General features: G+C 68.8%; 423 protein-coding genes, 7 tRNA genes, 3 rRNA genes, 1 other RNA gene and 145 pseudogenes (2 of these 579 cut by a window edge). 232 read left to right on the plus strand and 347 right to left on the minus strand.

Annotated features, from left to right (window positions below; all coding sequences use genetic code 11):
* The 3 genes in view from QQK48_RS01030 to QQK48_RS01040 are tightly spaced (at most 48 nt apart) and all read right to left on the minus strand, a layout consistent with a single transcriptional unit that may run on beyond the window.
* A protein-coding gene (locus QQK48_RS01030) for a protein kinase domain-containing protein (RefSeq protein ID WP_284327181.1) crosses the window boundary here: on the minus strand, positions 1–179 show its beginning. It extends 1051 nt beyond the left edge of the window; 179 of the gene's 1230 nt are visible here — the first part of the coding sequence; the start codon lies at positions 177–179; the stop codon falls past the left edge of the window.
* Between the two features lie 48 nt (positions 180–227).
* Positions 228–839: an MMPL family transporter gene (locus QQK48_RS01035; RefSeq protein ID WP_284327182.1), complete on the minus strand. Its 612-nt coding sequence runs from the start codon at positions 837–839 to the stop codon at positions 228–230.
* Complete coding sequence (locus tag QQK48_RS01040) at positions 754–2424, minus strand: MMPL family transporter (RefSeq protein ID WP_284327183.1); 1671 nt, start codon at positions 2422–2424, stop codon at positions 754–756. The genes QQK48_RS01035 and QQK48_RS01040 overlap by 86 nt, the downstream gene beginning before the upstream one ends.
* A gap of 111 nt (positions 2425–2535) precedes the next feature.
* Here QQK48_RS01040 and lipB point away from each other — a divergent pair.
* The 3 genes and pseudogenes from lipB to QQK48_RS01055 all read left to right on the plus strand — a co-directional run.
* Positions 2536–3167, plus strand: a pseudogene (gene lipB, locus QQK48_RS01045) (lipoyl(octanoyl) transferase LipB); the annotation flags it as partial.
* Positions 3168–3236: 69 nt separating this feature from the next.
* Positions 3237–4265, plus strand: a pseudogene (lipA, locus tag QQK48_RS01050) (lipoyl synthase).
* On the plus strand, positions 4235–5026 hold the full coding sequence (locus QQK48_RS01055) for a DUF4191 family protein (protein WP_284327184.1): 792 nt from the start codon (positions 4235–4237) through the stop codon (positions 5024–5026). Before lipA ends, QQK48_RS01055 begins: the two are co-directional and overlap by 31 nt.
* 65 nt (positions 5027–5091) lie before the next feature.
* Here QQK48_RS01055 and QQK48_RS01060 read toward each other — a convergent pair whose 3' ends face one another.
* Both QQK48_RS01060 and QQK48_RS01065 read right to left on the minus strand, forming a co-directional pair.
* Entirely contained in the window at positions 5092–5748 is a 657-nt protein-coding gene (locus QQK48_RS01060; RefSeq protein ID WP_284327185.1) for an HAD-IA family hydrolase, read from the minus strand.
* Positions 5745–6173 carry an RDD family protein gene (locus QQK48_RS01065; protein ID WP_284327186.1) on the minus strand — a complete coding sequence of 143 codons (429 nt, stop codon included), beginning with the start codon at positions 6171–6173 and terminating at the stop codon, positions 5745–5747. The genes QQK48_RS01060 and QQK48_RS01065 overlap by 4 nt, the downstream gene beginning before the upstream one ends.
* A 182-nt stretch (positions 6174–6355) precedes the next feature.
* On the opposite strand from QQK48_RS01065, the pseudogene glnA reads away from it, so the two are divergent.
* Positions 6356–7787, plus strand: a pseudogene (gene glnA, locus QQK48_RS01070) (type I glutamate--ammonia ligase).
* A 101-nt stretch (positions 7788–7888) separates the two neighbouring features.
* Positions 7889–9889, plus strand: a complete 2001-nt coding sequence (locus QQK48_RS01075) for a UvrD-helicase domain-containing protein (protein ID WP_284327187.1) — start codon at positions 7889–7891, stop codon at positions 9887–9889.
* A gap of 85 nt (positions 9890–9974) precedes the next feature.
* Here the strand turns inward: QQK48_RS01075 and QQK48_RS01080 are convergent, their stop codons facing one another.
* The 7 genes and pseudogenes from QQK48_RS01080 to QQK48_RS01105 all read right to left on the minus strand — a co-directional run bounded on the left by QQK48_RS01080 (position 9975) and on the right by QQK48_RS01105 (position 14116).
* The gene (locus QQK48_RS01080) at positions 9975–10295 is read right to left on the minus strand and encodes a hypothetical protein (protein WP_284327188.1); all 321 of its coding nucleotides are present in this window, start codon (positions 10293–10295) and stop codon (positions 9975–9977) included.
* A 73-nt stretch (positions 10296–10368) separates the two neighbouring features.
* Positions 10369–10599, minus strand: coding sequence for a hypothetical protein (locus QQK48_RS01085; protein WP_284327189.1), 231 nt, complete (start codon positions 10597–10599; stop codon positions 10369–10371).
* Between the two features lie 298 nt (positions 10600–10897).
* Positions 10898–11116: pseudogene (locus QQK48_RS20930) on the minus strand (helix-turn-helix domain-containing protein); the annotation flags it as partial.
* Positions 11041–11406 carry a DUF2249 domain-containing protein gene (locus QQK48_RS01090; RefSeq protein WP_284327191.1) on the minus strand — a complete coding sequence of 122 codons (366 nt, stop codon included), beginning with the start codon at positions 11404–11406 and terminating at the stop codon, positions 11041–11043. The pseudogene QQK48_RS20930 and the gene QQK48_RS01090, both read right to left, overlap by 76 nt.
* Positions 11403–11621 (minus strand): cupredoxin domain-containing protein, encoded by a 219-nt coding sequence (locus tag QQK48_RS01095; RefSeq protein WP_284327192.1) that lies wholly within the window; start codon positions 11619–11621, stop codon positions 11403–11405. The genes QQK48_RS01090 and QQK48_RS01095 overlap by 4 nt, the downstream gene beginning before the upstream one ends.
* Positions 11587–12111, minus strand: a complete 525-nt coding sequence (locus QQK48_RS01100; RefSeq protein ID WP_284327193.1) for a multicopper oxidase domain-containing protein — start codon at positions 12109–12111, stop codon at positions 11587–11589. Before QQK48_RS01100 ends, QQK48_RS01095 begins: the two co-directional genes overlap by 35 nt.
* The gene (locus QQK48_RS01105; RefSeq protein ID WP_284327194.1) at positions 12023–14116 is read right to left on the minus strand and encodes a cupredoxin domain-containing protein; all 2094 of its coding nucleotides are present in this window, start codon (positions 14114–14116) and stop codon (positions 12023–12025) included. The genes QQK48_RS01100 and QQK48_RS01105 overlap by 89 nt, the downstream gene beginning before the upstream one ends.
* Positions 14117–14368: 252 nt before the next feature.
* Here QQK48_RS01105 and QQK48_RS01110 point away from each other — a divergent pair.
* The 3 genes and pseudogenes from QQK48_RS01110 to QQK48_RS01120 all read left to right on the plus strand — a co-directional run bounded on the left by QQK48_RS01110 (position 14369) and on the right by QQK48_RS01120 (position 17914).
* A pseudogene (locus QQK48_RS01110) lies at positions 14369–15975 on the plus strand (glycoside hydrolase family 13 protein).
* 73 nt (positions 15976–16048) lie between these two features.
* Complete coding sequence (locus tag QQK48_RS01115; RefSeq protein ID WP_284327195.1) at positions 16049–17053, plus strand: LacI family DNA-binding transcriptional regulator; 1005 nt, start codon at positions 16049–16051, stop codon at positions 17051–17053.
* A 93-nt stretch (positions 17054–17146) separates the two neighbouring features.
* Complete coding sequence (locus tag QQK48_RS01120; protein WP_284327196.1) at positions 17147–17914, plus strand: PfkB family carbohydrate kinase; 768 nt, start codon at positions 17147–17149, stop codon at positions 17912–17914.
* A gap of 21 nt (positions 17915–17935) precedes the next feature.
* Here QQK48_RS01120 and QQK48_RS01125 read toward each other — a convergent pair whose 3' ends face one another.
* From QQK48_RS01125 to QQK48_RS01170, 10 genes and pseudogenes are all read right to left on the minus strand, one after another.
* Positions 17936–18841 carry a hypothetical protein gene (locus tag QQK48_RS01125; RefSeq protein ID WP_284327197.1) on the minus strand — a complete coding sequence of 302 codons (906 nt, stop codon included), beginning with the start codon at positions 18839–18841 and terminating at the stop codon, positions 17936–17938.
* 156 nt (positions 18842–18997) lie between these two features.
* A complete protein-coding gene (locus QQK48_RS01130) occupies positions 18998–19867 on the minus strand; it encodes a hypothetical protein (RefSeq protein ID WP_284327199.1) in 870 nt (289 codons plus the stop codon).
* Positions 19864–20214, minus strand: coding sequence for a hypothetical protein (locus tag QQK48_RS01135; RefSeq protein WP_284327200.1), 351 nt, complete (start codon positions 20212–20214; stop codon positions 19864–19866). Before QQK48_RS01135 ends, QQK48_RS01130 begins: the two co-directional genes overlap by 4 nt.
* Before the next feature lie 152 nt (positions 20215–20366).
* Positions 20367–20660, minus strand: a complete 294-nt coding sequence (locus QQK48_RS01140) for a hypothetical protein (protein WP_284329266.1) — start codon at positions 20658–20660, stop codon at positions 20367–20369.
* Positions 20638–21516 (minus strand): annotated as a pseudogene (locus QQK48_RS01145) (bifunctional [glutamine synthetase] adenylyltransferase/[glutamine synthetase]-adenylyl-L-tyrosine phosphorylase); the annotation flags it as partial. The gene QQK48_RS01140 and the pseudogene QQK48_RS01145, both read right to left, overlap by 23 nt.
* Positions 21398–21715, minus strand: a complete 318-nt coding sequence (locus QQK48_RS01150; protein ID WP_348523733.1) for a [protein-PII] uridylyltransferase family protein — start codon at positions 21713–21715, stop codon at positions 21398–21400. The pseudogene QQK48_RS01145 and the gene QQK48_RS01150, both read right to left, overlap by 119 nt.
* Before the next feature lie 6 nt (positions 21716–21721).
* Positions 21722–22366, minus strand: coding sequence for a hypothetical protein (locus tag QQK48_RS01155; protein ID WP_284327201.1), 645 nt, complete (start codon positions 22364–22366; stop codon positions 21722–21724).
* Positions 22350–22553 (minus strand): hypothetical protein, encoded by a 204-nt coding sequence (locus tag QQK48_RS01160; RefSeq protein WP_284327202.1) that lies wholly within the window; start codon positions 22551–22553, stop codon positions 22350–22352. Before QQK48_RS01160 ends, QQK48_RS01155 begins: the two co-directional genes overlap by 17 nt.
* 63 nt (positions 22554–22616) lie before the next feature.
* Positions 22617–22856 carry a hypothetical protein gene (locus tag QQK48_RS01165; RefSeq protein ID WP_284327203.1) on the minus strand — a complete coding sequence of 80 codons (240 nt, stop codon included), beginning with the start codon at positions 22854–22856 and terminating at the stop codon, positions 22617–22619.
* 6 nt (positions 22857–22862) lie between these two features.
* Positions 22863–24196: pseudogene (locus tag QQK48_RS01170) on the minus strand (glutamine synthetase family protein).
* A 74-nt stretch (positions 24197–24270) separates the two neighbouring features.
* Between QQK48_RS01170 and QQK48_RS01175 the strand changes: the two are divergent.
* The 6 genes and pseudogenes from QQK48_RS01175 to QQK48_RS01195 all read left to right on the plus strand — a co-directional run bounded on the left by QQK48_RS01175 (position 24271) and on the right by QQK48_RS01195 (position 27565).
* Entirely contained in the window at positions 24271–25140 is an 870-nt protein-coding gene (locus QQK48_RS01175; RefSeq protein WP_284327204.1) for a nitrilase-related carbon-nitrogen hydrolase, read from the plus strand.
* Positions 25141–25148: 8 nt separating this feature from the next.
* Positions 25149–25586: pseudogene (nadE, locus tag QQK48_RS01180) on the plus strand (NAD(+) synthase); the annotation flags it as partial.
* The gene (locus tag QQK48_RS01185; RefSeq protein ID WP_284329268.1) at positions 25531–25911 is read left to right on the plus strand and encodes a hypothetical protein; all 381 of its coding nucleotides are present in this window, start codon (positions 25531–25533) and stop codon (positions 25909–25911) included. The pseudogene nadE and the gene QQK48_RS01185, both read left to right, overlap by 56 nt.
* Before the next feature lie 224 nt (positions 25912–26135).
* Positions 26136–26336: pseudogene (locus QQK48_RS18630) on the plus strand (3-methyl-2-oxobutanoate hydroxymethyltransferase); the annotation flags it as partial.
* Positions 26337–26457: 121 nt separating this feature from the next.
* The gene (locus tag QQK48_RS18635; RefSeq protein ID WP_348523363.1) at positions 26458–26877 is read left to right on the plus strand and encodes a 3-methyl-2-oxobutanoate hydroxymethyltransferase; all 420 of its coding nucleotides are present in this window, start codon (positions 26458–26460) and stop codon (positions 26875–26877) included.
* Positions 26878–27013: 136 nt separating this feature from the next.
* Positions 27014–27565 (plus strand): hypothetical protein, encoded by a 552-nt coding sequence (locus QQK48_RS01195; protein ID WP_284327205.1) that lies wholly within the window; start codon positions 27014–27016, stop codon positions 27563–27565.
* Between the two features lie 3 nt (positions 27566–27568).
* Here QQK48_RS01195 and QQK48_RS01200 read toward each other — a convergent pair whose 3' ends face one another.
* From QQK48_RS01200 to QQK48_RS01215, 5 genes are read right to left on the minus strand one after another with little or no spacing between them, the layout of a single operon-like run.
* Positions 27569–27955: a hypothetical protein gene (locus QQK48_RS01200; RefSeq protein WP_284327206.1), complete on the minus strand. Its 387-nt coding sequence runs from the start codon at positions 27953–27955 to the stop codon at positions 27569–27571.
* Positions 27919–29196, minus strand: a complete 1278-nt coding sequence (locus QQK48_RS01205) for an MFS transporter (RefSeq protein ID WP_284327207.1) — start codon at positions 29194–29196, stop codon at positions 27919–27921. The genes QQK48_RS01200 and QQK48_RS01205 overlap by 37 nt, the downstream gene beginning before the upstream one ends.
* Before the next feature lie 13 nt (positions 29197–29209).
* A complete protein-coding gene (locus QQK48_RS18640) occupies positions 29210–29596 on the minus strand; it encodes a glutaminase (RefSeq protein ID WP_348523364.1) in 387 nt (128 codons plus the stop codon).
* Positions 29565–30227, minus strand: a complete 663-nt coding sequence (locus tag QQK48_RS18645; protein WP_348523365.1) for a glutaminase — start codon at positions 30225–30227, stop codon at positions 29565–29567. The genes QQK48_RS18640 and QQK48_RS18645 overlap by 32 nt, the downstream gene beginning before the upstream one ends.
* 51 nt (positions 30228–30278) lie before the next feature.
* Positions 30279–30467: a hypothetical protein gene (locus tag QQK48_RS01215; RefSeq protein ID WP_348523366.1), complete on the minus strand. Its 189-nt coding sequence runs from the start codon at positions 30465–30467 to the stop codon at positions 30279–30281.
* Between the two features lie 31 nt (positions 30468–30498).
* Between QQK48_RS01215 and map (QQK48_RS01220) the strand changes: the two are divergent.
* Positions 30499–31380, plus strand: a pseudogene (map, locus tag QQK48_RS01220) (type I methionyl aminopeptidase).
* Positions 31377–32138 (plus strand): polyphosphate--glucose phosphotransferase, encoded by a 762-nt coding sequence (gene ppgK / locus QQK48_RS01225; protein WP_348523367.1) that lies wholly within the window; start codon positions 31377–31379, stop codon positions 32136–32138. Before map (QQK48_RS01220) ends, ppgK begins: the two are co-directional and overlap by 4 nt.
* A gap of 470 nt (positions 32139–32608) precedes the next feature.
* On the opposite strand, the pseudogene QQK48_RS18650 reads toward ppgK, so the two are convergent.
* A pseudogene (locus QQK48_RS18650) lies at positions 32609–33682 on the minus strand (O-antigen ligase family protein); the annotation flags it as partial.
* A 10-nt stretch (positions 33683–33692) separates the two neighbouring features.
* On the opposite strand from QQK48_RS18650, the gene QQK48_RS01235 reads away from it, so the two are divergent.
* Positions 33693–33947 (plus strand): hypothetical protein, encoded by a 255-nt coding sequence (locus QQK48_RS01235; RefSeq protein WP_284327208.1) that lies wholly within the window; start codon positions 33693–33695, stop codon positions 33945–33947.
* A gap of 166 nt (positions 33948–34113) precedes the next feature.
* Here QQK48_RS01235 and QQK48_RS01240 read toward each other — a convergent pair whose 3' ends face one another.
* On the minus strand, positions 34114–35112 hold the full coding sequence (locus QQK48_RS01240; protein WP_284327209.1) for an ABC transporter permease: 999 nt from the start codon (positions 35110–35112) through the stop codon (positions 34114–34116).
* A 116-nt stretch (positions 35113–35228) separates the two neighbouring features.
* On the opposite strand from QQK48_RS01240, the gene QQK48_RS01245 reads away from it, so the two are divergent.
* Both QQK48_RS01245 and QQK48_RS01250 read left to right on the plus strand, forming a co-directional pair.
* The gene (locus QQK48_RS01245) at positions 35229–35816 is read left to right on the plus strand and encodes a TetR/AcrR family transcriptional regulator (RefSeq protein ID WP_284327210.1); all 588 of its coding nucleotides are present in this window, start codon (positions 35229–35231) and stop codon (positions 35814–35816) included.
* On the plus strand, positions 35813–36325 hold the full coding sequence (locus QQK48_RS01250) for a GNAT family N-acetyltransferase (protein ID WP_348523368.1): 513 nt from the start codon (positions 35813–35815) through the stop codon (positions 36323–36325). Before QQK48_RS01245 ends, QQK48_RS01250 begins: the two co-directional genes overlap by 4 nt.
* Positions 36326–36464: 139 nt before the next feature.
* Here the strand turns inward: QQK48_RS01250 and QQK48_RS01255 are convergent, their stop codons facing one another.
* Positions 36465–37346 carry an LCP family protein gene (locus QQK48_RS01255; RefSeq protein WP_284327211.1) on the minus strand — a complete coding sequence of 294 codons (882 nt, stop codon included), beginning with the start codon at positions 37344–37346 and terminating at the stop codon, positions 36465–36467.
* 760 nt (positions 37347–38106) lie between these two features.
* Between QQK48_RS01255 and QQK48_RS01260 the strand changes: the two genes are divergently transcribed.
* Positions 38107–38328 (plus strand): formate/nitrite transporter family protein, encoded by a 222-nt coding sequence (locus tag QQK48_RS01260; protein WP_284327212.1) that lies wholly within the window; start codon positions 38107–38109, stop codon positions 38326–38328.
* A 16-nt stretch (positions 38329–38344) separates the two neighbouring features.
* Positions 38345–38668, plus strand: coding sequence for a formate/nitrite transporter family protein (locus tag QQK48_RS01265; protein WP_284327214.1), 324 nt, complete (start codon positions 38345–38347; stop codon positions 38666–38668).
* Between the two features lie 22 nt (positions 38669–38690).
* On the opposite strand, the pseudogene QQK48_RS01270 reads toward QQK48_RS01265, so the two are convergent.
* The 8 genes and pseudogenes from QQK48_RS01270 to QQK48_RS01305 all read right to left on the minus strand — a co-directional run bounded on the left by QQK48_RS01270 (position 38691) and on the right by QQK48_RS01305 (position 44687).
* Positions 38691–39213, minus strand: a pseudogene (locus QQK48_RS01270) (acyl-CoA thioesterase).
* Positions 39214–39221: 8 nt separating this feature from the next.
* Positions 39222–39605, minus strand: a complete 384-nt coding sequence (locus tag QQK48_RS01275; protein ID WP_348523369.1) for a DUF2200 domain-containing protein — start codon at positions 39603–39605, stop codon at positions 39222–39224.
* A 165-nt stretch (positions 39606–39770) separates the two neighbouring features.
* Entirely contained in the window at positions 39771–40265 is a 495-nt protein-coding gene (locus tag QQK48_RS01280) for a S1C family serine protease (RefSeq protein ID WP_284327215.1), read from the minus strand.
* Complete coding sequence (locus tag QQK48_RS01285) at positions 40262–40903, minus strand: trypsin-like peptidase domain-containing protein (RefSeq protein WP_284327216.1); 642 nt, start codon at positions 40901–40903, stop codon at positions 40262–40264. The genes QQK48_RS01280 and QQK48_RS01285 overlap by 4 nt, the downstream gene beginning before the upstream one ends.
* The gene (locus tag QQK48_RS01290) at positions 40818–41201 is read right to left on the minus strand and encodes a hypothetical protein (RefSeq protein ID WP_284327217.1); all 384 of its coding nucleotides are present in this window, start codon (positions 41199–41201) and stop codon (positions 40818–40820) included. The genes QQK48_RS01285 and QQK48_RS01290 overlap by 86 nt, the downstream gene beginning before the upstream one ends.
* A 90-nt stretch (positions 41202–41291) precedes the next feature.
* A pseudogene (locus tag QQK48_RS01295) lies at positions 41292–43491 on the minus strand (DEAD/DEAH box helicase).
* Positions 43492–43561: 70 nt separating this feature from the next.
* Positions 43562–43936, minus strand: an RNA gene (gene rnpB / locus QQK48_RS01300) — RNase P RNA component class A.
* Positions 43937–44084: 148 nt separating this feature from the next.
* Positions 44085–44687, minus strand: a complete 603-nt coding sequence (locus QQK48_RS01305; RefSeq protein ID WP_284327218.1) for a PadR family transcriptional regulator — start codon at positions 44685–44687, stop codon at positions 44085–44087.
* A 49-nt stretch (positions 44688–44736) separates the two neighbouring features.
* Between QQK48_RS01305 and QQK48_RS01310 the strand changes: the two genes are divergently transcribed.
* Positions 44737–45648, plus strand: coding sequence for a YaaA family protein (locus tag QQK48_RS01310; RefSeq protein ID WP_284327219.1), 912 nt, complete (start codon positions 44737–44739; stop codon positions 45646–45648).
* A gap of 2 nt (positions 45649–45650) precedes the next feature.
* Here QQK48_RS01310 and QQK48_RS01315 read toward each other — a convergent pair whose 3' ends face one another.
* From QQK48_RS01315 to QQK48_RS01360, 11 genes and pseudogenes are all read right to left on the minus strand, one after another.
* A complete protein-coding gene (locus QQK48_RS01315; protein ID WP_284327220.1) occupies positions 45651–45983 on the minus strand; it encodes a hypothetical protein in 333 nt (110 codons plus the stop codon).
* A gap of 197 nt (positions 45984–46180) precedes the next feature.
* Positions 46181–46768 (minus strand): phenylacetate--CoA ligase family protein, encoded by a 588-nt coding sequence (locus QQK48_RS01320; protein WP_284327221.1) that lies wholly within the window; start codon positions 46766–46768, stop codon positions 46181–46183.
* A 19-nt stretch (positions 46769–46787) separates the two neighbouring features.
* Entirely contained in the window at positions 46788–47117 is a 330-nt protein-coding gene (locus tag QQK48_RS01325; protein WP_284327222.1) for a phenylacetate--CoA ligase family protein, read from the minus strand.
* Between the two features lie 138 nt (positions 47118–47255).
* Complete coding sequence (locus QQK48_RS01330; RefSeq protein ID WP_284327223.1) at positions 47256–47714, minus strand: nitroreductase family protein; 459 nt, start codon at positions 47712–47714, stop codon at positions 47256–47258.
* A complete protein-coding gene (locus QQK48_RS01335; RefSeq protein ID WP_284327224.1) occupies positions 47668–48276 on the minus strand; it encodes a hypothetical protein in 609 nt (202 codons plus the stop codon). Before QQK48_RS01335 ends, QQK48_RS01330 begins: the two co-directional genes overlap by 47 nt.
* A gap of 82 nt (positions 48277–48358) precedes the next feature.
* Positions 48359–49144 carry a histidine phosphatase family protein gene (locus QQK48_RS01340; RefSeq protein WP_284327225.1) on the minus strand — a complete coding sequence of 262 codons (786 nt, stop codon included), beginning with the start codon at positions 49142–49144 and terminating at the stop codon, positions 48359–48361.
* Position 49145: 1 nt separating this feature from the next.
* Positions 49146–49337, minus strand: coding sequence for a zinc ribbon domain-containing protein (locus QQK48_RS01345; RefSeq protein WP_284327226.1), 192 nt, complete (start codon positions 49335–49337; stop codon positions 49146–49148).
* A 21-nt stretch (positions 49338–49358) separates the two neighbouring features.
* A pseudogene (locus QQK48_RS20935) lies at positions 49359–49415 on the minus strand (hypothetical protein); the annotation flags it as partial.
* A gap of 74 nt (positions 49416–49489) precedes the next feature.
* Positions 49490–49711, minus strand: a pseudogene (locus tag QQK48_RS20940) (CT398-like coiled coil hairpin domain-containing protein); the annotation flags it as partial.
* A gap of 439 nt (positions 49712–50150) precedes the next feature.
* Positions 50151–50744, minus strand: a pseudogene (locus QQK48_RS20945) (Nif3-like dinuclear metal center hexameric protein); the annotation flags it as partial.
* A 56-nt stretch (positions 50745–50800) separates the two neighbouring features.
* On the minus strand, positions 50801–51526 hold the full coding sequence (locus QQK48_RS01360; RefSeq protein WP_284327228.1) for a potassium channel family protein: 726 nt from the start codon (positions 51524–51526) through the stop codon (positions 50801–50803).
* Between the two features lie 140 nt (positions 51527–51666).
* Here QQK48_RS01360 and QQK48_RS01365 point away from each other — a divergent pair, with 140 nt between their 5' ends.
* The 7 genes and pseudogenes from QQK48_RS01365 (at position 51667) to QQK48_RS01395 (ending at position 56386) form a co-directional block, all read left to right on the plus strand.
* Entirely contained in the window at positions 51667–52281 is a 615-nt protein-coding gene (locus QQK48_RS01365; protein WP_284327229.1) for a TetR/AcrR family transcriptional regulator, read from the plus strand.
* A complete protein-coding gene (locus QQK48_RS01370) occupies positions 52278–52751 on the plus strand; it encodes a hypothetical protein (protein WP_284327230.1) in 474 nt (157 codons plus the stop codon). Before QQK48_RS01365 ends, QQK48_RS01370 begins: the two co-directional genes overlap by 4 nt.
* Positions 52723–52947: a hypothetical protein gene (locus tag QQK48_RS01375; RefSeq protein WP_284327231.1), complete on the plus strand. Its 225-nt coding sequence runs from the start codon at positions 52723–52725 to the stop codon at positions 52945–52947. Before QQK48_RS01370 ends, QQK48_RS01375 begins: the two co-directional genes overlap by 29 nt.
* Positions 52944–55065: pseudogene (locus QQK48_RS01380) on the plus strand (YhgE/Pip family protein). The gene QQK48_RS01375 and the pseudogene QQK48_RS01380 overlap by 4 nt, the downstream one beginning before the upstream one ends.
* 98 nt (positions 55066–55163) lie before the next feature.
* Positions 55164–55508 (plus strand): hypothetical protein, encoded by a 345-nt coding sequence (locus tag QQK48_RS01385; RefSeq protein ID WP_284327232.1) that lies wholly within the window; start codon positions 55164–55166, stop codon positions 55506–55508.
* Positions 55505–55759, plus strand: a complete 255-nt coding sequence (locus QQK48_RS01390) for a hypothetical protein (RefSeq protein ID WP_284327233.1) — start codon at positions 55505–55507, stop codon at positions 55757–55759. Before QQK48_RS01385 ends, QQK48_RS01390 begins: the two co-directional genes overlap by 4 nt.
* A gap of 96 nt (positions 55760–55855) precedes the next feature.
* On the plus strand, positions 55856–56386 hold the full coding sequence (locus tag QQK48_RS01395; protein ID WP_284327234.1) for a GNAT family N-acetyltransferase: 531 nt from the start codon (positions 55856–55858) through the stop codon (positions 56384–56386).
* A 27-nt stretch (positions 56387–56413) separates the two neighbouring features.
* Here the strand turns inward: QQK48_RS01395 and QQK48_RS01400 are convergent.
* A tRNA-Val gene (locus QQK48_RS01400) sits at positions 56414–56490 on the minus strand.
* Between the two features lie 239 nt (positions 56491–56729).
* Here QQK48_RS01400 and QQK48_RS01405 point away from each other — a divergent pair.
* Positions 56730–57002, plus strand: coding sequence for a hypothetical protein (locus tag QQK48_RS01405; RefSeq protein WP_284327235.1), 273 nt, complete (start codon positions 56730–56732; stop codon positions 57000–57002).
* Between the two features lies 1 nt (position 57003).
* Here the strand turns inward: QQK48_RS01405 and QQK48_RS01410 are convergent, their stop codons facing one another.
* Both QQK48_RS01410 and QQK48_RS01415 read right to left on the minus strand, forming a co-directional pair.
* Complete coding sequence (locus QQK48_RS01410) at positions 57004–57465, minus strand: peroxiredoxin (RefSeq protein WP_284327236.1); 462 nt, start codon at positions 57463–57465, stop codon at positions 57004–57006.
* Positions 57462–57890 (minus strand): DUF3052 domain-containing protein, encoded by a 429-nt coding sequence (locus QQK48_RS01415; RefSeq protein ID WP_284327237.1) that lies wholly within the window; start codon positions 57888–57890, stop codon positions 57462–57464. The genes QQK48_RS01410 and QQK48_RS01415 overlap by 4 nt, the downstream gene beginning before the upstream one ends.
* 207 nt (positions 57891–58097) lie before the next feature.
* On the opposite strand from QQK48_RS01415, the pseudogene aceE reads away from it, so the two are divergent.
* A pseudogene (gene aceE / locus QQK48_RS01420) lies at positions 58098–60841 on the plus strand (pyruvate dehydrogenase (acetyl-transferring), homodimeric type).
* A gap of 146 nt (positions 60842–60987) precedes the next feature.
* Positions 60988–61911, plus strand: a complete 924-nt coding sequence (locus QQK48_RS01425; RefSeq protein ID WP_284327238.1) for a cation diffusion facilitator family transporter — start codon at positions 60988–60990, stop codon at positions 61909–61911.
* 46 nt (positions 61912–61957) lie between these two features.
* Here QQK48_RS01425 and QQK48_RS01430 read toward each other — a convergent pair whose 3' ends face one another.
* The gene (locus QQK48_RS01430) at positions 61958–62620 is read right to left on the minus strand and encodes a hypothetical protein (protein WP_284327239.1); all 663 of its coding nucleotides are present in this window, start codon (positions 62618–62620) and stop codon (positions 61958–61960) included.
* Positions 62539–63291 (minus strand): hypothetical protein, encoded by a 753-nt coding sequence (locus QQK48_RS01435; protein ID WP_284327240.1) that lies wholly within the window; start codon positions 63289–63291, stop codon positions 62539–62541. Before QQK48_RS01435 ends, QQK48_RS01430 begins: the two co-directional genes overlap by 82 nt.
* A 379-nt stretch (positions 63292–63670) precedes the next feature.
* Here QQK48_RS01435 and QQK48_RS01440 point away from each other — a divergent pair, with 379 nt between their 5' ends.
* The 5 genes and pseudogenes from QQK48_RS01440 (at position 63671) to fabF (ending at position 68175) form a co-directional block, all read left to right on the plus strand.
* Positions 63671–64582 carry a PucR family transcriptional regulator gene (locus QQK48_RS01440; protein ID WP_348523372.1) on the plus strand — a complete coding sequence of 304 codons (912 nt, stop codon included), beginning with the start codon at positions 63671–63673 and terminating at the stop codon, positions 64580–64582.
* 78 nt (positions 64583–64660) lie between these two features.
* Positions 64661–65574, plus strand: a pseudogene (locus tag QQK48_RS01445) (ACP S-malonyltransferase).
* Positions 65571–66569 carry a beta-ketoacyl-ACP synthase III gene (locus tag QQK48_RS01450; RefSeq protein WP_284327241.1) on the plus strand — a complete coding sequence of 333 codons (999 nt, stop codon included), beginning with the start codon at positions 65571–65573 and terminating at the stop codon, positions 66567–66569. Before QQK48_RS01445 ends, QQK48_RS01450 begins: the two are co-directional and overlap by 4 nt.
* 81 nt (positions 66570–66650) lie before the next feature.
* Complete coding sequence (locus tag QQK48_RS01455; RefSeq protein ID WP_084078068.1) at positions 66651–66896, plus strand: acyl carrier protein; 246 nt, start codon at positions 66651–66653, stop codon at positions 66894–66896.
* A 41-nt stretch (positions 66897–66937) separates the two neighbouring features.
* Positions 66938–68175, plus strand: a pseudogene (fabF, locus tag QQK48_RS01460) (beta-ketoacyl-ACP synthase II).
* On the opposite strand, the gene QQK48_RS01465 reads toward fabF, so the two are convergent.
* Both QQK48_RS01465 and QQK48_RS01470 read right to left on the minus strand, forming a co-directional pair.
* Positions 68117–68671, minus strand: coding sequence for a nuclear transport factor 2 family protein (locus QQK48_RS01465; protein ID WP_284327242.1), 555 nt, complete (start codon positions 68669–68671; stop codon positions 68117–68119). The pseudogene fabF and the gene QQK48_RS01465 sit on opposite strands and share 59 nt — an antisense overlap.
* A 31-nt stretch (positions 68672–68702) precedes the next feature.
* Positions 68703–69200: a DUF3145 domain-containing protein gene (locus QQK48_RS01470; protein ID WP_284327243.1), complete on the minus strand. Its 498-nt coding sequence runs from the start codon at positions 69198–69200 to the stop codon at positions 68703–68705.
* Positions 69201–69345: 145 nt separating this feature from the next.
* On the opposite strand from QQK48_RS01470, the gene QQK48_RS01475 reads away from it, so the two are divergent.
* Complete coding sequence (locus QQK48_RS01475; RefSeq protein ID WP_284327244.1) at positions 69346–69990, plus strand: NAD(P)H-hydrate epimerase; 645 nt, start codon at positions 69346–69348, stop codon at positions 69988–69990.
* Between the two features lie 43 nt (positions 69991–70033).
* Here the strand turns inward: QQK48_RS01475 and def are convergent.
* Positions 70034–70502, minus strand: a pseudogene (gene def / locus QQK48_RS01480) (peptide deformylase); the annotation flags it as partial.
* 89 nt (positions 70503–70591) lie between these two features.
* Between def and QQK48_RS01485 the strand changes: the two are divergent.
* Together QQK48_RS01485 and QQK48_RS01490 are read left to right on the plus strand one after the other, a co-directional pair.
* Positions 70592–71458, plus strand: a complete 867-nt coding sequence (locus QQK48_RS01485) for an NAD(P)H-hydrate dehydratase (RefSeq protein ID WP_284327245.1) — start codon at positions 70592–70594, stop codon at positions 71456–71458.
* A gap of 62 nt (positions 71459–71520) precedes the next feature.
* Complete coding sequence (locus tag QQK48_RS01490; protein ID WP_284327246.1) at positions 71521–71733, plus strand: CsbD family protein; 213 nt, start codon at positions 71521–71523, stop codon at positions 71731–71733.
* A gap of 59 nt (positions 71734–71792) precedes the next feature.
* On the opposite strand, the gene QQK48_RS01495 is transcribed toward QQK48_RS01490, so the two are convergent.
* The 4 genes from QQK48_RS01495 to QQK48_RS18665 form a co-directional block, all read right to left on the minus strand.
* Positions 71793–72242, minus strand: coding sequence for a hypothetical protein (locus QQK48_RS01495; RefSeq protein ID WP_284327247.1), 450 nt, complete (start codon positions 72240–72242; stop codon positions 71793–71795).
* Between the two features lie 7 nt (positions 72243–72249).
* Positions 72250–73503, minus strand: coding sequence for a TFIIB-type zinc ribbon-containing protein (locus QQK48_RS01500; RefSeq protein WP_284327248.1), 1254 nt, complete (start codon positions 73501–73503; stop codon positions 72250–72252).
* A 19-nt stretch (positions 73504–73522) separates the two neighbouring features.
* Positions 73523–73861 carry an SHOCT domain-containing protein gene (locus tag QQK48_RS18660; protein WP_348523373.1) on the minus strand — a complete coding sequence of 113 codons (339 nt, stop codon included), beginning with the start codon at positions 73859–73861 and terminating at the stop codon, positions 73523–73525.
* A 179-nt stretch (positions 73862–74040) separates the two neighbouring features.
* On the minus strand, positions 74041–74343 hold the full coding sequence (locus tag QQK48_RS18665; protein ID WP_348523374.1) for a hypothetical protein: 303 nt from the start codon (positions 74341–74343) through the stop codon (positions 74041–74043).
* Between the two features lie 47 nt (positions 74344–74390).
* On the opposite strand from QQK48_RS18665, the gene QQK48_RS18670 reads away from it, so the two are divergent.
* Complete coding sequence (locus QQK48_RS18670; RefSeq protein ID WP_348523375.1) at positions 74391–74600, plus strand: hypothetical protein; 210 nt, start codon at positions 74391–74393, stop codon at positions 74598–74600.
* Positions 74601–74813: 213 nt separating this feature from the next.
* On the opposite strand, the gene QQK48_RS01510 is transcribed toward QQK48_RS18670, so the two are convergent.
* On the minus strand, positions 74814–75500 hold the full coding sequence (locus QQK48_RS01510; protein WP_284327249.1) for a hypothetical protein: 687 nt from the start codon (positions 75498–75500) through the stop codon (positions 74814–74816).
* A gap of 96 nt (positions 75501–75596) precedes the next feature.
* On the opposite strand from QQK48_RS01510, the gene QQK48_RS01515 reads away from it, so the two are divergent.
* A complete protein-coding gene (locus QQK48_RS01515) occupies positions 75597–75806 on the plus strand; it encodes a hypothetical protein (RefSeq protein WP_284327250.1) in 210 nt (69 codons plus the stop codon).
* Here the strand turns inward: QQK48_RS01515 and QQK48_RS18675 are convergent.
* Together QQK48_RS18675 and QQK48_RS18680 are read right to left on the minus strand one after the other, a co-directional pair.
* Positions 75803–76117 carry an ATP-binding cassette domain-containing protein gene (locus tag QQK48_RS18675; RefSeq protein WP_348523815.1) on the minus strand — a complete coding sequence of 105 codons (315 nt, stop codon included), beginning with the start codon at positions 76115–76117 and terminating at the stop codon, positions 75803–75805. The genes QQK48_RS01515 and QQK48_RS18675 overlap by 4 nt on opposite strands.
* A 98-nt stretch (positions 76118–76215) precedes the next feature.
* Positions 76216–76614: pseudogene (locus QQK48_RS18680) on the minus strand (ATP-binding cassette domain-containing protein); the annotation flags it as partial.
* Positions 76615–76692: 78 nt separating this feature from the next.
* On the opposite strand from QQK48_RS18680, the gene QQK48_RS01525 reads away from it, so the two are divergent.
* A complete protein-coding gene (locus tag QQK48_RS01525; RefSeq protein ID WP_284327251.1) occupies positions 76693–77898 on the plus strand; it encodes a CynX/NimT family MFS transporter in 1206 nt (401 codons plus the stop codon).
* 34 nt (positions 77899–77932) lie between these two features.
* Here QQK48_RS01525 and glpK read toward each other — a convergent pair.
* The 3 genes and pseudogenes from glpK to QQK48_RS01540 all read right to left on the minus strand — a co-directional run bounded on the left by glpK (position 77933) and on the right by QQK48_RS01540 (position 82108).
* A pseudogene (glpK, locus tag QQK48_RS01530) lies at positions 77933–79449 on the minus strand (glycerol kinase GlpK).
* A 67-nt stretch (positions 79450–79516) separates the two neighbouring features.
* The gene (locus QQK48_RS01535; protein WP_284327252.1) at positions 79517–80200 is read right to left on the minus strand and encodes an MIP/aquaporin family protein; all 684 of its coding nucleotides are present in this window, start codon (positions 80198–80200) and stop codon (positions 79517–79519) included.
* Positions 80201–80350: 150 nt separating this feature from the next.
* Positions 80351–82108: pseudogene (locus QQK48_RS01540) on the minus strand (glycerol-3-phosphate dehydrogenase/oxidase).
* 359 nt (positions 82109–82467) lie between these two features.
* Here QQK48_RS01540 and QQK48_RS01545 point away from each other — a divergent pair.
* Together QQK48_RS01545 and QQK48_RS01550 are read left to right on the plus strand one after the other, a co-directional pair.
* Positions 82468–82587, plus strand: a pseudogene (locus QQK48_RS01545) (transcriptional regulator); the annotation flags it as partial.
* Positions 82588–82669: 82 nt separating this feature from the next.
* Complete coding sequence (locus tag QQK48_RS01550) at positions 82670–83233, plus strand: sugar-binding domain-containing protein (RefSeq protein ID WP_284327253.1); 564 nt, start codon at positions 82670–82672, stop codon at positions 83231–83233.
* A 91-nt stretch (positions 83234–83324) separates the two neighbouring features.
* On the opposite strand, the gene QQK48_RS01555 is transcribed toward QQK48_RS01550, so the two are convergent.
* From QQK48_RS01555 to QQK48_RS01570, 4 genes are all read right to left on the minus strand, one after another.
* Positions 83325–83579 (minus strand): hypothetical protein, encoded by a 255-nt coding sequence (locus QQK48_RS01555; protein WP_284329457.1) that lies wholly within the window; start codon positions 83577–83579, stop codon positions 83325–83327.
* Positions 83470–83751, minus strand: a complete 282-nt coding sequence (locus tag QQK48_RS01560; RefSeq protein WP_284329269.1) for a DinB/UmuC family translesion DNA polymerase — start codon at positions 83749–83751, stop codon at positions 83470–83472. Before QQK48_RS01560 ends, QQK48_RS01555 begins: the two co-directional genes overlap by 110 nt.
* 151 nt (positions 83752–83902) lie before the next feature.
* On the minus strand, positions 83903–84511 hold the full coding sequence (locus QQK48_RS01565; protein ID WP_284327254.1) for a Y-family DNA polymerase: 609 nt from the start codon (positions 84509–84511) through the stop codon (positions 83903–83905).
* Positions 84512–84694: 183 nt separating this feature from the next.
* A tRNA-Ile gene (locus QQK48_RS01570) sits at positions 84695–84769 on the minus strand.
* 118 nt (positions 84770–84887) lie between these two features.
* Between QQK48_RS01570 and QQK48_RS01575 the strand changes: the two genes are divergently transcribed.
* Positions 84888–84958 (plus strand) — tRNA-Asn (locus QQK48_RS01575).
* A 51-nt stretch (positions 84959–85009) separates the two neighbouring features.
* Here QQK48_RS01575 and QQK48_RS01580 read toward each other — a convergent pair.
* Together QQK48_RS01580 and dnaG are read right to left on the minus strand one after the other, a co-directional pair.
* Complete coding sequence (locus tag QQK48_RS01580) at positions 85010–85471, minus strand: VOC family protein (RefSeq protein WP_284327255.1); 462 nt, start codon at positions 85469–85471, stop codon at positions 85010–85012.
* Positions 85472–85480: 9 nt separating this feature from the next.
* Positions 85481–87438 (minus strand): annotated as a pseudogene (dnaG, locus tag QQK48_RS01595) (DNA primase).
* A 120-nt stretch (positions 87439–87558) separates the two neighbouring features.
* Here dnaG and QQK48_RS01600 point away from each other — a divergent pair.
* The 5 genes from QQK48_RS01600 to QQK48_RS01620 are packed head-to-tail and all read left to right on the plus strand — an operon-like array spanning position 87559 to position 89826.
* Positions 87559–87741, plus strand: a complete 183-nt coding sequence (locus tag QQK48_RS01600; protein ID WP_284327258.1) for a DUF6941 family protein — start codon at positions 87559–87561, stop codon at positions 87739–87741.
* On the plus strand, positions 87738–88007 hold the full coding sequence (locus QQK48_RS01605; protein WP_284327259.1) for a DUF6941 family protein: 270 nt from the start codon (positions 87738–87740) through the stop codon (positions 88005–88007). Before QQK48_RS01600 ends, QQK48_RS01605 begins: the two co-directional genes overlap by 4 nt.
* Positions 88008–88017: 10 nt before the next feature.
* Complete coding sequence (locus QQK48_RS01610; protein ID WP_284327260.1) at positions 88018–88434, plus strand: hypothetical protein; 417 nt, start codon at positions 88018–88020, stop codon at positions 88432–88434.
* 1 nt (position 88435) lies between these two features.
* Positions 88436–88846, plus strand: a complete 411-nt coding sequence (locus QQK48_RS01615) for a hypothetical protein (RefSeq protein ID WP_284327261.1) — start codon at positions 88436–88438, stop codon at positions 88844–88846.
* A complete protein-coding gene (locus tag QQK48_RS01620) occupies positions 88843–89826 on the plus strand; it encodes a DUF368 domain-containing protein (RefSeq protein ID WP_284327262.1) in 984 nt (327 codons plus the stop codon). The genes QQK48_RS01615 and QQK48_RS01620 overlap by 4 nt, the downstream gene beginning before the upstream one ends.
* A 76-nt stretch (positions 89827–89902) precedes the next feature.
* Here the strand turns inward: QQK48_RS01620 and QQK48_RS01625 are convergent.
* Positions 89903–91168, minus strand: a pseudogene (locus QQK48_RS01625) (deoxyguanosinetriphosphate triphosphohydrolase).
* A 250-nt stretch (positions 91169–91418) separates the two neighbouring features.
* Between QQK48_RS01625 and QQK48_RS01630 the strand changes: the two are divergent.
* From QQK48_RS01630 to QQK48_RS01640, 3 genes are all read left to right on the plus strand, one after another.
* Positions 91419–92024: a type IV toxin-antitoxin system AbiEi family antitoxin domain-containing protein gene (locus QQK48_RS01630; RefSeq protein WP_284327263.1), complete on the plus strand. Its 606-nt coding sequence runs from the start codon at positions 91419–91421 to the stop codon at positions 92022–92024.
* Positions 91972–92319 carry an endonuclease domain-containing protein gene (locus tag QQK48_RS01635; protein WP_284327264.1) on the plus strand — a complete coding sequence of 116 codons (348 nt, stop codon included), beginning with the start codon at positions 91972–91974 and terminating at the stop codon, positions 92317–92319. The genes QQK48_RS01630 and QQK48_RS01635 overlap by 53 nt, the downstream gene beginning before the upstream one ends.
* 71 nt (positions 92320–92390) lie before the next feature.
* A complete protein-coding gene (locus QQK48_RS01640) occupies positions 92391–92906 on the plus strand; it encodes a dihydrofolate reductase family protein (RefSeq protein WP_284327265.1) in 516 nt (171 codons plus the stop codon).
* A 282-nt stretch (positions 92907–93188) separates the two neighbouring features.
* Here QQK48_RS01640 and dusB read toward each other — a convergent pair.
* The 10 genes and pseudogenes from dusB to rpmB (QQK48_RS01690) form a co-directional block, all read right to left on the minus strand.
* A pseudogene (dusB, locus tag QQK48_RS01645) lies at positions 93189–94400 on the minus strand (tRNA dihydrouridine synthase DusB).
* The gene (locus QQK48_RS01650; RefSeq protein WP_284327266.1) at positions 94397–95443 is read right to left on the minus strand and encodes a YibE/F family protein; all 1047 of its coding nucleotides are present in this window, start codon (positions 95441–95443) and stop codon (positions 94397–94399) included. The pseudogene dusB and the gene QQK48_RS01650 overlap by 4 nt, the downstream one beginning before the upstream one ends.
* A gap of 212 nt (positions 95444–95655) precedes the next feature.
* Positions 95656–97043, minus strand: a pseudogene (locus tag QQK48_RS01655) (glycine--tRNA ligase).
* Positions 97044–97176: 133 nt separating this feature from the next.
* Entirely contained in the window at positions 97177–97476 is a 300-nt protein-coding gene (locus QQK48_RS01660) for an HU family DNA-binding protein (protein WP_284327267.1), read from the minus strand.
* A complete protein-coding gene (gene rpmF / locus QQK48_RS01665; protein ID WP_284327268.1) occupies positions 97473–97679 on the minus strand; it encodes a 50S ribosomal protein L32 in 207 nt (68 codons plus the stop codon). The genes QQK48_RS01660 and rpmF (QQK48_RS01665) overlap by 4 nt, the downstream gene beginning before the upstream one ends.
* 2 nt (positions 97680–97681) lie before the next feature.
* Positions 97682–97804: a 50S ribosomal protein L36 gene (rpmJ, locus tag QQK48_RS01670; protein WP_284327270.1), complete on the minus strand. Its 123-nt coding sequence runs from the start codon at positions 97802–97804 to the stop codon at positions 97682–97684.
* A complete protein-coding gene (locus tag QQK48_RS01675) occupies positions 97801–98052 on the minus strand; it encodes a type B 50S ribosomal protein L31 (RefSeq protein WP_284327271.1) in 252 nt (83 codons plus the stop codon). Before QQK48_RS01675 ends, rpmJ begins: the two co-directional genes overlap by 4 nt.
* A gap of 1 nt (position 98053) precedes the next feature.
* Positions 98054–98359, minus strand: coding sequence for a 30S ribosomal protein S14 (gene rpsN / locus QQK48_RS01680; protein WP_284329270.1), 306 nt, complete (start codon positions 98357–98359; stop codon positions 98054–98056).
* Positions 98359–98526, minus strand: a complete 168-nt coding sequence (gene rpmG / locus QQK48_RS01685) for a 50S ribosomal protein L33 (RefSeq protein ID WP_284329271.1) — start codon at positions 98524–98526, stop codon at positions 98359–98361. Before rpmG ends, rpsN begins: the two co-directional genes overlap by 1 nt.
* 10 nt (positions 98527–98536) lie before the next feature.
* Positions 98537–98764 (minus strand): annotated as a pseudogene (gene rpmB, locus QQK48_RS01690) (50S ribosomal protein L28); the annotation flags it as partial.
* Between the two features lie 323 nt (positions 98765–99087).
* Between rpmB (QQK48_RS01690) and QQK48_RS01695 the strand changes: the two are divergent.
* The 8 genes and pseudogenes from QQK48_RS01695 to QQK48_RS01725 all read left to right on the plus strand — a co-directional run bounded on the left by QQK48_RS01695 (position 99088) and on the right by QQK48_RS01725 (position 103527).
* Positions 99088–99456 carry a hypothetical protein gene (locus QQK48_RS01695; RefSeq protein WP_284327272.1) on the plus strand — a complete coding sequence of 123 codons (369 nt, stop codon included), beginning with the start codon at positions 99088–99090 and terminating at the stop codon, positions 99454–99456.
* Positions 99457–99550: 94 nt separating this feature from the next.
* On the plus strand, positions 99551–99895 hold the full coding sequence (locus QQK48_RS01700) for a GTP-binding protein (protein WP_284329272.1): 345 nt from the start codon (positions 99551–99553) through the stop codon (positions 99893–99895).
* A 64-nt stretch (positions 99896–99959) separates the two neighbouring features.
* Positions 99960–100913: a metal ABC transporter substrate-binding protein gene (locus QQK48_RS01705; RefSeq protein ID WP_284327273.1), complete on the plus strand. Its 954-nt coding sequence runs from the start codon at positions 99960–99962 to the stop codon at positions 100911–100913.
* Complete coding sequence (locus QQK48_RS01710) at positions 100900–101718, plus strand: metal ABC transporter ATP-binding protein (RefSeq protein WP_284327274.1); 819 nt, start codon at positions 100900–100902, stop codon at positions 101716–101718. Before QQK48_RS01705 ends, QQK48_RS01710 begins: the two co-directional genes overlap by 14 nt.
* Positions 101719–101752: 34 nt before the next feature.
* Positions 101753–102211, plus strand: a pseudogene (locus QQK48_RS18685) (metal ABC transporter permease); the annotation flags it as partial.
* A gap of 182 nt (positions 102212–102393) precedes the next feature.
* Positions 102394–102582, plus strand: a complete 189-nt coding sequence (locus tag QQK48_RS18690) for a hypothetical protein (RefSeq protein ID WP_348523376.1) — start codon at positions 102394–102396, stop codon at positions 102580–102582.
* A 28-nt stretch (positions 102583–102610) separates the two neighbouring features.
* On the plus strand, positions 102611–102997 hold the full coding sequence (locus QQK48_RS01720) for a Fur family transcriptional regulator (RefSeq protein WP_284327275.1): 387 nt from the start codon (positions 102611–102613) through the stop codon (positions 102995–102997).
* A gap of 8 nt (positions 102998–103005) precedes the next feature.
* Positions 103006–103527 carry a DedA family protein gene (locus QQK48_RS01725; protein ID WP_284327276.1) on the plus strand — a complete coding sequence of 174 codons (522 nt, stop codon included), beginning with the start codon at positions 103006–103008 and terminating at the stop codon, positions 103525–103527.
* On the opposite strand, the gene QQK48_RS01730 is transcribed toward QQK48_RS01725, so the two are convergent.
* The 22 genes and pseudogenes from QQK48_RS01730 to hrcA all read right to left on the minus strand — a co-directional run bounded on the left by QQK48_RS01730 (position 103481) and on the right by hrcA (position 120264).
* Entirely contained in the window at positions 103481–104239 is a 759-nt protein-coding gene (locus QQK48_RS01730) for an isoprenyl transferase (RefSeq protein ID WP_431308266.1), read from the minus strand. The genes QQK48_RS01725 and QQK48_RS01730 overlap by 47 nt on opposite strands.
* A 73-nt stretch (positions 104240–104312) precedes the next feature.
* A complete protein-coding gene (locus QQK48_RS01735; protein WP_284327277.1) occupies positions 104313–105170 on the minus strand; it encodes a MurR/RpiR family transcriptional regulator in 858 nt (285 codons plus the stop codon).
* On the minus strand, positions 105148–105390 hold the full coding sequence (locus QQK48_RS18695; RefSeq protein WP_348523377.1) for an ABC transporter permease family protein: 243 nt from the start codon (positions 105388–105390) through the stop codon (positions 105148–105150). Before QQK48_RS18695 ends, QQK48_RS01735 begins: the two co-directional genes overlap by 23 nt.
* The gene (locus tag QQK48_RS01740) at positions 105387–105992 is read right to left on the minus strand and encodes a PhnE/PtxC family ABC transporter permease (RefSeq protein ID WP_348523378.1); all 606 of its coding nucleotides are present in this window, start codon (positions 105990–105992) and stop codon (positions 105387–105389) included. The genes QQK48_RS18695 and QQK48_RS01740 overlap by 4 nt, the downstream gene beginning before the upstream one ends.
* Positions 105989–106816 carry a phosphonate ABC transporter, permease protein PhnE gene (gene phnE / locus QQK48_RS01745; protein WP_284327278.1) on the minus strand — a complete coding sequence of 276 codons (828 nt, stop codon included), beginning with the start codon at positions 106814–106816 and terminating at the stop codon, positions 105989–105991. Before phnE ends, QQK48_RS01740 begins: the two co-directional genes overlap by 4 nt.
* Positions 106813–107649: a phosphonate ABC transporter ATP-binding protein gene (phnC, locus tag QQK48_RS01750; protein WP_284327279.1), complete on the minus strand. Its 837-nt coding sequence runs from the start codon at positions 107647–107649 to the stop codon at positions 106813–106815. The genes phnE and phnC overlap by 4 nt, the downstream gene beginning before the upstream one ends.
* 4 nt (positions 107650–107653) lie before the next feature.
* Positions 107654–107875: a substrate-binding domain-containing protein gene (locus QQK48_RS01755; protein WP_284327280.1), complete on the minus strand. Its 222-nt coding sequence runs from the start codon at positions 107873–107875 to the stop codon at positions 107654–107656.
* A 110-nt stretch (positions 107876–107985) separates the two neighbouring features.
* Positions 107986–108642: a PhnD/SsuA/transferrin family substrate-binding protein gene (locus QQK48_RS01760; protein WP_284327281.1), complete on the minus strand. Its 657-nt coding sequence runs from the start codon at positions 108640–108642 to the stop codon at positions 107986–107988.
* A gap of 90 nt (positions 108643–108732) precedes the next feature.
* Positions 108733–109035, minus strand: a complete 303-nt coding sequence (locus QQK48_RS01765) for a hypothetical protein (protein WP_284327282.1) — start codon at positions 109033–109035, stop codon at positions 108733–108735.
* 548 nt (positions 109036–109583) lie between these two features.
* Positions 109584–110323: pseudogene (gene recO, locus QQK48_RS01770) on the minus strand (DNA repair protein RecO).
* Between the two features lie 24 nt (positions 110324–110347).
* The gene (locus tag QQK48_RS01775) at positions 110348–110770 is read right to left on the minus strand and encodes a GNAT family acetyltransferase (protein ID WP_284327283.1); all 423 of its coding nucleotides are present in this window, start codon (positions 110768–110770) and stop codon (positions 110348–110350) included.
* A 1-nt stretch (position 110771) separates the two neighbouring features.
* Positions 110772–111095, minus strand: a complete 324-nt coding sequence (locus QQK48_RS01780) for a hypothetical protein (protein WP_284327284.1) — start codon at positions 111093–111095, stop codon at positions 110772–110774.
* Between the two features lie 201 nt (positions 111096–111296).
* Positions 111297–113040, minus strand: a pseudogene (gene leuA, locus QQK48_RS01785) (2-isopropylmalate synthase).
* A gap of 276 nt (positions 113041–113316) precedes the next feature.
* Positions 113317–114235 (minus strand): annotated as a pseudogene (gene era, locus QQK48_RS01790) (GTPase Era).
* Positions 114222–114581, minus strand: coding sequence for a transporter associated domain-containing protein (locus QQK48_RS20950; RefSeq protein ID WP_431308387.1), 360 nt, complete (start codon positions 114579–114581; stop codon positions 114222–114224). Before QQK48_RS20950 ends, era begins: the two are co-directional and overlap by 14 nt.
* A pseudogene (locus QQK48_RS20955) lies at positions 114541–115089 on the minus strand (CBS domain-containing protein); the annotation flags it as partial. The gene QQK48_RS20950 and the pseudogene QQK48_RS20955, both read right to left, overlap by 41 nt.
* Before the next feature lie 363 nt (positions 115090–115452).
* Positions 115453–115941: an rRNA maturation RNase YbeY gene (gene ybeY, locus QQK48_RS01800; protein ID WP_284327286.1), complete on the minus strand. Its 489-nt coding sequence runs from the start codon at positions 115939–115941 to the stop codon at positions 115453–115455.
* Complete coding sequence (locus tag QQK48_RS01805) at positions 115938–116996, minus strand: PhoH family protein (RefSeq protein WP_431308267.1); 1059 nt, start codon at positions 116994–116996, stop codon at positions 115938–115940. The genes ybeY and QQK48_RS01805 overlap by 4 nt, the downstream gene beginning before the upstream one ends.
* Positions 116981–117322, minus strand: coding sequence for a histidine triad nucleotide-binding protein (locus tag QQK48_RS01810; RefSeq protein WP_284327287.1), 342 nt, complete (start codon positions 117320–117322; stop codon positions 116981–116983). Before QQK48_RS01810 ends, QQK48_RS01805 begins: the two co-directional genes overlap by 16 nt.
* A gap of 4 nt (positions 117323–117326) precedes the next feature.
* Positions 117327–118103 carry a 16S rRNA (uracil(1498)-N(3))-methyltransferase gene (locus QQK48_RS01815; protein ID WP_284327288.1) on the minus strand — a complete coding sequence of 259 codons (777 nt, stop codon included), beginning with the start codon at positions 118101–118103 and terminating at the stop codon, positions 117327–117329.
* Between the two features lie 5 nt (positions 118104–118108).
* Positions 118109–119251, minus strand: a pseudogene (dnaJ, locus tag QQK48_RS01820) (molecular chaperone DnaJ).
* Positions 119248–120264, minus strand: a complete 1017-nt coding sequence (hrcA, locus tag QQK48_RS01825; RefSeq protein ID WP_284327289.1) for a heat-inducible transcriptional repressor HrcA — start codon at positions 120262–120264, stop codon at positions 119248–119250. Before hrcA ends, dnaJ begins: the two are co-directional and overlap by 4 nt.
* Before the next feature lie 301 nt (positions 120265–120565).
* Here hrcA and QQK48_RS01830 point away from each other — a divergent pair, with 301 nt between their 5' ends.
* From QQK48_RS01830 to QQK48_RS01845, 5 genes and pseudogenes are all read left to right on the plus strand, one after another.
* Complete coding sequence (locus QQK48_RS01830; protein WP_284327290.1) at positions 120566–120715, plus strand: hypothetical protein; 150 nt, start codon at positions 120566–120568, stop codon at positions 120713–120715.
* Positions 120708–121106: a DUF4870 domain-containing protein gene (locus QQK48_RS01835; protein WP_284327291.1), complete on the plus strand. Its 399-nt coding sequence runs from the start codon at positions 120708–120710 to the stop codon at positions 121104–121106. Before QQK48_RS01830 ends, QQK48_RS01835 begins: the two co-directional genes overlap by 8 nt.
* A gap of 76 nt (positions 121107–121182) precedes the next feature.
* The gene (locus QQK48_RS01840) at positions 121183–121554 is read left to right on the plus strand and encodes a DUF4870 domain-containing protein (RefSeq protein ID WP_284327292.1); all 372 of its coding nucleotides are present in this window, start codon (positions 121183–121185) and stop codon (positions 121552–121554) included.
* A 279-nt stretch (positions 121555–121833) separates the two neighbouring features.
* Positions 121834–121884 (plus strand): annotated as a pseudogene (locus QQK48_RS20960) (hypothetical protein); the annotation flags it as partial.
* A gap of 67 nt (positions 121885–121951) precedes the next feature.
* Positions 121952–122170, plus strand: coding sequence for a magnetosome magnetite crystal formation protein family (locus tag QQK48_RS01845; RefSeq protein WP_284327293.1), 219 nt, complete (start codon positions 121952–121954; stop codon positions 122168–122170).
* Between the two features lie 127 nt (positions 122171–122297).
* Here the strand turns inward: QQK48_RS01845 and hemW are convergent.
* Positions 122298–123490: pseudogene (gene hemW / locus QQK48_RS01850) on the minus strand (radical SAM family heme chaperone HemW).
* A gap of 2 nt (positions 123491–123492) precedes the next feature.
* Positions 123493–125391 (minus strand): annotated as a pseudogene (gene lepA, locus QQK48_RS01855) (translation elongation factor 4).
* Between the two features lie 103 nt (positions 125392–125494).
* On the opposite strand from lepA, the pseudogene QQK48_RS20965 reads away from it, so the two are divergent.
* The 4 genes and pseudogenes from QQK48_RS20965 to rpsT form a co-directional block, all read left to right on the plus strand.
* Positions 125495–126334, plus strand: a pseudogene (locus QQK48_RS20965) (diguanylate cyclase domain-containing protein); the annotation flags it as partial.
* 124 nt (positions 126335–126458) lie between these two features.
* Positions 126459–127034 (plus strand): annotated as a pseudogene (locus QQK48_RS20970) (EAL domain-containing protein); the annotation flags it as partial.
* Between the two features lie 170 nt (positions 127035–127204).
* The gene (locus tag QQK48_RS01865) at positions 127205–127720 is read left to right on the plus strand and encodes a type II toxin-antitoxin system PemK/MazF family toxin (RefSeq protein WP_284327295.1); all 516 of its coding nucleotides are present in this window, start codon (positions 127205–127207) and stop codon (positions 127718–127720) included.
* 82 nt (positions 127721–127802) lie between these two features.
* A pseudogene (rpsT, locus tag QQK48_RS01870) lies at positions 127803–128065 on the plus strand (30S ribosomal protein S20).
* Positions 128066–128099: 34 nt separating this feature from the next.
* On the opposite strand, the gene QQK48_RS01875 reads toward rpsT, so the two are convergent.
* From QQK48_RS01875 to leuS, 7 genes and pseudogenes are all read right to left on the minus strand, one after another.
* Complete coding sequence (locus tag QQK48_RS01875; protein WP_284327296.1) at positions 128100–128408, minus strand: hypothetical protein; 309 nt, start codon at positions 128406–128408, stop codon at positions 128100–128102.
* Between the two features lie 198 nt (positions 128409–128606).
* The gene (locus QQK48_RS01880; RefSeq protein WP_284327297.1) at positions 128607–129911 is read right to left on the minus strand and encodes an MBL fold metallo-hydrolase; all 1305 of its coding nucleotides are present in this window, start codon (positions 129909–129911) and stop codon (positions 128607–128609) included.
* A gap of 174 nt (positions 129912–130085) precedes the next feature.
* A pseudogene (locus QQK48_RS20975) lies at positions 130086–130445 on the minus strand (ComEC/Rec2 family competence protein); the annotation flags it as partial.
* A 19-nt stretch (positions 130446–130464) separates the two neighbouring features.
* Positions 130465–130812 (minus strand): annotated as a pseudogene (locus QQK48_RS20980) (ComEC/Rec2 family competence protein); the annotation flags it as partial.
* Between the two features lie 650 nt (positions 130813–131462).
* Positions 131463–132215, minus strand: coding sequence for a ComEA family DNA-binding protein (locus tag QQK48_RS01890; RefSeq protein ID WP_284327299.1), 753 nt, complete (start codon positions 132213–132215; stop codon positions 131463–131465).
* Between the two features lie 79 nt (positions 132216–132294).
* Positions 132295–133145: pseudogene (locus QQK48_RS20985) on the minus strand (DegV family protein).
* A pseudogene (leuS, locus tag QQK48_RS01900) lies at positions 133142–135703 on the minus strand (leucine--tRNA ligase). The pseudogenes QQK48_RS20985 and leuS overlap by 4 nt, the downstream one beginning before the upstream one ends.
* Before the next feature lie 220 nt (positions 135704–135923).
* Between leuS and QQK48_RS01905 the strand changes: the two are divergent.
* From QQK48_RS01905 to QQK48_RS01920, 4 genes are all read left to right on the plus strand, one after another.
* Positions 135924–136916 (plus strand): S-layer homology domain-containing protein, encoded by a 993-nt coding sequence (locus QQK48_RS01905; protein WP_284327300.1) that lies wholly within the window; start codon positions 135924–135926, stop codon positions 136914–136916.
* An 82-nt stretch (positions 136917–136998) separates the two neighbouring features.
* Positions 136999–137427 (plus strand): M15 family metallopeptidase, encoded by a 429-nt coding sequence (locus tag QQK48_RS01910; protein ID WP_284327301.1) that lies wholly within the window; start codon positions 136999–137001, stop codon positions 137425–137427.
* Between the two features lie 103 nt (positions 137428–137530).
* The gene (locus QQK48_RS01915) at positions 137531–138976 is read left to right on the plus strand and encodes an SH3 domain-containing protein (protein WP_284327302.1); all 1446 of its coding nucleotides are present in this window, start codon (positions 137531–137533) and stop codon (positions 138974–138976) included.
* A 7-nt stretch (positions 138977–138983) separates the two neighbouring features.
* The gene (locus QQK48_RS01920; protein WP_284327303.1) at positions 138984–139211 is read left to right on the plus strand and encodes a M15 family metallopeptidase; all 228 of its coding nucleotides are present in this window, start codon (positions 138984–138986) and stop codon (positions 139209–139211) included.
* A 6-nt stretch (positions 139212–139217) separates the two neighbouring features.
* On the opposite strand, the gene QQK48_RS01925 is transcribed toward QQK48_RS01920, so the two are convergent.
* From QQK48_RS01925 to QQK48_RS01945, 5 genes and pseudogenes are all read right to left on the minus strand, one after another.
* On the minus strand, positions 139218–139628 hold the full coding sequence (locus QQK48_RS01925) for a transglutaminase-like domain-containing protein (protein ID WP_284327304.1): 411 nt from the start codon (positions 139626–139628) through the stop codon (positions 139218–139220).
* A 241-nt stretch (positions 139629–139869) separates the two neighbouring features.
* Positions 139870–140073: pseudogene (locus tag QQK48_RS01930) on the minus strand (transglutaminase N-terminal domain-containing protein); the annotation flags it as partial.
* Entirely contained in the window at positions 140052–140975 is a 924-nt protein-coding gene (locus tag QQK48_RS01935; protein WP_284327305.1) for an alpha-E domain-containing protein, read from the minus strand. The pseudogene QQK48_RS01930 and the gene QQK48_RS01935, both read right to left, overlap by 22 nt.
* Positions 140969–142501 (minus strand): annotated as a pseudogene (locus QQK48_RS01940) (circularly permuted type 2 ATP-grasp protein). Before QQK48_RS01940 ends, QQK48_RS01935 begins: the two are co-directional and overlap by 7 nt.
* A 180-nt stretch (positions 142502–142681) precedes the next feature.
* The gene (locus tag QQK48_RS01945; RefSeq protein WP_348523380.1) at positions 142682–143791 is read right to left on the minus strand and encodes an MFS transporter; all 1110 of its coding nucleotides are present in this window, start codon (positions 143789–143791) and stop codon (positions 142682–142684) included.
* Between the two features lie 475 nt (positions 143792–144266).
* Here QQK48_RS01945 and QQK48_RS01950 point away from each other — a divergent pair.
* The 10 genes and pseudogenes from QQK48_RS01950 to moaA all read left to right on the plus strand — a co-directional run bounded on the left by QQK48_RS01950 (position 144267) and on the right by moaA (position 153610).
* Positions 144267–147967, plus strand: a pseudogene (locus QQK48_RS01950) (nitrate reductase subunit alpha).
* Positions 147964–149607: pseudogene (narH, locus tag QQK48_RS01955) on the plus strand (nitrate reductase subunit beta). The pseudogenes QQK48_RS01950 and narH overlap by 4 nt, the downstream one beginning before the upstream one ends.
* 113 nt (positions 149608–149720) lie before the next feature.
* Positions 149721–149981 carry a nitrate reductase molybdenum cofactor assembly chaperone gene (locus QQK48_RS01960; protein WP_284327306.1) on the plus strand — a complete coding sequence of 87 codons (261 nt, stop codon included), beginning with the start codon at positions 149721–149723 and terminating at the stop codon, positions 149979–149981.
* Positions 149953–150231 carry a hypothetical protein gene (locus QQK48_RS01965; protein ID WP_284327307.1) on the plus strand — a complete coding sequence of 93 codons (279 nt, stop codon included), beginning with the start codon at positions 149953–149955 and terminating at the stop codon, positions 150229–150231. Before QQK48_RS01960 ends, QQK48_RS01965 begins: the two co-directional genes overlap by 29 nt.
* On the plus strand, positions 150228–150509 hold the full coding sequence (locus QQK48_RS18710) for a respiratory nitrate reductase subunit gamma (RefSeq protein ID WP_348523381.1): 282 nt from the start codon (positions 150228–150230) through the stop codon (positions 150507–150509). The genes QQK48_RS01965 and QQK48_RS18710 overlap by 4 nt, the downstream gene beginning before the upstream one ends.
* Positions 150433–150999: a respiratory nitrate reductase subunit gamma gene (narI, locus tag QQK48_RS01970; protein WP_348523382.1), complete on the plus strand. Its 567-nt coding sequence runs from the start codon at positions 150433–150435 to the stop codon at positions 150997–150999. Before QQK48_RS18710 ends, narI begins: the two co-directional genes overlap by 77 nt.
* Before the next feature lie 72 nt (positions 151000–151071).
* The gene (locus tag QQK48_RS01975) at positions 151072–151602 is read left to right on the plus strand and encodes a PH domain-containing protein (RefSeq protein WP_284327308.1); all 531 of its coding nucleotides are present in this window, start codon (positions 151072–151074) and stop codon (positions 151600–151602) included.
* 101 nt (positions 151603–151703) lie between these two features.
* Positions 151704–152201, plus strand: coding sequence for a MogA/MoaB family molybdenum cofactor biosynthesis protein (locus tag QQK48_RS01980; protein ID WP_284327309.1), 498 nt, complete (start codon positions 151704–151706; stop codon positions 152199–152201).
* On the plus strand, positions 152198–152611 hold the full coding sequence (locus tag QQK48_RS01985) for a molybdenum cofactor biosynthesis protein MoaE (protein ID WP_284327310.1): 414 nt from the start codon (positions 152198–152200) through the stop codon (positions 152609–152611). The genes QQK48_RS01980 and QQK48_RS01985 overlap by 4 nt, the downstream gene beginning before the upstream one ends.
* A pseudogene (moaA, locus tag QQK48_RS01990) lies at positions 152608–153610 on the plus strand (GTP 3',8-cyclase MoaA). Before QQK48_RS01985 ends, moaA begins: the two are co-directional and overlap by 4 nt.
* On the opposite strand, the gene QQK48_RS01995 reads toward moaA, so the two are convergent.
* Positions 153607–153999: a DUF488 domain-containing protein gene (locus tag QQK48_RS01995; protein ID WP_284327311.1), complete on the minus strand. Its 393-nt coding sequence runs from the start codon at positions 153997–153999 to the stop codon at positions 153607–153609. The pseudogene moaA and the gene QQK48_RS01995 overlap by 4 nt on opposite strands.
* A 150-nt stretch (positions 154000–154149) precedes the next feature.
* On the opposite strand from QQK48_RS01995, the gene QQK48_RS20995 reads away from it, so the two are divergent.
* From QQK48_RS20995 to QQK48_RS02020, 5 genes are all read left to right on the plus strand, one after another.
* The gene (locus QQK48_RS20995; protein WP_284327312.1) at positions 154150–154686 is read left to right on the plus strand and encodes a flavin reductase family protein; all 537 of its coding nucleotides are present in this window, start codon (positions 154150–154152) and stop codon (positions 154684–154686) included.
* A 64-nt stretch (positions 154687–154750) separates the two neighbouring features.
* Positions 154751–155155, plus strand: a complete 405-nt coding sequence (locus QQK48_RS02005) for a TOBE domain-containing protein (protein ID WP_284327313.1) — start codon at positions 154751–154753, stop codon at positions 155153–155155.
* Entirely contained in the window at positions 155152–155925 is a 774-nt protein-coding gene (gene modA / locus QQK48_RS02010) for a molybdate ABC transporter substrate-binding protein (protein ID WP_284327314.1), read from the plus strand. Before QQK48_RS02005 ends, modA begins: the two co-directional genes overlap by 4 nt.
* A complete protein-coding gene (locus tag QQK48_RS02015) occupies positions 155922–156779 on the plus strand; it encodes an ABC transporter permease (protein WP_284327315.1) in 858 nt (285 codons plus the stop codon). The genes modA and QQK48_RS02015 overlap by 4 nt, the downstream gene beginning before the upstream one ends.
* A 23-nt stretch (positions 156780–156802) precedes the next feature.
* Positions 156803–157735, plus strand: coding sequence for an ABC transporter ATP-binding protein (locus QQK48_RS02020; RefSeq protein ID WP_284327316.1), 933 nt, complete (start codon positions 156803–156805; stop codon positions 157733–157735).
* 8 nt (positions 157736–157743) lie between these two features.
* Here the strand turns inward: QQK48_RS02020 and QQK48_RS02025 are convergent, their stop codons facing one another.
* The 28 genes and pseudogenes from QQK48_RS02025 to QQK48_RS21000 all read right to left on the minus strand — a co-directional run.
* Positions 157744–157983 carry a MoaD/ThiS family protein gene (locus QQK48_RS02025; RefSeq protein WP_284327317.1) on the minus strand — a complete coding sequence of 80 codons (240 nt, stop codon included), beginning with the start codon at positions 157981–157983 and terminating at the stop codon, positions 157744–157746.
* Positions 157983–158249: a DUF6457 domain-containing protein gene (locus QQK48_RS02030; protein ID WP_284327318.1), complete on the minus strand. Its 267-nt coding sequence runs from the start codon at positions 158247–158249 to the stop codon at positions 157983–157985. The genes QQK48_RS02025 and QQK48_RS02030 overlap by 1 nt, the downstream gene beginning before the upstream one ends.
* 18 nt (positions 158250–158267) lie before the next feature.
* Entirely contained in the window at positions 158268–158828 is a 561-nt protein-coding gene (gene mobA / locus QQK48_RS02035; protein WP_284327319.1) for a molybdenum cofactor guanylyltransferase, read from the minus strand.
* A complete protein-coding gene (gene moaC / locus QQK48_RS02040) occupies positions 158825–159295 on the minus strand; it encodes a cyclic pyranopterin monophosphate synthase MoaC (RefSeq protein ID WP_284327320.1) in 471 nt (156 codons plus the stop codon). Before moaC ends, mobA begins: the two co-directional genes overlap by 4 nt.
* Positions 159292–159465 (minus strand): hypothetical protein, encoded by a 174-nt coding sequence (locus QQK48_RS02045; protein WP_284327321.1) that lies wholly within the window; start codon positions 159463–159465, stop codon positions 159292–159294. Before QQK48_RS02045 ends, moaC begins: the two co-directional genes overlap by 4 nt.
* Positions 159466–159634: 169 nt before the next feature.
* A pseudogene (locus tag QQK48_RS02050) lies at positions 159635–160558 on the minus strand (molybdopterin molybdotransferase MoeA); the annotation flags it as partial.
* Complete coding sequence (locus QQK48_RS02055) at positions 160503–161219, minus strand: HesA/MoeB/ThiF family protein (protein WP_284327322.1); 717 nt, start codon at positions 161217–161219, stop codon at positions 160503–160505. The gene QQK48_RS02055 and the pseudogene QQK48_RS02050, both read right to left, overlap by 56 nt.
* Positions 161203–161892, minus strand: coding sequence for a sirohydrochlorin chelatase (locus QQK48_RS02060; protein ID WP_284327323.1), 690 nt, complete (start codon positions 161890–161892; stop codon positions 161203–161205). Before QQK48_RS02060 ends, QQK48_RS02055 begins: the two co-directional genes overlap by 17 nt.
* Positions 161889–163001 (minus strand): uroporphyrinogen-III synthase, encoded by a 1113-nt coding sequence (locus QQK48_RS02065; protein WP_284327324.1) that lies wholly within the window; start codon positions 162999–163001, stop codon positions 161889–161891. The genes QQK48_RS02060 and QQK48_RS02065 overlap by 4 nt, the downstream gene beginning before the upstream one ends.
* A complete protein-coding gene (gene cobA, locus QQK48_RS18720) occupies positions 163002–163619 on the minus strand; it encodes a uroporphyrinogen-III C-methyltransferase (RefSeq protein ID WP_348523384.1) in 618 nt (205 codons plus the stop codon).
* Positions 163603–164232 carry a precorrin-2 dehydrogenase/sirohydrochlorin ferrochelatase family protein gene (locus QQK48_RS18725; RefSeq protein WP_348523385.1) on the minus strand — a complete coding sequence of 210 codons (630 nt, stop codon included), beginning with the start codon at positions 164230–164232 and terminating at the stop codon, positions 163603–163605. Before QQK48_RS18725 ends, cobA begins: the two co-directional genes overlap by 17 nt.
* Positions 164229–164609 carry a nitrite reductase small subunit NirD gene (gene nirD / locus QQK48_RS02075; protein WP_284327325.1) on the minus strand — a complete coding sequence of 127 codons (381 nt, stop codon included), beginning with the start codon at positions 164607–164609 and terminating at the stop codon, positions 164229–164231. Before nirD (QQK48_RS02075) ends, QQK48_RS18725 begins: the two co-directional genes overlap by 4 nt.
* Positions 164606–167181, minus strand: a pseudogene (gene nirB, locus QQK48_RS02080) (nitrite reductase large subunit NirB). Before nirB (QQK48_RS02080) ends, nirD (QQK48_RS02075) begins: the two are co-directional and overlap by 4 nt.
* A gap of 124 nt (positions 167182–167305) precedes the next feature.
* Complete coding sequence (nirD, locus tag QQK48_RS02085) at positions 167306–167701, minus strand: nitrite reductase small subunit NirD (protein ID WP_284327326.1); 396 nt, start codon at positions 167699–167701, stop codon at positions 167306–167308.
* A pseudogene (nirB, locus tag QQK48_RS02090) lies at positions 167698–170272 on the minus strand (nitrite reductase large subunit NirB). Before nirB (QQK48_RS02090) ends, nirD (QQK48_RS02085) begins: the two are co-directional and overlap by 4 nt.
* Positions 170273–170283: 11 nt before the next feature.
* Positions 170284–170802, minus strand: a complete 519-nt coding sequence (locus QQK48_RS18730; protein WP_348523734.1) for a (2Fe-2S)-binding protein — start codon at positions 170800–170802, stop codon at positions 170284–170286.
* 145 nt (positions 170803–170947) lie between these two features.
* Positions 170948–171046: pseudogene (locus tag QQK48_RS02100) on the minus strand (hypothetical protein); the annotation flags it as partial.
* Positions 171047–171174: 128 nt separating this feature from the next.
* Positions 171175–171753: pseudogene (locus QQK48_RS02105) on the minus strand (NAD(P)/FAD-dependent oxidoreductase); the annotation flags it as partial.
* Positions 171750–173842, minus strand: a pseudogene (locus QQK48_RS02110) (molybdopterin oxidoreductase family protein). The pseudogenes QQK48_RS02105 and QQK48_RS02110, both read right to left, overlap by 4 nt.
* An 86-nt stretch (positions 173843–173928) precedes the next feature.
* Entirely contained in the window at positions 173929–175431 is a 1503-nt protein-coding gene (locus QQK48_RS02115; RefSeq protein ID WP_284327327.1) for an MFS transporter, read from the minus strand.
* A gap of 182 nt (positions 175432–175613) precedes the next feature.
* Positions 175614–176928: pseudogene (hemL, locus tag QQK48_RS02120) on the minus strand (glutamate-1-semialdehyde 2,1-aminomutase).
* A pseudogene (gene hemB, locus QQK48_RS02125) lies at positions 176907–177888 on the minus strand (porphobilinogen synthase). The pseudogenes hemL and hemB overlap by 22 nt, the downstream one beginning before the upstream one ends.
* Positions 177885–178979 carry a uroporphyrinogen-III synthase gene (locus QQK48_RS02130; protein WP_284327328.1) on the minus strand — a complete coding sequence of 365 codons (1095 nt, stop codon included), beginning with the start codon at positions 178977–178979 and terminating at the stop codon, positions 177885–177887. The pseudogene hemB and the gene QQK48_RS02130 overlap by 4 nt, the downstream one beginning before the upstream one ends.
* Positions 178976–179897, minus strand: a pseudogene (gene hemC, locus QQK48_RS02135) (hydroxymethylbilane synthase). The gene QQK48_RS02130 and the pseudogene hemC overlap by 4 nt, the downstream one beginning before the upstream one ends.
* A gap of 13 nt (positions 179898–179910) precedes the next feature.
* Positions 179911–180486 (minus strand): MFS transporter, encoded by a 576-nt coding sequence (locus QQK48_RS02140; RefSeq protein WP_284329276.1) that lies wholly within the window; start codon positions 180484–180486, stop codon positions 179911–179913.
* A gap of 5 nt (positions 180487–180491) precedes the next feature.
* Positions 180492–181145, minus strand: a complete 654-nt coding sequence (locus QQK48_RS02145) for an MFS transporter (RefSeq protein ID WP_284327329.1) — start codon at positions 181143–181145, stop codon at positions 180492–180494.
* A complete protein-coding gene (locus QQK48_RS02150) occupies positions 181142–181387 on the minus strand; it encodes a hypothetical protein (protein WP_284327330.1) in 246 nt (81 codons plus the stop codon). Before QQK48_RS02150 ends, QQK48_RS02145 begins: the two co-directional genes overlap by 4 nt.
* Before the next feature lie 76 nt (positions 181388–181463).
* Positions 181464–181571: pseudogene (locus tag QQK48_RS21000) on the minus strand (hypothetical protein); the annotation flags it as partial.
* 313 nt (positions 181572–181884) lie between these two features.
* On the opposite strand from QQK48_RS21000, the gene QQK48_RS02160 reads away from it, so the two are divergent.
* The 3 genes from QQK48_RS02160 to QQK48_RS02170 are packed head-to-tail and all read left to right on the plus strand — an operon-like array spanning position 181885 to position 184975.
* Positions 181885–183297 (plus strand): glycosyltransferase family 4 protein, encoded by a 1413-nt coding sequence (locus QQK48_RS02160; RefSeq protein ID WP_284327332.1) that lies wholly within the window; start codon positions 181885–181887, stop codon positions 183295–183297.
* Positions 183267–184199 (plus strand): glycosyltransferase, encoded by a 933-nt coding sequence (locus QQK48_RS02165; RefSeq protein WP_348523386.1) that lies wholly within the window; start codon positions 183267–183269, stop codon positions 184197–184199. Before QQK48_RS02160 ends, QQK48_RS02165 begins: the two co-directional genes overlap by 31 nt.
* Complete coding sequence (locus tag QQK48_RS02170; protein WP_284327334.1) at positions 184196–184975, plus strand: SGNH/GDSL hydrolase family protein; 780 nt, start codon at positions 184196–184198, stop codon at positions 184973–184975. The genes QQK48_RS02165 and QQK48_RS02170 overlap by 4 nt, the downstream gene beginning before the upstream one ends.
* A gap of 35 nt (positions 184976–185010) precedes the next feature.
* Here QQK48_RS02170 and QQK48_RS02175 read toward each other — a convergent pair whose 3' ends face one another.
* Complete coding sequence (locus QQK48_RS02175; RefSeq protein WP_284327335.1) at positions 185011–185598, minus strand: hypothetical protein; 588 nt, start codon at positions 185596–185598, stop codon at positions 185011–185013.
* A 176-nt stretch (positions 185599–185774) separates the two neighbouring features.
* Positions 185775–186278 carry a TetR/AcrR family transcriptional regulator gene (locus tag QQK48_RS02180; RefSeq protein WP_284327336.1) on the minus strand — a complete coding sequence of 168 codons (504 nt, stop codon included), beginning with the start codon at positions 186276–186278 and terminating at the stop codon, positions 185775–185777.
* Between the two features lie 149 nt (positions 186279–186427).
* Between QQK48_RS02180 and QQK48_RS02185 the strand changes: the two are divergent.
* The 4 genes and pseudogenes from QQK48_RS02185 (at position 186428) to QQK48_RS18745 (ending at position 189953) form a co-directional block, all read left to right on the plus strand.
* A pseudogene (locus QQK48_RS02185) lies at positions 186428–188707 on the plus strand (glycoside hydrolase family 3 N-terminal domain-containing protein).
* 116 nt (positions 188708–188823) lie between these two features.
* Positions 188824–189027: pseudogene (locus tag QQK48_RS18735) on the plus strand (MFS transporter); the annotation flags it as partial.
* A gap of 142 nt (positions 189028–189169) precedes the next feature.
* Positions 189170–189676 (plus strand): annotated as a pseudogene (locus tag QQK48_RS18740) (MFS transporter); the annotation flags it as partial.
* 55 nt (positions 189677–189731) lie between these two features.
* Positions 189732–189953, plus strand: coding sequence for a hypothetical protein (locus tag QQK48_RS18745; RefSeq protein ID WP_348523387.1), 222 nt, complete (start codon positions 189732–189734; stop codon positions 189951–189953).
* A gap of 52 nt (positions 189954–190005) precedes the next feature.
* Here the strand turns inward: QQK48_RS18745 and QQK48_RS21005 are convergent, their stop codons facing one another.
* The 3 genes and pseudogenes from QQK48_RS21005 to QQK48_RS21015 form a co-directional block, all read right to left on the minus strand.
* Positions 190006–190554 (minus strand): STAS domain-containing protein, encoded by a 549-nt coding sequence (locus QQK48_RS21005; protein ID WP_431308389.1) that lies wholly within the window; start codon positions 190552–190554, stop codon positions 190006–190008.
* A pseudogene (locus QQK48_RS21010) lies at positions 190543–191635 on the minus strand (SulP family inorganic anion transporter); the annotation flags it as partial. The pseudogene QQK48_RS21010 and the gene QQK48_RS21005, both read right to left, overlap by 12 nt.
* Before the next feature lie 171 nt (positions 191636–191806).
* A pseudogene (locus tag QQK48_RS21015) lies at positions 191807–191962 on the minus strand (ArsR/SmtB family transcription factor); the annotation flags it as partial.
* Positions 191963–192143: 181 nt separating this feature from the next.
* Between QQK48_RS21015 and QQK48_RS02205 the strand changes: the two are divergent.
* The 7 genes and pseudogenes from QQK48_RS02205 (at position 192144) to QQK48_RS18755 (ending at position 196287) form a co-directional block, all read left to right on the plus strand.
* Positions 192144–193332 (plus strand): annotated as a pseudogene (locus tag QQK48_RS02205) (CE1758 family FMN-dependent luciferase-like monooxygenase).
* Positions 193333–193339: 7 nt separating this feature from the next.
* A complete protein-coding gene (locus QQK48_RS02210; RefSeq protein ID WP_284327337.1) occupies positions 193340–193810 on the plus strand; it encodes a MarR family winged helix-turn-helix transcriptional regulator in 471 nt (156 codons plus the stop codon).
* On the plus strand, positions 193807–194628 hold the full coding sequence (locus tag QQK48_RS02215; protein WP_284327338.1) for a CE1759 family FMN reductase: 822 nt from the start codon (positions 193807–193809) through the stop codon (positions 194626–194628). Before QQK48_RS02210 ends, QQK48_RS02215 begins: the two co-directional genes overlap by 4 nt.
* Complete coding sequence (locus QQK48_RS02220) at positions 194609–194905, plus strand: TFIIB-type zinc ribbon-containing protein (protein ID WP_284327339.1); 297 nt, start codon at positions 194609–194611, stop codon at positions 194903–194905. Before QQK48_RS02215 ends, QQK48_RS02220 begins: the two co-directional genes overlap by 20 nt.
* A gap of 103 nt (positions 194906–195008) precedes the next feature.
* Positions 195009–195314 carry a GNAT family N-acetyltransferase gene (locus tag QQK48_RS02225; RefSeq protein WP_284327340.1) on the plus strand — a complete coding sequence of 102 codons (306 nt, stop codon included), beginning with the start codon at positions 195009–195011 and terminating at the stop codon, positions 195312–195314.
* The gene (locus QQK48_RS18750; protein WP_348523389.1) at positions 195311–195646 is read left to right on the plus strand and encodes a pirin family protein; all 336 of its coding nucleotides are present in this window, start codon (positions 195311–195313) and stop codon (positions 195644–195646) included. The genes QQK48_RS02225 and QQK48_RS18750 overlap by 4 nt, the downstream gene beginning before the upstream one ends.
* A complete protein-coding gene (locus QQK48_RS18755; RefSeq protein WP_348523390.1) occupies positions 195643–196287 on the plus strand; it encodes a pirin family protein in 645 nt (214 codons plus the stop codon). Before QQK48_RS18750 ends, QQK48_RS18755 begins: the two co-directional genes overlap by 4 nt.
* Here QQK48_RS18755 and QQK48_RS02235 read toward each other — a convergent pair.
* From QQK48_RS02235 to QQK48_RS02270, 8 genes and pseudogenes are all read right to left on the minus strand, one after another.
* Positions 196247–196999, minus strand: coding sequence for an alpha/beta fold hydrolase (locus QQK48_RS02235; protein WP_431308268.1), 753 nt, complete (start codon positions 196997–196999; stop codon positions 196247–196249). The two genes, QQK48_RS18755 and QQK48_RS02235, sit on opposite strands and share 41 nt — an antisense overlap.
* A 98-nt stretch (positions 197000–197097) precedes the next feature.
* The gene (locus QQK48_RS02240; protein WP_284327342.1) at positions 197098–199014 is read right to left on the minus strand and encodes a family 43 glycosylhydrolase; all 1917 of its coding nucleotides are present in this window, start codon (positions 199012–199014) and stop codon (positions 197098–197100) included.
* Positions 199004–200356 (minus strand): Ig-like domain-containing protein, encoded by a 1353-nt coding sequence (locus QQK48_RS02245; RefSeq protein WP_284327343.1) that lies wholly within the window; start codon positions 200354–200356, stop codon positions 199004–199006. The genes QQK48_RS02240 and QQK48_RS02245 overlap by 11 nt, the downstream gene beginning before the upstream one ends.
* Positions 200357–200365: 9 nt before the next feature.
* On the minus strand, positions 200366–200998 hold the full coding sequence (locus QQK48_RS02250; protein WP_284327344.1) for an NADPH-dependent F420 reductase: 633 nt from the start codon (positions 200996–200998) through the stop codon (positions 200366–200368).
* Between the two features lie 19 nt (positions 200999–201017).
* Positions 201018–201275 (minus strand): ABC transporter permease, encoded by a 258-nt coding sequence (locus tag QQK48_RS02255; RefSeq protein WP_284327345.1) that lies wholly within the window; start codon positions 201273–201275, stop codon positions 201018–201020.
* Positions 201233–201718, minus strand: a complete 486-nt coding sequence (locus QQK48_RS02260; protein WP_284327346.1) for an ABC transporter permease — start codon at positions 201716–201718, stop codon at positions 201233–201235. Before QQK48_RS02260 ends, QQK48_RS02255 begins: the two co-directional genes overlap by 43 nt.
* Before the next feature lie 105 nt (positions 201719–201823).
* A complete protein-coding gene (locus QQK48_RS02265) occupies positions 201824–202408 on the minus strand; it encodes a DrrA family ABC transporter ATP-binding protein (RefSeq protein ID WP_284327347.1) in 585 nt (194 codons plus the stop codon).
* Positions 202409–202429: 21 nt separating this feature from the next.
* A pseudogene (locus tag QQK48_RS02270) lies at positions 202430–202937 on the minus strand (ATP-binding cassette domain-containing protein); the annotation flags it as partial.
* A gap of 282 nt (positions 202938–203219) precedes the next feature.
* Between QQK48_RS02270 and QQK48_RS02275 the strand changes: the two are divergent.
* The 3 genes and pseudogenes from QQK48_RS02275 (at position 203220) to QQK48_RS02285 (ending at position 206412) form a co-directional block, all read left to right on the plus strand.
* On the plus strand, positions 203220–203906 hold the full coding sequence (locus tag QQK48_RS02275) for a helix-turn-helix transcriptional regulator (RefSeq protein ID WP_284327348.1): 687 nt from the start codon (positions 203220–203222) through the stop codon (positions 203904–203906).
* 49 nt (positions 203907–203955) lie between these two features.
* Complete coding sequence (locus tag QQK48_RS02280) at positions 203956–204771, plus strand: HAD-IIB family hydrolase (protein ID WP_284327349.1); 816 nt, start codon at positions 203956–203958, stop codon at positions 204769–204771.
* A gap of 170 nt (positions 204772–204941) precedes the next feature.
* Positions 204942–206412: pseudogene (locus QQK48_RS02285) on the plus strand (MDR family MFS transporter).
* Positions 206413–206441: 29 nt separating this feature from the next.
* Here QQK48_RS02285 and QQK48_RS02290 read toward each other — a convergent pair.
* The 4 genes from QQK48_RS02290 to QQK48_RS02305 all read right to left on the minus strand — a co-directional run bounded on the left by QQK48_RS02290 (position 206442) and on the right by QQK48_RS02305 (position 207803).
* Entirely contained in the window at positions 206442–206933 is a 492-nt protein-coding gene (locus tag QQK48_RS02290) for an NUDIX hydrolase (RefSeq protein WP_284327351.1), read from the minus strand.
* Between the two features lie 114 nt (positions 206934–207047).
* Positions 207048–207176 (minus strand): hypothetical protein, encoded by a 129-nt coding sequence (locus QQK48_RS02295; RefSeq protein ID WP_284327352.1) that lies wholly within the window; start codon positions 207174–207176, stop codon positions 207048–207050.
* Between the two features lie 25 nt (positions 207177–207201).
* Positions 207202–207420 carry an SGNH/GDSL hydrolase family protein gene (locus tag QQK48_RS02300; protein WP_284327353.1) on the minus strand — a complete coding sequence of 73 codons (219 nt, stop codon included), beginning with the start codon at positions 207418–207420 and terminating at the stop codon, positions 207202–207204.
* A complete protein-coding gene (locus QQK48_RS02305; RefSeq protein ID WP_284329277.1) occupies positions 207417–207803 on the minus strand; it encodes an SGNH/GDSL hydrolase family protein in 387 nt (128 codons plus the stop codon). The genes QQK48_RS02300 and QQK48_RS02305 overlap by 4 nt, the downstream gene beginning before the upstream one ends.
* Before the next feature lie 105 nt (positions 207804–207908).
* Between QQK48_RS02305 and QQK48_RS02310 the strand changes: the two genes are divergently transcribed.
* From QQK48_RS02310 to QQK48_RS02330, 5 genes and pseudogenes are all read left to right on the plus strand, one after another.
* Positions 207909–209228 carry a PQQ-dependent sugar dehydrogenase family protein gene (locus QQK48_RS02310; protein ID WP_284327354.1) on the plus strand — a complete coding sequence of 440 codons (1320 nt, stop codon included), beginning with the start codon at positions 207909–207911 and terminating at the stop codon, positions 209226–209228.
* 80 nt (positions 209229–209308) lie between these two features.
* Positions 209309–209792: pseudogene (locus tag QQK48_RS02315) on the plus strand (glutathione peroxidase).
* Between the two features lie 109 nt (positions 209793–209901).
* A pseudogene (locus tag QQK48_RS02320) lies at positions 209902–210960 on the plus strand (LLM class flavin-dependent oxidoreductase).
* A 57-nt stretch (positions 210961–211017) separates the two neighbouring features.
* Positions 211018–211452, plus strand: coding sequence for an NADPH-dependent F420 reductase (locus QQK48_RS02325; protein ID WP_284329278.1), 435 nt, complete (start codon positions 211018–211020; stop codon positions 211450–211452).
* Positions 211449–211619, plus strand: a complete 171-nt coding sequence (locus tag QQK48_RS02330) for a hypothetical protein (RefSeq protein ID WP_284327355.1) — start codon at positions 211449–211451, stop codon at positions 211617–211619. Before QQK48_RS02325 ends, QQK48_RS02330 begins: the two co-directional genes overlap by 4 nt.
* A gap of 5 nt (positions 211620–211624) precedes the next feature.
* Here the strand turns inward: QQK48_RS02330 and QQK48_RS18760 are convergent, their stop codons facing one another.
* From QQK48_RS18760 to QQK48_RS02355, 6 genes and pseudogenes are all read right to left on the minus strand, one after another.
* Positions 211625–211861, minus strand: coding sequence for an MmyB family transcriptional regulator (locus QQK48_RS18760; protein ID WP_348523391.1), 237 nt, complete (start codon positions 211859–211861; stop codon positions 211625–211627).
* Positions 211797–212534: a helix-turn-helix transcriptional regulator gene (locus QQK48_RS02335; protein WP_348523392.1), complete on the minus strand. Its 738-nt coding sequence runs from the start codon at positions 212532–212534 to the stop codon at positions 211797–211799. Before QQK48_RS02335 ends, QQK48_RS18760 begins: the two co-directional genes overlap by 65 nt.
* Complete coding sequence (locus QQK48_RS02340; protein ID WP_284327356.1) at positions 212531–212962, minus strand: (R)-mandelonitrile lyase; 432 nt, start codon at positions 212960–212962, stop codon at positions 212531–212533. The genes QQK48_RS02335 and QQK48_RS02340 overlap by 4 nt, the downstream gene beginning before the upstream one ends.
* Positions 212963–212982: 20 nt before the next feature.
* Positions 212983–213969: pseudogene (locus QQK48_RS02345) on the minus strand (aldo/keto reductase).
* Positions 213970–214021: 52 nt separating this feature from the next.
* Entirely contained in the window at positions 214022–214783 is a 762-nt protein-coding gene (locus tag QQK48_RS02350) for an SDR family oxidoreductase (RefSeq protein ID WP_284327357.1), read from the minus strand.
* A gap of 76 nt (positions 214784–214859) precedes the next feature.
* Positions 214860–215917: pseudogene (locus tag QQK48_RS02355) on the minus strand (zinc-binding dehydrogenase).
* A gap of 132 nt (positions 215918–216049) precedes the next feature.
* Here QQK48_RS02355 and QQK48_RS02360 point away from each other — a divergent pair.
* The 7 genes and pseudogenes from QQK48_RS02360 to QQK48_RS02390 all read left to right on the plus strand — a co-directional run bounded on the left by QQK48_RS02360 (position 216050) and on the right by QQK48_RS02390 (position 220473).
* Positions 216050–216945 (plus strand): annotated as a pseudogene (locus QQK48_RS02360) (aldo/keto reductase).
* A gap of 166 nt (positions 216946–217111) precedes the next feature.
* Complete coding sequence (locus QQK48_RS02365; RefSeq protein ID WP_284327358.1) at positions 217112–217246, plus strand: hypothetical protein; 135 nt, start codon at positions 217112–217114, stop codon at positions 217244–217246.
* A gap of 61 nt (positions 217247–217307) precedes the next feature.
* Entirely contained in the window at positions 217308–217595 is a 288-nt protein-coding gene (locus tag QQK48_RS02370) for a hypothetical protein (RefSeq protein WP_284327359.1), read from the plus strand.
* Positions 217504–218424 (plus strand): annotated as a pseudogene (locus tag QQK48_RS02375) (family 43 glycosylhydrolase); the annotation flags it as partial. The gene QQK48_RS02370 and the pseudogene QQK48_RS02375, both read left to right, overlap by 92 nt.
* A 181-nt stretch (positions 218425–218605) precedes the next feature.
* A complete protein-coding gene (locus tag QQK48_RS02380; RefSeq protein WP_348523393.1) occupies positions 218606–219526 on the plus strand; it encodes a LamG-like jellyroll fold domain-containing protein in 921 nt (306 codons plus the stop codon).
* A 79-nt stretch (positions 219527–219605) separates the two neighbouring features.
* Positions 219606–220214 carry a hypothetical protein gene (locus QQK48_RS02385; RefSeq protein WP_284327361.1) on the plus strand — a complete coding sequence of 203 codons (609 nt, stop codon included), beginning with the start codon at positions 219606–219608 and terminating at the stop codon, positions 220212–220214.
* On the plus strand, positions 220204–220473 hold the full coding sequence (locus QQK48_RS02390) for a hypothetical protein (protein WP_284327362.1): 270 nt from the start codon (positions 220204–220206) through the stop codon (positions 220471–220473). The genes QQK48_RS02385 and QQK48_RS02390 overlap by 11 nt, the downstream gene beginning before the upstream one ends.
* A gap of 16 nt (positions 220474–220489) precedes the next feature.
* On the opposite strand, the gene QQK48_RS02395 is transcribed toward QQK48_RS02390, so the two are convergent.
* From QQK48_RS02395 to QQK48_RS21045, 17 genes and pseudogenes are all read right to left on the minus strand, one after another.
* Positions 220490–220702 carry a helix-hairpin-helix domain-containing protein gene (locus tag QQK48_RS02395; RefSeq protein ID WP_284327363.1) on the minus strand — a complete coding sequence of 71 codons (213 nt, stop codon included), beginning with the start codon at positions 220700–220702 and terminating at the stop codon, positions 220490–220492.
* Positions 220703–220782: 80 nt separating this feature from the next.
* Positions 220783–220857, minus strand: a tRNA-Ala gene (locus QQK48_RS02400).
* 94 nt (positions 220858–220951) lie between these two features.
* Positions 220952–221317: a histidine phosphatase family protein gene (locus QQK48_RS02405; RefSeq protein ID WP_431308390.1), complete on the minus strand. Its 366-nt coding sequence runs from the start codon at positions 221315–221317 to the stop codon at positions 220952–220954.
* Positions 221244–221558 (minus strand): annotated as a pseudogene (locus tag QQK48_RS21020) (histidine phosphatase family protein); the annotation flags it as partial. The gene QQK48_RS02405 and the pseudogene QQK48_RS21020, both read right to left, overlap by 74 nt.
* A gap of 1 nt (position 221559) precedes the next feature.
* Complete coding sequence (locus tag QQK48_RS02410; RefSeq protein ID WP_284327365.1) at positions 221560–222180, minus strand: histidine phosphatase family protein; 621 nt, start codon at positions 222178–222180, stop codon at positions 221560–221562.
* A gap of 11 nt (positions 222181–222191) precedes the next feature.
* Complete coding sequence (rsfS, locus tag QQK48_RS02415; protein WP_348523395.1) at positions 222192–222464, minus strand: ribosome silencing factor; 273 nt, start codon at positions 222462–222464, stop codon at positions 222192–222194.
* Between the two features lie 83 nt (positions 222465–222547).
* Complete coding sequence (locus QQK48_RS02420) at positions 222548–224158, minus strand: hypothetical protein (protein ID WP_284327366.1); 1611 nt, start codon at positions 224156–224158, stop codon at positions 222548–222550.
* A 44-nt stretch (positions 224159–224202) separates the two neighbouring features.
* Complete coding sequence (nadD, locus tag QQK48_RS02425; protein WP_348523396.1) at positions 224203–224967, minus strand: nicotinate-nucleotide adenylyltransferase; 765 nt, start codon at positions 224965–224967, stop codon at positions 224203–224205.
* 58 nt (positions 224968–225025) lie between these two features.
* On the minus strand, positions 225026–225847 hold the full coding sequence (locus tag QQK48_RS21025) for a glutamate-5-semialdehyde dehydrogenase (RefSeq protein WP_431308269.1): 822 nt from the start codon (positions 225845–225847) through the stop codon (positions 225026–225028).
* Between the two features lie 523 nt (positions 225848–226370).
* A complete protein-coding gene (gene proB / locus QQK48_RS02435; protein ID WP_284327367.1) occupies positions 226371–227486 on the minus strand; it encodes a glutamate 5-kinase in 1116 nt (371 codons plus the stop codon).
* A gap of 117 nt (positions 227487–227603) precedes the next feature.
* A pseudogene (obgE, locus tag QQK48_RS02440) lies at positions 227604–229130 on the minus strand (GTPase ObgE).
* Between the two features lie 141 nt (positions 229131–229271).
* A pseudogene (gene rpmA / locus QQK48_RS02445) lies at positions 229272–229527 on the minus strand (50S ribosomal protein L27).
* A 14-nt stretch (positions 229528–229541) separates the two neighbouring features.
* A pseudogene (rplU, locus tag QQK48_RS02450) lies at positions 229542–229851 on the minus strand (50S ribosomal protein L21).
* 135 nt (positions 229852–229986) lie between these two features.
* Positions 229987–230985 carry a ribonuclease E/G gene (locus tag QQK48_RS21030; protein ID WP_431308270.1) on the minus strand — a complete coding sequence of 333 codons (999 nt, stop codon included), beginning with the start codon at positions 230983–230985 and terminating at the stop codon, positions 229987–229989.
* A complete protein-coding gene (locus QQK48_RS21035) occupies positions 230954–231136 on the minus strand; it encodes a hypothetical protein (RefSeq protein ID WP_431308271.1) in 183 nt (60 codons plus the stop codon). Before QQK48_RS21035 ends, QQK48_RS21030 begins: the two co-directional genes overlap by 32 nt.
* A gap of 31 nt (positions 231137–231167) precedes the next feature.
* The gene (locus QQK48_RS21040; protein WP_431308272.1) at positions 231168–231599 is read right to left on the minus strand and encodes a hypothetical protein; all 432 of its coding nucleotides are present in this window, start codon (positions 231597–231599) and stop codon (positions 231168–231170) included.
* A 40-nt stretch (positions 231600–231639) separates the two neighbouring features.
* Positions 231640–232494: a hypothetical protein gene (locus tag QQK48_RS21045; protein WP_431308273.1), complete on the minus strand. Its 855-nt coding sequence runs from the start codon at positions 232492–232494 to the stop codon at positions 231640–231642.
* 636 nt (positions 232495–233130) lie between these two features.
* Here QQK48_RS21045 and QQK48_RS18765 point away from each other — a divergent pair.
* From QQK48_RS18765 to QQK48_RS02505, 11 genes and pseudogenes are all read left to right on the plus strand, one after another.
* Positions 233131–234420 (plus strand): cytochrome ubiquinol oxidase subunit I, encoded by a 1290-nt coding sequence (locus QQK48_RS18765; RefSeq protein WP_431308274.1) that lies wholly within the window; start codon positions 233131–233133, stop codon positions 234418–234420.
* Between the two features lie 24 nt (positions 234421–234444).
* Positions 234445–235459 (plus strand): annotated as a pseudogene (gene cydB / locus QQK48_RS02465) (cytochrome d ubiquinol oxidase subunit II).
* A gap of 61 nt (positions 235460–235520) precedes the next feature.
* Positions 235521–236012 (plus strand): hypothetical protein, encoded by a 492-nt coding sequence (locus tag QQK48_RS02470; RefSeq protein WP_284327368.1) that lies wholly within the window; start codon positions 235521–235523, stop codon positions 236010–236012.
* 5 nt (positions 236013–236017) lie between these two features.
* Positions 236018–236758, plus strand: a complete 741-nt coding sequence (locus tag QQK48_RS02475) for an ABC transporter transmembrane domain-containing protein (RefSeq protein ID WP_284327369.1) — start codon at positions 236018–236020, stop codon at positions 236756–236758.
* A 29-nt stretch (positions 236759–236787) separates the two neighbouring features.
* Positions 236788–237102: an ATP-binding cassette domain-containing protein gene (locus QQK48_RS02480; protein ID WP_284327370.1), complete on the plus strand. Its 315-nt coding sequence runs from the start codon at positions 236788–236790 to the stop codon at positions 237100–237102.
* Positions 237099–238118, plus strand: coding sequence for an ABC transporter transmembrane domain-containing protein (locus tag QQK48_RS02485; protein ID WP_284327371.1), 1020 nt, complete (start codon positions 237099–237101; stop codon positions 238116–238118). Before QQK48_RS02480 ends, QQK48_RS02485 begins: the two co-directional genes overlap by 4 nt.
* 58 nt (positions 238119–238176) lie before the next feature.
* The gene (locus tag QQK48_RS02490) at positions 238177–238764 is read left to right on the plus strand and encodes an ATP-binding cassette domain-containing protein (protein WP_284327372.1); all 588 of its coding nucleotides are present in this window, start codon (positions 238177–238179) and stop codon (positions 238762–238764) included.
* Positions 238757–238996, plus strand: a complete 240-nt coding sequence (locus QQK48_RS02495; RefSeq protein ID WP_284327373.1) for a hypothetical protein — start codon at positions 238757–238759, stop codon at positions 238994–238996. The genes QQK48_RS02490 and QQK48_RS02495 overlap by 8 nt, the downstream gene beginning before the upstream one ends.
* Positions 238997–239083: 87 nt before the next feature.
* A complete protein-coding gene (locus QQK48_RS21050) occupies positions 239084–239275 on the plus strand; it encodes a GAF domain-containing protein (protein ID WP_431308391.1) in 192 nt (63 codons plus the stop codon).
* A 147-nt stretch (positions 239276–239422) separates the two neighbouring features.
* A pseudogene (locus tag QQK48_RS21055) lies at positions 239423–239662 on the plus strand (hypothetical protein); the annotation flags it as partial.
* 172 nt (positions 239663–239834) lie between these two features.
* Positions 239835–240377 carry an ATP-binding protein gene (locus QQK48_RS02505; protein WP_284327375.1) on the plus strand — a complete coding sequence of 181 codons (543 nt, stop codon included), beginning with the start codon at positions 239835–239837 and terminating at the stop codon, positions 240375–240377.
* Between the two features lie 5 nt (positions 240378–240382).
* Here the strand turns inward: QQK48_RS02505 and QQK48_RS18775 are convergent, their stop codons facing one another.
* The 14 genes and pseudogenes from QQK48_RS18775 to QQK48_RS02565 all read right to left on the minus strand — a co-directional run bounded on the left by QQK48_RS18775 (position 240383) and on the right by QQK48_RS02565 (position 247291).
* Positions 240383–240664: a helix-turn-helix domain-containing protein gene (locus tag QQK48_RS18775; protein WP_348523397.1), complete on the minus strand. Its 282-nt coding sequence runs from the start codon at positions 240662–240664 to the stop codon at positions 240383–240385.
* Between the two features lie 67 nt (positions 240665–240731).
* Positions 240732–241001, minus strand: a complete 270-nt coding sequence (locus QQK48_RS18780) for a response regulator (protein WP_348523398.1) — start codon at positions 240999–241001, stop codon at positions 240732–240734.
* A gap of 34 nt (positions 241002–241035) precedes the next feature.
* Positions 241036–241263, minus strand: a complete 228-nt coding sequence (locus QQK48_RS18785; RefSeq protein ID WP_348523737.1) for a zinc finger domain-containing protein — start codon at positions 241261–241263, stop codon at positions 241036–241038.
* A 24-nt stretch (positions 241264–241287) separates the two neighbouring features.
* A pseudogene (locus QQK48_RS18790) lies at positions 241288–241758 on the minus strand (hypothetical protein); the annotation flags it as partial.
* A pseudogene (locus QQK48_RS18795) lies at positions 241646–241924 on the minus strand (DNA-formamidopyrimidine glycosylase family protein); the annotation flags it as partial. The pseudogenes QQK48_RS18790 and QQK48_RS18795, both read right to left, overlap by 113 nt.
* A gap of 65 nt (positions 241925–241989) precedes the next feature.
* Positions 241990–242709 (minus strand): ribonuclease III, encoded by a 720-nt coding sequence (rnc, locus tag QQK48_RS02520; protein ID WP_284327376.1) that lies wholly within the window; start codon positions 242707–242709, stop codon positions 241990–241992.
* 38 nt (positions 242710–242747) lie between these two features.
* Positions 242748–243338 (minus strand): 50S ribosomal protein L32, encoded by a 591-nt coding sequence (gene rpmF / locus QQK48_RS18800; protein ID WP_348523399.1) that lies wholly within the window; start codon positions 243336–243338, stop codon positions 242748–242750.
* A 282-nt stretch (positions 243339–243620) separates the two neighbouring features.
* The gene (gene coaD, locus QQK48_RS02535) at positions 243621–244100 is read right to left on the minus strand and encodes a pantetheine-phosphate adenylyltransferase (protein WP_284327377.1); all 480 of its coding nucleotides are present in this window, start codon (positions 244098–244100) and stop codon (positions 243621–243623) included.
* A gap of 9 nt (positions 244101–244109) precedes the next feature.
* Positions 244110–244580: an RsmD family RNA methyltransferase gene (locus tag QQK48_RS02540; protein ID WP_284327378.1), complete on the minus strand. Its 471-nt coding sequence runs from the start codon at positions 244578–244580 to the stop codon at positions 244110–244112.
* A 102-nt stretch (positions 244581–244682) separates the two neighbouring features.
* The gene (locus QQK48_RS02545) at positions 244683–245282 is read right to left on the minus strand and encodes a hypothetical protein (RefSeq protein ID WP_284327379.1); all 600 of its coding nucleotides are present in this window, start codon (positions 245280–245282) and stop codon (positions 244683–244685) included.
* On the minus strand, positions 245251–245559 hold the full coding sequence (locus QQK48_RS02550) for a hypothetical protein (protein ID WP_284327380.1): 309 nt from the start codon (positions 245557–245559) through the stop codon (positions 245251–245253). Before QQK48_RS02550 ends, QQK48_RS02545 begins: the two co-directional genes overlap by 32 nt.
* Positions 245556–246113 carry a hypothetical protein gene (locus QQK48_RS02555; RefSeq protein WP_284327381.1) on the minus strand — a complete coding sequence of 186 codons (558 nt, stop codon included), beginning with the start codon at positions 246111–246113 and terminating at the stop codon, positions 245556–245558. The genes QQK48_RS02550 and QQK48_RS02555 overlap by 4 nt, the downstream gene beginning before the upstream one ends.
* On the minus strand, positions 246110–246655 hold the full coding sequence (locus tag QQK48_RS02560) for a signal peptidase I (protein ID WP_284327382.1): 546 nt from the start codon (positions 246653–246655) through the stop codon (positions 246110–246112). Before QQK48_RS02560 ends, QQK48_RS02555 begins: the two co-directional genes overlap by 4 nt.
* A gap of 21 nt (positions 246656–246676) precedes the next feature.
* Positions 246677–247291, minus strand: coding sequence for a hypothetical protein (locus QQK48_RS02565; RefSeq protein WP_284327383.1), 615 nt, complete (start codon positions 247289–247291; stop codon positions 246677–246679).
* A gap of 148 nt (positions 247292–247439) precedes the next feature.
* Here QQK48_RS02565 and QQK48_RS02570 point away from each other — a divergent pair.
* Positions 247440–247943, plus strand: a pseudogene (locus tag QQK48_RS02570) (cellulose binding domain-containing protein); the annotation flags it as partial.
* A gap of 403 nt (positions 247944–248346) precedes the next feature.
* On the plus strand, positions 248347–249261 hold the full coding sequence (locus QQK48_RS02575) for a glycoside hydrolase family 5 protein (protein ID WP_284327384.1): 915 nt from the start codon (positions 248347–248349) through the stop codon (positions 249259–249261).
* A gap of 43 nt (positions 249262–249304) precedes the next feature.
* Here the strand turns inward: QQK48_RS02575 and QQK48_RS02580 are convergent.
* The 3 genes and pseudogenes from QQK48_RS02580 to QQK48_RS21060 form a co-directional block, all read right to left on the minus strand.
* Positions 249305–251561 (minus strand): annotated as a pseudogene (locus QQK48_RS02580) (ATP-dependent DNA helicase RecG).
* The gene (locus tag QQK48_RS02585; protein ID WP_284327385.1) at positions 251558–252463 is read right to left on the minus strand and encodes a DAK2 domain-containing protein; all 906 of its coding nucleotides are present in this window, start codon (positions 252461–252463) and stop codon (positions 251558–251560) included. Before QQK48_RS02585 ends, QQK48_RS02580 begins: the two are co-directional and overlap by 4 nt.
* A gap of 20 nt (positions 252464–252483) precedes the next feature.
* Positions 252484–253059: pseudogene (locus QQK48_RS21060) on the minus strand (DAK2 domain-containing protein); the annotation flags it as partial.
* Positions 253060–253258: 199 nt separating this feature from the next.
* Here QQK48_RS21060 and rpmB (QQK48_RS02590) point away from each other — a divergent pair.
* The gene (gene rpmB / locus QQK48_RS02590) at positions 253259–253450 is read left to right on the plus strand and encodes a 50S ribosomal protein L28 (protein WP_061962473.1); all 192 of its coding nucleotides are present in this window, start codon (positions 253259–253261) and stop codon (positions 253448–253450) included.
* A 73-nt stretch (positions 253451–253523) separates the two neighbouring features.
* On the opposite strand, the gene thiL is transcribed toward rpmB (QQK48_RS02590), so the two are convergent.
* On the minus strand, positions 253524–254459 hold the full coding sequence (gene thiL / locus QQK48_RS02595; RefSeq protein WP_284327386.1) for a thiamine-phosphate kinase: 936 nt from the start codon (positions 254457–254459) through the stop codon (positions 253524–253526).
* Between the two features lie 57 nt (positions 254460–254516).
* On the opposite strand from thiL, the gene QQK48_RS02600 reads away from it, so the two are divergent.
* Positions 254517–254984, plus strand: coding sequence for a DUF3515 family protein (locus tag QQK48_RS02600; RefSeq protein ID WP_284327387.1), 468 nt, complete (start codon positions 254517–254519; stop codon positions 254982–254984).
* A gap of 4 nt (positions 254985–254988) precedes the next feature.
* Here the strand turns inward: QQK48_RS02600 and QQK48_RS02605 are convergent.
* From QQK48_RS02605 to murA, 5 genes and pseudogenes are all read right to left on the minus strand, one after another.
* A pseudogene (locus QQK48_RS02605) lies at positions 254989–256078 on the minus strand (D-alanine--D-alanine ligase family protein).
* Complete coding sequence (locus QQK48_RS02610; protein WP_284327388.1) at positions 256078–257079, minus strand: NAD(P)H-dependent glycerol-3-phosphate dehydrogenase; 1002 nt, start codon at positions 257077–257079, stop codon at positions 256078–256080. The pseudogene QQK48_RS02605 and the gene QQK48_RS02610 overlap by 1 nt, the downstream one beginning before the upstream one ends.
* Entirely contained in the window at positions 257003–257392 is a 390-nt protein-coding gene (locus tag QQK48_RS02615; RefSeq protein ID WP_284327389.1) for a lysophospholipid acyltransferase family protein, read from the minus strand. Before QQK48_RS02615 ends, QQK48_RS02610 begins: the two co-directional genes overlap by 77 nt.
* Entirely contained in the window at positions 257275–257790 is a 516-nt protein-coding gene (locus tag QQK48_RS21065; protein WP_431308275.1) for a lysophospholipid acyltransferase family protein, read from the minus strand. The genes QQK48_RS02615 and QQK48_RS21065 overlap by 118 nt, the downstream gene beginning before the upstream one ends.
* Before the next feature lie 4 nt (positions 257791–257794).
* A pseudogene (murA, locus tag QQK48_RS02620) lies at positions 257795–259109 on the minus strand (UDP-N-acetylglucosamine 1-carboxyvinyltransferase).
* Between the two features lie 74 nt (positions 259110–259183).
* Between murA and QQK48_RS02625 the strand changes: the two are divergent.
* The gene (locus QQK48_RS02625; RefSeq protein WP_284327390.1) at positions 259184–260083 is read left to right on the plus strand and encodes a PfkB family carbohydrate kinase; all 900 of its coding nucleotides are present in this window, start codon (positions 259184–259186) and stop codon (positions 260081–260083) included.
* On the opposite strand, the gene QQK48_RS02630 is transcribed toward QQK48_RS02625, so the two are convergent.
* The 7 genes and pseudogenes from QQK48_RS02630 to leuC form a co-directional block, all read right to left on the minus strand.
* Complete coding sequence (locus QQK48_RS02630; protein ID WP_284327391.1) at positions 260077–260343, minus strand: nucleoside/nucleotide kinase family protein; 267 nt, start codon at positions 260341–260343, stop codon at positions 260077–260079. The genes QQK48_RS02625 and QQK48_RS02630 overlap by 7 nt on opposite strands.
* Positions 260333–260659 (minus strand): nucleoside/nucleotide kinase family protein, encoded by a 327-nt coding sequence (locus QQK48_RS02635; protein ID WP_284327392.1) that lies wholly within the window; start codon positions 260657–260659, stop codon positions 260333–260335. The genes QQK48_RS02630 and QQK48_RS02635 overlap by 11 nt, the downstream gene beginning before the upstream one ends.
* Positions 260656–261499, minus strand: a pseudogene (locus QQK48_RS02640) (CPBP family glutamic-type intramembrane protease). Before QQK48_RS02640 ends, QQK48_RS02635 begins: the two are co-directional and overlap by 4 nt.
* A 168-nt stretch (positions 261500–261667) precedes the next feature.
* Positions 261668–262270: an MATE family efflux transporter gene (locus tag QQK48_RS02645; protein ID WP_284327393.1), complete on the minus strand. Its 603-nt coding sequence runs from the start codon at positions 262268–262270 to the stop codon at positions 261668–261670.
* Complete coding sequence (locus tag QQK48_RS02650; protein ID WP_284327394.1) at positions 262237–262953, minus strand: MATE family efflux transporter; 717 nt, start codon at positions 262951–262953, stop codon at positions 262237–262239. Before QQK48_RS02650 ends, QQK48_RS02645 begins: the two co-directional genes overlap by 34 nt.
* An 83-nt stretch (positions 262954–263036) precedes the next feature.
* Positions 263037–263676 (minus strand): annotated as a pseudogene (gene leuD / locus QQK48_RS02655) (3-isopropylmalate dehydratase small subunit).
* A 12-nt stretch (positions 263677–263688) separates the two neighbouring features.
* Positions 263689–265124: pseudogene (gene leuC / locus QQK48_RS02660) on the minus strand (3-isopropylmalate dehydratase large subunit).
* A gap of 54 nt (positions 265125–265178) precedes the next feature.
* Between leuC and QQK48_RS02665 the strand changes: the two are divergent.
* From QQK48_RS02665 to QQK48_RS02700, 8 genes and pseudogenes are all read left to right on the plus strand, one after another.
* Positions 265179–265901, plus strand: a pseudogene (locus tag QQK48_RS02665) (IclR family transcriptional regulator).
* Positions 265902–265967: 66 nt separating this feature from the next.
* Positions 265968–266486, plus strand: coding sequence for a hypothetical protein (locus QQK48_RS02670; protein WP_284327395.1), 519 nt, complete (start codon positions 265968–265970; stop codon positions 266484–266486).
* Positions 266487–267611: 1125 nt separating this feature from the next.
* A pseudogene (locus tag QQK48_RS22440) lies at positions 267612–268403 on the plus strand (cellulase N-terminal Ig-like domain-containing protein); the annotation flags it as partial.
* The gene (locus QQK48_RS22445) at positions 268393–269550 is read left to right on the plus strand and encodes a glycoside hydrolase family 9 protein (RefSeq protein WP_284327396.1); all 1158 of its coding nucleotides are present in this window, start codon (positions 268393–268395) and stop codon (positions 269548–269550) included. The pseudogene QQK48_RS22440 and the gene QQK48_RS22445, both read left to right, overlap by 11 nt.
* Entirely contained in the window at positions 269444–269746 is a 303-nt protein-coding gene (locus QQK48_RS02685) for a cellulose binding domain-containing protein (protein WP_284327397.1), read from the plus strand. Before QQK48_RS22445 ends, QQK48_RS02685 begins: the two co-directional genes overlap by 107 nt.
* A gap of 35 nt (positions 269747–269781) precedes the next feature.
* A pseudogene (locus QQK48_RS02690) lies at positions 269782–270270 on the plus strand (hypothetical protein); the annotation flags it as partial.
* A complete protein-coding gene (locus QQK48_RS02695) occupies positions 270182–270829 on the plus strand; it encodes an amidohydrolase family protein (RefSeq protein WP_284327398.1) in 648 nt (215 codons plus the stop codon). The pseudogene QQK48_RS02690 and the gene QQK48_RS02695, both read left to right, overlap by 89 nt.
* Positions 270816–271304, plus strand: coding sequence for a thiol-disulfide oxidoreductase DCC family protein (locus QQK48_RS02700; RefSeq protein WP_284327399.1), 489 nt, complete (start codon positions 270816–270818; stop codon positions 271302–271304). Before QQK48_RS02695 ends, QQK48_RS02700 begins: the two co-directional genes overlap by 14 nt.
* Before the next feature lie 56 nt (positions 271305–271360).
* Here the strand turns inward: QQK48_RS02700 and QQK48_RS02705 are convergent.
* Positions 271361–271433 (minus strand) — tRNA-Glu (locus QQK48_RS02705).
* A 229-nt stretch (positions 271434–271662) separates the two neighbouring features.
* On the opposite strand from QQK48_RS02705, the pseudogene QQK48_RS21070 reads away from it, so the two are divergent.
* Positions 271663–273826 (plus strand): annotated as a pseudogene (locus QQK48_RS21070) (ATP-dependent Clp protease ATP-binding subunit).
* Between the two features lie 97 nt (positions 273827–273923).
* On the opposite strand, the gene QQK48_RS02715 reads toward QQK48_RS21070, so the two are convergent.
* Both QQK48_RS02715 and QQK48_RS18845 read right to left on the minus strand, forming a co-directional pair.
* A complete protein-coding gene (locus QQK48_RS02715) occupies positions 273924–274100 on the minus strand; it encodes a hypothetical protein (protein ID WP_284327400.1) in 177 nt (58 codons plus the stop codon).
* 158 nt (positions 274101–274258) lie between these two features.
* On the minus strand, positions 274259–274396 hold the full coding sequence (locus QQK48_RS18845; RefSeq protein ID WP_348523406.1) for a hypothetical protein: 138 nt from the start codon (positions 274394–274396) through the stop codon (positions 274259–274261).
* Positions 274397–274457: 61 nt separating this feature from the next.
* Here QQK48_RS18845 and QQK48_RS02720 point away from each other — a divergent pair, with 61 nt between their 5' ends.
* A complete protein-coding gene (locus QQK48_RS02720) occupies positions 274458–275036 on the plus strand; it encodes an SDR family oxidoreductase (protein ID WP_348523407.1) in 579 nt (192 codons plus the stop codon).
* Between the two features lie 267 nt (positions 275037–275303).
* On the opposite strand, the gene QQK48_RS02725 is transcribed toward QQK48_RS02720, so the two are convergent.
* The 9 genes and pseudogenes from QQK48_RS02725 to QQK48_RS18850 form a co-directional block, all read right to left on the minus strand.
* Positions 275304–275378, minus strand: a tRNA-Gln gene (locus QQK48_RS02725).
* A gap of 128 nt (positions 275379–275506) precedes the next feature.
* On the minus strand, positions 275507–276517 hold the full coding sequence (locus QQK48_RS02730) for a hypothetical protein (protein WP_284327401.1): 1011 nt from the start codon (positions 276515–276517) through the stop codon (positions 275507–275509).
* A 167-nt stretch (positions 276518–276684) separates the two neighbouring features.
* The gene (locus QQK48_RS02735) at positions 276685–277380 is read right to left on the minus strand and encodes an HAD family hydrolase (protein ID WP_284327402.1); all 696 of its coding nucleotides are present in this window, start codon (positions 277378–277380) and stop codon (positions 276685–276687) included.
* Positions 277377–277478 (minus strand): hypothetical protein, encoded by a 102-nt coding sequence (locus QQK48_RS21075; RefSeq protein WP_431308276.1) that lies wholly within the window; start codon positions 277476–277478, stop codon positions 277377–277379. Before QQK48_RS21075 ends, QQK48_RS02735 begins: the two co-directional genes overlap by 4 nt.
* Positions 277475–278482, minus strand: coding sequence for a glutamate--tRNA ligase (locus QQK48_RS02740; protein ID WP_431308392.1), 1008 nt, complete (start codon positions 278480–278482; stop codon positions 277475–277477). The genes QQK48_RS21075 and QQK48_RS02740 overlap by 4 nt, the downstream gene beginning before the upstream one ends.
* On the minus strand, positions 278404–278715 hold the full coding sequence (locus tag QQK48_RS21080) for a glutamate--tRNA ligase family protein (RefSeq protein ID WP_431308277.1): 312 nt from the start codon (positions 278713–278715) through the stop codon (positions 278404–278406). The genes QQK48_RS02740 and QQK48_RS21080 overlap by 79 nt, the downstream gene beginning before the upstream one ends.
* Positions 278716–278749: 34 nt before the next feature.
* A pseudogene (locus QQK48_RS21085) lies at positions 278750–278881 on the minus strand (glutamate--tRNA ligase family protein); the annotation flags it as partial.
* Positions 278882–278955: 74 nt separating this feature from the next.
* Positions 278956–279516 carry a fumarylacetoacetate hydrolase family protein gene (locus QQK48_RS02745; RefSeq protein ID WP_348523738.1) on the minus strand — a complete coding sequence of 187 codons (561 nt, stop codon included), beginning with the start codon at positions 279514–279516 and terminating at the stop codon, positions 278956–278958.
* On the minus strand, positions 279488–279667 hold the full coding sequence (locus QQK48_RS18850; RefSeq protein WP_348523816.1) for a hypothetical protein: 180 nt from the start codon (positions 279665–279667) through the stop codon (positions 279488–279490). Before QQK48_RS18850 ends, QQK48_RS02745 begins: the two co-directional genes overlap by 29 nt.
* Positions 279668–279744: 77 nt before the next feature.
* On the opposite strand from QQK48_RS18850, the gene QQK48_RS02750 reads away from it, so the two are divergent.
* Genes QQK48_RS02750 through QQK48_RS02760 form a run of 3 tightly spaced genes read left to right on the plus strand, consistent with a single transcriptional unit; the run spans position 279745 to position 281386 of the window.
* On the plus strand, positions 279745–280299 hold the full coding sequence (locus QQK48_RS02750; protein ID WP_284327403.1) for a ClbS/DfsB family four-helix bundle protein: 555 nt from the start codon (positions 279745–279747) through the stop codon (positions 280297–280299).
* Positions 280296–280913, plus strand: a complete 618-nt coding sequence (locus QQK48_RS02755) for a heparan-alpha-glucosaminide N-acetyltransferase domain-containing protein (protein WP_284327404.1) — start codon at positions 280296–280298, stop codon at positions 280911–280913. Before QQK48_RS02750 ends, QQK48_RS02755 begins: the two co-directional genes overlap by 4 nt.
* Positions 280868–281386 (plus strand): DUF418 domain-containing protein, encoded by a 519-nt coding sequence (locus QQK48_RS02760; protein ID WP_284327405.1) that lies wholly within the window; start codon positions 280868–280870, stop codon positions 281384–281386. Before QQK48_RS02755 ends, QQK48_RS02760 begins: the two co-directional genes overlap by 46 nt.
* Before the next feature lie 14 nt (positions 281387–281400).
* On the opposite strand, the gene QQK48_RS02765 is transcribed toward QQK48_RS02760, so the two are convergent.
* The 3 genes and pseudogenes from QQK48_RS02765 to QQK48_RS02775 form a co-directional block, all read right to left on the minus strand.
* The gene (locus QQK48_RS02765) at positions 281401–283086 is read right to left on the minus strand and encodes an Mbeg1-like protein (RefSeq protein WP_284327406.1); all 1686 of its coding nucleotides are present in this window, start codon (positions 283084–283086) and stop codon (positions 281401–281403) included.
* 11 nt (positions 283087–283097) lie between these two features.
* Positions 283098–283762, minus strand: a pseudogene (locus QQK48_RS02770) (response regulator).
* Positions 283755–284963, minus strand: coding sequence for a sensor histidine kinase (locus QQK48_RS02775; RefSeq protein WP_284327407.1), 1209 nt, complete (start codon positions 284961–284963; stop codon positions 283755–283757). Before QQK48_RS02775 ends, QQK48_RS02770 begins: the two are co-directional and overlap by 8 nt.
* Before the next feature lie 296 nt (positions 284964–285259).
* Here QQK48_RS02775 and QQK48_RS02780 point away from each other — a divergent pair, with 296 nt between their 5' ends.
* Positions 285260–287539: an MMPL family transporter gene (locus QQK48_RS02780; protein WP_284327408.1), complete on the plus strand. Its 2280-nt coding sequence runs from the start codon at positions 285260–285262 to the stop codon at positions 287537–287539.
* Between the two features lie 12 nt (positions 287540–287551).
* Here the strand turns inward: QQK48_RS02780 and QQK48_RS02785 are convergent.
* A pseudogene (locus QQK48_RS02785) lies at positions 287552–288249 on the minus strand (SDR family oxidoreductase); the annotation flags it as partial.
* 92 nt (positions 288250–288341) lie between these two features.
* A pseudogene (locus QQK48_RS02790) lies at positions 288342–289424 on the minus strand (alkene reductase).
* Positions 289425–289580: 156 nt separating this feature from the next.
* Here QQK48_RS02790 and QQK48_RS02795 point away from each other — a divergent pair.
* Positions 289581–290132: a TetR/AcrR family transcriptional regulator gene (locus QQK48_RS02795; RefSeq protein WP_284327409.1), complete on the plus strand. Its 552-nt coding sequence runs from the start codon at positions 289581–289583 to the stop codon at positions 290130–290132.
* A 115-nt stretch (positions 290133–290247) separates the two neighbouring features.
* Here the strand turns inward: QQK48_RS02795 and QQK48_RS18855 are convergent, their stop codons facing one another.
* Together QQK48_RS18855 and QQK48_RS18860 are read right to left on the minus strand one after the other, a co-directional pair.
* Positions 290248–290634, minus strand: a complete 387-nt coding sequence (locus QQK48_RS18855; RefSeq protein ID WP_348523408.1) for a zinc-binding dehydrogenase — start codon at positions 290632–290634, stop codon at positions 290248–290250.
* A 76-nt stretch (positions 290635–290710) separates the two neighbouring features.
* Positions 290711–291163 (minus strand): annotated as a pseudogene (locus tag QQK48_RS18860) (NADP-dependent oxidoreductase); the annotation flags it as partial.
* Here QQK48_RS18860 and QQK48_RS18865 point away from each other — a divergent pair.
* A complete protein-coding gene (locus QQK48_RS18865; protein WP_348523817.1) occupies positions 291068–291265 on the plus strand; it encodes a hypothetical protein in 198 nt (65 codons plus the stop codon). The pseudogene QQK48_RS18860 and the gene QQK48_RS18865 overlap by 96 nt on opposite strands.
* A 249-nt stretch (positions 291266–291514) precedes the next feature.
* Here the strand turns inward: QQK48_RS18865 and QQK48_RS02805 are convergent, their stop codons facing one another.
* Positions 291515–292072, minus strand: a complete 558-nt coding sequence (locus QQK48_RS02805) for a DUF1349 domain-containing protein (protein WP_284327410.1) — start codon at positions 292070–292072, stop codon at positions 291515–291517.
* A gap of 42 nt (positions 292073–292114) precedes the next feature.
* Between QQK48_RS02805 and QQK48_RS02810 the strand changes: the two are divergent.
* Positions 292115–292999 (plus strand): annotated as a pseudogene (locus QQK48_RS02810) (3-methyladenine DNA glycosylase).
* On the opposite strand, the gene QQK48_RS02815 reads toward QQK48_RS02810, so the two are convergent.
* Positions 292904–293560, minus strand: a complete 657-nt coding sequence (locus QQK48_RS02815; protein ID WP_284329283.1) for a TetR/AcrR family transcriptional regulator — start codon at positions 293558–293560, stop codon at positions 292904–292906. The pseudogene QQK48_RS02810 and the gene QQK48_RS02815 sit on opposite strands and share 96 nt — an antisense overlap.
* 98 nt (positions 293561–293658) lie before the next feature.
* Entirely contained in the window at positions 293659–293901 is a 243-nt protein-coding gene (locus QQK48_RS02820; RefSeq protein ID WP_284327411.1) for a hypothetical protein, read from the minus strand.
* Here QQK48_RS02820 and QQK48_RS02825 point away from each other — a divergent pair.
* Complete coding sequence (locus QQK48_RS02825; RefSeq protein ID WP_431308278.1) at positions 293885–295387, plus strand: MFS transporter; 1503 nt, start codon at positions 293885–293887, stop codon at positions 295385–295387. The two genes, QQK48_RS02820 and QQK48_RS02825, sit on opposite strands and share 17 nt — an antisense overlap.
* A 130-nt stretch (positions 295388–295517) precedes the next feature.
* Here the strand turns inward: QQK48_RS02825 and QQK48_RS02830 are convergent, their stop codons facing one another.
* The 9 genes and pseudogenes from QQK48_RS02830 to QQK48_RS21100 all read right to left on the minus strand — a co-directional run.
* Complete coding sequence (locus tag QQK48_RS02830) at positions 295518–296582, minus strand: aldehyde dehydrogenase family protein (protein ID WP_284327412.1); 1065 nt, start codon at positions 296580–296582, stop codon at positions 295518–295520.
* Between the two features lie 70 nt (positions 296583–296652).
* Positions 296653–296925 (minus strand): annotated as a pseudogene (locus tag QQK48_RS21090) (aldehyde dehydrogenase family protein); the annotation flags it as partial.
* Positions 296868–297293 (minus strand): CueP family metal-binding protein, encoded by a 426-nt coding sequence (locus QQK48_RS02835; protein WP_284327413.1) that lies wholly within the window; start codon positions 297291–297293, stop codon positions 296868–296870. The pseudogene QQK48_RS21090 and the gene QQK48_RS02835, both read right to left, overlap by 58 nt.
* Before the next feature lie 78 nt (positions 297294–297371).
* On the minus strand, positions 297372–297611 hold the full coding sequence (locus QQK48_RS02840) for a hypothetical protein (protein ID WP_284327414.1): 240 nt from the start codon (positions 297609–297611) through the stop codon (positions 297372–297374).
* A 52-nt stretch (positions 297612–297663) separates the two neighbouring features.
* Entirely contained in the window at positions 297664–298113 is a 450-nt protein-coding gene (locus QQK48_RS02845; RefSeq protein ID WP_284327415.1) for a hypothetical protein, read from the minus strand.
* 6 nt (positions 298114–298119) lie between these two features.
* Positions 298120–299058 carry an EamA family transporter gene (locus QQK48_RS02850; RefSeq protein WP_348523409.1) on the minus strand — a complete coding sequence of 313 codons (939 nt, stop codon included), beginning with the start codon at positions 299056–299058 and terminating at the stop codon, positions 298120–298122.
* Positions 299059–299094: 36 nt separating this feature from the next.
* Positions 299095–299736: an IMPACT family protein gene (locus tag QQK48_RS02855; RefSeq protein ID WP_284327416.1), complete on the minus strand. Its 642-nt coding sequence runs from the start codon at positions 299734–299736 to the stop codon at positions 299095–299097.
* Between the two features lie 9 nt (positions 299737–299745).
* Positions 299746–300009 carry an RNase H family protein gene (locus QQK48_RS21095; protein WP_431308393.1) on the minus strand — a complete coding sequence of 88 codons (264 nt, stop codon included), beginning with the start codon at positions 300007–300009 and terminating at the stop codon, positions 299746–299748.
* Positions 299940–300236, minus strand: a pseudogene (locus tag QQK48_RS21100) (RNase H family protein); the annotation flags it as partial. The gene QQK48_RS21095 and the pseudogene QQK48_RS21100, both read right to left, overlap by 70 nt.
* On the opposite strand from QQK48_RS21100, the pseudogene ybaK reads away from it, so the two are divergent.
* From ybaK to QQK48_RS18880, 7 genes and pseudogenes are all read left to right on the plus strand, one after another.
* Positions 300235–300730, plus strand: a pseudogene (gene ybaK, locus QQK48_RS02865) (Cys-tRNA(Pro) deacylase). The pseudogenes QQK48_RS21100 and ybaK sit on opposite strands and share 2 nt — an antisense overlap.
* A gap of 285 nt (positions 300731–301015) precedes the next feature.
* A complete protein-coding gene (locus QQK48_RS18870; protein ID WP_348523739.1) occupies positions 301016–301462 on the plus strand; it encodes a YggS family pyridoxal phosphate-dependent enzyme in 447 nt (148 codons plus the stop codon).
* A gap of 102 nt (positions 301463–301564) precedes the next feature.
* Complete coding sequence (locus QQK48_RS02875) at positions 301565–301756, plus strand: helix-turn-helix transcriptional regulator (RefSeq protein WP_284329286.1); 192 nt, start codon at positions 301565–301567, stop codon at positions 301754–301756.
* Positions 301746–302159, plus strand: a complete 414-nt coding sequence (locus QQK48_RS02880) for a hypothetical protein (RefSeq protein WP_284327417.1) — start codon at positions 301746–301748, stop codon at positions 302157–302159. Before QQK48_RS02875 ends, QQK48_RS02880 begins: the two co-directional genes overlap by 11 nt.
* Positions 302160–302219: 60 nt before the next feature.
* Positions 302220–304977 (plus strand): annotated as a pseudogene (locus QQK48_RS02885) (DEAD/DEAH box helicase).
* A 61-nt stretch (positions 304978–305038) separates the two neighbouring features.
* Positions 305039–305383: a VIT1/CCC1 transporter family protein gene (locus QQK48_RS18875; RefSeq protein WP_348523410.1), complete on the plus strand. Its 345-nt coding sequence runs from the start codon at positions 305039–305041 to the stop codon at positions 305381–305383.
* Positions 305380–305754, plus strand: coding sequence for a VIT1/CCC1 transporter family protein (locus QQK48_RS18880; RefSeq protein ID WP_348523411.1), 375 nt, complete (start codon positions 305380–305382; stop codon positions 305752–305754). Before QQK48_RS18875 ends, QQK48_RS18880 begins: the two co-directional genes overlap by 4 nt.
* Before the next feature lie 14 nt (positions 305755–305768).
* Here QQK48_RS18880 and lplAB read toward each other — a convergent pair whose 3' ends face one another.
* The 3 genes and pseudogenes from lplAB to QQK48_RS02905 all read right to left on the minus strand — a co-directional run bounded on the left by lplAB (position 305769) and on the right by QQK48_RS02905 (position 310053).
* A complete protein-coding gene (gene lplAB, locus QQK48_RS02895; RefSeq protein WP_284327418.1) occupies positions 305769–306818 on the minus strand; it encodes a lipoate-protein ligase LplAB in 1050 nt (349 codons plus the stop codon).
* A 42-nt stretch (positions 306819–306860) separates the two neighbouring features.
* A pseudogene (cimA, locus tag QQK48_RS02900) lies at positions 306861–308460 on the minus strand (citramalate synthase).
* A gap of 114 nt (positions 308461–308574) precedes the next feature.
* Positions 308575–310053: a DUF222 domain-containing protein gene (locus QQK48_RS02905; RefSeq protein ID WP_284327419.1), complete on the minus strand. Its 1479-nt coding sequence runs from the start codon at positions 310051–310053 to the stop codon at positions 308575–308577.
* 236 nt (positions 310054–310289) lie between these two features.
* Between QQK48_RS02905 and QQK48_RS18885 the strand changes: the two genes are divergently transcribed.
* The 8 genes and pseudogenes from QQK48_RS18885 (at position 310290) to QQK48_RS02940 (ending at position 314613) form a co-directional block, all read left to right on the plus strand.
* Positions 310290–310736 (plus strand): hypothetical protein, encoded by a 447-nt coding sequence (locus tag QQK48_RS18885; protein WP_348523412.1) that lies wholly within the window; start codon positions 310290–310292, stop codon positions 310734–310736.
* A complete protein-coding gene (locus tag QQK48_RS18890; protein ID WP_348523413.1) occupies positions 310733–311338 on the plus strand; it encodes a dioxygenase family protein in 606 nt (201 codons plus the stop codon). Before QQK48_RS18885 ends, QQK48_RS18890 begins: the two co-directional genes overlap by 4 nt.
* Positions 311339–311367: 29 nt before the next feature.
* Entirely contained in the window at positions 311368–311637 is a 270-nt protein-coding gene (gene tatA / locus QQK48_RS02915; protein ID WP_284327420.1) for a twin-arginine translocase TatA/TatE family subunit, read from the plus strand.
* A gap of 68 nt (positions 311638–311705) precedes the next feature.
* A pseudogene (locus tag QQK48_RS02920) lies at positions 311706–311990 on the plus strand (twin-arginine translocase subunit TatC); the annotation flags it as partial.
* A 127-nt stretch (positions 311991–312117) separates the two neighbouring features.
* Positions 312118–312408 carry a twin-arginine translocase subunit TatC gene (locus QQK48_RS02925; protein WP_348523740.1) on the plus strand — a complete coding sequence of 97 codons (291 nt, stop codon included), beginning with the start codon at positions 312118–312120 and terminating at the stop codon, positions 312406–312408.
* 47 nt (positions 312409–312455) lie between these two features.
* Positions 312456–312989, plus strand: coding sequence for a Sec-independent protein translocase subunit TatA/TatB (locus QQK48_RS02930; RefSeq protein WP_284329288.1), 534 nt, complete (start codon positions 312456–312458; stop codon positions 312987–312989).
* A 93-nt stretch (positions 312990–313082) separates the two neighbouring features.
* Positions 313083–313955: an RNA polymerase sigma factor gene (locus QQK48_RS02935; RefSeq protein ID WP_284327421.1), complete on the plus strand. Its 873-nt coding sequence runs from the start codon at positions 313083–313085 to the stop codon at positions 313953–313955.
* A 112-nt stretch (positions 313956–314067) separates the two neighbouring features.
* Positions 314068–314613 carry a hypothetical protein gene (locus QQK48_RS02940; protein ID WP_284327422.1) on the plus strand — a complete coding sequence of 182 codons (546 nt, stop codon included), beginning with the start codon at positions 314068–314070 and terminating at the stop codon, positions 314611–314613.
* 54 nt (positions 314614–314667) lie between these two features.
* Here the strand turns inward: QQK48_RS02940 and QQK48_RS21105 are convergent, their stop codons facing one another.
* Both QQK48_RS21105 and QQK48_RS02945 read right to left on the minus strand, forming a co-directional pair.
* Positions 314668–314781: a YgjP-like metallopeptidase domain-containing protein gene (locus QQK48_RS21105; RefSeq protein ID WP_431308279.1), complete on the minus strand. Its 114-nt coding sequence runs from the start codon at positions 314779–314781 to the stop codon at positions 314668–314670.
* A complete protein-coding gene (locus QQK48_RS02945; RefSeq protein ID WP_284327423.1) occupies positions 314778–315209 on the minus strand; it encodes a YgjP-like metallopeptidase domain-containing protein in 432 nt (143 codons plus the stop codon). The genes QQK48_RS21105 and QQK48_RS02945 overlap by 4 nt, the downstream gene beginning before the upstream one ends.
* A gap of 133 nt (positions 315210–315342) precedes the next feature.
* On the opposite strand from QQK48_RS02945, the gene QQK48_RS02950 reads away from it, so the two are divergent.
* Both QQK48_RS02950 and QQK48_RS21110 read left to right on the plus strand, forming a co-directional pair.
* The gene (locus tag QQK48_RS02950; RefSeq protein ID WP_284327424.1) at positions 315343–315903 is read left to right on the plus strand and encodes an RNA polymerase sigma factor; all 561 of its coding nucleotides are present in this window, start codon (positions 315343–315345) and stop codon (positions 315901–315903) included.
* Positions 315904–316179: 276 nt separating this feature from the next.
* A pseudogene (locus QQK48_RS21110) lies at positions 316180–316755 on the plus strand (endolytic transglycosylase MltG); the annotation flags it as partial.
* Positions 316756–316887: 132 nt separating this feature from the next.
* Here the strand turns inward: QQK48_RS21110 and QQK48_RS18895 are convergent.
* Both QQK48_RS18895 and QQK48_RS02960 read right to left on the minus strand, forming a co-directional pair.
* Positions 316888–317106, minus strand: coding sequence for a hypothetical protein (locus QQK48_RS18895; protein WP_348523414.1), 219 nt, complete (start codon positions 317104–317106; stop codon positions 316888–316890).
* A 16-nt stretch (positions 317107–317122) separates the two neighbouring features.
* Entirely contained in the window at positions 317123–317977 is an 855-nt protein-coding gene (locus QQK48_RS02960) for a branched-chain amino acid aminotransferase (protein ID WP_348523415.1), read from the minus strand.
* 138 nt (positions 317978–318115) lie between these two features.
* Here QQK48_RS02960 and QQK48_RS02965 point away from each other — a divergent pair, with 138 nt between their 5' ends.
* The gene (locus QQK48_RS02965) at positions 318116–318355 is read left to right on the plus strand and encodes a RidA family protein (protein WP_284327426.1); all 240 of its coding nucleotides are present in this window, start codon (positions 318116–318118) and stop codon (positions 318353–318355) included.
* Positions 318356–318495: 140 nt separating this feature from the next.
* Here the strand turns inward: QQK48_RS02965 and QQK48_RS02970 are convergent, their stop codons facing one another.
* Positions 318496–319218 (minus strand): MFS transporter, encoded by a 723-nt coding sequence (locus tag QQK48_RS02970; protein WP_431308280.1) that lies wholly within the window; start codon positions 319216–319218, stop codon positions 318496–318498.
* A complete protein-coding gene (locus QQK48_RS02975) occupies positions 319142–319717 on the minus strand; it encodes an MFS transporter (RefSeq protein ID WP_284327428.1) in 576 nt (191 codons plus the stop codon). Before QQK48_RS02975 ends, QQK48_RS02970 begins: the two co-directional genes overlap by 77 nt.
* A 111-nt stretch (positions 319718–319828) precedes the next feature.
* Between QQK48_RS02975 and QQK48_RS21115 the strand changes: the two are divergent.
* Both QQK48_RS21115 and QQK48_RS02985 read left to right on the plus strand, forming a co-directional pair.
* A pseudogene (locus QQK48_RS21115) lies at positions 319829–320414 on the plus strand (sugar O-acetyltransferase).
* Positions 320411–321001 carry a TetR/AcrR family transcriptional regulator gene (locus tag QQK48_RS02985; RefSeq protein WP_284327429.1) on the plus strand — a complete coding sequence of 197 codons (591 nt, stop codon included), beginning with the start codon at positions 320411–320413 and terminating at the stop codon, positions 320999–321001. Before QQK48_RS21115 ends, QQK48_RS02985 begins: the two are co-directional and overlap by 4 nt.
* Here the strand turns inward: QQK48_RS02985 and QQK48_RS02990 are convergent.
* The 5 genes and pseudogenes from QQK48_RS02990 to QQK48_RS18920 form a co-directional block, all read right to left on the minus strand.
* Positions 320998–321264 carry a hypothetical protein gene (locus tag QQK48_RS02990; protein ID WP_284327430.1) on the minus strand — a complete coding sequence of 89 codons (267 nt, stop codon included), beginning with the start codon at positions 321262–321264 and terminating at the stop codon, positions 320998–321000. The two genes, QQK48_RS02985 and QQK48_RS02990, sit on opposite strands and share 4 nt — an antisense overlap.
* 312 nt (positions 321265–321576) lie before the next feature.
* Positions 321577–322251: an ABC transporter permease gene (locus QQK48_RS02995; RefSeq protein ID WP_284327431.1), complete on the minus strand. Its 675-nt coding sequence runs from the start codon at positions 322249–322251 to the stop codon at positions 321577–321579.
* Positions 322252–322443: 192 nt separating this feature from the next.
* The gene (locus tag QQK48_RS18910) at positions 322444–322701 is read right to left on the minus strand and encodes a hypothetical protein (protein WP_348523418.1); all 258 of its coding nucleotides are present in this window, start codon (positions 322699–322701) and stop codon (positions 322444–322446) included.
* Complete coding sequence (locus QQK48_RS18915) at positions 322643–323098, minus strand: ATP-binding cassette domain-containing protein (protein ID WP_348523742.1); 456 nt, start codon at positions 323096–323098, stop codon at positions 322643–322645. The genes QQK48_RS18910 and QQK48_RS18915 overlap by 59 nt, the downstream gene beginning before the upstream one ends.
* A gap of 46 nt (positions 323099–323144) precedes the next feature.
* Positions 323145–323411 (minus strand): annotated as a pseudogene (locus tag QQK48_RS18920) (ATP-binding cassette domain-containing protein); the annotation flags it as partial.
* A gap of 102 nt (positions 323412–323513) precedes the next feature.
* Here QQK48_RS18920 and QQK48_RS03005 point away from each other — a divergent pair.
* Positions 323514–324152, plus strand: a complete 639-nt coding sequence (locus tag QQK48_RS03005; protein WP_284327432.1) for a TetR/AcrR family transcriptional regulator — start codon at positions 323514–323516, stop codon at positions 324150–324152.
* Between the two features lies 1 nt (position 324153).
* On the opposite strand, the pseudogene QQK48_RS03010 reads toward QQK48_RS03005, so the two are convergent.
* The 9 genes and pseudogenes from QQK48_RS03010 to QQK48_RS03050 form a co-directional block, all read right to left on the minus strand.
* Positions 324154–324853 (minus strand): annotated as a pseudogene (locus QQK48_RS03010) (response regulator transcription factor).
* Complete coding sequence (locus QQK48_RS03015) at positions 324850–325212, minus strand: sensor histidine kinase (RefSeq protein WP_284327433.1); 363 nt, start codon at positions 325210–325212, stop codon at positions 324850–324852. The pseudogene QQK48_RS03010 and the gene QQK48_RS03015 overlap by 4 nt, the downstream one beginning before the upstream one ends.
* Positions 325103–326824, minus strand: a complete 1722-nt coding sequence (locus QQK48_RS03020; protein ID WP_284329289.1) for a DUF4118 domain-containing protein — start codon at positions 326822–326824, stop codon at positions 325103–325105. The genes QQK48_RS03015 and QQK48_RS03020 overlap by 110 nt, the downstream gene beginning before the upstream one ends.
* Positions 326715–327290, minus strand: coding sequence for a histidine kinase (locus tag QQK48_RS03025; RefSeq protein WP_284327434.1), 576 nt, complete (start codon positions 327288–327290; stop codon positions 326715–326717). Before QQK48_RS03025 ends, QQK48_RS03020 begins: the two co-directional genes overlap by 110 nt.
* A 106-nt stretch (positions 327291–327396) precedes the next feature.
* On the minus strand, positions 327397–328044 hold the full coding sequence (gene kdpC, locus QQK48_RS03030) for a potassium-transporting ATPase subunit KdpC (RefSeq protein WP_284327435.1): 648 nt from the start codon (positions 328042–328044) through the stop codon (positions 327397–327399).
* 23 nt (positions 328045–328067) lie between these two features.
* Positions 328068–330211, minus strand: a pseudogene (kdpB, locus tag QQK48_RS03035) (potassium-transporting ATPase subunit KdpB).
* A pseudogene (kdpA, locus tag QQK48_RS03040) lies at positions 330208–331881 on the minus strand (potassium-transporting ATPase subunit KdpA). The pseudogenes kdpB and kdpA overlap by 4 nt, the downstream one beginning before the upstream one ends.
* A gap of 292 nt (positions 331882–332173) precedes the next feature.
* Positions 332174–332623 carry a hypothetical protein gene (locus QQK48_RS03045; protein WP_284327436.1) on the minus strand — a complete coding sequence of 150 codons (450 nt, stop codon included), beginning with the start codon at positions 332621–332623 and terminating at the stop codon, positions 332174–332176.
* A 112-nt stretch (positions 332624–332735) separates the two neighbouring features.
* Complete coding sequence (locus QQK48_RS03050; RefSeq protein WP_348523419.1) at positions 332736–333401, minus strand: NADPH-dependent F420 reductase; 666 nt, start codon at positions 333399–333401, stop codon at positions 332736–332738.
* Between the two features lie 398 nt (positions 333402–333799).
* Here QQK48_RS03050 and QQK48_RS03055 point away from each other — a divergent pair, with 398 nt between their 5' ends.
* Complete coding sequence (locus QQK48_RS03055; protein WP_284327438.1) at positions 333800–334375, plus strand: HNH endonuclease; 576 nt, start codon at positions 333800–333802, stop codon at positions 334373–334375.
* Positions 334376–334507: 132 nt separating this feature from the next.
* Complete coding sequence (locus QQK48_RS03060; RefSeq protein WP_284327439.1) at positions 334508–334984, plus strand: dihydrofolate reductase family protein; 477 nt, start codon at positions 334508–334510, stop codon at positions 334982–334984.
* Here QQK48_RS03060 and QQK48_RS03065 read toward each other — a convergent pair.
* The 5 genes and pseudogenes from QQK48_RS03065 to QQK48_RS03085 form a co-directional block, all read right to left on the minus strand.
* Positions 334981–335937 carry an alpha/beta fold hydrolase gene (locus tag QQK48_RS03065; RefSeq protein ID WP_284327440.1) on the minus strand — a complete coding sequence of 319 codons (957 nt, stop codon included), beginning with the start codon at positions 335935–335937 and terminating at the stop codon, positions 334981–334983. The genes QQK48_RS03060 and QQK48_RS03065 overlap by 4 nt on opposite strands.
* Before the next feature lie 9 nt (positions 335938–335946).
* Complete coding sequence (locus QQK48_RS03070) at positions 335947–336384, minus strand: YbhB/YbcL family Raf kinase inhibitor-like protein (RefSeq protein WP_348523743.1); 438 nt, start codon at positions 336382–336384, stop codon at positions 335947–335949.
* Between the two features lie 154 nt (positions 336385–336538).
* Positions 336539–337335: pseudogene (locus QQK48_RS03075) on the minus strand (amino acid ABC transporter ATP-binding protein).
* Positions 337316–337987: an amino acid ABC transporter permease gene (locus QQK48_RS03080; protein WP_284327441.1), complete on the minus strand. Its 672-nt coding sequence runs from the start codon at positions 337985–337987 to the stop codon at positions 337316–337318. Before QQK48_RS03080 ends, QQK48_RS03075 begins: the two are co-directional and overlap by 20 nt.
* Positions 337987–338825 (minus strand): annotated as a pseudogene (locus QQK48_RS03085) (amino acid ABC transporter substrate-binding protein). The gene QQK48_RS03080 and the pseudogene QQK48_RS03085 overlap by 1 nt, the downstream one beginning before the upstream one ends.
* 112 nt (positions 338826–338937) lie before the next feature.
* Here QQK48_RS03085 and QQK48_RS03090 point away from each other — a divergent pair.
* Positions 338938–339105 carry a hypothetical protein gene (locus QQK48_RS03090; protein ID WP_284327442.1) on the plus strand — a complete coding sequence of 56 codons (168 nt, stop codon included), beginning with the start codon at positions 338938–338940 and terminating at the stop codon, positions 339103–339105.
* 80 nt (positions 339106–339185) lie between these two features.
* Here QQK48_RS03090 and QQK48_RS03095 read toward each other — a convergent pair.
* The 8 genes and pseudogenes from QQK48_RS03095 to QQK48_RS03130 all read right to left on the minus strand — a co-directional run bounded on the left by QQK48_RS03095 (position 339186) and on the right by QQK48_RS03130 (position 345976).
* A pseudogene (locus QQK48_RS03095) lies at positions 339186–340004 on the minus strand (SDR family NAD(P)-dependent oxidoreductase).
* Positions 340001–341371, minus strand: coding sequence for an AMP-dependent synthetase/ligase (locus QQK48_RS03100; RefSeq protein ID WP_284327443.1), 1371 nt, complete (start codon positions 341369–341371; stop codon positions 340001–340003). The pseudogene QQK48_RS03095 and the gene QQK48_RS03100 overlap by 4 nt, the downstream one beginning before the upstream one ends.
* Complete coding sequence (locus QQK48_RS03105) at positions 341368–341826, minus strand: AMP-binding protein (RefSeq protein WP_284327444.1); 459 nt, start codon at positions 341824–341826, stop codon at positions 341368–341370. The genes QQK48_RS03100 and QQK48_RS03105 overlap by 4 nt, the downstream gene beginning before the upstream one ends.
* Before the next feature lie 133 nt (positions 341827–341959).
* On the minus strand, positions 341960–343009 hold the full coding sequence (locus tag QQK48_RS03110) for an SdrD B-like domain-containing protein (RefSeq protein ID WP_284327445.1): 1050 nt from the start codon (positions 343007–343009) through the stop codon (positions 341960–341962).
* Position 343010: 1 nt separating this feature from the next.
* A pseudogene (locus QQK48_RS21120) lies at positions 343011–343364 on the minus strand (prealbumin-like fold domain-containing protein); the annotation flags it as partial.
* 369 nt (positions 343365–343733) lie between these two features.
* Complete coding sequence (locus QQK48_RS03120) at positions 343734–344705, minus strand: hypothetical protein (protein WP_284327447.1); 972 nt, start codon at positions 344703–344705, stop codon at positions 343734–343736.
* Positions 344614–344946, minus strand: coding sequence for a hypothetical protein (locus QQK48_RS03125; protein ID WP_284327448.1), 333 nt, complete (start codon positions 344944–344946; stop codon positions 344614–344616). The genes QQK48_RS03120 and QQK48_RS03125 overlap by 92 nt, the downstream gene beginning before the upstream one ends.
* A gap of 22 nt (positions 344947–344968) precedes the next feature.
* Positions 344969–345976 carry a hypothetical protein gene (locus QQK48_RS03130; protein ID WP_284327449.1) on the minus strand — a complete coding sequence of 336 codons (1008 nt, stop codon included), beginning with the start codon at positions 345974–345976 and terminating at the stop codon, positions 344969–344971.
* 687 nt (positions 345977–346663) lie between these two features.
* On the opposite strand from QQK48_RS03130, the gene QQK48_RS03135 reads away from it, so the two are divergent.
* Positions 346664–346918, plus strand: coding sequence for a hypothetical protein (locus tag QQK48_RS03135; RefSeq protein WP_284327450.1), 255 nt, complete (start codon positions 346664–346666; stop codon positions 346916–346918).
* Positions 346915–347397 (plus strand): hypothetical protein, encoded by a 483-nt coding sequence (locus QQK48_RS03140; protein ID WP_284327451.1) that lies wholly within the window; start codon positions 346915–346917, stop codon positions 347395–347397. The genes QQK48_RS03135 and QQK48_RS03140 overlap by 4 nt, the downstream gene beginning before the upstream one ends.
* Before the next feature lie 601 nt (positions 347398–347998).
* On the opposite strand, the gene QQK48_RS03145 is transcribed toward QQK48_RS03140, so the two are convergent.
* The 9 genes and pseudogenes from QQK48_RS03145 to QQK48_RS03180 form a co-directional block, all read right to left on the minus strand.
* Positions 347999–348400 (minus strand): hypothetical protein, encoded by a 402-nt coding sequence (locus tag QQK48_RS03145; protein ID WP_284327452.1) that lies wholly within the window; start codon positions 348398–348400, stop codon positions 347999–348001.
* 398 nt (positions 348401–348798) lie between these two features.
* Positions 348799–349089 (minus strand): hypothetical protein, encoded by a 291-nt coding sequence (locus tag QQK48_RS03150; RefSeq protein WP_284327453.1) that lies wholly within the window; start codon positions 349087–349089, stop codon positions 348799–348801.
* Positions 349090–349111: 22 nt separating this feature from the next.
* Positions 349112–351151 carry a hypothetical protein gene (locus tag QQK48_RS03155; protein WP_284327454.1) on the minus strand — a complete coding sequence of 680 codons (2040 nt, stop codon included), beginning with the start codon at positions 351149–351151 and terminating at the stop codon, positions 349112–349114.
* Positions 351152–351466: 315 nt separating this feature from the next.
* On the minus strand, positions 351467–351865 hold the full coding sequence (locus QQK48_RS18925) for an aminotransferase class IV (RefSeq protein ID WP_348523744.1): 399 nt from the start codon (positions 351863–351865) through the stop codon (positions 351467–351469).
* Positions 351866–351899: 34 nt separating this feature from the next.
* Positions 351900–352574 (minus strand): annotated as a pseudogene (locus QQK48_RS18930) (branched-chain amino acid aminotransferase family protein); the annotation flags it as partial.
* Positions 352575–352732: 158 nt separating this feature from the next.
* A pseudogene (locus QQK48_RS03165) lies at positions 352733–353735 on the minus strand (3-isopropylmalate dehydrogenase).
* A gap of 39 nt (positions 353736–353774) precedes the next feature.
* Positions 353775–354808, minus strand: a pseudogene (gene ilvC / locus QQK48_RS03170) (ketol-acid reductoisomerase).
* Between the two features lie 7 nt (positions 354809–354815).
* Entirely contained in the window at positions 354816–355406 is a 591-nt protein-coding gene (gene ilvN / locus QQK48_RS03175; protein WP_431308281.1) for an acetolactate synthase small subunit, read from the minus strand.
* A gap of 2 nt (positions 355407–355408) precedes the next feature.
* Positions 355409–357160: pseudogene (locus tag QQK48_RS03180) on the minus strand (acetolactate synthase large subunit).
* A 434-nt stretch (positions 357161–357594) separates the two neighbouring features.
* Here QQK48_RS03180 and QQK48_RS03185 point away from each other — a divergent pair.
* Positions 357595–359283 carry a DUF5692 family protein gene (locus tag QQK48_RS03185; protein WP_284327455.1) on the plus strand — a complete coding sequence of 563 codons (1689 nt, stop codon included), beginning with the start codon at positions 357595–357597 and terminating at the stop codon, positions 359281–359283.
* Between the two features lie 498 nt (positions 359284–359781).
* Here the strand turns inward: QQK48_RS03185 and QQK48_RS21125 are convergent, their stop codons facing one another.
* Genes QQK48_RS21125 through QQK48_RS21135 form a run of 3 tightly spaced genes read right to left on the minus strand, consistent with a single transcriptional unit; the run spans position 359782 to position 361436 of the window.
* Complete coding sequence (locus QQK48_RS21125) at positions 359782–360396, minus strand: IlvD/Edd family dehydratase (protein ID WP_431308282.1); 615 nt, start codon at positions 360394–360396, stop codon at positions 359782–359784.
* Complete coding sequence (locus QQK48_RS21130; protein ID WP_431308283.1) at positions 360368–360973, minus strand: dihydroxy-acid dehydratase domain-containing protein; 606 nt, start codon at positions 360971–360973, stop codon at positions 360368–360370. The genes QQK48_RS21125 and QQK48_RS21130 overlap by 29 nt, the downstream gene beginning before the upstream one ends.
* Positions 360879–361436 (minus strand): dihydroxy-acid dehydratase domain-containing protein, encoded by a 558-nt coding sequence (locus QQK48_RS21135; RefSeq protein ID WP_431308284.1) that lies wholly within the window; start codon positions 361434–361436, stop codon positions 360879–360881. Before QQK48_RS21135 ends, QQK48_RS21130 begins: the two co-directional genes overlap by 95 nt.
* Positions 361437–361577: 141 nt before the next feature.
* On the opposite strand from QQK48_RS21135, the gene QQK48_RS03195 reads away from it, so the two are divergent.
* The 7 genes and pseudogenes from QQK48_RS03195 to QQK48_RS21145 all read left to right on the plus strand — a co-directional run bounded on the left by QQK48_RS03195 (position 361578) and on the right by QQK48_RS21145 (position 365921).
* The gene (locus QQK48_RS03195) at positions 361578–362360 is read left to right on the plus strand and encodes a MerR family transcriptional regulator (RefSeq protein WP_284327456.1); all 783 of its coding nucleotides are present in this window, start codon (positions 361578–361580) and stop codon (positions 362358–362360) included.
* An 84-nt stretch (positions 362361–362444) separates the two neighbouring features.
* Positions 362445–363062, plus strand: coding sequence for an NADPH-dependent FMN reductase (locus QQK48_RS03200; RefSeq protein WP_284327457.1), 618 nt, complete (start codon positions 362445–362447; stop codon positions 363060–363062).
* A 304-nt stretch (positions 363063–363366) separates the two neighbouring features.
* Entirely contained in the window at positions 363367–363927 is a 561-nt protein-coding gene (locus QQK48_RS03205; RefSeq protein ID WP_284327458.1) for an NADPH-dependent FMN reductase, read from the plus strand.
* Between the two features lie 435 nt (positions 363928–364362).
* On the plus strand, positions 364363–364638 hold the full coding sequence (locus tag QQK48_RS03210; protein WP_284329291.1) for a hypothetical protein: 276 nt from the start codon (positions 364363–364365) through the stop codon (positions 364636–364638).
* Positions 364639–364871: 233 nt separating this feature from the next.
* A pseudogene (locus QQK48_RS03215) lies at positions 364872–365189 on the plus strand (FAD-binding domain-containing protein); the annotation flags it as partial.
* A pseudogene (locus QQK48_RS21140) lies at positions 365092–365322 on the plus strand (hypothetical protein); the annotation flags it as partial. The pseudogenes QQK48_RS03215 and QQK48_RS21140, both read left to right, overlap by 98 nt.
* Entirely contained in the window at positions 365262–365921 is a 660-nt protein-coding gene (locus QQK48_RS21145; RefSeq protein WP_431308394.1) for a DUF1801 domain-containing protein, read from the plus strand. The pseudogene QQK48_RS21140 and the gene QQK48_RS21145, both read left to right, overlap by 61 nt.
* Here QQK48_RS21145 and QQK48_RS03225 read toward each other — a convergent pair.
* The 3 genes and pseudogenes from QQK48_RS03225 to QQK48_RS03235 form a co-directional block, all read right to left on the minus strand.
* Complete coding sequence (locus QQK48_RS03225; RefSeq protein ID WP_284327459.1) at positions 365905–366657, minus strand: NAD(P)-dependent oxidoreductase; 753 nt, start codon at positions 366655–366657, stop codon at positions 365905–365907. The genes QQK48_RS21145 and QQK48_RS03225 overlap by 17 nt on opposite strands.
* Positions 366654–366836, minus strand: a complete 183-nt coding sequence (locus QQK48_RS03230) for a hypothetical protein (protein WP_284327460.1) — start codon at positions 366834–366836, stop codon at positions 366654–366656. Before QQK48_RS03230 ends, QQK48_RS03225 begins: the two co-directional genes overlap by 4 nt.
* A gap of 30 nt (positions 366837–366866) precedes the next feature.
* A pseudogene (locus QQK48_RS03235) lies at positions 366867–367840 on the minus strand (LacI family DNA-binding transcriptional regulator).
* Between the two features lie 145 nt (positions 367841–367985).
* On the opposite strand from QQK48_RS03235, the gene QQK48_RS03240 reads away from it, so the two are divergent.
* The 10 genes and pseudogenes from QQK48_RS03240 to QQK48_RS03285 all read left to right on the plus strand — a co-directional run bounded on the left by QQK48_RS03240 (position 367986) and on the right by QQK48_RS03285 (position 376528).
* Positions 367986–368927, plus strand: coding sequence for an ABC transporter substrate-binding protein (locus QQK48_RS03240; RefSeq protein WP_284327461.1), 942 nt, complete (start codon positions 367986–367988; stop codon positions 368925–368927).
* Positions 368866–369561 carry a hypothetical protein gene (locus tag QQK48_RS03245; protein WP_284327462.1) on the plus strand — a complete coding sequence of 232 codons (696 nt, stop codon included), beginning with the start codon at positions 368866–368868 and terminating at the stop codon, positions 369559–369561. Before QQK48_RS03240 ends, QQK48_RS03245 begins: the two co-directional genes overlap by 62 nt.
* 17 nt (positions 369562–369578) lie before the next feature.
* Positions 369579–370322: a carbohydrate ABC transporter permease gene (locus QQK48_RS03250; RefSeq protein ID WP_284327463.1), complete on the plus strand. Its 744-nt coding sequence runs from the start codon at positions 369579–369581 to the stop codon at positions 370320–370322.
* Complete coding sequence (locus QQK48_RS03255) at positions 370294–370449, plus strand: hypothetical protein (RefSeq protein WP_284327464.1); 156 nt, start codon at positions 370294–370296, stop codon at positions 370447–370449. Before QQK48_RS03250 ends, QQK48_RS03255 begins: the two co-directional genes overlap by 29 nt.
* Entirely contained in the window at positions 370446–371357 is a 912-nt protein-coding gene (locus tag QQK48_RS21150) for a carbohydrate ABC transporter permease (protein ID WP_431308285.1), read from the plus strand. Before QQK48_RS03255 ends, QQK48_RS21150 begins: the two co-directional genes overlap by 4 nt.
* Positions 371354–373671: pseudogene (locus tag QQK48_RS03265) on the plus strand (beta-xylosidase/alpha-l-arabinosidase). The gene QQK48_RS21150 and the pseudogene QQK48_RS03265 overlap by 4 nt, the downstream one beginning before the upstream one ends.
* 85 nt (positions 373672–373756) lie before the next feature.
* Complete coding sequence (locus QQK48_RS03270; protein ID WP_284327465.1) at positions 373757–375154, plus strand: anaerobic C4-dicarboxylate transporter family protein; 1398 nt, start codon at positions 373757–373759, stop codon at positions 375152–375154.
* Between the two features lie 25 nt (positions 375155–375179).
* Positions 375180–375332 (plus strand): hypothetical protein, encoded by a 153-nt coding sequence (locus tag QQK48_RS03275; protein ID WP_284327466.1) that lies wholly within the window; start codon positions 375180–375182, stop codon positions 375330–375332.
* Between the two features lie 36 nt (positions 375333–375368).
* Positions 375369–376103, plus strand: a pseudogene (locus QQK48_RS03280) (M20/M25/M40 family metallo-hydrolase); the annotation flags it as partial.
* Complete coding sequence (locus QQK48_RS03285) at positions 376034–376528, plus strand: M20/M25/M40 family metallo-hydrolase (protein WP_284327467.1); 495 nt, start codon at positions 376034–376036, stop codon at positions 376526–376528. The pseudogene QQK48_RS03280 and the gene QQK48_RS03285, both read left to right, overlap by 70 nt.
* 129 nt (positions 376529–376657) lie before the next feature.
* On the opposite strand, the pseudogene gatB reads toward QQK48_RS03285, so the two are convergent.
* The 3 genes and pseudogenes from gatB to QQK48_RS03300 all read right to left on the minus strand — a co-directional run bounded on the left by gatB (position 376658) and on the right by QQK48_RS03300 (position 380469).
* A pseudogene (gatB, locus tag QQK48_RS03290) lies at positions 376658–379683 on the minus strand (Asp-tRNA(Asn)/Glu-tRNA(Gln) amidotransferase subunit GatB).
* On the minus strand, positions 379680–379979 hold the full coding sequence (gene gatC, locus QQK48_RS03295; RefSeq protein WP_284327468.1) for an Asp-tRNA(Asn)/Glu-tRNA(Gln) amidotransferase subunit GatC: 300 nt from the start codon (positions 379977–379979) through the stop codon (positions 379680–379682). Before gatC ends, gatB begins: the two are co-directional and overlap by 4 nt.
* 10 nt (positions 379980–379989) lie before the next feature.
* A complete protein-coding gene (locus QQK48_RS03300; protein ID WP_284327469.1) occupies positions 379990–380469 on the minus strand; it encodes a GNAT family N-acetyltransferase in 480 nt (159 codons plus the stop codon).
* 34 nt (positions 380470–380503) lie between these two features.
* Between QQK48_RS03300 and QQK48_RS03305 the strand changes: the two genes are divergently transcribed.
* Positions 380504–380680, plus strand: a complete 177-nt coding sequence (locus QQK48_RS03305; protein ID WP_284327470.1) for a hypothetical protein — start codon at positions 380504–380506, stop codon at positions 380678–380680.
* 24 nt (positions 380681–380704) lie between these two features.
* On the opposite strand, the gene rrf is transcribed toward QQK48_RS03305, so the two are convergent.
* The 4 genes and pseudogenes from rrf to ligA form a co-directional block, all read right to left on the minus strand.
* Positions 380705–380821: ribosomal RNA gene (gene rrf / locus QQK48_RS03310) — 5S ribosomal RNA — on the minus strand.
* A 79-nt stretch (positions 380822–380900) separates the two neighbouring features.
* A 23S ribosomal RNA gene (locus QQK48_RS03315) occupies positions 380901–384027 on the minus strand.
* A 370-nt stretch (positions 384028–384397) separates the two neighbouring features.
* Positions 384398–385926 (minus strand): 16S ribosomal RNA (locus QQK48_RS03320).
* The 16S, 23S and 5S rRNA genes sit together here, the layout of an rRNA operon.
* A 667-nt stretch (positions 385927–386593) precedes the next feature.
* A pseudogene (gene ligA, locus QQK48_RS03325) lies at positions 386594–388741 on the minus strand (NAD-dependent DNA ligase LigA).
* A 66-nt stretch (positions 388742–388807) separates the two neighbouring features.
* Here ligA and QQK48_RS03330 point away from each other — a divergent pair.
* From QQK48_RS03330 to QQK48_RS03335, 3 genes are read left to right on the plus strand one after another with little or no spacing between them, the layout of a single operon-like run.
* Positions 388808–389530 carry a hypothetical protein gene (locus QQK48_RS03330; RefSeq protein ID WP_284327471.1) on the plus strand — a complete coding sequence of 241 codons (723 nt, stop codon included), beginning with the start codon at positions 388808–388810 and terminating at the stop codon, positions 389528–389530.
* The gene (locus QQK48_RS21155; RefSeq protein WP_488798429.1) at positions 389490–389591 is read left to right on the plus strand and encodes a hypothetical protein; all 102 of its coding nucleotides are present in this window, start codon (positions 389490–389492) and stop codon (positions 389589–389591) included. The genes QQK48_RS03330 and QQK48_RS21155 overlap by 41 nt, the downstream gene beginning before the upstream one ends.
* Positions 389576–389701, plus strand: a complete 126-nt coding sequence (locus QQK48_RS03335; RefSeq protein WP_488798430.1) for a M15 family metallopeptidase — start codon at positions 389576–389578, stop codon at positions 389699–389701. The genes QQK48_RS21155 and QQK48_RS03335 overlap by 16 nt, the downstream gene beginning before the upstream one ends.
* 132 nt (positions 389702–389833) lie before the next feature.
* On the opposite strand, the gene QQK48_RS03340 is transcribed toward QQK48_RS03335, so the two are convergent.
* The 4 genes from QQK48_RS03340 to QQK48_RS03355 all read right to left on the minus strand — a co-directional run bounded on the left by QQK48_RS03340 (position 389834) and on the right by QQK48_RS03355 (position 393459).
* The gene (locus QQK48_RS03340) at positions 389834–390712 is read right to left on the minus strand and encodes an ABC transporter permease (protein WP_284327473.1); all 879 of its coding nucleotides are present in this window, start codon (positions 390710–390712) and stop codon (positions 389834–389836) included.
* Complete coding sequence (locus QQK48_RS03345) at positions 390709–391200, minus strand: ABC transporter permease (RefSeq protein WP_284327474.1); 492 nt, start codon at positions 391198–391200, stop codon at positions 390709–390711. The genes QQK48_RS03340 and QQK48_RS03345 overlap by 4 nt, the downstream gene beginning before the upstream one ends.
* Before the next feature lie 12 nt (positions 391201–391212).
* Entirely contained in the window at positions 391213–392325 is a 1113-nt protein-coding gene (locus tag QQK48_RS03350) for an ABC transporter ATP-binding protein (RefSeq protein WP_284327475.1), read from the minus strand.
* 75 nt (positions 392326–392400) lie between these two features.
* Positions 392401–393459 carry an ABC transporter substrate-binding protein gene (locus tag QQK48_RS03355; RefSeq protein ID WP_284327476.1) on the minus strand — a complete coding sequence of 353 codons (1059 nt, stop codon included), beginning with the start codon at positions 393457–393459 and terminating at the stop codon, positions 392401–392403.
* Between the two features lie 275 nt (positions 393460–393734).
* Here QQK48_RS03355 and QQK48_RS18935 point away from each other — a divergent pair, with 275 nt between their 5' ends.
* Genes QQK48_RS18935 through QQK48_RS18945 form a run of 3 tightly spaced genes read left to right on the plus strand, consistent with a single transcriptional unit; the run spans position 393735 to position 397366 of the window.
* The gene (locus tag QQK48_RS18935) at positions 393735–395879 is read left to right on the plus strand and encodes a 2Fe-2S iron-sulfur cluster-binding protein (RefSeq protein ID WP_348523420.1); all 2145 of its coding nucleotides are present in this window, start codon (positions 393735–393737) and stop codon (positions 395877–395879) included.
* The gene (locus QQK48_RS18940) at positions 395773–396393 is read left to right on the plus strand and encodes a molybdopterin cofactor-binding domain-containing protein (RefSeq protein ID WP_348523421.1); all 621 of its coding nucleotides are present in this window, start codon (positions 395773–395775) and stop codon (positions 396391–396393) included. Before QQK48_RS18935 ends, QQK48_RS18940 begins: the two co-directional genes overlap by 107 nt.
* Before the next feature lie 16 nt (positions 396394–396409).
* The gene (locus QQK48_RS18945; RefSeq protein WP_348523745.1) at positions 396410–397366 is read left to right on the plus strand and encodes a xanthine dehydrogenase family protein molybdopterin-binding subunit; all 957 of its coding nucleotides are present in this window, start codon (positions 396410–396412) and stop codon (positions 397364–397366) included.
* Here QQK48_RS18945 and QQK48_RS03370 read toward each other — a convergent pair.
* On the minus strand, positions 397326–398297 hold the full coding sequence (locus QQK48_RS03370) for an XdhC family protein (RefSeq protein ID WP_284327477.1): 972 nt from the start codon (positions 398295–398297) through the stop codon (positions 397326–397328). The genes QQK48_RS18945 and QQK48_RS03370 overlap by 41 nt on opposite strands.
* Positions 398298–398392: 95 nt before the next feature.
* Here QQK48_RS03370 and allB point away from each other — a divergent pair.
* The 4 genes and pseudogenes from allB to QQK48_RS03390 all read left to right on the plus strand — a co-directional run bounded on the left by allB (position 398393) and on the right by QQK48_RS03390 (position 401558).
* A pseudogene (gene allB, locus QQK48_RS03375) lies at positions 398393–399731 on the plus strand (allantoinase AllB).
* 59 nt (positions 399732–399790) lie between these two features.
* A complete protein-coding gene (gene pucL / locus QQK48_RS03380) occupies positions 399791–400699 on the plus strand; it encodes a factor-independent urate hydroxylase (RefSeq protein ID WP_284327478.1) in 909 nt (302 codons plus the stop codon).
* Positions 400700–400717: 18 nt separating this feature from the next.
* Entirely contained in the window at positions 400718–401218 is a 501-nt protein-coding gene (locus QQK48_RS03385; RefSeq protein WP_284327479.1) for a glycosyltransferase family 2 protein, read from the plus strand.
* Positions 401202–401558 carry a hypothetical protein gene (locus tag QQK48_RS03390; RefSeq protein WP_284327480.1) on the plus strand — a complete coding sequence of 119 codons (357 nt, stop codon included), beginning with the start codon at positions 401202–401204 and terminating at the stop codon, positions 401556–401558. Before QQK48_RS03385 ends, QQK48_RS03390 begins: the two co-directional genes overlap by 17 nt.
* Before the next feature lie 84 nt (positions 401559–401642).
* Here the strand turns inward: QQK48_RS03390 and nrdF are convergent.
* From nrdF to nrdI, 3 pseudogenes are all read right to left on the minus strand, one after another.
* Positions 401643–402618 (minus strand): annotated as a pseudogene (nrdF, locus tag QQK48_RS03395) (class 1b ribonucleoside-diphosphate reductase subunit beta).
* Positions 402619–402657: 39 nt separating this feature from the next.
* Positions 402658–404764: pseudogene (gene nrdE / locus QQK48_RS18950) on the minus strand (class 1b ribonucleoside-diphosphate reductase subunit alpha).
* Between the two features lie 99 nt (positions 404765–404863).
* Positions 404864–405436 (minus strand): annotated as a pseudogene (gene nrdI / locus QQK48_RS18955) (class Ib ribonucleoside-diphosphate reductase assembly flavoprotein NrdI); the annotation flags it as partial.
* Positions 405437–405990: 554 nt separating this feature from the next.
* On the opposite strand from nrdI, the pseudogene QQK48_RS03420 reads away from it, so the two are divergent.
* The 4 genes and pseudogenes from QQK48_RS03420 to pgi all read left to right on the plus strand — a co-directional run.
* Positions 405991–406380 (plus strand): annotated as a pseudogene (locus QQK48_RS03420) (guanine deaminase); the annotation flags it as partial.
* Between the two features lie 112 nt (positions 406381–406492).
* Positions 406493–407176, plus strand: coding sequence for an amidohydrolase family protein (locus tag QQK48_RS03425; RefSeq protein ID WP_284329294.1), 684 nt, complete (start codon positions 406493–406495; stop codon positions 407174–407176).
* 96 nt (positions 407177–407272) lie between these two features.
* The gene (locus QQK48_RS03430) at positions 407273–407551 is read left to right on the plus strand and encodes a hypothetical protein (RefSeq protein WP_284327483.1); all 279 of its coding nucleotides are present in this window, start codon (positions 407273–407275) and stop codon (positions 407549–407551) included.
* A gap of 78 nt (positions 407552–407629) precedes the next feature.
* Positions 407630–409316 (plus strand): annotated as a pseudogene (gene pgi, locus QQK48_RS03435) (glucose-6-phosphate isomerase).
* Between the two features lie 187 nt (positions 409317–409503).
* On the opposite strand, the gene QQK48_RS03440 reads toward pgi, so the two are convergent.
* The 3 genes and pseudogenes from QQK48_RS03440 to QQK48_RS03450 all read right to left on the minus strand — a co-directional run.
* A complete protein-coding gene (locus tag QQK48_RS03440) occupies positions 409504–410052 on the minus strand; it encodes an aldo/keto reductase (protein ID WP_284327484.1) in 549 nt (182 codons plus the stop codon).
* Between the two features lie 44 nt (positions 410053–410096).
* Positions 410097–410324 (minus strand): aldo/keto reductase, encoded by a 228-nt coding sequence (locus QQK48_RS03445; RefSeq protein ID WP_284327485.1) that lies wholly within the window; start codon positions 410322–410324, stop codon positions 410097–410099.
* Positions 410325–410487: 163 nt separating this feature from the next.
* A pseudogene (locus QQK48_RS03450) lies at positions 410488–411021 on the minus strand (TetR/AcrR family transcriptional regulator); the annotation flags it as partial.
* 63 nt (positions 411022–411084) lie between these two features.
* Between QQK48_RS03450 and QQK48_RS18960 the strand changes: the two are divergent.
* A complete protein-coding gene (locus tag QQK48_RS18960) occupies positions 411085–413574 on the plus strand; it encodes an ATP-binding cassette domain-containing protein (RefSeq protein ID WP_348523422.1) in 2490 nt (829 codons plus the stop codon).
* Positions 413575–413596: 22 nt separating this feature from the next.
* Here the strand turns inward: QQK48_RS18960 and uraH are convergent.
* The 3 genes and pseudogenes from uraH to QQK48_RS03470 form a co-directional block, all read right to left on the minus strand.
* Positions 413597–413923: pseudogene (uraH, locus tag QQK48_RS03460) on the minus strand (hydroxyisourate hydrolase); the annotation flags it as partial.
* Positions 413920–414246 (minus strand): 2-oxo-4-hydroxy-4-carboxy-5-ureidoimidazoline decarboxylase, encoded by a 327-nt coding sequence (locus tag QQK48_RS03465; protein ID WP_284327486.1) that lies wholly within the window; start codon positions 414244–414246, stop codon positions 413920–413922. The pseudogene uraH and the gene QQK48_RS03465, both read right to left, overlap by 4 nt.
* Before the next feature lie 7 nt (positions 414247–414253).
* Positions 414254–414388, minus strand: a complete 135-nt coding sequence (locus tag QQK48_RS03470; RefSeq protein ID WP_284327487.1) for a hypothetical protein — start codon at positions 414386–414388, stop codon at positions 414254–414256.
* Between the two features lie 23 nt (positions 414389–414411).
* Between QQK48_RS03470 and QQK48_RS03475 the strand changes: the two genes are divergently transcribed.
* From QQK48_RS03475 to QQK48_RS03485, 3 genes and pseudogenes are all read left to right on the plus strand, one after another.
* A complete protein-coding gene (locus tag QQK48_RS03475) occupies positions 414412–414972 on the plus strand; it encodes a nucleotidyltransferase family protein (RefSeq protein ID WP_284327488.1) in 561 nt (186 codons plus the stop codon).
* Positions 414973–415002: 30 nt separating this feature from the next.
* A pseudogene (locus QQK48_RS03480) lies at positions 415003–415435 on the plus strand (VOC family protein).
* 41 nt (positions 415436–415476) lie between these two features.
* Positions 415477–415662: a hypothetical protein gene (locus QQK48_RS03485; RefSeq protein ID WP_284327489.1), complete on the plus strand. Its 186-nt coding sequence runs from the start codon at positions 415477–415479 to the stop codon at positions 415660–415662.
* Positions 415663–415709: 47 nt separating this feature from the next.
* Here the strand turns inward: QQK48_RS03485 and QQK48_RS03490 are convergent, their stop codons facing one another.
* Both QQK48_RS03490 and QQK48_RS03495 read right to left on the minus strand, forming a co-directional pair.
* On the minus strand, positions 415710–416090 hold the full coding sequence (locus tag QQK48_RS03490) for an MmcQ/YjbR family DNA-binding protein (RefSeq protein ID WP_284327490.1): 381 nt from the start codon (positions 416088–416090) through the stop codon (positions 415710–415712).
* Positions 416087–416365 (minus strand): helix-turn-helix domain-containing protein, encoded by a 279-nt coding sequence (locus QQK48_RS03495; RefSeq protein ID WP_284327491.1) that lies wholly within the window; start codon positions 416363–416365, stop codon positions 416087–416089. The genes QQK48_RS03490 and QQK48_RS03495 overlap by 4 nt, the downstream gene beginning before the upstream one ends.
* A 68-nt stretch (positions 416366–416433) precedes the next feature.
* Here QQK48_RS03495 and map (QQK48_RS03500) point away from each other — a divergent pair, with 68 nt between their 5' ends.
* Positions 416434–417210 carry a type I methionyl aminopeptidase gene (gene map, locus QQK48_RS03500; protein WP_284327492.1) on the plus strand — a complete coding sequence of 259 codons (777 nt, stop codon included), beginning with the start codon at positions 416434–416436 and terminating at the stop codon, positions 417208–417210.
* Here map (QQK48_RS03500) and QQK48_RS03505 read toward each other — a convergent pair.
* From QQK48_RS03505 to QQK48_RS18970, 3 genes and pseudogenes are all read right to left on the minus strand, one after another.
* Positions 417112–418164 carry a diacylglycerol/lipid kinase family protein gene (locus QQK48_RS03505; RefSeq protein ID WP_348523423.1) on the minus strand — a complete coding sequence of 351 codons (1053 nt, stop codon included), beginning with the start codon at positions 418162–418164 and terminating at the stop codon, positions 417112–417114. The genes map (QQK48_RS03500) and QQK48_RS03505 overlap by 99 nt on opposite strands.
* Positions 418165–418236: 72 nt before the next feature.
* A complete protein-coding gene (locus tag QQK48_RS18965; protein WP_348523424.1) occupies positions 418237–418644 on the minus strand; it encodes a PhzF family phenazine biosynthesis protein in 408 nt (135 codons plus the stop codon).
* A 160-nt stretch (positions 418645–418804) separates the two neighbouring features.
* Positions 418805–419089, minus strand: a pseudogene (locus QQK48_RS18970) (PhzF family phenazine biosynthesis protein); the annotation flags it as partial.
* A gap of 112 nt (positions 419090–419201) precedes the next feature.
* Here QQK48_RS18970 and QQK48_RS03515 point away from each other — a divergent pair.
* Positions 419202–419537: a YnfA family protein gene (locus QQK48_RS03515; protein WP_284327493.1), complete on the plus strand. Its 336-nt coding sequence runs from the start codon at positions 419202–419204 to the stop codon at positions 419535–419537.
* Between the two features lie 67 nt (positions 419538–419604).
* On the opposite strand, the gene QQK48_RS03520 is transcribed toward QQK48_RS03515, so the two are convergent.
* The 4 genes and pseudogenes from QQK48_RS03520 to QQK48_RS03535 all read right to left on the minus strand — a co-directional run bounded on the left by QQK48_RS03520 (position 419605) and on the right by QQK48_RS03535 (position 422536).
* Positions 419605–419820 (minus strand): FKBP-type peptidyl-prolyl cis-trans isomerase, encoded by a 216-nt coding sequence (locus QQK48_RS03520; protein WP_284329458.1) that lies wholly within the window; start codon positions 419818–419820, stop codon positions 419605–419607.
* A pseudogene (locus tag QQK48_RS03525) lies at positions 419771–419917 on the minus strand (FKBP-type peptidyl-prolyl cis-trans isomerase); the annotation flags it as partial. The pseudogene QQK48_RS03525 and the gene QQK48_RS03520, both read right to left, overlap by 50 nt.
* A 116-nt stretch (positions 419918–420033) precedes the next feature.
* Positions 420034–421242 (minus strand): allantoate amidohydrolase, encoded by a 1209-nt coding sequence (locus QQK48_RS03530; protein WP_284327494.1) that lies wholly within the window; start codon positions 421240–421242, stop codon positions 420034–420036.
* Positions 421217–422536: a pyridoxal-phosphate-dependent aminotransferase family protein gene (locus QQK48_RS03535; RefSeq protein ID WP_284327495.1), complete on the minus strand. Its 1320-nt coding sequence runs from the start codon at positions 422534–422536 to the stop codon at positions 421217–421219. Before QQK48_RS03535 ends, QQK48_RS03530 begins: the two co-directional genes overlap by 26 nt.
* Positions 422537–422926: 390 nt before the next feature.
* Between QQK48_RS03535 and QQK48_RS03540 the strand changes: the two genes are divergently transcribed.
* From QQK48_RS03540 to QQK48_RS21160, 6 genes and pseudogenes are all read left to right on the plus strand, one after another.
* Positions 422927–423220, plus strand: coding sequence for a thiamine-binding protein (locus tag QQK48_RS03540; RefSeq protein WP_284327496.1), 294 nt, complete (start codon positions 422927–422929; stop codon positions 423218–423220).
* The gene (locus QQK48_RS03545) at positions 423217–423417 is read left to right on the plus strand and encodes a hypothetical protein (RefSeq protein ID WP_284327497.1); all 201 of its coding nucleotides are present in this window, start codon (positions 423217–423219) and stop codon (positions 423415–423417) included. The genes QQK48_RS03540 and QQK48_RS03545 overlap by 4 nt, the downstream gene beginning before the upstream one ends.
* A gap of 4 nt (positions 423418–423421) precedes the next feature.
* The gene (locus QQK48_RS03550) at positions 423422–424018 is read left to right on the plus strand and encodes an ABC transporter permease (protein ID WP_284327498.1); all 597 of its coding nucleotides are present in this window, start codon (positions 423422–423424) and stop codon (positions 424016–424018) included.
* Between the two features lie 13 nt (positions 424019–424031).
* On the plus strand, positions 424032–425855 hold the full coding sequence (locus QQK48_RS03555; protein ID WP_284327499.1) for an ABC transporter substrate-binding protein: 1824 nt from the start codon (positions 424032–424034) through the stop codon (positions 425853–425855).
* 43 nt (positions 425856–425898) lie between these two features.
* Positions 425899–426291 carry a VOC family protein gene (locus QQK48_RS03560; RefSeq protein WP_284327500.1) on the plus strand — a complete coding sequence of 131 codons (393 nt, stop codon included), beginning with the start codon at positions 425899–425901 and terminating at the stop codon, positions 426289–426291.
* 48 nt (positions 426292–426339) lie between these two features.
* Positions 426340–426777 (plus strand): annotated as a pseudogene (locus QQK48_RS21160) (pentapeptide repeat-containing protein); the annotation flags it as partial.
* Positions 426778–426911: 134 nt separating this feature from the next.
* Here the strand turns inward: QQK48_RS21160 and QQK48_RS03565 are convergent.
* Genes QQK48_RS03565 through QQK48_RS03585 form a run of 5 tightly spaced genes read right to left on the minus strand, consistent with a single transcriptional unit; the run spans position 426912 to position 430544 of the window.
* Positions 426912–427862 (minus strand): dihydrodipicolinate synthase family protein, encoded by a 951-nt coding sequence (locus tag QQK48_RS03565; RefSeq protein WP_284327501.1) that lies wholly within the window; start codon positions 427860–427862, stop codon positions 426912–426914.
* A gap of 16 nt (positions 427863–427878) precedes the next feature.
* On the minus strand, positions 427879–428961 hold the full coding sequence (locus QQK48_RS03570) for an amidase family protein (RefSeq protein WP_348523746.1): 1083 nt from the start codon (positions 428959–428961) through the stop codon (positions 427879–427881).
* A complete protein-coding gene (locus tag QQK48_RS03575) occupies positions 428885–429451 on the minus strand; it encodes an AtzH-like domain-containing protein (RefSeq protein ID WP_284327502.1) in 567 nt (188 codons plus the stop codon). The genes QQK48_RS03570 and QQK48_RS03575 overlap by 77 nt, the downstream gene beginning before the upstream one ends.
* Entirely contained in the window at positions 429448–429732 is a 285-nt protein-coding gene (locus QQK48_RS03580) for an acetamidase/formamidase family protein (protein ID WP_284327503.1), read from the minus strand. Before QQK48_RS03580 ends, QQK48_RS03575 begins: the two co-directional genes overlap by 4 nt.
* On the minus strand, positions 429729–430544 hold the full coding sequence (locus QQK48_RS03585; protein ID WP_284327504.1) for an acetamidase/formamidase family protein: 816 nt from the start codon (positions 430542–430544) through the stop codon (positions 429729–429731). Before QQK48_RS03585 ends, QQK48_RS03580 begins: the two co-directional genes overlap by 4 nt.
* A 107-nt stretch (positions 430545–430651) precedes the next feature.
* On the opposite strand from QQK48_RS03585, the gene QQK48_RS03590 reads away from it, so the two are divergent.
* Positions 430652–431338: a YoaK family protein gene (locus QQK48_RS03590; RefSeq protein ID WP_284327505.1), complete on the plus strand. Its 687-nt coding sequence runs from the start codon at positions 430652–430654 to the stop codon at positions 431336–431338.
* A gap of 113 nt (positions 431339–431451) precedes the next feature.
* Here QQK48_RS03590 and QQK48_RS03595 read toward each other — a convergent pair whose 3' ends face one another.
* Genes QQK48_RS03595 through QQK48_RS03605 form a run of 3 tightly spaced genes read right to left on the minus strand, consistent with a single transcriptional unit; the run spans position 431452 to position 434246 of the window.
* The gene (locus QQK48_RS03595; RefSeq protein WP_284327506.1) at positions 431452–432579 is read right to left on the minus strand and encodes an SDR family NAD(P)-dependent oxidoreductase; all 1128 of its coding nucleotides are present in this window, start codon (positions 432577–432579) and stop codon (positions 431452–431454) included.
* Positions 432580–432586: 7 nt separating this feature from the next.
* Complete coding sequence (locus QQK48_RS03600; RefSeq protein ID WP_284327507.1) at positions 432587–433996, minus strand: FAD-binding protein; 1410 nt, start codon at positions 433994–433996, stop codon at positions 432587–432589.
* Positions 433968–434246, minus strand: a complete 279-nt coding sequence (locus QQK48_RS03605; protein ID WP_284327508.1) for an FAD-dependent oxidoreductase — start codon at positions 434244–434246, stop codon at positions 433968–433970. The genes QQK48_RS03600 and QQK48_RS03605 overlap by 29 nt, the downstream gene beginning before the upstream one ends.
* A gap of 61 nt (positions 434247–434307) precedes the next feature.
* Between QQK48_RS03605 and QQK48_RS03610 the strand changes: the two are divergent.
* Together QQK48_RS03610 and QQK48_RS03615 are read left to right on the plus strand one after the other, a co-directional pair.
* Positions 434308–434493, plus strand: a pseudogene (locus tag QQK48_RS03610) (helix-turn-helix domain-containing protein); the annotation flags it as partial.
* 157 nt (positions 434494–434650) lie between these two features.
* Entirely contained in the window at positions 434651–434887 is a 237-nt protein-coding gene (locus QQK48_RS03615) for a hypothetical protein (protein WP_284327509.1), read from the plus strand.
* On the opposite strand, the gene QQK48_RS03620 is transcribed toward QQK48_RS03615, so the two are convergent.
* From QQK48_RS03620 to QQK48_RS03640, 6 genes and pseudogenes are all read right to left on the minus strand, one after another.
* Positions 434884–435810: a LacI family DNA-binding transcriptional regulator gene (locus QQK48_RS03620; RefSeq protein WP_348523425.1), complete on the minus strand. Its 927-nt coding sequence runs from the start codon at positions 435808–435810 to the stop codon at positions 434884–434886. The two genes, QQK48_RS03615 and QQK48_RS03620, sit on opposite strands and share 4 nt — an antisense overlap.
* Positions 435809–435889 (minus strand): annotated as a pseudogene (locus tag QQK48_RS18975) (LacI family DNA-binding transcriptional regulator); the annotation flags it as partial. The pseudogene QQK48_RS18975 and the gene QQK48_RS03620, both read right to left, overlap by 2 nt.
* Positions 435890–435987: 98 nt before the next feature.
* Positions 435988–436842: pseudogene (locus tag QQK48_RS03625) on the minus strand (carbohydrate ABC transporter permease).
* An 18-nt stretch (positions 436843–436860) separates the two neighbouring features.
* Positions 436861–437747, minus strand: a pseudogene (locus QQK48_RS03630) (carbohydrate ABC transporter permease); the annotation flags it as partial.
* Between the two features lie 151 nt (positions 437748–437898).
* Entirely contained in the window at positions 437899–438258 is a 360-nt protein-coding gene (locus QQK48_RS03635) for a type 2 periplasmic-binding domain-containing protein (protein ID WP_284327510.1), read from the minus strand.
* On the minus strand, positions 438195–438887 hold the full coding sequence (locus QQK48_RS03640; protein WP_284327511.1) for an extracellular solute-binding protein: 693 nt from the start codon (positions 438885–438887) through the stop codon (positions 438195–438197). The genes QQK48_RS03635 and QQK48_RS03640 overlap by 64 nt, the downstream gene beginning before the upstream one ends.
* 672 nt (positions 438888–439559) lie before the next feature.
* On the opposite strand from QQK48_RS03640, the gene QQK48_RS03645 reads away from it, so the two are divergent.
* Positions 439560–440486 (plus strand): NADP-dependent oxidoreductase, encoded by a 927-nt coding sequence (locus QQK48_RS03645; protein ID WP_284327512.1) that lies wholly within the window; start codon positions 439560–439562, stop codon positions 440484–440486.
* Between the two features lie 4 nt (positions 440487–440490).
* Here the strand turns inward: QQK48_RS03645 and QQK48_RS21165 are convergent, their stop codons facing one another.
* Positions 440491–441576, minus strand: coding sequence for an MnmA/TRMU family protein (locus tag QQK48_RS21165; RefSeq protein ID WP_431308286.1), 1086 nt, complete (start codon positions 441574–441576; stop codon positions 440491–440493).
* 85 nt (positions 441577–441661) lie between these two features.
* Between QQK48_RS21165 and QQK48_RS03665 the strand changes: the two genes are divergently transcribed.
* The 3 genes from QQK48_RS03665 to QQK48_RS03675 all read left to right on the plus strand — a co-directional run bounded on the left by QQK48_RS03665 (position 441662) and on the right by QQK48_RS03675 (position 443424).
* A tRNA-Leu gene (locus tag QQK48_RS03665) sits at positions 441662–441743 on the plus strand.
* Positions 441744–442084: 341 nt separating this feature from the next.
* Positions 442085–442303, plus strand: a complete 219-nt coding sequence (locus tag QQK48_RS03670) for a PadR family transcriptional regulator (RefSeq protein ID WP_284329297.1) — start codon at positions 442085–442087, stop codon at positions 442301–442303.
* Entirely contained in the window at positions 442300–443424 is a 1125-nt protein-coding gene (locus QQK48_RS03675; RefSeq protein WP_284327513.1) for a permease prefix domain 1-containing protein, read from the plus strand. Before QQK48_RS03670 ends, QQK48_RS03675 begins: the two co-directional genes overlap by 4 nt.
* Here the strand turns inward: QQK48_RS03675 and QQK48_RS03680 are convergent.
* Positions 443394–443818, minus strand: a pseudogene (locus QQK48_RS03680) (thioredoxin family protein). The gene QQK48_RS03675 and the pseudogene QQK48_RS03680 overlap by 31 nt on opposite strands.
* A gap of 187 nt (positions 443819–444005) precedes the next feature.
* On the opposite strand from QQK48_RS03680, the gene QQK48_RS03685 reads away from it, so the two are divergent.
* A protein-coding gene (locus QQK48_RS03685) for a DUF4916 domain-containing protein (protein WP_348523426.1) crosses the window boundary here: on the plus strand, positions 444006–444107 show its beginning. Its footprint extends 390 nt past the window's final position; only the first 102 of its 492 coding nucleotides appear in the window; it begins with the start codon at positions 444006–444008; its stop codon lies off the right edge, out of view.

A 444107-nucleotide genomic window follows, 5' to 3' on the forward strand; every position in this document is an offset into this window, starting at 1 on the left:
ACGGGGAGCATCGCGGACACCGTGTCTCCGTCTGTCAGGACGTCGACGGGCGCCAGGACGTCATCCCGCCCGAGCGCGCTCAGCCGTGCGGCCCGCTCGCGAACTCGCTGGGCGAGGCCAGCGCCCGTGCCGAGGGCACGCCTCAGCGTCGGTACTCGATGATCGACTGCCGTGGACATACGTCCAGCGTGCCGCGCCGCGCCTGCGTCGGGGCGCTATCCACAGGGTCAGTCTTTGATGCGCCCCTGCCACGGCCACCACGAGCGCCTGCCCACGTCCGCGACGAGGCCGGGGACCAGGAGCGAGCGGACCACGAAGGTGTCGATCAACACTCCCAGGCCCACAATGACCGCGATCTGCGCCAGGAAGATCAGCGGGATCACTCCGAGGGCGGCGAAGGTCGCCGCGAGCACGATGCCTGCCGAGGTGATGACGCCGCCGGTGACCGCGAGGGCACGCCTGATGCCTGCCCTGTTGCCGTGCTCCAGCGACTCCTCCCTAGCCCGAGACATGAGGAAGATCGAGTAGTCCACTCCCAGGGCTACGAGAAACACGAAGCCCAGCAGCGGCACCGACGGATCCGATCCAGGGAAGCCGAAGACGTGGTTGAACAGCAACGCCGAGAGCCCGATGGTGGCGCCATAGGACACGATGTTCGCCACCACGATCAGCGCCGGAGCCACGATGGCGCGCAGGAGGAGGACAAGGACCACAAAGATCACGCCGAGGATGGTGGGAAGGATCACGAGCGTGTCACGCTGGGTGGTGAGACGGGTGTCGAGCCTGCTCGGCGGCGGTGCCGCCCACGAGCGCCTCGTCGGTGAGCGGGTGCACCACATCGCGGACGTCTTGCACGATGTCCGCGGCCTCGTTAGAGCTCGACGACACCTGGGTGATGGCGACGACCTCGACGCGGCCATCGACCACAATCGGGTCTTCGGGTCCGGCGACGCCCGCGGGTGCTCCCTGGGCCACGGACTCGGTCAGCGGGTACGCGTCCTCAATACCGTCGACGCCCTTGACTGCCTCCACCGTGGCGTCAGCCTGGTCTTCGGGAACGATGATGCGGATGGGGGACGTGGCACCCGCGTCGAAGTGGTCCTCGAGGACGGCGGTACCCAACACGGAGTCTGTGTCGCGGGTGAACACCTCCTGCTCGCCCAGGCCCGAGGCCTTGAAGGTGGGGACGAACGCGGCCAACACCAGCAAGCCTCCGGCAGCCGCGAGCCAGGTGCGGCGCGGGTGCGCGTCGACTCCGCGCGCCACCCGTGCCCACAGCCCGGGTGCCTGCGAGGGATCGTTCGCAGCGGGATCGGCCGTCTGTTCGCTGTAGCGGGGCATGGCGGGCCAGAACACACCGCGCGCGTGCTTGCCGCCGATCAGCAGCAACGCAGGCAACAGCGTGAGCGCGGCGAGCAAGGCCGCAACGATGCCGAGCGCTCCCGCAGGACCGAGGGCCGCGTTGGACTTGAGGTCGCTCAGCAGCAGCACCATCAGACCGAGAATCACCGTGACGGCGGAGGCCGCGATGGGTTCGATCGAGCGCTTCCACGCGTGTGCCATCGCGGCGTACGGAGACGGGGTACGCAGGAGTTCTTCCCGGTAGCGGGCCACCAGGAGAAGGGCATAGTCCGTCGTGGCTCCCACCACGAGGATGAACATGATGCCTTGGGCCTGGCCGTTCAGGGTGATCACCTCTGCGTCGGCCAGCGCGTACACCGCCAGGATGGCTCCCGTGAGCGCCATCATCGCCGTCGCGAGCACCAGGAAGGGCAGCACGGGGCTGCGATAGACCACAAGCAGGATCACCAGGACCACGGCGAGTGCGACCACCAGCAGGATGCCGTCGATGCCGCCGAAGGCCTCGAGAAGGTCCGCAAGGATGCCCAGGCCGCCCGTCAGGTGGCCGCTGAGGTCCGTGTCCTGCTGGGACCACACGTCGCGGATCGTCTGGGCGACCACCTCGCCCATGGCGTCCTCGCCAAGGTTCTCCTCGGCGACAACGGCGTCGATGGAGAAGGCCACGAGCGCGGCCTCGCCGTCCTCACTCGGCACCACCTGGGGCGCCTGTGCGTCGGCCGGCGGCGACAGGACGTCGCCCACCGTGCGACCCTCGGGGTCGTCCGGCAGCGGCTCGGCGATGACCGCGTCGACGAAGGCCTGCACCGTCGCGAGGTCGTCATCGCCGGAGATGCCGTCGACCACGAAGATGCCGGGCAGGCTGGTGACGGGCGAAAACTCCTGGTGTGCGGCCGCGGCCTCCGTGGACTCTGCCGATGACGGAAGGAAGGCCGCCGCATCGTTCTCCTGGACGTCCGACAACTTGCCGAAGGTCTGGCCGCCCGCGCCGCCGATGGCGAGCCAGGCGACAACAATGACGAGAATGGCGAGGGGGCGCCACCAGGCGCGCGCGGACTGAGACATGTCCCTCTCAACGCCGCAAATGCCAGGCTATTCCCGCAGTTTTCACGGCCGATGCCGGGGCTCAGTGAGGAGTTCGCCGCCGGGCGCGGGGCGCGTTAGCCTGGGAGGCCTATGGAGATCCTCCCCCTCGGACTCGGTGAGCGTCTCGTCCCCTACGACGAGGCGTGGCAGCGCCAGCGCGCCCTGCATGCGGCACGCGCTGCGGACGAGCGGGGCGACACCGTCATCCTGGTCGAGCACGAGGACGTCTACACCGCGGGAAAGCGCACGGCATCGTGGGACCGCCCCACCGACGGCACCCCGGTGGTGGATGTGGACCGCGGCGGCAGGATCACCTGGCACGGCCCCGGCCAACTGGTGGGGTATCCGATTGTGCGGCTCGCGGAGCCCGTCGATGTGGTGCGCTACGTGCGCCAGGCGAGCAGGCCTTCATCGACCTGTGCGGTGCGTACGGCCTGGAGGCGATGCGCGTCGACGGCCGCTCGGGCGTGTGGCTGCCCGCCACAGCGGAGCGTCTCGAGCGCAAGATCTGCGCCATCGGCGTGCGCGTGGCCCGTGGCGTCACCATGCACGGCTTCGCCTTCAACTGCAATCCCAGCCTCGAACGCTTCGACCGCATCGTCCCCTGCGGCATCTCCGATGCCGATGTCACCTCGCTGTCGCGCGAGGTGGGCCGCGAGGTCACCGTCACCGAGGTGGTCCCCACGGCACGTGGATTCCTCGAGGACGCCCTGGCCCCCGTACGCTGGGAGGCTCAGGCACCTACCCCCGCCACGCACCCCGTCGTTCCCGACCCCCACAAGGAGCCTCGCGTGACCATCGCCCCCGAAGGCCGCCGGATGCTGCGCATCGAGGCCCGCAATGCCGAGACGCCCATCGAGCGCAAGCCCGAGTGGATCCGCACCAAGGCCACGATGGGCCCGGAGTACACGGAGCTCAAGACGCTCGTGAAGGGCGGCGGACTCCACACGGTGTGTGAGGAAGCGGGCTGCCCCAACATCTTCGAATGCTGGGAGGACCGCGAGGCAACCTTCCTCATTGGCGGCGCGCAGTGCACGCGCCGGTGCGACTTCTGCCAGATCGATACCGGCAAGCCCACCGCACTGGACCGCATGGAGCCGCTGAAGGTGGCAAAGTCCGTGCAGCAGATGGGCCTCAAGTACTCGACCGTGACCGGCGTGGCGCGCGACGACCTCGACGACGGCGGCGCGTGGCTGTACGCGGAGACCGTGCGCCAGATTCACGAGGCTCAACCCCGGCACGGGTGTCGAACTCCTGATCCCCGACTTCAACGCCGACCCCGATCAGGCTCGCCGAGGTCTTCTCCTCGCGGCCCGAGGTGCTGGCCCACAACGTCGAGACCGTGCCGCGCATCTTCAAGCGCATCCGCCCCGCCTTCCGCTACGAGCGGTCGCTCCAGGTGATCAGCATGGCCCAGGCCGATGGCTTCGTCACCAAGTCCAACCTCATCCTTGGCATGGGCGAGACGATGGACGAGGTGCTGCAGGCACTCCAGGACCTGCACGACGCAGGCACGGACCTCATCACCATCACGCAGTACCTGCGCCCGAGCCCGCGCCATCACCCCGTCGAGCGTTGGGTCAAGCCCGAGGAGTTCGTTGACCTCTCCGAGGCCGCGGAGGAGATCGGCTTCCTTGGCGTCATGTCGGGCCCCCTCGTGCGTTCGAGCCTATCGCGCCGGCCGGCTGTGGGGCCAGGCGATGACCTCGAAGGGTCGCGCCATTCCCGAGGCCTTGGCCCACCTGGGCGAGCCGATGGAGGCGCGTCAGGAGGCATCGGCGCTGTTGACGTGGGCGGCGCCGCAGCGTCCTTCCTGCTGACGGCGAACGTCGCTCCCGGCCACCCCCGGACGCGACTAGACTGTGCGGCATCATGGCGAAAGAACCCGAGAAGCGCCCGCGGTGGTACAAGGCTCGTCGCGCAGGCCTACAAGTCCACGGCACCCTACGACAAGTGGCTGCTGCCGCTCCTGATCCTGATCCCGCTGGTGATCATTGGCGCGGGTGTGGCGATCGGTCTGGCCTCGGGTTCCACGTGGATCCTGGTCTACGCGATCATCTTCGCCATCCTTGCCGCCGTTCTTGCGGGGATGTACACCCTCACCCGCCGTTTTGAGCGCAACGCATACATCCGGATGGAGGGCCAGCCCGGCGCCTCCATCTCGATCGCGCAGTCCATTCGCTCGGGCTGGCAGTTCAACGAGGAGCCCGTCTCGGTCGATCCTCGCGGCAAGGGCATCGTCTTTCAGGGCGTCGGCAAGGGCGGCATCGTGCTGATCGCCGAGGGCGGCAACGGCGCCCGCAAGCAGGTCGAGGCCACCACGCGTCGTCTCACCAGGCTGGTGCCGGGCGTCCCCGTCCACGCGATCTACGAGGGCACCGGCGAGGGCCAGGTTCCCCTCAAGAGCCTCGTGAAGGCCATCAAGGGCCACAAGAAGGCACTGACTAAGGCGCAGCGCTCGCAGGTTGCGGCCCGCCTGAACGCCATCGGCGGCGCCAAGCCTGCCGATGCCCAAGGGTGTCGACCCCATGCGCGCGCGCCCCGACCGCAAGGCCATGCGCGGTCGCTGATCTCTGTCTGACTCGAACGCCGCTCTCCCCTCGGGGAGGGCGGCGTTCGTCGTGGTGGAGCGCGGCGGCGGCTGGCTCAGGTCAGGGTCAGGACGATGCCGCTGTGGGCATCGACCGTGGCGCTGACGTGGGTGAGGTCCGGCACTCGGGGCAGCGTGTCGAGGGTGTCCGAGTGGCCCGCGCCGACGACCACGACGGCGCAGCCTGCGGCCAGGCCTGCCTTCGCTCCGGCGTCGGTGTCCTCAAACACCACACAGTCGGCGGGGTCGAGGCCCAGCGCGGCGGCGCCGGCACGGTAACCCTCGGGGTCAGGCTTGCCGTGCGTGACGTCATCGGCGCCGATGAGGACGTCCGGCACCTGGATGCCGACGGCGCCGATGCGGGCGCGAGCGGGCTCACGAATCGCCGACGTCACGACGGCCCAGCGCTCCGACGGCAGGGATGCCACGAGGGCACGTGCCCCCGCGATCTCCTTGACCGCGTCGAACAGGGAGCCTTCGAGGTGGTGGATCCTGTCGATCCAGTGCGCGATCTGCGCCTCGTCATCGAGGTACGTCGCGACCGTCGCACGGGACGGGCGGCCGTGTGCGTAGGCCCGCACCTCGGTGCTGTCGAGGCCGTGCGCGTCCGAAAACTCGTTCCAGATGACGTCCACGAGGGCGTTGGAGTCCACCAGGGTGCCGTCCATGTCGAACAGGACGCCTTTCACCTGGAGACGGGTTTCGGTGGTCACGCGCGGGCTCCCCTCACATCGACAATCCTGGTTCCCACGGCACGGTCGTGAAGTCCGCGGCCGTCCGGCCCCCAGACCACGGCGGGGATCACGAGCCCCAGCAGCACGGTGCGTCCGAGTCCCCTGAGCGGGCCCACGTACGGGGCGCCATCCTCACGCATGACGCGCAGTCCCGTGAGGCGGTGGCCGATGGTCGTGCCGAGCAGGGACACGAGCACCAGGTGCTGCGCGGCCCAGATCAGCAGGGTCGCCGTGGAGTCTCCCGCGAGGAACACGCGCTCAATGCCCGTCGATCCCGCGCGCGCGGGATCGACGAAGAACGCTGAGGAGATCAGGAGACACAGCACCCAATCAATCCCGATGCCGATCAGGCGGCGGCCGACAAGCGCGCCGGCGGGGGCATCCGTGGTGGGGGTGTCGCTCACCGTTCCATCGTAAAGGGCTGGGTATAGGGTCGGGAGCGACGTCGACGTCAGCGCACCTGCTGAGCGGCGCGCGCGGTGCGCCCAGGAAACGCGTTTGTAACATTCGGCGAACCTGGGTGAAATCGGCTGACCCTAGGCTGGCCTCGCCAGCGACAGGCACGACCCAACCAAGGAGCACACGGATGTTCAAGACTGCCGACGAGGCAATTGCTTTTGTGAAGGACGAGGCGGTCGAGTACATCGACATCCGCTTCTGTGACCTTCCCGGCGCGATGCAGCACGTCAACGTTCCCGCCTCACAGTTCGAGACCGTCCTGGAGGACGGCGCGGCATTCGACGGTTCGTCGATCCGCGGCTTCCAGGCCATCAACGAGTCCGACATGAAGGCTCATCGCCGACCTTCAGACCGCGTACCTCGACCCGTTCCGCAAGGCCAAGACGCTGGTCATCAACTTCTCCGTGGTGGACCCGTTCACCGACGAGCCCTACTCCCGTGACCCGCGCAACGTCGCGATGAAGGCGCAGGAGTACCTCAAGTCGACTGGCATCGGCGACACCGCGTTCTTCGCCCCCGAGGCCGAGTTCTTCATCTTCGACTCCGTGCGCTTCGACACGAACCAGCACGAGGGCTACTACCACATCGACTCCTCCGAGGGCTGGTGGAACACCGGCGTCGAGAAGGAGGCCGACGGCTCCCCGAACCTTGGCTACAAGACCCGCATCAAGGGTGGCTACTTCCCCGTCTCGCCCGGCGACCAGATGGCCGACCTGCGCGACGAGATGTGCACCGTCCTCGGCGAGGTGGGCCTTGACCTTGAGCGCGCGCACCACGAGGTGGGCACCGCCGGTCAGCAGGAAGTCAACTACCGCTTCAACACGCTGCTGCACGCCGCCGACGACCTGATGAAGTTCAAGTACGTCATCAAGAACGTCGCGTGGAAGAACGGCAAGACCGCGACCTTCATGCCGAAGCCCCTCTTCGGCGACAATGGCTCGGGCATGCACGTGCACCAGTCGGTGTGGAAGAACGGCGAGCCGCTGTTCTACGACGAGGCTGGCTACGGCGGCCTGTCGGACATCGCCCGCTGGTACATCGGCGGCATCCTGAAGCACGCTCCCTCGCTGCTGGCGTTCACCAACCCCACCGTGAACTCGTACCACCGCCTGGTGCCCGGCTACGAGGCTCCGGTCAACCTGGTGTACTCGGCCCGCAACCGTTCGGCCGCCGTGCGTATCCCCGTGACCGGCTCGAACCCCAAGGCCAAGCGCATCGAGTTCCGCGCCCCCGACTCGTCCGGTAACCCCTACCTCGCGTTCGCGGCGCTGCTGATGGCTGGCCTCGACGGCATCAAGAACAAGATCGAGCCGCCGGCCCCCATCGACAAGGACCTCTACGAGCCTGCCCCCGAGGAGCACGCCTCGATCCCCCAGGTCCCGGACTCGCTGTCCAAGGTTCTCGACGAACTCGAGAAGGACCACGGCTACCTCACCGAGGGTGGCGTCTTCACCGAGGACCTCATCGCCGAGTGGATCGACTACAAGCGCACCGCCGAGATTGACCCGCTGCGCTTCCGTCCGCACCCCCACGAGTTCGAGCTCTACTACGACTGCTAAGCAGTCTCGCTAGAGTCACCGAAGGCCCGTCGCCCCTCCCGGGGTGGCGGGCCTTCGTCGTGCCCGCAGCATCGGACCCGTGCCAAGGCGCCGCAGACGCCGTGGTCCACGCAACCATCCGGGTGCGGGAGGATGGTGCGGTGGGACGCGTGGTGAAGACCGGTTGGAGCGTCGAACAGCACCCCGAGGGCGTCACCGTCGCGTTCGACGGAAGGGCCCTTCACCTGGCTGGCGCCGACGCCTCCCGGCTGCGCACTTCGCGACGGTTCCTTCGTCGTTGCCTCATCGTCGACGGACCCATCCCCCTGCGCTTCATGGGCCTGCGCAGGGCCGATGCGCCGGTCATCCGCGCCGCGGTCGCCCTCAGCGTCGCGCGCGCCACCCTCGAAGGCCCCTTCGAGACCGCCGCCCGCGCGCGGGACGCCCTCGACCACCTGATCTCGACCAGAACGCGCGAGCAGCGCTGGATCGCGTACGACGACGTGGCCCAGTGCCTCACCGATGTCCCTGCCGACAGCACCGCACTACTGGCCGCCGTGGCCGAGCCCGACCGTGCCGCCGCCGTCGCAGCCCTCAGCGACGTGGAGCGTGACCTCGTCGCGTTCATCGACGCCGATCATCTGGCCCGCGTCGCCGAGGTCAATCGCGGCATTCTTCGCGAAGAGATGGCAGCCCGGGCATCACTACTGCGCACCATCGAGACCTCTCCCCTGTCCGCTGAGCAGTCCCGCGCGGTGCTGACGTACGACAGCCGCGTGCGCGTCATCGCCGCCGCGGGCTCCGGCAAGACGTCGGTGATGGTGGCGCGCGCCGCCTACGCCGTCGAGCGCGGCTTCGCCGAACCGTCACGCATCGTCATGCTGGCCTTCAACGCCGATGCCGCGGCGGAGCCGGGGACCGCACCACGGCCCGGTTCGCGGCGGCAGGCATTGACGCCACCGGCCTCAAGGCGAGCACCTTCCACGCCTTTGGCCTGGACATCCTTGAGAAGGCGTCCGGCTCACGGCCGCAGCTTGCCCCATGGGTGGCCAACGGCACCGAGCTCGGCCACGTCGAGGGCATCCTCGCCGATCTGGTCGCCTCCGGCGCGTTGTCGCCCGACGACCGGCTCGAGGCGGGCGACCAGGCTGGCGGCGCTCCTGCTGGACCTGATGGGGCACGTCAAGGCCGCAGGGCTGACGAAGGCCGAATTGCGCCGCACACTGTCGGGGCGGCGCGACGAGGAGGCGACCCGCGCACGCCGCGTCCTCGACCTGTACTGGCGAGTCCACGAGCGCTGGGACAGCGACCTCGCAGCGGCCGGCGCCGTCGACTATCCGGCGATGCTGAGCGACGCCGCGCGAGCGTTGGAGAAGAAGCCGCGCCTAGTCGACGCGGACCTCGTCCTCGTCGACGAGTTCCAGGACACGAGTCCCGCACGCGCCCGGCTCGTGCGGGCCCTCACACGGTCTGCCCACACGTCCTTGCTCGTCGTCGGGGACGACTGGCAGGCCATCAACCGCTTCGCTGGCGCAGACTTGAGTCTCCTCACGGAGTTTTCGGCGTGGAGCGGCCCCTCGCTCACGCGTCGGCTCGAGACGACCTACCGAACCACCCAGGTGATTGCCGACGTCGCCGGCCGCTTCATCGCCCGCAACACCTCGCAGATCACCAAGAACGTCAGGGCGGCCAGCGGGCCGGGCGGCGAACCCATACGCATCGTCAGGGTGTCGCGGCGATCTGATCTCGCCGGCGCGATTGCGACCCACGTGGATCGGCTGGCGGCCGCACACCCGGGCGCGACCATCGACGTGCTGGGCCGGTACCGTGCAGACGAGGAGTTCGTCTCTCCCGACAAGCACCCCGATGCGACCGTCACATTCAGGACCATTCACGGCGCGAAGGGGTTGGAGGCCGATCACGTCATCGTGCCAAGCGTCGTCACCGGACCGCGCGGATTTCCCTCGACGCGCTCCACCGACCCCGTCATCGAGCCTCGCGATGGCCGGACGGGACGAGGATGCTCACGCCGAGGAGCGTCGCCTGCTGTACGTGGCGCTCACGCGGGCACGGACGTCCGTCACCCTGTTCACGGTCGAGGGCTCACAGTCACCCTTCATTGACGAGGCTCCTCGAGGACCCCGACGTCACCGTGGAACACGTGAGCGTGCGGGACGCGACGGCCCCCGGCGCGTCCGCTACGACTGTCTAGGCTCCGACGCGGGTGATCGCCGTCGCCCAGGTCTCGGGGCCGGTGGCGATGTACTCGAACATGCAGCGCCCGTCGGCGTGCGTGTGAAGCGCATCCAGCAGTGCGTAGGGCTCCGAGGCCGTGAGGAGGACCATCGCGTCACCGGGAACCATGCGGGTCACCTCGGCGATGGCCAAGGTACGCGCCGCGGCGGCATCGTGTGCGGTGAGATCGAGATTCGCGAGGGGGCGCGAGCGCGCCATCGAGGCTCCACCTGGCATGTGGCCGAGCGCGATGAGGTCGATCTCGTCGATCACTCCGTGCCGTGCCTCACGCATCGTGCGCCTCCGCAAAGAAATGAAGACGGGTGGCGCTTGTGTGTCCCCGGTGCGCCACCCGTCTGCCTTAAGGCTAGGCGGCAGGTTCGCGGCGCTGTCGGGACGTACGTCCCGACTTTTGGGTAACGGTGACATCGGCCGATGCGGGAGTCGCCTCGGTGATCAGGCAACCGACACGGCCAGCGCCAGTGCGGACGTCGAGCCGGCTGCCCGCCACGCCTTCCAGCATGGCGACGTGGAGGCGGCAGTAGACCTCGGGCCGATGCACGGCCACGGATGCCAACGGGCAGGCGTCGAGCCGCACGGTGTCTCCGGTTCGCGTGCACCGTCCGCCCATGCGTTCGAGGCTCAACGCGCACTCTGGTCAAGGCGTCGTCTCCCGGCTCGGGCGCCGCCATCAACCGTGCCTCCGCCTGCGCAGTGTCGACCGCGACCGCGACCGCGTCCTCCTCGCGACGGCCAAAACCGTCGAGCGCGATGCGGGTCAGCGCCTGCGCGACCTTCTCGCGATACTCCGCCACGGTCGCGCGGGCGCTGTACTCCCAGCCGGGCCGGCCTCTGGAGCCGTCCCGTCGCGGGGAACGCACCGCTGCCCCGGCAGCGACGAGTCGATCCACGTGCTCGCGCACGGTGTTGGGGTGCAGGCGCAGGCGCTGAGCGAGTTCGTCGACGGTGAGGGGTCCATCGGCCCGGTCGAGTACCCCGCGTACCCTCCGCGCCGCGGCGGAGGGTTCCCGCGCGACCATCAGCAGCAGGTGTCGCGCGTCACCTGGACGCGCCACACCTCCGGCCCCTCGGCGAGCGCCTCGAAGGACACACATCCGGGAACCTCTGCGACGATCTGGTCAAGGAGCCGAGCGGGGTGGTGGGGTGCAGCGATCACGAGCGCCTCGCCGGGGACGAGGGCGGCCACGTGCTCGATGACGGTTGCGTGTCGCACCGCATGCGGAATAGTGGCGACGTCGAGGTCCGCGGACGCGCCAGCCGCCTCCTGCGCCTGGGGCGTCTCCTCGACCTCCTGGTTGGCGCCGCACCCGCAGCCGCCGCAGCCGCACTCGCCCTGCTTCTCGGCAGTCCCTGCCGCCGCGCTGACGTCGGTGATCTCGATCATGGTTGTTCTCCTGTCACTGCGGCGGAAACGGTGAAGAGGCCTGCGGCGCCGCGCTCCGCATCGACCATCACGTGCGAGACAAACGGATACGTCCCGGGCTCGGCGAACTCAAGCTCGACAAAGCCGCCCTGCCCAGGCTGAAGCGCGAGCGACTGTGCGCCGCCGGAGCCGTCGCCGCGGTCACCTCCCAGGAGGTACGCGCCTTCGGAGTACACCGTGTCGAACTGCGCGCCGACGACGTGGAACGAGCCTGGCCCGGCTGGGGCCCGCGTCGACCACCCAGACGCGTACGCGTTCGCCGACGTGCGCCTCGAGTGGGTGCTCCTTGTACTGCGTGGAATGCCCATTGAAGGTGACCAGATCGGGTTCCTCGTCGGCAATCTTCTGCGCGTCGGCGATACCGCCGTCTTCGCCGAGGTACTGCTCCGCCTGGACTAAGAGGTACTCCCGATCGACCTCGGCAAGGCCGGGCGGGTCGATCACCACCGCGCCATACATCCCGTTCGCGATGTGCAACGACATCGGCATGGTCGAGCAGTGATAGAGCCACGCGCCTGCGCTTTCAGCGGTGAACTCGTACACCAGCGATTCGCCGGGCTGGATGGTGCGCATCGCGTCATCGGGCGCGGTCCTGCCGGCATGGAAGTCGATCGAGTGACCCATGGTGCCGTTGTTGACCAGGGTCACCGTGAACGTGTCTCCCACGGTGCCTCGCAGGACGGGCCCGGGGACGCCGCCCCCAAAGGTCCACAGGCTCCTGCGTGTAGCCGGGCGCGACCTCGATGGTCTCGTCGGTCACGACGAGCGTCACCTCGTGGTGGCTGGTGCCGTCCTCGGGAGCGAGCGTGGCGTCCACGGCGTCGCCGCTCATCGGCGCGGAGAGGTCGATCGCGTCGGCCGGATTGCCCGTCGCATCGTCCACGCCGTGCGACATGCCGTCCATGCCAGCCATGTCGTCAGTGGCCGAGTCTCCGGCTGTCGCCTCAGCCGAGGCTTGGGGCAGGGCACCGGCGGCATCATCGACGTCGATCGTGAGAGTCATCCCCATCTGCCGATGGCCCGCAATCGAGCACCAGCCGTCGATGTCGCGCCCCACCACGCCCACGTCGATCGTCGCCTGCTCCCCCGGCGCGAGGCGTCCGGATGTCTGCCCTGAATCGAGCACGAGGTCATGTTCGACCTCCGGGTCGGTGTTGACCACCGTCAGCAGCACACGGTCGCCCGCCGAGACCTCAATGAGGTCGTCGCTGAAGCGCATGTCGGCCGCCTCGATGGTGACTTCCACGGTGGTGCCCGTCGCGGTCACGCCCGCGTCGGCGCCCATACCGAGGCCGACAGCCTGTGGGTCGGCGGCAACGGCCCCGGCCACCACAACCGCCACGACGCCGGCCGCAACGGCCCCTCCGAAGGGGTCAAAGGCGCGCGGGCGGACCGCGAGGTCGGCGGCACTCACGACTGTGGGCCCCTCGGGAACGTGCCTGCGCGCGGACCACGACACGCGGATCGCCCGAAGGACGCACCCCACGGTCCACAGGGCAACGGCGAGAGCGAGGACGCTTCCGACCACCCGCAGCAGACTTGCGTCGGCAAAGATCCACAGCGCCAGGCCGCCGTTGGCGAGGACGAGCCGGGCAGTGCCGTGACGCTCGGAGGCGTCGCGTGCGCTACGGACCGCGTGCGGGCCGCCGCCCATCACCATCGGCAGCAGGTGACTCAACGCCCCCAACAGCACCTGAGCCACGCCACCCGCCACCAGCGCAGGGACGAGACCGTCGAGTCCGTGCTGGGCGTCTTCCCACGTCGGACCGGTGACGAGTGCCCACGCCCAGCCGAGCACCGCACCGTCAAGCCAGAAAAGCCCTGCCGCGAGGATCAGCGCCGAGGGGTGCCCCGGCGCGCGCGTCCTCAGCACCATCACGACGGGCACGGTCGCCAGGATGACTCCGAGCGCTGCCGCGGCCGCGCCGGCGGCCGCCAGCGCGCGCAGATCTGTCAGCGCCCCCGTCCACGTGACCATGACCGACGCGGCAAGCACGGACAGGCCGGTCCTGCTCCAGCGCACCGCCCCCTGCGGGACGCGCACCGCGATCATCGTCGGCCACAGCGTGAGCAGCGTTGCAAGCACCGTGACCGTCACCCAGCCCACCACCATGGCCGAGACGTGCGCGACGTACAGACGCGCGGCGGTCTGCGCATCGGCCGCTCCATCGGCCAGCAGCGCGCCGGCGATGACGCCACAGGCCAGCAAGATCGCGGAGGCGACGTATGCCCAGGTGGTCCATCCCAGCATGTTGCCGAGTGCGCCGCGCGAGGCCAGGGCAATCGCCGCCGCATGCCACACCGCCACGGAGCCAACGATGCTCGCCCCCACCACGATGCACGGCGTCACGGACCCCACGACGCCCACCATGACGGTGATGGCACCCACCGTATGGGCGGCAAGGCGTACCGCTTGGGCGCGCTGCCCCCCAGGAAGCGGCCGTCGCCTCAGCGCCTCGGTGAAGTGTGCCGACCAGATCAGGATTGCCGTCGTGACGGCTCCGAGCATCAGCAGATGCACCATGAGCCACGGCGAGGCGCTCCATGCCCGATGCCCCACGGCCACCACCGCCGCGCCCACCAGCCACGCGGCGACGAGCACGTGAGCGCGCAAGTGCCAGCGGGCGCGCGCCGACAGCGGCGCCGCGGGTGCAGTTTCAGCCTTTGTCACGGCGACAACCGTAGAAAATCGCGGGAGCCCCGGCGTGGGCCCTTGGTCCCGGCCCGACCTTGGCCATGGGTGGCGCCGCGCCGCGCGTTTGCACGCAGGACCTGCAAGCGTTTACATTGGTGGGCAAGCCAGGGCCGAAACCCTGGCGTCAGAACCGCAACGCGCACCATGAACGCGTTGCCCGCACTCCCCTTTCCGAGAGGACCCCGATGAGCACCGCAGGCTCCCGCTGAGTGGTGGCGTACCGCCGTCATCTACCAGATCTACCCCCGCTCCTTCTCGGACGCTTCCGGCGACGGCATCGGCGACCTCCAGGGCATCACCGAGCGCCTGGACGACCTCGCCGCCCTTGGCGTCGACGCGATCTGGCTGTCGCCCTTCTACACGTCGCCCCAGAAGGACGCCGGCTACGACGTCGCTGACTTCACCGACGTGGACCCGCTGTTCGGTTCCCTCGCGGACTTTGACGCCATGGTTGAACGCGCCCACGCCCTGGGACTTAGGGTCATCGTGGACATCGTCCCCAACCACTCCTCCGACCAGCACGCGTGGTTCCAGGCCGCACTCGCCTCGCCTGAGGGCTCCGACGAGCGCGCCCGCTACGTGTTCCGCGACGGCCGCGGTGCGACGGGTGAGCCTGCCCCCCAACAACTGGGACTCGGTCTTCGGCGGCCCCGCCTGGACCCGCACCACGAACGCCGATGGCACCCCCGGCCAGTGGTTCCTTCACCTGTTCGACTCGACCCAGCCCGACTTCGACTGGTCCAACCCCGCCGTCCTCGACGAGTTCGACAGGGTTCTGCGCTTCTGGCTCGACCGTGGTGCCGATGGCTTCCGCGTGGACGTGGCTCACGGCCTCATCAAGGCCGACGGACTGCCCGACTTCTCGTATGCCGACGACGCTAACTCCATGGGTGGCGTGGAAGGCCCGCAGGCGCCCTACTGGGCCCAGGAAGGCGTGCACGATGTGTGGCGCCGCTGGCGCTCTGTCATCGACGAATACGACGGCGACCGCATCCTTGCCGCCGAGGCATGGGTCCTCCCCTTGTCGAAGATGGCCAAGTGGGTGCGCCCGGACGAAATGCACCAGGCCTTCAACTTCGCCTACCTCGAGACCGACTGGAAGGCAGATGACCTTCGCGCCGTGATCGACGAGTCGCTCGCCGAGTTCGGCAACGTCGGCGCTCCGTCGACCTGGGTGCTGTCCAACCACGATGTCGTCCGCCACGCGAGCCGCCTCGCGCTCGGCGCCGAGAACCCCCAGGGCCACGGCATCGGCCCCAAGTCGCTCGGGCTGCCCGACCCGGTGGTGGGCCTGCAGCGTGGTCGCGCCGCCTCGGCTCTGATGCTTGCGCTGCCTGGCTCCGCGTACGTCTACCAGGGCGAGGAGCCTCGGCCTTCCCGAAGCCATCGACATCCCCGACGAGGCCCGCCAGGACCCCACCTGGTTCCGCACCGAGGGCGAGCGCTACGGCCGCGACGGTTGCCGTGTGCCGCTGCCATGGAGTGCCGCCGAGCCCGCGTACGGCTTCAACTCGACGGGCGAGACCTGGCTTCCCCAGCCCGCCGAGTGGGCGTCCCTCGCACGTGACGCCCAGCGCGAGGACCCCACGTCGACGCTGAACCTCTACACCGAAGCCCTGCGCCTGCGCAGGGAGCTCGGACTCGCCGAGGGCGCTATCGAGTGGATCGCCGATGCCCCCGCAGGCGTCGTGGCCTTCCGCACCTCGGGGATCGAGGTCTGGTCTGCAGTCGAGCCCGGAGTTGAGGTGCCGCTGCCCGACGGCGAGGTGGTGCTGGCATCGGCCACGGTGACCGATACGATTCCTGCGGACACCACGGTCTGGCTGCGCCGCTGAGATAGGCGCGGGAGACCGAACGCGAGGAGACACACGATGGCGAAGATCCAAAAGGTCGCAGAGCCTCGCCGGTGTGTCCACTGCCACGGTCTCCCGCGCCCTCGCGGGCAAATCCTCCGTCTCGCCCGCGACCAAGGCGCGCGTCGAGGCCGCCGCGAAGCAACTCGGCTATGTCGTCTCGGCGGCCGCGTCTTCCCTCGCCTCGGGCCGAACCCGCAACGTGGGCGTCGTGATGCCCTACCTCGACAGTTGGTTCTTCATGGCGGTGCTCAAGGGCGCGCAGAGGACCCTCGCGGACGCGGGCTACGACGTCACGCTCTACCACCTCGCCCCCGCCGACGGCCTCGAGATTGACTCCGAAAGCGCCCAACGTCGATCGCGCTTGTTCGACGAGTTCCTGCGCCGCCAGCGGGTGGACGCGCTCATCGCCGTCAACCTCGAACTCGACGATCACGAGCGCACCGCGCTGGGAGATCTGTCACGCCCCGTGGTGGGCCTCGGCGGACCGCTGCCAGGACTGCACACCCTCAGCCTCGACGACACGGGCGTGGCACGGCTCGCGACCGATCATCTGCTGGCCCTCGGGCACCGGAGCATCGCCCACATCACGGGCGATCCCGACTTTGAGCGCGACTTCCAGATGCCCGCGACCCGCCGCGCCGGGTACGAGGCGTCGCTGGTGGAGGCGGGCATCGAACCCGACCCGCTCCTCGTTCGCCACGCAAACTTCACGATCGAGGGCGGCTACGACGCGACGCTGCGCCTTCTTGGGGACCCTCGTGTTCACCCCACCGCGATCTTCGCCGCCTCGGACGAGATGGCGATCGGCGCCCTCTTGGCCGCGCGCGACCTCGGACGGACGGTGCCGGGCGACCTGTCGATCGTCGGCATCGATGGCCACGACCTCGCGGACTTCTTTGGCCTGACCACCATCGACCAGTTCCCCGAGGTACAGGGCCAGCAGGTCGCCCAGATCGTCATCGATGAACTCACGGGCCAACTGCAGGACGCCGTCGACGAGGATCTGCCCTACGAGCTCGTGGTGCGGCGCTCCACGTCGCGCCTTCGCGAGGCGTAACCGTGTCCGCGGCGCCGCGCGTCGTCGTGTGCGGGCCGTCCGCATGGAACCACCTCATCGTTCTGGACGAGCCTGCCCGAGCCGCGCCCTCACATGCGCTTCGCGCGCAAGGCCTGGTGGACGGTCGGCGGCACCAGTGCAGGCAAGGCTCTCCACCTGCTGGACCGTGGTGCCGACGTCACCCTCGTCACTCCCATCGGTGCCGACGAGGCCGGCGAGAGACTCCTGGCCGCATTGCGCGCCACCGGCCTTGACGTGGTCGCGCTCCCGGCGGACGTCACCGAGTCCCACACCAACCTCATGACCGAGGCCGGGGAGCGGGTCTCGCTCTACACCGCCACGCCAAAGGCACCCTCTCACGCCGCCCTCGCCACCGCACAGGCGGCGTGCGAGGGAGCCGATGCCCTGGTCGTGGACCTCTCGGCCCTGGGGATCGCTGTGCTCCCCCGCGCGGTCGCCACCCGCGCGCCCCTATGGACGGATCTTCACGACTGGGACGGCGTCGCGGACTTCCACCGGCCGTTCGCTCGCGCAGCCTCCACAGTGCTGCTGAACGATGACGGTGCGGCCGACGGTCGGGCCGTCATGGAGTCCATCCTCGGCGAGCGGACGCGCCTCGCGATCCGCACCCTGGGTTCCGCGGGTGCAGAGGCGCTGGATTCCGACGGAGCAGTCACCACCGTGCCTGCCGTACCCTGCGACGTCGTCGACACCAATGGCGCTGGCGATGCGTTCGCGGCCGGAGCTCTCATGGCGCAGGCGAGCGGCGCGCCGATCGAGCGGATGCTGACCGCGGGTACCCAGCAGGCGGTGCGCGCGCTGTCGAGCAGGCATCTCAGCCCACTCCTCGACGGTCTTTGAGCCCGCCGCGCACCGGAGCGCCTAGGAGGGCTGCCGGTCCTCAGTCGGGGGAACGGAGGGAGGCTGCTCCCCCGGTGACGCCGCCGCCACGCCCGCGGAGGGCACCTGCGCCAACTCCGCCGTATCCATGACATCCCCCGAAGCGTCGCCGCTGGCGTCGGCATCGGCCGGATCCGTGCGCTCACCAAACCACGGCACGTACCGCAGCAGGAGCGCCCACACCGCCGCCAGGCCAAGCGCGATGAGGCCCAGCGTCAGGAGAATGTTGGTGACCGGAGCGAGCGCCGTGTCGCCGATCACGTCCTCGATCAAGGTGCCGAGTCCGCCTTCCCTGCCACCGGGCACGAACTGCGCGATGGTGCGCGGCCCCATCGTGCCCAGCACGAACGAAACGGCGATGCCGAACAGGCCGGCGGCAAGGAGCGCGCGCGGCAGGAACCGGCGCCAGCGTGGCGCGATGGCGATGCCTGCGGCGATGAAGACGATGCCGATCCATACGAACCACGTGGCGACCCACGTCAGTGCAGCGTATGCGCTGCGCACGTCCTCAAAAGTGTCCGCATCGACGATCTCGACGGAGTACTCGGGAAGCGTGACGTCGGGAATGAACGACCCGACCACCGGAATCCGGTCGATCGCGGCGTTCACGCGGTCACCGAGCGCGATATCGATCGCCAAGGGCCCCGGTTCACGGTCGGGGTCCGAAATCGCCGCCAACAAGCGATCCTGGGCCGCGTTGCCCGCGGTCTTGATGGTGGACTGGAACGCGTCGGACTGCAGCAATGCGACCACCGCATCGTGGATCTGCTCGTCCAGGAGCGTCACCGCGATGGAGCCCGCCGTGCTGTCGATCTGGTCGGCAAGCATCTCCTGGACCTTGTCCGCGACGATCTCGGCGGTCTGGGGCGACTCGAGGGTGGTCTTCACGAGCCTTCTCGGCGGCCGTGCCGTCCTCGATGCTGCGTACCGCGTGGAGCGACAGTGCCCACGTCACGATCAGCATCGAGCCGAGTAGCACCAGGAATGCCGATCCGATGATGCGCACGAACCTCACGCGAGTCCCCTTCCGTTGGTGGTCTCAGGCTAGCGGCGCGAGGCCGCTTTCCCCACGAGCGTGGCGACGACACCGCCCCCGAGTGCTACGGCTCCCACCACCACCGCATTGCGGGCGATACCTGGCGCGGCATCGTCAGTGAACGTCTGCGCCCACAGCGAGGAGGCCGTGCCATCGACGCCGCCGGGAAGGAAGGCAAGAATCGCGTCACGATCCACGAACGCCACGATGAGCCCGAAGGCCACGGCGATGGTGCCGATCGCGAACAGCGCTTTGGCCACAAACCATCGACGCCGATGCGAGACGAGGATGCCGAGCGCAAGGAGCGCGAGTCCGGCCCACAGCGCCCAGTCGGCCGCACGCTCCATCCACTCGTACGTGGTGCGCACGTTCTCGAAGGACTCGGCACTCAACGCCTCGACCTGCACGGGAGGCAGGGACAAAGACGGCGCCGCCGCCCCCACTCCTGGCAGGTCAGCAATGCGGGCGTTGACGATGCCCGACGCGTCGACGCTCAACGTCAGTGGAGCCGCCTCCCGCTCGGGATCCATCAGCGCCGCTGAGAAGTCCGTCTGGGCGGCATCCGCGGCATCGACGATGGCGTCCTCGAACGCGGGTGACCGCACCGCCGAGTCGACGGCTCCGCGCAGATCATCCTCGACACCGAGCGCCGCCACGTCGATGCCACGGGAGTCGAGGTTCGCCACCGCATCGTCCTGAACCTGGCGTGAGAGGGCGTCAACGGCGGCAGGCACGCTGAACGCGGTACGCGCGACTCCGGACAACGCGGTGCCGTCCTCCACGGCACGCACGGCCGCCGTCGAGACGCCCCACGCGACGATGAGGAGCGCGCCCGCCAGGATACACAGGGCCGAGATCAGGGTGCGCAGTGCCCTCACTGCTCGGGGTCCCAGCCGAAGAAGACGCGCTCAGTCACCGCTCTCGAGCGACGGGTCACGCGGCCGTACCGATCGGCCAGTTGAGCGCCGGACAGCCGCAGCGACAGGATCTCGCCTAGCACTCCGAGTTCCCTGGTATCACCGGGCAGAACGTCCTTGTCGCGGGTCTTTCCTCGCAGCGCAATCGCTCCTCGCAAGTCCGTCGCGAGCCGCCACGCCTCCGCGAGCACTGCCTCGTCGGCGGCGTCCAGCAGCCCCTGCGCGGTCGCGGCCTCAAGCCCCTCGAGGGTTCGCGTGGTGCGCAGTGCGGGATACGCGTGGCCGTGCTCCAACTGGAGGCGCTGCACGGACCATTCGACATCCGAAAGCCCCCAGGTCCGAGCCTGAGGTGCCTGCGCGGGTCAAGCCCTCGCGGCAGGCGCTCGGACTCCATCCGAGCCTTGAGAGTGCGCATCTGGCGTAGCGCGCCGGCGGGCGCTCTTGCGGGTACCGCACCGTGTCAATCATCGCGACAAAGTCCGCCGCGAGCCTGGTCGTCGCCCGCGCACGGTCGGGCACGCAGCAGCGCCTGCGCCTCCCACGGGTCCGACCAGCGGCCGTAATACTCGGCTGCGCTGGTGAGTGACCGTGCGAGCGGACCGTTGCGCCCCTCGGGACGTAGGTCCGCATCGATCTCCAGTCCGGGCTGGCTCGACACGGACTGCAGCAGCCTTCCGCACGCGCTGGGCCACCTTGACGGCGAGTTTCTGACCGTCCGGATGGTCCCCCGACCACACGAACTGCACGTCGGCATCGGAGGTGTAGCCCATCTCGGACCCGCCGTAGCGCCCCATGGCGACCACGAGGAACCGCACGGGAAGGGACTCGAGGCCGGCGTCGGACGCCACCTCGGCACTGGCGATCCGCACTGCCCCCTCGATGAGGACGTCGGCGCTGTCGGAGACTGATGCCGCGGCCTCGACCGGGGTGATGAGGCCAAGGACATCGGCCGATGCCACCCGCGCCAGTTCGCGTCGCCGCAGCCCTCGGAGTGCGGTGATGCACTGCTCGGCATCCGCGCTGCGTCGGAGGATCGCGTCGGCCTCGGCACGCAGTCGCTCTCGCGAACGCGGAGCGAGGTCGGCGTCGTTGTCGAGCCACGGAATCGACTCGGCGGACGCGAGCAGTGCGTCGGTGACGTAGGCCGACGTCGAGAGCAGCCTCGCGAGGCGCTGTGCCGCCGCTGAGGAGTCACGGAGGAGTTTGAGGTACCACTGCGCATCGGCAAGGTTCTCGGACGCTTCCGGAACGCGAGCAGGCCCGCGTCGGGCTCGGCGCCCTGGGCGAACCAGCCGATCATCGCAGGGAGCAGGCCCGCTGGATGGCGGCACGTCGGGAGACCCCTCCGTCAGCGCCGCGATGTGACGCTGCGCCGCCTGCGCGTCGTCGAAGCCGACGGCGGCCAGGCGCGCCCGCGCCGCAGCATCGTCGAGTCGTGCCTCGTCGGCGCTGAGGGACGCCACCATCGGCAGGATGGGCCGGTAGAACATCTCAAGATGCATCGCACGTACATCCCGGCGGATGTCGTGCCAGACCTCGTCCATGTACTCGAGAGTGGCAAAGCCCGAGGCGCGGGCCAGCGCACGCCTGCCCTCCTCGTCTTCGGGCATCAGGTGTGTGCGCTGGAGCACGCAACTGCAGGCGGTGCTCCCACACCCGCAGTTGGCGGTACGAGCGGTCCATCTTGGCCGCATCGGGGCGGCCCACATAGCCGCCGTCGCGCAGTGCCCTGAGCGCCGTCAGCGTGGTGCGCGACCGGAGCGAACTGTCGTGGCGGCCATGGACCAGTGCAGCAACTGGACGGTGAATTCGACGTCACGAAGGCCGCCCGCACCAGGCGATCTGCCGATCCGCCACCTCGGCGGGCACATGATCCTCGACCCGTCTGCGCATCGCCTGCGCGCCTTGGACGAAACCCTCTCGCTCCACGGCCATCCACACCATGGGCTGCATGGCCTCGACGTAGCGTTCGCCGATCTCCCTGTCGCCGGCGATGGGGCGCGCCTTCAGCAGCGCCTGAAACTCCCACGACTCGGCCCAGCGCTCGTAATATGCCTGGTGCGAGGCAAGATTACGCACCAGCGCGCCGTCCTTGCCCTCGGGCCGAAGGTTCGCGTCGACCTGCCACAGCGGCGGTTCGGCGCCCGGCCGGTCGCATGCACGAGCGGCCGCAGCGGCCAGCCTCGTCGCCGCCTTGATGGACTGCTCGTCGGTAGCGTCCCCCGCAGGCTCGGCCACGAAGATGACGTCCACGTCGGACACGTAGTTGAGTTCACGCCCGCCACACTTGCCCATGCCCATGATGGCGAGCCGCGTGTGGTGATGCGTGGGCAGGTCGGCGCGGGCGACGGCGAGTCCCGCCTCCAAGGCTGCGCCTGCGAGATCGGCGAGGGCGGCGCCCACCTCGGGGAAGATCGCCGGCGGCGTCGCGTGGAAGAGGTCCTCAGCGGCGACCCGCATCAGTTGACGGCGGTAGGCCACCCGGAGGGCGGCGACTCCCTCGTCGCCCGTGACGGTCGCGACGGGGACATCGGCGCCGGGGTCGGCCCCGACAGCCTTCGAGCAGCACCGCGCGGGCGTCCACCGCGGTGAACGACTGCCCCACGGGCCACGCGGCGAAGTCCGCGATGTACTGCGGGTGGGTCACCAAGAAGTCGCCGAGCGCGAGCGAACCCCAAGCACCACGCCGAGTCGGGCGCCTGCCTCGGAGTCACGAAGCGATACGAGGTCGTCGAGGTGGCCCGCGTCTCTCGCCGCCTCGGCGACCCTCAGGAGCCTGGAGCAGCCCGGCATCGGGGTCTGCAAGGTATGACAACGCGTGAGCGGGGTCATCAAGCGTGACGCCGGTGACCGCCTCGATCTGGCCGATGAGTTCGAGCGCGCGTGCGGTGTCCGCCACCCCCGCTCGACGTAGCAGCGCGGACGGGGATGCCTCTCGCGAACTCGCCACGGTGGCCTAGAGGACGGGCAGGTACTGCTCGAGCTCGTACGGCGTCACCTGCGCACGGTACGCCTCCCACTCCGCGCGCTTGTTGCGCAACACGAAGTCGAAGACACGCTCGCCGAGAGTCTCGGCGACAAGCTCCGAGCGCTCCATCGCCTGAATCGCGTCAGAGAGTGAGGCGGGCAGCGGCTCGTAGCCCATCGCCTTGCGCTCGGCGTCGCTCGGCTCCACACATCGTCCTCGGCGCCCTCGGGCAGTTCGAGGCCGTCCTCGATGCCCTTGAGGCCCGCAGCCAGGAGGACGGAGAACGCGAGGTACGGGTTCGCGGCGGAGTCCATCGCGCGGTACTCGACACGCGTCGACTGTCCCTTGCCCGGCTTGTGGACCGGGATGCGGACCAGCGCGGAACGGTTGTTGGAGCCCCAGCACACGTACGAGGGCGCCTCGGCGCCGCCCCACAGGCGCTTGTACGAGTTCACGTACTGGTTGGTGATCGCCGTGATCTCCGGGGCGTACTTGAGCAGACCCGCGATGAACTGGCGCGCCACCGGCGACAGGTTGTGGTCCGCTCCGGCCTCGTAGAACGCGTTGCGGTCGCCCTCGAACAGGCTCATGTGGGTGTGCATGCCCGATCCGGGCGCCTCGAACAGCGGCTTGGGCATGAAGGAGGCAAAGACGCCCTGCTCGAGCGCCACCTCCTTGACCACCGTGCGGAAGGTCATGATGTTGTCCGCCATGGACAGCGCGTCCGCGTAGCGCAGGTCGATCTCGTTCTGACCCGGTCCCGCCTCGTGGTGCGAGAACTCGACGGAGATGCCCATGGATTCGAGCATCGTGATGGCCTCACGACGGAAGTTGTGGGCGGTGCCGCGCGGGACGTTGTCGAAGTAGCCTGCGCGGTCCACGGGCTTCGGCATCTCGCCGGGCTCGGGCTTCTCGAGCAGGTAGAACTCGATCTCGGGGTGCGTGTAGAACGTGAACCCCTGGGCAGACGCCTTGTCGAGGGTGCGCTTGAGCACCTGACGCGGGTCGGACAGCGCGGGCTCGCCGTCGGGTGTCGCGATGTCGCAGAACATGCGGGCCGCGCCCTGGCGCGCGCCACGCCACGGCAGGATCTGGAACGTCGAGGGGTCGGGCAGGGCGAGCATGTCTGCCTCATAGACACGGGTCAGACCCTCGACGGCGGAGCCGTCAAAGCCGATGCCCTCGCTAAAGGCGTTCTCGAGCTCCGCGGGCGCGATCGCCACCGACTTGAGCACGCCCAGCACGTCGGTGAACCACAGTCGAATAAACCGGATGTCCCGCTCCTCGACGCTGCGGAGCACGTATTCCTGCTGCTTGTCCATGCGCCCATCCTGCCCTATCCGTGTGACAACCGCGTAACGCCTGGCGCCCGCGTGGCGACGGATAGGCTCATGGCATGTCGGAGCTTCGTGTCGCGCTTGCACAGGTCAACCCCTGCGTGGGCGATATTGCTGGTAACAGCACACTTGTCCGCTCACAATGCGCGGCCGCCGACGCCAAGGGCGCACGCCTCGTCCTGTTCCCAGAGATGGTGATGACGGGTTACCCCATCGAGGATCTCGCGCTGCGTGGGAGCTTTCAGCGCGCCGCGGCCGCCGCGGTGGACGCTCTCGCCGCTGGCCTCGCCGAGGACGGACTGGGACATCTCACCGTCATCGTCGGCACGCTCGGCGTGGCGGCATCGGGACGCCCGTTCAACCAGGCTGCCGTGCTCCGCGACGGTGAGGTCATCGCCCGCTACAACAAGCACCACCTGCCCAACTACGGCGTCTTCGACGAGCGCCGCATTTTCGCGGCGGGCGAGGACCCGTGCGTCATCGACGTGGACGGGCACCGCATCGGCCTCGCGATCTGTGAAGACATCTGGGTGGACGGCGGCACCGTGGCCCAGGTGGCCGATGCCAACGTCGACCTCCTCGCCGTCCTCAACGGCTCGCCGTTCGAGGAGGGCAAGGGCAGGGTTCGTACCGATCTCGCCAGGCGCCGCGCCGCCGAGGTGGGTGCGCCTGTCGCTTACGTCAACCTGTGGGGCGGACAGGACGATCTGGTCTTCGACGGCCACTCCTTCATCGTTGGTCCCGACGGGGCCTGGCTGGCCAACGCCGTGGGGTTTGAGGATGCGCTGCTGGTGTGGGACCTTCCTGCGGCCGATGCTCCCCCACCCCTGGCCCGGTGGTCGACTTCGCCTCCGATACCGAGCAGGTGTACTGGGCGTGCGTCACGGGTCTTCGGGATTACGTCGTCAAGAACGGGTTCCGGTCGGTGATCCTGGGCATGTCCGGCGGCATCGACTCGGCCCTGACCGCCGCGATTGCCGCGGACGCCATCGGCGGCAACAACGTGGTGGGCGTCTCGATGCCTTCCTCGTTCTCCTCGGACCACTCGAAGGATGACGCCGCCGATCTCGCCAAGCGACTCGGCGCCGACTACCGGGTCGAGCCCATCGCCGCTGTCGTCGACGCCTTTCAGTCACAATTGGCCCTCGAAGGCGTGGCCGACGAGAACCTGCAGGCGCGCGTCCGTGGCGTGATCCTGATGGGGATCTCGAACCGCGAGGGGCACCTTGTCATCGCGCCTGGCAACAAGTCGGAGGCGGCCACCGGCTACGCCACCATCTATGACGCCGGGTCCATCGGCGGCTTCGCCCCGCTCAAGGATGTCGACAAGACCCGTGTGTGGGACCTCGCGCGATGGCGCAACGCTTGGGCGGCAGAGCGCGGCGAGGTGGAGCCCATCCCCGTCAACTCCATCGAGAAGCCCCCGAGTGCGGAGCCTGCGCCCCGGCCAGGTGGACCAGGATTCCCTCCCGCCATACGACCTGCTCGACGAGGTCCTCGACGCCTACGTGGAGCACGCCGAGGGCCGCGAGGAGTTGCTGGCACGCGGCTACGACGAGGCTGTCGTCGACCGCGTCCTGCAGTTGGTGGACCGAGCCGAGTGGAAGCGCAGGCAGTACCCGCCGGGCCCCAAGGTGACCGCGCTGGCCTTCGGCCGTGACCGCCGCCTGCCCATCACCAGCCGGTGGCGTGAGGTCTAGCCGGCCCACGCATCGGCCGGCCGCTCTGTCGGTCCGCCCACGCGCCAATCCCGCGCCTCCCATCGAAGGACCAGGACCGTTGCACTCACCACCTGAGACTGCCGCGCCCTCGAGCCGCAAATGCGGACATTTGCGCACGGGTGGGGCGGCCTAGAGTGGTGGGTATGAAGAAGGTCAGGATCCACCACTTTGCCGAGATGAAGGCGCGCGGCGAGAAGATCACCATGCTCACCGCCTACGACTACCCGACCGCGCGTGCGTTCGACGCCGCGGGAGTCGACATGCTCCTGGTGGGCGACTCCATGGGCGACAACATGCTCGGCATGGACTCCACGGTCCCGCTCGAGCTCGACGAGATGATCCCGTTCGCTCGTGCCGTCGCCCGCGGCGCCGAGCGTGCGTTCGTGGTCGCCGACCTCCCCTTCGGCACCTACGAGGTCTCGGCGGAGCAGGCCGTCGCCTCCTCGATCCGCATGATGAAGGCTCTCGGGCGCGGAGGCCATCAAGTTCGAGGGTGGCCGCCGCGTGGCCGCCCAGGTCAAGGCCGTGACCGATGCGGGCATCCCCTTCTGCGGTCATCTCGGCTTCACTCCCCAGTCCGCCAACGCCCTCGGTGGCCACCGTGTCCAGGGCCGCGGCGACGGAGGCTACGACGCCCTGTTGGCCGATGCTGTGGCGCTGCAGGAGGCAGGCGCCTTCGCCGTGGTGCTTGAGATGGTGGTGGCCCCCGTGGCGGAGAAGATCAGCGCCGCGCTCGACATCCCGACCATCGGCATCGGTGCCGGTGCCCACACCGACGGCCAGGTGCTGGTGTGGCTCGACGCCATGGGCGTAGGCGACTGGCACCCGCGATTCTCGCGACAGTTTGCCGCCGTGGGACAGGCGATGACCGATGGTGCCGCGTCATACGTCGCCGCCGTCAAGGGTGGCGAGTTCCCCGCCGCCGAGCACTCTTTCGACGAGTAAGGACCGCATCTGATGCCTACTCTTGCCATCGTGGGCGCCGGCCCGGGCCTCGGAGCCGCCGTCGCCCGCCGCTTTGGACGCGAGGGCTTCTCCGTCGCCCTGATCGCACGCGACGAGGCGAAGGCTCGACGACCTCGTGGGGGAACTCGCGCGCGACGGCGTCACTGCCCGGCCCTATCTCGCCGATGTCCGCAACGGCCGCCAACTCGAAGGCGCCCTCGCGCAGGCCGCGACCGAGCCTCGGCCCCGTCGCCGCGCTGCAGTACAGCCCGCTACCGTCGCGGGACTACCTGAAGCCGGTACTCGACACAGACCCAGCGCTCGCGCTCGAGGCCTTGCGATTCTCCGCGCTGGGCCTCATGCACGCCGCCCGCGCGGTGCTGCCGGCCATGCGGGAGGCCCGCGACGGCTCGATCATCCTCATCAACGGCGGCACTTCGGTGAAGTCCCGCGCCGGGTTCGCCGGCACATCCATCGCATTTCCCGCGGAGACCGCGTACGGCGAGATGCTGCACGAGGCACTGAGCGAGGAAGGCATCCGGGTGCGTCAACTGGTCATCCCAGGCGCCATCCCCAGGCTCCGCTCGCGCGCGGACTCGACGACGTTGCCGATCGGATCTGGGCCCTGCACTCCGAGCCGGGACAGTTCCGGGACATGCTCATTCCCCTGGACGACGGGCGCGAATAGGCCTTACTCGCGCTCCGGCATGGGCGACGGGTCGGGAACCTCGTGAGGCCGGTACTGCGGGAGACGGGAGGCCGGGAACATGGCGAGAAGCGCCACGCCCGCGTAGATCAGGAGGCCACGACGCAGCGCCTCGAGCCGCGCTTGCTCGTTGACCTCGATCGCGGCCGCGACCGTCTCCTCGGGCAGCGAGGTGTCGTGCAGTGCGGAGGCGAGTTGGTCGTTCGACATGAAACTCGCGTCCGTCAGGTCGAGTTCCTGCACCACGTCGTCCGGCAGTTCCGGATGCTCCATGGCGGCGCGCCCAAGGCTGAGGACGAGGATCGCCACCAGGAGCGCCCCCGCCAGCGCTGTCCCTACCGCAGAGGCGAGGTTCTGAGTCGCACCGCGCACGGAGCCCACATCGCCAGCGAGGCTCCTTGGGTGAGGCGGTGACGAGCACGTTGAAGACGAGCGTCACGAGCGCACCTTGGCCTGCCCCAAACACGAACAGGCCCAGGATCGTCGGAAGCGTCTCCCAGTTGTTGGTCACCACGAACGCCAGCCAGGTCAGAGCCTGTGGCGCAGGCGGCGAAGGCGACGACGGCGATCCTGCGCGGGCTGTAGCGGCGGTAGAAGCGCACCACCACCATCGCGGCCACAAAGACGGTGAGGTTGAACGGCATCATGGCGAGCGCCGTGTCGAAGGGCGTGCGACCTTGCACGATCTGGATGTAGAGCGGCACCGTGAAGTTCAGCGCCGCCTCCAATGCCACCACCATGAACATGGCGTACACGGCGGCACGTTCGCGCGACGACCGCAGCACATCGAGATTGACCAGCGGCACCGCTCCCCTGCCCATGCGGCGCCTGGTCCACACGAAGAACGCCTGGCCAAGAACAATTCCCAGGACGACGAAGACCGGCGCAGGCGACACCCCGGCGACGGAGAACGGGGCGGACTCGGCCGCCACCAGCACACCCCACGAGTTCAGGTTGTTGAATCCGAGCGTCAGCAGGATCACGGCGGCGCCGATGAGCAGCGCGCCCACGCCGTCGATTTTGACCGAGGAGTCTCCCCGGTCGGCGCGCAGCCAGAAGCCAAAGATGAACACGGCGACGGCGAGCGCCAGGACGATGAGGAACACGGGACGCCATCCCACCGCGGTGCCCAGCGCGCCTCCGATGAAGAAGGCACTCACTCCCGACATCGCGCGGGCCGACCCGAGCGAGCCGATCGCCTGAGCCTGTTGCTCGCCGCGGTAGTTCTCGGCGATGAGTGCCACCAGCGCGGGAACGATCACGGCTGCCGAGGCGCCCGCGACCGCCTGGCCCGCGATGGCCCACCCCACCGTGCGCGCGAACACCATCATCAACGCGGAGCACGCGAACATCGCCACCACGACGCGGAACACCAGGAGCCATCCGACGCGTTGCCCCACCTTGGCACCCACCATGACGAGGCCCGCCACGGCGAGTCCGTACACCACGATGGTGCTGCTCGCGACGGTGGGCGCGACGTCGAACTCCTCGACGATCCCACCGAGCGAGACGGGGAGCGCGGCGACGTTGAACGACATCAACACCTGCGCGAGGAACAGCCCCACCATGGGCGTCCACGGCGACCGCTCGGCGACGTGGGAATGGGACTCCATGTTGACCGCCATGTCACACCCTCTCAGGAACGGACGAAGCGAAGACGTTGAGGCCGAGCGATCGGGACAGGTGGGCGATGGCACGTTCGCCGCGCACGCTGTTGCCCGCGGAGTCCAGCCGTGGCGAGAAGGTGCCGACGGCTCCCTTGCCAGGGGCCACCGCGACGATTCCCCCGGAGACCCCGGACTTCGCAGGCAGGCCGATCTCGAACAACCATTGCCCCGAACGCTCATACATGCCCGCCGACGCCATGATGGCCAGCACGTCCCGGCACACCTGAGCGGCGACCACCGCCTCACCGGTGACGGGGTTCACGCCGCCGTCCGCAAGGGTGGCCCCCATGACGGCGATGTCGTGAGCCGTGACGTCAAGGGCGCATTGGCGGGTATAGAGGTCCACGCTCTCCTCCGCGTCGCCCGTGAGGTGGCCATACGACTGGAGGAGCCTGCGCGAGCGCCTGGTTACGCGCGTTGGTGGCGCTCTCGGAAGCGAGCACCGCGTGGTCGAGGTCGAGGCGCCGCCCCGCGAAGGCTGACAGGCCGGACCGGATGTGCTCCCAGCGCTCGTCAACCGAACCACCCGCCACCATCGCCGTCGTGGCGATCGCGCCGGCATTCACCATGGGGTTCATGGGGTGGCCGCCGTTGAGTTCCAACGCCATGACGGAGTTGAACGGGAGTCCCGTGTTGTTGACCCCCACGGCGTCCCTTACCGCGTGGTGACCCCAGGCATCGGCCACCAGGGCGTACACGAACACCTTGGAGATCGACTGAATGGTGAAGGTGACCTCGGTGTCGCCTACCTCGTACCTTCGACCGGCGATGTCGACCACGCTGACGCCGAAGGGCCGGGGATCGGCGGTCGCCAACTCGGGAATGTACCCGGCTACGGCGCCGCCATCATGCTCCCGCGACGCGTCATACGCCGCGCGCACGGCCGCGGTGACGCGTTCGGGTGCGGGCAACGATCCGGTGCCCACCTCCTGGGCCACGGCGTCGACGCCCAGGGCGCTCAGGCCATCAAACCCCACCGACTCCATCCGACCCCCCTGCTACGTGGGATGCGCCGCCGTCAGCACCCATCAACACGCTAGCGCCAGCGGTCGTCCTGCGCATCCCAATCGTCGGTGCGCTTGGCCGCCTGCTCCAGCGCCTTCTCTGCCTCGGCTCTCGTCGGGTACGGACCCATGAGGTTCTCCCACGAGCCTGCGCTTGCCTTCTTCGACCTCGCGGGTCTTGGTGTTGAACCAGAACTCGGTCTCGCTTGTCATCTCCATCGCCTCCTTGAATAGACTGCCAGGCATGAGCCCCGTGCGCGAGAACATCAGCAAGGGCGTCGTATCGCCGTGGAGAGACGTACCCAAGGACATCGCCCGTCCCGAGTACGTGGGTCGCAAGAAGGCGGCACGCTGGAACGGTGGCGACGTGCACTCCCCCGAAACGATCGAGAAGATTCGTGTGTCAGCGCGCATCGCCGCCCAGGCCCTCGCCGAGGTGGGCAAGCACGTGGTCCCCGGCGTGACGACCGATGAACTGGACCGGATCGGACACGAGTTCGTCCTCGACCACGGCGCGTATCCGTCGACGCTTGGCTATCCGGGTTCCGCCGGGCGGCCCCCTTCCCCAAGGCGCTGTGCACGTCGGTCAACGAGGTCATCTGCCACGGCATCCCCGATTCCACGATGGTGCAGGAGGGCGACATCGTGAAGGTCGACATCACCGCGTATCTGAACGGCGTGCACGGGGACAATTGCGGATCATTCATCGCAGGCGAGGGCTCCGCGGAGGCGAAGCAGGCTCGTCGAGGTCACCCACGAGGCGATGATGCGCGGCATCAAGGCAGCCAGGGTGGGCCGCGAAGTCAACGTCATCGGCCGCGTGATCGAGAAGTACGCGACGCGCTTTGGCTACGAATCGGTGCGCAACTACACGGGCCACGGAGTGGGCCCCGCGTTCCACACCGGGCTCGTGATCCCCCACTACGACGCCGCGCCGTACCACGATGACGTGATCGAGCCCGGCATGGTTTTCACCGTGGAGCCGATGCTGTGCATGGGTTCCGAGGAGTCCGACGAGTGGGACGACGGCTGGACCGTCGCGACACTTGACGGATCCTGGGTGGCGCAGTTCGAACACACCATCGTCATCACCGAAGAGGGCCCGGAGGTTCTGACACTGCCATGAGCAAGCGCATCGCACTGGGAATCGACATCGGCGGCACCGGCATCAAGGCGGCCCCCGTCAACCTCAAGACCGGAGAGTTCACCGAGGAGCGCTACCGGATCCCCACCCCCGACCCCGCCACGCCCGAGGCGATCGCCAAGACGGTTGCCAAGTGCATCGCCAGGTTTGAACCCAGCCGCAAGACCGCGGTGGGGGTGTGCTTTCCCGGGGTGATCCAGAACGGCGTGGTGAAGACCGCGGCGAACGTGGACGAGTCGTGGATCGGTACCAATCTGCGCACCATCATCCGTGAGTACTCGGGCCACGACGTGTACGTGCTCAACGACGCCGACGCTGCTGGGTTCGGTGAGCACCACTTTGGCGCGGCCCACGGGCGCGATGGCTCGGTGCTGATGACGACGCTCGGCACCGGCATCGGCACCGCGCTGATCGTGAACGGCGAACTCGTCCCCAACCTCGAGATGGGCCACATCCTCATCGATGGCCAGGACGCCGAGCACATGGCGGCCGAGTCGGCCCGCGAGCGTCTTGGCCTCGACTGGGAGGGCTGGACTGCGAACCTCCAGAAGTACTACTCCGAGATGGAGCGGCTGCTATGGCCGGACCTCATCATCGTGGGCGGCGGGGTGTCGAAGTCCCACCACATGTTCCTGCCGCACCTCACGCTGCGTGCACCGATCGTGCCCGCGGAGCCTGCGCAACGGCGCAGGAATTGTGGGGGCGGCGGCGTTCGCGTACGAGCAGTTCCAGCGCGATGAAGCCAAGCGCAAGGCGGACAAGAAGGCCGCCGCGAAGGCCGAGAAGAAGCGCGACTCCTAGGCGGCGCTCCGGCGCCCTTTACGCGTCGAGCGAGTCGTCCAGGTCCGGACCGCGTGCGGCGCGGCGCCGACGACGGTGCCCGGGCATCGGCCGCACGGGCCCCACGGTACGCCGCGGGACGGGCTGCCCTGCCCCCGTCCGGACCAGGTGGGGCGCCCGTGGCGTGATGGCGACCATGCCGGGCACCATGCACGTGAGGGCGACAAGCATGTACCAGCCACCCTCGACGAGGAGGCGTGACTCCGACAGCGCCTGGGTGCCGAGGGCGCCGATGAGCAACACCCAGCCCACGGGAATCCAGGAGGCCTGGGAGTCGCCGCGCTGGACCACTCCCCAGGCGCGGAAGAACACGGACGCCACGAGGAATCCGAGCAGGATGAGGCCGACGACCCCGAGCCTGGAGCCAGGCGTCGAGGAAGGCGTTGTGCGCGTGCGTGGCACGATCGGTGGTCTCGTCCACCACCGTCGAGTATGGCTCGGCCCAGACCGGCCAATAGGCGACGAAGCCCCACCCCTCGACGCGCTCCTGGGCGATGTCGATGACGCGCTGCCAGATCTCGGTGCGGTTCGTCAGGTCCGAGTCGCGGTCCAGCATGGACAGCATGACGTCCTTGTAGCGGACGGCCAGCCATCCGGCCACGGCCGATGCCCCCAGCAGATAGGCGGAGACGGTCGCCCGGCCGTGATGATCCGCGGCGCGCACCACGAGCGCACAGCCGAACAGCACCGCCACGACGAGGCCCATCAAGGCGACCGTGGCGGACTGAGTGAGCAAGAGCACCGCGACCGACACGCCGAGCGTGATGAACGCATTGCGGCGGCTCACCCGGCGCTCGAGGTACAGGATGAACGCGAGAATCGCGGTGATGAGCGCCATCGCGGCGAACGGGTTGCGGTTGCCCACAAAGCCCTGGATCGGGCCGCCCTCCATCAGGTTGTTCTCGGACCACAGGAACGGCGACGTGTCCTGGTCGAGGCCCGCGAGCGAGTCGAGATCACCCACGAGCGGGTGCACCGAATGGTGCACGAATGCAGCCACGTAGAGTTCGAAACTCACGCCCAGCAGCAGCGACCACTGGAAGCCGCGGTAGAGCAATTCAAGGAACCGCGACGTGCCGAAGTGTTGCACCGTCACTATCGCGCAGTACGTCGTGGCGACGGTGACAATGGCGGCGAGCACCGTCACCGTGGGAGTGGCGGACCAGATGGCGCTCAGCGCCGTCAGCGCGACAAACCCAAAGACCACGATGGACAACTTCATGCGCGCTGCGGAAGGCCGGAACGCGATCACCACTGCCGTCACGGTGACGGCCGCCAGCACTCCGTACAGTGCCATACCCAGCAGATAGCGGAAACCCTGGCCGGACATCAAGAAAACGATGGACCACACCGCGACGGCGTCCCGTCCGCGCGCAGACGTCAGCCATCGCATGGCTGACTCGCGGGCGGTTCGGGTGCTCATGTCGCGTCCTCCTCTGGGCATGAAGCGAGGGATGGTGGTGGCGGCCGGCGAGGCGACATTGAACGCGCGATCGCCGGCGCGCGAAGAAGCGCACACCGACGAGACCTGTTCAGAGTGTACCGGGGGCCGTCTGATCCTGCACGAAGTGTCTGCTATTTCCGGCGTGCGGGACGCGATGACAACGAACGAACCCGCGCGAATGTGGCAATTCTCAAAGTTCGCCCTGAATCCACGGCGTGGCGTGACTTTTGCTCACATTTCGTGCCATGATGAATGCGATGCGTGAATGGCGCGCCGCTTCCCCCGATGCGAGCCTGCGCCTCGATGGCATCCGACCCCGGTGTCGCTAGCCCCCTTGCGACGCCGGGGTCGTCTCATGTCCGGACGCAAAAAGACAGCGGCCGCCCACCCTCCCGCGGCGGAGGGAACAGGCGGCCGCTTCACGCGGGCCGTTAAGCGACGCTGGCTCCCGTCGCATCGACCGTGGAGGCTGCGAGCCTCCTGGCACTGAGCCATGCGCTGAGCCACAGCAACACGACTCCGATCGCAAGCCACGAGCAGAGCACCATGAGCGGCTGGGCGATGGCGGCACCGTCAAAGAAGGCCACGTTGCGCAGGAGCGTGCCGGTCGCTCCCGGCGGCAGCAGCTGGCCGATGGTGCCCCAGGGCCGGGGAAGCAACTCCGGCGCGCTCGTCAGCCCGGACAGCGGATTGCCCAGGAGCACCACGAGCACAGCGCCGATCGCGATGCCTGGCTTACCCAGCAGGCTCTCGAGCCCGAGCACCGTCATGCCGGTGGCGACGATCCCGAGCGTCGCGGCCGCGGCGCTGGCCCAGAAGTTGCCCGTCAGCGTGCCGAAAGCGAACTCGAGAATGGCCGTCATCGCAAGACCCGCCACAACGCCGAAGGTTGCCATGGTGACGAGGCGCTGTCGCGTGCCACGGATCACGAGAGTGGTGGCGACGCCTGCCATGAACCCGCCGAGTGCGATGGGCAGCGCTCCCGCGGAGAGGCCGACGCCCTTGGGGTCATCCTCAGAGGTAGGCACGACGTCATTCACGGTCACCTCCACGCCCGCCTGAGCAGCAACAGCTTGCCCCATGGCGGTGAGGGCAGCCGCGACCGTGGGGGATGCCGCCGAGGCTACGTCGACGGTGAGGCCGTCGGACCCCGGGATCAGGGCACCGTAGACCTCACGATCCCGAATGGACTGTTCGGCTGCGGCAGCGTCCGTCACAGCCATGACGTCAAACGCGCCGCCTTGCGCAGCGTCGAGCGTGGACTCCAGCGCGCCGACCGTGGCCTCGTCGCCGACGATTGCCAGCGGGACGTCACGCGGCTCGGAGTTGATGGCCGGAAGGCCAAAGCACAGCAGCATGACGGAGAGCAGGAGCGACAGGCCGACGGCAAGCCCGCCGATGGTGCGCCCCGTGCTGGGGGTGGTGGACATGTTTCCTCCCAAGGAGTTTCGTAGATACGAAACGTATCGTATCTTATGAGTCCGACTAGAGTGGCGCGAGAGACTCAGGAGGACCACCGTGGACCAGGCACCGCAACGTCGGCGACGTGACGCCGAGCCTGCTGGAAGCGATCCGCGAGGCGGTGAGAGGAGAGATCGCCGACCTGGGCTTCGCGGGCCTCACCTTCGAAGGCGTCGCACGCAGGGCACACACCTCCAAGCCCGTGCTGTACCGCCGGTTCGCGACGCGGGCCGAGATGGCGATCGACGCCTTCATCCCGCACCGCTTCGCCACCCCTCCCGCCCCCGTGACAGGCCACCTCCACGATGATGTGGTCGCCCTACTCTCCGGCATGGCGGCTCGCGTCACCCGCGAGGATGTGACCACCATGCGCGGCATCATCGGCGAGGTCGATGAGTCCCTCATCGAACACGTCGGCGCCCTCACGTTCTCGCAACTGGACGACTGGCTTCACGCCGTGTTCGACGCCGCGCGCGCCCGTGGCGACCTGGGGCCGCAACCCGTGCCCGCATCGGCCACCCGCACCGTCGTGGCCGTCCTCAGGCATGGTGATCTTCAGCCGTGCTGCGGGCACCGAGCCGGACTTCGCACAGATCGCGCGCGAGGCACTCGTCCCCATGCTGCGCGCCGCGACGGCCTGAGTTCGCCGGCCGCGCCTACAGTGCGGCCATGACCTTCGCCGACTCCCCCGTCCTCGAGAACGCCCGCGTCCGCCTCGAGCCCCTCGGCCAGCACCACTGTGATGCCCTGGCCGAGGCGGTGGCCGTCGACGATCTCTGGCGCACCTGGGTGACCACCGTGCCGGCGCCTCACGACATGCAGGAGGAGATCGATCGCCGGCTCGCGCGTCAGGCAGCAGGCGAGATCGCAGCCTGGGCCATCGTGAACCCCGCGTCAGGCAGCGCGGTAGGCATGACCACGTACCTCAACCTCGACACCCCCAACCGACGGCTCGAAATCGGTTCCACCTGGTTGGGGCGCGACGCACAACGTACGGGCATCAATCCCGCCGCGAAGGCTCCTGCTCCTGGCCCGCGCCTTCGACGACCTCGGATGCTACGCCGTCGAGTTCCGTACGCACTGGCACAACCACCAGTCACGTGCCGCCATCGCGCGCCTGGGCGCCAAGCAAGACGGCGTGCTGCGCTCTCACGTGGTGTGGAAAGACGGGACACTCCGTGACACCGTCGTGTTCTCCATCATTGCGCCCGAGTGGCCAGCCGCCCGAGCCGCGCTGACAGCACGGCTCGACGCAAACGCGTAGGGCCGCGCCGCCGGCAGGGGGCCGCGCTACTCGACCCCGCCGACCTCCTCGCCCGGCTCAAAGTTGCCCTCCGCGATGTCCTCCCAGAACTGCGGAAGGCTCCTCCTCAGTCAGCAGCACCGTGGACCCGACGCCGTCGACGCTATAGCCGAGAGACGTGATGGGAGGCGTCCCGGTGACCGCCTCCCCACCAAGTCCGGCACGAAGATCGAGGGCAATGGACGCGAGGCCCGTGAAGCCCGTGTTCTCGTCGACACGGAAGGCGCCGAGGGTGGCCTCCGTGACCGGCAGGAGCCTGGTCGGGTTCAGCACCGTGGACGGGCTCAGGATCTCCTCGGCAACGGCCGCGACCACCTGACGTTGCCGCTCTGCGCGTCCAATGTCTCCGAGGGGATCGGAGTAGCGCATCCGCGAGAACGCCAGCGCGGTCTCGCCATCGGCCACGTGGCAGCCTGCCTCCCACTCGAGGTGGGACTTCTCATCCGAAACGTCTTCGTCGTAGCAAAGCTCGACGCCACCCACCGCGTCAACCATGTCTTCGACACCGGACAGGCCAATCTCCATGTAGTGGTCCATCGTGAGCCCGGTGAGTTCCTCGACCGTCTCCACGAGCAACTGAGGGCCGCCAAAGGCGAAGGCGGCATTGATCTTGTTCTTGTCGTGCCCGGGGATAGACACGTACGAGTCGCGCGGAATCGAGATCAGCGCGACGGGTCCGGACTCGGGCTTGTGCAGCACCATGATCGTGTCGGTACGGGCACCCTCGGTGCCATCATCGCCATCCCAACCCTCACGCGAGTCGGAGCCAACAATCAGCGTGGTCGTGCCCGGCGTGTTGTCTGCGCCAGAGAGCGCATCAACGTGGTTGATCTGGCCGTTGACCCACACCATGAACACGAGGAAGAGGGCGACCAGAATCGCGAGAATCACGAGGGCCACGGTGCAGCAGCGATGCTTGCGGCGTCTGCGAGGCGCGGGCGCCGCGCCACCATACTTCTCGCCGTAATCCGGGTCCTGCTGTGCGACGTAGTACCCCTGCGACGCCTGCCGTTGAGGCTGCGACGGACGCCCCTGCGACGACCGCGACTGCGGAGGGTAGGCGGGGGCTGCGACTGCACCGGCATCGCACGGGTGGGATCTACCACCGGTTCGTGCGAAGGACGAGCCGATGGCCTTGGCGCGGGCACGTGGGTGGAGACGCGCTTGGGGCGCGGCGGCACGGAGGGGGCATGGGCCGGTTGGCGCTGCGCGGAACCTCACGTTCCTGATCATCCGAAGTCACGCCCTGAGGGTAGCCCCGCATCGTCCTCAGACGCGGGAGGCGGCAAGCGCGGGCCGCGGCACGCCACGCCGAACACCCCGTGGGACGCCCGTCCCAGGCATGATGCGGCCGTTCTGACTAGCGTGGGACCCATGACCGACGAGGCACGGCTGTTCCCCGGCAAGCAATTCATCTCCACCGTGCTCGACGCACTGGACTCGAAGACCCGCATGACGGGTGGCCTCGCACGAGTGTTCATCATGCGGGCCGCGATGGCGGGCGCGATCATCGGCATCATGTACCTCACGGAGTTCGCGGTCTTCGCGGCCTTCGAAGAGTCGCATCTTCCCGGCGTGGGCCACCTGATGGGCGCACTATTCTTTGGCTTCGCGCTCGTCTTCATCTACTACAGCAAGTCCGAGGCTCCTCACCTCGAACATGATGATCGTGTCGATCGGCCGCTACCACCGCGCCATCAGCGCCGTGCGCGGCGCCCGGGTGCTCGTGCTGTGTTACCTCGGCAACTTCATCGGCGGGCTCGTCGTCGCGCTCATGGTGTGGGGCTCCACGCTCGCGTCCGGCGAATTGGGCGTACAGATGGCCGCGTCCGTCGACACCAAGGCTCGCGTACGTCTCCGATGGCTTCTCGGGAAGCCTTGACCTCTTCATCCGCGCCATGCTGTGCAACTTCATGATCAACCTCGGAATGCTGATGATCTACAACGGGATGATCAAGAACGAGCTCATGAAGGCGGTCGCCATGATCTCGACGGTGTTCGTGTTTGCCTTTGTGGGCTTCGAGCACTCGGTGGCCAACACCGTGCTGTTTACCATCCAGGCGTTCCAGGGCGGCCTCGAGTGGGGACTCGCGCTCGGCAACCTCGCCATCGTGCTCGCGGGCAACATGGTCGGCGGCGGCCTGTTGATTGGCTGGTACTACGCCTACGCCAACGACGACACCCGCCACCTGCGCAAGCGTTCCGCCAGCATCGGCGCCTGAAAGCCGCCCCGGCAGCGGCCGGTTACAGCGGCGTGACGGAGCCCTCGGCGTCGCTGTCGATGGTCGAGGTCCGGCCATGCGCCACGGGGCGACCCTCGTCATCGACGCTGACGAAGACCATCTTGTCGATGGTGAGGATCGGGCTGCGGGTGATCATGTTGCGCACCTCGGCGCGCATGGTCAACGACGTGCGGCCGAACGACAGCACGGAGATCCCCATCTCGATCATGTCGCCTTGCTTCGCGCTCGAGACGAAGTCGATCTCGGAGATGTACTTGGTGACAGCCTTGCGGTTGCCCAGCCTGAAGAATCGCGTGAATGGCCGCTTCCTCGTCGATCCACCTCAGCAGCGATCCGCCGAACAGCGCGCCGTGAGCGTTGAGGTCCTCGGGACGGACCCAGCGGCGCGAACGGAACAGGAGCCGTTCTTGCGCGGGACGGATAGAAACGGGCGAGGTCGGGTCGACCTGGGTGTGCACGAAAGCCTCCGGGTAAGGGCGTGAGCGAATGTTCAGCACCACGCTGGGCCGGGCATCTTCGACCATACTCCTGCTCACGAAGACCCATGACCAAGGTCCCGATGATGCCTGCTAAGCGCGCTTGATTTTCTCCATGGCCTTGCCGCGGGCGAGGCTCGTCCACGAGCCTTGTCGAGGTAGCGCGCTCGCTGAGTCAGTGGGTCCTCAATGTCCTCGACGCGGTATCCACAGATGACTCCCGTGATGAGCCCGGCGTTGGGGTTCAAGGTTGCGGCGTCGAAGAAGTCACGGAACGTGGACTGGTCACCGGCGAAGGCGTCGATGCGCTCCTTGGTGAACCCCGTCAGCCATGTGATGACCTCATCGAGTTCCTCCTGCGTGCGCCCCTTGCGCTCAACCTTGTGGATGTACAGGGGGTACACGGAGGAGAAGGTCAGATCACCGATGTTGCGTCCCATGACCCCAGGATAGGACGGCCGATGCGGGCGGCACCACGCAGCACGGCCGCCGCCCCTCGCGGGACGGCGGCCGCTCTGACTGCCAAGGTGGCCGTGTCTATGCGACGGGCCCCTCCGTGAGCGTGACCGTGGCCTGCTGCTCGGCGCCCGTGGAGTCGGTCCAGGTCAGCGTGATCTCGTCCCCTGGCTCGTGCTCGGAGACGGCCGCGGACAGGCTCGCTCGAGCCTGGTGACGGCGGTGCCGTCGACCGCGGTGATGATGTCTCCCGCTGCGAGGCCTGCCTCGGCGGCGGGCGTGTCCTCATAGACGCCCTGGACCGTGGCGCCAGACGTGGTCTGAGTCTGGGTTCCCCACTGCCCCTGGGTGCCTGCGGTGTCGCTCGCGATGGCGACGCCCAGCATCGCCGGGTAGCCGATGCTGACCGTTCCGGTCTCGTCGCCGTCCTGAATCTGCGCCGCGATCTCGAGCGCCTCGTCGATGGGCACGGCATACGCGATGGTGGTCGCGAGTCCGCTCGATGCGGCGGTCGTCATGCCCACGACTTCGCCCTCATCGTCGATGAGGGCGCCTCCGGAGTCGCCGCCCACCACATCGGCCGAAAACTCGATCATGCCGTCGAGAGTCTCGCCCTCCACGCCGTACTCGGAGGAGGTCGTCACAGACGAGTCCAGGCTCCGTGACAGCGCCGTCGGCCGCCATGAGCACGCCGCCGCCCTCCGCGTTGCCGACTGCAGTGACGGCGTCGCCGACCGCAACCTCGTCGTCGTCGATGGTCACGGTGGTCAATCCCGAGGCGCCTTCGAGCCTGGAGCAGCGCGACGTCCTCGGTGGAGTCGGTGCCGATCACGTTCGCGGTGTAGGTCTGACCCGTCGAGCCGATGGTGACGGTGATATCCGTCGCACCCTCGACCACATGGTTGTTGGTGAGGATCAGGCCGTCCTCGGTGAGCACCATGCCCGATCCCGCCGCCTCGGCACTCTGGTAGCCCAGGACCGTGTCGATGAGCACGATTCCCGTGGACTCCGCATCGCTCGCGGTGGTGGCTTCCTCCTGCGTCGTGGTCGACCCGAGGCCTCCGAGACCGGACAGGCCGTCCGAGGTGCCGCCCTCGGTCCCGTAGCCATCGACGCCACCCGAGTAGCCGTTGCCGCCGGGCGTCGTGTTGCCAGACCAAGTATCGCCCTGGTCGGGCGTCTGCTGCGTGCCGAGGTCACCCTGCTCCTGCAGCGACTCGTACAGGTCGCGGTAGAGCCTGCTCCCAATCAGTGGCGCCGTCCGTGGTTCCGGTGCCGCCATCGGTGGTGCCGTCCTCAACGTACGCCGAGGCCGCATCGGCCGTCGAGCCGCGCGGCGTGCTCACGATCAACCCCGTGGCGACGGCACCGACTGCGAGCGCGGAGACTGCCCCGAACGCGACGAGCCTGCGAGCGCGAGGGCTGCGGCGCTTGCGCGGCGGTACCTCGACCTCGGGCGCCACGGCGGCGCCTGCAGCCTGCGAGGTCGCACCGTATGGGGTAGGTGCGACGGGCGCGACCTCGGGTAGCGGATCGGGTGCCGCGAAGCCGTTGTCCTGCGGGGTGTGCTGCTCGGTCATGGTCTCCTCCTCCTATGGCGGGTTCCTACTGACGAGTCAACCGAACGGACCCTGGAGGAAACCGGGAGGAACCTGGGAGATTGCTGAGAGTCACACGAAGGGCGAAGGCGACCCCTGATCGAGCGTGGCATCGGCTTCTTCAAGCGCCGCGACCACGAGCGCGACGAGGGCGTCGAGCCGGACGTCGCTCACCCCATCGGCGTCGTCGACCGCCACACCATCGAGCGCCCTGGCCGCGAGGCCCGACTTGCTGTCGATGAGGGCGGCGATGGTCGAGTCGATGGTCTGTGCAGCGATGATGCGCCAGGCCGTGACGGGCTCCGACTGGCCGATGCGGTGGATGCGGTCGATGGCCTGCGTCTGCTCGGCATCGGTCCAGGACAGTTCGGCGAGCACCAGGTTGGAGGCCACCTGGAGGTTCACTCCCACACCGGCGGCGGACAGCGAACACACGATGATCGAGACGTCGGGGTCCTCGGTGAAGGCGCGAATGCTCTCCTCGCGGGAGCGCACCGTCTGGTCTCCTCGCAGGGAGACGGCCCGCAGCCCGCGGTCGGCGAAGATCTGCTCGGCCTCGTCCATGACGTCGATGTGCTTGGCGAAGAACACGACCTTGCCGACGTTTCGCGCCAACTGGGCCGCGTAGTCGGCGGCCAGTGCAGCCTTGGCCTGACCGATGCGCCTCACCATGGAGAACACGTTGTCTCCGGTCTTCTTCGAGGCGGAGTCCTTGAGGCTCGGCGGCGGCGATGCGCCGCACCAGGTCGAGGTCGATGCCGCCGCCCGCGTCCGTGGGACGCTGTGCCATGGCGTGGCGATACTGCTCGACCATGCGGGCCGACAGCGCGGCCTCGGATGCTCGGATGGAGCGACCAACGGCGCCCGAGAGTTCGACGGGAAGGTCCGCGATCCTGCGCGCGGGGATGTCGGCGGCCACCTCGGCCTTGCGCCTGCGGACGATGCCCTGCTCCACGACGGCGGTGCGGGCGGCGGAGTAGAAACCGCGGTCGGTGGGGATGAGGCGGGTCTCCTCGAGGGCGTCCATGAGGGTGCCGAGGGGCCGTTCATCATCGATCCACCCGAGGAACTGCCAGATGGCACGGAAGTCCTCGATGTCGTTGATGAGCGGAGTGCCGGTCAGCGCCATCATGAGCGGGCGCGGGGTCCTCTCACGAATGCGCTCCGCAAGCGCGAGCACGTGCTGCGAGCGTTGGGACGACTTGTTCTTGATGAGATGCGCCTCATCGACCACCATGCCGCGGAAGCCCATGCCACCGAACCAGCCCACGTGGCGATCGAGGATGGCGTAGTTCACGACCACCACGTCCGCGAAGGCATCGACGTCGTCGCCGTCTCCGTGCACCACGCTGACCCGGCGGTGCGGGGTCCACAGGCTCCACCTCCTTTGCCCAGTTCATCTTGACGACGTTGGGGGCGATGACGAGGAGGGGGTAGGCGTCCGCGGCCTGCGCGGCCAGCAGCGCCTGCGCGGTCTTGCCGAGCCCGGGCTCATCGGCCAACAGGAAGGTGCGGTGCCCGCGCTCCACGGAGGCAACCGCCTGCGCCTGGTGAGGCATGAGCGTGCGGCCCTGGAGGCCAGGAGCAGAGGTCATGGCGGCTGCGGCGTCTGGGAGCGTCATGCACGCCTGCGCGCCGGGGGCGTCGCGTTCGAAGGAGCGGAACAGCGGATCGAGCAATTCCCGCCTGGAGAGGCGGCCGGCGCGCACGGCCTTGTTCCGTACCGCGGAGAAGTCGGGAGCGAGGAAGGGATTGGCCATCTGATAGGAGACGGCGGACTGCGGAACGACGGCGTTCGCGTTTGCGGCCGCAGGCGTGGGCGCGGAGGGTGCGGGAGGCTCGGGTGAGTCGGCCACCTCCCGGCCGGCGGCCTTCAGGACCGTGTGCTTGTAGTCCAGCGCGGAGGCCGAGACGCGCGCGTCTTCGGCCAGGAGCGCCAGGAGCGACGTGTCGCGGGCGGCGGTCTTGGCAAGAACGGTGGCCAGGCCGTCGAGGCGCTTCAGTTCCTCGTCACGCTTCGCGGTCGTCAGCGACTCATCCGCCTTCACGCGGGCGCGTTCCTCGCGCACCAGGAGCGCCACCACTTGGAACTTGGTGCGTGCGGCGCCGCGCGCCGGGGGTTCTGAGCGGCGCGTTCCACCTCGCGGGCGATGCCCGCCATGAGCGGAATGAGTCCCTTGGGACCCGCCTGCGTGGTCCGACGCTGCCCCGAGCGCGCGCTCGAACGCGCGCGACCTCGGCCGGACCTCTGCTGCCCCGCTGCTGCCAACATTTCTCCTTATGCCATGTTGCCGTCGCTGCTGTCGCGACACCGCCTCACTCGCACCCCCACGGGGGTGGAGCGGATGAGTTGGCCGATACGCCGGGTTCTGTCGAGTACGCGCGTTGCCGCATTGCGCACCGGGCGACCATCCATCTAGGCCCTGGATTGCTCCAGGGCTCCAGCGACCTACCCGAGAGCATCGGGCGGGCAGCCCTCAAACGCTCTCTGTCTGGCCTTGCTCCGGGTGGGGTTTACCGTGCCGCTCCTGTCACCAGTCGCGCGGTGAGCTCTTACCTCACCCTTTCACCCTTACCTCCGGCGTGAACCGGTGGCGGTCTTCTCTCTGTGGCACTGTCCCGCGGGTCACCCCGGGTGGCCGTTAGCCATCACCCTGCCCTGCGGAGCCCGGACGTTCCTCGGGATCTTGCGATCACGCGGCCGCCTGGCCAACTCATCCGCACTGGAAGCGTACCGCGATGTGCCGCGGCGGACACGCCACCGACACGGCCGGGCGGCCGACGCCGCGGTTCGACTCTCGTCGATCCTTCGGGGACGACTCTCGTCGAGCCCGGCGCCGGCCGCCCGGCCGGGTACTGCTCGTGCTAGTCCTGGTCGGCGAGCAGCCGGTACAGGTCCTTGCGGGCCGCGGCGAGGACGGCGGCGACCTTTGCCACCTGCTCCTCATTGCCCGCGACCTGGCGGGTGACGTGCATCGCCGCATCGCGCAACTGCACCATCTCGTGGCGCACCTGGCCGATGCCCGCCCCGCCGTCGGGCTGCGCGAACAGCGCCTCGGGGGTCGGCACGTTCTCGGTGACCCAGGTGCGTCCCGCGTCCGTCAGCGATGCGACCTTCCGGCCTTCCAGAAGGTCGATCGTCACCAGGCCCTCGTCCTCCAGGGACTGGAGCGTGGGATAGATCGAGCCAGGGCTTGGCGCCCACGCTCCCCCGGTCCGCTCCTCGATGGCGCGGATCAGGTCGTACCCGTGGCGCTCCTGCTCTGCGAGGAGGACAAGGACGGCGGCGCGGATGTCGCCACGTGCGCGCCCCCGCCCGCCGGGGCCACCGCGTCCTCGACCGCGCGGGCCGCCGGGAAAGCCCCCGCGAAGGTCGCCGTCGGGGCCGCCGCCGCGGGGCCCGCCGTGCCTGCGGCGTACCTCGGCGCGAGGGTCGTGTCCGTCAAACATGAAGTCGTTGTCTCTCATCGATATCTCCTTCTCTCGTGATGTCGATACGTTGACGATATATCGCGATATGCACACCGTCAAGTGGGCTCGCGTCGTACGCACCACAATGTCGCGCCCGAGCCTCGCAGGTCCCCGCGTCACCCTGCGCGGACAGGGCCTGCCCGCGGCAGATTGTGGTGCGGACGTCCGTCGCGGACACCCGCGCCCGGCCCCTACGCTGGTCATCGTGCTGATCCTGCTGCCGCCCTCCGAAGGCAAGACGCCGCCCACCGCGGGCGCGCCGGTGGACCTGGCGGCACTCAGCCACCCTTCGCTCACCGGCGCACGCGAACGCGTCGGGACGGCCCTTGCCAAGGTCAGTGGGCAGCGCAACGCCTTCGACGTCCTCGACGTGGGCCCCAGCCTTCACGACGAGGTGGAACACAACCGCACCCTGTGGGCCAATCCCGCCGACGTCGCGGCCAGGGTCTACTCGGGTGTGCTGTACGACGCGGCAGGCGCCGCCGACTGGGACGGCGCGGCGCTCGCCCGCGCGGCCGAGCGCATCCGGATCGTCTCCGCGCTGTGGGGAGCCGTCTCCCCCGCCGACCGCATCCCCGCGTACCGCCTCTCGATGTCGACGAGCCTTGGCCGCATCGGCGCCCTGGCCTCCTTCTGGCGTCAGCACCTGGCCGCCGACCTGTCTCACCTCGCGGGCGACGGCATCATCGTGGACTGCCGTTCATCCTCCTATGTCGCCGCATGGCGCCCCACCGGCCACCCCTGTGTGGCGGTCCGGGTCGAGCGTGAACTGCACGGCAAGCGCTCCGTGGTGAGCCACATGGCCAAGCACACCCGCGGGCTCCTCGCCGGCGCCCTCGTGGACGCGGACACCGCGCCCGCGACGGCGAGTGACGTGGCCGATGTGGCACGCGCTCTCCCCGGCGTCATCGACCTGGTCAGCACCGACAAGGAACTGACCATCGTCCTGGCGGGATAACCTCAGCGCGTCACGTGGCGCGGCGCCAGGTGATCGATGCGCAGGTCGTAGCGGTCGATCTCGCCACGCTCGAGAACCCACACGTACTCGTTCTTGAGCCTGGCGCCATCGTCCGTGAACGGCCCCGACCGGTACGGATAGACGCCCACGGTGGGCAGGGTGCCCTCCGGCGAGGTGCGAATCGCGTTCGAGAAGTCCCCGTTCGCGGCGCGCAGCGCGGCGATCATCCCCGCGCCTACCTCGGCCTCGCTCGCAGCCAACGCGACCCAGGCATCGGCCCGCTCCACGCGCTGCAGCGCGACGTGCAGCCTGCCGGTCGCCGTTCGCGTCTTCATACGAGATCAGGCGATGGTTCTCGATCGCGTCCGCGAGCCCCGGCGCCTCGAACACGGCATCGCGTACCGAATCGGGCGCCACCACGGCACCGTTGAAGTCCACCGACATGTCCGAGCGGCCATACAGGAACAGCAGCGGCAGATCCGTGATTCTGACATCCCGCAGGCCGCCAAGCCCATGTTCCCTCAGCACCGGGTCAAGGTCCCGCACGCGCAACACGTGGCCGCGGTCGTGGATGTTGTAGCGAATGCGCGGGTTGATGTTGGTGCCGCGAGTGATCGTCACGAGGAGTTCGCCTGCGTCGTTCGTCTCCATCAGGTAGTCGAACGGATTGAACTGAAAGACCATGGGCAGGACGCCGTACTCGGACCGCCGGGTGAGCCTGTGCGGACAGTTCCGGCGAGGCTGCGATCGCCTGACGCAGGGCCACGGTGAAGTCGGTCTCGATGGCGATGTTGATCTCGAGGTCCGAGGCACCGTAGGAGCCGAAGGCCGCCGCCGCATGCTCACAGATGATGGCGCGCATGGACTCGGAGATGCCCTCGCCCCCAAACGCGGTCACGATGTCGTACTGCGACCAGTCCAGGCGGTCATCGTCGAACAGTGCCTTCAGGAATGGCGGGTACGCCGTGATGATGTAGGTGTAGTCGGGGCCGAACTCCCGCATCGTGTGAATGACCTTGTCACGGTCCGGTCCGATGGACTTGATCATGGTGATCTCGGTGAGCGATGACGACACGTTCATGCCGGTGGCCCACGCGCCCAACGAGAAACAGTTGAGCACAAAGGGCTGCTTCGAGAGTTCACGCGACGTGCGCCAGAACCCCGTCTGGAGAAGCCTGGCGGGTCGCGAGGCGTTCGTCCGGCCCGCGCACCCAACTGGTCGGAATGCCCGACGAACCCGACGACTCATCGACCACCACGCCGCGGCGCGGCATGCGGCCACCGAGGCTGCGCTCCGCCACGGTCCACGGACGAATGTAGGAGGCCTTGTCCATCTCCGGCACGGCGGCCAGCGCATCGGCGAGAGAACCCCGCGCGGCGATGTCCCGCCCGTGGCCGTGTTCCTCCAGGAAGGCTCCGTACGCGGGAACGTGGCGCGAGGCCTTGTGGAACGTGCGCCATGCGCGCACGCGCCCACCCAGCCAGCGGGCCGGTTCGATGCCGGGGCCAAGCAGGAGCCGATGGGTGTGGACCGACCGGGTGAGCCTGGCGGATCACCACATCCATCATCCACACGATGCCAAACAGCGGGTACTTGATGAGTTGCCTCATGCGAGCATCTCCTCCAGGGGTCGGCGGTGCGCGAGCGGAGGCTCCTTGGCATAGCCGAGCCTCACGAGCATCCAGGCCATGCGGCCGCCGGATTCGTCGGCGTCCACGAGGTCGACGAACCTTGCGTGCGAGCGTGGATTCGTGATGACCGTCCCGAACGGGTGCAGTGAGACGCCGCGTTCGGTGAGGTGGATCCACGCCTTCAAGAAGAGACGCCCCGCGGCGACGTAGTCGGCGGGCGTCGCGAACGGTCCCGACCACCATGCGACCTGCGTCACGCCCCGCATGGTGCGCAGGTAGACGGCACGGATAAGCGCCCCGATGACGGGCGCCTCCCACAGGCCCCTGTGCCCCATGGCGAAGCGCAGAATGCGTCCAGGGATGAGCATGGTGGCGGCGCTGAGCCCGTCACCTCGGTCCACCGCCTCGCGCTCGGAGAATCGCAGCCATTCCATGATCTCCGCGTGCACGGCATCGTGGCGAAGGTCGTCGAACAGGGTCTCCTGATTGACCCGGATGATGGACGCCACCTGGCCGGGGTCGGAGGTGGCGCCGAAGGTATGACCCGCGGCCGATGCCTCGGCCGCGACGGCGGCGAGATCCGCCTCGGGCACGGCACGGCCCTCGTAGGGCCTGCGGTTGGTGCGGCGCGCCAGGAAGGCCTCGTGGTGGCACAGGCTCGAGAGGGCCGGGCGTATGGGCGCTGAGGGTCACCGTCGCGATGCGGTGCAGACGGTCCTCGGCGTCGAAGTCCATCTCGGTGAGGTGAAGGTCGGTGGTCACCGCCCAGCCGTGGCCCGCGGCGACGGTCTGGAGGCCTTCAAGGAACACCCCCGCGCACACGTGGCCGAAGGGGATCCCGAAGTTCTCCGCTGGCAGGCCGCGGTCGAGGTCGTAGAACACCTCCGCGCTGCGTTCTCCTGTCACGCGCACGCGCACGGGCTGCGAGTTGTGCGGCGAGGGATAGAGCCTCGCCTCATCCAGCAGGGCACGCCATGGCCCGGGAAGTTCCCCCATGCCGCGAATGTAGCGGCTTGGCTGCGTGCGGCGGGGAGGCGCGGCCCGTCGGCTCCCCACGGGAACCGACGGGGCGCAGCGATCAGTGCGTGGGTACGCCGAAGGCGAGGAGGTGGCGCTCGGCGATCGAGCCGTCGTCGCGCACCCTCAGTTGCAGGAGGGTCAGCGAGGCGGGCTGGGGCCACATGCGGGACCAGCCGTCGACGGGCATGCCCAGCGAGACCGCGACCGCAGTCTTGATCGCCACGGCGTGCGAGGCAACGGCCCAGGCACGAGCCTCGTCCTTGCCATCGGCGCAGGCGGCCGCGTGCTGACGTGCGGCGTCGACGATGAAGCCGTCCATGCGAAGGCCCACGTCGTGGAGGGATTCGCCGCCGGGCGCACGGAAGTCGCCAAGCCCCCACTGGCGCATGTTCTCCGGCTCACGTGCCGTGATCTCGGCGCCCGTGAGCCCCTCCCACTCACCGAAGTGCACCTCGCGTACGCGGTCGTCTGTCTCGACGTGTGCGCCGACGCGCCTGCCGATCGCGCCGCCGGTCTCCTGGGTGCGGGTCATGGGCGAGGCGAACACGCGGCTGACGTGGGGCACGCGGTCCCAGTCCTTGCGGCCGATGCGGTAGACGGCATCGGCCGCCTTCGCGGCCTGGATACGGCCCGCGGCATTGAGCGATGGCCCCACGTTGCCGGAGCCGGACAGCGCGTGCGTGACGGTCATGTCCGTCACGCCGTGGCGCACCAGCACGAGCGTCAGGGGGCTGACGAAGCCCTCCTGGCCGAGGTCGTACAGCGAGGCACCGCGCGCGGGCTCCGGCGCGACATCCGAACCGGTCTCGTGGGCGTCAGCGGAGGATGCGGAGGGGGCGGTCATCTCAGGCGTCCGCCTTCCGCACCAGGATCCTTCCGCACTCCTCGCACCGCACCACCGCGTCGGGCGCGGCGCTCGCGATGGTGCGCAGGTCGGCCGGGTTGAGGGTCATATGGCAGCCCAGGCACTGCGAGCCGCGCAGCGCGGCCGCGCCCACACCCCCGTGCTGGTCGCGCAGCTTCTCGTACAGCGCCACCAGGGTGGCGTCGAGGCCCTCGGCCTTCAGGGCACGCTCGGCCTCGATGTCGCCGATTTCCGCGTCGATGTCACGCAGCCTGTTCGTCGCGCTCCGCGCTGAGCCTTGGTGATGTCGGCGGCGATCGCGTCGCGCTGGGTGCGCGCATCGGCGTGGAGTGCCTCGGCGGTCTCAAGGCGCTCCATGGCCTCGATTTCCACGTCCTCGAGCGCGCTCTGGCGCCGCGCCAGCACCTCGAGTTCGCTCTGGAGTGCCTGAAGGTCCTTCGCGGACCCCGTGCCCGACTCCAGGCGCGACCGATCGCGATCCGCGCGCTGGCGCACCGCCTGAACGTCGTCCTCGGCCTTGGTCACCTCGCGGCGCAGGTCGGACACCTCGGTGCCACGCGCGACGGCGTCCTCCTCGAGGTCGGCGGCGCGAGCGGACAGGCTCGGTGATCTGCTCGGTCACGGGGAGGGTGATGCGGCGGTGGCGGGCCTGCTGCAGGCGCAGGTCTGCATCCTGCACCTCGAGCAGTCGCAGGCTGGTCGGCGACGGGGGCGTGGGGCACGAAGGGTCTCCTTGTGGGATCAGTCGGTCGCGCGTGCCGGTGAGGCGTAGTGCGCGGTCCAGGGGTCGGTGTTGAGAGTAGACACGATGGTGTCGACGCCTGCGGCGTCCGCGACGTGTTCGGCGGCGGCGGTCAGCCACGCCCATTCGGACGCGAAGTGGGCGACGTCGACCAGGAACGGCCTGCCGGTACCGAGGTCCGCGAGCCTCGCGAGCGTCGGACGCCGGGTGGTGACGGAGGTCGGCGGTGACGTAGACGTCGGCGCCTGCCGCCGCTGCATCGGCCAGGAAGGCATCGCCGGAGCCGCCGCAGACGGCCACGGACGTGACGAGGGCGCCAAGGTCTCCCGCGACGCGCACACCGTGCGCGGTGGCCGGAAGCCTGTCGGCGACCCGGCGCGCGAACTCGTCGAGGGTGAGGGGTCCGTCCAGGACACCGATGCGCCCGGTGCCTTGAGTGCCATCCGTCGCGGAGGGCACCAGCGGCACGGTCGAGCCCACGCCGAGAGCGTCGGCGAGGGCTTCCGCGACTCCCCCGGACGCGTGGTCGGCGTTGGTGTGGGCGTTAAAGAGTCCGATGCCGTGCGCGATGAGTTGGTGAACCACCGCGCCCTTGGACGAGGTCACCGGGAGCAGGTGCGCGCCCCGCAACAGAAGCGGGTGATGGGTGACGATCAGGTCGGCGTCGACGTCGATGGCCTCCTGCACCACGGCAAGCGTGGGGTCGACCGCGAACAGGACACGCGAGACCGTGGCCGCCGGGTCGCCGACGGTCAGCCCGTTGACGTCCCATCCTTCGGCGAGAGCCGGCGGGAATCGGGTGTCGAGGAGTTCGCCGATGTCTGCGACCGTGGTCATGGTGACAACGCTACTGGCGTTCGGGGTCGGCGCGCTCCGCCGGGGGCACCGATGAGTCAGCGAGCCGCGTGATCTTCGCTTCGAGCTCGGCAATACGCTCCATGAGGCTCCTCGTGACGGGTCGCCTCGCGCGCCTCTTCCTCCTCGTCCTCGCCGCCAGAGGTGAGGGCCACGAACCACGCGGCTACGGAGGCGGTGACGACACCGATGAGTGCGATGCCGACCAGCATCATCATCACGGCGATGACACGCCCCTGCGCGGAGATCGGCGAGTAGTCGCCGTACCCCACGGTGGTCACCGTCACGAAGGCCCACCACAGGGCGTCACCAAAGGTGTTGATGGCGGAGTCCGCCACCTCGCGCTCCGCGGACAGGACCGCAACCGACCCGATCCACAAGAGCAACACGACCGACAGGATCACGGCCTGCATGGTCTTCATCCGCCCCCGGGTGGTCGCAAACGCCGTGGCCTGCGTGAAGGTGGTGAGCACCTTCAGCGGACGTGCCGCGGGCACGAGGACGGCGATGACGTCGAGGGGATGAGTCCACAGGAACCGCCAGGACCGCTTCGAAATCACGGTGCGGATGATGAGGTCCGTCAGGAAGATCGCCCAAATGACGCCCTGGACGGTCAGCATCGCGGCACGCACGCCGCCAGGAAGCGAGTGGGCAAAGATAATGCGCCCCGACCAGACCACGAGGAAGATCAGGGCCAGGGCCGCCATCGGGGCGTCGGTGCGCTTCGCGTAGGCGTCGTACTTCTCGCCCATCGGTTCGGCCATCGCGGCGGTCCCCTTCGATCCGTGGTCCAGGTGGTGATTGGCCACCATCGTACGCAGGGCCGATGCCACAGCGACCGTGTCGCATCTCCGGCACTATCCGAGAACTTGCACACACGCGTGCAAGTTCTTACCCTGGAGACATGACTCCCCGGTCCCCCCGCGCCGATTCGGCACGTAACCGCGAGGCGCTGCTCATTGCTGGCGCCGAGGCGCTCCGCCGCGACATCGATGCTCCCCTCGAGGACATCGCCGCGGCGGCAGGCCTGTCACGCCGGGCCGTCTACGGACACTTCCCCAGCCGTGAGGCGCTCGTGGACGCGGTGATCGCGCGCGGCGCCGAACGCATCGCGGCCGCCGTGGGTCCACTCAACGAGGAACCGCCACTTGAAGCTCTGGCACGGCTCGGAGCTCGGCTCTGGGACGCCGTCGTCGACGTCCACGCAGTCGCAAGGATGGCGCTCACCAGCGGCCGGACCTCGACCGTCGCCTACGCGATGAATCCGATCCGCCGCCGCCTTCGGGCGCTCCTGTCCCAGGCAGCCGAGGGCGGGCTCGTCCGCACCGACATTCCGGTCACCACGATCGCCGCCCTCGTGGAACGAGCCGCGATCGACGTTCTCGAGGTCGCCGACGCGTCCGAGCCTGGCTGCAGCAGGCGACTCGCCATGACCCATCCCCTGTGCGCCGCCGGTGTGGGAGCCGTCGAAGCCGCACGCATCGCCGATCTCGTAGACCAGACGGAGGCAGCAGCATGAGAGTCGAACTCGACCAGGCATCCAAGGGGCGCGGAGACGACGCCTTGCAGCCCGTGACCGTGACCTTCGAGTCCGGCGCAGTCACGTTGGTGCGCGCTGAGACGGAGCACCGGCCCACGGTGCTGGGCCTTCTCGCCTCGGGGCGCATGCACCCCGACACCGGCGTCATCCGCCTCGACGGCGCCGTCGACTACGCAGGCATGCGCGACCGCATTGCCCTGGTCGACGCCCCCACGGTGAGCGACCCTCCCGCTCACGTGTCGACGGTCGGCATCGTCGAGGAAGAGCCTGATGTTTGCTGGCCGCACGGCCACGGTGACCGCCGCGCGCCGCACGCTCGACGAGTGGGGCCTCGCACGCTGGACCCGCACCCCCATCGGAAACGTGGACCCCACGGACCGGATTCGCCTGCTCCTCACCCTTGCCGCGATGCGGCCCGGCGTGGAGGGCGTCGTCCTCGTCGCCCCTGACCGCCACGGCGGCGACCCTGCAGGCTGGTGGGAGCAGTGCCTGGTCCTTGCACGGCAAGGGATGGGCGTGTTGGTGGTCGCTGGCGACGCCGCCGCCGCGACGCTCGCGGGCACGAGCGTCGCTCAGATGCCGGACACCCTGACGGAGCGCCCCTTAGAAGACGCCGCACCGGACGACGAGGAGGACGCACGATGAAGCGCCTGATCGTTCGGGTCCCCGCCATGGTGTCCGCCGAGTTGCGACGGCTCACCTCGACACCGATGGCGATTCTCGCGCTCGTGGCGCTGATGACTGTTCCCGTGCTCTACGGCGGCATGTACCTGTGGGCCAACAAGGACCCGTATGCCGCGCTCGACCGCATTCCAGCGGCCATCGTGGTCGCGGACGAGGGCACCACCGTCGACGGCGAGCCGACCAACTACGCCGAGGACGTCGCCACACAAATGGTGGATGACGGCACGTTTGACTGGACCATTGTCGACACGGCGGAGGCGCAGTCGGGAGTCCAGGATGAGAACTACGACTTCGCCATCACGTTTCCTTCCGACTTCTCCGATGCGCTCGCGTCGAGTTCCACCGACGACCCTCACCAGGCTCGGGTGACGCTGACGACGAACGACGTCAACAGTTACCTGGCGTCGACGATCGGCGAGCAGGCCGCCGAGGCGATTCGCGTCTCCATCGTGGAGACCGTGAATAAAGAGGCCGCGTCGCGGTTCTTGCTCGGACTCGCGGACATTCGCGAAAGCCTGGTTGACGCGGCGGACGGCGCCCAGCAACTCACCGATGGCGCCGCCGATGCCCTGGCCGGGTCTGAGGACCTGGGCGATGGGCTCGCTCAACTCGTCGACGGTGCGGGTGACCTCACCGACGGCACGTCCCAGTTGGCTGAGGGAGCGGGCGACCTCGTGGACGGTACGAACACCTTGGCGTCGGGTGCCAGCGACCTCGCCGACGGCACCCAGCAGGTCGCGGACGGTGCCGATGACCTCGCAGACGGCCTCGACACGCTCAGCGACGGTGCCACCACTCTTGAGGATGGAGCCCAGAAGGTCGCGGACGGCAACGCTCTCTTGGCGCAGAAGGCCGACGAGGTGGGCGACGTGGCGCAGGACGCCGCGGACCAGTTGCCCGCCGTCCGCGCGCGCATCACATCAGACCTCGAAGACCTGGGCCTGACGGACACCGAGATCGCGGAAGTCCTGGCCACACTCGACCCCGTGGGCGATGCACTCGCTGACGCCAACACCGACCTTCAGGACCAGGTAGACAGCATCGACACGCTCGCCGCAGGCGCCGCCCAGGTCTCTGAGGGAGCATCGGACCTGGCCGATGGCGCGGCAAGCGCCGCATCCGGCGCCACCACGCTCGCGTCCGGCGCGACGAGTGCTGCCACCGGCGCATCGGACCTGGCCGATGGCGCCACCGAGGTTGCGACCGGCGCCGCCACGCTGGCGTCCGGCGCTGACGATCTCGACACCGGCGCCACCACCCTTGCCGACGGGCTCGGCACGGCGTCGGACGGTGCAGGCGACCTCACCGACGGCATCGGCCAACTCCGCGACGGGGCACAGGAACTGACCGACGGTCTTAACGACGGGGTGTCACAGATCCCCGTCGCCGACGAGGCGTTGCGTGACAAGCAAGCAGCGACCATCGCCGATCCGGTCGACCTCGACAACACGTCGATCGCCGATGCGGGGACCTACGGCGCGGGCCTCGCCCCGTTCTTCATGTCGCTGGCTGCGTGGATCGGCATCTATGCGCTGTTCCTCATCGTGAAGCCGGTCTCGAAGCGTGCCATCACGGCGATCCACTCCCCCGTCCGCGTCACCCTCGCCGGCTGGCTCACGCCGGGTGCGCTGGGCGCGGTGCAGATGGTGGGCCTGTTCGCGGTCGTCGCGTGGGCGCTGGGGTTCCAGTTCGACAACGCGCTGGGCGCGTACGCCATGCTGGCGCTCGCCTCGCTGACCTTCGCTGCGATCATCCTTGCGCTGAACGTGTGGCTCGGTTCCGTGGGCCAGTTCCTGGGACTCGTGCTGATGGTGGTGCAGGCTCGTCACCGCGGGCGGAACGTTCCCCTGGCAGACGCTTCCGGGGCCGCTTGCCAGCCTCCACCACGTCTTGCCGATGAGTTTCGCCGTCGACGGACTGCGCCAACTCATGTACGGCGGATCCTCCGCCGCCGCATGGGGCGACGCCGCCGCGCTTGGCGTGTGGATGCTGGGAGCCCTCGTGGTCGCGGCCGCCGGAGTGACGCGGATGACGCATCGGCGCACCCTGCGTGACCTGCAGCCCAGCCTGATCGGTTAGTTCTCGGCGGCCCGTGACCCAACGCTTCGTCTCCGGTCGGCGTTGAGAATGCGCAGGGCGGTTCCACCACGCTGACCATCTCTCGAGGGGTAGGGCGCATGACCAGGAGCACGAGGAAGCGTCGCGGCGTGATGCTGGCCGCGAGCGCCGCCATCATCATCGCCGCTGCCATGCCCGCGCTCACCGCGTCGCAGGCGACAGAATCAGCCGATAGCGTGCCCGACCTCGGGCAAGACACGCGCGGACGGGTGACGCTCCTGGAGCCCACGTTCTATCGCCTGGCTGAACTCCCCGGGTTTCAGGACGGCGGACTGCACGCGGAGGCTGACCGCATCGAGGTCTACTGGCACGGCCCCCTGGGAGACGAAGCCACCCGCCTCATCGGTGAGTCTGAAGGCTCGCGGCGTGCCCGTAGACGTCATTCGTGTGGACCGGTCCCTTGACGAGCCTCCGAGTGATTGCCGGCGCCCTCGGCCGGGCACTTGAGGCAGCCGGATTCACCATCAGCGGCTACACCATCGGAAACCCGTTCGATGAGATCCAGATCGCGTCAACGGAGCTCACTGACGACCGCGCCGCCAGGGCCGTCGCCTCAGAGATCGCGGCGGACGTCCTTCCCGCGGATATGACCGCCACCTTCGCGACGGAGATCGAGAAGATCGAGACGCTTGTGGGACAGGGCTCCGCATCGTAGGGGCCGCGTCCCCGCGGGCGCGGCGAGGCGCGTCTGAGCCGAAGTCAGGACTGAGGGCCGAGGTGAGTGCACCGTCGTCCCGCTACCGTCGCGATCGTGACCACCACGCCGCGCCTGACCCTGCGCCACTTCCACCCCGAAGACGCGGAGGCGATCTTCGCGTACCTCGCACATCCCGCGTCCGTGCGGTTCGAGCCCTACGGGATGCCCAGTCGAGCGGACTGCGATGCGATCGCGGCCGAGCGCGCCAATGACGATCGCTTCATCGCGATCTGCCGTGAGGATGGCGCGCTCGTCGGCAACGTCTACCTCGCGCCCGAGGGCCCTCCGGCGTGGGCCACGTGGCAGATCGGTTACGTTCTGGGCCCGGAGTACTGGGGACATGGCTACGCGAGCGAGGCAGTGCGCGAGGTACTGCGTGAGGCCTTCGAGTCGCTGCACGCACACCGGGTGATCGCGCGCTGCAACCCCGTCAACGTGCGCTCATGGCGCCTCCTGGAACGGGTAGGCATGCGCCGCGAGGCTCACATGCTCCAGGCCGCCTCGTTCGCCAGTCACCCCGACGGGACGCCGATCTGGCACGACTCGTACCACTACGCCATTCTCGACAGCGATCCACGGCCGTAGTGGCCTCGGCGCGGCCTGCCGACGTCATGGTGGGCCCTGCCGGACTCGAACCGACGACACCTGCGGTGTAAACGCAGTGCTCTAACCAACTGGCCTAAGGGCCCCAGGGCAACCATTGTGGCGCATCGGCCACGCCATCAATGCCGCACGCTCCCCTCCCCACCCGCGCCCCTCGCCGCAAATGGCCACATTTGCGGCACGAAGTCGCCTTGAGAGCCGCAAATCCGGCCATCTGCGATACGACGGAGGGGAGGGTGCCTACGGGGACTGAGTGCAGCCGACAGGCCGGACGCGTCGATGTCAGACCCTCCTGGCAGTCTCAGATCAGACGAAAGGAGTTGCCATGACCGCCACCCTGATCGAAGCCAGCACCGGCATCGCACCACGCTGGACCGACCCCGGCCAGCCATCGCGCCCGGTGGAAACCGAGCACGACATGACCGCCCTCGTCACCCGCGTCGCGATGCCGGGCACGTGGGCCACCGTGACCCGCCCAGGCGGCGCCTACGACGTCCGCCGGGTTCCCGGCGGCTGGGTCGTCGAGCGCGAGGGCGCCTGGAAGCGCTTCCGCTCGGCGGCCGATGCCGGACGGGCCCTGTGGGCGTGGAGCGTCTGAGTCAGACGAGCTCAGCGATGGCTTCGCGGTAGTCGTCGATAGAGCGTGCCTCACCCGTGGGGTTGATGACGCTCCAGCGGATGACGCCCTCACCATCGATCAGGAAGGTGCCTCGACCCGCGAGTCCCTTGTCCTCGCTGAACACACCGTAGGCACGAGCGGCCTCACCGTGCGGCCAGAAGTCGCTCAGAAGCGACTGGTCGAAGGCGTGTGCGTCGCCCCAGGCCTTCATCGTGTACAGCGAGTCACAGGAGACGATCGCGACGGCCACGTTCTTGTCCTCTGACAGCGCACCGGCATCGCGCAGATCGATCAACTCGTTGGTGCAGGTGTCCGAGAACGCGAACGGCACAAACACCACCAGCACCGGGCTTCCACGGAAATCCGCCAGCGTGACATGGCGGCCATGCTGATCGATGAGGCTGAATGCTGGCGCGGCCTCACCGACCGCGGGCGCCGTCACTTCTGCCAGCCCTTGTCCACCAGTCGAGTGCAGGACCAGCCGCCACCCACCACAAAGGTCGAGGTGCCGTGCAGGCCAGCGAGCGAGGACGCTTCCTGGACGTCTCCTGGCAGCACATGGCCTTTGGTGCCGGCCTTCGGCGTGAAGAGCCACACCTTGCCGCCGTCGTCCAGCAGGGACTGCACGTCCATGAGGAGATCAGCCAGGTCGTCGTCTCCGTCGCGGAACCACACGATCACACCGTCAGTGACGTCGCCGTAGTCCTCGTCGACGAGTTCCTCACCCGTGGCATCCGCGAGAGCAGAGCGCAGGGCCTCGTCCACGTCGTTGTCGTAGCCGAACTCCTGCAGGACCATTCCCTTGGTCAGGTCAAACCGGGCGGTGAGGCCTGCATCGGCCACGTCCGCACCTTCCTGTGTCGCCACAGCGGTGACTCTCCTCTCATCGACGAACACGCACGAGACCGTGCGCTGGGTCCACAGTAGAGCCCGCGTCGACGCGGTGGCAATGGCGCCGCACGGACGCGGTCCGGACCAGGGCCCGCGTGACAATAGACTCGAGACTCGACAGAATGAGTCGGATGAAGCGGTGAACACCGCTCCCCACCCTCCAACTGATAGGGCGCTGCACCCTTGCGCCTGAGAGGAAGTTCCCTGGTGGCTTCACACGGCGACGTAGACAAGGACCCGAGCGAGACCAACGAGTGGCTCGAGTCCCTCGACGGACTGATCGAGGAAGGGGGCGAGTCGCGCGCGGAGTATGTGCTGGAGCGCATGGTTGAGCACGCATCAACCAAGCAGCCTGTCCGTCCCCTTGAGTCTCAACACCCCGTACGTCAACACGATTCACGCTGACGACGAGCCGGAGTTCCCCGGCAACGAAGAGATCGAGCGCCGCTACCGCGGCTGGATCCGCTGGAACGCGGCCGTCATGGTGACGCGTGCGCAGGCCGCAGGCAAGGGCGTGGGCGGTCACATCTCGTCCTACGCCTCCGTGGCCACGCTGTACGAAGTGGGCCTGAACCACTTCTTCCGCGGCAAGGACCACCCGGGCGGTGGCGACCAGGTCTACTTCCAGGGCCACGCGGCCCCCGGCGTGTACGCGCGCGGCTACGTCGAGGGCCGGTTCTCCGAGAACGACCTCGACTCCTTCCGCCAGGAGAAGTCCGGCCCCGGCCGCGGCATGTCCTCCTACCCGCACCCCCGCCTCATGCCTGACGTGTGGGAGTTCCCCACCGTCTCGATGGGCCTTGGCCCCGCATCGGCCATCTACCAGGCATGGACCAACCGCTACATGCACCTGCGCGGCATCAAGGACACGTCGCAGCAGCACGTGTGGGCGTTCCTTGGTGACGGCGAGATGGACGAGCCGGAGAGCCGCGGCATGCTGCAGGCTCGCGGCGCACCAGAACCTCGACAACCTCACCTTCGTGGTGAACTGCAACCTGCAGCGCCTCGACGGCCCCGTGCGAGGCAACGGCAAGATCATCCAGGAGCCTCGAGGCCTTCTTCCGCGGCGCCGGCTGGAACGTCATCAAGGTCGTGTGGGGTCGCAACTGGGACCCGCTGCTCGCCCGCGACGAGGATGGCGCGCTCGTCAACCTCATGAACACCGTCCCGGACGGCGACTTCCAGACCTACCGTGCCGAGTCGGGTGCCTTCATCCGTGACCAGTTCTTCGGCGGCGACCCGCGCGCCAAGGAACTCGTCAAGGACATGACCGACGACGAAATCTGGGCGCTCAAGCGTGGCGGTCACGACTACCGCAAGGCTCTACGCCGCCTACGCCAAGGCCACCACCCAGGCCAACGGCAAGCCCACGGTCATCCTCGCGAAGACCATCAAGGGCTACGGACTCGGCTCCAACTTCGCCGCCCGTAACTCGACCCACCAGATGAAGAAGCCTGGCCGCCGCCGACCTCAAGGTCCTGCGCGACACCTTCGACATTCCGTTCACGGACGAGCAGGCTCGAGGCCGACCCGTACAACCCGCCGTACTTCCACCCCGGTTTCGAGGACCCGGCCGTGAAGTACATGCTGGAGCGCCGCCAGGCGCTGGGCGGCTTCGTGCCGGAGCGTCGCGACACCCGCAAGGACATCGCACTTCCCGGCGACAAGGCGTACGAACTGCTCGCCAAAGGCTCGGGCAAGCAGGAGGTCGCCACCACCATGGCGTTCGTCCGCCTGTTCAAGGACCTGGTGCGCGACAAGGAGTTCGGCCACCGTGTGGTGCCGATCATCCCCGACGAGGCTCGTACCTTTGGCCTGGACGCGATCTTCCCCTCGGCGAAGATCTTCAACACCAACGGTCAGAACTACCTGCCTGTGGACCGCGAGCCATGCTGAGCCTACAAGGAGTCCGAGGCCGGGCAGATCATGCACACCGGTATCAACGAGGCAGGTTCCGCCGCGGCGTTCCAGGCCGTCGGCACCGCCTACGCGACGCACGACGAGCCCCTGGTGCCGTTCTACATCTTCTACTCGATGTTCGGCTTCCAGCGCACCGGCGACCAGTTCTGGGCCGCCGGCGACCAGATGACGCGCGGCTTCATCATCGGCGCGACCGCAGGCCGCACCACCCTGACGGGTGAGGGCCTCCAGCACGCCGATGGCCACTCGCCGCTCATCGCGGGCACCAACACCTCGGTGGTGCAGTACGACCCCGCGTTCGGCTACGAGATCCGCCACATCGTGCGCGACGGACTCCAGCGCATGTACGGCAACGACGGTCGCGACCCGAACGTCATGTACTACCTCACGGTGTACAACGAGCCGATTCAGCAGCCCGCCGAGCCCGAGAACGTCGACGTCAACGGCATCCTCAAGGGCATCTACAAGTACGCCGACGCCCCGCAGGGCGACGGTCCCGAGGCGCAGATCCTCGCCTCCGGCGTGGCCGTGCCGTGGGCCCTGGAGGCTCAGGAGCTTCTGGCCCGCGACTACGGCGTGCGCGCCGCGGTGTGGTCCGTGACGTCGTGGAACGAGCTCCGCCGCGAGGCGCTCGAGTGCGAGGAGCGCGCGTTCCTGCACCCGAGCGAGGAGCCCCGCACGCCATTCCTGACGCAGCAGGCTCGCTGGTGCCGCCGGCCCGTTCGTCGCCACCAGCGACTACGACCACCTCGTCGCGGACCAGATCCGTGCGTGGGTGCCTGGTGACTACGCGACGCTCGGAGCGGACGGCTTCGGCTTCTCCGACACCCGCGCCGCCGCACGCCGGTACTTCAAGATCGACGGTCCGTCGACCGCCGTCAAGGTGCTGCAGCGCCTCGCGGCCGCCGGCCAGATCGACCGGCACCTGGTGCAGGACGCGATCAACCGGTACGAGCCTGCACGATGTCCGCAAGGGCACGTCCGGCAACGCCGGTGGCGACGCGTAAGTCAGCGCCGCACCGTTTCGAAGCCCGCTCTCGCCTCGGCGAGGGCGGGCTTCGTCGTTCCCGATGCTTGCGTCATCACCATTCCCGCATCCGCCCCCGTCCAGTAGTGTCGCGTCCGTTGTCGCTTCCCGCGAAAGGATCCAGTCATGTCCCACGACGGAGGAACCAAGGCAGTGGTGGCGGCGCTGACCGCCAACCTCGCCATCGGCGCAACCAAGTTCGGCGCCTGGGCACTGACGGGGGCATCGTCCATGCTCGCGGAGGCGATCCATTCGGTCGCGGACTCTGGCAACCAGGTGCTCCTGCTCGTCGGAGGCCGTGCCGCCAAGCGCGAGGCAAGCGAGGAACATCCGTTTGGCTACGCCCGCTACCGGTACTACTACGCGTTCCTGGTGGCGATCGTGCTGTTCACGGTCGGCGGCCTTTTCGCGCTGTACGAGGGCTGGCACAAGTGGCAGCACCCGGAACCCATCGAGTCATGGCACTGGGTACCCGTCGCGGTCCTGGTGGTCGCCATCGGCCTGGAGACCATGTCCTTCCGCACCGCCATCATCGAGTCCAACAAGGTGCGCGGCGGCGTGAAGTGGTCAACGTTTGTGCGACGTTCCCGGTCGCCCGAACTCCCCGTGATCTTGCTCGAGGATCTGGGAGCGCTCGTGGGCCTCGTGTGCGCACTGTTCGGCGTCTCCATGACACTGGTGACGCACGATGGCCGGTGGGACGCTGTGGGCTCGGCTGCCATCGGCCTCCTGCTCGTCATCATCGCGTTCGTACTCGGCAGCGAGACTCGCGCGATGCTCCTCGGCGAGGCTGCCGTCGAGGAGGACATCGCCAAGATTCGGTCGGCCATCGCCGAGGCGGGCTACCCCGACATCATTCACCTGCGCACCATGCACCTCGGCCCGGAGGACATCCTCGTGACCGCAAAGGTCGCTGCCGAGCCCTCCGAGATTCTCGCGGATCTGCGCCAACGCACCGATGACGCCGAGAACCGGATCAGAGCCGCAGTGCCCGCCGTGCGACTCATCTTCATCGAGCCCGACGTCCGGCGGGGATCGGACGCTCCCTGAGGGCTCCCCCGGCGGGCCGATGCCGGCTCGAGTGAGGCACGGACGGTCACCCCTCGCCGTCGACGCGACGGGTCTCGCGGGTGTCGTCGTCAGCGTCGGATTCGCCTTCTGGTTCGGCCTGCGTCTCAGCCGACGACTCCCCCGCGGGCGCGGGATGCGGCTGCTCATCGCGATCGATGAACACCGGCACCGTCTCCTGAGTTTCTGGCTCTTGAGTTGCTGACTCCTGGGTTTCCCCGTCTGGCTCCGGGCGCGCTGTCGCTGTAGCGTCCCCGCTCGCGGGCTCGGTCCCGGACCGCGAGGCCTCGCGCCTGCCGTCGGACGTCTCGCGCGGAGCGTCACGTGAGGTGTCGCGCTTGGTGTTGCGCGTCGCTCCCGAGCGGGAGGCGCGGGTTGCTTCACCCCGATCAGACCGTGCACTGCTCGACGCACCCTCACCGGACGCACCTCGGGCGTCCTGAGTGTCTCGGGCGCCGCCCGATGCCGCCTGGCGCCCGCGCTGGCCCGCGGGCTCTCCTGTGGATTGCTCCGGAACCGCCGCGATGGACCCCGAGGTGGCCTGCACGGTCGCGGTCCCGCCGGTGGTGGTCATGGTGTCGGTCGTGGGCCGCGCACGGCGTGCCTCTCTCACCGAGCGAGCCACCGACCAGGACACGACGCCGATGCCGATGACCACCACCCCCAGCAGCACCCACAAGAGAATCGGCAACAGTCCGCCGAAGGGGCCGGCATTGGCAACGCGCACGTACGCCACGGCGGAACAGGCTCCCGGTGTCTCCGTCGAGAGAGCCGGCGAAGTGATAGGTACCGGTCAGCGTGATGCCTGCGGACTCGCGGACCACGCTCTCGCGCGCCGCCACGGAGTCCTCGCCGCTGAGTTCCAGGATCCCGTCGTAGACATCCTGACCGTTCCACAGAGGGATCGCGAACCCGCCGATCATGAGGGCAACGCTGGGCGTCGCGTTCACGAGCCTCGGCGTCGGTGGACGCCGACCATGTCACGGTGTCGTCCTGTGTGACGTCAAAGGGGCGCAGCGCGGAGGTGTCGGCCGGGGCGACCGGTTCCGTCTCGAGCGAAGAGGTCGCCTGCGCGTGGCACCCCTCGGAGAGAGAACCCGTGCCCGTGTACTCGGGAATTCCGGTGAGCGCCACCCCCAACCCCACGGCCGCGATCACGACGACGGTGCCATACCGCGCGGGGGCGTGCCGCACGGCCAGTGTGGTGGCCGATGCCCCCAGCAGCATCGCGACGGCCAGCACACTGAACAGAGGCAGGCGATCGGGCGGCGTGACGCCCAGAATCCACAGCAACATCACCACGATGACACCGAGGAGCAGGCCTAGCAGAGCACCCACCAAGGGCTTGGGGCGAGGCGACATGAGGGCTCCTTCCGTCTGGGGCCACGCTAACGCCCCGCATCTGAGGGCGCCTGGCACGGACGGCGTCACGGCACCGGGCGGCGTTGTCGATGATCCACAAACGAGCCGTATGCTTTCGACATGACTCAGACACCGGCGCGCGCGGAGACGCTGCGCCGCCTCAGGGCCGCGACGGGTCGGCTCGCCACCGCGGCGCTGCGCCGGCTCGATGCCGACTACCCGTGGTTCCGTGCCCTTCCTGCAGAGGAACGGTCGTGGGTGGGCATCGTGGCGCAGGCCGGCATCTCGTCGTTCGTCGCGTGGTACGCCGACCCTCAGCACAGTCACCGCAGCGCAACCGAAGTGTTCGCCGCCGCGCCACCCGAGCCTGACCCGCTCCGTGTCGCTGCAGCACACCCTGTCCATCGTCCGCACGGTGGTCGAGGTGGTCGAGAGCCATTCCGACGAGTTCGCTTCTCCTGGCAACGAGGTCGAGGTGCGTCAGGCGATCTTGCTGTACTCGCGCGAGATCGCCTTCTCCGCGGCAGAGGTGTACGCGCGTGCCGCCGAGTCGCGTGGCGCCTGGGACGCAAGGCTCGAAGCCCTCGTGGTCGATGCCCTGGTCCGCGGCGAGGTCGACGACGATCTGCCGTCGCGTGCCGCGGCGCTCGGCTGGAACCCGGGGCCCACGCTGGTGATGGTGGGCACCACCGATGGCGCGCTCGGCGAGGTCCAATCAGCCGAACTACGACGCGCTTTGCGGCGCTCCGCCCCCGGCGCACTCGTGGGCATTCATGGTGAGGACCTCATCGTCATCGCTCGCTCGGACGAGGATCACGCGGACCTCACCCGCACGCTTCTCGGTTCCTTCGGCCCCGGTCCTGTCGTGCTCGGGCCGTCCGCCATCACGCTCGTTGAGGTGGCACGGGCCACTCGCGCCGCCGTCGCTGGCGTGGCCGCGGCGCCTGCATGGTCCCTCGCGCCGCGCCCGGTGGGGGCCGACGAGCTCCTGCCCGAGCGCGTCCTCGTGGGAGACGCCGCCGCTCGCGAACGCCTCATCGCGATCGCGTACGACCCCATCGCTCGTGCCGGCGGGTCGCTGCAGGAGACCGTGGCGACATACCTGGACTGCGGGCGTTCCCTCGAGGTGGCCGCGCGCACCATGTTCGTTCACGCCAACACGGTGCGCTATCGGCTGCGCAAGGTGGCCGAGATCACAGGCTGGGATGTGCTCGCCCACCGCGACGCCCACGTTCTCGAGACGGCCTTCAAGCTCGGCCGGCTGCGCGATACCCGACGCCCCACGTTGTAGGACACCTACAAAACTAGGCGCGGGAATCCGTGAGGCATTGGCGGCCTCGCCCGCCCGCGGTGGGCCATGCTTGGAAGCATGATTGCCGTCCTTTGCCCCGGACAGGGCGCCCAGACTCCCGGCATGCTCGCTCCCTGGCTTGAGCCGACGACGTTGCCTCGACCCTCGGCGCATTGTCGGAAGCCACCAACGTCGACCTCATCGCGCATGGCACCACATCGGACGCGGACACGATTCGCGACACCGCCGTGGCCCAGCCCCTCCTTGTCGCGACGGCCATCGCTACGGGCCGCGCTGTCCTGGGTGACACCACTCCCGGCCTCGTGGCCGGGCACTCGGTGGGCGAACTTGGAGCCGCGGCGCTCGCAGGTGTCATCTCCGATGCCGAGGCCATCCGCCTTGTCACGGTCCGCGGCGACGCGATGGCGGCCGCGGCGGCCGGAGCAGAACCCACGTCCATGGCAGCGGTCCTCGGCGGGGACGAGGCCGAAGTCCTCGCGCGGCTGGAGGCCCTGGGACTCACGCCCGCCAACATGAACGGCGGCGGGCAGATCGTCGCCGCCGGCGCGAAGGCGGCTATCGAGGCGCTCCTCGCCGATGCCCCCACCCGTGCGCGCGTCATCGAACTGCAGGTCGCGGGCGCCTTCCACACCTCGTACATGGCCCCCGCCGTAGCCGCGCTCGAGGCTGCGGCATCGGCCACCGTCACCCACGACCCGAGGACGGCCCTGCTGTCCAACGCCGATGGCGCCACAGTCACCACGGGAGCCGACGCCCTCGCACGGATCGTGCGCCAGGTGGCGAGCCCCGTCCGCTGGGACCTCTGCCAGGCCCGTATGCTCGAACTCGGCGTCACCGGCATCATCGAGGTGGCTCCCGGCGGAGTCCTGACCGGGCTCGCGAAGCGCTCCCTCAAGGGCATCCCCGCCGTCGCCCTCAAGTCCCCCGACGACCTCGATGCCGCCAAGGCTCTGCTGGAGGAGCACGCGTGACCACCCTGAACATCAAGCGCGGACCCGAGTTCTCGCGCATCCTCGGCCTGGGCGTCGCCCGCGGCGAGCACGCCGTCCCCAACGACGACCTCATCGAACCCATCAACTCGTCCGACGAGTGGATCCGCAAGATGACGGGCATCGCGACCCGCGTGCGCGCCGACAAGGACACCTCGGTGCTCGACCTGTCCGAGAACGCCGCTCGCGAGGCCATCGCGAACGCTGGCATCTCCGCGGACGAGATCGACACCGTCATCCTGTCGACCATCACCTACCCGCACATGACGCCAGGCGGCGCCCCGATCGTTGCCGACCGCCTCGGCATCACCGCGGCGGCCTACGACATCTCGGCCGCCTGCGCCGGCTACTGCTACGGCATCGCCCAGGCGGACGCCTTCGTGCGCGCCGGCACCGCCCGCAACGTCCTGGTGATCGGCGCCGAGAAGATGAGCGACTACGTCGACCCCACCGACCGCTCCATCTCCTACCTGCTTGGCGACGCCGCGGGCGCCGTCGTCATCGGCGCCTCGGACACCCCCGGCATCGGCCCCACCGTCTGGGGCTCGGACGGCTCTGGCTCTCGCCTGATCCGTCAGACCGCCTCCTGGCTTGAGGTGCGTGACAACCCCGAGACGCCGTTCCCCACCCTGTTCCAGGAGGGCCCGAGCGTCTTCAAGTGGGCATCCTTCAAGATGGCCCCGATCGCGCTCGAGGCCATCGAGGCCGCCGGTGTCACGCCTGCAGATATCAAGGCTTTCATCCCGCACCAGGCCAACGTCCGGATCATCGACCAGATGGTCAAGCAGATCGGGCTTCCCGACACGGTCGTAGTGGGTAAGGACATCGTCGATTCCGGCAACACGTCCGCCGCGTCCATCCCGCTGGCCACCGAGCGTCTCTACCGCGACGGCCAGGTGAAGCCGGGCGACCTCGCCCTGCAGATCGGGTTCGGCGCAGGCCTCGTGTACGCCGCGCAGGTGGTGGTCCTGCCGTAAGCAGGATCGCCGTCATAGAGTCACACACGTTCCATACGAACACGATGCTTCCGCATCACCCCAATAACAAGGAGACACAACATGGCTGACACCAACGAGATCCTCGCCGGCCTGGCCGAGATCGTCGCCGAGGAGACCGGCCTGGACGCCGCCGAGGTGACCGCCGAGAAGTCCTTCACCGACGACCTCGACATCGACTCGCTGTCGATGATGACCATCGTCACCCTCGCTGAGGAGAAGTTCGACGTGCGCATCCCCGACGAGGAGGTCAAGAACCTGACCACCGTCGGCGACGCCGTGAAGTTCATCGAGGGCGCGCAGAACTAAGCGTCCCCGTCCCCCTGATCGACCATCACTGGAGCCTGCACATGACTGAAGTCGTCGTCACCGGACTCGGGACGACCTCGCCGCTGGGCGGGGACGTCCCCACCACCTGGGAGGGCGCGCTCGCCGGACGTTCCGGCGTCTCGACCCTCGACAACGACTGGGCCGAGAAGTACGGCATGGCCGTGAACTTCGCGGGTCACTCGCCGTGCAGCCCAGTGAGGTCCTCTCGCGGCCCGAGACCAAGCGCATGGACCCGTCCGCCCAGATGGCGGTCGTGGCCACTCGCGAGGCGTGGGCCGATGCCGGATCGCCCGAGGTCGACCCCGAGCGCCTTGGCGCCGTGGTCTCCTCGGGCATCGGCGGGGTATGGACCCTGCTGAGCGCCTGGGACACGATGAAGGAGAAGGGCGCCTCGCGCGTCCTTCCCATGACCGTCCCGATGCTCATGCCCAACTCCCCCGCCGCGTACGTGTCGCTCGAGGCTCACCGCTCGTGCGGGCGCTCACGCCCCCGTGTCCGCCTGCGCGTCCGGCGCGGAGGCCATCGCGATGGGTTACGAGATGATCCAGCAGGGCCGTGCCGACGTGGTCGTCTGCGGCGGAACCGAGGCGGCGATTCACCCGCTGCCCATCTCGTCGTTCGCCGCGATGGCGGCGCTGTCGAAGCGCAATGACGACCCCCAGGGTGCCTCGCGTCCCTATGACACCGAGCGCGACGGCTTCGTGTTGGGTGAAGGTGCCGGCATCGTGGTGCTCGAGTCTGAGGAGCACGCCAAGGCGCGGGGCGCCAAGGTCTACGGCCGTCTCCTCGGCATCGGCCGCACCGCCGATGGCCACCACATCGCGGCGCCCGAGCCCGAGGGCCACGGCCAGACCCGGGCCATGCAGCAGGCGCTCGAGGTCGCGGGCCTGACCGTCGCCGACATCGCCCACGTCAACGCGCACGCCACGTCCACGCCGGTGGGCGACATGATCGAGGCTCGCGCCATTCGCGGCCTCCTCGGCTCTCATGCCGATCAGGTGCTGCTGAGCGCCACCAAGTCCATGACGGGCCACCTGCTCGGCGGCGCCGGAGCGCTCGAGTCCGTGTTCACCATCAAGGCGCTCCAGGATCGGGTCGCTCCCCCGACGATCAACGTGACGTCGCCCGACCCCGAGCCTCGAGGTCGACCTGGTGCGTGACACCCCGCGCGCGCTGCCCGAGGGCCAGGCTCGCCGCGATCAACAACTCGTTTGGATTCGGCGGCCACAACGTGGCCCTGGTGTTCGGCTCCGCCTAACACCGCTGTCCCCCACACTTTGAACCGAAACTGACCGCGACACGCCGGTCGTGAGCCCTCGCGGGGGCCCGCGGCCGGCGTGTCGGCGTCTACGCCGGTTCAAACGGTGGGAGGGCCGATGCCCGGGTCTCAGACCTCCGCGGGGGTCGCCTGGTGAAAGCGCAGGCTTCCAGCGGCCGTCGTTGGTCCACACGGACGTCCGATGCGCGGCGCCACGCGGGCTACGCACCGGGATAGACGTGTAGGCGACGAGAGCGACGTCCTCGCAGATAGCAACGGCGGAGAACCCCAGCAGTGGAAACTGAATGTCGATCTCGATGGGGCGCAGGTCCAGGGTGTCCTCGCGCGAGTAGGTGCGCCCCGACTGGCCCACCTCGTGGAAGTTCTCCGCGAGGATGGCCTCCATGTAGCGGCGGTCAAAGCGCGTCTCGGGACGCCACATCGCCTCTTCCATGGCCTGGAGCGTGAGTGCCTCGTCGTGGGCGAGCTCCATCATGCTGTCGTGCTTGGGGTCATGAAGCGCGAGATTACCCCACGCGGTGCAGCCAGCGCACGGGAGCACCCGCGCCTGCGTAGCGGAACGGCTCGAGCTCGTCGTCCCATGCCGCGCCGAGCGCAAGATCCATGGCGCGCTTGAAGTCTGCGACGGTTCCGCCGTTCTCGAGGGCGGCCCTGATGCGGTCCTCGGGCACCACCACGTTGCCGTGGACGTCGGTGACGGCGTGGAAGATCCCCAGCGACGGGGTGTGCGACCAGCGCGCGCCATCGGAGCCAAACGACGGGTCCTCGGTCACCTCGTAGCGGACGTGCTCCCAGCCGCGTAGCGCGGAAGCGAGGCGCGCACCCGTGCCGGGCTGACCCTGCCACGCCACTTCCGCGCGGAAGAGCACGGTCCCTGCGGGCTGGTCCGTCCATTCAAAGGAGGCGCGCGAACCCAGCACCGACTGCGCGGCCCACTCGATGTGAGGGCACATTGCGCGCGTAGCCGAATGCACGAAAAGTACACCGCGGGTGATGGCAGCCATGACCCTTCCTTCCTGTTGAGGTGCGTCTTCCCCTACGACCTCATCCGAAGGTGCGCCTGGCGTGAGCCCCGGTGTGACTCCATCCTGCCTGACGCGCGACCGAAACGCCAGCCTCGCCACGCGACGGTATGCGAACCTGGATGACATGCCAGTCCCCACCATGACCGTTCAACAGATCCGTGACGCCGAGGCCCTCGCCATGCAGGCCGTGCCGGAGGCGGAACTGATGGCCCGGGCGGCCGATGCCGTCGCAGCGGAGTGCGAGATGATCCTCGCGCAGGACCCTGGGCGCCTGCTCGGCGCACGCGTGGCCGTGCTCGTAGGCTCCGGTCACAACGGTGGGGACGCGCTCCTCGCGGCGGCTCGGCTGCGTCATCGGGGTGCCGACGTGACGGCACTGCTGGTCGCCGGAGGCGTGCATATGGCGAGCCTCAGCGAGGCCCGTGCGGCGGGCGTCGCCGTCGCCGATGCCGTGGCCGATCCGGGTGCCGCCACCGACGCGGTCGCTGCGGCGCACCTGGTAATCGATGGCATCGTGGGCATCGGCTCCGCTCCCGGGCTCCGGCCGCCCGCTGACGCCCTGGTCGCGGCGATCGACTCGGAAACCCCCGTAGTGTCCGTCGACATCCCGAGCGGGCTCGACGCCGACTCGGGCGCTGCGGACGCACTCCATGTACGAGCCACCGCCACCGTGACGTTCACGGCGCCCAAAGCTTGCCTGGCCGAAGAGCCCGCACGGGCATCGGCCGGCAGGGTGATTGTCGCCGACGTGGGTATCGTGCGCGCCTGAAGCGCGCGGCGACTACTTCGCTTCGAGCGACTCGCGCAGGCTCACGCATGGCGCGCTTGCGCACATCCTTGGCGAGCCGGTCGAGGTACAGGTGGCCGTCGAGGTGGTCGACCTCGTGGTTGATGAGGCGGGCCCAGATCTCCTCGCCCTCGATGACGACTTCCTTGCCGTCGAGGTCGGTACCGATCGCCTTGGTGTAGGCGGGCCGCTCGCACGGGTACCACAGGCCGGGAACCGAGAGGCAGCCCTCCTCGCCCAGGCTCCTGGAATTCGGTGGCCCGCTCCACGATGACGGGGTTCAGGATGTAGCCGATCTCGCCATCGATGTTCCACGAGAACGCGCGCAGCGACACGCCAATCTGGTTGGCTGCGAGACCCGCGCGTCCCTCGTAGTCGACCGTCTCGAGGAGATCCTCGACAAGAGTACGAACACGGTCGTCGATGTCAGTGATGGGGTCGCAGACCGTGCGCAGCACGGGATCGCCGGTCACTCGAATGTCACGCATGGCCATGGCAGGGATTCTCTCATGGCCGATGCGGGTGGCGGCATCGGCGGCGACGTCACCGACCACGCGCACCCCGGTGTGCCAGGCTGGTCGGCATGAGCGATGCGCGCAGGCGGGGCGCGGACCACGTCCGTGAGCGCTGGCCGGTACCTGGCCCTGGCGACGACAAGTACTCGCGCGGAGTGGTCGGCATCATCGCCGGCTCCGAGGCGTACCCCGGTGCCGCGGCCCTTGCGGTGTCCGGTGCGGCACGTGCCGGCGCAGGAATGGTGCGCTACGTGGGGCCCCTGCGCGCGCAGAATCTGGTGCTTCACCACCGACCGGAAACGGTGGTCCATGATCCCGGCGACGCGGCCGAGCGACTGCCTCGCGCTCAGGCGTGGGTGGTGGGGTCAGGCGTGGCCGACTACCCCGAGCAGGACGCGGCCATCGGAGCGGCGATGGCTTCCGGCGCTCCCCTGGTGGTCGATGCGGGGGCACTCGATGCCGTCGCTCGGGCGCGGGCGTCCGGTTCGCGCGAAGCCGCCGCCGACAGCGTGCTGCTCACACCGCACGCGGAGGAACTCGTCCGGACGCTCCGGGCGTTGCGCCACGACGTCACGCTCGCGGATGTGGTGGGCGACCGCGCAGGCCACGCGCGGCTGCTGGCGGAAACCGCGCGCGCCACTGTCCTGCTGAAGGGGTCGCGCACCGTGATCGCTTCTCCTGGCGGCACGGTCATCACGCTTCCTGAGGCGCCTGCGTGGCTGGCTACGGCCGGCTCCGGCGACGTGCTGGCTGGCATCACGGGTACCGCACTCGCGGCGGGCATGGTGGCGGCCGATGCAGGGGCCAGCGCGGCATGGCTCCACGCCAGGGCCGCACTGCTGGCAAGCGGTGGCGGCCCCATCGTGGCGCTTGACATCGCCCGGGCCCTTCCGGGCGCCATCGCTGCGGTCACGGTCGAGGCCACGGCGGAATAGCGGCAGGTGCGGTTCGCGTTGCCCTAGACGTCCGGAACACCGACGATCGAGGAGCCATCACCATGAGCAACACCGACCGACTCAGCAATGCCGCCGAGGACGCCAAGGGCAAGATCAAGGAGACCTTCGGCAAGGCGACGGACGATGAGCAACTGGAAGCCGAAGGCAAGACCGACCAGGCGAAGGCTGGCCTGAAGGACAAGGTCGAGGACGTCAAGGACAAGGTCGCCGAGAAGTACAACGACCTCACCGACCGTCACAAGGACGACGCTTAGGCCTTCTTCACACCTCAGTGACGCTGACGGCGGGCCCACATGGGCCCGCCGTCAGCATGTCAGGCGCCGTCCGCGCGGGGCGGGGCCGCCTGTGGTGGCCGCTCCGCCTCGCGGGGAGCCTGCGCGTCGCGCGCGGCCTGAGCATCGCGTGCCGGCTGAGCCTCGCGCGCGGCCTGCGCCTGCCGCTCCTCCTGCGCCACTCGTGGCGCCTGCGCTTCACGCACAGTCGCGTGATCAGCGCGCACGTGTGAATCGTCGTCGTTACGCCCGCCGATCTCGCTGGAGCGCTGACGGTTGTTCTTACGGTCGAACGTGTCCCACCGCTGAAGCGCGCTGCGGACCGCAGACGTGGTGTGCTCGTAGCGATACCGCTGGTCCTGATTGCGGTATCGCTTGTACAGCGCCCGGTAGGTGAACCAGCCGACGACGAACGGCACCGCGAAGAGGATCAGGCCAAAGATCGCGATGTCGCCGGAGTCCGATCCGGAGGCAAGAATCAACGTCTCCATGGCTCCGTCACGCCCCCGCCATCATCGCTGCGCCGAGCGGCCACGCGACCGCCGCCGTGAGCATCGTGACGAGCGCCGTGACGCCCCACAGCCGTGCCTTGTTGATAGGCACGGAGCCCATGACGTTGCCGTTGCGGCCATTGACGGCGATGTAGTGCACCATCACCTGTCCGTTGTCGCTGCGCTCGGCATACCTGTACAGCCACACAGGCAGGAACACCGTCGCCCACCGACTGCCGTGCACGTCCATATCCTCATGCGTCCACCGCACGCCGCGGTCGTAATGGATGAGATCGTTGCGAATGGACTCACGGGACATGGTGAGGAACTGGAGGTGTGCCTTGCGGGTGATGTCGTCGATGTTGAGGTCGCGCTTCTCCGCCGTGGAGTCACCCAGGTAGTTGCTGTCGAACGCGACCATGTTCTTCACGTCGTATGGCAGGAGCGAGTTGATGATGTTGTTGGTGTTGGCGCGGTTGTCGATGTTCGAGCGTGACGCCGATGACTCGATGATGAGGTCGTCGATGTGCAGGTCGAACTCGCGTGCCACGTCATAGACGTCTGCGTCGTAGTACGTCGTCGACGTCTTGCCGTGTTGCACGGTGTAGCGACGTGTCTGGATCTCGCCCTCGCCGCGGAAACGTGCCGTGACATTGCCGTCGACGGTCATGTACGGCAGGTACACGCCGAGCACGTTGTCGGGCTTGAACTCAGCACGGAACCGCTTCAGCGCAAAGAACTTCCGCTTCCCCGCGAACTGGCCGATGCGCGCGATGGCGTCGGCCTTCGAGATGCCAAACGGCAGGATGCCGTCGGGCACGGCACCGTTGGGGATCTTGTCGTTGATCGAGAGGATCGACCGGCACCAGTGGCACCGCGCCTCAAGGGAGCGCCCGGTGTCGACCACGACCTCGGAACCGCAGCCCTGACACTTCAGCGTGATGAGTGTTTCGGCGCTCGTGATGTCGGAGGCGCCGGACATGAAGGTACGGCCGACGAGATCGCCGATGCCGTCACCGAGCCCGTGCAGGTCCTCGAGGCGGCTTCCCACCCATTCGTAGCGGCAGAAACCACAGATGAGGCTCATGGTGTCGCCCTTGCGGGTCACCTCGGTCGAGCCGCACTTGGGGCAGTCGTCGTGGCCGTGGTCCTGTCCCGTGGTCGTGTCGATGACGGTGTCATCGGCCGATGCGGGGGCCGGGCTGGCGGGCGGGTCCTCGGGGGCGCGCGGCGGCGTCCCCGAGGAAGCGGGTTCGGTCATGGTGGCGTGCTCCGGCGCGCTAGAGGCCGAGCGCCTTGCGCTTCAACGCGTCGAAGTCCTCCTGGGTGATGAGTCCCTCGTCGAGCATGCCCTTGGCTTCCCGGATCTGGTCCGCCGCGGTGGGGGCCGCAGGTTCCGCGGGAGCCTGCGCGCCAACGCCCTGCTGCGGCACGGGAGGCTGACCACCCTGGTTCTGCATGAGCCCACCGAGTGCGCCGCCTGCGGCGTTCATGCCCATCCCCATGAAGGCGAGGCCGTCACCGCCGCCGGTCTCGCCCGCGGCCTGGATGCCTCGCGCAGCCGACTGACGCAGGAAGGAGTCGCCGCGGCCGCCTGCGAGGGCATCGGCCTTCTGCACGTCTTCCAGGAGCCTTCGCGGTAGGAGCGTCGTACTCGATGGCGAGCAAGGCGGCCGCGTGGATCGTGATGCCACGCTCCTCGGTCCACTTGTAGTTCTCCTCGACCACGCCGGCCAGGGACTTCGCGAAGCCCAGGGCGTCACCCTGAATCTTGGAGATGCGGTTGCCGCGCTCGCCGTCATTGGTGTAGCGCGAGAAGGCCGCCGCGAGCGAGCCGACAACCTCGTTGAAGAGCCTGCTCGGAGACCGGGTTATCCACCGCGGAGATGTCGAAGATGCCGGCGTTCTGCGTGATGTATGCCGCGGGCACGATCGACTTGGTGAAGAGGATGGGGTCCACCACCTTCAGCGTGTACGAGCCGCGCGTCACGGCGCCCGCCTGGGTACCCAGATAGTGGTCGTCCCAGTAGATGGGGCCCTGGGTACCGAAGCGGTTGTTCGGGATCTCCTTGAGGTTCACGTAGAACGCCAAGTGCTGCACGCCGGGCTGGCCGCCGTACTTGAAGCGCTCCCACGAGCCTGGTGAGGGTGGACGAGAAGATCCCGCCGCCGGTGAAGAACGACTTCGCCTGCTGGTCGGTGTCGGAGAAGATGTACCCGCCTGCCTCACCCACAAAGTTAGTGATGCGTCCGTCCTGGAACGTCATGAGCCCGAATCCCTCGGGCACCACGATCTTCGATCCGTTCGTGATGACGTTCTCGGAGCCGCGCACATTCGATCCGCGTCCGGCGTTCTGACCCTGCGGCACTGCCGGGAACATCACGGCCGTCTGCGGCACGTTGTCCGGCGGTGTGAGGAAGTCAATCCACTGGTCGGCAAGCGTTCCCCCGATTGCTCCGATCGCTGCCTGAATGAAACCCATGCGTACCCCTCCTCGCGTCGTGGAGCGCCAGGCTATCGCGGGGCGAGCGCGGGCGGTAGGGCCTAGCGACCCTGGCGCGTCGCGGGCGCTACGTCGTCACCACCGTGGGGCTGAGCCCGTAGCGGTCGAGGAGGTCGCGCATGAGCGGTGACGGTTCCCCCAGGACAGTCGCCTCGGTGGGCTCGAACCTCACCGCGTTCGGCGCAGGGATGACGCGGACGCGCCAGCCGGGAGCGTGGGCGGACACGGAGTCCACGTGCACCTCGGTGCGTGCCACTGCCCCCTGCGGCCAATACATGGTGATGCGGGTGACGCTGAGATGGCCGCCGCCGGCTTCCACCGACCAGGAGATCGCCTCCGCGGAGTGAGACGCGCCGGGAGGGATCTCGCCGTCCTCCGCGTAGAAGGTCTGCCAGTCCTCGTCGATGGCGACGTCCGCGGATCCGAGCTCGACGGCGAAGTCCGGCAACGCGCGCCTCAGCACCCGCTCCCAATCGAGGATGCCGATGCTCGCGGGAATCTGGCCGCGCACGTCGATACCCTCGTCGGCGGACGCCGCGAGCGCGAGCGCCCTGGCCCTGTCGAACCTCCGCGACAGCGCCCAGCCGCATGCGACGTGGCGCGCGCACAGCCAGGCGGCGTCTCCTAGTGGGTGGGCCGAGGCCGCCCCGGCCCGCGCCGCGTCAAGGTCCGCCTCGCGCGGCACAAAGTCGACCAGGGCCCCGTCGTCGTCGACCCGGGCCCCGCACACACCGCACCGTGGTGGCGTCCCCATGAGACCACGGTAGAACTCCCGCCTCCGTGACGCCTATCGCATCACCGAGACGCGGGATAGCCTGGCCCCGTGATGACGCGGGGGACGAAGCGACCGGTGCGGTGGGGATGGCTCGCCACGGCCCTGGGGTGTCTCGTGATCGGCTTCGTCACGTTCTCGAATGCCTCAACCGTGAGCCGCCCCGACGGGGTCGACGAATGCTGGCCCACGGCCCAGGACCACCTCGGCTCGGGCATCATCGCCGCCTCGACCATCGCCGCGGTCGCCTGGTGCGTGTGGCGTGCGTTGCGCCCGGAGAGCGACTAGGCGGAAACTCGGCCGCCCCTGCGGATGCGTGCCGACCATCGTCCGTCGCGGTGTTCGACCTCGATGGGGTACGCAAAGCAGGCGCTGACCTGGCCCGTCGTCAGGACCTCGTCGACGCCGCCGGCGGCCACCACCGCGCCGTCCCGCAACAGAAGCGCGTGGCTGGTGCTCGCCGGAAGTTCCTCGAGGTGGTGGGTGACGAGGACGCTCGCCAGGTCCGGGTGCGTCTCCGCCAACATGTCGAGCGTGTCCAGCAGTTGCTCGCGTGCCGCGACATCGAGCCCGGTCGTGGGCTCGTCGAGCAGCAGCAATTCGGGCTCCGCGATGAGCGCACGCGCAATGAGCGCCCTCCCCGCTCGCCTTGTGACAGCGTGGGCCAGCGCCCCTGGGCGTGGTCGGCCAGCCCCAGCAGCGCCACGAGGTCGCTCGCCAACGCGACCTGGGCCGCGGTGGGCGACCAGCGCATCGGCCGCTCGATGGTGCCCGTCAGCCCCGTGAGCACCACCTCGGTGACCGTGAGGGCGGAGGTGAGCCGGTGCCGGGGGTCCACGTGGCCGATACGCCGGCGTAGCGCCTGGAGCTCCACGCGCCCCAGGCGGCGTCCAAGGACGTCGACGGTCCCGCTGGTGGGGTGAGCCTCGGCGGCACAGAACGTCAGGATGGTCGACTTGCCGGCCCCATTGGGCCCCAACAGCGCCCAGTGCTCTCCGCTTCGCACCGTGAGGTCGATGCCGTGCAGGATCTCTGTGGTGCCGCGACGGTAGGTGACGTCCGCGAGCGCGAGCACGGTGCTGGTGGCTGGAGGCACGTCGGCCAACCTATCGCGCGGCGGTACGGTGAGGTGCGCGCCGCTGGCGCTTCACCTCCCCGGATGCAAGGACCCTTCATGCCCGATGCCCCCGCGCGCCGCACGTCCCGCGCGAGCCTGACCGTGGCATCCGTCATGACGGCGCTGGTCTTTCTGGTCGCGCTGAACCTGCGCCCGGCTCTCACGTCGGTGGGGCCATTGCTGCCGCAGATGGGCGCCGACCTTGGGCTCGCGGAAGGCACCCAAGGGCTCCTCACTGCGCTACCGCTCCTCGCGTTCGCGGTGGTCTCTCCCCTGGTGCATCTGCCCGCGCGCCGCTGGGGCATGGAGCCCACGGTCCTCGTGGCGCTCGCGGTGCTGGCCGGCGGCATCGCGATGCGGTCGTGGGTGGAGGGCGCGGGCCTGTGGGTCGGAACGGCCGTGATCGGCAGCGCCATCGCCGTCGGCAATGTGTTGGTGCCCGCCCTCGTGAAGCGTGACTACGCGGGTCACGTCTCGCGCGCCACCAGCGTCTACTCGGCGAGCATGACGGTCAGCGCCGCCCTCGCATCGGCCATCGCCGTGCCACTCGCGGGCGCCGATGGGTGGCGCGGCTCCCTGGCCTTCTGGGCCATTCCTGCCGTGCTCGTGGCACTCGTGTGGATCCCTCGCGTGCGCCACGCTCATCGGATGCCCGCACCCGAGGTGACCGCGGCCGAGCCGACACGGAGCGTCTGGCGCCAGCCCACGGCCTGGCTCATCACCGCGTACATGGGACTGCAGTCGACGACGTTCTACATCCTCGTCAGTTGGCTGCCGACCATCGACGCCTCCGAGGGAGTCAGCGCGTCCCAGGCAGGCGTGCATCTGTTCCTGTTCCAGGTGGCGGGCGTGGTGTCCGGGCTTGCCATTCCGCGGCTGATGCGCGCCGACACCCAGGTGCTCGCCGCCACGGTCGCGGGCGTGCCCACCATCGTCGGGGTGGCGGGACTCCTCGCGCTTCCCCACCTCAGCGGCCTCTGGGTGGTCTGCGCCGGCGCGGGCACGGGCGCTGCGCTGGTCATCGCGCTGTCGCTGTTCGGGCTGCGCGGAAGGACCGCGGGCGAGGCCGGGAGGCTGTCGGGCATGGCGCAGTCGGTCGGCTACCTGCTCGCCGCCGCCGGGCCCGTGACGGCCGGATGGCTGGCGCACGTCACCGGCGCATGGCATGCCTCGCTCGTGTTGGTGCTTGCCCTCGCGACGGCGCAGTTCACCATCGCGTTCTGGGTGGGGCGCGCAAGAACGGCCGATGCCGTGGCCGCGTGAGGCGACCACGGCATCGGCCGTAGGGGATGGCGTCTTAGTTGACGTCGTCGTCGACCCAGTCGAGGGTCTTGGTGACGGCCTTCTTCCAGTTGCGCATGAGGCGGGCGCGCTCGTCGGAGTCCATGGCCGGGGTCCAGCGCTTGTCCTCGGCCCAGTTCTCGATGACGTCCTGCTCTCCCGACCAGTACCCCACCGCGATGCCAGCGGCGTAGGCCGCGCCGAGCGCAGTGGTCTCGGCCACCTGGGGCCGCACCACGTCGACATCGAGCAGATCGGCCTGGAACTGCATGAGGACCTCGTTGGCCACCATGCCGCCGTCGACCTTGCTCGGCGAGGCTCGACACCCGAGTCCGCCTTCATGGCCTCAAGGACTTCGGCGGTCTGGAAGGCGGTGGACTCGAGGACGGCGCGCGCGATGTGCCCGGAGTTCACGTAGCGGGTGAGGCCCACCAGCGCGCCACGGGCGTCTGAACGCCAGTGCGGCGCGAAGAGTCCCGAGAACGCCGGCACGAAGTACGCGCCGCCGTTGTCCTCGACGGTGGCGGCGAGCCTTCTCGATCTCGGGAGCGTCCTTGATGAGTCCCAGGTTGTCGCGCAGCCACTGGACCAGAGATCCGGTGACGGCGATCGACCCCTCGAGGGCGTACACCGGGGCGGCGTCGCCGATCTTGTACGCCACTGTGGTCAGCAGTCCGTTCTTGGACGGGACCTTCTCGGTGCCGGTGTTCATGAGCATGAAGTTGCCGGTGCCGTAGGTGTTCTTGGCCATACCGACCTCGAAGCACGCCTGACCGAACGTCGCGGCCTGCTGATCGCCCAGGATGCCCGCGATCGGCACGCCGGGCAGCATGCCGCCGCGACGCCCCTCGCCGTACACCTCGGCCGACGAACGGATCTCGGGGAGCATCGACAGCGGGATGTTCATGTCCTTGGCAATGCGCTCGTCCCACTGCAGGGTGTCGAGGTCCATCAGCATGGTGCGCGAGGCGTTGGTGACGTCGGTCACGTGCGTGCCGCCGTCCTTGCCTCCGGTCATGTTCCACAGCACCCACGTGTCGATAGTGCCCATCAGCAGGTCGCCAGACTCGGCCTTCTCGCGAGCGCCTTCGACGTTATCCAGCACCCACATCACCTTGGGGCCTGCGAAGTACGTGGCGAGCGGCAGGCCCACGGTGTCCTTGTACTTGTCCATCCCGTCGTCGCCCGCGAGCCTTCTCGATGATCTTTTGGGTGCGGGTGTCCTGCCACACGATCGCGTTGTACACGGCCTTGCCCGTGGTCTTGTCCCACACGACGGCCGTCTCACGCTGGTTGGTGATGCCGACGGCCTTGATGTTCTCGTGAGTGAGGTCGGCCTTGGTCAGGGCCTGGCCCACGACCTCACGGACGTTGGTCCAGATCTCGTGCGGGTCGTGTTCCACCCAGCCGGCCTTGGGGAAGATCTGCTCGTGCTCCTTCTGGCCGGTGGAGACGATGGTGCCCTTGGCGTCGAAGACGATGGCGCGGGAGCCTGGTGGTGCCCTGGTCGATGGCGAGGACGTAGTCGTTCATGGTGGTGCCTTTCACTTCGTTGTGCGGGGACGGCAGCACTACTGCCTTGAGGATGTCAGATGCGGGTCTAGTAGACGGCCGCCGCGAGAAGGCCTGCGGCGACTCCACCCAGGATGGGACCGACGATCGGGACCCAGGCGTAGCCCCAGTCGGAGGTTCCCTTTCCCTTGATGGGAAGCAGCGCGTGCGCGATGCGGGGGCCCAGGTCACGGGCGGGGTTGATGGCGTAACCCGTGGGGCCACCGAGGCTCGCGCCGATACCGACCACGAGGAGTGCGACCGCGAGCGGACCCAAATCGACGGGCGAGTTACCGAAGGCGAGCACCACGAACACCAGCACGAAGGTGGCGACGACCTCGGTCAGCACGTTCCAGCCGTAGGAGCGGATCTCGGGACCGGTGGAGAAGACGGCGAGCTTCAGTCCGGCGTCCTCGGTCTCGTCGAAGTGCTTCTTGTAGACGAGGTAGACCAGCACGGCACCGATGAACGCGCCCACCATCTGCGCGGCGATGTAGGTGGCGAAGTTTCCGGCGTTCACGGCGATGCCGGGGGCGAATTCCTCGGCACCGGACGCCCAGATGCCGAACGTGACGGCGGGGTTCAGGTGAGCGCCCGTGGAGAAGGCGACGTAGACACCGGAGAAGACACCAAGGCCCCAACCGAAGTTGATCAACAGCCAGCCGCCGTTCAGACCCTTGGACTTCGCGAGCAGCACGTTGGCGACCACACCACCTCCGAGGAGGAGGAGCATCGCCGTTCCCAGGAGCCTCTGGGAGGAAAATGTCGGACACGGGCATTCCTTTCGTTCACGTCGTTGTGACGGCGGCGCCGGGGTAGCGCCAGGGAGCCCCCGGGGATGGGCGGCACGTGTGGGGGTGGAGGCTGAGCCTCCCGACGTCGTCTAGGGGACGGCCGACTCCTGCGGGTGCCCCAGGGGCACCATGGGTGCGATGTCGGTCGCGGCGGCGCGGGCGCCAATCGCTGCAGCATCGCTGTCCTCGAGCGAGGCCGCCGCATCGGCGTTGACGCGGTCTCGGTAGGAGGAAATCTCTGCGGTGACACGCTCGGCGTCCCACCCGTTGACGTCCGCGAGGATCGCGGCGATCTCGGGCGCTGCCGCGAGTCCGGCATCGGCCACCTCATAGACGAGGCGCGTGCGATGCATCATGACGTCCTCGAGGTGAAGCACCTGCTCATGCGTGGCGGCGAAGTGAATCTCCGCCCGCAGGTAGGCGGGGGCGTGCTCGAGGGGGCGTGCGAGGTCGGGCTGCGCATCGATCGCCTCGACGAGGTCGTAGATCCCCGCGCCGTAGCGGTGCAGGAGGTGCTCGACGAGCGGCTTGTCCCAGCCGTAGCGCTCGGCGAGGGAGCGCGCCTGGCGACGCACGGCCTTCAAGCCCTCAGCACCCCACAGCGGGATGCGGTCGGTGATGGAGGGAAGCGCCTTTGCACGAGGACCGATGGCGAAGTCCACGGCGTCCTTGGCCATGACTCGGTAGGTGGTGAGCCTTACCGCCGGCGATGACGGTCAGGCCCGGTGTGGGTGAGGCAACCGTGTGCTCGCGCGAGACCTTCGAGGAACTGGTGCCTTCCTTGGTTCCCGGCTGCAGGAGCGGCCTGAGCCCCGCGTAGGTGCCGATGATGTCCTCGCGGGTGAGTGGAGTGGCCAGCACCTCGTTGGCGTGGGCGAGGATGTACTCGATGTCGTCGCTGGTGGCGACCGGGTGGGTGGGGTCGAAGTCGTACGGCGTATCGGTGGTGCCGATGATCCAGTAGCGCGACCACGGGATCACGAACAGCACCGACTTCTCGGTCTGGAGGATGAGGCCCACATCGCCGCGGATCTTCTCGCGCGGGACCACCAAGTGCACGCCTTTGGAGGCAAGCACCTGCAGGCCACCGTCACCGTGTGCCAGCGCCTCGGTGTCCTCGGTCCACACGCCGGTGGCGTTGATGACGTGACGCGCACGAATGGTGTGACGCTCGCCCGACTCCAGGTCTTCCACGACGGCACCGTTGACGGCGCCGGACTCTCCATGGGTGAGCTCCACCACCTGGGTGCGGTTGGCTGCCAGCGCACCATACTGCGAGGCGGTGCGCACCAGCGTGAGGACAAGGCGGGCGTCGTCGACGGCCGCGTCCCAGTAGCGGATGGCTCCGATGGCAGCGTCATGGCGCAGGTCCGGGAACTTCTTGGCCATCCCCGAACGCGTGAGGTGGCGGTGGATCGGCATGGCGCGGCGGCGCCTCCCGTTGACCGACGCGAGGGTGTCGTAGAGGGCCACGCCCGCTCCCACGTAGGCGCGCTCCCAGACGCGGTTCTCGAGCGGGTAGAGGAACGAGACGGGCTTGACCAGGTGCGGGGCGAGGCTCGGTGACGAGGAGATCGCGTTCCGTCAGAGCCTCGTGCACCAGGCGGAAGTCCAGCATCTGGAGGTAGCGAAGCCCGCCGTGCACCAGGCTTCGACGACCGGGACGATGTTCCTGAGGCCCAGTCCTGGGCCTCAACGATGCCCGTGCGCAGGCCGCGCGTGACGGCGTCCAGCGCGACTCCGGCGCCGGTCACACCGCCGCCGATCACGAGGACGTCGAGCGGCTCGTCGCCGCTCATCGCGGCCAGGGCCGCAGTTCTGCTCTCCGGGGTGAGCATGCTTCTCATGGCGTCACTGCCTCCTTCTTTTGCACATCACATCGGACCCTGAACGGATGAGCAAGTAGCATGCACATATGTGCAACGAGGCGGTGCGGTGATGGGAAGTCGTGACGATTTGGGCTCCGCGGGAATGCGGACGCGAGAAGACCTGATGCGGGCCGTAGCGGCCATGTACTACCTGGAAGACCAGACCATGGAGGCGGTCGCGCGACGCCTGGGCCAGTCCCGGTCGTCCGTGTCTCGGCTTCTCAAAGCCGCGCGAGCGAGCGGCGTGGTGCGTATCGAGGTCAGAGACCTCGACACGGTTGACGTCCTCGCGCGCGAGGCTCGAGGACGCGCTGGGCGTCGCGGCCCAGGTGGTGCGCGTGCGCGAGCCCGTCACGGACGCGGAGCGCCTCGCGCAGGTGGCCCGGTACACGGCGTCGGTGCTCCCCGAGTGGTTCCACGACGGCATGACGATGGGCGTCGCATGGGGCACCACCATCGACGCGATCATCACGCACCTCGCCGAGCGCCCCCTCACCGGGGCCACAGTGGTCCAGGCTCAACGGTTCCGTCACGCCCACGATGGCGGGCGTCGCCGTCGGCGCCGAACAGATGGGGGCTATCGCCCAGGCGTTCAACGCAGAGATGGTCCCCTTCCCGGTGCCCGCCTTCTTCGACTTTCCGAGGACCCGGCAGATGATGTGGCAGGAGCGCTCGGTGCAGCAGGTGCTCTCCCGCCAGGGGGCCGCCGACCTCGCACTCTTCGGGGTCGGCGCCATCCACTCCCCCGTGCCGTCGCATGTGTATGCCTCGGGATACCTCGACGAACCCGACCGCCGGATGCTCGCCTCCCAGGACGTGGTCGGCGACGTGTGCACCGTCTTCTTGCGGGCCGATGGCTCGTGGCGGGACATCGCCATCAACACCAGAGCATCAGGCCCCACACCCCTGGAGCCGCAGCGCATTCCGCGCCGAGTGGCCGTGGTGGCGGCACCGGCGAAGGCCGTGGCGCTCCTCGCGGCGTTGCGCGCGGGCACCATCACCGAACTGGTGCTCGACTCCGGGACCGCGCGAGCGGTCCTCCACGAGGCACGACGCCGCGCCGGAGAGTCGGGCCGCCCCCACGGTGGCGCGACGCTGCGCTAGCACCGAGGCCCGTGGGCGACGCTGGCGCGCGGCGCTCGTGATCCACGTGTCGCAGCCACGGTGACTCTCGCCAGGCGGGTCCGACGCGTGCCTACTCGTGTTCTGGCAGCCGCGGCGCCGACACCCCAGCGTCGCGACCGATCAGCGCGGCCCGCGTGATCGCGCCGGAGCCGAACCGATCACGGACCGCGTCGAGCGCGGTGTCGATGCGCGCGCCGTCGTTGCCATCGGTCCCGTCAATCGGAAGCTCTAACTGAACCATGCCGGCGCTGGACAGTTGTGCGAGCGAGACTCCGATGAGGGTGACGCCGCGGTGAGCGATGTCGGGACCCGCGGCGGCGAGCAAGGCTCTGGGTCACGCCGAGCAACACGTCGGTGCGATCGGTAGGCGAGGTGAGGGTGCGCGATCGGGTCGCCTTCGTGAAGTCGCGATAGCGAAGCCTCAGCACCACCGTCGCACACGACGATCCGCGGTCACGCAGGCGCTTGGCGAGGCCATCGACAATCTGAGTGACCATCAGCCCGAGCTCGTCACCGGTGTACGACCGCTCGCCAAGTGCGCGCTGTGAGCCGATGGATCCGTGGCGTTTGGCCGTCTCGACGGGTCGCGGGTCACGGAGGCGGGCGAGCGCGTGCAGACGAGCACCGGACGCCTTGCCCAGCCAGCGCTCAGCGGTTGCCGCTTCGAGTTCGGCCACCGTGTAGACGCCGTGCTGTGCCGTTCTGTGCGCCCACACCCCAGAGCCGCTCGACGGGGAGTGGATGCAGGAACGCCTCCTCGCGATCGGGCTCCACCACGAGGAGTCCGTCGGGCTTGCTCACCGCGCTTGCAACCTTCGCGAGGAACTTGGTCCTCGCGACGCCCACCGAGATGGGGAGCCCCACTTCGGCACGGACCCGCTCCCGCAAGCGCACGGCGATCTCCTCCGGGGTCCCGGCGAGGCGGCGAAGCCCTCCCACCTCGAGGAATGCCTCGTCGATCGAAATGCCCTCCACGTACGGAGTGGTGACGTGGAAGATCGCGAACACGGCACGGCTCGCTGCCGAGTACGCCTCCATGCGAGGCGGGACCACGACGGCATCGGGACAGAGCGCCCGCGCCCGCTGGACTCCCGTCGCTGTGCGCACGCCCCGCGCCTTTGCTTCGTAACTCGCCGCGACCACGACGCCGCCGCCGACGATGACGGGGCGTCCGCGCAGTGCGGGATTGTCGCGCTGCTCGACCGAGGCGTAGAAAGCGTCGAGGTCGGCGTGAAGCACGGTCGCTTCGCCGCGCATCTCACACCTCCCGTCACCACGAACTCGTCCAGGAATTGTCCCACCGGCGTCTGACACGGCGGCGATCCTCGTGTGGCTCCATGCGAGCTTCAAGCGCCCAGCCGTGCTCGAGAAATCGCTGTACGGCGCACTGCGCACCAGACCGGCTGCCGGTCACCGGCGCAAGCGAGTGCACCCCAGGGGTGGGCCAGGCGGGGCTCGAACCCGCGACCGATGGATTATGAGTCCACTGCTCTGACCGGCTGAGCCTACTGGCCCGGGGTCGCCCACCACAGACCGGGAAGGACTTCCCGCAGGCGACCGCGGAACAGTCTAGTCAGCACCGCTCGGGTGTCATCGAACACCCCAAACATCCTGTAACATTGCTGACTGCTGATCCTCCATACCAATTGGCAGAGCAGCCGACTGTTAATCGGCAGGTTGTTGGTTCGAGTCCAACTGGAGGAGCTCACAGAGAGCCGGTCCCTCGGGGCCGGCTTTCGTGTTTTCCGGACCTGATCAGGGACGATGCGTGGCGGGAGTCAGGATTCCGGCAGGTCCGCGGGGATCTGGGTGCCGCTGGCCGACGTCACCCAGAACGGGTTCATCGCGAGTTCCCACACGTGACCGTCGGGGTCGGCCACATAGCCGCTGTAGCCGCCCCACTCGGCCGTCACGGGCCGCTTCAGGCTCGGTGGCACCTGCCGCGAGCGCGGCCTCGAACCTCTCGTCGACCTCCTCGATGGTCGCGTAGTTCTGCGCCAATGTGATGGCCCCGGTGCCCAGCGTGGCATCGGCCCTCCCCTGGTCCTCGGCGAGATCCACGAGGCCAAAGAGCGCCACCACCAGAGAGTCCATCTGATAGAACACGATCTCGTCCGCGCTCTGGCGAGGCGTCCACCCCCACGCCTCATAGAAGCCGCGCGAACGCGCGAGGTCGGAAACGCCAAGAGTCACCAGGGACACACGCTGAACTGTCATGGCGCCAGGCTAACCCCGGCCACCGACACCGGCAGGGCTCAGGTGCCGCGCAGGCTCTCGCCTGCGCGCCTCGAGACGGATCATCTCCGCGAACGCGGCCTGCGCCTCGTCAGTGCCGGCTCCCGCTCGTTGCATCTGGCCACGCAGCCCCGCGACCTGGCGGGTGAGGCTGAGGTCGAGCACACGGGCAAGCACCGTTCCCGCGTAGTGCCCCAGCGTCTCGGGCTTGTCATGCGGCAACGGCGACACCGCCAGGCTCGCTCACCGTCGCCGCCAGCGTCTCGCCCGCGGCCTCGGCAACCTCATTGGCCCAGTCGGTGCCCGCCGCCTGCGGGCCACCCACGGAGAGAATCGCCTCATAGATCGCCCTGTACTGCGGCACCGTGTACGCCTCGGGCAGCAGGCTCTCCCACCACGGCGGACGCGAGGCGGTCCTGCGTGATCTCCGAAGGTGCCTGCAGCAACGTTCCGAGCGACAGAGCCTCGGCCCTGACCACCGGGTCGCGGCGGTCGGGACGTGCGGGACCTGGGCCTGCATCGGCACCGTAGCCGCCGGGGCCGCCCCAGGCATCCGCCGCCTGTCCGCCACCACGGCCCTGGCCGCCCCCACGCGAGCCGCGCGAGGCGTCGGCGACCATGCGCCGGACCACCTCGACCTCCATGCCAAGCCAGCCCGCCAACAGCCGCGCGTACTCGGGCTGGATGGCCCGGTCACGGATGCCGGCCACCACAGGCGCCGCGGCCCTCAGCGCGGCGGCTCGCCCTCGGGAGTATCGAGATCGTGTTGCGACAGCGTGGTGCGGATCACGAACTCGAACAGCGGCTGCCGATGCTCCAGGAGCGCCTGCACCGCGGCGTCGCCGCCCGCCATACGCAGGTCACAGGGGTCCTTGCCGTCCGGGTCAACGGCCACGAACGTCTGCGCGAGAAACTGCTGGTCCAGGCCTGGAACGACTTGAGCGCGGCATTCTGGCCCGCCTCGTCACCGTCGAACGTGAAGATGACCTTCGCGCCGGTAGCCCCCACCTTCATGGTGGACGTCCCCATGTCTCCCATGAGGCGACGCACCACCTTGACGTGTTCCTCACCGAACGCGGTGCCACAGGTCGCGACCGCGTTCGTGATGCCCGCCAGGTGGCACGCCATCACGTCGGTGTAGCCCTCCACCACCACGGTGGTGCGTTCCGACCGGATCGCACCCTTCGCGAGGTCGATGCCGTAGAGGACCTGGTTCTTCTTATACAGGGGCGTCTCGGGCGTGTTGAGGTACTTGGGTCCCTGGTCGTCCTCGTGCAGGCGGCGCGCGCCAAAGCCGATGACCTCACCCGTGACGTCGCGGATGGGCCACATGAGGCGCCCGCGGAAACGGTCGTAGATGCCACGTTGCCCCTCGGACACCAGCCCCGAGGCGCGCAGGCTCGTCCTGCGTGAAGCCCTTGGAGCGCAGGTGATCGGTGAGGTGGTTCCAGCCCTGGGGCGAGTAGCCCACGCCGAAGTGCTCCGCGGCGCCACGGTCAAAGCCGCGCTCGCGCAGGAAGTCACGCCCGATGCGCGCATCGGGCCCCGCGAGCCTGTGCGGCGAAGTACTCCTGCGCGATGCGGTGCGCCTCCAACAGACGCTTGCGCTGACCCGCCGTGCCCTCACGCCGGGGTGCCCCTCCCGCCTCGTAGCGCAGCGTCACGCCAGCGCGCTCCGCGAGGTACTCGACGGCCTCACCGAACGGCAAGCCATCCATCCGCATCACGAACTCGATGACGTCGCCGCCCTCGCCGCAACCAAAGCAGTGCCAGCGGCCGGCACCCGGGCGCACATGGAACGACGGCGAGCGTTCATCGTGGAAGGGACACAGCCCCTTCACGGAACCCACGCCGGCCGGCTTCAGGGTCACGTGCTGGCCGATGATCTCCTCGATAGGGGCTCGCTCGCGCACCGCGGCGATGTCATCCCTGTTGATCGTGCCAGCCACACCGGAATGGTACTCGCGGCGTGACCCGCACCCCGGCATCGGCCGCGCTTCCGCCACGAGAGGAACCGTCTCCCCCGCCGGGTACGCTGGACCGCGTTCGCATCCACGAAAGGAAAACCAGTGAGAATCGATGCCTTCCTCGCCGATTCGGCCGAGGTCGTTCAGGGCAAGATCTACGCGCTCGGCGCGGGATGGAACACCATCTTCGTGCGGCAGTTCCCCGCCGCGCACCGTCGCCTCGCCGTCGCGGCCACCGTGCACGTCCCCTTCACCGCCACCAACGTTTCGCACCAGGCTCGGTGAGCCTGCTGACCGAGGACGGCAAGGAGTACCCCATCGGCGTGCGCGCCGACGCCGACGGCAAGCCCCAGCCCGTGCGCGGCATGGGTGGCGAGTTCACGCTCGGCCGTCCCGCGCACCTCGTTGACGGTGACGAGCAGGTTGCCTGCTTCGCGTTCACCATCGACGGCATTCGTTTCGTCCAGGCGGGCATGTTCGAGTGGGTCGTCTCGGTGGACGGCGAGGAGCTCTCGCGCCTGCCGATGCGCGTGCAGGCCGCCCAGGGCTGATTCGCGCTTCATGGGGTTGTACGAGGGGCTGATCTACCCCGCCTACCTGGTGGTGTGCGCACTGCTGGTGCTCGGCGGGATCGCCACGATGATTTGGGTACGCCTTCACGGCGCGCTGAAGTGGATCGTCACCGCGATGTGGATCGTGACGGCCCTGCAGGTGCTCACGGTGGCGGTCATCCTGATCGGCGGGCACTCCGCGCCGATCGTCCTGACGCTCGGGTACCTGCTCGCCTCCGTCATCTTGGTGCCGCTGCTCGGCATCGGCCGCCTCGGTGAGCCCGATGCCGCCGCCGCGGACCCCGACCCCAACCGACCCGTCCTGCAGCCCGACCAGATTGCCCGCGTTGACGGCGGAGCGGCCGTCATCATCGGCATCGCCGGAGCGGTCCTCGCCTGGCGCGTGATCATCCTGCTGGGAGGCTGAGATGAACCCCGTGGGACGCATTGTCCTCATCGCGGCGTACGCCGTCCTCGGCCTTGCCGCGGTGGGCCGCTCCTCGTACCAAATCTCCACCAAGTTCGCCGAGGCGCCCCTGCCCTACCTGATCTCGGGCGTCTCCGCGGTGCTCTACGTGGTGATCGCGGTGGCACTGTGGCGCGGCTGGCGGCGCGTGGCGCTGTGGGGGACGTCACTGGAACTCGCAGGCGTGCTGATCGTCGGCACCTTGGGATACATCGAGTCCGACTGGTGGGCCGACGAAACCGTGTGGACCGGCTTCGGTTCCGCGTACGGCTGGGTGCCGCTGCTGCTGCCGCTGGCGGCGCTGTGGGTGCTGCTGAGGGGGCGGCAGGCTCAGGTTCAGTCTGCCGATGCCGGGGAGACCTCCACCTCATGACCCGTGCCGCCGTGGCGCGCGACGCCCTGAACACCGCGCGTGGCGCCCTCATCGGCGCCGCGGAGTCGGTACCGGGTGTGTCCGGCGGCACCATCGCCCTCATGACGGGCGTGTACGAGACGCTGCTGACGTCCGCGGGGCACCTCATCACGGGAACACGCATCGCGGCCGCTGACGTGGTGCGCGGTCGTGGCGTGGCCCGCTCGCGAGGCGAGTACTCGCGGGTCGCCTGGCGGGTGATCGTGCCCATCGGCATCGGCATGGTGGTCGCACTGCTCGCGATGGCGTCCGTCATGGAGACGCTTGTCCACGACCATCCCGAGACCATGCGCGCACTGTTCTTTGGGCTCGTGCTCGCCTCCCTTGCCGTGCCCTTCCGCCTCGCGCACCACGCGCGGATGCCAGGAAGGCCCGAGGGGCGCTGGGGGGCGAAGGACTGGGGCTACGCCCTGCTGGGCACCATTGCGGCCGCTGTCATCGTGTCGCTGCCAGGCGGGAGCCTCGAGCCCTCGCCGTGGGTGCTGGTCCCCGCGGGAGCGATCGCCATCTCCGCGCTCGCGCTCCCGGGCCTGTCTGGCTCGTTCCTGCTGCTCACCATGGGCTTGTACGAACCCACGCTCGCCGCAGTGAACGACCGCGACCTCGGCTACCTGGTGTGGTTCGCACTTGGATGCGCCATCGGCCTCGTGTCCATCGTCAAGGTGCTCCAGTTCATGCTCGAACACCACCGCCGCAACACCCTGGTGGTGCTGACCGGCGTCATGGCCGGATCGCTCGTGGCGCTGTGGCCCTGGCAGGACGCGGACGGCCACAAGCTCGCACCCTCGGGCGATCTCCTCGCTCCCCTACTCGCGTTCGTCGCGGGCTTCGTGATCGTCGTAGTGCTGCTCGTCGTCGAGGAACGTCTCCTCACGCGCACCGGCCAGGCGCCTCGACCCGCTGACGGCACAGCCGACTCCCCCAACAGACGCGTCGACTGACGCCGAGCGCGCCTGATAGCCGAGGCTCACCTGACAGCCGGGCGAAGACCCGGCGCCGGCATCGGCCGCCCGAAAACTACGCCTGCACGCAATACTTGTGATGCCAGTTGTACGCCGACGTGTCGGTGAGCGACGCGACCTGGTCCACGGCGACCCGCAGGCGTGCGGCGTCGTCGGCCGCCTCCCGGTAGTCAGCCGCGAACTGCGGCTCGAGCGCCTCCGGCCCGCGGTCCGCCAGCGCGTTCACGAGGCTCCTTCAGCACCTTGCGCTGCTTCGCATAGGTGGGGCTCGTCTCACGAGGCGCCATGAGGAAGTGCACGGCGATGCCCTTGAGGATCAGGATCTCGTCGAGAGTGTCCTGCGGCACCACAATCGAGGCATGATGCCTGGTTAGAGGCTCATCGCCGTGCTCGGCCTGCGTCGCGGTGATGATCGCCTGGGCGAACCGGCCGATGATCTGGCTGGTCATATCTTTGAGCGCCGCGAGCGAGTGACGCGTGCCGTCGAACCGGTCCGACCACCACGGAAAGGCCTGCAGACGCTGCAGCGCGTCCCGCAGGGCGTCGTCGTCCCCGCCGCCGTACCACTCGCGGGTGTGGGCGATCACGTCAGTGACCTGGCCCGGGTCGCGCAACGTCGCCAGGCTGGACTGCGCGGTAGACGATCGAGTCCTCCACGTCGTGCACCGAGTACGAGATGTCGTCTGCGACGTCCATGACCTGCGCCTCGAACGACTGCTGAGTGCCGGGGGCGCCCTCGCGCAACCAGTCGAAGACCGGGATGTCGTCCTCGTAGACGCCGAACTTGCGCGTGGGGGTGCCGTCGGGACGCATGGGCGCCGCGGGCTCCCGCCACGGGTACTTCACCGCGGCATCGAGGCTCGCGCGCGTGAGGTTGAGGCCCGCGCTGCGGCCGGTCGCCGGGTCGAATGCCTTGGGCTCGAGACGCGTCAGCAGGCGCAGGGTCTGGGCGTTGCCCTCGAACCCGCCGATATCCCGCGCGACCTGATCGAGCGCGCGCTCACCGTTGTGGCCAAAGGGCGGGTGGCCGAGGTCATGCGCCAGGCACGCAGCGTCCACGATGTCCGGCGAGCAGCCGAGCGCCTTGCCCAGGCTCGCGCCCCACCTGCGCCACCTCGAGCGAGTGCGTGAGGCGCGTGCGTACGAAGTCACCGCTGCCGAGCCCGAGAACCTGCGTCTTGGCGCCGAGCCTGCGCAGCGCGCTCGAGTGGAGGATGCGCGCACGGTCCCGCTCGAAGGGGGTGCGCTGGGCGGCCTTGGCGGGCTCGGGGATCCACCGCTCAACATCGGCATCGGAGTACCCGGGCGAGATTGCGTTCACGCCCCCAACCTAGTCAAGCCCGCTCCGATGCCGTAACACGCCGCCCTCATCGACGCCGCAAATGGCCGCATTTGCGGCACGAAGGGCGTGTATGTGCCGCAAAGTTGGCCACTAGGGTGCCGACGCGGGCGATCCGCGCGTCGTCCCCATGCCACCGCGCGGAATCAGGCAATCCACGATCTCGGCGGGCTCCACAGGGCCGATGCCGCATGCACCTAGCGTGCGTGGCATGAGACAACGCAGGATGCGGGTGATCGAGAGGATCGTGCGCGATGTCGAGGCCTACGGCCGCCCGGTCCGACGTGCAGAGATCACCGCCATGTGCCACCCTCGCACCCTCGACCGAGCCGTGGCCCGGGGTTCCCTCACCCGCCTCGCGCCCGGCCTCTATGCCTCCACGTCCACGGCCCGCCTGCCCTCCATGCGCATCGCCGCTGCGGCGGCATGGATGCCTTCGCGTGCACACATCGCTGGAGGCGCCGCGCTCCATCTGTGGGGCATCGAGGGACACCTCGGCGAGACCGTGAGCATCGGCAGCGCGCCACCCGACAGCGGACCGGCCCCGCGTGGCATGCGCCTATGGAGATCGCGCGCGCTGGTGCGGACCGACATGGTCGGCGGCATTCGCACGGCGAGCGTCGCGGACGCCTTTATCCAGTGGTGGTGTCTGCGCGCGAGACCGCTGACCGAGGGCCCAGCGCTCGACATCTTGCGCGATGGCGGCGTGAACGCCCGCCACGCCCAGGCAGCGCTCGCGCGCCACCCGCGGGTCCCCTCGCGCGCGTTGCTGACCCGCCTTCTCCATGAGTTCGCAGACGGCGTCCATAGCGCCCTTGAGCCTTCGGGCGCGGCGTGACGTATTCGCTGGCAAGAGGTGGGAGCGCTGGGAACGCCAGGGCGCCGTGACCATAGGAACGCGAACCGTGCGTGTCGACATGCTGCACCGCAAGGCCCGCCTCGCAGTCGAGTTCGACGGAGCACGATTTCACGGCGATGACTCTCAGCGACGGCGAGATCTCGAACGTGACGCACTACTGGCGGGCGCTGGCTTCACCACGATGCGCTTTACCTGGGAGGACATTGCCCAACGCCCACAATGGTGCGTGACGCGCGTGCTCGAGGCTCTTCGGGCGCGAGGAGTCACCCCATAGATCCCACGCGATCCCACATTTGGCGGACAGCGCAGGCAGCGATGCGGCCCTGAGCGACGTACCGTAAAGCCATGTCCCGTGTGCTGGTCTACTGCGCCATGTCCCTCGACGGCTTCATCGCCGGGCCGGGCGACGACATCGCCTGGCTCGAAGCGCCGCGCCCATCGTGGGCTCCGATGGCGCAGTCGCCGTGGGCCGATGCACCCGGCGACGCCGTCGCTTACGAGGACTTCTTCTCCGGCATCGGCGCGATGCTCATGGGGCGACGGACGTTTGACGTGGTGCACGGCATGGGCGAGTGGTTCTACGGCGACACTCCGGTGCTGGTCGCGACCGGCCGCCCGCTGCCCACTGACCGTTCTGTGCCTGCGAGCGTGTCAACGGCATCGGCCCCCATCGCGAACTTGGTCGCTGAGGCTCAGGACGCCGCCGGCGACAAGGATGTCTACCTCGACGGCGGCTCGCTGATCCGCCAAGCCCTCGACGCGGACCTGATCGACGAGATGATCATCACGATCCACCCCACCGTTCTGGGCGCGGGCCACCCCTCTTCGCGGGCGCGGAACAGCGTCGCATGGTCACCGTGATGGACGTGAGGCGGTTCGGTGACGGCATGGTGCAGCCTGCGCCTCGCGCCCGCCAGACCTCCGCGCGATGACGCGCCGCTGCCTGCGGACGGCGGACCCGCGGGGGCCGATGCCTCGGGCGGCGCTACCTTCGGACACGCCTAGCGGCTCTCGCCATCGGCCCTCGATGGCCAGTTTTGCGGCGTGTCACTGCCCGTCGAGCCGCAAATGCGGCCATTTGCGCCACGAGGAGGAGGCGGCGGAGGCGGAGACAGCCCCGGGGCGTGCGCCTGGCTCGGGAGGCTAGCCTCCTGAGACGCTCAGGCTCCGCTTCGCGCAGACGCAGTTCGAGGTCGGAAGTGATGTCCTGGGTGTCGAGCCACCCCTCGGGGCACGACGGGCTCTTGGGAGTTCCCTGACGCCCGCGCGGCCCCTCGGCACCCTCACCGGGGTACGGCTGGTCGAGCGGCAGCGCATCGAGCAGCGCACGCAGGTCACCGAGTGTCTCCACGAGGCCGAGGTTCTTGCGCACCTCTCCCCCACCGGGTAACCCTTGAGATACCAGGCAACATGCTTGCGAATCTCGCGCATGGCCTTGAGCCATCGTCCCCGAAGAACGGAATCATCAGTTCGCCGTGGCGGTAGATCGTGTCAGCCACCACACGCAGGCCGGGCCGCACGCGATCCGCGCGTCCCTCGAATGCGGCCTGGAGGTCGGCGAAGAGCCAGGGGCGTCCCTGGCAGCCGCGACCCACGACGACGCCATCGACTCCGGTCTGCTCGACCATGCGCAGCGCGTCCTCGGCCGACCAGATGTCGCCGTTGCCGAGCACGGGCACGGTGGTCACGGCGTCCTTGAGGCGCGCGATCGCCTCCCAGTCGGCGTGGCCCGAGTAGTAGTCGGCAGCGGTGCGTCCGTGCAGCGCAACCGCCGCGGCCCCCTCCGCCTCGGCCATGCGACCGGCGTCGAGGTAGGTCAGGTGGTCGTCGTCGACTCCCTTGCGCATCTTCACGGTCACGGGCACGCCGAACGGCTCCGCCTCACGCACGGCGGCGCGCACGATGTCCCTGAACAGGTCCTTCTTCCACGGCAGCACCGCTCCGCCGCCCTTTTTGGTGACCTTGGGCACCGGGCAGCCGAAGTTCATGTCGATGTGATCGGCGCGGTCCTCAGTGACGAGCATCTTCACGGCGGCGCCGATTGTCGACGGGTCAACGCCGTAGAGCCTGCACCGACCGCGGGGTCTCGTCGGGATCGTGGTGGATGATGCGCATCGACTCCTTGGTGCGCTCCACGAGCGCCCGCGACGTGACCATCTCCGCGACGTAGATGCCGCCCCCGTGCTCGCGGCACAGCCGCCTGAACGCCGCATTGGTGATGCCCGCCATGGGCGCGAGCACCACGGGGGTCTCGACGGTGATAGGACCGATCTGCAGGGGCGGCAGCACGCGCTGCGCGGGCTCGCCGGAGCCTGAGGCGGAGGGCGTACGGACGGCCGATGCGGTGGTGGTCATTCCTCCATTGTCGCCGATGCGTCGGCATCGGCTGCGCGACCGTGGTCCTCGGAGTCCGGCTCGTCCCCGTGGGACTCTCCTTCGATCGCGCCGTCGTAGCCCACCACGAGCGCCGCGATGCCGGTGGTGAGCGGCACCGCGAGCACGAGGCCGATCGACGTGACGAGGGTGCGCACCACCTCCTCGGCTATCTCTGCGCTGGTCAGCGTGGTCGCGATCGAGTTGTCGTACAGGGTCACGAGCATCAGGGTCGGGAGCGCGGCACCGACGTAGGCAAACGCGATGGTGTAGACGGTGGAGGCGATGTGGTCGCGACCGATGCGCATGCCGCGCGAGAACAGCGACCAGCGAGAGATGTCGGGGCGGGCCGCGCGCAACTCCCACACAGCGGAGGATTGCGTCACGGTGACGTCGTTGAGCACGCCAAGGCCGGCGATGATGATGCCGCACAGCACGAGCCCCTGGAGGTCAACCGAACGTCCCGCGAGCTCCAGGTGCGTGCCCTCCTCGGACCAGATGCCCGTCAGCCGCGATGCTCCCACGGCCCACCACGCGAGCAGTGCGGTGATGAGGAGGCCCGCCAGGGTCCCCAGGTACGCAGTAGTGGTGCGGGCGTTCACGCCGTGCGCCAAGTACAGCAACGCAAAGAGCGCGCCCGAGCCGGTCACCAGCGCCACCACGAGGGGGCTTTGCCCGTCGAACAGCGCCGGCACCGTGAAGAACACCACGACGCCGAAGGCCCCGAGGAGGCCCAACAGCGCGCCGATGCCGCGCCAGCGGGCGATCGCGACCACCAGGACCACGTAGACGACGAGCAGGAGCAGCATGGGCGGCCCGCGCTCGAAATCGCCGAAGACGAGTTCGCCGGTTTCCAGCGACAGCGCGCGCACGCGGTCGCCCTCCTGGTACTCGAACGTCGAGTAACCCGCGTCCTCCAGGACGCGTTCCTCGCCGTCGAGGTCGACCGTCGCCTGCCCCGTCTCGGGGTCGACGGACTCGACGGTCACGGAGACCCACTCGGCGCCCTCGTAGGACGTGGGCACCGAGCGGAGGAAGTCCCAGGCTCGACGGCCAGACGGCGACAGCGCCCGCCACCGTGAGGAACACGATGGCGCCCACCAGCACGGTCAGAACCGTGGTGGTGCGCTCCGATGCCCGGGGAGCGCGCTCCAGGGAGCCGTCCGCCGCGAAGCCGTGCGAGTGTCCGGCACCCACGCTTACGAACCCAGCCCGAGCATCGGCCGCCCGTCAGCCCTTACGCGCCGATGAGGCGCGTCGCGAGGTACGCCTGAACCTGCGACAGGCCCACGCGCTCCTGCTGCATGCTGTCGCGGTCGCGGATGGTGACGGCCTGGTCGTCCTTGGTGTCGAAGTCGACGGTGATGCAGAACGGCGTGCCGATCTCGTCCTGACGGCGGTAGCGCTTGCCGATGGCCTGGGTGACGTCGAGGTCGACGTTCCACGCACCACGCAGTTCCTTCGCGAGAGCCTCGGCCGTGGGCGAGAGCTCCTCGGACTTGGACAGCGGCAGCACGGCAGCCTTGACGGGCGCGATGCGGGGGTCGAGGTGCAGCACGGTGCGCTTGTCGACGCCACCCTTGGTGTTGGGGGCCTCGTCCTCGTCGTAGGCCTCGACAAGGAACGCCATGAGCGAACGCGTCAGGCCCGCCGCGGGCTCGATCACGTACGGCGTGTAGCGCTCGTTGGTGGCGGGGTCCAAATACGACAGGTCCTTGCCGGAGTGCTCCGAGTGTGTCGAGAGGTCGAAGTCGGTGCGGTTGGCGATGCCCTCGAGCTCGCCCCACTCCGAGCCCGTGAAGCCAAACCGGTACTCGATGTCCGTGGTGCCCTTCGAGTAGTGCGAGAGCCTTCTCCTGCGGGTGAGCGTAGAGGCGCAGGTTGTCGGCGGCGATGCCGAGGTCCTTGTACCACTCGAGGCGAGTGTCGATCCAGTACTGGTGCCACTCGTCGTCGGTGCCGGGCTTGACGAAGAACTCCATCTCCATCTGCTCGAACTCACGGGTGCGGAAGATGAAGTTTCCTGGCGTGATCTCGTTGCGGAACGACTTGCCAATCTGGCCGATGCCGAAGGGCACCTTCATGCGCGACGTGCGCTGCACGTTGTCGTAGTTGACGAAGATGCCCTGAGCGGTCTCGGGGCGCAGGTAGTGCAGGCCCGACTCGTCCTGGTTGACGCCGAGGTAGGTCTTGAGGAGGCCGTTGAACATCTTGGGCTCGGTCCACTGGCCACGCGTGCCGCAGTGTCCGCAGGCGATCTCAGCGAGCCCGCCCTCGGGGGCGCGGCCCTTCTTCTCCTCGAACTCCTCGATGAGGTGGTCCTCACGGAAGCGCTTGTGGCAGGAGAGGCACTCGACCAGGGGGTCGACGAACGCCTTGAGGTGCCCGGAGGCCTCCCACACGGCCGGGGGCAGAATCACCGACGAGTCGAGTCCCACGATGTCGTCGCGGCTCGACACCATCGCCCGCCACCACTGGCGCTTGATGTTCTCCTTGAGGCTCCACACCGAGCGGCCCGTAGTCCCATGCGGACCGGGTACCTCCGTAGATCTCTCCGCAGGGGAAGACGAAGCCACGGCGCTTCGCGAGCGAGATCACGTTGTCGAGGCGGGACGGCTGTGCCACAGAGTGCTCCTTGGGTGGGATGGTGCGTCTTGACTGCCGTCAAGTCTATCGGCGGCCGATGCTGGCACCGGCCCATCCCGGGGGCACGGAGTGGCGCCGCGCTCTCGCGGCGCCACTCGGTGGGTCCGGTCCCTCAGGAATGGCGCGGCGAGTCGCCCTTAGCGGCCCTCTTGAGGCCCGCACCGGGGCTCAGACGGACGATGCGCCCTGCCGCGATCTCCATCGCCTCGCCGGTGCGCGGGTTGCGTCCGGTGCGCGCCGGCCGCTCGACGACCTCCAGACTCAACGTGCCGGTCAGCCGCACGGACTCTCCAACCCCAGCGGCCTCGACGAGGGCCGCCTCGACTCCCTTGAGGACGGCTTCTGCCGTGGCGGTGTCGACGCCTGCGTGTGCTGCGGCACGCTGGGCGATGTCGGTGCGCTGGAGGGTCATGAATGTCCTTTCATCGGGGCCGATGCCGGGGCAAGATCCGCGACATCGATGAGTCCGCGCCGGGCGGCACGGACAAGGGGGCGGGGCACGCGGTACTCGGTGCCGTTGATGGTCACGGGCACGAGGTCGACGGCGGTCGTCTTCCACTGGGCGCGTCGGGAACGCGTGCGCGAGCGGGACTTCTTTCGCTTGGGAACGGCCATCGTTATCCCTGGCGGCCCTTGAAGCGCGGGTTGCGCTTGTTGATCACGTAAGTCTTGCCACGTCGACGCACCACGATGGCGCCCTCCTTCTTGGCAAGCGAGCGAATGCTGGCTCTCACCTTCATGACTGTCCCTTTCCGTAGCGCCGGCGGAAGCGCTCCACGCGACCGGCGGTGTCCATGACCTTGGCTTGGCCCGTGTAGAACGGGTGGCTCGCGGCCGAGATCTCGACGTCAATAACGGGGTACTCGTTGCCGTCCTCCCACGTGATCGTCTGGGACGAGGTCGCGGTGGAGCGCGTGAGGAACGCGAAGTCGGCCGACTTGTCGCGGAACACGATGGGTTCGTAGCGGGGGTGGATGCCCTTCTTCATGTCACCAACTCGACTTCGTCACGCCGGGCAGTTCGCCGCGGTGCGCTGCCGCGCGAAACTGCACGCGGGACAGCCCGAACGTGCGCAGATTGCCGCGGGGGCGGCCATCGCTCGCACCTCGCTCCCTGAGGCGCGTGGGGCTCGCGTCGCGCGGAAGTGCGTGCAGGGCCTTCATCGCGGCGGCGCGTTCCTCGGGCCAGAGATGAGGATTGACTGACGTCTTCTTGAGTTCCCGCCTGCGTTCGGCGTAGCGTGCGACCACCTCCTCGCGCTGCCGGTTGCGGGCGATCTTGGACTTCTTGGCCATTAGCGGGTCTCCTTGAAATCGACATGGCGACGGATCGCCTTGTCGTACTTGCGGATCACGAGCCGGTCCGGCGTGTTCCGGCGGCTCTTGGTGGTCACGTAGCGCGTCCCTGTGCCTGCGGTCGACTCGAGCGTGATCTTGTCTCGGATGTCCTTGCCTTTGGCCATCAGATCCGCTCCCCTTCGCGATCAGCCGCGCGGCGACCGCGTCGATGCCGTCGCGGTCGATGACCTTGAGGCCCTTCGCGGAGACGTTAAGCATGATCCTGCGTCCCAGTGACGGCACCCAGAAGTGCTTGCGTTGGATGTTGACGTTCCACCTGCGGGAGGTGCGTCGATGAGAGTGGGAGATGGTGTTGCCGAAGCTCGGTGTGGCCCCGGTGACCTGGCATCGCTGTCGTGACATGCCGGCCAACTTAGTAATGAGAATCATTCTCGTCAAGTGCTACGGTGACGTCATGAACCCCTTCACGATCTCGACCCTGACGACGGTCGACCCCCTCATGCGCGCCGCTGCGGCGATGCACTTGACCCTCGACCGGCCCGACCTCGTGGTCGTCACGCACGACATCCTCGAGGGCGGAGTGCGACGCACCGTGGCGGACGTCACGGGCGTCATCGACCAGACGATCACGCCGTTGGAGCACGCCTGCATCTCGTGCGCCATCCGCGAGGACGTCCTACCCACCCTGGTGGGGCTACGCCGCCAAGGCTCGATGGCAGCACGCCGTGGTTGCCCTTCCCGTCACGGCAGAGCCGGCCCCACTCGTGCGCCTCCTCGACGGCGCGCTGCAATCCGACGGCCAACTCGCGGGCGCGGAATTCGGGACCGTGGCTGCCGTGGTGGACGCCGCCACCCTCCGCGAGGATGCGTTCAGCGACGACTGGCTCACGGATCGAGGCCTGGGACTGCGCGATGACGACGACCGCGTGATCGCGGAGGCGCTCGCTCCGATTCTCGCGGCTGCCGACGTGATCGTGTTGGCGGGCCAGACACCCGCCCCCGACGTCGCGTTCGCCGTCGCCGACCACCTTCGGGGCGACGGCAGCCACGTCGTCTCGGCGGAGCCTCGCCAACGTCACTCCCGCGCTCCTTGACCGGCCCAGGGGTCGCAGCAGGGACTGCCTCGAGCGCGCGGACCCGCTTCGCACGCCGCGACGCACGCCGCGAGACCGTGCGGGCGTCTGGAGCCTGCGCCTCGAAAGCGACCGCCCGTTCGACGCGAGCCGCCTGCGCGACAACCTGCACCGCATGGCCGACCACCCCATCCGAGTACGCGGACACTTTTGGGTCGCCTCCCGTCCACACGCGGCATGCGTGTGGGAAGAGGCTGGAGGCCAACTGAGCGTCGGAGAGGTGGGCACCTGGAGCGGAAGGCCACCGCGGACGTCGCTCATGGTGACGGGAGTGGGCAATGAGCGAGCGGCGATCGCCGACGCGTTCGCCGCGGCGTTGCACTCCCCCGCCGATCCCGTCGGCGATGACCGGCTCGATGACTGGTTCGGGGTCCAGACGGACGGCGACGAGGCCGTGTGAGGACTCGCCTTCCCCGCCACCCCCGCTTTTGACAATGATTATCACTGAGAATAGGCTTGCCTTCATGAAGTTCAGCACCCCTCTCATCGTCGGCGGCGCCGTCGGCACCCTCCTGCTCGCCGGTTGTTCCGCCGATCCCTCGACCGATGACGCCAGCGGCTCCTCCGACGCCGCGCTCACGGTCGGCACCTCGTTCTACCCTCTTCAGTTCGTGGCCGAGGCGATCGGTGGAGACGACGTTGAGGTCACCTCCCTCATCGCTGCGGGCGTCGAGCCGCACGATGCCGAGATGTCGCCCGCCACCGTGCGCTCCATGCAGAACATGGACACCGTCCTCTACCTGTCCGACTTCTCCGCGGCGGTGGACGACGCCATCGACACCACCGGCGTCCGCGCCCTCGACGCTCACCACATCATCGACGAGCACGGCGACGCTGAGGCCGAACACGAAGAAGAGACCCACGCGGACGACGAGTACGCGAGTGAGGACGAGCACGACCACGGCACCCTCGACCCCCATTTCTGGCTCGACCCGACCCTGCTCGCGGAGTACGCGGGCGACGTGGTGGGCGAGTTCTCGGAGCTCGATCCCGAGAACGCCGACGACTACGGCCGGCGCGCGGGCGAGCTCTTCGAGTCGCTCAGCGCCCTGGATGCCTCGTTCTCCGATGGGCTCGCCACCTGCGAGCGGCGTGACATCTTCGTGAGCCACGAGGCCTACGGCTACCTGGGCCTGCGGTACGACCTTGCGCAAGAAGGCATGTCGGGCCTCGACCCCGAGGCGGAGCCCTCCCCCGCCCGCATCCGTGAGATCCGCGACCTCATCGAGGGTTCCGGCGCGACCACCATCTACACCGAGTCCAAGGTGAGCGCCGCCGTAGCACAGTCGCTCGCCGACGACATCGGCATCACCACCGCAGTCCTCGATCCGCTCGAGACCATTGCCGACGGCGACGACTACATTTCGGTGATGACCCGCAACCTGGACGCTTTGAGGACCGGCCTTGACTGCAGGTGACCCCACCACCCTCCACCACGACGCCCCGCCCGTGCTCACCGCGCGCGGGGTGCGCGTGCGCCTGGGCGGCCACGAGATCCTCCACGGCGTCGACCTCGACGCCCATCCCGGCGAGGCCGTCGCCATCATGGGAGGCAACGGCTCGGGCAAGTCGACGCTGGTGCGTGCACTCGTGGGCGCCCTGCCCATGGCCGCGGGCGACGTCACCATCTTCGATGCGCCGCGCACTCGCGCGAGCGCCCGCCGCATCGGCTACGTGCCTCAGCGAGCCTCGGCGGGCGGCGGCGTCTCCGCCACCGCCCGTGAGGTCGTCACCGCTGGACTGCTGGGTGTGGGAAGCCTGCGGCCTCCGCGCGACGCGAAGGCCAGGGCGCTGGCGGCCCTCGACGACCTCGGCGTCGCCGATCTGGCCGACCGCGACGTCAGCCGACTCTCCGGCGGCCAGCAGCAGCGTGTGCTGATCGCACGTGCGCTCGTGCGCGACCCCGACCTCCTCATCCTCGACGAGCCGATGGCGGGCGTCGACGTCCCCAGCCAGGAGGCCCTCGCGGCAGCCCTCACGGCGCGCCGGGATGCGGGCAAGGCGATCATCCTGGTGCTGCACGAACTCGGTGCGCTTGCGCCACTCGTCCACCACGCCGTGGTGCTTGAGCAGGGCTGCGTCACCCACATCGGCGAACCCCTCGCGCCCTCGGCGTCCACGCCCTACCCGGCCACGACCATGACCACGCCCACCCCGATGTGCCCGAGCAGGCCGCGTCGACCTTCGCCTGGGAGGTTCGCCAGTGATCGACCTGATGACTGATCCGCTCGTGCAGCGCATGCTGCTCGTCGCCCTGATGGTTGGGGCCACCGCACCCATCGTGGGCACCTACCTCGTGCATCGCCGTATGTCGCTGCTGGGCGACGGCATCGGGCATGTGGCGCTCGCCGGCGTCGCCGCCGGATGGCTCGCAGGATCATGGGCTGACCTTGCCCAGGTGGACACCCTCGCCATTCCCGGCGCGATTCTCTTCGCCGTCGCCGGAGCCGTGGTCATCGAACGCATGCGCGCCCGTGGCGTCGCGGCGGCCGATGTCATCATGGCGATCATGTTCTACGGAGGCATCGCCTCGGGCGTGCTCCTGATCTCCGTCGCCGGCGGCTCCAACGCCAACCTCATGGGCTATCTGTTCGGGTCGATCTCGACCGCCAGTTGGGCCGACGTCTGGGTGACTGTGGGGCTGTCCGCACTCATCCTTGTCATCGGCCTCGGCCTGCGGTCCGCGCTCTTCGCCGTGACCCACGACCAGGAGTTCGCCTACTCCACAGGCCTTCCCGTTGCGGTGCTCAACATGCTCGTCGCGGTCCTCGCAGCCTATCACCGTGACCGCAGCGATGCGTGTGGTCGGTGTGCTGCTCGTGAGCGGCCTCATGATCCTGCCGGTGGCGATCGCCCAGGCTCATCACGCGGTCGTTCACGCGCACCATGGCGATCGCCATGGGCATCGGCGTCGCCCTGTGCCTCACCGGCGTGGGCATCACGTTGTTCTACAACCTCCAGCCCGGCGCACTCATCGTGGTACTCGGCGTCATCCTGTACGTCGTGGTCGCCTCAGGCTCCGGCATCGTCAAACGCCGCCGCCACCGCCGCGACCAGGCCCGACTCATGAAAGGAGCGCCCGCATGACACCGACGTCTGGCGCCTCAGCCCCCGCATGACCCGCCAACGCGCGGCCGTCCTTGACGCGTTGGCCGCCTCGGACGAGTTTCGCTCGGCGCAGTCGTGGCACGATGCGCTGCGGCACGACGGATCGACCGTGGGCCTTGCCACCGTGTATCGCTCGCTGCAGGCGCTTGCCGAGGCCGGCGAAGTTGACGCGGTCGTCACCGACACTGGCGAAACCCTCTACCGCCGCTGCGGTGCGGTCGACGAACACCACCACCACCTGCGGTGCCGTGTGTGCGGCGCGGCAGAGGACATCGAGGTGCCGCAGTTCGAGGAGTGGGCCGAGCGCGTGGCGACCGAGCACGGCTACGCGCGCATCGACCACACCGTCGAGATCACCGGGGTCTGCGCCGCCTGTACGGCGAAGGGCCACTAATGGCGGGAGTGCCCGGCTTCATCACCGACCTCGGCTGGTGGGCGCTGGTCCCGTTCCTGTTCTGCGTGGTGTTCCTGCGCACCCAGGCCACCTACTGGCTGGGCCGATGGGCACGCACGGGCGCCGCACGCCTCGCAAAAAGCCCTTCGGAGAAGTTCCTCGCCCGTGCGTCTCGCCGCCTCGATGGGCCGATGATGGCTCGCGGCGAGGCCATCCTTGACCGCTGGGGCTACGTTGCCATCCCGCTGTCGTTCCTCACGCTCGGCTTTCAGACCGTCATCAACGCGACCGCGGGGTACGTGAAGATGCGGTGGGGCCTGTACACGCTCGTCATGCTTCCCGGCTGCGCGCTGTGGACGGCGACCTACACGATCGTCGGCGCGTCAATCGTGCACCTGTGGCGCCGCAGCCCCGCCCTTGCCATCGGTTGCGTCCTCGCGGTGTTGCTGGTCGCGTGGGCCTCGACGCGGGTGGCGCGGATCGTCAGGCAGCGCCGAAGCGTCGATTCCGCCGCGCGTATTCCTCAATAGCCGCCCAGAGGTGCGTGCGGTCCACGTCGGGCCACAGCACATTCGAGAACACGTACTCGGCGTAGGCGGCCTGCCACGGTAGGAAGTTGCTGGAGCGCTGCTCGCCGCTGGAGCGCCAGAACAGGTCCACGTCGGGCATGTCGGGCTCGTCGAGGTGTGCCGCGAGCGTCGCCTCCGTGACCTTGTCGGGGTTCAGTTGACCGGCGGCCGCCTTGCGCGCGATCTCCCTGGCGGCATCGGCGATCTCCGCCCTGCCGCCGTAGTTGACGCACATGGTGAGCGTGAGGCCGGTGTTGTGCTGCGTGAGTTCTTCGGCCTTCTCGAGTTCCTTGATGACCGATGTCCACGCCTTGGGGCGACGCCCGGCCCAGCGCACCCGCACGCCCCACTCGTGCATCTCATCGCGCCGGCGGCGGATCACGTCACGGTTGAAGCCCATCAGGAAGCGCACCTCGTCGGGGCTGCGCTTCCAGTTCTCCGTGCTGAAGGCGTACGCGCTGAGGTGGCTCACGCCGATCTCGACGGCGCCAGCAACCACGTCAAGGAGCGAAGCCTCGCCGCGCTCGTGACCTGCCGTGCGCGGCAGACCCCTGTCCTTTGCCCAGCGACCGTTGCCGTCCATGACGACGGCAACGTGAGCAGGAACCGCCTCCGGCGGCAGGACTGGCGGCGTGGCACCGCCGGCGTGAGGAAAGGGGCGAGCGTAAGTCACGATGGCCAGCCTAGCCGCGGGTCACGCAGGCTCCCCGCCGCCGCGTCGCCTCGCGCAGGAGGCCGCGCTCCCGTCACTCCCCGAGCGAACGCGACAGGACCACGAGAGCGGCGGCACGGGCGTCCTGTGCGCGCGAGCCGCGCCGGGACGCCATCGCCTCCACCAGGGCCTCCACCACGAGCGTCAGCGCCGCCCGCGATGTCAGCAGGAGTTCATCCTGGAACGACTCACTCACCGGCGGCACCACGAGCGTGGTGGTGGCGCGTTCCACGAGTGCGGAGCGGGAGAAACTCGTGATCGCGAGCACGCGCGCACCCGCCTCGACGGCGGCGTCCACGACGTCGAGTGACGCACGGTTGGCCCCCGATCCCGAGACCGCGAGCAGCACGCTGTCGGGATCCATCTGCGCGGCAAGGATGCGCTGACCCAACGTGTCCGGCACATACTCCGTGGGACGCCCGATGCTCGACAGCCTCAGCGCAAGGTCGTACCCGAGCGGTGCGGACAGACCGTTGGCCGCCACCAGCACTCGCGGCGCCGTGTCGAGGGCGGCCAGGAACGGCTCGAGGTGCTCCTCCGTCATCGCGGCGGCAACATGCGGCAACGCGCGACCGAACCGCTCCATGGCGGCACGCACGATGCCCACCGCTCCCGCGGCATCGGCCACGGGGGCGTCTCGAATGCTCGCTCGCGCGCCATGGCCACCCTGAGCCTGCGGGTAGCCGTCGTACCCGAGCGTCTGCGCCGTGCGCACCACCGAGGCGCGCCCCACCCCCACCGACTCCGCCAGTTGCTGGGCGGTCATGTCGACGGCGGCACCGACATCGGCCGCGATGGCCTCTGCCACGCGCCGCTCGCTCGGCTGGAGCGATGGCGCTAGCGCGGCGATGCGTATCGTCGGAGGTGCGTCAGTGCTTCCGTTCCACGCCACGAACCTTGGCCCCTTCCATGATGCGCCTCCGGATCGCCCCGGAGATGGCGTCGATCAGCATCGTGACAACGATGACCACGATGATCAGCACGCCGACCGTATCCCACTCGCGGTGCTGGGTGTAGTCCGTGAGCATCGCGCCGATGCCACCGACGCCGATCAGGCCAAGGATGGCGGACGTGCGCACGTTGATTTCGAAGCGGTAGAGCGCGAGGCTCATGGCTCGGGTGCGGCGACGGGCCACAGGCCCCAGCGGATGACCTCGACGAGCGAGCCGCCCGAGGCTCGCACCGCCTCCGCGGTGCCCGCAGGTACCGCCTCGATAGTCTCGTACGTCCACTTCGCGTGCGTGCCGATGCCGCCGATGGCGAGGGCGAGGGCCCCCGTGAACGGCGTAAGGCCCGTGACGGTCAGGATCAGGATCGCGATGAGCACCTCGGGCATCGCACGGATCACGGCGAAGACCACGCGCAGCGGCAGCCTCACCCACGCGGGCCCCACACCCTGAGCCGCGGGGATGCCGAGCAGCGTCGACAGCAAGACTCCGAGGATCGCACCGATCCACGCCATGGAAACCGACCTCCAGGTCTGCAGCGCGGCCTCGCCGAGCATCGACCAATTGGGGTCGGAGAACATGAGCGAGCCGTAGTGCACCAGGTCCGCGGGAAGGCCCGCAACCTTGTCCCACTCGAGGTCGATGTCCCAGAACGCGAGCAGGATGATCGCCGTCGCGATCCAGCCCGCCGCGCGGATGGCCAGGCGTCGCGGCTTGGCGGGGATCGCCAGCGCTTGGGCCGATGCCGAGGTCACGGTGGCGGTCATCGCAGTCTCTTTCGCAGCAGGTTCGAGGCGATCTCGATCGCGATGACCACGACGAGGATCTCGAGCACGATCGTGCCCAGCGCGTCGTAACGGTAGAAGCCACGCATCTCGTCGATCAGGCGGCCGATTCCGCCCGCGCCCACCAGGCCGAGGATCGCGGAGATGCGCACGTTGAGTTCGAGGGAGTACAGCACCTGGGAGGCGATCGCCGGCCAGGACTGCGGCAGCGCGGTGACACGGTTGATCTGGGTCTGGTTGCCGCCCGCGGCGCGGCCGGCCTCCATGTAGGCGGCGTCTGCCGAGTCGATCGCCTCGCTCACCAGTTTGACGACGATGCCCACGTCAAACAGGATCAGCGTGATGATGCCGGGCAGCGTCCCCACCCCTACCATCGCGACCAGCACGGTGGCGTAGACGAGGTCCGGCACGGCACGCACCACGTTGAGAACAAACCGCACCGCGCGGCGGGTGACCCTGTTGGGATTCGTGGGCCGCGCAGCCCACAGCGACAGCGGCACCGCGAGGACCGCGGAGATGGCGGCTCCCACGAGCGCCATCTCGAGCGTCTCGAGCAACGGCTGCCAGGTGCGCGGCAGAATGGACCAGTCGGGGGTGAGCATCTGGCCGATGCGGTCGAGGCCGTTGGTCCAGTTCCTCGCGATGGCACCAAGGTCGATCTCGACGCCACCGATCGCCGGAATGGTGGTCGCGACCGTGACCGCGACGAGCGCCGCGCCGATCGCGACCGCCCTGGGCCACGTCCGTGGCCGCGGCGGAATGGCGAGGGCGGCGCCGGGCGCTACCGTCGCATCGGCCGCCGTCACTTTTCCCCCAGCCTGTCTCGCTGCTGGACGGGGCGGCCGTAGATCTGCTCGAAGTCCGCATCCGTCGCGGAGGCGGCGGGGCCGTCGTAAACCACCTCGCCGGCCCTGAGGCCGATCATCCGAGTCGTGTACTGACGCGCCAGATCCATGAGGTGCAGGTTGACCAGCACCGTGAGGCCGCGGTCGGCGTTGATGTCGGAAAGGTCCGCCATGACCGCATGCGCGGTGGGCGGGTCGAGGCTCGCGACGGGCTCGTCAGCCAGCATGACAGCGGGCTCCTGCGCGAGCGCACGCGCGATAGCGACACGCTGCTTCTGCCCGCCCGAGAGCGCACCTGCGCGTCCCCACACCTTCTCGAGCATGCCCACGGAGTCGAGGGCGCGCATCACGATGTCGCGGTCCTCGGCCGTGGCGATTCCCAGAAGGGTGCGCCACGTGGGGGTGTGCGAGAAACGCCCCACCATCGCGTTGCGATAGACGCTCGTGCGGTCGGCAAGGTTGAACGACTGGAAGATCATGCCGATGTCGCCGCGGGCACGGCGCAAGGCCGCGCCCCTGAGCGCCGTCATCGCGTGCGGGCCCACCGTGACGGAGCCCTGTGTGGGCTGCACCAGGCCGTTGATGGTACGGATCATCGTGGACTTGCCGGAACCCGACAATCCCACCACGGCGACCATCTCGCCTGCGCCGATGCTGAGCGAGACATCCTTGAGCGCCACCACACCGTTGGGATAGCGCACGGTGACGTTGTCGAGGGTGACGGGCCACGGCCCGGAGGCCGAGGACGCGTGGTCCCCGGCCTCCGGCCGCCGCGTGGCAGCGGTGTCGTTCATCGGCTCACTGTCCCGAGAAGCGTGCGTTGACCTCGCGGGCCAGGTCGATCGCGGCCGCGTCGGCGGGCACCCAGTCGGTCTGGTCGAAGATCTCCTGCAGGGTGTCAGGGTCCACGTCCGAGAAGCCATCCATGAGCGAGGTGATCTCGTCGCGCAGGTCCTGCGGCAGGTCGTCGGAGAGGACCACGCCACCGTTGGGGTACATCGCGGACAGGCCGAAGACCACAACCTTCTCGCCCAGGTCGGGGACCTCGGTGGCGTCGATCGAGCCTGCGCGCGTCCCAGTAAGCGAAGCCCACCTCGGCGTCGCCGTTGTAGACCGCCATCAGCAGGGTGTCATTGCCCGTCACAGGCACCTGCTGCAGGTCGTCGATGTTGACGCCGTTGTCCTCGAGGGCGAGGACGGGAAGGCTGGTAGCCGGCAGGCGACGTGGTGTTGCCGAACGCCACCGTAGTGCCCGGCTCGATCTTGGCAAGCGCGTCCATCGCGACGGGGCCCACTCCGGTGTTCTCCTCGCCGGACGCGGTGCCGTTGCAGTACAGGAACGTCTGGCCGGTGGCCGCGTACGTGGCCTCGACGGGCTCGTCCTCGCAGTACTTGTCCGGGTTGTTCGTGAAGGCCATCGCCGCGTACGAGGACGCGCCGAAGCGGACGTCCTGCAGCACGGCGTGTGCACCGTACATGTCCTCAGCGGCGGCGAGCGAGCCCGCGTCGGCGATCGCGATCTGCGCCTGGCCGGACCCGATGGCCTCGACGGCAGCCTGGTAATCCTGGGTCACGACGCCCTCGACGGTGATGCCGAGTTGCTCCGAGAGGTAGTCGGTGAGCGGTGCGACAGTGGTGACCAGGTCCGTGACGTTTTCGTTCGGGATCAGTGCGAGCGTGATCTCCTCGGGCCAGTCGGCCCCGGCGGCCGCGGCCTCGGAGCCTGGCCGGAGCGGTGGAAGCGTCGGTGGTGGCGTCCGAGTCGGAGTCGGCGCTACAGCCCGCAAGTGCGACGAGGGCCGTGACGGCGACACCGGCGGCGGTGAGCGTGGTGCGCATGGGGTGAGACCTTTCGTATGGGTTCGGGGGCCGGGCGGCTACCCGAGGCGGGCGGACCGTGCCGCCCACGACTGAATGGCCGGATACAACTCCGGCAGGTGCACGGCCGCCATGGTGACGTCGGCCGGAGGGTGAGCGGCGGCGGGGCCCACGAGCGCGGTGTCCGCTCCAAGAGCGGCGGCCGGCAGGAGATCGAACTCGTGGATATCGCCGATCGAGAGGACGGGGCCGCGGGTGAGCGCATCGGAGACCACGGCCTCGATCCCCCGTGGCTTGCCTGCGGACGTGACCACGTGCTCGAGGCGACCATCGACGCCGAGGCTCGACGAGCGCATCGGCAAGGCGGACGTCCGGCGCGTTCGTGACGAGGTAGCGATCCGCGTGCGGGGCGAGTGCGTCGAGGAAGGCGGAGATCCCTGACGGAGCATCGATGGGCGCGGCCTCGGTGGCCAGCAACTCGCGACTTGCCAGGTACGCCGCGTCCAGCATCTTGGGCGTGGCTCCACGGTTCGCTGCCGCCACGGCCACCGCGTGGTAGCCGTCGCGGAATGCGGACTCGCCCGCAGCGATCCTGGCAAGCGCGTCATCAGCGTCATCCACAATCCGACTGTCCCCAGCCTCGCGCGCCACACATGCGGCGTACGCCCGCACGGGGCCGTCGCCGAGGGCGAGAGTGCCGTCGAAGTCGAAGATGACGGTGGGACGCATGCGGCTCCTCGCGGGTGGTGACTCCACGTCCGATCTGGACGCGGCGTCCACGCTATCGCGCGAGTATGGACGGATGGGCCACGAACGGGTTACGAGTGTGTGAAATCTTCACTCCCCACGCCTCGCGCGTGCGCATGCCGTGCCGAGACGGCCTGACCGGGTGAGTGACGTACGCGCGGGCTCAGGCGCCGGAGCGGTCCACGTGGCTGAGCGACCGCACTTTGCGCTCGAGGTGGAACTGCGCGTACGCCGCAATGAGACCGGCCGCATCCTTGCGCGGCCGCTCAGCCGAGGCATCGGCCGCCTGCCAGTCCCCGCTGAGGAGCGCCTCCAGCAACGAGAACGTCTCGGGCGCGGGCGCGGCCGCGCCGGAGGGCCTACAGGCCTCGCACACCGCTCCGCCCCCGGCCACGGCGAAGGCCCGATGCGGCCCCGCACGGCCGCACGACGCACAATCGTCGAAGCTCGGCTCGTAGCCCGCGAGCGACAGCGAGCGCAAGAGGAACGAGTCGAGCACGAGGCCAGGATCATGCGCGCGCCTGCTCAGCGCTCCGAGCCCACCGTGGAGCAGGCGGTACTGGTCGTACGACGGCTCTTTCTCGTGGTCCACGAGCCTTGTCAGCCGTCTCCACCATCGCGGTCGCGGCGGTGTACAGCGCATAGTCCTCGGCGATGCGCCGCGCGTAGGGCTCCTTGGTTTCGACCTGACTCACGATGTCGAGGTTGCGACCCTCGTACAGCCTGCACGTCGACCAGCATGAACGGCTCCATGCGCGAACCGATGCGGCTCGTCGTGCGTCGCACACCCTTGGCCACGGCGCGCACCTTGCCGTACCGGCGCGTGAGCATCGTCACGATGCGGTCCGCCTCACCCAGTTTGTGGGTGCGAAGGATGATCGCGTCGTCTCGGTACAGGGGCACGCTCCATTGTCCCCCGTCGCGAGCCTAGGAGCCGATGACCCGCCCCAGATCGACGGTCTCGTCTCGCACGAACCCGCGCGCCTCGTACAGGTCGATGACCTCCGTGTTGCTGCTGCGGACCTGGAGATTGACCTTCACACACCCGAGCGTCTGAAGCTCGAGGATGGCACGGTCGATCAGGGCGGTGGCAAGGCCCTCGCGGCGCCGGTGCGGCGCGACCGCGAGGTGATAGAGCCAACCCCGGTACCCGTCGTAGCCGCCCAGCAGTGCGCCGACGATCTCGTCACCTTCGGCCGCCACCCAGAAAAGATCGGGGTCGCGGGCGAGTTTGCGCTCGATCACGGCGCGAGGCTCGTTGCGAGCAGGGTCATCGGGGAAACACGTCTCCCACAGGGCCACCACCGCATCGGTGTCTCGCGGGGCGAACCGTCTCACGCGGGCGGGCATGTCACTCCTCCGGGGTCTTCTCGGTCTGGACGACTACCTGCACGGGAGCGCCGGACACGGCCTCCGCGATCTCTTCCTCCGTGGGGGCATCGGGGAGCCCGGAGACGACCGACTCGGGGTCGGGAAGCGACACCACCACGCGATACATCACCTCGTCGTCGTACGCAGCGCGGCAGGCAAACGCCACGGTGTCGATGATCACGTCATCGACGCAAATGAACTCCGTGATCTCTTCCGCGTCGGTGGACGCGGTGATGATGCCGATGATCGCGTCGGCTTCCTGCACGAACGGCGTCTCGGGCGAGCCGGTCCAGCACTGGCGCACATAGGGCTCCTCGATCGGTTCGAGGTTCTGAGCCGAGAACTGGTCGCAGTCGACCTGCTCCAGTCCCTCCGCGGTGAGATCGGGGAGCCTGATCGGCGGCGCGCTCGGCCTGCGAGGCGCCCGAGCAGGCCGTGAGGCCGGCGGCCAGCACCAGTCCCATGGCCGATGCCGTGGCCACCCTGCCGAGCGCGCCGCCTGCCATCAACGGTCGGCCCGGTTCACGGCCGAAATGATCGCTTTGAGAGTGGCGGTCGTGATCGAGGGGTCGATGCCGACTCCCCAGTAGATCTCGTCGCCGATCTGGCACTCCACGTACGCGGCCGCCTGGGAGTCGCCGCCCGCCGTCATCGCGTGCTCGTGATAGTCAAGGACCTCGACCTTGACGCCGCGCGTCGCGATCGCCGCCACGAAGGCGGCCACCGGGCCGTTGCCCGAGGCCTCGATCGTGACAGGCAGACCGCCGTCAGTGATGTCCGCCGCGAGGGTGTCCTCGCCCGCATCGGTGCTCGTGGTCCGCGTGCCGCGCAGCGAGAAGCGTCCCCACTGGCCCTCGGTCGTGGGCGACGGCAGGTACTCGTCGCGGAACGTGGTCCAGATGTTCTCCGCCGTCTGTTCCTTGCCCGTGGCATCGGCCGCGACCTGAATCACGCGCGAGAACTCGATCTGGAGGCGGCGCGGCAGGTCGAGATTGCGCTCCGTCTTCAGCAGGTAGGCGACGCCGCCCTTGCCGGACTGGGCGTTGACGCGGATGACGGCCTCGTATGACCGGCCCACGTCGCGCGGGTCGATCGGCAGGTACGGCACGCCCCACTCGACGTGGTCGACCGTGGTGCCCGCGGCATCGGCCTTGCGGTCCATGGCGTCCAGGCCCTTCTTGATGGCGTCCTGGTGGGAGCCGGAGAAGGCGGTGTAGACCAGGTCGCCGCCCCACGGGTGGCGCGGGTGAACGTCGATCTGGTTGCAGTACTCGACGGTGCGGCGAATTTCGTCGATGTCTGAGAAGTCGATCTGCGGGTCGATGCCCTGGCTGAACAGGTTCATGCCGAGCGTCACCAGGTCCACGTTGCCGGTGCGCTCGCCGTTGCCGAACAGGCAGCCCTCGATGCGGTCGGCGCCGGCCATGTAGCCCAGGCTCGGCGGCGGCGACAGCGGTGCCGCGGTCGTTGTGCGGGTGCAGGCTCAGCACCACCGAGTCGCGGTAGTCCAGGTTCCGGTTCATCCACTCGATCGAGTCGGCGTACACGTTCGGGGTGGCCATCTCGACCGTCGCGGGCAGGTTGATGATGACCTTGCGCTCCGGCGTGGGCTTCCACACGTCCAGCACGGCGTTGCAGACCTTCACGGCGTACTCGAGCTCCGTGCCGGTGTACGACTCGGGGCTGTACTCGTAGAACACCTGGGTGTCGGGGATGGTCTCCTCGAACTTCTGGCAGAGCATGGCGCCGTGCGTGGCGATGTCCATGATCTCGTCCTCGTTGGCGCGGAAAACGACCTCTCGCTGCAGGACGGACGTCGAGTTGTACAGGTGCACGATCGCCTGCTTGGCGCCCTTCAGCGACTCGTAGGTGCGCTCGATGAGGTGCTCGCGGGCCTGGGTCAGGACCTGGATGGTGACGTCGTCAGGGATGCGACCTTCCTCGATGAGGGCGCGGACAAAGTCGAAGTCGATCTGGCTGGCCGAGGGGAAACCGACCTCGATTTCCTTGTAGCCCATGCGCACCAGGAGGTCGAACATGCGCATCTTGCGCTCGACGTTCATCGGCTCGATCAGGGCCTGGTTTCCGTCACGCAGGTCCACGGCGCACCAGCGCGGGGCCTCGGTGATCCGCTGCGCGGGCCACGTGCGATCCGGCAGATCGACCTGAATCTGCTCGTGGAAGGGACGGTACTTCTGGATGGGCATCGACGAGGCCGTCTGCGCTCCGCCGGTGTAGTGCTCGCTCATGCTGTGGTGATTCCTTCGTGTCTCGGGGGCTTTGCTCAGCCGGCGCACGAAACTCCGCGACGAGGATCCGGCCTGTTAGGCCTCGTCGCGGCAGCGAAGGAGCAGCGAGAGTGCACGCATACGTTCACCATAGCGGACGGCCGATGCGTCAGTCACCTCGCGCAGGCGGGTCGCTGCGGTGGGGGACGCTTCCGGTGACGCCACGCTGAGATGTGGCATCGGGTGGCACCACGAGCGCGAGATGCCACCCGATGCCACATCTCGTGGCGAGTGGTTCTAGAACCCCAGGCGGCCGAGCCTGCTTGGGGTCGCGCTGCCAGTCCTTCGCCACCTTCACGTGCAAGTCCAGATAGACCCGACGCCCCAGAAGACGCTCGATGCCTGCGCGAGCGGTCGCACCCACCTCCTTGAGGCGCGAGCCACCGCGGCCGATGATGATGCCCTTCTGCGATTCGCGTTCCACAAACAATTGCGCACGGATCTCGAGAACGTCGCGGTGCGCGTCCTCGCTGTCGGGCTCGACCATCTCCTCGATGACGACGGCGATGGAGTGCGGGAGGCTCGCACGCCCTCGAGCGCCGCCTCGCGGATGAGTTCCGCAATGCGTACGTCCTCGGGCTCGTCGGTCACCGCACCCTCGGGGTACAGCGCGGGTCCCTCGGGCAGGTGCCGCACGAGCACGTCCACCAGCGTGTCGACCTGAATGTCTTTCACCGACGAGACGGGCACGATGTCCGCCCAGTCCCCCAGCCTGCGACACGGCGAGCAGGTGCTCGGCGACGCGTTCACGCGACACGGCGTCGACCTTGGTGACGATGGCGACCACGGGGGCGCGCGCGTCTGACAGTTCGCGAGCGATCCACTTGTCGCCGGGGCCCACCTTCTCGTCGGCGGGCAGGCAGAAGCCGATCACGTCGACCTCGGCGAAGGTTTCGCGCACCAGGTCATTGAGGCGCTCACCCAGCAAGGTCCGGGGCCGATGCAGTCCAGGAGTGTCGACGACGACCAGTTGGGCGTCATCGCGGCTGAGCACGCCGCGGATGGCGCGACGCGTGGTCTGGGGGCGCGACGACATGATCGCCACCTTCTCCCCCACCAACGCGTTCATGAGGGTGGACTTGCCCACGTTGGGGCGCCCCACGAAGCATGCGAAGCCGCTGCGGTGCACGGTGTCGTCCTGGTTAGTCATCCTCATCCTCCTGCGGTGCGGCCTTCACGATGACGCCCGTGAGGCGTCGTCTGCGTCCCTCGACCGTGTCGGCCGTGAGCGTGACGCCGTGGATGGTGCCGGTGGCGCCCCTGATGGGCACCTTGCCGATGGCCTTGGCGAGTAGCCCCGCCGCGGTCTCCACGTCGTCGTCCTCGATCTCGATGTTGAACAGGCTCGCCCAACTCGTCGAGTGGGAAGCGTGCCGGGACACGGTACTCGCCTCCACCGAGATCCTGCGCATCGGGCGTGGAGCGGTCGTGCTCGTCGACCACCTCGCCCACGATCTCCTCGAGCGCGTCCTCGATGGTGACGAGGCCGGCGACGCCGCCATACTCGTCGACCACGATCGCCATGTGGAACACCTCCGACTGCATCCTGCGCAGCAGGTCGTCCACGGGCACGGATTCGGGCACAAACTCGGGCTCACGCATGAAGTCGTCGACGGGAACGTCCAGTTCGGTCGCATCGTCCCAGGTACGTGCCACCACGTCCTTGAGGTAGATCACGCCCACCGTGTCATCGACGCCGTCGTCGATGACCGGTACGCGGGAGAATCCCGAACGTAGAAAGAGCGCCATGGCCTTGCGCGCGGGGGTGCCTGCGGCGATGGTGATCATGTCGGTGCGGGGCACCATCACCTCGCGGGTGAGGGTGTCACCGAGCGACACCACCGAGCGCAGAAGTTCCGCGTCTTCCTCCTCGAGGGCGTCCTGCGCCTGCTCGACGAGGTCCTCCGGCTCCGCGAGCGGCGGCGCGCGCAGCGCGGGCACGAGCCGCCGGATCGGCGCCGTCAGCACCATGGAGAACCATGCGAGCGGCGCCAGGAGCCGCACCGTCATCAGCGGGTTCCCGCGAGCGATCTGGCGGGGGAAGGCGCGCACCACCACGAGCGACAACGCGGCGGCCACCACGGCCGCCGCCAGCGCCACGAGCAGCACGGGCCACGCGAGACCGTCGAGCGCATCGGCCACGACGAGCGTGACGCTGACGAGCCCCACCGCCTCCAACGTGGCGTACGCGACTGATGCATCGGCGTCGGTCTGGTCGCCTCGCGCCGCCAGCCTGGCCGATGCGGTGGGCCGCCCGTCGGGCCGCCTCACCTGGGCGAGTTCACGCTCCTGCGCGTGGGGCAGGCTGCTCGAAGGCCGCGACCACGGCGTGCAGCACCGCGGCGCCGATGAGGCTGAGGGCGCCGATCAGCGTCAGCGCCAGCAGGACGGAACCCGACACGGCCCTCCTAGGCGCGACCGGCGAGGAAGGTCAGCAGGAGCCTTGCGCTGCAGCGCGAACATCTCCTTCTCCTCCTCGGGCTCCACGTGGTCGTATCCCAGCAGGTGCAGGATGCCGTGGGTGGTGAGGAGAAGCATCTCCTCCTCCGCCGTGTGACCGGCGGTCTCGGCCTGACGCGCGGCCACCGTGGGGCACACGACGATGTCACCGAGCAGGCCCGCAGGGGTGGGCTCATCCGGCGTGCCGGGACGCAGTTCGTCCATGGGGAAGCCGAGCACGTCGGTGGGGCCAGGCTCGTCCATCCACTGGATGTGCAACTGCTCCATGGCCGGCTCGTCCACGAAGATGATCGACAATTCGGCACCATCGGCGACGTGCATCTCGCGCAGCACAAAGGTCGCGAGTTCGGAGAACTCGATCTCCTCGACGTCGATGTCGGTTTCGTTGTTGACGTCGATCATGAGCGCTCCTCCTTGAAGCGACGCTGCTGGCCGCCGCCGCGCGGACCGCGCGACTCGTCGGCCTTGGCGTAGGCGGTGATGATGTCCGAGACGAGGCGGTGACGCACCACGTCCTGAGCAGACAGTTCGCAAATCGCGATGTCGTCGATGCCGGTGAGAATCTCGCGTGACGTGCGCAGACCAGACTTGGTCCCGCCGGGCAGGTCCACCTGCGTCACGTCGCCCGTGACCACCATCGTGGAACCGAAGCCCAGGCGTGTGAGGAACATCTTCATCTGTTCCTGGGTGGTGTTCTGCGCCTCATCCAGGATGACGAAGGCGTCGTTCAGGGTGCGGCCGCGCATGTACGCCAGCGGCGCCACCTCGATGGTGCCGGCCTCCATGAGGCGCGGGATCGACTCGGGGTCCACCATGTCGTGAAGCGCGTCGTACAAGGGGCGCAGGTACGGGTCGATCTTCTCGTTGAGGCCTCCCGGAAGGAAGCCGAGTCGCTCGCCAGCCTCCACCGCGGGACGGGTCAACACGATGCGGTTGACCTTCTTGGCCTGGAGCGCGGCGACGGCCTGAGCCATCGCAAGGTACGTCTTGCCGGTGCCAGCGGGGCCGATGCCGAACGTGATCGTGTGGCTTTCGATCGCCTGCACGTACGCGGCTTGACCCTCCGTCTTGGGGCGAATGGTGCGCCCGCGAGTCGACAGGATCGAACGGCTCAGCACCGAGACGGGCCTGCCCGACTCCCCCGTCGCACCGGCGGCGGCCGCCGCAGCGACGCCACGCGCACCCGAGAGCATGCGCACGCTCTCGCGCGCGACCTGCGGCGTCAGGGGCACTCCCGCGGCCATGACCGAGCGCAGTTCCTGCACGGCTCCCGCGGCGGCGGCGACATCGCCTTCATCGCCGGAGAAGGTGATCTCGTTGCCCCGCACCAGAATCTGGACCGAGGGGAAGGCACGCTCGATGACCCTCATCACCTCGTCGTTGGAGCCCATGAGATCCGGCATCCGTGCGGCATCCTCGACGACCACGACCTGCTTCACGCTCACGCGGGCTCCCATCCCAACTCTCCGCCACCCAAGACATGGCCGTGCACATGGAACACCGTCTGCCCTGCGGCGGCGCCGGTGTTGAAGATCCAGCGGAACTCGCCGCCGCATTCGCGGTCGGCGATCTCCTGCGCTGCCGCGGCCATCTCAGCCAGCAGCGACGCGTCCGTGGCCGCAAGTTCCGCAACGTTCTCGACGTGCAGTCGCGGCACCACGAGCACATGGGTGGGCGCCTTGGGCGCGATGTCTCGGAAGGCCACGAGGTGGTCGTTCTCCAACACCTTCTCGGACGGGATCGCGCCCGAGGCGATGGCGCAGAACAGGCAGTCGTCACTCATATGGTTAGCGTAGGCCCCCGCGCAAGGCGGCATCGGCCCACGTGCCCCGGGTGGCCGCGAGCGCGGCGATGGCCGCTGGGCCCGCGCTCGACGCACGCAGCACGTGCTGCCCGAGGACCACGGATTCGGCGCCCGCATCGGTGAGAAGCGCCACCTCCTCGTCCCCGATCCCGCCCTCGGGCCCCACCACGATCCACACCGGCTGCGCGGGGTCGGCCCACGTCAGCGTCGTCAGCGGCGTCGCAGACTCCTCGTGAAGGATCAGGACCCGGACGCCCGATGCGGTGGCTGACGCCACCTGGACGGCGAGTTCCCGCGAGGTCACCACGGCGGCCACCGGTGCGAGGGTCGCACGCCGCGATTGCTTGGTGGCGGCCCACACGAGGTCGGCCCACTTCTGCCTGGCCTTCTCGGCCTTGGGCCCGCGCCACTGGACGATGGAGCGCTGCGCGGACCACGGGACGACGGCGGTCACGCCGAGTTCGACGGCGGCCTCGACCGCCTGCTCGTCCCTTCCGCCCTTGGCGAGGGCCTGCACGAGCGTCACCGGCGGGTCATCGTCCCGCGTCACCACGCTCACCGCCACGGTCATCGAGTCTGTCCCGGTGGCGACAATCTCTCCGCGCACGCGGCGCCCCTGACCGTCGACCACGTCGACGATCTCGCCGACGGCGCGTCGCTGCACCGTCACGGCGTGGCGTGCCTCCGCCCCGGTGACGGTCACGACGGACCCCACGGCAGCATCGGACGCCTGAGCGTCAACGAAGACCGGCGCGCTCACGCGACTCAGCGACCCTTGAACGCGTCCCGCAGGCGGTGGAACACTCCGCCACCCACCGGGGCAAGGTTCGCCTCAGGCATCTCTTCGCCGCGCAGGGTCGCCAACTGGCGCAGCAGTTCGGCCTGCTCGTCGGTCAGGTCCGTCGGCGTGTGCACGTCGAGATGGACGTGCAGATCGCCGCGTCCCGAACGCTGAAGCCTTGCCCACGCCGAGGCCCTTGAGCCTTCACGGTCGAGCCCGCGTGCGTCCCAGGACGCACCTCCACGGCCTGGTCACCATCGAAGGTGGCCACGGTCATGGTGGCACCAAGGGCGGCGGCCGTCATCGGCACCTCAAGCGTGCAGTGCAGGTCGTCGCCGCGGCGCTCGAACACGTCGTCGCGCTTCTCGCGGATCTCGACATACAGGTCGCCCTTGGGGCCGCCTGCCACACCGGCATCGCCGCGGCTCGCCAGACGGATCCGGGTACCAGTCTCGACGCCGGCGGGGATGTCGACCTTCACGGTGTGCCGCGAGTGCGTGCGGCCCTGGCCGGAGCAGTCGGGGCACGGGCTGGGGATCGTGGTGCCGTAGCCGCCGCACGCCGGGCACGGCGACGTGGTCATGACGTTGCCCAGCAGCGAGCGCGCCATGCGCTGAACCACACCCTGGCCGTTGCACTGCGCGCACTGCTGCGGCTGAGTGCCAGGCGCACAACACGAGCCCGCACAGGTGCCGCAGACATCGGCCAGGTCCACCTGAACCTCGCGCGAGACACCGAACACGGCCTCCTTCAGCGAGATGGTGGCCTGGACCAGGGTGTCACCGCCACGCTGCGTGCGAGACGCGGGCCCACGCTGCTGGCCGCCGAACGGGCTCGCACCGCCGCCTCCGAAGAACTGCTCGAAGATGTCTTCGAAGCCGAAGCCCTGGGGGCCGCCCTGCTGCCCGCCGCGGGCTCCGCGGGGGTCAACGCCACGGTCGTACTGCGCACGCTTGTCGGCATTGCCCAGCACCTCGTAGGCGGCAGCCACTTCCTTGAACTTCTCGGCACTGTCCGCCCCGGCCACGTCCGGGTGAAGCTCGCGGGCGAGCCTTGCGGTAGGCCTTCTTAATCTCCGCCTCGGTGGCGGTCCTGGCAACGCCCAGGGTGGCGTAGTAATCGTTCACTCGTTCTCCACGACTCTCGACAGGTAACGGGCGACGGCGCGCACGGCGGCCATCGTCCCTGGATAGTCCATTCGGGTGGGCCCGAGCGCTCCCAGCAACGACGCCGACTCTCCGGTGGGGCCATACCCCGCCGCAACGATCGACGTCCGCGCTAGCGCCTCGGTCCGGGTCTCTGCTCCAATGCGCACAGCAACGTCCTGACCTTGTCCGGTCATTTCGTGCAACAGTCGAAGCAGCACTACTTGTTCCTCGAGCGCCTCGAGAATCGGGCCAATCGCGTCCGATTCGAAGTCGGCACGCGCACGCGCCAGGTTCGACGTCCCCGCGAACACCACGCGCTTCACGGTGCCGCCCTTGGCGGCCGCCACCACGGCGTCCGCGACCGGCGCCGCCCACATGACCTGGCCGGGGCGCGTCACCCACCGCTCGAGCGCCTGGATGAGCGGTGCTGGCGTCAACCCGACCGCGGCCTCGTTGGCCTCACGCGCGACGCGCTCGAACTCCTCATCGCCCGGCTCAACACCGAGAGCCACCGTGGACTGCTCGACCCGGGCATCGGCCGATACCACCACCACGAGCGTGCGATCGGTGCCGATGCGCACCAACTCGACGCGCCGCACCGCGGATTCGCGCAGGCTGGGGTACTGCACCACGGCGACCTGGCGGGTGAGTTGGCTCAGCAGCCGCACTGAGCGTTCCACGACGTCATTGAGGTCCACCGCATCGGACAAGAAGGTGTGAATGGCGCGCTTGTGGGGATCCTGGAGCGCCGACGCGGCGAGATGGTCGACGAACGAGCGGTAGCCCGCGTCGGTCGGAATACGCCCCGCCGACGTGTGGGGCTGGGCGATCAGCCCTTCCTCTTCGAGGATCGCCATGTCGTTGCGAATCGTCGCCGAACTGACCCCCAGTCGGTGCGAATCTGCCAGGGCCTTCGAGCCCACGGGCTCCGACGTCGACACGTAGCCCTCGACGATCGCGTGCAGGACAGCGCGGCGACGGTCTTCGCTCATGCATGCCTCCCTCGATCATCTGGCACTCGTGGGTTCCGAGTGCTAATTCTAGCGCGGACGGCGCAGCGGTAGCGTGAGCGCAGGAGGTGGCCGATGTCGACGACAGTATCCGCGCGCGCGGGCGCAAATCAGGCGGCCGCAGCGCAGCTCTTCGTGTGGCTCGGGCCGCTCATCCCTGCCCTCCTGTGGGCGTCGCTGCGCCGCCGTGCACCATGGGCCGCGCAGCAGACCGCGAATGCCGTCAACGCCGGCATGCTCGTGTGGGTCGCGTTCGGCGCAGCCTACCGTCGTCAGTATTTTCGTGCCTCTGGTCGGCTTTGTCGGTACATTGGCACAGTTGGCGGTCGTGGTGGTCGCGATTGCGCTGGGTATCCAGGGGTTTTACGCGATTCGTCGCGGGCTGCCGGCGACCTATCCCTACGACATCAAGGTAGTGAGACAGCATGACTGACGACAGCACGATGCCTCCCCCGCCGCCGGGAAACCAGCCGCCGAGCGGACAGCCCGCGCCCGCGAACAGCAACCCCAACCTCATGCCCGCGCTCGCGCACCTCACGACGCCGCTCGGGTTCCTCCTGCCGCTGATCTTCTGGCTCGTGGGCAAAGACCAGTCCCCGTTTGCGGACTCTGAGGGCAAGAACGCGACGAACTTCGGCATCGTGGTGACGATCGGGTACGTCGTGTCCGCTGTGATTGGGCTGGTCCCGATCATCGGGCTCATCGCGATCCTGATCAACATCGCCATCTTCATCGGCGCGCTGATCTTCGCGATCCAGGCCTTCCAGGCCGCGCAGAAGGGCCAGCCGTACCGCTACCCCTTCAACCTGGAACTGGTGAAGTAACTCCAGGCACACCGCCTCGGCCCCGCATCGGCTTGGTTCGATGCGGGGCCGAGGCGCATCTGCCACCCTGGGGCCCATGACCGACATCAACCGCGCCCCGGACGCGCCCCAGCAGCCGACGCAGGGCAACCCCCACCTCCTGGCAGTGCTCGCACACGCCTTCGTCTTTACCGGATTCCTGCTGCCACTGATCTTCTGGCTCATCGGCAAGGACCAGTCGTCGTTCGCCGATGCCGAGGGCAAGAAGGCCCTGAACTTCGGCATCCTCGTCACCCTCGGCTACGTCGCGGCCAGCGTGGTGGGCGCTGTGCCATTCATCGGTTGGGTCAGCGGCCTCGTCTCCGCCGCAGTCTTCGTGATCGCCGTGATCTTCGGCGTGCAGGGTGCGGTCGCCGCGAATCGCGGAGCGGCGTACCGCTATCCGTTCACCATCGACCTCATCAAGTGACCCCGAGCCGTCCCTGACCCCCTACCCCGAGTGGGTCAGGGACGCAGATCGCTCCGAGGGCTGATGCCGAGAGGTCACACCTCCTGGCAGGCTTGACCCATGACCGACAGCACGCCTTCACCCGACGGCACCCCCGCCCCCGGCGGAACCGTGCCCCCGCCCCCGCCCCACCAGCCGCCCTACGGCGGCTATCAGCAGGCCCCAGGGGCGCAGTACCCGCCCCAGTACGGCCCGCCCGCACCCCAGCCGATGCTCGAGTCCGACGCCCGCATGTACTCGATGCTGATTCACCTCGTGGCCGGCGTCGCCGTGGTGATCTCTGCAGGGTTCCTCGGCTTTGTCGCACCACTCGTCATCTGGCTGATTTTCCGCCAGCGCAGCGCGCTCATCGACTTCCATGGCAAGCAGCAGGCTCAATCTGCAGATCACGGGCTTGATCGTGGCCGCGGGTGCGTTGGTGATCACCCTGATGACGTTCGGGTTCGGCGGCATCGTGGCACTGCCTGCCTGGATCGCGTACTGGGTCTACTCGATCGTGATCTCGTTCGTGGCGGCCGCGAAGGCCAACTCCGGCGAGTACTACCCGATCCGCTTCGCGATTCCGTTCATCAAGTAGCCCCCTCACCAGCGACTCCCAAGGTATGGAGCGACGCATGGGGCTCCTGTGACTCACGTCGCGCGACAACGAGTCACAGGAGTCGCACCCGTCACGAGTTACCTTGGGAGTCGTTCTTGGGTGAGGGCTACGTGAGTTGGCGGACCGCGGCGTCCGCAAGCAGACGCCCTCGCAGCGTCAGCAGCAGGCGGCCACCGATGGCCGCGCGGCCGTCGAGAATCCCGTCGGCCACCAGCGTCGCGATCGCAGCCGTGCGCGGCTCGGGAAGGTCGGCGATCGGCATGCCGTCCGCGAGCCTCACCCTCAGCATCACCGCCTCCAGGTCCAGGTCGGCCGCCGTCAGCGGTTCACGTTCGGCCGCGGGGTCCTCCCCCGCGGCAAGCCTCGCCGCGTAGGCACGCGGAAGCGACGTTCCACCACCGTTGCGCTCCGATGGCTTCGCCGTCGCGGCCGATGCGGGGGCCAAGGTACGAGTGCGCGCCCGGCCCGATGCCCCACCAGTCCTGGCTCGTCCAGTACGCCACGTTGTGGCGGCACCGCTGCTCGGCGCTTCGCGCCCAGTTGGAGACCTCGTACCACCCGTACCCGGCAGCGGCGAGGCGCGCATCGGCCGCCTCGTACATTTCCGCTTGAGTGTCGAGGTCCACAGGCTCGATCTCGCCGCTGCGGAGCCTGGCGTCCCATCCGCGTGCCTGGCTCAATGACGAGCGCATACGCGCTCACGTGGTCGGGTGCGAGGGCAATGGCGGCGTCGAGGCTCGCGTGCCAATCCTCGAGGGACTCACCTGGCGTGCCGTAGATCAGGTCGAGGCTGACCGCGAGGCCGGCTTCGCGTGCCCACCCCACGGCCCGTGCGACGTTCTCGGGTCGGTGAGTGCGTTCCAGGGTCGCCAGGACGTGCGGCACGGCGGACTGCATGCCGAACGACACCCGGGTGAATCCTGCCGCGGCCAACTGGCCCAGCGACTCTCGGGTGACGGAGTCGGGATTCGCCTCGGTCGTGACCTCCGCATCGGCCGCAAGCCCCCAGGTCGCGCGCACCCCGTCGAGCAGCGCCACGAGGGCCCGCGGGTCCAGCATCGTGGGCGTGCCTCCGCCGAGGAACACCGTGCGCACCGGGCGGGCATCCCCCGCCATCGCCTCGCCCGCCATCGCCATCTCGGCCAAGGCCGCGCCCACGTAGTCGTCGCGGGAGGCGAACTCGCCTTCGCCGGGCGCGTAGGTGTTGAAGTCGCAGTAGCCGCACCGCACCGCGCAGAACGGCACGTGAATATAGACCCCGAGGTCACGCCCCGGATCCGCGTGCGTGGGAAGCGGCACCGCTACTTCTTCTTGCCCTTGTCCGAGCCGTCGTCGGAGGTGCTGAGCGCCGCAATGAAGGCCTCGGGCGGCACCTCGACCGACCCAATGTTCTTCATGCGCTTCTTTCCGGCCTTTTGCTTCTCGAGCAGCCTTGCGCTTACGGGAGATGTCTCCTCCGTAGCACTTCGCGAGCACGTCCTTGCGGATGGCGCGGATGGTCTCGCGGGCGATGATGCGCGACCCGATGGCGGCCTGAATGGGCACCTCGAACTGCTGACGATCGATGAGGTCCTTCAGGCTTGGTGACCATCGACACGCCATAGGAGTACGCGGCGTCCTTGTGCACCACGGCCGAGAACGCGTCCACCGTTTCGCCCTGCAGCAGGATGTCGACCTTGACGAGGTCCGCGACCTGGTCGCCCGCGGGCTCGTAGTCGAGCGAGCCGTAGCCGCGCGTGCGGGACTTCAACTGGTCGAAGAAGTCGAAGACCACCTCCGCCAGGGGAAGCGTGTAGTGCATCTCGACGCGCGTCTCAGACAGGTAGTTCATGGTGCCCATGACGCCACGACGCTCCTGACACAGGCTCCATGACGGTGCCAATGAACTCGCTGGGGACCAGGATCGACGCCTTGACCACCGGCTCACGCACCTGCGAGATCTTGCCCGCGGGGAACTCCGAGGGGTTGGTGACCGTGTGGACCTTGCGGTCCTCCATCTCCACCTCGTAGACCACGTTCGGGGCGGTCGAGATGAGGTCGAGGCCAAACTCGCGCTCGAGGCGGTCGCGCACAATCTCCAGGTGCAACAGCCCCAGGTAGCCGCAGCGGAAACCGAAGCCCAGCGCCACCGAGGCTCTCGGGCTCGTACACCAACGCCGCGTCGTTCAGGCGGCTTGTCGAGGGCGTCACGGAGCACCGGGAAATCTGCGCCGTCGAGCGGGAACAGACCCGAGTAGACCATCGGCTGAGGATCGCGGTAACCGCCGAGCGACTGCTCGGCACGCCGCGCGGCGGTGGTGACCGTGTCACCCACCTTGGACAGTCGCACGTCCTTCACGCCGGTGATGAGGTATCCCACTTCGCCCACACCGAGGCCCTTGGAGGGCTTGGGCTCGGGGCTGATGACGCCGATCTCGAGCAGGTCATGGGTCGCGAGAGTCGACATCATGGCGATCTTCTCGCGGGGCTTCAGCGCGCCATCGACCACGCGGACGTAGGTCACCACGCCGCGGTAGGTGTCGTACACGGAGTCGAAGATCATGGCGCGAGTGGGCGCTGACGCGTCGCCCACGGGCGCGGGAATGTCGCGCACCACACGGTCGAGGAGCTCGGCGACGCCCGCACCGGTCTTGCCGGAGACACGCATCACGTCCTCGGGCTCGCACCCGATGAGCCTGCGCGAGCTCGGCGGCGTAGCGATCGGGATCAGCCGAGGGAAGATCGATCTTGTTGAGCACCGGGATGATGGTGAGGTCGTTCTCCATCGCGAGATACAGGTTCGCGAGAGTCTGAGCCTCGATGCCCTGGGCCGCATCCACCAGCAGGATCGCACCCTCGCACGCGGCAAGGGAGCGCGACACCTCATAGGTGAAGTCCACGTGACCCGGGGTGTCGATCATGTTGAGGGCGTGCGGCGTGCCCTCCACCTCCCACGGCATGCGCACGGCCTGCGACTTGATGGTGATGCCGCGCTCGCGCTCGATGTCCATGCGGTCCAGGTACTGAGCCTTCTGAAGCCGCGCCTCAAGAACCCCGGTGATCCCCAGCATGCGGTCGGCCAGGGTCGACTTGCCGTGATCGATGTGGGCAATGATGCAGAAGTTGCGGATCGGCTCGGGCGAGGTCGCGGCGGGCTCGATGCGGGTCGCAGATGACACGGTGAAGGCGTTCCTCGTCGACAGAAGGGCAGGACACGCCATTGTCCCATGAGTGACGTCAATCTCATGCGCCGGTCAGATATGCCGATACCTTTCGTGAAGGCGAGGAGATGGCCCTCGCCCTGATGCTGGGGAAAGGGGCGACGTGACCCACGACGCCGAGGCTTTTCGCCGTACCTTCCTCGACTCACCCGTCGGCATGGCGATCCTCGACGCGGACGGACGTCTCGATGCCGTCAACCCGTCGCTCGCCGCCCTGCTGGGCTCCACGGCCGAGGCCCTGCTGGGGCGCGCACTCGCCGACCTCACGCACCCCGACGACCGTCCACAGCATCGGCAGGTCGTGAGCCGTCTCGCCCACGGCACCCACGACCGCGTGCAACTACAGCAGCGCTGCGTCCACGCGACCGGTGATGTGCTGTGGACCCGCGCCACCCTGTCCCGCCTGCCGGGAAGCCCCTGGCGCGCGGTGGTCCATGTCGAAGACCTCACCGAGGTGCGCCGGGCGCACGCCCTGGTGGAGCACCACTCGTACTACGACCGTCTCACTGGTTTGGCGAACCGCACTCTCCTGCTGGAGAGGTTGCGTGTCTCGCTCGAGAAGGCAGCGACGTCCACCGCATGCCTGTTCGTGGACCTCGACCACTTCAAGGTCGTCAACGATTCACTCGGCCACGAGGCAGGCGATCGCCTCCTCACCGAGGTCGCGCGCAGGATTCAGGCGGCCGTCCGGCCCGGCGACACGGTCGCGCGGCTGGGAGGCGATGAGTTCGTGGTTGCCCTTGCCGACGTCTCCGAGGAAGGCGCCGCTGCGCTGCTGAGCCAACTCGTGGAGGCCGTGCGCCAGCCTGCGGTGGTCGCTGACCACGAGGTGGTCCCCACCGTCTCGGCTGGCCTCGCCTTTGGTCAGCCTGGCGTCACCGCGGAGACTCTGGTCCGCGACGCCGACATCGCGATGTCGCGGGCCAAGACGTCAGGTCGCGACCGCATCGCCGTCTTTTCCGCGGACCTTCGCGACGAGGCGATGGTGCGCCTGTCGATCGAGTCCGAGCCTGCGCGTGGCACTGCGCGAGGGCCACCTCGAGGTGCATTACCAGCCCGTGGTGGACATGGCCACGCGCCGGCCCATCGCGTACGAGGCACTGGTGCGCTGGCGCCACCCCGAGCGAGGCCTCCTGCTCCCCGCAGAGTTCATCGAGGTATGCGAAGAAGCCAACCTAGTGATCCCGCTGGGCGAGTTCGTCCTCCACGAGGCGTGCCGATTCATCGCCGCACGGCCAGGGTTCACCGGCAAGGTGCTCGTCAACGTGTCGACCCGGCAGATTGGCCCTGCGGACCTCTCCGGCGTCGTCACCCGCGCCATCGAGGCCCATGGCATCGACCCCGCTCGCCTCGCCCTGGAGATCACCGAGTCCGGCATGCTCGTCGCCACCCAGACGGCGGTGGCCGATCTGCGAGGGCTCACCGACATGGGGATCGCCCTGCTCTTGGACGACTTCGGGACGGGCTACAGCGCGTTGTCCAGCGTGCTGCGCTCCCCCGTGTCCGGCCTCAAGTTGGCGCGAGAGTTCACCCTGCGCCTGGGCGACAAGTCGACCGGCGACCGCATCTCCACCGCCGTCGCGAGCCTCGTCGACAGCCTGGAGATGGACGGGATCATCGAGGGCGTGGAGACGGAGGCGCAGTACCGGCAGGCGCTCGCCCACGGATGGCGGCTTGCTCAGGGCTACCTGTTCGGTCACCCGCAGCCCGAGCACCTGATCCCCGGCGCCCGCGGCGCCACCCCTGACGCGCGGCACACTCGCAGACTGGTCTACCGCTCCGCGCGACCTCTTCAGCCCCTACCCTTGGCGCCATGGAGGTCCTTCTTGCCGCTCTTGCGGTCATCGCTCTCGCCGTCATCGGGACCCGGCGCGGCAAGCGCTCGCGCACGCCGCGGCCACGCGCGGCGGCAGCGCGGCGGCCCTATCCAGGAGACTTCACCGGCACGCCGCGCCTGTCGTACTCGCCGTCTCTTGACGGCAACGCGGACCCCGGCGAGATCGTGTGGACATGGGTCCCGTTCGAGGAGGATTACTCGCGCGGCAAGGACCGTCCGGTCCTGCTCATCGGCCGCGACAGCCAGTGGCTGCTGGGGCTCATGCTCACTAGCAAAGACCACCCGCGCGATGCGGCGCAAGAGGCGCGGTACGGGCGCCGATGGATGGATATCGGCACCGGACCGTGGGACAGTCAGCGCCGCCCCAGCGAGGTGCGACTCGACCGAATCGTGCGTGTTGACCCCTCTGGGGTGCGGCGCGAGGGCGCTATCCTTGACAGGACTCGATTCGACTCCGTCATCCGTGAAGCGAAAAAGCGCCAAGGCTGGTAGGATTGTCGTTCGTGTGTGAGCGCGGCTCGCGCTCCAGCCCTCTAAGTTTTCATTCGTTTCACCATCATCGAGAAGGATCGCTGTGGCAAACATCAAGTCCAAGATCAAGCGCATCGGCACCAACGAGAAGGCCCGCCAGCGCAACGTCGCCGTCAAGTCCGAGCCTGAAGACCAACGTGCGTCGCGTCCGCGAGGCCATCGCCGCTGGCGACAAGGACAAGGCCGCTTCGGCCCTCCAGGTCGCGTCGGTCAAGCCTGGACAAGGCCGTCTCCAAGGGCGTCATCCACAAGAACCAGGCCGCGAACCGCAAGTCGGCGCTGGCCAAGCAGGTCGCCGCTCTCTAAGGCGTCTCCGCTTTCCGACGAGCCCCGTCGCACCTCACACGGTGCGGCGGGGCTTTTCGCATGCCCGATGGCGCGGTGCGCCACGCCTGTGACAGGCGCGCCGACGCTTCCCTACTAGCGCTGGGCGAGCCTGGGCGACCGTGCGGACGGCGCGCTCCAGTGCGAACTGCGGCGCACGGGACGCGCCCTTGATCTCCGCGTCGGCGGTGGCGACGGCCTCGATGGCCTGCGCCAGCGAGTCCGCGGTCCACCGCTGGAGCTCGCGGCGCGCGCGGTCCGCCTGCCACGGCGAGATCCCCAGGTCTCGCGTGGGGTCGAGCCTGCGTCCGCGGGCCGCCCCCACCTTGGCGAGGATGCGCAGGCCGCGAGCGCGGCGTTGAGCGGCACAGGGTCATTGCCGGTGGCGAGCGCGTGCCGCACCAGGGTCAGGGCCGTCGCCACGTCGCCCGCAATCGCGGCGTCGGCCACACTGAAAGCCGTCGCGTTGACCCGCGTGCCGTAGTACCGCGTCACGGCCTCCTGGCCGATGGTCCCGTCGACATCACTCATGAGCCTGCTGGCACGCGGCGGCCACCTCGGCGATATCGCTGCCGACGGCGTCGACGAGGCTCCTCACCACGGCCGCGGAGACCGGGCGCTTGCCCCGCTCGAACTCCCCGCGCGCGAAGTCGACGATCTCGGCATCCTTCTTCACCGCCGGACAGGTGTACTCGGGTGCCCCGCCCTTGCGCAGCGTGTCGAGCAGTTTCTTGCCCCGCACGCCCCCACCGTGGCGAATGATGACGACCACGGCAGGGTCGGGCTGCGCCACGTAGGCAAGCGCGTCCTGCAGGAAGTCATCATTCATCGCTTCCGCACCCTCGACGACCACGATGCCCGCATCGTCGAACAGGGACGGCGACGCGGCGGCGAGGAGGGCGCCACGCGAGTAGGCGCCCGCGTCAAGCCGTGTCACGGGCGCACCCTTCATCGTGGCAGTGATCCGCTCGATGGCGCGCTGACCCAGCAGCGACTCCGGCCCCGACACGAGCACCACCGGTGCGGGAGCGGCACGATGCCAGGTGGGCTCGGCGGAACGGGTGCGGGCTGCCATGGCACTAGGTTCCCACGTCCCGCCGACACGCCGCTGCGACGCCACTGCTCGGCACGGCCGTGACGACGATGTCGCCGCAGGTGGCGGTGACCGCGAGCGTCTCCACGCGCGGCTCGTACAGGCTCGAGCGCCGCGCGAGCCGGATGGCCATAGTCGTTGTCGATGCCCGCGCTGATGACGCCGACGGTGGCGGTGATGAGTCCAGCGAGCCTGCGCATCCTGGGCCGCGGATCCGTGGTGCGCGATCTTCACCACGTCGACCTCCTGCGGCGCGACACGCCGCGCGATCTCGCCCTGCGCCCCGGGTTCCAGGTCACCAAGCGCGAGCACCGAGACGCCGGTGGCCTCCAGCCGTGTGGCGATGGAAGCATCGTTGACGTTCGCCGCCGCCGCGTCCTCGTGGCGTGAGGAGAGCACGTCGACCGTGACGTCTCCCGCGACGATGCGCTCGCCCTCACCGGGCACCTCGACCGGCACCCCGCGCGCACGGAGCGCGGCGGCGGCCGATGCCTGCTCCCCCGGCGCCGCGACCCATGCCGCGCTGACCTGCACAGCGTCGGCGACGGCACCCGTGGCGGAGTCGTGATCGGCGTGGGGATGGCTGAGGACCAGGAGAGGCACCTGCGTCACTCCGTAGCGCGTCAGACACCCGGTGGCGGCATCGTCGTCGGGCCCCGTGTCGATGACCACGGCGGCCGATGCTCCCGCACGCACCAGCAGCATGTCGCCTTGCCCCACGTCACACGCGACCACGACCCAGTCCTCCAGGACGGCCACCGGCCGCAATCCCGACGCCACGGCCACAACGACGCAGATGATCGCCGCGAGCGCCCCCGCACGCCGCACAACACGCCGCTGCGGCACCGTCGCCACGATGGCGGCGAGCACGACGAGCGAAGCGGCCACCAGCCCCCACGGCGCAGCCGGCCACTGCGCTGTCGCCCCCGGCAACGCCGCCACCGCGCCCGCCACTCGGGCTATGGGCCACGCCGCGATGCCGCTGGCGCCCATCAACAGATCCCCCGCACCGGTCCACCACGGGCCGATCGCGGCAGCGAGGAGCCCGCACACCGTCACGGGCACCACGAAGGGCGTCACGATCAGGTTCGCCGCCACGGCGAACAGGCTGATGCCGGGCTGGAGGGTCAGCAGGAGGGGCGTCAGCGCCAGTTGGGCGGCCAGTGGCACCGAGACTGCCCGCGCCGCCCGCGGCGCCAACCACACTCCCAGGCGACGCGCCACCGGCGGCGCCCACACGACGATGCTCGCGACCGCGACCACCGACATCACGAAGCCCACCTGTACGGAGAGCCTCGGGCGCGACCAGCACCACTGCGAGCACCGCGGCCGAGAGCGCGGGGAGCCCGCGCGCACGCCGACCCAACGCCATCGCGCCTGCCACCACGAGCGCCATCACGACGGCACGTGCCACCGACGGCGCCTGCCCCACCAGTAGCGCGAATGACGTGGCCGCACCGGCCACTGCGACGGCCCTCGCCTGGCGAGGGACGCGCAGCCACGCGGTGGCCGCCGAAACGAGCAACGTCAGGACCGCGAAGTGGGCGCCCGACACCGCGGTCAGGTGGGCCAGACCCGAGACCCGCATGGCGTCGACCTGGTACGCCGGCATCCGCGACGTGTCTCCCGTCACCATGCCCTGCACCAGCCCCGCGGTCTCGACAGGAAGCGCCTGTGCCGCCTGCCCCACCCACCGGCGCGCGTCCGCCCACGGGCCCGTGCCCGGCGCGCGGTCGACGACCTCCGCATCCCAGGCGATCACGCCGCCGTCCTCGTCCCGGTCGACGTCGGCTCGAACCAGTATGGCGTCGTCGCGGGCCAGCGCGTCCGCGTCCACCACCACCGTCACCGTGCCCCCGGTCGAGACCCACGTCGCCGCCGCGTCGCCAACAGTGGTCCAGGCCGTCAACCGCACCTGAGCGAAGGCGAGTTCTGCACCGCGGATGACCGCCTGACGCGGCACGCCGTCGACCGTGCCCCTGAGCAGGACCTCGTGGGATTCCACCACGGCCTCGGGCACGGCACGCCTGGAGGCTTCCGCGTGGGTGACGGTCGTGATGCCCGCGGCGGAGGCGGCCACCAGGGCGAGCCCCAGGCTTGCGCCTGCTGCGCGCACGCCGGGCCAAGGCGCCGGGGCGCCGACCCGTGCCAAGAGCAACAGCCCTCCGCCTGCGATCCCGGCAGTGACGGCGACGGCGAAGCCCACCGGGAAGCCATGGAGGACCGCCGCCGCAGCCGCCCAGGCCCCCAACGCGGCCGGGACAAGGCGAGCGTCGTGGCGGGGCGTCACATCGTGGCGAGGCCGTCGAGGTTGGCCACCATCGCCTCACCCACGCCCGAGACGCGTTGGAGATCGTCGAGCGACGCGAAGGGCCCATGTGCCTCTCTGTCCGCGATGATGCGAGCCGCGAGGACCGGCCCGATGCCGGGCAGTTCCTCGAGGGCGGCGGCGTCAGCGGTGTTCAACGACACTGCCCCACCGCCCGTGGCCGGGGTAGCCCCGGCGTCTTCTTCCGGCACGGTGCCTTCGAGAGGCACGCTGATCTGCTCGCCGTCGACCGGCACCCGAGCGAGGTTGATCGCTCCAAGATCCGCGTCACCATTCGCGCCGCCCGCCGCTTCGATGGCGTCGGCGATTCTCTGTCCCGCCTCAAGTTCGACGAGGCCCGGGGCGGCTACGGCCCCGGCCACGTGAACGATGACGCCGCGTGGGTCCGCCGCCTCCGGCGTGGTCCCGGTCGACGGGGTGGGGGACGCTTCCGGTGACGCCGCCGCGCCCGGCACGGGTTCCAGACCGCCATCGCCGGAGGGTCTCCACAGGGCCCAGACCAGCAACGCCACGAGCGCGAGTGCCCCTGCCACGGTGAGCGCCACACGTGGGCTGATCTCCCAGCGCATGCCCTGCGCGTGGTCGTCGATCTCGCGCCCGTGCGCGGCCTCATAGGCCCGTCCCGCCGCGCTCGCGGCGCTCTCGCGCCACCGTGCCAGCGCGGCGGACTCGTCGGCTTCAGGCTCCCATGCGGCGACGCTAAGTGCCACCCGCAGCGCCGCTGTGCATGCCGTGACGCTCGGGGGACGACGGGCCCGCCCGCTCGTGCCTGGGGACGATGCCGCGAGGCTAGAGGATGCCCTCGGGCAGAGCCGCCGCGACCACCGCCAGCGCTCCCGGACCCGCGTGAACGGCCAGCACCGCTCCCACATCGGTGCGCACCACGGGCAGTCCCACGGGCAGCGCCTGGGCAGCCTCGTCTCCATAGGAGCCTTCGCCGAGCGTCAGGACCGCGCAGGCGGCGCCCGGCATCGCCTCGGCGGCCTCCCCCGCACGGCGAAGGACCGCCTCGCGGGCGCGCGCCGTCGACCGCACCTTGTCGACCACGGCCACCTCGCCCGCCACAATCTCCAACACCGGCCGCACCTGTAGCATCCTCCCCACCGCGGCCGCGGCCGACGACAGGCGCCCGCCGCGGCGCAGAAACTCCAACGTGTCGACCGTGAAGACGCAGGTCGCCGATGCCGCGACGGCGCGTGCCGCATCGGCCACGTCGTCGAGCGACGCTCCGCTGCGCGCGGCGTGTGCCGCGGCGAGCGCCGCAAACCCTGCGCCCATCGCGACCTGACCCGAGTCCACCACCTCGACGGGGATGCGCACCGCATCGGCCGCCTGGCGAGCCCCTGCACCGTGCCGGACAGACGTCCGGACAGCAGCACCGCCACGATCGCCGTCGCGCCCTGCGCCTCCAGCGCGCGGAACGTCGACTCGAAGGTCGCCACGGCAGGCTGCGACGTGGTGACGTCGCGGCCCGCGACCAGGGCGTCGAGCACGTCCGCCGTGGAGATCTCGACGCCCTCGGCCCGAGGATGTCCGTCGACCATCACCTGCAACGGCACCACGGTGATGCCCCAGCGCGCCACCAGGTCAGGTGGCAGGGTCGCCGACGAATCGGTGACCACAGCGATGGAAGACGTCATGCCCACACGCTAGCGACGAACCGAGGCGTGAGGGCTGCGTCCGTCACGCAGTGACGATGTTGACGAGCCTTGGGCGCCCGCACGATGACCGTACGGATGCCGGCGTCGCCGATCGCCCGTGCGACGCCCGGCTCGGCCAGCGCCAACTCCTTCAGCGCCTCGTCGGAGATGTCCGGAGCCACCTCGAGGCGACCGCGCACCTTGCCCTTGACCTGCACGATGCACGTCACGGTGTCTTCGACGAGCAGCGACTCGTCTACCTCGAGCCAACCCGCCGTGGCGACGTTCTCGTGGCCGAGGATGGACCACATGTCTTCCGCCACGTAGGGAGCGAACAGGCTCAGGAGCACAGCGACGGCCTCGGCGGCCTCGCGCACGGCAGGGTCGCCAGCGCCAGCACCCGAGTCGATCGCCTTGCGGGTGGCGTTGACGAGTTCCATGGTGCGCGCGACCACCACGTTGAAACGGAAGCCCTCGACCAACTGCGCGCAGTCGGCCATCGTGCGATGCGTGACGGCCCGCAGTGTGGCGTCGCCGGTGGAAGCGTCAACGCCGGGCTCGGAGGCGACGTCCCGCGCAAGGCGCCAGGCGCGTGCCAGGAACTTCGACGAGGCACCGGGCGACACGTCGGCCCAGTCGATGTCGTCCTCCGGCGGACCCGCGAACGCCATCGTGATGCGGACGGCGTCGACGCCGAACTCATCGAGCCTGCTCGCTCAGGCGGACGATGTTGCCGCGCGACTTCGACATCGCGGAGCCGTCCATCTGAACCATGCCCTGGTTGAGCAGCGCCGAGAAGGGCTCCTCGAAGTTCACCAGGCCCATGTCGAACAGCGCCTTGGTGAAGAAGCGCGAGTACAGCAGGTGCAGGATCGCGTGCGTCACGCCGCCCACGTACTGGTCGACGGGCGCCCACTTGGCCACATCGGCAGGGTCGAACGGGCCGTCGGTCTTCTGCGCGTTGACGTAGCGCAGGTAGTACCAGGACGAGTCGACGAACGTGTCCATGGTGTCGGTGTCACGCTTCGCGGGCCCACCGCAGGAGGGGCAGTCGGTGTTCACCCAGTCCGTGGCACCACCCAGGGGCGAGGTGCCCTTGGGCTTGAGGTCGAGGCCCTCGGCGGGCGGAAGCTCGATGGGCAGGCTGGTCGTCGGGCACCCGCACCTCGCCGCATGCGTCGCAGTGGACGATGGGGATGGGGGTGCCCCAGTAACGCTGGCGCGAGATCAGCCAGTCGCGCAGGCGATAGTTGGTGGAGGCGGCGCCCGTGCCTGCCTCGCCCAGTTCCGCAACGATGGCCTCGATGGCATCGGCCTTGGACTTGCCGTCCAGGCTGCCGGAGTTGATGAGCGTGCCGTCGCCTGCGGCCGCGACGCCCGTGACGGCGGGGTCCTCGACGGGCTCGCCGTCCTCACCACGCACGTCCAGCACCACGCGGACCGGCAGGTCCATGGCGCGGGCAAAGTCGAGGTCACGCTGGTCGTGCGCCGGGACGGCCATGATGGCGCCGTGGCCGTAGTCCGCCAGCACATAGTCCGATGCCCAGATCGGCAGGCGCTCGCCGTTGACGGGGTTGATGGCGTAACGGTGCAGGAACACGCCCGTCTTGGGACGCTCGGTCGAGAGGCGGTCGATCTCGCTGGCGGCCTTCACCTGCTCCACGTACGCCGAGAACTCTTCGGCAACGGCGGCATCGGCCCCCTGAACCAGGCTCTGCGGCGAGGTCCGAGTCGGCTGCCACGACCATGAAGGTCGCGCCGTGAAGCGTGTCGGGGCGAGTCGTGTAGATGTCGATGGGCTCATCGCGACCCTCGATGACGAACTTCACGTCGGCGCCGGTCGAGCGGCCAATCCAGTTGCGCTGCATCGCGATGACCTTCGACGGCCACGAGCCCTCGAGCCCGGCGAGGTCGTCGAGGAGACGGTCCGCGTAGTCCGTGATCTTGAAGTACCACTGGTTCAGCTTCTTCTTGGTGACCGGGGTGTCGCAGCGTTCGCACAGGCCGCCGACAACCTGCTCGTTCGCGAGCACCGTCTGGTCCTTGGGGCACCAGTTGACGTTGGAGTGCTTGCGGTACGCCAGGCCCTTCTCGTGCAGACGCGTGAAGAGCCACTGGTTCCAGCGGTAGTAGTCGGGGCGGTGGGTCGCGAGGACACGGTCCCAGTCAAAGGAGCACGCATAGCGCTCCATCGACGAGCGCTGCTGAGCGATGTTGTCCTCGGTCCACCCCCGCGGGTCGAGGCCACGGTTGATCGCGGCGTTCTCCGCGGGCAGGCCGAACGAGTCCCAGCCGATGGGGTGCATGACGTTGAAGCCGCGCTGCACCCAGTAGCGGGCGATGACGTCACCGAGCGCGTACGCCTCAGCGTGCCCCATGTGAAGGTCGCCCGAGGGGTAGGGGAACATGTCGAGCACGTACTTGGTGGGGCGCGCGTCGTCCGCGTTGCCTGAACGGAACGGCTGGCTCTCCCGCCACACGGGAAGCCAGCGGTCCTCGATGGCGTGGAAGTCGTAGCGGTCAGTCTCGACGCGGTCCTCGAAAGTCGGCTCAGTCACCCCAGCATTCTAGTCAGGGCACGATGCCCGTTCGGCCTGCGCGTCCCGGGGTGCGCGCCGCCCCTGCGGACCCCCTCGCCGGGACAGATCCACGATGCCGTGCGACTCTTGACGGGTGATGGCGGTCGCCGCCATCGAGCGGGCGGGACGGATGCCCGTCCGCGGGAGTGGGCGATGAAGCGTCGAAGCACGGTGCGCGCGGCCAGGGCAGGCTGCCCTCGTGGCCGCGGGCGCGATGGCGCTTGGATGCCTTGCGGCGGCACCGGCAGCCGCGAACGTCACCCCGGAGCCGGTCGTGACGCCCATCGTCGTGACGCCCACGGTGGAGACGCCGGCCGCAGAGCCCAGCGATGTAGCCACCACGTCGCCCCCGTCACCCCGACCCACGAGCCTCACCGAAGCCCACTGGCTCGACTCCGGCGCCCTCCCCCACGCCCACCGACACCGCACCCGATCCGCAGCCCTCCCCCAGCGCCACCGCCGAGCCCACCCCCGTGACGCCCTCCGTGACTGCCGAGCCGGCGCCTCCAGATCCGGCGCCCTCCATGCCGCAGTCCGAGGACCCCCTGCACAGGAGTCACCCGACGCGCCGCAACAGGGCACCGTGACGGGTTCCTGGTCCGCTCCGCCCGCAGCGCTCACCCCGCGGCTGACCTTCAGCGACGTGTCCTCGGTCAAGGGCTCCGCCGGGTACACGCCGTACGCCACCGCGATCGAGTGGCTTGCCGCGCAGGGCGCAACCTTCGGCTGGGGCCTCGCGGACCGCTCGGCGACGTTCGATGCGCACGAGCCAGCCACTCGCGCCGACCTCGCGGCATTCCTGTTCCGCGCCGCGGGCCCTCCCGTGCATGTGCCCCCCGAAGAGTCTCCCTACGAGGACGTCGCGCCCACGGACGACACCTACGCAGAGATCACGTGGCTGGCCGCACGCGGCGTCGTGCTTGCGGGCCCCGCCCAGGCATTCGACCCCGCGGCCGAGGCCTCGATCGCCGATGCCGCCGTGGCGATCCGTCGGCTCGCGGACGAGCCTCGCGTGATCCTCGTCCAGGGCCTCACCTTCACTCCGCAGAAGGAACCGACGGCGCTCCAGGACGCCCTGATCTGGCTCGACGACCGCCACCTCCTAGGCACCACCGCTCCATCCGCGCGGGAGGCGCGCGACACGGCCCTGAGCCGCGGCGAGGCTCGCCCAACTGCTGTACGAGGTACATGAGGCGGGAGTCGGACTCTCGACAACCCTTACCCTTGCCGAGCGGTGGGCCGAGCGCACCGACCTCGCGGGCACCCTCGAGGGGATGCGCAACGGCCTGTTGCCTGCGACGGCGCTCTGTCCCCTGCCGTGGGACGTGACCGAGGCCCTGGCGTGCCCAGCGGCCGCTGGCCTCGAGACCCTGAACGCAGCGTTCCGCGCGCAGTTCGGACAGGACATCCCCGTGGCCGATGCCTACCGTTCCCTCGCGGGCCAACGCGCGGCGCGAGCCGACCGCGGCTGGCTCGCCGCGCAGCCGGGCACCTCGATGCACGGGTGGGGTGCGGCTATCGACCTCTCTCCGTCACAGGCTCGATGGCGGCTTTGGGGGCGACGAGTACGCCTGGATCATCGCCCACGCACCGGCTCACGGCTGGGCGCTCCCCGCGTGGGCCGGGCCCCACGGCACCAAGCCGGAGCCATGGCACCTGGAGTATCAGGGGTAGGCTCGACGCTCGCCGATGATGTGGAGTGAGCCACACCGGGCTTCCCTTTGTCCGATGCGCCCGCATGATCCCCTGAGCGCCGCGGTAGACCACCGCACCGTGCCCCACCCCTGGCCGAGGAGGCCCGCCATCTTGACCCCTTCACGGCCACTCGCCCGCCACGCGCTGCGAGCCTCCGCGACCGCCGTGATCGTCGCCGCACTCGCCGTCACGACGTGGGGCGTGCCCGCATCGGCCAATGACGATCCTGCCGCCACGGCCCCTGCCGCGAGCGCGACCACCGCAGCCGCGAGCCCATCGGCCTCCCCTTCGCCCAGCGTGAGCCCCACCCCGAGCGCCACCCCTGAGCCGAGCGTCAGCGCATCCCCCACGCCTGAGCCGTCCGCCACCGCATCGGCCACGCCTGAGCCCACGCCGACCGCGCAGGAGACCACGGATCCGGAGGAGACTGACGGCAAGGACACGGAGAGTCAGGGCCCCGTCACCACGCCCGCTCAGCGCTCCCCGCTCGCGCGCGCGGCGACCGCGGACACGTCCGCCCTCGCCGCGACGGCAACGATCCACTTCACCGACGTGTCTTCGAGCAAGTCCTCGTCGGCCTACTCTCCGTTCGCCAAGGAAATCGCGTGGCTCGCCAGCACGGGAGTGACGCGCGGATGGACGCTCGCCAACGGCACCCGTGAGTACCGGCCGCTCGACACCGTGGCGCGCGACGCGATGGCGGCATTCCTGTACCGCTACGCAGGTCAGCCTGCCTACTCGGCCCCTTCACGCTCGCCGTTCCTCGACATCCGCACGTCGACGGCGTTCTACAAAGAGATCACCTGGACGTCCGCGTCCAAGGTCTCGACGGGCTGGCGCGTCAGCGGCGGCGCGCAGTACCGGCCGTCCGCGGACATCTCGCGTGAGGCGATGGCGGCCTTCCTCTATCGGTTCGCAGGGTCGCCCGCGGTCTCGGTGCCGTCGACGTCGCCGTTCAAAGACGTCAGCACGTCGTCGCCGTTCTACAAGGAGATCGTCTGGCTCGCGTCCACGGGAGCGACCACAGGCTGGCGAACCTCCTCCGGAGCCGAGTTCCGGCCGCGCGCGTCCATCACGCGTGACGCGATGGCGGCTTTCCTCTACCGCCTTGACCGCGCCGGCATCGGCTACGCAGGCTCCACCGCCGCCGCGACCACACTGCGACACACCACCATGTACGTGTACGGCGCAAGCCTGCTGAATGTCCGCTCCTCGCCCTCGACGTCGGGCAGCGTCATCGCCTCGGTGGTGAGGGATACCGCCCTGCGCACCACGGGCAAGGTTTCGGCCGATGGTTGGATCCAGGTCATCGTCAACGGCAAGCGTGGGTGGTCTCACGGCTACTACCTCACCGGCCGCAATGGCGCGGTGCTGACCAAGACCAAGGCGGAGAACTCCAACGGCAAGATTCCCCGGGGCAAGATGTGCACGCTCTCGTGGGACTCGAGCGAGATGTTGCTGTGCGCCGCGAAGGCGGACCTTGAGAAGGCTCAATGCGAAGTTCCGTGCGAAGTTCGGCACGAACATCCCGATCAACGACTCGTACCGCGACTATGACGCGCAGGTGCGCGCCCGCATCCTGTACGGAAACATGGCCGCGATCCCCGGCACCTCAAACCACGGGTGGGGTGCGGCGATCGACATCTCCGGGGCGCGGCTACCGGGCGGCTACTCAGGTGAGCAGTACCTGTGGCTGCGCGACCACCTCACCGCCTACAACTGGGTGCTTCCCACCTGGGCGCGGCCCGAGGGGTCCAAGCCCGAGGCCTGGCACTTCGAGTTCACCGGTTAGGCGGCCTCACGCGATCTGGGTGACCTTGACCGTCACGTCGAGGTTGTCGGTCGCGCCAGCGACCACGCCCGAGAGCGGCGGCACGTCGCGGTACTCGCGCGCCCGGCCCACGATCACGTGGTGGTCACCCACCTCGCGGTCGTTGGTGGGGTCAAAGCCCGTCCACTCCCCGGTCCACCACTCGACCCAGGCATGGCTCTCTCCCGCCACGGTCTCGCCGATCTCGGCGTCGCGCTTGGGGTGCAGGTAGCCGGAGACGTAGCGCGCGGGGATGCCTACGGAGCGCAGAGCACCGAGCGCCAGTTGCGCAAAGTCCTGGCACACGCCGGAACGCGCCTCCCAGGCCTCCGTCGCCGCCGTGTGAACGGTGGTGGCACCCGGCACGTACATCACCTCGGAGTGCAGATACTCGCACACCGCCCGCGCCGTCTCCTCCGGTCCAAGCCGACGGGACGCTTCGCGCGCGAACTGCGCGAGCCTGCTCGGGAGGCGCTGTGGTGGGTGAGTTCTCGAGATACTCGCACAGCAGGTCCTGGAAGCGCGGCCCCTGCAGCGCGTCCCATCCCGCGCGCTCCCCCGCGGAAGCCTGGTTCGTCACCTCCACCACGGAGCGCGCGTCGACCGTGAGGCTGCGGTGCGGCTGCAGCACCTCGAAGGTGGTGACGTCGCACTCCCAGTAGTCGCGATAGGAGGAGCGCCATGACACCGGCGAGATGTCCACGGACGAGTCGAGCACACGCTGTCGTGGAAGCCACGCAGGAGTGACCCGCGCCTCGTTGTAGGACGATCCCACATCGGCCGCGTAGCGGAAGTGGGTCCGGTGTTCGATGCGCAGCGTGGTCACAATGCCTCCTGGTTCCACACGACGGTCGCGTCGGGCAGGAAGTAGCGATCGCGGATGATGTCCGATGCCGTGGCACAGGCCTTCTGGACGGCCTGCATCTGAAACGCGAGGTCGTCAAGGATCTCCCTGACCGGCGAGTACTCGAGGTTGGTGCGGGCGCGGCCAAGGGCCAGTTGCGCACGCCCGGCGAGAGTGCGGGAACGCGCGGACCCCTCGATGTCCGCGAGGATCGACTCCGCCATGTCGAGGTTGTAGGCGATGGAACGCGGAAAGAGCCGGTCTACGAGCAGGAACTCCGCGGCGCGTTCCTCCGTGACCAGGGCGCGCACGGTCCGCAGGTATGCCTCGTGTGCGGAGCAGGTGCGCAGGAGCGTGGTCCAGTCGGGCCCCGTGGTGCCGTCAAGGGAACGCGTCATGAGCAGGCGGGCGATCATGTCTGCGCGCTCAAGCGAACGGCCGAGTTCGAGGAAGTGCCAGGCGTCGTCGCGGGACGTGGTGGCCGAGGCGAGCCCGCGCACCACCGCGGTGCGCTCGCGCACCCACACGAAGTACTCATGTGGACGCGCGGCTCGCGACCATCGTGAGAGTTCCATGCGGGTGGTGTTCAGCGACTCCCACACCTCTGTCGAGATCACCTCGCGAGCACGCCGGGCGTTCTCGCGTGCGGCCATCAGCGAGCCAGCGATCGAGGAGGTCCTGTCGCGGTCAAAGGCGAGACGTTGGAGGACATCGGACCGGGTCACGGGGCCGTCCGCCTCGGCGCTCATCACCGTCAGGATGGAGGCGTTGGCGCTGGGCTCATCGACCCAGGGGTCCTCGAGCAGGACGTTGAGGTGGACGTCGAGCAGGCGGGCGGTATTGTCCGCACGCTCCACGTAGCGGCCAATCCAGAACAGCGACTCGGCGATACGGCTCAGCATTCCGAGCCTCCTTCCGCCTGCTGCTGTTGTTGTTGCTGCTGTTGGCCCGCGACCGCGTCCTCGGGGTGTGCCGTCTGCGGCACCGCCTGCATGCCGCCAAACTCGACCTTGGCCTCGGGTGCCTGACGCGGAGTGCGATCCCGCACGCCACCGAGCACCCACGTGTCCTTGGACCCACCCCCTGAGACGAGTTGACGATGAGCCTGGCCACGCTCCAGCGCAACCCTGGTGAGGCCACCGGGCAGCACCCACACGTCGTCGCCGTCATTGATGGCGAAGGGACGGAGGTCCACGTGGCGCGGCTCGAGCCCGTCCTCGGTCAAGGTTGGCACGGTCGAGAGCCTGCACGACCGGCTGGGCAATCCAACCACGCGGGTCCTCGAGGATGCGCTCCTTCGCGGCAGCGAGGTCGGCGCTCGATGCCTTGGGCCCGATGAGCACCCCCTTGCCGCCCGCGCCGTCGACGGGCTTCACCACGAGTTCGTCGAGCCGGTCGAGCACCTCCTCACGCGCGTCGCGTTCCTCGAGCCGCCACGTGTCGACGTTGGGCAGGATGGGGTCTTCCTCGAGGTAGTACCGGGTGAGGTCGGGCATGTAGGTGTAGATGAGCCTTGTCGTCGGCCACGCCGTTGCCGATGGCGTTGGCGATGGTGACGTTGCCCTGGCGTGCCGCGTTCACGAGTCCCGGCGCCCCGAGCGCGGAATCGGGCCGGAACTGGACGGGATCGAGGTAGTCGTCGTCCACCCGGCGGTAGATGACGTCGACCCGACGCCTGCCTGCCGTGGTGCGCATGTACACGCGGCCGTTGACGGTCTCGAGGTCGCGCCCCTCGACCAGGCTCCACGCCCATGGTCCGCGCCAGCAGCGAGTGCTCGTAGTACGCCGAGTTGTACACGCCGGGCGTGAGCACCACGATGGTCGGGTCGTCCACCCCCTCGGGAGCAGACTTCGCCAGGGCCGAGCGCAGACGCCGCGAGTACTCGAGGACTGGGCGAATCCCCATCGCTCCGAACATCTCCGGGAACATCTGGCTCATGGCCCGCCGGTTCGAGAGCACGTAACTCACCCCCGACGGCACCCGCACGTTGTCTTCGAGCACGCGCCAGATGCCGTGTTGGTCCCTGACCAGATCAATGCCGCCCACGTGGACGCGCACGCCGTTGGCGGGCTCTACCCCCGCCACCTGGCGGTAGTAGTACTGGCTGGAGGCGATGAGGCGGCGCGGCACGAGACCATCGGTCACACAACGCTGCGAGCCATACACATCCGCGAGAAAGGCCTCAAGTGTCCTGACCCGTTGCGCGACACCGGGCGAGATGATGTCCCATTCATCGGAGCCCACCACCCGCGGCACGATGTCGAGAGGAAACGGACGCTCCTCGCCGGCGTGGTCAAAGGTCACGCCCTGAGCGAGATACGTGGAGGCAAGCGCCTCCGCTCGGGAGTAGAGGTCGTCTCCACTCATGCGGTCGATCTCGGTGTAGACGTGCCGATAGTGCTCGCGAACGTTGCCGTCGAGGTCCATCGCCTCATCCCACGCCGCGGACGGCGTGTATCCGCTCCAGGGGTCGCCGCTGCGCTCATGACCCCACGTTAACCAGGAATCATGTCCGCCGCGTGGCGGCGGTGTGTCGCGACGGTTGCGCGGCGCGCGCTCGCCGCGCCACCGTCGCGCGCCGCGCCTGGCCTGGGCTTCTCGGCACCCTTACGGGCGTAGTACCACCACGCGAGGGCGGTGCCCACGAGCGAAAGCGCCACCCACCACCAGAACAGCACGGCCTCGGGGGCCGATGCCACGATCACCGAGAAGAAGAACGGCCCGAATGCGGCGATCGCGGCGGTGAAGCCGATCACGCCGCCGGACTGGCGGCGCTCGAAGATCGACGGCATCTGCTTGAAGGTCGAGGCGTTGCCCGCGCCGGAGAAGAAGAAGATGGCGAGCATGCCCCACAGGAACTTGGGGAAGTCGTCGACCGAGTCGGGAGACAGCCTGGAACGCCGTGTAAGCACAGGAGGCGGCGACGCCCGCGCACGCGAAGACGGAGACCTTTCCTCCCCCGAGTCGATCCGACACGGGGCCGAAGGCGACACGCGCCGCAGAGCCGATCAGGGCGCCGAGGAAGGCGTACTGCGCCGGGTTGATGCCCGCGTCGCCAAAGACGTCGGTGCCGAACGTCGTGTCAATGAGCAGCGCGAAGATGGCAGCGAAACCGGAGAAGGCGCCGAAGTTCACCACGTACAACACGGTCATGATCCACGTGTGCTTGTTCGAGAAGATGTCGAACTGATCCGAGACCTTCGAGACGCGAATGGGCACGGACTTCAGCAGGAGCCACGCAAGGATGGTGCCGATCACCGTCAGCGAGGACCACGCGTACGCCGCGTTCTGATACCAGACGTCCACGGATTCGCCGGTCGCGGCATCAGTCATGGTCTGCGGGTCGCCGATCGCCCACGAGAAGGCGCCGCCCAGCAGCATGAAGTAACGATCCACGGGGTGGCGAGCCTGAACAATGGAGACGCCGAAGTTGCCGACACCGGCCTGGACGCCGAGCGCGGTGCCTGCCTTGGAGCGCGGGAAGAAGTATGAGGTCGACGGCATGAACCCGGCGAAGGCGCCACCGCCGATGCCCGTGAGGAAGGCGAGGAAGAGCAGGAACCAGTACGGCGTCTCGGGGTTTTGGACGGCGAGCGCCCAGCCGATGATGGGCACCAGCAGGAGGCCCGTCGAGTACGTCACGAGCCGGCGCGTGCCCAGGATGGGCGGCAGGAACATCCACACCAGGCGCAGCAGGCCGCCCGAGAGTCCGGGCATCGACGTCAGCCAGTAGAGCCTGCGACTTCGAGATGTCGAAACCAAGGTCATTGAGGACGGGCGCCACCGCCGAGACCAGGAACCACACGATGAAGCACAGCGTGAGGTTGAACGTGGTGACCCACAGCGTCCGCCACGCGAGCGACTTGTTCCAGTCGGGACCCTCCGGATCCCAGTCCGTCAACCACTCCGAGCCCTTGCGCGCGGGCAACGCCCCAGCCTCGCTCATGTGATCTCACCTCTCCGTGGGATACCGTCCCGACCCACGCTAGCGGCTTCCAACACCGCGTGCCCGGCGGACGCATTTACGCACACCATTGATGCGTAAAAGGGTGAGGTACCAGGCGAATCGATCCGTAGGACGTTAGTCCCGGCTCGCCTTGCGAGGGGTGCTCCAATCTGCCAGAGTGCTAAAGACGGGCCACTGCGACGGCGCAGCGACCCCTGCACATCGCGCCACATCTGAGGAGAGCCGATGACCCCCACGGACCCCGTCGACCGGACCATTGCAGGCAGTTTCCTCGTCAACGCCGGACGCTTCCTCCACAAGGGCGAGGTGTCCGATGACCTGAGGTCAGTGACGCTGAAGGGCGGCCGCGGCGCGGATGTCTTTTACCGGGACCGCTGGAGCCACGACAAGATCGTCCGCTCGACCCACGGAGTGAACTGCACCGGATCGTGCTCCTGGAAGGTGTACGTCAAGGACGGCGTGATCACCTGGGAGAACCAGCAGACCGACTATCCGTCGGTGGGGCCCGACAGCCCCGAGTATGAGCCTCGCGGCTGCCCCCGTGGCGCCGCCTTCTCCTGGTACACCTACTCTCCGACCCGCGTGAAATACCCCTACATCCGTGCCACGCTCCTCGAGCCTGTACCGCGCAGCAAAGGCCACACACAAGGACCCCGTTGACGCGTGGGCGTCGATTCAGGACGATCCGGAGGCGCGGCGCTCGTACCAACGCGCACGGGGCAAGGGCGGCCTGGTGCGCGCGTCATGGGCCGAGGCCAAGGAGATCGTCGCGGCCGCCCACGTGCACGCCATCAAGCGCCACGGACCGGACCGTGTCTTCGGCTTCTCGCCGATTCCGGCGATGTCGATGGCGTCCCACGCCGCGGGCAGCCGCTTTATCTCCCTGCTCGGCGGCTCCATGCTCTCGTTCTACGACTGGTACTGCGACCTTCCCGTGGCCTCGCCGCAGGTGTTTGGCGACCAGACCGACGTGCCCGAGTCCGCCGACTGGTACAACGCGAGTTACCTGATCATGTGGGGGCGAACGTGCCCGTCACCCGCACTCCCGACGCGCACTTCATGACGGAGGCGCGCTACCGCGGCCAGAAGGTCGTGGTGGTCTCCCCCGACTACGCCGACAACACCAAGTTCGCCGACGAGTGGATGAGCCCGCACCCCGGCACGGACGGCGCGGTCGCGATGGCCATGGGTCACGTGATCCTCAAGGAGTTCTTCATCGACCGGCAGGTGCCCCGGTTCGTCGACTACGTGAAGCGCTACAGCGACCTGCCGTACCTCATCACCCTCAAGGAGAAGGACGGGGCGTACGTCCCGGACAAGTTCGTCACGGCCGCGGACCTGGGCGACACCAGCGAGAACGCGCAGTTCAAGACCGTTCTCGTGGACGCCGCCACGGGCCGCCCCCACGTGCCCAATGGCTCTCTTGGCCATCGCTTCGGGGCCGAGGGTGAAGGCAAGTGGAACCTCGACCTCGAGGGTGTCGACCCGGCACTGTCGATGTACCAAGCATCGGGCACCGAGGCGGCGGAAATCTTGCTGCCCCGCTTCGACGCTCCGCAAGACACCCACGAGGGCGGCACGGCGCATCGGCGCGGCGTACCCGTGGGCCGCCTCGACACCGTGGCGGGCGAGCGACTCGTGACCACCGTCTACGACGTCATGCTCGCGCAGTACGGCGTGGGCCGCGACGGGCTTCCCGGCGACTGGCCGGCGGGCTACGACGACGACGAGCCCTACACGCCCGCATGGCAGGAGCCCATCACGGGCGTGCCCGCGGCCCTGGTGGAGCGGGTCGGGCGAGAATTCGCCCGCAACGCCGAGAAGTCCGGGGGCGCTCCATGATCATCCTCGGCGCTGGCACCAACCACTGGTTCCATTCGGACACGACCTACCGGACGTTCCTGTCGCTGATCACCCTGACAGGCTGTCAGGGCGTCAACGGTGGCGGCTGGGCACACTACGTGGGCCAGGAAAAGTGCCGCCCCGTCACCGGCTGGGCCGCGCTCGCCAACGCACTGGACTGGACGCGGCCACCGCGCCACATGATCACCACCGCGTGGGCGTATGTGAACACCAACCAGTGGAAGTATGACGCGCTGGGCCCCGACGCCCTGGCCTCGCCGCTCGGCGAAGGGACCTTCGCGGGCAAGTCGATGATGGGCACACTCGCTCAGTCCGCCCGCTCGGGCTGGATGCCCACCTATCCCACCCTCAACACCAACTCGCTCGACCTCGGCGACGCGATCAAGGCATCGGGCCAGACGCCGGGCGAGTACCTGGGCCCGCGCCTCAACGACGGCACCGTGAAGTTTGCCGTCGAGGATCCCGATGCGCCCGAGAACTGGCCGCGCGTGCTCACCGTGTGGCGCGCCAATCTGCTCGGCTCGTCCGCGAAGGGCAACGAGTACTTCCTGCGCCATCTGCTCGGCACCGACCACTCCGTGGGCGCCGAGCAGACCTCGCCGGAGAAGCGCCCTGCGGACGTGGTGTGGCGTGACGATGACCACGGCAAGGCTCGATCTCCTCGTGGACATCGACTACCGCATGACGTCCACGGGCGTGTTCTCCGACATCGTGTTCCCGGCCGCTACCTGGTACGAGAAGCACGACCTGTCGAGTACCGACATGCACCCCTTCGTGCACGCCTTCACCCCGGCGATCTCTCCGCCGTGGGAGACCAAGAGCGATTACGACACCTTCCAGGAGCCTGGGCCGCGAGGTGTCGCGCCTCGCGGTGGGCCATCTCGACACCCGCACCGACCTGGTCGCCGCGCCCCTCAGCCATGACACCCCGGACGCCATGGCGACGCCGGGCGGCATCGTCAAGGACTGGAAGGCCGGAGAGGTCGACTTCGTGCCCGGCGTCACGGCCCCTGGCTGATCCTCGTCGAGCGTGACTACACGCAGATCGGCGACAAGATGAGCGCCGTGGGCCCCCTCATCGAGAAGCCTGGGCACCGCCACCAAGGGCGTCGCCTTCAAGCAGGCGCCCGAGGTGGAACTGCTCGCCCAGGTCAACGGCGTCATCGCCGATGGCCCCATGGCCGGACGTCCCTCGTTGACCACGGCTCGGGACGCCTGCGAGATGATCCTCGCGCTGTCCGGTACGACGAACGGGCGCGTGGCGGTCGAGGGATTCCGGGCGCTCGAGAAGCGCACTGGCCAGAGGCTCGCTGACCTCGCCGAGGACCACGAGGGCAACCGCATCACTTTCGCGGACACCCAGGCACGGCCGGTGCCCGTCATCACCAGCCCCGAGTGGTCTGGATCGGAACACGGCGGCCGGCGCTACACGGCGTTCGCCATCAATGTGGAACGGCTCAAGCCGTGGCACACGCTGACCGGACGCCAGCACTTCTTCATCGACCACGACTGGATGACGGAACTCGGTGAGCAACTGCCGACGTTCCGACCGCCGCTCAACATGCAGCGCATCAGCCAGGATGGCCCCCAGCCGGACGGCGCCGCCGTGGAGGTGCGCTACCTCACACCCCACTCGAAGTGGTCTATCCACTCGAACTACCAGGACAATCAGTACATGCTGTCGCTGTCGCGCGGCGGCCCCGATGTCTGGATGAGTGTGGAAGACGCCGAATCCATCGGGGTCAAGGACAACGACTGGATCGAGGCGTACAACCGCAACGGTGTGGTGGTGGCCCGTGCCGTGGTGTCCCACCGCATGCCACGCGGCACCGTGTACATGTATCACGCGAAGGATCGCCTGGTCGACGTGCCGTTGTCGGAGAAGTCCGGGCGTCGCGGCGGCATCCACAACTCGCTCACGCGCCTGGTGCTGAAGCCCACACACCTGATCGGCGGGTACGCGCAGCCTGTCTTTCGCCTTCAACTACTACGGCCCCACAGGAAACCAGCGTGACGAAGTCACGTTGATCCGCCGCCGCTCCCAGGAGGTGACGTACCGATGAAGGTCATGGCTCAGGTCGGCATGGTGATGAACCTCGACAAGTGCATCGGCTGCCACACATGTTCGGTCACGTGCAAGCAGGCGTGGACCAACCGCGACGGCATGGAGTACGCGTGGTTCAACAACGTGGAGACGCGCCCCGGGCTCGGCTACCCGCGTACCTACCAGGACCAGGACAAGTGGAAGGGCGGCTGGGAACTCAACCGGAGAGGAAAGCTCGTCCTCAAGCAGGGCGGGCGCACCAAGCGCCTCCTGTCGATCTTCTCCAACCCGGTCCTTCCCGAGGTCTCCGACTACTACGAGCCGTGGACGTATGACTACGACACGCTGCTGAATTCGCCTCCCACGGAACACACCCCCGTGGCGACACCGCACTCGGCGATCTCCGGCGAGCCGATGGCCATTCGGTGGTCCGCGAACTGGGACGACGACCTAGGCGGCGCCGCGGAGTACGGCCCCCAGGACCCCGTCATCAAGAAGATCAAGGATCACGTCACGGACAGGGTCAAGTTCGAGTTCGAACAGGCCTTCATGTTCTACCTACCGCGCATTTGCGAACACTGTCTGAACCCCGCCTGCGTCGCATCCTGCCCCTCGGGCGCGATGTACAAGCGCTCCGAGGACGGCATCGTGCTGGTTGACCAGGACGCGTGCCGCGGCTGGCGCATGTGCGTCACGGGATGTCCGTACAAGAAGGTGTACTTCAACCACAACACCGGCAAGGCCGAGAAGTGCACGCTGTGCTACCCCCGCATCGAGGCGGGCCAACCCACCGTGTGCTCCGAAACGTGCGTGGGACGCCTGCGATACCTGGGCCTCTTCCTCTACGACGCTGACCGGGTTGCCGCCGCTGCCGCCACCCCCAACGAGAAGGACCTCTACGAGGCTCAGGCTCGACCTCATCCTCGACCCGAACGACCCTGCGGTGCAGGCCCAGGCCCGCAAGGACGGCATCGCCGAGGACTGGATTGTCGCCGCGACCAAGTCGCCCGTGTACAAGTTGGCGAAGGAGTACCGGGTGGCGCTGCCGTTCCACCCGGAATACCGCACCATGCCGATGGTCTGGTACATCCCCCCGCTGTCGCCCATCGTCGATGCGCTGCGCGAGACGGGGCACGATGCCGAGGACGCCGACAACCTCTTTGGGGCGCTGCGATCATTGCGCATCCCGGTCGAGTACCTCGCGGAACTGTTCACGGCCGGCGACGCCGCACCCGTGTTGCGCAGCCTCGACACCCTCTCGGCCATGCGTTCCTACATGCGTGACGTCAACATCGGCGACGATCCTCGACCCGAGCCTTGCGGAGGCCGTCGGCCTCACGGAGCCTGCGGTTGATGGAGTTGTACCGACTCCTCGCGGTCGCGAAGTATGAAGACCGCTACGTCATCCCCGCCGCGCACGCCGAGGTGGCGCAGGAACTCGACGACCTCGCCTGCGCGCTCGACGGCGAAGGCGGACCCGGCCAGTTCGCCTCGCCCCCTCCGCGGGCGGTCAGCAACGAGTCGTTCCACGTCCTCAAGGCAGTCAGGGCCGAACGCGCCTCCGGCTCTCTCGCCACGTCCACCGCGGTGGACCTTCCTCACTGGGACGGCAAGGGCGTCGCGCTCGGCATGCCCAAGATCAGGAGCTCCGATGACTGACGAGATTGCCGCGGCCCGCCTCGCCGCGTCCTGGCTGCTGTGGTATCCGGACACCGAGGCTCATCGGGCGCCTCGACGCGATCGAAGCAGTATGTACGCAGGCACCCGCCGCCGTGGGGACTCCCCTCACGCGCTTCACGTCGCACCTGCGCGCCACCGATCTGGTGGAACTGCAGAAGCACTACGTCGCGACGTTCGACACCAAGCGCCGCACCAGCCCGTACCTGTCGTTCTGGACGGACGGCGATACCCGCAACCGGGGTCTCGCGATCCTCAGGTTCAAGCAGGCCTACCTCGAGCACGGTTTCAGCATCGGCGACGAGGAGCCTTCCCGATCACCTGTCGGTGGTGTTGGAGTTTGCCGCACGGGGTGATCGCCTCACCGGCGACGCCCTCCTGGTGGAGCACCGCGTGTCCATCGGCCTGCTGCGGGAGGCACTCGCCAAGGCGGAATCTCCCTACGCGGCGGTCGTGGACGGCATCCTCGCCACCCTGCCGCCGTTGACCGACGAGATCCGCGAGCGCATGACGCAACTCGCTCGCCAGGGCCCGCCGCAGGAAAGCGTGGGGCTCGAACCCTTCGCTCTCCTCCCCGTGCTCGAATCCCAAGGAGGAAGACGATGATCCTCGCCGAGGTCGCGGCCGCCGAACCGAGCGCGGCCATGGAAATCCTGTGGGTGGCACTGCCGTACACGGTGATCGCCACCATGATCACCGGGCTGATCTGGCGCTACCGCTACGACAAGTTCGGGTGGACCACGAGGTCGAGCCAGGCTCTACGAGAAGCGTCTGCTGCGCATCGCCTCGCCGCTGTTTCACTTCGGCATGCTCGCGGTCATCGCGGGCCATGTGATCGGCCTCATGATTCCCGAGTCCTGGACCGAAGCCATGGGCATCAATGAGCACACCTACCACGTCCTCACGCTGCCGCTCAGCCTCGTGGCGGGCGCCTGCACCATCGTCGGGCTCGCCCTGCTGATCTACCGCAGGCGGACGGTGACGCGTGTGCTGGAACGCACCTCCACCGGCGACAAGATCATGTATGTGTTCCTCGGGCTCGCCGTCACGCTCGGCGTCCTCGCGTCGTGGTGGGCGTCGGGCATCTTCAACGACGGCCACAACTACCGGGAGGACGTCTCGGTCTGGTTCCGCTCCATCCTGATCTTCCAGCCCGACGGCGCGGCCATGGCGGGTGCCCCGATGTGGTTCCAACTGCATGCGATCGCAGGCATGATGCTCTTCGCCATCTGGCCCTTCACGAGGCTCGTCCACGTGTTCTCTGCGCCGCTGCAGTACGTGGCGCGCCCCTACGTGGTGTACCGCTCGCGGGACGCCCAGCCCACGGGCAACCGTGCCCCACGCCGGGGGTGGGAGCCATCGCGGCGCGACTGACACCACGACACGGCCGATGCGATGACGAGTTCCGTCCGGCGCGCCGGGCACGTGCGTCACTAGAGTGTCGCCATGGGATACCCGCGCGCGCTGCTTGCCCCCGACGAGGACGTGGTCGTCGACCGTCACCCGCACTGGAAGGCGCTGTTCTGGCCCATCGCGGTGTCGGTGCTGGCCATCGTCGGCGTGGTGCTGGTGTGGTGGTGGCTGGGGTCGACGGACTGGAGCGCCTCGCTCGAGACGTGGATCGCGATCATCCTCGCGGTGGCGGGCGTGGTTCTGCTGGCCTGGCTCGCCGTCGCGCCGTGGATCAGGTGGCGGACCACGCACTTTGTCATTACCGACCGACGGGTCATCTTCCGCACCGGCGTCTTCACCAAGACGGGCATCGACATTCCCTTGCAGCGGATCAACACCGTGCAGTTCCGGCATGGCCTGATCGATCGGCTCTTCCGCACCGGCACCCTCATCATCGAGTCGGCGTCGGACGACCCGCTCGAGTTCGACGATATTCCGGACGTGGAGAAGGTGCATTCCCTCCTGTACAACGAACTGTTCGACTCGATCGACGGCGAGGACGGGCAGGACAGCACCACGCGCTAGACGGCTCCTCACGGTGGCGCACCCCGGCGCGTGAGGGTGCCGCCACACCGGCGTCGCGTCCCAGGGGTACCGTGGCGTCTCCCGGGACCATTGGAGGATTCATGCCGAGCGATCTCGCCGGGCTCACCGTCTCCGTCATCACCGTGTCCGATCGCTGCGCCGCTGGCGCTGCGGAGGACACTGCCGGGCCGGCCATCGCAGCGGCCGTCCGTGCCGCACACGGAACCGCGACGGTCACCATCGTTCCCGATGGTCTCGAGAGCGTGGCCTCCGCCATTGTTGCCGCGCGCGACGCGGGCGCCCACATCATCATCAGCACCGGTGGCACGGGCGTGGCCCCCAGGGATGTGACGCCAGAGGCGACTGCTCCCCTGCTGGCGCAGCGGCTGCCTGGCCTACCCGAACTGCTGCGCCGCGAGGGCGCTGCCTCGACCCCGATGGCAGCCGTCAGCCGCGGCCTTGCGGGGGTCACGGCGGGCCCGCGGCGCGCCATCGTCATCAACCTGCCGGGGTCCGAGCGCGCAGCGCGCGAGGGCATTGCCACCTTGCTTCCCCTCCTGGCGCACCTGGCGGCGCAGGTGGCCGGAGGTGACCATTGATCTCTCGGATCACCGACGCCACCCTCGACGCTCCAGCACACGTCGCCGCGGTGACGACCAGCGCCGACGGCGCCGTCGCCACGTTCATCGGGCTGGTCCGTGACCACGACCCATCGGTCAGTGGTGAGGTGGTAGCGCTCGAGTACTCGGCCCACCCCGATGCCGAGCAAACCCTCGCCGCCATCGCCCGCGAGATCACGGCGGGCGGCGACGTGCGGGTGGCGGTGAGCCACCGCATCGGCCACCTGGGCGTGGGAGAGGTCGCCATCGTCGCCGCCGTCGCCTCCGCGCACCGTGCGGAGGCCTTCGAGGCCTGCAGGACGCTGGTGGAGCGAGTGAAGGCGGAGGTACCGCTGTGGAAGCGCGAAATTCTCGCGGACGGGTCACACACCTGGGTAGGGATCTCATGACGCATCCGGGCCTGACCGACCGCTTCGGCCGCGTCCACCGCGACCTCCGCATCTCGCTGACCGACCGCTGCTCGCTGAGGTGCACGTATTGCATGCCCGCCGACGGAGTCCCGTGGCTTCAGCGCGACTCCATGCTCAGCACCGATGAGATGGTGCGCATCGCGCGAGTTGCGGTGGAGATGGGCATCGAGGAGATCCGCCTGACCGGCGGCGAGCCGCTCCTGCGCGCCGACGTCGTCGACGTGGTGGACCGGCTCGCACACCTCGACGGCCCGCACGGACATCCGGAGATTTCACTCACCACCAACGGGCTGCGGCTGCCACAGCTTGCCTCGGCCCTGAGGGATGCTGGACTCGCCCGCGTCAACGTGTCTCTCGACACCCTGCGACGGGACCGGTTCCACGAGCTCACCCGGCGCGACAAGGCTCGTCGAGACGCTCGCCGGCATTGCCGCCGCCGAGGCGGCCGGTCTCCACCCGATCAAGATCAACGCGGTGGCCATGCGCGGTGTCAACGACGATGAAGTGGCCGACCTCACCCGATTCTGCGTCGACCACGGCTATCAGATGCGTTTCATTGAGCAGATGCCACTCGATGGAGGCCACACCTGGGATCGCAAGGAGATGGTCACAGGCGAGGAAATCTTGGCGGCGTTGCGCGCCGAATGGACCCTCATCGAACGGAACGATCGCGGCGCGGCACCGGCGCAGGTGTGGGACATCGAGGGTACGGCCGCCTCCGTGGGCGTCATCGCGTCCGTGACGGCGCCGTTCTGCGGCACGTGCGACCGCGTGCGCCTCACCGCGGATGGACAACTCCGCGCATGCCTGTTCTCCCGGGAGGAATCGGACCTTCGCGGCCTTCTGCGTGGGGGTGGCAGCGATGCCGACCTCGCGGACGCGATCGCCGCGAACCTGCGCCTCAAGAAGCCCGGCCACGACATCGACGACCCGGGGTTCCTGCAGCCGGACCGGCCCATGAGCGCCATCGGCGGCTAGCCCGCCCCCAGATCCCCGGCCTCCTCCGCGCGCCGCTGGACTCGTCGAATCTCCTCCAGCAGTACCAGCGCGTGGTTGCGCTGCGGGTCTCGATACGCATAGACCAACGTCACGCGGGGCCGGTCACGGGTCGCCGCGAGCAGGGCATCGATGGCCCCCGACTCCGCCAGTTCGATGCGGTAACGTGCCGCGAACTCGTCGAACGCCTCCCGGTTCGCGTGCCAGCGGTCGCGCAGCGCCGGGCTGGGGGTCACGTCCTTGTTCCATGCGTCGATCGCGGCACGTTCGCGACTCATCCCCCGCGGCCACAGGCGATCCACGAGCACCCGATAGCCATCGGCCTCCTCGGGCGATGCATAGATGCGCTTCACGGCGAAGGTCGTGGCCACGTCCCCTCCCTCGGTAGTCTCGCAAGACGACTCTATCCACCGCCATCGGAGGTCCTCCCGTGCCCACACCCGCCGCCGCCCACGTCGTCGTGACGCCCAAGGTTCACTACGTGGGAACGCCGGTGGCGCTGCTGGGCACGGCCCATCCGGATGGGTCCATCAACCTCGCACCCATGTCCTCCTACTGGGCCCTTGGCCCGCACCTGGTACTGGGGCTTGAGACGGACTCGCGGACCTACGACAACGTCGCGGCGCATCCAGAGATCACCGTCAACTTTCCCTCGCCCTCCCTGTGGGCCTCCGTCGAGGTGCTCGCCGACACGACGGGGCGCGAGGAGGTCCCGGCCGCCAAGCCTCCCCCGCACCCGGTTCGCCGCCGACAAGTTCGCCGAGGCCCGCCTCTCCCCCGTGCCGTCCGACCTGGTGACGCCGCCGCGTGTGAAGGAATGCGCGTTGCAGTTCGAGACCAGGGTGCGCCGTATCACCCCAGGAGTGGGCGACTACGCGATCGTCGAGGCCGAGGTGGTGCGCGTGCACGCCCTGCCCGAGATCGTGAAGCCGGGCACGCAGCACATCGACCCTCGCCAGTGGCAGCCCACCATCTACGCCTTCCGCCACTACTTCGGCCTTGGCGCCGAGGTGGGGCATCGGCCCACGAGCGACACCCATGGAGAACTCGCCATCTAAGGTGACGCATCTGCCTGCGGAAACGGCGTAGACGTGGCGCAAACGCGACACTAGGCTCTCTTTCATGCCGCATTTGCGTATCACCGAGGCCGCCTCGCTACTGGGCGTCTCCGACGACACCGTCCGACGCTGGATCGACAGCGACGGCATTGCGACCGTCAAAGACCCCTCGGGCCGCGTCCTCGTCGACGGCGTCGACGTGGCGCGGCACGCCCGCGAGCGGGCCCACGCCACCCACGACGCGAGTGGTGTCGCACGCTCCGCACGCAACCAGTTCGTCGGCATCGTCACCCACGTCATCGCCGATGCCGTGATGGCCCAGGTCGAGTTGCAGTGCGGTCCCCACCGGGTGGTGTCCCTCATGAGCGCGGAGGCCGTGCGCGAGCTCGGCCTCGAGCCTGGCGTGGTCGCCACGGCTGTCGTGAAGGCCACCACCGTCATCGTCGAGAAGCCCAGGAGCATCGCATGACCCGTCTCACCGCCCCTCCTGTTGCCGGCATTGCGGTCGCCACCGCCCTCGTGGTCTCCCTTGCGGCGTGCAGCGCGAGCGATGAACCCCAGACGCTCACCGTCCACGCAGCGGCGTCGCTCACCGGAGCGATGGGCCAGATCGAGGCCGACTTTGAGGCTGCGCACGAGGGCGTGGACGTGACGCTCAACCTTGGCGGCTCGTCTGGGCTCGCGGCTCAGATCACCGAAGGCGCGCCGGGAGACGTGTTCGCCTCGGCAGACCAGGCGCAGATGTCCGTGGTCACCGACGCGGGACTCGCGGATACGCCCGAGGATTTTGCCTCCAACGCCCTCACCATCGCCGTCGCTCCCGGCAATCCCCTGGGAATCACGGACCTCGCCAGCCTTGCCGCTTCGGACGCCACCGTGGTGGTGTGCGCCGCGCCCGTCCCGTGCGGCGCCGTGACGGAGGAGGTCGAAGCCGCCGCAGGCGTCACGCTCTCCCCCGTCAGCGAGGAGCAGGCGGTCACTGACGTGCTGGCGAAGGTGACGTCGGGCCAGGCCGATGCGGGCCTCGTCTATGTCACCGATGTGGCGGGCTCGGACGGTGCGGCCGATGCGGTCGCGTTAGGCGGCGACGACGCTGTCACCGCAGCGGCAAGCACCACCTATCCGATCGCGACACTGACGGAGTCGGTCAGCCCCGCTCTCGCACAGGAGTTCGTGGAGTACGTACTGTCCGAGGACGGGCAGGCAACTCTCGCGACGTTCGGGTTCGGGGCTCCGTGACGGCTGCCGTCTCCACCATCGCCCGGCCCCGCACGCGCGCGGGCGCCACGGTCACGCCCCGGTGGCTCGCCATCCCTGCGGTGGCGGGCGCAGCCCTCATCGTGCTGCCACTCCTGGGTCTGGTGTCGAGGGTCGACTGGTCGCAACTGCCAACGCTCGTCACCAGCGAGGCGTCCCTCGCAGCGGTGGCACTGTCGGCACGGACCGTCGCCGCGTCGACGGCGCTCGTGGTGCTGCTCGGGGTACCGATGGCGGTCCTCCTGGCGCGCGTCGATTTTCGCGGCAAGACGCTCGTGCGCACGCTGGTCCTGGCTCCCCTGGTGCTCCCGCCGGTCGTCGGAGGACTGGGGCTGCTGTACGCCTTCGGCAAGCGTGGACTCCTGGGCGAGAGCCTTGCGGCGCTCGGCATCGACATCGCGTTCTCCACGACGGCCGTGGTGCTCGCACAGACCTTCGTCGCCCTGCCCTTCTTGGTGCTGAGCCTCGAGGGTGCGCTGCGCGCCGACGGGACACGCTACGAAGACGCGGCCGCGACACTCGGAGCGGGGCCATGGACCACCCTGCGGCGCGTCACGCTGCGCCGGGTTTGGCCCGCGCTCGTCGCCGGAACCGTCATCGCCGCGGCCCGTGCCCTGGGCGAATTCGGTGCCACGTTGACCTTCGCGGGATCCCTCGAGGGCGTGACACGCACCATCCCGCTGGAGATCTACCTCCAGCGCGAGATGGACCCCGATGCGGCGGTCGCCTTGTCGCTCGTGCTGGTGGTGGTGGCACTGCTGGTGGTCGCCCTCGCCTACGGTGGCGCTGCCCGCGCGGCGCGGGCATCGGCGCGCCCCACCCCGGAAGTCCGATGACCGGCCTGGAATGCACGGCGTCCGTGCCGGAACGAGGCGTCGACGCCTCGCTGAGCGTGCGCGCGGGACGGACGGTGGCGCTGCTGGGACCGAACGGTTCGGGCAAATCCACCATGCTCGCGGTCGCCGCCGGCCTCCTGCGGCCCGGCGTGGCGTCCGTGACCGTGGGCGAATCCCCGGCGCTGACCTGTCACGACGACCGCACCTGGGTACCCCCGCATCGGCGCCCCATCACCCTGCTGACGCAGGACCCCTCCCTGTTCGCCGGGATGAGCGTGCTCGAGAACGTGGCCTTTGGCCCGCGTGCGCGAGGCCTGTCCCGTGACGCCGCGCGTGCGGCCGCCCACGGCTGGCTCGAGCGCACCGGCGTCGCCCACCTTGCGTTCGCCCGCGCAGAGTCGCTCTCCGGTGGCCAGGCGCAGCGAGTCGCCATCGCACGGGCGCTTGCCACCGAGCCCACTGTCCTCCTGCTCGACGAACCGCTCGCCGCCCTCGATGTCGATGCGGCAGGCGAGGTCAGGGCCCTGCTCGCCGGTCTCCTCACGAACGTCACGGCCGTCATCGCCACCCATCACCTGCTCGATGCCGCGCTGCTGGCCGACGACGTTGTCGTCATGCACGAAGGACGGGTCGCCGAGCAGGGCACGCGGGCCGATGTCCTCACCCGTCCGCGGCACGAGTTCACGGCCAGGCTGGCCGGGCGCGGCCTGTTGCGCACGCCCACCGGATTCCTCGCTCCGTCACCCGCACAGGTCACTCTGGCCGTCACGGGTGGGGGCTTGCCAGGGACGATCGCGCGAGTCGAGGCACATGCGGAGTCCACGCGGGTGTGGGTCGACGTGCCCGAAGGCATCCTCGCGAGCGACGTCGATCCGGTCACCTCGCCGCCTGCCCTCGTCACCCCCGGCACCGCGGTGACATGCGAGATCGCGCCCGAGGTCAGCACCTACACCTGAGGCGCGCCTCAGCCTCCCGCGAAGGGAGGTAGCACATCCACGAGCGCTCCCGCGGGCACGGGGACGTCATCGCTCGCGCGCGTGCGGTTGACGACGATCGAACACTGCTTCAGGACACGCGAAAAATCCGCACCGAAGCGCGCCGCAAGCGCCTCACGCAGCGCCGCCACCGAGGGCTCGTGCGTCATCGACGCCTCGTCCACTCCCGCGGCCTCGGCCGCTGCGGCGAACAGTCGCACCGTCACCATCAGCCTGGCATCTCCTCAGTCCAGGAAGCCGTCAACGCCGTCGCCGTGGCCAGGGCCTGCTCGAACGCCTCCATCGCGGCGCCCTCGTCAAAGCCATCCTCTGCTATCGCTGCCTGTCCCACGGCGTAGCCGATCAGGAAGGTCGTCAGCGGCGCACTCGGGCGCGCCACGGCGTGGGCCGCGTCCCTGGCCACGTCAAGAAGACGCTGGACGTCGACGACGGCGGTATCAATGCCAAGTTCACCGGCGAGGGCCTCGACCCACACCTCGAGCCTGAGTATTCGTCATGACAACTCCTTCCGCAGGCGTTCCACATCTTCCCAGGTATCCGCGTCTGCCGCCGCGCGAGCCACGGGAACCTCCACCATGGCAAGTCCTTCCGTGAGCCGTCGCATCGACGCGCCCCCGACCTCGCCCACGCTCGCGATCGCGGCCCGCAGCGTGGCGCCGTCATACACCGCGAGGAGGGGCTGCGTGCGCCCATCGGCATCCACGGCCCACGCTCCGTCCCCGTGCCAGGCCTCCAGGAGAACCGGCACCGCATCGGCCACATAGGGCATGTCACAGGCGAGCACAAGGACCGCGTCGGCGGCAGGCGTGGGTAGCGCCGCCATCCCCGCGGCGATCGCGGCCACCGGCCCTCCGTGGTGGGGCACCTCCCTGGCAGTCAGCACCTCGGCAGGCACACCCTCGGGTGGCCCCACCACCACGGTCGTACGAGCGCCCGACGCGGCATCAAGGGTCCGCTCCAGGAGGGTCGCGCCACCCACCATGAGCGCTCCCTTGTCCGCACCATCAAGGCGCGTGGCGCGGCCGCCTGCGAGAACGAGCGCATCAACATTCACGCCCGCGTCCAGTCCCCCGACTTGCCGCCCCGCTTGGACAACAGCCGCACCTCACGGATCGAGGTGGCCTTGTCCAGCCCCTTCACCATGTCGACCATGGTGAGGGCCGCGACCGATGCCGACGTCAGCGCCTCCATCTCGACGCCGGTGCGGTCGGCGGTGCGACAGGTGGCGACGATGCGGACCCCGCCGTCCTCCACGTCGAGGTCCACGGTGACACCGTGGACCCCGATCACGTGGGCGAGCGGCAGCAGTTCCGGTGTGCGCTTGGCCGCAGCGATGCCTGCCACGCGGGCCACCGCAATCGCGTCGCCCTTGGGCACGCCACCTCCGCGCAACGCCTCGACGACGAAGGGCGCGCACACCACGAAGGCCTCGGCCGTCGCCTCCCGCACGGTCGGCTGCTTGGCGGTGACGTCAACCATGCGCGCGTGGCCCCGGTCGTCAAGGTGAGTGAAGTCGTTCACGACAGGATCTCCAGATGGCTCAACATGAAACTCACGGTATCGCCGGGGAGCACCTCGTCAACCTCGGCAGGCACCACCGCTAGGACTCGTCCCTTGGCGAGCGACGCCACCAGGTGGGAGCGCGAGCCCCCTGACGTGGCGGGCCTCAGCGCACCGTTCGGATCGAACACGGCGGGAACGAACTGAGGCTCGCCCGTGCGGTGAGGCCCACCCCACCGCGGCGGGGGCCGCAGGCATCAAGGGCTCCGGCGCTCCCAGCATGGTGCGCACCATGGCTCCCACCACCACGGAGAACGTCACCGCGACCGAGACGGGGTTGCCAGGAAGGCACGCGATAGGGATGCCCTGGACCGTGCCGATGCCTTGAGGCTTGCCCGGCTGCATCGCGACCGCCCGAAAGCTCACGCCACGATCAGCAAGCGCCGCCTTGACCGGATCGTAGGCCCCCACCGACGCCCCGCCTGCGGTCACGATGAGGTCCGCGTCCACGCCATCGAGGGCCGCGATCACCGCCTCCGGCGTATCGCCAGCACGGGGCAGCACCACCGGCACGCCACCCGCCCCCTTGACCAGGGCGGCCAGCAGCGTCGAGTTCGAATCGATGATCTGCCCTGGTCCGGGCACGGTTCCAGGAGGCACCAACTCGTCTCCGGTGGCCAACACCGCGATCCTGGGCTTCCGACGCACAGCGATCTCCACGGCACCGACCGACGCGGCCGCGGACAGTTGCCACGAGCCGAGCAGGACCCCCGCCGCCACCACCACGTCACCGACGCGGACGTCCTCGCCGCGACGGCGCACATGGGCACCGGCCACCGCACTCTCGGCGAACGTGACCCGCTCCACTCCGCCGTCGGTCGCCTCCACGGGTACCACCGCATCGGCGCCCTGAGGCAGCGGCGCCCCGGTCATGATGCGCATGGTCGTCCCCGGCGCCAGGGGCGCGGGAAGTCCGGGCCCCGCGGGAATGTCGCCGCTCACCGGCAGCGTCCGCCCCGCCACGGCCTCCGCGGTGCGGACGGCGTAGCCGTCCATCGCAGAGTTATCGAACGCGGGCCCATCGACGGTGGCCACCACGTCCTCGGCCAACACCCGGTCCATGCCGTCGATCAGTGACACGCGCTCGACGGGGAGCCTCGGACACCAACGAGACGGCCTCGGCGATGTGCTCGGCAAGGGGGCGCATGTCACCTCCAGGAGGAACGAGTCAGGGCTGAGTGACGGGGGTGAGGGTGACGTCCCGCCACCGCCCCGTCCTGCCATCGACGATAGCGAGGGTGCCCGCAAGGGAGCCGCCGACCCGCGCGGCCAGGCGCACCGCCTCAGACGCCATCGCGGTGCCCACCTGCCCACACACGGTTCCGAGGACGGGGCCGCCGTCACACGTCTCGAGGTCGAACGGGTCGGGACCGGGAAAAACGTCATCGAGCCGGTATCGCCCGTCGAAGACGGTGACCTGGCCATGCCAGCCGGCGACGGCACCCCAGGCCACCGGGATCCCCCAGCCGTGGGCGGTGGCCTCGATGATTCGGCGCACCGGCATCGTGTCGGTCGCGTCCACCACCACGTCATGGCCGGCGAGCAGGTCGCGTACGTTCGCCTCGGTGAGCCTCTCGCTCACGGGTCGTACCGTGACTCCCGGCGCCACGCGCCCGAGCACCTGCGCCGCAGCGTCCACCTTGAGGCGTCCCACGTCATCGGGTCCATAGAGGATCTGCCGGTGCAAGTTGGTGACGCTCACGTGATCGGAATCGATCAGGGTCAGCGAGCCCACGCCAGCGGCAGCAAGGTACAGCGCTGCGGGACAACCCAGGCCGCCCGCACCCACCACCACGATGCTCGCGTCAGCAAGCGCTCGCTGACCGTCGTCGCCAAAGCCGCTCAGGCCACGCTGGCGGGCGAAAGCGTCAGGGCTGGAGGACATCGGCAAATCGGTCCGCGACAATCTCGAGCAACGTGGGATGCGGCGCAAGCGGCGGGGTCACGAAGTCGGCGCCCGCCTCCTCGAGGCGGCGTTGGAAGAGTCCCGGAGCAAGTAGGTAGGACGCCACGGCCACCACCCCATCTTCGCCGTTGACGCGCGCATCCGCGACCGCGTCCGCGACGGAAGGCTTGAGGCCTGCGGCGAAGCCCACACGGACGGGGCCGCCCCACCGCTGTCGCAACAACTCCGCCGCCGCGGCCGTATCGGCCTGACTACGGGGATCGGAAGACCCGGCGGCCGCGAGGACCACGGTCGCGTCCTCGGGCACACCCGCCTCTTCGAGACGCTGGTGAACGATGTCGAGCAGCCTGCCGTCCGGCCCGAGCGCATGGGCCGAGAGGACGTCGGCGCGGTCCGCCACCGCGTTCGCGATGTCGACATACACGTGATAGCCGCCCGCCAGCAGCAGCGGCACCACGATGGCGGAGACGCCGTCGCCGTGCGGCACCTCGGCTACCACATCGGCGAGGTCAGGGCCATGGACGTCGACGTACGCCTCGCGCACATCCAGCCCCGTGGCGGCACGGAGTTCGTCCACGACGCCGCTCATGGTGGCACGCCCCTCGGCGGACCGGGTGCCGTGCCCGCAGGCGATCAGGATCGGAGAGGTCATGCGGTCACCGCCAACGCGTAGCCGCGCTTGACCACCGTGCGCACCAGGGCGCGGGACCCGGCGTTCTCTCTGAGGCGGTTGATCGCGGCCTCGACCGCATGCGGCCCTGCCTGCGCCCCTGGCAGCAACTCTCCGAGTTGCTCGCGAGTGAGCACGTTGCCGCGCGCCGCCGCGAGCGCGCGAAGAATCTCCAGACCCGTGGGGGTCAGCGGCAGCACTCTGCCGTCGAGGATCGCTGACGTCGCCCGCATCACGAGGCCGCCGTCGGGGGTGGGGATCGCTGCGGTGTTCTCGCTGTAGTGCTTCACGAGCTCACGGACCAGCGCCCCGAGGCGCCAGCGGTCCGGCCAGTGGGCCGTGAGCCCCGCCTCGATCAGCGGTGCGGCCGTCACCGGGCCCACGCAGGCAAGCACCAGGTCACCCGTCGCGGCGCGGGCGGCGATGGGCGCCAAGACCCCCACCTCCTCGACCCCGGCGAGCCAGGCGCTGGCTCCCGGCGCGGACGTAAACAGAACGGCGTCCACACAGCCGTCGGCCGCCGCGGCGATCATCTGGCGGTGTGGGACCGGATCCGTGGGGGCACCCCAGCCGTACACGACCAGCGACTGCACCGTGGCGCCGGCCGTCGTGAAGGCCTCATCGAGCCCGTCCGAGCCGTTGCCGTGATGCTGGACCGCGATCCGCAAGCCATCGACGCCCTCGGCGAGGAGGTAGTCACGGAGTTCGGCGGCAGTTTCCGACTCGGCGACCCAATCCGCTTCGAGCCCCTGCTGCTGGATGGCACCACGGGCCTTGGGGCCGCGCGCGATGAGGCGCGCACCACGCATTGCGGCGAGAAGGTCCTCGGCGAGTCCGGCGGCATCGGCCGCCTCAACCCACCCTCGAAAGCCGATGCCCGTGGTGGCGACCACCACATCGGGCGGGTTCGCGATGACGGCACGCGTGTTCTCGATCAAGAGCGCGTCATCAAGATGCGGAATGGTGCTCAGGGCAGCGGCGTGGCGAACGGAGGCGCCGCGCCTTTCCAGCGCCGACGCCAACTCGCGCTTGCGTCGATCCGCCGTGATGACCATCACGCAGCCGGTCAAAGGCTCCCCCGCGTCGGTCATTCAGTCCCCCTTCGGATCAGGCGTCGCGGCGACCGCTGAAGCCAGCAGGCCGGGTCGTGCGACGTCGCCCACGACGATAATCGCCGGAGGTTTCACCCCTGTTTCCCTCGCGATACGGCTGATGTCGGCAAGAGTGCCGCGCGTGACACGCTCCCGTGAGGTTGTCCCATTCTCGATGATCGCCACCGGGGTTGTGGCGGCGCATCCCGCCCCTTGCGCGGCCTCGACAATTCCCGGCAATGCCTTCACTCCCATGAGGAAGACCACGGTGGCTCCCGACGCCATGGCGGCCACGGCGGCCGCGTCGGCACCCGCGTGACCCGTGGTGACCAGCAGCGACGTCGCGACGCCACGTTGGGTGACCGGAATCCCCGCGAGCGCCGGGACGGACAGCGCGGAGGTCACTCCAGGAACCACCTCGACGTCGATCCCCGCCTCAAGGCACGCATGCACCTCTTCGCCACCCCGTCCAAAGACGTAGGGGTCCCCGCCCTTGAGACGCACCACCGTCTTGCCCTCGCGCGCGAGCGACACGAGGATCCGATTGATCTCGTGCTGCGGCACGGGATGCTTGGTGGGGCTCTTGCCCACGTTGATGACCTCAACGTCGTACGGCACCGTCACCAGCAGGCTCGGTGGCTCCGAGGCGGTCGGTCACGACCGCATCGGCCTCGGCAAGGGCCTGCCTGCCGCGCACCGTGATGAGGCCAGGGTCGCCGGGGCCCGAGCCCACGAGGATGACGCGTCCCGCGCCAGCCCGCTCGCGTCGCATGTCGAGGTCGCCTGCGTCGAGGCGCGCGGCAATCTGGTCACGTACCTTGCGAATACGGCCGGGGTCCGGGGCACCGGTGGACAGCACGCCGATGGTGACCTCGCCGTGACGACTCACGGCCGCCTGGCGCGCCGAGCCCTTGGAGGCATCCGACGCGTCGATGCACCACAGGCGCCGCTCGGACGCCCACCGCGCAATCTGGTCGTTGAGCGCCTTGTCGTCGGTCGCCGCCAGCACAAACCAGGCGTCGTCGAGGTCCGCGGGCTCGATGCCGCGGCGCACGAGCGTGACGTCGCCGTGAAGCGCATGACGCTCGAGGTCATCATCGATGCGAGGCGCCACCACGGTCACGAGGGCGCCTTCGGAGACGAAGCGGCGTACTCGCCGCGCGGAGACAGAGCCACCGCCCGCTACGACCACGCGCCTCCCACGCAGGTCGAGACCGAACAGTGCTGTCATTCACTACCTACCAGGTCGATGATCACCTGGCCATTGTCGACGGTCACGGGGTAGACGGCCAAGTCGGCGGCGTGTCCCGGCCGCGGCGTCTTATCCATCGTGACAAGGCATTCGCCCGTCACGAGGGAGAACACCTGCTTGTAGATGGGCGACGCGATGGTGGGGACATCGCCGCGCGAGCCGGTGATGCCACGGCTCATCACGTGAGCCTCGGAGAACGGGTCGAGGTTCTGGACGGCGTGGACGGAGCCGTCGTCGAGGCGGAACACCGCCACCTGCACGTCGCCCACAAGCGCGGCGACACCAAGGTCAGGGGTCAGGTCGTCGTACGCGCACACGGGGGTGCGGACGGCCGATGCGGGGGCCAGAGTGGTCATCGGATCTCCTCCAGGGATGCGGAGCCGACGAGCGCGACACGCTCGGCGGGGGTAGCGGGGCGACGCTGGCCGCGCTCCTCGACGTACGCGAGGGAGGGGTCAGCGGTCTCGGGGGCGTTGACGAAGGCTGGTGAACTGCTTGAGCCGCTCGGGGTCGTCGAGCACGGCCTTCCACTCGTCCTCGTAGGTGTCGAGGTGGTGGGCCATGTGGGCGTCGAGGTCGGCGCAGATGCCGAGGAGTCCTCAAGGACCACCTCGCGGATCGCCTCGAGTCCACCCTCGTACTCGGCCTGCCACGGCGCGGTGCGCTGCAGGCGGTCCGCGGTGCGGATGTAGAGCATGAGGTAGCGGTCGATCGCGCGGATCACGGTATCCTCATCGGCATCCTCGACGAGGAGCCTGGGCGTGAACCGGCGCAAAGCCGCCGTTGCCACCCACGTAGACATTCCAGCCCTTCTCCGTGGCGATGACGCCCACGTCCTTGCCGCGAGCCTCCGCGCATTCGCGCGCACAGCCGGACACGCCCACCTTGATCTTGTGGGGGCTGCGCAGACCGCGGTAGCGCTCCTCAAGGCGGATGGCCATGCCGACGGAGTCCTGGACGCCGTAGCGGCACCATGTGGACCCCACGCAGGACTTCACGGTACGCAGCGACTTGCCGTATGCGTGACCGGATTCCATGCCCGCGTCCACGAGTCGCTGCCAGATCTGCGGCAGGCTGCTCCAGGCGCGCGCCGAACAGGTCGATGCGCTGGCCGCCCGTGATCTTCGTGTAAAGCCCGAAGTCCTTGGCGACCTCCGCGATGACCATGAGCCTTCTCGGGAGTGATCTCACCGCCGGGGATGCGGGGCACCACCGAGTAGGTGCCGTCCTTCTGCATGTTGGCCATGACCCGGTCGTTGGTGTCCTGGAGGGCGGCACGGTCCTCCGCGAGCACGTGGCCGTTGTAGATCGACGCGAGGATGGAACCGATGGTCGGCTTGCAGATGTCGCAGCCGTGGCCGGTGCCGAAGCGCTCGATGATCTCGGAGAACGTGGTGAGCCCCGCCACCTGAATGGCGGAGAACAACTGGGCGCGGGACATCTCGAAGTGCTCGCAGAGGGCCTGCGATACCTCGATGCCTGCCTTGCCGAGGCTCGGTGGTGAGGATCTTCTTGACCAGCGGCAGGCACGAGCCGCACGCGGTGCCAGCGGATGTACAGGACTTCAGTTCGCCGAGGTCATGGACGCCGTCCTCGTTGACCGCGTGGCGAATGGTGCCGGCGGTGACGTTGTTGCACGAGCACACCGTGGCCTCGTCGGGGAGCTCGAGCTCGGGGCGAGCGGCGGCACCCTCGGGCAGAATCCACGGCTCGGGTCGCCGGGCAGTTCGGCGCCGACCATGGGCCGCAGCGACGCGAACGCGCTGGCATCTCCCACGAACATGCCGCCCAGCAGTGTCGACGCGTCGTCCGTCATGACGAGTTTCTTGTACGAGCCGGAGAACGGGTCGGAGTAGACGACCTCGAGCGCGCCGGGAGTGGTGGCGAACGCGTCGCCGAAGGCGGCCACGTCCACGCCCAGCAGTTTGAGCCTGGTGGCGGTGTCAGCGCCGAGGTAGGCGCCGTCCTCGCCGAGGAGGCGGCGCGCGGTGACGTCGGCCATGGTGTTTCCGGGGGCGATGAGGCCGACGGACAGGTGACCGTCAGCCGCCGCGGCCGCACACTCGCCGATGGCACTAACGCGCGGATCGGCCGTGCGGCAGGCGTCGTCCACGACGATTCCCCCGCGCGCGCCCACGGCGAGGCCCGCGTCACGACCCAACTCGTCACGGGGACGGATGCCGGTGGCGAACACGACCACGTCCACGAGCCTGCTCCGAGCCATCGGAGAACCGCAGCGTGCCCGCGCGGCCGTCAGCATCGGCCACCACCTCTGTGGTGGCGATCGAGGTGCGGACCTTCACTCCCAGGCGCTCGATGAGGCTCTTCAGCGCCTCGCCGCCGGACTTGTCGACCTGGAGCGCCATGAGGCGGTCGGCGAACTCCACGACCGTCGCGGTGGCGCCCATGGACTGGAGGGCGCCCGCGGCCTCGAGGCCCAAGAGTCCTCCGCCGATGACGGCGCCGCGCACGGGGCGTCCCACCACGGCCTGGCGGGCGCGCACCCAGTCGCGCATCTTCGCGACGTCATCGAGGGTGCGGTACATGAAGACGCCAGGCAGGTCAATGCCAGGCAGCGGCGGAGCCCACGCGGAGGAGCCCGTGGCCATGACCACCTGGTCGTACGGCACGGTCGAGCCGTCGGCGAGGGTCACCGTCGCGGCGTCACGATCCAGAGACACCACGCGGGTGTCTCGCCGCAGCGTTACCGCGGGGTCGTCCCAGAGCGCCTGATCGCCAAGGAGGAGGTCCTCCGGTCCGGCCTTGGAGAAGAAGGCTGGTGAGCGCGACGCGGTCGTACGGGGCGTAGGTTTCCTCGCCGAAGACCTCGACCTCGAACCGGCCCTCGGCATCGGCCGCTCGCAATGTCTGAACGAAGCGCTGGGCGACCATGCCTGCTCCGACGACGACGACCTTCTCGGCACCCATGGCGCCCCTCCTCCCCTGGCCCTCACGCGTCCGGGGAACCGCGGCGTGCGCCGCGCGACCTTCGCGCGTGACCTGGTACTTCGAGGGTAGGTCGGCCCGAGGCGCCAAGGCCGTGACCTTGTCCCTACATCGGGCCTGGCACATCGACATAGACCGTGCCGCTATCCACCGTCACCGCGTAGACGGAGAGGTCGGCCGCATACCCCTCATGCGGAGCCTTGTCCATCGTCACGAGGCACTCGCCTGTCAACAGCGAGAAGACCTGCTTATAGATCGGTGAGGCGATGGTGGGCTCGCCGCCCCGCGACCCCGTGATGCCACGACTCATCACCGAGGCCCCCGAGAACGGGTCAAGGTTCTGCACCGCGTGGACCGTGCCATCGGCGAGCCGAAAGATCGCCACCTGGATGCCATGGATCAGCGCGGCGACGCCCAGGTCGGGAGTGAGCCTGTCGTAGGCGCACACCTCGATCCTCGTGGTCGCCGCGGTCTCGATGCTGTCGTGGCGCACTGCGGTCATGACCGCACCTCCAGCCGGCTCGGTGCAATAAGGACGGCGCCGCCGCGGCGCTCCGACTCGTTGGCGGGGCGGCGTTGGCCGCGCTGCTCCACATAGGCGAGGGTGGGATCGGGCTCCTCGGGCGCGTTGACGAAGCTCGTGAACTGCTTGAGGCGCTCGGGATCGCCAAGGACCGCCTTCCATTCGTCCTCGTAGGCGTCGATGTGGCGCGCCATGTGCGCGTCAAGGTCCGCGCAGATGCCAAGCGAGTCGTCCATGATGACGGCCCTGATGGCCTCGAGCCCGCCCTCGTGCTCCTCCTGCCATGGCGCGGTGCGCTGCAGGCGGTCGGCGGTGCGGATGTAGTACATGAGGTAGCGGTCGACGAGGCGGAACACCGTCTCATCGTCCACGTCCTCGACCAGCAGGCTGTGCGTGCTTGGGCGTGAAGCCGCCGTTGCCGCCGACGTAGATGTTCCAGCCGTTGTCCGTCGCGATGACGCCCACGTCCTTGCCACGGGCCTCCGCGCACTCGCGGGCACAGCCGGAGACTCCCAGGCGATCTTGTGGGGGCTGCGCAGGCCGCGATACCTGGCTCGAGGGCGATCGCCATCCCCACCGAGTCCTGCACGCCGTAGCGGCACCAGGTGGACCCCACGCAGGACTTCACGGTACGCAGCGACTTGCCGTACGCGTGGCCCGACTCCATCCCGGCGTCCACCAACCGTGCCCAGATGCTCGGTAACTGCTCGAGCCTGGCGCCGAACAGGTCGATGCGCTGGCCGCCCGTGATCTTCGTATACAGCCCGTAGTCCTGAGCAATCTGGCCGATCAGGATCAGGTGCTCGGGAAGGATCTCGCCGCCCGGGACGCGGGGCACCACGGAGTACGTGCCGTCCTTCTGCATGTTGGCCATGACACGGTCATTCGTGTCCTGCAGGGCGGCACGATCCGCGGCGAGCACGTGCTCGTTGTAGAGCGACGCGAGGATCGAGCCGATGGTCGGCTTGCAGATGTCGCAGCCGCGCCCCGTGCCGAAGCGCTCGATCACCTCGGAGAAGGTGGTGACGCCGGCGACCTGGATGGCGTTGAACAGTTGGGCGCGCGACATGTCGATGTGCTCGCACAGGGCGGACGAGAGTTCGATGCCGGACTTCTCGAGCTCGCCTCCCACAATCTTCTTCACAAGCGGCAGGCACGAGCCGCACGAGGTGCCGGCCTTGGTGCAGGCCTTCACCTCGCCCAGGTCGTGGCAGCCCTGGTCGGTGACCGCGTGCCGGATGGCGCCCGCGGTGACGTTGTTGCATGAGCACACCGATGCCTCGTCGGGGAGCCTCCACGTTGGGGCGTTCGATGGAACCCTCCGGGAGCAACCACGCCGCGGGGTCGCCGCCGAGCCTCGGCGCCCACCAGGGGCCGCAGGCTCGCGTACGCGGACGCGTCGCCCACGAGGATGCCGCCCAACAGGGTGCGGGCGTCGTCCGTCACGACGAGCCTTCTTGTAAACGCCCGCCACCGGGTCCGCGTAGGTGAGCTCGAGCGCACCGGGCGTGGTCGCGAAGGCGTCGCCAAAGCTCGCCACGTCGACTCCGAGGAGCCTTCGCCTTGGCAGCGGTGTCCGCTCCGGGGAACGTGGAGGAACCTCCCAGGAGCCGGTCGACGGCGATCTCGGCCATGGTGTTGCCCGGCGCGATGAGGCCGATGCACGCACCCTGGATGCAGGCCACCTCGCCGATGGCGCTGATGGCGGGGTCCTCGGTGAGGCAGGTGTCGTCGACGACGATGCCGCCGCGAGCGCCGATCTCGAGCCCCATGTCGCGTGCGAGTTCGTCGCGCGGTCGCACGCCGGTGGCGAAGACGACCACGTCCACCACCTGCTCGCCCTTGTCCGCGAACTTGAGGGAACCCACGTGGCCGTGCTTGTCGGGCTTGATGGCGTCGGTGGCAGTGTTGCACCGCACCTTCACGCCCATGTTCTCGATGAGCCTGCTGAGCGCCTGGCCGCCGCCCTCGTCGACCTGGAGGTTCATCAGGCGGTCGGAGAACTGAATCACCGTCGAGGTGGCACCGAGTTCCTGCAGGGCGCCGGCCGCCTCGAGGCCGAGCAGTCCGCCGCCGATGACGGCGCCACGCACCGTGCGCCCCAGTTCCTTGCGACGCCGCTCCACGTAGATGCGCAGGGCCGCCACGTCGTCGATGGTGCGGTACACGAACACGCCGGGGAGGTCGGCTCCTTCACCGGCGGCGCCCAGGCGTAGGAGCCGGTCGCCATCACCAGGTGGTCGTACGGGTGCACCACGCCGTGGGCGTCCATGACCTCGCGCGCCTCGCGGTCGATACGCACCGCCTTCGCGTCACGGCGGAGCGTCACGAGCGCGTCGTCCCACAGCGCCGGGTCGCCAAGGGCGAGGTCGTCGGGGTCCTTGCCGGTGAAGTAGTGGTCAGCGCCACCCTGTCGTACGGGGCGCGCGGCTCCTCCGCGAGGACGGTGACGGCGTAGCGGCCATCTACGTCACGCGCGCGCATCGCCTCGGTGAAGCGATGGGCAACCATGCCGCCTCCGACAACGACCACCTGCTGGGTTTCGGTCATGATGTTCCTCCTCACCCCGCGAGCGCGGGAACCTTCGTGGTGGGGGTCGCTTCGATGAGGCGCGCGACCTGTGAACGGCAGTCGCCGCATCCGGTCGATGCCCTGGTCGCCTTGGCGACGGCGTCGACGCTGGAGCATCCGTCCGCGATGGCGGCGCAGATGGCTCCCTTGGACACGGTGTTGCACTGGCACACCGTCGCGTCGTCGTCCATGTCTTCTACGGCCGTCGCGGCGGCAGGTGGCGCGGCGGCAAGGGGGCGCACGATGAGGTGGGCGGGGTCCGCGGGCACCGGCATCATGCGGGTGTACATGGCGGACAGGCGCGACGCGCACTCCTTGTCGCCCACCACCGTGGCGCCGACCAGCAGCCCGTGAGACACGACGACCTCGACGAAGCGGCCGATGCTGGGATCGGCCATCCGTACGGCGCGCAGGCTCGCGCTCGCCGTGGTCAAACTTGCCCGACAGCCCCATCGTGACCACGTCGAGGCCGAGTGCCTTGACGCGCACGATCGCCGTCGGGTCGCCATCGTCGTCGGAGGGCTTGCGTACCGGCACCGACGCGCCGCTGAGCGCGTCCACCAGGCGCGATGCTTGCTCCCAGCCCTGCGCGACCAGCCCGGAACCTCCCTCGGGAGGCTGCGCGCAGTCGCCGATCGCGTAGACGTGCGGGTCGATGAGGCTTGCGAGGTCGCCGCCCACGAGGATGCCCCTGTCGCACGGCAGACCCGCGCGACGCGCGAGCGCCGCCTCGGGGATGGTGCCCGCGCACATGACCAGCAGGTCGGTGAGGGCCTCGGTGCCGTCGGTGAGACGCACGGCGCTGAGCCTGCCCGCGGCGATCGATCGCCGCCGCCACCGACGTCTCGGTGACGACCTTGACGCCGAGCCTTGGCGAGCGAGCCCGTCGCGATCTGGGCGGCGGCGTCCCCGAGTTGACGCTCCATCACGCGGCCGGAGTGGTGGACCAGCGTGACGGCGATGCCGCGCGCTGCGAGGCCGGTGGCGACCTCGAGTCCGAGGACGCCGGCCCCCAGGACCACCGCACGCCTGGCCTTCGGGATGCGCGCCAGGATGCTGTGGGCATCGGCCACGTCCTTGAGCACGCTGACGCCGGGCATCAGTCCCCTGTCGGTGGCGATGCCGTGGATGTCGGGGATGCGCGCCGCGGAGCCGGTGGCGAGGACCAGCCGGTCGTAGGTGTGAAGGTCGCCGCGCGAGTCGAGCACGGTGCGAGCGGCCCGGTCGATCTCGATGGCGTGGACGCCGTCCAGTACCGTGGCACGCTCGCCCGCGACGGCGCTCATGGCCAGCGACTCCGGGGCAACCTTGCCCGCCACCACACTCGAGAGCAGCACCCGGTTGTACGGGCCCGCCTGCTCACGGCCGAGCACGGTGACACGGGCATCGGTGTCCCTGGCGATCAGGTCCTCGGCGAACCGCGACCCGACCATGCCGTGGCCAATCACGACGACCTTCATGCGGGTGCTCCTTCCGTCACGCGCGCGGGCGCGAGGCTCACGGCGGTCACCTTGAACTCGGGCATGCCGCTGATGGGGTCTGTAGCGTCGTTCGTGAGGCGGTTAGCGCTACCCACGCCCGCCCAGTGGAACGGCATAAAGACCGTGTCGGGACGGATCGCCTCGGTGATGCGCACCGTCGCCATCCCCTCACCGCGAGCGGTCGTGATCACCGCGACAGTCCCCTCAGCCAGCCCCAGGCGGTCAGCGAGGAGTGGGTGGACCTCGACGAACGGTTCGGGCTGCGCGGCGACGAGTTCGTCCACTCGGCGCGTCTGCGCACCGGATTGGTAGTGCTGCAGCACGCGGCCCGTGACGAGGTAGAGCGGCGCCTCGGCACGCACGTCGTCGTCCGGCGCATGGTGGTCGACAGCGATGAGGCGCGCCCGCCCGTCTGGCGTGGGGAAGCCGTCGAGGAACACTCGCGGCGTGCCGGGGTGGCCCGCGGCGGGCACCGGCCAGTACAGCGCCTCGCCGCGATCAAGGCGGTCGTAGGTGATGCCGGAGTAGTCGGCCTTGCCCCCGGCCGATGCCCGCGCCAGTTCGTCGAAGACCTCACGGGGGTCCGTGGGAAAGCCGGTGGGGACGCCGAGCCGCGCGGCGAGCGCGGCAAGGATCCACAGGCTCCGAGCGGGCCTCACGGGGCGCATCGGCGGCCTGGCGGCGACGGATGATGCGACCCTCGAGGTTGGTCATGGTGCCCTCCTCCTCCGCCCACTGGGTGACGGGAAGGATCACGTCGGCCAGCAGCGCCGTCTCGGACGGCACCAGGTCGGCGACGACCAAGAGGTCGAGCCTGCCGAGGTCCGCCCGCACCTTGTCGGCGTTGGGCGCGGAGACCACCACGTTGCTGCCGTGCACCAGGAGGGCCTTAGGTCCGTTGGCCGTGCCGAGCGCATCAAGCAGTTGCATGGCCGGGACGCCCGGACCCGGCAGGGTGTCGGGGTCCACGCCCCACACGTCGGCGACGTGGGCACGTGCGGCGGGGTCCGTGATCATCCGGTAGCCGGGGAGCCTGGTCCGACTTCTGGCCGTGCTCGCGTCCGCCCTGCCCATTGCCCTGGCCCGTGACGGGACCAAATCCGGAGCCCGGCGTGCCCACGAGCCCCAGCAGCAGCGCCAGGTTGATCGCTGCCGTGACACCGGCGGTGCCCTGGCTCATCTGTTCGAGTCCTCGGCCGGTCAGGATGTAGGCCCCGCGGCCTCCCCGCGACGGCGATGCGGCGGCCAAGAGCCGTGCGGTGCGTCGCAGCTCGTCGGCGGGAATGCCGCAGACCGCCTCGGCGCGTTCGGGCCACCACGACGCCACCGAGCGTCGCACCTCGTCGAGACCGGTGGTGCGGCGCTCCAGATAGGTGCCGTCGGTGAGCCCCTCAGCGATGACCACGTGGGCCAGCGCCAGGAGCACCACCAGGTCCGTGCCGGGCACCGGGGCCAGATGGATGCCCTTGTCGTCGTGCGTGAGGCGGGCGGTCACGGTCTCGCGCGGATCCACGACCACGAGGCCGCCCCGCTCGCGCACCCCGGCAAGGTGCTGCACGAAGGGCGGCATCGTCACACCCATGTTGGAGCCCACGACCAGCACCGCATCGGCCCCGGCCAGGTCGGCAAGCGGGAAGCCGAGGCCGCGGTCCAGGCCGAGCGACCGGTTCGAGGCCGCTGCGGCGGAGGACATGCAGAACCGCCCGTTGTAGTCGATGAACCTGGTGCCCAACACCACCCGGGCAAACTTGCCCAGTGCGTAGGCCTTCTCGTTGGTGAGCCCGCCACCGCCGAAGATCGCGACGGCGTCCTTGCCGTACTGGGTTTGCAGCGCCGCGAGGCGGGTGGCAATCAGGTCGAGTGCCTCATCCCAGCCGGCCTCGCGAAAGCCGCCGTCCGCGGTGCGGATCAGGGGCGTGGTGATGCGGTCCTTGGCTCGCAGGACCTCCGCGGAGGTCCAGCCCTTCTGGCACAGCCCGCCCCTGTTGGTGGGGAACTGGCGACCCGCGACCACCACGGGCAGCAGCGCATCGGCCGGTGTCCTGGTCAGCGTCTGCGCGCACTGCAGAGCGCAGTACGGGCAGTGGGTCGCGACCGCGTCGCCCGGAGGGGTACCGTCCCCGGGCGACGCGGTGCCGTGCGATGCGGGCACGTTCAGACTCCCTGCATCCGGGCGCCCTTGCGCAGGTAGAACACCCACGTGAGTGCGGCCATCAGGAGGAAGACACCGATGTAGATCTGGAGGGCGGGCACGATGGAGCCCTCGAAGGACTCGCGCGACCACTTGTAGACGAACGGGATGGCGAAGCCGCCGAAGGCGCCGACCGCGGAGATGATGCCGACAGCCCCCGCGCTCTGACGCTTGAAGTCGAGAATGCGAGCGTCGTCGGGCTCGCCGTCGGCGTCGCGCAGACGGTTGAAGATCGACGGGATCATCCGGTATGTCGACCCGTTGCCGAGACCGGTGATGAGGAACAGCGCCAGGAAGGCGACGAAGAACAGTGGCAGGTTCTCGCCCTGCACTCCGAGGACGGCGCACCATCCCGCGCAGGCCATGAGGACAAACGCGCACGCGGTGATGATGGAGCCGCCGAAACGATCGGCGAGGCGTCCGCCATACGGCCTGGCAAGCGACCCGAGCAGGGCCCCGAGGAAGCCCCAGCCGAGCGCGATGTCGGCCCGGTCGAAGACCACCGTGAGCAGCGTCGGGAACGCGGCCGAGTAGCCGATGAACGACCCGAACGTGCCCACGTAGAGGAACGCCATCAGCCAGGTGTGGGGGTGACGCAGCGAGCGTCCGGTGGGCTTGGGGTCGGCCTTGGCTTCGCGCAGGTTGTCCATGAACACGAAGGCGAGCACGGCGGCGATGACGGCGAGCGGCAAGTACACCAGGCCCGCCATCGCGAGGCCGACGCCGCCGATGCCGATCACGACGGGTACGAGCTTCTGCGCGACCGCGACGCCGATGTTGCCGCCCGCGGCGTTCAGCCCAAGCGCCCAGCCCTTCTCCTTATCAGGGTAGAAGAACGTGATGTTGGACATCGAGGACGCGAAGTTGCCGCCTCCGAAGCCCGCGGTCGCGGCGATCGCCACCAGGACACCAAAGGAGGTGTCGGGACGCTCCACGACCCAGGCGAGCCCGGCCGTCGGGATGATGAGCAGCAGCGCCGAGATGACGGTCCAGTTGCGGCCGCCGAAGACGGGTACCGCAAACGTGTAGGGAATGCGCAGGAAGGCGCCGACGCCGGAGGCAACCGCCAGGAGCGTGAGGCCCTGTTCGGCGGTCAGCGCCCAGCCGTTGGCGCCCGCGGTGACCAGGGTGCCGGCATCGTCGAAGGTGCCGTACATGCGCACCACCACGATGGACCACAGCATCCAGATGGAGAAGCCGATGTGCTCGGCGACGATGGAGAAGATGAGGTTGCGGAAGGCGATCGCCTTGCCCTTGGCTTCCCAGAAGACGGTGTCCTCTGGCGTCCAACGCTCGATCCATCGGCCCTTGCCGATGACGCCGGGCTCGACAGCCTGCGGGTGCTGCCTGATCTTGCCGGTCCTGTACGGACATGACCCCTCCCCAGGGTTCCGTGTGTGGTGGATGTCCGGGCCGCCATCGGCTCTCGATCGCTCCGCATCAGCGATCTTTCGGACCCTTCTCACGGTAGGGAGGGGATGTTTCGCCGCCGGGCGGCTTGTGTGAAACGTGGTGAAACTCTTTCTCACCTCACGGGGGTGGTCGCCGTGAGGTGAGGCCCGGCAAGGGCGCGCTACGAGTCACTGAGTGCGCGGATTCCTCGGAAACCGGGCACTCAGTGACTCCCAGGGAGCCGGGGGTCAGCGCGTCAGGCGCGCTTCGCCCAGGCCGATGCCGCGGCGACGATCGCGTCGACGTCCGCCTCGGTGTGCTGGTGCGACAGGAACCACGTCTCGAACGCGCTGGGGGAAGGTAGACGCCCGCGTCGTGCATCGCGTGGAAGAACCCGGCGAAGGCACCCGTGTCCTGCGCCGCCGCCTGCTCGAAGGTGACGGGCGCATCGGCCAGGCCAAGGAAGTACGAGAAGAGTGTGCCCGCGCGGCCCACGGCGTGCGTCACGCCCGCCTCGCCGAACGCGGCGGACACGCCGCCGATGAGGCGGTCGGCAAGCGCACCGAGGTGCGTGTAGACATCGTCGGTCAGGACACGCATCGTGGCGAGACCCGCGGCCACGGCGACGGGATTACCCGACAGCGTTCCCGCCTGGTACACCGGACCCAGCGGAGCGAGCCTGCTCCATGAGGTCCGTGCGACCGCCGAGTGCGGCGACGGGCATGCCGCCACCGATGACCTTGCCGAACGTGACGAGGTCGGGCTGCCACGGCTCGACGCTAGCGGCGAGGTCCGCGTCGCGCTCGACGCCCCAGTAGCCCGCAGGGCCGGCACGGAAACCGGTGAGGACCTCGTCGACGATGAAGACTGCCCCCTCGTTGCGGCACAGGGTCGCGATGAGACGGTTGAAACCTACGGGGGCCGCACGGTGCCCATGTTGCACGGCGCCGCCTCGGTAATCACCGCGGCGATCGACTGCCCGTGCTCCGCGAAGGCGGCGGTCAGCGCGTCCTCGTCACCGTACGGAAGCACGAGGGTGTCCGCGGCCGCCCCCTTGGTGACGCCAGCGGAGTCGGGAACGCCCGCGGTCGCGAGGCCGGAGCCCGCGGCGACGAGGAGCGCATCGGAGTGGCCGTGGTAGCAGCCGGCGAACTTCACGATGACGTCGCGGCCGGTCGCACCGCGCGCAAGCCGGATCGCGGTCATCGTGGCCTCGGTGCCGGTCGACACGAGGCGGACGCGCTCGGCGGGGGCGTACCGGCCGCGGATCTCCTCGGCCAGTTCCACCTCGCGCTCCGTGGTGGCGCCGAACGAAAGGCCGCGCGCGGCGGCCTCCTGGACCGCTTGGACGACGGTCGGGTGCGCGTGGCCAAGGATGGCGGGACCCCAGGAGCCGACGAGGTCGACGTACTCGCGGCCGTCGGCATCGGTCACCCGTGCGCCGAGCGCCGAGGCGATCGGCACCGGCTCTCCCCGACGCCGTTCCAGGCGCGCACGGGCGAGTTGACGCCTCCGGGCAGGATGGCCGCGGCGCGGTCGGCACGGATGCTCACATGTCCTCCTTGAGCCAGGTCGCGACCTCCACGGCCGCGTACGTCAGCACGATGTCTGCTCCCGCACGCGCGATCGACGTCACCGCTTCGAGGTGCGCGGCGCGGCGGTCGATCCAGCCCCGCTGCGCGGCGGCCTCGATCTGCGAGTACTCCCCCGACACGTGGTACGCGGCCACGGGCACGGCCGATGCTGCGGCCACGTCGGCAAGCACGTCCAGGTACGGCAGGGCAGGCTTCACCATGACGATGTCCGCACCCTCGGCCTCATCGAGAGTCGACTCCACGAGACCCTCGCGCCGGTTCGCGGGGTCCATCTGGTACGCCCTGCGATCGCCCTGGAGATCGGACTCCACGGCATCCCGGAACGGTCCGTAGGCCACGGAGGCGTACTTGGCGCTGTACGCGAAGATGCTGACCGAGGTGAATCCTTCGGCGTCGAGTGCCTCGCGCACCACCGCCGTCTGGCCATCCATCATGCCACTCAGGCCCAGCACCTCGGCGCCTGCGCGCGCCTGCGCGAGGGCCATGGACGCGTAGACGGTGAGGGTCGCGTCGTTGTCGACGGTGCCATCGGCCGCGAGGACGCCACAGTGACCGTGGTCGGTGAACTCGTCGAGGCAGAGGTCCGCCATGACCACCAGGCGTCCGGCCGATGCCTGGACCGCCTTCTCGATGGCGAGGTTCAGGATGCCGTGCGCGTCGCACGCGGCGGTGCCGGTCGCGTCGCGCACCTCGGGGACGGCGAACAGCATGATGCCGCCGATGCCCGCCGCGGCGGCCTCATCGATGACCCCTGCCAACGACTCCAGGGTGTGCTGGGAGACGCCGGGAAGCGAGTCGATGGCACGCGGTGCGGTCAGGCCCTCGCGCACGAACACGGGCAGCACGAGCCTGCGCGGGATGTACCCGGGTCTCGCGTACCAGGCGCCTCATGGCGGGCGTGGTGCGCAGACGGCGCGGGCGGCGCACGAGGGTCATCGGCGGTCCTCGTCGGCGATCATCACCGGTGCCCACGGCACGGCGGTGGGCTCGTCCTCCGCGTCGGCAGAGGCGGCGTCGTCCTCGGGGGTCTCGGTGTCGTCGCCACCGCGGGAACCCTCGTCGATCGCGGGCTCCTCGCCGACGGGCTCGGCGTCGGTGACAACGTCGTCGCCATCAACGCTCTCCTCGGCATCTACGTGGGTCTCGGCCTCGACCAGTTCGTCGGGATTCGCGATGTCTGCCTCGACCTCGGTGGCGTCCTCGGGCTCGCGCTCCTGCTCCGCCTCCGCCGGCCCATCGGCCGTCTCGTCGGCGACGCGGTCAGCGTCGAGTGCCTCGATCAGGCCCGCGACGATGCCGTCGTAGGACGGCGCCTGCGCGACCGCGGCAAGCGTGAAGCCGGCGGCACGAGCCGCTGCGGCCGTCATGTCGCCGATGGCGATCAGCATCACGTCGCTGGACGGCTCGGGAACCGTCGCGGCCAGGCGCTCGGCGACGGACCCGGAGGTCAGCAGCACGGCGTCGATGGTGCCGTCGGCGAGCATCTCGCGCACGTCGGGGTCGGGACCGTCGCCATCCACGGTGCGGTACGCCTCGACCACGTCGACCGTCCAGCCCTTGCGCGCCAGTCCGCGCTCCAGCACGGGCGAGGCGAGGTTACCCAGCGGCGCGAGCACCTTGCCCGTGCCCTCGGGGAACTCCGCGACCATGCCGCGCGCGTTCTGCTTGTCCACCGGCACCAGGGTGACGTCGAGCCCCACCTCGGCACACACCGTACGAGTCGCCTCGCCCACGGTGGTGACCTTCGCCTCCGGCTGAGCGTTGCCGAGCGACGTGCCGCGCCTGCGGGCGATGCGGTCCATCGCCAACACGGCGTTGCGGCTGGTGACGGCCATCCAGTCGTAGTCGCCCGCGCACCAGGCGAGGGTGGCCTCCTCGAGGCGCTCGGCATCGGCCGGTCCATCGATCTTGATGAACTCGACCTCTTCCACCAGCGCGCCTGCGGCGGCGAGTCGCGTAGCAAGGTGGCGGCGTTCGGCGGTGACGGGCACCAGCAGACGCTTGCCTTCCAGAATCGACAGGTTCACGGGGTGCCTCCCATCAGGCGCGCGGCGCCACGGCCGAGCAGAGTGTGTCCGATGCGTCGGCCCACGGATGCGGCCTGTGCGGCCGGTCCGGTGGCGGTTTCGTTCAGTACGAGGGTGCCGGCAGTGTTCACTACCCGCGCGTGGAGCGTGACGATGCCCGCCGCGACGGTGGCGTGGGCGGCCACGGGCGCGGCGCAGCCGGCCTCGAGGACCTGCAGCACCGTGCGCTCGGCGAGGACGGCCGCGCGGGTGTCGGCGTCGTCGAGCGAGCGCACCACATCGGCCCACTCGGGATCCGCATCGGGCCGAATCTCGATACTCAGCGCACCCTGGCCCGGCGCAGGAACCATCGCCTCCGGTGCGAAGAACTCGGTGACGTCCTCGAGCCGGCCAAGACGGCTGAGGCCCGCCGCGGCGAGGACCACGGCGTCGAAGCCGTCGTGGAGCCTTGCCCAGGCGCGTGTCCACATTTCCGCGGATGCCCTCGACGACAAGGTCGGGACGCAGTGCGAGAACCTGAGCGGCGCGGCGCGGCGAGCCGGTGCCCACGCGGGCGCCTGCGGGAAGGTCCTCCAGCGAGGAGCCGAGTGCGCACAGGGCGTCGCGCACATCCTCACGTGGCGGCACAGCGGCCAGTTCGATGTTGTGAGGCTGCTCGACCGGAATGTCCTTGAGCGAATGGACCAAGAGGTCACACTCATCCGCCAGCAAGGCGTCGCGCAAGGCGTTGACAAAGACTCCGGTCTGGCTGAGCCCCACGAGCGAGGCGCGGTTGACGTCGCCTTCGGTGGTGATGTGGACCAGTTCAACGGTGAGGTCGAGACCACGCGCGGCAGCGGCCGCTTCGATGTCGCGGGCGACCATGCCGGACTGGGTGCGCGCCAAGGCGGAGGCGCGGGTGCCCAGGCGAAGGATCATGGGGACAACTCTTTCATAGTGCGGGCGCGGCCTCGGCACGTCGATATCCCGGTCCCACCCGGACGAGCACCAGGGCCACGGCAGTCAGGACCAGCGCGGCCCAGGCGGGGGCCTGGTAGCCCAGGCCGACGGCGATGATGAGGGCACCGATACCGGTCCCGAGCGCCGAGGCGGCGTTCAGGGCGGCGTGGGACAGAGCGGAACCCAGCGACGGCGATCCATGCAATACGTCCATCAGGTGCACCTGACCGCTCTGGGCAAAGATCTGCGTAGCGACGGCCAGGAGGAACAACAGCGGCACGGTGGCCCACGGGGACGAGCCGAACGCCCCGATGCCGAACAGAGCGAGCGCGGTCAGCCCCAGCCCGAGCCGACTCGCAGCCCGGTGGTCGCGGTCGGTGAGCCTGCCGCCCCAGAACGCACCCACGGACGTGCCGACTCCCCACAGCATCAGCACCCAGGTCACGTCCGACGGATCGAGGCCGTTGTCGACCTCGAGCAGCGGCACGATGTAGGCGAGCACGGCGCCCAAGCCACTGAATCCGACCGTGATGGTGATGATTGCCGTCCACAGCGGCACGGAGCGCATCGCCGTCAACTCCTTGCGCGGGGACGCGTGCGGATTGCCTGCCACCGCGGGCGCGAAAGCCCACACCGCGGCGAAGGCCACCAGTCCCACCCCGGCCACGACGGCGTACGAGGCGCGCCACTCACCTGCTCGGACAACCACTGCGAGAACGGCACCCCGACCACCTGCGAGCAGGTGAGGCCCAGCATGATGATCGCCACGCCGGTGCCGCGCCGTTCGCGCCCCAGCACCGTCATCGCCACGAAGGACGCCACCCCGAGCAGCGCGCCGTGCGGCAGGCCGGCGACAAACCTGATCGCGATGAGCGCTTCCACGGTGGGGGCAAGGAATGTCGCGGCCGAGAACGCCGCGAAGGCGAACGCCAGCGCAATGAGTAGCGGGCGCCGTCCCACCCGACCAAGGCCCACGAGGATGAGGGGCGCGCCCACGACCACGCCAAGGCAGTACGAGACCTGAGCGATTCCGAGCACGTCCACGCTGGTGCCGAGGTCGCGCAACTGGTCCTGCATCACCGCAGGCGCGGCGTTCTGCGAGATCCCGATCGAGAACCCGATGAGGGCGAAGGCCGCCAGGACGAAACGCGCGCGGGGCGCGCGTGCCGTCGGGGGCAGGCGCCATCGCGGCTGCCCCGCAGCGTTCAGTGCGGGGAGATCGGTCACCGTCGGCTGACGGCCACGAGCGCGGTCACGCCCGTGCCGATGACGGCGGCACCCACCACCCACCAGATCCACGCGGGCACGCCGCCCTCGTCGTCGATGGTGGGCTCGGACGTGGGCTCAGCCGTGGGCTCGGCGGTCGCCTGGTCGTCGGCGGCAGAAGCCGAGGAGCCTGGGCGATGGCGAGGCGGAGTCGGTCTCCTCAGCGGAGGGTGAGGCCTCAGCGGTGGCGGTGGCCGTCGCATCGGCCCCCTCGGGGGCGTACGTGAAGTCGATGACGCCCTCGATGGGATGGCCGTCCTCGGCGACGATGCGCCACACCAACTGGGCGTCGCCCGCGGGGAGGTTCGCGTCGACGGGCGCGGAAATGGTGGTCGTGTCGGGGAACGTGGGCTCCAGCGCGTGAACGGCACCCTCGGCATCGACGATGCTGAGGCTCGCTGCCGATGTCCAGGAGCGGACTCGAGAAGGTCAGCGAGACCTCATCGAGCAGGGCGACCGTCTGGCCGTCGGAGGGGGTCGACTCGGTGAGCTCCGTGTGGGCCGATGCCGCCGGAGCGACGGCCACGGCGACGAGCGCGGCAAGGGCCACGGCGATGGCGGCGCGAACACGGGTCAGGCGGGTCGACGGCATGCCCGCCATCATCCCATGCGGCGAGCATCGGCCGTCACGATCCTGACACCGAAGATTCACCGGGCTTTCGCCTGCCTGACGAGACGCGGTGACTCCGCGCTGGCCACCATGGAAGCCGTGAGAGTCGCGCTGGTCGCCGAGTCCTTCCTGCCGCACGCGAATGGCGTCACCCATTCGTTGCTGCGCATCATCGAGCACCTGACGAAGCATGGCCACGAGGCCATCGTCATCACCCCGGATCCGCGAGGCCGCGGCCCCGTGCGGTACGGGGTCGCGCCTGTGGTGCGCCTGCCCTCCGTGGGATGGCCGGGCTACCCCGAGGTGCGGGTGTCCATGGCTAGCGCCGCCAGGGTGGAGCGACTCCTCGCCGAGTTTCGCCCCGACGTGGTGCACCTCGCGTCTCCCTTCATGCTGGGATGGACAGCGGTCAAGGCGGCCAGCGCGCTCGGCCTCCCCACCGTGGCGGTCTACCAAACCGAGGTGCCGAGTTACGCGAGCCGCTATCGGGCGCCGTGGGGCGAGGCCCTGTTGTGGAACCGCGTGCGCGACCTTCACTCCCTCGCGGATCTCACCCTGGTGCCGTCCTCGCACGCGCAGGAACAACTGGCTTCCCACGGAGTCCCGCGGCTAGCCCGGTGGGGCCGCGGCGTCGACACGACCCGATTCCAGCCCTCGCGGCGCGACCCCGAGCTCCGGCGCTCCTGGGCGCCGCGCGGCGAACGGATCATCGGTTACGTGGGCAGGCTCGCTCCCGAGAAGCGCATGGACCACCTTGCGCGGCTCGCCGACGTCGAGGGCGCGCGGCTCGTCATCGTTGGCGACGGCCCGAGCAGGGCATCGCTCGAGGCACTGCTCCCCCACGCCGTTTTCACCGGATTCCTTGGCGGCGCGGCACTGGCGCGGGCCATGGCGTCCTTTGACCTGTTCGTGCACTGCGGCGACCTCGAGACGTTTTGCCAGACCATTCAGGAGGCGCACGCCTCAGGCGTTCCCGTGGTGGCACCGCGCCGCGGCGGGCCCGTCGACCTGGTCGCGGAGGGCGTGACCGGTCGGTTGTACGAGCCCAGCAGGCCAGAAGAACTGGTCAGCACCGTTCAGGAACTGGTGCGTGACGACGACTGGCGAGACAGGGCAGGCGCCCACGCTCGCGACGCGGTACGTGACCGCACGTGGGACCGCGTCAGCGCGGAGCCTGCTGGAGCACTACGCGCGCGTCATCGCCGCCCACGCAGGACGGCCATCGGAAAGCCACCTGGCGGCGATGACGGGGGTGACCGCATGAGGATCGCGCACGTTGCCAACTTCTACGGGCCACGCTCGGGCGGGCTACGGACCGCCATGCACGCCCTTGGCGGCGGCTACCGGCGGCGAGGGCACGACGTGCTCATGGTGGTGCCGGGCACGAAGGATGCCGTGGAGGCCACCCCGTGGGGTATGCGCGCGACCGTGCGATCCCCCTCTTGCCGCGCACCGGCGGCTATCGCGCCATCGTGCGACTCCCGGAGGTCCACGAGGTGTTGACGGCCTTCGCTCCCGACGTCCTCGAGGTATCCGACCGCACCACGCTGCGCCCGCTCGGCGACTGGGCACGCGCGGCGGGCATCCCGAGCGTTTTCTTCGCTCACGAGCGCGTGGACGGGGTGGTCCGAGCCCACGTCGCACCCCGATGGGCAACGTCCGCGGCGCTACGGCGGGCCGTCGACGCGCACCACCGCGGCACGCATCGTCGGTTCGACACCGTCGCCTGCACCACGGACTATGCCGCGACCGAGTTCCGCCGCCTCGGGCTCCCCACGGTCACCGTGCCGCTCGGGGTCGACCTCGCCCGCTTCCACCCGTCGCGCCGTGACCCCGCCATCCGTGACCTTCTCGCCCACAATGACGAGGCTCTCGTGGTCCTCGCGTCGCGCCTGTCACGCGAAAAGGCTCCCCACCTCGCGGTCGAGGCCGTGCGACTGCTCAGTGGCCGCGGTCACCGCGTGCGCCTGGTCATCGCTGGGACGGGAGCCATGGAACCTGCGCTGAGGCGGCTGGCCGCGGACCTTCCCGTGGACTTCCTCGGATTCGTCGACAACGCCGAGCGTTTTGCCGCCTTGTTGGCCTCCGCCGATGCGGTGGTCGCACCCGGCCCCATCGAGACCTTTGGCCTCGCGGCACTCGAGGCGCTCGCAAGCGGCACCCCAGTGGTGTCGCACGCCGCATCCGCCCTTCCCGAGGTGGTGGGTGATGCCGGGGTGGCCGTGCGCGGCACCCCGGGAGACGTCGCGGCCGGGATCCTCGCTGTCATGGCGCGCGACCCCGCGACACGCCGCGCGACCGCGCGGACCCGTGCGGAGACGATGCCGTGGTCGGCGACTGTGGCGACGATGGAGGCGCTCCACGAGCGGGCGCTCGCCGGGGTGCGCGTCGGTGAACGGGCATGACCGGGCCCCGCGTGGTCGCGATGGGCGACTCGATCACGCTGGGTGTGGGAGACGGGATCGAGTCCCAGTGGGGCTCGGTGGGTTGGGCCGCGCTCGTCGCGACGGCGCTCGGAGCGAGCGCCTTCACCAACCTCGCGGCCAATGGCGTGCGGGCCAGGGACCTTGCCGCTCAGGTGAGCCGGGTTGAACGACTGCGGCCCGACATCGTCCTGCTCACCGTCGGCGGCAACGATGCCCTGCGGGGCGACTTCGACGCGGACGAGGTCGAGACCGCGACGCGCGACGCGCTGACCGCGTTGACGTCGTCGCCAGCGCGCGTGGTGGTGGTGACGATCGACCGCATCGGCCTCTTTGACCTGCTGCCACGCGGGATCGCACGCGCGATGGCGCGCCGTGCCCAGGCGGTCAACACGGCGCTGCGCCGCGCCGCGGCCACCACGGACGTCACCGTCCTTGACGGCTCGGTGATCTTCGCGATCGAGGGAGCGGCCGCGTGGCACATCGACCGCATCCACCCCTCCCCACGGGGGCATCGGGCGCTCGCAAGCGCGGCGGTCGCGTCTCTCGCCGCCCGGTGGCCGCGCACCGCCGCGATCCCGGCACCTGCGCGCACCCCATCACGCGTGGCGCGCGTGTGGTGGCTCGCGCGTCACGGTGCGCCGTGGGCGGCCAAGAGGAGCCGAGATCTCCTCCCTCAGGTGGTGCGCTCGGTGATCAGCGAGGTCCGCTCGCCCACCGCATCGGCCCCACACACGCCGACGGCGGGGCGGCCCTGAGGCCACCCCGCCGTTGACGGGTCACGTGCGATGTGTCAGATGAGCCAGCGGTTCTTCTGCACGATGTCGAGGCGCTTCCACCAGGAACCGATGCCGATGGCCTGGTAGCGGACCTCGAGGAGAACGGCGGCCCAGACGGCAACGATCATGATGATGTGGTCGTCCAGGAAGGGGTTGGTCGACAGCGGGATCTGGGTGGTCCACATCATGAGCAGCATGGCGGTCGCCGAGATGGCGCCGATGCGCGAGCCGATGCCCAGGATCAGCGCAAGACCAACGCCGAGCAGGCCCAGCATGAAGGGCACGTCGGTCCAGGCCTGGCCGCCCAGGTTCACGTAGAAGTCGTTGAAGGGGCTCTGCGAGTTACCGCCGTAGACGAGGTAGCCCTCGGTGATGCGCGAGCCGTGGATCCATGCGCTGTCGCAGAACGCGTCGATGGTGAATGAACCATCGTCGGCGGTGGTGCGGCAGGTCGAGAATCCGAGTCCGAAGGTCTTGTCGAGGAAGGCCCACAGGAAGTAGAAGCCGATAGCGATACGGCTGATGCTGAGGAAGATCCAACCGACCTTCGAGCCGACGGGGCCGGCGACATCTTGATCGGTGGGGACGGGGGTGGTTGACATGGCGTTCTCTCCTTGCGACGGGGTGTTGTCGGCTTTGACAGGTGAGGCGTCCGAGGCGTCTCACTCACAACGTAGCCCGACACGCCGACGCACGGCGACAAAACCGCAGGTCTTTGCCAAGTTGTCACAACCGTCACATAACTGATACCCGAGGCTCGTTCGTCGGGACCATGGCCCTAGAGTTCGGCGTCGACGAGGGCCGCGAAGTGCGCACGCATGGCATCGCCCATCGACAGCGCCGTGGAGCCCAGGAGCCACTGGATCTGTAGGCCATCCATGAGCGCCACCGTCTGGACGCCCGCCACGTCGGGATCGATGCCCTCATGAAGGAGCCCCGCGGCTCGGACCTCCTCGAAGGCCCGAGTCACGGACGCGACAAGACGCTCGTAGCGTGCCACGAAGAACTCGTGGGCCGGATGCTCGGCCGAGGTGGCCTCCGCGGAGACCACGGCAAACAGTTCCACCACTCCCCGATTGGCCTCGTTGCGGTACGCGGATGCCACCAGGTTGCGCAGAGCCACCAAGCCGTCTTCGCCGCGCACCGGGTTGACCTCGCCATCGACCTGATCGCGCCGCTCCAGCACTGCCATGAGCAGCGCCTCTTTGGTGGGGAAGTGATAGAGCAGGCCCGGGTGGGACATCCCCGCGCGCTGTGCGATGTCTCGCAGCGAGCCTGCCACGGTAGCCAAACTCGGCGAAGTGGTCGCGTGCGACATCGAGGAGATGCGCCTTGGTGGCGCGTCCGCGGGCGTACGTGCGTTCCTGACCGATGGTCGAATCGTTGCTCACGCACCTGAACTTACCACACGGTAGGAATTAGGCTACTCTGATGCGCATCACCTCCTATCGAAAGGATTCGCGCGTGACCACCGCCGCTTACCTCGACCCTTCGCTTTCCACCTCCGAGCGCGTCGCCGACCTCGTGGGCCGCATGACGTTGCCCGAGAAGGTCGGACAGATGATGCAGATGCACACGTACGACGGAGTGCCGCACCTCATCGAGGAGATGCACGTCGGGTCGATCTTGCATGCCTCGCCCGAGCGCCTGGCGCAGGCTCACGAGCTCAACTCGCGCACCCGGCTTGCCATCCCCCTCCTCATCGGCGAGGACTGCATTCACGGCCACTCCTTCTTCGAGGGCGCCGAGATCTACCCCACGCAGTTGGGCATGGCCGCCACGTTTGACACCGATCTTCTTGAGCGCGTGGCGAGGGCCACCGCCGTGGAGGTTGCGGCGACCGGCATCCACTGGACCTTCTCCCCCGTTTTGTGCATCGCACGCGACCTGCGCTGGGGCCGCGTGTCCGAGACCTTCGGCGAGGACCCGTACCTGTTGGGCGAACTCGGAGCGGCCATGGTCCGTGGCTACCAGGGCGACGGCCTCGACGACCCCACCGCCATCCTCGCCACGTCCAAGCACTTTGCCGGCTACTCCGAAACCCAGGGCGGGCGTGACGCCTCCGAGGCGGACATCTCGCGCCGCAAGCCTGCTCCTGGTACCTGCCCGCCTTCGAGCGCGTTGCCCGCGAGGGTTCGGCCACCTTCATGCTGGGCTACCAGGCCACCGACGGCGTGCCCATCACCATCAACAAGTGGCTGCTGAACGACGTGCTACGCGAGGAGTGGGGCTACACCGGCACCCTCATCACCGACTGGGACAACGTCGGCAACCTGGTGCGGGAGCAGCGCCTGTTCCCCGACTACGCCCAGGCATCGGCCGCGGCCGTCAACGCAGGCAACGACATGATCATGACCACCCCTGCCTTCTTCCAGGGCGCCCAGGACGCCGTGGCACAGGGCCTGCTGGACGAGTCCCGCATCGACGAGGCCGTGGCAAGGATCCTCACCCTCAAGTTCGACCTGGGCCTGTTCGAGGACGTCCGCCTGCCCGATCCCGCACGCCAGCGCGAGGTGATCGCCTCGCCCGCCCACCGCGACCTCAACCTTGAGGTGGCGCGGCGCTCGCTCGTGCTGCTCGAGAACGACGGCACCCTTCCGCTTCCCGCCGACAGGCCGCTGCGCCTCGCCATCGTGGGCCCGAACGCCGACGACCCCCACACCACGCTCGGCGACTGGGCCGGCGCCTCGGGCCAGGCCGACTGGCTCATGCAGGGCCACCCGCGCGAGATGATCACGACGGTCCTGGACGGCGTACGCGCCGCCGCACCCGAGGGCTCCGAGGTGACCTACGCCAAGGGCGCAGAGATCATCACCACGGGCCCCGACCCCAAGGGGGCATTCTTCCCCGATGGCCAGCCGCGACCGCACATCGCCTTCCCCGTCGAGCCTGACCAGGCGATGATCGATGAGGCCGTCGCTGCCGCCTCCGGCGCTGATGCCGTGGTGGCGGTGCTCGGCGACCGCATCGAACTCGTGGGCGAGGGTAAGTCCACCGCCACGCTCGAGCTCCTGGGCGGCCAGGTGGCGCTGCTCGACGCCCTCGTCGCCACCGGCACGCCGGTGATCCTCGTCGTCCTCGCCTCCAAGCCGCACGTTCTGCCGCCCTCGGCCGCCAAGGCATCGGCCGTCATCTGGGCCGCCAACCCCGGCATGGCCGGGGGCCGCGCCGTGGGTGACCTCCTCGTGGGTGCCATCGAGCCCAGCGGCCGCCTGCCCCTGTCCTGGCCGCGCCACGTGGGCCAGCAGCCCACGTTCTACAACCAGATCGACGCGCAGCACGGCTACCGCTACGCCGACCTGACGCAGGAGCCGCAGTGGGTCTTCGGCGACGGGCTCTCCTACTCGTCCGTCGAGTACGGGGACGTGGTGCTCGAGGCGTCGACCGTGGGCCTGACGGACACCATCCGCGCGACCGTCACGGTCACCAACACCGGCGTGCGCCCCGTCCTGGAGACTGTGCAGGGCTACGTGCGCGACAACGTCACGTCCGCCACGTGGGCCGACCGTGGTGAAGGCCGTCGCGCAGGTGGCGCTCCAGCCCGGCGAGTCGGCGTCGGTGGCCCTCGAGGTCGCCGCGAGCGCGTGCAGCATCGTCAACGCCGCGGGCGAACGCGTCGTGGAGCCCGGTGAGTTCACGCTCCTGGTGGGCGCCACCTCACGCCTTGCGGACCTCATCGCCGCTCCGTTCACCATCGCCGCCAAGGAGTAACAGTCGTGCCCACGTCCCCCGTCCCTGCCGTGGCGCCCCACCTGCGGCGCGCCCGACTCGGCGTGGCGCTGATCTTCTTCACCAACGGCATCGTGCTGGGCGGCTTCGCCCCGCGCGTGCCGGAGATCCGCGCCAACCTTGGCATCTCGTACGGAACGCTCGGCGTCGCCATGGCGATGTGGTCGATTGGCGCCCTGGCGCTCGGCCTGTTCGCAGGCGCCATGATCCGACGCTTCGGCTCCGCACGGGTCGCCACCATCACCATGGTCGGGAGCGCGGCGGCAATGCTTGCCGCCGGTGCGGCGCCCAACGTCTGGCTGTTCGGCGCCGCCCTGTTCCTGGTGGGAGTCACCGACGCGTGGGTGGACGTCGCGCAAAACGCGCACGGCCTCCAAGTCCAGAAGGCTCTACCAGCGTTCGATCCTCAACTCCTTCCACGGGCTTTGGTCCATCGGCGCGGTCGTGGGTGGACTCATCGGTGGCGCGTGTGCCGGCCTGGGCATCGGCGTGCCGTGGCAGTTTGTCCTTTCGCTTGTCATTGTCATCGTGGCGAACCTCGTCGCCTTCCCGATGTTGCTGTCCAAGGACACCGCGACGGAGGCCGAGGTGGACCACGCGGCCGACGAGGCGGTGGTGCCGCAGCACACGCCGCTCACCCGGATCCCGGTGCGTACCTGGGGCGTCCTCATCGCGCTGACCATCATCGCGATCGCGGGCGGCTGGGCCGAGGACGCCGCGTCCACCTGGTCGGCGTCGTACATGCAGGACGAGCTCCTGGCCGGCGCGGGCCTCGCCGCCTTCGCGTTCATCGCGATGCAGGGGTGCCAGTTCATCGGCCGCATGCTGGGCGACCGCATGGTCGATCGCTGGGGCCAACGTGCCGTCGCGCGCTCCGGCGGCGCCCTGGTGGCCGTCGGCATGGGCCTTGCGCTCGCCTTCCCCTCGCCGTGGGGCACCATCGCGGGATTCGGTGCAGCGGGATTCGGCGTCGCCACCCTTATCCCGGGGGCCATGCATGCCGCGGATGAGCCTTCCGGGGCTGCGGGCGGGAACTGGGCTCACGATCCTGTCGTGGCTGCTGCGCCTGGCCTTCCTCGGCTCACCTCCGCTGGTGGGCTGGATCGCCGATCAGACCTCGCTGAGGGTGGGCCTCACCCTCGTGCCGGTCTTCGGCGTGCTCGTGATCGTGCTGGCGGGGGTCATGGCGAAGCGCGTCGTCCGCACCCAAGAACCCGCCTCCGCCTGATCGCCACGGCCGCCCCAAGGGTGGCCGTGGCGGTCCGCGCCCGTCGAGAGCCTCAGCGCGCCGCCACCATGGCGCGCCCGCGCGCCACCGCCGCATCCAAGTCTGCGATGAGGTGGGTGTCGTCGGTCAGGGCGGTGAGGGCTCCCGCATGCTCCAGCAGCGGCAGGTGTCGCGGCTGAACACCCTTGATGAGCACGGTCACGCCGCGTTGCTCGAGCGAGGACACCACCTCGCCGAGCACCTGGGCCCCCGTCGCATCGAGCAGGTCCAACTGCGACATGCGGAGGATCACCACGTCCACGTGGTCGATGCGCGCCACACGCTCCAGGACGCGGTCCGCGGCCCCAAAGAACAGCGCACCATCGAGGCGCAGCAGCGCGATGCGCTCGTCTCCCGCAACGGCACCTCCGGGCAACTCCTCGCGATGCACTCCGGCGGCCGCTGCCACCGAGCGCAATGCGAGGGCCGCCGCGACCGCCACGCCGATGACGATGGCGTAGATCAGGTCCACGCTGACCGTCACGACCGCGGTCAGGATGAACAGGACCGCGTCGCCGCGTGACGCCCGCATCACCGAGCGCACCATGGCTGGGCGCACCATGGTCACGGCCGTCACCATGAGCACGCCCGCGAGCGCGGATAGCGGCACCATCCCCACCGCACGGGCAGCGATCAGCACGATGACAAGGAGCACGAGCGCGTGGACGATGGCCGCCAGTCGCGTGCGCGCCCCCGCCTTCACGTTGACGGCCGTGCGGGCAATGGCTCCCGTGGCGGGCATCCCACCGAAGAAGCCCGATGCCACCGAGGCGAGCCCCTGCCCCACGAGTTCGCGATCGGCGTCGTAGCCATCCGTGCCCGGATAGGTGCTTGCCACGCGAGCCGAGAGCAGCGACTCGATCGCGGCCAGCGCGGCGATAGCGAACGCAGGGCCGGCAAGAGCGATCACGGCCCCGAGCGACAGCGCGGGTGCCTGGGGCATCGGCAACCCCGCCGGCAGGTCACCGATGACCGGCACCCCGGCTCCCAGGGCCGCGGTGATGACGGTCGCCAGCACGATAGCGAGGATCGCCCCCGGGACCGCGCGTGTCACGCGGGGCCACACCAGCATGAAGACGGCGACGCAGGCTGCGATGAGAAGGGGACGCCATGCGGAGGAGAGGTCGGCGCCCGCGACGGCATCGACCGCGGCACGCCAGGCCTTCGCCCCGTGCGCGGATTCCTCGACCCCGAGCGCAGCGGGCACCTGCTGCAAGAAGATGATGATCGCGATTCCGACGGTGAATCCCTCGATCACGGGCCACGGAATGAGTCCCACCAGGCGGCCCAGGCGCGCGGCCCCCGCGGCGAGCACGAGGACGCCTGCCATGACGGTCACGAGCGCGAGAGCCTTCACGGCCACGTTCGGCGAGGATGGGCGCGAGCACCACCACCATCGCCCCCGTAGGACCAGAGACCTGAACCGACGAGCCGCCCCAGACGGCCGCGACGACTCCCGCAACGATGGCCGTCACGAGCCCCGCCTCCGCCCCCGCCCCGGACGTCACACCGAACGCGAGCGCCAGCGGCAGCGCCACCACACCCACGGACACGCCCGCGAGAACATCGACGCGCCACGATCGAGACAGTCCCGCGTAGTCGCGGCGGCTTGGCAGCAGCGACCGCCACGACGGCGTGGTCACGCTGATTCCCCGGCGAGCCGTCCGCGTTCCTCGATCACGTCGCGGAGCAGTTCGCGTGCGGCACCGAGGAGACCGGCGACCGTCGGGTGCGCGAGGCGGTAGGACACCGAGCCTACCGGAACGCTCCGAGGCGACGAGCCCGTAGCCGCGCAGCACCCTCAGGTGCTGAGAGAGGTGCGAGGCCTCCAGGCCCGTCTGATTGAGCAGGTCGGCGACCGTGCGCTCGTCGGCCTCGGCGAGCAACTCGAGCACCCTGATTCTGACGGGGTGAGCGAGGCCCTTGAAGAGGTCAGCCTTGACCTCGTTGAGCGGAGCGGAGAAGGGCATGCACACGTCCCAGGCTGGAGCGACTTGACGGATTCATCATTCCATCAATTCGCGGGACGCGACACCACGCCGACATCCGGGCCCAGCCCTTGGGAATGAACCGCCTCCACTGGCGTTATTAGATGCAAACGCATATATTAGGACCCAGGTCCTACGACACGCCTCGACCAAGGAGCACACCATGCAGTTCGGCATCATGTCCGTCTCGGACATCACCCGCGATCCCGTCAACGACTACACGCCCTCCGAGGCCGAGCGCATTCGCGACCTGGTGCGCATCGCCAAGAAGACCGAGGAAGTGGGCCTCGATGTCGTCGCCGTCGGCGAGCACCACAACCCGCCCTTCTTCTCCTCCTCCCCCACGACGCTGCTGAGCAGCATTGCCGCGCAGACCGAGACCCTGACGGTGACGACGAGCACCACGCTCATCACCACCAACGACCCGGTGCGCCTCGCCGAGGAATACGCGATGCTGCAGCACCTCTCGGGCGGCCGCATGGACCTCATGCTGGGGCGCGGCAACACCGCGCCGGTGTACCCGTGGTTCGGCCAGGACATCCGCCAGGGCCTGCCCCTCGCCCTCGAGGCCTACAACCTCCTGCACCGCCTGTGGCGCGAGGACGTCGTGGACTGGGAGGGCTCGTTCCGCACGCCCCTCCAGGGCTTCACCTCGACGCCCCGTCCACTCGACGACGTGGCGCCGTTCGTGTGGCACGGCTCGATCCGCACCCCGGAGATCGCCGAGCAGGCCGCGTACTACGGCAACGGCTTCTTCGCGAACCACATCTTCTGGCCCAAGGAGCACACCAAGCGCATGGTGCAGTTCTACCGCCAGCGCTTCGAGCACTACGGCCACGGCACCGCCAAGCAGGCGATCGTGGGCCTCGGCGGCCAGACCTTCATCGGCAAGACCAGCCAGGAGGCCAGGGACCGCTTCCGCCCGTACTTCGACAACGCCCCGGTCTACGGTCACGGCCCCTCTTTGGAGGACTTCTCCTCGATGACGCCGCTCGCCGTCGGCTCGGTCCAGGAGGTCATCGACAAGATCATGACCTTCCGCGAGTACGTGGGTGACTACCAGCGTCAGGCTCTTCCTCATCGACCACGCGGGCCTTCCCACCGACATGGTGCTGGAGCAGTTGGACCTGCTGGGCGGCGAGGTGGTCCCGGTGCTGCGCAAGGAGCTCGAGTCCAAGCGCGACCCCGAGGTCGCTTCCAACCCGCCGAGCCACGCGGACCTCGTGCACGCCAAGTATGGCGACGCTGAGCCCCGCCAGCCTCGCCCCAACGCCAACCGCGGCGACAACGTCACCGGAGCCTCGCCGTACCAGGACTCCGAGGGCGCCGAGGCCATCTACCCCACTCTGTGAGGCGACGATGACCACCACCCCAGCCACCGCATCGGACTCCCGTACGCGCACCCGGCTCGCGAACCAGACGTGGGAGGCGACGATGCTCGCGCACGCCGTCCTCATGCGCCGGTTCACCGAGCAGGACGTGTGGGAGGGACTGTCCGTGCGCGAGTACGACGTCCTCTACACGCTCGCTAAGGCCGAATCTCCGCTGAGGCTCCGCGACCTCGGTGAGGGCGTGCTGCTGAGCCAGCCCGCCCTGTCGAGGCTCGTGGACCGGCTGGTGCAGCGCGGCCTCGTCTTCCGCTGCACCAATCCGGACGATGCCCGCGCCCACCAGTTGTCCCTGACCGACGACGGCGCCGCACTTCAGCGTCAGGTGGGCCGCGCGCACGGCACCGCCGTGGCCGAGGCCGTGACCTCCGCACTCACCGAGGACGAGATGCGCCTCCTGGAATCCCTCTCTCTCAGGCTCGCAGGCAAGGAGCAGTCATGACCGCCGACACGTTCCACCTCGTCGTCGTCTCCGCAGGAGCGTCCGACCCTTCCTCCACCAAGATGCTTGCCGACCGCGCCGCCCAGCGCGTCACGTCGCTGGCCCGCGAACGCGGCCACGACGTGCGAGTGTCCGTCATCGAGATCCGCGAACTCCTTCCGGAATTGCCCCAGGCGCTGTCGAGCCAGTTCATGGGCCCCAAGTTCCGTGCGGCGATCGACACGTTGGTCGATGCGGACGGCATCATCGCCGCCGCCCCGGTCTACAAGGCGGGAGCATCGGCGGCCTTCACCGGCTTCCTGCAGGTGCTCGACAACGACCTGCTCATCGGCAAGCCCGTGATCCTCGCGGCGACCGCCGGGACGGCACGTCACGCCCTTGTGGTCGATGAGGAGATGCGCTCGCTGTTCGCCTACCTGCGCACGCTGCCGGTGCCCACGGGCCTGTTCGCCGCCCCCGAGGACTTCTCGTCGACGGCGCTCACCTCGCGCATCGCGCGCGCGGCTCAGGAGGCTGGTCCTGCTGATGGAGTCGGGCTTTGCTCGTGCGGTGCGCGGGGAGACCTGGGGCGCCTATCAGCACGAGTACGGGTCCGCCGGCGGGACGGAGTTGGGCATCAACCTGTCGAGCGACCTGATGCGCCTCGCCACCGGAGGCTCGCACACGCCCTCGGCCGGCTAGCGGCGGGCCGATGCGGGAGCCCCGGGAGCAGGGATGACGCCCCGCGCGTTGGGTCGGCACGGAGTGCCGCACCGGCGGCGCCACCGCTGACCCGATCCCCGACGAAGGAGACCGAGAATGAAGTGCCCCGTGGATGACGCGACGCTCGTGATGAGCGACCGCCAGGGCGTCGAGATCGACTACTGCCCGCAGTGCCGAGGCGTGTGGCTTGACCGCGGCGAACTGGACAAGATCATCGAGCGCTCGGCGCAGCATGAGGCTCCCGCCCCGCAGCAGCAGCGTGTGGCCGATGACCGGTCGCGCCGGTATGACAACGAGCGGTACGACGAGCGCCGCTATGACAACGACCGCAACTCGTACGGTCGCCGCAAGAAGAAGGAGTCGTGGCTGGGAGACCTTCTCGACTTCGGGTGAGTCACACGCGGCGGAAGGTCACGGTTGTGCGACCTTCCGCCGCGACCACCGCGTGCGGGAGTAAGGTCCAAGGCACCCCCTTCGACGACGAAAAGGAACCCGCATGCCCGACGCCCAGGTCCTTCACGTGACACGGGACGACACCTCCCACCGCTACGAGGTAAGCGTCGACGGCGAGACCGCCGGCTTTATCGACTTCATCGAGGGTGACGGCACCCTGGCGATGACGCACACCGAGGTCTTCGAGGCGTTCCGCGGCACGTCGGCCGCCCGCACTCTCGCGGCGGACGCCCTTGCCGATGTCGCGGCGCGTGGCCTCGCCGTCATCCCCCTGTGCCCCTACATCGCGCGCTACCTCAGCCGCAACGAGGTGGCAGACCTCGAGGTGCTGTGGCCCGAAAGGTCATGAACCGCCCAGGGCAGCGCCTCATCCCGCTCGAGGCGCGTGAGGTGCCGTTGGGTGGCCTGCGCGCCATGAGCGTGCAGCGCGTCCTGCCCTACCGGGACCTCCCGACCATCGGCGCGTGGTGCTTCGTCGACCGCTTCGGGCCGCAGCGTGTCACCATGCGCGTGGATCCCCACCCGCACACGGGCCTGCAGACCGTCACGTGGCCGCTCACCGGACGCATCCGCCATCGCGACACCCTTGGCGTAGACACGGTGCTCGACGTGGGGCAGGCTCAACCTCATGACCGCGGGCAACGGGGTGGCGCACTCCGAGTACTCGCTGGGCTCCGATGACGACCTTCTGGACGCCCTCCAGCCTTTGGGTCGCGCTACCGGACGCGTCCCGGGCGGGCGCCCCCGCGTTCGAGACTCACGCCGACCTTCCGTCCGTCGCGCTCCAAGCCTCCCGTGGGGCCGATGCCGTGGCCACCGTGGTCATGGGCACCTTTGCGGGCGTGCGCTCACCCGCCACGACGCATACGCCGCTGGTGGGAGCGCAGGTCGCGCTCACCGCCGGGACCACCGTCGAGTTGCCGTTCGACCCGGCCTGGGAGCACGGCATCGTCCACGTCGACGGCGAGGTAACCGTTGCGGACGGCGAGACGGCGCTACCTCCTCGCGGGCTGCTCTACCTGGGCGACGGACGTCACGGGATCACCGTCACCGCGGCGACCGACGCGACCGTCTTCATCCTGGGAGGCGAGCCCTTCGCCGAGGACCTCGTGATGTGGTGGAACTTCATCGGGCGCTCCCACGAGGACATCGCCGCGGCGCGCGACGACTGGGAGGCGCGCTCGGAGCGGTTCGGAGAGGTCGCCGGGCACGGCGACACCCGCATCCCCGCTCCCCGCTTCCCGCGGTGCGACTCACTCCCCGACGCCGTCGGGCATGGGACTAACGAGCAGCGACGCACCACGGAACGACGGCGTGGATGAATTCCTGCGGACGTTCGACCCACGGGTAGTGGCCGCATTTCTCGATCCACGCTAAGCCCGCGCCGAGCGCGTCGGCATAGGCCCGCACGGGTTCAACGCCGCTGAGGATGTCCTCGGCGCCGCCCACGACAAGCGTCGGCGGGAGAGCCGCCGCACGAACACGCTCCGCAGCGTCGTCGGGAACGTCGCGAAACCATGCGCGCGCTGCTGCCAGCGTTGAGGCGCCTAACCCGGCATGCCGCTGCTCACGGACGGCCCAGCGCGCGTATCCAGCAGGCGCCTGCACACGAAGGGCCTCGGCGAACTGCCGGTCGTCCTCGGGGTCCGGCTCGTTGAACGCTGCGACGGCCGCCGCGACCTCGGGCTCTTTCCGGCGCGCCGCGACTGCCGCACCGTCATGGGCCGTGCCGGTGAGCCACGCTGCGGCGGGAGTCACGAGTGCGAGTGATCGGAAACGGCCCTCAAACCGCGTGGCGGCGGCGATGGCCAGTCGTGTGCCTGCGGAGTGGGCCAGCACGTCCGGGGCCTCGAGACCCAGCGCGTCGACCACAGCAAGGACGTCGTCGGCGTCATTCCACCAGCCGCGCGAGAGGTGACCTGTGCGACCGGCGCCACGAACGTGCACGATGGCGAGCGGCCGATGCGCGGCGAGCCCACCGAGGTCACCCAGATACACGGGGTTACGGCATGGCCCACCGGGAATCACCACCAACGGATCTCCGGGACCGTCGCCGACCAGATCGACCGCGAGGCTCGGTGCCGTCGGCTGCCTTCACACGTGTCACGACGCCACGGTACCGGCGCCGGGCCTTAAGCGACCGTCAGCGTCGCGGTCACCTCGATCGCCGTCGCCGAGCACGGCGTCTTGCCGTCCGCATCCCAGTCGCGTGAGCCATCGGCCGCGACCCAGTCGTTGAGGTTGGCGCCGAGGGTGCCTCGCAGAACGCCCGTGACCTCGTGGGAGCGGTGCGTGTCAAGCGCGATGCCGGCCAGATCCCACTCGACCTCGAACGTCCCGACTCCACCCCCTTTGAGCGTCGCCTCCGCCGTCGCGGGCAGCGCCGCGAGCGCCACCTCGGCGCCCGCACCGACGGCAACCACGGCATCGGCCAGGCGGACGACGACGGGAGCCGCCGCATCGGCCGCACGCAGGGCGTCGTAGCGCTCGCGGGTGAGCGGGATCACGCCGCCGTGCTTGGTGGCACGGGCGAGGTCGAAGTCGTCGTCCTCAACGACAGCCCAGGGCTCGGGCGCGTCGAGGTCCGTCGCCACGAGCGGCCGGTAACCGACGTCGGGGATCACGTCCACCAGGAGGTACCAGCGGTCCTCGCCCCGGACCTGGAACATGGCGGGCCCCTCGACGAGGCCGGGGTCGCCCCCTGCGTAGGCGGCGCCGATGTGGTGCTGCGTCTCGGTCCAGGCGGCGCCGGGCAGCCACCAGCGGCGCGCGTCGGTGTGCTCCATGAAGAGCCCGCGGCCGGTGCCGTTGTCCTTCGTCACACGGTAGGTGCGACCCGCGCGGCGGATCATGGTGGTGTCGATCACGTCGCCGGGGGCGTCGATCAGCACGCCGCCCGTCCTCCAGCCATTCTGCGTGAAGTCGCGCGTCGCGCCCCACAGGATGCGCTGGCGGCCGTCCTCGCCGGACGAGGCCCAGTAGACGACGAACGCCCCGCCCGCCTCGTCGTAGTCGTCGACCCAGAGCGCCTCGGGCGCCCACATCATCCCCATGTGCGGCAGCGCGGGGTCGCGCACACCGTCGGGACCGCACGCGACGTCGATCCGCCGCTGCGGCCCCCAGTGGATCAGGTCGTCCGACTCCCACACGTTCATCGCCGTCGAATAGTCGGCGGTCCACGCCTGCCAGCCGGCGTCGTCGGCGCCAAACACCCTGAGGTCCGTGGCGATCAGGTAGTAGCGACCGGTATCGGGACGCTGCAGCAGGTACGGGTCGCGCACACCGGTGGTGCCCAGGTGCGAGGCGAGGAGGGGCTCGCCGCCGTTGAGCCTGTCCCAGGCGGTGGGGTCGTCTCCGCGTGACAGCGAGAAGTGCACCTTCTCGCGGTACCCGTGCGGGTCCTCCACGAAGTGGACCATGAGGTAGCCGTACGGCTCCGCGCCGGTCATGCCGCGTCCTCCGCGACGGTCACCGTCACGGTGACCTCCCGATGCTCGGGCGCCAGGCTCCTCCTCGGTCTCCATGTCCAGGCGCGGCAGGCCATCGGCCGTCCAGTGGACGCGGCGCACAAACGTGTCGCGCCCCGTGAGTCCGAGGTGGTCCGTGCGCGCGTGGAACACGTAGAGGTCGTTGCCGTCCTCGTCGCGCGACCACATGCCGTGCCCGGTGCCCGCCTGGTACTCGCCGTTATATGGGCCGGACTTCTGGATCGGGGCGTTCAGGCGCGTCCACGACTGCGGGTCGGTGAGGTCCGCGCCCGAGGCGGCGGTCGCGAGCCCGGTCGTGTAGGTGTCACCCACGGTCGAGCCCGAGTACAGCATGAGGACGCGACCGTCGCGCACCGTCAGGTTCGGCCCCTCGGCGATGGTGTTGTCCCACGCGTACTCCGGGGCGAGGATCCTCACGGGCTCGCTGGTCAGGCGGTCAGGGATGGCGGGATCCATCGTCGCGATGAAGATCGATCCCAGCATCTGCCAGGCGTAGTAATGACGTCCGGCATCCTCGAGATAGGTCATGTCGAGCGAGATCCCTGCGCGGTCATTGAGCACCGAACCGTCGGCGCGCGTGACGTGGCGGGCCGTCGTCCAGGCTCGCGGGATCGGTGGGATCGAGGTGTTCGCCGTCCGCGTCGCGGCGCAACTGGATGATGCTGGCCCTCCCGGTCCACATGTCGGTACGGCCGTCCTCGCCGTCGTAGGACGGCATAAACAGGATGGACAGTTCGCCGCCGACGACGTGGATCTCTGGCGCCCAGAAGCAGCCCGTCATGGGACGGCCGTCCGCATCGAGGTCGCCCGCGACGAGGATGTCGCGTTCGAGCGCGGCACCGCCGTTGGCGTCGGCAAGGTCGGCGATGGTGGCTGCCATGCGGATCGGCATGCCGATGGGCCCGCCGTCGTTCGCGATGGGATCGAGGTTCAGGTCCTTGGTGGCGATCATGAGGAACACGTCATGGCCACGGAACCGGAACGGGACGATGCTCGGATCGGCACGCTCGTCCGCGAAAGGCGTGGGGTAAACGGCCTGCCGGACGCGACCGGTGACGCGATGCTCACCGGGCCGGGAGGTGTCGACGGCGCCGACTGAAGCGGCGTCCCACGTCACGGCAAGTGATCCGGCGGAGCCGTCCGAATACTCGAGGTCCACGCGCACGGGAAGGTCGGAGGCCGCGAGCGGCGCGCCTACCGGCACCGCCACGGGAGTCACCGCCGCACCGGTGTTGGTCACGGGACCGAAGCGCAGGCGCAGGGCGTGGGCCGTCGCCGGGGACACCTCGATCACGTTGCCGGAGCGGAAGGCCGGGACTGCGAGCGCCACGGCGTCGCCGGGCTCGATCTCACCGCGCATCGGCACGTCAGCGCGCACGGCCTCCCCCACCGTCGCGTCGGCCGCGAAGGCGCCGAGCGTGGCATGCCATGGCTCGCCGAGGTCGTCGTGCCAACGCATCACGTAGCCGGCGCCTGTGACGGCGATGGCCGGGCCGTTGACTCCATGCGTGACGCCCAGGTCAAGAAGGCCCAGTTCGGTGTAGTCGATGAGGTCCTCGGACCGCCACAGCAGGACCGACGAGGCGCGAGTGCCGTCGTCTCCGCCGCCGCGGGCGGTGCGGGTGGCGACAAGGCCGTAGCCTCCCTCGGTCAGTGCGATGAGGTGGGGGTCGCTCAGGCCGCGAAGGTCCGGGTCGAAGGTTCCGTCCGGGCCGGGGGTCTGCGCGACGCCGGCGAAGCACACGCCATAGTTGTCAAACAGGGGCACACCGTCGAGCGCGAGGTGCAGGCTCAGCGCGATGTCGGCGTTGTTGGCCTCGGCCTCACTGGTGGGAACGCGGTCGTAGGCGAGCAGCGTCGCGCCGCCCTTCGCCGTCAGTTCTACATCGTTGTAATCGTGCACGGCGCGAGCCTACCGCGCGGCGCGCGCCCGTGCCACCACCCGCCCGCGCTGCGTGGTCCAGAACCGTTCCACCATGGCCCGTGCCTCCTGGGCGTCGGCGTCCGCGCCAAACAGTTCCGTGCCGGGCTCGAAGCGCATGCCCTCGGCCAACGGACCGGTCACCACAGGGTCGAAGCCGAGCGCATCGACCAGCCCCGCAACGCTCTCGACTGCCGCGCCATCGTCGCCCGCGATCGCCACGGCGATGCGCTCCGGGTTCCCCGCGCGCCGTGCGAGTTCCTCGAGCGCGTACCCCGAGAGGTGGTTGAACGCCTTCACCACCCGGGCCCCGGGAAGAAACGCGGCGACAGTCTCGGACGTCGAGGTCGTCGGATCATCGAGATCCGGACGCGCCCCGTCGAGCTCCCACCAGTAGTTCATCGCGTCCACCACCACACACCCAGCGAGCCGCTCCGCCGGAAGCGAGCGGTACCGACCAAGCGGCACCGCCAGCACCACAGCATCGGCCGCCACCACGGCGTCCACCGCATCGGCGGAACCCGCGATGGCGACGTCGATACCTGCCCTGGCCGCGAGGGCGCCGACGGCCTTGCCGACGCGCCCCGCGCCCAGGATGCCGAGGGTCTGAATGCGTGAACTCACACGCGTACGGTACCCGCGCTCAGTCGGAGCGCCGCATGGTGCGGATGCCCACCACGAGGCCCACGACGGCGACCGCCGCGGCACACAGCACGCCCCACCCCACCTCGGAGGCCAGCAGGTCTCCCGCCATGAGGTGACGCTCGGCCTGCACCACCCAGTTCACAGGGTTGACCGACGCCACGACGGACATCCAGCGCGGGCCCGCATCCAGCGGCAGCAGCATTCCCGAGAGGATCAGCAGCGGGAAGATGAGGCTCTGCTGGACGGCCCAGAACATCCACTCACGATCCTTGGTGACGAGCGCGAGCGCATACCGAGCGATCCAAGGCCCACGCCGAAGGCCGCCAGCAGGACGATGCCGATGGCGAGCCCGGCCACATTCGGACGGAACCCGAAAGGCACCGAGACTAGGACGATCACCAGCACCTGCACCACGATCGGCACCACCTCCTTGAGCGCACGCCCCGCCAGCAGCGAGGCCCTGCTCAGCGGCGCCACCAGCGTGCGCTCGTGGGAGCCGGTCATCATCTCGTACTGCAGGTTGGAGCCGGTGGCGCCCGTGCCGAACAGCACGATCATGGCCAGGACGCCGGGAACGAACCACGCGAGAGTCTCGGCAGTCGACTCCCCCGAGGATCCGATCAGCAGCGGCGTGAACAGTCCCAGGAACACCAGGGGCTGTACCAGGGAGAAGATCACGGAGAACGGATCGCGGGCCACGGGCCGCAGGCTCGCGCAGCATGACGTTGAAGGTGTCTCGCGCGGCGCTGCCGCGCACCGGCGTGGTCGGGTTGTCAGAGGCGGCCGATGCCGGGGTCACGGTGGTCATGAGGGTTCTCCTGCGGTGGTGGGGACGGGGGCATCGGCGTCGGGGGCATCAGTCGCGTCGCCGCGGACCTCGGGGCCCGGCGCATCGGCGTCGCGCAGCGAGCGTCCCGTGAGCACGAGGAACACGTCGTCCAGGGTCGGCGGCACTCCGGTGGCACGGTCGACCACGATGCCCTGAGAGTCGAGTTCGCGGATGACGCGCGGCAAGAGCCGTTCGCCGTCGGCGACGTTGGCGCTGAGCGTGAGTGCATCGGGCCGCGTGACCTCCCGTCCCGCGAGGCGAGCCACGAGCGGGAGGGCGGCGTCGGCATCGGCCGCGGTCACGAAGCCGAGCGAGACGGCGTCTCCGGCCAGCGTGGCCTTGAGCGCGGCGGCGGAGTCGTCGGCGATCACCCGGCCGCCGTCCATCACCATCACGCGTTCGGCGTAGTGGTCGGCCTCATCGAGATAGTGCGTGGTGAGGAAGACGGTGGTGCCGTAGCGCTCGCGCAGGTCGAGGATGTGCTGCCAGAGATTGGCACGCGACTGAGGGTCGAGGCCCGTGGAGGGCTCGTCGAGAAACAAGAGGGTGGGCGCGTGCATGAGGCCGAGCGCGATGTCGAGCCTGCGCTTTTGCCCGCCGGAGAGCCTGCTGAACCGTCCGCGAGCCGAACGACGCGAGGTCGAGTGACTCGATGAGGTCATCGGCCCTGCGCCGGGAGTCCGCCTTGCCGACGCCATAGAAGGCGCCCTGGCTGATGAGTTCGTCCCGGACGCGCTGGGCGAAGGAGCCCGAGGTCCCTTGGCCCACGTAGCCGATGCGGGCACGCACCTCGTGGGGTGCGCTGGCGATGTCGTGGCCCACCACCCTGGCACCGCCGGACGTCGGCGGAATGAGAGTGGTGAGCATGCGGATGGTGGTGGACTTGCCCGCGCCGTTGGGGCCGAGGAAGGCGACGAGCGAGCCCGCGTCGACGTCGAAGGTGACGTCGGTGACGGCATCGACGGTGGTCTTGCCGCGGCTGAACCGCTTGGTGAGGCCCTGCGCCTCAATGATCGGGGTGGTCATGCGGCCAAGGTACGGCTCAATGCGGACAGAAATTGTCCTCAAAGTGCGAGAAACTGGGGACATGTCCGCCACGACCACCCGCACCCTTGCCCTGCTGGACCTCCTGCAGCGCCATCGCGAATGGACCGGGGCCGAGGCTCGCCACACGGCTGGGCACCACCGAACGCACCGTGCGCCGGGACGTCGAGCGCCTACGCGACCTCGGTTACCGGGTCGAGTCACGGACGGGGCGCGAGGGCGGGTACCGGCTCGCGGCGGGAGGCGCGATCCCTCCCCTCTTGCTCAGCGAGGAGGAGGCGGTGGCGATCGCGGTGGGCCTGCGGGTGGCCGCGGCCGAACAGGCTCGTGGACGGCACCTCGACCGCTTTGTCGGCCATCGCCAGGCTCGAGCAAGTCCTCTCCCCCACGTCACGCAGGCAGGTCACCGCGCTCGCCACCGCCATGACGTCGCCCGACCAAGGGCGTGTGCCGCACGTGCCCCCCGCACTGCTGGGGCAGGTGGCGCTGGCGTGCCGCGACCACGAGCGGGTGCGCTTCGCGTACGAGGACGCGCAAGGTGCGAAGACGCGACGCCGCGTGGAACCGCACGCCCTCGCGCCCGCCCGTGGCCGCTGGTACCTGGTCGGATGGGACCTCGAGCGCGAGGACTGGCGGACGTTTCGGCTCGATCGCATGGGCGAGCTCACCGCGACAGGGGCGCACTTCTCACCGCGCCCCCTTACGCGGGCCGACATCGACGAACGCATCCTCGTCGCCAGTTCGGCGCAGCGCCAGCCGCTGGAGGCCGTCGCCGTGCTCCCGATGCCGCTGACGGAGTTCGAGGAGCACATGGGAGTGTGGGCGGAGGGCTCGGATGAGCCCACGCCGGGCGTCACCCATTGGGGCCTCGGAGGTGCGGATGTCCGCGACCTGTTCTACGGGTTGTCTTGGCTGCCGACCGACGTCGAGTGGCGCGTCGACATGCCGGACGAGGCCCGCGCCGACCTTACCGGCATGCTGCGCCGGGTGCTCCGCGCCGTCGAAGCGGACTGAGCTCGAGCGGCCGGAGCCGACGACCTCCGCGCGGGTTAGGGTGAACGCCGTGAGCGTGATCTTCCTTGACATCGACGGCACCTACGCGGACCACGGCGCCGTACCCGACGCCCACGTGGAGGCGGTGCGACGTGTGCGCGCGAATGGCCACCGCGTGCTCCTGTGTACGGGGCGCCCCCGCTCGGCCGTCTCGCCCCGCCTGACCGCCGCCGGCTTCGATGGGTTCGTGTGTGGAGCCGGCGCCTACGCTGAGGTCGACGGTGAGGTCCTGGCCGATGTGGTGTTCCCGCGCGCGCTCGCCGACCGCAGCATCGACGTGCTCCTTGCCCACCACGCGCAGATGATCGTCGAATCCACCGACGCGCTCCATGTGCTGCCCGAGGCCGCCGTGGTGATGGACCGCCGAGCGCCCGGCGAGGGAGCCAGCGGCGCCCAGGCGGCGGTCTGGGAGGATCTGCTGGACGCCCGGCGCGTGGTGGACGACCTTCACGGCGTCGACTTCGCCAAGATCGTGACGCTGTCGGCCTCCAGTGACCTCAGCGCGATCGCGGCGGAGATCGGCGACGAGGTCGCCGCCGTCGAGACCTCGATTCAGGACCTGGGCCGTGGCGCCGGCGAGTTGTACTTGGCGCACATCACCAAGGCTGTGGGCATCCAGGTGGTCCTGGACCACCTTGGCCTGACGGCGGCCGATGCGGTGGGCGCAGGCGACGGCCCGAACGACCTCGAGATGCTCGCCATGGTGGGCACGGCCATCGGCATCGATGGCGGCCACCCCGGCGTCATTGCCGCCGCGGACATCGTGGTGCCGGGACCCGCGCAGGCGGGTCTCGTCGAGGCGTTTGCACGCCTCGGCCTCGGCTAACTCGGCACCTCCCGGCATCGGCCCACCACGACTGGCCGCCACCCGATTTGTCACACCGACTCTGTCCGATGTCAGGGGCCGATGCGACAATGCTTCACGTCCCCGCATTGCCGCGCGCCCCTTGCCCAGCCACCGCTGTGCCCGTCGCGACATGCCAGAAAGGCCCCCGCATGACCCAGTCCCCCGCCCGCTCCGCCGCGCCCTCCTCGGTGAGCAAGAGCGATGAGATCGTCATCCGCGTCCTCATCGTCTCCGCCTTCACGGTGATTCTCAACGAGACGATCATGGGCGTCGCGATTCCGCACCTGAAGGCCGACCTCGGCATCACCACGGTGCTGGCGCAGTGGCTCACCGCCGCCTTCTTGCTGACGATGGCCATCGTGATCCCGATCACGGGCTTCCTGCTGCAGCGCTTCCCCACCCGGCCGCTGTACATCGTCGCCATGTCCCTGTTCGCGGCAGGCACGCTGCTCGCCGCCTGCGCGCCAGGCTTCGAGGTGCTGCTCGCGGCCCGCGTGGTGCAGGCGTGCGGCACCGCCGTCATGCTGCCGCTCCTCATGACGACGGTGATCTCGATCGTGCCCGAACACGAGCGCGGCAAGCGCATGGGCACCATCGGCATGGTGATCTCGGTCGCCCCCGCCATCGGCCCCACCATCTCGGGCCTCATCCTCGCCGTGCTGCCGTGGCGCTTCCTGTTCATCTTCGTCATGCCGGTCGCCATCACCGCGCTGGTCTTCGGCATCCTCAAGATGCGCTCGACCAACGAACCCGAACCGACGCGCATGGACGTGCTGTCCGTCGCGCTCTCTGCGCTCGGGTTCGGCGGCATCGTGTTCGGCCTGTCACGCATCGGCGAATCCGCGGAAGGCGGCGTCGGCGGAGCGCTCGTCGCTGTCGGTGTGGGCGTCGTGGCGCTTGCGTTGTTCGTCTGGCGCCGCCTGGTGCTCCAGCGTCGGGACGAGGCCCTGCTTGACCTCAGGGTGTTCCGCTCGCGCACGTTCGCGCTGGCGTGCGCCATGTTCATCGTGTGCATGATGGGCCTGTTCAGCGGCATCATGCTGCTGCCGCTGTACACGCAGGACGTGCTCGGCCTGTCGGTGCTCGCCTCGGGCCTCATGCTGCTGCCCGGCGGCCTCGCCATGGGCCTGCTGGCCACGCCCATCGGCTCCGCCTACGACCGCATCGGGCCGCGCCCGCTGCTCATCCCCGGCACCATCCTGCTGACGGTCGCGCTCGGCATGCTCGCACTGACGCTCACGGCCACGACTCCGTGGTGGGTGGTCCTCGCGGGCCACGTCACCATGAGCCTTGGCCTGGCGCTCGTGTTCACGCCGCTGTTCTCCGCCTCGCTTGGGTCGCTACCGAAGAAGGCTCTACTCCCACGGCTCTGCCATGGTGTCGACGCTGCAGCAGGTGGCGGCGGCAGCGGGCACGGCCCTCTTTGTGTCCATCCTCGCCGCCGTGATGCTGTCCGGCCTCGAGGCGGGCGAGGCGGAGGCCGTGGCCTACTCCGACGGTGTCCGCGCGGCGTTCTTGGTGGGCACCATCCTCGCCGCTGGCGGCATCGTGCTCGCGTTGTTCGTCACGCGCCCCGAGTCGGCAGAGGGTGAGGGCGAGGGGCCCATCCTCGCCCACTAGTTCTCCGTCACATGGATCCATGTGACCGTCTAGGGGGCGGCGAACTCCGCGACGTCGGAACCGGAAAGACCGGCCGCGACGCGCGCCTGCATGTCCTCGCTCATGGGCGGCATCGCGTCCACGGAGAACCATGAGACCTCGGAGTTTTCGCCATCGGCGGGATGCGGTTCGCCGCTGACGTAGCGGAAGCGGAACACCAGGTCCAGGTACTGGGTGACGTCGCCGTTGGCGTAGGTCACGACGGGAGTGACTCCCACGCGCACCAAAGCCTCAGGCACCGCGATCACCCCGGTCTCCTCGAGCGTCTCGCGCGCGCCGGCCACGGCGGGGTGCTCGCCCGGGTCGATGATCCCGGTGACGGGCGTCCACGCGCCGTTGTCCGCGCGCCGCACCAGCAGGATCTCGCGGCCGCGGGCGTCCGCAGCGGACTCCCGCACCACCACCGTTGTCACTCCCGAAAGCCACAGCGGTGCGTGCCCCACCCTCTCGCGCAGGGACAGGATGAACTCGGGCGTGGCCATGCGCCCCAGGCTAGCCGCCCAGCCGCCGCTTCCCATGAGTCATCGAGTGCCCGGTTTCGCCTGAAAGCGAGCACTGAGTGACTCCCAGGACGCACCAAAGATCGCGCGCGGGCGTCAGGAGGGGTCGATGCGCACCCAGTCCGCGAACTTGGCGCTGCGGCCATCGCCCGACGAACGGCCGGTCAGCCTGCGGCCAATCCATGGCAGCACGTAGGTCGCGTAGTACCGGGCTTCTACCAGCACACCCGTGGGCGCACGATGGCCGGACTCAAGCGTGGGCAGGCTCGGTCGGTACTCCCAGCGCGGTGAGCGCCCGTGCCGCCACGCGCCGATGCCCCAGTTCGTTGAGGTGCAGGCGGTCGGCATCCCAGTACCCGGGCTTGCGCATCTCATCGTCGGCGAAGTTGTCGACGAACGTCACGTGCTCGTACTGGTCCTCAAGCGCGGTCAGTAGGTCCGTGAAGACCGCGACGCGCGAGCGCATCATGTCGCCTCGCGGGAGGCCAAAGGTGGCATCGGCGCCCGTCTGGAGGAGCAGCCGCACCCTGCCTCCTTCGTACGCCGCACCACCTGCTCCGTGAGGCGCACAATCTCGTCGCGGTCGAAGCCGGGTCGCATCATGTCGTTGCCCCCGCCGTTGAAGGCGAGGACATCGGGCCGGGGCGACAGCGCCAACGCGGGCTCCGCCTGCTCCCCGACGATGGGACCGATGAGGCGGCCCCGGATCGCGAGGTTCGCGTAGTCGACGGGCTCGTCGAGGCCCGCGGCGAGGCCCGCCGCCACGAGGTCCGCCCAGCCGCGCACCGCACCCCCGTCGATGCGGTCTCCCACTCCCTCGGTAAAGTTGTCGCCGATCGCTACAAAACGCATGAGGCTCACGATAAACCCGGCACGCGCGAGATTTGTCACCCACTGACAGTTTGGTCGCGGCGCCATCCCTGAGCGAGCACCGTCGGTCCGGCCTACTGTCGAGGAGTGACCCGCTTCGTCCTCCCCATCACCCTCGCAGCCGGCGTCGCCCTCACCGCGTGCGGCACGGACGGCGCCGCTGTCTCGCCCAGCGCACCCGCGACATCGGCAACCTCCCGACCCACGGCCGATGCCGAACCGGGCACGGCATCGGCTTCACCTGGGACGACACGAGACCTGGCGCCGGCCTGGGCGGACAGCCTCGCACGTGAGGACGTGACCATCGCCGATGGCACCGACGCGCCACAGGCCGAGGGCCGCTCGCTCGAGATCCCGGCGGGCTGGGAGGCCGAGGTATGGGCGGCCGTCCCGGGCGCCCGACTCGCGGCATGGACGCCCGACGGCACGCTGCTGGTCTCCACGGGCGACCGCGGCGACGTCGTCGCGCTGCAACCCACCACCGACGGTCAGGCGCCGACGGAAACGACAGTCTTGGACGGCCTCGACAACCCTCAGGGCCTCGCCTTCGCCGACGGGACCACGCTCATCGTCGGCGAGTCCACTACCATCGCCTCCTACGACTACGCGGATGGCGCCGCCACGGGCCGACGGGTCCTCGCCGACGGCCTCCCCGGGGGCGGTCACGCGAGCAAGGTGGTGGTGGTCGACGGCGATCGCGTGCTGTTCAGCCTCGGCTCGGCCTCCAACCGCGACCCCGCGGACCGCGAGAGCACGCCGGAACGCGCCGTCGTGGCCTCCGTTCCCCTCGCGGGAGGGGACCATGGCGTCATTGCGCGCGGCGTGCGCAACGGCTTCGGGCTCGCGATCGCACCGGACGGCACCGTCTGGACCGCCGTGAACCAGTCAGACAACCAGCCCTACCCGTTCGACGACGCCACCGGCCTGTATGGCACCGAGGACCGCGACTACATCAACGAGAACCCCGTCGAGCAGGTTACCCGCGTGGAGGACGGGGGCGACCTGGGCTGGCCCTACTGTGTCCCTGACGCCCGCGACGGCATCGTCGACCTTCCGTTCGTCAACGACCCCGAGCCTCAACCCCCTCGGCGAAGCACTCGACTGCGCGGGCCTGGCGCCCACGGCGGTGGGCCTCCCGTCTCACAGCGCCCCGCTCGGCCTCACGTTCACCACAGATGCCGTCGCCGCCATGCTCGGAGACGGCGCGATCGTCACGATGCACGGCTCGTGGAACCGCGAGCCGCCCCGCGAGCCCGGCATCGCTTTCCTCCCGTGGGACGACGAGGCGGCCACGCTCGGCGCGCCCGTCACCCTCGTCAGTGGCTTCCAGGACGACGACGGTTCGCGGTGGAGGCGCATCGTTGCGACCGCCATCGGCCCCGACGGCGACCTGTACGTGACGGATGACGAGGCGGGGCTGGTGTACCGCATCGGCCCCACGCGCTGAGCCCGTTCACAACGACGCGCGGCGGTGTCAGGATGGGGGCATGCCGACTCTCACCGACTTTTCCGCCACCGCCCTCGACGGCTCCGACCACGACCTCGCCCAGCACGCGGGCAAGGTCGTCCTCGTCGTCAACACCGCCTCGAAGTGTGGCTTCGCACCCCAGTTCGCGGGCCTCGAGAAGCTCTACGAGCAGTTCGCGGCCGAGGGCTTCACCGTGCTGGGTTTTCCTAGCAACCAGTTCAAGCAGGAGCCTGAGCGATGCGGACGAGGTCGCCGAGTATTGCCAGAAGAACTACGGCGTGACCTTCCCGATGTTCGCGACCATCGACGTCAACGGCAAGCACGCCCATCCCGTCTACCAGTGGCTGCGCTCGGAGGCGGGCGGCGCGCTCGGCTCGGCGATCAAGTGGAACTTCACCAAGTTCCTCGTGGGCCGCGACGGTCACGTCATCAAGCGCTACGCCCCCAGCACCGAGCCCGAGCAGATCGCGGCGGACATCAGGACCGCGCTCGACGCCGAGTAGCGTGCGCCTCGCCGGGGGCAGATGCGGCGGCCGGGAATAGTTCGACGCCCCGGTACGCTCTTTAGTTGACACCTCAACATCCCCGGTGGTGTCGGCAAGGAGCACAGCCATGAGCATCGCCCCGGAAGACGTCCGGTTCGGCATCGAGACCTTCGGCGATCTGCCGCTGCATGACAGCGGCGAGCCGATGTCCCACGCAGCGTCCCTGCGCCAGGTGGTCGCGGAGGCCGCCCTGGCGGACCAGATCGGCATCGACGCGGTGGCGCTCGGCGAGCACCACCGCTCGGACTTCGCGATTTCCTCCCCGAGATGGTGCTGGCGGCGATCGCGTCCCGCACCGAACGCGTCACACTCGGTTCGGCCGTGACGGTTCTCGCCTCCGACGACCCGGTGCGCGTCTTCCAGCGCTTTTCCACGCTCGATGCCGTCAGCAACGGCCGCGCGGAGGTCATCCTTGGCCGCGGCTCCTTCACGGAGTCCTTCCCGCTGTTCGGCTACGACCTCGCCGACTACGAGGTGCTCTTCGAGGAGAAGCTCGACCTCTTCAGCAAGGCTCCTGACCGAGTCGCCCGTGACCTGGCAGGGCACCACCCGTTCCGCGTTGCACGATGCCGACGTGTACCCCAAGACCGATTCCGGCTCGCTCACCACCTGGGTGGGCGTGGGCGGCTCGCCCCAGTCGGTGGTCCGCACGGCGAAGTACGGCCTGCGCCTGATGCTCGCGATCATCGGCGGTGACCCGGGGCGCTTCGCTCCGTACCTTGACCTGTATCGCCGCGCTACCGAGCAGTTCGGCACTCCTCAGCATCCCGTGGGAATGCACAGCCACGGATTCATCGCACCCACCGATGAGGAGGCGCGCGAGTCGTACTTCCCCGGCTACAAGGCCATGCGCGACCGCGTCGGCGCCGAGCGCGGCTGGCCCGCCATGACGCGCGCGGAGTTTGATGCAGAGGTGGCTCACGGCTCGCTGTACGTCGGCTCGCCCGAGACGGTCGCCGCCAAGATGGCCGATGCGATCCGCACCCTGGGCGTGGGGCGTTTCGACTTCGTCTACACCGGCGGAGGCGCCATGCCCGCCTCGTCTCGGCTGCGCGCGGTCGACCTGTTCGGCACCCACGTGATCCCGCGCGTGCGTGAACTGCTCGCCGAGGGAGGCGCCAAGTGACGCCGCTGCAGGTGCGCACCGTGGGCATCCTGGGCGCGGGCAAGGCTGGGCACGGTCCTGGCGAGGCTCGCGGTCGCGGCGGGCTATCGGACGCTCGTTGCAGGTTCGCGCGAGGCCGATCGGATTTCCCTGACCGTCGACGTCCTCGCCCCCGGCGCGGTCGCCACGACCGCCGATGCCGTGGTCGCCGAGGCCGACGTGGTCATCCTTGCGTTGCCGCTGGGCCGGTTCCACGAACTCGACCGCGACGCGCTGACAGGCGTCATCGTCGTGGATGCCATGAACTACTGGTGGGAGGTCGACGGCGAGCGCGCCGACCTGACCGATCCGCGCACCACGTCGAGCGAGATCGTTGCCCGCCACCTTCCGGGGGCGCGCGTCGTGAAGGGCCTGAATCACATGGGCTACCACGACCTCGACGAGGACACCGCCGCGCGGGCGAGCCTGGCAGGCGCGCCATCGCAGTCGCGGGAGACGACGACACTGCGGTGACCACCGTGGCGAGGCTCGTGGATACGCTCGGCTTCGACGCCGTCCGCATCGGGGGCCTGCATGCGGGACGCGCGCTTCAGCCGGGTAACCCTGCGTTCGGCGCGAATACCGATGCCGTGAACCTCGTGCGCCTCGTCGAGGCCGCGAGCGCCCGCCAGCCCGGCTGAGCGGATCAGCCCGCCTGGACCGACGGGCCGAGCACGGAACTGTCGAGCGCGAGGAACTCCTCGCGCTGGGTGGCGGCCCACGATCCTAGGATGGCGAGCGCATCGGCCGTCGGCGAACCGGGCGGCGCGGTGTAGACGTTGAGCGTCAGGCCAGGCGTGCTCGCCAGCGGCAACGACTCATACGTGAGGTCGAGGTCGCCCGCGACAGGGTGGTGCAGCCGCTTGAGGCCGCTGCGGTGCAACGTGACGTCGCGCGATGCCCAGTGGCGCCGGAACTCCTCGGAGCGGGTCGAGAGCCTCTCCCACGAGCGTGATCAGCCGCTTGTCGTGCGGGTGACGTCCTGCCTCCATCTGGAGCATGGCCACGCCGTCGTGGGCGATCTGCTCGTAATCGCGCCAGAACGTCCTCGCTCCGGGGTCGAGGAACGTGAACTTGGTGGTGTTGACGGGACGCTCGGTGGACGCGTCAAACAGCGGCGAGTAGAGGGCGCGGCCCAGCAGGTTGGCCGCGATGATGTCGTGGCGATCGTTGCGCACCCACGCGGGGACCCCGGTCATCCCGTCCAGAATCGTGCGCACCGACCACGGCACGGCCGCATCGGCCCTTCGGCCAGGCGTACGCGCGGGCCCGGCGGCACGCGCCAGGTCGAAGAGGTGCTCCCGCTCAGCCTCGTCGAGGCGCAGCGCGGTGGCGAGGGCGTCCAGCACCGAGTCCGAGGCGCCCGCGAGATTCCCGCGTTCCAGACGCACGTAGTAGTCGGCGGAGACTCCGGCGAGCATCGCGACCTCCTCGCGGCGCAGTCCCGCCACACGGCGGCGACCGCCGAAGGCTGGAAGCCCGGCCTCCTCAGGCGTGACGCGGGCGCGTCGGGAGGACAGAAATGCCTTGACCTCGTCGGAATTGCGGGGGCTCATGACCCCACCGTAGGCGCCGCGGGGTACTCATCGCTCGTGAGCAGGTCACCCCACTCCGTCTCGGGATCGTCGGCGTCGGCGTCGGCGTCGGGACGCTCCCACAGCGCGAGGTGGCACATGAACTGGTCGCCCGTGGCCCCATGCCAGTGCCACTCGCCCGCCGGCGTGTAGACCGTGTCGCCGGGGCGAAGCGTGATGAGTTCGCCGCCGCGGGACTGGACGTAGCCCAGGCCCTCGGTCACGTGGAGCGTCTGCCCCACGGCGTGACGGTGCCACGCTGTGTGCGCACCAGGAGTGAAGCGCACCAGGTTGAGGCGAGTGCGTGACGCACCCGTGCCCGAGTAGTAGGCGTTGAAGTACACGTCGCCCGTGAACCATGCGGCGGGTCCCTTCACGGTCGGACCCTTGGGCTGGACTTCAGTGCTCATGCTGACTCCTTAGCGGTGGCCTAGAGGCCAACCATCGACATGTGGGTGGGGTGATAGCGATCGCCTGCGACGCCGATGCGGTCGGCCAGTCCGTCGAGGTCGGCGACGTCATCGGCGCTCAAGGGCAGGCGGGCCGCGGCCGCGTTCTCGTCGACACGTTCGCGACGCCGCGTACCGGGGATGGGCGCGAGGTGGGGGTCCTTGGCCAGGAGCCACGCGAGCGCCACCTGGGCCGGTGTCGCATCCTTCGCGTCCGCGAGCGCGGTGACGTGGTCCACGAGCGCGTAGTTCGCGGCGAGGTTGTCCTTGCTAAAGCGTGGCACGGTGCCGCGAATCTCGCCCGCGGCAAACGTCGCCCCGAGCGACCGCGCCCGTGAAGAACCCCTTCCCGAGCGGGCTGAACGGCACGAAGCCGATGCCGAGTTCGCGGCACGCAGGCAGGACCTCACGCTCGGGGTCACGCGTCCACAGCGAGTACTCGCTCTGCACCGCGGTGACGGGGGTCACGGCATGAGCGCGGCGCAAGGTAGCCGCACCGGGCTCGGACAGTCCGAAGTGGCGCGCCTTGCCCTCCGCGATGAGTTCGCCGACGGTGCCCGCGACGTCCTCGATGGGAACCTGGGGGTCGACGCGGTGCTGGTAGAGCAGGTCGATGGTCTCGACATGGAGTCTCCTGAGCGACCCCTCGACGGCGGCGCGGATGGTCGCGGGACGCGAGTCTGGCCCGCCCATCGATCCCGAGCCGAGGTCGAAGCCAAACTTGGTGGCGAGCACCACCCTGTCCCTCACGGGCGCGATGGCCTCTCCCACGAGGCTCTTCGTTGTCGAATGGCCCGTACACCTCTGCGGTGTCGATGAGCGACACTCCGGTCTCGATGGCGTGACGCAGCACGCCGATCATGTCGTCACGGTCGCCGGGATTGGGGCCGTAGGCTCTGCGACATCCCCATGGCGCCGAGTCCGATGGCCGAGACCTCGAGCCCCTGGCCGAGTGTTCTGGTGTGCATGGTGTGACTCCTTCGTGGAAGAGGGCGACGGCTACCGCCGAGAACCCGGTGATCAGGCGCGCAGTCGCGCGATGTCGGCGAGCACCTCGGCGGGCTCGTCCGCGAGGGCGACGCCCGCATCGTGGGCTCCCGCGAGCGCGAGCGCATCGTCCTTGTCGAGGGCCGCGAAGGCGACCTCCCAGTCGTGGGGCTTGGCGCCGGACGCGGCGAACAGTTCAAGCGTGACGTCCGTCGCTGCGTCGGACGTCAGCGACGCGACGAGCGTGCGGGCGATGTCGCTGCGCGCCACGCCACGACGGTCGTTGAGCGGGGTGGTGTCGCCCTGCTCGAGGACGAGTCCTGTCTGCTCGGTGGTCTCGTTGTCGAACCACCCGGGCCGGACGATGGTGTGGGGCAGCCCCGCCGCGCGCACGAGCCGCTCGGAGCGGCGCTTCCAGTGCAGCACACCGCCGTAGACGTCGCTTCCCACTGAGACGGACATCGAGGTCATGAGGGCCACTCGCGGTCGGCTCTCGCCGAGCGCCTCGATGAGTCGCGCGACTCCTTGGTAGTCCACGGCGTGGGGATCGCCGCCGTGAGTGAGGACGATGCCGTCGGCCCCGGCCACCGCGTCGGCCAGCCCCTCGCCGGTGGCGAGGTCGCCCCTGACCAGGGCGACGGAGTCGGGAAGCACGGCCCTGGCGCGGCTGGGGTCGCGCACGAGCGCTCGGACCGAGAAGCCCCGGTGGACGAGGTCGTCGACGACGAGGCGGCCGATGGAGCCGGTGGCGCCGATCGCAAGGACCGTCGCTCCGGGGGAAAGGGTGGACGTCATGAGTGCTTCTCCTTCCGTGCCGCGCCCAGCGGTCGCCTCTCGGCGAGCGCTACCGGGCCCGATGACACGCGTGGGACTAGAGGCTTGGGTCGATCATGACCTTGAGCGCCTCGCGGGAGTCCATGGCCTGGTATCCGGCGGGGACATCGTCGAAGCCGAGGGTCCGGTCAAAGACCTTGCCGGGCTCGATGACGCCGTCGAGAACCTGCGTGATGGCGTCCTCCATGTAGGCGCGCACCGGGGCGGGGCCACCCGCCAGGCGCGCGTTCTTGCCGAACAACGAGCCGAAGCCCACGGGTGCCAGGCTCGTACTGCGGGACACCCACGCGAGAGATCACCCCGCCGGGACGGACCACGCCGTAGGACTGCTCGTAGGCGGGCATGTGGCCCACGGCTTCGAGCACGGCGTGCGAGCCAAACCCTCCGGTGAGTTCGAGGACCTTCGCCACGCCCTCGTCCCCGCGCTCGGCGACCACGTCGGTGGCGCCAAACTCGCGGCCCAGGTCGGTGCGCGAGGCGTGACGACCCATCAGGATGATCTGCTCGGCGCCCAACTGCTTGGCGGCGAGCACCGCGCCAAGGCCCACCGCGCCGTCGCCCACGACGGTGACGGACTGGCCGGGAGCCACCTGCGCCATGAAGGCCGCGTGGTAGCCGGTCAGGTAGACATCGGACAACGTCAGGAGCGAGGCGAGCAGCGCCTCGTCGGCCGTATCGGGGTTCACCCCGGGCACCTTGACCAGTGATCCGTTGGCAAGCGGGATGCGGGCGACCTCTGCCTGGAGGCCTCCCACCGCCGTATTCCCGTACCAGCCGCCGTGGGGGCAGGCGGTCTGGAATCCCGCGCGGCAGATCTCGCACGTGTTGTCCGAGAACGCGAACGGGGCGATCACGAAGTCGCCGGGCTTCACGTAGGTGACGTCGGCGCCCACCTCCTCGACCACGCCGATGAGCCTCGTGGCCCATGGGGTTACCCGCGTCGCTTGCGGGCATCGAGTGGTAGGGGTGCAGGTCGGAGCCGCAGATGCAGGTCCGGGTGATGCGGACGATGGCGTCGGTCGGTTCCTTAAGTTCAGGGGCGGCGACGTCCTCGACTCGCACGTCTCCTGCTCCGTACATGAAGGTAGCCTTCACGGGTTTCTCCTCGGGTGGCGGGAATGGGTACCTGACCATCGTGACAACCGCGAGGCGACCGCGACAGTTCCGGCCAAGACAGGTACTGGCATGACCTGTCACGGCCGCAGGTGCCGTGCCTACCGTGGAGTCATGACCACCACGATCACCCTGAACAATGGCGTCACGCTGCCCTCCGTGGGCTACGGCGTGTTCCAAACCCCGCCGGACGAGACCGCCACCGCGGTCACCACCGCTCTCGATGCGGGCTACCGCATGATCGACACCGCTGCCGCGTACGGAAACGAGTCCGGCGTGGGCGAGGCGCTGCGTCGTACGGACCTCACCCGCGACGACGTGTTCCTTGAGACGAAGGCCTGGATCACCGACTACGGCTACGACTCGACGCTCCATGCCTTCGAGAAGGCTTCCGCCAAGCCTGGGCGTCGAGCAGATCGACCTCTTCATCCTCCACCAGCCTCTCAACGGCGACGAAGAGACATACGCCCTCGAGGCCTACCGCGCCCTCGAGACCCTGTACGCGGACGGAAGGGTGCGCGCGATCGGCGTGTCCAACTTCCTTCCCCACCACCTGGACCGCCTCCTCGACGGGCGCACCATCGTGCCTGCGGTGAACCAGATCGAGGTGCATCCGTACTTCCGCAACTCGGAACTCCTCGCCAAGCACGAGCAACTGGGCATCGTGTCGCAGGCATGGTCGCCGCTGGGCGGCATCACGTTCTACCCGGGGTGGGGCGACGATGCGCGTCGCAGCACGCTGGAGGACCCCACTATCGGCCAAATCGCGCACACCCACGACGTCACTGCGGCCCAGGTGATGCTTCGCTGGCATGTCCAGCAGGGGCGCCAGGTGATCCCCAAGTCGGTCACCCCGGCCCGCATCGCGCAGAACATGGACGTGTTCGGCTTCACGCTGTCCGACGCCGAGCCTCGCCCAGATCGACGCACTAGACACCGGAGCGCGCGGTGGCCCCGATCCGGCCGCCAACACTCGCGAGAACCGCTACCGCGAGATCCCCGAGGCCTGAGGACGGCGGCTGCGGGCCCCGGACGCTTGAGCGCCCGGGGCCCTCATCTGTCTGCGCCAGGATGCTCTTGCACCTTTGCTTTACATCGTTGTAAGGTCCGTGCCGAGGCATGCCGAGGAGAGGTCGGCCACCTCGTCTCTGTCCAACGACGAACAGGAGATCCCTCGTGGCAACCCTCCCCCGCGGAAGGCGGCTCACCGCCGTCGCCGCGACCACGGCATCGGCCGTAGCCCTCACCGCGGCGCTCACAGGCGCCGCCCCCGCCAGGCTCGACCACGGAATTCGGCCGATCATGGCTTGACCCGTACCGCGACCCCGCAAACCCCACCTTCACGGACGTCACCGTCCATGACCCCTCGATCGTGAGCGATGGCGACCAGATCTGGGCCTTCGGCTCTCACGGCGCCTCGGCGTACACGGCTGACCTCGTGAACTGGACCCAGAACTCGATCGACCTGTCTCAGTCGGCCGACAACCCCTTGTTCGAGGACGTGTACACGGAGCCTGGCGGAGACCTTCGAGTGGGCGCAGACCAGCACCCTCTGGGCCGCCGATGTCATCGAACTACCCGACGGCACGTTCGCGATGTACTACAACGCCTGCAAGGGCGACTCGCCACGCTCGGCCCTCGGCATCGCCACCTCCGATGAGGTGGACGGCCCCTACGAGAACCAGGGCATCCTCCTGAAGTCCGGCATGTGGGACCAGGAGTCAGAGAACCCGGGCGAGATCTACGACGCCACGGTCCACCCGAACGCCGTGGACCCGGACGCGTTCTACGACGCCGAGGGCAACATGTGGATGGTCTACGGGTCGTACTCGGGCGGCATCTTCATCCTCGAACTGGACCCCGAGACCGGTGTCCCGCTGCCCGGTCAGGGCTACGGAAAGCACCTGGTGGGCGGCAATCACTCGCGGATCGAGGCTCCGACCATTCGCTACGACGAGGAGACGGGCTACTACTACCTGTTCCTGTCCTTTGGCGGACTCGACGCGAGCGGCGGCTACGACGTGCGCGTGGCCCGCTCCACGTCCCCGGACGGCCCCTACCTGGACGCGGAGGGCAACGACATGTCCACGGTCAAGGGCGCCGAGGGCACCATCTTCGACGACGCCACCATTCAGGAGTACGGCGTCAAGGTCATGGGTGGCTACGAGTTCCCGCGCCTGCTCGGCGACCCCGGCGAGGGCACCGGCACCGGCTACGTGTCCGCTGGCCACACGTCCTGGTATGACGACCCCGACTCGGGCCAATCCTTCATGGTGTTCCACACTCGTTTCCCCGGCACAGGCGAGATGCACGAGGTCCGCGTTCACCGCATGGAAATGAATGCCGACGGCTGGCCCGTCGTGATGCCGACCCGCTATGGCGGCGAGGGCAACCTCCGGGCCAAACTGACGGAGATGATCGGAGACTGGCAGTTGGTCGACCTCGGCCACGACATCACGGCGGAGCCCGCGCTACCGTCGGATGTGCGGTTCACCGCGCTCGGGCGCATCACAGGAGACCTGACGGGCACCTGGCGCCTGCGAGGCACGGACAAGGTGGAGCCTGCGCATCGACGGTCGGACCTACTCGGGAACCATCTCGCGCGGCTGGGACGAGACCACCAGCGCATGGGCGCCGTCGCTGTCCGTGGTGTCCGACGAAGGTGTCACCATGTGGGGTCGCGGCGTCGACGTCCTCGCACCCAGGAAGGCCGTCGACGCGGTCGTCGACGAACTCACGCTCGGCAACACCTCGGCGGTCGTGGCCGACCTCAACCTGCCCGTCGAGGGAACTTCGGGAACGGTCATCGCCTGGGCGTCGAGCGACGAGTCAGTGGTCTCGTCCGCGGGCGCCGTCACGCGCCCGGCGGCAGGCGAGCCGGACGCCACCGTGACACTCACGGCGACGGTGGCCAACGGCAAGCGCAGCGCGACCGTCTCGTTTGACGTGACGGTCAAGGCGCGTCCGCTCGGCGGGACCGTGGGCACCTGGTCCTTCGAGGACACGCTGGCGGACGACGCCGGCGCCCTGACCGAGCCCACGGTCACCGGGAACCGTGCCGACAACACCGGCGGCTCCGTCTCCTACGTCGCCGATGGCGCGGTGGGCGCGGCGCTCCACCTCGACGGAGCATCGGGCGTACGCCTTCCGGACGGCCTCGTGCAGGGCGACACGTACTCGTTCAGCATGTGGCTGCGTCCCGACGCGCTCACGCAGTACACGAGCGCGTTCTTCGCCGCGAGCGCCTCGAACCAGTGGCTCAGCGTGGTGCCGAAGGGCTGGAACGGCGACACGATGCTGTGGTCGAACGTCGGGTCCGACTACTTCGACGGCCTGACCGGGGACCTCATCCCCGCGGGTGAATGGACGCACGTGGCGGTCACGGTGGACGAGGGCGATGTCACGTTGTACCTGAACGGTGAGGCCGCGTACGCCGGCACCGGGTTCCTGGACGCACTGACGAGCCCCACCGCCGTCTTCGCCATCGGCGTCAACTACTGGGACACCCCCTACCAGGGTGACGTCGACGAACTCCTGGTGTCGTCGTCCGCCCTGACTCCTGATGAGGTGGCAGCCCTCGCAGGCGCCTAGCCCCGCACGACGGAGGGCCGATGCAGTGGTTGCCCACCGCATCGGCCCTCGGTTGTTGCTGCTCGCCTAGGATCTCCCCATGACCGACGGAAGCCTCGCCCGCCTGACAGATCCCCGCTCCCCCGTGTACGGCGTCGCCTCCGCAGCGGCCGTCACGGCGCTCGCCCTGGTGGAGCCCCGCAGGCTGTCGGTCGGTGGCCGCCTGGCCTACCGTGCCGCGATCGCGGGCGTCACCGCCTGGGGAGTGTGGGCGGAGTCGCGTCACGCGCCGGAGTATCTGGTGTCGCCGCTGACGCGCGCTGGTCTCACGGTCGGCGCGGCGGGTCTGGCGTTCGGTGTCGCGGAGGCGGGAGAGGCCGCCGATGCCCGGCTGGCCGATGCCCTGTCGCGGCGCGGCGTTCCACGGCCGCGTGTGGCACTGGCCGCGGCGACCGGTGTCGCCTCGCTCGCCAGTTGGTGGTGGGGTTCGCGCCACGCCGACGCCGCCGATGACCCGTGGCTCGAGGTCGACGATGCCGTCGAATTCACGGACGTGCCCGCCGAGACTCGCCTCCTGGCGCTCCGACTCCTGTCCGCGACCGATCAGTGGGGCGCGGCGGCGCTGCGCGAGCAGGCTCTCGGCGGCGCGCCTCGTGGCGTACTCCTGGGGCAGCGACCCGTCCCATCAGCAGTTCGACGTGCCCGCTGACGCTCCGCGCGCCGTGCCGGGCGACGCACGCTTCCCCGTGACGGGTCGCTTCGAGGACGACGGCCGGACGTATGCGGTGTCGCTCCACGTGACCGAAGGAGCCCTCGAGTACCTCGAGGTGCATCCTCTTGGCGACGACGAGGGCACCTGGGTCTACCTCGGAAATGAGGCCGACGATGCGGCGATCGCGTTGCCCGACGCGGAACGTGTCGAACTGTGGGTCGAGACCGACCAGGGAGCCGAGCGCTTCGAGGCGTAGCCTCGGGCCGCCGGGCCTAGTCGCGCAGGTCCACCCCGCGCCGCTCGCACTCCTCGGCAAGGATACGGATGGCCTTGGGACCCACGCCGTGAAGCGCGAGGAGTGCCCGCCTGCCCAGGGCCGCCGCATCAGCAACTGTCGTGACGCCCATCGCCAGCAGCGCGCTATTCGCGGGCCGTCCGAGCGGCGGCAGATCGCCGATCTGTGCGGGGGTGTCCCTCGTGCTCATGCGACCGACAGTATCGCGTTCAGAAAGGCGAAAAGCCGCCCCGAAGGGCGGCTTTTCTACGATGCTGTCTCAACACATCGTGGAGCCTGAGGGGACTCGAACCCCTGACCCCCTGCATGCCATGCAGGTGCGCTACCAGCCTGCGCCACAGCCCCGTGATCTTTCGATCCCGTGCCCCTGAGGGCGAGAGAAATACTAGCCCAGATTTCGCGAGAAACCTAATCGCCTCCGGAGGGCCCGCGGTGACGCCTACGGCGCCCCCAGTCCGTAGTGCTCCAGGTGCCAGGCGCCAGACTCGGACTGAGTGACGATCGACCATGCGGCGTGAGGCACGTGCCCCAGGATGCGCGACGTCGGCGGCTGCTCGATGAGGTCGAGGATGCCCAGCATGATCGCCGAGCCGTGGCTTGCCACCACCACCGGAGCGTCCTCGCCAGCCAGCGAACGCAGGCCGGCTCCTACCCTGGCCGCGACCTCGGCGGCGGTTCCCCAGCCATCGATGGCGGGGTCCTCGCCGCGGCGGCGTGCCGCGAGCCTCGTCGGGCCAGTCGCGTTCGATCTCCTGCCACGTGAGGCCCTCCCACACGCCGTACGAGCGCTGGGTGAACGCCGGATCGACCTCCACCTCCACTCGCGGCTGGGTGAGGATCGCCAGTTCCTGAGCCGATTCCCTGGCGCGCGCGAGCGGAGACGAGACGATGCGTGCCGGGGCGCCGTAGCGCTCGAGGATCGCCCTCGCGGCCTCGCCCGCCTGCGCACGGCCACCACCACCGAGCGTGACGTCGAGGCCGCCCTGGAGGCGCCCCTCGACGTTGTAGGCGGTGCGGCTGTGCCGCCACAGGATCAGGGTGGTCACGCTATCGCCACCGTCTCTGCGGTGACGTTGTGGCGGTCGAGAGTCCAATCGCCGCGCTCCCGGCGGGCGAGCCTGCGACCAGGCCGTGTTGCCCAGATTGCCGAGCGTGCGGTGGGTCAGCGGAAGGTGAAGCAGCCCGTGAAGTCCTACGCGGATGCAGGCTTCCGTGCGCGAAGGCCACGAGCGTGCGCCCCTGCTCTTCCGCCTTATCAGTCCAGTCTTCGACACCGGCGATCATGCGCGATTGGACGGCGCTGTGCTCCTCAAAACCCGGCAGCATCGGATCGCCGTGCGCGTGCCACAGCGCCACCTCATCGGGCCAACGCCGCTGCCGCTCCTCGGGGGTCACGCCTTCCCAGACCCCATAGGCCCGTTCACGCAGGCGATCGTCAACCACGACGTCCACACGGAGCCGGTCCGCCAACGCGTGAGCCGTATGCCTGGCGCGCTCAAGCGGCGATGCCACGATGATCGGGTTATCACCGACGCGGCCCACGAGGGCCGCGGCAGCGGATTCGGCCTGGCGGCGTCCGAGCGCCGTCAGCGGAATGTCCGACGACCCCTGGAGCAGGCCCTCCACGTTCCACTGGGTCTGGCCATGGCGGACGAGGAAGACCTGCATCGGAGGAATGCTTACGCGTCCAGCGAGACGACCGGGCAGTCCTTGTACAGGCGCTCGAGGTCGTAGTAGACGCGCTCCTCTTCGTGCATGACGTGCACGTAGATGTCCGCGAAGTTCAGCACAATCCACCTGCCCTCACGGTGGCCCTCGCGCGCGATCACCTTGGCGCCGAGCGCGTGCAGCGATTCTTCCACCGCCTCGGCGATAGCACCCACCAGGCGCTCGTTGCTGGCCGAGGCGAGCACAAAGACGTCCGTCAGCGGGAGCCTGCTGGCTGACGTCAAGGGCGATGACGTTTTCCGCCTTCTTGTCGTCGGCGGCCGCCGCGGCGGCGCGCGCGAGCCGATTGCGTGTGTTGTTGCTGTCATCAACCCATTCCTGCCACGTTCCAGACGACGACGCCGAGCACGAACGCGACGGCGCCGAGCACGGCGACTTGCGCCCATCCAAAATGCCGCGCGCCGCCCGCGGGACCGAGTTCCGGCCGCTCGCGACGTTCGACTTCAATCTGCCCCGTCGGCACGGGCTCGACCGGGGGAAACTCACCGGTGTGCACCGCGCTCAGCGGACGCACTCCCGAGAGGTCGGGCCGCGGCAGCGGCTCACTCTCGAGCTCGTCCTCGTCGATATCGACCTGCTCTTGCACCTGGACCTGCGGAAGGGCCGCGGTGCTCAGCGGGTGGGCCTCCCACATCGACGGAGCGGGCGCCACGTCCACGGGAGCGAACGCCGCAGCGTCCACGGGCGCCGTGCCCTCAACCTCGGTGGTGTCCGAGGGGGCGACAGGGATCGCTCCGGTGCCGAGGATGGCGTCGAAGGACGGCTGCTCGGCGACGATGCCCTCTGCAGCGTCCGGGGTACGTTCCAGCGGCTCCTGTGCGGTCCACGACGTCACGGGGCTCGGCTCGCTGATGACGGGCTGGGCCACCGGCTCGGCAGGCGTGTGCACGGCCGCACCGAGCGCGGCGCCGGCGGCTGCGGAGGTAGCGATCCACGGGAAAGCCTGGTCGTCGCGCTGTGCCTCGGCCTCGGCGTCGTCGATCACCAGGGTCGTGTCGTCGACGGAGAGCACGTCTGCATCGGCCGCTTGGAGCTCCTCAGCGGCGTGCTCGGCTTCCTTCTCCACCTGTGGGTCGAGCGAGACCAGGGACTCAGGCTCGGCGTCGAAAACGGGCTCGGGCTCAGGCTCGGCTTCGACAAGTGGCTCGGGCTCGGGCTCGGGCTCGCGCTCGGGCGATGGACTCGCGTCCTCAGCGGCGTCGCGCGCCTGCTGCTCCATCGCCTTGCGCTGAAGCGAGCCCGGGGGGAACAACGCGGCAAACATCTCGGGAGACATACCCGGCGGCATACCGAGCGGCGAGGCGGACTCCACCTCGGGCTCGGGCTCCGTTGCGGCGACAGCCTCCGCCTCGGGCTCCGGCTCCGGCTCGACAACAGCCTCAGGCTCCGGCTCCGGCTCCGGCTCCGGCTCGACAACAGCCTCAGGCTCCGGCTCCGGCTCGACAACAGCCTCAGGCTCCGGCTCCGGGTCCGGCTCCGGCTCAACAACAGCCTCGGGCTCGGGCTCCGGTTCCGGCTCGACTTGCGCCTCGGCGGCGGGAAGCAGCGACGTGCGGCGAGGCGCCTCCTGCGGAGCGTCAACTTCCTCGGCGGATTCCACCGCAACCGCGTTGACGACTCCGCCATGCTGACGCTCCAGGCGTGCCTGTGCGGCGGTCTCGGCGTCACGCTGAGCGGCCTCGGCCGCCTCACGTTCGATCTTCTCCTGCTCGGCGATGCGCGCGGGCGTCATGGCGGGGATCTGTCCCGTCGCGAGCATCTCCTCCTCGGCCGTCCACGTCTCGACGGGGTGCTCGAGGCGCTCGATACGGCGGCGCTCTCTGCGGCTGAGGTTCAGGCCGTCGGTGGCGGGGATGCCTGACGTATCGAGGCCCGCCTCCAGGGGCGTGGTGTCCTCGGTGCGTGCGGCGTCGCGCAACTCCTGCGCGCGTCGCTCACGGCGTGAGAGCCTGCCGGCTCTCGTCAGTCATCCATTCCTCCCGCGTACAGGTCATGCTCCGCGATGTAGTCGGCGACCGCCCGGGGAACCAGGTAGCGGATCGGCGCACCTGCCCTCACCCGACGGCGGACATCGGTCGAGGATACCGCCATCGCGGGAACCTCGACCAGCGTATGCGCCATGTCGAGGTCGGGCAGTGAGTGACCCGGGCGGGTCACACCAATGAAACGCGCGAGCTCGGTCAGACGCTCCGCGTCCTTCCACTCATGCAAGCGCGCCAGGGCGTCGGAGCCCGTGATGAAGTGCAGCAGCGCATCGGGCATCTGCTCGTGGAGGTCTGTCAGCGTGTCGAGGGTGTACGTCACTCCCCCACGCACCACATCCACATCAGACACGGCCAGTCGCTCGTCGCCCTCGACGGCGAGACGACACATCTCGAGGCGATGCTCGGGCGGGGCAGCAAGTCGGTCCAACTTGAACGGTTGGCTGTTGACCGGCACGAGCAGCACCTGGTCCAGGCGCAACGCGGCCGCGACCTCTGAGGCCGCGGCCAGGTGCCCATGGTGAATGGGGTCGAACGTGCCGCCCAGGACGCCGATGCGGCGATGCGGGGTGGTCACGTCGATGCGGGCGTCCGTCAGTGACGGGTGCCGATGCTCCGGAAGGCGTAGGTGACGCCCAGCAGTCCCATGAGGACACCGAACGCGATGAGCCCGAACACGGGTGCGGGGAACGGCAGGCTCGTTGACGACGTGCTCGGCGGCCTCGGCGATGACGACGGTGCTCACAGTGGGGACTTCCTCTCGTGACGGTAAGGGTTGTGATTATTCCACGGTCAGGGAGCGCCTACGGGCGCACGTGCCCGTCGCCGTACGCAATCCACTTGGTGGTGGTCACTCGCCCAACCCCATCGGCCCCCTCGCGTGGAGCCTTCTGCGTGGAGATGCCAATCTCCGCGCCCAGGCCAAACTGCGCTCCATCGGTGAAGCGGGTGGAGGCGTTGACCATGATCGCGGCCGTATCAAGGCGCGAAGAGAATTGCTCGGCGGCGGCCAGGTCGTCGGTCACGATGGCTTCGGTGTGGCCCGTCGTGTAGCGCTGAATGTGTGCGATGGCCTCGTCGAGGTCGTCGACGACCTTGACCGCCAGGTCAAGGCTCAGGTACTCGGTCGCCCAGTCCTCGTCCGTGGCGGCCACAGTCGGCACCTCCGCGGGCGCGAGCGCCGCCGTGGCCGCATCGGCGTGCAGCACCACGTGCGCCTCATGCAGCGCCTTGAGGACCGCAGGGAGGACGTTCTGTGCCGCGTCGCGGTGCACCAGCAGCGTCTCCGCGGCGTTGCAGACCCCCACGCGCTGCGCCTTGGAGTTCAGCACAATCTCCACCGAGCGGTCCACGGGTGCGGAGGCGTCAAGGTAGACGTGGCAGTTGCCCTCACCTGTCTCGATCGCGGGCACCGTCGAGTCACGCACGACCGTCTGGATGAGGTCGCGGCCACCGCGCGGCACCAGCACGTCGACGAGCCCACGGGCGTTCATCAAGACACGCGCACCTTCGCGGCCATACGCGTCGATGGACTGCACGGCGTCGCGCGGCAGGCCCGCGCCCTCGAGCGCCTCCTGCAGCACGGCAACAATGACCTCGTTCGAGCCTGGCCGCAGCCGAACCACCGCGCAGGACGGCCGCGTTGCCCGACTTGAGTGCGAGGCCTGCGGCGTCGACCGTCACGTTGGGTCGCGCCTCGTAGATCATCCCCACGACCCCCATGGGCACCGCCTTCTGGAGGAGGCGCATGCCGTTGGGCAGGGTCGAGCCCCGCTTGACCTCGCCGACCGGGTCGGGAAGCGCCGCAAGGTAGCGCAGCGCGTCGGCAATGGCCGCGATCCGCTCCTCGGTGAGGGCCAGTCGGTCAAGAAGGCCAGGCGACATGTCGTTGGCCCGGCCTCGCTGGAGGTCCTGGCCGTTGGCCTCGATGATGCGCGCCGACTGGGCCACCAGAGCATCGGCCATCGCCTCGAGGGCGGCGTCCTTCACGGTACGTGTTGCCGTCGCCAGTGCGCGCGAGGCGACCTTGGCGCGCTGGCACGCCTCGAGAACAGCACGCTCGATATCGGCGGAGATGGCGGTGTCGGTCATGCCTGCGAGTCTAGCGACGGCGAGGCGGAGCGAAACAGCCCCGAATGGAGCGACGGGCTACATCACCACGAGGTCGTCGATATGCACCAGTTCGTGGGCAAAGTGTTCGCCCAGTCGGTCCCGCAGCACGTCGGTGCTCAGACCCTTCATGGTCACTGCCTCGTCGGCACTAAAGCCCGCAAAGCCGCGCGCCACCACCGTGCCGTCGGGACCGATGAGGTCCACGGGCTCCCCCGCCTCAAACGCTCCCCGCACATCAGTGACGCCGGCGGCAAGCAAGGATGCGCGGCGACCACGCAGGGCACGCGCCGCCCCAGCATCCACCACGATGGTGCCGCGCGTGCGTGCCGCGTGAGCGAGCCACTGGAGGCGAGTGGTGTCGCGCTTACCTGTGGCGTGGAAGAGCGTGCCCACCCGGCGTCCCGCCAGGGCATCGGCCGCCGACGGCGCCGAGGCGAGCACCACGGAGATGCCTGACGTCGTCGCGATGGATGCGGCCTCGAGTTTGGTGATCATGCCGCCGGTTCCGAGCGCGCTGCCGCGCTTGGAAACGTCGACGCCGCCGATCTCGTCGGGTGAGTGCACCTCGTCGATGCGCTCCGCACCCTCCGTCCCAGGGGCCGCCGTGTACAGGCCGTCGACGTCGGTGAGCAACACGAGCGCGTCGGCGTGAACCACGGTGGCGACGAGCGCCGCGAGGCGGTCGTTGTCTCCAAAGCGAATCTCGTCCGTCGCGACCGCGTCGTTTTCGTTGACGATGGGGAGCACGCCGAGGTCGAGCAGGCGGTTGAAGGCCCGCTGAGCGTTGTTGTAGTGCGAACGCCGGGCCATGTCCACCGCGGTGAGGAGGACCTGTCCCACCGTCACGCCGTGGTCCTCGAACGCCGCCGAGTAGGCCGCCACGAGCACACCTTGACCGACCGAGGCAGTTGCCTGCGCGGTCGCGAGGTCCTTGGGTCGCGTCGGCAAGCCCATGGGTGACAAGCCCGCTGCGATGGCACCCGACGTCACCAGCACCACCTGGCGGCCCTCGGCGCGAACGCCCGCGATGACATCGGCGAGCCGTCTGACCGCGGCGCCGGAGAGGCGTCCGTCGGCTCCCGTCAGCGACGACGAGCCGATCTTCACGACCACCCGTCGCGCCTGGGCGATGCTTTCACGCACCTCGCTCACCGCTCTCCCCTCGTCACACGGCTTGCTGCCGTGCCTCCTATCCTGGCGCATCGGAGCGGTGGTAGGAGACGCGCCATCATCGTGCGACGCTTCGCGAGGGCCGAAGCGTCCCGTGGCCTAGTCGTCCGAGGTCGGGTCCGTCCACACGCCCGCATCGCGCTCACCACGCAGTTCGTCACGCGCGGCGCTCTTGGCGTCCATGCGCTCCTTGTGGTCGGCGCGCTTCTGCGCACGGGTGGCACGGCCGTCGCCGCGTTCGTGCTGCTCGACGCGGAGGTCGGAGCCGCGGGCACCGAGGAGCCTCGGCGCCGGCCATCATCGTGGGCTCCCAGTCGAACACCACGCCGCCCTCGCGAGGGCCAATGAGCACCTCGGAACCGGGAACCGCACCCGCCTTAAAGAGCGCCTCTTCGACGCCCGCTCGCGCGAGACGGTCCGCGAGGTAGCCCACGGCCTCGTCGTTGACGAAGTTGGTCTGCTTGACCCAGCGCTCGACCTTCGCGCCGCGCACGTGGAAGTAGTCCTCGGCCCCGTCACGGACGTGCTTGACGGTGAAGCCGCCGTCGTCGACGGCGCGCGGCCGGACGATGATGGGCGCGGACTCGCTCGGGCTCCTGGGCTCGGTGCTCGGTGACCATGGCGGACAGTGCGAAGCCGAGTTCGCGCAGGCCCTCGTGGCTCACGGCGCTGACTTCGAACACCGGCAAGCCGGTCTGTTCGGCTCCTCGCGCACCATCGCGGCGAGTTCACGGCCATCGGGCACGTCGATCTTGTTCAGGATGATGATCTGCGGCCGCTCGGCGAGCGGAACGCCGCTGATCGCCTCGTCACCGGTGTACGCGCGCAGGCTCGCCTGCGATGACCTTGAGATCGTTGACCGGGTCACGGTCGGTCTCAAGCGTCGCGGTGTCGAGCACGTGCGCGATCACCGCGCAGCGCTCGATGTGGCGCAGGAAGTGGTGGCCGAGGCCCTTGCCCTCCGACGCGCCGGCGATGAGGCCGGGGACATCGGCCATCGTGAAGCGGTTCTCTCCCGCCTGCACCACTCCCAGGTTGGGCACCAGCGTGGTGAAGGGGTAATCGGCGATCTTGGGGCGCACCTGGCTCATGGCGGCGATGAGCGAGGACTTTCCCGCGCTGGGGTAGCCCACCAGGGCCACGTCGGCGATCGACTTCAGGCTCGAGGATGACCGAGGCCTCCTCGCCGGGCTCACCGAGCAATGCGAAGCCGGGTGCCTTGCGCTTGGTGGTCGCCAACGCGGCGTTACCCAGTCCCCCACGTCCGCCCTGCGCGATGACGCATTCGGCGCCCTCGCCCACCAGGTCGGCGATGACCTCGCCATCCGGAGCCTTGACGATGGTGCCGTTCGGCACTCCCAGGCGAAGATCCTTGGCGTTGGCGCCGTGACGCATGTCGCCCGCGCCCTGGTTACCGTTGTCCGCCACCCGGTGCGGGAGGTGGTGGTAGTCAAGGAGCGTCGTGACCTGCGGGTCCACCACGAGCACCACGGAGCCGCCGCGGCCACCGTTGCCACCGTCGGGGCCGCCCAGAGGCTTGAACTTTTCGCGGTGCACGGAGGCCACGCCGTGGCCACCCTTACCTGCCGTCACGTGGAGCACCACGCGGTCGACGAACGTCGCCATGCTCGTGCCTCCTGTCGGGCCGATGTTGCTGCGGGTCGACGGCCGGGTCTCGCGGCGAGCGGACCCATGCGTCTCAAGATAGACGTCAGGGGCGCCGCCGTTAACGGCGACGCCCCTGACGAGAAGTTGTGTGTGCGGTACTTAGACCGCTGCCACCACGTCCACGACCTTGCGGCCACGACGGTTGGTGAACTGCACCGTGCCTGCCTCGAGGGCGAACAGGGTGTCGTCCTTGCCGCGGCCCACGTTGAGGCCGGGGTGGTGGTGCGTGCCACGCTGGCGGATGATGATCTCGCCGGCGTTGACGGCCTGGCCGCCGAAGCGCTTCACACCCAGGTACTGGGGGTTCGAATCGCGGCCGTTGCGCGAGGAGCCTCGCGCCCTTCTTGTGTGCCATGAGTGTCTCCTCGCTTACTTAATGCCGGTGACCTTGAGGCGCGTCAGGCTCCTGGCGGTGGCCGATGCGCTTGCGGTATCCGGTCTTGTTCTTGTACTTCAGGATGTCGATCTTCGGGCCGCGCTCGTCACGAATGACCTCAGCGGTCACCTTGACCTTGGCCAGCGCCTTCGCGTCGGAGGTGACCTTGTCACCGTCGACGAGCAGCACCGGGGCGAGCTCGACGGTCGAGCCCTGGTCGGCCTTGAGACGGTCCACAACGAGGATGTCGCCCTCGGAGACCTTCTCCTGGCGGCCGCCCGCCTTCACAATCGCGTACACCATGAATCTGTCCTTCAAAGCTTTGGTTGATTTCCTGCCGCTGCCATGCGAGGCGCAGGCAGGTCTCGGCGCTCGCGCGCCGACGTACAAATATACGCTCCGCGACCCCCTCAGGTCAAACCGAGGAGGGGCGCGTCGCTAGTCCCCGCGGACCTCGTCAGCAGTCGACGCCTCAGCCGGCTCGGCCGTGACCTCAACGGGAGCCTTCCTCGGGTGCCGATGCCTCGGCGCCTTCGGGGTGCTCGTCGCTGTGGTGGGCCTTCTCGGCTGCCGCCGCGATAGATGCGAGCGTGGCCTTGACCGCCGCCCTCGCCTCCTCACGGTCGTCCAGCGCATGGGTCTCCCCTGCGCTGCGGCGTGCGCGTGAGCCTCGTCGTGCTGAGGTTCAGGCTGCTGCTTCTTCTGGGGCTGCTGCTGGCCCTGGTTCTGCTGCTGACGGTTTCCACCATTGCCGCCGCTGCCGCTTCCACGGCCTCCGCGGCGACGCGGCTCGGGCTGCTTCTCGGTAGCCTCGGCCACCGGCTCGCCGTGCACCAGGAACCCTCGCCCCTTGCAGTGCTCACACGTCTCGGAGAACGCCTCCACGAGTCCCTGACCCACGCGCTTGCGCGTCATCTGGACCAGGCCAAGCGAGGTGACCTCGGCCACCTGGTGCTTGGTGCGGTCTCGTCCCAGGCACTCGATCAGGCGGCGCAGCACGCGGTCGCGGTTTGCCTCGAGCAGCATGTCGACGAAGTCGATGACGATGATGCCGCCGATGTCGCGCAGCCGCAGGCGACGCACGATCTCCTCGGCCGCCTCAAGGTTGTTCAGCGTCATCGTCTCTTCGAGCGTGCCGCCCTTGCCGACGAACTTGCCCGTGTTGACGTCGATGACCGTCATGGCCTCGGTCCGGTCGATGACCAGCGAGCCACCCGAGGGCAGCCACACCTTGCGGTCCATGCCCTTGGTGAGCATTTCGTCGACCCTGGCCTCGGCGAACACGTCGCCGTCGCCCACGAACTTGTGCAGGCGAGGCATGAGGTCGGGGGCGACCTGACCCACGTAGGCGCTCAGCGAGTTCCACGTGTCTTCACCCTGAATGGTGAGCGACTCGAAGTCCTCGTTAAAGATGTCGCGGACCACGCGGATAGCCATGTCGGGCTCGCCGCGCAGCAGCCTTCGGGGCCTTCCCGTTGTCGGCCTCGGCCTGGATGTTCTCCCACTGGCGCTTGAGGCGCTCGACGTCGGCGCGCAGGCTCGTCCTCGGATGCGCCCTCGGCAGCGGTACGGACGATGACGCCCGCATCGGCAGGAATCACCTCGCGCAGCAGGCTTCTTCAGGCGGGCACGCTCGGTGTCGGGGAGCCTTGCGGCTGATGCCGGTCACACCCCCACCGGGCACGTACACCAGGAAGCGGCCCGCGAGCGAGATCTGGCTCGTGACGCGCGCACCCTTGTGGCCGATGGGGTCCTTGGTGACCTGCACCATGACGGTGTCGCCCTGCTTGAGCGCAAGGCTCGATGCGGCGCGGCTTGCCCTCAAGGCCCGCAGCGTCCCAGTTGACTTCGCCCGCATACAGCACGGCGTTGCGGCCACGGCCCACGTCCACGAACGCGGCCTCCATGCCGGGCAACACGTTCTGGACACGGCCCAGGTACACGTTGCCTGCCATCGACTGCTGGGCCTGGTGCGACACGTAGTGCTCCACGAGCACGTCGTCCTCGAGGACGGCGATCTGGACGCGGTGGTCCTTCTCACGCACGATCATGTCGCGCTTGACCGACTCGCGGCGCGCGAGGAACTCTGCCTCAGAGATGACGGGGCGGCGACGCTGGCCGTCGCGGGACTCGCGGCGACGCTGGCGCTTGGCCTGCAGACGCGTCGAGCCCTGAAGCCTGATCGTCCGAGCCGCCCGATCCTCCGGACGAGGATCCCGCGCTGGCACCGGAGCGCGAACCACGACGGCGACGTCGACGGCGCGAGGAGCTCGAGCCCTCGCCCTCACCCTCGTCGTCGCTGTCTTCCGAGCTCTCGGTATCCGCCTCGGCGTCGCCTGCGCTCTCCCGCGGGGCGCCGTCGCCGGCGTCGCGCGGCGACTCCGCGTCGTCCTGCTCGTTGTCCTCGCCTGCCTCGCCGTCGACACCGGGGCGCTTCTTGCCGCGTCCACGACCGCCGCGACGACGACGACGCTTGGCGCCGCTCGACTCACCGTCACCGTCGCCTTCGCCCTGCTCGGCTGCGGGGCCCGCTGCCTCCTCGGCCACGGCGTCACCGGCGTCGGCGGCGGGAGCCTCTGCCTTGGTCGCCTTGCCCTTGCGGGCATTCGTCTTCTTCGCAGGGGCATCCGACTTGGCGGGAGCGTCCGTCTGCGCGGCGCTCGTGCCCTCTTCTGCCGCGGTGGTGTCGACCTCGGCCTTGGGCTTGGTCTTCTTGGCCGCGGGCTTACGCGACTTCGCGGGCTTGCGCGCGCCGGGAGGCGCCGACGAATCGGCGTCGGCGGAGTCCTTCGGCGCGGCCGATGCGGGCTGCGCGGTCTTGGCTCGGTCCGCAGCACTTGCCGGGGGTCCCGCAGGTGCCGATGCACGGCGAGACCTCGCCGGCTCAGGGGCCTGGAAGAACACGGCGGTGGTCGGAATCTCGGGAGTGGTCTTGTCCTCGCTCAACGCGGGTACCTCGGATCAACGCGCCCACACTGCGCGTCGACTGTCTCGTCGTTCGTGATCCGCGGTTGCGGCCACGCAAGTCTTCAGGTCGCGGCGGACAGCGGCGCCTGCACATGAGCGCCTATCCCCGATGTCGCCGCTTGCGGGCTGTAGCCCAGCGGGACCAGGACGGGACTGGCTGCTACGCAGTCGCTGCGTCTGTCGCACGGTTGGCACCCCTGTGTGGAGAGGTGCCTGACCTGCCCACTATTGTGACACACCGCCGCTCGCGCGCCTCGAAGTGCCCGGTCAGGGCGTGTCTGACCGTCGACGGTGCGCGCCACGCCGGCCGCCACGCGGGAACGTGACCCAACCGTGACCCCGGATAGGACCAAGGTCCCAGACGGTGAAACGTGAGATTTCAGTTAGGTTCGTACCTATGGGAAACGAAGGGGCGCACCGTGGACGTTCTTGACCTCGCGCGGTGGCAATTTGGCATCACTACGGTCTATCACTTTGTGCTGGTGCCGCTGACGATCGGCCTGTCGATGTTGGTCGCGATCCTGCAGACCGCATGGAACGTGACCGGCAAGGAGAAGTACTTCCGGCTCACCAAGTTCTACGGCAAGGCTCCTGCTCATCAACTTCGCCCTCGGCGTGGCCACCGGCATCGTCCAGGAGTTCCAGTTCGGCATGAACTGGTCGGAGTACTCGCGCTTCGTCGGCGACGTCTTCGGTGCTCCGCTCGCGATGGAGGCGCTCGCAGCCTTCTTCCTCGAGTCGACGTTCCTGGGGCTATGGATCTTCGGGTGGGACCGCCTGCCGCGCAAGGTGCACCTCGCCACGGTCTGGGCCTTCGCCATCGGCTCGTTGCTGTCCGCCTACTTCATCATCGCCGCCAACTCGTGGATGCAGCACCCGGTCGGCGCCGTCTATAACGCCGAGACCGGGCGCGCCGAGATGACTGATATCTGGGCCGTCCTGACGAACAACACGACCCTCGTGGCGTTCCCACACGTCATCGCCACTGCGTTCCTCGTGGCGGGCACCTTTGTGGCTGGCATCGCCGTGTACTGGATGGTGCGCCACAGCCGCAAGGACAAGGACCACGCGGACATCCCGATGTACCGCACCGCCGCACGGTTCGGCGCCGTCGTCATGCTGATCTCCGGGCTCGGAGTGGTGATCACCGGCGACGAGCAGGCCAAACTCATGTTTGAGCAACAGCCCATCAAGATGGCCGCGGCCGAGGGGCTCATCGAGACGCCAGACGGTTGCGCGCCGTTCTCGATCCTTTCGATCGGCAACCTCGCGGGCGATGATCCCTCGTCGGTGAAACACATCCTTGAAGTCCCCTGCATGCTCTCGTTCATGGCCACCGGCACGCTCGACGGCCCCGTCCTCGGCCTCGAGGATCTCCAGGAGATCTACGCGGAGCAGTACGGCGCCACCACGCCCGACGGCGAGGAGATCGAGTACCGTCCCAACCTCCTGATCACCTACTGGTCGTTCCGCCTCATGATCGGCCTCGCCGCCTTCTCCGCAGCGCTGTGCGTCGCCATCTTCTGGTTCACCCGCAAGGGCCGCGCCATCGACCAGCCGTGGATGAAGAAGCCGGCGCTGATCTCGCTGCCCATGCCGTTCCTTGCGGCGAGCCTTCGGCTGGATCTTCACCGAGATGGGCCGTCAACCCTTCGTGGTCGCGCCGAACCCCACGGGCGTCGACGAGATCATGCTGATGACCATGTTCGGCGTCTCCGAGGCGACCACGGTCGTCGAGGTCGCCATCTCACTGACGGTCTTCACGTTGCTCTACGCGGTGCTCGGCGTGTTCTGGTTCCTCCTCATGAAGCGTTACGCCTCCGAGGGAGCGCCGAACCCCGAGCCGGAGGAGATCTCCAGCGACCCCGACCGCCCAATGTCCTTCGCGTACTAGGAGTGAACTGACATGGATCTCCCCTCCTCTGGTTCATCCTCATCGCGGTCCTGTGGACCGGCTACCTGGTCCTCGAGGGCTTCGACTTCGGCGTCGGCATGCTGCTCGAGAAGGTTGGTAAGGGCGACAAGGGCCGCCGTGTGGCGCTCAACACCATCGGCCCCGTGTGGGACGGCAACGAGGTCTGGCTACTCACCGCCGGTGGCGCCATGTTCGCGGCCTTCCCCGAGTGGTACGCCACCTTGTTCTCCGGCTTCTACCTGCCGCTTCTCCTGATTCTCGTCGCCCTGATCGTGCGCGCCTGCGCCATCGAGTGGCGCGGCAAGATCAACTCCGAGACCTGGCGTTCACGCTGGGACTGGGCCATCATCATCACCGCCTGGATCCCTTCGATCCTGTGGGGCGTCGCCTTCGCGAACATCGTGCGCGGCGTACCCATCGACGAGAACGGCACGTTCACGGGGACCCTGTGGACCCTGCTGAACCCCTACGCGCTGCTCGGCGGCGCCACCACGCTCGCTCTGTTCCTGAGCCACGGCGCGATCTTCCTGTCGCTCAAGACCGCGGGTGAGGTTCACGACCGCGCCCGTGCAGCGGCCAAGACCACCGCTCCGCTCGCCCTCGTGATCGCCGCCGCCTTCGCGATCTGGACCCAACTCGCGTACTCGGTGACGTGGACCTGGGCCGCCGTCGCCATCGCCGCGCTCGGCCTGGTGGCCGCCTGGCTGTGGGGTAACGCGGGCTCCTACGGCAAGGCCTTCGCCGCCAACGCCGTCGCGATTGTGGGCGCCGTGGTGCTGATCTTCGGCTCCATGTACCCCGACGTGATGCCCTCGACCACCGACCCGGCCTTCTCACTCACCATCGACAACGCGTCGTCGACCGACTACACGCTGACCGTGATGACGTGGGTCGCCGTGGTGCTGGTGCCCGTGGTCCTGCTCTACCAGGGCTGGAGCCTACTGGGTGTTCCGCCGCCGTCTGTCCCTCGAGCACATGCCCGAGCAGCACGGCTTCCCGACGCTGCGCAAATCCAAGGCGTCTGCGTGACGCCCGCGCTCCTCGCCTCGCCTTCCACGCGGCCGATGCGGCGAGGAGCCGCGTAAGTCCCTTGCGTCCTCTCGACCCCCGGCTCGTGGGCCGCATCGGCCCGGCTCGTCGCTACATCGTCACCACCGCCGTCCTCGGCCTCGCCACCGCCGTGGCGATCCTGTTCCAGGCGCTGCTGATCGCCCGCGCGCTCGCACCCGTGCTTGCGCCGTCCCCACTCGAGGAAGATGGGCTTTCGTGGCTCGGCGCGCTGGTGCCCGAGTCGGCGCGCGAGCCTCGACGTTGCCCTGGCATGGCTGGCGGTCGTCGTCGCGATCAGGGTCGCGTTGACGTGGACGCAGGAGCGCCTCGCGCATCGGGCTGGCGCGCGAGTGATCTCGGATCTGCGGTCCCAAGTGGTCTCCCACGCGGCCGCGCTGGGGCCGCGCTGGATCGCCTCGGGCGAGGGCGCTGCCGTCGCCACCACCGTCACGCGCGGCCTCGACTCGTTGCTGCCGTACTTCGTGCGCTACCTGCCGCAGCCTGCTGCTCAGCGCCACTGTCACGCCGCTGATGATCGTGGTGGTCCTCGGTCTCGACTGGATCTCGGCAGCCATCGTCATCGGCACCCTCCCGCTCGTACCCATCTTCATGGTCCTCATCGGTCTCACCACCCGCGACCGCTCCGCGCGCCACCTCGACGCCATGCAGCGGCTCGCGACCCGCACGCTCGACCTGATCGCAGGACTTCCGACTCTGCGTGCCCTGGGACGCGAACACGGCCCGGCGGCGCGGGTGCGCGAACTCGGAGACGCGCAGCGGCGCGCCACCATGGGTTCGTTGCGTGTGGCGTTCCTGTCCGGCATGGTCCTCGAACTTCTCACCACGCTCGCGGTCGCGCTCGTCGCCGTCACGCTCGGCTTCCGTCTGGTGGAAGGCGCCGTGTCCATCGAGACGGCTCTTGCGGTCCTTGTCCTTGCTCCCGAGGTGTACCTGCCGCTTCGCATGGTGGGCACTCACTTCCACGCTTCCGCCGATGGCATGGCCGCGGCCGATGCGGCGTTCGAGGTCCTCGAGACGCCCGTCGCGGTCGCCGGTGGGGAGGCCCCGGCTCCTGATCTCACCGGTGCCACCCTGGTCGTGGAGGACCTCGCCGTGGCCACGCCCGACGGCAGGAGACTCGCACCTGGCCGGCTGTCGATGATGGCCCGGCCGGGCACCATCACGGCGCTCGTGGGTCCCAACGGGGACGGCAAGTCCACCGCGCTGTCCGCGTTGATGGGGCTCCTGCCCCCGACTCCGGCTTCGTCGCGGCGCTGACGCCTGCGGGCCGTATTGACGCGCAAGACGTGGTGGCCGCCGCGTGGTCGCGCCAGTTCGCGTGGGCCCCGCAGCGGCCGGATCTGGGCCCGGAGGGGCGCACCCTCAGCCTCGGTGAGCGCCAGCGTGTCGCGCTCGATCGCGCCCTCGCCGCGGGCCGGCCCGTCGTCGTTCTTGATGAGCCGACCAGTCACCTCGACCGGACCAACCGCGACGCGGTGATCGCCCGCATCGTCGCCACGGCCCGCACCGGGGTGACCGTCGTGGTCGCGACGCATGAGCCCGAGCCGATCGCGGTAGCGGACACCACCGTGACCGTGACGGCGATGGAGGTGGCACGATGACCGCCGCCCGAGGCGCCCTGCGCTCCCTGCTGCGGGATGCCCACCTGCCGAAGCGGCGCATTGCGCTGTCGATCCTGACGGGCTCTGCGGCGCTCGGCTCGGCGGTGGGCCTGTCGGCGATCGCGGCATGGCTGATCGCCCGCGCCGCGGGCATGCCCTCGCCCGCCGACCTCGCCCTGGCCGCGGTGGTGGTCCGCTTCTTCGGCATCGGGCGAGGGCTGTTCCGCTACCTCGAGCGGCTGATCTCGCACGACACGGCCCTGCGTGGGGTCGTCGCGCTGCGGGCCAGAGTTTACGAGCGACTCGCGGACGCCCGCGCCGACACGGTCCTCGGCCTGCAGCGAGGCGATGTCCTCGCGCGCATCGGTGGTGACGTCGATGCCGTCGGCGACGCGGTGGTGCGAGCCGTGATTCCGCTTGGTGTTGCGGTGGTCGTCTCGGGAGTCGCCGTGAGTATCTCCGGGTTCCTGGACCCGACGGCAGGCGTGGTGCTCGCCGCGGCGATCCTCGTCGCGGGCATCGGCGCGGCGCTGCTGACGTGGCGTTCGGCCCGCATCGCCGCTGTCGAAGGCGTCGCGGCCGATGCGAGGGTCGCCCAGGCGGTCCTCTCGGGCCTCGAGGGCGCCGCCGAACACCGCGTGTGGGGCACGGCCGACGCCGCCCGCCAGGAACTGGCGGACGCCAACGACGAGGCGGAACGCGCGCAGGAGTCCGCGGCTCGTCCCGCGGCTCTGGCCGCGGCGGTTCAGGCCCTTGCCGCGGGTGCCGCCCTTATCGGCTCGCTGGCCATCGCCGTCACCCACGCCAACGCCGGCCAGTACGGCGCGACCACGGCGGCGATGATCGCACTCCTGCCGCTCGCGGCATTCGAGGCCGTCAACGCGGTACCGACCGCCACTCAGCAGCCTGTTCCGCTCGCAACAGGCCGCGCGCCGCATCGTCGCGATGGCTCCCACGGGAGTCCGCACCGACGCCGCGCCGGCAAGCCAAGCCTCGTCGCACGCGCCGAGAGTTGACGCCGGGCTTGCGGGGCCCGACCTCGCACTCGACGGGCTCAGCGCCGCCTGGCCAGGCATGACCCCCACGCGTCCCGCGACTGCCTCCGTCCCCGGAGGCGGCGTGCTCGCCATCGTCGGCCGCTCGGGCATCGGCAAGACCACACTGCTCCTCACTCTCGCTGGAGTGTTGCCCCCCGCGGCCGGAACGGTGCGCATCGGCGCCCGTGCAGCGCACCGAGACCTCGTGGGCCACACCGTGGGCATGACAGCAGAGGACGCCCACATCTTCGGCACCACCGTGCTCGAGAACCTTCGTGTTGCCAGGGGCGACGTGACCGAAGCCGAGGCTCGCGACGCGCTCGCGCTGGTGGGACTCGGCGCATGGGTCGAGGGGCTACCCGAGGGCCTCGACACGGTGCTGGGGACCGGAGGCAACAGCGTGTCGGGCGGCGAACGTCGCCGCCTCCTGCTGGCCAGAGCCCTGCTCACCCCGCAGCCCCTAGTCCTCATCGACGAGCCGGCCGAGCACCTCGATGCCGCGGGACGCGAGGCACTCGACGCCGTGCTTGGCCAATTGCGCGCGGAAGGCCGTACCGTGGTGATCGTGACGCACCACCTCCACCTCACGGACCTCGCGGACGCGGTGGTGACGCTCGATGATTGAGTCGAACGACCACCTCGCCACGCTCACGCTCGCCGATGCGATTACGGCACTCAATGCCGACCTCTCGCTGGCCAGCGTCCTCGACACCCTCGTCGAATCCGCACGCCGCCTCACCGGTGCGCGTTACGCCGCCCTCCACGTATTCGACGCCCAGGGCGAATCCACGGCCTTCATCACGAAGGGCATCCCGGACGAGACCAAGGACCGCATCGGCCACCCCCTGGCCGCGTAGGAGTCCTCGCCAAGATTCCCGCGCACGGCACCCTCGCGGTGGAAAGCATCGACGCCGACCCTGATCACCGCGGCATGCCGCGGTGGCATCCGCGCCTCGAGAGCCTTCCTCGGCACGTCGCTGACAGTCCGGGAGCAGGTCTTCGGTCACCTGTACCTCGCCGACAAGGACGGCGGGCCTTTCGACGAAGAAGACAAGCGCATGATCCTCGCGCTGGCGGCCGCTGCCGCCGTGGCCATCGATCACGCCAAGCCTGCACGACGACGCCGTCGAGCGTGAACGGTGGCTCGAGGCGTCCCAGCGTCTCACCACGCAGATGCTCACCACGAGCGACGAGGAAGAGGCGCTGCAGGGCATCGTGGATGCCGCTCGAGAACTCGCTCATGCCCCCACTGCGGCGCTCGTGCTGCCGGGCATCGACGACGCGTGGGTGATCGAGATGGCCGCGGGCGACTACGCCAGCAACATCATCGGGCTCGAGCCGCCAGCCAAGGGCTCGGCAATGGACGTCATCCGCACGTCACGAGGCATCGTGGCGCCAGCGCCGCCCGGTCGTCACGTCCTGCACGAGATCACGGAGTACGGGCCCAGCCTCTACGCCCCCTCGCGTCCGACGGCGAGACAATCGGCCTCCTCATGTTGTGGCGTGACAAGGGCGATGACGAGTTCTCCGCCGCCGACCTCGAGGTCACCCAGCGCTTCGCACACCAGGCGGCGCTGGCGCTGACCCTGGCGGAGCTCAATCAGGCCCGCAATCACGCAACGCTGCTCGAGGAGCGCGAACAGATCGCGGACGACCTCCACGACTTCGTGTCCCAGGAGGCTCTTCGCCGCGGCCATGCATCTCGAGGCACTCACGGAGGGCGCGACGGAGACGCAGACCACACGCCTATCCAGCATCGCGGACCACGTGAAGCGCGCCCAGTACGAGGTGCGCGGCGTCATGCGCAACCTCGCGGGCCAGCGCTCCTCCGAGCCCGCCAGCGACAGGATGCGCCGCGAGATCACGCTCGCGCAGGCCACCATGGGCTTCATGCCTGACGTCGACGCGCAATGGTCGGACGTCAACGAGGTCTGCGCCAGCGACACCACGCTGGCGGACGACTGCATCGCGGTGATGCGAGAACTCCTGTCGAACGTGGCACGCCACGCGAACGCCACGGCCGTCAAGATCTGGGTGCATGTGAGCGACGACCGGCTCGAGCTCGGAGTCCAGGACAACGGCATCGGCCCTGCGGGTGCCACCAAGCGCTACTCGGGCACCTCAAACCTGGGCAACCGCGCGCTGAGGCGCAACGGAAGTTTCGCGCTGGCTCCCGTGAATCCCGACGCCGAGCGTCCCGGATCCCGGGCGGTGTGGAACGTCGAGGTGAAGCGCTAGGCGCGTCAGGCGCGGAACGACTGCGCGCGGCGGGCCGTGGCCCACGCGACAATCTGCGTACGGCGCTTCAGGCCCATCTTGGCGAGCACCGACGTGACGTGGTTCTTCACGGTCTTCTCGGCGATCCCCAACTGGTCCGCGATCTCCTTGTTCGACAGGCCATCGCCCACCGCCGAAAGGATGCGGCGCTCCGTGGGAGTGAGGCGAGCGATGGCCTCGTCCTCGCCCACCGCGATGTGCTGGCCGTGCTCGCGGCCCGACGCGGCATCCAGGACCGCCTTCAGCACCTCGGCGGAGCCCGCGGTCTTGGCGACGAAGGCGTCCGCGCCAGCGTGACGTGCGGCTGTACGGGCCTCATCGTCGTCGTAGGCTGGTCAGTACCACCACGTGGGTGTCGGGCAGCGACTCACGCACGTGAGCGATGACGTCGAGACCGGTACCGTCGGGCAGACGAAGGTCGGAAAGGATCACGTCGGGACGCACCGCGTCCGCACGCCGCACCGCCTGCGCGACGGAGCCGGCCTCTGCTACCACCTCGACGCCTTCGGCACGGTCGAGGATGTCGCAGATACCGCGTCGCACTACCTCGTGATCGTCAAGGACCAGCACTCGCACATCAGCCATACCCTGCATCGTAGGCGTCACCAGCCCTTCAGACCTAGCGCACCGCCGCGCGGCGCGGCGAGTATCGGCGCTGGCAGCGTCCACACCAATGGCTCGCACGTCCGCCGATGGTGGCGCGGCTCAGTAGGTTGCCGCACCGGCCGCAGGGCTCACCGCCGCGCCCGTAGGCCTCGAGCCCGCGCGCGAAGTAGCCCGACTGTCCGTTGACGTTGACGTACAGCGCGTCAAGGCTCGTGCCGCCCTGGGCGAGCGCGTCACGCATCACGGCCTGGGTCGCCTCCAAGAGGGCCGATGCGGTGGCCACCGACGTCGCCCGCGCGGGCCGCTCGGGGTGCACCCTCGCGCGCCACATGGCCTCGTCCGCATAGATGTTGCCGATGCCCGAGACCAGCGTCTGGTCCAGCAGCACCTGCTTGATGCCGCGCGTCCCGCGCCGCCACGCCCTCAGCGCGGCGGGCACATCGAGATCTGGGTCGAGGGCGTCCCTGCCGATGTGCGTGACGGAGGCGGGGATCAGGGCGTCCGCACTCCCCTGGCCGCCAGCGAACCCATCGTCGGTGGGTCGCAGGCTCCTCGACGTGGAGATAGCCGAACGTGCGCTGATCCAGGAAGTCCAGCACGAGGTCCTCCCCTGCGCGGGACAGGTGCAGGCGGGCGCGGCAGTGCGAGTGGGGCGCGGGGGCATCGGCCGCCGTGTGGACGCGAAACTGGCCCGACATCCCCAGGTGGGCGCTGAGCGACTCGGCGGGTACGCCATGGTCCGCAGCAAACGTCAACGGCAGCCACAGGAACTTGCCACGCCGGACCGCACCGGCGATGGTGGCGCCGGTCAGGCGCCCCTGAAGTTCCGCTCCTCCGCCGGGCAGGAGCCGCGCGACGGACTCGCGTCGCACCTCCACCGCAACAATGGTGGAACCGGTCACGAAGGGCGCGAGCCCCGCGCGGACGGTTTCGACCTCGGGAAGCCTCCGGCATGCGTGCGCCGCGGTCAGGAAACGGTGGGCTCGGAGCCGTCCGAGCCCGTGATGGCCTCGTAGGCCTCGGCTGCCGCGGCCTGCTCTGCGTGCTTCTTTGCGCTGCCGACTCCCGTGCCGTATGCGGTGCCGTCCACGGTGACGGTCGCGGTGAAGGTACGGGCGTGGTCGGGGCCTTCGCCCACGCAGGTGTACACGGGTACGCCCATGCTGCGGCTGGCGGTCGCCTCCTGGAGGGAGGTCTTCCAGTCGAGAGCAACGCCGGAACGGGCCGCTGCGACCAGGTGGGGGCCCACCAGGCGCTCCACGACCTCACGTGCGGTCTCGATGCCGTGCGTAATGTAGATCGCGCCCAGGACGGCCTCGAAGGAGTCGCAGAGAATGGAGTCCTTGTCGGCGCCACCGGTGCTTGTCTCGCCTTTGCCCAGCAGAATGCATGGGCCGAGGTCGATCTCGCGGGCCACCTCGCTCAGCGCCTTCTGCGACACGGTCGCGGCGCGCATCTTGGCGAGGTCGCCCTCGGGAAGGTCGGGGTGATCCCGGTACAGGCGGTCGGTGACGATCACACCGAGCACGGAGTCGCCAAGGAACTCCAGCCGCTCGTTGGTCGGCAGACCGCCGTTCTCATACGCGAACGAACGGTGCGTGAGCGCGAGGACGAGCAGTTCAGGATCGACAGGCACACCGAGCCGGGCCACCAGCGCATCGGCTGCGGCCTGTCCCGGGATGCTCAACTGCTCGCCTCGCGTCCGCGTACGGGAAGAAGCGTGTCTTACGCCTCGTGCTCGGTGCGAAGCGCCTCGGCGTACTGACGACCGTTGTAGGCACCGCACGACGGGCACGCGACGTGGGCCGCCTTGTCAGCCTTGCACGACGGGCACGTGGTGAGGTTCGCAGCGGTGGTCTTCCACTGGGCACGGCGGGCACGCGTGTTCGAACGCGACATCTTGCGCTTGGGAACTGCCACGGCTAGGCTCTCTTTCTGTTCAGTCAAACTCTGCAGGGTCGACCACCGGGGGTCGATCACCTCGTGGGTGTGGTCCGGGTCATCCTCGAGCCGTGCGCCGCATTGGTCGCACAGCCCCGGACAATCGGGCCGGCACAACGGAGTGAAAGGCAGCGATGTCACCACCGCGTCTCGCACCACGTCCTCGAGGTCAAGGGTCTCCCCATCAAACTCGAAGACGTCCTCAGGCTCGTCGCCGTCCTCATCGGCCTCGACCTTGCCCAGCGTGAACAACCCCTGGACCTGCGCGTCGACATCGCGACGCACCTCGTCCAAACAGCGTCCGCACTCGCCAAGAGCGACCGTGTGAACAGTTCCGGAAACCCAGATACCTTCCGAGATGGACTCGAGGCTCACAGTGAGCCTCGATCTCCGTCCCCTCAGGCACGCCGATCACGTCAGTGCCTAGGACCACTGGTGTCGGGAACGTCTCGCTCACCTCGTGGTGAGCACCCGGGCGCCGCACGAGATCCCGCACAGGGAGGCGATACGGCGAGGGTTGCGAGAGGCGCGACATGCCGCACCTCCCAACGTCTCCGGTCCACACTGGACCCAGGCCCGCACCGAACGGCAGGACCGGCGCACTACTTTACGCGACAACCGGGGGTGTTCTCAACACGGGGGTGCCGCGGCGCGTCGTCACGCTCGCGCGAGGGCCGCCGCAATGGCCTCGGACACACCCTCAGGAACATAGACTGACACATCGCCGCCGTGACGCGCGACGTCTCGCACCAGTGACGACGCCACGTGGCTGAGGGCGTTGTCGCCCACAACGAACACCGTCTCGATGCCACTCAGGGAACGGTTCATGAGCGCCATGGGTCGTTCGGCGTCGAAGTCTGCTCCCCCGCGGAGGCCCTTGACGAGAGCATCGGCCCCCACCGTGCGGCAGAAGTCCACGATGAGTCCGTCGGTGCGCACGGCGCGCGCGCCGGGGATCTCTGCGACGGCCTGGGCGGCGAGCCGCACGCGCTCGTCCGCCCCCAGCAGCGGCGCCTTAGTGGAGTTGTGAGCCACCGCCACGATGACCTCGTCGAAGAGCCTGCTAGCGCGGCGCACGATGTCGACGTGGCCCACCGTGATGGGGTCGTACGTGCCTGGCAGGACCGCAATCGTCATGGGCCGACGCTACCGGACGGTCTGGACGTAATGCAGGCGGGTCTCGCCGTAGTCCTTGCTGGCGTACCTCTCGAGGCCCGCGGGCCACGCGGGCTGCGCGGCACGCGCGGAGCCCTCGAGGACCACCACAGCATCGTCCGCGAGGCGCGGCGGCAGTGCCGCAAGGACCGCGTCCACGTCGGCGGCCGGAAGGTCATAGGGCGGGTCGATGACCACCAGGTCAAACGTTTCCACGGTGCGGGCGAGGTATGGCGAGGCCTTCTCCTTCACGGCGGTAGCGCGGGAGCCCAGGCCGAGATCGCGAATGTTCTGCTGGAGGATGCGCGCGGCGCCCGCAGACGCCTCCACGAGCACGGCGGAGGCAGCGCCTCTGCTGAGCGCCTCCAGCCCCAGCGCACCCGAGCCCGCAAAGAGGTCGAGAACGCGCGCGCCGCGCAGGACATCGGAGTGATCGAGGCGACTGAAGAGCGCCTCGCGCACCCTGTCCGTGGTGGGGCGCGTGCCCTTGCCTGGAACGGCGAGGCGGCGGCCGCCGAGGCTCGCCAGCGATGATGCGTGTCACGGGGTCAGGGTAGGCCAGGTCTAGGGGGCGACTCCGTGGACACAAACTTCGAGCGTCTGGACATCGTCGCCCTGCAGCGCCATCGCCGTGCCGGAGGCAACGTTGAAGACCGTGCCGTCGGGCGGGTCCAGTTGGGTGAAGGTGAACTCATAGCCGCTCGACGGCGAGGGGTCAGAACTCACGTAGTTGAACGTGGCCCCCGTGGCCTGGAACGCGTCGATCATGGGCTGTACGTCGATCTCGATTCCCCAGCCGTAATAGAACGGGTCTTCCGCCTCGTCCACAAGCCCCTGCACTGTGAGGGTCGAGCATCCGGCGTCGCCCGCGTCGTTGAGGGTGATCGGTGAGAGCGACCACGCGTACCACTCACCGTTGTCCGGCTGGGGCTCGGGGATCTCATTGTTGTAGCCGCACACCTCGACGAGTGCGACCTGCCCGGCCACGATCGGGGTGTTGTTGGAGTACTCGTTGAAGGCCCCCGACCCGTCAGAGTTCCCGGTGATCACGAGCGGCGAGGTACGTGGCTCCTGAATCTGGCCACCGTTGTTGACCTGAATCTGGGCTGGGTCGTCGTGATTCCAGGGGCGCTCATCTGGATCGACGGTGATCGTCCAATCCACCGGCGTGTCCGACGTCGTCGAGACTTCCACGACAGCGCAGGAGGACTCCGGCGAGCCTCACCGTCCACGTGATGTCGATGATGTCGGTGTTATCGCCGCCATCGATCCCGCCTCCCCCGCCGTCGCCGCCTCCGCCGTCATCCCAGGTCCCGGCGCTGGCGGACGAGGTGAACCAGGCGTCGTCGGTCCATGCCGCCGCCGTGACGGTCGGCAGCGCGAGAAGCGCCACGAGACCCGCGAGCGCCGCGAGCAGGGGCCCCTGCCGCCGCGCCGTCATGAGCGCACCTCGGACACGACGGCGAGCGGGCGGGCTCGCCATGCGGCCAGGGCGCCGGCTCCCACGGCTCCCACCGCGAACGCCACGACGAGCCACGGTACGGCGCCGCCGGTGACGGGCAACACGCCGCCTCCGGTGGCCGTGTCGTCGGCCAGCAGCGTCACCACACCCAGCGCGTAGCCATCACCGCTGACGTCCTCGGGCAGGCTCCCGGAGACACTCATAGTCCACGTGCCCGCCGGCACCGATGCGCCGGTATTGACGGGCTGCACGTCCTCGCAACCGGGATCGCCGCACAGCGCGATGTCCCAGGTCATGTCCTCCGCGACACCGTCCAGTTCCACCCACTCAGAGCGCACCACAGTGGCGTTCTGGGGAACCTCGAGGGTGAGTGACTTGGTGACGGTCTCGCCGGGCATGATGATGCCGAGGTCGATATCCACCGCCACGTCGGTCTCGGCGCGGGTCGTCTGAATGCCACCGGCCATCGCCGCAGCGCAGCCAAGGAGAATCGCCACCAGGGCTGCGGGAAGGGCGCGGGAAAGGCGGGTCACGGCTGACCTCCCGCCCCGGTCGCAGCGTCACTCACGAGGGCCGCCTCGTCCTCAGGGTCTTTGTCACGCAGCAGGGACAGGCCCAGCAGCGCGCCAATGGCGATCATCGCCGGCACCACCACTGCTGGCCTGCTGACATCGGCGATAGCCGCACCGACGCCCGGGATCACTAGGCGGACCTCCCACACGTCACCCGAGACCTCATACGGTTCTGGGTCGGCGATGGGGTTCGCGTCCCCCTTCAAGGTCAGCGTGGCATCGTCTCCGCGGAGGGCGATGTCCTCGACCCTGTGGGTCACCAGGTTTTCGGCGAGATCTGAGTAGACCGTCACGACGTCGCCCGCCACGATCTCCTCGGCCGCCACGGGCACGTCGATTACGAGCGCACCCGTGGGGATCTCAGGCTCCATCGACCCGGACACCACGATCAGCGGCTTGATCCAGCCAGGCGCGGTCGCCGCCCACACCCCGCATGTGAGCACGCCAAGGACGGCGGCCACCCACAGGGTGATGCCGCCGAGCGTACGCAGGACGCGGGTCACGGGACGGAACTCAGGGCGTCGTTACGATGCCGTGCCCACCACGAGAATGGCGATGTCCCCTGTGGAGCCCATGTACGTCGAGGGCCAGGTCTCGGGGACGTCAAGCGTCGCGGTGAACGACGCGGTGTCGCCCGCGCAGTCCGCGGCCGGGTCGAAGGGCTCGGCTGGCGCCAGTGGGCCCGAGCCGCCCGAGTAGGTGTAGGCCGAGAGTGTCACCGTGGCGGGATCCGCGCCGGTGAACATGGCGCCGGTCAAGGTGGAGTCCGCCGCGGCCAAGGAAATGTCCGTGGAGCCCGCGTTGCACACCTCAAGCGAGGCGGTGGCGGTGTCTCCGGGGACGAGGGTGGTGAGGTCGACCGGGACGCCGCCGCTGAGCCAGGCGTCATCGGGGATCACGATGACCGTGTCATCCGACGAATCCTCGACCGTGTCGTCGACCCCGATGTCGAGCCAATCGTTGGTGCCGACGACGCGGCCCTGCAGGTCGAACTCGGCCGCCTGCGCCTCCGCGCTGAACCACACGTCGTCCGTCCACGCGGCCGTGGTCACCGCGGCACCGATGCCGGCGACGGCCACTCCTGCAAGAACCAATTTGACCTTGTCGCGCCGCGACCGGCGGCGGGCCTTCTCATTCATGGCTTTTCCCCTGGGCTTGACAGGGCACCGGCAACGCGGCGCCAGGCCCCGGGCCCGAGGCCATACCCCACAGTAGGCATAAGCCCACGAAAAAGACATGGTGGGCACGCGTGGGGCATCGGTAAGGTGTGCCGACGGGGAGGACCACATGACCGACATCACACCGCCCACTTCGGCACCACAGCGAGCACCGTGGTGGCGCCGACCCCTGGTACTGGTGCCGGGTGCCATCGTGGCCGCTGGCCTCCTCGTGGCGGCCGGCTGGGGACTTGCGCGAGCCTCGGGAGACGACGACACGCCGCCCACCGAGTCCGTCACACCCTCCGCGTCGGCGACCCCCTCGTCGTCCCCTACCGCAGCCGCCGCGACGGGAACGTGCACCGCCGAGGTGGAGATCACCCAGGAATGGGAGGGCGGCTTCCAGGCCGATGCCACGGTCACCGCCGGCGACACGGCGATCACGGGCTGGACCGTCACGCTCACCGTGGGAGACGCCACCGTGGACGGCACCTGGAACTCGACCCTGAAGTCCGGCGCGAGCGGCACGGTGGAGGCCTCGAACGTCGACTACAACGCAGCGCTTGCAGCCGGCGGCACCGCAGAATTTGGGTTCACCGCCAAGGGCGACGCGGCCGTGACTGTCGCGGACTGCACGGCTACCGGTGGCGACACGCCAGGCTCCGAACGCGTCGACGACGATGGCCCCGGAGCCGCGGGCGACGCGAGCGCCCCGCTCAACGCGGCTAGCGGCGACGACTGGCTGAGCGTCGACGGCAACCGCATCGTCGACGCCGACGGCCGCGCCGTGTGGCTCACGGGCGCGAACTGGTTCGGTTTCAACACGTCGGAGCGCGTCCTCCACGGCCTGTGGGCCGCCAACCTCCACGACACGCTCGTGGAGTACGCCGATCACGGCCTCAACGTGGTGCGCATCCCCATCTCGACGGAGCCTCCTGCTCGAATGGCGCGCGGGCCAGGCGACCACCACCGGCAGCGTCAATCAGGCCCTGAACGAAGAGTTGGTGGACTTGACCACCCTCGAGATCTTCGACCAGATGCTGGTGTGGTGCAAGGAACAGGGCATCAAGGTCATCCTCGACATGCACTCCGCGCTCGCCGACAACGCCGGGCACAACGCGCCGGTGTGGCACGCGGGGAACGTGACCGAGGAGGACTTCTTCGTGGCGTGGGAGTGGGTGGCCGAGCGCTACCGCGACGACGACACGATCGTGGCCTTCGACCTCAAGAACGAGCCGCACGGCAAGCCCACCGAATCTCCGCGAGCCACGTGGGGCGACGGCGGCGACGATGACTGGCAGGCCGTCGCGTCCGAGGCCGCCGCCCGGATTCACGCGGTGCACCCCGATGCGCTCCTGCTCGTGGAGGGCATCGAGGCCACTCCCGCCGACGGCAAGGACTGGTCAAGCACCGATCCAGGCGACTACGAGAGCACCTGGTGGGGAGGCAACCTGCGGCTCGCGGGCGAGCAGCCCGTGACGGGCGCGGACGGCAAGATCATGTACTCGCCGCACGACTATGGGCCGCTCGTGTACGAACAGCCATGGTTCCAGGGCGAGTTCGACGCCGCGTCGCTCGAGCGAGACGTGTGGACGCCCACGTGGCTCTACCTTCATGACGAGAACCTCTCGCCCTTGCTGATCGGCGAGTGGGGCGGACGGCTCGGACAGGACGACCGTCAGGACGAGTGGCTGACCGCTCTGCGCGACCTCATCGCCGACCGTCACCTGCACCACACGTTCTGGGCCCTCAACCCCAACTCCTCGGACACGGGCGGGTTGCTGTTGGACGACTGGGCCTCGTGGGACGAGGACAAGCTGGCGATCGCACCGGTGCTGTGGACGGACGATGCAGGGTCAGGCGTCAGCCTCGATCACGAGGTGCCGCTGGGCGCCGGGGGCGTGTCCTTGACCGAGTACTACGACGGCGGAGGCGCGCAGCCCGCCGGGTGACCCGAGAGGCGATCGGAGGGCGTCAGTCGACCGATGGATGCGGCTAGCCGCGTTCCAGGAACGCCTCTCGCTCGGGATCGAGCCAGGAGGCCACGGCGTCCGCGAGCGCCGGGAATCCCGCGAGCGCCGCATCGGAGCCGACGACGGCCGCCGCCTCGGCTCGTGCCTCGTCGATCAGCGCGGCATCACGGACGGCGCGTAGGAGCCGTAGCGACGACCGGCCACCACTTTGCGAGGCGCCGAGCACGTCGCCCTCGCGGCGTAGGCTCGAGGTCCTTTTCGGCCAGCACGAAGCCGTCCGATGTCTCGGCGAGCGCGTCGAGCCGTTCGTGGGACGTGGTGCCTGCCTCGGCACGGCTGACGAGGAGGCACAGAGACGGCAGGTCGGAGCGTCCCACACGGCCCCGCAGGCGATGGAGCCTGCGAGATGCCGAAGCGCTCGGCATCGAGTACCACCATCATGGTGGCCTCGGGGACGTCGACTCCCACCTCGATCACGGTGGTGGAGACGAGCAGTGGGGTGGCGCCGGAGGCGAAGGCCTCCATGGCCGCGTCCTTCTCATCGGGCGCGAGTCGCCCGTGCATGACGCCGATGGCGACGCCCGCGAGTTCGGGCCGCTCCCGGAGCGCCTCCACGGTGGCGCTGACCGATGCGAGAGGCACCTCGGGAGCAGCGGAGCCCGCATCGGTCCCGAGATCGAGCGCGAGAGCGCCGTCGGGGTCGGCGTACGAGGCCGCCACGTCCTCGCCGTCAGCCTCGTCGGCGGCGTCATCGGCCTCGATTCTGGGACACACCACATAGACGCGACGCCCCGCATCGATCTCCTCGCGAGCCCTGGCCCACGCGCGCGCCAGCCAGGCGTCGTTGCCCGCGGGCACCACATGGGTGACCACGTCGACCCGCCCCGCGGGTCGCTCGCCCAGCACCGAGGTCTCGAGGTCACCGAACACCGTCATCGCCACCGTGCGAGGGATGGGGGTGGCCGTCATCACGAGCGTGTGGGGCGGGTGGTCCCCGCGGTCTCGCAGCGCATCGCGTTGCTCGACGCCAAAGCGGTGCTGCTCATCCACCACCACGAGGCCGAGATCGGCGAACTGCACGTGGTCGCTCAGCAGCGCGTGCGTGCCCACCACGATGCCCGCCGCACCCGACGCGGCCTCGGCGAGCGCCTGGCGCTTCGCGCTGGCTCCCAGCGACCCGGTGAGGAGCGCCACGCGCGTGGCGCCGTCCGCACCGGTCAGCATGCCGCCATCGGCCAGCGGGCCAAGGAGCGCGCGCAGCCCGCGCGCGTGCTGCGCGGCGAGAACCTCGGTGGGCGCCAGCAGCGCCGCCTGACCACCCGAGTCCACCACCTGGGCCATGGCGCGCAGCGCCACGACCGTCTTGCCAGCGCCGACGTCTCCCTGCAGCAGGCGCAGCATGGGACGGTCCTTGGCGAGATCGGCCGCGATGGTGGCGCCGACCTCGACCTGGGCGGAGGTCAGCGGAAAGGGCAGCCGGGCGTCGAGCGCCTCAAGGAACCCTCCGGCCACGGCGGGACGCGGCACGGCACGCAGCGCGTCGTGCGCGGCGCGGCGACGCGCGAGCGCGGTCTGGAGAACGAACGCCTCCTCGTAGCGCAGGCGGTCGCGGCCGCGCCGCCATGCCGCCTCGTCATCGGGCGTATGGACCAGGCGCAGCGCCTCCAGCAGCGTCGGGAAGCCGCGCGTCTCGCGCACCTCAGCCGGCAGCGGGTCCGGCACATCCGCCTCGGTCAGCGGGTCGAGCACCGTGCGGACTGAACGACCGATGCGCCACGTGGGAACGGATGCCGACGCCGGGTAGATGGGAATGGGACGCGACGCCTCGATGATCGCCTCGTCCTCGTCGGCGGCGTCGACTCCCACGATGAGGTAGTCGGGGTGGGTCGTGTCGCCGCCCGCGGTACTCGCCAACCGTGCCGGTGAACAGGCCCGTCCGTCCCGCCCTGAGTTTGTCCTCGTGCATGCGCAGCACGCCCGCGCGCTTGGCAAAGAACGTGAGCCTGCAACGAGGCGGCACCATCGGTGACGATGGCCTCCAGCATCGCTCCGCCGCGCGATCGCATGGACCGCACCTGGGCGGAGCGCACCTGCGCCATCACGGTGACGTGTTCACCCACGCCGAGCGCGCCGATGTCGGTCATGGTGCCGGGCGAGTCGTACCTGCGGGGGTAGTGCCTCACCAGGTCACCCACGGTGGTGAGCCCCAGTTTCGCGAGGCCGCCGGCGGTGCGCGTGCCCAGCACCGCCTTGAGCGGCTCGGCGAGGCGGTCGCTCACGCGCCGCCCTCGACGCCCATCAGCACGGCGGGGCTGTGCTGTCCTCCCCGGTAGACGTGGACGTCGGCGCCGGGCGCCGTGGCACGCACCGAGAGGTGCACCGCGTCCGCCACCGCGTCGGGCACGCCGGCCGCGAGGATCAGCGACACCACCTCGGTGGAGGCGTCCACCATCCGGTCCACATCGTCATCGAGCGCATCGCCGCTGGACGAGGACACCTTGACCGAGGCGGCGGCGTGGGCCATCTCCTCCGCAAGGTCCTGGCCCGGCGTGAGCAGTGCGGCGGCGGCCACCGCTGCGATGACCTGTGCCTCGTGGTCGGTATCGAGGACGGTCAGCGCGGGCCGGCGGCGCCTGGCTGCCAATTCGCGCGCGGCCGCACGCAGATGCGGATGTCCGGCCACCACCACCGCGTGCTCCGCGGAGGCGTCCTTCACGGCGCGGCGCAGCGAGCGGCGTTTGAGCGTGGCGGGATCGGGCACGACCAACACGACCGCGCCCGCGTCCGCGAGGGGCTCAGCAAGGCCAGGGCACGTCGTGAGCGCCACCATCCCCGTGGAGGCACGGTCGGCATCGTGACCGTGGGTGAGGTGGCGCACGATGATCTGGCTCGCCCCGGCGGCAACGCCGCTGTGCACGGCCGCATGGGGCGTGTCGGTGTGGACGTGCGCCTGCCACAGGTCGTGGGCGCCCGTGACAGCCACGGAATCGCCGATGGTCTCCAGGCTCCCCGTGAGCGCGTCGCGAATGTTGTCCTCGTCATGGGTGACAAACATGACCTCGTACGCCCCGCCACCGTGGGCGTGCAGCCCCTCCGTGGAGACTCGCGACCGTCCGTCACGCAGTTCCCACGGCACCTCGGGAAGAGCAGCAAGAGCATCGGGCCCTGCAATCGCCTCCACCAGCGCCTCGCCTGCAGCACCAGGCCGGCCGCGCCCGCGTCGACCACCCCGGCGTCGTGGGCCGCCGCGAGTTGGTCGTGAGTCCTCACCAGGGCGGCGCGGGCGGCGACCACGGCACCCATCGCCGTATCCTCCCGCGATGCCTTGGCGGCCGCGGCGTCGGTCGCACCCTGCGCCGCGGCACGCGCCACGGACAAGATGGTGCCCTCCTCGGGCTCGGCGACCGCGCCGTAGGCAGCATCGGCGGCATCGGCGAGCGCTTGCGCGAGGTCCGCCGGGCCGATGGCTCCGAGCCCGCCGTGGCGGTCCAATCCTGTGAGGAACGTGGTCAGGTACTGGCTGACGATGACGCCCGAGTTTCCCCGTGCGCCCAGGAGCGCCCCGCGGGCGAACGCCGCGACCACCTCGCGGTGAGTAGCGGTTTGAGGCAGCCGGGCCACAGCGCGGTTGCCCTCGTGGAGGGTCAAATAGAGATTGGTGCCGGTGTCGGAGTCGGGAACGGGAAACACATTGATCGCGTCCAGGCGCGTGCGGGCAGACTTGATCGCCCTGGCGCCCGCTTCGAGCCACCGGCGCAGATCGTGAGTATCCGCCATCCGTCCCTTTCCTGGAGCCCCTGCGGGGCCGTACGTCCTGGCCTATGCTGTCACGGAGCACCGACGTCAACGGCTCTGCACGCGCGCATTTGCTCGCGCCGGGCGTCGTCGGTTACCCTAGTGCGGTTGCCCGGCCAGTCTGGGCTCACCATCGTGGCGCGCCGATTCACGGCCGCGCAGAATTTTGAGGAGAACTATCGTGGCTGCCAACTGCGACGTCTGCGGCAAGGGACCGTCCTTCGGTCACAGCATCTCGCACTCGCACCGCCGCACCAAGCGTCGTTGGAACCCCAACATCCAGCGCGTTCGTGCCGTGGTCGCGGGTACCCCCAAGCGTGTGAACGTCTGCACCTCGTGCCTCAAGGCCGGTAAGGTGCAGCGCGCAGTCTGACCTGACTGTCGCCCAGCAAGGCGCACGTTCCTCACGGAGCGTGCGCCTTTCGCTTTCCCCGGCGGGCGGCCCGCTACGCGAAGTGGTCCCAGCCACTCACGGTCGGCGCCGCGCCATCCACCGTGAGGCCGCTGCCGTCCTCGACGACCCCCACGATCACCCAGCCGGCAGGCACCGCCGACTCGCGTGGGAAGCACGCCACCATGTGGTGGTCCTCTCCCCCGCCGAGCGCCCACGCCAACGCGTCCACGCCCATCGTCTGCGCCGTGAACGATGCCGCCTCGTGGACGGGCACGAGCGCCGATTCGACGGCGAGGCGCACCTCGGACGCGCGCGCGATCCTCGCCCCATCGCGTGCAAGCCCATCGGACAGATCCATCATGGCCGTCGCGCCATGCAGCGCCGCCTCGAGGCCAGCGCCGATGCGCGGCTGAGGGCGCAAGAAGAGGTCAATCGCGGCAGGCGCCACCCGCGTACCCTGTTCCAACTGCGCGAGCCCCGCGGCGGCCGCCCCGAGCGGCCCCGCCACCGCGATGACGTCGCCGGGGGCGGCATCGGCCCGCGTCACGGGATCGGTGCCATGGGTCTCCCCCAACGCCGTGACGGCGACCACGATCTGGGCGGCGCCGGAGAGATCCCCGCCTACTACGCCCACTCCGTGCGGCTCGCACGCCTCACGCAGCCCGTCCGCGAAACTCAGGACCCACTCCACCTCGGTGTCCCGCGGCATGGCCAGCGCCACCTCTAGCGCGGTCGGGACGGCACCCATCGCGTCGATGTCCGCGAGGTTCTGCATCGCGACCCGCCACCCGACATCGGCCCCCGTCGACCACTCCATACGGAAGTCGTGATCCTGGACCGCCATGTCTGTGCTGACCACGAGGTCACCGTCCACCGAGACCACGGCGGCGTCGTCCCCCGAGCCGAGAACTTCCGCATCCGTGACGGGAAGGCGGGGCGCAAACAGCGCGATGAGGTCGTCCTCTGACATGTCACTGATGCGAGCCATGCGACGAGCGTAGGCCACGTGTCAGGAGCGTCCGCACACGCAAACTACCCTGGTGCCATGCCCGCGTCCCGACTGAGCCTCGCCGCGCTCGCAGGCGTCAGCGCGGTAGCGCTGGCCGGCTGCGCCCATCCCCTCGTGGTGGACCCCGCCGAGTACGCCGCCGACCCCGACTGCGCGCGTGTCATGCTTGCCATCCCCGAGACCGTCGGGGGCCTCGACCAGCGCGGCACCACCTCCCAGGCCACCCAGGCGTGGGGGGACGAGTTCGAGATCGTGGCGCGCTGCGGAGTGGAGCCGCCCGGTCCCACCACGGAGCAGTGCGTCAACGTCACCACCGCATCGGCCGATGTCGATTGGCTACTGCGCGAGGAAGACGATCAGTGGGTCGCGACCGTGTTCGGCCGCTCCCCCGCCCTTGAGGTCACCGTGCCCAGGGTGCGGGCGGACGATGCGGTGAGCGAGCTCCTCGCGGAGTTCTCCGGACCCGCATCGCTCGCGTCCGTCAACAACCTCGAATGCCTGTAGGCCGCTAGCGCAGCCCCACCGGCCGCGCGAGGGCCGTCTCGATCAGCGTGGCGACCAGGTCCTCATACGCGACGCCTGCGGCCGCCCACATCCGCGGGTACATGCTTGTGGGCGTAAAGCCGGGCATCGTGTTGATCTCGTTGACCGTGATGGCGCCATCAGCCGCCACAAACACATCGACGCGCGCCAGCCCCTCGGCGCCCACGGCACGGAAGGCCGCCACCGCTACCTCTCGCACACGATCGGCGACATCGGGCGGGAGTTGCGCGGTCGACACGAGGTCCACCGACGCCTCATCCAGATACTTCGCATCGAAGTCGTAGAAGTCGTGGTCGCCGCCGGTGACAATCTCGCCCGGGAGCGATGCGCGCACCTCGTCGATCGTCTCGAGGACGGCAGTCTCGATCTCGCGGCCCACGACGGCCTTCTCGATCAGCACCTTCGGGTCATGCTTGACGGCATCGGCCACCGCGGATTCCAGCGACGCGAGGTCGCTGACCTTCGAGATGCCCATGGACGAGCCCGCGCGGGCGGGCTTCACGAACAGCGGCAGGCCGGCTCCTCCACCTGAGCGGCGAAGTCGGCGACCCGGTCGCCACGCAGCAGCGTCACATCCGGCGTCACGGGCAGACCCGCGGACCGGAAGGCTGTCTTCATGAACTGCTTGTCCATGCCCGCCGCGGACGCGAGGACGCCCGATCCGACGTAGCGTACGTCGACGAGTTCGAGCGCGCCCTGCACGGTGCCGTCCTCGCCGTAGGGGCCATGCAGCACGGGGAACACCACGTCAATCGCGGCGAACGGCGCCACCATGCCGTCCTCCCCCACCACGGACCACGTGCGTTCACCAGTCTGTGCGGGGGCAGCACGGTACGGCCGTCACCCGTGACCTCGGGCATGCCGCCCTCGAGGATCTGCCAGTCGCCCGGATCGGCCGAGGCGGGCACCCAGCGACCCTCACGCGTGATGCCGACCGCGACCACATCAAAGCGGTCCCTGTCGATGGCCCCGAGGACCCCTCCCGCGGTGACGCAGGACACCCCGTGCTCCGAGGAGCGTCCGCCAAACAGGACAGCGACGGTGGGCTTCGCCATCAGACGCCCTCCGCCTTGCGCGGACGCGACACGAGTGCGTTGAGGACGTCCTGAATGGGGGCGCCGTCGTGCAGCATGGCCACCACCGCGTCACAGATCGGCACATCCACGCCGTGCGCACGCGCCAACTCCTGGATGGACTGCGAGGTCTTCACGCCCTCGGCCGTGCCGCCCGTGCGCTGGATGGCGTCATCGAGCGACAGCCCACGCCCCACGTGGGCGCCGAGCGTGTGGTTGCGCGACAGCGGCGAGGCGCAGGTCGCGATGAGGTCGCCCATGCCCGCGAGCCCGGAGAACGTGTCCGGCTGCGCGCCCAGCGCGTGGCCGAGCCGCGTGATCTCGGCGAGACCGCGGGTGATGACCGTCGCGGTCGTGTTGTGGCCGAACCCCAGTCCATCGGCCACGCCTACGGCGACGGCGATGACGTTCTTGAAAGCGCCGCACAACTCCACGCCGACCACGTCGGTGTTCGTGTAGGGACGGAAATACGAGGAGGCCGATGCCGCGGCCACCATCTCGGCGGCGCCCTGATCGGCACCCGCGACAACGGTTGCGGTGGGCTGGCGCGCGGCGATCTCGCGGGCGAGGTTGGGGCCCGAGACCACCGTCATGCGCTCATCGGGGATGGACCACACCTCGGCGAGCACCTCGCTCATGCGGGCGTGCGTGCCGATCTCGATGCCCTTCATGAGGGACGTGACCACCGCGCCGGCAGGAACGAGGCCTGACCAGTCGGCGACCACCGAGCGCAGGATCTGCGCGGGAAGCGCGACGGCCACGATGTCAGCGCCGTCGAGCGCCGCAGCCACATCCGTGGTGGCCGCGATGCCCTCGGGGAGATCAAGATCGGGAAGGAAACGCTGGTTGCGACGCTCGGAGACGATCTGCGTCGCCGTCGCCTCGTCGCGGCCCCACAGCGTGACCTCAGTTCCAGCATCGGCCAACACGGCGGCAAACGTGGTGCCCCAGGCACCCGTGCCGAGAACGGCGGCCCGCGTCATCGGCCGCCCCCTCGCGTCGCATGTCCCACGGCTTCGCGGGGGCCTTCTCCCCACGGATGTCCTCAAGCATGCCCGTCAGGCTACCCATGATGCGGTCGGTGGCTCCCCTCAGGGTTTCGATATCGAGGTCTCGACCGCGGAACTCCTCGAGGTCCACGGGCGCACCCGCGCGCACGATGACCTTCTTGGGAGGAATCAGATGCGGCCTCTTGCCGTACGGGTCGAGCAGGTGCTGGGCACCCCACTGCGCGATGGGCACCACGGGGACGTCGTGCTCCAGCGCCATGCGCGCGGCACCGGTGCGGGCCAGCATGGGCCACAGGCTCGGGGTCGCGCGTGAGAGTGCCCTCGGGGAACACGGCGATCGAGTCGCCGCGCGCCAGGAGCCTTCACGGCCGCATCGACCGCGTCCTTGGCCTTGGCGGAGCCACGGTGGACGGGAACCTGGTCCAGCCCGTGCAGGGCCTTGCCAACGACGGGGATGTCAAACAGCGAGGCCTTCGCGAGGAAGTGCGGCGCCTGACCGTGGTCATACAGGAAATGCGCCAGCGTGAACGGGTCCGCGTAGGTCATGTGATTGGACACGGCGATGAAGCCGGAGTCCGTGGGCAGGTTCTCCGCACCCGACCACTCACGCCTCGTCACGCCGAGCAGGAGTGGCTTTACGAAGACGGCGGCGGCGCGAAAACCCGCGGGCATGCGTCGAGTCATGGGATCAGTCAACCGCCGCGCCGAGAGCCGTGAGCCTTCTCACGGAAGTTCTCGTAGCCGCGGTCGATGATGCCGATATTCGACACCGTGGACGTGCCCTCGGCCGCGAGCGCGGCGATGAGGTACGAGAACCCTCCGCGCAGGTCCGGCACCTCGATGTCGGCGGCGGCCAACGGCGTCGGGCCAGAAATCACCGCGGAGTGCTGGAAGTTGAGCCTGTCCGAACCGGCACTGCTTGTCGCCGAGGCACTCGCGGAACAACCTGGACCTGGGCACCCATCTGGTTCAGGGCACCGGTGAAGCCGAGCCGGTTCTCGTACACTGTCTCGTGGACGATGGACAGGCCGGTGGCCTGCGTGAGCGCCACCACCATCGGCTGCTGCCAGTCGGTCATGAAGCCGGGGTGCACGTCGGTCTGGAGCGCGATCGACTTGAGCTCGGTGCCCGGGTGGTAGAAACGGATGCCGTCCGAGGTGATGTCGAACTCGCCCCCCACCTTGCGGAACACGTTGAGGAAGTACCCCATGTGACGCTGCTGGGCGCCGCGGACAAAGATGTCGCCCTTGGTGGCGAGCGCCGCACAGGCCCACGAGCCGACCTCGATGCGGTCGGTCAGCGCGGTGTGGTCGAAGCCGCGCAGTTCCTTGACGCCCTCGATGGTCAGCGAGCGGTCGGTATCCACCGAGATGATCGCACCCATGGTCTGCAGGGTGTCGATGAGGTCCTTGATCTCCGGCTCCACGGCGGCGTTGTGCAGCGTGGTGATGCCCTCGGCCATCACCGCGGTCAGCAGCAGCTGCTCGGTGGCACCCACGGACGGGTACGACAGGCTCGTACTTGATGCCCTTGAGGCCGTTCGGCGCGGTGAGGTACAGGCCGTCGGGCCCCTCCTCGACCTGCGCGCCGAACTTCTTCAGGATGTCGAGGTGGAAGTCGATGGGACGGTCGCCGATGCGGCAGCCGCCCAGGTCGGGGATGACCGCCTCGCCGATGCGGTGCAGCAGGGGTCCGCACAGGAGGATCGGGATGCGGCTCGAGCCGGCATGCTGGGCGATCTGGAACGCGTCGGCCGTGGTGAGGTTGCTCGTGTCGGCGTGAAGGACGCCGGTCTCGACGTCGTAGTCCACGGGGGCGCCGTGGAGGCTCAGCAGGGAGGACACCACCTCGACGTCGCGGATCTGCGGCACGTTGCGCAGCGTGGACGGGGTGGAGCCAAGGAGGGCGGCGACCATCGCCTTGGAGACGAAGTTCTTGGCACCGCGCACGTGGATCTCGCCACGGAGCGCGCGCCCGCCATGGACACGGATGGAGTCGGTCATGGGGTCCATCTTCCCTTACCGCGGGGCCCCCACCCACCCGGCACGCGCGCGGCGCCGTGGCAGGATCGATTCCCATGACGGGTTCGAGGGTGGTGTGTGCGGGTCTGACGACCCTTGATGTGGCGCATCTGGTGGATGGGGTCCCGCCGTCCAACCGCAAGGTGGCCTCGCACGATTTCTTTGTGGCCGCGGGCGGGCCTGCGACCAACGCCGCCGTCACCGCGGCACGCCTGGCCGGCGCGGCCACGCTCGTCACCGCCCTCCCGTCGCACCCGCTGAGCGACCTCATCGCGGCGGACCTTGCTGCGTGTGGCGTGGACCTTGTGGTGGCCGATGCCTCGGCGTCTGGTCCGCCGCTGACGGCCGCGATCCTGGTGACGCGGGGCACGGGCGACCGAGCGGTGGTCTCCCCTACGGGCGCCGCGGTCACCGTCCCCGGCACTCCCGCCGACTTCGCGCCCGACGTGCTTCTCGAGGGCGCCGGTGCCGTCCTCATCGACGGCTACCACCGCCACCTCTCGCTGCCGCTCGCGCACGCCGCACGGGAGCGCGGCATCCCCGTGGTGCTCGACGCCGGGTCCCACAAGCACTACACGGACGCCCTGCTCGCGGTGACGGATGTGGCCGTGGTGTCCGATGACTTCGTGTTCCCCGACGTGGGCGCGGATCCGCAGGCGACGCTGGCGAGGCTGCTGGAGGCCGGGGCGAGCGCGGCCGTGGTCACGCGCGGGCCTCAGCCGATGCTCGTCACCACGGGTGGCGCGGTCGCCGAAGTACCCGTGGAGGCCGTCGACGTGGTCGACTCGCTGGGTGCCGGCGACGTGCTGCACGGCGCGCTCGCGCATCGGCTCGCCGCGCAAGGCTATGAGGCGTCACGGCTCGGCGACGACCTCGCATGGGCCTCCCGGGTGGTGGCGATATCGCTGCGCTCCTTCGGCACGCGCGCGTGGCTGGCCGAGCCCCTTCCTCACTGAGGCGGCGGCACCTCGCCGTCGGCCAACACCGCATCGGCGGCCGATGCGGTGGACCGGATCAGCGCATCGTTCGCCTTGTCGACCGTGTCGACCCAGGCGACAGCCTCGGACCGCGTCCTGCCGGTAGCGACGCGGCGCGCGATCAACCTGTCGCGCGTGACGTCCCACGGCACGTCCAGGAACCACAGGACGTCGAGGAGCGGCCGCACGCTGCGCCACTGGCCGCGGTCGAGGCCGAGGTAGTTGCCCTCAACGATCACCGTGGAGGCGCCTGCGCGTATCGCGATCGCATCGGGCACGGGGTCGTGGAGCCTCGCGCGAGTACGCGGGAGCGGTCAAGGCCCCACGGCCGGGTTCCCTCAGCGCCGTCAGGAGCGTCACGAACCCCGCCACGTCAAAGGTCTCGGGCGCGCCCTTACTGCCGGCCAGCCCCGAGGCCGCCAGGGCGGCGCTCGTCAGGTGGAAGCCGTCCATCGGGACCACCACCGCGCCGGGGCCCCATGCATCGGCCATCCGTGCGGCCAGGGTTGACTTGCCCGAGCCGGGCGGCCCTGCGAGGCCCACGATGCGCGTCACGGCGCCGTCACGAAGACGTCGAGCACGCCCAGATGCCCGTGCACGAGCACCGCGAACACCACGGCATCAAAGAGCAGGTGGACCGTCACCACGTAACCCAGCGACTTCCAGCACGCGAAAATCCAGCCCTGAACCAGCGCGAAGGGAACGGTGAGCAGGGGCCCCCACTCGCGGTAGCCGAGCTCCCACAGGAAGGACACGAAGACCACGGCCTGCAGCACATTGGCGAGGCCCCCGGGGAAATGCCGCGCTAGCAGCGCGAATACCGTGCAGATGAAGAAGAGCTCGTCCCAGATACCCACCGCGTTGACGCCCACGAAGAGGCGGGCCACGTCGGTGTCGCCGCTGAGGTCGGGCCAGTTGAGGTAGGCCCCCGACCCCAGGAAGTAGAACGGCAGGATCAGATAGCCGGCGACCACCACCACGCCCAGGTAGATCCACTGTGCCCGCGTCCACGGACGTCCCGTCCGCACCGGGAAGCGGATGGAGCGCTCGCGCGTCCACCAGCGGTCGAGCGCCCACGGCACCAGCACCGCGAGGCCGAGCGCCGCGGTGAAGCGTGCCATGCCGGCATCGGAGAGATCCGCCTGGAGGGAGATCGCGGAGATGATGAGCCTGGCCGGTGGCGATGATGACGAGATCGCGACCCAGCCGCCTGTCCACGGCAAGGGCCAGGGCGACGCCGACGATGAGCGGCAGGTAGCCGAGGGGTCGCGCATGCACCGCGAACAGCAGCACCGCCGCACCGCACACCAGCGCCGCCGCGGTCAGCCGCAGGGCATCCCTGCTGCCCCACGCCCAGGCCGGTGCGGGGCGGGCGGTCTCGAGGGCATCGGCCATGCGCGCCAGCATGCCACGTCGCGGGCCCCCTCACCCCGTCCGCACCGTCCGTTTGGCCCACGGTTGTGACGCGTGCTGCCGGGCGTGACACGTGGGACCGTCACACCGCACGCTTGCGTCACATCCGTCCCAAGCGTGGGCCAAACGGAGGTGAGGGTCGGCGCCTTCTCAGACGGAGATGCGGCGCGCGAGGCGGGGGTACGCCACCCCTAGCGAGACCTGCCGGACGATGTTGAGCACCAGGAAGGCGGTCCAGACGAGTCCGTTGCTGAGACCCCACGCCGCGGCGCCCACCAGCAGCAGGGGCAGGAACACCCCCACCACCGATGCCACCATGGCGACGAACATCAACCCCGACTGGCCGGCCCCGAGGAACACCCCATCGAGCCAGTACGCGCCCCAGGACACCAGGGGTAGCAGCGCGATCCATGGCCAATAGTCGATGGCCGCCTCACGCACCTCGGGCAGGTCAGTGAGCGCTCCCAGGATGACGTCGCGCCCCAGCCAGTAGCCGAGGCTCAGCACGACGCCGATCGCGGCCATCGGGATGGCGGAGGCGATGACCGCGGCATGGACCCCAGGGAGGTCGCCGGCACCCGCCGCATGGGCGACCAGGGCCTCGGCGGCGTTCGCGTAGCCGTCCAGCGCATAGGACGCGACGTTCATGAGTTGCAGCATGATCGCGTTGGCAGCGAGCACTTCGGGGCCAAAGTGCGAGCCGATGGACGCCACGAATGTCACCACGGACGTGAGCAACGCGGTGCGTCCCATGAGCGCGCCGTTGAAGCGCGCGAGTGCCCCCACCCGCGCCGCAGGGTCGCATCGCGCCAGTCTCGCAACGTGACGCGTTGCGCGGGCTCAAGCCGTCGCCACAGGAGCACGACGGCGAGCGCCGCACCGATCCACTCGGAGCCAAACGTGCCCCACGCCGCTCCCGCAGCACCCATGCCCGCTCCCCCGACAAGGATCAGGTCAAGGACGATGTTGGCGACGGCCTGGACCGAGGCCACCACCAGCGGCACCCGGGTGTTCTTGGCGCCGATGAAGTAGCCGGCCACGATCAGCGTCACCAGGAGCGCGGGCAGTGAAAGGCCTCGGATCAGCGTGTAAGTCAGCGCGGCGTCGCGCGCCGGCCCCTCGGGCGCGAGCAGGTGCAAGATCGCGGGGACGACGGCCCACATGAGGATGAGCCACGCCACGGACATGGCTGCGGCGAGCGCACCCGCACGCTGGACGTGCCGCACGGCGCCGGACTTATCGCCGCTGCCGAGGGCGCGGCCCACGAGCGAGGTGGTGCCCGCACGCAGGAACGAGAAGATCCAGAACAGGGTCGAGATGACCGCGGCGCCAAGGCCGACCGCGCCGATGTCCGTCGCGGTCGAGAAGTGCCCCAGCGCGGCAGTGTCGACCAGCCCCGCGAGCGGCACCGCCACGTTGGAGGCGATCGCGGGCAACGCAAGCGACGCCGCGGCCCGATGCGGAAGCGGTCGGGCGACGCGGCGTCGCTGAGGCTGGTGTGAGGCGCTCGTGAGAGTCCTTACTCGACGGGGCGGGCGACCTCGACGACAAACTTCTCGTCGGTCTTGGCCGGCAGGGTCTTCGGGCGCCACGCGTCGCGGGTCGCCTCGAAGGCCGTGATGTCTGCCTCGTTCTGCAGGGTGAGGCCGATGTCGTCCAGGCCCTCCATGAGGCGCCAGCGCACGTAGTCGTCAATCTCAAACGGTACCGTCAGGCTCGCCGCACGACGCGGTGCGGTCCTCGAGGGAGACGGTGATCTCCTTGCCGGGCTCGGTTTCGAGCACCTTCCACAGGAGTTCGATGTTCTCCTGGCTCACGATGCCCGTGACGAGGCCCTGCTTGCCCGAGTTACCGCGGAAAATATCTGCGAAGCGCGAGGCAAGGACGACCTTGAAGCCGTAGTCCTTGAGCGCCCACACGGCGTGCTCGCGGGACGATCCGGTACCGAAGTCGGGGCCGGCGACGAGCACGGAGCCCGCCTTGTACTCGTCCTGGTTGAGGATGAACGACTCGTCTCCGCGCCAGGCGGCGAAGAGTGCGTCCTCGAAGCCCGTACGGGTGACGCGCTTGAGGTAGACGGCGGGGATGATCTGGTCGGTGTCGACGTTGGAACGACGCAGCGGGACGCCGATGCCGGTGTGGGTCGTGAACTTCTCCATGGCGGCTTCTCCTTACGCGCCGGCGCCGACGAGCACGTCGACGTCAGCCAGGTCGGCGGGGCTGGACAGGGTGCCGCGGATGGCGGTCGCGGCCGCGACGAGCGGCGACACGAGGTGGGTACGTCCACCCTTGCCCTGACGGCCCTCGAAGTTGCGGTTCGAGGTCGACGCGGAGCGCTCCTCGGGCTTCAGGCTGGTCGGGGTTCATGCCCAGGCACATCGAGCAACCGGCGTTGCGCCATTCGGCACCGAACTCGATGAAGATCTTGTCCAGACCCTCCTGCTCGGCCTGCAGGCGAACGCGCGCCGAGCCGGGCACCACGAGCATGCGGGTGTGCGGGGCCTTGGTGCGGCCCTGGATGATCTCCGCAGCGGCACGCAGGTCCTCGATGCGGCCGTTGGTGCACGAGCCGAGGAACACGGTGTCGATCGCGAGGTCGCGCAGCGGCTGACCGGGCGTGAGGCCCATGTAGCGGATCGCGTTGACCGCGGCCTCGCGCTCGTCGGCGTCGGCGATCTCGACGGGGTTCGGCACGTTCGCGGACAGAGGCAGGCCCTGGCCGGGGTTGGTACCCCACGTGACGAACGGCTCGAGGTCGGCGGCGTTGAGGTTCACCTCGGTGTCGAAGACGGCGTCCGCGTCGGTGGTGAGCGTGCGCCAGTAGTCGACGGCGGCGTCCCAGTCGGCACCCTCGGGAGCGTGGGGGCGGCCCTTCACGTACTCGAAGGTGGTCTCGTCGGGGGCGATCATGCCGGCGCGGGCGCCGGCCTCGATCGACATGTTGCAGATCGTCATCCGCGCCTCCATGGAGAGCCTTGCGGATGGCCTCGCCGCGGTACTCCAGGACGTAGCCCTGGCCACCGCCGGTGCCGATCTTCGCGATGATCGCAAGGATGATGTCCTTGGCGGTCGATCCCTCGGGGAGTTCACCGTCGACGTTGATCGCCATCGTCTTGAAGGGCTTCAGCGGCAGGGTCTGAGTGGCGAGGACGTGCTCCACCTCGGAGGTGCCGATGCCGAATGCCAGCGAGCCGAAAGCGCCGTGGGTTGAGGTGTGGGAGTCGCCACACACCACGGTCATGCCGGGCATGGTCAGTCCCGCCTGCGGTCCCACGACGTGGACGATGCCCTGGTCGGAGTCGCCCAGCGAGTGGATGCGGACGCCGAACTCCTTGGCGTTGGCGCGCAGGGTGTCGACCTGAGTGCGGCTCGTGAGGTCGGCGATCGGCTTGTCGATGTCGAGCGTGGGGGTGTTGTGGTCCTCGGTCGCGATCGTGAGATCGGGACGACGGACCGGACGGCCGGCGAGGCGCAGGCCCTCGAAGGCCTGGGGGCTCGTGACCTCGTGGCACATGTGCAGATCAATGTAGATAAGGTCGGGCGCGCCGTCCTCACCCTTGCGGACCAGGTGATCGGCCCACGCCTTCTCCGCGAGCGTGGTTCCCATGACATACCTCCACACGTCTCGACGTCTCACGATTTGAGACGCTAGTATCGCTCTATGGACAATCATAGCGGCGTCGGAGTCGTTGACAAGACGGCGGCCATCCTGGGCGCTCTCGAAAAGGGCCCCGCCACGCTGGCGGAGCCTCGTCGCCACCACCCATCTTGCGCGCCCCACGGTGCATCGGCTCGCGCTCGCGCTCGAACACCACCACCTCGTGGGCCGCGACGCCACCGGCGCCTTCGTGCTGGGCCCCCGTTTCGCCCAGGCTCGCCGCGTCCGTCGGCGAGGACCGCCTCGTCTCCGCCGCGCTTCCCGTGCTCACCACGCTGCGCGACCGCACCGGCGAGTCGAGCCAGGCTCTACCGCCCACACGGCGACCAGCGCATCTGCATCGCGGCCGTCGACCGCCCCGTGGGCCTCAGGGACTCCATTCCGGTCGGCACCACCATGACGATGACCGCCGGCTCCGCCGCGCAGGTCCTCCTCGCCTGGGCAGAGCCCGAGCGCATGCACACCGCCCTCGCGGCAGCCGTATTCTCCGCCGCCGACCTGGATCGCGTGCGCAACAGGGGCTACGCCGAGTCCGCAGGCGAGCGCGAGAGTGGCGTCTCCTCCGTCTCGGCTCCGGTGTGGGGCACCGCGGGCACCGTCATCGCGGCCGTCTCGATCTCCGGCCCCATCGACCGCCTCACCAACCACCCTGCCGGCGAGCACGCCGATGCGGTCGTGGACGCCGCCCGCCAACTCTCGGACGTCCTGCGCCGCACCGAGCACTAGCGCCTGCGGGACGTAGGTCCCTCGCGCCAGCGCGCCCGCCCGCGTAAACCAATACCCATGGACACCGTGGTCATCTTTGAGTCGATGTGGGGCAACACCGCCGCGATCGCCCACGCGATCGCCCGAGGATTCGGCGCGGGCGCCGCCGCACTGACCACTGACCAGGCGACTCCCTCGCGTCTCGAGCGCGCACGACTCGTGGTGGCAGGCTCGCCCGTCCATGCCCTCGGCCTGCCCACCGAGGTGAGTCGGGCATCGGCCGCCGCCAAGAACCAGCCGGGATCCATCCCGGCCGACACCACTCACCCCGCGATGCGCGAGTGGCTCGCCGCCGTGCCCACGGGCCCGCGCCTGTACGCCGCGTTCGAGACCCGCATCGTGGGGCCGCTCGGACACGGCGCTGCCACAGCCATCTCGCGCGCGCTGACGGGCGCAGGCTACGAGCAGCCTGGACCGCCCACATACTTCACCGTGGCCATGCGCCAACGCACCCAGGAGCCGGCGGCGATGCTCCTGCCCGGCCAGGAACAGCACGCGTTCGAGTGGGGCATTCGGCTCCGCCTGCTGCTCAACAACCTCGTGTAGGGCGCCCGCGGCGGATCGGCCCTGCCGCTGGGACCGCTCTCGGTCATCACGCATCCCCCCAGGTAGAGACGGCATTGCTCGCTCACGCCCATCTTCCCCGCGCCACTCGAATCGTTTCGTGCTACGTTCGGCGCCACGTGCGAGGGAGCAACGGCGCTCCCCCGCACCACGCCACACTCGACGCCTCACGGCCACCGCACCAGACCCGCCCACGAGGCTCAATGGGGAGCACTCCGTGACCACCACCCTTCTGCGCAGAATTGCGGCCGCCACCGTCGCCGCACTCGCCCTCACGGCCACCGCCGCAGCGTCCGCCTCGGCCGATCTCCCGGAGGAGGACTTCGCCGCGGGCGCCGGCGCATGGTGGCATTACTCGAACAGCGGCACCACCACGGCCACGACCGATGCGGGCGCGTACTGCACCGTGTCGACGGCAGCCTCACCGTGGGACGCAGGAATCGGCCGCAACGGCTTCCCGCTGTCCGCGGGCGATTACGTGCTGACGGCGGATCTGACGGCCGATGGCACGGTCCCCTTCCAGGTTCAGACGGCGGCGGGCAACGCTGTCGATACTCGATCGCCGTGGACGGCACCGCGAGCATCGAGCAGGCTTTCACCGTCACGGAGGACGAGGCGAGCGCGCAGGTGCTCTTTTTCGTGGGCTCGGACGGCTCGGCCGAGAACTCCGTCTGCGTCGACAACGTCGCGATCCTGGCCGCGGGCACGGAGTTGGTCCCCGACGGCGGCTTCGACGAGGGTCAGGGGGCGTGGTTCACCAGTGGCGTCTCCTCCACCACCGTCGCGGATTCCCTGTGCGTTGAGATTCCCGCGGCCTCCGCGCCAGGTAATCCCTGGGACGCGATCGTGGGCCTCAACGACCTGACGCTGCCTTCGGGCGACTACGTGCTCGCCTTCGACGCCAGCGGCACGCAGTCGGTACGTGGCCTGGTGGGCCTCCAAGCCGCGCCATACACCGTGTTCGGCGAGGTCGTGGAGACCCCGGGCGATGGCACGCGCCTCACGAGCGCGTTCACCATCAACGAGGAGACGACCGGCGCACAGGTCGCCTTCCAGGTGGGAGGCAAGACCACCGACTGGACCTTCTGCGTCGACAACGTGTCGCTCATGCTGGGCGGGACACTGCCGCCGTACTCCCCTGAGACCGGCCCGCGCGTGCGCGTCAACCAAGTGGGCTACCTGACCCACGGCCCCAAGGAGGCCACCCTCGTCACGGCCGCAGAGGACCCCGTCGCGTGGGACCTCGCCGCGGAGGACGGCTCCACCGTGGCATCGGGCACCACCACCCCGCTGGGCGAGGACGCCTCGGCCGGACTGACCGTGCACGGCATCGACTTCTCCGACGTCACCGAGCCCGGCACGTACACGCTGAGCGCTGACGGCGAGACGTCCTACGCGTTCGAGATCGGCACCGAGGCCTACGCCACGCTGCGCACCGACGCCCTGAACTACTTCTACCTGGCACGTTCCGGCATCGATATCGATGCCGCGATCGTGGGCGACGACTACGCCCGCGAGGCCGGCCACGTGTCCTCGCCCTCGGACGGCACTACCAACAAGGGTGACCTCGACGTGCCGTGTCAGAACGCCGCGGATGCCGAGGCGGTCTACGGGGAGCCATGGACGTGCGGCTACACGCTGGACGTGGTGGGTGGCTGGTACGACGCGGGAGACCACGGCAAGTACGTGGTCAACGGCGGCATCGCCACCGCGCAGTTGCTCGGCACGTTCGAGCGCAGCAAGACCGCTCCGACGGCGCAGGCGGGCGCGCTCGCCGACGGCACGCTCGCCGTCCCCGAGACCGACAACGGCGTGCCCGATGTCCTCGACGAGGCCCGCTGGGAACTCGAGTTCATGATGGCGATGCAAGTACCCGACGGCGAGCAATATGCCGGCATGGTGCACCACAAGATCCACGACGACGGCTGGACAGGTTTGCCGCTGCTGCCCGCCGCTGACCCACAGGTCCGCGAGCCTGCATCGGCCATCGACCGCCGCGACCCTGAACCTTGCCGCCACCGCGGCACAGGGAGCGCGCCTGTGGGCCCCGTACGACGCCGAGTTCGCCGCCACGCTGCTCGCCACCGCGCGCAGCACCTGGGCTGCGGCACTCGCGACGCCCGACTTGTACGCCCCTGCGGCGGACGGTGCCGACGGCGGCGGCCCCTATGACGACGATGACGTGAGCGACGAGTTCTACTGGGCCGCCGCGGAGCTCTTCCTCACCACCGGCGAGGCGGAGTTCGAGGACTACCTGCTGTCCTCACCCGTGGCCGGCGCCGACTCGTTCCCGGTGGGCGGCTTCAGTTGGGATTCGCTCGGGGCCATCGCCAAGATGGACCTCGCCACCGTGCCCAATGACTTCGAGGCCCGCGACGCGGTCACCGCCCAGGTGATCGCGGGCGCCGAGGGCATCCTGGCGGAGCAGCAGGCGCAGGAGTTCGGACTCGCGCTGCCGGACGACGGCTTCGTGTGGGGCTCCAACGCCTCGGTACTGAACAACCAGGTGGTCCTCGCCACGGCGTTCGACCTCACGGGAGAGGGCGACTTCGCCGACGCGGTCGTCGAGTCCATGGACTACCTCCTGGGGCGCAACGCCCTCAACGTGTCCTACGTGACCGGCTACGGCGACGTCACGAGCGAGAACCAGCACTCCCGGTGGTTCGCCGCACCATTGAGTGACGCGCTCCCCCACCCGCCCGCCGGCTCGGTGGCAGGTGGCCCCAACGCCGATGTGGGCACGTGGGACCCGACCATCTCCGGCCTGTACCCGGACGACGATTGCGCACCCCAGTTCTGCTACGTCGACCACATCCAGTCGTGGGCCACCAACGAGATCACCGTCAACTGGAACTCCGCGCTGAGCCTGGGTGGCGTCGTGGCTCGCGGACCAGGAACAGGCCGCTCCGGTGGTCGAGGCCTGCGAGGTCGAGTACATCGTGCACGGATCGTGGCCCGCGGGTTACACCACGCAGATCTGGATCACCAACACGTCCACCGCCCCCACGGCGGGCTGGGAACTCACCTGGTCCTACCCGGCGGATGACGCGGTGGGGCGCCAGGCGTGGAGCGCGGCGTGGTCACAGGACGGCGCGACGGTGACAGCGGCCTCGCTGCCGTGGAACGGGCGCCTGGCGGCCGGGCAGCGGACCACCATCGGGTTTATCGGTGAGCCCGGCACGCTGGCCGATGCTCCCCCGGAGCAGTTCTGGCTGAACGGGGAGCCCTGCACCACAGGGTGAACCGTGCCAGCGCCGGGCGGTGGTGAAATAGGTGGATGAGGACCGACGACTTCCTTCGCCTGTTGCCGAAGACCGAACTCCACTGCCATTTCGCCTCCACGATGGATGCCGCCCGGCTCATCGCGCTCGCGGACCGCGAGGGCGTCGAACTTCCCACCACCGACCCGGAAGCCCTGTTCGACTACGACGACCTCGCGGACTTCCTGGTGGCGTTCCGTGCGGCGCACCAGGTGATGACGACCGCCGATGACTTCGCTCGCGTTGCGTACGACGGCGTGAGGGCCGCGGTCGCCTCGGGTGCGCTGCGGTACGGCGAGTACGCCATCAACCCGCAGTACTTCTGGCCGCGCGGCATGAGGTACCGCGAGATGCTCGACCCCATGATCGACGGGCTCCGTGCGGCCGAGGCCGACCTCGGGGTGCCGTTCCGACTCGTTGTCGCGATCAATCGACACGATTCGGCCGCGTCGGCGGTCGAACTCGTCCAGACCGTCCTCGACAACCCCCTGCCCGAGGTGGTCGGCATCGGCATGGACGACCTCACGCCGGAGCCTCACCGAGGACCCGGCACGGTTCGCCGAGGCGTACGCGCTCGCCCGCCGTGGCGGGCTCAAGACCACCGCCCATGCCGGCGAGCGCCACCTCGACTCGTCCGAGAACGTGCGCATCGCGATCGAGGACCTTCAGGTGGACCGCGTGGACCACGGCTACATGATCGTGGAGGACGAGGCGCTCGTGGCACGCGCACGCGAGTCGCAGATCCCGTTCGCCTGCACCCCGATCTCGACCACCATCTGTTCCGGTTGGACCATCGACGCCGACCACCGCATCGCGCAGATGGTGCGCGCGAGGCTCAACGTGTCGTTCTCCACGGATGACGCGCTGTTCTTCCGCACCGACGTGGGCCGCGAGTTCCGCGAGGCTCTGCCCGCGCTTGGCCTCGACCTCGACGATGCGCGCCGTATCTCCCTTGCGGGCGTCGAGGGCGCGCTGTGCGACGACGACCTCAAGGCAACGCTGCGGGCCCGCTTCACCGGCGAGATCGCCTCCCTCGACGCGGCGCTCGCGGATGCCGACGCCTGAGCCCTCGGGCGTGGCGCGGTCCAGCGCGGTGCGGCCCGTCGTGGTCTTCGACGGCGACTGCGGCCTGTGCAACGGGTTCGTGGCGTGGCTCATTCGCCACGACCCCGAGGCGACGTTCCTCATTGCGGGTTCCGCGGGCGAGGCGGGTCAGGCGGCACTAGCCGCCATGGGGCTGCCTGCCCAGGTCGCGGAGTCGACGCTGGTGGTCGCCACCGCGAACGGGCCGGCGCTGCGGTCCGATGCCGTCCTGACGGTCCTCGCGGGGCTGGGACGCCCGTGGCGTGCGGCCGCAGCCACGGGGCGCGCGGTACCTCGAGCGTGGCGCGACAGGCTCTATCGGTTCGTGGCGGCGCGGCGGCCTCGTAGCGCCGCCGAGGATGCCGCCTGCGGCACGCCGCCTGCCGCCCTCGTGACGGCGTGGCGGGCCCGGCTCGCCTCGGCCGATGACGTGGCCGCGCTGAGCGCCACCCGGTAGCCTCTCGACGCCAGAAACAGAAAAACTCCCCACTGAGAAGTGAGGAGTTTCATCCGTAGCCCCGACGGGATTCGAACCCGCGCTACCGCCTTGAGAGGGCGGCGTGCTAGGCCGCTACACAACGGGGCCCTACCTGCTCCGGCCCCCATTCGGGCGGCTGGCGCGAGATAAGACTCTACAGCATGGTTCGCACAGAATCCAAATCGGCTCCGCGGGCCGCTCAGGACCATCGAAAGCCCTCCCCCGGCGGCGGCAATCTCGCCGCTCCTCTTGCGCGCCGTGCGACTCGTTATGTAAAGTTGAGCGTAGTCGACTCAATCCGAGCCGTACACCCTCGATAGGACAGGAGGCCCACACCATGACCACCACCCCTCAGGCTCCTGAGACGCAGGAGCAGTCCGCCCTGGAGCAGTTCGGACAGGACTTCACCGCGCTTGCCGAGGCAGGCTCCCTCGACCCCGTCATCGGCCGCGACGAGGAGATCCGCCGCGTCATGCAGGTCCTCACGCGGCGCACCAAGAACAACGCCGTCCTCATCGGCGAGCCTGGCGTCGGCAAGACCGCCATCGTCGAGGGCCTCGCGCAGCGCATCGTCGCCGGCGACGTGCCCTCCTCCCTCAAGGACCGGCGCGTCATCGAGATCGCTATGAGGCTCGGTCGTCGCGGGCGCCGCCTACCGCGGCCAGTTCGAGGAGCGCCTCAAGGCCATCCTCGCGGAGGTCGAGGCGGCCGAGGGGCGCATCGTGCTCTTCGTCGACGAGCTCCACACCATCGTGGGCGCGGGCAAGGCCGACGGCTCCGTGGACGCCGGCAACATCCTCAAGCCGATGCTCGCGCGCGGCAAGCCTGCGCATGATCGGCGCCACCACTCTTGCCGAGTACCGGGAACACATCGAGACCGACAGCGCGCTCGAACGTCGCTTCCAGCCCGTCTACGTGGGCGAGCCTTCGATCGACGACACGGTGGCGATTCTGCGCGGCCTCCAGGAGAAGTACGAGGTCCATCACGGCGTGAAGATCACCGATCAGGCGATCGTCGCATCGGCCCGGCTGTCCGACCGCTACATCAGCGACCGGTTCCTGCCGGATAAGGCGGTGGACCTCATCGACGAGGCGACGAGTGCCCTGCGCATGCAGGCTCGACTCCATGCCGCTTGACCTCGACAGGGCGCGCCGGCGCATCATGCAACTCGAGATCGAGCGCACTCAGGTGGCCAAGGACAAGGCTGCGCGGGCGCGCCGCGACGAGATTGACGAGGAGATCAGTCGCCTCCGGGAGGACTCCGAGCGCCTCAGCATGCGCTGGGCGCGCGAGAAGGACCTCATCGTGCGGGTCTCGTCGGCGACCGAACGCCTCGAGGCCCTGCGCGGCGATCTTGAGCGTGCCGAACGCTACGGCGAGCCTCGAGACCGCCGGTCGCATCCGCTACGGCGACATTCCGGCCGCCGAGCGGGAGATGGCCGATGCGCGGGCCCAGTTGGACGCCATCGACGCCTCGGAGCGCATGCTGCGCGAGGAGGTCACGGGCGAGGACATCGCGGCCGTGGTGGCCCGCTGGACCGGCGTGCCGGTCGAGAAGCCTGCTGACGGACGAGTCCGCGAAGCCTGGGCCACCTGGAGGACAGGTTGCATCAGCGGGTGGTGGGCCAGGACCGTGCCATTGCGAGCGTCTCGGACGCGATCAGGCGGGCACGGGCCGGCATCTCCGACGAGCACCGACCCATCGGCTCTTTCCTGTTCCTGGGTCCCACGGGCGTGGGTAAGACCGAACTGGCGCGAGCCCTGGCCGAGCAACTGTTCGATGACGAGCGAGCCATGATTCGGCTCGACATGTCCGAGTACATGGAGTCCCACGCCGTGAGTCGACTCATCGGCTCACCCCCGGGATACATCGGCTACGAGCAGGGTGGACAGGCTCACGGAGGCGGTGCGGCGCAGGCCGTACAGCATCGTCCTGTTCGACGAGGTTGAGAAGGCGCATCCCGACGTCTGGAACGTGCTGCTGCAGGTTCTCGACGACGGCCGGCTCACCGATGGCCGCGGCAGGACGGTGGACTTCACCAACACCATCCTGGTGATGACCAGCAACCTCGGCTCCGACGTGGTGCTCGCCTGGGATGGCCTGGACCGTGCCGCACTCGAGGCGGACCTGCACCAGGTGCTGCGCCGTGCGTTCCGTCCCGAGTTCCTCAACCGCCTGGACGATGTGGTGGTCTTCGACCGCATCGACCCCGCCGCGATGGACGGCATCGTCGCCACGGAACTGGCGAAGACCGCTGCGCGGCTGCAGCGGCAGAAGGGCATCGCCCTGACGGTCAGCGAGCCGCTGAGGGAGGCGCTGGCGCGCGATGGATTCGACCCTGCGTTCGGGGCGCGTCCGCTCAAGCGGCTCATTCAGACGCGCGTGCTCGACGCGCTCGCCCGCCGCATCGTCGATGGCGAGATCCACGACGGCGCCACGGTGGCGGCCGACTGGGACGGCGAGCGGGTGACCCTTGCGGTCACCCCGGCCGCGGCTTAAGCCGGCGTTCGCGACGCCCCGCACCGCCTTCGCGGTGTGGGGCGTCGTGGAGCGTGCGGCGTCGTCACGCGCAGCGTCGTGGCGAGCGGTTCCCTCGTCACCGCGGCTCGGCGTGCGTGGCGCGCCACTGGTCGATCAGCGCCTGCTCCTTCGCACTCGGGGCGCGGCAGCCGCAGTGCTCCTGATGCGCCCAGTGCCACTGGCCGCGCTCGTCCTCGCTTGGCTTCGCCGGCATCCGGTGGTCCTGGTGCCAGTCGCGATTGATCGTGCCCATGCGTCTCCCTGAGGGATGTCGGCGGGGACCTTTCGTCAGGCTACGCGCGTCCGCGGTGCCTCGACAAGAACTCTCGGGACCTTCGTCCGATGCGCCGCGACGGCCCGATTCGTAGCGTGAAAGGACCGTTTTCAACGAAGAGAAGGGTTCATGTCATGTCACGCACCTATGTGGTGACCGGCTCCGCGTCCGGCATCGGCCGCGCCACCGCGTCGCTTCTGGAGGACCGCGGCCATCGCGTCATTGGGGTCGACCTCAAAGACGCCGACGTCACGGTCGACCTCACCCAAGCGCACGACCGCGAGCGGCTGGTCGACGAGGTTTCGCAGGCTCGCTCAGGGATCCATCGACGCCATCGTGGCGGTCGCCGGGCTCGCCCAACCCATCCCCGCCACCGTGGCCGTGAACTACTTCGGCATGGTCGCGTCACTGGAGAACCTCCGCCCGCTCCTTGCCCGTTCCTCGGCGCCGCGAGCGGTGGGAGTCGCCTCGATGGCGAGCATCATGCCCACCGATGACGCACTCGTCGACGCGATGCTCACCTGGGACGAGCCCGCGGCGCTGCGCCGTGCCGAGGAACTCGCGGCGGACGAGGCGACGTCGGCGCTCATCTACGCCTCCACCAAAGCGGCGTTCTGTCGCTGGCTGCGGCGGCATGCGGCGACCGATCGGTGGGCGGGCGCCTCGATCCCGCTCAACGCGGTCGCGCCGGGAGTCATTCGCACTCCGATGACGGCGTCGCTGACCTCGACGGCCGAGGCTCGCCAGCAACTCCTCCACCAGGTGCCGATGCCGCTGAACGGCATCGCGGAAGCCATCGCCGTGGCCTATCCGCTCGCCTGGCTCGCCAGCGAGGAGAACACGCACCTGTGCGGCCAGACGGTCTTCGTCGACGGCGGTTCGGACGTGGTGCTGCGGGGCGACACCACCTGGTGACAGGGCGACGCCTGACGCGATCACCCTGACAGGGTCCCCCTGACACCCTCACCCCGACACCCCGACAATGTGAACCGGATCGCGCCTCGCCACGCCGGTCAGCGGCGGCTCCACGCCACCCTGGCCGGCGTGTCGCGCTCCGGACCGGTTCACATTGCGGGGGTGCGGGGAGCGTCGGGTGTGGGGAGTGCTCCGAATGCGGAGAGAAGGCGGCCGATGCCGCACTCATCAGGGCAACAAAAAAGCCCGCCGTAGCGGGCTTTTTGCTGGCTGGCCTACCTGGACTCGAACCAAGACTAAAGGAACCAGAAACCTTCGTGCTGCCAATTACACCATAGGCCAACGGGCCCGTCCGAAGGCGGGCCAGTCGATCAACCCGAGGGGCCGACCGAGGAACAACTGTACCGGGTCGGAGCCGATGCTCCAAACCAGCGTCCCGCGATCAGCCGAAGTAGACGTCCGCGAGCGTCTCACCCTCGACGACACCCTCGCTGACGAGCGCCCCGCACGCCGTCGCGAGGTCGTCCATCAAGGTGGCGAGGCTCCTCGGGGTCGCCATACGGATACTTGATGGCGGCGCTGATCGCGACCGGCCCACAGAGGATGACGTTTGCGCGAGTCATCACTAGCCCCACCTGGAGCGGCGTGTCGCGCTGGCCCACTCGAAGGACGATCGCGTGGCCGCTTGAGGTCAGTCCCGAGGTCTGGGCGAAGACGTCGTTGACGGCCATGTCGACGGGCAGCCACACGGCATCGTCCGGGAGCGAGTCCACCACCACCGAGGTGGCACGCGTCCACTGCTCCTGAGCCGCGGTGTCGTCGGCGGGGTAGGGCCCTCGGTCCAGTCGCAGCAGCGCCACCTTCTGCGTGACCTCTGCGGGGTGCCGGTCCACCCAGACCTGTTCAGCGATGACCCGCAGGAAGTCGCCGTCGGTGCGCGCCGACCCGACGAGCGCCGCCACCACATCTGCGCGCGAGACGTCCACATCGAGGCGGGCAAGGTCACAGCCCACGGAACCGGTCGCGATGACGGTCTCCGTGCCTCCGCGGCCCAGGTAGAGGTCGGGCTGACGCAGCATGGGGATGGGCGCGTCGGTATCCATCGCGGCGGGTTCCACCCCCAGGAACTGCGTGATGGCGGCGAGGCTATCCGCGTATTCGACCACCTGCGCCTCATACGGGTAGCCGCGGCCCGCCATGCATTCCACGAGAGCGGTGCGGTCGATCCATTCCTGGTACGCCAACGCCGTGGCGCGCTCGACGTCAAGTGTTCTCGCGGCGGCGGTGGGAGTGGGGCTGGGCTCCGGGGCCGGCTCAGCGCCATCGGCGATGCGGATGCCTGCCACGACAGCGAACGCCGCGAGGCCGCCCACCACCAGGTGGCGCAGCCACGGGCGCCGCGGCCCTTCTGGGGGCGCGTCAACGTCGCGCGACCCGCGCGCATGCGGATCCTCTACGACGACATACTCGGCCGGCGCCATCGTCCCCTCCTGGGCGCGTCACTGCACCCCTCGCCAGCCTACGGCTGACCGCACGCCACGGCTAGGGACGATTCATGCGCCGCCCCGCCGAGCCCTACAGGCCGAGGAGACCGGCGACCTCATCGAGACCACTCACCCGGACCGTGCGCTCGCCGAGGTCCGCGCCGTCATGACCGCTGCGGCGGGTGCCGGGACGGTCGAGCCAGATCCCCGTGAGCCCTGCGCGAGCCGCTCCCCCGCGTCAATGTCGGGCTCGTCGCCCACGTAGGCCACGGCATCGGCCGGCAGCGACAGCCGCGCGCACCCCTCGAGGAAGACGCGCGGGTCGGGCTTGCCGACGCCGAAGGTGTCGACCCCCACGAACATCGTGACGCGCTCCAGCCCGCAGGCGGCGAGCCGAGCTCCTGATAGGCGAGGTTGGCGTTCGAGACCGAGCCGTACGGGATGCCTGCGGCGTCGAGCGCGTCGAGCATCGGCGCCGCGTCGGGGAACGGCTTCCAACCCTCCCGGAAGTGGCGCTCGAAGCCCGCGTCCCACACGTCGTAGGCGGCGTCGTCCAACGCGGGGCCACCGAACGTCGCGTGGAGGTCCTGTGCACGGCGCTTGCGCTGCTCACGGTGCGTCATCTCGCCGCGGGTGTGCGCCCTGTACCAACCGTCGCGGTCGTCGCGCCAGTGCGCCAGCACCGCCTCGGGGTCGGCGCCGGCGTCAAGATACTCGTCCGCGACCCTCAGGAGCGCATGGCGGAAGGCTCCCCTGGTGTCGACGAGGGTGTCGTCGACGTCCAGGAGCACACCGCGGATGGCGGGCCGGTCACCCCGGCCCACCCCGGCATCGGCCGTCTGTGCCTGTGACGCCGTCACAGGGTGGCGCGAAGGCGACGCAGGCGCTCGAGCGAGTGCTCGCGGCCCAGGATCTCCATCGACTCGAACAGCGGCGGCGAAATCTGCCGCCCGGTCACGGCGACGCGCAGCGGGCCGTAGGCGAAGCGCGGCTTGATGCCCATCTCGTCCACCAGCCTTCGCCTGGAGAGCCTCCTGCTGGGGCTCGGCGCCGAAGTCCTCCAGGCCCTCCAGCACGCCGATGGCGGCGTCGAGAATCTCGGCGGCGTTCTCGGGGAGCCTTCGCGAGCGCCTTCTCGTCGAACTCGTAGCCGTGGTCGTCCTCGAACAGGAAGCCCAGCATCGCGGGCGCCTCACCAAGGAGGTTCATGCGGGTCTGGACGAGCGGCGCGGCCTCGGCGAGGACCTGCTCCTCGTGCGGGGTGAGGTCCTGCGGGTCGGCGCTGGAGAGGTGACCCGACTCGTGCAGATACGGCACCATGCGGGCGACGAACTCGCCGACCGGCAACATGCGCAGGTGGTCGGCGTTGATCGCCTCCGCCTTCTTCAGATCAAAGCGCGACGAGTTGGGGTTGACGTCGCGGATGTCGAACGCCGCCACCATCTCCTCGGGCGTGAACACGTCGCGGTCGGGGCCAATGGACCATCCCAGCAGCGCCAGGTAGTTCAGCAGGCCCTCGCGGATGAAGCCACGCTCGCGGTGCAGGAACAGGTTGGACTCGGGGGCACGCTTGGACAGCTTCTTGTTGCCCTCGCCGGTGACCATCGGCATGTGGCCGAACTCGGGCACCAGGCTCGGCGATCCCGAGGTCCACCATGTAGCGGTACAGCGCGATCTGGCGGGGGTCGAAGACAGAAGGTCCTCGCCGCGCAGCACGTGGGTGATGCGCATCAGCGCGTCGTCCACCGGGTTCACCAGCGTGTAGAGCGGGACGCCGTTGCCGCGAACGATGACGAAGTCGGGAACGGTGCCGGCACGGAACGTGATCTCGCCACGAATGAGGTCCGTGAACGTGATGTCCTCGTCGGGCATGCGCACACGGATCACGGGCTGGCGACCCTCGGCGCGGAACGCGGCCTTCTGCTCGTCGCTGAGGTCACGGTCGAAGCCGTCGTAGCCCAGGCAGGGTCACGCCCCGCGGCCTTGTGACGTGCCTCGATCTCCTCGGGGGTGGAGAACGACTCGTAGGCGTAGCCGGCCTCCAGCAGGCGCGCGGCGACGTCCATGTGGAGGTCGTGGCGCTGCGACTGACGGTAGGGCTCGTAGGGGCCGCCGACGCCGGGGCCCTCGTCGTAGTCGATGCCCAGCCAGTTCAGGGCGTCGAGGAGCCTGCTCGTAGGACTCCTCGGAGTCACGCTCGGCGTCGGTGTCCTCGATGCGGAAGATGATCTTGCCGCCCATGTGGCGCGCGTATGCCCAGTTGAACAGGGCGGTGCGGATGAGGCCCACGTGCGGCGTTCCGGTCGGGGACGGGCAGAAGCGGACGCGGACCTCGGGGGCCGATGCGGTGGTGTCGCTCACGGTGAAAGGTTCTCCTGGTGGTGCGTTGGCCGCGGTCGCGGCCCGGTGGGGTGAAAAGGCTGAGGCGGCGCCGCCTAGCGGCGGATCGCGGGGTTGCGCAGGGTGCCGAGTCCCTCGATCTCCACCTCGACGATGTCGCCGTGCTGGAGGGTGGTGACGCCTGCGGGAGTGCCGGTGAGAATCAAGTCGCCCGGCAGCAAGGTGGTGACCTCGGAGGCGATGGCGACGGCTTCGTGAATGCCGTTGATCATGTCCTTGAGGTTGCCGTCCTGGACGAGCGTGCCGTTGACGGAGCCGGTGATGCGGCCGTCTTCGGTGTCGAGTTCGGTCTCGATCCACGGGCCGATGGGCAGCGACGTGTCGAACGCCTTGCCGCGGAACCATTGGCCTTCGAGGCGCTGCACGTCGCGAGCGGTCACGTCATTGGCGCAGGTGTAGCCGTAGATGTACTGCTCGGCGTGCTCGGGCAGCACGTCCTTGCACATGCGGCCGATGACGATCGCGAGTTCGGCCTCCATCTGGACATCCTGGCTGTAGGCGGGCAGCACGATGGGGTCGTCGGGGCCCACCACCGCGGTGTTGGGCTTGAGGAACACGATGGGATAGTCACCGACCGGGCCGGTGATGTCCTTCATCTCCTCCGCGTGTGCCGCGTAGTTCTTGCCCAGGCACACGGCCTTGGAGCGAGGAATGACGGGTGCGAGGAGCCGGACGTTGTCGGTGAGCCTTGATGCGCTCTCCCGTGACGTTGCCGGGGGTGTACATGGGGTCGCCGGTGAGGACCACCAGGCTCCTCCTCACCCGGGGCGCCGTCCACGATCGCGTAGCGGGGCTCGTCTCCAGTGGTGAATCGGGCAATACGCATGGTCTCCAGCGTAGTGCCCGCGCCCCACCTGTCGCGGCGGGCCGCCCGCCCCTACGATGAGGAGGCATGGCCCCCACCACGGTCGACGAGCCTGATCAGCCAGGGCGATGCACGTCTCGACGCGCTCCTCGTGCACGCCGATGCAGGCCGTGACCGCATCCTTGGCGACGCCTACCTCGGGCGCCGCACGGCCGACGTCCTGACCCACCTTCATGCTTGGCACCTCCTCTTCTTTGACTGGATGGACGCGGAGTTTGCGCGCGAAGAGCCGGACTTCCCAGCCCCCGGCTATACCTGGCGTGATCTCACCGCCCTGAACGATGCGCTGTACATGGCGCACCGGCACTGGACATACCCGCAGGCACGCGACCTGCTGATCGAGTCGCACGCGAGAATGTGCGCCCTGTTGCGCCGGCTCGACGACGACCGTCTCTTCGATACGGAAGCGCGACCGTGGCTGGGGCGCGAGTCGCTCGCCGAGGTGGCGCACGAGTGCCTGGGCAATCACTACGCCTGGGGCGAGGTGGTCCTGGCGAAGGCCGAGGCCGAGTGAGCGCGGACCCCGCGGCGAGGCACTCCCCCACTTCCGGCACGGCGGCCTCGAGGATCGATGGGCTGGACCTCGCCCGCGGCCTCGCGGTGCTGGGCATGGTGGGCGCACACGTGGGCGATCAGGATGCGTGGCCATGGCTCGCGGTGACGCACGGGTTTCCCTCGGCGCTGTTCGCGGTGCTTGCAGGGGTGTCGATGACGCTCATGATGACGAGCCGCGGCCGGGTGAGGGTGGCCGATGTTACCCCCGACCACGCGCGGCGCACGCGGATCCGCATCGCGGTGCGGGGAGCCATGCTGGTGGTGATGGGGCTCGCTCTCGCGCTGCTCGGCACCCCGGTGGTCGTGATCCTGGTCAACCTGGGAGTGATGTTCTGGCTCACCCTCCCGGTGCTGCGCGTCAGGACCGCATGGCTCCTCGCACTTGCGAGCCTGTGTCTGGGACTCGGCGGCTATCTGGCGGCGCAGTTGGCGGAGGCCATCCCCCGGACAGCGTCTGGGGTCCGTCGTATCCGGGCATCCCGATCATCGGCGCCCTGTGGGGTCCGTATTACCCGGCGTTCGCGTGGATGGGGTACGTCCTCGCGGGCGTGTGCATCGGGCGCCTCGCGCTGAGCGCCGACGCGACCTCGCTGTACCTTGTGGGCCTTGCGGCGTGCGGCTTCGCGCTGTCGCGGCTGGCGGTCATGGGAGCGCAGGCCGCTGGGGTGGACGCGTGGTCGTGGTGGATCGACCTCACGGATCACAGTTATTCGCCGCCCGAGATGCTGGGCAACGTGAGCGTGGCCGCAGGCATCATCGGCGCCTCGTTGTGGGTCGCGCGACGAGCCCGCTCGGTTGTGTGGCCGATCCTCGCGGTCGGGTCGATGGCCCTGACGGCCTACGTGGGCCACCTCATCGTGATTGCCGCTGTGGCCACGGAGATCGTGTGGGAGCCCACCAACGCCGCGCTCGTGGCGCTGTGGGCGGGCATCGTCCTCTTCTGCTCGTTGTGGCGGTGGCGGCTGGGGGCCGGGCCGCTTGAACGATGGCTCACCGCGTGGTCCACCAAGGCGGCCGATGCGCGGGTCCCCGCATCGGTGCGCTGACCCCCACCATGACGCTAGGCCGCGACCCGCGCTAACGGCTCGTACACCCGCAAAGCGTGTCGGTCTCGCTGTTCCCGGATGCGCTCATTGAGCGTCGACGCGACGTCCGCCATCCCAGCCAGGATGCAGAAGGCTCCGGACGCCTGGACATAGAGCGGCAACTGATGCGAAGCCGTGGAGAGAGCGACGGTGCCGAACACCGTGGCAAAGAACGCAGTGGCGTACAGCGAGGACTCGCGCAGTCGGCGCCTCCGTGGTGCGTGATGGACGCGCAGGCCCCGAGCCGTCGAGGAGAAGGCGAGGGCCAAGAAGCCGATGCCCATCGCCATATTTACCGGGACGGTCAAGAGAGCGACGTGTGCGTAGACCGCCACGAGTGCGAGCACTCCTGCACTCCATGCCGCGCCCACCCGCCACCGCACGTGCACGTTTCCGCGCGAACGCCACAAGAATCTGACTGCTCGCCCTGAGGCGAAAACAGTGCCTGCAAAAAGCACGAAAGAGACGACGGCGGGAAGCCCAATCTCGGGCGCGAGGACGAGCAGCATCCCGACGCCAACGAGCGCGAGTGCACGGACACATGGCGCCTCGCGCACGATGCGGCCGTAGTCAAGGTTCTTCACCGCTCGCCATGCGGCGCGAGCCGCAAGCCGCGTGGTGTTTCGAGTCTCGTCGCGGCTTCGATACAGCGCCAGCATCACCGCCTCGACGCTCCCGAATTCACCCCGGGGGATGTCACTCAGCAGGACCGCACCTCCTGAACCCAGGGCGTCGAAGAACCCCGCCGTGAACGCCCGTCGATCTGCGGGTGCTGCGCTTTCGATGAATTCCGCCACTCCAGCATTGACAATGGCGGCACCCTCGGAGACGTCGTCCGCCTCCACGAAGGCGTCACCGTCGATCTGCCACGTCATCGGATGGTGTGCCATGATTCCGCGGGAGTCACTGACCACCACGGTGCGATGCGCCTCCTTGCGAGCAAAGAGCATGCCGACCACGGTGAACTCGGGAACGAAGGAGTGAATCCGACCCGACAGGCGCGCAAGACTCTCGTCGTCGCCCACCTCGGGACTCAGGCCGGGGCCGTCGTTGTCGTACACCGCGATCACGACCTCGAGAAGGGGAGCCGGCACACTCATCGCAGCGAAGATCGCGAGGTTTCCGCCTTTCGAATGACCTCCCACTCGCACCGCGCGTCGCTGTGATGCCAGGTGGTCTCTGAGGTAGCCGGCCGCCCGACGCTGAGCATCGACAGCCGTGAAACTTATCGTGAAGTTCTCGCGCCAGCCAAGGATCGAGTTGTCCGTCCCGCGGAACGCGAGATAGTCGCTGCCATCGTCGAGGGACACGGTGACGGCGGCGAACTGCATCCCGGTCGCCGGGTCGAGTTCGTCCACACACCTCGACAGGCGCGCGTTGGCGTACCGCGCCGACGCCGCAAGGTCGGCAAGGAGCGACGAGTCGACGACCGTGAGCCGACGAGCCGATGCACGCTCACCGGACCTCGCGAGCGCCGCGGTCATCGCCGCGCCCGCCTCACGCACCGTGACACCTTCTGGCTGGGACCCGATGGCAGGCACGAGGCCCGCGAGGTCGACGTATGCAAGCGCGGACAGGACAAGGTTGTCGACGTCGTTGAAGGGGCGCTCCGCAAACGTGAGGTCACCTCGCCAGCGCACGTAGTCCTGAAGATTGGCCATGAGCGTGCTCGCTACGTCACCAGGCCCGACTCATACGCGAAGACGACGAGTTGGGCCCTGTCACGCGCCGACACCTTCATCATCGCGCGGTTGACGTGGGTCTTCGCCGTCGCCGGAGAGATGAAGAGCCGCAGCCCGATCTCGTCGTTCGAGAGCCCCTCGGCGACCATCACCATCACCTCGCGCTCACGGTCCGTGAGGTGTTCCATTCCGGGGATCGAGCGGCGAGCGCGAGTCGAAGGGCCAGCCACACGGGCGATCAGCGCGCGAGTTGCGGTCGGCGAGAGCAGGCTCGTCGCCTGCGGCCACGGTACGAATGGCGCGGATGAGGTCTGCCGGTTCCGCGTCCTTGCCGAGGAAGCCACTGGCGCCAGCGCGCAGTGCCTCGACGACGTACTCGTCGGTCTCGAAGGTCGTGAGGACCAGGATTCGGGAGCCTTCGATCTGTCGGTCGCCCACAATGCGCGCCGTGGCTTCGATTCCGTCCATCTCGGGCATGCGGATGTCCATGACGATCACGTCAGGTGCCGTCAGTCGAGCCTGGGCGATGGCCTCGCGCCCATCTCCCGCCTGGCCCACGACCTCAATACCGTCACTGGCGTCGAGGAGCAGGCTTGAAGGTCGATCGCAGCAGCGCCTGATCGTCGACGAGGAGAACGCGAATCGGGTCACTCATGGGGATCACCCTGCCAGTCGCGCGTCGGCGCCTCGGAGTCATGCACCGCCATCACGGGCAGGGTTGCGCGCACGCGAAAGCCACCGCCGGGTTGCGGACCGACGAGGACGACGCCGCCCGCCGCGCGTACTCGCTCACGCATGCCGACGAGACCATGGCCAGAGGGTTCCCGCGTGGGAGCAGTTGCCCCCGGGCCATTCTCGATCGAGATCACCACCTGGTCGTGGTCCCACTGGAATGTCACCCGCACTCGAGCCCCCGGGGCGTGCTTGGCGGCGTTCGTCAGTGCCTCCTGGACGACGCGGTATGCAGCGGTATCCACCTGGGACGACAGCGCGCGCGGCTCACCCACCACATCAAGGACGACATCAACGCGCGCATCGGCGAAGCGCGCGACGAGCGCCTCCACCCCCGTGAGCGAGGGCGCAGGCCCACGGGGCGACTCGCTACTCGCACCCTCGTCCCTCAGGAGATCGAGGGTCGAGCGCAGATCACGCAGACCTTCCTTGATGCGATCCGAAATCGATCGGAGAGCCACATGCGCCGCGACCGGGTCCTTGTCCATGAGGTACTCGGCCACGGACGCCTGTGCCTTCACCAGCGTCAGGCTGTGCGCGAGCCCGTCATGGATCTCGCGCGCAATCAGCAAGCGCTCGGCGACGACAGCATCGGCCGTCTCACGGGCCTGTCGGCGTAGCGCCTCGTCGCGACGTTCCCGCACCGCGACGACGATGCCCGCCACCACCACGGTGAGCAAGATCAGCACCGCAGTGAGTGCAGCGCCGACAAGGTGCTCGGCACCGCCGACCACCGCGGCCATCACACCGAGCCACACCGCGGCGGCAATGCCCGCCGCCGACGCCAGCACGCGGCTCGACCGCATCGCGAGAATCCACTGCGCCGCCATGCTCGCCAGGGGAACCGGCTGGAATGCCGCGAGCGCTTCGGGCGTCGACAGTGCCGAATCCTGCAACTGCATGGACGCGAGAACCGCAGTCTCCACCCCGGCAACGATGACAAATGCGGCCAGCGGATGGCGCGACGCAAAAAGGAGCGGCAACCACGCGAGCACCGTCCCGATCAAGACCACGATCGGGGGGATCGCCAATTGCGACGACCGGGTCCACGCGACGGCGAGCATGACCAGCAGGACCACGAGGAGGCCTGCAAGTCCAGCCCCCGTGTAGGGCCGCGGCGTCATGCGCCCGACGTCGTCACGGAGCCGAAGACGCGCGCGGCGCCAGGTCGTGCGCACTATCGACGGATTCACCTGCAGCGTCCTCTCAACGTTCGCGCCCACGCCCGGCGGCCAAGCCGCCTGCCAGCGAAGGGCTGTGTCTGCACGCTACCTGGGCGGTGCATGCTCCGACATCACTCGAATGCTGTACACCGCATACCGCGCATGCGGTAGCGCGATCGCGCCACTTGCACGACGACCAACGGTCAACCGATCACCACGATGAAGACGTCACATTTCACCTCCCTGAAAGAGCCCCCATGTCTATTTTTCTTTCCAGGCTCGGCCGCTTCAGCGGCCGTCATCGTGCTGTGGTGATCACGCTGTGGCTGGCAATCTTCGCCGGCCTCATTGGCGTGCTCGCCGCCGGCGGCAACAGTGAACACGCGGAAGACGCCATCCCCGATTCTCAGGCGACCCTCGCATTGCAGAGGATGAATGAGAAGTTCCCCGGCTCCGAGCAGACCGACGCTCAGACCCTTCATCTGGTCTTCCACCCCAGCGAGGGCTTCGTCACGGACGACGCCGCCAAGTACCAGATCGATGCGGTGCTCGCCGAGGCGGCTGAGTTGCCTGGTGTCGCGTCCGTCGCAAATCCGTTCGATCCCGAGGCGCCCTACGTGTCCGTCAGCGCACGGACCGCTGTCTCGACGCTGACGTACAGCGAGGCTCGACGACGCAGGCTCAGGAGGCGTCCTACGAGGCCGCACTGGAGCCTTCAGCAGAATGCGCCCGCGGCGCTGGGGGTCGAGCCTGGTGGCAACCTCGTGCCGCTTGGTGCGCCCGAGCAGGGCATCGGCGAGGCGCTGGGCGTCCTCATCGCATTCATCGTTCTCATTTTCACCTACGGCTCGCTGCGCGCTGCCGGGGCCAACCTTGGGGTCGCGGTGTTCGGCGTCGGCGTTGGCGTCATCGGCGTCCTCGCCTTCAACGCGATCTCTCCGATTAGCGAGAACTCCATCATCTTGGCCGCGATGCTCGGGCTCGCCGTCGGCATCGACTACAGCCTCTTCATCATGTCGAGATTCCAGCATGAGTTGCGCGGCGGCCGGTCGGTCGACGAGGCGATTGGCCGTGCTATCGGCACAGCAGGAACCGCCGTGGTGTTCGCCGGCTTGACGGTGATCGTCGCGCTAGGCGCGCTGACCCTCGTGGGGATCAACTTCATCGCTCACATGGGTCTCGCGGCGGCGTTTGCGGTCCTTGTCGCCGTGTTGCTGGCGCTGACGTTAGTCCCGGTGTTCCTCAAGACCTTTGGGTTGAAGATGCTGTCGAAGAAGCACCGCAAGGCGCTCGAATCCGGCGTGGTGTGGCACGAAGGCGACGGCTCTCACGACACTTTCTTGCGGAAGTGGGCCCGCTTCGTGGTGAAGCGTCCGGTGATGTCGCTCATCGCTGGCGCTGGGGTGCTCGTCGTGGTGGGCATCCCCGTGCTCAGCATGAAGACCGCCTTCAACGTCCCCGGCGGTGCGGACCCGGAGTCCACCGAGCGTGCCGCGTACACGGCGATCTTGGAAGACTTTGGCGGAGTCCAGAGCCCGCTCATCGTGCTGATGGAGGGGGAGGACGTCGAGGACCAGACCACCACCGTGACCACACAGGTAGGCAATCTTCCGGGCGTCCAGTCGGTCTCTCCAGCCCAGATCAGTGACGACGGTCAGATGGCCCGCATCACGGTTATCCCGACCGGCGGCCCCATCGACGATGAAACCAAGGAGATCGTCCACATCGTGAGAAACGAGGCCCGCGCCGTGCCTGGCGTACACCTCGAAGTCACGGGCGAGACTGCCATCGGAATCGATCAGGACGCAGCGCTCAACGCCGCGCTGATCAAGTACGTCATCGTGATCGTCGTCATCTCGCTCGCACTTCTGGTGCTGCTGTTCCGATCGATCCTGATCCCCGTGATCGCCACCGCGGGCTACCTCGTGTCCGTGATCGCGTCATTCGGCGCGAGCACGGCAGTGTTCCAGTGGGGCTGGGACTTCCCCCTCATCACAGCCGCTCAGGGCGACCCGATGATGACCCTGCTACCCATCCTCCTGGTCGGCGTGCTCTTCGGCCTGGCGATGGACTACCAGGTGTTCCTGGTCTCACGCATCCAGGAGATGCACTCCAAGGGCCTGAGCCCCAAAGACGCGATCGTCGAGGGCTTCGGCCGGGCCGCGCCGGTGCTTGTCGCCGCCGCGACCATCATGACTGTCGTGTTCGCAGGGTTCGCCTCGAGCTCCTTCGCCATCGCGGCGTCCATCGCCTTCGGACTCATGGTGGGCGTGGTCGCGGACGCCTTCATCGTGCGTCTCGTCCTGATGCCCGCCGCAATGTCTCTGCTCGGCAAGGCTGCGTGGTGGATGCCGAGGTGGCTCGACAAGGTGCTCCCCACCGTCGACACGGAGGGGCATGCGCTGGATGCGCATGAGGCATCGGTGCCAACAAGCGTCGATTTTCGCGACGGGGCGCTGACGAGGAGCCGACCTCACAGCACGCCAAGGGCCGCCGAGCGCGAAAGCGCTCGGCGGCCCTTGGCGTGGAGCAACTAGTGGGCAGCAAGCCTGCGGATAGACCGCCTCGAGCGGGGCCGACAGCCCGGCCTTGAGCCTGGACGGAGTTCTCATCCGCGAGCACCTCGTAGCCGCCCGCCTCGAGGGTGTCGAAGACCTGAGCGACGAGATCGGCCGGGTCGAGCCTGGGACCCTCCGCGTTGGCGGCCATCGCGGTGTCGACGTAGCCGACGTGGACTCCGACGACCTGAACTCCAGCAGGGTGGAGTTCGATCCGGAGCGAGTTCGTGGCGGACCACAGGGCTGCCTTGGTAGCCGAGTAGATTCCCGCCACCGCCCACCACGACAACGCCGAGTGGATGTCGATGATGGCAGTGTCGCCTCCCTTGGCGGAGAGGTTCGGAGCGAAGGCTCGAGCAAGGAACAACGGACCGAGGAAGTTGGTCTCCACGTTGGCGCGGATCTCCTCGTCGCTGTGAGTGAGGATCGCAAAGCCTGGACGGTGAGGTCCCCGCGTTGTTGATCAGGACGGTGACGTCCGATGCCTGTTCGACGGCCGCCCGGATCGAGACGGGGTCGGTGACGTCGAGGGCAAGCGGGACGACGCGCTCGTCGTCCCACGAGCGGGGGTTGCGAGCGGTGGCGTAGACCTTGGCTGCGCCGCGGGCGAGGGCTTCGCGGACAAAGTGGCCGCCGATGCCGCCGTTCGCGCCGGTGACGAGGACGACTGCGCCGTTCAGGGTTGTCATGAGAGAGGTCTCCTTGCAGTGAGGGGTATGAGTCGGGGTGCGTACGGACAGGAGCGAGCGCCAGAAACGCCCGCGCTCGCCTCAGGACCGGTTCAGGCGCCGGAGAGCGTCGGGTAGTCGGTGTAGCCGCTTGCTCCACCGGAGTAGAGCGTGGCCGGGTCGAGCTCGTTGAGCGGCGCGTCGGCGCGAAGTCGCTCAACGATGTCGGGGTTCGCGAGCGCGAACCTGCCCAGCGGGGCGATGTCGGCCAGGCCCTTGTCGATGTCCGCGGCGATGCCGTCACGGTCGCGGCCGTAGCGGACCACGAGAAGCGCCGTGGGCCACGCCTCACGCAACGAGGCAAGCAGTTCGTCGTCACCAAGGTGGTGCACGTGCAGATACGCCAGACCGAGCCGTGCGAGCCTCTCCCACGAGGTACCGGTACTGGGCGCGTACCGCCTCGTTATCGCCCTCGTCGAGCCCGCCGAGCGGGAACGCCGGCGAGATGCGGATGCCCGTGCGGTCGGCACCGATCTCGTCCGCGACCGCCTCGGCGACCTCGATGACGAACCGCGCACGATTCTCGACCGAGCCGCCGTACTCGTCGGTGCGCTGGTTAGCGTTCGGAGCGAGGAACTGGTGCAGCAGGTACCCGTTGGCGGCGTGGATCTCCACCCCGTCCGCACCAGCCGCGATCGCGGAGGCGGCCGCGTGGCAGAACTCGCTGATCACGTCCTGGATGTCGGTCGCGGAGAGGCTCGCGTGGCACCGGCGTCTTCTGCACACCCGTGGCAGTGAACATGTCCTGCGCGGCAGAGATCGCCGACGGCGCCACGGGCCGACGGTGGTGAGGCGTGTTGTCCGGGTGTGACATCCTCCCCACGTGCATCGCCTGGATGAACAGGTAGCCGTCTCGCTCGTGCACCGCGTCAGCGACCTTGGCCCAGCCTGCGACGTGCTCGGGGGTGTAGATACCGGGAGTGGTCAGATACCCCTGGCCGTCCTCTGACGGCTGAGTGCCTTCCGAAATGACCAACCCGAGCCCAGCCCGCTGAGCGTAGTACTCCGCCGCAAGGCTCACCTGGCGTGCCGTCGGCGCGCGCGCGACTGCGGGTCATCGGCGCCAGCGCGAGACGATGCGGAAGTTCCATGCGCCCGACGGTGAAGGGGCGCCATACGACGCTGAGTGATGTCATCAGTAGTTGTCCTTTGATCCGTACTCTTCTGGGGTCACCCCTGTTCGGCTCTTTGCCGCCGATCCAGCGCATGGGAGAATGAGTCGACCCTCATCCGAGCCCACACAACAGTGACTAAACTCAAAACTGAGGGTAGTCACTGTTTATTCCGGGAGGATGTTCATGACCGCCAGTGCTGAGCCGCTCGGGCGACGCGAGCGCAATAAGCAACTCAAACGCGAGCGCATCACGGCGGCCGCGAGCGCGCTCTTCGCCGAGCACGGCGTCGACGATGTGACGACGCAGCAGATTGCGGATGCTGCCGACGTCGGCACCGGCACCCTCTTCTTGTACGCCAAGTCCAAAGCAGAACTTCTTCTGCTCGTGCAGAACACTCACTACGCGACAGCATTGGCACGAGGCGAAGCAGCCTCCACAGGTCAGCCGACGACACTCGACGCCGTGACAGCCCTGCTCACACCGGTCGTCGAGTGCAACCGCACGCACGTGGAAAACGGACGGACCTACCTTCGCGAGATGGCCTTCGGCGACCCCAGAGAGCCCCACCACGCCGAGGCATTGGAGATCGCCGGAAGAACCGAAGCCGCCGTCGCCCAGGTTCTCGATGCACACCTCGGTGCGGAGCCTGCCTTCGGCAGCGACGCTCGCGAGGGTGATCTCGGCAATCATGTTCGTCACCATGGCGTCGAGCGAGCACGCGGGCAGTAGTGCGCCAGAGGTCGTCGAAGCCATCCGCGAGCAGGTCGCAGCGATGCTTCCAAGCGAGGCTCATCCCCGGCGCTGACACGCGCGGCGGGAGCGGCTCACACCCCTCGCACAGGGTTCAGCCCTGTGCGCGAGCGCCCATCACCACCGTTTTTCCCCGCACGCCACTTGCGGACAACGACTCGAGAGCCTGCGCCGCCCGCTCGAAGGGAACGGCTGCTCCCACGACCGGGCGGATCGCGCCGGAGTCCACGAGCGTCGCGATCTCACGAAGCCGATCGCCGGACGCACGCATCAGCAGGAACTCGTACGACACACCTCGGGCTTTGGCCAGGGCACGCACCCGCCGGCTCAGCACGCGCGTAGCCAGGCGCACCACAGGATTCAAACCCGCGGCCTTGGCAAAGGCAGGCGTCGGTGGCCCTGAGATGCCCACGACGGTCCCACCGGGCTTCACGACACGCACAGACGCCATGAGGTTCTCGCCACCGAGCGGATCGAGCACAAAGTCGTAATCCGAGAGCCTCCGCCTCGAAGTCCTGTGTGCGGTAATCGATCACGACTTCGGCGCCAAGACTGCGCACAAAGTCCGCGCTCTTACCCGACACCGTGGTCGCCACATGCGCCCCCAGGTGCACCGCCAACTGGATGGCGATCGATCCCACGCCACCCGCACCGGCGTGAATGAGCACCCGTTGACCCGGCTGCACCCGTCCCTTCTCGACCAGCGCCTGCCACGCAGTCAGCGCCACCAGGGGAAGAGATGCCGACTCCACGGTCGTCACGGACCGGGGGGCGTGGGCCACATCCGCCTCGTCCACGGCTATGCGCTCGGCCAAGGTGCCGATACGAAAATCGCGCGGACGCGAGAATACGCGATCGCCCACCTGAAACCGAGTCACCCCCGCGCCGGCGCGGATCACCGTGCCCGCGAGATCATGACCGAGTGTGACCGGCAGGCTGTACGGCAAGATCGCCTTGAACTCCCCTTCGCGGAGGCGCTCATCGAGGTGATTGAGGCCGGCGGCGCCCACCTCAATCACGACGTCGCGATCGCCCACCGTGGGCTCGGGTACGTCGGCCTCACGGACAGCGGCGCCGTAACGGTCAAACGTCCATGCACGCATCTCGGTTAGCCCATCCTCTTGGTTGTCGCCAGGCCTTGTCGGATCAACGATGGCGTGAGCGCGGAGATCGCGAGCGGCGAGCGGACACCGACCTCGCGACACGTCCACAAACTGTACTTGACTCATTTTTGACTGTAGTCATTTATTTTGTCAAGTGCATACACACATCGAGCCTCAGCGCGGCCGATGCGCGGGTCCCCGCGCGCTCAGGAACCGTCGCGTAGATCCTCGAGGGTGCGCTCGGCGTACACGACGTGGTCAAAGACCGCGGTGCACGCGTCCCCCATCGGCGCCTGCGACAAGAACCCCACCTGCCACGGCGCGGAGCCTGGACGGCAGCCGGAACACGCGCACAAAGTCCCAGCGCTCGCCGTCCAGCGAGAAGTGGAAGGCCACCGCGTCGCCGACGCGCGCCAGCCGCAGGAACACGCTGGCGTCCGTCACGATCGGACCGTTGGAGTCGTCGGAGTAGGCGTCGGTGACCACGCTGACCACCATCGCGTCGCCCTGCGGCGAGTACTCGAAGCACAGTTTCGCCCAGTGGTCACGGTCCGCCCACAGCACCAGCGCACCTGCATCGAAGGTGGTCCGCGGACCTGCCACCGTGACGCGCGCCTGGAGGACAAAGTCGCCCTCAGGCGCCGCAAAGGCGAGCGCGGAGGCGGCGTGCTGCTGAGGCCCGCCGCCCGCATCGTTGGTCCAATCGACGCCGGTGGCGGCCACCAGGGTCAAAGCGGCGTGGTCGTCGTCGACCCGGGCTACGGCTTCATCGCCGGTCCACTGAAGGGCAGGCAACCCTGCCATGGCGTGCGTCATGCCCGCACCCTACCGTCGGCGCGGGCTGGGACAATAGGCCCTATGCCCACCCTCGCCGCCGCCGTGCTGAGCCCCGCCGCATGGCGCGCCCAGGCATCGGCCCACGAGGAGCGGGCCGATGCGCTGACCGCCGGCCGTCGCGAACGGGCCGCGCGTGGCGAGCGCCACGCGATCGAGGACTTCCTGTTTGAGTACTACGGGCTGAAGCCCGCGCAGGTGCGCCGTTGGCACCCTGGCATCGGGGTGGGCTTGCAGGCGGCCGATGCCCACGCCGCCTACCGCTGGTACGTCACCTCACCCGACGGCGTCACGAGCCTTGGACTCCGACGGCTTCCTCGCCGAACGCGGCGAGGCCGTGACGCACATCCGTCGCCTGCTTGTGGCGACCGCGGGGCGCAAACCGCTCCTGGGCTGTTTTGGGATGCACGAGTGGGCGATGGTCTACCGCGCGGCGGAGGACCGGCGCCATCCGCTCCCGCTGAGGCTCGGCCAGGGCGGCACCGATGCCGCCGTCGAGGCCAATCCCCTGGTCTGCACCCATATTGATGCCTACCGGTTCTTCACTCCTGAGGCGCTGCCGCGTAACGCCCACGCGCTCACGCGCGAGAGGCAGGTCGCGATGGATCAGCCGGGCTGCCTGCACGCGACCATGGACCTGTACAAGTGGGCGTTCGCCTGGGGCCGGTCGTCCCTGGCGACGTCCTGCTCGACTGCTTCGAGTTGGCGCGCGACGTGCGCTACGTCGACATGCAGGCCTCGCCGTATGACGTGTCCTCCTACGGGCTGTCCCCCATCGCGGTCGAGACGCCGGAGGGCAAGAGCGAGTACGCGTCACGCCAGCGTGAGTTCACGCACAGGGCCGCACCGTTGCGCGAGCGCTTGATCGTCCTGTGCGATGCGGTGCTCGCCCTTCGCGAGACCGCCTAGGGAACGAGTCGCGCCGCGACGGCCTGGGCGGCGGCCGCGCGATCGGCCGCCGTGCCGCCGAGGTCGGAGTCCGGCTTCGAGGCGATCAGCACTGCCATCACGGCCATGCGCATGCTGAGGCGCTCCTCGAGCGTGGCGTCGGGCGTGAGCGCCGCGTCCCACAACTGCTGCTTCATGTGGTGGACAAGGCTCGGTAGTGCGGCCCATGTTGGCGAGCGCGACCTCGTTCTGCTGGACGCACTGAAGAACGCCGCCGCCGGCGCCGCGCGTGATGTCCCCGAGGCGGCGGATCATCTCGATGCGGCGCTCGTGGGTGGGCGCCTCCTCTCGCATCCACGCCACGAGGTCGTCCACGTCGTGCGCGACGCTGGCGAGGAGACCATCGAGGATCTCCTCCTTGGACTTGAAGTGGTAGTACAGGGCGGCCTTCGTGACCCCCAGGTCCTCGGCAATCTCGCGCAGCGAGGTCTGGTCGTAGCCGTTGGCGGTGAAGCGCTCGAGAGCGACCTCTTGGATGCGCTCGCGCGTGTCTCCACGCCTGCGCGTCGCGGCCTCGGCCATCACGGATGCCTCCTTCGTGCCCTGGTGGCACTCTCACGAAAAAGTCGATGAACTTACTTGACGCCCGGCTAGCAAGCGCCTATCGTCATCTACGTAACTTACCGGACGGCTAGGAAGTTCCACAAGGACCTCCCACCGTCACCCACGGCCCACCACGGGCCGCCTGCCGGGCAAGCCATCGCCCACCCGGCACCCCCACGGACAGCGCCGCCCGCATCGGCCACCCGTGCCGGTGCGCGCCCTTCCACGAAAGGTCCCCCATGGACACCACCCCCGATCCCCGCCGCTGGTGGGGACTGGCCGCCATCGGCCTTGCGCAGGCTCATGGTCGTGCTCGACATGACCATCGTCAACATCGCGCTGCCCACCGCGCAGGCCGACCTCGGCATCTCCGACGCCGACCGCCAGTGGGTCATCACCGCCTACACCCTCGCCTTCGGTGGCCTGCTGCTGCTCGGCGGACGCCTGGGCGACGTCATCGGCCGCAAGCGCACCCTCCTGATCGGCCTCATCGGCTTCGCCGGCGCCTCCGCGCTGGGTGGAGTCGCCGAGAACTTCGAGATGCTCATCTCGGCCCGCGCCCTCCAGGGTGTGTTCGCCGCCCTCCTCGCCCCCGCGGCCCTGTCGATGCTCAACGTCACCTTCACCGAGGCCAAGGAGCGCGCCAGGGCACTGGGCATCTACGGCGCCATCGCGGGCGGTGGAGCCGCCATCGGCCTCATCCTCGGCGGAGCCCTCACCCAGTACGTCGACTGGCGCTGGACCCTCATGGTCAACGTGCCGATCGCGATCGTCGCGGTCGTGGGCGCCTCGCTGTTCCTGCATGACCGCAGCAGCGGCGACGTGCGAGTCCGCCTCGACATCCCCGGCGCGGTGCTCGCCTCGACCGGACTCCTCGCGATCGTCTACGGCCTTTCCGAGGCCGAGACGGACGGCTGGAGCTCCGGGATCGTGCTCGGCTCGCTCGCCCTGGGGCTCGTCCTCATGGCTGTGTTTGTCGCGGTCGAGCGCCGCACCCCGCACGCTCTCCTGCCGCTGCACCTGTTGCGCGACCGCAACCGCGTGGGCGCGCTCGCCGCGGTGGGACTGAGCCAGATCGGCATGTTCGGCGTCTTCCTGTTCCTCACGTACTACCTGCAGGGCATCCAGGGCTTCTCCCCCATGAAGACGGGCGTCGCCTTCCTGCCGATGGTCGTGGGCATGATGACCGGATCGGTCGGCATCTCGGCCCGACTCCTCCCCCGCGTGGGTCCGCGCCGCCTGATGATTCCCGGCCTCACCATCGCCGCCGCATCGCTCGCGTTCCTCACGCAGATCGAGGTCGGCTCCTCGTACTGGCTGCACGTGTTCCCCGGCCTCATCTTCCTCGGACTAGGCATGGGCATGACCTTCATGCCGTCAATGGCGACCGCGACCGGCGGGGTGCGCGGCACCGATGCGGGCGTGGTCTCGGCGACGCTCAACACCACCCAGCAGGTGGGAGGCTCGATCGGCATCGCGCTGCTCAACACGGTGGCCGCGAACGCCACCACCCGCTGGATCACCGACAACGGCGGCGTCGACGCGGACCAGGCGCAGGCCGCGGTTCACGGCTTCACCACGGCCATGTGGGTGTCGGTGGGCGCCGTCATTGTCGCCGCCGTCACGGCCGCGCTGCTGGTGCGCTTCCGCCCCGCGCACGAGGTCACCATCACGGAGCCGACACCCGAGGAGCGGGCCGAGGCCGAGGTGGCAGCGGCGCTCCTGTCCGGCGCAGAGGTCCCCGTCGCAGCGACGATGGCCGATGCCTCGGACGATTCCCCGTCCGGCGAGGCAGGCACGCGGTGACGCGTCCCTAGGCTCTCGTCAGTTCTGGCGAGCCGGGCACGCTGCGAAGCGTCCCCGCCAAGCCGCCCCACGATGCCCTCGGAGCCACGCTCCGGGGGCATCGTTGCGTGGGGGATCTGTGCGCGACCCGTCACACAGGGGGCAACTCGATCCACACCGTCTTCTCACGAGTCCACTGGTGGAAGGCGGCGAGAGACTTCTCCGCACCACCGAAGCCCGACGCCTTCCAGCCGCCGAACGGCACCGTCATGTCGCCCTCGCTGTAGGCGCCCACGGAAACGGTGCCCGCCTCAATCGCTCGGGCCACGGCCAGCGCGTCATCGAGACGCAGGGTCCAGACCGTTGCCTGGAGCCCGTACTCGACGGCGTTGGCGAGCCCGATGGCCTCGTCGCGCGTCGAGAAAGACTGCACGGTCGTGACGGGCCCGAAGATCTCCGTCGTGAGGATCGGGTCCGCGGAGTCGACTCCTGCCAGGACCGTCGGTGCGAGGTAACGCCCGCCCGCGAGCACGGCCACTTCACTCCCACCCGCCACGGCAACCGCGCCACGCGAGACGGCCCCGTCGATGGCATCCAGGATGCGCTCGGCCGCGGCATCGTTGATGACGGGCCCCACCTGGGTCGCCGGGTCCGAGGGGTCACCCACCACGAGGGCGGAGGCCGCCGCCGCCAACCGAGATACCACCTCGTCGTACACAGACTCGTGCACCAGCACACGCGAACCGGCGGTGCAATTCTGCCCTGCTGTGAGAAAAGCCGCCTCCGTGATGCCGTCGATCAGCGCGTCCCCCAGGCCGAGCGCGTCCGGCATCACCACATGCGGCGCCTTGCCGCCCATCTCCAGGCTAACGCGCTTGAGGTTGGAGCGAGCCGAGGCCTCGAGGATGGCGCGGCCCGTCGCCGTGGAGCCGGTGAACGACAGCGCGCCGATGCGCGGGTCGGCCGCGAGCGCGGCGCCCGTGGTGGGCCCGTTGCCCGTCGCGACCGTCAGCACGCCGGGAGGAATGCCCGCCTCCTGCGCGAGCGAGGCGACGTGCAGGACGGACCTCGGCGTCGCATCGGCGGGCTTGAGGATGAGGCTGTTGCCCGCGACGAGCGCCGGGCCGATCTTCCACGCCGCCATGGCGAGCGGATAGTTCCACGGCAGGATCGCGGCCACGACGCCGAAGGGCTCGCGCACCGTGTAGGCGAGCACGTCGGGGGCGGTGGCGGGCGACGTACCCGCGAGCCTTGTCCGCGGCCTCGGCGAACCACCGGATCGACTCGATGGCGCCGGGGATGTCGCCCTCGCGCGCCTCGGTGATGGGCTTGCCGGCATCCTGAGAGTCGAGCCGCGCGAGCAGGTCGGCGTCACGCTCCATGAGGTCAGCCAAACGCAACATCGCGGCGGCACGCTCGCGGGGCGCAAGCCCTGCCCACACGCCCGAACGGAACACGCGTTCCGCATCGGCCGTCAGGGCGGCGACCTGCGCCGCCGAGGTCAGCGGGACCGAGCCAAGCACGGTCCCGTCGGCAGGATTGACGACGTCGATGTCCACGCGAGCACAGTAGCGCGCGCCACCGACGCCGACCCCGGCGGCCGCGGTCCTACGCCAGTTGCATGGTGGTCACGCAGGTGGCGTCTTCGGCGTCGTCGGTCGACAACCGCTCGGTGGCGCTCAGCCCGTCCTGGCTGATGGTGACGTCGAGCCTCGGCGTCCCGCGGCAGCCACAGCCCCACGAAGCCATTGTCGAAGGTGGTCATGGCCTCGTCCACGAGGACCTCACCCGTCTCGACGTCCGTCACGGTCACGTCGATGTCCTCGCCCTGCATCTCTCCCGTGCAGGTGGTCAGCGAGTGGAAGTAGCACTCGTGGGTGGTGTCGACATAGGGCGCGAGCGACACATAGAACGCGTCGTCGGGCATCGGCAGGCTCGCCTCGGTACCGTCCGCGTCCGTGAGCAGCAGGCTCGTCGGGACGGATCGAAGCCATCAGGCTCCGCGTCACGGTCGTCGAGCGCGGTCGAGTCGAGGGTGTCGACGACTTCGCGCGCGGTGAGCCCGGCGAGGTCGTGGGCCGCGAGGAGCCTCGTCGGCGGCCGATGCCGTGGTGGCCGACGCGTCGGCGCTCGGCGCCTCGGCGGGATCCGCCGAGCAGGCCGCAAGGGTCAGGGCGAGCACGGCTACCGCCGCACCGTGGCGTGCAAGGGTCCTGCCGGACGGCAGGGAACGTCGAGAAAGCATGGGTGGAGTCCTTTGGGTGGAAGCGAAAATGAGTGAGCGGGGCGCGCTCGACTCACGTCCGGCAGACGCAGAGGGCTTCAGGAGTCAGGGTCCTCGCCCACGCACGGGGAAGGGCGACAGGGGCAACGGCAGGAGCGCTTCGGGTCACCCACGCCACCGCCGGTAGCGGGCGGACGGCGGCCACCAGGGCGATGACCGCCAGTGTCACCAGACACGCGACCATCGCGCCGTCGCTGTGATCGCCGCAGGTGGCGCACGTGGCGCCTTCCTGGCCGCCTGCCATGGCCGACGCTCCCGACCTATCGGCGTGCGGGGCGGCTGCCGCGCCGACGGCATCCTGATGCGTCGCCATGGCGACCACGGGAGAAGCCTCAACGGCATCGGCAGCATGGGCGAGGCCCATGGTGAGTCCGAGACCCATGGCGAGGAGGCCTGCAAGCACCGCCCAGCGCGCCGCGACCCTGGTACGGGCGCGGCCTGCGGAACTGGCCACGATGCTCATCGCGCGTCAGTCTAAGTGGGCGCCGTCATGCCCGGGCCGGGACGATGGACCCGACTCGTCGACCACCACATCCAGCACCGCTTCCTCAACGGCCGGAACCGCGCGGCGTCCGGCCGCGACCACGGCACCCACGCCTGCGACCGTCACGAGCGCGATGCCCACCGCGATCGCCCACGTGAGGCGCTGGTCTAGGAGGACAAGGCCCGCGAGGGCGGCGATCGCCGGCGCGAGCGCCAACAGGATGGCGAAGGTCTCGGCGCGCATCCGGCGCAGCGCAGACAACTCGATGGCGTAGGGAATGGCCGAGGACAGCACCGCGACACCAAGGCCCAGCGCGAGCGCACCAGGCGAGAAGAGCGCGGAGCCGACGACGGCGACCGCGAGCGGGGCGGTAAGGACGGCGCCGACCGTGGTCGCGAGCGCGAGCCCCACCAGCCCGGGAATCCTTGCCCCCGCCCGCTTCGCGGTCAGGATGTAGCCCGCCCACATGACGGCCGCGCCTGCGGCAAACAGCATGCCGACCGGGTCAAGGTCGTGAGCACCGCCGCCGAGCAACACCACGCCTGCAGCCGCCAACGCTGCCCACAGGGCGCCGTTCCAACTGCGGCTCGCCACCACGGACAGCACGAGCGGCCCCAGCACCTCGATCGTCACGGTCACACCGAGCGGGATGCGCTCCAGTGCGAGGTAGAAGAACACGTTCATGCCCGCGAGCGCCACACCGAAGGCCGCCACCGTGGGCCAATGAACGACGGCGCCCTTGCGCAGGCTGCGCAGCGCGAACGGCCACAACACGAGTGCCGAGAACACGAGGCGCATCGCCACCACACCCCACGGCCCCACCTGGGGAAAGAGGTTGACGGCTACGGCGGCTCCCGCCTCCTGGCAGGCGAGGCCGAGGAGCACGAGCAGGGGCATCGCCGCGGGACGAGAAGCGGGGGTCACGGCTCCATCCTCGCGTACACGACGCCGCGGCTCGGCCTACCGGGGCCTATCGACGATGCTGGTGTCTCCCACCACGGCTTCGACGCCGCCGGACGTGATGGCAGCCACCTCGGCACGCGCCGCCTCGACGGCCTCTGGCGCGACCCGCAGCCCGAGTGTCGCCGCGGCGCCATAGACGGGGTCGTCGAGCACCGCACCGTGCGCGTCTGCCCACGTGTGCAAGGAGGCCAGGACGCGGCCCGCATCGGCGTGAGGGACCTCAAGGGTGAGCGACGTCAGCGGTACCCGGTCCACCCAGGACGCCGCGTCCAGCGCCCCGGAGACCGCCGACCCATAGGCGCGCACCAGTCCCCCGCGCCGAGCCTTGACGCCGCCGAACCATCGGCTCACCACGGCCACCACATCGGTGACGTCGCGGTGACGCAGCACCTCAAGCATCGGGACTCCCGCGGTGCCTGCGGGCTCGCCGTCGTCGGAGGACCGCTGGCGCTCACCGTGCGGACCGATGATCAGCGCGACGCAGTGGTGGCGCGCATCCCAGTCGGCCTTGCGAATGGCGGCGACCACGGCATCGGCCGCCTCCAGGGAGGCGACCGGGGTGAGCCGGGTCAGGAAGACCGACCGCTTGATCTCGAGCCGATGCTCGACCGCGGAGGCGATCGTGGACGGCAGGCTCATGCGGTCAGGCTAGGCGCCGCGGCGGGCCTGGTCGACGCCCTTGTTAGCCAGCGCATCGGCCCGCTCATTGCCGGGATCACCCGCGTGCCCCTTGACCCACACCCACTTGATCTCGTGGCGTGCGACCTGCTCGTCGAGCCTCGATCCACAGCCTCCTTGTTCTTGACGGGCTTCTTGTCGCCGGTCTTCCACCCGTTGCGCTTCCAGCCGTGAATCCACTTGGTGACGCCGTTCATGACGTACTGCGAGTCGACGTGAAGCGTGATCTGACACGGCCGCTTCAACAGGCGCAGGCCCTCGATCACGGCGGTCAGTTCCATGCGGTTGTTGGTGGTGTCCTTCTCGCCGCCGAAGATCTCCTTCTCGCGGCCGTTCCAGACCATGAGAGTGCCCCAGCCGCCCACGCCGGGGTTGCCCTTGCAGGCGCCGTCGGTCCACATGTCCACGTGTGCGGGGGCGTCGGAAGTCACGCGAAAACGATAGGCCACAATGGTGGCCATGGCCCGCACGTCCCCCACCGGCACTCCCGCCCTGGCGCTGCTCGAGAAGGAGGGCGTGCACCACGGCGTCCACCCGTACGAGCACGACCCCGCGTCGGAGCCTCTCTTACGGCCTGGAGGCAGCGGCGGCGCTGGGCGTGAATCCGGTGGTGGTCTTCAAGACCCTGTGTTTCCTGGCCGATGGCTCTCTCACCATGGGCATCGTCCCCGTCTCAGGCTCGCTGGACCTCAAGGCGGCCGCCAGGGCCGTGGGCGCCAAGAAGGCCTCGATGGCGGACCCGGCAGCGGCCGAGCGCGCCACCGGCTACGTGGTCGGCGGCATCTCACCGCTCGGTGGCCGCAAGCGACTTCGCGCGGTGCTCGACACCTCGGCCTTCGACCACGACACCATCTACGTCTCCGGCGGACGCCGAGGCCTCGACGTCTCACTCTCCCCCGCCGACCTGGTGCACCTCACCGGCGCCACCACCGCCCCCATCGGGAAGGCCTCATGACCCTCGCCACCACTCCCCTCGGACACGACTACGCGGCGGCGCTGGCCGACGTCAAGGCGCGGGTCCATGTGGCCGAGGCCGCGGCCGGAAGAGCCGGTTCCGGCGTCCAGGTGCTGGTCGCCACCAAGGCGTGGGACGCGCAGGCCGCCGTGGGCGCGGTCGCTGGCGGCGCACGTCTGGTGGGCGAGTCCCGGATGCAGGAACTCGCGGACAAGGGCGAGGCGCTGAGGGACGCGGGGGCCGTGGTGCACGTCATCGGGCAGCCTGCAACGCAACAAGGCCGCCATCGCCGTCGAGTACGCGGCGTGCGTGCAGACCATCGACTCGCTGAAGCTCGCCGAGCGCCTCTCGCGCCTGTGCCTCGAAGCCGGACGCGATCTCCAGGTGATGATTCAGGTCAACGTCTCTGGCGAGGACTCGAAGGCCGGCGTGGAGCCTGATCAGGCCCTGGACCTGGCGGCGGCGGTGCAGGCGCTGCCCGCGCTCGAGGTGGTGGGGTTCATGACCATCGGATTGAACTCGCCGGTGGAGGCGGACGTGAGGGCCGGCTACCGGATGCTGCGCGAGATCCGCGATCAGGCGCTGATCTCCTCGGAGCGCGGCGCCGCCGACCTTTCGACCGCGTGGCACTTGTCGATGGGGATGTCGGGCGATCTCGAGTGGGCGATTGCCGAGGGCGCGACCATGGTGCGCGTGGGGACGGCAGTCATGGGCTCGCGCACGGCCCTCTAGCACCCTCTCGCGAGCAACGTCAGCACTCATCACGCCTTGACACGTGGCCGCATGTCAAGCATCCTTGACACGTCAAGGTCGCTTGTCACCACGAGGAGTCCGATGCGCAACGACGTCCGCGAGCGCCGCGAAGCGAAGGGCCTGTCCCAGGCGGCACTGGGCGACGCCCTCGGGGTGTCGCGCCAAACCGTCAACTCGATCGAGAAGGGTCGCTACGACCCGTCGCTTCCGCTCGCCTTCGCGATCGCCGCCTTCTTCGCCACCACCATCGAGGAGATCTTCCATGTCGCCTGACGCCAAGCCTGCACCCCTCATCGCCAAGATCGCGGGCGCTACCGCAGCGGTTGCGGCCGTCACCGCCATCGCCCTCGTCGCGTACGCGACCGGGAACGACTCGATCGGCAAGGGAGCAATCTTCGGCGGAGCCATCACTCTGGCGGCGATCGTGGTGCTGTGGGCCGTGGGCTCGCGCCGCGGGCTCGCCTCCCGCACCGCCAACGGCCTGGCCGATGAACGCGACGACCGCATCCTGACCCACGCCTTTGCACACTCGGCCTTTGCCATGGGAGCCGCAGCGATCGCCAGCCTCATCGCGTCGTTCTACGGACTGCCGGCGGCAGGTGTCGCGGGCATCGTCCTGTGGGCAGGCCTCGTAACGTTCATCGTCTCGGCCGCGATCCAGGGGCGACGGGGCTAGGGGCCCTCGGGGCATCGGCCACACTCCCTGTCGCCACACGCCTGTCCGCAACACGGGACAATGGTCGCGATGACTGCCGCCGACCCCACCCTCCTCAGCCGCCTTCCCGCCACCGCGCGAGACGAGGCACCCGACCCCGACGCTGTCTACGAGGCCTTCGCTACCTGGGCGGCCGACCAGCACCTCGCGCTCTACCCGCACCAGGACGAGGCGATCATGGAGATCGTCTCCGGCTCCCACGTCATCCTCGCGACCCCCACGGGCTCGGGGAAGTCGCTCGTCGCGGCGGGCGCTCACTTCGCCGCCCTCGCCGCGCAGCGGGCGGGCACGGGCGGTCGCACCTTCTACACCGCGCCCCTGAAGGCCCTGGTATCGGAGAAATTCTTCGCCCTGATCGACATGTTCGGCTCCGCAAATGTGGGCCTCATGACCGGCGATTCCGCGGTCAATGCCGACGCCCCCATCATCTGCTGCACCGCGGAGATCCTCGCGAACCTCGCGCTCAGGGACGGCGCCGCCACCGACGCGGCCTTGGTGGTCATGGACGAGTTCCATTTCTACGCGGATCCCCAGCGCGGCTGGGCGTGGCAGGTGCCGCTCCTTGAGCCTTCCCGACACGCAGTTCGTGCTCATGTCTGCCACGCTCGGCGACACGGCGTGGCTGGTCGATGACCTGACCTCGCGCAGTGACAGGTCGGTCGCCGAGGTCACCACGCTCGAGCGCCCCGTGCCGCTGACGTTCGACTACATGGTCGAGCCTCTGCCCGAGGTGGTCGAGCGCGTGGTGCAGACCGGGAAGGCTCCCGTCTACATCGTCCACTTCACCCAGAAGGAAGCCGTCGAGCGCGCCCAGGCCCTCCTCAGCATGCAGGTCGCCTCGAAGGAGGAGCGGGTACGGATCGCCGATGCGCTGGACGGCATCCGCTTCGGCACGGGCTTTGGCAAGACGCTGTCAAAGTTCCTGCGTGCGGGCATCGGCGTGCACCACGCTGGGATGCTGCCCAAGTACCGCCGCATCGTGGAACGGCTCACCCAGCAGGGCCTGCTGAAGGTCATCTGCGGCACGGACACGCTCGGCGTGGGCATCAACGTGCCGATCAGGACCGTGCTCCTGACGTCGCTGGTGAAGTACGACGGCGAGCGGATGCGCCATCTGACGGCACGCGAGTTTCATCAGATCGCGGGTCGCGCCGGGCGCGCGGGCTTCGACACCGAGGGCGACGTCATCGTGATGGCACCCGAGCACGTGATCGAGAACCGTGGCTCCTCGAGAAGGCGGGCGAAGACCCGAAGAAGCGCAAGAAGATCGTGCGCAAGAAGGCACCCGCCGGCTCCGTGAACTGGACCGATGCCACGTTCGAGCGCCTGCGCGACGCTCCCCCGGAGCCGCTGACCAGCCGCTTTGTGGTGACGCACGCGATGGTGCTCAACGTCCTCGCGCGCGGCCAGGAAAACGCCGCGCTCGGGCGCGAGGCGCAGGACCCCGTGCTCGCCATGCGCGATCTGCTCGCCGCCATTCATGAAACCGAGGCGCAGCGCTCGGCGCACGTGCGTCAGGCTCTCAGGATCTACCGCTCGCTCAGGATTGCCGGCGTGGTCGAGCACGTGCGCGTGCCCGATGCGAGCCACCCGCGCGGGCAGCGCCCGTCCGTGCGCCTCACGGTCGATGTCCCGCGCAACTTCGCGCTGAACCAGCCGCTGTCGCCCTTCGCCCTCGCGGCCATGGATCTGCTCAATGTGGAGGCGCCGGATCACGCGCTCGACGTGGTGTCGGTCATCGAGGCGACGCTCGCCGACCCCCGCCAGGTGCTCGTAGCACAGCAGTACCAGGCACGCGGCGAGGCCGTGGCCGCAATGAAGGCCGACGGGATCGAGTACGACGCGCGCGTCGAGCTCCTGGAGGAGGTCACGTGGCCGCGGCCCCTCGCCGACCTCCTGGAGCCCGCCTTCATCACATACCGGCGCGCGAACCCCTGGGTGCTCGACGCGGAGCCTCTCACCCAAGTCCGTGGTGCGCGACATGCTCGAGAAGGCGATGTCCTTCGGTGACCTGGTGTCCGCCTACGGCTTGGAGCGCACCGAGGGCGTGGTGTTGCGCTACCTCGCGGAGGCATACCGCGCGCTGCGCCAAACGGTTCCCGAGGAGCACCGTACCGACGAGGTGGTGTCCATCACCGAGTGGCTCGGCGACGTGGTGCGCGCCACCGATTCGTCACTGCTCGATGAATGGGAACGCCTCATGAATCCCGATGCCGCGGTGGCCGATGACGTGGACCCCGCCTCGGCGGTGGGTGCCTTCGCGCCTGCGGGCCCCGCGAAGCCGATGACGGGCAACCCTCGCGCGCTGCGTCGCCTGGTGCAGGGCGCGATGTTCCGTCGCGTGGAGTTGGCGGCGCGCGAAGACTACGCCGCGCTCGGCACCCTCGACGGCGCCTCCGGCTGGAGCGCCGACGCCTGGCGCGACGCCCTCGATCCGCTGTTCGTGGCGCAGGGAGACGACGCGATCCGCATCGGCCCCGACGCCCGCTCGGCGGCTCTCATCACCTTCGTGGAGCCCGGCGGTGACCACGGCGAGGGACGTGCGCAGGCGGCGCTCGCCGCGTCACCGGACGGGTCCCTGCCGGAGGGCAGTTGGCTGGTGCGTCAGGTGATCGACGACCTGGATGGAGACCGCGACTGGGCCATCACGGCGCTCGTGAACCTCGACGCGTCGGACGAGGCGGGAGCGCCAGTCATCGAGCCTGCTCCACGTGGGCCCGCAGTAGCCCGCGTCGGCACGCCGAAATCTCCTTTTCGGACCGTCTACCAGGGGGTTTAGGGACGCGCAAGAAAGGCTTGCCTTGCTGGCGGGCGCCCCAGTCCTCCCCTAATCTGGCGGCATGGCCGCCCGCGATCCCCACGACATCGACGAGGAATCCGTCTCACGTCGCCTCAATGCGCTCCGCGCCGCCGTGCTCGGCGCCAACGACGGGGTCGTGTCGGTGGCAGGACTTGTGATCGGCGTGGCGGCGGCGACGCCCGACAACCACGGCGCGATCCTCGCCGCAGGCGTCGCCGGCCTCACCGCGGGCGCCCTGTCGATGGGCGTGGGCGAGTACGTCTCGGTCTCGTCGCAGTCCGATGCGGAGAAGTCGCAACTACGCCGCGAGCACCGCTGGCATCAGGTCCGTCCCGACTGGGAACTCGAGCAGGCTTGTCGAGCCTCAACATGGAGACCGGCATGAGCCGCGAGACGGCGCAGAGAGCCGCGGAGGAGCAGACGGCGCACGATCCCGTCTCGATTCACGCCCGCATGCACCTCGGCATCGACCCCGACGAGATCACGAATCCGTGGCATGCCGCCTGGGCGTCGCTTCTCGCGTTCACCAGCGGCGGTCTGCTGCCCCTGCTGACCGTGCTGCTGGTGCCCACCACGATGCAGATCCCGGCCACGTACGTTGCGGTGGTCGCCGCGCTGGCCGTCACCGGCTACGTCGCCGCCCGCTGGGCCCACTCCCCGCGGCGCAGGTCGGTGATCCGCAACGTCATCGGCGGCTCGCTGGCGATGGGAATCACCTACGTCATCGGCTCACTGGTCGGCGTCGCGGTCCACTAGCCGCGCGTGGGCTCCTACGGGACGAGCCCGATCCATTCGGGGGTCGAGAACTTCGACTCCACGAGGGCGTGCGCCTCGGCGATCTCGTCGGGGGTGACGGCCCCCGCGTGAGTCGAGTAGCGGCCCGCGAAGTGTGCGAGGAACGCGTCGATGATCGCCTCGCGCGCCATGCCGGTCTGGCTGCGTAGCGGGTCCACTCGCTTGTTGGCGCTCTTGGTGCCCTTGTCGGACATCTTCTCGCGGCCGATGCGCAGGGTCTCCATCATCGCGTCGGCGTCGATGTCATACGCCATCGTGACGTGGTGGAGGACGGCGCCCGAGGCGTAGCGCTTCTGAGCCGCTCCGGCGATCTTGCCCGCATCGGAGGCAATGTCATTGAGCGGCACGTAGCGGGCCTTGATGCCCACGTCGGCGAGGGCGCCCAGGACCCAGTCGTCCAGGAACGCGTAGGACTGCTCGAAGCTCAGCCCTTCGACAAGCGAGGGCGGCACGGACAGCGAGTAGGTGATGGTGTTGCCGGGCTCGATGAACATCGCGCCGCCGCCGGAGACGCGACGGGTCACGGTGATGCCGTGCTTGGCGGCGCCCTCGGGGTCCACCTCGTTCTTGAGCGACTGGAAGGAGCCGATCACCACGGCGGAGGAGGCCCACTCCCAGATGCGTAGCGTGGGGCCGCGCTTGCCGTCGGCGACGGCGCGCGAGATCACGTCGTCGAGCGCCATCTGCAGGTGCGGCTCGCGGGGCTCGTCGTGCAGCACCTCGAAGGTGTGGTCATGCCAGCCGGTGGCGTGGCCCAGGGCGCGACGCACCGCGATCGCGACCGCCTCGGGGGTGAAACCCACAAAATGCGCGTCGGGCCCGGCGGCGCGCTGGACCGCTGCCGCGAGGTCGGCGACGGATGCGGCCGCGGGCATCCCGGTCAGCGCGAGGCGGATCTCGTGGATCGCCTCCGCCGGCTCAAGGAAGAAGTCGCCGGAGATGACGACCTTCGAAAGGGTGTCGCCGTCCGCCTCGACGTCGGCGATGACGAGCTTGCCGCCAGGAACCTTGTACTCACCGTGCATGGTTCCATTCTCTCCCGTTTTGCGCAGGGCCGATGCCGCGGCTCAGCGCCGCTCGACGCCTTCCTTGATGAGCCCGTACACGAGCGAGTCCACCATGGCTTCCCAGGCGGCCTCGATCACGTTGGGGCCGACGCCGACGGTGCGCCGCCTACGCCCCGTCTCGCGGTGCACGGTGGTGATGAGGACGCGCGTGATGGCGTCGGTGCCGTGGCTCGCGTCCATGATGCGGACCTTGAAGTCGGTGAGCCTCGAAGGCCTCGATCTCCGGGTAGGCCGCCTTGAGTGAGGTGCGCAGGGCGTGGTCGAGGGCATTGACGGGGCCGTTGCCCTCGCCGACGGCGACATGGCGCTCTCCCCCGGCGTGGAGCCTTGATGACGGCCTCGGCGTCGGCATCGGTGGGGTCCCCTGGCTTGGAGGAGACGCGCACGCGCCAGGTCTCGACGTCCCAGTAGACGTTGTCCTCGCCCAGTTCGGACCGCAGCAGGAGTTCGAAGGAGGCATCCGCGGCGTCGAACGTGTAGCCGGCGGCCTCCGCGTGCTTGACGCGGTCGGTGACGCGACCGAGCAACTCTCCCTGGCCCTCGAGGTCGAAGCCGAGGCTCCTTGCCCTTCAGTTCGATGGACGCACGGCCGGCCATGTCGGACACGAGCATCCGTAGGCCGTTGCCCACGTGCTCGGGCTCAGTGTGCTGGTAGAGATCGGGGTCGACGCGGATGGCGCTGGCGTGAAGGCCCGCCTTGTGGGCGAAGGCGCTGGCCCCGACGTAGGGCTGGCGGGCGAAGGGGGCGATGTTGGTGATCTCGGAGATCGCATGTGCGATCCGGGTTGCCTCGGTGAGGCCGCCGCCCTTGAGGACGGTGAGCCCCTTCTTCAGTTCGAGGTTCGCCACCACGGAGATGATGTCCGCGTTACCGGTGCGTTCGCCGTAACCGTTGATGCAGCCCTGCACGTGGGTCGCTCCGGCGGCGACGGCGGCCATCGAGTTGGCGACGGCGCAGCCGGAGTCGTTGTGGGCGTGCATGCCGAGCGGGAGGTCAACGCGGGCGCGCACGGCGGCGACGATCTCGGTGACGTCCTCGGGGAGCATGCCGCCGTTGGTGTCGCACAGGCACAGGGTGTCGGCGCCGCCGTTGGCTGCCGCCAGGAGGGCACGGATCGTGTATTCGGGGTCGAAGCGGTAGCCGTCGAAGAAGTGCTCGGCGTCCATGATGACGCGACGACCTTCGCCGGTGAGGAAGGCGAAGGTCTCCTCGATCATGGCGAGGTTCTCGTCGGGGCTGACGCGCAGGGCGCGCTCGGCGTGGCGGATGTCTGACTTGCACACGAGGGTGATGATGGGCGCCTCGGAGTCGAGGAGGGCGCGCACCTGGGGGTCGGAACCGGCGGTGGTGCCCGCCTTGCGGGTCATGCCGAAGGCCGCGAGTTGGGCGTTGCGGAAGGTCAGTTCCTTGGCGGCGAGTCCGAAAAACTCCGTGTCCTTGGGGACGGCGCCGGGCCATCCGCCCTCGATGACGCCGACGCCGAGCCTCGTCCAGGAGGGGCGCGATCGCCATCTTGTCGGCGACCGAGAGGTTCATGCCCTCCTGCTGGGCGCCGTCGCGGAGCGTCGTGTCGTAGACCTCCACAGTGAGATCCGTCATCGTGTGCCTCCTGGCCTGTCGTGTCACACCGTGTCGCCTCGGCGGTCACCATCCCCACAAAAAAAGCCTCCCAGGGTCGGGAGGCTGCGCGTCGGGGAGGGTATCGCCGACGCGCTACGGAATGATCGTCGTGGTGTGCATCGCGGTCAGTATTGCACAGGCGTCAAGACCTGCCAGCGCCCATCGGGACCGAGTTCCCTCCCGCATCAGGCAAGACCTCTCCCCCGTCCCTTCTCGCCTGCTGAGGCTCATAGTGCGCGCGTCCACCGATGCGGGGAGTCCTCGCCGGGTCAATGCTGGCCGGCGGGATGAACCACACATGCTGCTCGCGGATCTCGATCTCCCAGCCAGCCCCGTGAATCCGATGGTGGCAGGCTCACGCACAGGAGCACCGCGTTCGCAATGTCGGTCGGGCCGCCCCGCTTCCACCATCGAATGTGATGGGCCTCGCAGAAGCTCGGTGGCGCGTGGCACCACGAGCATCCGCCGTCCCGCTCCACCAGGGCAAGCCTTGACCTCGGTGGAGAACAGCCTGTCCCTGGATCCCACATCGAGCGGCGTGCTGGGCCCGCCCATGATCATGGGAAGCACCTCAGCGTCGACAGCCATGCGCCGCATGGTGCCGATCGAGACGTCGGAGTCAATCCCGTCGACCTTCGCGCACCCGAGTCCGCTACGCAGATCCTCCACGTCCCCGCGTACCACGATGGTGGTCGTCACACCCGTTGGCACTTCCTGGCACCCCAGCGCGTGCCGCGCGTAGGCGGAGAGCGCGTCGGCCTGGATCTGGCCAGGTGTGCGGTCGTCGTCGGTGTAGTCGAGCCCTGTCTTGCCCTTCTTGACGGCGTTGTCGCGGCGCGACCGCATCACCCTTTTCACGGCGGCCTGCAAGAGGGTGACGATGGGCGCCGCGGTGGACACGTCGAGCCGCGCATGAATTCCCACGGATCCGTCTGCCTCATCCTTGATCTGGACGTACCGGTTCTCGAAGGCGACCTGGTCGCGCAGTTCGATGTCCGCGGGCCTGTGCCGCGCCTCTTCTGACAGCAGCATCCGCTTCACGTCGCGCATGCTCAGCGAGCGCGCCTTCGTCACGATCCGCTCTTCGAGTTCGCCCAGCCGCTCGTGAGCCACTTTGCCGATGCGCTCGAGCGTGCGCGTGATCGCGGCAGCCGCCTCCATGGAGACAGCCCCCGACTTCACAGCCCGTGCGAGCATCGGGAACCGTGGACCCTGCGGGGCGTCGCCTTCACCACCGCGGCCGGGCTCGGCCGGCCGCACGGCCACCACATCGGCAACCGCCAGAATCCGCTGCGCCTCGCTCTCCGACGTCCCCAGCGCACCAGCCAGCATCTTTCCGGCAGACGCAAAACCGCGCTGTCTGGCGACCCCAGCGAGGCCGTCAGCAGGATCGGATCGCCGCGCCAACTCGCCCGCGACCTCGCCCAGTGCCACCTCGGCCATCCTGCGCACCTGCACCAGCGCGGCCTGCGGCTCGACCAGCCGCGCGGAGGGGGTCGACGCCAAGTCGTCCCCCTCGAACGCACGCGCCAGCGCGATGCGCTGGTCGAGTTGTGCAGTCGAGAAGGTCATGACACCAGCATGCCGAGTACCACTGACATTCCTGGTAAACAGGCACTTCCTGGGGACAACACCCCGCCCCACCATGGCCTGGGGACGAGACGAGCCAGCGACTCAAACCAGCAAAGCCACCCACCCAGGACCAAGGTCCCAGACAACTCTGCCGGGCCTCCCAGTCGCCTCTGAGACAGCCCAACGACGCTAGTGATCAACCTCGCAAGACCCCCCACAAGAAAGGCAGGCACGACATGTCCCGCGTCCCCGAGCCCGACCAGACCCCCGACGGCCCCGCCTACGAGGGCCGCCTCCTCGACCACCCCGACGAGCCCGTCGTCGACCAGGGCGCCTCATTCGACATCCGCACGGCGATCTCGCGTCGCAGCGTGGTGGGCCTCGTCGGCGCTGGCGTTGGCGTTGCCGCCCTCGCGGCGTGCTCCACCGGCTCCGCGAGTTCCACGTCGTCCAGCGTGGCCGCCACCACCGACACCACGACGGACACGGGCACCGCCACGGACGACTCTGCTGCATCGTCCACGTCCGAGGGCGAAATCCCTGACGAGACCGCGGGCCCCTACCCCGGCGACGGTTCTAACGGCCCCGACGTGCTCGAGGAGTCGGGCGTCGAGCGTTCGGACCTCACCACCTCCATCGACGGCACCGAGGCGGTGGCGGGCGTGCCCTCACCTTCGCCATGACCATCTACGACATGGTGAACGACAACGCCCCGATGGCAGGCGCGGCCGTGTACGCGTGGCACTGCGACGCTCAGGGCAACTACTCGATGTACTCGGACGGCGTCGAGGACGAGACGTGGCTGCGCGGCGTCCAGGTCACGGACGATTCGGGAGTGGTCGAGTTCACGTCGATCGTGCCGGGTTGCTACTCGGGCCGGTGGACTCACATCCACTTCGAGGTCTATCCCGACCTCGACTCGATCACGGACTCGACCAACGCCATCGCCACCTCGCAGATGGCGTTCCCGCAGGACGTCCTCGACTCGGTGTACGAGCTCGACGACTACGACGGCTCCGCCGAAAATTTGTCGCAGATCACGCTGGAGACGGACAACATCTTCTCCGACGACAACGCCGAACTCCAGATGGTCACCATCTCCGGCGACACCGACGCGGGCTACATCGCCTCGCTCGACGTGTACGTCGACACGTCCACCGAGCCCTCCTCGGGCGGCACCGCGCCCACGGACGGCGGCGGCGAGATGCCTTCAGGCGACATGCCGTCAGGCGACATGCCGTCAGGCGACATGCCCGAACCCCAGACCAGCGCATCGGCCTCCTGACCGGCGCTCCCCACCCCTAGGAGAACCTCATGTTGCAGAACCTCACCGGATGGCACGCCATCCTCATCCTCGTCGTCGTCCTCCTCGTCTTCGGCGCCTCCAAACTTCCGGCGCTGGCCAAGAGCGTGGGCCAGTCCGTCAAGATCCTGAAGGACGAGGTGGCCGACGATCGTCGTGATGGCACGGCACAGTCGGCCGATGCCACCGCCGCCCCGTCCCAGACGGCACCCGCCGTGGTGGTCGCCACCGCATCGGCCCCCGCGACCGCCGCCACCTATGAGGAGCGCGCGACCTCATGACCACCGCCACCGCCGCACGTGCCTCCATGCCGCTTGCCGACCACCTGCGGGAAGCCCGCAACCGCGGAATGCGTGCGGCGGTGGCGTTCGTGGTCGCCGGGCTCGTGGGCTACGCCCTTGCCGACCCGATCCTCGACGTGCTGCGCGAGCCCATCCTCGCGATCGCCGAGTCGCGCAATGCCAGCCTCAACTACGACTCCGTGACGGGCGCGTTCGACCTTCGGCTCAGGATCGCCCTGTTCGCCGGCGTCATCCTGTCCAGTCCCGTCTGGCTGTACCAACTCTTCGCCTTCATCGCCCCCGGGATGACGCGGCGCGAAAAGCGTTACACGTTCGGGTTCGTGGCCGCCGCGGTGCCGCTGTTCGTCGCGGGCTGTGCGATGGGATTCTGGATCTTCCCGCACATGGTCGAGCCTGTTGACGTCCTTTGCGTCCAGCGAGGACAGCACCATCCTCCAGGCGTCGTATTACGTGGACTTCGTGACGCGGATGATCCTGGCGGTGGGCTGTGTCTTCGTGCTCCCCGTGCTGATCGTGGTGCTGAACTTCCTCGGGCTCCTGCCGGCCCGCACCATCCTCGAACGCTGGCGTGTCTCGGTGATCGCGATCGTGGTGTTCTCTGGCCTGGTCACGCCCGCCGCGGACGTGCTCTCGATGTTCGTGGTCGCGGGCGCCATGACGGCGCTGTTCTTTGCCGCGTGGGTGGTCGCAGCGGTCCACGACCGCAGGATCGCTCGCCGCGAGCACGCGCCGCTCACGTCGTCCCGCTGACTCCACCCGCTGATCCCGAAAGGAGGCCGCCCATGCTCGGCCTGTCGATGGACAAGGTGTTCCTGATCCTGGTGCTCGCCGCCATGGTCATCGGCCCCACCCGCCTGCCCGAGGCCGCGCGCCAGGTGGGCGCGTGGACTCGCAGAATGCGCGATGCGCTCGACTCGGCCCGCGAGCGCGTCGAGACCGAAAGCGGCGTCACCCTCACCCGCGAGGAGTGGGAGCGACTCGACCCGCGCCGCTACGACCCTCGCACCATCATTCGCGACGCCCTCTCGTCGCCCGTGAGCACTGCCCAGGCGGCCGATGCCGGAGTCACCACCGCGGCGGCCGCACCCGCCGTGGTGGCCATCAGCGTGGGCGCCGCGGCGAGCACGGACGCTGCGGCCGGTAGGAAGACTGAGGCCGGCCTCGAGGCTGAGGAGACCACGGACGCATCGCTCGAGTCTGTGGCGGCCGACGAACCCTCGCCCCCGTCGCCACGCCGCCAAAAGTGGGTGGTCGTCGGAGGCACGTCAGGCCACCCCATCCGTCGCCTGGTGGACATCGACGAGGAGCCCGCGACGGCATCGGCCACCTGACCCCCGCGTTTCTTGGCGCCGATGCGTATGACCAGGTGAGAGCATCGGCACCACGCGTTTCGGGGGATCAATGACCAGCACAGGAGCACCACAGTGACGCGGCAGCGCTCACCACGACCGTGGGCCGTCGCCGTCGACGCGCTCCTTCGCGAACGCGGTCCGGCACTGTTCGGTTACGCGGTCGCGCTGACCGGTGACCGACACAGCGCGGAGGATCTCCTGCAGGACGCGCTGGTGCGGACCTTCCGCCGCGGCCGCGGCGACGTCACGCTCAACGAGGCGCATGCCTTCGTCAAGCGAGCGATGCAGTCCGCCGCCATCGACGGCCACCGTCGAGCGGCGGCACGACCCGTCATTGCCGGAGCCGACATGCCCGAGTCCGCCACAGCCGACCACGCCGACACCGTGGCCGACCGCACCGTGCTGGCCGCCGCGCTGTCCATCCTGAGCCCTCGCGAACGCGCGTGCGTGGTGATGCGCTACGTCGACGGCCTCAGCGCCGTCGCCATCGCGGAAGAGACGGGACTCGCCGCGGGAACGGTCCGCAAGTACCTCTCTGACGCCGTAGCAAAACTCCAGACGCACCACGCCGAGCCTCGGCCTCGACGTGTCCGATGCCGTCACCGGTGGCGGACACCACATTCACGTCGCCACGAAGGGAGCAGCACGATGAGCGAGGAGCCTGGGCCGGGGCATCTCGGCATGGATCGCGCAGGAAGCGCAGCACTTCGACGGCACGCGCCTCGCCCAGGACCACGGGATCGCGGTCAGCGCCGTGGGACGTGCGCGCCGTCGCCGCCACGCGGGCATCGCCGCGACCTCGGTGGCCTCCGTCGCGGTGGTCGCCGCCGCAGTCATGACGCCCCTCCTGGCCGGGCCGTCGCCCTTGCCTGTCGCCCCGGCCACCACGTCACCGTCCGCATCGCCCTCCCCCGCTGCGTCCGCTCCCACGGCGACCAGCCCTGAACCCTCAGCGACTCCCGACCACACGCCGAGCACGGCCACCACCAAGGCCACGCCCCTGCTCGACGCCGCGTCACTCCTCACGGACGCCCTGCCTCGCACGCAGGACGACCCGGTGGAACGTGAGGATGCCCAGGCCGCCCTTGGGTGCGCCTGGGACGAGGGAGACGATCCGCGCAGGCTTGCCCTCGGGAGGCGTGGTCGTCGACGAATGCCCGGCGGTATGGGTCTCGGACTCCCCCTGATCTTCGTCGAGACGTACTTGAGCAGGGACGATGAGGGCCCCGCTATCGTGGTCGGCTGGGACATCATGAACCTCACCGACGAGCCGCTCGTGATCGACGACGAGTCCATCGCCGTCCTGCTCGAGGTCCCGCCGGGCGAGCGCGGCGCCACGGACCCCGAAGTCGCGGGGCTCACCCTCGCCGCCGATGACCTGTGGTTCACCTCGTCCGACCGTGCCACGGTGCAGAGCCTCCGATGCGCGCGACTACACCCTGGCACCGGGCGCAAGCCTTCAGGGCGAGACGAGGCTTACCGAGTTCATTGGCGCCACTATGGGCAATTCGTCGCTGACCCGGGCGTTGGCGGGCGACCCGTTCACCGTCGCGCTCCAGGTACGCGTGCCCGGCGCAGGCGAGGGACGCGACCTCATCCTTGAGGACCTCGACCCCGCCACGTACACGCTGACTCCCTGACCCTCCGCCCGGTGCCGCTATTGGAGGGCGCGAAGCCGCGCGCGGCGTGCCCTCCAATCCGGCAGGTGCTCATCCATGAGCGCGTAGAACCCTGGGCCATGGTTCTGGTGGAAGAGGTGTGCGAGGCTCATGAACCAGCACGTACTCGAGCGCCTCGCTCCCCCGCCGCGCCAGGCTCGACGTTCAGGTTGATTTTGTGAAGGCGGGCGTTGCAGGAGCCCCACCGCGTCGACATCACCTTGATGGAGACGCGAGGCTCCTTCGCCACGCCGAGCCGCTCACACCACTGCGGCATGAGGTCCGCGAGCGCCGCCTGCATCTCCGCCCAGTGACGTTCAAACTGCGCCGAATCGCGCTCGATGCGCGGCGGCAGTTCCGCGGCCGCCGCGCGGCGTCGGGCAATCCACCGGGCCTTGGACGCGACAAACTCGTCGATGCGCACCTGCGGCGTGCCCGTCGGAGCCGAGACCACGAGCGTTCCGTCTCCCTGCACGCGCAGGATGATGTTGCGCTGGCGGCGCCGGAACGTGACCGCGTAGGCCAGGGTGTCGTCGTTCATGATGCGCCCAGGCTAAGCGGCGTCCACGCTCCGCAGCACCATCGCATCGGCCGTCTGGGGAAAAACTCGCCGCGCACCCCAACCTGGGGACCACGCGATGCGTTCGTGCCAGCATGAACATCGGGAGGCACCCATGAGCCGCTGGAAGGACACCCTCGACGCACTGATGCACGAGCGGGCAGCCGCGCTGTTCGGCTACGCCTACGTCCTCACGGGCGACGCTGACACCGCCGAGGACCTTCTCCAAGACGCGCTGGTGCGCACCTTTCGCGTGAACCGCCGCTCCGGCACCGTCAACGAGGCACATGCGTACGTGAAGCGCGCCATCTCGACCGCCTTCATCGATGGGCACCGGCGCACCGAGGCGCGGCCCCAGCGTCATGCCCACGATGCGGGGGACTTCGCCGGGGCATCCGCCACGACCCCTGACCATGCGCCGGCGGCGGACGCCCACCTGGACCTCCACGCCGCGATCCTGACTTTGCCGCCGCGCGAACGTGCCTGCGTGGTGTTGCGGTATCTCGACGACATGCCCATTGCGGCCGTCGCCGCCGAGCTCGGCCTCGCCGACGGCTCCGTCAAGCGCTACCTGTCGGACGGCGTCGCCCGCCTGCGACCCCTGGTCTCCACTCTCGACTTCCCCACAGACAGCCCCGACACGGTCCCCGTGCGCACCCGAGGAGGCACCCGATGAGCACCGCCCGCGAACAGTTTGCCGCCATCGCCCGCGACGGCGCGGCCCAGTTCTCCGCGACCGATCTCGCCCACAACTACGCCGGCGTCACGCGCCGCGTCCGCCGCGACCGGGGCGTGCGTGCGGGCGTCACCACTTTGGCCGGCGTGGGGGTGGTGGGCGCTGGCACCTTCGGTGTCCTTCAGTTGCGCGGGGCCGATGCGACGGTGCTGCCCGCCACACCGTCGCCTTCTGTGACGGAGTCGGTGTCGCCGTCGCCGAGCCCGCAGGCGTCCGATGAGAGCCTTCACCGTGGAACCCGGGTCACGCACAGAAGACGTGATCGCGAACCTTGCGCGCGAGCACCGCGTATCAGTCGTCGAAGCGACGAGCGCGGTCATTGCGGCTTTGCCCGAAGAAGCCGTCGGCGACCCCGAAGGCTGGCTACCGGGCCATTGGAGCCGTGGCTGGGACGCCCAGGGTGATCCCGCACCACTCGAACTAGACGTCGAGCGCATGGTCTCGGTGCACCAGAACCTCCTTGAGGCCGACAACGTGCCCCGGGACAAGTGGCAAGAAGTCTTGACGATCGCCTCCATCGTGGAGGCCGAATCCGTGCTTCCGTCGAAGATGCCCGACATTTCCGCCGTCATCTACAACAGACTCGACGCGGACATGATGCTGCAAGTCGAGTCACCTCTCGCCTACTACCTACGTGCGGACGAGCGGGCAATCTCTGACGACGGATGGGCCGTCGACACGCCGTACAACACGTTCATGTACGAGGGCCTTCCACCCACACCCGTTGGCGTGCCCTCCACCGAGGCTATCCGCGCTGCGATCTATCCGACCGACCAGGACTGGCTGTACTTCGCGACGGACCCGAACACCGGTGAGGTGCTCTTCGCGAGCACCTTCCACGAGCACCAGGCTCAACCTGGTGGACCTTGGGCTCATCGAGGAGGGCGACGTCCTTCCGGAGGAGTGACGCCTCAACCGTTCGCGCTAAAGGACCTGACGCATCCAGCCGAAGCGGTCCTCGGCGCGGCCGTACTGCACGTCGGTCAGCGTCTCGCGCAGCCATGCAGTCAGGGCACCGGGGCCGCCGTCGCCGACGATCACGTCGAAGTCGGGAGCCACGAGTCGCGCGATGGGCGTGATCACCGCGGCGGTGCCGCACGCGAAGGCCTCGACCACAGAACCGTCATCGATCCCGGCACGCAACTCGGCAAGCGAGATGTCACGTTCGACGACCTCGCGGCCCGAGGAGCGCAGCAGGCTCGATCACCGAGGCGCGGGTCACGCCTTCGAGGATGGTGCCGGTCACGCGAGGGGTCCACACCGAGCCATCGCGGCGCACGGCGAACACGTTCATGCCGCCCAGTTCCTCGATGTACCGGTCCTCACGCGCGTCCAGGAAGAGCACCTGGTCACAGCCGTGATCCTGTGCCTGCTGTTGCGGCTGCATCGACGCGGCGTAGTTTCCGGCGGTCTTGGCCTGGCCGGTGCCGCCCGCTCCCGCACGGTGGAAGCCCTGCGCCACCCAGATGGAGACCGGCTTCACACCGCCGGAGAAGTACGAGCCCACGGGGCACGCGAGGAGCATGTACTCGACTCGACGCGAGGGACGCACCGCGAGAGACGCCTCGGTGCCGATGATGAGCGGGCGCAGGTACAGGCTCGCCTCTCCCTCGGACGGCACCCAGTCACGGTCCACGCTCACGAGCGCGGAGATGGACGCCAGGAAGTCGTCCTCGGGAAGTGCCGGCAACGACAGGCGCGTGGCCGACGCCGCCATGCGGGCCGCATTCGCCTCGGGCCGGAACAACCGGACAGTGCCGTCGGCCCAGCGGTACGCCTTCAGGCCCTCAAACACCTGCTGGCCGTAGTGCAGCACCGTGGCGCCGGGATGCAAGGTGAGGTCCGCGAAGGGTTCGATGCGGTGATCAGCCCAGCCGGCATCGGGCGTCCAGGTGGCACGCGCCACGTGGTCGGTGAACACCTCGCCAAAGATCGGCGCGGCCATCAGGGTGGCGCGCTGCTCCGCCGAGGCGGGGCTCGGGTGCGGGGTGACGGCGTACTGCTCGGCGTTCACCGTGCTCCTTTCGTCCATTCCGTCACCTTAACGACGACTCACAGGGACAACGCGAACGCCTCGCCGCGCGCTCCCAGGCTCGCGGACGTACGGTCGAAGAAGCGCCGGCGACCGTCGCCGGGGACGGGAGCCACGGCCATGACCATCACGCATCTCAACCCGGCCTCCATGCAGCAATCTCAGGCGTTCTCGCAGGGCGTCGTCGCGACCGGAAGCAGGACTGTCTACGTGGGAGGCCAGAACGGGACCGACGCGCGCGGAGCCATCGAGGGCGACCTGGTGGTGCAGACCCAACAGGCGCTCCGAAACCTGCTGACGGTCCTGGCGGAAGCCGGCGCGTCCCAGGAAGACGTGTGCCACATGACCATCTACCTGTAGGCCGATCAGGACGTCCAAGAGGGCTACGGCGCCACCGTCGAGGTGTGGGGCACGCACGCCGTCCCCATCGTGGTCGTCATGGTGCCGATGCTCGGCAGGCCAGAGGCGCTGGTCGAGATCGACGCGATCGCCGTCCTCGACTAGGCGCCCGCGGGCGCCATCCGGTTGAGCCGCTCGGACATGACGAGGCCCAGCGCCACGAGCACCGCGAGGAAGTACGGCAGAATCTCGACGCCCACGGCTCCCGAGAGCAGTCCGAAGGCGGGCGGCGCGAGCGTGGAGCCTGTGTAGGCGGCGGCCATCTGAATGCCGATGATCGCCTGGGAGTTGCGGCGGCCAAAGTTGACGGGCGTGGAGTGGATGATCGCCGGGTAGATGGGCGCCGAACCGAGGCCCGCGACCACGAGCCCGGCGAGGGCGACCACGTCCGTCTCCAAGGGCAGGGCGAGCATCAGCGCGCCGACGCCCACCATCACGAAGCCTCCACGGATCAGAGCCTTGTCGCCGATGCGGTCCGCCACCACTCCCGCAAGGAACCGGCCCGCGGTGATGCCGAGCACGAACAACGAGGCGAACGCCGCCGCCGTGGCGACCTCGACCCCACGCCCGTCCACGAGGTAGGTGGAGGCCCACAGGATGGCGGTGCTCTCCAGCCCGCAGTACGCGAAGAAGGCCGCCAGAATCAGCAGCACGCCGGGGATGCGCAGCGCCGTGGCGAGCGGCACATGGCCGCCGCGCGAGGAGGCGCCGAGCGCATCGGGCTGCTCACCGGCATCGGCGGTCGCCTCACCGTCGCCCGCGGGAGCGACGGCATGGACTTTGCCCCACAGCGGCAGGCTGAACAGGAGCACGGCCGTCAGCACCGCCTGGATGACTCCGACGATGAGATATCCGCCCGACCAACCGAGCCCTGAGGTGAGCGCGTAGGCTCATGATGAACGGGCTGATCGATGCGCCCACGCCCCAGCAGGCGTGCAGCCAGTTCATGTGCCGCGCGGCGTAGTGGAGGGCCACGTAGTTGTTGAGGGCCGCGTCCACCGCGCCGGCACCCATGCCGAACGGGATTGCCCACAGGCACAGCATCCAGAACTGGTCGCTGAGCGAGAAGCCCACCAGTGCCACCGCGGTCATGCCGACGCTGACGGCGGTGACAAGACCGGCACCGAACCGTCTCGTGACCCGCTCGGACGCGAGGCTGGAGACGATGGTGCCCGCGGCGATGATCATCGTCACGAAGCCCGCGAACGACACCGGCACCCCGAGGTCCGAGTGCATGACGGGCCAGCCGGCGCCGATGAGCGAATCCGGCAGCCCGAGGCTGACGAAGGCGACGTAGATGATCGACAGGAGGAGCGAGTACACGGGGGCGTGGCCCTTTCTCAACGCGGGAAGGGTCGCGGCATGCCTCGTCGCGACAAGGCGAGCGTACACAGAATGTGGACGTTCGTACACACCCGGTGTACGTTGTCGCGCATGGCCGACCTCTCCCCCGCCGCCGACTCACGCTCCCACTACGAGCGCATGCTTGCGGGCGACCTCTACATCGCTGACGACCCGGAGATCGGACGCCGCCACCAGCACGCGGTCGGCCTCGCCGATGCCTACCATCGGGCCTGCATTGCGGGCGACGAGGGTGCACGAAGCATCCTCGACGAGCCTCGTGGGCAGCCTCGGTGAAGGCGCGCACGTGCAGTCCCCCTCTTCGTGGATTACGGAAGCAACCTCTACATTGGCGCGGGCACGTTCATCAACGCCCATCTGACCGCCCTCGATGTTGCCTCCATCACCATCGGCGAGGACTGCCAGATCGGTCCCAACGTCCAGGCTCCTCACGCCCACTCACCCCGTGGACCCTCAACTGCGCCGCGACAAGTGGGAGGCCGCGCAGCCCATCGTGATCGAGGACAACGTATGGCTGGGAGGCGGCGTCATCGTGTGCCCCGGCGTCACCATCGGAAAGGACTCGGTGGTGGGCGCAGGTTCAGTCGTGACCAAGGACATCCCGCCGGGCGTCGTAGCCGTCGGCAATCCCGCTCGAGTGATCCGCCCCGTCGCGTGAGACCTCCAGGCGACGACCTCCGTCCCGCGGGTTCACGCCGCGGGCGTCGCAACGACCCCGAGCGCCGGGACCGCATCATCGACGCGTGCCTCACGGTGATCGCGCGCGATGGCGTCGCAGGCACTTCCCACCGCAAGGTGGCGGCCGAGGCGGAGGTGCCTCTCGGGGCGATGACGTACTACTTCGACGGCATGGATGCCCTATTGCACGAAGCCTTCACGCGGTTCGCCACGTCCGTCAGCGCCCAATTTGTGCGGCGCATGGAGGCCGCCACGGACGCGCAGGCGGCTCGGGACGCGGTCGTGGCGATCATCCTCGAGGACGTCTTCCGCGACGATCGAGACCTCGTCCTCTCGCACGAGCTCTACACCCTCGCGGCAAGGGAGCCACGCTTCCGGTCCATCACCTCGGCGTGGATGGCGCGCAGTCGCGAGGCGCTCGAATTGCACTTCGATCCCGAGACCACGCGCATGCTCGACGCCCTCATCGAGGGCGTCAGCATTCACCGTGCCCTCGACGCCGAGCCGCGCGACCCGCGCGAGGTTGAGCTCGCGGTCGCGCGCATCACGCGCGCTCTCGACCGCTAGCCGCAGAGGTCGCAGATACCGGTGCCCGGAAGGTCGATGAAGCACGTGGGGCACGGCATCTCGGCAATCTCGGCACGCTTGCCCACACCCTGGAACGTGATGCGAGGAGCGGGCGCGGCCGGCTCGGCCACGGGACGCAGCGCCGATGCCACGGCCACCTTGGCCGCAGACGCCTCGGAGGGCGCGGGGGTGCCCGATGCCTCGGTCACGGCAGCGGACGCCGCCGCGGCATCGGCCGCCTGGGCAAAGCCCGGCAGGCTCAAAGAACTGGCTCTCGCCGCCCTCGGGGTGAACCGCGACGTACATCGGGGTGATGAAGGCGACGGGCTTGTCCGCGCCCAGCGGCTCGAGCGCGATGTACTGACGCGAGTCGGGGATGAAGACGTGTTCGTAGCGCAGGCCGTGGACGATCTCGCGGATGCGATCCACCGCGTTCAGCGGGAGCGCGAAGTCCGCCATGGCGGAGTCGAGGGTGCGAAAGTAGGTGCGGTATTCGAGATCCAGCGCAGAAGTCACCGGAAGATTTTGCCGCATCCGCGGTGGTACTCGTGACCACCGCGGGCGTGCTATCGGCGCTATCGCGGGTCGCGATACTTCCACATAGTCAGTGAACCGAATACTGCGACGAGCCCCGCCGCCCAACCGAGCGTGATCGCCAACTCCGAGCCGATGGTTTCGCCGTTCATCAACGCCCTCACGCCCGTGACCAGGTCGGATACGGGGTTGACGCTCACCCAGGCCTGCAGCCATCCGGGCATCGTGTCCGGGTTGACGAAGATGTTTGAGCCAAACAGCAGCGGCATCAGCACAAAACTCGCGACGCCCATGATCGCGCCGGGAGTGCGCAAGATCAGGGACAAGAACGTCCAGACCCACCCCAGGGAGAATGCGAACACGAGCAACAGCAGCACGCCGAGCACCACGCCGACGAACCCGCCCGCGGGACGCCAGCCAATCGCGAGGCACACGGCCGCCGTGACGATCGACGCCACCATGAACCGCACCGCGTCGCCCAGCAGCATGCCCACCAGGGGTGACGGTCGCCAGATGGGCAGCGAACGGAAGCGATCGAACACGCCCTTGTCGATATCTGTGCGCAGCGTGGTGCCGGTGTACATCGTGATGAACAGCACCGACTGGACGAGCACACCGGGCGCGATGTAGGCGATGTACTCGCTCACGGACCCCGCGATGGCCCCGCCGAACAGGTACGTGAACAGCAGCGTCATGACGACCGGGAACACGGTCACGTCGAAGAGCCTGTTCGGGGACGTGTTTGATCTTCAGCAGTGCGCGCCATCCGAACGTGACGGAGGTCGACAGCGCGCTGGGACGCTGCGGCCGCTCCGTGGAGGCGAGGGCGGACGCAATCGCGCTCGCCTGTGGGGCCGCGGGCTCGTCCGGCGTCGCGGCCACGGTGGCCGTGGTGGTCTCGTCGGTGGTCATGCTGCCTCCTCCTCGTCGGTCGCCTCGGCGGGCTTGCCCGTCAGCGAGAGGAACACCTCGTCCAGCGTGGGCTGGCCGAGGGAGAATTGAGCGAGGCCGATGCCCGCGTCGTCGAGCGCGGTCAAAGCGCGGGTGACGCGCCCACGGTCGTCGATCTGCGCGGTGAGCCCCTGGGGATCCTGGGGCAGTTCGACGTCAACGTCGAGTTCCCGCAGCAGGATCTGGTGAGCGGCGTCGCGGTCGGCACGGTCCATGACGCGTACGTGGAGCATGCCCGAGCCCACCGAGGCCTTGAGTTCCGTCGCCGTGCCCTCGGCGATGATCTTGCCCGCGTCGATGACGGAGATGCGGTCCGCCAGCCTGGTCCGCCTCGTCGAGGTACTGCGTGGTGAGCATCACCGTGGTGCCGTAGTCGACCATCGCGCGGATGATGTCCCAGACCTCGTTGCGGCTACGTGGGTCGAGACCGGTGGTCGGCTCGTCGAGGAACAGCAGTTCCGGCGTGACCACTATCGACGCCGCGATGTCGATGCGCCGGCGCATGCCGCCCGAGTACTTCTTGACCTGCCTGCCCGCCGCGGACCCCAGGCCGAAGGCGTCGAGGAGATCCTGCGCACGACGCGAGGCGGCCTTCGGCGTGTACCCGTACAGGCTTCGCGATGAGGCGGAGGTTCTCCATGCCGGTCAGGTCCTCGTCCACCGAGGCGAACTGGCCCGTGAGCGCCACGCGAGAGCGCACCTCGTCCGCTTGACGCCCGATGTCGTACCCCAGCACCGAGGCGCTTCCGGCATCGGGACGGATCAGCGTGGCGAGCATGCGAATCGCCGTGGTCTTGCCCGCCCCGTTGGGACCCAGGAACCCGTGGACGCCGCCGCGAGCGATGGCGAGGTCGATCCCGTCCACCGCGCGGGTCTCGCCGTACGTCTTGACGAGACCGTGCGTCTCGATGGCCAACTCCGCCATGAACCCTCCCCTGGTCAGGCATCGCCACGATGGCTAGCATGTGAACACCGTTCACATTGCCGACTCCGACAGGCTAACCGCGAGCGCAGGGAGGTGCAAGAGGTGCCGCAGATCTCCACCCCGTATCACCACGGCGACCTCCGCGCTGCGCTGATCGATGCGGGGCTCGATCTCGCCCGCACCGGAGGGCCCGACGCCGTACGAGTGCGGGAGGTGACACGGGCCGCGGGAGTCTCCCCCGCATCGGCCTACCGCCACTTTGCGGACCATCGAGCCCTTCTCGTCGCCGTCGCGCTCGGATCGCAGGACCTGCTGGCTCAGGCGATGCGCGAACGCATCTCCTCACTCGTGGCCGATGCGTCCGGCACCCAGGAGCAGGCCGTGGCACGCCTGCGCGGCGTGGGCCTTGGCTACATCGACTTCGCGCTCGCCGAGCCCGGCTGGTTCGCGCTCGCGCTGCTCACCTTTGACCCCGCGGGAGCCGCGGCGCCGTCGGTGACGGTCGCGCACGAGGTTCCGCCGCCGTTCCAACTCCTGATCGACGCCCTCGACGGATGCGTGACCGCCGGGGTGCTGTCCGCTGAGGGGCGCGTCAACGCGGAGTGGCCCTGCTGGTCGGCGGTCCATGGATTTGCCGACATCGCGACTCGGGGCCCCCTTCAGGGCCAGGACGCCCCCACCCTTGCCGCACTCGGCGTTCATGTGGTGGACCGCATCGTCGCGGGCGTCCGCTCGCGCTGAGTCACACCTCGAAGCGATACCCGGCGCCCGGATGCGTGTGGAGGTGCACCGGCGCCCCAGGATCGTCCTCGAGCCTTGCGTCGCAGTTGCGCCGTGTACACGCGCAGGTAGTTGGTTTCGGCGTCGTAGCCCGGCCCCCAGACCTCGTGGAGCAACTGGGCACGCCCCACCATGCGGCCGCGGTGGCGCACCAGCACCTCCAGCAGCGCCCATTCCGTGGGCGTCAAGCGAACCTCGTCACCGTGGCGCGCCACCGTGCGGCGCGCCAGGTCGATGCGCAGCGCACCGGCCTCGACCACGGCGGAATCCTCCTCGGCATCGGCCGGTTGGGCGCGTCGCACCGCGGCGCGCAGGCGCGCCAGCAACTCGTTCATCGCGAAGGGCTTGGTGACGTAGTCATCGGCACCCGCGTCGAGCGCATCGATCTTGTCCTCGTTCATCTGGCGCGCCGAGAGCACCACGATCGGCACGCGACTCCATCCGCGAATGCCTGCCAGCACGTCGAGCCCCGACATGTCGGGAAGCCCCAGGTCGAGCACCACCACATCTGGCCGTGACGATGCGGCGGCGTCAAGCGCGTGCGCGCCGGTCGCCGCCGTGGTCACCTCCCAGCCGTGGGCCCGCAGGTTGATCGCGAGCGCGCGAGCAAGGCCCTCATCGTCGTCGACGACGAGGACCCGGTTGCCCTGTCCGTCGCTCATGCCTGGCTCACCTCTCGATCCTCGCGAACCCGCGGCACCGTGACCACCATCGTGAGGCCACCGCCCGGCGTGTCCTCCGCCACCACCTGCGCACCGACAGTTCGTGCCAGGCCATCGGCGACGGCCAGTCCGAGGCCCACGCCACCATCGGCGCCACCGTCGAGGCGCTGAAAGGCCTCAAACATGGCCTCCTTGCGAGACTGCGGTACGCCTGGCCCCGAGTCCGCCACGCGGATCACGACCTCGGCGTCATCGGCGGCGGCGGACACGAGCACCGGCGTGCCCGCGGGAGTGTGTCGTACCGCGTTGGACACGAGGTTTTCGACCACGCGTTCCAGGAGGCCCGGGTCGGTGGACACCAGCGGCAGGTCCTCTGGCAGCGACATCCTCACGAAGGCGTGCCACGGTTCCACGGCGGCGGGCACCACCTCCTCCAGCGAGCCTGGGCCGCAGCCGGGCATGAATCACGCCGGCCTGGAGGCGAGAGAGGTCGAGCAGGTTGTCGATGAGGCGCTCGAGCCTGCCCGTGCCATCCTGAATGGTGGACGTCAGCGCGGCTCGGTCGTCGTCGTCGAGGCGAATGCCGGAGGCGAGCCCGTCCACCGCCGCACGGATCGCCGCCAGCGGCGTGCGCAGGTCGTGCGACACGGCGGCGAGCAGCGCGTTTCTGGTGCGTTCGGAGGCCTCGAGTTTGCGCGCGGCCTCGGCCTCCTGCCTCAGGCGCCGATGCTCCAGGACGATGCGCATCTGGCTTCCGAAGGCCTCGGCGACCTCGCGATCGCTTCCGGCGAGGGTGCGTCCGCACAGCACCATGCGATGGAGTTCGTCGATGTCCACCACGGCCGGATCGCGGTGGTGGCCGTCGGCGCCGTCGGCCGCGAGGACCTTCCAGGGGCCGCGTGCGCTGGCTCGCTCCTCGAGGCGCACCTGGTCGAGGACGAAGACCTCTCGCAGGCGGCTCACGATCGCATCTGCGGTGTCCTCTCCCGAGAGCACGGAGCGCGACAGCGCGGCCAGGGTCGAGGCCTCCGCTCGGGCCCGGTACGCCTGCGCGGTGCGGCGTGATGCGAGGTCGACCACGGAGGCGACGGCCGCGGCCACCACGACGAACACGATGAGCGCCAGCACGTCGCTCGGCTGGTCGATCACCAGCCGGCCCGTGGGCTCCGTGTGCATGAGGTTGAGGGCGACGAACGACAACACCGCCGCGACGAGCGCGGACCACAGCCCTCCGATGAGAGCCACGCCCACCACCACGGCCGCCTGCAGCATCAGCGCCGCGGACAGGTCATCGTTTCCCGCCGCGCCGTGATCGGCCACCCATGCCACGACGATGGGCGCCACGATGGCCGCGACCCAGCCTGCCACCCTGCGCCCGCGCGACATCGAGGATGTGCGAGACGGAGCGTGCACCCCCACGCCCGCATGTTCATGTGTCACGAGGTGAACGTCGATGGCTCCGGATAGCCGGGCGATCGCATCGGCCGAGGAGCCGGTGAAGGCCTGACGCCAGCGCGAGTGACGCGACACGCCCACCACGATCATGGTGGCGTTGACGCCGCGCGCGAAGTCCACGACGGCGGCCGCGACGTCCTCGCCTGCGACGGTATGAAACGTGCCGCCCAAGGACTCGATGAGCACACGCTGGGCGGCGATGGCGGCGGGCGGCGCCGCGGGCAATCCATCGGTGGGGAGCACATGCACGGCCACCAACTCGGCACCGGCGGAGCGCTGCGCGATGCGGGCCGCGCGGCGAATCAGGCCCTCGCTCTCGTCGCCGCCGGTCACGGCGACCACGATGCGCTCGCGTGCCGGCCACGTCGCGTCGATCTCATGGTCGGCGCGGTACCGCGTGAGCGCGTCATCCACCCTGTCGGCGAGCCACAGCAGCGCGAGTTCCCGCAGCGCCGTGAGGTTGCCCTCGCGGAAGTACTTGCCGAGCGAGGCATCCACCTGGTCCGCCCGGTAGATGTTGCCGTGCGCGAGACGCCTCCTCAGTTGCTGCGGCGACAGGTCGACGAGCCTGGATCTGATCGGCCTCGCGCACCACCTGATCCGGGACCGTCTCGCGCTGGCGCACGCCCGTGATGGCCTGGACATCGTCCACGAGCGACGCGAGGTGCTGCACGTTGACGGTGGTCACGACGTCGATGCCTGCGTCGAGGAGCACCATGACGTCCTGCCAGCGCTTGGGACGGACCGCTCCTGGCGCGTTGGTGTGAGCCAACTCGTCCACGAGCGCCACATCGGGCGCCCGGGCGATGACGGCATCGACGTCGAGGTCGGCCAGCGTGACGCCGCGGTGCGCGAAGACGCGGCGCGGGATGACCTCGAGGTCTCCGATCTTCTCCTCGGTAGCGGCGCGGCCGTGGGTCTCGACCAGGCCGATCACCACGTCGGTGCCGCGCAGCCGACGCCGCTCCGCCTCATCGAGCATCGCGAACGTCTTGCCGACGCCCGGGGCGGCGCCCAGGTAGACGGTGAGGCGTCCTCGCGTCGACGGCGAGTCGGAAGCGGCGTCACTGCAGCAGCAACGGTCATGGTCACATTGTGTCCGTGGGCGCCGCCTGCTCGAGGGACGTGTTTAGGGCGAGTACGTCGACGTAGGGGTCTCCCAGCACGCCGAGCGTCCGCTCCTGAGTCGCGTCCTCGACAAGCGCGGAGACCGCGTCCTCCGTGAGTCCCCGTTCCTGGGCCACGCGCGGCACCTGAAGCGCGGCGTAGGCGGGGCTAATGGACCCGTCGAGGCCGGACCCGGACGCCGTCACGGCATCGGCCGGGACCTCGGAGACGTCGACGCCTTCGCGCTGCGCCACCTGGGCGCGGCGCTCGGTGATGGTGGCGACGAGGTCGGGGCTCTCGGGCCCCAAGTTGGAGCCGCCGGAGGCGAGCGTGTCGTACCCGTCGCCCGCCGCGGAGGGCCGGGACTGAAACCACTCGTCGCCCTCGAAGGCCTGGCCGATGAGGGCGGAACCCGCGGCCTCAGCGCGGTCCGTGGTGTGCTCGCCCGTGGCCGTGACGAGCGAGCCCGCCGCTTGCCACGGGAAAGCGACCTTGGCGACGCCGGTGATCAGGAGCGGGTACGCGACCCCGCACACCACGGTGAACGCGGCAAGCATCTTGAGACCCGTGCCCGAGGCGCGCACGAGTGCACGCAGTGAGGTGGAGGTGGTGAGTCGGATGGAGTGCATGCGATTTCCTTAAGGGCGGGCGGTCAGAGGCCCAGGACGGTGAGGATCATGTCGATGACCTTGATCCCGAGGAACGGGGCGATGAGGCCGCCGATGCCGTAGATCCACAGGTTGCGGGCGAGGAGCGCGGATGCGCTCGACGGGCGATACTTCACGCCCTTGAGGGCGAGGGGCACGAGCGCCACGATGATGAGCGCGTTGAAGATCACGGCCGATGCGATCGCCGTATCCGGGCTACTGAGCCCCATGATGTTGAGCGCGTCGAGTCCGGGAATCAGGGGCGCGAACATCGCCGGCAGGATCGCGAAGTACTTCGCGACATCGTTCGAGACCGAGAACGTGGTCAGCGCTCCCCTGGTGATGAGCAACTGCTTGCCGATCTCCACGATCTCGATGAGCCTTGGTGGGATCCGAGTCGAGGTCCACCATGTTGCCGGCTTCCTTCGCCGCGGACGTGCCGGAGGCCATCGCCACGCCCACGTCTGCCTGCGCGAGGGCGGGGGCGTCGTTGGTGCCGTCGCCTGCCATCGCGACCAGGCGGCCGCCGGCCTGCTCCCGCTTGATGAGCGCGAGCTTGTCCTCCGGGGTGGCCTCGGCGAGCACGTCGTCGACCCCCGCCTCGGCGGCGATGGCGCGTGCCGTGATCGCGTTGTCGCCCGTCACCATCACGGTGCGGATGCCCATCGCGCGCAGCCGGTCGAACCGCTCGCGCATGCCGGGCTTGACCACGTCCTTGAGGTGGATCACGCCGAGCGCCGTGGCAACGCCGTCCCCCACCTGCCTGGCGATCACGAGCGGCGTCCCGCCTTCACGCGAGACCGCGGCCACCGCATCGGCCACGGCCTGGTCGACGGCCGATGCCTCGGCGAGGTGAGCGTCCGCGTCACCGCGGGTGGCGTCGATCCAGGCCTGCACGGCGCTCGCCGCGCCCTTGCGCAGCACGATGGCGCGCTCCGCATGGCCCGCGGGGATGTCGATGCCCGACATCCGCGTGTGCGCCGAGAACTCCACGAGCGTGGCGTGCGCGGGAAGCGACGAGGTATCGGCATCGGGGCGTGCGTCCACGAGTTCCACGATGGAACGCCCCTCCGGGGTGTCGTCCGCGAGGGACGCGAGGCGGGCGGCGTTCGCGAGATCGGCCTGCGTCACCCCCGGCGCGGGGATGAGGTCGCTGGCGCGGCGATTACCGAAGGTGATGGTGCCCGTCTTGTCGAGCAGCAGGACGTCCACATCACCAGCGGCCTCGACGGCGCGGCCCGAGGTCGCCAGCACGTTGCGCTGGACCAGCCGGTCCATGCCCGCGATGCCGATCGCGGATAGCAGCGCGCCGATTGTGGTGGGGATGAGGCACACGAGCAGCGCGACGAGCACCACGATGTCCTGGCGAGCATCGCTGAACACGGCGAATGCCTGCAGCGTGGCGACGGCCAGCAGGAACACCACCGTCAGCGAGCCTCAGCAAGAGTCCGAGGGCGATCTCGTTGGGAGTGCGGCGCCGTTCCGAGCCCTCCACGAGGGCGATCATGCGGTCCACGAAGCCGTCGCCGGGACGGGCGGTGATGCGCACCACGATGCGATCCGACAGCACCACGGTGCCGCCGGTGACGGCGCAGCGATCGCCGCCGGATTCGCGGATCACGGGCGCCGATTCACCAGTGATGGCGGACTCGTCGACTGACGCGATGCCCGCCACCACGTCGCCGTCGCCGGGAATGACCTGACCCGCCTCGACCACCACGAGCGACCCTACGGTGAGGTCGCCCGAGGGGACCTCGACGGGTGACCACGACTCGGGACGGTCGAGGTCCGCATCGGCGGTCAACAGGTGGGCGACGGTGTGCTGCTGGGTGGCGCGCAGTGATGCCGCCTGCGCCTTGCCACGCGCCTCGGCGATCGCCTCGGCGAGGGCCGCGAAGAAGGCGGTGGCCCATAACCACACCGTGACCAGCCAGCCGAACACACTGGGCTGGACGACGGCGAGCACCGTGGTCAGCGCGGCGCCCGCCTCGACGATCAGGAGGACGGGCGAGCGCCACAACTTGCGGGGGTCGAGGCCGCGTGCGGCTCCCGGCAGGGCGGCGCGCACCTGGGTCCACGAGAGTCCGCGTGAGGGTGCCGTGGGTGCGGCGGCTGCCGGGGCATCGGCCGGAGAAAGGGTGGTGGTCATGACAGCGCCTCCGCGAGGGGACCGAGGGACAGGACGGGAAGGAACGTGAGCCCCACAACGACCACCGCGACGGCGGCGACGAGGCCCACAAAGAGCGGCCGATGCGTGGGCAGGGTGCCTGCCGACGTGGGTACCGTGCGTTGAGAGGACAGGCGTCCCGCCAGGGCAAGCACGATGAGGATCGGCACGAAGCGCCCGAGCAGCATGGCGACGCCGAGCGCGGTGTTGTAGAAGCCCGTGCCGGTCGCAAGTCCCGCGAAAGCGGAACCGTTGTTGTTGCCAGCGGACGCGAACGCGTACAGCACCTCGGACAGCCCGTGCGGCCCGTCCTCCTGGATGCCGGCCACGCCGGCGTCGACGGAGACCGCGAGGGCCGCACCGGTGAGGACGATCGCGGGGGTGGTCAGGATGTACATCGCCACGAGCGTCATCTCGCCCTGACCGATCTTCTTGCCCAGGTATTCGGGGGTGCGCCCCACCATGAGACCCGCGACGAAGACGGCGAGGATGGCGATGATGAGCATGCCGTAGAGGCCTGCGCCCACCCCGCCGGGGGCCACCTCACCGAGCAGCATGTCGACCATGAGCACGGCGCCACCGGGGGCCGTGAAGGAATCGTGCATGGAGTTGACGGCGCCCGTGGACGTCGCCGTGGTGGAGACCGCGAAGAGCGCGCTGGCGGCCGTGCCGAAGCGCCCCTCCTTGCCCTCCATGGCGGCACCCGCAAGCCTGTGGCGCGGTGCCGGGACCGGCCATCTCCGCCCACGTGGTGAGCACGAGCGCGCCGACCCAGATGGTCGCCATGGCGCCGAGGATGGCCCAGCCCTGGCGACGGTCGCCGACCATGATGCCGAAGGTGCGCGGCAGCGCCGAGGGGATGAGCAGCAGGAGGAAGATCTCGAACAGGTTGGTCAGGTGGGTGGGGTTCTCGTACGGGTGGGCGGAGTTGGCGTTGAAGAAGCCGCCTCCGTTGGTGCCGAGCTCCTTGATCGCTTCCTGCGACGCGACGGGGCCGCCGAGCGCGGTCTGCGTGCCGCCCTGAAGCGTCGACATTGCGGAGTGAGGGTCGAGGTTCTGGATGACGCCCTGGGCGACGAGCACGATGGCCGCCACCATGGACAGGGGCAGCAGGATGCGCACCACGCCGCGGGTGAGGTCTGCCCAGAAGTTGCCGATGCGGCCATCGGTGCCGGAGCGGGCGAACCCGCGAATGAGGGCGACGGCGACCGCGAGTCCCACCGCGGCGGACACGAAGTTCTGGACCGCGAATCCGGCCATCTGCAGCAGGTGGCCGGTGGCGGCCTCTCCGGAGTACCACTGCCAGTTGGTGTTGGTGGTGAAGGCGACGGCGGTGTTCCAGGCTCCCGCGGGGTCGAGGCCGGTGAAGCCGAGGTTCCATGGCAGGTGCGCCTGGAGCCGGCCGAGCGCGTAGAGGGCGAGGACGGACACACCGGAGAATCCGAGCACCTGCATGGCGTAGGTCCGCCAGCGCTGGTCGGTGTGGGCGTCGATGCGCAGGACGCGGTACCACGCGGACTCGATGCGCCAGTCCTTGGGCGACGAGTAGACGCGCGCCATGTAGCCGCCGAGGGGGCGTGGGCGAGGGCGAGGAGCGCGATGAGGATGCCCGCTTGGCCCACCGCTGCGAGCACGTCGGTCGAGGTGTTCATCGCGTCACCGTCCCGACGCGTCGCGCAGCATGAGCGCGATCACGTAGACGGCGGCCGCGGCAAGGGCCGCGACGAAGGCGAGGTCCGCGGCGGTCACTTGGCGCCTCGCCGGATCAGCAGCGCGAGGAGGCCGAAGGCGGCGACCGTGAGGGCGATGTAGATGAGATCGTTCACGGCTCCCGGTCTACTCGCGGGATCCGGCGCCAACCAGGCGCGTTAACGGTTCCTTGACGGGGCGTACGGCAACGCTGACGGGGTCTTGACGAGCGTGGGGGCGATGGCCCTGGTGTCGCTATGCGAAGAAGGCGGGAGGCGCGTCAGGTGTGGCCGCCGGGGCATCGGTCCGCCGTGGCTTCACGATCAGCGCGACCACGAGCATCACCAACGACACGATGGCGCCGAGGAACACGAGGAGGGCGTAGACGACCCACATCATGCCGGCGTCCAACACGGGCGTGGTCGCGCTCCACACACAGGTGAGCAGGAGCCCCATCCACAGCACTTCCGCCGTCGCCGCGACCGCGATCAGCACGCGGCCATGCCCGCGCTTCGAGGACCACCGGTCGTGGGCGAAAAACCGGAGAACTGCGGCCACCATGAAGAGCGGGTTGACGAGCAGGAGCCCACCCAGTGCGTCGAACCCGCCATCAACGACACTGGTGGCAACGTCGGCGGGAACCTCGGCAGTTGCGTTACTGGCACGCATCGGGATGAGCGCGCCGATGATGAACACACCGACCATGGTGGCGGCGGTTCCATAAACCACGCACATGCGCGGAGTCATGAGTCGTCCTGACATCGCATCCCCCGGAAGCGTCGGTGTCGCGGCGGCACCGGTACCGCTGGTGGGGATCTTACGGCCGGCGCGCTACTGCTGCTTGACGCGAGTGGTGTGGGCGGCGATGTCTCGCAGTTCGTCGGCGGTCATGCGTCGGCCATATCCGGGGGTGTCGCGCTCCAGGCGCCAGGTTGTCCTTAAGGCGACCGAGGTCCACCACGTCGTAGCCCACCGAGTTGATGAACGCAGCGGCCACGTGCTTGGACGACGGGTCGTCACCGAAGACCGCGAGCGCGCGGCGATCGGGGGTGCCCGCCGGGGTGGCGTGTGCCGGTATGTCCTTGGCGTTGATGTGGTTGAACGCCTTGACCACGTGCGACTGGGGCAGGTGCTTCTGGAGCAGTTGGCTGGTGGTCGAGACGTTGCTGTCGAGCGACGCGATGCGTCCGTCACGGCCCGGGTAATAGTTGTTCGCATCCAGGACGATGGTGCCGCGCAACGGCTCGGTAGGCAGGTCATCGATCGCACTGAGCGGGATCGCCACGAGGACGATGTCACCGGCGGCGGCCGCCTGCTCCACGGTCGCGGCGCGCGCATGCGCGGGCCCGAGTTCCGCGATGACGTCGCCGAGCGTCTCGGGCCCACGGGAGTTGGCAATCACCACCCGATGCCCGGCCGCGATCGCAGCCTTCGCGACGTTCACGCCGATGTTGCCCGCACCGATGATGCCCAGAGTCGTCATGGCAGGGTCAACGTGGCGGGGGCTCGTGCGTATTCCGGTGGCGGGCACGGGCTAGGCTTGCGCCCGTGATTTGCGGCAAGCCTGCGCACATGGAATCGCTTGCGAGCGCCTCGTTGCGCAGCCGCGTGTTCGACGAGCCTCACCCGAACTATGCCGTCCTCCACTCTGGTCGACCGACGCGAGTTGCTTGATTTCACTGTGGACGGTCAACCGCTTCCCCTCATCGACTACTCAAGGGGCATCAGGAACCCTAAGCAGGCTCGACGCGACTCTGAGCGTCGTCTCCTCAGCCGATGGCCCCTACTCGGACGAGCAGGTTGCGCCAGGGATCTGGCGGTACGACTTCCGCGCAGGTGGCACCGGTGGCGACAATCGGAAACTGATCGAGGCGCACCGCCTTGGCGTTCCTATCGTGTTGTTTCGCAAGGCTCCGCCCCAATGTCTACCAGGCCGTCTACCCCGCGCGAGTCGCGCACGTGGACCTGGACCGCTCACAGGTCCTCATCAGCCTCGAGGAACTCTCGGGCTTCGCCGACCACGAACAGTCCAGCGTGGAACGAGAGTGGGCCGAGTACATCGCCAAGCGGCGTGTGCACCAACCGGCGTTCCGCGCCATGGTGATGCGCGCATATGAGACGCAGTGCACGGTGTGCCGCTTCAAGCACGGAGAACTGCTCGACGCGGCCCACATCACTGCAGATTCAGACGCCGCGGGCGACGCTACCGTCACCAATGGCATGGCAATGTGCAAGATCCATCACGCTGCCTACGACCAGAACTTTCTCGGCGTCAGCGCCGACTACCGCATCCACATCAACGCGGCCCTGCTCGAGGAGATAGATGGACCCATGCTCAAGCACGGCCTCCAAGAAATGCATGGAACTCGCATTACGCTCCCGCAGTCGACGAGGGATCTGCCGGACCGTGACCGTCTCTCAGCACGCTTCAAGGCGTTCCTCGACACCTCCGGCTAGGCACCTCGCGCGCCTTCCGCGCGCCAGACGTACCCTGCGAAGTATGGGACGTCTCATCGTCGAACAGCATGTGACCGCCGATGGCTTCGCTGCGGGGCCGAACGGTGAGCCTCGATTGGGTCGATAGGCTCGGTGTCTGAGCCGGGCCCCATGGTGGAGCAAGCACTCGGCGAGTTGGAGCACGCGGACGCGATCGTGCTGGGCGCCACCACGTATCGGCTCTTCATCGCGTACTGGCCTACCGCATCGGCCGACCCTCTGGCGGAGCCCATCAACCGCCTGCCCAAGCACATCGTGTCGTCGACCTTGCCCGAGGCACCGTGGGGTGAGCACACCGCCGCGACCCTCGAGCCTGGAGACCCCATCGCCACTGCGGACCGCCTCAAGGCGACCTACGCGCGCGACATCATCGTGTGGGGAAGCCTTCAGTTGGCGAGCACTCTCATGGAGGCCGGCCGCATCGACGAGGTGAGACTCCGCGTCGCTCCGGTGGCCATCGGCCAAGGGATTCCGCTCTGGGATCTCGACTTCGCCCGCCGGCACCTCAATCTCGTGTCCGCCACTCCCCTGGAGACCGGCCAGGTGACGCTGATCTACGACGTCGCTTAGGCAGCCTTCGCCTTCACCACCACCGGCACCGTCGCCCACCACCGCTCCAGCAGCCGCGCATGGTCCTCGGGGGCGTCAATCCAGGGCATATGCCCCTCCCCGTGCCTCACACACACCGTGCTCGATGGCACACCAGAAGCCCAGTCCCGCACCCGCGCCTGGGACGCAAAAGGGTCTCGATCGCCGATGACCCACAACACCGGCGTCTGGAGCCGCGCCAGGTCCGTGGAGCCCACGGCCCAGCCACGGCGAAGGCCGCGCCACGAGGCCACCGCACGCATCAGGGCGAGGTCGTTCGCATAGGTCTCCGTGTCACGGGCGAGCGCGACACGCCACGCGAAGTCCTCTGGCCCCAGACCGCCACGTGAGAGGGCCGGTCCGTGGCCGATGATCCGCAGCGACCTGCGCAAGTCCCGCTCCCGCACGGGGAAGCGCCCCACGAGCGCCGCGACCGGAGCAACGGTGGCCGCCCGCATGTGCCAGGGCAGCCGCATGCCCCGGACGGCAGGTGCACCCTCGAGCGTGACCGACCGCACCAGGTCGGGCCGCGAGGCCGCAAGCAGCAGCACGGGCATCGCGCCCGCGGAACTTCCCACCAGGTCGACCGGCCCGTCCGCGAGCGCCTCGATGGTCGCCGCAAGGAACCCCGAGGCGTGCGCGCGCAACGCGGCCGCGTCACCACCCCAGTCGAGCGGGTCGCTCGCCCCGCACCCAGGTCGGTCTACCACCAGGGCGCGGACGCCGCGCATCTGCTGGACCAGCGGCGCGAACATTCCGCCCGCCGACGGCGAACCATGGACGAACACCACGTCGCGCCCCGCGCCATGCTCCAGCACTCTCACGGCACCGCCGCCGGCATGGGGCACGCGGTGCTCAGTCCCCGCGATGCCTCGGGCGGCCCACATGGCCCGCTCTGCCGCCACGTAACGGCCGCTGTTTCGCACCCTGGCCACGGCGATCCCCTACGCCGAGTAGGTCCCTGTCAGGCGCGCCTGCTCGATGACCGCATCGGCGCTGTGGTGAAGGAAGCCCGAGCGCGTGGGCTCGCCGTCGACCGGAGCACCTAACGCGTAGACCCAGAAGTAGTAGCGGTGGTCGCCGTGACCCGCGGGCGGGAAGGGGCCCACGTAGCCCACTCCCCCATCGTCGTTCGGGCCAGAGCGTGCCGCCGTCACATCGATCTCGCCCTCGACGGCGGGGATGCCGTAGAGCGTCCAGTGGGTGAAGCCCGCGGGCAGCGGCGCATCGGGATCGTGGCAAATGAGCACCAGTTCCACGGTGCCCTCGGGGATCCCCGTAACGACCATGCGGGGAGTCTCAGCGTCGTCTTGGCCAGCGAAGCGGTCGTCGATCCGCTCTCCGTCGGTGATGTCGGGGCTGGTCAGGGACAGGTCCTTCAGGCTGCATCGTCACTCCTTCGGTTGCCTTGAGTGGGCAACGTCTGGGGTGCGGCGAGGATTCCACCGTGGGTGTCCACCAGGACGCGCGGAAGGGCGGGAGGGCACCATCAGCGCCCACTGGGGGCATCGCCGCCGGCGCCGCGGCGACTGCCACTTACATCGGGTGCGTGAGCCTGCGGACAAACTGCCGCGTGCGCTCCTCGCGCGGCTCACCGAGTACCTGGTGGCGGACCGATCTCCAGCACGCTGCCCGCGTCCAGGAAGGCCACCTGCGTGGCAACCTCGCGTGCGAATTGGAGTTCGTGCGTGACCACGACCATGGTCCATCCCTCCGCGGCAAGGTCGCGCATGAGCAGCAACACATCGCCGACGAGTTCCGGATCGAGGGCGGACGTGGGCTCGTCGAACAGCAGCAGGCTCGGGCTTCAGCGCGAGCGCCCGGACGATGCCCACGCGCTGCTGCTGGCCACCCGACAGGCGATGCGGGTAGGCATCGGCCTTGTCGGAAAGGCCCACGCGCTTCAGCAGCGCATACGCCTCACGCTCGGCCTCCTCGCGTGGCCGCTTCTGAACCACGATGGGGCCCTCGGTCACGTTCTGCAGGACGGTCCGATGCGGGAACAGGTGATAGTGCTGGAACACCATCGCCGACTTGTCGCGCAGCGCAGCGCGCTGGCGGTCCGCCAGCGCGGGCTTGGCCGCGGCGAGCGCACCGAAGTCCACGGCGACGCCGCCTGCGGTGACGACCCCGGCATCGGGCGTCTCGAGGCCGTTGAGGCTGCGCAGCAGCGTCGTCTTCCCGGAGCCGGACGCGCCGATGATCGCGACCACCTCGCCGCGCGCGACCTCAAGGTCGACGGCGCGCAGCACTTGGTGGTCGCCGAACGCCTTGGAGACGGCGGAGACGGACAACAAGGGTTCCGCGGGGGTGTTAGCGGGCGACGGCGACATGGCGGTCGAGCCTCCTTTCCATGGCGCTCTGGCCCGTCGACAGCGCGAGGCAGATGACCCAGTACAGCAGGCCCGCCTCGACATACAGCAACATGAACTCCTGGGTGAAGGCCGCGATCTCCTGCGACTTGCGGAACATCTCGCTCACCAGGATCAGCGAGGTCAGAGAGGTGTCCTTCACCAAGGAGATGAAGGTGTTCGACAGCGGCGGCGTTGCCACGCGCGCGGCCTGCGGCAGGATGACCCTGCGCAGGGCCGTGCGGCGCGGCATGCCCACCATGTAGGCGGCCTCCCACTGGCCCTTGTCCACCGACAGGATCGCCGCGCGCACCACCTCGGCCGCGTAGCCACCCACGTTGAGCGACAACGCGATAATGGCCGATGGCCACGGGTCGATGGTGAGGCCCAGCGACGGCAGCCCGTAGAACACCACGAACAGGTGCACCAACAGCGGGGTGCCGCGGATCACGGAGATATACAGACGCGCCACCCCGGCGATGAGGCGGTTGCGGGACAGCCGGGCCAGGGCCGCCGCCACGGCCAGCACCATGCCGAGCGCGAACGAGACGAGCGCGAGCGGAATGGTGCCTGCGATGGCGGCGGCCGCGAGCGGCCCCACGGAGTCCCAGAACAAGGGCCAGTCGATGGTCATCAGGCGGCGGGCTCCACCGAGACGTCGGCTCCGAAGAACTCGTTCGAGATCTCGGCGAGCGTGCCGTCCTCGGCGAGCGTGGCGAGCGCGTCCGAGATCGCGTCGGCGAGGGCCTGGTCGCCGCCCGCGAGCGCCACGGCGCTTCGCGAGTAGTCGTCGGTCTCCGCCGCGACCTTCAGGCCGTTCTCACCGTTGGTGGTCACGTAGTCGAGCCAGGTCAGGCTTGTCGTTGATCGTGGCCTCGACTCGGCCCTGCTGAAGCAGGCTCCACCGACTGGGCCCAGCCCTCGACGGCCTCGATCTTGGCGCCAGCGTCCTTGGCCTGCTGGCCGAACGCCGAGGTCAGCGACTGCGCGAGGGTGCGGCCCTCGAGGTCGTCGAACGACGTGATCTCGGTGTTGTCCTCAGTGGTGACGAGCACGCCGTTCGAGAAGGTGTACGGCGTCGAGAACGTGTACGTGCCTTCGCGCTCGGGGGTGATGCCCACCTGGTTGAACACCGCGTCGAAGCGGCCGGCCTCGAGGCCCGTGAGGAGCGCGTCCCACTGGGTCTCCTGGAACTCGACCTCGACGCCCAGTTCGTCGGCGACGGCGCGCGCCACCTCGACGTCGTAGCCCGTGAGGTCTCCCGCGCCGTCGGCGTGGAACGTGAACGGACGGTAGGTGCCTTCAGTGCCCACCACGAGGACGCCTGCGTCCTGCACGTCGGTCAGCGACGTGTCGGTACCAGCGGCGGCCGAGGCGTCGCCGCTGGGCTCGGCGTCCGCGTCGGCAGAGCAGGCGGCAAGCAGCAGCGTCGAAGCGACGAGCGTGACGGGCAGGGCGTGACGGAGGTTCATCGGTTTTCCTTCGGTAAGGGGGTAAATCGGCGGTCCGATGCGGGTGGCATGGCACGCCGGACGCACGCCGACGGCGTGCGGATGACGGGGTGTCAGGAGTGGCGAGACGCCGGTGTCGTCAGGCGACGACGGATGGCCGATGCGGCGGGAAACGCCGGGCGGCCGGGCTCAGGCGACGGGGGCTCGGTGGTCGAGTTCCGGTCAGCAGGAGCGCATCATGACGCCGCGACAACACGACATGCTCATCGCGCGGCGCGCGGGCATGGACATCGTGTCGTGAAGGGGGCGTTCATATGGCGATTCAACCACGCTTCGGGGCCCGAAAATTCCACCGAGACCATCACCCCTGGCAGAAGGGCCCTATGACGCGAGCAGCGCTTCCGAGCGGTCCCACAGTTGGGCGGCGACAGTCGCGTCGCCCACCAGCGGATTGACACGCTTCGCCAGCGCCCGGTTGACGTAGTAGCCGCCGGGCTCGAAGCCCGCGCGGGGCGTCGCGGTGGCGAGCCACACGAGCGATCGGCGCCCTGCTGCGGGGTCTTGGTCAGCACCTTCGATAGCGGCGTGTGGTACATCAGCCGCATGGCACCGCGCGAGTCCGCCGCGAAGTTGGTGCCGACGACTCCGGGGTGGAATGCGACGGGCGCGAGGTCCTCGCCGTGGCGCCGCGGGAGTTCCTCGGTGAACAGAATGTTGGCGAGTTTGGCGTTGCCGTACGCCTTCATCGCCGAGTAGTCGCGCTCGCCCTGGAGGTCGTCGATGTCGAAACGCGCATAGAGCCGTGCGGCAACGCTGGACGTCTGGATGACGGTCGCGCGCGCCGCCACCAGCGCGGGCATCAGGCTCCCGTGTCAGGAGAAACGGGGCCAGGTGGTTGACCTGGAACGTCTTCTCGAAGCCGTCACCGGTGAGCGACCGCTCCCCCATCACGCCGCCCGCGTTGTTGGCCAGCACGTCGATGCGTTCGTGCCGCGCCAGCAGGGCGGACGCGAGCGCCGAGACCTGTGCGAGGTCGGAAAAGTCGGCCACGTGGGACTCGACGCCGAGGCGCTGCGCCACGGCGGCGGTCTTCGCCGCGTCACGCCCCACGATGATGACGCGATGCTTGCGGCGCGACAGTTCGTGCGCGGCCGCGGCGCCGATGCCGTCGCTGGCTCCCGTGATGACGATGGTCTTCATGGTGGGGTCAACGAACGAGCCGTCAGGCGTGCTTCTTCTTGGCGTAGATCGACTCGACCACGTCCGCGAAGTGCTCCATGACCACGGCGCGGCGGATCTTCAGCGACGCCGTCACCTCTTCGCGGGCCTCGGTGAACTCGCGCGGGAGGATGCGGAACTCCTTGATCGCCTCCGCGCGCGACACCTGCTCGTTGGCGGCGGCGATGGCGCGGCCAATGAGCCTCGCGCACCTTCTCGTTGACGGACGCCGTCTCCAGGTCCATCTCGGGCAGATCATGCGCCGCGAGCCACGCCGGCAGCAGGACGGGGTCAAGCGTCACCATCGCGGACACGAAGTGGCGGCCATCGCCCACCACCACGGAGTCCTGGATCGCGGGGTGCGAGCGCAGGAAGTCCTCGAGGACGGCGGGCTGGATGTTCTTGCCCGACGACAACACCAGCAGTTCCTTCTTGCGACCGGTGATGATCACGTTGCCGTCGACCACCTCGCCAAGGTCACCCGTGGCGAACCAGCCGTCGTGCATGACCTGTGCCGTCGCATCGGCCGCATTCCAATACCCCGCGAAGAGCCCGACACCCTTGGCGAGAATCTCGCCGTCGGCGTCCACCTTGATGGCGCAGCCTGCGATGGGGCGACCCACCGTGCCCATGACCTGGTTCTTCTCGGGCGTGCCGATCACGGCGGCGGTGGTCTCGGTGAGCCCATAGCCCTGCATGACGGTCAGTCCGAGGCCACGGAAGTAGTGGCCGATGTTGGGGGTGAGCTTCGCTCCACCCGCCAGGACGTATTCGAGGTGACCTCCGAGGAGAGCGCGAATCTTGCCCAGCACCAGCCGGTCGGCGATCGCGTAGCGTGCCTTGAGCCCCGTGGCGGGGCCGCCTGCCTCCTGGGCACGCGACATCTCGCGGGCCACCTTGGCGGACCAGCGGAACAGCACCTTCTTGATGCCGTGCATCGACGTGTCGGCACGGTTGTAGATGGTCTCGAACACGCGCGGCACCAGGGGCATCCAGGTGGGCTTGAACTGTGCGAGGTCGTCGACGAGCGTCTTGTGGTTGGCCGTGTAGCCGATGACCGAGCCGCTGTAGAGGGCGAGGACCATGGCGAGCCGCGCGAACACGTGCGCGAGCGGCAGGAACAGCAGGACGCGGGTCTGACCGGCCACGAAGCCGCCGAAGTCGGGGTCCAGGCGGATGTTGGCGGAGTGCTCCACCAGGTTGCGGTGGGTCAGCATGGCGCCCTTGGGCCTGCCGGTGGTGCCCGAGGTGTAGATGATGGACGCGAGGTCGTCGAGGCGCACGTCCTCGGTGCGCGCATCGAGGTCGGCGTCGGAAACCTCGGCGCCGATGGCGACCAGGCTGGTCAAGCCCCTCGTCCGTGAGGGAGAAGAGCACCGGGGCCTCTTCGAGGTCCGCGAGGAGATCGCGGTTGAGCTCCGTCTCGACCCCGACCACCTTGACGGTCGCATCGTCGAGGATCCATTCGCACTGCGAGGACGAGGCTCGACGGATAGATGGGGACGGTCACGCCGCCTGCGGTGAGGATCGCGAAGTCCAGCACTGACCACTCGATGCTGGTGTCGCCCATGACGCCCACGCGATCGCCAGGGGCAACGCCGGATGCCACGAGGCCCTTGGCCACGGCTCGCACGCGGGAGTGGAAGTCGCCGAGCGTCACAGTGCGCCAGGCGCCGTCCGCGTCCTTCACCTCGGCGAACGCTCCGGTGGGCCGGGTGGTCGCGCGGGCCGCCAGCATGGCGGCGAGGTGGAAGCGGTCGTCGACGGTCGCAAGACCGGGGGCGATCATCTCGTTCTCAGGCATGCTTCAGCCTAACCTACGCAGGCGTAAGTTACGGCGACGTAGGTCCTACCTGAGGATGATTCTGCGGCAATACTGAGACCCGCCGGGATGGTGGACGTGAGGGACGGTCCACCACCCCGGCGGCCTTGATGCGTCAGCCCCGCCGCGCCCGCGCGACGACCAGCACAGCCCCCGCCGTCAGGAGCGCCGCGGCGCCGATGACGGTGAGCCAGAACTCGGGTCCGGTGGACGACAGGCCACCATCGCCACCTGCGTCACCTCCCGAGGATTCTGTGCCCTCGTCACCTGAGGGGTCCGGCATGGGAGTGGTGGCGCCAGGGGTTGGCGTGACCGACGGCGTGGGCGAGGGATCCGGCGACGCCGGCGTCGACGGCTCGGGCTCGGGGGTGGGGACCGTCGTCACGTCCGGGTCGGGCACCGTGGTGCGCACGAACCCGAAGTCGAGCGTCAGGTCGCTCTCACCGGCGACGGTGAGCCCCTCGGAGGATGCGGTCCAGGAGGACGAGTCGCCCTCTCGATCACCCTGCTGCGCAAGGGTGATCGAGAACAGCCGCAGCACGCGCTCCGAGGCCGTACGGTCGATGCTCACGGTGTACGACTGACCCGGGTCGAGCACCGGCAGCGCCGTGAACAAGTAGCGACCGTTGGCATCGGTGGTCTGGGGCGTCACCAGACGTCCATCGACATCGGTCACAGGCTGACCGTCGGGCCCCGTGAGGACCAAGACGACCCCGGGGATGCCGGGTTCGCCCGCGTCCTGCCTGCCGTCCTTGTTCTCGTCGAGCCACACGAAGTCACCCACGCTTACCTCGCCGGGGCGCAGCACGACTCCTGCGTCCCAGGTGGGGTCGATGCCGAGCAGCGCCTGGACATCGCCGTGCGTGTACGAGGCGGCCGAGACGAGCGCCGGGCTCGTCGAGGTCAGCGAGATGACACCCGTCTCTCCGGTCGCCCGTGCGGCGTCGGAGTCCACGCGGTCGTTTGCTCCCACGTCCGCCTGGGTCAGCGTGTAGATCGCCGCCTGGGCCGGGGTGAGGGTGAACTTCACGCGGTACTCCCCTGCCTCGAGCAGGTCGAAGAGGTAGCGGCCCTCGCTGTTCGTGGTCGTGGTCTTCAGCACCTTGCCGGTGGCCGCGTCCAGCAGGCTCGACGGTGACGCCCGCGAGGGGGTCCTCATCGTCATCCTGAATGCCATCGGCGTTCGCATCGATCCACACATAGTCACCGATGGCGAGCAACGGCAGCGGATCGTTGAACAACGTCACGGCACGCGACGCGCCCGCGGCATCCAGCACCACCTGCACGGGCGAAGCGGCAAGCGCGTAGCCAGCGGGAGCGGTGGTCTCGGTGACCGTGTAGGTACCGGCCGGAGGGTCGAGCGGAGTCGCGGGATCGGCCGGAATGACGATGGCCGCATCCGAGCCGTCCGCACCGGCGACAACGAGCCTTGCCGTCGACCACATACGCCTCATCGGTGATGACCGCACCACCGGGTCCCGTGACCGTGAAGCGCGCGTCACGGTCGGTGATGACCGCATCGGGCCGCTGCGAGTCCTTCTTGAGGACCATGATCGGGTAACCGTCCGACGGAGTCACCGTGGCCGAGGCGTTGCCGATGGTGTTGGTGATACCCACGTCCTCCGAGTAGTCATCGATGGTGACCATGAAGTTCGCCGCCACGGTTGCTCCCGCGGGGAGCGTGGTGCCGGCACGCTGTTCGATGCGCACGGTGCGGTCGGCCGCGACCCACGTCGCGTCGATGTTGCCTCCCATCGACACGGAGGTGCCCGCCAGCGTGGTGCCGGAGTCGACGCCACCATCGGCCACGAAGCCGACGAACGACATGCCTGCAGGCAGCAGGTCCTCGAGCGGGATGATGCTCACCCCGGAATAGTCGCCGTGAGGGATCAGTGGATGCGGTAGATCGCGGTGTTCGATGCGATGTCGCCGTCGCCATCCAGCGGGATGCGCAGGTTCTGCGTCCATTCGCCGTCACCCGCGTACACGAGCCTGGAGACCTCGAGTTCGTCACCGAACGTGGTGGCCTCGCCGGAGACGTCGGAGTACCAGATGTACTCCTCGATGCCGTCGCCCTCGACGCTCGCGGCGTTCGAGATGGTGAGCGTCTGCTTGCCGATCATCGGGTAGGTCGGCAGCGTCACGTTGACCTGCAGGCGCTTCGTCAGGGGCGGCGTCTGCTGCGCCCACGCGGGCAGAGACGCCCCGAAGGTCGACGAGGTAGTCAGCACCAGGTCGCCGTCCACGACCGCGAGCGCGAAGTCGTCGCCCGTGAGGCCCGCCGCGTTCGCGTAAGAGCCGGTGAGCGATGCCTGGATCGCGTCGAGGTCGCTGAGGTCGAAGATCGCCTGGTCGATGTCGTCCACGATGCGTACCTGGGACAGGTCCTCCACCGCGCCCTCGGCGAGGGTGAAGGTGTAGTTCACCTGAGCGCTCTGCCCAGGACGCACCACGATGTCACCGCCGGTGGTCTTCGAGAACTGGCTGGGGTCGTCGATGACGCTGCCGGGCGCCTGCGGGACGCGCAGGGTCGTGGTGGCCTGGCGCGTGTACGCCGAGCCGTCCCTGTAGTCGAACGACGCCGTGTTGCGTGCCGTGTACACGGCGGCGACCTGCGGAAGGTTCGACGGGTTGAGGGCGACGGGAAGCCCGTCGACCGCGACGATGCTCGCGTGCGCGGTGATGACCGCGTTGGTGGTGACGTCGGCACCCATATTGACCTTGAGGGTGGCGCCGGCGTCGAGGAGCACGTACTGGCCGATGCAGGCGTCATCTGAGAAGTCGGCCGCCGCCAGGCAGGTGGCGTCGGCCGCCGCCAGGGTGATGCCGGTCGCCGTGATGAACGGCGCATCCGCCCACACGATCTGCGACGGAAGGGTGTCGGTGATGACGACGTTCTGCGCCAGGCTCGTGGCGGGTGCCGTCAAACGCGGCGAACTGCGTCAGGTCGGCGCGCAGGGTGTAGGTGACGTCGACGGGCGCGAGCATGTCGCCGTCCCCGTCGAGTCCGATGACCACCGGGCCCGTGGGGTTGACGGACTTCCTGAACGCGTCGGCGAGCGACGGGGTGGGCTCGGCCGGGACGGAGCCGCCGACGCTCACGGAAGCGGTCCGCGTGAGCCCATCAATGGTGACGCTGTTGCCCATCGGCAGGGAGAAGCCTTCCTCCGGACACGGTCGAGACACCATCGGCGAGGACCTGAAGTGCATCCTCGAGGTCGGCAATCTTGTCGGCGCGCACGGAGGCGTTGTACTTCACCGTCAGGATCGAGTGTTCGGGAAGGTCGATGTCCGCAAGCGTCACGGTCTGGCCCGCCACGGTGGCGGAGGGAAGGGTGAACGGGGTGACGGTGCGGTTGAAACCGTCCGCGTCCCAGGTGGTCAGCGTGGCCGTGAACGAGTCGGTGTCCACCGCAAGGTACTCCGCAACCGTGTCCGTCAGCGAGATGCCGGTACGAGCATCGGCCGACTGGAAGGTCACCGTGTACGGAATCGCCTGATCCGCGATCGCGGCGGCGACGCTGACGTCTCCGCTGCTGGTGCGCGTGACGTACTGACCAAGGTTGACCGACTCGCGGGTCTTCGACGCCTCATGCCCCAACTCGGGACGCAGTTGGTCCGAGGGGTCACGCACGATCACGCGGATCGAGGTGGGCTCACCGTCGACCGACCACGTGAACTCGCGAATGCCCGTGCCTTGTGTGGGCGCGTCGAAGGTGAAGTCGAACCTCAGCACACCCTGGTCGATGGAGAGGTCGAGGGGGTCTTTGAAGGTGACCACCACGTTGCCGTCGCCATCGAGGGCAAGCGATTCGACCACCGTGTTGCCCGCGGGCACCTGGAGCGCCCCGGCGGGGACGTCGATGCCGTCGGGGACAGTGATGGTGAACTGCTGGCCGGCGAGCGCCTCGGAGACCGAGTACTGGAGCCGCGCGGCGTAGGTGGATCCTGGCTCTACCACGGTGGTGCCGTCGTACACATGACCGTTGACGTCAATGGTGAGGCGCAGTCCGCTCCCCGCCGCTTGGGCGGGGACGGGCACCACGAGCGTGGCGAGCAGCAGGGCCGTCACAAGTGCGGCGGCCGCGCTCGCCCACCTGCGTGGCAGGTGTCGAATGGTGGCGGTGGGCATGGTGGTGGGCTCCCCTCGGCGGCTTCTCGGTCCCTCATCAGCCGGTTCCCGGGCACGCCAAGGAGCACCCAGTGCGGGTGCTGTGGTCCTCCCTCAGCGGCCGAGTCGGCCGTACTCCGCGCAGCGTGACCGCAACCGCGCAGGCCCCGTCAGTCGACCAAGCACCTCCGGGGTGACGGAGCGTTTCGCCTCACAATCACCCCTGTGATTCACCCCACAGTCAGGCGTGTCACGGGCGTCGCAGAAGGCGGGGTAGCGTCAACTTCACCGCACACGCCCACAGGCTGTGAGGTGGAGAGTTTCAGTCCGTCGCATGTCCGAATGAGGGTGAGCATGAGCACGGCAGGCCAGAAAGTTGCGCGCCGCAGCAGTGCATGGCGCGAAGTCCTGCGACGAGGGACGAGGACGCGTTTTCCCGACCTCGCACCCCTGACGGTCGTTGCGTCGCTACCAGGCTGGGGGCTTCGACATGGCTGCGTCAGGCAGCGCAGTTCCTCGACCGCAGCGAAGGGGTGACGGTGCGGCGTCTGAGCACCCGCGCCGCTGCCGTTGAGGCACTCACCGAGGTACCCGATCTCGGCACACCGCGCACCGAAGCGCTGATCATCGACGGACTCATCGTGGGGGCTCACGACGAGCCTGTGGGAACTCATCAAGGACCGCCTTGCGGCACCCTCCCCGCCGAAGGTGTTCATCCGCAGCCTCGACATTCCCGAAGGACGCGACGTCGAGTCGACCACCGTCCTCACCGAGGCGGACCTGGCGCTGCCGCTCGCCAAGATCGAAGGGCTCGCCCGTGTCAACGGCGCGCAGGTGCCGCCGGGCCTCCCTGAGGTGCTGGCCTCGCGCTACCGCGGCAACGCCAGCATCGTTCGTCACCGGCTCGAGCGTTCCTCCGCGCGTGGCCCGGAGAGCCTGGCCCCACGCGGACGCGACGCTTGAGGTCCAGGCTCGCTGCGGATCTCGGAGGGCGCCTGATCGCCGCAGGAGCCGACGCTCGGGAGCGCAGCACCACACTCACCGTGTTGTGGCGGGCCCTCGGAATGCGGCGGGTCGACGCGACTCTCGTCGCGGGCGACGGCATCTCCGATGACACCGCGCGCAAGGCATTCCATCGGCTGACATTGCAGCCCTTTGGCGAGGTCGACATCGATCCCGCCACGGGCGAGGCGACGTATGAATGGCACGAGGCGATCTGGGACCTCATCGACCGCAGAATCCCCGCCGACGTACGGACGGCCATGCGCGACCACGCCGTGGTGGCCGCGCACAGGGAGGGCAACGCCGCCGCAGAGCCTGGTGACACTGCTCGTGCAGGGCAAGTTGGCGGAGGCCGATGCGGTCGCGTTCGAGCACTTCAGGCTCCTGGCCGAACACGCGCCCGAGGTCCTGGGCCAGGTACTCGCGACGTTCTCGCTTGACTCGCTCAGGCCCTATCCCAGCCTGCTGCTGTGCGTGGGACACCTGCAATTGATCCAGCCCACCCGCTCCCCCGGCGCGTACCACCAGTTCCTCGACGCGGCGCTCGAGGGATTCGCACGCGTTCTTCCCCTCACGCCATTTGACGTGCTTCGCGTCACGCTGAGACAGGCCTACGCCCACGTGTCCCGCGGCGATCGCGACGCGACGGCGCGTTCGCTTCGCCTCGTCGATCAGGCTCCTGGGGTCGGAGGGCGACGCCGGCGTGATCGCGGATGCCGCCGTGGAGCCCGAGATCGCCTCACGATTGGCAGGAGAGCCTGTACCTGGCGATGTGGAGCGCGGGCCAGGTTGACGACCTTGAGCCTGTGTGTGCGGCTCGCGGACCTCACCCTGGAGTTCCGCAACCCCCACTCGCGCACCGCGAGTACCGATCTCCACAACGCCATCAGTGCGCGAGAGTTTGCCGGGCTCGAGACCTCGGTCACAGGACGAACCATGGGTGCGGCCCTCGCCGATCCGCTGGTGGCCATGAACAGCGACGACGAGGAAGGTGCCCTGAATCTCGTCGACTACATGGCGGATATCTCGGGCTATCCCCCGTCATGCTCGGCCCCCGACAGCCTGGTCCTCGGAGTGCGCGCACTCCTCGCCCCGGAGCGGCTCGACCCGGCGCAACGTGCGGAAGCCCTGGAGGCGAGTCGCGCATTCTGGTCCGACGGCGAGCCCAGCACACTCGTGGTGGCCTCCACGACCGTTGCGATGCTCGCGGCGGGAGACGCCGCCGGGGCACTCCGGGTTGCTCGCTCGACGCGGCGGAAGGACGTGTTCACGGCCACATCGGAGGCGATAGCGCTTCTCGCAGTCGACAGGGCCTCCGATGCCGCCGAGATCGCGCTCGAGGCCGAACGCCTCGCGCGTACCCCTCGCGGAAAGGCCATCGCTGGGACCCTCGCCTCGCTGGCCCAGGTCCGCCTCGGCAATGTGGCGGCGGCATGCCACCACCTCGAGTCCCTGGCGGCCACCGTGGGAGCGAACCTGACCCGTTTCGCACTGCGGTTCGCCACCGAAGGGGATTTTGGCGACCTCGAACGGGAGGCGCCGATCAGCGCCCCTGCTCTGGTGCCGATCCTTGCCGCCGCCGCGACCGATTCGCGGCCCTTCCGCCGCACGGAGGTCTTCAGCGTCACGGCCGTCGAACGCACCATGCTGGGGCTGATGCGCGAGGGACACACGTACCCCGAAATTGCTCAGCGTCGCTTTGTGTCCATCAACACGGTGCGCACGCAGACCAAGGCGCTCCTGCGCAAGCCTGGGCGCCGAGGACCGGCACGAGGCTGTGGCCATCGCAGAACGCGCCGGCCTCTTCGCGGGCGACGCCTAAGCGTCACCCGCGAAGCGACTCACGCGTTCCGGCGCTTCACTCCTGCGACGCCGAGGACCACCAGCGCGCTAGCGAGGAGCACGAGCACGCCGGTACCGACCGGTCCTGTGCCGGACAACCCAGCGCCACCCTCCGTCGCCGCGCTGCCAGTGCCGGCGTCGCCATCGCCCTCGCCGCCGCTGTCGCCACCGGCCGCTTCGGCGCCCGTGCCCTCGTCGCCTCCCGGCGCCAAGGTGGGTTGTGGGGTCGCGGTCGGGTCGGGTGTCGGGGTGGGGGTCACGGTGCCGGGGTCGACGGGGCTGGGCGACACCGTGGGCTGCGGCGTGCTCGAGTCATCCGCGAGGACACGGAAGGCCGTCGAGACGCTCGCGCCCGAGCCTGGCCTTCACCACGACAGTGTGCTGGCCCGCGGGAGTGTTCGCGGGAATCGTGACCCGCAGGCTCAGAGCACCAGTGGTGTCTGCGGTCGCCGAACCCAGCAGCACGGGCGTGGAGTGCAGCCACACCTCGACCTTGTCGTAGGGAGCGAATCCGGTGGCAGACACCACGAACGACTTGCCCTGCTCGGCCTGGCTCACCCCGAGCGAGACGGCACCCGCAGGCGCCGCCACCGAAATCGTGACGGTCGACGTCGCATCGGCCCCCACGCCGTTGCCCGCGGAGAGGTCAACGGAGAAGGTGCCAGCCGTGGGAGGGGTACCGACCAGGCGACCGCGTCCGGCGTCATACGTGAGCCAGGAGGGAGCATTGACCACAGTCATCGTCGGCACGGGGTAGCCCGTGGCCGAGACGTCGATCGCGACGGGCTGCCCCGCGACCACCGAGGCCGTTGAGGCGACGGTCACCTGCGGCGCCTCACGGCGCTCCACGGTCCACTCCAATGAGCCACGCACCGCGTGGGTGCCCGTGCCGATGACGAACTTGAGGGTGCCCGAGTCCGCGTTCACGCCCGCAGGCAACGTGGGTGTGCCGGTCAGGACGAAGTCGTCCCCGACGTGGGCGAGCGTCATCCAGGGCGCGACGTCGGTCACCTGCACGTTCGCGCGATAAGCGCGCATCAGCGGCATCGACACCGCCGCACCCGCAGCCCAGGTCGCGGTCGTAGGCGCCAGCACCTCGGCGCGCGACGCCACCGCGATGGTGACGTGGTGAATGACCTGTTCCGTGGGCGTGATGGCGCGCACCACCACGGCGTAGTCGCCGGGAGTGGTCGGCGTTCCGCTCAAGGTGCCGGTCGGCCCCAAGGTGAGACCCGGCGGGAGGTCCTCTGCGGTCACCGTCGGGACAGGGTTGCCGGTGACGGTAAAGGAGACGGGCGTGATCGCCGTACCTTCGGTGAAGGACAGCGAACCAGGACCGTCGATGTCGGGCGCCTCGGTGATGTAGCCGGACACCGGCAATGGCGCCATTCCGTAGCCGTTCGAAAGCGTCACCGTCGCAACGAACGGCCCCGCCCCCTGCGTGGGCGTTCCGGTCAACCTCACGGTGTCGCCCACGACCACGGCACTGGTGCCCGCGGGCAGGCCGACGGAACCGACGACGGTCAGCCCCTTCGACGACGGCGTCGCCGTGCCGACCGCCACGTCGACCTCTCGGTCACGCACCAGCATCACCTCGGACCCCGGCACCGGTGAGATCTGCGGCGTCCCGACCCGAATCGTGGCCTGGGCCGTCAGCGAGTTCGCCACGGATGCGGCGACGTGGACGGACGCTGTGGTGGCTGTTGCCCCCGGGTCTCCACTCAGGGTGACGCGAACACCGCCGTCGATCGTCGTCTGGGACGCCGTTAGCCACGCGGGGACGCCCGTCACGTTGACGGTCGGCGTCGGGTAGCCGGTGACGTCGAAGGAGGTGGAGCGGTATCCATCGAACACGTACTCGGACGCCGCCCCGATCGCGGGCGCCTGATACGTTGGCTCACCGACGTTGGAGCCCACACCCTCGAAGGTGACACCGATGGCTTGGCTCGACGCCGTCGCTGCCATCAGCAAGGTGATCGATTTCACCTGCGACTTGTCGAAGCCGCCCTCAAACTGCAGGTAGGACACGTCGCCCACGTACGCGGGCACGTAGCGAATGGTGAGGAAGTCCTCGCCGCCGCCACCGTTGCGGGTGAGGCCACCCACCTGGGCGACCTTGCCGTTGACGTCCACGGCCCTGATCCCGAACGTGATCGCGCTCGGACCCGACGGCGTCACGTTCCGGTACTTCAAGGTCAGGCGGTCCGCACCACCCTGCTCGATGTTCACCGACGTGGGGGCCGTCCACTTCACGCCTGCGGAGGCGTAGCGGCATCCGCGGGAGTCTTCTCCGGGCACCGACACCTGCATGGTGCCACTCGCCACCGTGACGCTGGCATTGTCCGAGTACACGCACTCGTAGCCCGCGTCCTCCAGGCTCGGTCATCTCGCCCATGGAATTGCCGTTGAAGTCATCCACGCTGAAGGCCACGTCAGCGGCGGTGGCGGGCGCCACGGCCCCCACCACGATGCCTGCGCCACCCAGAATTGTTACGAGCGCAGCCGCCAGGGCGCGCCTCATCACACTGCTCACGTTGAACGGGTCCCCTCCGTTGCAGGCGGCCCTCAGCGGCCGCCCTCCGCACGCCATCGTAACGGCTCTACCAGGGGCGCGACACCCCGCGTGTGGCGAGCGTCACGCATCGGCCATGCGATGTGGCGAGGCGGTCAGCCGACCTTGCGCATCCAGCCGTAGACGTCTTCGGCGCGGCCGTACTGGATGTCCGTGAGGCGTCGGCGAATGTCCATCGTGATCGGGCCTGCCTCGCCGTCTCCCACCGTCACATCGAAGTCTGGCGAGGCGAGACGACCCACCGGGGTGACGACCGCGGCGGTGCCACACGCGAAGATCTCGGCGATGTCGCCGGACTCGATGCCCATGCGGACCTCGTCGAGGGTGATGTCCTTCTCGATGACCTTGCGGCCGTCGTCCTCGAGCAACTGGTTCACGGAATAACGCGTGATGCCCTCGAGGATGGTGCCGGTCAGGCGGGGCGTCTCGACGGTACCGTCGCGGCGCACCACGTAGACGTTCATGCCGCCCAGGCTCTTCGAGGTAGCGGTCATCCTTCGCGTCCAGGAACAGCACCTGCTGGCAGCCGTTGGCGTACGCCTGTTGCTGCGGCAGGAGCGACGCGGCGTAGTTGCCGCCGCACTTGGCGTCGCCGGTGCCGCCGGGGCCCGCCCGGTGGAAGCCCTGCGCGACCCAGATCGAGACGGGCTTCACGCCGCCGAGGAAGTAAGCGCCCACGGGCGAGGCGATCACCAGGAAGTCGACCACCGCGGCCGGGCGCACCCCGAGGAACGCCTCGGAAGCAAACATGAAGGGGCGCAGGTAGAGGCTGGACTCCTCCACGCCGGGCACCCACGCGTGGTCGGTCTCAATCAGCGCCTCGATGGCACCGATGAAGTCCTCGACGGCAAGGTCGGGAAGGGCCAGTCGGTACGCCGACTTACGGAAACGCTCCGCGTTGGCCTCGGGCCGGAACAGGTGGATGGAGCCATCGGCCCAGCGGTAAGCCTTGAGTCCCTCGAAGATCTCCTGCGCGTAGTGGAGCACCGCAGAGGCGGGGTCCATCTGGAGCGGGCCGTAGGCCTCGACCCGGCGGTCGTGCCACTGGCCGTCGCGGAACTGCATGCGCGCCATGTGGTCGGTGAACTGCACCCCGAAGGCGAGGTCGGCCAGCGCCGCATCGCGGGCCTGGACGCTCAGGGCGGAGGCGTTGGGGCGAACCTCGAAGGCTCCAGCGGTGGAGGGTGCGGCGGTGTCGGTCACGTCAGAGCCTTTCTGGTGAGTGTTGGCGGGACAGGGGTGCCACTTTTCGTCCGAAAGTAACCCTCCTGTCCTGCCAGGAAGCGTGGGGGTGCAGCGTGGTGAGGGTGGCCGATGCTGGGGCCGGCAACGCGTGCCGGCCCCAGCATCGGCCGGAAGTACTAGCCGCGGATCCGTGCCGCGAGAGCGTCGCCCACCTCGGCGGTGGAACGCTTCGCGTCGCCCTTCGCGGCGGCGTCGGCTGCGACGGCAGCCTCCACCTTCGCGGCGAGCCTCGGGGTATCCGAGGAAGTCGAGCATGAGCGCGACAGACAGCACGGTCGCCGACGGGTCGGCAATCCCCTGCCCCGCAATGTCGGGGGCCGAGCCGTGCACGGGCTCGAACATCGACGGAGCGGTCTTGTCGGGGTTGACGTTGCCCGAGGCCGCGAGGCCAATACCGCCGGAGATCGCGGCGGCCTGGTCGGTGAGGATGTCACCAAACAGGTTGTCCGTCACGATGACGTCAAAACGACCCGGGTTCGTGGTCATGACGATGGTCGCGGCGTCGATGTGCAGGTAGTCCCACGTGACGTCGGGGAACTCCGGCGCCACCTCCTCGACGGTGCGGCGCCACAGGTGGCCCGCGTGCACCAGAACGTTGTGCTTGTGCACGAGGGTCGCCTGCTTGCGGTCGCGCTTCGAGGCAACCTCGAAGGCGTACCGCACCACACGCTCCACACCGTGGCGGGTGTTGACCGACACCTCGGTGGCGATCTCGTGCGGGGTGTTCACGCGCAGCGCGCCGCCGTTGCCGACGTACGGACCCTCCGTGCCCTCACGCACCACCACGAAGTCGACCTCGGTGACGTCGCGCAACGGCGACACCTCACCCGGGTACAGGCGGCTGGGACGCAGGTTGACGTACTGGTCGAGCGCGAAGCGCAGCGGCAGCAGCACGCCACGCTCCAGGACACCAGACGGCACACTCGGGTCGCCGATGGCGCCCAGCAGGATGACGTCGTGCTCCCGGATCGCGTCGAGGTCGCCGTCGGTGAGGGTCTCACCGGTGGCGTGCCAGCGCTGGGCACCCAGGTTGAAGTCGGTCGTCTCGAAGGCGATGTCGGTGCCCTCGGTCGCGGCGGCGAGGCACTTGAGCCCCTCCGCAACAACCTCGGGGCCGATGCCGTCTCCCGGGACGAGCGCGAGCCTTGTACGTGGTGGTCATCGGGCCGTCTGGCCGTCCACGTAGTCGGCGTCGACCTCGTCCTTCCAGGCGAACAGCCTTGCGCAGGCTCGCGGCCGGTCTCCTCGATGGGGTGACCCTCGCCCTTGGCACGCAGGCTCGGCGAACTCCTTGGCACCGTTGTCCTGGTCGTCGATGAAGCGCTTCGCGAAGGCGCCGGACTGGATGTCAGCGAGCACGGCCTTCATGTTCTCCTTGACCTCGGGGGTGATGACGCGGGGGCCCGAGACGTAGTCGCCGTACTCGGCCGTGTCGGACACCGACCAACGCTGCTTGGTGATGCCGCCCTCCCACATGAGGTCGACGATCGGCTTGAGCTCGTGAAGGACCTCGAAGTAGGCGATCTCGGGCTGGTAGCCCGCCTCGGTCAGGGTCTCGAAGCCATACTGGACCAGGCTGCGAGGTGCCACCGCACAGGACGGCCTGCTCGCCGAACAGGTCGGTCTCGGTCTCCTCGGTGAAGGTGGTCTTGATGACGCCGGCGCGGGTGCCACCGATGCCCTTCGCGTACGACTTGGCGACGTCCCAGGCCTGGCCGGACGCGTCACGCTCGACGGCGATGATGTCCGGGATGCCACGGCCGGCGACGTACTCGCGGCGCACCGTGTGGCCGGGGGCCTTCGGGGCGATGAGGATGACGTCCACGCCCTCGGGCGCGTCGATGTAGCCGAAGCGGATGTTGAAGCCGTGCGCGAACGCGAGGGTCTTGCCCTCGGTCAGGTGAGGCTTGATGTCGTCGTTGTAGATGGTGCGCTGGTGCTGGTCCGGCGCGAGGATCATGATGAGGTCCGCCCACTGAGCGGCGTCGGCGACCGAGGCGACCGTGAAGCCGTCGTTCTCCGCCTTGACGGCGGACTTGGAGCCCTCACGCAGCGCGACGCGCACCTCGACACCCGAGTCGCGCAGGTTCTGCGCGTGGGCGTGACCCTGCGAGCCGTAACCGACGATCGCGACCTTCTTGCCCTGGATGAGGCTCGAGGTTGGCATCGTCGTCGTAGAACATCTCAGCCATGCTGGACTTACTCCTTCAGTAGGGAATTCTGGGGTGATACGGAAGCCGGCCGAGGCATCGGCCGCCTGGAAGTCGTTACGCGGACACGCGCTCGAAGGCGCGCTCGGTGATGGAGCGAGGGCCGCGGCCGATGGCCACGGTGCCCGACTGGACGATCTCGCGGATGTCGTGCGGCTTGAGCGCCGCGAGCAGCGCCTGCAGCCTTGTCGGGGGCGCCGACGGCCTCAATCACGAGCGAATCGGGGCTGACATCCACGACGTGCGCACGGAAAAGGTCGACGATCTGGAGGACATCGGCACGCTGACGCGCATCGGCCCTCACCTTCACGAGGATGAGGTCGCGCTGCACCGACTTGTCGCGCTCGAGCCTCCACAATCTTGAGCACGTGCACCAGCCTTGTTGAGCCTGCTTGGTGACCTGCTCGAGCGGGAGCTCGTCCACGTCGACCACCACGGTGATCCGCGAGATCTCGGGGTACTCCGTCTGGCCCACGGCGAGCGAGTGGATGTTGAAGGCGCGGCGGCTGAACAGGCCGGAGACGCGCGCGAGCACGCCGGGCTTGTTCTCGACGAGCACCGAAAGGGTGTGGGTGGTCATCTTTACTCCTCCTCGCCGCGGTCCCACTCGGGGGCGATGCCGCGGGCGTACTGGATCTCGTCGTTGCTGGTGCCTGCCGCGACCATCGGCCACACCATGGCGTCGCGCGACACCGTGAAGTCAACGACCACGGGCTGGTCGTCAATCTCCATGGCGCGCTTGATGGTGGCGTCCACATCGGCATCGGACTCACATCTGAGGCCCACGCACCCCATGGCCTCCCCGAGCCTTCACGAAGTCGGGGATGCGCTGGGTGCCGTGGCCCGTGTGCAGGTCGGTGTTCGAGTAGCGCTCGTTGTAGAACAGGGTCTGCCACTGGCGCACCATGCCCAGCGACGAGTTGTTGATGATCGCCACCTTGATGGGGATCTCGTTGATGGCGCAGGTGACGAGGCTCCTGGTTGGTCATCTGGAAGCAGCCGTCGCCGTCGATGGCCCACACGGTGCGATCGGGTTCGCCGACCTTGGCGCCCATGGCCGCAGGCACCGAGAAGCCCATGGTGCCCAGGCCGCCCGAGTTGATCCACGAGTTGGGGCGCTCGTACTTGATGAACTGGCTGGCCCACATCTGGTGCTGGCCCACGCCGGAGGTGAAGATCGACTCCGGTCCGGAGATCTCGCCGAGGCGCTGAATCACGTGCTGGGGGCTGGACAGCCCGTCGCCGGTAGGCGTGAACCCGAGGCCGTAGGTCGAGCGCCAGTCGTCGAGCCTGCGCCCACCACGCCTCGAGGTCGGGCTTGCCGTGCTGCTGGTGCTCCTGCGCGAGCGCGGGGACCAGGGCCTCGAAGACCTCCTTGAGGTCGCCCACGATCGGCACGTCAACCGCGCGGTTCTTGCCGATCTCCGCCGGGTCGATGTCGGCGTGGACGATGGTCGCGTGCGGCGCGAAGCTCGACAACTTGCCGGTGACGCGGTCGTCGAAGCGGGCACCGAGGGCAACCACAAGGTCGGCCTTCTGCAGCGCCGCAACGGCGGCAACCGTGCCGTGCATACCCGGCATCCCCAGGTGCTGCGGGTGCGAGTCGGGCAGCGCGCCGCGTGCCATCAGGGTGGTCACGACGGCCGCGCCGGACAGGTCGGTGAGCTTGCGCAGTCCGGCCGATGCGCCGGAACGGATCACGCCGCCGCCCACGTAGAGCACGGGGCGACGAGCGGTGGCGAGCAGGCGCGCGGCTTCCTGCACCGTCTTCGCGTGGGGACGGGCTCCGGAGTTGAAGCCGGGCAGTTCGATGCGCTCGGGCCACTGGAAGTTCATGGTGGCCTGCTGCGCGGACTTCGCGATGTCCACAAGCACCGGGCCGGGGCGGCCGTGAGTGGCGATGTAGAAGGCTTCTGCGATGGCTTGCGGGATCTCATTGGGGTCCGTCACCAGCACGTTGTGCTTGGTGATGGGCTGCGTGATGCCGACGATGTCGGCCTCCTGGAACCCGTCGGTGCCGATGAGCGAGGCGGCGACCTGGCCGGTGATCGCGACCATGGGGATCGAGTCCATGTTCGCGTCCGCGATGGGGGTCACGAGGTTGGTGGCACCGGGCCCCGACGTCGCGATGCAGACGCCCGGCCTCCCGGTCGCGTGGGCGTAGCCCTGTGCGGCGTGGCCCGCGCCCTGCTCGTGACGCACCAGGATGTGGCGCAGCGTCGTCGAGTCCATCAGCGGGTCGTAGGTGGGAAGAATGGCGCCGCCCGGAAGGCCGAAGACGTCGGTGGCGCCAGCCATCTCGAGGCTCTTGATGATCGCCTGAGCGCCGGTCATCTCCTGACCGCTCACGGACGCTGCGGATCCGCCTGCCGACGTGCGTGCCGGCTGAGGCGTCGCCAGTGCCGAAGGCTTGGGGGCCCTGACCTGTGCCATGTTCTCTCCCGTTGAGTCGTGGGTGGAGGCGATTCTCGTATCCGCCTCGCATGGAAAAACCCCTCGGCCTCAGTGGCTGTCGGGGTCTGCGCGCGGACGATGCCTGACGTGGACTAGAGGTCCGCGCGCCGCCTAAGTACGAGAATCGCCTGCATGTCTTGAAGCGTACGCCCGGTTGCGGGCCGGTGTCACCATCTCGACAAAGAATCTCACATTGTGGTTCACCATCTTGAATACTGAGACGATGTGAGCGGTCCCTGCCGGCCCCACGTCGGCTCTTTTCGCGGGACCTCGGTCCCAATTGACGATGTGTCAATAGGTTCTACGGTGGTGCCATGAGCCAGCAGAGTCGCACGGTGAAGCACCCCGACGAGCGCCGAGACGAGATCGTCTCTGCCGCCCGCGTGCTGTTCGCGACTCATGGCGTGCACGCGACCACGTTTCAACAGATTGCCGACCACGTGGGCTGCACCAGGGGCCTCGTCTACCACTACGCGGGGTCCATGCCCACGCTCGTGGACATGGTGCTCGCGGCGTGTGTGGCCGACTTCGCAGCGGATCTGCGCGAATGGGATCGCCTCCGCGTACGCGGCGACATCGACGGCGCCGTGCGCGACTACATCGCACTCTTTCGCCGCCACCTTCCCGGCCGCTCCGCGGACGGCGACGCGGACGCCTTGGGCGACCCCGCATCGGCCGAGGCAGCGGCCGAACCGGCATCGGCCACAGGAACCGCCCGTCCGACTCCCCTGCCCGTCCCTCGCGTCGACGACGCAGGACTATACGTCCGCTATGTGGACGCCTCCGTGGTCGCTCTGCTGGAGATCCTTGAGACCACCACCATTCCCGCGTATGCCGAGCGGCACCGCATCGAGATCTCGCACGTGCGCGAGACCTTCGTGGTGCTGCTCCACGGCCTCATCGGCCTGATGCGCACTCAGCCGGAGGTCAGCGACGACGTGCTCGCCGACCTCGTCCGCCAGACCCTGCGTCTGGCACCCAACCCTCCCGGGGCCCCGGCCGGGACCAATCACTCGAAGGAGAGTGACATGTTCCTGTTCGAACCACTCACCCTCGTCCAGATCGTCATGTGGTTTGTCGTTCTGGGCGCGCTCATCGGGCTCAACGAGTTGTCTCGCCGTGGCCCGTGGGCTGGCGCGGCGTTCTTCATCGCGCTGCCGATCATCCTGACCATCTTTGTGTGGCCCACCACCGCTGGCGCGGATTCGTCGACCGGCACCTGGTTCCACTGGGTCAAGGTGTACTCCGCCCTCGCCGGCTGTCTTGGCTTCATGGCCATTCGCTACATCCCACGCCTGCAGAGGAACAAGTGGGCACTCATGTTCCCGGCCGGGATTCTCGCGCTGAACATCGCGGAAGCGGTGATCCGCGACTTCCAGGTGGGCGGCATGGGAGCCGATGGCGTCGTCGACGGCGTCTACATGCTGTCCGGCCCGTGGAACTACATGAACGGCATTGCGGGCCTCATCAACCTCCTGGCCATCACCGGCTGGATGGGCATCTACATCTCGCGGGACAAGACCAAGGACATGATCTGGCCGGACATGATCTGGCCCTGGATCATCGCGTACGACCTGTGGAACTTCGCCTACGTCTACAACTGCGTGGGTGATCACGCTTTCTACGCGGGCGCCGCGCTCCTCATCTCCTGCACCATTCCTGCGTTCTTCATTCGCAAGGGCGCGTGGCTCCAGCACCGCGCCCACACCCTGGCGCTATGGATGATGTTCACCATGGCCGTGCCTGCGTTCACGTCCACCTCTGACTTCTCGGTTGATGCCTCCGGCGATCCGGCCGCACTCCTCACGGTGTCCGCCCTCGCCCTCGCCGCCAACATTGCCCTGGCGGTGCTCCAGGTCACCTTGTTGATCAAGCACCGTCGCAACGTGCTGAAGCATGAGATCTACGACCACTCCGCGGCCTACCGTCGCGTGGTGGCGGAGATCCCTGGCGCATCCGCCGCGCAACTCGAGGCAGGCTGGCGTCGACGTGTCCTCTGTTGACACTGCACCCGCTCAGGGGGCCACGGCGTAACCCGCCCCGCCTTGAGGTCCCGCACCGGATCCGGTGCGGGGCCTTCCTGTTTGTTGGGGACACATCGGGATTCTTGGGGGGCGGCCGGGTCCGGGCGTCCTTGGACGGTGACGTCGGCCCCCGCAGGTGGCTGCACCCCAGTGGACTCTCGGGGTGCGCAGCCGCACGTGGCCGGGTCGCAGTGGATGCTCAGGGTGCCGGGCCTCGCGCAGGCACTCCCCCGGCACCAGACCTGGGGTTCTGGCGCTGTGCGGGCGCACTCATGCAATCGCACCCTGGGCGTCCACCAGGAGGCACCCGTGTGCACCAGCGCACCCTCACCGCCCACTGCGGCGCAGGGGCCGGGGTGAGGGGACGGGGTCGGGGGTGAGGGTGAGGGAGACACCCGGCACGGACTCAGGCGCACCCGGGCACAGACAGCACGAGGGCCCCGGGAATCATCCCGGGGCCCTCGTGTCAGCAGATACTTAGCGCAGCACCGCACCGGTCGAGGCCGACTGCACGAGCCTGGCGTACTTGGCGAGCACACCGCGCGTGTAGACGGGGGCAGCGGCTCCCAGCCTTCCTTGCGCGCCTCGAGCCTCCGCATCGTCCACCAGCAGGTCGAGCGTCTTGTTCTTCACGTCAAGGCGGATCTTGTCGCCGTCCTTGACGAACGCCACGGGGCCGCCGTCGACCGCCTCGGGGGCCATGTGACCCACGCACAGTCCCGTGGTGCCGCCCGAGAAGCGGCCGTCGGTGACGAGGAGCACGTCCTTCCCGAGGCCTGCGCCCTTGATCGCCCCCGTGATGGCAAGCATCTCGCGCATGCCGGGGCCGCCCTTCGGGCCCTCGTAGCGGATGACGACCACGTCGCCAGCGGTGATGGTGCCATCGGCCAACGCGTCGAGCGCCGCGCGCTCACGGTCGAACACCCGCGCGGTGCCCTCGAACACGTCGTTGTCGAAGCCAGCGGACTTCACCACGGCACCCTCGGGGGCGAGCGAGCCCTTGAGGATGGTGATGCCACCGGTCTTGTGAATGGGGTTGTTGAGGTTGCGGATCACGCGACCGTCAATCTTCTTGGGATTGAGGCTCCTCAAGGTTCTCCCCCAGCGTCTTGCCCGTCACGGTGAGCGTGTCGCCGTGCATCAGGCCCTCATCGAGCAGTGACTTCATCACCGCGGGCACGCCGCCCACGCGGTCCACATCGTTCATGACGAAGCGGCCGAAGGGCTTGAGGTCGCCCAGGTGCGGCGTGCGGTCGGCCACGCGCGAGAAGTCATCGAGGGTGAGGTCCACCTCGGCCTCGTTGGCGATGGCGAGCAGGTGCAGCACTGCGTTCGTCGAGCCACCGAAGGCCATGACGACGGCGATGGCGTTCTCGAACGCCTCCTTGGTCATGATCTGACGCGCAGTGATGCCCTGACGGAGCATGTTCACCACAGCCTCGCCAGACTTGTGGGCGTAGTAGTCGCGGCGGCGGTCGGCCGAAGGCGGCGCTGCCGAGCCGGGCAGCGACATGCCAAGGGCCTCACCCACGGAGGCCATGGTGTTCGCGGTGTACATGCCACCGCAGGCACCCTCACCAGGACAGATCGCCTTCTCGATGGCGAGGCGGTCTTCCTCGGACATCAGCCCGCGCTGGCACGCGCCCACCGCTTCGAACGCGTCGATCACGGTGACGTCCTTCTCGGTGCCATCCGAGAGCCTTGACGTGACCGGGCATGATCGAGCCTGCGTAGAGGAACACCGAGGCCAGGTCCAGGCGGGCCGCGGCCATCAGCATGCCCGGGAGCGACTTGTCGCAGCCCGCGAGCAGGACGGAGCCGTCGAGGCGCTCGGCCATCATGACGGTCTCGACGGAGTCGGCGATCACGTCGCGCGAGACCAGCGAGAAGTGCATGCCCTCGTGGCCCATGGAGATGCCGTCCGAGACGGAGATGGTGCCGAACTCGAGCGGATAGCCGCCGCCCGCGTGGACACCGTTCTTGGACGCCTGTGCGAGGCGCTGCAGGGAAAGATTGCAGGGCGTGATTTCGTTCCACGAGCCTCGCGATGCCGATCTGCGGCTTGGCGAAGTCCTCGTCGCCAAGGCCCACGGCGCGCAGCATGCCGCGCGAGGCCGTGGCCTCGATGCCATCGGTGACCTGTCGTGAACGGGGCTTGATATCCGGCGTCGTCGTCATGATGGCGAGTCTAGGTCCGTCCAGTCGGCCGATGCGGCGGTCACCAAAAAACCCGGGTTGCGCTTGACGCAGCGTCAACTTCTAGGCTGGTGACCATGACCCCTCGCCCCAGGGCCACCTCGGCCACCGAGACGCTCGACATCGCCGCCGTGGCACGCCTGACAGGAGTCACGAGCCGCACCCTGCGCCATTACGACGCCATCGGGCTGCTCGCGCCGTCACACACCTCCCCCGACGGCAGGCGCCACTACGGCCAGGCGGAGCTCCTCCGGCTGCAACACATCCTCGTGCTGCGCGAACTTGGCACCGGCCTGGACACGATCGCCCAGATCGTCGAGGCAGACGACCCCACCATCACCCTTGCGCACCTGCGCGACCACCTTGTGGGCCTCACTGCCGAACGCGACCGCTACGCGCGGCTCGCCTCCACAGTGGCCCGCACCATCGACTCCCTCGAGAAGGGCACCACCATGTCACACGAAGAAATCCTCGACGGCTTCCACCGCCAGTACGAGCCCGAGGCGCGCGAACGCTGGGGCGACGATGCGGTCGATCGCTCCAACGCGCAGTGGAAGGCGCTCGGCAAGGACGGCCAGCAGCGTCACCTCGACACGCACCGCGAGGTGGTGGAGGCATTGGGCGCGGCCATCCGCGTGGGATTCCGGCCGGAGTCCGATGAGGTGCAGGCAATTGTCGCGCAGCACCACGAGTGGCTGTCGCTGTTCTGGACACCGACCGCGGAGACGTACCGTGGTATCACTCAGATGTACGTGGATGACGAGCGGTTCCGCCGCAACTACGACGAGATCGCCCCGGGGGCGGCCGTCCTCCTGCGCGATGCCGCCGACATCTGGGCGGGTCGCCACCTTTCGTCGTGATCCGGGAATACCGCCTGGCACAGTGCGCGTTCACAGGGCATTCGCCACCCGCGAGGGGTGGCCAGCCCCATGGAAGGGACACCCGTGACGACGCTCGGCCTGATCATCGGCTCACTGCCCCTGGCTCGCACTCAGCGCCACCTCACCCACCTGCTGACCCAGGTCGCACCCCCTGGCACTCACATCGTGGAACTTGATCCTCAGCACCTTCCCCAGCACGCGCCCTATGAGGATGTCGAGGCTCCCGCAGCCGCCTTGGAGTGGAAACGCCAGGTCGCGGCGGTCGACGGACTGATCATCGTGTCCCCCACCATCGAGCGCTCCATTCCCGGCGCCTTGAAGAACGGCCTCGACTGGGCCGGCGGAACCGCCGCGCCGAACGCGCTGGCGGGAAAGCCGACGACCATCGCGGGAGTCAGCCTCGGATCACTCCCGCGCTTCGCTTCGATCCAGCACCTTCGCACCGTCCTCGGGGACCACGGAGCCTCTCTACGGTCGCAGCCCGAGGTGGTCCTTTTTGCGGACCCGGAAACCTCCTTCGACGCTGACGGCCAGCCTTCCGACCCCGATCTCGTCGCGGAGGCGCGGCAACTCGTCTCAGCCGCGGCGGGCCTCGCTGCACACGAGCGCCGCGCCAGGCGGCCTCGTCGAGCGTTGGCGCACCGACCACTGTCTCCGCTGCGCGCACACGACGTGAGGTGAGAGCAGCCTCGGCCGCCGCAACCGTCGACCCACTGACGGAGGTACTGACGGCGGCGCCGGGCCCCTCGAGCCCGGCGGTAGGCATTCCCGCGATCTAGCGGCGCTTGCTGCCAGCCTCCGGCGAAGGTGGCGTGCGTCGGGTGGCATGACCGCGCTTCGGCGCTGCGTACGCGCGGCCATGCCCCTGCGCCACGAATCTCAGATACATGATTGTGGAATAGTTGACACATCATCTATCGTTGATGATGTCGTCGCTGAAGAAGCCGACGCCTCCCCCTCACACTTTCTTTGAAAGGACCATGCCATGACCCGCATCGGCATCATCGTCGGCTCCATCGCCGAGGCCTCCATCAACCGTCAGGTCGCCAACGTGCTGCCCGGCCTTGCCACGGACGAGGACGTGGAGTTCACGTTCCTCGAGTTCAAGGACCTGCCCTTCTACGACTACGCGCTCGACGCCGACTACCCGCAGGTGGCCCGCGACTGGAAGCAGGCCATCGCCGACGTCGACGGCGTCATCATCGTCACCCCCGAGTACTCGCGCTCCATCCCCGGCGTCCTCAAGAACGCGCTGGACTGGGCCGCTCGCCCCTGGGGCCAAGGTTCCTTCGCAGGCAAGCCCGTCGCGATCATGGGCGCCTCGATCGGCTCGACGGCTACCGCAGCCGCCCAGCAGCACCTGCGCGCGATCCTCGGTCACTACGACGCCCCCACCATGGGCCAGCCCGAGACCTTCTTCCACTACCGCGCAGACGCCTTCGGCGCCGACGGCACGCTCCAGGACGAGGCTCAGGCCTCCATCCTCGCGAACTTCGTCAACGCTGCCGTCGCGCACGTCAAGCAGTTCGCGCGCGTCTCGGCGTAACACCTCGCCGTCGTTCTGACGCCTCACGGCGTGAGAAGATGGCTCTTACGTGAGCGCGGCCCCCACCACCCCTCCCGGGGGCCAGCCGCTCCTCGCACCCGCGGTACACACCACCGCGACAGTGCACACCGGCAACGGCCGTCCGGGAACACCTGGGCGGTCGTTGCCGTTGGTGCATTCATGACCTTGTCAGGCACGATGCCCCAAGTGAGCGCCCCATGACCTCGCTGTGGTGGGCCCGCCGAGACCTCCGCCTCGCAGACAATCCCGCACTCGTCAGCGCGCAGGAGGACGGCGCGGCGGCGGTCTTTGCCTGGACCGACGGGATCACGCGATGGTCTGGCCGCCGTAGTGCCCACCTCGCCCGCGTGCTCTGGCAGCCTGCGCGACGCCAGCGCTGGAGCACTCGCCGTGCGACGAGGTGCGGCCGATGCCGTGGTCACCGCGGCGGCCCAGGAGGCCGATGCGCGGGTCGTGTGGGCGGCACGCGAGTACTCCCCCGCCGGCATCGCGGAGCAGGACGCCGTCGCCGCCGCACTCACCGCGGGGGCCGTGAGTTGCGACTCATCGGCTCGCCGTACGCCGTGGCCCCTGGGCGCGTGCGCAAGGCTGACGGCGACCCGTACAAGGTGTTCACTCCGTATCGCGACGCGTGGAGGCGCCACGGGTGGCGCGCGCCGGCCGCCGCGGCACGCGGGGACGCCTGGGTGAACCTTGGCCGCCACGAGGATGACGTGGATCTGGATCAGCGGGCCGCGCACGGTGACGCGGCGGATCCCCTCGTGAACGTCCACGAGTTCCGCGAGGACCGCATCGTGGAGGCACTGGCTGACTTCGTGGCGGAGCGCCTTCACCTCTACGGCGAGGACCGTGACCGCCCCGACCTCGACGGCACCAGCCGCCTGTCGACGGCACTGGCGTTTGGCCAGGTTCACCCCCGCACGGTGCTTGCCCTGACGGCCCGCGAGAAGCACCCCGGTGCCAGGGTCTTCGAATCGGAGCCGGCGTGGCGCGACTTCCACGCCGATGTCCTATTCCACCACCCCGAGGCCCTGCGCACGTCACTGACTCCCGTCCTCCGAGATGCCGACTGGATCGAGGGCCGCGACGCGGACGCGGCGTTCATGGCGTGGCGAGACGGCGTCACGGGGTTCCCGCTGGTTGATGCCGGCATGCGCCAGCTCGCACAGACCGGGTGGATGCACAACCGCGTGCGCATGGTGGTCGCCAGCCTGCTCGTCAAGGACCTGCGCATCCCGTGGCAGCGCGGCGCGGACCACTTCCGCCGCACGCTCGTGGACTACGACCACGCCCAGAACCAGGCTCAACTGGCAGTGGGTCGCGGGCACCGGCCGCGACGCGGCGCCGTTCTTCCGCATCTTCAATCCCAGCACGCAAGCGCGCACCTTCGACCCCGAGCGTCGCTATGTGGAGCGCTGGGTGCCGGAGGTCGACACCCCTGCGTATCCGGCACCGATCGTGGACCATGCCGCGGAGCGTCATCTCACCCTGGAGCTCTACAAGGCAGCGAAAGCCACCCCCTTGTCGTAGCACGCTCGCGCACCGGGGAGTACGTTCGGAACATGCGCGACGCCGATGTCGACCTCTGGATGGGGCACTACACCAGTCCCATGAAGGACGTCGTTCAGCATCTGCGCTGGATCCTGCTCGCCTCCGACGACCGGGTGGAGGAGTCGATCAAGTGGTCGACCCCGACGTTCTCGTACCGTGGCGACATCGCGTCCTTCTACCCGCAGGGTTCGATGGCGGCAGTGCTGGTGTTCCACCGCGCGGGCCTCTTGCCGACCACCTTCCCTGGCCTCGAGCCGGCGCCGCGCGATGGCAGGGTGATGAGGATCATCTCCATAGCCGAGGCCGAGGATAGGCGCGACACCATCGAGGACATCGTCCACGCGTGGATCGATTGGCGAGACGGGGCGGGGAGTTCCGTGCGCCTCGAGATGGCCGATGCCGGGGTTACGCCACGCGGTTGACCGGACCCTCGCCCCGACGCAGCGCCTCGACCTGGCGACGCACGAGGGCGACGTAGCGCCGGTCGGTGAGTTGCGCGAAGCCTGCGATATGAGGCACAACGATGCACCCCGGTGCATCAAAGAGCGGATGGTCATCGGGTAGCGGCTCGGGGTCGGTGACGTCGAGCGCGGCACGCAGGCGCCCGGCCCGCAGTTCCGCGAGCAGGGCATCAGTGTCGACCACGGCGCCGCGGCCCACGTTGACCAGGAGCGCACCGTCGGGCATCGCAGCGAGGAATTCGGCGTTGGCGAGGCGATCGGTGGAGTCGTCGTGAGGCGTGACGAGCACCACGATCCGCGCCGCGGGCAGGAGGCCGAGGATGTCGTCGATCGCATGCACCGTGGTGCCGTCCGGGGCGATGCGGGCCGAGCGCGCCACGCCCTCGACGTGCGCCTCGCAGGCCCGCATGCGGTCGCCGATCGCCGCTCCGATGGACCCGTAGCCCACGATGAGGACCCTGCTATCGGCCAGTGACGGGGCGGTCTCCCACGGCTCCCAGCGGCCGCGACGCTGCGCGTCGAAGAACTGCGGCAAGCCCCGCTGGCTCGCGAGCGTCAGGGTGAGTGCCATCTCCGCGGTGCGTGTGTCGTGAACGCCGCGCGCGTTGCACAGCGCGACCCCGTGCGGCACGAACGGCAGCGCGTGCTCGAAGCCTGCCGAGGGAATCTGGATCGCCTCGAGGGACGGCAGGCTCACCCAGCCGGGAGTACACGGTCCGGCCCCCGGTGCGGTGAGCCAAGCACACCAGCCTGGATCTGCTCCGCGCCGGCCGGGGCGTCCCCATCAGCAGGATTCCAGACGATGAGCCGCACGTCTTCACCGAGGTCGCCCACGGCATCGGCCACTGCCTGTGACGGCACGGAAAGGGTGATCATGGTCGCCAGTGTGTCACGGCGCGCCGCCGCCTACGGGCGGGGCGGAGCGCACGTCTCGCGCAGGACCAGCGAGGTGTCGAGCCGGACGTGCGAGGAGTGTTCGCGCCCCTCGATGCGGTCCAGCAGCATTCGCATCGCGGCCGCGCCCATCTCCTGCAGCGGCTGGCGCACGGTGGTGAGCGCGGGGGATGCGAGTCCCGCCTCGGGGATGTCGTCGAAGCCGATGACGGACAGGTCGCCTGGGACGCTCAGACCCAGGTCATGCGCGACCTCGATGGCCGCGAGCGCGGTGAGGTCGTTGGCTCCCATAATGGCCGTCGGCGGCTCGGCCATCCCCAGGAGGGTGCGCGTGGCCTGGGCCGCATTCTCCGGGGCGTACCTCGTCTCGATGATGAGCGCGGGGTCGACGGGGATGCCCGCCTCGGCGTGGGCGTGACGGAACCCCGCCTCACGCAGGTGCGATGAGTCGAGTTCGTTGCGTCCGCCGAGGAAGCCGATGCGGCGGTGGCCAAGGCTCAACAGATGCTGGGCGGCCCGCTCGGCACCCTCGAAGTTGTCGACGTCGATGGTGGGCAAGCGGTTGGGCCCGTAGTGCGGGTCGATGGCCACGATGGGCACCACGGTCTCCGCGTCGAGCACCGTGGGGGTGACGATGACGGCGCCGTCGATCAGGGTCCCGCCCAGCCGCGCGAGCGACCGACGCTCCCAGCCATGGGTGTCACCTCCCGAGTGCGACAGCACCTCGTAGCCGGAACCGTGGGCCGCCTTGGCTGCCCCCTTGAGGAGCCTCCGCAGAGAAGGGCTCGAAGTCCGCGACGAGCACGCCGAGCACGTGGGTCTGCTGGGCGCGCAGCGAGGAGGCCGAAAGGTTGCCCGCGTAACCGAGCCTCGTCGATCACCTGTTGCACGGTGGCGATGGTGTCTTTCGAGACGCCGTAACGCCCGTTGACGACCTTCGACACGGTCGCGACGGACACCCCGGCCCGTGCGGCCACGTCCGACAGCCTTCACTCGCGGTCCCATGTCGGGCATCGTAGCGCCTCTCCCCTCCGTTGCGAAAACGTTATCGATAACGTTTGACATGACTCTGACCCGCTGTCAGACTCACCGGTGTTCGGCTGGTCAACGAGGACTTGAGAGGACACGAACATGACGCATTTCCGTCGAGCGAGCGCCATGGTGGCGTTCGCGTCATCCGCGGCACTGCTGCTCACCGCATGCGGCTCGGATGAGGACCCCGCCGCCACGGAATCCCCGGGCACGACCACTTCCGCACAAGAGGGAGGCTCCGGCGAACCCGTCACCCTCACCTGGTGGCACAACGGTGTGGCTGGTGACACCGGCGAAAACTCCCTTGGCGACTACTGGGACAAGGTCGCGGCCGACTACACGGCCGAGCACCCGAACGTCACCATCGAGATCGAGCAGATCCAGAACGAAGACCTGCAGCGCACCCGCATCCCCACCGCGCTGCAATCGGGCGACGCGCCCGACATCTTCCAGCAGTGGGGCGGCGGCGAACTCGCGGCGCAGGCCGAGGCCGGCTACCTGATGGACCTGTCGGAGCCGCTGGCCGATGACATCGAACGCCTGGGCGGTGCGGTGGCACCGTGGCAGGCGGACGGCGTCACGTACGGCGTCCCGTTCCAGTTCGCCGTCGAAGGCGTCTGGTACCGCAAGAGCCTGTTCGAGCAGGCGGGCATCACCGCCGAGCCCACCACCATGGACGAGCTCGGCGACGCCGTCCAGAAGCTCAAGGACGCAGGAATCACCCCCATCGCGGTGGGTGCGGCGGACAAGTGGCCCGCCGCTCACTGGTGGTACAACTTCGCCCTGCGCTCCTGCTCCCAGGACACCATGTCCAACGACACCGCCGCGCTGGACTTCTCCAACCCGTGCTGGCTCGACGCAGGCACCCAGGCTCGAGGACTTCCTCGGCACGGAGCCGTTCCAGAACCAGTTCATGTCGACCGTGGCCCAGACGGGCGCGACGTCATCCGCAGGCCTGGTCGCCAACGGCGAGGCCGCCATGGAGCTCATGGGCCAGTGGAACTACTTCGTGTACGAGGGCTTCACCGACGGATCCGATGAGGCGCTCACCGCCCTGCACGATGACCTCGACTGGTTCCCGATGCCCGCGACGGCATCGGGCGAGGGTGACCCGACCGCCTCCATGGGCGGCGGCGACGGCTTCTCCTGCTACAAGGACGCCCCCGCCGAGTGCGCGGGCTTCCTGTCCTACCTGGTCTCCGACGATGTCCAGCGCGGCTATGTCGAGGCCGTCGGCGGTCTCCCCGTGGCCCCCGCCGCCACGGACGCCATCACCGACCCGGTGCTCCAGGAGATCGCCCAGACCTCGAGCAACGCCGGCTACGTCCAGGCTGTGGCTCGACACGCTCCTCGGCACCAACGTGGGTGGAGCACTCAACGACGGCATCGCCGCACAGTTCGCCGGGACCGGCGACGCGCAGAACACCGTCGACCTCATGACGGCCGCGGCCGCCACGCAGTAACTCCACCCCGTCCCACCGACCCCAGAAAGCGAGATCTCCGTGACCGCACTGGAGACCTCGGGCACGGGGACCGTCCCCGCCGTCGGCGCAGCAGCGCCGGCGGCGGGCGACGCCCTCGGACAGCCCGTCAGCGACCACCCCCGTCGAGCGCGCGTGCGCATGTGGGGAGAGCCTCACGCTCTTCCTCGGCCCCGCGCTCGCACTCTTCCTGACCTTCGTCGTCTACCCCGTGATCTCCGCCGCCCGGTACTCGCTGTACCAGTGGAACGGCGTCGAGCAGTTCGAGGATGCCGACTTCATCGGGCTCGAAAACTACGCCCGGGCGCTGTTCGGCGGCACCGATGAGGCGACCAAGAGCGCCTTCACCACCGCCTACGCCGAGCCCTTCCAGGCGGCCTTCACCCACACCATCGGCATCCTGGTGTTGTCGATCCTGATCCAGGCTCCCCTGGGGCTCCTCATCGCGCTCGTGCTGAATCGCCGCTTCCCCGGCCGCTCCGCGGTGCGCGTCACGCTGTTCGCGCCCTACGTGCTGAGCGAGGTCATCGCCGGCACCATGTGGCTCATCATCTTCGACCCCAACGGGGTCGCCACTGCACTCATGAACGCCGTGGGCCTCGAACCCCCGGCTGGCGGCTGGCTTGAGGACCAAACCTGGGGATTCTGGGTGGTGTTCTTCATCATCACGTGGAAGTACATCGGCCTAGCGGTGATCCTGTTCCTCGCGGGCCTGTCCGGGGTGCCCCAGGAACTTCAGGATGCCGCCGCCATCGACGGCGCCTCGTGGTGGCAGACCCAGTGGCGAATCAATATCCCGCTCATCGGCCCCACCATCCGCATCTGGGTGTTCCTGTCGCTCATCGGATCCATCCAGGCTCTTCGACATGGTCTGGGTCCTCAACCAGGGCGGCACCACCGGTCAGTACTCGACCATCGCGACGTACATGATGCAGATCGGCTTCTTCCGCAATGACTGGGGCTTCGGCTCCGCCATCGCGGTGATCATGTTCATGCTGTCGTTCGTCGTGGCCGTGTTCTACGTCCTGTTCGTCCTTCGTCGTGACAACTCCGACGCTCCCAGGAAGGCCAAGCGCGCATGACCGCCACTGCTGCCTCAGCCCCCGCATCGGCCCCGCGCAAGAGCGTGGCTCCCCCGCATCGGCGCTACGCCCGAGGCGAGGGGACGGGCAAGACGCCCTGGCTCTCCATCGCCGTCGCGCTCGTCGGCGTGGCCGTCACGCTCGGCCCCATCATCTACCTGGTCGTCGGCGGCCTGCGCACCCAGCAGGACCTCTCGACCAACCCCACGGGGCTTCCCGACCCCGTGATGTGGTCCAACTACGGCGACATCCTGTCCAACGACATCTTCTGGCGTCAGGCGGCCAACTCGCTCCTGGTGGCCACGCTCACCACGGCAGGTGTGGTCCTGTTCGGCACCATGGCCGCCTACCCGCTCGCCCGCTACCGGTTCAAGGGGCGCGAGGGCGTGTTCATGATCTTCACGACGGGACTGATGTTCCCCCTGTCGGTGGCGGTCCTCCCGCTGTATCTGCTGCTGAAGGACATGGGGCTGTCCGGGCTTCCGGGGCTGATCGTGCCGCAGATCGCCTTCGGGCTGCCGATGACCATCATCATCCTGCGCCCCTTCCTCAAGGCACTGCCGCTGGAGGCTCGAGGAGGCGGCGTTCATGGATGGCGTGTCGCGCATCGGCTTCTTCTGGCGCATGCTGCTGCCGCTGGCGCGCCCCGGCATGGTGACGGTCGGTGTCCTCGCGTTCATCGCGTCGTGGAACGCCTACCTGCTTCCCCTCCTCCTGCTCACCGGCGACCCACGTGGCATGACCCTGCCGCTGGGCATCACCACGTTCCAGGGCCAGTACGCCTCCGCGACCACGCTGATCATGGCGTACACATCGCTGGCGATGATTCCCGCGCTCGTCTTCTTCCTGCTGATGGAGCGCAGGATCGTCGACGGCCTGACCGGCGCAGTGAAGGGCTAGGGCGATGACCGATCACACGACCGACCCGGCCGTCAGGGCCCGCGACCTCGTGGCCCAGATGACGCTCGATGAGAAGGCTCGCACAGATCGTCGGGTTCTGGGAGGGCGAGGAGGGCGACGCGGTTGCGCCGCTCCAGGGTGAAATCCAGCACACCGGCCCGCTGGCCGATGCGATGAAGCACGGCCTGGGACACATCACCAGGGCCTACGGCACCAACCCCGTTGAGACAGACGAGCGCGCCGCATGGCTCTGGGAGCGCCAGCGCTTCCTGGTCAACGAGACCCGGCTCGGCATCCCCGCTATCGTCCACGAGGAATGTCTGACCGGCCTCAACGCGTGGAAGGCCGCCACCCTTCCCACCCCGCTCGCGTGGGGGTCCGCGTGGAATCCCGCACTGGTCGAGGAGGCAGCGGCGCTCGTGGGCACCACGATGCGCGACCTGGGAATTCACCAGGGGCTCGCTCCCGTCCTCGACGTGGTGCGCGACCCGCGGTGGGGCAGAACGGAAGAGTGCATCGGTGAGGACCCGTACCTGGTGGGCGAGGTGGGAACCGCCTACGTGCGCGGCCTCCAAAGCGCGGGAGTCGACGCCACTCTCAAGCACTTCGTGGGCTACTCGGCCTCGCAGGGAGGCAGGAACTTCGGGCCGGTGGCGCTCGGGCCGCGCACGCTGCGCGACGTCATGCTGGTGCCGTTCGAGATCGCCGTCGTGGACGGCGGCGCACGCTCCGTCATGCACGCGTACACCGAGATCGATGGTCTGCCCGTTGCCACCGACCCTGACCTCCTGACCGGGTTGTTGCGCGAGACATGGGGCTTCGACGGCACCGTGGTGGCCGACTACTTCGGCGTCGCCTTCCTTCACCTGCTCCATGGCGTGGCGGCCAGTCACGCCGATGCCGCTGCGCAGGCGCTCGCAGCGGGCATCGACGTCGAACTCCCCACCGGCGACGCCTTCCTCGCCCCACTCAAGGAGGCGGTCGAGTCCGGCGCGGTGGACGTGGCATACGTGGATCGCGCCGCGGTGCGCGTCCTGACCCAGAAGGCGCGCCTTGGACTGTTGGACGCCGACTTCTCGGGGCCGGCACCGGCGGGAATCGATGTCGACTCCCCGAACACCGTGACGTCGCCCGGCGTCTCGCGGAGGAGTCGGTGGTGCTCCTTCACAACGACGGCATTCTGCCGCTCGCGCCGGGCGACGGTCACGGAGGTGCGGCACCGCGGAAGGTTGCCGTCATCGGACCCAACGCTCACCGCGCGGAGGCACTGTTCGGGTGCTACTCCTTTGTGAACCACGTCCTCGCCCAACGCCCGGGGGTGGACCGGGGTTTCGCGGCTCCGACCGTGCGCGAGGCGATCGACGCCGAGGCTCCTCGGCGCCGTCACGTATGCGCGTGGTTGCGGCGTCGACGACCACGACCGTGGAGGCTTTGCGGCCGCGGTCGAAGCCGCCGCGAGCGCCGATGTCGCGGTCGTGGTGGTGGGCGATCACGCGGGGCTGTTTGGGCGGGGAACCTCCGGCGAGGGCTGCGACCGCGACTCGCTGGAACTGCCGGGCGTCCAGCGTGAACTCGTGGAGCAGGTCCTCGCCACCGGCACTCCCGTGGTGCTCGTCATGCTCACGGGGCGTCCCTACGCCGTCGGCTGGGCACTCGAACGGTGTGCTGCCGTGGTCCAGGCGTTCTTCCCCGGCGAGGAGGGCGCGGGAGCCGTCGCGGGCGTCCTGTCCGGACGCGTCACTCCCTCCGGTCGCCTGCCGGTGTCGATGCCACGGTCAACGGGCTCCCAGCCCTACACGTACCTTCACCCGGCATTGGGCGGCGCCTCGGAGGTCTCCAACCTTGATCCGGCTGGCCCCCTCGAGTTCGGCTATGGCCTGACGTACACGACCTTCCGCCACGAGGACCTCGTCGTCGCGGACGAGACCCCCACCGCAGGTCCCCTGACCGTCACCGTCACCGTCGCGAACACCGGCGACCGAGACGCCGACGAGGTGGTGCAGCCTGTACGCACATGACCCAGCCGCCTCGGTGACGCGTCCCGTGGCGCAACTCGTCGGCTTCGCCAAGGTGCCCGTGCCCGCGGGCGAGTCGCGACGCGTCACACTCGAGGTGCCCGCCGCACGGCTGGCGTTCTCGGGGCGCGATCTCGCCCGCATCGTCGAGCCGGGTGCGCTCGACCTCTGGACAGGAACACCGTCGACGCGCTTCGCTCGCGCCGCGACCACCCTCGTGGGCGGGGTGCATGAGGTGACCGTGGCACATCCACGGTGCACCCGCACCTCCATCGAGGAGGTGGCGGCTGAGCCTGCGACCGCGTGATCGCGTGATCGCCCCGCCGTCGGCACTCCACGAGGACTATCGTCGCTCGTAGGAGGGCCGACGGCGGCCTTCGAGGGGGTGGGTCGTGTCTCTCAGTTTCGTCCTCGAGGCGCTCGTGGTCCTCGGCGCCATCATCCTGGGCACGCGCGCCAGCGGCGTCGGGGTAGGTGTCTGGGGCGGCGTCGGCACGTTCGTGCTGATCTTCGTCTTTGGCGAGGCGCCGGGCGACCCTCCCGCCGCGGCGATCGCCATCATCCTGGGCGTGGTCACGGCAGCGGCGCTCATGCAGGCCGCGGGCGGCATCGACTGGATGGTCGCCATGGCCGCGCGCGTGATCGAGAGACGCCCACGCCAGATCACCCTCATCGCGCCGCTCACGGCGTTCCTGTTCTGTGCGGGAGCCGGTACCGGCAACATCGTCTATCCCCTGCTGCCGGTGATCTACGACGTCTCGTACCGCAACGGGATCCGGCCCTCACGCCCGCTCACCGTCACCGTGGTGCAGTCAGGTATCGCGCTCGCCGCCTCACCCGTGTCCGCGGCGATGGCGGCCATGCTGACGCTCACCGACGTCGCCCCCTACAACCTTGGCCTCGGCCAGATCCTCCTCATCACCTTCCCGGCCTGCGTCATCGGCATCGTGGTCACGTCCATCGTCGTCAACCGCATGGGGCGTGAACTCGCCGACGACCCCGAGGTGCAGGCACGGCTCGCCGACGGCCGCCTCACCTCCCCCACGGCCGATGCCACCGTCCCGTCGCGTACCGAGGTCGCGCCGGGCACGGGGCCGGGTACGGAAGGCACCCCGGCATCGGCCGCCTTGATGTACACAGCGCGGGGCCGCAACGCTGCCCTGACGTTCCTGGCGGGCGTCCTCGTCATCGTGGCGCTGGGCCTGTTCCCGGACCTCCGCCCCTCGTTCACGGTCCACGGCACCTCGACGCAGATCGACATGACCACCACCATCATCCTGGTGATGTTCGTGGTGGGAGCCGTCATCATCGCCGTCGGGCGCCCACAGGTGGGAGACGTGCCGAGCCAATCGGTCTTCAAGGCGGGCATGATCTCCGCGATCGCCCTGTTCGGCATCGCCTGGCTCACCGCGACGTTCATCTCGGCGCACGAGGACTACATCGTCTCCACGGTCGGCGCATGGGTGACCGACTGGCGGTTCCTGTTCGCCGTGGCGGTGTTCCTTGTGGCCGCGATGACCACGAGCCAGTCGACGGCGACGCGGACCATCGTGCCCATCGGCCTCGCGGCAGGACTTCCGGCCGGGGTGGTGACCGGCATGTGGGCAGGCGCCCTCGGCGGTGTCTACACGCTTCCCGCGAACGGACCCCAAATCGCGGCGGCCAACTTCGACCTGACCGGCACCACCAAGCTCGGCACCCGACTCATCGACCACGCCTTCTTTGTACCGATGCTCATCCTGTCGGTCACCACGATCGCCGCGGGTGCCGCCATCGGCACGTTGTTCTGAGCGCGACGGTGCCACACTGGCACCTATGACCCTCGACGACACCGCAGCCAAGGTCCACTCGCTCATGCCGGGCGTGATCGCCGACCTCCAGGAGCCTCGTAGCCATCCCCTCGATCGCGTTCCCCGGCTATCCGGAGGAGCCCGTGCACCGCATGGCCGAGCGCACCCTCGAGCCTGATCCGCGAGGCAGGCATCACCGACGCGCACCTGGCCGATGTTCCCCACGGCTACCCGCCGATCTACGGCGAGGCTCAAGGGCCCCGAGGGCTCGCCGACCGTCGTCCTGTACGCCCACTACGACGTCCAGCCGGCGCACGCCTCGCAGGGGTGGAGCACCGACCCCTGGACGCCCACGCTGAAGGAGGACGGGCGCATCTACGGCCGCGGTGCCGCCGACGACAAGTCGGGCCTCGTCAGCCTGATTGGGACGCTTCGTGCGTTCGACGGCAAGCCGCCGTGCACGGTGCGCATCATCGTCGAGGGCATGGAGGAGACAGAGAGCAACCTCGAGGAGTTCGTCGAGGCACATCCCGACCTGTTCCAGTGCGACATGTTCATCATCGCCGACATGGGCAACCTCCGCGTGGGCGAGCCCGTCCTCACCACGGCGCTACGAGGCGACGTGTCCTGCACGGTCACGGTCCGCACCCTCGACCACCCGCTGCACTCCGGTGTGTACGGCGGACCCACCCCCGACGCGATGATGGCGCTCGCGCGACTCCTCTCGTCCCTGGTAGACGATGCGGGCGACGTGGCCGTGGACGGCGTCACCGGTGGCCCGTGGGGAGGTGAGGACATGACGGAGGAGGACTTCCTTGCGGGCGCAGAACTCCTGCCTGGCGTCTCGCTGCTGGGAACCGGCACCATTGCCGACCGTCTGTGGGCCAAGCCGTCGATCAACGCGATCGGTGTCGACACCACGTCCATCGCCGACTCGTCCAACGTCATCCACCCGGTGGCGAGCGCCAAGATCTCGATGCGCATCGTCCCCGGCTCCGACCCCGAGGCCGAGCCGACGCCCTGGTCCGTCACCTCGAGACCCACGCCCCGTGGGGCGCACAGGTCGAGGTGCAGCGCATCAAGGCCGCGCCGCCGTTCCTGGCCCCCACGGACGGCCCCGGCTACGCGGCCGCCCGCGAGGCGATGACGGAGGCGTTCGGCAAGGCGGCAGGCGAGTCCGGCTCGGGCGGGTCCATTCCGTTGCTGCAGACCCTGCACTCGGTGGCGCCGCAGGCGGAGTTCGCGCTGTGGGGGCCGGAGGACACCGCGCTGTCGCGCATTCATGCCTCCGACGAGAGCGTGGACCCGGCGGAGATCGAGCGGATGATCGTCGCGCAAGCCCTGCTGCTCGAGAAGCTCGCGGCGCGCGGCTGATCTACGCCCGAGCCACTCTGCCCCCGACAGTTTGAACCAGTCCGGAACGCGACACGCCGGGCACCGCACCTCCGAGGAGGGCGATGCCCGGCGTGTTGGGCGTTGAGCGGTGCGAATTGTCGGCGGGGCCTAGCCCTCGACGCCCGCGCGCTGCAGGATGATCTCCCGCACGCGTCCGGCATCGGCCTGGCCACGGGTGGCCTTCATGACCGCGCCGACGATGGCGCCAGCCGCCTGGACCTTGCCGTCCTGGATCTTGGCCAGCACATCGGGCTGCGCGGCGAGAGCCTCGTCCACGGCTGCCTCGAGCGCGGAGTCGTCCGAGACCACCTCGAGGCCGCGACTGGCGACAACCTCGGCGGGTGAGCCCTCCCCCGCGAGCACGCCTTCAAGCGCCTGACGAGCGAGCCTTGTCGTTGATCTTGCCCTCGTCGATCAGCGACTGGAGCTCGGCGATGTGCGCGGGCGTCACCGGCAGGTCACGCAGCGACACCTCTCGGTCGTTCGCGGTGCGGGCCACTCACCCATCCACCACTTACGTGCGGCCTGAGGCTTCGCTCCCGCCTCGACGCTTGCGGCGATGAGGTCGAGGGCATCGGCGTTGACGGCGTCACGCATGTCGGTGTCGGAGAAGCCCCACGCCTCCTTGAGGCGCGCACGCATCTTGGCGGGGTGCTCGGGGATGGTGCCCCGAAGTTCCTCGACCCATTCGCGGCTGGGCTCGACGGGAAGGAGGTCGGGCTCAGGGAAGTACCGGTAGTCCTCCGCCTGCTCCTTGGAGCGGCCGGGGGTGGTCGAGCCGGTGTCCTCGTGCCAGTGACGGGTCTCCTGCACCACGGGCTCGCCGGCAAGCAGCAGGCTCGGCCTGACGCACCACCTCGTGGTGGATGGCGCGCTCGATGGCACGCAGCGAGTTCACGTTCTTGGTCTCCGACCGCTTGCCGAACGGCACCGCGGACTGGTCCTCGCCCGCGGCGGCTTTGGGGCGCAGCGACAGGTTGACGTCCGCACGCACCGAGCCCTGCTCCATCCGGCCGTCGGAAATACCGAGCGACTTGACGATGTCACGGATCGTCGCGACGTAGGCGCGGGCCACCTCGGCCACGCGCTCGCCGGTGCCCTCGATGGGGTGCGTGACGATCTCGACCAGCGGCACGCCGCCACGGTTGTAATCCACGAGCGAGTAGTCCGCGCCCTGGATGCCGCCGGTGCCACCCACGTGGGTGTTCTTCCCTGCGTCTTCCTCCATGTGAGCGCGCTCGACGCCGACCGTGACGACCTCGCCGTCATCGAGCACCACGTCGAGGCTGCCCTCGAAGCAGGTGGGCTCGTCGTACTGCGAGATCTGGTAGTTCTTCGAGACGTCGGGATAGAAGTAGTTCTTCCGAGCGAAGCGGCTCGACTCACGGATGGAGCAGCCGAGCGACAGGCCCAAGCGGATCGCCGACTCGACGGCCTTCTCGTTCACCACCGGCATCGATCCGGGCAGGCCAAGGCACACGGGGCACACCTGAGTATTGGCCTCGGCTCCGAACTGGTTGGCACAGCCGCAGAACATCTTGGTGGCGGTGTTGAGTTCCACGTGGACCTCAATACCGAACACCGGGTCGAACTGCTCGAGCGCCTGCTCGTACGTCAGCCCAGCCATTACTTCACCTCCACCAGGAGCCTGCGTGGTGAGCACGCCGCCCCATTCCTCGACCAGTGCGGCCTCCAGCGCGGCACCCACCCGGTACAGGCGGGCGTCCTCGCGCGCGGGCGCCAGGATCTGGAATCCGACGGGGAGCCCGTCTTCGGGGGCCGTGCCCGCGGGCAGGGACATGCCCGGGATGCCTGCGAGGTTGGCGGGGATGGTCGCGATGTCGTTGAGGTACATCGCCATCGGGTCGTCGACCCGCTCGCCCAACTTGAAGGGCGTGGTGGGCGTGGTGGGACTCACCAGGACGTCGACCTCGGCGAAGGCGGCGTCGAAGTCCCGCTGAACGAGTGTGCGGACCTTTTGCGCGGAGCCGTAGTAGGCGTCGTAGTAGCCGGCGGACAGCGCGTAGGTGCCCAGGATGATGCGGCGCTTGACCTCGTCTCCAAAGCCCTCCGCTCGCGTCGCCGCCATGGTGCGCTCGACGTTGCCCTTCTCCACCCGCATGCCGAAGCGCACGGAGTCGAACTTGGCAAGGTTGCTTGAGGCCTCCGAGGGGAGGATCACGTAGTAGGCCGCCAGGGCGTACTCGAACGACGGGCACGAGACCTCGACGATCTCGGCTCCCATGGAACGCAAGTGAGCGAGTGACTCGTCGAACCGCTGCTTCACGCCATCCTGGAAGCCGCCGTCGGCCCCAGACAGTTCCTTGATCACGCCCACGCGGACGCCGGACAGGTCGCGACGCGCACCATCACGGGCTGCGTCGACCACCGCGGGAACGGGCTCGTCGAGACTCGTGGCGTCCATCATGTCGTGGCCTCCCATGACCTCGTGCAGCAGCGCGGTGTCGAGCACCGTGCGGGCACAGGGGCCCAGGCGATCGAGCGAGGAGGCGAGGGCGATCGCGCCGTAGCGTGAGACGCCGCCGTAGGTGGGCTTGACGCCGACGGTCGCGGTCACCGATGCGGGCTGGCGGATCGATCCGCCGGTGTCGGAGCCGATCGCGAGAGGCGCCTCGAAGGAGGCGAGAGCCGCTGCGGAACCGCCGCCGGAGCCGCCCGGGATCCGCTCGAGGTCCCACGGGTTGTGGGTAGCGCCGTAGCCGGAGTGCTCGGTCGAGGACCCCATGGCGAACTCGTCCATGTTGGTCTTGCCAAGAATCGGCATCCGGGCTTCGCGCAGGCTTGCGCGTGACCGTGCCGTCGTACGGCGGGATCCAGCCTTCGAGAATGCGTGAGCCTGCCGTGGTGGGCAGTCCCTCGGTCACGAGGACGTCCTTGACGGCGATCGGCACGCCAGCCAGCGCCGGCAGCGTCTCTCCGTTGGCGCGCGCCTCGTCGACGGCCCGGGCCGTCGCGAGGGCGCCCTCGGCGTCGACGTGGAGGAACGCGTGGACGGCTCCGTCTACCGCGACGATACGGTCGAGGTGCGCCTGGGTGAGTTCCACCGAGGTCACCTCTGCGCGCTGCATCGCGGAGGCCATCTGGGCGGCCGAGGCCCTGGTCCAGTCGGTCATGCGTCCTCCCCCAGGATCTGCGGCACGCGGAAGCGGCCGTCTTCGGCGTCGGGAGCCGCGGCCAGTGCTGCGGACTGCGCGAGCGACGGGCGAACCTCGTCATTGCGGTGGACGTTGCTCAGGGGGATCGGGTGGCTCGTCGCGGGGACATCCTCGCCTGCGACTTCGGCCACCTTGGCGACCGCGTCGACGATGACGGCCAACTGGCCGGACAAGCGGTCCAGATCCCCGTCGGACATGTCGATGCGTGCGAGCGCCGCAAGGCGCGCCACGTCAGAGCGTTCGAGGGAAGACATGCACACGAGTCTAGTGGCGACCGGCGCCGGGCAACGCTCGTGTGCAGCCGGGCGACGTGAGCGCCGTGGGCGTTAAGGGGTCCAGTCGTAGCCCAACAGGTGGACGGCACCTGCGGGAGCCTTCTCCGGCCGCGACCCGTGTGGTGGTGCCGTCGAGATTGTCGACCACGACCCAGTCCAGGTCCTCGCGCCGCTGGAACCCCATGCGTTCGTAGAGCCGATGCGCCGTGTGCATCGATTCCATGGTGGACAGCACCACCCGAGTGGCGCCCCGTTCCCGCGCCATCTCGAGCGCAGCCTTGGTGAGCGTGGCGCCAATTCCTCGTCCCCTTTCGAGGGGAGACACGGCCAGCATGCGCAACTCAAACTCGTCGCCTTGCGCGACCTCCACCAGCGGAGACCCGGGCCCGACCAGCGTGATCGTCCCGACGATGGTGCCGTCTCCACGCTCCCCGTCCGCCATCACGATGAGGCTCCGCGTCCTGGGCACGCGTCCTCGCATCGCGCAACTGCGGGATGTACGGGTGAGCCTGGTCAACGAGGCCGTCAGCAAGGTAAGCCAGAGCGGTCAACTGGCCAATCTCGGCGAGCCGGCTGGTGTCGTCGGGCGCCACAATGCGGATGCGTTCAGCCATGCGTTCCACAGTAGCCGCGCGCCGATGGCCGCGCACCCCTATAACGCACGAAGGCCCCCACCGTGAGGTGGGGGCCTTCGCCTAAATGTTGTCCCGCAGCGTCCTACTCTCCCACACCCTGGCGGGTGCAGTACCATCGGCGCTGGCAGGCTTACCTTCCGGGTTCGGGATGGGACCGGGCGTTTCCCTGCCGCTATGGCTGCGGTAACTCTATGGAGATTGTGGTGTTGGTTCACCCGTTTCTCGGGAACCGCATAGTGGACGCGTAGCAAAAGTAATGTTGTTGTGTATCAAGTTGTTGGCCTATTAGTACCGGTCGGCTTCAAGGGTCGTTAGTCCCCTCTTCCACATCCGGCCTATCAACCCCATGGTCTGTAGGGGGCCTTCACAGATTGCTCTGATGGAAATCTCATCTTGAGACCGGCTTCCCGCTTAGATGCTTTCAGCGGTTATCCGTTCCAAACGTAGCCAACCAGCCATGCTCCTGGCGGAACAACTGGCACACCAGAGGTTTGTCCATCCCGGTCCTCTCGTACTAGGGACAGATTCTCTCAAATTTCCTGCGCGCGCAGCGGATAGGGACCGAACTGTCTCACGACGTTCTAAACCCAGGCTCGCGTACCGCTTTAATGGGCGAACAGCCCAACCCTTGGGACCAACTCCAGCCCCAGGATGCGACGAGCCGACATCGAGGTGCCAAACCATGCCGTCGATATGGACTCTTGGGCAGGATCAGCCTGTTATCCCCGGGGTACCTTTTATCCGTTGAGCGCTGGCGCTTCCACATGCCACCAGCGGGTCACTAGTCCCGACTTTCGTCCCTGCTCGACCTGTCAGTCTCACAGTCAAGGCTCCCTTGTACACTTGCACTCGCCACCTGATTGCCAACCAGGCTGAGGGAACCTTTGGGCGCCTCCGTTACTTTTTGGGAGGCAACCGCCCCAGTTAAACTACCCACCAGGCACTGTCCCTGATCCGGATTACGGACCGAGGTTAGATATCCAGAGTGATCAGAGTGGTATTTCAACAATGACTCCACCATGACTGGCGTCACGGCTTCAAAGTCTCCCACCTATCCTACACAAACCACACCGAATACCAATACCAAGCCTATAGTAAAGGTCCCGGGGTCTTTCCGTCCTGCTGCGCGTAACGAGCATCTTTACTCGTAGTGCAATTTCGCCGAGTTCGCGGTTGAGACAGCGGAGAAGTCGTTACGCCATTCGTGCAGGTCGGAACTTACCCGACAAGGAATTTCGCTACCTTAGGATGGTTATAGTTACCACCGCCGTTTACTGGGGCTTAAATTCAGAGCCTTCGCTTTACGCCTAACCCTTCCTCTTAACCTTCCAGCACCGGGCAGGCGTCAGTCCGTATACATCGTCTTGCGACTTCGCACGGACCTGTGTTTTTAGTAAACAGTCGCTTCTCCCTGGTCTCTGCGGCCCTCAAACGCTCACGACAGCAAGTGTCGATCACGCCTCAGGCCCCCTTCTCCCGAAGTTACGGGGGCATTTTGCCGAGTTCCTTAACCACGATTCACTCGATCGCCTTAGTATTCTCTACCTGACCACCTGAGTCGGTTTGGGGTACGGGCGGCTAGAACCTCGCGCCGAGGTTTTTCTTGGCAGCATAGGATCACCGATTTCCCACTTACGTGGTCACCATCAGGTCTCAAGCATATGAACGGCGGATTTGCCTACCGTTCGCCCTACACCCTTAGACGTGGACTACCATCGCCACGCTCGGCTACCTTCCTGCGTCACCCCTGTTAATACGCTTGACTACTACAGACTCGGGTCGCGCGCTACGCCCCTCGAAGATCCCGAAGGATCGGATGAGGGGTTTCGGGCGCTTAGCATCGTCTGATTCGTCAGGGACGGTTCTTCGCCGGTACGGGAATATCAACCCGTTGTCCATCGACTACGCCTGTCGGCCTCGCCTTAGGTCCCGACTTACCCAGGGCGGATTAACCTGGCCCTGGAACCCTTGGTCATTCGGCGGACGGGTTTCTCACCCGTCTTTCGCTACTCATGCCTGCATTCTCACTCGTGTGGCGTCCACAGTGGGTTCCCCCGCTGCTTCACCCGCCACACGACGCTCCCCTACCCATCCACACGCTTGGACCCACACCACGAAGGTGCGAGCCGGGCAGTGTGTGAATGACACAACTTCGGCGGTGTACTTGAGCCCCGCTACATTGTCGGCGCGGAATCACTTGACCAGTGAGCCTATTACGCACTCTTTCAAGGGTGGCTGCTTCTAAGCCAACCTCCTGGTTGTCTATGCAACTCCACATCCTTTCCCACTTAGCACACGCTTAGGGGCCTTAGTTGGTGTTCTGGGCTGTTTCCCTCTCGACTATGAAGCCTTATCCCCCACAGTCTCACTGCTGCGCTCTGACTTACCGGCATTCGGAGTTTGGCTGACGTCAGTAACCTGGTAGGGCCCATCGGCCATCCAGTAGGCTCTACCTCCGGCAAGAAACACGCAACGCTGCACCTAAATGCATTTCGGGGAGAACCAAATATCACGAAGTTTGATTGGCCTTTCACCCCTATCCACAGGCTCATCCCCTCGGTTTTCAACCCAAGTGGGTTCGGTCCTCCACGCGGTCTTACCCGCGCTTCAACCTGGCCATGGATAGATCACTTCGCTTCGGGTCTAGACCCAGCGACTCAATCGCCCTATTCGGACTCGCTTTCGCTACGGCTGCCCCACACGGGTTAACCTTGCCACTGAGCACTAACTCGCAGGCTCATTCTTCAAAAGGCACGCCGTCACCCCTGCTAGGGAGGCTCCGACGGATTGTAAGCACACGGTTTCAGGTACTATTTCACTCCCCTCTCGGGGTACTTTTCACCATTCCCTCACGGTACTGTTCCGCTATCGGTCAGTAGGTAGTATTTAGGCTTATAGAGTGGTCTCTACGGATTCACACGGGATTTCTCGGGCCCCGTGCTACTTGGGATGACTCTCCAGAGTCCACGCGATTTCGTCTACGGGGGTCGCACCCTCTATGCCGGGCCTTTCAATGCCCTTCGACTATCACGCGGATTTCTTACTCTGTCCAGAAGCGGCAGGCTCCTGGTGAAAGGTCCCACAACCCCATACACGCAACCCCTGCCGGGTATCACACGCATATGGTTTGGCCTGATCCGCTTTCGCTCGCCACTACTCACGGAATATCTCTTCCTGTCGGTACTGAGATGTTTCACTTCCCGACGTTCCCTCCACTCACCCTATATATTCAGGTGAGGGTCACTGGACATGACTCCAGCGGGGTTTCCCCATTCGGACATCCTCGGATCACGCCTTGTTTGCCAGGCTCCCCGAGGCTTATCGCAGGCTACAACGTCCTTCATCGGCTCCTACTGCCAAGGCATCCACCATGTGCTCTTAAAAACTTGACCACAGATTACAAAGATGCTCGCGTCCACTATGCAGTTCTCAAGCAACGGACGATCCATACTCTCCACCACCGCCTTGCTCTCATTGATCTCTTGGATCGAGAGTGGTTCATGTGGTCTCGAGCAGGTCACCAGAAAGAATCTGGACCTGTCCTTGCGTGTCGGTCCCGATCTTTCAGGACCCAACAGTGTGCCTTGCCGCTTCTTACCAACCAGCCCGTGCGTTCCTCCACCCGAAGGCGTGTACTTGCGTGGCCGGCTACCTCAAAGCAGCCATGTCGATGTTCCATCCATGAGCCCCATCACAACAACGTACGTGCTGTGCATGGGTCCTGACAGCCACACCAAAGCGTGGTCTGTAGGTGCTCCTTAGAAAGGAGGTGATCCAGCCGCACCTTCCGGTACGGCTACCTTGTTACGACTTAGTCCCAATCGCCAATCCCACCTTAGACGTCTCCCTCCCACAAGGGGTTAGGCCGACGGCTTCGGGTGTTACCGACTTTCGTGACTTGACGGGCGGTGTGTACAAGGCCCGGGAACGTATTCACCGCAGCGTTGCTGATCTGCGATTACTAGCGACTCCAACTTCATGAGGTCGAGTTGCAGACCTCAATCCGAACTGAGACCGGCTTTTTGGGATTCGCTCCACCTTACGGTATCGCAGCCCTTTGTACCGGCCATTGTAGCATGCGTGAAGCCCAAGACATAAGGGGCATGATGATTTGACGTCATCCCCACCTTCCTCCGAGTTGACCCCGGCAGTCTCCTATGAGTCCCCACCATTACGTGCTGGCAACATAGGACGAGGGTTGCGCTCGTTGCGGGACTTAACCCAACATCTCACGACACGAGCCTGACGACAACCATGCACCACCTGTATACGGCGAAAAAATCACTCCCTATCTCTAGGGATAGACCGTATATGTCAAGCCTTGGTAAGGTTCTTCGCGTTGCATCGAATTAATCCGCATGCTCCGCCGCTTGTGCGGGCCCCCGTCAATTCCTTTGAGTTTTAGCCTTGCGGCCGTACTCCCCAGGCGGGGCACTTAATGCGTTACCTGCGACGCGGAACTCATGGAATAAGCCCCACATCTAGTGCCCACCGTTTACGGCGTGGACTACCAGGGTATCTAATCCTGTTCGCTCCCCACGCTTTCGCTCCTCAGCGTCAGTAGTGGCCCAGAGACCTGCCTTCGCCATTGGTGTTCCTCCTGATATCTGCGCATTCCACCGCTACACCAGGAATTCCAGTCTCCCCTACCACACTCTAGCCTGCCCGTACCCACTGCAGACACGAGGTTGAGCCTCGTGCTTTCACAGCAGACGCGACAAGCCGCCTACGAGCTCTTTACGCCCAATAATTCCGGACAACGCTTGCGCCCTACGTATTACCGCGGCTGCTGGCACGTAGTTAGCCGGCGCTTCTTCTGCAGGTACCGTCACTTTCGCTTCTTCCCTGCTGAAAGGGGTTTACAACCCGAAGGCCTTCATCCCCCACGCGGCGTCGCTGCATCAGGCTTTCGCCCATTGTGCAATATTCCCCACTGCTGCCTCCCGTAGGAGTCTGGACCGTATCTCAGTTCCAGTGTGGCCGGTCGCCCTCTCAGGCCGGCTACCCGTCGTCGCCTTGGTGAGCCATTACCTCACCAACAAGCCTGATAGGCCGCGAGTCCATCCCAGACCGAAAAAACTTTCCCAACACTCACCATGCGGTGGTGCCGCTTATCCGGTATTAGACCTCGTTTCCAAGGCTTATCCCAGAGTCTGGGGCAGGTTACTCACGTGTTACTCACCCGTTCGCCACTGATCCACAAGAGCAAGGCTCTCGCTTCACCGTTCGACTTGCATGTGTTAAGCACGCCGCCAGCGTTCGTCCTGAGCCAGGATCAAACTCTCCGTAAATGCTTTTCAACAAACCCCGAAAGGCTCATCAACAAACGAAGTAGGTTCCAAAGAACCAGGTTTAATCTCTAGCAAGAGAACAAATGTCACTGACATTCATTTCATTACCAAAGGAATCCGTACATCACACCTCTATCAAGAGGCAGATGCCGGAGGTTTTGGCATCGACTATGTGGCACACTGTTGAGTTCTCAAAGATCGGAAGCGCACCTCACACTGACCTTCCGGCCGGCGTTTGGGGCAACTCGTAAAAACTTACCCGATGTTTCCGGGCTTGTCAACTCGCTGTTTTTCTTGGCGTGTTGTCTTGCCCGGAGCGGGCTCTCCATCCTACATCATCGCGGGCGCGCTAACGTCCGCGTTTCAGGAGGTTGGAGGTGCTGTCTCGTGGGGCTCAGTGAGGCCCCTCAGGACCTTTCGAGCGCTTCCCTCGTCGGCAGCGAGAAGAACATTACGGCCAGATGAACCTCCACGTCAAATCGGCCACACAACAGGCCTCTGACACTCAAAAGTCCTGGTAAATGACCGATGCGACGCGCCCGCTTGGCCTCCTTCGGCCCGATCCAGCCGAAAATTCTTTGAAGAAATCTCTGCGGGTCTAGTCATCCCTGCTCAAAGGGAGCCGGAACGGCTTGGCCGCACGGCCGATGGGCCACACGCATGCAGTTCACGCGAGGTCCGCTGGGCCGTGCGCGAGAAGCTCCACGAAGGCGGCCTCGTCGAGCACCGGCACTCCAAGGCTCTTCGGCCTTGGTCGCCTTGGAACCCGCGTTGGCGCCTGCCACCACATAGTCCGTGTTCTTAGAGACCGACGATGCGGCCTTGCCCCCGCGGGAGATGATCGCTTCCTTCACGGAATCGCGCGTGAACCCCTCGAGCGTGCCGGTTGCCACCACCGTGAGGCCGTCAAGAGTCCGCTCCACCGACTCGTCACGCTCATCCTCCATGCGCACGCCGGCCGCGGCCCATGACTCCACGATCTCGACGTGCCAGTCCACGTCGAACCATCGGCGCAGCGACTGTGCGATGACGGTCCCCACCCCTTCAATCGCCGCGAGGTCCTCCTCGCGAGCCTCCACGAATCGCGTCCATGCTTCCCAGCGCAGTGGCGATGGCCCGTGATGCGCTCGGCCCCACGTGGCGAATCGAGAGCCCGACCAGCACCCGCCACAGCGGTTGCGTCTTCGCAGCGGCAAGGTTGTCGATCAGCCTTCCTGCCGTTCTCGGCCACATCTCCGGCGCGGCGCCCCAGGACGCCGGCTTCGCGTTGCTTCTTGGTGAGTTTCTCGTCCACGTCATAAACAAACATCGGGACCCGACGGAGGTCGTCTTCCGTGAGGCTGAACAGACCCGCCTCGTTGGCCAGCACTCCGGACTCGACGAGGGCGGCAGCGGCCTTCTCGCCAAGAACCTCCACGTCGAGCACACTGCGCGAGCCGATGAACGCGATGCGATCGATGATTTGCGCGGGGCAGGCCCGCGCATTCGGACACCGCAGGTCTTTGTCGCCTTCCTTCTGCTCGGCGAGCAGCGTGCCGCATGACGGGCACTCCGTGGGCATCTGCCACTCACGCTCCGTGCCCTTTCGCGCGGCCACCACGGGCCCCACGATCTCCGGGATCACATCGCCTGCCTTGCGCAGCACGACGGTGTCACCGATCAGCACTCCCTTGCGCTTGACCTCGTGGCGGTTGTGAAGCGTCGCGTACGTGACGGTGGAACCCGCCACCGTGACCGGCGTCATGACTCCGTAGGGAGTCACACGGCCCGTGCGGCCCACATCCACGCGAATATCTTCGAGGACCGTGTGGACCTCTTCGGGCGGGAACTTGTACGCGATCGCCCACCGCGGTGCGCGAGACGTGAATCCGAGTTCCGACTGCACGGCGCGGTCGTCGACCTTCAGCACCGCACCGTCAATCTCATGAACCAGGTGGTGACGGTGGTCTTCAAGGTAGGCAAGCGCCTCCTCGATGGCGCCGATGCCCTCGACCGTCTTGACATGCGCGCTGGTGGGAAGACCCCAATCGGCGAGAACTTCATAGATGCCGTGTTGCGTGAGGGCGCGCGGGTCGGGCCCCGCCTCCCCCACTCGAGAGCACCCAGCGCGTACGTCGTCACATCGAGGGGACGGGACGCTGTCACCGCCGAGTCCTTTTGCCGCAACGAGCCAGCAGCCGTGTTGCGAGGATTCGCGTAGGGGTCCTTGCCCGCTTCGCGCAGACGGTCATTCAGGCTCCTCAAAGGCCGCGACGGGCAGGAACACCTCGCCGCGCACCTCGACCAACCGCGGCACGTGAGACCCCGTGAGGGTGCGAGGAATCGTGCCGATCGTGAGCACGTTGGCTGTCACGTCCTCACCCGTGGTCCCGTCTCCGCGCGTGACGCCCCTCACGAGTTCGCCATTCTCATACGTCAGTGAGATCGACAGCCCGTCGATCTTGGGCTCGCACACGACGCGCTGCTCCCCGCCTCGCGGCCCACCCGCGCCAGCCACGCCTCTACATCGGCCAGGTTGAATGCGTTGTCGAGGCTCCACATGCGCTCGCGATGTTGCACGGAGGCGAAGCCCGTCTCGGCACGCGCGGCTCCGACCGTCTGTGTGGGTGAATCAGGCTCGGCGAGCCTCCGGGTGTGCTGCCTCAATCTCGCGCAGTTCGCGCTCAAGAGCGTCGTACTGAGCGTCAGAAATGGTGGGTGCATCGTCGCCGTAGTAGCGCGCCCGATGCTCCTCGACCTGCTGGACAAGATCCTGATGGCGGACGCGGGGATCGTTCTGGTCGCTCACGGTCCTATCCCACCACGACCCACCCACATCGTGCGGCCCGCACGCCCCGCATCGGCCCTAGTCAATGTCACTGACCGTGACTAGCCTGACCGCATGCTTTCCCGGACCTGGATCGTTACGCTCGTGGGCGCCGCCTGCGCCACCACTCTCGCGGGGTGCTCCCTCGTGGACGGAACCACGAGCCCCACCGTGACCGTGACCGCGCACGCCACGACCACGGCGGAACCCTCCGCGCAGCCGGCGGTCACCATCACGGCAGCGCCCACAGTGGACGGCACCTACGCCCGCCCGCTGTGGCTAGGGCAGGTGCCTCTCGACATGGGAGACAACAACCTTGGGGTTCCCGGGGACACGCCGGAGGCGCTCCAGGACCGTCGGCTCGAGCCTCGCGCCTGGCTTCCCGACCCCGAGTCCGAGGAGTGGTTCCAGCGCATCTCGATGGACGTTCCCCAGGACGTGGTCACTCGATCGTCGTGGCAGGCGGGATGCCCCGTTGACATCAGCGAGATGGCGTACATCGAGATGCCGTACTGGGGATTCGACAAGAAGGTCCACACCGGCGAGATGATCATCCACGAGGACCACGTCGAAGACGTCGCCAAGGCGTTTGAGAAGATCTTCGACGCGCAGTACCCCATCGAGGAAATGCGCGTCATCTCGCGCGAGGAACGCGACTCTCCGCCGACCGGTGATCACAACGTGACGAGCGGCTTCACGTGTCGGCAGATCGTCGGAGCCTGTCGAACGCTGGTCGCAGCACGCCTACGGCAAGGCCATCGACATCAATCCCTTCCACAACCCGTTCCATCGCGATGACGAGTTGTTTCCCGAGCCTCCGAGGCCTACCTCGACAGGGAGTGGATCCGCACCGGCATGATCGACGAGGCGTCAGAGGTGTACTCGGCGTTCACCGCAATCGGGTGGAAGTGGGGCGGCCACTGGACCGGCCGCGAGGACTGGATGCACTTCTCCGTGAACGGTCACTAGATGCGGCCGACGGGGTGCGAGTCTCACCCCGTCCGGCTGGTACTGCCTCCCAGGCCACTCGGGCCGATGAGTGCTGACGTTCCTACACGACGCGGCCGCCCGCAAGAATGAGCGCTGACGTTCCTACAGCGATCAGAATCGGCGGGAGGGGTGCATGCCCATGCGGGCGAGCACCGTGTTCTCGATGATCGCGACCACGTTGTAGAGCACCAGCGACACCGCGGTCACGGCCACCACCGATGCCCACATGTCCGTGAACTTCGCCTGGGCGAAGTAGCCGTTGATCACACCGCCGATGCCGCCGCCGGTCGCGAGCCACTCGGCGAGGAGTGCACCCGTGATGGCGCCGGGCACCGAGATGCGGACCGCCGCAAAGAACGCGGGCAGGGACCCCGGCATCGCGACCTTGCGGAGCCTTGTCACCGCTCCGCCGCCGTACACCGTCACCACGTCGAGCATCTGAGGGCTCGCACCCTTCAAACCAAAGGCGATGTTGACCAAGGCAGGGAACAGCACCACGATGCCACCCATGACGGCAGTGGTGAGAAACCCTCGGCCAAAGATCATGATCACCACGGGCGCGAACGCGATCAGCGGAACCGTGCGCAGCAGTAGCGCCACCGGCATCAGCGCCGCCTCGAGGCCCTTCGACAACTGGAACAGGATGGCGATCAGGACCGCGAGAGTCAGCCCTGCGACGAAGCCGATGAGCGCATCGGCCATCGTGACGCCCAGGTTGGCGGCCACCTCCGCGCGGTTGTCCGCCGCGTCCACATCGGACGTGAAGTAGCGCCACACGTCGACGGGGCCCTTCGCCACGTAGGGCGAGAGATCGAACACCATGATCGCGCCCTGCCAGATGACGAGCACGGCCGCCAGTGCGCCCACAAACGTGCCGAGCGACGAGACGAGCGCGCGGCGAGCGGCCCGCCGGCTCTCGGCGCGCACGTGATCGGAGAGGTCCGTGACCTGACGCGCGTCAGTAGCCGTCGAGGGAATGGTGTCGCTCATGCCGTCTGCCCCTTTGCCCACGGAGCCGACAGGCGCGTGAGCGTGCCGACAAGCATGTAGGCAGTGAGCGCCACGAGGCCCGATGCGAGCGACAGTGCCCATAGGCGCGGGGCGTTGAGGGACTGCTGCGCGATGATCATCGCGGGCCCCACCCCGGACTCCACCTTGCCGAGATACTCGCCAAGAATCGCGCCGAGGAATGCCGCGGGCACCGCCACCTGCAAGGCGGTCAGCGTGGCGGGAAGTGCAGAGATGAGACGCACCTTCCGCAACTGCGTGAAGCGCGAACCGCCGTAGACGGCGACCAGGTCAAGGCTGGCACGGTCGGCAGATTTGAGGCCGAGAAGGGTGCCGACGACGGTCGTGAAGAACACGCAGATGGCGGCGAGGGCTGCTGCGGTCTGCGACGGCTCGCCCGCCGCGGGAACCCCGAGGATGAGCAGCAGCAGGGGGCCGATCGCCACCACGGGGATGCAGTAGGACACCACCGCGAGCCTGCATCACGACGCCTTCAAGGCGAGGCACCACGAGCACGAGTGCCGCCAAGATGAGGGCAAGTCCGCAGCCCCAGAGGTAGCCTTGCGCCGCCTCGCGCACGGTGATGGAGAAGTTGTTCCAGTAGAAGGCTCCAGCCGGACTCCGCGAAGGCTGCTGAACACCTGCGGCGGCGTGGGAATGCCTGCGGCGTCTCCCTTCGTGGCCTGGGCCGATGCACCGATGACCCACCACAGGCCCACCAGCGTCACGGCGCCGGCGAGCGAGGAGGCCCACGCGGGGAGCGGGCGCACCATCAGTCCTCCTCGGCGGCGGCGCCCCCTGCCCCGAAGAGCAGGTCTGACGCGTGGTCCACGTAGGCATGGAACTCGGGAGTGCGCTGAATCTCGGGCGTCCTGGGGCGCGGAAGATCGATGTCGATGATCTCCTTGACGCGGCCGGGCCGGGGACTCATGACGGCCACCTGGTCGGCGAGGAAGATCGCCTCGGTGATGCCATGCGTCACGAGCAAGGTGGTGGCTGGCTTGGCCGCGAGGATGCGCATCAGTTCGAGGTTGAGCCTTCTGGCGCGTCATGTCGTCGAGCGCGCCGAAGGGCTCGTCGAGCAGAAGGACGGACGGCTTGAGCACCAGGGACCTGGCGATCGACACGCGCTGTCGCATGCCACCGGACAGGTGCGCGGGCTTGGCCTTCTCGAAGCCGTTGAGGCCCACCAACGAGATGAGTTCGGCGATGTAGTCGTCATCGACGGCGACGCCTGCCACCTCGAAGGGGAGCCGAATGTTCTTGTAGACGGACCGCCACGGCAGGAGCGCCGAGTCCTGGAACGCGATGCCCAGTTCGTTGTACGCGCGCAGGTCCTCAGGCGTACGTCCGTCGACGCGAATGGTGCCGCTCGTCGGCTCCTCAAGCCCCGCAAGGATGCGCAGGATGGTCGATTTGCCGCAGCCAGAGGGACCCAAGAGCGCGAGCAGCGAGCCCTGCGCCGTCTGAATGTGGGCGTCCTGGAGCGCTGTGACCGACCCGGTGCGAGTGGTGAAGACCTTGGTCAGACCGTCGATGTGCAGGCCGGTGCCCAGGGTCTCGCCCTGGACACCGGCCGCGGTGGTGCTTGTCATCGTGTGAAGCAGTCCCAGATCAGCCCGCGTAGGCGACCAGGTCGGGGTTCTCTGCGTACACCTCGTCCAGCAGCGTCATGTCGAACAGCCTGGTCGGCGGTGATCTCGATGCCGGCGCCAGCGAGCGAGGCGACGGTCTCGGTCTGGAGCTCCTCGGAGATCGTGAACAGGCCGTTGGCGGCCGTCTCGTCGGAGACCACCAGGCTCCTCGGCCTGGACGGTGGCACCCTCTGCCGAGACCTCGGGGTCGAGGCCCAGGTCGGCCCCGTACTCCTCCACGGCGAGGCGTGAACCCTCAGCGGGGTCGTTGACGGCGTCGGTCCAACCCTTGATCTCCGCGACGAGGAAGGCCTTGAGCTTCTCGCGCTCGTTCGCGATCGAGTCGTCCGTGACCGAGAAAGTCTCCGCGACGAATGGCAGTCCGTTGTCCGCGAACGGCAGGTTGGTGACCTCGTGACCCTCAGCCTGGAGGATCAGCGACTCGTTGGTCAGGTAGGCGATGAAGCCATCGACCTCGCCGGAAACCAGCGGCGCGGGGTCGTACTGGACCGGGACAATCTCCACGTCATCCTCGGTAAGACCGTTGGCGGCCAGCAGCGCGAGGAACAGCGCCGTGTTGGAGTCCTGCACGCCGATCTTCTTGCCGATCATGTCCTCGGGCGTGGCGATGTTGCCGCCGTCCGCAAGCGACAGGACCGTGAACGGGTTCTTCTGGTAGGTGGCGCCGATGATCTTCAGCGGCGCACCCTCGTTGCCGATGCCCGAGCCGATGGAGACCGCGTCGGACAGCGCCACATCGGCCTGACCGGAGACCAGTTCCGCGACGCCGGTGGACGGGCCAGGGGTGAGGCTCACCGTCTCGAATCCCGCCTCCGCGTAGTAGCCCTGCGAGTCCGCGAAGAACTCACCGGAGAACTCCTCGTTCTTGATCCACGACAGCCGAACGGCGATGTCGCCGAACGACTCGACGGCAGCCTCAGCGGACGTGTCAGGAGCGGCAGAGTCCGACGACGTGGGCTCCTCCTCCGCTGAACCCGACGCACAAGCGGCAAGCGTCAGTGCGGCGACGGCGGCCGTGGCGGCGAGCAGTGCTCGCTTGGCGGTTGACCCAGGGGTCAGGACGTTCGGGGACATACGGTTTCTCCTTCGTGCCAGGGGACGCCCGCAGGGAGGGATCCCCGCGGGCGGTGGCTCCCTCGCCATCGTGTGGGCGGCGCTCCCCCTCAGGAGCGCCGCTGGGCGAGACGCTAATCACCAGGCGTTTCGTCGGAAGTGCCCGGCGTGTTTCCGGTCCGTAAATTTCACGCGCTTTGGTCAAGCGCCGTGAGAACGCCGTGGCAGATTGGCGTTCCAGGCTGCCGATGCGGCGGCCACCTGAGACGCTCGTACCAGGCAGGAGGGAGGCAGCGATGGACCTCGTGGCCGTCCGCACGATGAGGGTGGCGCACTCACGCTCCGATCTCGTCCTCGCCCCCGGCGAGGAGTTCATGGCGGGCGCGACCTGGCTGTACTCCGAGTCCCAGCCTGATGTCACCGGCCTCGTCGACCTCTCAGCCATGGGCTGGGCGGGCATCGCCTCGGAGCCCGATGGCTCCCTCACGGTGGGATCGATGACCACCATCGCAGCCCTCGCCGAGTGGGGCGACGCGGCAATGGTGGGCGCTTCGCCGCTGTTCCGCCAGTGCGCCGAGTCCCTCCTGGCGTCGTTCAAGGTGCAGACCTCTGCGACCGTGGGTGGGAACATCGCCCGGTCCTTCGCGGCGGGCGCCATGATCGCCCTCGGAGCGACACTCGACGCGACGGCAGAGGTCTGGGGGCCGTCCGGGACCGACATCGTTCCCGTGAGCGCCATCCCCGCGGGCAACGGTCTGTCCTCCCTCAAGCGCGGGGAGGCCATCCGTGCTGTCACCTTTCCGGCCGCAGCGCTCGCGAGCCACACCGCGCATCGGCGCATCGCCTTGGCCGAGCACGGCAGATCCGGGGCACTCCTGACGGGCAGGCGCGACGCGGACGGCTCCTGCGTGCTGGTCATCACCGCCGCCACCGCGACGCCCGTGGTCCTCCGCTACGCCACGGTGCCGACGCCCGATGAGGTGGTGGCCGCCGCCCTCGCCGCCACCGGCTACTACTCCGACGCCTTGGGCACCGGGGACTGGCGGCGGGCCGTCTCGGCCACACTGCTGGCCGAGGTCGCGGAGGAGCCTGGCATGACGTACTCCGTCAACGGCGCCCCCGTTCCTGGCGACCCCGCACCCGGCCAATGTCTCCGGACGTTCCTGCGCGAAGCCGGCCATGTCGAGGTCAAGAAGGGTTGCGACTCGGGAGACTGCGGCGCGTGTTCTGTCCTCATCGACGGACAGGCGGTCCACTCGTGCATCACACCCGCCCAGCGCGCGCGGGGGCGCGAGGTGACCACGGCCGCCGGCCTCGCGCCCGCGGGTGAGTTAGCGCCGGTGCAGGAGGCGCTCGCGGATCACTTTGGGTTCCAGTGCGGCTTCTGCACGCCCGGCATGGCGGTGACGGCCTCGACGCTTGACGCCGCGACCGTGGCAGACCCCGCCGCACTCGCGAAGGCGATGCGCGGCAACCTCTGCCGCTGCACCGGCTACCGCCCCATCCGCGAGGCGATCACGCATGCCGTCTGCGGTACGGCCGAAGGATGTGGCGGGTGCACCCGCACCCTCGCCAGGCCAGAAGCATCGGCCGCGCCGGCGACGAGCGGGCCTGGCGTCGGGGCGACCGTCACTCACCCGGCCGCCGACAGGATCGTCGCGGGACACGAGCCCTTCACCTTCGACGAGATGCCCGCGGGAACCGCGCACCTGGCCGTCCTCGGCTCCCCTCATGCTCATGCGCGCGTGGTCGCCATCGACGCCAGCGCCGCCCTCGCCATGGACGGCGTGCTCGCGGTCCTCACGCACGCGGACTCCCCCGACGTGTGGTTCTCCACGGGCAGGCACGAGCACCGCGAGGACGACCCCGACGACACCCGCGTGATCGACGACACCATGCGCTTCGTGGGTCAACGCGTCGCCGTCGTGGTCGCCGAAACCAAGCGACTCGCCGATCTCGCCGTCGACGCCATCCGCGTCGACTACGACGTCCTGCCGCACGTCCTCGACCCCGAAGCGGCGCGCTCCCCTGGCGCGCCGGTCCTTCACCCGCACCGCACCCCCGCCGACCGCGTGGCCGACGCGAACCGCAACGTGGTCGCGTCCGCGCACGACGCCACCGGCGACGTGGAGGCGGCCCTCGCCGCGTCCGCCGTCACGGCATCGGGCACCTGGCAGACCGCGCGCGTCACCCACGGGCAAATCGAAACCCACGGCGCCGTGGCGTGGGTGGCGGACGATGGCCGCCTGACGCTGCGCACGAGTTCGCAGGTGCCATTCCTCGTGCGCAACGAGCCTGGCGCACGTGCTCGGGATGGAGCGCGCCAAGGTGCGCGTGTTCACGGCACGCGTGGGCGGAGGGTTCGGCGGCAAGCAGGAGATGTTCTGCGAGGACATCGTCGCGCTCGCGACGCTGCGCACCGGCCGGCCCGTGGCCTATGAGATGACGCGCGAAGAGGAGTTCATCCGCACCTCCGTGCGCCACCCCTTCAGGGTCGCGGTGCGGGCGGGCGCCGACGGCGACGGGCGCCTCACCGCCCTGCACCTCGACGTCCTGAGCGATACGGGCGCGTATGGCAACCACGCCATCGGTGTGATGTTCCATGGCTGTTCGGAGTCCATCGCCGTGTACCGCGCGCCGGTCAAGCGGCTCGATGCCGAAGCGGTCTACACGAACAACGTCCCCTCGGGCGCGTTCAGGGGCTACGGACTGGGCCAGGTGATCTTTGCGATCGAGTCCGTGCTTGATGACCTCGCTCTCCAGCCTGAATCTCGATCCCTTCGAGATGCGACGACTCAACGCGGTGCGGCCAGGAGACGACTTCATCGTGGCCGGAGCGCCAGAGGAGGACCTGAAGTTTGGGTCCTACGGCCTCGACGAATGCCTCGACCTCGCCCGCGAGACCCTTGCGGGCCCGGACGATGTCGCGCCGCCCGCCGGCTGGGACATCGGTGAGGGCATGGCCGCCTCCATGATCGCGACGCTGCCGCCGCGCGGGCATCGGTCGGTCGCCGCCGTGGGCCTCGGGCCCGATGGCGTGTTCCAGGTGCGCTCGGGCACCGCGGAGTTCGGCAATGGCACCACCACCGTGCACCGGCAGGTGGTGTCCGAGGTCTTCGGCGTGCCGTGGTCCCGCATCGCCTTGGTGCACGCCGACACCGACGCCGTGCGTCACGACACGGGAGCCTTTGGTTCGACGGGCATCGTGGTGGCCTCCAAGGCACTTCACGCCTCCTGCGTGGCACTGCAGGACGTGCTCGTGACCGCCGGCGCATCGGTGCTCGGCATCGCGCCCGAGGCATGTTCCTGGACTCCCGATGGAGTGACGGGAGGCGGTCGCACCGCGACGGTTGCCGAGGTCCTCGCCGCCGCAGACCCCTCCGTGATGCGGGGAGACAGCGCCTGGTGCGAGACCGAGCTCGACCAACGCGAACGCTCGGTCGCCTTCAACGTGCAGGCTTTCAGGGTCGCAGTGCGGCGCGCCACGGGTGAGGTGCGCATCCTCAAGTCGGTACAGACCGCCGATGCCGGTGTGGTCATCAACCCCGAGCAGTGCCGGGGCCAGATCGAGGGCGGCGTCGCCCAAGGCATCGGCTCCGCGCTGTACGAGGAGGTGCTGATCGCGCCGGACGGTTCCGTGTCCAATCCCGCATTCCGTCAGTACCGCATCCCGCAGATGGCCGACGTGCCGCGCACGCACGTGTTGTTCGCGACCACCTCGGACGCCCTCGGACCGTACGGTGCGAAGTCGATGTCAGAGTCGCCGTACAACCCCGTGGCGCCGGCGCTCGCCAACGCGATCCGGCGTGCGGTGGGGGTGCGCCCCTTCACATTGCCGATGACCCGCGACCGCGTGTGGCGAATGCTGCAGAGGCGACGCGGCGTCGCTAGCCGCGAGCGTGGATGGTCGCGGAGGTGCGCTCGCTGAGGTGGCCGCCGTGGCGGCCATGCGCATCGGCGACAATCTGCGCCACGATCGACACGGCGGTCTGCGCGGGCGACGCTCCCCCGAGGTCCAACCCGATAGGGCTGCGCAGACGCTCAAGCGACTCCTGCGGAACGCCCGCATCGCGCAACAACTCGCGCCGGCGCGCATCCGTGCGCCGCGACCCCATCGCGCCCACGAACCCGGCGTCGCTGGCGAGCGCAGCCACGAGCGCGGGAATGTCGAAACGCTCCTCATGCGTCAAGACGCAGATCACGTCGCGAGGCCCGATGCTCTCGTTCGCCACATAGTCACCCGGCCACGCGCGAACCACCTCATGCGCATCGGGGTGCCGACGCTCCGTCGCGAAAGCGGGGCGTGCGTCCACGACCGTGATCCGATAGCCCAGCGGCCGCGCCGCGGTGGCAAGCGCCGAGGCGAAGTCCACCGCGCCCACGATGATCAGTCGCGGCGCAGTCTCGCGCCGGATCCGAAGCGTCCCCGCCCGCGCCTCCCCGGCATCGGCCGGGCGGACCTCGCCGGAGGCCAGGTCGATGTCGAGCGCCGCCTCCTCGCCGCGAGCGGCGAGGGCGAGTTGGGAACGCACCGCAGCATCGGCCGGGTCAAGCACCGAGGCGACCACGCCCAGGTGCCCGCCGCAGGCTAGGCCCGCCGCCAACGCATCGTCATCGGAGAGGCCCAAGTCCGTGGAGGCGACACCGAGCGAGCCCGCGAGCGCGGCCAGCGCAAGCTCGTACGCCTCAGACTCGACGCAGCCACCGGAGATCGCTCCGATCACGTCGCCGGCCTCATCGACCGCCATCGCGGACCCGACCGTGCGCGGTGCGGAACCGTGAACGGCCGCGACCGTGACGACTCCCACACGGTGCCCGCGCCCCAGCGAGAGCTCGAGTTCGGTCGCGATGTCCAGCATGAGCCGACTGTACGGCTGATGTGTTTCGGCGGCATTGCCGTTCTCGCCATCCGCTCGACACGCGCCCGCAACACGTTGTCCCTAGTGTCGGAGCCATGACGGAGATCGACCTGGTGGTGCGGGCACAACGCACGCTGATCGGCGACGAATGGCACAGCGCGGCCGTCGCCGTGCGCGCAGGGCTCATCGTCTCCGTCGCGGGGTTTGACGCGGAGATCGATGCCCGCGACGACGTGACACTCGCCGACGACGAGGTCCTCCTGCCCGGCGTGGTCGACACGCACGTCCACGTCAACGAACCCGGCCGTACCGAGTGGGAGGGCTTCACCTCCGCCACCCTTGCGGCCGCCGCGGGCGGGACCACGACCGTCATCGACATGCCACTCAACTCGATCCCGCCGACCACCACCGTCGAGGCCTTGCTGCTCAAGCGCGCCGCGGCTACGCCTCAGGTCTCCGTGGATGTCGGATTCTGGGGCGGCGCCATCCCCTCCTCGCTCGGGCACCTGCGCGAACTCCACGACGCGGGGGTCTTTGGCTTCAAGTGTTTCCTGTCGCCCTCCGGGGTCGACGAGTTCCCCCATCTCACCCGTCCGCAACTGTTCGAGGCGGCGCGCGAAATCGCCTCCTTCGACGGACTTCTGATTGTTCACGCGGAGGACCCCGGAGCGCTGCTTCCCCACGGTGGCGGCACCCACTACGACGACTTCGTCGCCTCACGGCCCGATGCGGCCGAGACGAGCGCCATCGACTCGGTCATCGAGGCCTCCCGCGCTACCGGCTGCCGCGTCCACATTCTGCACTTGTCATCCGCGGCGGCGCTGCCCTCGATTCGTGCTGCGAAGCGCGCCGGCGTGCGACTCACCGTCGAGACGTGCCCGCATTACCTCACCTTTGACGCCGCCTCCATCCCCGACGGCGCCACCCAGTACAAGTGCTGCCCGCCCGTGCGGGACGCCGCCAACCGGGAGGCGTTGTGGGAGGCATTGGTCGACGGCACCATCGACCTGGTCGCCTCCGATCATTCGCCCGCGACCGTCGAGCCTGAAGGTGGGCGCGGACGGAGATTGGGCGCGTGCGTGGGGAGGCATCTCTGGCGTCCAGGTGATGCTTGCCGCCGTCGCTAGCGGCGCCCATGCTCGGGACATCCGACTCGCCGATGCCGCCGCGTGGGTCACCCAGAGGCCCGCCGCCTTCGCAGGACTCACCGACAAGGGATCCATCGCCGTGGGCAAGCGCGGCGACCTCGTCGCCTTCGCTCCCACGGAACGCTGGACAGTCCACGCCTCGGACCTGTCGCATCGCAACCCCGTGAGCGCGTTCGACGGCCACGAACTCACCGGCAGGGTGCGCCGCACCTGGCTGGCAGGCGCCCAGATCTTCCCGTCGCGAGCCCCCGCTCGACGCACGGGCCGGCTGATCGAGCGGCGCTAGCGCGCCGCATCGGCCACATGGACGCGGGGCGACCCGCACGGACACGCAAGGAGGGCCACATGGCCATCACCCTCGGACCTCATCAGTACGGCAAGGCGGAGAACCGCATCGTGCGGATCGTGCGCGACACCGCCCGGCACGAGATCACCGACGTCAACGTGTCCACGTGCCTGCGCGGCGGCTTTGACGACGCTCACCTCACCGGCGACCAGGCGACCGTGCTGCCCACCGACACCCAGAAACAGACCGCGTACGCCTACGCCAAGACGGTGGGGCTCAACCCCATCGAGGACTACGCGCTGGCGCTCGCACGCCACTTCGTCGACGACGTGGAGCCCGTGACCGGCGCCCGCATCGAGATCGAGGAGTTCGCCTGGGAGCGGGTAATCGTCGATGGCACGAGCCATGACCACACCTGGGCGCGGACCGGGCGCGAGGTGCGCACCGCCGCGGTGACGGTCGACGGCGCGGGCGAGGATCGCATCGAGCACGTGATCCAAGGGCTCAAGGACCTCACCCTCCTGAAGTCGACAGGGTCCGAGTTCCACGGCTTCCTGCAGGACGAGTACACCGTCCTCGCCCCGACGGACGACCGCATCATGGCCACGTCGCTAGTGGCGTCATGGCGCCTGGCGCCCGGCACAGGCGAGGACTGGAACGCGCTGTACGCGTCGGTCGCTGGGATTCTCGCGGCGGTGTTTGCCACGCATCACTCGTTGGCGCTGCAGCAGACGCTGTTCGAGATGGGCCGCGCCGTCCTGGAGGCACACGAGTCCGTCGTGGAGATCCGCCTGTCCGCGCCCAACAAGCACCACTTCGACTACGACCTCGGGCGGTTCGGGATCGAGAACCGCGGCGAGGTTTTCCACGCCGACGACCGGCCTTACGGGCTGATTCAGGCTTCCGTGGTGCGCGACGAGTTCCCGCCCGCGCCGCTCGCATGGGAGAAGTACTCCGGGTTGGTGTGACGCGGATACGCTGACGTTATGGCGAGTGTCAGTGTCGTCATTACGGCCTTCAACCAGGGAGAACTCATCGCGGAGGCGGTGGCGTCCGCGTGGGCGCAGACCTCCACGCCGGCACAGGTCATCGTGGTTGACGACGGCTCGAACGACCCCTCCTCGCTCGACGTGCTCCGCTCGCTTGACGCGGACGTCATCTCACAACCGAACTCCGGTGTGAGCGTCGCGCGTAACACGGGCTTTGGTGCGGCGACCGCGGACCTCGTCGTGGTTCTCGACGGCGACGACCGGCTCGCACCCTCCTTCATTGAGGGCACCGCGTCCCTGCTCGACAGCAACCCTGCCATGGTGGCCGCATCGAGCCTGGATGCACCTGCATGGGGTCGTCGATGCCGTGGTAAAACCGGCCGGCGGCGCCGCAGTCGACTTCCTCGCGCGCAACGCGTGTCCCGCGACGGCGCTGGTGCGCCGGACGGCCTGGCAACGATGCGGAGGATACGCCGAGGGCATGCGCTCGGGGTTTGAGGACTGGGACTTCTTCCTGACCTTACTCTCGGAGGGCGGCACGATCGGCATCGTCCCCGAACCACTGATCGAGTACCGGACCGCGCCTGCCTCCGCGAACATTCGTTCCATGTCCGGCCGGGTCGACCTCTACGGATTGCTCATCGACCGGCATCGGCCACTTTTTGAGGCCCACATGCGCGATGCCCTGCTCGCCCTCGAGTCGCGAGCGATCCTGGCGAGCGCCCGTGCGGAAGAGTTGATGGTGCGCCACCCCGAGGAGCCGATCGGCGATATCTCGTACGGAGACGGCGGCATGGCGTCCGCGGTCCGCATCGCTTCCGCGCGCGCGGCGAGGTAGTCCGTCACGCGACGCTGACGCCACCTCAGCAGCGAGGGCCCCGCACCGTGATGGTGCGGGGCCCTCGCGCGTGACGGATGGGGCTTAGAAGTCCCAGTCGTCGTCCGTGGTCTCTTCGTGCTTGCCGATCACGTAGGACGAGCCGGAGCCGGAGAAGAAGTCGTGGTTCTCGTCCGCGTTGGGCGACAGGGCCGACAGGATCGCCGGGCTCACGTCGCACACGTTGGACGGGAACAGCGCCTCGTAACCCAGGTTCATCAGGGCCTTGTTGGCGTTGTAGTGCAGGAACTTCTTGACGTCCTCGGCCATGCCGAGGCTGTCGTAAAGGTCGTGCGTGTACTGGACCTCGTTCTCGTAGAGGTCGTACAGGAGGTTGAAGGTGTACTCCTTCAACTCCTCGCGACGCTCCGGGGTCTCCTTCTCGAGGCCCTTCTGGAACTTGTAGCCGATGTAGTAGCCGTGCACAGCCTCGTCACGAATGATGAGGCGGATCATGTCCGCGGTGTTCGTGAGCCTTGGCGCGGCTGGACCAGTGCATGGGCAGGTAGAAGCCCGAGTAGAACAGGAAGGACTCGAGAAGTGTCGAGGCCACCTTCCTCTTCAGCGGGTCGTCACCGTGGTAGTACTCGAGAACGATCTGAGCCTTGCGCTGCAGGTTCTGGTTCTCGGTGGACCAGCGGAACGCCTCGTCGATCTCCTTGGTCGAGCACAGCGTCGAGAAGATCGACGAGTAACTCTTGGCGTGCACCGACTCCATGAACGCAATGTTCGTGTAGACGGCCTCCTCGTGCGGCGTGAGCGCGTCCGGAATGAGCGAGACGGCGCCGACGGTGCCCTGGATGGTGTCCAGCAGCGTGAGGCCGGTGAACACGCGCATGGTGAGCGTCTGCTCCTCCGGCGTGAGCGTCGCCCACGACTGGATGTCGCCGGAGATCGGGACCTTCTCGGGGAGCCAGAAGTTCGCGGTGAGGCGGTTCCACACCTCGACGTCCTTGTCATCCTGGATGCGGTTCCAGTTGATGGCGTCGACGTGGCTGACGAGGGTCGGCTTCTCGGTCATGTGAGTTCCTTTACGTGACGGATCGAATCGAGACGAGCGTTACAGCATGCAGGCGACGCAGCCGTCGACCTCGGTCCCCTCGAGCGCCAGGCGGCGGATGCGGATGTAGTAGATGGTCTTGATGCCCTTGCGCCACGCGTAGATCTGCGCCTTGTTGATGTCACGCGTGGTGGCGGTGTCCGGGAAGAACAGCGTCAGCGACAGGCCCTGGTCCACGTGCTGGGTGGCAGCGGCGTAGGTGTCGATGATCTTCTCGGGGCCGATCTCGTACGCGTCCTGGAAGTACTCCAGGTTGTCGTTGTCCATGAAGGGCGCCGGGTAGTACACACGACCCAGCTTGCCTTCCTTGCGGATCTCGATCTTCGAGGCGATCGGGTGGATCGACGAGGTCGAGTTGTTGATGTACGAGATGGAACCGGTGGGCGGCACGGCCTGGAGGTTCTGGTTGAAGATGCCGAACTCCTGCACCGAGGCCTTCACCACGCCAGTCGTCCTGGGTGGGGATGGCGATGCCGGCATCGGCGAAGAGCTCCGCGACGCGGGCCGTGGCGGGCACCCACTCCTGGTCCGTGTACTTGTCGAAGAACTCGCCCGACGCGTACTTGGAGTCGGCGAAGCCCTCGAACGAGGCGCCCTGCTCCTTGGCGATGGCGTTCGACGCCGCGATGGCGTGGAACAGCACCGTGTAGAAGTAGATGTTGGTGAAGTCGATGCCTTCTTCGGAGCCGTAGTGGATCCGCTCGCGGCCGAGGTAGCCGTGGAGGTTCATCTGGCCAAGGCCGATGGCGTGGGCGCGGTCGTTGCCGTACTTGACGGACGGCACGGAGTCGATCGACGACTGGGTCGAGACGGCGGTGAGGCCGCGCACGGCGATCTCCACGGTCTTGCCCAGGTTGCCGCCGTCCATCGCGGTGGCGATGTTCATCGAGCCGAGGTTGCAGGAAATGTCCTTGCCGGTCTGCTCGTAGGTGAGGTCCTCGTTGAACACCGAGGGGGTGTTGACCTGGAGGATCTCCGAGCAGAGGTTGGACATGTTGATGCGGCCCTTGACGGGGTTCGCGCGGTTCACGGTGTCCTCGAACACGATGTACGGGTAGCCCGACTCGAACTGAAGGCTCCGCGACCGTCTGGAAGAACGTGCGGGCCGAGATCTTGGTCTTGCGGATCCGCGAGTCGTCCACCATCTCGTGGTACTTCTCGGTGATCGAGATGTCGCCGAAGGGCACGCCGTACACGCGCTCCACGTCGTAGGGGCTGAAGAGGTACATGTCCTCGTTGTTGCGCGCGAGCTCGAACGTGATGTCCGGCACCACGATGCCGAGCGAGAGGGTCTTGATGCGGATCTTCTCGTCCGCGTTCTCACGCTTGGTGTCCATGAACTTCATGATGTCCGGGTGGTGTGCGGACAGGTACACGGCACCGGCGCCCTGGCGCGCACCCGCCTGGTTCGCGTACGTAAAGGAGTCTTCGAGGAGCCTTCATCACGGGGATGATGCCCGAGGACTGGTTCTCGATGTGCTTGATGGGCGCGCCGGCTTCGCGGATGTTCGACAGCGACAGCGCCACGCCGCCACCGCGCTTGGACAGCCTGCAGCGCGGAGTTGATGGAGCGACCGATGGACTCCATGTTGTCTTCGATGCGCAGCAGGAAGCACGAGACGAACTCTCCGCGCTGAGCCTTGCCCGCGTTGAGGAACGTGGGTGTGGCCGGCTGGAAGCGGCCCGAGACGATCTCGTCGACGAGGCTGGTGGCCGCCTTCTCGTCACCCGCTGCGAGTGCGAGAGCCACCATCACGACGCGGTCTTCGTAGCGCTCGAGGTAGCGCTGACCGTCGAAGGTCTTCAGCGTGTACGACGTGTAGTACTTGAACGCTCCGAGGAACGTGGGGAAGCGGAACTTCTTCGCGTAGGCGCGGTCGGTGAGGCCCTGAATGAAGGAGAAGTCGTACTGCTCGAGCACCTGGGGCTCGTAGTAGTTCTTCTCGACCAGGTAGTCCAGGCGCTCCTTGAGTGAGTGGAAGAACACCGTGTTCTGGTTGACGTGCTGCAGGAAGTACTCGCGGGCCGCCTCGCGGTCCTTGTCGAACTGGATGTTGCCCTCGGTGTCGTAGAGGTTCAGCATCGCGTTCAGCGAGTGGTAGTCCATCCCTGTGCGGGGCTTCTCGATCACTGTTGCTTCCACAGCCTTCTCCAATCCGTCGCGGACCGCAGTGACATCGTCCTGCGTCCCAAAAAGTTCAAACTTGTACAGGTGGGGCACCTTGCACTTGTCGGCGATGATGTCGCCTGCGATGCAGTAGGCCGCCCCGAAGTTGGTGTTGCCCGCGCTGATGACGCCCCGAATGTACGAGCGGTTGTGCTCGTCATTCAGGAACTTGATCACCTGCTTGGGCACCGCACCCTTGCCGTTGCCTCCGCCGTAGGTGGGGACGATGAGCACGTAGGGCTCATCCACCGTGAGGTGGCCTTCGGTAGGCAGGAGCGGGATGCGCTCGGCTGGCACGCCTAACTTGTCGACGAATCGGCGAGTGTTCTCCGATGCCGAGCCTGAAGTAGACCAGCGAGGCCATGGGGTTTCCGTTAGGAAGCGGCGCGCTCGGCCAGGCTTCGCGATGCGGTCGGGCTGGAAGCCGGACCAGTGCTCGTCTCCGGCGATGACCACGGGGGCCTGGAGGTAGCCGAGCTTCATCACGGTGTCGTACGCGTCCTGGTCCTCGGTGACATCGAAGATCTGGAACTCAAGATCGGCACGCTCGAGCGCCTTCTTGGTGGCCGTGCACTGCACGCAGGCGGGCTTCGAGTAGACCGAGATCGTCATGAGGACTTCCTTTCGGGGACGGATTCGAGGACAACGTTCATCACTATATCTGGGGGCAAGCCCCGGAAGCCACCACTAGATGGTGTGTTTCTTCCACAGTTTTGTGCACAGCCCCTGTGGGCAGCCTGTGCATAGCGGTGGACAGCGACGGCGACACGCCCGGCGGCTGTGCTGACACGCCGAGACGACACGCCGACGTGGCGGATGTCGCGGCACTGCGCCCAAGAAATGTGGGTGAAATCCTGTCCGACTAGCGTGGCGTTCAGAGCAGTCAGCGGGCGCCAGTGTCCCGCCCCTCGGGCCGGGCCCGAGTCCTTGAGGAAGGCCACCTCGTGTCCCCCACCGTCTACCGCGCACACATCTTTCACATCGCAGGCCATCCCGATCAGGCGGACGTCACCTCGCATCTGGTGTCGCTCCCCGACGGGGCGCTCGTGGTCGCCGAAGGCGGCACGGTCGCCTGGTGCGGCGAGTATGCCGCACTCCCCTTGGAATGGGCCGATGCCCCCGTCACCCGTGCGGACTATCTGATCCCGGGATTCGTGGACAGCCACGTGCACTTCCCGCAGGCCTACGCCACCGCAGCCCACGGCGGCGGGCGCCTGCTCGAGTGGCTCGACCACTGCATCTTCCCCACCGAGGCGCGCTACGCGGACCCGGCCTTCGCGGACCAGGCCGCCCGATACTTCACGCGCCGTCGCATCGCCGCTGGCACCACCGCCGCCATGGTCTTCGGCTCGGCGTTCCCCGTGGCGCAGGATGCTCTGTACCACGCCACGTTGGACGCGGGCCTGCGCATCGTCTCCGGACGTGGCGTGCAGACGGTGGGCCCCGACACGGCATCGGCCCTCATGACGAGTGAAGCCGCCGCGATCGAGATGGTGGCCGACGAGATCGCGCGCTGGCATGCCGTCGACACGGGAGACGCCCGCACTGCCAAGGTCCAGGTGGGCATCGTGCCCCGCTTCTCCCTGTCGGTGACGCCGACCACGTTGGCCGCGATGGGCGAGCCTGTACGACGAGGTCCGTGGGCGCGGCGTCTACTTCCACTCGCACCTGAACGAGAACAACCGCAAGGGCGACGGCGAGATCGCCGCCGTGCTGGGCACATACGGCGTCAACTCCTACCTCGACACCTACGACGGGCACTTCCTTCCCGGCTCGAAGCAGGGCGGCTCGACCTTGCTGGGCCGCCGCTCCACCCTCGCGCACGCGGTGCACTCCCAGGCGGGCGAGTTGGCACGCATGGCGGAGACGGGGACGTCGATCGCTCACTGCCCCACCTCCCGCCTGTTCCTCGGGTCAGGGACGATGCCCTGGCGTGCCACGGTGGCCGCTGGTGTCAACGTATCTCTGGGGTCTGACATTGGAGCCGGAGACGAGTGGCTGATCTCGCGGGTCGCGGGCGACTGCTACAAGGTGCACATCTCCGAGGAGGGAGAGGCGGGCACAGCGCTCCACCCGGCGGAGTTGCTGTTCGCCGCCACGCTTGCGGGGGCGCGCGCACTCGACATGGAGCACGCCTTCGGCAACTTCGACCCGGGCAAGGACGCCGATTTCCTCCTCATCGACAAGAAACTCTGGGAGCCGCTCGACGGCATGCTGTCGATGGGCATCCGCTCCGACGATGAGGATGAGGCCACTCTCGAGGAACTCTTCACCTTGCTGATGGGGCTGCGCCAGCCCGCAATCGCCGGGGTGTTCGTGCAGGGCAAGCGGGCGGTCGCGCCGCCGCTCTAGCCCCGCTCCTCGGCCGCGATGCGGGATCGAGTGGCACCACGAGCGCGTCATGACACTAGATCCCCCATTCGAAGGGCCCATGAGAGGATTCCGGCCATGGCAGTGGTGAGCGATAGGGTCCGCGAGCGCGCGGTGGAGGACTTCGGCGTCGACTCGGCCGGAGTCCTGAGCGCGCTGGAGCGCATCTCGCTCCCGGGGTCCGTGGATCCCGAGCGTGTCCACGCCGCCATCCTGATGGTGTCGCGAGCCCACCGCGGACTTTTCGCCGATGCGGTGGACCACGCCGAGTCGGACTGGCGTGACCTGCTTGACCGCGCCGGGTTGGCCGATGCTGGCTGGGCCGACGAGATCACCGAGCGTTTCGGGCCGGCCTAGGTTTACGTAGGTGAAAAGTCGGCGAGATCCCCGAAGGTCCCAGAGACGCGCCGCCCACACCCGACTAGCCTGGTAGGCGTGAACGCACCCATCGATGCCACGACCACGTCCGCCTGGGCGGAACTCGCCTCCCACCAGGAGGGCTTCGCCCCCGACCTGCGCGGCTGGTTCGCCGCCGACGCGGACCGCGTGTCCCGCTTCTCGTTCCCGCTGGCCGACCTCCACGTCGACCTGTCGAAGAACCTCATCACTGACGAGATCCTCGCCTCGCTTGTGAAGGCTCGCGAAGAAGACCGGCGTCGCCGAGCGCTACGCGGCCATGCTCGCGGGAGAGCACATCAACACCACCGAGGACCGCGCCGTGCTGCACACCGCGCTGCGCCGCCCGGCCGATGCCGAACCCGCCCTGGTCGTCGACGGCCAGAACGTGGACGAGGACGTCCAGGAGGTCCTCGGACGTGTCGCCGAGTTCGCCGAGCGCGTCCGCTCGGGCGAGTGGACCGGCATCACCGGCAAGAAGGTCGAAACGGTCGTCAACATCGGCATCGGCGGCTCGGACCTCGGCCCCGTCATGGTCTACGAGGCACTCGAGCCCTACGCCAACGCCGGCATCTCCGCCCGGTTCGTGTCGAACATCGATCCCACGGACATCGGCCAGAAGACCAAGGGCCTCGACCCCGAGACCACCCTCTTCATCGTCGCCTCCAAGACCTTCACCACGCTCGAGACCCTCACCAACGCACGCCTGGCGCGCACGTGGCTGTGGGAAGCACTCGCCGCCGCCGGCGTCGACGTCTCGGACGACGCTAAGAAGGCCGATGCGGTCGCGCACCACTTCGTCGCCGTGTCCACGGCGCTGGACAAGGTGGCGGACTTCGGCATCGACCCCACCAACGCCTTCGGCTTCTGGGACTGGGTCGGTGGCCGCTACAGCGTCGACTCGGCCATCGGCCTGTCGCTCGCGATCGCGCTCGGCCCCGACGTGTTCGGAGAGCCTCCTCGAGGGCTTCCACGCGGTCGACCGCCACGTCGCCGAGACGCCGCTGGAGCAGAACGTTCCCGTCCTCATGGGCCTGCTGAACATCTGGTACGTCAACTTCCTTGGCTCGCAGTCGCATGCGGTTCTGCCCTACGCGCAGCAGCCTGCACCGCTTCGCCGCATACCTGCAGCAACCGACCATGGAGTCCAACGGCAAGTCCGTGCGCTGGGACGGCACTCCGGTGACGACCGAGACCGGCGAGATCTTCTGGGGCGAGCCCGGCACGAACGGCCAGCACGCCTTCTACCAGCCTGATTCACCAGGGCACCAAGGCTCATCCCCGCGGACTTCATCGCGGTGGTCAACCCCGCCTACCCGCTCGAGGACGGCGGCCAGGACGTCCACAGCCTGTTCCTCGCGAACTTCCTCGCGCAGACCAAGGCGCTGGCCTTCGGCAAGACCTCCGAGGAGGTGGAGGCCGAGGGCACCACCGGTGCACTGGTGGCCGCTCGTACGTTCGCCGGCAACAAGCCGACCACGTCGATCTTCGCGCCGTCGCTGACGCCCGCGGTGCTCGGCCAGCCTGATCGGCCTGTACGAGCACATCACCTTCACGCAGGGCGTGATCTGGGGCATCAACTCGTTCGACCAGTGGGGCGTGGAGCCTGGGCAAGAAGCTCGCGCTCGAGATCGCTCCCGCGATCGAGGGCGACGACGCCGCACTCGAGGCGCAGGACGCCTCGACCCAGGCGCTCATCGCTTATTACCGGGCCAACCGGAAGTAACCCTCCTGCAGCACGATGCCCCGGTCACCTCGCGGTGACCGGGGCATCGTGGCGTCTGGGCGCGCTGAGGGTCCACTGGGAGGCGGCGGAGTCTCGGAACGCGCCCTCAGTGCCCACTGGCGCGCAGCGCGGAGAGTCGGGGGCGCTGGAATCCCCTGGACGGCGCCCAGGGACCGCCGTGGGGTGGTTAGCCGATCCAGTCGAACGTGTCGGGGTCGGGGCCCACACGACCGGCGGCGCCCTGGTCGAGGGCGTCGATGCGGCTGACCTGTTCGTCGGTCAGCGTGAAGTCGAAGATCGCGAAGTTCTCCTCCATGCGCTCACGACGCATGGACTTGGGGAAGATGATGTCCCCGCGCTGGAGGTGCCAGCGCAGGATCACCTGCGAGGCGGCGCGACCCGTCTCGGCCGCGATCTCACCGATGACCTCGTCCTTCAGCACTGCTCCCTGACCCAGGGGACCCCACGCCTCGACGGCGATCGCGTGCTCGTGCGAGGCGAGCCGTGCGCCGTCGTTGCGGAAGTAGGGGTGTGCCTCGATCTGGTTCACCGCGGGAGCGACGCCGGTGGCGTCGATGATCTGCTGCAGGTGATCGGGCTGGAAGTTGGAGACACCTACCGACGTGAGGCGGCCGTCCTCCTTGAGTTCGAGCATCGCCTTCCAGGTCGACACGAAGTCGCCGTCGTAGCGCGTGGGAAGCGGCCAGTGAATCAGGAAGAGGTCCAGGCGATCCACCTTGAGCCTTGTCGAGGGTCTCGTCGAAGGACCGCAGGACGTCGTCACGGCCGTGCTTCGAGTTGTTGAGCCTTAGAGGTGAGGTAGATGTCGTCGCGGGCGATGCCCGAGGCGGCGACGGCCTCGCCGACCTGAGCCTCGTTGCCGTACATCTGGGCGGTGTCGATGTGGCGGTAGCCCACCTCGAGCGCAGCGGACACCGTAGCCACGGTCTCCTCGGGCGGCACCAAGTAGGTGCCGAAACCGAGCCTGGGGGATGGACGTCGAATCATTGAGCCTTGACGGAATCAACCATGGTGAGGCCAACCATCGCGGCGTCCCACAGATTCCCGGCCGATGCGTCTGTCTAGCCGCGTTGCAGGTACCCGTCGAGGACGGGGCCGAGGCTCGTCGAGCAACGCCTCCCGCGGCACGGTCGCCATCACCAATCCTCAGGACGTAGCGGGTGATGGCCACCCCGAGCAGATGCGAACCCGCGAGCGCGATCCCCCTGGTACGGGCATCGCCAGCATCGGCCTGATCCACTGTGTCACCGCCGAGCACGCGCCTCAGAATCTCCAGGGCCTGTGGCGTCGCGACTCCCGACCGCAAGAGCGCACGGAGGATGGGACCTGAATGCTCGTCCTCCCACAGCCCCAGGTACGCGTCCGCAAAGCGGCGCCCCCTGCCCGGGCCAGTGTCGGCCAGCCCGGCGCGCAGGCGGTCGACGGTGGGAGTCCTGTCAATGACGGTCGCCACAAAGAGCCCGTCCTTGTCGCCAAACCAGTGGCGGATCATGCCCGGATCCACGCCTGCGGAGGAGGCGATCGATCGCATGGTGGCACGGTCGAAGCCCTCGTCGGCAAACGCGGCCAGCGCGGCATCCAGGATCGCGTCGCGTGTGGTGTCCTCCCTCGGCGGCGCCCACGCCTGGGCTCGCGCTCCATCTCCCGTGTGGCCATGACCGCAGGTTAGCCGTTCGGCTTGCATAATTCTACACTTGTGGAGTTCACTGGTGGAACGACGTTTCGCGCGACGAGAAGAGGCTCCCGCATGTCAGACTCCACGCCCGTAATCGAGGTCTCCGGCCTCACCAAGAACTTCGGGAAATTCACCGCGCTTCGCGGCCTCGACCTCACCGTCGCTCAGGGAGAGGTGCACGGCTTCCTCGGACCCAACGGGGCAGGAAAGTCCACGACCATTCGCGTACTGCTTGGCCTACTCAAGGCCGACTCCGGGGACGTCCGCCTGCTGGGCGGTGACCCTTGGAAGGACGTGGTCGAGCTCCACCGGCGCCTCGCGTACGTGCCCGGCGACGTCTCCCTGTGGCCGGGTATGACCGGCGGCGAGGCCATCGACCTCCTGGGCCACCTGCGCGGAAGCCTCGACGAGGGCCGGCGCAAGGACCTCGTCGCTCGCTTCGAACTCGACACCACCAAGCGCGGCCGCCAGTACTCCAAGGGCAACCGCCAGAAGGTGGCCCTCGTCGCCGCGCTCGCCTCCGACGCGGAGCTCCTGATCCTCGACGAGCCCACCTCGGGCCTCGACCCCCTGATGGAGGAGGTCTTCCAGGAGACCGTCAAGGAGGCCACTGGCCGTGGCGTCTCCGTCCTGCTCAGCAGCCACATCATGTCCGAGGTGGAGAATCTCACCGACCGGCTCAGCATCATCCGCGAGGGGCGCATCGTCCAGACCGGAACACTGGACGACCTCCGCACGGATACCCGCAGCACCATCACCGTCACGCTCGCCAACACCCCGGACGCGGCCCTGCTCGGCCCGCTCGAGGATGTCACCATCAACGGTCACCACCTTGTCGCCACCGTCAACCCGAGCCAGGTGGGCGAAGCCATGACGCTGCTCGCTCAGTACGGCATCTCGAACCTCACGGTCGAGCCGCCCAGCCTCGAAAGCCTCTTCCTCAAGGCTCTACGACGAGGCGACTCGATGACGACCGCCACGGTGGGCACCCCCACCCTGCTGCGCACGTCCCTGAAGCACGACGGGCGCTCGTTCCTGCCGTGGCTCGCCATCGTCACGCTGCTGTCCGTGTCGTCGGTCCTGATCTATGACTGGATCTTCCCCGAGCAGGCCGACCGCGCGGCGCTACAGCAGGCGATCGACTCCAACCCCGCCATCGGCCTGATCTTTGGCCCCGCCAACGATCTGCTGACCACCGACGGCTTCAACGCCTGGCGTTCGCTCGCACTCGGTGGCTTCCTCACCGCCATGGGGGCCATCTTCATGGTGGTGCGCTCCACTCGCGGCCAGGAGGACTCGGGCCAGGCCGAGCTCCTCGCCTCCGGCGTGCTGGGACGCTCGACGCGCCTGCTGACCGGCGTAGGAATGGCACTGATCGGCTCGCTCGCGGTCGGCGTGATCGCCGGCGGACTCACGGTCCTGTGTGGGGGCGGCGCCGAGAACTCGTGGCTCCTCGCATGCACCTGGACCGTCACGGGCTGGATGTTTACCGCCATTGCTGCGGTCTCGGCCCAGATCGGCGCTGACGCCCGGACCTCCACTGCCATCTCCGTGGGCACGCTCGGCACCCTCTTCATCCTGCGAGGGTTCGCCTACTCCGTCGAGGCCCCCGAGTGGACCATCTGGGCCAACCCGCTGGGCTGGATGCAGGAGACAGCCCCCGCGGGCGACAACCTCTGGTGGCCCCTGCTGCTCGGCATCGCCCTCGCGGCCGTGCTGCTCGCCGTCGCCTTCGCCCTCGAGGGCGGGCGCGACTTCGGTCAGGGTCTCATCAAGCCCGGCCCGGGCCCCGACCGTGGGAGGGCGCGAGGACCGTGGGGACTCGCGTGGCGCCTCAGTAAGGGATCGGCGATCACCTGGACCATTGCCTTCGTGCTGTTGGGCTTCGTCTTCGGCTACTTTGCGACGTCCATCACCGACCTCATCTCTGACGACAGCCCCATCGCGGCCGCGCTCGCGAGCGGCGCGGTGAACCCCGACGACCTCGTGGGCGAGTTCCTCGTCACCGTCCTCTCGCTCGTGGCAATCTTCGCGGCCATCCCCAGCGTGCAGGTGATGCTGCGGGTGCGTTCCGAGGAGATGGAGGACAGGGTCGAGCCCATCATGGCGACCGCCACGGCGCGCGCTCGGTACTACGCGGCCAACGTCGCACTCGCTCTGCTGCTGCCGATCGCGTACATGGCTATCGCGGGGCTCGTGATCGCGTTCCTCGCCTCGGGCGCGGACCTGGGCGTGGACGTGGGCGAGGTGTGGTTCCAGGCGCTCGTCATCGTGCCCGCGATCTGGACCATCATCGGCGTCTCTGTCCTGGTGGTCGGCGCGCGCCCCAAGGTCGCGGTGGCCGCGTGGGGCGGCGTGGCGGCGACGTTTGTGATCACCCTGCTGGGCCCTTCGTTCAAGTTCCCCGACTGGGCGCTGGGCATCAGCCCGCTGTGGCACGTGCCGAACACTCTTGTCGCAGACATCGACTGGACGGGCCTGGGGTGGGTGTCGCTCTTCACCCTGGGGTTCGCCCTCGTGGGCTTCGCCGGGTTCCGCAGGCGAGACCTGGCCGTCGAGTAGGCCGATGCCGCCGCTCAGGCCTCCCTCGGTACGTCGAGTATGCGAAGGGGCTGAGCAGGAGCGGCACGTGATAGTGGGCGCCGTTTCCGACGCTGAACGCAATGACTACCTCCGGGTAGAACGACTCCACGCCCCTGCGCTGGAAGTACATGCCTGTGTCGAATCGCACCTGGTATTCACCCGCGGCGAGGCGGTCGGGCCCCAACTCGCCTAGGCGGCCGTCGGCGTCGGTCACGCCGGAGGCGAGCGGCTCCCACCCTCCATCCTCACGGCTGGAGAGGGTGACGGCGACGCCTGCGGCGGGAGTGCCCGTGACGGCGTCAAGGACGTGGGTGGTGAGGTGACTCATCGGTTCTCCCAGGTGGCACGAATGCGGCCCGCGGCGATCTGCCGCAGTTGCTCGGACGTTTCGTTGAGTTCGGTGAGGGGGTCGTTGGTGAGCCGGCGCTCGAGCTCGCCGAGGATCTCTTCGCGAGAGCGTCCCGCGGCGCGGATGAGGAACACGCGCCCAAACCTCTCCTCGTAGGCGGCATTTCCCGCCGCCAGGCGGTCCGCGAGCGCGCCGTCAGTACTGTGGCTCGCCGCCTGTTCCGCCGCGGAAAAGCGTGCCTCCTGGCCGTCGCCTGCAGCCTTCTCGCCGATGCGCGGGTGAGCGTCCAGCGCCTCGTCCACCTCGGCCTCACTGAGCCTGTGCAGCGGAGGCATCGGAGGCCGCCAGCAATTCCTCGAGCGTGTCGAGCTTCTGCCCCACGAGTTCGTCGGCCCAGCGACGAATGCGCAGGCAATCGAGCAACTGATCCCTGTCGAGCGTCATGCCGCTATCCTAGAATGAGTGCCATGACCATCGCAGGCGTGGTGCTTGCCGCTGGCGCCGGGACACGCGCAGGCGGCCCCAAGGCGCTCCGCGTGCGCGAGGACGGCGAACCCTGGGTGGCTGTCGCGGCGCAGGCATTGCGCGACGCGGGCTGTTCGCCCGTGCTGGTGGTCCTTGGCGCTGGCGCTGCGGAGGCCACCGACGTGGTGCCGCCGTGGGCAGAGGTGGTGATCGCGCAAGCGTGGGCGGAGGGCCAGTCGGCGTCGCTGCGAGCGGCGCTGGCGCACGCTGCCGATGCCATCGACGCGCTGGCCGTGGCGGTCACTCTCGCTGACCTCCCTCACCAGACGTCGCAGGCCGCGCGCCGGGTCATCGACGCCGTCGCGGAGCATCGGACAGGGCTCGCACGTGCCGTCTACCACGGCGTGCCGGCACACCCCGTGGTCATCGGCCGTGATCACTGGGATGCACTGATGGCAACCCTCGCAGGCGACACCGGCGCGAGGGACTATCTCGCCACGCATCAGGCGCTCGAGGTCGACTGCTCGGATCTCCACGGCGGCGAGGACGTCGACGGGGCGTAGAGAGTCAGTGACGGGAGTAACGTCACAGATATGCCCATCACGCTGAACAACGTCGGTATCGCCGTGCGCGATCTCGACGAGGCCGTCGCGTTCTTCACCGACCTCGGACTCGCCCTGGTGGGGTCCGACACCATCAGTGGCGACTGGGCGGACACAGCCGTGGGGCTCGACGGCAACCACGCGAAGATTGCCCTGCTACGCACCCCCGACGGCCACGGTCGGCTGGCTCTTCGAGTACCTGCACCCCGATGCCATCGAGACGTTCCCTACCCTGCCGAATGAGGTTGGGATGCATCGGGTGGCGTTCCAGGTGGACGATATCGATGCGTCGCTCGCGGTCGCCGCCCGCCACGGATGCCATCCGCTGCGTGGGGTGGCGACCTACGAGGACGTCTACCGGCTCACCTACCTTCGCGGCCCGAGCGGCATCCTGGTCATGCTTGCCCAGGATCTCCGTACATGATCACTCAGCGCCGACTCGAGCCCGGGAGTACCGTGAGTCCCATGTACATCGGCATACGATGGGCGGCCCCGGGAGCCGCACTCATCTGGCTCGGCTCGGCTGTGCTGGCGGATCCTTGGCAGACGCCGGCCATCATCGCTGGCAACGTCGCCCTGGTCCACGGCGTGGTGATCATGGCGATCGAGTGGCGTGTACGCCGAGAGATGGCAGCAACCCCGGCGCCGTGATCCGGTGAGGCCGGGTGACACGTCGGGGCGACGACGCCTGTGGCGGCTCACGGCCGGCCAAACGTCTCCGGGTTGACGGGCCGGTCGCGACGGGGCAGGCCCGCGACCACCAACAGGTATGACTCGGTCACGAGGTCATCGACGAACTCGGGGTCGACCCGTCCGCCGGGGTGCAACGAGATCCAGTGCTTCTTGTTCATGTGCCAGCCGGGCGTGATGTCCTCGTAGGCCTCGCGCAGCGCGTGGGCGTCCTCGGGCCGCGCCTTGAGGTTGACGAGTTCCTCACCGTGCACGGTCGTCACCAGCATGAACACCTTGCCGTGGACCTTGTAGACGTCGGTCTCTTCGCCGAAGGGATGCGTCAGGACGGAACCGGGCAGTTCGAGCGCGCGGTCGGCCGCGCGACGGTGGAGTTCGGCTCCGTTCACGATGCCGCGCTCGCCACGGCGTCGGTCTCGGGCGCCGACGCCGCGGACGCCCACAAGTCATCGAGCGACAGGCCAAGGACGCACGCCACCGCGGCGACGGTCGAAAAGGCGGGGGTGGCGACTCGCCCCGACTCGATCTTTCGCAGCGTCTCGGGCGAGATGCCTGCCGCGAGCGCGGTGTCGAGCAGCGGGCGAGAACCTCGGGCACGCCGCAGCGCGGCGCCGAGACGCTGGCCACGCTGCACGTCGTCGACGGTGAGAGGAAGGCGAACCATGCCGCCAATACTAATACCGGGATAGCATGGCCGGGATAGTTATTGGACGACGGCAAAGGCACTCCCCCATGATCGAGATTCTCAGCCCCGCGGAAATCGACCGCGCCCGCCGCACCGGCGCACTCGTCGGGAGCATCCTCGATGCCGTCCGTAGGCGTACCGCACCCGGCACTCACCTGCTCGAGATCGACGCATGGGCACGCGACATGATGACCGAGGCAGGCGCTCGCTCCTGCTACGTCGACTACGCGCCGTCCTTCGGCGACGGCCCCTTCGGCCACTACATCTGCACGTCGGTCAACGACGCCGTGCTGCACGGCAAGCCGCGGGATCAGGCCGTCGTCGCGGGAGACCTCCTGACGCTCGACCTCGCCGTGTCGCTCGACGGCATCGTCGCGGACTCCGCCATCGCCTTTGTGGTCGGGGACGCCGCCTCCGAGGCCGATGCCCACCTCATCGGCGCCACCGAGAGGGCGCTCGCCGCAGGCATCGACGCGGCTCGGCCGGGGGCGCGCATCGGCGACCTTGCCCACGCCATCGGCGGCGTCCTCACCGGCGCCGGGTACGAGGTCAACACGGAGTTCGGTGGACACGGCGTCGGCTCGACCATGCATCAGGACCCGCACATCCCGAACACGGGCAGGCGCGGGCGCGGTTACACCCTGCGGCCGGGGCTCCTGCTTGCGATCGAACCGTGGGTGATGGCGGACACCGCGGCGCTCGTCACCGACGCGGACGGATGGACACTACGCAGCGCCACGGGATGCCGCACCGCACACAGTGAGCACACCGTCGCCATCACGGAGGACGGAGCGGAGATCCTGACCCTGCCTCCGCGGCAGTAGCCCTCGGAGCGCTACTGCCTCACCTGGAGCGCGCCAGGCTGAATCGCGAAGGCCACGCGGGAGGTCTCGCCAATCTCGTCTCCGTCGAGTTCGAGGACGCGCGGCTTGCCCAGGCTCCACGGTGACGGAGCGGGCGCGGCGGTGCGTCACCGAGTCGGAACTCGCGGCGGTCTTCTCTCCCTTGACGAGACGACGCAGCCCGTTGTCCCACACCATCGACCGCATGGTGTCGAGCCAGCCGGCCACGCCATCGGCGCTCAGGATGAGCATGTCGAGTTCGCCATCGGCCGGGTCCGCGTCCGGCAGGAGGGTGATGCCACCCGTGAGGATGCCGCAGTTGCCGACGATGAGGGTGTGGGCCTCGCGCTGCGCAGGCTCGGACCCGTCGACGGAGATCCCCATCGGGATGACGTCGCTCGCGTTGACGGCGCGCCCCAGCGACTCGACGTAGGCCAACCAGCCGATGCGCCCCTTCAGGTCCTCGTCCGTCTCCGTGATCATGTGGGCGTCAACTCCCACTCCCGCCATCACCGTGAACGCGTGACGGCAGGGCTCGCCGCCCACCTCCGCCTCGGCCCACGCGAGGTCGATCGTGCGAGCCTCGCCACCGATGGCACGAGCGACGGCCTTGGGAATGCTGCCCAAGGGGATCTCTAGGTTGCGGGCCAGCAGATTCCCGGTGCCCAGCGGCACGATGCCCAGATCGGCGTGTGCGCCAGAGTCCGCGAGCGCCTCGGCCACGCCGCGTACCGTGCCGTCGCCGCCCGCGGCGATGACAAGCGTCGCACCATCGGCGACGGCCTGCTCGGCCTGGCCACGGCCGGGGTCATCCGTGGTGGTCTCGATCCATGACACCTCGGCGCCTTCGGGTGCCGCGTCCGCCACCGCCTTGTCGAGGTCGTCCTTGCTGGTCTTGGCGGGATTCCAGACGATGGCGATGCGCTCGGTGCTCACGGGTTCTCCTCGGTTTCGAATGAGACAGCGCCATCGTCGCGGCAGGTATTCCCCGAGGTCAAGGCCGTGAGGTCAGGCCTCGATGCTTCCGCGCACCGCCACATGGGTGAGTCCGCCGATCCAGATGGCTCCGGCATCGGCCGTCACGGACACGCGGCCGTCACGCCCCATGGCCGTGCCCTGGCGCGCCAGGTAGGGCGCGGCGATGTGTCCCGACTCCGTGAGCCATTGGGCAAGCGAGGCATTGAGCGAGCCGGTGACCGGGTCTTCCCACACGGGCGCATCGGCGTCAAAGACGAACGCACGCACTTCCAGCGCCACCCCCTCGGGGCCGCCAGAACGGTGAGGAGCGACGATGCCGTAGAAGCCACGCTCGGGCCGCGGCGACGCGTCCGGGGCGCAGGCGAGGACGCGATCGGCATCGGCGAGCAGCAGGCCAAGCCACCCAGGGCCGTTGTCGACCCAGGCGGCGTCGACCACCTCGTCTCGGCCGATGCGCAGGCGCTCGCACGCGGCGGCGAGCCTCGTCCTCGGTGGGTGCCCCGTCGCGCAAGCGCGGAGGCGCCGCGAAGGCCAGCGCCTCTCCGTTCACACGGACCGGCACCAAGCCAGCACCACACTGCTGCGTGACCTGGCCTGGCGCCGCGGGCGCGTTGCCCGCCGCGAGCCACGCTCGCGCTGTCCCCAGGGTGGGGTGACCGGCGAACGGGAGTTCCTCCGTGACGGTGAAGATCCGCGCGTGATAGTCAGCCCCCGGCTCGGTGGGCGGAAGCACAAAGGTGGTCTCCGAAAGATTCGTCCACGTCGCGATCCGCTGCATCTCGGCGTCGCTCAGCCCCTCGGCGTCGAGGATCACGGCGACGGGATTGCCGCGGTAGGGCCCCGAACCGAAGACGTCCACCTGGAGGAAGGGTCGTGTGCGCATGGCTGTCAGCGTAGGCCGAGGTCACGGTGCCACGAGGGGTGAAACTGGGGCCTCGTCGGGCGCTCCTGCGTCGGCGACTAGGCTCCACTCAGCGCTAGACGGAGGGAGCCCCGTGTTTGTCACCAAGTCCATCCTGCTGTTCGTCGCTGCGGCCGTGTTCGAGATCGGCGGCGCGTGGCTGGTGTGGCAGGGGATCCGCGAGCACCGCGGATGGCTGTGGGTGGGCGGCGGCGTCATCGCGCTCGGCATCTACGGCGTAGTCGCCGCACTCCAGCCCGACGCGAACTTTGGTCGCGTCCTCGCCACCTACGGCGGCGTCTTCGTGGCCGGCTCCATCCTGTGGGGCATGGCAGTGGACGGGTTCCGGCCCGACCGTTGGGACGTAATCGGCGCCCTCATCTGCCTGCTCGGGGCGGCCGTCATCATGTACGTCCCGCGCGGAGCGTGACGCGGCTCGTCGGGCGCGATGGCCGTCGCCGGCGCGCCCGACGCGGACCGCGTCGCTTGCTGCTGCCTTAGCGCGCCTCGAGGACGTCCACGGTGAACACCAGGGTGGAGCCGCCGGGGATGGGGCCCATGGTCTGGAAGCCGTAACCGGACTCCGGCGGGATGACCAGCAGGAGCCTTCGAACCCACGGGCTGGCCCACGATGCCGTCGACCCAACCGTCGATGAGCGCGCCGTACGCGATGGGGAACGAGATGGCCTCCCCGCGGTCCCACGACGAGTCAAACTTGGCGCCGTCCCACAGCCAACCGCTGTAGTGGACAGAGATGTGCTGGCCCTCCTTGACGGGCTCACCTGCACCCTTCTCGTGGACCTCGACCACCAGGCTCGGCTGGCTTAACGGCGTCGGTGAAGTCGATGCTGGGCGCGCCGGCGGCGTCGCGGGTGATGACGGGCAGTGTCATGGTCGCTCCTAGGGGTGATGAATTGCGGACCAGCCTAATGCGCCCCGGTCAGCCCATGCCGTTTGCGAGCCTCCAGCACCGCAGCCTCGAACGCATCGAGCGCGAGAGCGACATCATCGGCGCGCACGTCCTCGTCCTTGTGATGCGAGATCCCGTCCTTGCAGCGGATGAAGAGCATGGCGTAGTCGCACAGGTCCGCGATCGCCATCGCGTCATGCCCCGCCTTCGACAGCAACGTCAGTGGCGCGTCATCGCCGGTGGTCCTGATCCCCGCCTCGACGGCCGCGGCCAACCGCGCGCCCACCACCGTGGCCTTCGCCTGGTGCTTCTCGTCGACGAGGAAATCGAGGCGTCGCTCGGCAGCGGACTTCAGCGCCTTCTCCTCGATATCGAGCCACACGCGGTCCCGCAGCGCATCGGTCTCGGCACGCAGGTCGAGGCTGAACTCGGCACGGCCCGGAATCACATTCTGGGCGCCGGGGTAAGCCTGCATCCGGCCCACGGTTCCCACGGCACCTGCGTCGCGCGCGAGCGCCTCCACCGCGACCGCCACCTCTGCGGCCCCCAGCAGCGCGTCACGGCGCCTGCCGTACGGCACCCCGCCCGCGTGGCCAGCCTCGCCCACCATCGTGAGCTCGAACCGGCGCGCACCCATGATGCCGCTGACCACCCCGAGCGCCTTGTCAGCGTCCTGCAGCAGCGGCCCTTGCTCGATGTGAGCCTCGAGGTAGCCGACGACGTCGCGTGGATCCAGCGCGGCCTCGCCTACTCGCGCGGGGTCAAGCCCGAACGCGACGAAGGCGTCACGCAGCGTCACACCCTGCACATCCCGCAGGCCCCACCAGGATTCGTCCCATGTTCCCGCGACGGCACACGAGCCCAACAGGGTGCGGCCAAACCGCGTGCCCTCTTCGTCGGCAAACCCCAGGACGTCGATCGCGAACGGTAGGCGCTCGCCGCGGGCGGCGAGCCGTCCGACGACAGCGATGGCCATCAGCGTGCCAAGAATGCCGTCATAGCGGCCGGCGCCCGGCACGGTGTCCAGGTGCGAGCCGAGAAGCAGGACCGGCGCATCGGCCGTCTGACCTGCATAGGTGCCGCGCTGGTTGCCCGCGGCATCCTGCCACGGGATCAGTCCGGCCTCGGCCATCCACTCGCCCACCGTCCAGTTGGTGCGCGCATGCTCGGGCGTCAGGTACGAGCGTTCGATGCCGTCGTTAGCGGCCGTGTGGGTCGCGAGCACGTCGCAGCGCTCCAGGACCTGGGCAGCGGAGTTGGCGGCGGGCTCCGCAGGTTCGGTGGGAGTGGCCGACGATCGCCCCATCCACACTCGCTTCACAGCGCCGCCTCGTAGACCTCGTAAGCGGCGTCCACTCCCCGCCCGCCGGGGCGCGATGTCCCGCGCGGCGCAGGACGGCCTCAAGCGCGGCGAGCGTGGTGAGGACGGCGTCGGTCCTCGCGTTGTGCCCCATGGTGCCGATGCGCCAGATCTTCCCGTGGAGCGGCCCAAAGCTGGTGCCGATCTCGATGCCGAAGTCGTCCAGCATGGCGCCGCGGACAGCGTCTCCGTTGACACCATCGGGGATGGTCACGCCGACCACATTGGTCATCTTGTAGGCCAGGTGTCCGAACGGCGTGAGGCCGAGGGCCTGTGCGCCCGCGAGCATCGCACGCCCATGAAGCTCGTGGCGGCGCCACGAGGCATCGAGCCCCTCCTCCAGGAGAATCCGCGCGCATTCGCGGGCCCCGTAGAGCATGGTGGTGGCCTCGGTGTGGTGGTTGAGGCGACGCTCGGACCAGTACTCGAAGATCTGCCCCATATCCAGGTAGTTCGAGCGAATGGGGGCATCCAGCACGGGATCGTCGGCGTCGCGGATGCCCTCCTCGACGGACGTGCGGCCGCGGATCACCTCTGCCGCACGCGCGGAGAACGTCACCGGGGCAGAGCCCGACGGCCCGCCCAGGCATTTCTGTAGCCCGGCGGTGGCGGCATCGATGCCCCACTCGTCGACCCTGAACTCGTTGCCGCCCAGCGTCGCGGTCGCGTCCACATACAGCAGCGCCCCGTGCCGCTCGCACAGGTCGCCCAGGCCCTCCAGAGGCTGCGCGACCGTGGTGGAGGTGTCGCCGTGCACCACCGCGAGCACCTTGGGCTGCACCTCGATCAAGGCCGCCTCGATCGCCTCCTCCGTGAAGACCTCTCCCCATTCCGTCTCGATGGTGTGCACCTCGGCCCCCACGCGCCGCGAGATCTCCGCGAGCAGGTGACCAAAGCGCCCGAAGATCGGCACCAGCACACGGTCGCCGGGCTCCAGGAGGGACACCAGGGCCGCCTCAATTCCTGCACGGGAGGTACCGTCCACGAGCATCGTCTGCCGGTTCTCCGTCACGAAGACCTGCCGGTACAGGTCCATCACCTCGTTCATGGCGTGGGTCATGGCCGGGTCGTACTGACCCACCAACTGCGCGCTCATGGCGCGCAGCACGCGCGGGTCCGCGTTGATGGGGCCAGGCCCCATGAGGAGGCGGGGCGGCATGTTCACAGGACCGGGGAAGGCTCACGTCGCCATTGTGGCGCGAACCCGTTACGCAGGCATTTCGTGAACGTGGCGGCACCGCGTCGAGCCCGCCACACCTCGACGACGGAGGGTTCGCACCAGCCTGGACGGGCCCGGCCGCGTATGGCTACGATGCAAGAGCCAACGCGGGGAGCCTCGGGTCAGCCGAGCCTGAGAGGACGGCCGTACCCGCGCCGTCGACCCGAGAACTTGACCTGGGTAATGCCAGCGTAAGGACGTGCCAGATGGCGCGGGCGTGGGCGCAGCGAGACGCTGTGGTGTCGTCGCTGTCCGCATGCACCCGTGCCTCCTGGCGACGGCGTGCTGCGTCGCGTGTTCCTCGGGTCACGACACCCCAAGGAGACACCCGTGATCGCCGAGATCCAGGTCCTGCCCCGTCCCATCGGCACCGCCGAGGACCGTTACGCCCACGTCGATGCGGCCATCGCCGTCATCTCCACCTCCGGCCTCGCCTACGAGGTGGGAGCCATGGGCACCACCATCGAGGGCGCACCCGAGCGCATCTGGCCCCTCCTGCGAGAGATTCACGAGGCCACGCTCGCCGCTGGCGCCGAAGGCTGCATGTCCATGATCAAGGTCTCCGGCGCCGCCGGTGACGATGGCCCCTCGGTCCAGGATCTCGTGGGCAAGCACCGCCCGTGACGGCCGATGCCCCGGTCGCCGCTGCCCCGCGCCGCACCTCGCGCGCGCGGGCGGCGGCCATCGGCACCGCCACCGTGGTGGTGTTGCTCGCCGTGTGGGAGGCGGCCGTGAGGTTCGGAGGGCTTCCGCCGTTCATCCTTCCCGCCCCGTCCGCCGTGGCTGCCGCGGCCGTCGAGCAGGCGCCGCAGGCTCGGTGAGCACGTGGCCACCACCCTCACGGAGGCCGCGCTCGGGCTCGCCGTCGGTTCGCTCGTGGGCTGGCTGCTCGCCGTGCTGACCGCGACCGTGCCCACCACCGGACAGGTCGCGCAGCCCGTCGTGCTGCTCAGCCAGACCGTGCCCACCGTGGTCCTCGCACCCCTGCTCATCCTGTGGGCCGGCTTTGGGCTGACCTCCAAGGTGATCGTCGTGGCACTGACGGTGTTCTTTCCCGTGCTCATCGCCGCCGCGAGCGCCATCCGTGAGGTCGATGCCGAACACGCAGACATGGTGGCGGGACTCGGCGGCGGAAGGCGCCACCGCCTATGGCTGGTGCGCCTGCCCGCCTCCGTGCCCGGAGCGCTGTCCGGCCTGCGCATCGCCGCCACCTACGCCGTGGGCGCTGCCGTGGTGTCCGAGTATCTCGCCGGCCAATCCGGCATCGGCGTTTTCATCCAACGCTCCCGCAAGGCCTACGCCGTGGACCAGATCTTCGTCGGCATCGCGCTGATCGCGGCGCTGTCGGGGCTCTTCGTCCTCGCCATCATCGGCCTGCGCCGCGCCCTCACACCCTGGCAGCCGCCGGCTGCCCGACTTTGACAAGGAAACCTTGATGACAACCCTGACCCGCATCATCCCCATCGCCGCCGCGGCGACCCTCCTCGCCGGCTGCTCCGGCGCATCGGCCACCGACACCACCGCCCAGGCTGCCGCAGAAGAATCCACCGAGGTCACGGTCGTGCTCGACTGGACCCCCAACACCAACCACTCCGGTCTCTACCTCGCACTCGCCAACGGCTGGTACGAGGATGCGGGCCTCGATGTGACCGTGCTGGAACCGGGCGAGACCTCGGGCTCCCGGCTCGTCGCCAGCGGCCAGGCCGACTTCACCTACACGGTCGCCGAGGGCCTGCTGCCAGCCCGCGCCGCCGGAGCCGACCTCGTCTCCGTCGCCACGGTCATCGAACACAACACGTCCTCGCTGCTGTCGCTCGCCGAAGACGGCATCGAACGCCCCCGCGACCTCGAGGGCAAGCGCTACGGCTCCTACGAATCTGACCTGGAGAAGGCGATCATCTCAAGCCTCGTGACGTGCGATGGCGGCGACCCCAGCAAGGTGGAGTTCACGCCGCTCGTGAGCGACGACTTCCGGATCGGACTGACCGAGGACCAGTTCGATGCCGCCTGGGTCTTCGACGCCTGGGACACCGTGCGCCTTGGCGAGGTCGACGGCCTCGACGTGAACACGCTCGCCTTCCGCGACTACTTCGACTGCATCCCCGACTGGTACACGCCGCTGATCGCGACCAGCGCCGCGGCCATCGACTCCGACCCGGACACCGTGCGCGCCTTCGTCGAGACCACCGCACGCGGATACGCCGCGGCCATGGAGGACCCGCAGGCGGCGGCCGACGCGTTAATGGACGCAGGCTCCCGAACTCGACCGCGCACTGGTCGAGGCAAGCGCGGTGTGGCTCGCCGACCAGTACGCCGCCTCGCCGTCCGCGTGGGGCGTGCAATCCGAGGCGACGTGGACGGAGTTCTCGACCTGGCTCAGCGACGGCGGCATGCTCGACGGCGACCCGGACGTGGCCGACGCCTGGACCAACGAGTTCCTGCCGGGCGACGCGTGAGCCTCACGGCTCCTCGGGCCGATGCCGGGGCCGGGCGGGGCGGCGACGCCTCCCCGGCCGCGGGGTCTGCGCCCGTCCTCGCGGTCAACGACCTGTCCGTGACCTTCCCGCCACGCCGACGCGGCGACGCGGCCGTGCCGGTGCTCGACCGCGTGAGCCTCAAGGTCGCCGAGGGTGAGTTCGTGGCCGTGCTCGGCCCCTCGGGCTGCGGCAAGTCCACCATGCTGCGCGTCGCAGGCGGCCTGCTGGCGGCCGATGCCGTGGTGACAGGCACGCTCACCGTGCCACGGGACACCGCGGGGCGCCGGGCCACGGCGTGGATGCCGCAGCGCGACGGCCTGCTCCCGTGGCGGCGAGCCCTTGCGAACGCGATGGTGGGGGCGATCGCCGCGGGCGTGCCGCGCGAACGCGCCGAGCCCCGGGCGCGAGCTCTGTTTGAGGAGTTCGGACTCGCGGGATTCGAGCGGGCATGGCCCCACGAACTGTCCGGCGGCATGCGCCAGCGTCTCGCCCTCCTGCGCACCTGCCTTGCGGACAAGCCGGTACTGCTCCTGGACGAGCCCTTCGGAGCCCTCGACCCCGTCACCAGGCGGCGCATGAATGCGTGGCTGGCGGGCATCGGCCTCGCCGAGCGAGCGGGCTCCGCGGTGGTGCTCGTCACTCACGACATCGACGAGGCGATCACCCTTGCCGACCGCGTGGTGGTGTTGTCCGAGCGGCCCGGACGCGTCGTCCTCGAGGTCGGTGCGGCCGACGGCTACCACCGGGAGGAGATTCTCGCGGCGCTCGATGGGCCCGCGTGACGTTCCCCTCGCCGTTCGGGGCGCCAGGGGCGATCATTCCCCTATGAGCATCTACAACACCTGCCCCGTCGAGGACGTGGCACGCTCGACGGCGTTCTACACGGCCCTCGGCTGGACCCTGGAAGCGGACATGTCCAACGATCAGGTGTCGTGCTTCGCCGTGGCCCCCGGCCAGTTCGTCATGGTCGGCAGTCGTGAGATGTATGCGAGCGTCGGTGGCACCGAGGACCTCATCGGGACGCCCGACACTCCGTCGAAGATCACCGTTTCCTTCGACCTGGACAGCCAAGCAGCCGTGGACGCCCTCGTGGAGCGGGCCGCGGCGGCCGGGGCTCGTGTAGGCGACACGGACGACTACCCGTTCATGTACCAGCGCCAGTTCGACGACCCCGACGGCTACCACTACTCCCCTTTCTGGCTGAAGCCCACCGGGTGAGCGGTCTCGTAGGGTGGCCCCATGGCTTCGCCCGCAGCGCCTCGCACCATGCCCGTGACCTTGGGGCGGCTCGCACGAGCCGACGAGTACGACCTTGACGAGGGGCCGCGCTGGGAGGACCTCGACCTGTCCGGCCTGTCGTTTGCTGGCCGGGACCTTGGCGCCGCGGCCTTCAGCGGCTGCGACCTCACGGGCGTCAACCTCGACGGCGTCACCGCACGCAGGCTCGACATCTCGGACTGCGTCCTCGAGTCCGTCTCCCCCGCCGCACTCGAAGCCCCCGACTCGCGCTGGGGTCGCAGCAGGATCGGGCACTCGCGCATCGGCGCAGCGACGCTCCACGGGAGCACCTGGGACCAGGTGACCGTGACCGGATGCAAGATCGGCTTCCTCAACCTGCGCGGCGCCCGGCTCACAGATGTGAGGTTTGTTGACTGCGTCCTCGACGACCTCGACCTCATGGGTGCAGCCCTCGAGCGGGTCGCCTTCGAGGGCTGCACCGCGCGTATGCTCACCGTCCAGAACTCGCGCCTGACGGACGTGGACCTGCGCGGGCTCGACTTTCACGGCATCGACACCGCCAGTGGACTCGCCGGAGCGACCGTCACCCCCGAGCAGGCTCAGCGACCTGGCTCCCCTGCTCGCCGCCGACGCGGGCATCGAGGTGCGCTCGGTCTAGCCCTGGGACCCGTCGAGCGCGTCGACGAGTGTCGCCACTCGCGGCGTTCGTCGTCGCTCAGACCGAGCAGGGGGCGCGGCAAACAGTCGGGAGCGGCGATTCCCAGGTGTTCAGCGATGGCGGCCGATGTGCGCATGCCTGCATGCCTGGCGTTGAGCGCCCACAGCGATGCGAGAGCGGCCGAACGCACCGTCGCGTGCGCACCGTCGCCACGACTCACCGCTGACGCCAGGTCAAGCGCGACGCCGGGAAGCACACCCGCGAGGACGGAGTGCCACACCTCGTAGCCAGCGATCATCGACGCCGCGGCAAATGCGTCTCCGGAAAACCCGACGGCAACGTGCTTAGGGACAATCTCCCGCAACGCGGCATACCGTTGGGCCGCGACACCCGGGTCGTCGGAGACACCGGCCGTCTTGATCCCGGTCACACCAGGAAGCGCCGCCACAGAAGCCAGCAGCGGGTCGTCAAAACTGAATCCAGTGGTGCGAGGGTTGTCGTACACGATCAGCGGGAGTCCGCTCGCCCCCGTCACGTCCTCGTACAGGCCGCTGACCTCGTCGCGAGTGAGCGGCTGATACGACACCGGTGCCAACAGGCCGCCCGCGGCACCCGCCTTCTCCGCGTCCACGGCGAGCGCAACGACGTCACGCGTCGCCGGCGTGCCGATGCCCACGTACACAGGCACGGCGCCGGCGGCATCGATCGCGATACGCAGGAGCCGCATCCGCTCGGACAACCCGAGGTAGGCGTAGCCGCCCGTCGACCCGAGCACCGTGATGGCGTCGACCCGGGCCTCGGCGGCTCGCTTGACCAAGCCGATGAACGCGTTCTGGTCAACGACGCCAGACCTGAAGGGCGTGAGCGGGTACGCGATGACGGCCGCCATCATCTAGCCCTTCAACGCCTCAAGCCAGGCGATCGCGGTCTCGATCAGTGCGAGATCGGACCCGCGCGGGCCCACCAGGCACAGCCCCACCGGACCCTCGTCGAGGCTCCACGAGCGGCACCGACAACGCCGGGCGTCCCGTGATCCCCGCGATCGCGGTCATGCCGAGCGTGGCCTCACGCACCGCCTGCAGCCGCTCGGGGCTCGCATCGAGTGCGGGCGCCACCGAGGACGCGGACGGCAGCAGCAGGATGTCATCGCCCAGGGCGAGGTCCAGCGCGTTGCGCGCCTCGGCCCTCGCCTCGAGTGCACCGGCCTCCTCATCCGCCGTGACGGCCGCCGCCCAGGCGAACCGTTCAGCGACATCGGCCGCGAGCGCTCCGGGGTGGGCGCCGATCCAGTCCTGCCACGAGCGCGCCGCCTCCGCCGACTGGGTGTAGCGGAAGATGCGGAACAAGTCCTCGGGCGCTGGAGTATTGACGGGCTCAAGCGAGGTGAAAACCTCGGCGGCGCTCAACGCATCGATGGCGTCGCCGAGCGCAAGCGCGACCTCATCGTCTGCCGCGAGGAACACGGGACCGGACACCACGGCGGCGTCGCGAGCCACCTCACGCTGGCTGGCCGGATCGAGCGACGCGCGAGCGGCGGCCAGCAGCGTCTCACCGTCACGGGCGAGCCAGCCGGCGGTGTCGTATGAGGGTGCGAGCGGCAACGCCCCCCGCAGCGACACGAGGCCGTGCGTGGGCCGAAGACCCCAAAGTCCCTGGTAAGACGCGGGGACACGGATGGAACCAGCGGTGTCCGTGCCAAGGCCGATGCTCGCCTGGCCCTGCGCCACGGCACTCGCGGGCCCCGACGACGAGCCACCCGGAATCGCCCCCGGCACCGCCACGTTGGGCGGCGTGCCGTACGCGGCATTGATACCGGCAATCGAGTACGCGAACTGATCCGTCTGCGCGATCCCCACGACCGAGGCACCAGAGCGCGTGAGGGCGGCGACCGCATCGGCCGATTCCTCCTCGACGTCAGCCTCGGCGAGGAAGGCGGGAACGCCACCACCGATCGCCTGTCCCACCACCGCGTAAACATCCTTCACCGCCACGGTGTGGCCCGCGAGCGCACCCGAGGGCGCGCCGGGGGCGAGGGGATTGCCAAGCACGCGCCAGACGCGAGCGTCGAAGGCGGTCGCGGGTGCCGCGACCTGTGCCGCGTGAATCACCCACCCACCAGGCGTAGCGCCGTCTCCCTCCACCGCACCGGTGCGGCGCCACAGCCTGCGTCACCATGCCTCGCCCGCCCCGGTCGGGCGCGTTCACCGTGGTGACCCACGCATCGGCGTCGGTGATCATGCGCACGTGAGCGTCGGTCACCTCGCGGCGTCCGGCGCCGCCGCGCCTGCCACGGAACCGGTCAATCTGGTCGCGGCCCACCAGCAGCCCACCCGCATCCGCGCGCAGCGCATCCGGGCCTTCCACAAAGAACCGGCTCAGCACGTCGAGATCGTCCTGCGCGAGCGCCGCCTCATACAGACTCAGCGCGCTCAAGAGGTCCTCGGGCGCCTCCTGACCCTCCGGCACGTGAACGCGCGTCATGCCTGATGAGCCTGGAAGTCGGACTTGCGGATCATGGCGTGCACTCCTTGAACGAGGTCGACCACCTGCGAGATGCGGAAGTCGGTGGCGGCGGACAAATAAGCGTAGGCCAGGTGCGGCTCCATCCCGTGCCGCGCACCAAGGATCGCGATCGCCTGGCGCACGCACGCCCGCATCGCCTCATCGAGATCCGCGTCCATACCGGTGGGAATGAGGAACTCGGCGGTCTCGCCCAGCGGCCCCGCAAGGCTCGCCAAACGCACGCAGCGCCTGGCGCTCACCGACCAGGCTCCAGGGTGACCGTGGCACGCAGCGAGGCCTCCAACGCGGTCAGCGCCACCTCGCCGTCACCCTGCGCAAAGTGCGGGTCACCCGCATAGAACAGCGCCCCCGCCACCTGAACGGGCAGGTACACCGTCGAGCCCACCGTCAGTTCCTTGACGTCGATGTTCCCGCCGTGAGGGCCGGGCGGAACGGAGTGGACGCGCTCGGACGTCGCCGTCGCCACGCCCATGATGCCCAGGAACGGCGCGAGCGGGAAGCCAGCCACCGCACGGCCACCCTCGCGGCCGGGAATCCAGCCGCGCCAGGTGCCCTGCGCATCGGCCGCAATGGGGGTGAAAACCGACACGTTGCCCGTGCCGACGGGCATCTCCCCCGGGAGCGCCCCGCGGCCATGGCGGTTGGAGATGACGCCGTAGGGGACGCGCGGGGTGAGGTCCTCGATAGTCACGGCAAGGAGGTCGCCTGGCCTCGCACCGTTGACAGCGATGGGGCCGGTCACCACGTGAGGGCCGTCACGCTCGGGATCGCGGGCGGCCGATGCGGCAATCTCCCGCGCCTCCTCCAGCACCTCGTCGCTCGGCACGCCGTGGGAGGCGAAGAACCGCTCCGGGTCAGAGCCCTGATCCGGCAACAGCCCCTCATGCGAGAGGGTGTCGAGCACCACGCGGGTGCCGGGTTCCACGGTGAGGATCGGGGCATCGGCCTCACAGGGAAGGCGACCCCAGAACGTGGTCGCGGCCGTGACCGGAACGTAGGTGGCATCGGCCACTGCCTCGCCGCGGCGCAGCACTCCTGCGTAGTCGCCCACGTGTCCCCTTCCCCAGGCACCCGGCTCGAGTGCCCTACTCTGGTCCGAGACTACCGGCGGTCCTCGGCTGGACGGCCGGGAGCACGCGGCCGCGACCAGGAGGAATGATGAGCGAGCGACTGCGCCGCGATCCCGCCAAGACCCACCTTGGCCTCATGCTGGCCTTGACATTCTCGACCGGCATCATCGACGCCGTCGGCTATCTCGGCCTCGACCGCGTCTTCACCGGCAACATGACCGGCAACGTGGTCATCCTCGGCATGGGACTCACCGGCGTCGACGACCTCCCTGTGGTGGGACCGATCATCGCGCTCGTGGCGTTCATGGCGGGTGCCGCCGTGGGCGGGCGCACACTGCGCACCTTCGATGCCGGCTGGTCGCACAAGACCACCGTGCTGTTCTCTGTGGTGGCGGGGGTGCTCGTCGCCGCTGCCGTGGTGGTGCTGGTGGACTCGCATCCCGCCGAGCCGCTGGCACTCACGGTCACGGCGGCGCTCGGTGCCGCGATGGGCCTCCAGGCCTCGGTCGCGCGCCACATCGCCGTCAAGGACGTCACCACCGTGGTGGTCACGTCCACCATTACCGGGCTCGCGGCGGACTCAGCGGCGGGAGGCGAGGGCCTCAATTTCTGGAAGCGCCGCATGGGCGCCATCCTGCTGATCGGCGCGGGCGCGTGCACCGGTGCGCTGCTGCTGCAGTGGCACATCGGCGCGGGCATGCTGCTTAGTGCGCTCATCACGCTCGTGGTGGTGGTGTTGGGTCACCGGTCACGGCCCGTCGTGGTGCGCGACTGACGGGTCTTGCGCTGAGCGCTGAGCGCTGACGTTCCTGCGTCGAGGCTGTAAGCGCAAGAGCCCGGACCGCAGTGATGCGGTCCGGGCTCCTTCGCGTGTGCCGTGCGCCGGAGTTAGACCGCCGACCAGCCGCCGTCGGAGGGCAGGATCACGCCGTTGATGTTGTGCCCATCATCCGAGAGCAGGAACGCGATGGACGCCGCCAGCGACTCGGGCCCCACGGGCGTGGGCAGCACTGCCATGGCCGTCTGAATGCGCTTGGCGGCCATCGGCGAATCGAACGATGCCTGGATGCCCGTGATGACCGGGCCGGGAGCCACGGCGTTGATGCGCAGCCCCTGCGGCCCGTAGATGAAGGCGCTCGACTTGGTGATGCCCACCACGGCATGCTTCGAGGCCGTGTACGCCAGGCCCGCCGCGGAGCCACGCAGCCCCGCCTCCGAGGTGATGTTGACGATCGAGCCCGCGTGGCGCTCCAGCATGAGCGGGATCACCGCGCGCGACAACTTGAACAGGCCGGTGGCGTTGACCGCCATGACCTTGTCCCACATCTCGTCGCTCACCTCGTGAAGCGGCGTCATGTTGTCCATGATTCCCGCGATGTTGGCCAGGCCGTCGATGACCTCACCGGCCGCCGCGACGATCGCGTCGACGTCCTCCTGGCGGGTGATGTTTGCCACGACCTTCACGATGTCGAGGCTCGGGTGCTCGCCGATGAACTCGTCGAGACCCGTCTCGTTGAGGTCCACCGCGATCACGCGGCCGCCTTCGCGGGCCACACGGCTCGCCGTCGCGCGGCCGATGCCCGAGCCGGCCCCGGTGACGATGATCGTCTTGCCCGAGAAGCGGCCCTCGGTCACCTTCTCCTCGAAGTCGGGCAGTTCGATGGTCTCGTCTTCCTCGACCGTCGCCTGGGCCGATGCTTCGGCAGGCTCCTGGTCCGCCGACGCGGGATCGTAGGCCTCGGCCATGGCGACCAGTTCCGCGATCTTCTCCTCGGAGAACTGACCCTTGCTCATGGGGATGAGACGCTTCATCGCAAACCCCTGCACGGGCTTCGCCTGCGACGCATCCTGGCCCGCCTCGGCGAGCGTGCGGCGCAGGACCGGTCCGCCCTGGGGGTGCGCCAGCCAGTCCTTGATCTTGGTGTCGCCGCTCAGTGGCGGGTAGCCGCTGGTGGTGGCGGCGTCGTCCGTCGCGGAGGCCGCAGCCTGCGCCGTCTTGTCCTTCTTGCCAAACATGGTGCTCCTACGTCAGTGAGGGGGTGAGGCGGCGCGCGGCGTGCTTCGCGCCAAGGTAGCCGAAGACGGTGGCGGGGCCGATGGTCGAGCCAGCACCGGGATAGGTGCGGCCCATCACGGATGCCGTGGTGTTGCCCGCCGCGTAGAGACCCTCGATGGGGACACCGTCGGTGGACAGCACCCTGGCGTGCTCGTCGGTCAGCAGTCCGCCCTTGGTGCCTAGATCGCCGGGGACGATCTTGAAGGCGCGGAACGGTCCCTTCTCAAGCGGGCCGAGGTTGGGGTTCTTGAGTGACGGGTCGCCGTAGTAATTGTCGTAGGCGGTGCGTCCGCGCTCGAAGTCCTCGTCGACACCGGTGCGGCAGAACCCGTTGAACCGCTCGACGGTGGCCCGCAGGACGTCCCAGTCCATCCCGAGCCTTGGCCGCCAACTCTTCGAGCCTGTCCGCCTCGACCACGGTGCCGCCCTTCTTGAGCCTTCCCGAGCCCCTGGATGGCGACGTTGTTGAGGTACTTGCGGGCGTGACGGCGCTCGGTGAGCATCCACGAATGGATGGCCGGCACCGTCTTGTCGCGCTCGAGGATGGCGTGACCGACATCGATGTAGGCTCGCGGACTCGTTGCAGAAACGCTGGCCCGACTGGTCGACGATGATCGAGTACGGGTCAGAGCGCTCGTTCACGGAGAACTGTGCCTCGCCGTCGGGCATGAGAATGGAGGCACCCCACCATGCGTCGTCCATGAGCGCGAGGTCGGCGCCTGCGTCGATGCCTACCTGGATGCCGGTGCCAAGGTCACCCTCGGGGGCCGAGGTGTAGCCGTCGATGCCGTGGTGCTCGCGTCGCCATTCCTTGTTGCGCGCGAAGCCTCCGGTACCGAGCATCACGCCCGCTCGGGTGCCGATGCGCTTGGTCCCCGCGGGCGTGGCGACCTCGGCACCCACCACCACGCCGGCATCGTCCTTCACGACTCCCGTGATGGGGGTGCGGAGCCGCACCTCGACGCCCAGGTCCTTGGCCGTAGCCATCAGGTGGCCCGTGTAGGCGCCGCCGAAGCCGTAGTACTTCTTGCCCGTCACGACTCCACGAAGGGTGCGGCCCACGAACTGCGCGCCACGCCAGAAGCCGTCGCGGCTCGACCATGCGCGCGTGAGCAGCCAGACGTCGTCGGTCTTGATGGGGACCGGGAGCCGAGCGCGCGACGATGAGAACCAACTGCCGAGGCGCTTCGAGTCGAACGGCTCCGTCTCGATGGCGCGGCCCCCATCCATGCCACCGGGCTTGTCCGGGTAGTAGTCCGGGTAGTCGGCGCTGAGTGCCCAACGAATGCCCAGTCGCTTCCAGTCCTCGTAGACGACGGGCACGGTGGCGATGTAGGCATCGCGGCGCTCATCGGAGCCTCGCAGGCCCCACGTCACCGATCACGGTGTCCATGTACTCACGCACCTTCTCGGGAGAGTCTTCCTTACCGAGGGTGTGCATGTCGGGGTGGTTGGGCATCCACAGACCGCCGCCCGAGATGGCGGTGGTGCCGCCCCATCGGTCGGTGCTCTCGACCACGAGGACGCTGAGTCCCTCGTCTGCGGCGGCGATCGCGGCACTCAGCGCCGCGGCTCCACTGCCTGCGACCAGCAGGTCGACTTCCTCGTCCCACTTCTGCTCTGCCATGTGCGCGCCTCCTCGTTGCACGTCAGACCGGACAACACTGTCCGGTGTCTAGTCTAGGCACATGACCAAGGTCCCAAAGACCAACCGTGGGCCCGTCGCCGGACCCGCCAACCGGGCGGCACTCATCGCGTCCGCGCGCATGGAGTTCGAAGAGCGCGGCATCGACGCACCCCTGTCCGCGATCGCGAAGCGAGCCGGCGTGGGACAAGGCAGCCTGTACCGCCACTTCCCCGACCGCGTCTCCCTCGCCGTCGCCGTGTTCGAGGAGAACATCGAGGAGATCGAAGCGCTCGCTGCGCACGGCGACGCCTCACTGCGCGCCGTGACAAACCTCGTCACCCACCAGGTCGAGGGCGCGAGCGCGCTCATTCAGGCTCATCGCCACCGAGCGCGCCGATGCGAGGGTGGAGCACATTGCCGCACGGCTCAGATCCGTGGTGGTCGCCGCGTGGGAGGCCTCGCCCGAGCCGCTCCCCGATGGCGTGACGGCGGACGACGTCATGCTGGCCATCAGCATGGTCGCGACCACCGTCAGCCTCGCGCCGAGCCAGGACCGCCACCGCCTCGCGGAACGCGCCTGGGCGCTACTCGGCCCCGGCATCGGTCGTGGCGCGGCGCCCCAAGGCGCCCCTCACGCCTAGGCCGACTCGCGCTCCACGAGCCGAGTGGGCAGCACCGTGGTGCGCTGACGGTCCGAGTTACCAGCGAGGACGTCCAACAGGATGTCTGCCATCTCACGTCCCATCTCGACCGAAGGCTGGCGCACCGTCGTCAGGGGCACCTCGCAGGACTTTGCCGCGGGGCTGTCGTCGTAGCCCACGATCTTCACGTCATCGGGAATCGCGTACCCGCGGTCGAGGAACACCGGCATGGCGCCGCTGGTCATGAGATCCGATGCGACAAAAACGCCGTCAACCTCGGGATAGGTCTCGATCAGTTCCCGCGCGGCGCGCGCCCCTCCGATGACGGAGTAGTCACCGTCGATGACAGGGCCCGGTGTGAGGCCAGCCTCCTGAAGCGTGGAACGCCACCCCTCGACGCGATCGAGCGCGCTCTGCATCGACAACGGGCCCGAGATGGTGGCGATGTTGGTGCAGCCGCGATCAACCAGACGCTGCGTGGCCGTCACCGCGCCATCGACGTTGTCCACATCCACGACCCAGCCGTCGACGCCCTGCAGCCCGGAGCGGCCGCCGAACACCATCGGCAGCATCTGCCCGATACGCGACAGGGACGTGTCGAACGTGTGGTGCGACACGACCACAACACCATCGACCGCGCCGCCCGCGAGGTAGCGCAGCATCTTCCCCTGCGGCGCGTGGTCCGCGACCATGAGGGTCAACACATAGTCCGACTGCTCGAGCCGGTCGTTGATGCCGGCGACGATGGACGCGAAGTACACGTCGCCAAAGAAGCGAGTGGTGTCCTCGGGGACCACCAACGCGATCGCGTGCGACTGCTGGCTGGCGAGCGAGCGGGCGGCCCTGTTGGGGACGTAGCCGAGGCTCGGCGATCGCCTTGCGCACGGCAGCAGCCGAGTCTGGATGGACCTTGGGAGAGCCATTGACCACGCGCGAGACAGTCGCGCGTGACACTCCTGCCAACGCCGCGACCGCCTCAAGGGTGGGCGCGACGTGGCGCATGTAGGACCGTTCTGATGCTCCCGGCGAGCGGGGGCGGCGGAAGTGCCGCCCCCTCGCTCGCCATTGAGCGCGCGGACGCCGGGTGCCTGTGTCATGGGCTAGCCCTTGACGGCTCCAGCCATGATGCCCGAGACCACCTGACGACCCGTGAAGATGAACAGGATCAGCAGCGGCACGGTGGCGAGCAGCACGCCCGCCAGCACCAGCGAGTAGTCGACGAAGTAGGCTGGCCTGCAGAATCGACAGCGCCACCGGCAGCGTGGGGTTCGACTGGTCGAGCACGATGAACGGCCAGAAGAAGTTGTTCCACGACTGTACGAACGTGAACAGGAACAGCATGGCCGCCGCGGGACGGACCGCAGGAATGGCGACGTGCCAGAACGTGCGGATCATGTTGCAGCCGTCCACGCGTGCCGCCTCAATCGGCTCGGTCGGCAGCGACTGCTGCATGTACTGGGTCATCCAGAACACGCCGAACGCGGTGACGAGCGCCGGAATGATGACGGCCCACAGCGAACCCGTCCAGCCGTAGCGGGACATGATGATGTACAGCGGAACAACGCCCAGCCTGGACCGGCACGGCCATGGTCGCGATGACGGCCACGAACAGCCAGTTGCTGCCCTTGAAGCGCAGGCTTCGCGAACGCGTAGCCGGCGAGCGTCGAGAGGACCACGGTGGTGATCGACACGGTGGTGGACACGATGAGCGAGTTGCCCAGCGCCTTCCAGAAGTTCACCGCATCGGCGTTGATGACCGTCGAGGCGTTGGCGAAAAAGTTTCCGCCGGGGAGCCACGACATATTGGGGTCACGGATGGTGCTGGCGTCTCCCGAACCGATCAGGAAGGACCAGTAGAACGGGAACAGGGAGGCGATCATCACCGCCGCGAGCGACCCGTAGACGAAGTAACCCGGTCGGCTGAGGTTGACCATTCCCTTGCGCTTGGTCGCCATCACTTGCTCCCGGACGAATCAGACGAGATGAGCCTTTCGTGTCAGCCAGAAATTGAGCAAGCCGAAAGCGAGAATGATCAGGAACAGCAGCCACGCGATTGCCGCGGCTCGGCCGAAGTTCAACTGACCCCATCCCGTGTTGTACATGTACATGGTGATCGTGAGCCACTGCTTGTCAGGACCACCGGTACCCGTGGTGTCGAACATGCGCGGCTCGTCGAAGATCTGCAGACCACCGATGGTCGACGTGATGATGACGAAGATCGCCGTCGGGCGGATCTGCGGCAGCGTCACGGAGAAGAAGCGGCGGGCCTTGCCTGCGCCATCGATCGCGGCGGCTTCGTAGAGCCTCGCGCGGGATGGCCTGCATGGCGGCCAGCAGGATCAGGGTGTTGTAACCGATCCAGCGGAAGTTCACCATCGAGGCGATCGCCAGGTGGCTGGGAATGACGTCGACGTGCCACGCGATGGGGCCGATGCCGATGAAGCCAAGCCAGTGGTTGATCAAGCCATAGGTGTCAGCGAAAAGCCTGCGAGAAGATCAGCGCGACGGCGACCGGCATCATCACGTAGGGGACCAGGACGCCCATGCGCCAGAAGGTCCGCATCCGGAGATTGTGGTCAAGCATCGCCGCGATGAAGGTCGCGATGATCACCTGCGGCACGGAGGACAGCAGGAAGATCGAGAAGGTGTTGCGCAGCGCGATCCAGAATTGACGGTCGTTCAGGACGTACTGGAAGTTGTCCCAGCCGAGGTACTCACCCGTGTTGCGGATGGTGTCCCAGTCCATGAACGAGATCACGGCGGTGTAAATGATCGGGAACAGGCCGGTGAGGCCGAACACGATAAAGAATGGTGCGATGTAGAGGTACGGGGACGCCTTGACGTCCCAGCGCCCGAGCCTTGTCGCGCCAGGTGTACTCCTGAGCGCGGCGGGGCTCTACTTCAGTGGTTGCCATGAGGTTCCTTCGGACGGTCGCGGCGTGGGTGGTGACGGGAGCGGATCCGGGGCGCCCCTGAGGAGGGGCGCCCCGGTCCGTGAGGTGTCGGTGAGATTAACCGAGCGCCTCGATCTCGCTCACTGCCTTGTCCCAGGAGGTGGCCACGTCGTCCGTGCCGCCGTCAACGCGAGTCAGGGCGTCCTGGATCGCGGTGTTGACCTGGAAGTAGAACTGGCCCTTGTACGGGGCGGCAGGCACGGCCGTCGCACGGTCGGCGAACAGCGTGCCGATCGGGGCGTCGTTGAAGAACGCGTTCGTGGCGTCGGCCACGGCGGGGTCTTCGTAAGCGGCCGGCTGGCTGGGGTAGGTGCCCGCGTTGGCGAACGCCTTGGCCTGCTGCTCGGGAGCAGTCAGCCACAGGGCCGCTTCTTGGCCTCGTCGACGTTGGCGCCGTTCGAGGGAACGGTCAGCCACGAGCCGCCCCAGTTGCCACCACCGTTGGGGAACACGTTGGCGATGTTCCAGTCGTCAGCGGCGTCGCCGACGTTGCCCTCGATGACACCGAGCATCCACGGCGGGCAGAGCATGGTCGCGTAGTCACCGTTCGACATACCGGCGTTCCAGTCCTCGGCCCACTGCGTGAAGCCGGTCGACTGGTCGGCCGCCGCGGCGGTCGCCTGCTCGTAAGCGGCCTTCACGTCGGCGTTGTCGGTGGCGATGATCTCGCCCGTGTCGGCGTCCTCGAACGCGGGGTTGATCTGACCGATCATGCCCTGCCAGATGCCGACGGTGGAGTCGAAGAATGCCTTGCCCGTGGCGTCGGAGTACTGCTGGCCGACCTCGAAGAAGTTGGCCCAGTCACCGGTGAGGAGCTCTGCGACACCCTCGGGGTCGCTCGGCAGGCCTGCCTCCTCGAACAGCGAGGCGCGGTAGCAGACGGCCTCGGGGCCGACGTCGGTGCCGGCGCCGATGAGGCGACCGTCAGCGTCGGTCGCGTCCGCCACCTTCGACTCGAGCCAGCGGCCCTCGGTCTCAGCGGAGGTGAGGTCCTCGAGGAGGTCCGAGTACTGCATGACCTCGGGCATCCAGTCGACCTCGATCATCTCGACGTCAGCGAGGCCACCGGGGCCAAGGCTTCGTGAAGAAGTTCGTGCGAGCGTCACCGGACTCGGCCTTGCGGTCGTAGGTGATGGTGACGTTCGGGTTGAGGTCCATGTACTCCTGGATCAGGTCGTACTCGTAGTCAGCGTTGGGCTGCTCGACACTGTTGTAACCAGGGGTGTTGAAGGTGGCCAGGGTGAGGGTAACGGGCTCGCCCGATCCCGCGTCCTCGGTGGCCGACGTGGACGACGAGCCTGGTGGGCTCCTCGGTCTCGTCGTCGCCGCTGGAGCAACCAGCGATGGTCATAGCGAAGACAGCGGCACCAGCGGTGAGAGCCAGCGTCTTCTTGCGGCTTGTGAAGGCTCACGTTCACTCCTTTGTGAGTCCTGTGGATGTGACCAAGATTCGCAGTAGAGAGCGCTCTCTCGTGCGTGAGAGCGCTCCCACGAATCGAGATGACGGTACCCCCGGCCAGGAGGGCTGTCTATCCAGATCGGCCGTTTCAAAACGTTTCGATACCGTTTCGTGACCTACCGTGATCGAAACGTTGCGACCGGGTGGGCGAAAGCCCCAAAACGGGCCTCTCACCTGGGACCGGTCCCAGACTAGATGTTGCCGTCACCACGGCGCATCCACCAGGAATGCGCCAGCCGGAACCACCGTTGCGACAGAGGTGAGAGCCATCGCATACTCCGCCTTCGGCGGCCCCGACGTCCTGAGCCTGACCGACCTCCCCGAGCCCCACCGAGGTCCCGACACCGTGGTGGTCGAGGTGAGGGCGGCCTCCATCAACCCCGTCGACTCGTATCTGCGGGGTGGACACCTCGAGGGGCTGCTCGACACGCAGTTCCCCGCCGTCCCCGGGTGGGACGTCGCTGGCGTCGTGGTCCAGGCCGGGCTCGACACCCCCGAGTTGCGGGTGGGTGACGAAGTCTTCGCCTACGCGCGCAAGGACACCGTCGGGGCGGGCACGCTGGCCGAACGCGTCGCCGTCCCGGCCCGTACGGCAGCGCTCAAGCCCACGTCCCTGTCCTTCGTGGAGGCGGCAGCGGTGCCACTGACGGGTCTCACCGCACTGCAGACGCTGCGGCGCGCGGGAGTCGGCGAGGGCCACCGCGTCCTCATCCACGGCGCCTCCGGCGGCGTCGGCACCTTCGGCGTGCAAATCGCGCGCCACCTCGGCGCCCACGTCGTGGGCACCGCATCGGCCGCCAACCATGATTACCTGTGCGACCTTGGCGCCGAGCCGATCGAGTACGGCGCGAGCCTTGTGGAGCAGGCGTCCGAACACGCTCCAGATGGCTTTGACGCCATCATCGATTTCGCCGGAGGAGCGTCGCTCGACTCCGCGGCCGCACTCCTCGCTCCCACGGGCGTGGTCGCCTCGATCGCCGATGCGCGGGCCGCCACGGAACTCGGCGGCCACTACGTGTGGGTGCGACCCGACGCCGATGACCTACGGACCCTCGCCACGTGGATCGATGCCGGGCACCTCAGGGTCGAGGTGGCGCGCACCTATCCCTTAGAGCAGGCGGCGGACGCGTATCGCGACCTCGCGACGGGGCATACCCGCGGCAAGATCGTCGTCACCGTGCCCTGAGTCGCTACAGCGAACGCCCCACGAGGGTTGCCTGGCCGAGCACCCTGGTGCCCTGATAGACCACAAGGGACTGTCCTGCGGCGACCCCACGCATCGGCTCGTCGAGCTCCACCGTGAGCCTGTCGCCGTTCCTCACCACTGTGCCTGCCGTCGGCGCGCCGTGGGCGCGAACCTGTGCGTGGCAGGCCACGGGGGCATCGGCCGCGACGTCGGGGGCGAGCCACACCGTGGCGTCGCCGACGAGGGTCGAGACCGACAGCAGCGTCTCGGGCCCCACGGTCACCACGTTGCGAGTGGTGTCCACCCCAGTCACGTAGCGGGGGCGCCGTCGGCTGCAGGACGCCCGATGCCGAGGCCCTTGCGCTGGCCGACGGTGTACGCGTAGGCGCCCTGGTGAGCGCCGACGACGGCGCCCTCGTGATCGACGATGTCGCCGGGACGCTCGCCCAGTTCTCGCTGCAGGAAGCCCTTGGTGTCGCCATCGGCCACAAAACAGATGTCGTACGAGTCCGGCTTGTTGCTGACCCCGAGGCCGCGCGCTGCCGCCTCGGCGCGAACCTCTGACTTTGAGGACATGTCCCCGAGCGGGAACAGGGACCGCGCGAGCCTTCTCCGGTCCCATCACCGCGAGAACGTACGACTGGTCCTTGGCGGCGTCGCGGGCACGGTGGAGTTCCCGCACCCCGTCCTCACGCGTGACGGCGCGCGCGTAGTGCCCAGTGGCGACGGCGTCGAAGCCGAGGACTTCGGCGCGTTCCAACAAGGTGTCGAACTTGATGTGCTCATTGCACCGCACGCAGGGGTTGGGGGTGCGGCCGGCCGCGTACTCGTCGAGGAAGTCGCGCACCACCAGATCGTGAAACTCATCGGAGAGGTCCCACACGTAGTACGGGATGCCGAGCTTGTCGGCGGCGCGACGGGCGTCGTTGCTGTCCTCGATCGAGCAGCATCCCCTCGCGCCCGAGCGGAACTCGTCGCGGTTGCGGCTCAGCGCCATGTGGACGCCCACGACGTCGTGACCAGCATCGACCGCGCGCGCGGCCGCGACGGCAGAGTCGACTCCACCGGACAGGGCGGCAAGCACGCGCATGGGGACCTCCTCGGATTGCGGCCCGTCCATGGTACGTGGGGTGGCGGGCACCGCGGGCGCGCGCGCCCCGTATCCTTGTTCCCGCGCGCGAGTGGCGGAATTGGCAGACGCGCTGGATTTAGGTTCCAGTGTCCTCGGACGTGCGGGTTCAAGTCCCGCCTCGCGCACCCTTTCCTGACTTCGGCGCCGCCCTGCGCGCCCTGCGCCCTGCGCCCTGCGCCCTGCGCCCTGCGCCCTGCGAGTCACTAAGTGCCCACTTTCGCGCCGATCCGCGCACTCAACGACTCGCAGGACGCCTCTCGCTCCCAATGTCTCGACACGCGTACTACATCTGTCGTAGTATGCGAGAAGTAGCATCGACGGCATCGGAAGGGAGGCTCCGTGATCAGCGCAGACGCCATTCGGGGATACGTGGACCTCATGGTCCTCTCGCTCCTGCGCCACGGCCCGTCCTACGCCTACGAGCCTCGCCCAGCGCATCACCGATGTCTCAGGCGCGGAGTACGCCATCAAGCAGACCACCCTCTACTCGGCGGTCAAGCGGCTCGAGTCCGGCGGACTGGTAGTCGCCTCGCCCGGCGTCTCACCCACCGGCAAGCCCCGTACCTACTACTCCATTACCGACGATGGCCTGGCCCACGTCGCACTCAAGACCGAGGAATGGCGCCACACCAAGACGGTCGTGGATCGGTTCGTTGACCAGCATCCCGAAGGAGGGACACCGTGAACGTCATCACTGTCTACCTGGACACCATGTTCAGCGCCTACCCGGTCACGCCCCGCATGGCGGAGGCGAAGACCGAACTGCGCGGCATGATGGAGGACGCCTACACGTCGCTGATCGCGCAGGGCCACACCGAGAACGAGGCCGTCGGCCAGGTGATCCGAGACTTCGGCAACCTGGAGGAGGTCGCCCCGGTCCTTGGCATCACCTCCCTTCTCTCTGGGGCCGATGCGGGTCCTGCCGATGCCGTCGCTGGCGCTGGCGCTGGCGCTGGCGGCAGTGTCACGTCGCCTGCGTACCCGCCGGTCACGCTCGACGAGGCCAAGGCGTTCGCCGCGGCGCAGCGCGCCAGCAGCCGCCGCATCGCCCCCGGCGTCGTGCTATTCGTCCTGTCGCCCATCACGCTCATCGTGGCGACGGTTGCTGCCGAGACGGGCCACCTGGCGCTGTCCGAAGGCGCCGCGAGCATGCTCGGGCTCCTGGTCCTGCTCAGCCTGGTCGCGGTGGGGGTGCTGCTGTGCCTCGCGGCTGGCCGCGAGACCGCGCCCTACGCCCGCCTGGACAGCGGCGACTTCTCGCCGGACCCCGAGGTCACCGCCTGGGCCAAGACTCATGCCGCAGTGCACGAGCCGCGGCGGTCGCGCGCACTTCAGGTGGCCATCGCGTTGTGGATCCTTGCCGCAGTGCCCGTCCTGGCGTTCTCCCTGCTGACCGAGGAGTGGGCCGACACCGACTTCTGGTCGGCGGTAGGTGTGGGACTCACCCTCGCCGTCGTCGCGACGGGCCTCGCGGTGTACCTGCCCCACACGTGGTCCTCCACGGTCGCCGAGACCTTCGCCGACGGCGCACCGGGCGAGGCGCGCGATGACGACGATGAGGACAGCATCGTGGGCGTCATCGCGGCGTTCTATTGGCCGCTCCTGACCGCAGCGTTCCTCGCGTGGAGTTTCCTGGGCAATGCCTGGCACATCTCATGGATTCTGTGGCCCGTGGGGGCCGTGCTCTTCGGCGCCATCGCCGGCGGCATCGGCGCCCTGGAGAGCCTACAGGTCGTCGAGGAAGTAGCCCGACGGCGCGCACCCTGCGGCCGCTATCACCACAGCCGAAGGCCCCGGTCACCGTGAGGGTGACCGGGGCCTTCGGCTGAAACGGGTGTTACGCCTGCTGCTCGGCGAGCCTTGGCGCGGACCTCGTCCATGTCGAGTCCTGCGACGGCGTCCACGACCTGCTGCGCCGCGGCGCGGGCAGCGCGCCAGCCTGCTGGAACACCATGATGCCGTCACGGAACGCCATCAGGGTCGGGATCGCGGTGACGCCGAACTGCGCCCCCAGCGCCTGCTCGGCCTCGGTGTCGACCTTGGCGTGCACCACCTCGGTGTTCACCTCGGACGAAGCGTCGTAGATCGGCGAGAAGCGCTTACAGGGTCCGCACCACTCGGCCCAGAAGTCGACCAGCACGATGCCGTCCTTGGTGACGGTCTCCTCGAAGGTCTCGGTGGTCAAGTCAACGGTTGCCATAGGGGTGTCCTTCCGTCAGTTGCTCCCCTGGATCGCCTGGGGAAACGTCTGCACCCCTGGCACTATTCCGCCTACCTTCCCACGACTCGGCGCGCGTGGAGACCACCGCCGGATTCTCACGGTACAAAGGAAGGCATGACGGATATGGCGGAGCCTGCCCCCGAACCCTCCGGCTGGCTCAGCGATCGTGAGCCTTCAGCACATTCGCGGCGAACTGCCGATGGTGTACGTGAACGTGGTGCCCGTGCGCGTGGACGCCACGGGCCAGGTCACCGAGGTGGGCCTGCTG

The sequence above is a fragment of the Demequina litorisediminis genome (assembly GCF_030161615.1).
Lineage (GTDB): Bacteria > Actinomycetota > Actinomycetes > Actinomycetales > Demequinaceae > Demequina > Demequina litorisediminis.

What these genes read in the sequence shown, in the direction of transcription:
- QQK48_RS01035 (WP_284327182.1), bottom strand. Translation starts at nt 839, where the DNA reads ATGTGGTGCACCCGCTCACCGACGAGGCGCTCGTGGGCGGCACCGCCG.
- QQK48_RS01040 (WP_284327183.1), bottom strand. Translation starts at nt 2,424, where the DNA reads ATGTCTCAGTCCGCGCGCGCCTGGTGGCGCCCCCTCGCCATTCTCGTC.
- QQK48_RS01080 (WP_284327188.1), bottom strand. Translation starts at nt 10,295, where the DNA reads ATGCGTGAGGCACGGCACGGAGTGATCGACGAGATCGACCTCATCGCG.
- QQK48_RS01090 (WP_284327191.1), bottom strand. Translation starts at nt 11,406, where the DNA reads ATGATCGAGATCACCGACGTCAGCGCGGCGGCAGGGACTGCCGAGAAG.
- QQK48_RS01120 (WP_284327196.1), top strand. Translation starts at nt 17,147, where the DNA reads ATGCGCTTCGCGCGCAAGGCCTGGTGGACGGTCGGCGGCACCAGTGCA.
- QQK48_RS01140 (WP_284329266.1), bottom strand. Translation starts at nt 20,660, where the DNA reads ATGCCGACGTGCAGTTCGTGTGGTCGGGGGACCATCCGGACGGTCAGA.
- QQK48_RS01155 (WP_284327201.1), bottom strand. Translation starts at nt 22,366, where the DNA reads ATGCGGGTCGCCGCTGAGGACCTCTTCCACGCGACGCCGCCGGCGATC.
- QQK48_RS01175 (WP_284327204.1), top strand. Translation starts at nt 24,271, where the DNA reads ATGTCGGAGCTTCGTGTCGCGCTTGCACAGGTCAACCCCTGCGTGGGC.
- QQK48_RS01185 (WP_284329268.1), top strand. Translation starts at nt 25,531, where the DNA reads ATGTCGACAAGACCCGTGTGTGGGACCTCGCGCGATGGCGCAACGCTT.
- QQK48_RS01205 (WP_284327207.1), bottom strand. Translation starts at nt 29,196, where the DNA reads ATGGAGTCCCATTCCCACGTCGCCGAGCGGTCGCCGTGGACGCCCATG.
- QQK48_RS01215 (WP_348523366.1), bottom strand. Translation starts at nt 30,467, where the DNA reads ATGACAAGCGAGACCGAGTTCTGGTTCAACACCAAGACCCGCGAGGTC.
- ppgK (WP_348523367.1), top strand. Translation starts at nt 31,377, where the DNA reads ATGAGCAAGCGCATCGCACTGGGAATCGACATCGGCGGCACCGGCATC.
- QQK48_RS01235 (WP_284327208.1), top strand. Translation starts at nt 33,693, where the DNA reads ATGGTGGTGGCGGCCGGCGAGGCGACATTGAACGCGCGATCGCCGGCG.
- QQK48_RS01240 (WP_284327209.1), bottom strand. Translation starts at nt 35,112, where the DNA reads ATGTCCACCACCCCCAGCACGGGGCGCACCATCGGCGGGCTTGCCGTC.
- QQK48_RS01250 (WP_348523368.1), top strand. Translation starts at nt 35,813, where the DNA reads ATGACCTTCGCCGACTCCCCCGTCCTCGAGAACGCCCGCGTCCGCCTC.
- QQK48_RS01260 (WP_284327212.1), top strand. Translation starts at nt 38,107, where the DNA reads ATGATGATCGTGTCGATCGGCCGCTACCACCGCGCCATCAGCGCCGTG.
- QQK48_RS01265 (WP_284327214.1), top strand. Translation starts at nt 38,345, where the DNA reads ATGCTGTGCAACTTCATGATCAACCTCGGAATGCTGATGATCTACAAC.
- QQK48_RS01275 (WP_348523369.1), bottom strand. Translation starts at nt 39,605, where the DNA reads ATGGGACGCAACATCGGTGATCTGACCTTCTCCTCCGTGTACCCCCTG.
- QQK48_RS01285 (WP_284327216.1), bottom strand. Translation starts at nt 40,903, where the DNA reads ATGGCGGCACCGGAACCACGGACGGCGCCACTGATTGGGAGCAGGCTC.
- QQK48_RS01290 (WP_284327217.1), bottom strand. Translation starts at nt 41,201, where the DNA reads ATGACCGAGCAGCACACCCCGCAGGACAACGGCTTCGCGGCACCCGAT.
- QQK48_RS01305 (WP_284327218.1), bottom strand. Translation starts at nt 44,687, where the DNA reads ATGAGAGACAACGACTTCATGTTTGACGGACACGACCCTCGCGCCGAG.
- QQK48_RS01310 (WP_284327219.1), top strand. Translation starts at nt 44,737, where the DNA reads ATGCACACCGTCAAGTGGGCTCGCGTCGTACGCACCACAATGTCGCGC.
- QQK48_RS01315 (WP_284327220.1), bottom strand. Translation starts at nt 45,983, where the DNA reads ATGAAGACGCGAACGGCGACCGGCAGGCTGCACGTCGCGCTGCAGCGC.
- QQK48_RS01330 (WP_284327223.1), bottom strand. Translation starts at nt 47,714, where the DNA reads ATGGAATGGCTGCGATTCTCCGAGCGCGAGGCGGTGGACCGAGGTGAC.
- QQK48_RS01335 (WP_284327224.1), bottom strand. Translation starts at nt 48,276, where the DNA reads ATGGGGGAACTTCCCGGGCCATGGCGTGCCCTGCTGGATGAGGCGAGG.
- QQK48_RS01340 (WP_284327225.1), bottom strand. Translation starts at nt 49,144, where the DNA reads ATGACCGCCCCCTCCGCATCCTCCGCTGACGCCCACGAGACCGGTTCG.
- QQK48_RS01360 (WP_284327228.1), bottom strand. Translation starts at nt 51,526, where the DNA reads ATGGCCGAACCGATGGGCGAGAAGTACGACGCCTACGCGAAGCGCACC.
- QQK48_RS01365 (WP_284327229.1), top strand. Translation starts at nt 51,667, where the DNA reads ATGACTCCCCGGTCCCCCCGCGCCGATTCGGCACGTAACCGCGAGGCG.
- QQK48_RS01370 (WP_284327230.1), top strand. Translation starts at nt 52,278, where the DNA reads ATGAGAGTCGAACTCGACCAGGCATCCAAGGGGCGCGGAGACGACGCC.
- QQK48_RS01385 (WP_284327232.1), top strand. Translation starts at nt 55,164, where the DNA reads ATGACCAGGAGCACGAGGAAGCGTCGCGGCGTGATGCTGGCCGCGAGC.
- QQK48_RS01405 (WP_284327235.1), top strand. Translation starts at nt 56,730, where the DNA reads ATGACCGCCACCCTGATCGAAGCCAGCACCGGCATCGCACCACGCTGG.
- QQK48_RS01425 (WP_284327238.1), top strand. Translation starts at nt 60,988, where the DNA reads ATGTCCCACGACGGAGGAACCAAGGCAGTGGTGGCGGCGCTGACCGCC.
- QQK48_RS01435 (WP_284327240.1), bottom strand. Translation starts at nt 63,291, where the DNA reads ATGTCGCCTCGCCCCAAGCCCTTGGTGGGTGCTCTGCTAGGCCTGCTC.
- QQK48_RS01455 (WP_084078068.1), top strand. Translation starts at nt 66,651, where the DNA reads ATGGCTGACACCAACGAGATCCTCGCCGGCCTGGCCGAGATCGTCGCC.
- QQK48_RS01465 (WP_284327242.1), bottom strand. Translation starts at nt 68,671, where the DNA reads ATGATGGAGCTCGCCCACGACGAGGCACTCACGCTCCAGGCCATGGAA.
- QQK48_RS01470 (WP_284327243.1), bottom strand. Translation starts at nt 69,200, where the DNA reads ATGGCTGCCATCACCCGCGGTGTACTTTTCGTGCATTCGGCTACGCGC.
- QQK48_RS01475 (WP_284327244.1), top strand. Translation starts at nt 69,346, where the DNA reads ATGCCAGTCCCCACCATGACCGTTCAACAGATCCGTGACGCCGAGGCC.
- QQK48_RS01485 (WP_284327245.1), top strand. Translation starts at nt 70,592, where the DNA reads ATGAGCGATGCGCGCAGGCGGGGCGCGGACCACGTCCGTGAGCGCTGG.
- QQK48_RS01490 (WP_284327246.1), top strand. Translation starts at nt 71,521, where the DNA reads ATGAGCAACACCGACCGACTCAGCAATGCCGCCGAGGACGCCAAGGGC.
- QQK48_RS01495 (WP_284327247.1), bottom strand. Translation starts at nt 72,242, where the DNA reads ATGGAGACGTTGATTCTTGCCTCCGGATCGGACTCCGGCGACATCGCG.
- QQK48_RS01500 (WP_284327248.1), bottom strand. Translation starts at nt 73,503, where the DNA reads ATGACCGAACCCGCTTCCTCGGGGACGCCGCCGCGCGCCCCCGAGGAC.
- QQK48_RS01510 (WP_284327249.1), bottom strand. Translation starts at nt 75,500, where the DNA reads ATGGGGACGCCACCACGGTGCGGTGTGTGCGGGGCCCGGGTCGACGAC.
- QQK48_RS01525 (WP_284327251.1), top strand. Translation starts at nt 76,693, where the DNA reads ATGCCCGATGCCCCCGCGCGCCGCACGTCCCGCGCGAGCCTGACCGTG.
- QQK48_RS01535 (WP_284327252.1), bottom strand. Translation starts at nt 80,200, where the DNA reads ATGCTCCTCCTCCTCGGAGGTGGTGTGGTCGCCAACGTGCTGCTCGCG.
- QQK48_RS01550 (WP_284327253.1), top strand. Translation starts at nt 82,670, where the DNA reads ATGGCGGGCGTCGCCGTCGGCGCCGAACAGATGGGGGCTATCGCCCAG.
- QQK48_RS01560 (WP_284329269.1), bottom strand. Translation starts at nt 83,751, where the DNA reads ATGGTCACTCAGATTGTCGATGGCCTCGCCAAGCGCCTGCGTGACCGC.
- QQK48_RS01565 (WP_284327254.1), bottom strand. Translation starts at nt 84,511, where the DNA reads ATGCGCGGCGAAGCGACCGTGCTTCACGCCGACCTCGACGCTTTCTAC.
- QQK48_RS01580 (WP_284327255.1), bottom strand. Translation starts at nt 85,471, where the DNA reads ATGACAGTTCAGCGTGTGTCCCTGGTGACTCTTGGCGTTTCCGACCTC.
- QQK48_RS01610 (WP_284327260.1), top strand. Translation starts at nt 88,018, where the DNA reads ATGGGGTTGTACGAGGGGCTGATCTACCCCGCCTACCTGGTGGTGTGC.
- QQK48_RS01615 (WP_284327261.1), top strand. Translation starts at nt 88,436, where the DNA reads ATGAACCCCGTGGGACGCATTGTCCTCATCGCGGCGTACGCCGTCCTC.
- QQK48_RS01620 (WP_284327262.1), top strand. Translation starts at nt 88,843, where the DNA reads ATGACCCGTGCCGCCGTGGCGCGCGACGCCCTGAACACCGCGCGTGGC.
- QQK48_RS01635 (WP_284327264.1), top strand. Translation starts at nt 91,972, where the DNA reads ATGAGTTCGCAGACGGCGTCCATAGCGCCCTTGAGCCTTCGGGCGCGG.
- QQK48_RS01640 (WP_284327265.1), top strand. Translation starts at nt 92,391, where the DNA reads ATGTCCCGTGTGCTGGTCTACTGCGCCATGTCCCTCGACGGCTTCATC.
- QQK48_RS01660 (WP_284327267.1), bottom strand. Translation starts at nt 97,476, where the DNA reads ATGACCCTCCAGCGCACCGACATCGCCCAGCGTGCCGCAGCACACGCA.
- rpmF (WP_284327268.1), bottom strand. Translation starts at nt 97,679, where the DNA reads ATGGCCGTTCCCAAGCGAAAGAAGTCCCGCTCGCGCACGCGTTCCCGA.
- rpmJ (WP_284327270.1), bottom strand. Translation starts at nt 97,804, where the DNA reads ATGAAGGTGAGAGCCAGCATTCGCTCGCTTGCCAAGAAGGAGGGCGCC.
- QQK48_RS01675 (WP_284327271.1), bottom strand. Translation starts at nt 98,052, where the DNA reads ATGAAGAAGGGCATCCACCCCCGCTACGAACCCATCGTGTTCCGCGAC.
- rpsN (WP_284329270.1), bottom strand. Translation starts at nt 98,359, where the DNA reads ATGGCCAAGAAGTCCAAGATCGCCCGCAACCGGCAGCGCGAGGAGGTG.
- rpmG (WP_284329271.1), bottom strand. Translation starts at nt 98,526, where the DNA reads ATGGCCAAAGGCAAGGACATCCGAGACAAGATCACGCTCGAGTCGACC.
- QQK48_RS01705 (WP_284327273.1), top strand. Translation starts at nt 99,960, where the DNA reads ATGAAGTTCAGCACCCCTCTCATCGTCGGCGGCGCCGTCGGCACCCTC.
- QQK48_RS18690 (WP_348523376.1), top strand. Translation starts at nt 102,394, where the DNA reads ATGGGCATCGGCGTCGCCCTGTGCCTCACCGGCGTGGGCATCACGTTG.
- QQK48_RS01720 (WP_284327275.1), top strand. Translation starts at nt 102,611, where the DNA reads ATGACCCGCCAACGCGCGGCCGTCCTTGACGCGTTGGCCGCCTCGGAC.
- QQK48_RS18695 (WP_348523377.1), bottom strand. Translation starts at nt 105,390, where the DNA reads ATGAGCCTCGCGCTCTACCGCTTCGAAATCAACGTGCGCACGTCCGCC.
- QQK48_RS01740 (WP_348523378.1), bottom strand. Translation starts at nt 105,992, where the DNA reads ATGACCGCCACCGTGACCTCGGCATCGGCCCAAGCGCTGGCGATCCCC.
- phnC (WP_284327279.1), bottom strand. Translation starts at nt 107,649, where the DNA reads ATGAACGACACCGCTGCCACGCGGCGGCCGGAGGCCGGGGACCACGCG.
- QQK48_RS01775 (WP_284327283.1), bottom strand. Translation starts at nt 110,770, where the DNA reads ATGCCCGCCCGCGTGAGACGGTTCGCCCCGCGAGACACCGATGCGGTG.
- QQK48_RS20950 (WP_431308387.1), bottom strand. Translation starts at nt 114,581, where the DNA reads ATGGCGGCGTCGCCGGCCTCGTCACCATCGAGGACGCGCTCGAGGAGA.
- ybeY (WP_284327286.1), bottom strand. Translation starts at nt 115,941, where the DNA reads ATGATCGACGTCAACAACGAAACCGACATCGACGTCGAGGAGATCGAG.
- QQK48_RS01805 (WP_431308267.1), bottom strand. Translation starts at nt 116,996, where the DNA reads ATGGGAGCCCGCGTGAGCGTGAAGCAGGTCGTGGTCGTCGAGGATGCC.
- QQK48_RS01810 (WP_284327287.1), bottom strand. Translation starts at nt 117,322, where the DNA reads ATGAGTGACGACTGCCTGTTCTGCGCCATCGCCTCGGGCGCGATCCCG.
- hrcA (WP_284327289.1), bottom strand. Translation starts at nt 120,264, where the DNA reads ATGAGCGAAGACCGTCGCCGCGCTGTCCTGCACGCGATCGTCGAGGGC.
- QQK48_RS01835 (WP_284327291.1), top strand. Translation starts at nt 120,708, where the DNA reads ATGACTGACGACAGCACGATGCCTCCCCCGCCGCCGGGAAACCAGCCG.
- QQK48_RS01840 (WP_284327292.1), top strand. Translation starts at nt 121,183, where the DNA reads ATGACCGACATCAACCGCGCCCCGGACGCGCCCCAGCAGCCGACGCAG.
- QQK48_RS01845 (WP_284327293.1), top strand. Translation starts at nt 121,952, where the DNA reads ATGGCAAGCAGCAGGCTCAATCTGCAGATCACGGGCTTGATCGTGGCC.
- QQK48_RS01865 (WP_284327295.1), top strand. Translation starts at nt 127,205, where the DNA reads ATGGAGGTCCTTCTTGCCGCTCTTGCGGTCATCGCTCTCGCCGTCATC.
- QQK48_RS01910 (WP_284327301.1), top strand. Translation starts at nt 136,999, where the DNA reads ATGCGCAACGGCCTGTTGCCTGCGACGGCGCTCTGTCCCCTGCCGTGG.
- QQK48_RS01935 (WP_284327305.1), bottom strand. Translation starts at nt 140,975, where the DNA reads ATGCTGAGCCGTATCGCCGAGTCGCTGTTCTGGATTGGCCGCTACGTG.
- QQK48_RS01945 (WP_348523380.1), bottom strand. Translation starts at nt 143,791, where the DNA reads ATGCCCGGACTCTCGGGCGGCCTGCTGCGCCTGGTGTGGATGTTCCTG.
- QQK48_RS18710 (WP_348523381.1), top strand. Translation starts at nt 150,228, where the DNA reads ATGATCCTCGCCGAGGTCGCGGCCGCCGAACCGAGCGCGGCCATGGAA.
- narI (WP_348523382.1), top strand. Translation starts at nt 150,433, where the DNA reads ATGCTCGCGGTCATCGCGGGCCATGTGATCGGCCTCATGATTCCCGAG.
- QQK48_RS01975 (WP_284327308.1), top strand. Translation starts at nt 151,072, where the DNA reads ATGGGATACCCGCGCGCGCTGCTTGCCCCCGACGAGGACGTGGTCGTC.
- QQK48_RS01980 (WP_284327309.1), top strand. Translation starts at nt 151,704, where the DNA reads ATGCCGAGCGATCTCGCCGGGCTCACCGTCTCCGTCATCACCGTGTCC.
- QQK48_RS20995 (WP_284327312.1), top strand. Translation starts at nt 154,150, where the DNA reads ATGGGTCCATCAACCTCGCACCCATGTCCTCCTACTGGGCCCTTGGCC.
- QQK48_RS02005 (WP_284327313.1), top strand. Translation starts at nt 154,751, where the DNA reads ATGCCGCATTTGCGTATCACCGAGGCCGCCTCGCTACTGGGCGTCTCC.
- modA (WP_284327314.1), top strand. Translation starts at nt 155,152, where the DNA reads ATGACCCGTCTCACCGCCCCTCCTGTTGCCGGCATTGCGGTCGCCACC.
- QQK48_RS02025 (WP_284327317.1), bottom strand. Translation starts at nt 157,983, where the DNA reads ATGGTGACGGTGCGACTGTTCGCCGCAGCGGCCGAGGCCGCGGGAGTG.
- QQK48_RS02055 (WP_284327322.1), bottom strand. Translation starts at nt 161,219, where the DNA reads ATGTCCTCCAGCCCTGACGCTTTCGCCCGCCAGCGTGGCCTGAGCGGC.
- QQK48_RS02060 (WP_284327323.1), bottom strand. Translation starts at nt 161,892, where the DNA reads ATGACCTCTCCGATCCTGATCGCCTGCGGGCACGGCACCCGGTCCGCC.
- QQK48_RS02065 (WP_284327324.1), bottom strand. Translation starts at nt 163,001, where the DNA reads ATGACCGACGCGGGGGAGCCTTTGACCGGCTGCGTGATGGTCATCACG.
- QQK48_RS18725 (WP_348523385.1), bottom strand. Translation starts at nt 164,232, where the DNA reads ATGACAGCACTGTTCGGTCTCGACCTGCGTGGGAGGCGCGTGGTCGTA.
- nirD (WP_284327325.1), bottom strand. Translation starts at nt 164,609, where the DNA reads ATGACCACTCTGGCCCCCGCATCGGCCGTCCGCACCCCCGTGTGCGCG.
- nirD (WP_284327326.1), bottom strand. Translation starts at nt 167,701, where the DNA reads ATGACCGCAGTGCGCCACGACAGCATCGAGACCGCGGCGACCACGAGG.
- QQK48_RS18730 (WP_348523734.1), bottom strand. Translation starts at nt 170,802, where the DNA reads ATGGCGACCCGACGGCGATCGTGCGCGTCAAGGCACTCGGCCTCGACG.
- QQK48_RS02140 (WP_284329276.1), bottom strand. Translation starts at nt 180,486, where the DNA reads ATGCGCTCCGTGCCGCTGTGGACGGCAATCATCACCATCACGGTCGGA.
- QQK48_RS02150 (WP_284327330.1), bottom strand. Translation starts at nt 181,387, where the DNA reads ATGCGACGGCCACCGCCACCGCTGAGGCCTCACCCTCCGCTGAGGAGA.
- QQK48_RS02160 (WP_284327332.1), top strand. Translation starts at nt 181,885, where the DNA reads ATGGAAGCCGTGAGAGTCGCGCTGGTCGCCGAGTCCTTCCTGCCGCAC.
- QQK48_RS02170 (WP_284327334.1), top strand. Translation starts at nt 184,196, where the DNA reads ATGACCGGGCCCCGCGTGGTCGCGATGGGCGACTCGATCACGCTGGGT.
- QQK48_RS02175 (WP_284327335.1), bottom strand. Translation starts at nt 185,598, where the DNA reads ATGTCAACCACCCCCGTCCCCACCGATCAAGATGTCGCCGGCCCCGTC.
- QQK48_RS18745 (WP_348523387.1), top strand. Translation starts at nt 189,732, where the DNA reads ATGAGCCTTCCGGGGCTGCGGGCGGGAACTGGGCTCACGATCCTGTCG.
- QQK48_RS21005 (WP_431308389.1), bottom strand. Translation starts at nt 190,554, where the DNA reads ATGGTGCGCCCAGCCATGGTGCGCTCGGTGATGCGGGCGTCACGCGGC.
- QQK48_RS02210 (WP_284327337.1), top strand. Translation starts at nt 193,340, where the DNA reads ATGACCACCACCCCAGCCACCGCATCGGACTCCCGTACGCGCACCCGG.
- QQK48_RS02215 (WP_284327338.1), top strand. Translation starts at nt 193,807, where the DNA reads ATGACCGCCGACACGTTCCACCTCGTCGTCGTCTCCGCAGGAGCGTCC.
- QQK48_RS02220 (WP_284327339.1), top strand. Translation starts at nt 194,609, where the DNA reads ATGAAGTGCCCCGTGGATGACGCGACGCTCGTGATGAGCGACCGCCAG.
- QQK48_RS02225 (WP_284327340.1), top strand. Translation starts at nt 195,009, where the DNA reads ATGCCCGACGCCCAGGTCCTTCACGTGACACGGGACGACACCTCCCAC.
- QQK48_RS18750 (WP_348523389.1), top strand. Translation starts at nt 195,311, where the DNA reads ATGAACCGCCCAGGGCAGCGCCTCATCCCGCTCGAGGCGCGTGAGGTG.
- QQK48_RS18755 (WP_348523390.1), top strand. Translation starts at nt 195,643, where the DNA reads ATGACGACCTTCTGGACGCCCTCCAGCCTTTGGGTCGCGCTACCGGAC.
- QQK48_RS02255 (WP_284327345.1), bottom strand. Translation starts at nt 201,275, where the DNA reads ATGTTCTGGGCCGTCCAGCAGAGCCTCATCTTCCCGCTGCTGATCCTC.
- QQK48_RS02265 (WP_284327347.1), bottom strand. Translation starts at nt 202,408, where the DNA reads ATGCACGCGCCCACCCTCTTGTTTCTCGACGAGCCCTCCACGGGCCTC.
- QQK48_RS02290 (WP_284327351.1), bottom strand. Translation starts at nt 206,933, where the DNA reads ATGGCCACGCCCGAGTTCATCCTGTCCCTGCGCGAGAGGGTGGGGCAC.
- QQK48_RS02300 (WP_284327353.1), bottom strand. Translation starts at nt 207,420, where the DNA reads ATGATGCGCTCGCGCGTCGCGGTCTTCACGGACCTACTGACCGCGCTT.
- QQK48_RS02305 (WP_284329277.1), bottom strand. Translation starts at nt 207,803, where the DNA reads ATGCGTTTTGTAGCGATCGGCGACAACTTTACCGAGGGAGTGGGAGAC.
- QQK48_RS02335 (WP_348523392.1), bottom strand. Translation starts at nt 212,534, where the DNA reads ATGAGCCCCCGCAATTCCGACGAGGTCAAGGCATTTCTGTCCTCCCGA.
- QQK48_RS02340 (WP_284327356.1), bottom strand. Translation starts at nt 212,962, where the DNA reads ATGAGCACTGAAGTCCAGCCCAAGGGTCCGACCGTGAAGGGACCCGCC.
- QQK48_RS02350 (WP_284327357.1), bottom strand. Translation starts at nt 214,783, where the DNA reads ATGACGTCCACCCTTTCCCCCGGAGCGACGGTCCTTGCGATCGGCGCC.
- QQK48_RS02380 (WP_348523393.1), top strand. Translation starts at nt 218,606, where the DNA reads ATGTGGGGTCGCGGCGTCGACGTCCTCGCACCCAGGAAGGCCGTCGAC.
- QQK48_RS02385 (WP_284327361.1), top strand. Translation starts at nt 219,606, where the DNA reads ATGACCGACGGAAGCCTCGCCCGCCTGACAGATCCCCGCTCCCCCGTG.
- QQK48_RS02395 (WP_284327363.1), bottom strand. Translation starts at nt 220,702, where the DNA reads ATGAGCACGAGGGACACCCCCGCACAGATCGGCGATCTGCCGCCGCTC.
- QQK48_RS02410 (WP_284327365.1), bottom strand. Translation starts at nt 222,180, where the DNA reads ATGCAGGTCTTCCTCGTCCGCCATGGCCAGACCCAGTGGAACGTGGAG.
- QQK48_RS21030 (WP_431308270.1), bottom strand. Translation starts at nt 230,985, where the DNA reads ATGGCTATCCGCGTGGTCCGCGACATCTTTAACGAGGACTTCGAGTCG.
- QQK48_RS21035 (WP_431308271.1), bottom strand. Translation starts at nt 231,136, where the DNA reads ATGCGGGCGTCATCGTCCGTACCGCTGCCGAGGGCGCATCCGAGGACG.
- QQK48_RS21040 (WP_431308272.1), bottom strand. Translation starts at nt 231,599, where the DNA reads ATGATCGTGCGTGAGAAGGACCACCGCGTCCAGATCGCCGTCCTCGAG.
- QQK48_RS02485 (WP_284327371.1), top strand. Translation starts at nt 237,099, where the DNA reads ATGACCGCCGCCCGAGGCGCCCTGCGCTCCCTGCTGCGGGATGCCCAC.
- QQK48_RS02490 (WP_284327372.1), top strand. Translation starts at nt 238,177, where the DNA reads ATGACCCCCACGCGTCCCGCGACTGCCTCCGTCCCCGGAGGCGGCGTG.
- QQK48_RS02495 (WP_284327373.1), top strand. Translation starts at nt 238,757, where the DNA reads ATGATTGAGTCGAACGACCACCTCGCCACGCTCACGCTCGCCGATGCG.
- QQK48_RS02505 (WP_284327375.1), top strand. Translation starts at nt 239,835, where the DNA reads ATGCATCTCGAGGCACTCACGGAGGGCGCGACGGAGACGCAGACCACA.
- QQK48_RS18780 (WP_348523398.1), bottom strand. Translation starts at nt 241,001, where the DNA reads ATGGCTGATGTGCGAGTGCTGGTCCTTGACGATCACGAGGTAGTGCGA.
- QQK48_RS18785 (WP_348523737.1), bottom strand. Translation starts at nt 241,263, where the DNA reads ATGCGTGACGCGCTCGCCCAGGGCGGCACGAGCCTTGACGCGCTGTAC.
- coaD (WP_284327377.1), bottom strand. Translation starts at nt 244,100, where the DNA reads ATGACGATTGCGGTCCTGCCAGGCACGTACGACCCCATCACGGTGGGC.
- QQK48_RS02550 (WP_284327380.1), bottom strand. Translation starts at nt 245,559, where the DNA reads ATGACGGCGCGGCGGCAGGGGCCCCTGCTCGCGGCGCTCGCGGGTCTC.
- QQK48_RS02565 (WP_284327383.1), bottom strand. Translation starts at nt 247,291, where the DNA reads ATGAATGAGAAGGCCCGCCGCCGGTCGCGGCGCGACAAGGTCAAATTG.
- QQK48_RS02575 (WP_284327384.1), top strand. Translation starts at nt 248,347, where the DNA reads ATGCTGGTGTGGTGCAAGGAACAGGGCATCAAGGTCATCCTCGACATG.
- thiL (WP_284327386.1), bottom strand. Translation starts at nt 254,459, where the DNA reads ATGGCTCGCATCAGTGACATGTCAGAGGACGACCTCATCGCGCTGTTT.
- QQK48_RS02600 (WP_284327387.1), top strand. Translation starts at nt 254,517, where the DNA reads ATGCCCGCGTCCCGACTGAGCCTCGCCGCGCTCGCAGGCGTCAGCGCG.
- QQK48_RS02610 (WP_284327388.1), bottom strand. Translation starts at nt 257,079, where the DNA reads ATGACGCGGGCCGCCGTTCTCGGCACGGGTGCCTGGGGCACCACGTTT.
- QQK48_RS02615 (WP_284327389.1), bottom strand. Translation starts at nt 257,392, where the DNA reads ATGCTGGCCCGCACCGGTGCCGCGCGCATGGCGCTGGAGCACGACGTC.
- QQK48_RS21065 (WP_431308275.1), bottom strand. Translation starts at nt 257,790, where the DNA reads ATGACTCGACGCATGCCCGCGGGTTTTCGCGCCGCCGCCGTCTTCGTA.
- QQK48_RS02625 (WP_284327390.1), top strand. Translation starts at nt 259,184, where the DNA reads ATGACGGGTTCGAGGGTGGTGTGTGCGGGTCTGACGACCCTTGATGTG.
- QQK48_RS02645 (WP_284327393.1), bottom strand. Translation starts at nt 262,270, where the DNA reads ATGGGACGCACCGCGTTGCTCACGTCCGTGGTGACATTCGTGGCGTCC.
- QQK48_RS22445 (WP_284327396.1), top strand. Translation starts at nt 268,393, where the DNA reads ATGCCGGCATGGTGCACCACAAGATCCACGACGACGGCTGGACAGGTT.
- QQK48_RS02700 (WP_284327399.1), top strand. Translation starts at nt 270,816, where the DNA reads ATGCCGACGCCTGAGCCCTCGGGCGTGGCGCGGTCCAGCGCGGTGCGG.
- QQK48_RS02715 (WP_284327400.1), bottom strand. Translation starts at nt 274,100, where the DNA reads ATGGGCACGATCAATCGCGACTGGCACCAGGACCACCGGATGCCGGCG.
- QQK48_RS02730 (WP_284327401.1), bottom strand. Translation starts at nt 276,517, where the DNA reads ATGGCGCCGGCCGAGTATGTCGTCGTAGAGGATCCGCATGCGCGCGGG.
- QQK48_RS02745 (WP_348523738.1), bottom strand. Translation starts at nt 279,516, where the DNA reads ATGAAGGACATCACCGGCCCGGTCGGTGACTATCCCATCGTGTTCCTC.
- QQK48_RS02750 (WP_284327403.1), top strand. Translation starts at nt 279,745, where the DNA reads ATGGTCTCCAGCGTAGTGCCCGCGCCCCACCTGTCGCGGCGGGCCGCC.
- QQK48_RS02760 (WP_284327405.1), top strand. Translation starts at nt 280,868, where the DNA reads ATGGGGTACGTCCTCGCGGGCGTGTGCATCGGGCGCCTCGCGCTGAGC.
- QQK48_RS02765 (WP_284327406.1), bottom strand. Translation starts at nt 283,086, where the DNA reads ATGGCCAATCTTCAGGACTACGTGCGCTGGCGAGGTGACCTCACGTTT.
- QQK48_RS02775 (WP_284327407.1), bottom strand. Translation starts at nt 284,963, where the DNA reads ATGACGCCGCGGCCCTACACGGGGGCTGGACTTGCAGGCCTCCTCGTG.
- QQK48_RS02780 (WP_284327408.1), top strand. Translation starts at nt 285,260, where the DNA reads ATGTCTATTTTTCTTTCCAGGCTCGGCCGCTTCAGCGGCCGTCATCGT.
- QQK48_RS02795 (WP_284327409.1), top strand. Translation starts at nt 289,581, where the DNA reads ATGTTCATGACCGCCAGTGCTGAGCCGCTCGGGCGACGCGAGCGCAAT.
- QQK48_RS18865 (WP_348523817.1), top strand. Translation starts at nt 291,068, where the DNA reads ATGACCGAGTGTGACCGGCAGGCTGTACGGCAAGATCGCCTTGAACTC.
- QQK48_RS02805 (WP_284327410.1), bottom strand. Translation starts at nt 292,072, where the DNA reads ATGACGCACGCCATGGCAGGGTTGCCTGCCCTTCAGTGGACCGGCGAT.
- QQK48_RS02815 (WP_284329283.1), bottom strand. Translation starts at nt 293,560, where the DNA reads ATGGCCGAGGCCGCGACGCGCAGGCGTGGAGACACGCGCGAGCGCATC.
- QQK48_RS02825 (WP_431308278.1), top strand. Translation starts at nt 293,885, where the DNA reads ATGGTCGTGCTCGACATGACCATCGTCAACATCGCGCTGCCCACCGCG.
- QQK48_RS02820 (WP_284327411.1), bottom strand. Translation starts at nt 293,901, where the DNA reads ATGTCGAGCACGACCATGAGCCTGCGCAAGGCCGATGGCGGCCAGTCC.
- QQK48_RS02835 (WP_284327413.1), bottom strand. Translation starts at nt 297,293, where the DNA reads ATGCCCGACGACGCGTTCTATGTGTCGCTCGCGCCCTATGTCGACACC.
- QQK48_RS02840 (WP_284327414.1), bottom strand. Translation starts at nt 297,611, where the DNA reads ATGCTTTCTCGACGTTCCCTGCCGTCCGGCAGGACCCTTGCACGCCAC.
- QQK48_RS02845 (WP_284327415.1), bottom strand. Translation starts at nt 298,113, where the DNA reads ATGAGCATCGTGGCCAGTTCCGCAGGCCGCGCCCGTACCAGGGTCGCG.
- QQK48_RS02855 (WP_284327416.1), bottom strand. Translation starts at nt 299,736, where the DNA reads ATGAGCCTGCCGTCCACGATCGCCTCCGCGGTCGAGCATCGGCTCGAG.
- QQK48_RS02875 (WP_284329286.1), top strand. Translation starts at nt 301,565, where the DNA reads ATGCGCAACGACGTCCGCGAGCGCCGCGAAGCGAAGGGCCTGTCCCAG.
- QQK48_RS02880 (WP_284327417.1), top strand. Translation starts at nt 301,746, where the DNA reads ATGTCGCCTGACGCCAAGCCTGCACCCCTCATCGCCAAGATCGCGGGC.
- QQK48_RS18875 (WP_348523410.1), top strand. Translation starts at nt 305,039, where the DNA reads ATGGCCGCCCGCGATCCCCACGACATCGACGAGGAATCCGTCTCACGT.
- QQK48_RS18880 (WP_348523411.1), top strand. Translation starts at nt 305,380, where the DNA reads ATGAGCCGCGAGACGGCGCAGAGAGCCGCGGAGGAGCAGACGGCGCAC.
- lplAB (WP_284327418.1), bottom strand. Translation starts at nt 306,818, where the DNA reads ATGCACGGTGAGTACAAGGTTCCTGGCGGCAAGCTCGTCATCGCCGAC.
- QQK48_RS02905 (WP_284327419.1), bottom strand. Translation starts at nt 310,053, where the DNA reads ATGACCTTCTCGACTGCACAACTCGACCAGCGCATCGCGCTGGCGCGT.
- QQK48_RS18885 (WP_348523412.1), top strand. Translation starts at nt 310,290, where the DNA reads ATGTCCCGCGTCCCCGAGCCCGACCAGACCCCCGACGGCCCCGCCTAC.
- QQK48_RS18890 (WP_348523413.1), top strand. Translation starts at nt 310,733, where the DNA reads ATGACCATCTACGACATGGTGAACGACAACGCCCCGATGGCAGGCGCG.
- tatA (WP_284327420.1), top strand. Translation starts at nt 311,368, where the DNA reads ATGTTGCAGAACCTCACCGGATGGCACGCCATCCTCATCCTCGTCGTC.
- QQK48_RS02930 (WP_284329288.1), top strand. Translation starts at nt 312,456, where the DNA reads ATGGACAAGGTGTTCCTGATCCTGGTGCTCGCCGCCATGGTCATCGGC.
- QQK48_RS21105 (WP_431308279.1), bottom strand. Translation starts at nt 314,781, where the DNA reads ATGAGCCTCGCACACCTCTTCCACCAGAACCATGGCCCAGGGTTCTAC.
- QQK48_RS02945 (WP_284327423.1), bottom strand. Translation starts at nt 315,209, where the DNA reads ATGAACGACGACACCCTGGCCTACGCGGTCACGTTCCGGCGCCGCCAG.
- QQK48_RS02950 (WP_284327424.1), top strand. Translation starts at nt 315,343, where the DNA reads ATGAGCCGCTGGAAGGACACCCTCGACGCACTGATGCACGAGCGGGCA.
- QQK48_RS02965 (WP_284327426.1), top strand. Translation starts at nt 318,116, where the DNA reads ATGACCATCACGCATCTCAACCCGGCCTCCATGCAGCAATCTCAGGCG.
- QQK48_RS18910 (WP_348523418.1), bottom strand. Translation starts at nt 322,701, where the DNA reads ATGGACCGTGCCGACCGCGACGCCGCTCACCAGATCCTGCTGCGGGAA.
- QQK48_RS03025 (WP_284327434.1), bottom strand. Translation starts at nt 327,290, where the DNA reads ATGCTCGATGAGGCGGAGCGGCGTCGGCTGCGCGGCACCGACGTGGTG.
- kdpC (WP_284327435.1), bottom strand. Translation starts at nt 328,044, where the DNA reads ATGCACTCCATCCGACTCACCACCTCCACCTCACTGCGTGCACTCGTG.
- QQK48_RS03045 (WP_284327436.1), bottom strand. Translation starts at nt 332,623, where the DNA reads ATGGTCGGTGTGTTCATCATCGGCGCGCTCATCCCGATGCGTGCCAGT.
- QQK48_RS03050 (WP_348523419.1), bottom strand. Translation starts at nt 333,401, where the DNA reads ATGACGACTCTGGGCATCATCGGTGCGGGCAACATCGGCGTGAACGTC.
- QQK48_RS03080 (WP_284327441.1), bottom strand. Translation starts at nt 337,987, where the DNA reads ATGACCATCGACTGGCCCTTGTTCTGGGACTCCGTGGGGCCGCTCGCG.
- QQK48_RS03105 (WP_284327444.1), bottom strand. Translation starts at nt 341,826, where the DNA reads ATGCCTGAGAACGAGATGATCGCCCCCGGTCTTGCGACCGTCGACGAC.
- QQK48_RS03110 (WP_284327445.1), bottom strand. Translation starts at nt 343,009, where the DNA reads ATGACGATGAGGACCCCCTCGCGGGCGTCACCGTCGAGCCTGCTGGAC.
- QQK48_RS03130 (WP_284327449.1), bottom strand. Translation starts at nt 345,976, where the DNA reads ATGCCCACCGCCACCATTCGACACCTGCCACGCAGGTGGGCGAGCGCG.
- QQK48_RS18925 (WP_348523744.1), bottom strand. Translation starts at nt 351,865, where the DNA reads ATGACCGCTACCTCGAAGAGCCTGGGCGGCATGAACGTCTACGTGGTG.
- ilvN (WP_431308281.1), bottom strand. Translation starts at nt 355,406, where the DNA reads ATGACCACCCACACCCTTTCGGTGCTCGTCGAGAACAAGCCCGGCGTG.
- QQK48_RS03185 (WP_284327455.1), top strand. Translation starts at nt 357,595, where the DNA reads ATGAGCCAGCAGAGTCGCACGGTGAAGCACCCCGACGAGCGCCGAGAC.
- QQK48_RS21135 (WP_431308284.1), bottom strand. Translation starts at nt 361,436, where the DNA reads ATGGCATCGAGGCCACGGCCTCGCGCGGCATGCTGCGCGCCGTGGGCC.
- QQK48_RS03195 (WP_284327456.1), top strand. Translation starts at nt 361,578, where the DNA reads ATGACCCCTCGCCCCAGGGCCACCTCGGCCACCGAGACGCTCGACATC.
- QQK48_RS03205 (WP_284327458.1), top strand. Translation starts at nt 363,367, where the DNA reads ATGACCCGCATCGGCATCATCGTCGGCTCCATCGCCGAGGCCTCCATC.
- QQK48_RS03230 (WP_284327460.1), bottom strand. Translation starts at nt 366,836, where the DNA reads ATGATCACCCTTTCCGTGCCGTCACAGGCAGTGGCCGATGCCGTGGGC.
- QQK48_RS03240 (WP_284327461.1), top strand. Translation starts at nt 367,986, where the DNA reads ATGACGCATTTCCGTCGAGCGAGCGCCATGGTGGCGTTCGCGTCATCC.
- QQK48_RS03245 (WP_284327462.1), top strand. Translation starts at nt 368,866, where the DNA reads ATGGAGCTCATGGGCCAGTGGAACTACTTCGTGTACGAGGGCTTCACC.
- QQK48_RS03255 (WP_284327464.1), top strand. Translation starts at nt 370,294, where the DNA reads ATGATGCAGATCGGCTTCTTCCGCAATGACTGGGGCTTCGGCTCCGCC.
- QQK48_RS21150 (WP_431308285.1), top strand. Translation starts at nt 370,446, where the DNA reads ATGACCGCCACTGCTGCCTCAGCCCCCGCATCGGCCCCGCGCAAGAGC.
- QQK48_RS03275 (WP_284327466.1), top strand. Translation starts at nt 375,180, where the DNA reads ATGACCCTCGACGACACCGCAGCCAAGGTCCACTCGCTCATGCCGGGC.
- gatC (WP_284327468.1), bottom strand. Translation starts at nt 379,979, where the DNA reads ATGTCTTCCCTCGAACGCTCTGACGTGGCGCGCCTTGCGGCGCTCGCA.
- QQK48_RS03330 (WP_284327471.1), top strand. Translation starts at nt 388,808, where the DNA reads ATGCTTTCCCGGACCTGGATCGTTACGCTCGTGGGCGCCGCCTGCGCC.
- QQK48_RS03340 (WP_284327473.1), bottom strand. Translation starts at nt 390,712, where the DNA reads ATGAGCGACACCATTCCCTCGACGGCTACTGACGCGCGTCAGGTCACG.
- QQK48_RS03350 (WP_284327475.1), bottom strand. Translation starts at nt 392,325, where the DNA reads ATGACAAGCACCACCGCGGCCGGTGTCCAGGGCGAGACCCTGGGCACC.
- QQK48_RS03355 (WP_284327476.1), bottom strand. Translation starts at nt 393,459, where the DNA reads ATGTCCCCGAACGTCCTGACCCCTGGGTCAACCGCCAAGCGAGCACTG.
- QQK48_RS18935 (WP_348523420.1), top strand. Translation starts at nt 393,735, where the DNA reads ATGGACCTCGTGGCCGTCCGCACGATGAGGGTGGCGCACTCACGCTCC.
- QQK48_RS18945 (WP_348523745.1), top strand. Translation starts at nt 396,410, where the DNA reads ATGATCGCGACGCTGCCGCCGCGCGGGCATCGGTCGGTCGCCGCCGTG.
- QQK48_RS03370 (WP_284327477.1), bottom strand. Translation starts at nt 398,297, where the DNA reads ATGCTGGACATCGCGACCGAACTCGAGCTCTCGCTGGGGCGCGGGCAC.
- pucL (WP_284327478.1), top strand. Translation starts at nt 399,791, where the DNA reads ATGGCCATCACCCTCGGACCTCATCAGTACGGCAAGGCGGAGAACCGC.
- QQK48_RS03385 (WP_284327479.1), top strand. Translation starts at nt 400,718, where the DNA reads ATGGCGAGTGTCAGTGTCGTCATTACGGCCTTCAACCAGGGAGAACTC.
- QQK48_RS03390 (WP_284327480.1), top strand. Translation starts at nt 401,202, where the DNA reads ATGCGCTCGGGGTTTGAGGACTGGGACTTCTTCCTGACCTTACTCTCG.
- QQK48_RS03430 (WP_284327483.1), top strand. Translation starts at nt 407,273, where the DNA reads ATGGCAGTGGTGAGCGATAGGGTCCGCGAGCGCGCGGTGGAGGACTTC.
- QQK48_RS03445 (WP_284327485.1), bottom strand. Translation starts at nt 410,324, where the DNA reads ATGATTCGACGTCCATCCCCCAGGCTCGGTTTCGGCACCTACTTGGTG.
- QQK48_RS18960 (WP_348523422.1), top strand. Translation starts at nt 411,085, where the DNA reads ATGTCAGACTCCACGCCCGTAATCGAGGTCTCCGGCCTCACCAAGAAC.
- QQK48_RS03470 (WP_284327487.1), bottom strand. Translation starts at nt 414,388, where the DNA reads ATGACGCTCGACAGGGATCAGTTGCTCGATTGCCTGCGCATTCGTCGC.
- QQK48_RS03475 (WP_284327488.1), top strand. Translation starts at nt 414,412, where the DNA reads ATGACCATCGCAGGCGTGGTGCTTGCCGCTGGCGCCGGGACACGCGCA.
- QQK48_RS03485 (WP_284327489.1), top strand. Translation starts at nt 415,477, where the DNA reads ATGTACATCGGCATACGATGGGCGGCCCCGGGAGCCGCACTCATCTGG.
- QQK48_RS03495 (WP_284327491.1), bottom strand. Translation starts at nt 416,365, where the DNA reads ATGGTTCGCCTTCCTCTCACCGTCGACGACGTGCAGCGTGGCCAGCGT.
- map (WP_284327492.1), top strand. Translation starts at nt 416,434, where the DNA reads ATGATCGAGATTCTCAGCCCCGCGGAAATCGACCGCGCCCGCCGCACC.
- QQK48_RS03535 (WP_284327495.1), bottom strand. Translation starts at nt 422,536, where the DNA reads ATGCCGCCCCGCCTCCTCATGGGGCCTGGCCCCATCAACGCGGACCCG.
- QQK48_RS03555 (WP_284327499.1), top strand. Translation starts at nt 424,032, where the DNA reads ATGACAACCCTGACCCGCATCATCCCCATCGCCGCCGCGGCGACCCTC.
- QQK48_RS03560 (WP_284327500.1), top strand. Translation starts at nt 425,899, where the DNA reads ATGAGCATCTACAACACCTGCCCCGTCGAGGACGTGGCACGCTCGACG.
- QQK48_RS03565 (WP_284327501.1), bottom strand. Translation starts at nt 427,862, where the DNA reads ATGATGGCGGCCGTCATCGCGTACCCGCTCACGCCCTTCAGGTCTGGC.
- QQK48_RS03575 (WP_284327502.1), bottom strand. Translation starts at nt 429,451, where the DNA reads ATGACGCGCGTTCACGTGCCGGAGGGTCAGGAGGCGCCCGAGGACCTC.
- QQK48_RS03590 (WP_284327505.1), top strand. Translation starts at nt 430,652, where the DNA reads ATGAGCGAGCGACTGCGCCGCGATCCCGCCAAGACCCACCTTGGCCTC.
- QQK48_RS03595 (WP_284327506.1), bottom strand. Translation starts at nt 432,579, where the DNA reads ATGTTTGGCAAGAAGGACAAGACGGCGCAGGCTGCGGCCTCCGCGACG.
- QQK48_RS03605 (WP_284327508.1), bottom strand. Translation starts at nt 434,246, where the DNA reads ATGGCAGAGCAGAAGTGGGACGAGGAAGTCGACCTGCTGGTCGCAGGC.
- QQK48_RS03620 (WP_348523425.1), bottom strand. Translation starts at nt 435,810, where the DNA reads ATGGCTCTCCCAAGGTCCATCCAGACTCGGCTGCTGCCGTGCGCAAGG.
- QQK48_RS03640 (WP_284327511.1), bottom strand. Translation starts at nt 438,887, where the DNA reads ATGATCGAGGTCGACTGGATGCCCGAGGTCATGCAGTACTCGGACCTC.
- QQK48_RS21165 (WP_431308286.1), bottom strand. Translation starts at nt 441,576, where the DNA reads ATGCGCGTGCTTGCCGCCCTGTCCGGTGGAGTCGACTCTGCCGTCGCG.